The organism is Peribacillus sp. R9-11, assembly GCF_031345095.1.
Taxonomy (GTDB): Bacteria; Bacillota; Bacilli; order Bacillales; family DSM-1321; genus Peribacillus; species Peribacillus butanolivorans.
In genome coordinates this window covers 4,991,480-5,452,852 of sequence record NZ_CP133763.1, presented here as the reverse complement: position 1 = coordinate 5,452,852, position 461,373 = coordinate 4,991,480, and the positions used below count along the sequence as shown (strand labels likewise).

Annotated in this window: 426 protein-coding genes, 23 tRNA genes, 3 rRNA genes, 1 other RNA gene, 7 pseudogenes, 7 riboswitches and 1 other annotated feature (2 of these 468 only partly in view); of the genes and pseudogenes, 325 read left to right on the top strand and 135 right to left on the bottom strand. The window is 39.0% G+C overall.

Annotated elements, in window-relative coordinates; genetic code table 11:
• Positions 1 to 70, top strand: partial view of a stage II sporulation protein D gene (spoIID, locus tag RE409_RS26465; protein ID WP_201187456.1) — the 3' end only. 965 nt of this gene lie to the left of the window's left edge; only the last 70 of its 1,035 coding nucleotides appear in the window; its start codon lies beyond the left edge, outside the window; the stop codon is at positions 68 to 70.
• 20 nt (positions 71 to 90) lie between these two features.
• Here spoIID and RE409_RS26460 read toward each other — a convergent pair whose 3' ends face one another.
• The gene (locus RE409_RS26460; RefSeq protein ID WP_201187454.1) at positions 91 to 516 is read right to left on the bottom strand and encodes a VanZ family protein; all 426 of its coding nucleotides are present in this window, start codon (positions 514 to 516) and stop codon (positions 91 to 93) included.
• 122 nt (positions 517 to 638) lie between these two features.
• On the opposite strand from RE409_RS26460, the gene RE409_RS26455 reads away from it, so the two are divergent.
• The 8 genes from RE409_RS26455 (at position 639) to RE409_RS26420 (ending at position 7,226) form a co-directional block, all read left to right on the top strand.
• The gene (locus tag RE409_RS26455; protein WP_242486955.1) at positions 639 to 1,607 is read left to right on the top strand and encodes a stage II sporulation protein SpoIIQ; all 969 of its coding nucleotides are present in this window, start codon (positions 639 to 641) and stop codon (positions 1,605 to 1,607) included.
• A gap of 435 nt (positions 1,608 to 2,042) precedes the next feature.
• The gene (spoIIID, locus tag RE409_RS26450) at positions 2,043 to 2,315 is read left to right on the top strand and encodes a sporulation transcriptional regulator SpoIIID (protein WP_034315767.1); all 273 of its coding nucleotides are present in this window, start codon (positions 2,043 to 2,045) and stop codon (positions 2,313 to 2,315) included.
• A gap of 321 nt (positions 2,316 to 2,636) precedes the next feature.
• Positions 2,637 to 3,638: a rod shape-determining protein gene (locus tag RE409_RS26445; RefSeq protein ID WP_053348506.1), complete on the top strand. Its 1,002-nt coding sequence runs from the start codon at positions 2,637 to 2,639 to the stop codon at positions 3,636 to 3,638.
• A gap of 282 nt (positions 3,639 to 3,920) precedes the next feature.
• Positions 3,921 to 4,760, top strand: coding sequence for a flagellar hook-basal body protein (locus tag RE409_RS26440; protein WP_201187450.1), 840 nt, complete (start codon positions 3,921 to 3,923; stop codon positions 4,758 to 4,760).
• A 56-nt stretch (positions 4,761 to 4,816) separates the two neighbouring features.
• Complete coding sequence (locus RE409_RS26435) at positions 4,817 to 5,665, top strand: flagellar hook-basal body protein (protein ID WP_201187448.1); 849 nt, start codon at positions 4,817 to 4,819, stop codon at positions 5,663 to 5,665.
• A 103-nt stretch (positions 5,666 to 5,768) separates the two neighbouring features.
• Positions 5,769 to 6,098 carry a DNA-directed RNA polymerase subunit beta gene (locus tag RE409_RS26430; protein ID WP_242486080.1) on the top strand — a complete coding sequence of 110 codons (330 nt, stop codon included), beginning with the start codon at positions 5,769 to 5,771 and terminating at the stop codon, positions 6,096 to 6,098.
• A gap of 124 nt (positions 6,099 to 6,222) precedes the next feature.
• On the top strand, positions 6,223 to 6,651 hold the full coding sequence (fabZ, locus tag RE409_RS26425) for a 3-hydroxyacyl-ACP dehydratase FabZ (protein ID WP_309558300.1): 429 nt from the start codon (positions 6,223 to 6,225) through the stop codon (positions 6,649 to 6,651).
• 296 nt (positions 6,652 to 6,947) lie between these two features.
• Positions 6,948 to 7,226: a hypothetical protein gene (locus RE409_RS26420; protein WP_201222610.1), complete on the top strand. Its 279-nt coding sequence runs from the start codon at positions 6,948 to 6,950 to the stop codon at positions 7,224 to 7,226.
• A gap of 127 nt (positions 7,227 to 7,353) precedes the next feature.
• Here the strand turns inward: RE409_RS26420 and RE409_RS26415 are convergent, their stop codons facing one another.
• Complete coding sequence (locus tag RE409_RS26415) at positions 7,354 to 7,788, bottom strand: YwpF family protein (RefSeq protein WP_201187445.1); 435 nt, start codon at positions 7,786 to 7,788, stop codon at positions 7,354 to 7,356.
• A gap of 385 nt (positions 7,789 to 8,173) precedes the next feature.
• Here RE409_RS26415 and ssb point away from each other — a divergent pair, with 385 nt between their 5' ends.
• The 9 genes from ssb (at position 8,174) to RE409_RS26370 (ending at position 20,744) form a co-directional block, all read left to right on the top strand.
• Complete coding sequence (gene ssb, locus RE409_RS26410) at positions 8,174 to 8,536, top strand: single-stranded DNA-binding protein (RefSeq protein ID WP_053348513.1); 363 nt, start codon at positions 8,174 to 8,176, stop codon at positions 8,534 to 8,536.
• A gap of 376 nt (positions 8,537 to 8,912) precedes the next feature.
• On the top strand, positions 8,913 to 9,917 hold the full coding sequence (locus RE409_RS26405; protein ID WP_201187442.1) for an ABC transporter ATP-binding protein: 1,005 nt from the start codon (positions 8,913 to 8,915) through the stop codon (positions 9,915 to 9,917).
• Positions 9,898 to 10,866 carry an ABC transporter ATP-binding protein gene (locus RE409_RS26400; protein ID WP_201187441.1) on the top strand — a complete coding sequence of 323 codons (969 nt, stop codon included), beginning with the start codon at positions 9,898 to 9,900 and terminating at the stop codon, positions 10,864 to 10,866. The genes RE409_RS26405 and RE409_RS26400 overlap by 20 nt, the downstream gene beginning before the upstream one ends.
• Positions 10,867 to 10,910: 44 nt before the next feature.
• Positions 10,911 to 12,527 (top strand): ABC transporter substrate-binding protein, encoded by a 1,617-nt coding sequence (locus tag RE409_RS26395; RefSeq protein WP_201187440.1) that lies wholly within the window; start codon positions 10,911 to 10,913, stop codon positions 12,525 to 12,527.
• A gap of 117 nt (positions 12,528 to 12,644) precedes the next feature.
• On the top strand, positions 12,645 to 13,649 hold the full coding sequence (locus RE409_RS26390) for an ABC transporter permease (protein WP_201188136.1): 1,005 nt from the start codon (positions 12,645 to 12,647) through the stop codon (positions 13,647 to 13,649).
• A gap of 12 nt (positions 13,650 to 13,661) precedes the next feature.
• Entirely contained in the window at positions 13,662 to 14,564 is a 903-nt protein-coding gene (locus tag RE409_RS26385) for an ABC transporter permease (RefSeq protein WP_201187439.1), read from the top strand.
• A 207-nt stretch (positions 14,565 to 14,771) separates the two neighbouring features.
• Entirely contained in the window at positions 14,772 to 18,506 is a 3,735-nt protein-coding gene (locus RE409_RS26380; RefSeq protein WP_309558299.1) for a S8 family serine peptidase, read from the top strand.
• Positions 18,507 to 18,627: 121 nt separating this feature from the next.
• Positions 18,628 to 19,961 (top strand): IS3 family transposase gene (locus RE409_RS26375; protein WP_201221481.1). Its coding sequence is split into 2 segments (ribosomal slippage): positions 18,628 to 19,000 and positions 19,000 to 19,961, totalling 1,335 coding nucleotides; the frame shifts between segments, so codons are not numbered across the junction.
• Between the two features lie 363 nt (positions 19,962 to 20,324).
• A complete protein-coding gene (locus RE409_RS26370) occupies positions 20,325 to 20,744 on the top strand; it encodes a hypothetical protein (protein ID WP_057216029.1) in 420 nt (139 codons plus the stop codon).
• Between the two features lie 175 nt (positions 20,745 to 20,919).
• Here RE409_RS26370 and RE409_RS26365 read toward each other — a convergent pair whose 3' ends face one another.
• Complete coding sequence (locus RE409_RS26365; protein ID WP_309558298.1) at positions 20,920 to 22,458, bottom strand: aminotransferase-like domain-containing protein; 1,539 nt, start codon at positions 22,456 to 22,458, stop codon at positions 20,920 to 20,922.
• 32 nt (positions 22,459 to 22,490) lie between these two features.
• Here RE409_RS26365 and RE409_RS26360 point away from each other — a divergent pair, with 32 nt between their 5' ends.
• Positions 22,491 to 23,099, top strand: coding sequence for a LysE/ArgO family amino acid transporter (locus RE409_RS26360; RefSeq protein ID WP_201222614.1), 609 nt, complete (start codon positions 22,491 to 22,493; stop codon positions 23,097 to 23,099).
• Between the two features lie 641 nt (positions 23,100 to 23,740).
• Here the strand turns inward: RE409_RS26360 and RE409_RS26355 are convergent.
• Together RE409_RS26355 and RE409_RS26350 are read right to left on the bottom strand one after the other, a co-directional pair.
• Positions 23,741 to 26,713 carry a DEAD/DEAH box helicase gene (locus RE409_RS26355; RefSeq protein WP_242485355.1) on the bottom strand — a complete coding sequence of 991 codons (2,973 nt, stop codon included), beginning with the start codon at positions 26,711 to 26,713 and terminating at the stop codon, positions 23,741 to 23,743.
• Complete coding sequence (locus RE409_RS26350) at positions 26,706 to 28,331, bottom strand: hypothetical protein (RefSeq protein ID WP_056524292.1); 1,626 nt, start codon at positions 28,329 to 28,331, stop codon at positions 26,706 to 26,708. Before RE409_RS26350 ends, RE409_RS26355 begins: the two co-directional genes overlap by 8 nt.
• Positions 28,332 to 28,463: 132 nt before the next feature.
• Here RE409_RS26350 and RE409_RS26345 point away from each other — a divergent pair, with 132 nt between their 5' ends.
• Complete coding sequence (locus RE409_RS26345; RefSeq protein ID WP_201250242.1) at positions 28,464 to 29,012, top strand: REP-associated tyrosine transposase; 549 nt, start codon at positions 28,464 to 28,466, stop codon at positions 29,010 to 29,012.
• A 235-nt stretch (positions 29,013 to 29,247) separates the two neighbouring features.
• Here RE409_RS26345 and RE409_RS26340 read toward each other — a convergent pair whose 3' ends face one another.
• Complete coding sequence (locus RE409_RS26340; RefSeq protein WP_053348525.1) at positions 29,248 to 30,141, bottom strand: helix-turn-helix domain-containing protein; 894 nt, start codon at positions 30,139 to 30,141, stop codon at positions 29,248 to 29,250.
• Between the two features lie 542 nt (positions 30,142 to 30,683).
• Between RE409_RS26340 and RE409_RS26335 the strand changes: the two genes are divergently transcribed.
• The 6 genes from RE409_RS26335 (at position 30,684) to RE409_RS26310 (ending at position 46,090) form a co-directional block, all read left to right on the top strand.
• Positions 30,684 to 31,001 carry a hypothetical protein gene (locus tag RE409_RS26335; protein WP_053348526.1) on the top strand — a complete coding sequence of 106 codons (318 nt, stop codon included), beginning with the start codon at positions 30,684 to 30,686 and terminating at the stop codon, positions 30,999 to 31,001.
• A 644-nt stretch (positions 31,002 to 31,645) separates the two neighbouring features.
• Positions 31,646 to 33,085, top strand: a complete 1,440-nt coding sequence (locus RE409_RS26330; RefSeq protein WP_201222616.1) for a hypothetical protein — start codon at positions 31,646 to 31,648, stop codon at positions 33,083 to 33,085.
• Positions 33,086 to 33,241: 156 nt separating this feature from the next.
• Positions 33,242 to 35,248 (top strand): penicillin-binding transpeptidase domain-containing protein, encoded by a 2,007-nt coding sequence (locus RE409_RS26325; RefSeq protein WP_201222618.1) that lies wholly within the window; start codon positions 33,242 to 33,244, stop codon positions 35,246 to 35,248.
• A 426-nt stretch (positions 35,249 to 35,674) separates the two neighbouring features.
• Complete coding sequence (locus tag RE409_RS26320; RefSeq protein WP_309558297.1) at positions 35,675 to 38,971, top strand: 5'-nucleotidase C-terminal domain-containing protein; 3,297 nt, start codon at positions 35,675 to 35,677, stop codon at positions 38,969 to 38,971.
• Between the two features lie 77 nt (positions 38,972 to 39,048).
• A complete protein-coding gene (locus tag RE409_RS26315) occupies positions 39,049 to 43,587 on the top strand; it encodes an endonuclease (protein ID WP_201222622.1) in 4,539 nt (1,512 codons plus the stop codon).
• Between the two features lie 415 nt (positions 43,588 to 44,002).
• Positions 44,003 to 46,090 carry a SpoIID/LytB domain-containing protein gene (locus RE409_RS26310; protein WP_201222624.1) on the top strand — a complete coding sequence of 696 codons (2,088 nt, stop codon included), beginning with the start codon at positions 44,003 to 44,005 and terminating at the stop codon, positions 46,088 to 46,090.
• A gap of 317 nt (positions 46,091 to 46,407) precedes the next feature.
• On the opposite strand, the gene RE409_RS26305 is transcribed toward RE409_RS26310, so the two are convergent.
• Positions 46,408 to 47,838: an alkaline phosphatase gene (locus RE409_RS26305; RefSeq protein WP_201222626.1), complete on the bottom strand. Its 1,431-nt coding sequence runs from the start codon at positions 47,836 to 47,838 to the stop codon at positions 46,408 to 46,410.
• Positions 47,839 to 48,155: 317 nt separating this feature from the next.
• On the opposite strand from RE409_RS26305, the gene secA (RE409_RS26300) reads away from it, so the two are divergent.
• From secA (RE409_RS26300) to RE409_RS26290, 3 genes are all read left to right on the top strand, one after another.
• Positions 48,156 to 50,546 (top strand): preprotein translocase subunit SecA, encoded by a 2,391-nt coding sequence (secA, locus tag RE409_RS26300; RefSeq protein ID WP_309558296.1) that lies wholly within the window; start codon positions 48,156 to 48,158, stop codon positions 50,544 to 50,546.
• Positions 50,546 to 51,430: an accessory Sec system S-layer assembly protein gene (locus tag RE409_RS26295; protein ID WP_309558295.1), complete on the top strand. Its 885-nt coding sequence runs from the start codon at positions 50,546 to 50,548 to the stop codon at positions 51,428 to 51,430. The genes secA (RE409_RS26300) and RE409_RS26295 overlap by 1 nt, the downstream gene beginning before the upstream one ends.
• A 361-nt stretch (positions 51,431 to 51,791) precedes the next feature.
• Complete coding sequence (locus tag RE409_RS26290) at positions 51,792 to 53,555, top strand: LTA synthase family protein (protein WP_309558294.1); 1,764 nt, start codon at positions 51,792 to 51,794, stop codon at positions 53,553 to 53,555.
• A 74-nt stretch (positions 53,556 to 53,629) separates the two neighbouring features.
• On the opposite strand, the gene RE409_RS26285 is transcribed toward RE409_RS26290, so the two are convergent.
• The 5 genes from RE409_RS26285 to tagD all read right to left on the bottom strand — a co-directional run bounded on the left by RE409_RS26285 (position 53,630) and on the right by tagD (position 59,757).
• Positions 53,630 to 54,556 carry an LCP family glycopolymer transferase gene (locus RE409_RS26285; RefSeq protein ID WP_201222635.1) on the bottom strand — a complete coding sequence of 309 codons (927 nt, stop codon included), beginning with the start codon at positions 54,554 to 54,556 and terminating at the stop codon, positions 53,630 to 53,632.
• Between the two features lie 198 nt (positions 54,557 to 54,754).
• Complete coding sequence (locus tag RE409_RS26280; RefSeq protein WP_309558293.1) at positions 54,755 to 56,530, bottom strand: M14 family zinc carboxypeptidase; 1,776 nt, start codon at positions 56,528 to 56,530, stop codon at positions 54,755 to 54,757.
• Positions 56,531 to 56,633: 103 nt separating this feature from the next.
• A complete protein-coding gene (locus RE409_RS26275) occupies positions 56,634 to 57,683 on the bottom strand; it encodes a C40 family peptidase (protein WP_201187422.1) in 1,050 nt (349 codons plus the stop codon).
• A gap of 510 nt (positions 57,684 to 58,193) precedes the next feature.
• A complete protein-coding gene (locus RE409_RS26270) occupies positions 58,194 to 59,366 on the bottom strand; it encodes a CDP-glycerol glycerophosphotransferase family protein (RefSeq protein ID WP_201187420.1) in 1,173 nt (390 codons plus the stop codon).
• Positions 59,359 to 59,757, bottom strand: a complete 399-nt coding sequence (tagD, locus tag RE409_RS26265) for a glycerol-3-phosphate cytidylyltransferase (RefSeq protein WP_201187419.1) — start codon at positions 59,755 to 59,757, stop codon at positions 59,359 to 59,361. Before tagD ends, RE409_RS26270 begins: the two co-directional genes overlap by 8 nt.
• A 1,319-nt stretch (positions 59,758 to 61,076) precedes the next feature.
• Between tagD and RE409_RS26260 the strand changes: the two genes are divergently transcribed.
• The 5 genes and pseudogenes from RE409_RS26260 to tagH all read left to right on the top strand — a co-directional run bounded on the left by RE409_RS26260 (position 61,077) and on the right by tagH (position 67,678).
• Entirely contained in the window at positions 61,077 to 64,400 is a 3,324-nt protein-coding gene (locus RE409_RS26260) for a CDP-glycerol glycerophosphotransferase family protein (protein ID WP_309558292.1), read from the top strand.
• 42 nt (positions 64,401 to 64,442) lie between these two features.
• A pseudogene (locus RE409_RS30800) lies at positions 64,443 to 64,535 on the top strand (hypothetical protein); the annotation flags it as partial.
• A 303-nt stretch (positions 64,536 to 64,838) separates the two neighbouring features.
• Positions 64,839 to 66,062 (top strand): annotated as a pseudogene (locus RE409_RS26255) (CDP-glycerol glycerophosphotransferase family protein); the annotation flags it as partial.
• 3 nt (positions 66,063 to 66,065) lie between these two features.
• Positions 66,066 to 66,863, top strand: a complete 798-nt coding sequence (locus tag RE409_RS26250; protein ID WP_201187414.1) for an ABC transporter permease — start codon at positions 66,066 to 66,068, stop codon at positions 66,861 to 66,863.
• A gap of 17 nt (positions 66,864 to 66,880) precedes the next feature.
• Positions 66,881 to 67,678: a teichoic acids export ABC transporter ATP-binding subunit TagH gene (gene tagH / locus RE409_RS26245; protein ID WP_201187413.1), complete on the top strand. Its 798-nt coding sequence runs from the start codon at positions 66,881 to 66,883 to the stop codon at positions 67,676 to 67,678.
• A gap of 15 nt (positions 67,679 to 67,693) precedes the next feature.
• Here the strand turns inward: tagH and RE409_RS26240 are convergent, their stop codons facing one another.
• From RE409_RS26240 to RE409_RS26230, 3 genes are read right to left on the bottom strand one after another with little or no spacing between them, the layout of a single operon-like run.
• Positions 67,694 to 68,884, bottom strand: coding sequence for a glycosyltransferase family 4 protein (locus tag RE409_RS26240; RefSeq protein WP_201187411.1), 1,191 nt, complete (start codon positions 68,882 to 68,884; stop codon positions 67,694 to 67,696).
• 25 nt (positions 68,885 to 68,909) lie between these two features.
• Complete coding sequence (murJ, locus tag RE409_RS26235) at positions 68,910 to 70,433, bottom strand: murein biosynthesis integral membrane protein MurJ (protein WP_201187410.1); 1,524 nt, start codon at positions 70,431 to 70,433, stop codon at positions 68,910 to 68,912.
• A gap of 4 nt (positions 70,434 to 70,437) precedes the next feature.
• Entirely contained in the window at positions 70,438 to 71,868 is a 1,431-nt protein-coding gene (locus RE409_RS26230) for an O-antigen ligase family protein (protein ID WP_207198791.1), read from the bottom strand.
• A 110-nt stretch (positions 71,869 to 71,978) separates the two neighbouring features.
• On the opposite strand from RE409_RS26230, the gene RE409_RS26225 reads away from it, so the two are divergent.
• The 3 genes from RE409_RS26225 to RE409_RS26215 all read left to right on the top strand — a co-directional run bounded on the left by RE409_RS26225 (position 71,979) and on the right by RE409_RS26215 (position 74,968).
• Positions 71,979 to 72,722 carry a WecB/TagA/CpsF family glycosyltransferase gene (locus RE409_RS26225; RefSeq protein ID WP_201187407.1) on the top strand — a complete coding sequence of 248 codons (744 nt, stop codon included), beginning with the start codon at positions 71,979 to 71,981 and terminating at the stop codon, positions 72,720 to 72,722.
• A gap of 18 nt (positions 72,723 to 72,740) precedes the next feature.
• Positions 72,741 to 73,844: a glycosyltransferase family 4 protein gene (locus RE409_RS26220; RefSeq protein ID WP_309558291.1), complete on the top strand. Its 1,104-nt coding sequence runs from the start codon at positions 72,741 to 72,743 to the stop codon at positions 73,842 to 73,844.
• 74 nt (positions 73,845 to 73,918) lie between these two features.
• Positions 73,919 to 74,968 (top strand): glycosyltransferase family 4 protein, encoded by a 1,050-nt coding sequence (locus RE409_RS26215; protein ID WP_201187404.1) that lies wholly within the window; start codon positions 73,919 to 73,921, stop codon positions 74,966 to 74,968.
• A gap of 440 nt (positions 74,969 to 75,408) precedes the next feature.
• Here RE409_RS26215 and RE409_RS26210 read toward each other — a convergent pair whose 3' ends face one another.
• Both RE409_RS26210 and RE409_RS26205 read right to left on the bottom strand, forming a co-directional pair.
• Entirely contained in the window at positions 75,409 to 76,425 is a 1,017-nt protein-coding gene (locus RE409_RS26210; protein ID WP_201187403.1) for an LCP family protein, read from the bottom strand.
• A gap of 171 nt (positions 76,426 to 76,596) precedes the next feature.
• Entirely contained in the window at positions 76,597 to 77,232 is a 636-nt protein-coding gene (locus RE409_RS26205; RefSeq protein ID WP_309558290.1) for a YigZ family protein, read from the bottom strand.
• 627 nt (positions 77,233 to 77,859) lie between these two features.
• Here RE409_RS26205 and RE409_RS26200 point away from each other — a divergent pair.
• From RE409_RS26200 to RE409_RS26105, 20 genes are all read left to right on the top strand, one after another.
• On the top strand, positions 77,860 to 79,002 hold the full coding sequence (locus RE409_RS26200; protein ID WP_056524380.1) for a sensor histidine kinase: 1,143 nt from the start codon (positions 77,860 to 77,862) through the stop codon (positions 79,000 to 79,002).
• A gap of 46 nt (positions 79,003 to 79,048) precedes the next feature.
• The gene (locus tag RE409_RS26195) at positions 79,049 to 79,732 is read left to right on the top strand and encodes a response regulator (RefSeq protein ID WP_053348555.1); all 684 of its coding nucleotides are present in this window, start codon (positions 79,049 to 79,051) and stop codon (positions 79,730 to 79,732) included.
• A 218-nt stretch (positions 79,733 to 79,950) separates the two neighbouring features.
• Positions 79,951 to 80,793 (top strand): DegV family protein, encoded by an 843-nt coding sequence (locus RE409_RS26190; RefSeq protein WP_053348556.1) that lies wholly within the window; start codon positions 79,951 to 79,953, stop codon positions 80,791 to 80,793.
• Positions 80,794 to 81,192: 399 nt separating this feature from the next.
• Positions 81,193 to 82,323 (top strand): ATP-dependent helicase ComFA, encoded by a 1,131-nt coding sequence (locus RE409_RS26185; protein ID WP_309558289.1) that lies wholly within the window; start codon positions 81,193 to 81,195, stop codon positions 82,321 to 82,323.
• Entirely contained in the window at positions 82,316 to 83,008 is a 693-nt protein-coding gene (locus RE409_RS26180) for a ComF family protein (protein WP_309558288.1), read from the top strand. The genes RE409_RS26185 and RE409_RS26180 overlap by 8 nt, the downstream gene beginning before the upstream one ends.
• 100 nt (positions 83,009 to 83,108) lie before the next feature.
• Positions 83,109 to 83,528 (top strand): TIGR03826 family flagellar region protein, encoded by a 420-nt coding sequence (locus RE409_RS26175; protein ID WP_098177201.1) that lies wholly within the window; start codon positions 83,109 to 83,111, stop codon positions 83,526 to 83,528.
• 239 nt (positions 83,529 to 83,767) lie between these two features.
• On the top strand, positions 83,768 to 84,031 hold the full coding sequence (gene flgM / locus RE409_RS26170) for a flagellar biosynthesis anti-sigma factor FlgM (RefSeq protein WP_201187396.1): 264 nt from the start codon (positions 83,768 to 83,770) through the stop codon (positions 84,029 to 84,031).
• Between the two features lie 76 nt (positions 84,032 to 84,107).
• Positions 84,108 to 84,596 (top strand): flagellar protein FlgN, encoded by a 489-nt coding sequence (locus RE409_RS26165; protein ID WP_201187394.1) that lies wholly within the window; start codon positions 84,108 to 84,110, stop codon positions 84,594 to 84,596.
• Positions 84,597 to 84,625: 29 nt separating this feature from the next.
• Positions 84,626 to 86,185: a flagellar hook-associated protein FlgK gene (flgK, locus tag RE409_RS26160; protein WP_309558287.1), complete on the top strand. Its 1,560-nt coding sequence runs from the start codon at positions 84,626 to 84,628 to the stop codon at positions 86,183 to 86,185.
• A gap of 15 nt (positions 86,186 to 86,200) precedes the next feature.
• Positions 86,201 to 87,079, top strand: coding sequence for a flagellar hook-associated protein FlgL (gene flgL, locus RE409_RS26155; protein ID WP_057215936.1), 879 nt, complete (start codon positions 86,201 to 86,203; stop codon positions 87,077 to 87,079).
• Positions 87,080 to 87,129: 50 nt separating this feature from the next.
• Entirely contained in the window at positions 87,130 to 87,708 is a 579-nt protein-coding gene (locus RE409_RS26150; RefSeq protein ID WP_309558286.1) for a DUF6470 family protein, read from the top strand.
• Between the two features lie 8 nt (positions 87,709 to 87,716).
• The gene (gene fliW, locus RE409_RS26145) at positions 87,717 to 88,160 is read left to right on the top strand and encodes a flagellar assembly protein FliW (RefSeq protein ID WP_201187386.1); all 444 of its coding nucleotides are present in this window, start codon (positions 87,717 to 87,719) and stop codon (positions 88,158 to 88,160) included.
• Positions 88,160 to 88,393, top strand: a complete 234-nt coding sequence (gene csrA, locus RE409_RS26140) for a carbon storage regulator CsrA (protein WP_056524408.1) — start codon at positions 88,160 to 88,162, stop codon at positions 88,391 to 88,393. The genes fliW and csrA overlap by 1 nt, the downstream gene beginning before the upstream one ends.
• Before the next feature lie 137 nt (positions 88,394 to 88,530).
• Entirely contained in the window at positions 88,531 to 89,355 is an 825-nt protein-coding gene (locus RE409_RS26135) for a flagellin N-terminal helical domain-containing protein (RefSeq protein WP_201187384.1), read from the top strand.
• A 325-nt stretch (positions 89,356 to 89,680) separates the two neighbouring features.
• Positions 89,681 to 90,043: a flagellar protein FlaG gene (flaG, locus tag RE409_RS26130; RefSeq protein WP_309558285.1), complete on the top strand. Its 363-nt coding sequence runs from the start codon at positions 89,681 to 89,683 to the stop codon at positions 90,041 to 90,043.
• A 15-nt stretch (positions 90,044 to 90,058) separates the two neighbouring features.
• Positions 90,059 to 91,573: a flagellar hook-associated protein 2 gene (locus RE409_RS26125; RefSeq protein ID WP_309558284.1), complete on the top strand. Its 1,515-nt coding sequence runs from the start codon at positions 90,059 to 90,061 to the stop codon at positions 91,571 to 91,573.
• A gap of 26 nt (positions 91,574 to 91,599) precedes the next feature.
• Positions 91,600 to 92,001: a flagellar export chaperone FliS gene (fliS, locus tag RE409_RS26120; RefSeq protein ID WP_116821167.1), complete on the top strand. Its 402-nt coding sequence runs from the start codon at positions 91,600 to 91,602 to the stop codon at positions 91,999 to 92,001.
• Positions 92,001 to 92,342: a flagellar protein FliT gene (locus RE409_RS26115; RefSeq protein WP_053348570.1), complete on the top strand. Its 342-nt coding sequence runs from the start codon at positions 92,001 to 92,003 to the stop codon at positions 92,340 to 92,342. The genes fliS and RE409_RS26115 overlap by 1 nt, the downstream gene beginning before the upstream one ends.
• 255 nt (positions 92,343 to 92,597) lie before the next feature.
• Positions 92,598 to 93,155: a ribosome hibernation-promoting factor, HPF/YfiA family gene (hpf, locus tag RE409_RS26110; RefSeq protein ID WP_053348571.1), complete on the top strand. Its 558-nt coding sequence runs from the start codon at positions 92,598 to 92,600 to the stop codon at positions 93,153 to 93,155.
• Positions 93,156 to 94,026: 871 nt separating this feature from the next.
• A riboswitch (cyclic di-GMP riboswitch) is annotated at positions 94,027 to 94,113 on the top strand.
• 36 nt (positions 94,114 to 94,149) lie between these two features.
• A complete protein-coding gene (locus RE409_RS26105; protein WP_309558283.1) occupies positions 94,150 to 94,290 on the top strand; it encodes an anti-repressor SinI family protein in 141 nt (46 codons plus the stop codon).
• A 149-nt stretch (positions 94,291 to 94,439) separates the two neighbouring features.
• Here RE409_RS26105 and RE409_RS26100 read toward each other — a convergent pair whose 3' ends face one another.
• Positions 94,440 to 94,763: a helix-turn-helix domain-containing protein gene (locus RE409_RS26100; RefSeq protein ID WP_201222652.1), complete on the bottom strand. Its 324-nt coding sequence runs from the start codon at positions 94,761 to 94,763 to the stop codon at positions 94,440 to 94,442.
• Positions 94,764 to 95,203: 440 nt separating this feature from the next.
• Here RE409_RS26100 and secA (RE409_RS26095) point away from each other — a divergent pair, with 440 nt between their 5' ends.
• The 9 genes from secA (RE409_RS26095) (at position 95,204) to RE409_RS26055 (ending at position 106,752) form a co-directional block, all read left to right on the top strand.
• Positions 95,204 to 97,717: a preprotein translocase subunit SecA gene (gene secA / locus RE409_RS26095; protein ID WP_201187380.1), complete on the top strand. Its 2,514-nt coding sequence runs from the start codon at positions 95,204 to 95,206 to the stop codon at positions 97,715 to 97,717.
• A gap of 148 nt (positions 97,718 to 97,865) precedes the next feature.
• Positions 97,866 to 98,964 (top strand): peptide chain release factor 2 gene (gene prfB / locus RE409_RS26090; protein WP_235569524.1). Its coding sequence is split into 2 segments (ribosomal slippage): positions 97,866 to 97,928 and positions 97,930 to 98,964, totalling 1,098 coding nucleotides; the frame shifts between segments, so codons are not numbered across the junction.
• 231 nt (positions 98,965 to 99,195) lie between these two features.
• Positions 99,196 to 100,011: a YitT family protein gene (locus RE409_RS26085; protein WP_376106588.1), complete on the top strand. Its 816-nt coding sequence runs from the start codon at positions 99,196 to 99,198 to the stop codon at positions 100,009 to 100,011.
• A 49-nt stretch (positions 100,012 to 100,060) separates the two neighbouring features.
• Positions 100,061 to 100,402, top strand: coding sequence for a cytochrome c551 (cccB, locus tag RE409_RS26080; RefSeq protein ID WP_201187379.1), 342 nt, complete (start codon positions 100,061 to 100,063; stop codon positions 100,400 to 100,402).
• A 295-nt stretch (positions 100,403 to 100,697) separates the two neighbouring features.
• Complete coding sequence (gene ftsE, locus RE409_RS26075) at positions 100,698 to 101,384, top strand: cell division ATP-binding protein FtsE (protein WP_201187377.1); 687 nt, start codon at positions 100,698 to 100,700, stop codon at positions 101,382 to 101,384.
• The gene (gene ftsX, locus RE409_RS26070) at positions 101,374 to 102,267 is read left to right on the top strand and encodes a permease-like cell division protein FtsX (RefSeq protein WP_201187375.1); all 894 of its coding nucleotides are present in this window, start codon (positions 101,374 to 101,376) and stop codon (positions 102,265 to 102,267) included. The genes ftsE and ftsX overlap by 11 nt, the downstream gene beginning before the upstream one ends.
• A 111-nt stretch (positions 102,268 to 102,378) precedes the next feature.
• Positions 102,379 to 103,776, top strand: a complete 1,398-nt coding sequence (locus RE409_RS26065) for a murein hydrolase activator EnvC family protein (RefSeq protein ID WP_201254082.1) — start codon at positions 102,379 to 102,381, stop codon at positions 103,774 to 103,776.
• 140 nt (positions 103,777 to 103,916) lie between these two features.
• A complete protein-coding gene (locus RE409_RS26060; protein WP_201187371.1) occupies positions 103,917 to 105,341 on the top strand; it encodes a S41 family peptidase in 1,425 nt (474 codons plus the stop codon).
• A 217-nt stretch (positions 105,342 to 105,558) separates the two neighbouring features.
• Positions 105,559 to 106,752 carry a PDZ domain-containing protein gene (locus RE409_RS26055; RefSeq protein WP_201250261.1) on the top strand — a complete coding sequence of 398 codons (1,194 nt, stop codon included), beginning with the start codon at positions 105,559 to 105,561 and terminating at the stop codon, positions 106,750 to 106,752.
• A 283-nt stretch (positions 106,753 to 107,035) separates the two neighbouring features.
• Here the strand turns inward: RE409_RS26055 and RE409_RS26050 are convergent, their stop codons facing one another.
• Positions 107,036 to 108,025, bottom strand: coding sequence for an ABC transporter substrate-binding protein (locus RE409_RS26050; protein ID WP_309558282.1), 990 nt, complete (start codon positions 108,023 to 108,025; stop codon positions 107,036 to 107,038).
• A 190-nt stretch (positions 108,026 to 108,215) separates the two neighbouring features.
• On the opposite strand from RE409_RS26050, the gene RE409_RS26045 reads away from it, so the two are divergent.
• Together RE409_RS26045 and RE409_RS26040 are read left to right on the top strand one after the other, a co-directional pair.
• Complete coding sequence (locus tag RE409_RS26045) at positions 108,216 to 109,220, top strand: FecCD family ABC transporter permease (RefSeq protein WP_201222656.1); 1,005 nt, start codon at positions 108,216 to 108,218, stop codon at positions 109,218 to 109,220.
• Positions 109,217 to 110,272 (top strand): FecCD family ABC transporter permease, encoded by a 1,056-nt coding sequence (locus RE409_RS26040; protein ID WP_201187367.1) that lies wholly within the window; start codon positions 109,217 to 109,219, stop codon positions 110,270 to 110,272. The genes RE409_RS26045 and RE409_RS26040 overlap by 4 nt, the downstream gene beginning before the upstream one ends.
• Positions 110,273 to 110,352: 80 nt before the next feature.
• Here the strand turns inward: RE409_RS26040 and RE409_RS26035 are convergent.
• From RE409_RS26035 to RE409_RS26020, 4 genes and pseudogenes are all read right to left on the bottom strand, one after another.
• A pseudogene (locus tag RE409_RS26035) lies at positions 110,353 to 110,565 on the bottom strand (zinc ribbon domain-containing protein); the annotation flags it as partial.
• Positions 110,566 to 110,673, bottom strand: a pseudogene (locus tag RE409_RS26030) (helix-turn-helix domain-containing protein); the annotation flags it as partial.
• A gap of 248 nt (positions 110,674 to 110,921) precedes the next feature.
• The gene (locus tag RE409_RS26025) at positions 110,922 to 111,455 is read right to left on the bottom strand and encodes a YceI family protein (protein WP_053348586.1); all 534 of its coding nucleotides are present in this window, start codon (positions 111,453 to 111,455) and stop codon (positions 110,922 to 110,924) included.
• A gap of 209 nt (positions 111,456 to 111,664) precedes the next feature.
• Positions 111,665 to 113,857: an MMPL family transporter gene (locus RE409_RS26020; protein ID WP_201254666.1), complete on the bottom strand. Its 2,193-nt coding sequence runs from the start codon at positions 113,855 to 113,857 to the stop codon at positions 111,665 to 111,667.
• A 533-nt stretch (positions 113,858 to 114,390) separates the two neighbouring features.
• On the opposite strand from RE409_RS26020, the gene RE409_RS26015 reads away from it, so the two are divergent.
• The 5 genes from RE409_RS26015 (at position 114,391) to RE409_RS25995 (ending at position 122,812) form a co-directional block, all read left to right on the top strand.
• Complete coding sequence (locus RE409_RS26015) at positions 114,391 to 115,968, top strand: catalase (protein ID WP_242486077.1); 1,578 nt, start codon at positions 114,391 to 114,393, stop codon at positions 115,966 to 115,968.
• A gap of 191 nt (positions 115,969 to 116,159) precedes the next feature.
• Entirely contained in the window at positions 116,160 to 116,390 is a 231-nt protein-coding gene (locus tag RE409_RS26010; protein WP_053348589.1) for a CsbA family protein, read from the top strand.
• 216 nt (positions 116,391 to 116,606) lie between these two features.
• On the top strand, positions 116,607 to 118,592 hold the full coding sequence (gene uvrB / locus RE409_RS26005) for an excinuclease ABC subunit UvrB (protein ID WP_201187355.1): 1,986 nt from the start codon (positions 116,607 to 116,609) through the stop codon (positions 118,590 to 118,592).
• Positions 118,593 to 118,598: 6 nt separating this feature from the next.
• On the top strand, positions 118,599 to 121,478 hold the full coding sequence (uvrA, locus tag RE409_RS26000) for an excinuclease ABC subunit UvrA (RefSeq protein WP_309558281.1): 2,880 nt from the start codon (positions 118,599 to 118,601) through the stop codon (positions 121,476 to 121,478).
• Between the two features lie 233 nt (positions 121,479 to 121,711).
• Positions 121,712 to 122,812: a DUF4097 family beta strand repeat-containing protein gene (locus RE409_RS25995; protein WP_057216271.1), complete on the top strand. Its 1,101-nt coding sequence runs from the start codon at positions 121,712 to 121,714 to the stop codon at positions 122,810 to 122,812.
• Positions 122,813 to 122,852: 40 nt separating this feature from the next.
• On the opposite strand, the gene RE409_RS25990 is transcribed toward RE409_RS25995, so the two are convergent.
• The gene (locus RE409_RS25990; RefSeq protein WP_309558280.1) at positions 122,853 to 123,527 is read right to left on the bottom strand and encodes an N-acetylmuramoyl-L-alanine amidase; all 675 of its coding nucleotides are present in this window, start codon (positions 123,525 to 123,527) and stop codon (positions 122,853 to 122,855) included.
• A gap of 184 nt (positions 123,528 to 123,711) precedes the next feature.
• Between RE409_RS25990 and hprK the strand changes: the two genes are divergently transcribed.
• From hprK to RE409_RS25965, 5 genes are read left to right on the top strand one after another with little or no spacing between them, the layout of a single operon-like run.
• Positions 123,712 to 124,647: an HPr(Ser) kinase/phosphatase gene (gene hprK, locus RE409_RS25985; RefSeq protein WP_201187347.1), complete on the top strand. Its 936-nt coding sequence runs from the start codon at positions 123,712 to 123,714 to the stop codon at positions 124,645 to 124,647.
• 31 nt (positions 124,648 to 124,678) lie between these two features.
• Positions 124,679 to 125,491 (top strand): prolipoprotein diacylglyceryl transferase, encoded by an 813-nt coding sequence (gene lgt, locus RE409_RS25980; RefSeq protein WP_201187345.1) that lies wholly within the window; start codon positions 124,679 to 124,681, stop codon positions 125,489 to 125,491.
• A 27-nt stretch (positions 125,492 to 125,518) separates the two neighbouring features.
• Positions 125,519 to 126,463, top strand: a complete 945-nt coding sequence (locus RE409_RS25975) for a nucleoside recognition domain-containing protein (protein ID WP_309558279.1) — start codon at positions 125,519 to 125,521, stop codon at positions 126,461 to 126,463.
• Positions 126,453 to 127,121, top strand: coding sequence for a pyrophosphatase PpaX (gene ppaX, locus RE409_RS25970; protein WP_201187341.1), 669 nt, complete (start codon positions 126,453 to 126,455; stop codon positions 127,119 to 127,121). Before RE409_RS25975 ends, ppaX begins: the two co-directional genes overlap by 11 nt.
• Positions 127,118 to 127,636 carry an acyltransferase gene (locus tag RE409_RS25965; RefSeq protein ID WP_056524482.1) on the top strand — a complete coding sequence of 173 codons (519 nt, stop codon included), beginning with the start codon at positions 127,118 to 127,120 and terminating at the stop codon, positions 127,634 to 127,636. The genes ppaX and RE409_RS25965 overlap by 4 nt, the downstream gene beginning before the upstream one ends.
• 36 nt (positions 127,637 to 127,672) lie before the next feature.
• Here RE409_RS25965 and RE409_RS25960 read toward each other — a convergent pair whose 3' ends face one another.
• The 3 genes from RE409_RS25960 to RE409_RS25950 all read right to left on the bottom strand — a co-directional run bounded on the left by RE409_RS25960 (position 127,673) and on the right by RE409_RS25950 (position 129,589).
• Positions 127,673 to 127,816 carry a YwzD family small protein gene (locus RE409_RS25960; RefSeq protein ID WP_201222658.1) on the bottom strand — a complete coding sequence of 48 codons (144 nt, stop codon included), beginning with the start codon at positions 127,814 to 127,816 and terminating at the stop codon, positions 127,673 to 127,675.
• 65 nt (positions 127,817 to 127,881) lie between these two features.
• Positions 127,882 to 128,517, bottom strand: a complete 636-nt coding sequence (locus tag RE409_RS25955; RefSeq protein WP_056524485.1) for a class D sortase — start codon at positions 128,515 to 128,517, stop codon at positions 127,882 to 127,884.
• A 1-nt stretch (position 128,518) separates the two neighbouring features.
• Entirely contained in the window at positions 128,519 to 129,589 is a 1,071-nt protein-coding gene (locus RE409_RS25950) for a processed acidic surface protein (protein WP_201222660.1), read from the bottom strand.
• Positions 129,590 to 130,083: 494 nt separating this feature from the next.
• Between RE409_RS25950 and RE409_RS25945 the strand changes: the two genes are divergently transcribed.
• The 15 genes from RE409_RS25945 to RE409_RS25875 all read left to right on the top strand — a co-directional run bounded on the left by RE409_RS25945 (position 130,084) and on the right by RE409_RS25875 (position 143,846).
• Positions 130,084 to 131,268 carry an ATP phosphoribosyltransferase regulatory subunit gene (locus RE409_RS25945; protein WP_309558278.1) on the top strand — a complete coding sequence of 395 codons (1,185 nt, stop codon included), beginning with the start codon at positions 130,084 to 130,086 and terminating at the stop codon, positions 131,266 to 131,268.
• Entirely contained in the window at positions 131,261 to 131,890 is a 630-nt protein-coding gene (gene hisG, locus RE409_RS25940) for an ATP phosphoribosyltransferase (RefSeq protein ID WP_201225062.1), read from the top strand. The genes RE409_RS25945 and hisG overlap by 8 nt, the downstream gene beginning before the upstream one ends.
• A 27-nt stretch (positions 131,891 to 131,917) precedes the next feature.
• A complete protein-coding gene (gene hisD, locus RE409_RS25935) occupies positions 131,918 to 133,198 on the top strand; it encodes a histidinol dehydrogenase (RefSeq protein WP_201187330.1) in 1,281 nt (426 codons plus the stop codon).
• Positions 133,199 to 133,302: 104 nt separating this feature from the next.
• Positions 133,303 to 133,890 carry an imidazoleglycerol-phosphate dehydratase HisB gene (gene hisB, locus RE409_RS25930; RefSeq protein WP_056524495.1) on the top strand — a complete coding sequence of 196 codons (588 nt, stop codon included), beginning with the start codon at positions 133,303 to 133,305 and terminating at the stop codon, positions 133,888 to 133,890.
• Entirely contained in the window at positions 133,891 to 134,523 is a 633-nt protein-coding gene (gene hisH / locus RE409_RS25925; protein WP_201187328.1) for an imidazole glycerol phosphate synthase subunit HisH, read from the top strand.
• Positions 134,520 to 135,254 (top strand): 1-(5-phosphoribosyl)-5-[(5-phosphoribosylamino)methylideneamino]imidazole-4-carboxamide isomerase, encoded by a 735-nt coding sequence (hisA, locus tag RE409_RS25920; protein WP_098177236.1) that lies wholly within the window; start codon positions 134,520 to 134,522, stop codon positions 135,252 to 135,254. Before hisH ends, hisA begins: the two co-directional genes overlap by 4 nt.
• Entirely contained in the window at positions 135,255 to 136,013 is a 759-nt protein-coding gene (hisF, locus tag RE409_RS25915) for an imidazole glycerol phosphate synthase subunit HisF (protein WP_053348604.1), read from the top strand.
• Entirely contained in the window at positions 136,010 to 136,666 is a 657-nt protein-coding gene (hisIE, locus tag RE409_RS25910) for a bifunctional phosphoribosyl-AMP cyclohydrolase/phosphoribosyl-ATP diphosphatase HisIE (RefSeq protein WP_201187324.1), read from the top strand. Before hisF ends, hisIE begins: the two co-directional genes overlap by 4 nt.
• A gap of 384 nt (positions 136,667 to 137,050) precedes the next feature.
• A complete protein-coding gene (locus tag RE409_RS25905; protein ID WP_201222666.1) occupies positions 137,051 to 138,553 on the top strand; it encodes a tetratricopeptide repeat protein in 1,503 nt (500 codons plus the stop codon).
• Between the two features lie 103 nt (positions 138,554 to 138,656).
• On the top strand, positions 138,657 to 139,604 hold the full coding sequence (gene trxB, locus RE409_RS25900; RefSeq protein ID WP_201187319.1) for a thioredoxin-disulfide reductase: 948 nt from the start codon (positions 138,657 to 138,659) through the stop codon (positions 139,602 to 139,604).
• A gap of 561 nt (positions 139,605 to 140,165) precedes the next feature.
• Entirely contained in the window at positions 140,166 to 140,624 is a 459-nt protein-coding gene (locus RE409_RS25895) for an 8-oxo-dGTP diphosphatase (RefSeq protein WP_053348608.1), read from the top strand.
• Positions 140,625 to 140,668: 44 nt separating this feature from the next.
• Positions 140,669 to 141,571 carry an RNase adapter RapZ gene (gene rapZ, locus RE409_RS25890; protein ID WP_201222667.1) on the top strand — a complete coding sequence of 301 codons (903 nt, stop codon included), beginning with the start codon at positions 140,669 to 140,671 and terminating at the stop codon, positions 141,569 to 141,571.
• The gene (gene yvcK / locus RE409_RS25885) at positions 141,561 to 142,547 is read left to right on the top strand and encodes a gluconeogenesis factor YvcK family protein (protein ID WP_056524509.1); all 987 of its coding nucleotides are present in this window, start codon (positions 141,561 to 141,563) and stop codon (positions 142,545 to 142,547) included. The genes rapZ and yvcK overlap by 11 nt, the downstream gene beginning before the upstream one ends.
• A 67-nt stretch (positions 142,548 to 142,614) precedes the next feature.
• Positions 142,615 to 143,568 carry a DNA-binding protein WhiA gene (gene whiA / locus RE409_RS25880; protein ID WP_056524512.1) on the top strand — a complete coding sequence of 318 codons (954 nt, stop codon included), beginning with the start codon at positions 142,615 to 142,617 and terminating at the stop codon, positions 143,566 to 143,568.
• Positions 143,569 to 143,588: 20 nt separating this feature from the next.
• Positions 143,589 to 143,846 carry an HPr family phosphocarrier protein gene (locus RE409_RS25875; RefSeq protein WP_053348612.1) on the top strand — a complete coding sequence of 86 codons (258 nt, stop codon included), beginning with the start codon at positions 143,589 to 143,591 and terminating at the stop codon, positions 143,844 to 143,846.
• 97 nt (positions 143,847 to 143,943) lie between these two features.
• Here RE409_RS25875 and clpP read toward each other — a convergent pair whose 3' ends face one another.
• Positions 143,944 to 144,549, bottom strand: coding sequence for an ATP-dependent Clp endopeptidase proteolytic subunit ClpP (clpP, locus tag RE409_RS25870; RefSeq protein ID WP_053348613.1), 606 nt, complete (start codon positions 144,547 to 144,549; stop codon positions 143,944 to 143,946).
• A 299-nt stretch (positions 144,550 to 144,848) separates the two neighbouring features.
• On the opposite strand from clpP, the gene RE409_RS25865 reads away from it, so the two are divergent.
• From RE409_RS25865 to eno, 9 genes are all read left to right on the top strand, one after another.
• Positions 144,849 to 144,920 (top strand) — tRNA-Arg (locus RE409_RS25865).
• A gap of 329 nt (positions 144,921 to 145,249) precedes the next feature.
• Positions 145,250 to 146,587 (top strand): RNA polymerase factor sigma-54, encoded by a 1,338-nt coding sequence (gene rpoN, locus RE409_RS25860; RefSeq protein ID WP_309558277.1) that lies wholly within the window; start codon positions 145,250 to 145,252, stop codon positions 146,585 to 146,587.
• 14 nt (positions 146,588 to 146,601) lie between these two features.
• A complete protein-coding gene (locus RE409_RS25855; RefSeq protein WP_309558276.1) occupies positions 146,602 to 146,844 on the top strand; it encodes a glutaredoxin family protein in 243 nt (80 codons plus the stop codon).
• Positions 146,845 to 146,983: 139 nt separating this feature from the next.
• Complete coding sequence (locus RE409_RS25850) at positions 146,984 to 148,018, top strand: sugar-binding transcriptional regulator (protein WP_309558275.1); 1,035 nt, start codon at positions 146,984 to 146,986, stop codon at positions 148,016 to 148,018.
• Positions 148,019 to 148,050: 32 nt separating this feature from the next.
• Positions 148,051 to 149,058 (top strand): type I glyceraldehyde-3-phosphate dehydrogenase, encoded by a 1,008-nt coding sequence (gene gap, locus RE409_RS25845; protein WP_201187312.1) that lies wholly within the window; start codon positions 148,051 to 148,053, stop codon positions 149,056 to 149,058.
• A 247-nt stretch (positions 149,059 to 149,305) separates the two neighbouring features.
• The gene (locus RE409_RS25840; RefSeq protein WP_201187311.1) at positions 149,306 to 150,490 is read left to right on the top strand and encodes a phosphoglycerate kinase; all 1,185 of its coding nucleotides are present in this window, start codon (positions 149,306 to 149,308) and stop codon (positions 150,488 to 150,490) included.
• Between the two features lie 46 nt (positions 150,491 to 150,536).
• Positions 150,537 to 151,298: a triose-phosphate isomerase gene (gene tpiA / locus RE409_RS25835; protein WP_201188120.1), complete on the top strand. Its 762-nt coding sequence runs from the start codon at positions 150,537 to 150,539 to the stop codon at positions 151,296 to 151,298.
• Positions 151,291 to 152,826: a 2,3-bisphosphoglycerate-independent phosphoglycerate mutase gene (gpmI, locus tag RE409_RS25830; RefSeq protein WP_201250266.1), complete on the top strand. Its 1,536-nt coding sequence runs from the start codon at positions 151,291 to 151,293 to the stop codon at positions 152,824 to 152,826. The genes tpiA and gpmI overlap by 8 nt, the downstream gene beginning before the upstream one ends.
• A gap of 30 nt (positions 152,827 to 152,856) precedes the next feature.
• Positions 152,857 to 154,152, top strand: coding sequence for a phosphopyruvate hydratase (gene eno, locus RE409_RS25825; RefSeq protein WP_053348619.1), 1,296 nt, complete (start codon positions 152,857 to 152,859; stop codon positions 154,150 to 154,152).
• 653 nt (positions 154,153 to 154,805) lie between these two features.
• Here the strand turns inward: eno and RE409_RS25820 are convergent.
• Positions 154,806 to 155,630: a M15 family metallopeptidase gene (locus tag RE409_RS25820; protein WP_201187307.1), complete on the bottom strand. Its 825-nt coding sequence runs from the start codon at positions 155,628 to 155,630 to the stop codon at positions 154,806 to 154,808.
• 55 nt (positions 155,631 to 155,685) lie between these two features.
• Positions 155,686 to 156,228, bottom strand: a complete 543-nt coding sequence (locus tag RE409_RS25815; protein ID WP_201187305.1) for a hypothetical protein — start codon at positions 156,226 to 156,228, stop codon at positions 155,686 to 155,688.
• A 175-nt stretch (positions 156,229 to 156,403) separates the two neighbouring features.
• On the opposite strand from RE409_RS25815, the gene secG reads away from it, so the two are divergent.
• The 5 genes from secG (at position 156,404) to ssrA (ending at position 160,947) form a co-directional block, all read left to right on the top strand.
• Positions 156,404 to 156,637 carry a preprotein translocase subunit SecG gene (gene secG, locus RE409_RS25810; protein WP_053348623.1) on the top strand — a complete coding sequence of 78 codons (234 nt, stop codon included), beginning with the start codon at positions 156,404 to 156,406 and terminating at the stop codon, positions 156,635 to 156,637.
• Between the two features lie 143 nt (positions 156,638 to 156,780).
• Positions 156,781 to 157,527: an alpha/beta hydrolase gene (locus tag RE409_RS25805; protein WP_309558274.1), complete on the top strand. Its 747-nt coding sequence runs from the start codon at positions 156,781 to 156,783 to the stop codon at positions 157,525 to 157,527.
• Positions 157,528 to 157,560: 33 nt separating this feature from the next.
• Entirely contained in the window at positions 157,561 to 159,930 is a 2,370-nt protein-coding gene (gene rnr / locus RE409_RS25800) for a ribonuclease R (protein ID WP_057215845.1), read from the top strand.
• 63 nt (positions 159,931 to 159,993) lie between these two features.
• Entirely contained in the window at positions 159,994 to 160,461 is a 468-nt protein-coding gene (gene smpB / locus RE409_RS25795; protein WP_053348626.1) for an SsrA-binding protein SmpB, read from the top strand.
• A gap of 124 nt (positions 160,462 to 160,585) precedes the next feature.
• Positions 160,586 to 160,947: a transfer-messenger RNA gene (ssrA, locus tag RE409_RS25790) on the top strand.
• 486 nt (positions 160,948 to 161,433) lie between these two features.
• Here ssrA and RE409_RS25785 read toward each other — a convergent pair.
• Positions 161,434 to 162,888, bottom strand: a complete 1,455-nt coding sequence (locus RE409_RS25785; protein ID WP_201250267.1) for a DHA2 family efflux MFS transporter permease subunit — start codon at positions 162,886 to 162,888, stop codon at positions 161,434 to 161,436.
• A gap of 172 nt (positions 162,889 to 163,060) precedes the next feature.
• Here RE409_RS25785 and RE409_RS25780 point away from each other — a divergent pair, with 172 nt between their 5' ends.
• Both RE409_RS25780 and RE409_RS25775 read left to right on the top strand, forming a co-directional pair.
• Positions 163,061 to 163,609 carry a TetR/AcrR family transcriptional regulator gene (locus RE409_RS25780; RefSeq protein ID WP_201222673.1) on the top strand — a complete coding sequence of 183 codons (549 nt, stop codon included), beginning with the start codon at positions 163,061 to 163,063 and terminating at the stop codon, positions 163,607 to 163,609.
• Between the two features lie 540 nt (positions 163,610 to 164,149).
• Positions 164,150 to 164,791: an esterase/lipase family protein gene (locus RE409_RS25775; protein WP_201187299.1), complete on the top strand. Its 642-nt coding sequence runs from the start codon at positions 164,150 to 164,152 to the stop codon at positions 164,789 to 164,791.
• Between the two features lie 174 nt (positions 164,792 to 164,965).
• On the opposite strand, the gene RE409_RS25770 is transcribed toward RE409_RS25775, so the two are convergent.
• The 4 genes from RE409_RS25770 to fdhF form a co-directional block, all read right to left on the bottom strand.
• A complete protein-coding gene (locus tag RE409_RS25770) occupies positions 164,966 to 165,802 on the bottom strand; it encodes a DUF1835 domain-containing protein (RefSeq protein WP_309558273.1) in 837 nt (278 codons plus the stop codon).
• A gap of 643 nt (positions 165,803 to 166,445) precedes the next feature.
• A complete protein-coding gene (locus RE409_RS25765) occupies positions 166,446 to 167,495 on the bottom strand; it encodes a P-loop NTPase (protein ID WP_201188118.1) in 1,050 nt (349 codons plus the stop codon).
• A 143-nt stretch (positions 167,496 to 167,638) separates the two neighbouring features.
• On the bottom strand, positions 167,639 to 168,115 hold the full coding sequence (locus RE409_RS25760) for a helical membrane plugin domain-containing protein (RefSeq protein WP_309558272.1): 477 nt from the start codon (positions 168,113 to 168,115) through the stop codon (positions 167,639 to 167,641).
• Between the two features lie 19 nt (positions 168,116 to 168,134).
• Positions 168,135 to 171,074, bottom strand: a complete 2,940-nt coding sequence (fdhF, locus tag RE409_RS25755) for a formate dehydrogenase subunit alpha (RefSeq protein ID WP_309558271.1) — start codon at positions 171,072 to 171,074, stop codon at positions 168,135 to 168,137.
• 334 nt (positions 171,075 to 171,408) lie between these two features.
• Here fdhF and RE409_RS25750 point away from each other — a divergent pair, with 334 nt between their 5' ends.
• The 17 genes from RE409_RS25750 to RE409_RS25670 all read left to right on the top strand — a co-directional run bounded on the left by RE409_RS25750 (position 171,409) and on the right by RE409_RS25670 (position 188,351).
• Complete coding sequence (locus RE409_RS25750; RefSeq protein WP_053348632.1) at positions 171,409 to 171,771, top strand: Na-translocating system protein MpsC family protein; 363 nt, start codon at positions 171,409 to 171,411, stop codon at positions 171,769 to 171,771.
• 72 nt (positions 171,772 to 171,843) lie between these two features.
• Complete coding sequence (gene fdhD / locus RE409_RS25745; RefSeq protein ID WP_201187292.1) at positions 171,844 to 172,641, top strand: formate dehydrogenase accessory sulfurtransferase FdhD; 798 nt, start codon at positions 171,844 to 171,846, stop codon at positions 172,639 to 172,641.
• Positions 172,642 to 172,833: 192 nt separating this feature from the next.
• The gene (locus tag RE409_RS25740; protein WP_201222680.1) at positions 172,834 to 173,706 is read left to right on the top strand and encodes a LysR family transcriptional regulator; all 873 of its coding nucleotides are present in this window, start codon (positions 172,834 to 172,836) and stop codon (positions 173,704 to 173,706) included.
• A gap of 155 nt (positions 173,707 to 173,861) precedes the next feature.
• Positions 173,862 to 174,788 (top strand): AEC family transporter, encoded by a 927-nt coding sequence (locus RE409_RS25735; RefSeq protein ID WP_056524565.1) that lies wholly within the window; start codon positions 173,862 to 173,864, stop codon positions 174,786 to 174,788.
• Between the two features lie 318 nt (positions 174,789 to 175,106).
• On the top strand, positions 175,107 to 176,129 hold the full coding sequence (locus RE409_RS25730) for a Bug family tripartite tricarboxylate transporter substrate binding protein (RefSeq protein WP_201187288.1): 1,023 nt from the start codon (positions 175,107 to 175,109) through the stop codon (positions 176,127 to 176,129).
• Positions 176,130 to 176,192: 63 nt separating this feature from the next.
• Positions 176,193 to 176,642 carry a tripartite tricarboxylate transporter TctB family protein gene (locus RE409_RS25725; RefSeq protein ID WP_207196452.1) on the top strand — a complete coding sequence of 150 codons (450 nt, stop codon included), beginning with the start codon at positions 176,193 to 176,195 and terminating at the stop codon, positions 176,640 to 176,642.
• 18 nt (positions 176,643 to 176,660) lie between these two features.
• Positions 176,661 to 178,187, top strand: a complete 1,527-nt coding sequence (locus RE409_RS25720; protein WP_053348639.1) for a tripartite tricarboxylate transporter permease — start codon at positions 176,661 to 176,663, stop codon at positions 178,185 to 178,187.
• Positions 178,188 to 178,266: 79 nt separating this feature from the next.
• Positions 178,267 to 179,859 carry an ATP-binding protein gene (locus tag RE409_RS25715; RefSeq protein WP_201222684.1) on the top strand — a complete coding sequence of 531 codons (1,593 nt, stop codon included), beginning with the start codon at positions 178,267 to 178,269 and terminating at the stop codon, positions 179,857 to 179,859.
• Entirely contained in the window at positions 179,856 to 180,563 is a 708-nt protein-coding gene (locus tag RE409_RS25710) for a response regulator (RefSeq protein WP_057215817.1), read from the top strand. The genes RE409_RS25715 and RE409_RS25710 overlap by 4 nt, the downstream gene beginning before the upstream one ends.
• Positions 180,564 to 180,955: 392 nt before the next feature.
• Positions 180,956 to 182,008, top strand: coding sequence for a Delta(5) desaturase DesA (locus RE409_RS25705; RefSeq protein ID WP_201222686.1), 1,053 nt, complete (start codon positions 180,956 to 180,958; stop codon positions 182,006 to 182,008).
• Between the two features lie 94 nt (positions 182,009 to 182,102).
• Positions 182,103 to 183,224 (top strand): sensor histidine kinase, encoded by a 1,122-nt coding sequence (locus RE409_RS25700; RefSeq protein WP_201187280.1) that lies wholly within the window; start codon positions 182,103 to 182,105, stop codon positions 183,222 to 183,224.
• A 12-nt stretch (positions 183,225 to 183,236) separates the two neighbouring features.
• Positions 183,237 to 183,845 (top strand): response regulator transcription factor, encoded by a 609-nt coding sequence (locus RE409_RS25695; protein WP_053348644.1) that lies wholly within the window; start codon positions 183,237 to 183,239, stop codon positions 183,843 to 183,845.
• A gap of 145 nt (positions 183,846 to 183,990) precedes the next feature.
• Entirely contained in the window at positions 183,991 to 184,512 is a 522-nt protein-coding gene (gene msrA, locus RE409_RS25690; RefSeq protein ID WP_201222687.1) for a peptide-methionine (S)-S-oxide reductase MsrA, read from the top strand.
• A gap of 398 nt (positions 184,513 to 184,910) precedes the next feature.
• Complete coding sequence (locus tag RE409_RS25685) at positions 184,911 to 185,606, top strand: response regulator transcription factor (protein ID WP_201222688.1); 696 nt, start codon at positions 184,911 to 184,913, stop codon at positions 185,604 to 185,606.
• A gap of 47 nt (positions 185,607 to 185,653) precedes the next feature.
• Positions 185,654 to 186,958 carry a sensor histidine kinase gene (locus RE409_RS25680; RefSeq protein ID WP_309558270.1) on the top strand — a complete coding sequence of 435 codons (1,305 nt, stop codon included), beginning with the start codon at positions 185,654 to 185,656 and terminating at the stop codon, positions 186,956 to 186,958.
• Positions 186,959 to 187,023: 65 nt separating this feature from the next.
• Positions 187,024 to 187,572: a PepSY domain-containing protein gene (locus RE409_RS25675; protein WP_201222695.1), complete on the top strand. Its 549-nt coding sequence runs from the start codon at positions 187,024 to 187,026 to the stop codon at positions 187,570 to 187,572.
• Between the two features lie 296 nt (positions 187,573 to 187,868).
• Entirely contained in the window at positions 187,869 to 188,351 is a 483-nt protein-coding gene (locus RE409_RS25670; RefSeq protein ID WP_397444146.1) for a tetratricopeptide repeat protein, read from the top strand.
• Between the two features lie 303 nt (positions 188,352 to 188,654).
• On the opposite strand, the gene shc is transcribed toward RE409_RS25670, so the two are convergent.
• From shc to RE409_RS25655, 3 genes are all read right to left on the bottom strand, one after another.
• Positions 188,655 to 190,553, bottom strand: a complete 1,899-nt coding sequence (shc, locus tag RE409_RS25665) for a squalene--hopene cyclase (protein WP_309558269.1) — start codon at positions 190,551 to 190,553, stop codon at positions 188,655 to 188,657.
• Between the two features lie 182 nt (positions 190,554 to 190,735).
• On the bottom strand, positions 190,736 to 192,391 hold the full coding sequence (locus RE409_RS25660; protein ID WP_309558268.1) for a M14 family metallopeptidase: 1,656 nt from the start codon (positions 192,389 to 192,391) through the stop codon (positions 190,736 to 190,738).
• Positions 192,392 to 192,843: 452 nt separating this feature from the next.
• The gene (locus RE409_RS25655; RefSeq protein WP_207198793.1) at positions 192,844 to 193,290 is read right to left on the bottom strand and encodes a DUF1450 domain-containing protein; all 447 of its coding nucleotides are present in this window, start codon (positions 193,288 to 193,290) and stop codon (positions 192,844 to 192,846) included.
• 208 nt (positions 193,291 to 193,498) lie between these two features.
• Between RE409_RS25655 and RE409_RS25650 the strand changes: the two genes are divergently transcribed.
• From RE409_RS25650 to RE409_RS25620, 7 genes are all read left to right on the top strand, one after another.
• Positions 193,499 to 194,449 (top strand): ABC transporter permease, encoded by a 951-nt coding sequence (locus RE409_RS25650; protein WP_053348872.1) that lies wholly within the window; start codon positions 193,499 to 193,501, stop codon positions 194,447 to 194,449.
• Positions 194,442 to 195,389: an iron chelate uptake ABC transporter family permease subunit gene (locus RE409_RS25645; protein ID WP_053348652.1), complete on the top strand. Its 948-nt coding sequence runs from the start codon at positions 194,442 to 194,444 to the stop codon at positions 195,387 to 195,389. The genes RE409_RS25650 and RE409_RS25645 overlap by 8 nt, the downstream gene beginning before the upstream one ends.
• Complete coding sequence (locus tag RE409_RS25640; RefSeq protein WP_201187265.1) at positions 195,383 to 196,141, top strand: iron ABC transporter ATP-binding protein; 759 nt, start codon at positions 195,383 to 195,385, stop codon at positions 196,139 to 196,141. The genes RE409_RS25645 and RE409_RS25640 overlap by 7 nt, the downstream gene beginning before the upstream one ends.
• 220 nt (positions 196,142 to 196,361) lie before the next feature.
• Positions 196,362 to 197,309: a siderophore ABC transporter substrate-binding protein gene (locus RE409_RS25635; RefSeq protein ID WP_207196220.1), complete on the top strand. Its 948-nt coding sequence runs from the start codon at positions 196,362 to 196,364 to the stop codon at positions 197,307 to 197,309.
• A 455-nt stretch (positions 197,310 to 197,764) separates the two neighbouring features.
• Positions 197,765 to 198,049 carry a hypothetical protein gene (locus RE409_RS25630; RefSeq protein ID WP_201187264.1) on the top strand — a complete coding sequence of 95 codons (285 nt, stop codon included), beginning with the start codon at positions 197,765 to 197,767 and terminating at the stop codon, positions 198,047 to 198,049.
• A gap of 13 nt (positions 198,050 to 198,062) precedes the next feature.
• Entirely contained in the window at positions 198,063 to 198,368 is a 306-nt protein-coding gene (locus RE409_RS25625) for a hypothetical protein (RefSeq protein ID WP_309558267.1), read from the top strand.
• 607 nt (positions 198,369 to 198,975) lie between these two features.
• Complete coding sequence (locus tag RE409_RS25620; RefSeq protein WP_201187260.1) at positions 198,976 to 200,955, top strand: lipoteichoic acid synthase; 1,980 nt, start codon at positions 198,976 to 198,978, stop codon at positions 200,953 to 200,955.
• An 85-nt stretch (positions 200,956 to 201,040) separates the two neighbouring features.
• On the opposite strand, the gene RE409_RS25615 is transcribed toward RE409_RS25620, so the two are convergent.
• On the bottom strand, positions 201,041 to 201,661 hold the full coding sequence (locus RE409_RS25615) for an RraA family protein (protein WP_201187257.1): 621 nt from the start codon (positions 201,659 to 201,661) through the stop codon (positions 201,041 to 201,043).
• Positions 201,662 to 202,393: 732 nt separating this feature from the next.
• Between RE409_RS25615 and RE409_RS25610 the strand changes: the two genes are divergently transcribed.
• Entirely contained in the window at positions 202,394 to 202,549 is a 156-nt protein-coding gene (locus tag RE409_RS25610; protein WP_309558266.1) for a hypothetical protein, read from the top strand.
• Positions 202,550 to 202,564: 15 nt separating this feature from the next.
• On the opposite strand, the gene RE409_RS25605 is transcribed toward RE409_RS25610, so the two are convergent.
• Entirely contained in the window at positions 202,565 to 202,744 is a 180-nt protein-coding gene (locus tag RE409_RS25605) for a hypothetical protein (RefSeq protein WP_053348658.1), read from the bottom strand.
• A 120-nt stretch (positions 202,745 to 202,864) separates the two neighbouring features.
• Here RE409_RS25605 and RE409_RS25600 point away from each other — a divergent pair, with 120 nt between their 5' ends.
• From RE409_RS25600 to RE409_RS25570, 7 genes are all read left to right on the top strand, one after another.
• Complete coding sequence (locus RE409_RS25600; protein WP_201187253.1) at positions 202,865 to 203,167, top strand: DUF948 domain-containing protein; 303 nt, start codon at positions 202,865 to 202,867, stop codon at positions 203,165 to 203,167.
• A gap of 71 nt (positions 203,168 to 203,238) precedes the next feature.
• A riboswitch (guanidine-I (ykkC/yxkD leader) is annotated at positions 203,239 to 203,337 on the top strand.
• A 46-nt stretch (positions 203,338 to 203,383) separates the two neighbouring features.
• Positions 203,384 to 203,704: a quaternary ammonium compound efflux SMR transporter SugE gene (gene sugE, locus RE409_RS25595; protein ID WP_201222706.1), complete on the top strand. Its 321-nt coding sequence runs from the start codon at positions 203,384 to 203,386 to the stop codon at positions 203,702 to 203,704.
• A gap of 54 nt (positions 203,705 to 203,758) precedes the next feature.
• Entirely contained in the window at positions 203,759 to 204,307 is a 549-nt protein-coding gene (locus RE409_RS25590) for a YhcN/YlaJ family sporulation lipoprotein (RefSeq protein ID WP_201187249.1), read from the top strand.
• Between the two features lie 232 nt (positions 204,308 to 204,539).
• Positions 204,540 to 206,048 (top strand): spore germination protein, encoded by a 1,509-nt coding sequence (locus RE409_RS25585; protein ID WP_309558265.1) that lies wholly within the window; start codon positions 204,540 to 204,542, stop codon positions 206,046 to 206,048.
• 23 nt (positions 206,049 to 206,071) lie between these two features.
• Positions 206,072 to 207,172, top strand: coding sequence for a GerAB/ArcD/ProY family transporter (locus tag RE409_RS25580; protein WP_309558264.1), 1,101 nt, complete (start codon positions 206,072 to 206,074; stop codon positions 207,170 to 207,172).
• Positions 207,169 to 208,251: a Ger(x)C family spore germination protein gene (locus tag RE409_RS25575; protein WP_201187246.1), complete on the top strand. Its 1,083-nt coding sequence runs from the start codon at positions 207,169 to 207,171 to the stop codon at positions 208,249 to 208,251. Before RE409_RS25580 ends, RE409_RS25575 begins: the two co-directional genes overlap by 4 nt.
• A gap of 133 nt (positions 208,252 to 208,384) precedes the next feature.
• Positions 208,385 to 210,067, top strand: a complete 1,683-nt coding sequence (locus tag RE409_RS25570; protein ID WP_309558263.1) for a glycoside hydrolase family 13 protein — start codon at positions 208,385 to 208,387, stop codon at positions 210,065 to 210,067.
• Between the two features lie 159 nt (positions 210,068 to 210,226).
• On the opposite strand, the pseudogene RE409_RS25565 reads toward RE409_RS25570, so the two are convergent.
• The 5 genes and pseudogenes from RE409_RS25565 to RE409_RS25545 form a co-directional block, all read right to left on the bottom strand.
• Positions 210,227 to 210,580 (bottom strand): annotated as a pseudogene (locus RE409_RS25565) (helix-turn-helix domain-containing protein); the annotation flags it as partial.
• 204 nt (positions 210,581 to 210,784) lie between these two features.
• Positions 210,785 to 212,236: an amino acid permease gene (locus RE409_RS25560; RefSeq protein WP_242485361.1), complete on the bottom strand. Its 1,452-nt coding sequence runs from the start codon at positions 212,234 to 212,236 to the stop codon at positions 210,785 to 210,787.
• Between the two features lie 96 nt (positions 212,237 to 212,332).
• Positions 212,333 to 212,513: riboswitch (Lysine riboswitch) on the bottom strand.
• A gap of 279 nt (positions 212,514 to 212,792) precedes the next feature.
• The gene (locus RE409_RS25555) at positions 212,793 to 213,755 is read right to left on the bottom strand and encodes a LacI family DNA-binding transcriptional regulator (protein ID WP_201222710.1); all 963 of its coding nucleotides are present in this window, start codon (positions 213,753 to 213,755) and stop codon (positions 212,793 to 212,795) included.
• A gap of 265 nt (positions 213,756 to 214,020) precedes the next feature.
• Positions 214,021 to 214,323, bottom strand: a complete 303-nt coding sequence (locus tag RE409_RS25550) for a hypothetical protein (protein WP_201187243.1) — start codon at positions 214,321 to 214,323, stop codon at positions 214,021 to 214,023.
• Positions 214,323 to 214,523, bottom strand: a complete 201-nt coding sequence (locus RE409_RS25545; protein WP_056524628.1) for a helix-turn-helix transcriptional regulator — start codon at positions 214,521 to 214,523, stop codon at positions 214,323 to 214,325. Before RE409_RS25545 ends, RE409_RS25550 begins: the two co-directional genes overlap by 1 nt.
• Positions 214,524 to 214,807: 284 nt before the next feature.
• Between RE409_RS25545 and RE409_RS25540 the strand changes: the two genes are divergently transcribed.
• From RE409_RS25540 to rodA, 5 genes are all read left to right on the top strand, one after another.
• Positions 214,808 to 215,731 carry a metal ABC transporter solute-binding protein, Zn/Mn family gene (locus tag RE409_RS25540; protein ID WP_201222711.1) on the top strand — a complete coding sequence of 308 codons (924 nt, stop codon included), beginning with the start codon at positions 214,808 to 214,810 and terminating at the stop codon, positions 215,729 to 215,731.
• A 12-nt stretch (positions 215,732 to 215,743) separates the two neighbouring features.
• Positions 215,744 to 216,499, top strand: a complete 756-nt coding sequence (locus RE409_RS25535) for a metal ABC transporter ATP-binding protein (protein WP_309558262.1) — start codon at positions 215,744 to 215,746, stop codon at positions 216,497 to 216,499.
• 7 nt (positions 216,500 to 216,506) lie between these two features.
• On the top strand, positions 216,507 to 217,433 hold the full coding sequence (locus RE409_RS25530) for a metal ABC transporter permease (RefSeq protein WP_053348671.1): 927 nt from the start codon (positions 216,507 to 216,509) through the stop codon (positions 217,431 to 217,433).
• Positions 217,430 to 218,311, top strand: coding sequence for a metal ABC transporter permease (locus tag RE409_RS25525; protein ID WP_309558261.1), 882 nt, complete (start codon positions 217,430 to 217,432; stop codon positions 218,309 to 218,311). Before RE409_RS25530 ends, RE409_RS25525 begins: the two co-directional genes overlap by 4 nt.
• Before the next feature lie 147 nt (positions 218,312 to 218,458).
• Positions 218,459 to 219,631: a rod shape-determining protein RodA gene (gene rodA / locus RE409_RS25520; protein WP_201187241.1), complete on the top strand. Its 1,173-nt coding sequence runs from the start codon at positions 218,459 to 218,461 to the stop codon at positions 219,629 to 219,631.
• Between the two features lie 124 nt (positions 219,632 to 219,755).
• Here the strand turns inward: rodA and RE409_RS25515 are convergent, their stop codons facing one another.
• Positions 219,756 to 220,091 (bottom strand): spore coat protein, encoded by a 336-nt coding sequence (locus tag RE409_RS25515; protein ID WP_201187239.1) that lies wholly within the window; start codon positions 220,089 to 220,091, stop codon positions 219,756 to 219,758.
• Between the two features lie 12 nt (positions 220,092 to 220,103).
• Complete coding sequence (locus RE409_RS25510; RefSeq protein WP_162878703.1) at positions 220,104 to 220,382, bottom strand: hypothetical protein; 279 nt, start codon at positions 220,380 to 220,382, stop codon at positions 220,104 to 220,106.
• 156 nt (positions 220,383 to 220,538) lie between these two features.
• Here RE409_RS25510 and RE409_RS25505 point away from each other — a divergent pair, with 156 nt between their 5' ends.
• Positions 220,539 to 221,456, top strand: coding sequence for a proline dehydrogenase (locus RE409_RS25505; protein WP_309558260.1), 918 nt, complete (start codon positions 220,539 to 220,541; stop codon positions 221,454 to 221,456).
• A gap of 49 nt (positions 221,457 to 221,505) precedes the next feature.
• Here RE409_RS25505 and RE409_RS25500 read toward each other — a convergent pair whose 3' ends face one another.
• Entirely contained in the window at positions 221,506 to 221,637 is a 132-nt protein-coding gene (locus RE409_RS25500; RefSeq protein WP_309558259.1) for a YuzL family protein, read from the bottom strand.
• 211 nt (positions 221,638 to 221,848) lie between these two features.
• On the opposite strand from RE409_RS25500, the gene RE409_RS25495 reads away from it, so the two are divergent.
• The 22 genes from RE409_RS25495 (at position 221,849) to RE409_RS25390 (ending at position 244,635) form a co-directional block, all read left to right on the top strand.
• On the top strand, positions 221,849 to 224,233 hold the full coding sequence (locus RE409_RS25495) for a 3-hydroxyacyl-CoA dehydrogenase/enoyl-CoA hydratase family protein (RefSeq protein ID WP_309558258.1): 2,385 nt from the start codon (positions 221,849 to 221,851) through the stop codon (positions 224,231 to 224,233).
• A gap of 79 nt (positions 224,234 to 224,312) precedes the next feature.
• Positions 224,313 to 225,491, top strand: a complete 1,179-nt coding sequence (locus RE409_RS25490) for an acetyl-CoA C-acetyltransferase (protein ID WP_201187233.1) — start codon at positions 224,313 to 224,315, stop codon at positions 225,489 to 225,491.
• Between the two features lie 82 nt (positions 225,492 to 225,573).
• A complete protein-coding gene (locus tag RE409_RS25485) occupies positions 225,574 to 227,361 on the top strand; it encodes an acyl-CoA dehydrogenase family protein (RefSeq protein WP_201187231.1) in 1,788 nt (595 codons plus the stop codon).
• Between the two features lie 139 nt (positions 227,362 to 227,500).
• Positions 227,501 to 227,857, top strand: coding sequence for an arsenate reductase family protein (locus tag RE409_RS25480; RefSeq protein ID WP_201188106.1), 357 nt, complete (start codon positions 227,501 to 227,503; stop codon positions 227,855 to 227,857).
• Positions 227,858 to 227,953: 96 nt separating this feature from the next.
• Positions 227,954 to 228,334 carry a glycine cleavage system protein GcvH gene (gcvH, locus tag RE409_RS25475; RefSeq protein WP_201187229.1) on the top strand — a complete coding sequence of 127 codons (381 nt, stop codon included), beginning with the start codon at positions 227,954 to 227,956 and terminating at the stop codon, positions 228,332 to 228,334.
• Between the two features lie 90 nt (positions 228,335 to 228,424).
• On the top strand, positions 228,425 to 228,790 hold the full coding sequence (locus RE409_RS25470; protein ID WP_309558257.1) for a toprim domain-containing protein: 366 nt from the start codon (positions 228,425 to 228,427) through the stop codon (positions 228,788 to 228,790).
• A gap of 3 nt (positions 228,791 to 228,793) precedes the next feature.
• Positions 228,794 to 229,102, top strand: a complete 309-nt coding sequence (locus RE409_RS25465) for a thioredoxin family protein (protein ID WP_056525383.1) — start codon at positions 228,794 to 228,796, stop codon at positions 229,100 to 229,102.
• A gap of 161 nt (positions 229,103 to 229,263) precedes the next feature.
• A riboswitch (SAM riboswitch) is annotated at positions 229,264 to 229,369 on the top strand.
• 103 nt (positions 229,370 to 229,472) lie between these two features.
• Positions 229,473 to 230,783, top strand: coding sequence for an O-acetylhomoserine aminocarboxypropyltransferase/cysteine synthase family protein (locus RE409_RS25460; protein WP_201222716.1), 1,311 nt, complete (start codon positions 229,473 to 229,475; stop codon positions 230,781 to 230,783).
• Between the two features lie 117 nt (positions 230,784 to 230,900).
• A riboswitch (SAM riboswitch) is annotated at positions 230,901 to 231,013 on the top strand.
• 180 nt (positions 231,014 to 231,193) lie between these two features.
• Positions 231,194 to 232,228: a methionine ABC transporter ATP-binding protein gene (locus RE409_RS25455; RefSeq protein ID WP_201187226.1), complete on the top strand. Its 1,035-nt coding sequence runs from the start codon at positions 231,194 to 231,196 to the stop codon at positions 232,226 to 232,228.
• Positions 232,221 to 232,889 carry a methionine ABC transporter permease gene (locus tag RE409_RS25450; RefSeq protein ID WP_201187225.1) on the top strand — a complete coding sequence of 223 codons (669 nt, stop codon included), beginning with the start codon at positions 232,221 to 232,223 and terminating at the stop codon, positions 232,887 to 232,889. Before RE409_RS25455 ends, RE409_RS25450 begins: the two co-directional genes overlap by 8 nt.
• A 15-nt stretch (positions 232,890 to 232,904) precedes the next feature.
• Complete coding sequence (locus RE409_RS25445; RefSeq protein WP_201222718.1) at positions 232,905 to 233,738, top strand: MetQ/NlpA family ABC transporter substrate-binding protein; 834 nt, start codon at positions 232,905 to 232,907, stop codon at positions 233,736 to 233,738.
• Between the two features lie 100 nt (positions 233,739 to 233,838).
• A complete protein-coding gene (locus tag RE409_RS25440; RefSeq protein ID WP_053348684.1) occupies positions 233,839 to 234,042 on the top strand; it encodes a YuzK family famiily protein in 204 nt (67 codons plus the stop codon).
• Positions 234,043 to 234,492: 450 nt separating this feature from the next.
• The gene (gene sufC, locus RE409_RS25435) at positions 234,493 to 235,278 is read left to right on the top strand and encodes a Fe-S cluster assembly ATPase SufC (RefSeq protein WP_053348686.1); all 786 of its coding nucleotides are present in this window, start codon (positions 234,493 to 234,495) and stop codon (positions 235,276 to 235,278) included.
• 15 nt (positions 235,279 to 235,293) lie between these two features.
• Positions 235,294 to 236,595: a Fe-S cluster assembly protein SufD gene (sufD, locus tag RE409_RS25430; protein WP_201222721.1), complete on the top strand. Its 1,302-nt coding sequence runs from the start codon at positions 235,294 to 235,296 to the stop codon at positions 236,593 to 236,595.
• A complete protein-coding gene (locus RE409_RS25425) occupies positions 236,595 to 237,824 on the top strand; it encodes a cysteine desulfurase (protein WP_098176260.1) in 1,230 nt (409 codons plus the stop codon). The genes sufD and RE409_RS25425 overlap by 1 nt, the downstream gene beginning before the upstream one ends.
• Positions 237,814 to 238,242 carry a Fe-S cluster assembly sulfur transfer protein SufU gene (sufU, locus tag RE409_RS25420; protein WP_053348689.1) on the top strand — a complete coding sequence of 143 codons (429 nt, stop codon included), beginning with the start codon at positions 237,814 to 237,816 and terminating at the stop codon, positions 238,240 to 238,242. Before RE409_RS25425 ends, sufU begins: the two co-directional genes overlap by 11 nt.
• A 56-nt stretch (positions 238,243 to 238,298) precedes the next feature.
• On the top strand, positions 238,299 to 239,696 hold the full coding sequence (gene sufB / locus RE409_RS25415; RefSeq protein ID WP_056524668.1) for a Fe-S cluster assembly protein SufB: 1,398 nt from the start codon (positions 238,299 to 238,301) through the stop codon (positions 239,694 to 239,696).
• Between the two features lie 136 nt (positions 239,697 to 239,832).
• A complete protein-coding gene (locus tag RE409_RS25410; protein WP_309558256.1) occupies positions 239,833 to 240,681 on the top strand; it encodes a DUF72 domain-containing protein in 849 nt (282 codons plus the stop codon).
• An 87-nt stretch (positions 240,682 to 240,768) separates the two neighbouring features.
• Positions 240,769 to 241,596 carry a sulfite exporter TauE/SafE family protein gene (locus RE409_RS25405; protein ID WP_201187221.1) on the top strand — a complete coding sequence of 276 codons (828 nt, stop codon included), beginning with the start codon at positions 240,769 to 240,771 and terminating at the stop codon, positions 241,594 to 241,596.
• A 13-nt stretch (positions 241,597 to 241,609) separates the two neighbouring features.
• Positions 241,610 to 242,995, top strand: coding sequence for a bifunctional metallophosphatase/5'-nucleotidase (locus tag RE409_RS25400; RefSeq protein ID WP_201187219.1), 1,386 nt, complete (start codon positions 241,610 to 241,612; stop codon positions 242,993 to 242,995).
• 73 nt (positions 242,996 to 243,068) lie between these two features.
• Positions 243,069 to 243,359, top strand: a complete 291-nt coding sequence (locus RE409_RS25395; protein ID WP_397444145.1) for a YunC family protein — start codon at positions 243,069 to 243,071, stop codon at positions 243,357 to 243,359.
• Positions 243,360 to 243,537: 178 nt separating this feature from the next.
• The gene (locus RE409_RS25390) at positions 243,538 to 244,635 is read left to right on the top strand and encodes an HD-GYP domain-containing protein (protein ID WP_309558255.1); all 1,098 of its coding nucleotides are present in this window, start codon (positions 243,538 to 243,540) and stop codon (positions 244,633 to 244,635) included.
• Positions 244,636 to 244,659: 24 nt separating this feature from the next.
• Here the strand turns inward: RE409_RS25390 and yunB are convergent, their stop codons facing one another.
• Together yunB and RE409_RS25380 are read right to left on the bottom strand one after the other, a co-directional pair.
• A complete protein-coding gene (gene yunB / locus RE409_RS25385; RefSeq protein ID WP_201222724.1) occupies positions 244,660 to 245,412 on the bottom strand; it encodes a sporulation protein YunB in 753 nt (250 codons plus the stop codon).
• A gap of 87 nt (positions 245,413 to 245,499) precedes the next feature.
• Positions 245,500 to 246,489: a M23 family metallopeptidase gene (locus tag RE409_RS25380; RefSeq protein WP_056524686.1), complete on the bottom strand. Its 990-nt coding sequence runs from the start codon at positions 246,487 to 246,489 to the stop codon at positions 245,500 to 245,502.
• A 189-nt stretch (positions 246,490 to 246,678) separates the two neighbouring features.
• On the opposite strand from RE409_RS25380, the gene lipA reads away from it, so the two are divergent.
• The gene (gene lipA / locus RE409_RS25375) at positions 246,679 to 247,593 is read left to right on the top strand and encodes a lipoyl synthase (RefSeq protein ID WP_053348698.1); all 915 of its coding nucleotides are present in this window, start codon (positions 246,679 to 246,681) and stop codon (positions 247,591 to 247,593) included.
• Positions 247,594 to 247,661: 68 nt separating this feature from the next.
• Here the strand turns inward: lipA and RE409_RS25370 are convergent, their stop codons facing one another.
• Positions 247,662 to 248,324: a YhcN/YlaJ family sporulation lipoprotein gene (locus tag RE409_RS25370; RefSeq protein ID WP_201187210.1), complete on the bottom strand. Its 663-nt coding sequence runs from the start codon at positions 248,322 to 248,324 to the stop codon at positions 247,662 to 247,664.
• Between the two features lie 115 nt (positions 248,325 to 248,439).
• Between RE409_RS25370 and RE409_RS25365 the strand changes: the two genes are divergently transcribed.
• Positions 248,440 to 248,715, top strand: a complete 276-nt coding sequence (locus tag RE409_RS25365; RefSeq protein ID WP_053348700.1) for a YutD family protein — start codon at positions 248,440 to 248,442, stop codon at positions 248,713 to 248,715.
• A gap of 31 nt (positions 248,716 to 248,746) precedes the next feature.
• Here the strand turns inward: RE409_RS25365 and RE409_RS25360 are convergent, their stop codons facing one another.
• Both RE409_RS25360 and RE409_RS25355 read right to left on the bottom strand, forming a co-directional pair.
• The gene (locus tag RE409_RS25360; RefSeq protein ID WP_201187208.1) at positions 248,747 to 249,040 is read right to left on the bottom strand and encodes a cytosolic protein; all 294 of its coding nucleotides are present in this window, start codon (positions 249,038 to 249,040) and stop codon (positions 248,747 to 248,749) included.
• Between the two features lie 66 nt (positions 249,041 to 249,106).
• Entirely contained in the window at positions 249,107 to 249,373 is a 267-nt protein-coding gene (locus RE409_RS25355) for a DUF3055 domain-containing protein (protein WP_053348702.1), read from the bottom strand.
• A 324-nt stretch (positions 249,374 to 249,697) separates the two neighbouring features.
• Between RE409_RS25355 and RE409_RS25350 the strand changes: the two genes are divergently transcribed.
• Together RE409_RS25350 and RE409_RS25345 are read left to right on the top strand one after the other, a co-directional pair.
• On the top strand, positions 249,698 to 250,135 hold the full coding sequence (locus tag RE409_RS25350; RefSeq protein ID WP_201187207.1) for a DUF86 domain-containing protein: 438 nt from the start codon (positions 249,698 to 249,700) through the stop codon (positions 250,133 to 250,135).
• A 25-nt stretch (positions 250,136 to 250,160) separates the two neighbouring features.
• On the top strand, positions 250,161 to 250,928 hold the full coding sequence (locus tag RE409_RS25345; protein ID WP_201187206.1) for a TIGR01457 family HAD-type hydrolase: 768 nt from the start codon (positions 250,161 to 250,163) through the stop codon (positions 250,926 to 250,928).
• Between the two features lie 146 nt (positions 250,929 to 251,074).
• Here the strand turns inward: RE409_RS25345 and RE409_RS25340 are convergent, their stop codons facing one another.
• Positions 251,075 to 251,572 (bottom strand): phosphatidylglycerophosphatase A family protein, encoded by a 498-nt coding sequence (locus RE409_RS25340; RefSeq protein ID WP_201187205.1) that lies wholly within the window; start codon positions 251,570 to 251,572, stop codon positions 251,075 to 251,077.
• Positions 251,573 to 251,772: 200 nt separating this feature from the next.
• Between RE409_RS25340 and yutH the strand changes: the two genes are divergently transcribed.
• The 5 genes from yutH to thrB all read left to right on the top strand — a co-directional run bounded on the left by yutH (position 251,773) and on the right by thrB (position 257,294).
• Positions 251,773 to 252,774, top strand: coding sequence for a spore coat putative kinase YutH (gene yutH / locus RE409_RS25335; protein ID WP_056524703.1), 1,002 nt, complete (start codon positions 251,773 to 251,775; stop codon positions 252,772 to 252,774).
• Positions 252,775 to 252,891: 117 nt separating this feature from the next.
• A complete protein-coding gene (locus RE409_RS25330) occupies positions 252,892 to 253,806 on the top strand; it encodes a L,D-transpeptidase family protein (protein ID WP_309558254.1) in 915 nt (304 codons plus the stop codon).
• Between the two features lie 190 nt (positions 253,807 to 253,996).
• Positions 253,997 to 255,295, top strand: a complete 1,299-nt coding sequence (locus RE409_RS25325) for a homoserine dehydrogenase (protein WP_057215288.1) — start codon at positions 253,997 to 253,999, stop codon at positions 255,293 to 255,295.
• Complete coding sequence (thrC, locus tag RE409_RS25320; protein ID WP_056524710.1) at positions 255,292 to 256,353, top strand: threonine synthase; 1,062 nt, start codon at positions 255,292 to 255,294, stop codon at positions 256,351 to 256,353. Before RE409_RS25325 ends, thrC begins: the two co-directional genes overlap by 4 nt.
• A complete protein-coding gene (thrB, locus tag RE409_RS25315) occupies positions 256,350 to 257,294 on the top strand; it encodes a homoserine kinase (protein ID WP_201254067.1) in 945 nt (314 codons plus the stop codon). Before thrC ends, thrB begins: the two co-directional genes overlap by 4 nt.
• Before the next feature lie 215 nt (positions 257,295 to 257,509).
• Here the strand turns inward: thrB and RE409_RS25310 are convergent, their stop codons facing one another.
• Complete coding sequence (locus RE409_RS25310) at positions 257,510 to 257,746, bottom strand: NifU family protein (protein ID WP_053348710.1); 237 nt, start codon at positions 257,744 to 257,746, stop codon at positions 257,510 to 257,512.
• 166 nt (positions 257,747 to 257,912) lie between these two features.
• On the opposite strand from RE409_RS25310, the gene RE409_RS25305 reads away from it, so the two are divergent.
• Positions 257,913 to 258,236: a YuzD family protein gene (locus RE409_RS25305; RefSeq protein ID WP_201187203.1), complete on the top strand. Its 324-nt coding sequence runs from the start codon at positions 257,913 to 257,915 to the stop codon at positions 258,234 to 258,236.
• A gap of 85 nt (positions 258,237 to 258,321) precedes the next feature.
• Here RE409_RS25305 and RE409_RS25300 read toward each other — a convergent pair whose 3' ends face one another.
• Complete coding sequence (locus tag RE409_RS25300) at positions 258,322 to 259,389, bottom strand: NAD(P)/FAD-dependent oxidoreductase (protein WP_053348712.1); 1,068 nt, start codon at positions 259,387 to 259,389, stop codon at positions 258,322 to 258,324.
• Between the two features lie 309 nt (positions 259,390 to 259,698).
• On the opposite strand from RE409_RS25300, the gene RE409_RS25295 reads away from it, so the two are divergent.
• Both RE409_RS25295 and RE409_RS25290 read left to right on the top strand, forming a co-directional pair.
• Positions 259,699 to 259,935: a YuzB family protein gene (locus tag RE409_RS25295; protein ID WP_053348713.1), complete on the top strand. Its 237-nt coding sequence runs from the start codon at positions 259,699 to 259,701 to the stop codon at positions 259,933 to 259,935.
• Between the two features lie 324 nt (positions 259,936 to 260,259).
• A complete protein-coding gene (locus RE409_RS25290; RefSeq protein WP_056524722.1) occupies positions 260,260 to 260,622 on the top strand; it encodes a HesB/IscA family protein in 363 nt (120 codons plus the stop codon).
• Between the two features lie 153 nt (positions 260,623 to 260,775).
• Here the strand turns inward: RE409_RS25290 and RE409_RS25285 are convergent, their stop codons facing one another.
• The 3 genes from RE409_RS25285 to RE409_RS25275 form a co-directional block, all read right to left on the bottom strand.
• Positions 260,776 to 260,889 (bottom strand): SDR family oxidoreductase, encoded by a 114-nt coding sequence (locus tag RE409_RS25285; protein WP_242486073.1) that lies wholly within the window; start codon positions 260,887 to 260,889, stop codon positions 260,776 to 260,778.
• A gap of 2 nt (positions 260,890 to 260,891) precedes the next feature.
• The gene (locus tag RE409_RS25280) at positions 260,892 to 261,173 is read right to left on the bottom strand and encodes an NAD(P)H-binding protein (RefSeq protein WP_201187200.1); all 282 of its coding nucleotides are present in this window, start codon (positions 261,171 to 261,173) and stop codon (positions 260,892 to 260,894) included.
• 341 nt (positions 261,174 to 261,514) lie between these two features.
• Positions 261,515 to 262,507 (bottom strand): NAD(P)/FAD-dependent oxidoreductase, encoded by a 993-nt coding sequence (locus tag RE409_RS25275; protein WP_201187198.1) that lies wholly within the window; start codon positions 262,505 to 262,507, stop codon positions 261,515 to 261,517.
• 486 nt (positions 262,508 to 262,993) lie between these two features.
• Between RE409_RS25275 and RE409_RS25270 the strand changes: the two genes are divergently transcribed.
• The 4 genes from RE409_RS25270 (at position 262,994) to RE409_RS25255 (ending at position 266,326) form a co-directional block, all read left to right on the top strand.
• Entirely contained in the window at positions 262,994 to 264,211 is a 1,218-nt protein-coding gene (locus RE409_RS25270; protein WP_201187196.1) for an NAD(P)/FAD-dependent oxidoreductase, read from the top strand.
• Positions 264,212 to 264,590: 379 nt separating this feature from the next.
• Positions 264,591 to 265,070: an NUDIX domain-containing protein gene (locus tag RE409_RS25265; protein WP_176527503.1), complete on the top strand. Its 480-nt coding sequence runs from the start codon at positions 264,591 to 264,593 to the stop codon at positions 265,068 to 265,070.
• Between the two features lie 108 nt (positions 265,071 to 265,178).
• The gene (locus RE409_RS25260) at positions 265,179 to 265,496 is read left to right on the top strand and encodes a YuiB family protein (RefSeq protein ID WP_056524740.1); all 318 of its coding nucleotides are present in this window, start codon (positions 265,179 to 265,181) and stop codon (positions 265,494 to 265,496) included.
• A gap of 137 nt (positions 265,497 to 265,633) precedes the next feature.
• Entirely contained in the window at positions 265,634 to 266,326 is a 693-nt protein-coding gene (locus tag RE409_RS25255) for a 3D domain-containing protein (protein ID WP_201250289.1), read from the top strand.
• Positions 266,327 to 266,449: 123 nt separating this feature from the next.
• Here RE409_RS25255 and RE409_RS25250 read toward each other — a convergent pair whose 3' ends face one another.
• Together RE409_RS25250 and RE409_RS25245 are read right to left on the bottom strand one after the other, a co-directional pair.
• On the bottom strand, positions 266,450 to 267,238 hold the full coding sequence (locus tag RE409_RS25250; protein WP_201250290.1) for a cobalamin-binding protein: 789 nt from the start codon (positions 267,236 to 267,238) through the stop codon (positions 266,450 to 266,452).
• Between the two features lie 9 nt (positions 267,239 to 267,247).
• Positions 267,248 to 267,730 (bottom strand): divergent PAP2 family protein, encoded by a 483-nt coding sequence (locus RE409_RS25245; protein WP_201187192.1) that lies wholly within the window; start codon positions 267,728 to 267,730, stop codon positions 267,248 to 267,250.
• Between the two features lie 280 nt (positions 267,731 to 268,010).
• Here RE409_RS25245 and RE409_RS25240 point away from each other — a divergent pair, with 280 nt between their 5' ends.
• Positions 268,011 to 269,507 (top strand): leucyl aminopeptidase, encoded by a 1,497-nt coding sequence (locus tag RE409_RS25240; protein WP_201187190.1) that lies wholly within the window; start codon positions 268,011 to 268,013, stop codon positions 269,505 to 269,507.
• Positions 269,508 to 269,573: 66 nt separating this feature from the next.
• Here RE409_RS25240 and RE409_RS25235 read toward each other — a convergent pair whose 3' ends face one another.
• Entirely contained in the window at positions 269,574 to 269,969 is a 396-nt protein-coding gene (locus RE409_RS25235; protein ID WP_201187188.1) for a YuzC family spore coat inner layer protein, read from the bottom strand.
• 237 nt (positions 269,970 to 270,206) lie between these two features.
• Here RE409_RS25235 and RE409_RS25230 point away from each other — a divergent pair, with 237 nt between their 5' ends.
• The 6 genes from RE409_RS25230 to RE409_RS25205 all read left to right on the top strand — a co-directional run bounded on the left by RE409_RS25230 (position 270,207) and on the right by RE409_RS25205 (position 275,149).
• Positions 270,207 to 270,956: a GTP cyclohydrolase II gene (locus RE409_RS25230; RefSeq protein WP_201222737.1), complete on the top strand. Its 750-nt coding sequence runs from the start codon at positions 270,207 to 270,209 to the stop codon at positions 270,954 to 270,956.
• Positions 270,957 to 270,969: 13 nt separating this feature from the next.
• On the top strand, positions 270,970 to 272,064 hold the full coding sequence (ribD, locus tag RE409_RS25225) for a bifunctional diaminohydroxyphosphoribosylaminopyrimidine deaminase/5-amino-6-(5-phosphoribosylamino)uracil reductase RibD (protein WP_056524761.1): 1,095 nt from the start codon (positions 270,970 to 270,972) through the stop codon (positions 272,062 to 272,064).
• 24 nt (positions 272,065 to 272,088) lie between these two features.
• Positions 272,089 to 273,183, top strand: coding sequence for an FAD-dependent monooxygenase (locus RE409_RS25220; RefSeq protein WP_201222739.1), 1,095 nt, complete (start codon positions 272,089 to 272,091; stop codon positions 273,181 to 273,183).
• A 16-nt stretch (positions 273,184 to 273,199) separates the two neighbouring features.
• Positions 273,200 to 273,763: a 5' nucleotidase, NT5C type gene (locus RE409_RS25215; RefSeq protein ID WP_201187181.1), complete on the top strand. Its 564-nt coding sequence runs from the start codon at positions 273,200 to 273,202 to the stop codon at positions 273,761 to 273,763.
• A 138-nt stretch (positions 273,764 to 273,901) separates the two neighbouring features.
• Entirely contained in the window at positions 273,902 to 274,300 is a 399-nt protein-coding gene (locus RE409_RS25210; RefSeq protein ID WP_201187179.1) for a hotdog fold thioesterase, read from the top strand.
• A 129-nt stretch (positions 274,301 to 274,429) separates the two neighbouring features.
• Positions 274,430 to 275,149, top strand: a complete 720-nt coding sequence (locus tag RE409_RS25205; RefSeq protein WP_201187177.1) for an MOSC domain-containing protein — start codon at positions 274,430 to 274,432, stop codon at positions 275,147 to 275,149.
• Positions 275,150 to 275,208: 59 nt separating this feature from the next.
• Here RE409_RS25205 and mnhG read toward each other — a convergent pair whose 3' ends face one another.
• The 10 genes from mnhG to RE409_RS25155 all read right to left on the bottom strand — a co-directional run bounded on the left by mnhG (position 275,209) and on the right by RE409_RS25155 (position 282,443).
• Positions 275,209 to 275,547 (bottom strand): monovalent cation/H(+) antiporter subunit G, encoded by a 339-nt coding sequence (gene mnhG / locus RE409_RS25200; protein ID WP_053348732.1) that lies wholly within the window; start codon positions 275,545 to 275,547, stop codon positions 275,209 to 275,211.
• Positions 275,531 to 275,767, bottom strand: coding sequence for a Na(+)/H(+) antiporter subunit F1 (locus tag RE409_RS25195; protein ID WP_376110396.1), 237 nt, complete (start codon positions 275,765 to 275,767; stop codon positions 275,531 to 275,533). The genes mnhG and RE409_RS25195 overlap by 17 nt, the downstream gene beginning before the upstream one ends.
• A gap of 47 nt (positions 275,768 to 275,814) precedes the next feature.
• On the bottom strand, positions 275,815 to 276,291 hold the full coding sequence (locus RE409_RS25190; RefSeq protein ID WP_053348734.1) for a Na+/H+ antiporter subunit E: 477 nt from the start codon (positions 276,289 to 276,291) through the stop codon (positions 275,815 to 275,817).
• A 6-nt stretch (positions 276,292 to 276,297) separates the two neighbouring features.
• Positions 276,298 to 277,779 (bottom strand): Na+/H+ antiporter subunit D, encoded by a 1,482-nt coding sequence (locus RE409_RS25185; RefSeq protein ID WP_201250291.1) that lies wholly within the window; start codon positions 277,777 to 277,779, stop codon positions 276,298 to 276,300.
• Positions 277,772 to 278,113, bottom strand: a complete 342-nt coding sequence (locus tag RE409_RS25180) for a Na(+)/H(+) antiporter subunit C (protein WP_056525719.1) — start codon at positions 278,111 to 278,113, stop codon at positions 277,772 to 277,774. Before RE409_RS25180 ends, RE409_RS25185 begins: the two co-directional genes overlap by 8 nt.
• A complete protein-coding gene (locus tag RE409_RS25175; RefSeq protein ID WP_201222743.1) occupies positions 278,113 to 278,535 on the bottom strand; it encodes a Na(+)/H(+) antiporter subunit B in 423 nt (140 codons plus the stop codon). The genes RE409_RS25180 and RE409_RS25175 overlap by 1 nt, the downstream gene beginning before the upstream one ends.
• Complete coding sequence (locus RE409_RS25170; RefSeq protein WP_309558253.1) at positions 278,532 to 280,937, bottom strand: Na+/H+ antiporter subunit A; 2,406 nt, start codon at positions 280,935 to 280,937, stop codon at positions 278,532 to 278,534. The genes RE409_RS25175 and RE409_RS25170 overlap by 4 nt, the downstream gene beginning before the upstream one ends.
• Positions 280,938 to 281,180: 243 nt before the next feature.
• Positions 281,181 to 281,438, bottom strand: a complete 258-nt coding sequence (locus RE409_RS25165) for a hypothetical protein (protein WP_242485363.1) — start codon at positions 281,436 to 281,438, stop codon at positions 281,181 to 281,183.
• Entirely contained in the window at positions 281,435 to 282,037 is a 603-nt protein-coding gene (locus RE409_RS25160; protein WP_201187169.1) for a transglycosylase domain-containing protein, read from the bottom strand. The genes RE409_RS25165 and RE409_RS25160 overlap by 4 nt, the downstream gene beginning before the upstream one ends.
• A gap of 37 nt (positions 282,038 to 282,074) precedes the next feature.
• Positions 282,075 to 282,443 carry a transglycosylase domain-containing protein gene (locus tag RE409_RS25155; protein ID WP_309558252.1) on the bottom strand — a complete coding sequence of 123 codons (369 nt, stop codon included), beginning with the start codon at positions 282,441 to 282,443 and terminating at the stop codon, positions 282,075 to 282,077.
• A gap of 284 nt (positions 282,444 to 282,727) precedes the next feature.
• Between RE409_RS25155 and kapD the strand changes: the two genes are divergently transcribed.
• A complete protein-coding gene (gene kapD, locus RE409_RS25150; RefSeq protein WP_309558251.1) occupies positions 282,728 to 283,351 on the top strand; it encodes a 3'-5' exonuclease KapD in 624 nt (207 codons plus the stop codon).
• A 40-nt stretch (positions 283,352 to 283,391) separates the two neighbouring features.
• On the opposite strand, the gene RE409_RS25145 is transcribed toward kapD, so the two are convergent.
• Positions 283,392 to 283,778: a kinase-associated lipoprotein KapB gene (locus RE409_RS25145; protein WP_053348743.1), complete on the bottom strand. Its 387-nt coding sequence runs from the start codon at positions 283,776 to 283,778 to the stop codon at positions 283,392 to 283,394.
• A 236-nt stretch (positions 283,779 to 284,014) separates the two neighbouring features.
• Here RE409_RS25145 and RE409_RS25140 point away from each other — a divergent pair, with 236 nt between their 5' ends.
• Positions 284,015 to 284,548 (top strand): peptidylprolyl isomerase, encoded by a 534-nt coding sequence (locus RE409_RS25140; protein ID WP_053348878.1) that lies wholly within the window; start codon positions 284,015 to 284,017, stop codon positions 284,546 to 284,548.
• A 256-nt stretch (positions 284,549 to 284,804) separates the two neighbouring features.
• On the opposite strand, the gene RE409_RS25135 is transcribed toward RE409_RS25140, so the two are convergent.
• The gene (locus RE409_RS25135) at positions 284,805 to 285,314 is read right to left on the bottom strand and encodes a DUF2798 domain-containing protein (protein WP_201222747.1); all 510 of its coding nucleotides are present in this window, start codon (positions 285,312 to 285,314) and stop codon (positions 284,805 to 284,807) included.
• A gap of 179 nt (positions 285,315 to 285,493) precedes the next feature.
• Positions 285,494 to 286,054 carry a TetR/AcrR family transcriptional regulator gene (locus RE409_RS25130; protein ID WP_309558250.1) on the bottom strand — a complete coding sequence of 187 codons (561 nt, stop codon included), beginning with the start codon at positions 286,052 to 286,054 and terminating at the stop codon, positions 285,494 to 285,496.
• A gap of 411 nt (positions 286,055 to 286,465) precedes the next feature.
• Between RE409_RS25130 and RE409_RS25125 the strand changes: the two genes are divergently transcribed.
• From RE409_RS25125 to RE409_RS25110, 4 genes are all read left to right on the top strand, one after another.
• Positions 286,466 to 286,690, top strand: coding sequence for a hypothetical protein (locus RE409_RS25125; RefSeq protein ID WP_053348746.1), 225 nt, complete (start codon positions 286,466 to 286,468; stop codon positions 286,688 to 286,690).
• A gap of 210 nt (positions 286,691 to 286,900) precedes the next feature.
• Entirely contained in the window at positions 286,901 to 287,377 is a 477-nt protein-coding gene (locus RE409_RS25120) for a GNAT family N-acetyltransferase (protein ID WP_056525694.1), read from the top strand.
• Positions 287,378 to 287,420: 43 nt separating this feature from the next.
• Positions 287,421 to 288,035, top strand: coding sequence for a PH domain-containing protein (locus RE409_RS25115; protein WP_053348748.1), 615 nt, complete (start codon positions 287,421 to 287,423; stop codon positions 288,033 to 288,035).
• Between the two features lie 326 nt (positions 288,036 to 288,361).
• Complete coding sequence (locus tag RE409_RS25110; RefSeq protein WP_053348749.1) at positions 288,362 to 289,117, top strand: TraR/DksA C4-type zinc finger protein; 756 nt, start codon at positions 288,362 to 288,364, stop codon at positions 289,115 to 289,117.
• 48 nt (positions 289,118 to 289,165) lie between these two features.
• Here RE409_RS25110 and RE409_RS25105 read toward each other — a convergent pair whose 3' ends face one another.
• A complete protein-coding gene (locus RE409_RS25105) occupies positions 289,166 to 290,350 on the bottom strand; it encodes a MalY/PatB family protein (protein WP_309559313.1) in 1,185 nt (394 codons plus the stop codon).
• A 94-nt stretch (positions 290,351 to 290,444) separates the two neighbouring features.
• On the opposite strand from RE409_RS25105, the gene RE409_RS25100 reads away from it, so the two are divergent.
• Positions 290,445 to 290,705: a DUF1871 family protein gene (locus tag RE409_RS25100; RefSeq protein WP_201250297.1), complete on the top strand. Its 261-nt coding sequence runs from the start codon at positions 290,445 to 290,447 to the stop codon at positions 290,703 to 290,705.
• A 39-nt stretch (positions 290,706 to 290,744) separates the two neighbouring features.
• On the opposite strand, the gene RE409_RS25095 is transcribed toward RE409_RS25100, so the two are convergent.
• Entirely contained in the window at positions 290,745 to 291,590 is an 846-nt protein-coding gene (locus tag RE409_RS25095; protein WP_201222751.1) for an alpha/beta fold hydrolase, read from the bottom strand.
• Positions 291,591 to 291,917: 327 nt separating this feature from the next.
• On the opposite strand from RE409_RS25095, the gene RE409_RS25090 reads away from it, so the two are divergent.
• Both RE409_RS25090 and RE409_RS25085 read left to right on the top strand, forming a co-directional pair.
• Positions 291,918 to 292,418: an Lrp/AsnC family transcriptional regulator gene (locus RE409_RS25090; protein WP_053348753.1), complete on the top strand. Its 501-nt coding sequence runs from the start codon at positions 291,918 to 291,920 to the stop codon at positions 292,416 to 292,418.
• Complete coding sequence (locus tag RE409_RS25085; protein ID WP_056525678.1) at positions 292,415 to 293,581, top strand: aminotransferase; 1,167 nt, start codon at positions 292,415 to 292,417, stop codon at positions 293,579 to 293,581. The genes RE409_RS25090 and RE409_RS25085 overlap by 4 nt, the downstream gene beginning before the upstream one ends.
• A gap of 164 nt (positions 293,582 to 293,745) precedes the next feature.
• Here RE409_RS25085 and RE409_RS25080 read toward each other — a convergent pair whose 3' ends face one another.
• Positions 293,746 to 294,099 (bottom strand): helix-turn-helix domain-containing protein, encoded by a 354-nt coding sequence (locus tag RE409_RS25080; RefSeq protein WP_053348755.1) that lies wholly within the window; start codon positions 294,097 to 294,099, stop codon positions 293,746 to 293,748.
• Between the two features lie 482 nt (positions 294,100 to 294,581).
• On the opposite strand from RE409_RS25080, the gene yugI reads away from it, so the two are divergent.
• Positions 294,582 to 294,986: a S1 domain-containing post-transcriptional regulator GSP13 gene (gene yugI, locus RE409_RS25075; RefSeq protein ID WP_201187152.1), complete on the top strand. Its 405-nt coding sequence runs from the start codon at positions 294,582 to 294,584 to the stop codon at positions 294,984 to 294,986.
• A 487-nt stretch (positions 294,987 to 295,473) separates the two neighbouring features.
• Here the strand turns inward: yugI and RE409_RS25070 are convergent, their stop codons facing one another.
• On the bottom strand, positions 295,474 to 295,707 hold the full coding sequence (locus tag RE409_RS25070; protein WP_056525676.1) for a DUF378 domain-containing protein: 234 nt from the start codon (positions 295,705 to 295,707) through the stop codon (positions 295,474 to 295,476).
• Positions 295,708 to 295,916: 209 nt separating this feature from the next.
• Between RE409_RS25070 and RE409_RS25065 the strand changes: the two genes are divergently transcribed.
• From RE409_RS25065 to RE409_RS25050, 4 genes are all read left to right on the top strand, one after another.
• Positions 295,917 to 297,080, top strand: a complete 1,164-nt coding sequence (locus tag RE409_RS25065) for an iron-containing alcohol dehydrogenase (protein ID WP_201222753.1) — start codon at positions 295,917 to 295,919, stop codon at positions 297,078 to 297,080.
• A gap of 153 nt (positions 297,081 to 297,233) precedes the next feature.
• Positions 297,234 to 298,580 carry a glucose-6-phosphate isomerase gene (locus RE409_RS25060; RefSeq protein WP_201222755.1) on the top strand — a complete coding sequence of 449 codons (1,347 nt, stop codon included), beginning with the start codon at positions 297,234 to 297,236 and terminating at the stop codon, positions 298,578 to 298,580.
• Between the two features lie 288 nt (positions 298,581 to 298,868).
• Positions 298,869 to 299,060, top strand: coding sequence for a hypothetical protein (locus RE409_RS25055; RefSeq protein WP_201187149.1), 192 nt, complete (start codon positions 298,869 to 298,871; stop codon positions 299,058 to 299,060).
• Positions 299,061 to 299,131: 71 nt separating this feature from the next.
• Positions 299,132 to 299,536: a YugN-like family protein gene (locus RE409_RS25050; RefSeq protein WP_056525664.1), complete on the top strand. Its 405-nt coding sequence runs from the start codon at positions 299,132 to 299,134 to the stop codon at positions 299,534 to 299,536.
• Here RE409_RS25050 and RE409_RS25045 read toward each other — a convergent pair.
• Both RE409_RS25045 and RE409_RS25040 read right to left on the bottom strand, forming a co-directional pair.
• Entirely contained in the window at positions 299,533 to 300,525 is a 993-nt protein-coding gene (locus RE409_RS25045) for a potassium channel family protein (protein ID WP_201254054.1), read from the bottom strand. The genes RE409_RS25050 and RE409_RS25045 overlap by 4 nt on opposite strands.
• 441 nt (positions 300,526 to 300,966) lie before the next feature.
• Complete coding sequence (locus RE409_RS25040; RefSeq protein ID WP_201187145.1) at positions 300,967 to 302,253, bottom strand: glycoside hydrolase family 18 protein; 1,287 nt, start codon at positions 302,251 to 302,253, stop codon at positions 300,967 to 300,969.
• A 168-nt stretch (positions 302,254 to 302,421) separates the two neighbouring features.
• Here RE409_RS25040 and RE409_RS25035 point away from each other — a divergent pair, with 168 nt between their 5' ends.
• Positions 302,422 to 302,625: an alpha/beta-type small acid-soluble spore protein gene (locus RE409_RS25035; RefSeq protein WP_053348762.1), complete on the top strand. Its 204-nt coding sequence runs from the start codon at positions 302,422 to 302,424 to the stop codon at positions 302,623 to 302,625.
• A 63-nt stretch (positions 302,626 to 302,688) separates the two neighbouring features.
• On the opposite strand, the gene RE409_RS25030 is transcribed toward RE409_RS25035, so the two are convergent.
• Positions 302,689 to 303,432, bottom strand: coding sequence for a glycerophosphodiester phosphodiesterase (locus RE409_RS25030; protein WP_201187143.1), 744 nt, complete (start codon positions 303,430 to 303,432; stop codon positions 302,689 to 302,691).
• 151 nt (positions 303,433 to 303,583) lie between these two features.
• Here RE409_RS25030 and RE409_RS25025 point away from each other — a divergent pair, with 151 nt between their 5' ends.
• The 4 genes from RE409_RS25025 to RE409_RS25010 all read left to right on the top strand — a co-directional run bounded on the left by RE409_RS25025 (position 303,584) and on the right by RE409_RS25010 (position 307,879).
• Positions 303,584 to 304,411 (top strand): undecaprenyl-diphosphate phosphatase, encoded by an 828-nt coding sequence (locus RE409_RS25025; RefSeq protein WP_274608138.1) that lies wholly within the window; start codon positions 303,584 to 303,586, stop codon positions 304,409 to 304,411.
• Between the two features lie 375 nt (positions 304,412 to 304,786).
• Positions 304,787 to 306,109: an APC family permease gene (locus tag RE409_RS25020; protein WP_309558249.1), complete on the top strand. Its 1,323-nt coding sequence runs from the start codon at positions 304,787 to 304,789 to the stop codon at positions 306,107 to 306,109.
• Between the two features lie 148 nt (positions 306,110 to 306,257).
• Positions 306,258 to 307,451 (top strand): MFS transporter, encoded by a 1,194-nt coding sequence (locus RE409_RS25015; RefSeq protein WP_201222763.1) that lies wholly within the window; start codon positions 306,258 to 306,260, stop codon positions 307,449 to 307,451.
• An 89-nt stretch (positions 307,452 to 307,540) separates the two neighbouring features.
• Positions 307,541 to 307,879, top strand: coding sequence for a hypothetical protein (locus RE409_RS25010; protein WP_201187138.1), 339 nt, complete (start codon positions 307,541 to 307,543; stop codon positions 307,877 to 307,879).
• Positions 307,880 to 308,174: 295 nt separating this feature from the next.
• Here RE409_RS25010 and RE409_RS25005 read toward each other — a convergent pair whose 3' ends face one another.
• Complete coding sequence (locus tag RE409_RS25005; RefSeq protein WP_201187137.1) at positions 308,175 to 308,318, bottom strand: hypothetical protein; 144 nt, start codon at positions 308,316 to 308,318, stop codon at positions 308,175 to 308,177.
• Between the two features lie 145 nt (positions 308,319 to 308,463).
• On the opposite strand from RE409_RS25005, the gene RE409_RS25000 reads away from it, so the two are divergent.
• The 3 genes from RE409_RS25000 (at position 308,464) to RE409_RS24990 (ending at position 312,806) form a co-directional block, all read left to right on the top strand.
• Positions 308,464 to 309,330, top strand: a complete 867-nt coding sequence (locus tag RE409_RS25000; RefSeq protein ID WP_309558248.1) for an STAS domain-containing protein — start codon at positions 308,464 to 308,466, stop codon at positions 309,328 to 309,330.
• Between the two features lie 420 nt (positions 309,331 to 309,750).
• Positions 309,751 to 310,182 (top strand): hypothetical protein, encoded by a 432-nt coding sequence (locus RE409_RS24995; RefSeq protein WP_056525647.1) that lies wholly within the window; start codon positions 309,751 to 309,753, stop codon positions 310,180 to 310,182.
• A 260-nt stretch (positions 310,183 to 310,442) separates the two neighbouring features.
• On the top strand, positions 310,443 to 312,806 hold the full coding sequence (locus RE409_RS24990; protein ID WP_309558247.1) for a penicillin acylase family protein: 2,364 nt from the start codon (positions 310,443 to 310,445) through the stop codon (positions 312,804 to 312,806).
• Positions 312,807 to 312,949: 143 nt separating this feature from the next.
• Here the strand turns inward: RE409_RS24990 and RE409_RS24985 are convergent, their stop codons facing one another.
• A complete protein-coding gene (locus RE409_RS24985; RefSeq protein WP_201222769.1) occupies positions 312,950 to 313,168 on the bottom strand; it encodes a hypothetical protein in 219 nt (72 codons plus the stop codon).
• Positions 313,161 to 313,784, bottom strand: coding sequence for a sigma-70 family RNA polymerase sigma factor (locus tag RE409_RS24980; protein ID WP_056525642.1), 624 nt, complete (start codon positions 313,782 to 313,784; stop codon positions 313,161 to 313,163). The genes RE409_RS24985 and RE409_RS24980 overlap by 8 nt, the downstream gene beginning before the upstream one ends.
• 156 nt (positions 313,785 to 313,940) lie before the next feature.
• Here RE409_RS24980 and RE409_RS24975 point away from each other — a divergent pair, with 156 nt between their 5' ends.
• The 7 genes from RE409_RS24975 (at position 313,941) to RE409_RS24945 (ending at position 323,360) form a co-directional block, all read left to right on the top strand.
• Positions 313,941 to 314,102, top strand: coding sequence for a YvrJ family protein (locus RE409_RS24975; protein WP_082527571.1), 162 nt, complete (start codon positions 313,941 to 313,943; stop codon positions 314,100 to 314,102).
• Positions 314,103 to 314,504: 402 nt separating this feature from the next.
• Positions 314,505 to 315,341: a GNAT family N-acetyltransferase gene (locus RE409_RS24970; RefSeq protein WP_309558246.1), complete on the top strand. Its 837-nt coding sequence runs from the start codon at positions 314,505 to 314,507 to the stop codon at positions 315,339 to 315,341.
• A gap of 158 nt (positions 315,342 to 315,499) precedes the next feature.
• On the top strand, positions 315,500 to 315,958 hold the full coding sequence (locus tag RE409_RS24965; RefSeq protein ID WP_201187134.1) for a DinB family protein: 459 nt from the start codon (positions 315,500 to 315,502) through the stop codon (positions 315,956 to 315,958).
• A gap of 547 nt (positions 315,959 to 316,505) precedes the next feature.
• A complete protein-coding gene (locus tag RE409_RS24960; RefSeq protein ID WP_309558245.1) occupies positions 316,506 to 320,324 on the top strand; it encodes a bifunctional 2',3'-cyclic-nucleotide 2'-phosphodiesterase/3'-nucleotidase in 3,819 nt (1,272 codons plus the stop codon).
• A 747-nt stretch (positions 320,325 to 321,071) separates the two neighbouring features.
• Entirely contained in the window at positions 321,072 to 322,667 is a 1,596-nt protein-coding gene (locus tag RE409_RS24955; protein WP_309558244.1) for a spore germination protein, read from the top strand.
• A 213-nt stretch (positions 322,668 to 322,880) separates the two neighbouring features.
• Positions 322,881 to 323,114, top strand: coding sequence for a hypothetical protein (locus tag RE409_RS24950; RefSeq protein WP_201250304.1), 234 nt, complete (start codon positions 322,881 to 322,883; stop codon positions 323,112 to 323,114).
• A gap of 54 nt (positions 323,115 to 323,168) precedes the next feature.
• The gene (locus RE409_RS24945; RefSeq protein ID WP_309558243.1) at positions 323,169 to 323,360 is read left to right on the top strand and encodes a YciI family protein; all 192 of its coding nucleotides are present in this window, start codon (positions 323,169 to 323,171) and stop codon (positions 323,358 to 323,360) included.
• Positions 323,361 to 323,677: 317 nt separating this feature from the next.
• Here RE409_RS24945 and RE409_RS24940 read toward each other — a convergent pair whose 3' ends face one another.
• Together RE409_RS24940 and RE409_RS24935 are read right to left on the bottom strand one after the other, a co-directional pair.
• Positions 323,678 to 324,892, bottom strand: coding sequence for a Ger(x)C family spore germination protein (locus tag RE409_RS24940; RefSeq protein ID WP_201222772.1), 1,215 nt, complete (start codon positions 324,890 to 324,892; stop codon positions 323,678 to 323,680).
• Positions 324,893 to 325,190: 298 nt separating this feature from the next.
• Positions 325,191 to 326,297 (bottom strand): GerAB/ArcD/ProY family transporter, encoded by a 1,107-nt coding sequence (locus tag RE409_RS24935; RefSeq protein ID WP_309558242.1) that lies wholly within the window; start codon positions 326,295 to 326,297, stop codon positions 325,191 to 325,193.
• 313 nt (positions 326,298 to 326,610) lie between these two features.
• On the opposite strand from RE409_RS24935, the gene RE409_RS24930 reads away from it, so the two are divergent.
• A complete protein-coding gene (locus RE409_RS24930; RefSeq protein WP_201250306.1) occupies positions 326,611 to 327,474 on the top strand; it encodes a DUF4349 domain-containing protein in 864 nt (287 codons plus the stop codon).
• A gap of 49 nt (positions 327,475 to 327,523) precedes the next feature.
• Here RE409_RS24930 and RE409_RS24925 read toward each other — a convergent pair whose 3' ends face one another.
• The 4 genes from RE409_RS24925 to RE409_RS24910 form a co-directional block, all read right to left on the bottom strand.
• A complete protein-coding gene (locus RE409_RS24925; protein WP_098178128.1) occupies positions 327,524 to 328,888 on the bottom strand; it encodes an amino acid permease in 1,365 nt (454 codons plus the stop codon).
• Positions 328,889 to 329,210: 322 nt separating this feature from the next.
• Positions 329,211 to 329,474 carry an endonuclease gene (locus tag RE409_RS24920; RefSeq protein ID WP_201250307.1) on the bottom strand — a complete coding sequence of 88 codons (264 nt, stop codon included), beginning with the start codon at positions 329,472 to 329,474 and terminating at the stop codon, positions 329,211 to 329,213.
• Between the two features lie 13 nt (positions 329,475 to 329,487).
• Complete coding sequence (locus RE409_RS24915; RefSeq protein ID WP_201222780.1) at positions 329,488 to 330,663, bottom strand: MFS transporter; 1,176 nt, start codon at positions 330,661 to 330,663, stop codon at positions 329,488 to 329,490.
• Between the two features lie 128 nt (positions 330,664 to 330,791).
• Positions 330,792 to 331,103 (bottom strand): ArsR/SmtB family transcription factor, encoded by a 312-nt coding sequence (locus RE409_RS24910; RefSeq protein WP_201187119.1) that lies wholly within the window; start codon positions 331,101 to 331,103, stop codon positions 330,792 to 330,794.
• Between the two features lie 516 nt (positions 331,104 to 331,619).
• On the opposite strand from RE409_RS24910, the gene RE409_RS24905 reads away from it, so the two are divergent.
• On the top strand, positions 331,620 to 331,859 hold the full coding sequence (locus RE409_RS24905) for a helix-turn-helix domain-containing protein (protein ID WP_242485366.1): 240 nt from the start codon (positions 331,620 to 331,622) through the stop codon (positions 331,857 to 331,859).
• A gap of 246 nt (positions 331,860 to 332,105) precedes the next feature.
• Here RE409_RS24905 and RE409_RS24900 read toward each other — a convergent pair whose 3' ends face one another.
• The gene (locus RE409_RS24900; RefSeq protein ID WP_053348783.1) at positions 332,106 to 332,438 is read right to left on the bottom strand and encodes a phage holin family protein; all 333 of its coding nucleotides are present in this window, start codon (positions 332,436 to 332,438) and stop codon (positions 332,106 to 332,108) included.
• Positions 332,439 to 332,872: 434 nt separating this feature from the next.
• Between RE409_RS24900 and RE409_RS24895 the strand changes: the two genes are divergently transcribed.
• A complete protein-coding gene (locus RE409_RS24895) occupies positions 332,873 to 334,231 on the top strand; it encodes an IS1182 family transposase (RefSeq protein WP_309558241.1) in 1,359 nt (452 codons plus the stop codon).
• A 138-nt stretch (positions 334,232 to 334,369) separates the two neighbouring features.
• Here RE409_RS24895 and RE409_RS24890 read toward each other — a convergent pair whose 3' ends face one another.
• Positions 334,370 to 335,257: a TetR/AcrR family transcriptional regulator gene (locus tag RE409_RS24890; RefSeq protein WP_053348784.1), complete on the bottom strand. Its 888-nt coding sequence runs from the start codon at positions 335,255 to 335,257 to the stop codon at positions 334,370 to 334,372.
• An 830-nt stretch (positions 335,258 to 336,087) separates the two neighbouring features.
• Between RE409_RS24890 and katA the strand changes: the two genes are divergently transcribed.
• From katA to RE409_RS24875, 3 genes are read left to right on the top strand one after another with little or no spacing between them, the layout of a single operon-like run.
• Positions 336,088 to 337,554 carry a catalase KatA gene (gene katA, locus RE409_RS24885; RefSeq protein ID WP_201250308.1) on the top strand — a complete coding sequence of 489 codons (1,467 nt, stop codon included), beginning with the start codon at positions 336,088 to 336,090 and terminating at the stop codon, positions 337,552 to 337,554.
• Between the two features lie 45 nt (positions 337,555 to 337,599).
• The gene (locus RE409_RS24880) at positions 337,600 to 337,851 is read left to right on the top strand and encodes a hypothetical protein (protein WP_207198796.1); all 252 of its coding nucleotides are present in this window, start codon (positions 337,600 to 337,602) and stop codon (positions 337,849 to 337,851) included.
• Positions 337,791 to 338,984, top strand: coding sequence for a M14 family metallopeptidase (locus tag RE409_RS24875; RefSeq protein WP_201187113.1), 1,194 nt, complete (start codon positions 337,791 to 337,793; stop codon positions 338,982 to 338,984). The genes RE409_RS24880 and RE409_RS24875 overlap by 61 nt, the downstream gene beginning before the upstream one ends.
• A 449-nt stretch (positions 338,985 to 339,433) precedes the next feature.
• On the opposite strand, the gene RE409_RS24870 is transcribed toward RE409_RS24875, so the two are convergent.
• A complete protein-coding gene (locus RE409_RS24870; protein ID WP_235566018.1) occupies positions 339,434 to 339,760 on the bottom strand; it encodes a hypothetical protein in 327 nt (108 codons plus the stop codon).
• 314 nt (positions 339,761 to 340,074) lie between these two features.
• On the opposite strand from RE409_RS24870, the gene purT reads away from it, so the two are divergent.
• Both purT and RE409_RS24860 read left to right on the top strand, forming a co-directional pair.
• Positions 340,075 to 341,232: a phosphoribosylglycinamide formyltransferase 2 gene (purT, locus tag RE409_RS24865; protein ID WP_201187111.1), complete on the top strand. Its 1,158-nt coding sequence runs from the start codon at positions 340,075 to 340,077 to the stop codon at positions 341,230 to 341,232.
• A gap of 314 nt (positions 341,233 to 341,546) precedes the next feature.
• Positions 341,547 to 342,905, top strand: a complete 1,359-nt coding sequence (locus RE409_RS24860; protein ID WP_201254046.1) for an IS1182 family transposase — start codon at positions 341,547 to 341,549, stop codon at positions 342,903 to 342,905.
• A 187-nt stretch (positions 342,906 to 343,092) separates the two neighbouring features.
• On the opposite strand, the gene RE409_RS24855 is transcribed toward RE409_RS24860, so the two are convergent.
• The gene (locus RE409_RS24855) at positions 343,093 to 343,254 is read right to left on the bottom strand and encodes a hypothetical protein (RefSeq protein ID WP_242485482.1); all 162 of its coding nucleotides are present in this window, start codon (positions 343,252 to 343,254) and stop codon (positions 343,093 to 343,095) included.
• 163 nt (positions 343,255 to 343,417) lie between these two features.
• Here RE409_RS24855 and RE409_RS24850 point away from each other — a divergent pair, with 163 nt between their 5' ends.
• The 9 genes from RE409_RS24850 to RE409_RS24810 all read left to right on the top strand — a co-directional run bounded on the left by RE409_RS24850 (position 343,418) and on the right by RE409_RS24810 (position 349,444).
• A complete protein-coding gene (locus RE409_RS24850) occupies positions 343,418 to 344,791 on the top strand; it encodes an alkaline phosphatase (protein ID WP_274607084.1) in 1,374 nt (457 codons plus the stop codon).
• Between the two features lie 20 nt (positions 344,792 to 344,811).
• Positions 344,812 to 345,456: a DUF4352 domain-containing protein gene (locus tag RE409_RS24845; protein WP_201222784.1), complete on the top strand. Its 645-nt coding sequence runs from the start codon at positions 344,812 to 344,814 to the stop codon at positions 345,454 to 345,456.
• A gap of 108 nt (positions 345,457 to 345,564) precedes the next feature.
• Positions 345,565 to 345,717 (top strand): YpzG family protein, encoded by a 153-nt coding sequence (locus tag RE409_RS24840; protein WP_201187107.1) that lies wholly within the window; start codon positions 345,565 to 345,567, stop codon positions 345,715 to 345,717.
• 344 nt (positions 345,718 to 346,061) lie between these two features.
• Positions 346,062 to 346,436, top strand: coding sequence for a nucleotide excision repair endonuclease (locus RE409_RS24835; RefSeq protein WP_053348790.1), 375 nt, complete (start codon positions 346,062 to 346,064; stop codon positions 346,434 to 346,436).
• A gap of 158 nt (positions 346,437 to 346,594) precedes the next feature.
• Positions 346,595 to 346,765, top strand: coding sequence for a hypothetical protein (locus tag RE409_RS24830; protein ID WP_201187105.1), 171 nt, complete (start codon positions 346,595 to 346,597; stop codon positions 346,763 to 346,765).
• A 307-nt stretch (positions 346,766 to 347,072) separates the two neighbouring features.
• Complete coding sequence (locus RE409_RS24825; RefSeq protein ID WP_201222785.1) at positions 347,073 to 348,266, top strand: GTP-binding protein; 1,194 nt, start codon at positions 347,073 to 347,075, stop codon at positions 348,264 to 348,266.
• A gap of 24 nt (positions 348,267 to 348,290) precedes the next feature.
• Positions 348,291 to 348,440 carry a 50S ribosomal protein L33 gene (rpmG, locus tag RE409_RS24820; RefSeq protein ID WP_053348792.1) on the top strand — a complete coding sequence of 50 codons (150 nt, stop codon included), beginning with the start codon at positions 348,291 to 348,293 and terminating at the stop codon, positions 348,438 to 348,440.
• 128 nt (positions 348,441 to 348,568) lie between these two features.
• Complete coding sequence (rpsN, locus tag RE409_RS24815) at positions 348,569 to 348,838, top strand: 30S ribosomal protein S14 (protein ID WP_053348793.1); 270 nt, start codon at positions 348,569 to 348,571, stop codon at positions 348,836 to 348,838.
• Between the two features lie 246 nt (positions 348,839 to 349,084).
• Positions 349,085 to 349,444 carry a hypothetical protein gene (locus RE409_RS24810; protein ID WP_242485368.1) on the top strand — a complete coding sequence of 120 codons (360 nt, stop codon included), beginning with the start codon at positions 349,085 to 349,087 and terminating at the stop codon, positions 349,442 to 349,444.
• A 175-nt stretch (positions 349,445 to 349,619) separates the two neighbouring features.
• On the opposite strand, the gene RE409_RS24805 is transcribed toward RE409_RS24810, so the two are convergent.
• Positions 349,620 to 350,006: a VOC family protein gene (locus tag RE409_RS24805; RefSeq protein ID WP_056523096.1), complete on the bottom strand. Its 387-nt coding sequence runs from the start codon at positions 350,004 to 350,006 to the stop codon at positions 349,620 to 349,622.
• Positions 350,007 to 350,390: 384 nt separating this feature from the next.
• Between RE409_RS24805 and RE409_RS24800 the strand changes: the two genes are divergently transcribed.
• The 3 genes from RE409_RS24800 (at position 350,391) to RE409_RS24790 (ending at position 352,937) form a co-directional block, all read left to right on the top strand.
• The gene (locus RE409_RS24800; RefSeq protein WP_053348799.1) at positions 350,391 to 350,660 is read left to right on the top strand and encodes a DUF1292 domain-containing protein; all 270 of its coding nucleotides are present in this window, start codon (positions 350,391 to 350,393) and stop codon (positions 350,658 to 350,660) included.
• A 233-nt stretch (positions 350,661 to 350,893) separates the two neighbouring features.
• The gene (locus tag RE409_RS24795) at positions 350,894 to 351,322 is read left to right on the top strand and encodes a cell wall hydrolase (RefSeq protein ID WP_201222786.1); all 429 of its coding nucleotides are present in this window, start codon (positions 350,894 to 350,896) and stop codon (positions 351,320 to 351,322) included.
• A 148-nt stretch (positions 351,323 to 351,470) separates the two neighbouring features.
• The gene (locus RE409_RS24790; RefSeq protein WP_201254045.1) at positions 351,471 to 352,937 is read left to right on the top strand and encodes a PAS domain-containing sensor histidine kinase; all 1,467 of its coding nucleotides are present in this window, start codon (positions 351,471 to 351,473) and stop codon (positions 352,935 to 352,937) included.
• Positions 352,938 to 352,975: 38 nt separating this feature from the next.
• On the opposite strand, the gene RE409_RS24785 is transcribed toward RE409_RS24790, so the two are convergent.
• A complete protein-coding gene (locus RE409_RS24785) occupies positions 352,976 to 353,968 on the bottom strand; it encodes an NADPH:quinone oxidoreductase family protein (protein WP_201187093.1) in 993 nt (330 codons plus the stop codon).
• A gap of 160 nt (positions 353,969 to 354,128) precedes the next feature.
• On the opposite strand from RE409_RS24785, the gene RE409_RS24780 reads away from it, so the two are divergent.
• A complete protein-coding gene (locus RE409_RS24780) occupies positions 354,129 to 354,569 on the top strand; it encodes a peptidylprolyl isomerase (RefSeq protein ID WP_053348803.1) in 441 nt (146 codons plus the stop codon).
• Positions 354,570 to 354,918: 349 nt separating this feature from the next.
• Here the strand turns inward: RE409_RS24780 and RE409_RS24775 are convergent, their stop codons facing one another.
• Complete coding sequence (locus tag RE409_RS24775; RefSeq protein ID WP_201254044.1) at positions 354,919 to 355,857, bottom strand: oxidoreductase; 939 nt, start codon at positions 355,855 to 355,857, stop codon at positions 354,919 to 354,921.
• Positions 355,858 to 356,008: 151 nt separating this feature from the next.
• Positions 356,009 to 356,779, bottom strand: coding sequence for a TSUP family transporter (locus RE409_RS24770; protein ID WP_201254043.1), 771 nt, complete (start codon positions 356,777 to 356,779; stop codon positions 356,009 to 356,011).
• A 240-nt stretch (positions 356,780 to 357,019) separates the two neighbouring features.
• On the opposite strand from RE409_RS24770, the gene RE409_RS24765 reads away from it, so the two are divergent.
• A complete protein-coding gene (locus RE409_RS24765) occupies positions 357,020 to 357,802 on the top strand; it encodes a TrmB family transcriptional regulator (protein ID WP_201222792.1) in 783 nt (260 codons plus the stop codon).
• A gap of 156 nt (positions 357,803 to 357,958) precedes the next feature.
• Here the strand turns inward: RE409_RS24765 and RE409_RS24760 are convergent, their stop codons facing one another.
• Positions 357,959 to 358,321: a hypothetical protein gene (locus tag RE409_RS24760; RefSeq protein ID WP_201222794.1), complete on the bottom strand. Its 363-nt coding sequence runs from the start codon at positions 358,319 to 358,321 to the stop codon at positions 357,959 to 357,961.
• A 186-nt stretch (positions 358,322 to 358,507) separates the two neighbouring features.
• On the opposite strand from RE409_RS24760, the gene RE409_RS24755 reads away from it, so the two are divergent.
• From RE409_RS24755 to RE409_RS24745, 3 genes are all read left to right on the top strand, one after another.
• Positions 358,508 to 358,723, top strand: coding sequence for a hypothetical protein (locus RE409_RS24755; protein ID WP_201222795.1), 216 nt, complete (start codon positions 358,508 to 358,510; stop codon positions 358,721 to 358,723).
• Positions 358,720 to 360,012, top strand: coding sequence for a beta-N-acetylhexosaminidase (gene nagZ / locus RE409_RS24750; protein WP_201222796.1), 1,293 nt, complete (start codon positions 358,720 to 358,722; stop codon positions 360,010 to 360,012). The genes RE409_RS24755 and nagZ overlap by 4 nt, the downstream gene beginning before the upstream one ends.
• A gap of 181 nt (positions 360,013 to 360,193) precedes the next feature.
• A complete protein-coding gene (locus RE409_RS24745) occupies positions 360,194 to 360,382 on the top strand; it encodes a hypothetical protein (protein ID WP_053348810.1) in 189 nt (62 codons plus the stop codon).
• Between the two features lie 138 nt (positions 360,383 to 360,520).
• Here RE409_RS24745 and RE409_RS24740 read toward each other — a convergent pair whose 3' ends face one another.
• The gene (locus RE409_RS24740; protein WP_053348811.1) at positions 360,521 to 360,922 is read right to left on the bottom strand and encodes an SET domain-containing protein; all 402 of its coding nucleotides are present in this window, start codon (positions 360,920 to 360,922) and stop codon (positions 360,521 to 360,523) included.
• A gap of 695 nt (positions 360,923 to 361,617) precedes the next feature.
• On the opposite strand from RE409_RS24740, the pseudogene RE409_RS24735 reads away from it, so the two are divergent.
• A pseudogene (locus RE409_RS24735) lies at positions 361,618 to 361,821 on the top strand (ATP-binding protein); the annotation flags it as partial.
• 195 nt (positions 361,822 to 362,016) lie between these two features.
• Here RE409_RS24735 and RE409_RS24730 read toward each other — a convergent pair.
• From RE409_RS24730 to RE409_RS24715, 4 genes are read right to left on the bottom strand one after another with little or no spacing between them, the layout of a single operon-like run.
• Complete coding sequence (locus RE409_RS24730) at positions 362,017 to 363,177, bottom strand: nitrilase-related carbon-nitrogen hydrolase (protein ID WP_201187087.1); 1,161 nt, start codon at positions 363,175 to 363,177, stop codon at positions 362,017 to 362,019.
• A 24-nt stretch (positions 363,178 to 363,201) separates the two neighbouring features.
• The gene (locus RE409_RS24725) at positions 363,202 to 364,458 is read right to left on the bottom strand and encodes an MFS transporter (RefSeq protein ID WP_201187085.1); all 1,257 of its coding nucleotides are present in this window, start codon (positions 364,456 to 364,458) and stop codon (positions 363,202 to 363,204) included.
• A gap of 12 nt (positions 364,459 to 364,470) precedes the next feature.
• On the bottom strand, positions 364,471 to 365,142 hold the full coding sequence (locus RE409_RS24720; protein ID WP_309558240.1) for a DUF2848 family protein: 672 nt from the start codon (positions 365,140 to 365,142) through the stop codon (positions 364,471 to 364,473).
• Positions 365,126 to 365,794 (bottom strand): GntR family transcriptional regulator, encoded by a 669-nt coding sequence (locus tag RE409_RS24715; RefSeq protein WP_053344578.1) that lies wholly within the window; start codon positions 365,792 to 365,794, stop codon positions 365,126 to 365,128. The genes RE409_RS24720 and RE409_RS24715 overlap by 17 nt, the downstream gene beginning before the upstream one ends.
• 191 nt (positions 365,795 to 365,985) lie before the next feature.
• On the opposite strand from RE409_RS24715, the gene RE409_RS24710 reads away from it, so the two are divergent.
• Positions 365,986 to 366,405 carry a hypothetical protein gene (locus tag RE409_RS24710; RefSeq protein WP_309558239.1) on the top strand — a complete coding sequence of 140 codons (420 nt, stop codon included), beginning with the start codon at positions 365,986 to 365,988 and terminating at the stop codon, positions 366,403 to 366,405.
• Between the two features lie 428 nt (positions 366,406 to 366,833).
• A complete protein-coding gene (gene tnpA, locus RE409_RS30795; protein ID WP_397444144.1) occupies positions 366,834 to 366,995 on the top strand; it encodes an IS66 family insertion sequence element accessory protein TnpA in 162 nt (53 codons plus the stop codon).
• Here tnpA and RE409_RS24705 read toward each other — a convergent pair.
• Positions 366,948 to 367,202 (bottom strand): hypothetical protein, encoded by a 255-nt coding sequence (locus tag RE409_RS24705; protein ID WP_309558238.1) that lies wholly within the window; start codon positions 367,200 to 367,202, stop codon positions 366,948 to 366,950. The genes tnpA and RE409_RS24705 overlap by 48 nt on opposite strands.
• Positions 367,203 to 367,282: 80 nt before the next feature.
• Between RE409_RS24705 and RE409_RS24700 the strand changes: the two genes are divergently transcribed.
• From RE409_RS24700 to RE409_RS24675, 6 genes are all read left to right on the top strand, one after another.
• Positions 367,283 to 367,846, top strand: coding sequence for a hypothetical protein (locus RE409_RS24700; protein ID WP_201187077.1), 564 nt, complete (start codon positions 367,283 to 367,285; stop codon positions 367,844 to 367,846).
• A gap of 317 nt (positions 367,847 to 368,163) precedes the next feature.
• Positions 368,164 to 369,522, top strand: coding sequence for an IS1182 family transposase (locus RE409_RS24695; RefSeq protein ID WP_201180978.1), 1,359 nt, complete (start codon positions 368,164 to 368,166; stop codon positions 369,520 to 369,522).
• A gap of 670 nt (positions 369,523 to 370,192) precedes the next feature.
• On the top strand, positions 370,193 to 370,321 hold the full coding sequence (locus RE409_RS24690; protein ID WP_309558237.1) for a hypothetical protein: 129 nt from the start codon (positions 370,193 to 370,195) through the stop codon (positions 370,319 to 370,321).
• 295 nt (positions 370,322 to 370,616) lie between these two features.
• Positions 370,617 to 371,015, top strand: a complete 399-nt coding sequence (locus RE409_RS24685) for a hypothetical protein (RefSeq protein WP_309558236.1) — start codon at positions 370,617 to 370,619, stop codon at positions 371,013 to 371,015.
• Between the two features lie 12 nt (positions 371,016 to 371,027).
• Positions 371,028 to 371,231, top strand: a complete 204-nt coding sequence (locus tag RE409_RS24680) for a helix-turn-helix transcriptional regulator (protein WP_034306678.1) — start codon at positions 371,028 to 371,030, stop codon at positions 371,229 to 371,231.
• A 48-nt stretch (positions 371,232 to 371,279) separates the two neighbouring features.
• Complete coding sequence (locus RE409_RS24675) at positions 371,280 to 371,486, top strand: hypothetical protein (RefSeq protein ID WP_201222807.1); 207 nt, start codon at positions 371,280 to 371,282, stop codon at positions 371,484 to 371,486.
• A gap of 673 nt (positions 371,487 to 372,159) precedes the next feature.
• Here RE409_RS24675 and RE409_RS24670 read toward each other — a convergent pair.
• Positions 372,160 to 373,785, bottom strand: coding sequence for a M4 family metallopeptidase (locus RE409_RS24670; protein ID WP_201187071.1), 1,626 nt, complete (start codon positions 373,783 to 373,785; stop codon positions 372,160 to 372,162).
• Between the two features lie 473 nt (positions 373,786 to 374,258).
• Between RE409_RS24670 and RE409_RS24665 the strand changes: the two genes are divergently transcribed.
• From RE409_RS24665 to RE409_RS24645, 5 genes are all read left to right on the top strand, one after another.
• On the top strand, positions 374,259 to 375,743 hold the full coding sequence (locus RE409_RS24665; RefSeq protein WP_201187069.1) for an amino acid permease: 1,485 nt from the start codon (positions 374,259 to 374,261) through the stop codon (positions 375,741 to 375,743).
• A 403-nt stretch (positions 375,744 to 376,146) separates the two neighbouring features.
• On the top strand, positions 376,147 to 377,247 hold the full coding sequence (locus tag RE409_RS24660; protein ID WP_201187067.1) for a CaiB/BaiF CoA transferase family protein: 1,101 nt from the start codon (positions 376,147 to 376,149) through the stop codon (positions 377,245 to 377,247).
• 755 nt (positions 377,248 to 378,002) lie between these two features.
• Positions 378,003 to 378,536, top strand: coding sequence for a hypothetical protein (locus RE409_RS24655; RefSeq protein WP_176527617.1), 534 nt, complete (start codon positions 378,003 to 378,005; stop codon positions 378,534 to 378,536).
• Between the two features lie 69 nt (positions 378,537 to 378,605).
• A protein-coding gene (locus tag RE409_RS24650; protein ID WP_201182105.1) for an IS3 family transposase occupies positions 378,606 to 379,954 on the top strand; the annotation gives its coding sequence in 2 pieces (ribosomal slippage) (positions 378,606 to 379,050 and positions 379,050 to 379,954; 1,350 coding nt in all).
• Between the two features lie 208 nt (positions 379,955 to 380,162).
• Entirely contained in the window at positions 380,163 to 381,200 is a 1,038-nt protein-coding gene (locus RE409_RS24645) for a PTS sugar transporter subunit IIC (RefSeq protein ID WP_201222810.1), read from the top strand.
• A 99-nt stretch (positions 381,201 to 381,299) separates the two neighbouring features.
• Here RE409_RS24645 and RE409_RS24640 read toward each other — a convergent pair whose 3' ends face one another.
• The gene (locus RE409_RS24640; protein ID WP_309558235.1) at positions 381,300 to 382,403 is read right to left on the bottom strand and encodes a 5-methyltetrahydropteroyltriglutamate--homocysteine S-methyltransferase; all 1,104 of its coding nucleotides are present in this window, start codon (positions 382,401 to 382,403) and stop codon (positions 381,300 to 381,302) included.
• Between the two features lie 84 nt (positions 382,404 to 382,487).
• A riboswitch (SAM riboswitch) is annotated at positions 382,488 to 382,588 on the bottom strand.
• 206 nt (positions 382,589 to 382,794) lie between these two features.
• On the opposite strand from RE409_RS24640, the gene RE409_RS24635 reads away from it, so the two are divergent.
• The 4 genes from RE409_RS24635 to glpK all read left to right on the top strand — a co-directional run bounded on the left by RE409_RS24635 (position 382,795) and on the right by glpK (position 386,554).
• A complete protein-coding gene (locus RE409_RS24635) occupies positions 382,795 to 383,232 on the top strand; it encodes a hypothetical protein (RefSeq protein ID WP_201187065.1) in 438 nt (145 codons plus the stop codon).
• Between the two features lie 205 nt (positions 383,233 to 383,437).
• Positions 383,438 to 383,980 (top strand): glycerol-3-phosphate responsive antiterminator, encoded by a 543-nt coding sequence (locus RE409_RS24630; RefSeq protein ID WP_053348820.1) that lies wholly within the window; start codon positions 383,438 to 383,440, stop codon positions 383,978 to 383,980.
• Positions 383,981 to 384,215: 235 nt separating this feature from the next.
• Entirely contained in the window at positions 384,216 to 385,040 is an 825-nt protein-coding gene (locus RE409_RS24625) for an MIP/aquaporin family protein (RefSeq protein WP_309558234.1), read from the top strand.
• A 23-nt stretch (positions 385,041 to 385,063) separates the two neighbouring features.
• Positions 385,064 to 386,554 (top strand): glycerol kinase GlpK, encoded by a 1,491-nt coding sequence (gene glpK / locus RE409_RS24620; protein ID WP_201254031.1) that lies wholly within the window; start codon positions 385,064 to 385,066, stop codon positions 386,552 to 386,554.
• A gap of 161 nt (positions 386,555 to 386,715) precedes the next feature.
• On the opposite strand, the gene RE409_RS24615 is transcribed toward glpK, so the two are convergent.
• Complete coding sequence (locus RE409_RS24615; RefSeq protein WP_201222816.1) at positions 386,716 to 387,654, bottom strand: helix-turn-helix transcriptional regulator; 939 nt, start codon at positions 387,652 to 387,654, stop codon at positions 386,716 to 386,718.
• An 87-nt stretch (positions 387,655 to 387,741) separates the two neighbouring features.
• On the opposite strand from RE409_RS24615, the gene RE409_RS24610 reads away from it, so the two are divergent.
• The 6 genes and pseudogenes from RE409_RS24610 (at position 387,742) to RE409_RS30790 (ending at position 393,045) form a co-directional block, all read left to right on the top strand.
• Positions 387,742 to 388,185 carry a VOC family protein gene (locus RE409_RS24610; RefSeq protein WP_201187059.1) on the top strand — a complete coding sequence of 148 codons (444 nt, stop codon included), beginning with the start codon at positions 387,742 to 387,744 and terminating at the stop codon, positions 388,183 to 388,185.
• Positions 388,186 to 388,748: 563 nt separating this feature from the next.
• Entirely contained in the window at positions 388,749 to 388,994 is a 246-nt protein-coding gene (locus tag RE409_RS24605; RefSeq protein WP_053348825.1) for a DUF2164 domain-containing protein, read from the top strand.
• A 405-nt stretch (positions 388,995 to 389,399) separates the two neighbouring features.
• Positions 389,400 to 391,052, top strand: a complete 1,653-nt coding sequence (locus RE409_RS24600) for a glycerol-3-phosphate dehydrogenase/oxidase (RefSeq protein ID WP_056523138.1) — start codon at positions 389,400 to 389,402, stop codon at positions 391,050 to 391,052.
• A 315-nt stretch (positions 391,053 to 391,367) separates the two neighbouring features.
• Positions 391,368 to 392,078: an MBL fold metallo-hydrolase gene (locus RE409_RS24595; RefSeq protein ID WP_309558233.1), complete on the top strand. Its 711-nt coding sequence runs from the start codon at positions 391,368 to 391,370 to the stop codon at positions 392,076 to 392,078.
• Positions 392,079 to 392,097: 19 nt separating this feature from the next.
• Positions 392,098 to 392,697 carry a TetR/AcrR family transcriptional regulator gene (locus RE409_RS24590; protein ID WP_309558232.1) on the top strand — a complete coding sequence of 200 codons (600 nt, stop codon included), beginning with the start codon at positions 392,098 to 392,100 and terminating at the stop codon, positions 392,695 to 392,697.
• A pseudogene (locus tag RE409_RS30790) lies at positions 392,678 to 393,045 on the top strand (YrdB family protein). The gene RE409_RS24590 and the pseudogene RE409_RS30790 overlap by 20 nt, the downstream one beginning before the upstream one ends.
• Before the next feature lie 181 nt (positions 393,046 to 393,226).
• Here RE409_RS30790 and RE409_RS24580 read toward each other — a convergent pair.
• The 4 genes from RE409_RS24580 to RE409_RS24565 all read right to left on the bottom strand — a co-directional run bounded on the left by RE409_RS24580 (position 393,227) and on the right by RE409_RS24565 (position 398,738).
• Positions 393,227 to 394,447, bottom strand: a complete 1,221-nt coding sequence (locus RE409_RS24580; protein ID WP_309558231.1) for a PucR family transcriptional regulator — start codon at positions 394,445 to 394,447, stop codon at positions 393,227 to 393,229.
• A gap of 137 nt (positions 394,448 to 394,584) precedes the next feature.
• Positions 394,585 to 396,054, bottom strand: coding sequence for a sodium/proline symporter PutP (putP, locus tag RE409_RS24575; protein WP_207196206.1), 1,470 nt, complete (start codon positions 396,052 to 396,054; stop codon positions 394,585 to 394,587).
• 168 nt (positions 396,055 to 396,222) lie between these two features.
• On the bottom strand, positions 396,223 to 397,764 hold the full coding sequence (gene pruA / locus RE409_RS24570) for an L-glutamate gamma-semialdehyde dehydrogenase (RefSeq protein WP_201222829.1): 1,542 nt from the start codon (positions 397,762 to 397,764) through the stop codon (positions 396,223 to 396,225).
• 56 nt (positions 397,765 to 397,820) lie between these two features.
• Complete coding sequence (locus RE409_RS24565) at positions 397,821 to 398,738, bottom strand: proline dehydrogenase family protein (protein WP_201187043.1); 918 nt, start codon at positions 398,736 to 398,738, stop codon at positions 397,821 to 397,823.
• 405 nt (positions 398,739 to 399,143) lie between these two features.
• Here RE409_RS24565 and RE409_RS24560 point away from each other — a divergent pair, with 405 nt between their 5' ends.
• Positions 399,144 to 399,308 (top strand): hypothetical protein, encoded by a 165-nt coding sequence (locus RE409_RS24560; RefSeq protein ID WP_161804983.1) that lies wholly within the window; start codon positions 399,144 to 399,146, stop codon positions 399,306 to 399,308.
• A gap of 737 nt (positions 399,309 to 400,045) precedes the next feature.
• Positions 400,046 to 400,249 carry a hypothetical protein gene (locus RE409_RS24555; RefSeq protein WP_309558230.1) on the top strand — a complete coding sequence of 68 codons (204 nt, stop codon included), beginning with the start codon at positions 400,046 to 400,048 and terminating at the stop codon, positions 400,247 to 400,249.
• Positions 400,250 to 400,581: 332 nt separating this feature from the next.
• Here RE409_RS24555 and RE409_RS24550 read toward each other — a convergent pair whose 3' ends face one another.
• From RE409_RS24550 to RE409_RS24540, 3 genes are all read right to left on the bottom strand, one after another.
• On the bottom strand, positions 400,582 to 400,812 hold the full coding sequence (locus tag RE409_RS24550; protein ID WP_098178080.1) for a helix-turn-helix domain-containing protein: 231 nt from the start codon (positions 400,810 to 400,812) through the stop codon (positions 400,582 to 400,584).
• Positions 400,813 to 401,622: 810 nt separating this feature from the next.
• A tRNA-Ala gene (locus RE409_RS24545) sits at positions 401,623 to 401,695 on the bottom strand.
• A gap of 116 nt (positions 401,696 to 401,811) precedes the next feature.
• Positions 401,812 to 402,519: an MgtC/SapB family protein gene (locus tag RE409_RS24540; protein ID WP_053348841.1), complete on the bottom strand. Its 708-nt coding sequence runs from the start codon at positions 402,517 to 402,519 to the stop codon at positions 401,812 to 401,814.
• A gap of 144 nt (positions 402,520 to 402,663) precedes the next feature.
• Between RE409_RS24540 and RE409_RS24535 the strand changes: the two genes are divergently transcribed.
• Positions 402,664 to 403,569: a DMT family transporter gene (locus RE409_RS24535; RefSeq protein ID WP_201187037.1), complete on the top strand. Its 906-nt coding sequence runs from the start codon at positions 402,664 to 402,666 to the stop codon at positions 403,567 to 403,569.
• 34 nt (positions 403,570 to 403,603) lie between these two features.
• Here RE409_RS24535 and RE409_RS24530 read toward each other — a convergent pair whose 3' ends face one another.
• Complete coding sequence (locus tag RE409_RS24530; RefSeq protein WP_141521436.1) at positions 403,604 to 403,789, bottom strand: hypothetical protein; 186 nt, start codon at positions 403,787 to 403,789, stop codon at positions 403,604 to 403,606.
• A gap of 455 nt (positions 403,790 to 404,244) precedes the next feature.
• Here RE409_RS24530 and RE409_RS24525 point away from each other — a divergent pair.
• From RE409_RS24525 to RE409_RS24410, 24 genes are all read left to right on the top strand, one after another.
• Positions 404,245 to 405,794, top strand: a 16S ribosomal RNA gene (locus RE409_RS24525).
• A 175-nt stretch (positions 405,795 to 405,969) separates the two neighbouring features.
• A 23S ribosomal RNA gene (locus tag RE409_RS24520) occupies positions 405,970 to 408,902 on the top strand.
• A gap of 116 nt (positions 408,903 to 409,018) precedes the next feature.
• Positions 409,019 to 409,134, top strand: a 5S ribosomal RNA gene (rrf, locus tag RE409_RS24515).
• Together the 16S, 23S and 5S rRNA genes with 21 tRNA genes alongside form the textbook arrangement of a ribosomal RNA operon.
• Before the next feature lie 11 nt (positions 409,135 to 409,145).
• Positions 409,146 to 409,221: transfer RNA gene (locus RE409_RS24510), tRNA-Val, on the top strand.
• A gap of 11 nt (positions 409,222 to 409,232) precedes the next feature.
• A tRNA-Thr gene (locus RE409_RS24505) sits at positions 409,233 to 409,308 on the top strand.
• Between the two features lie 20 nt (positions 409,309 to 409,328).
• Positions 409,329 to 409,404 (top strand) — tRNA-Lys (locus tag RE409_RS24500).
• Positions 409,405 to 409,413: 9 nt separating this feature from the next.
• A tRNA-Leu gene (locus RE409_RS24495) sits at positions 409,414 to 409,495 on the top strand.
• Between the two features lie 8 nt (positions 409,496 to 409,503).
• Positions 409,504 to 409,578 (top strand) — tRNA-Gly (locus RE409_RS24490).
• Between the two features lie 12 nt (positions 409,579 to 409,590).
• Positions 409,591 to 409,679 (top strand) — tRNA-Leu (locus RE409_RS24485).
• A 9-nt stretch (positions 409,680 to 409,688) separates the two neighbouring features.
• Positions 409,689 to 409,765: transfer RNA gene (locus RE409_RS24480), tRNA-Arg, on the top strand.
• Between the two features lie 9 nt (positions 409,766 to 409,774).
• Positions 409,775 to 409,851 (top strand) — tRNA-Pro (locus RE409_RS24475).
• A 17-nt stretch (positions 409,852 to 409,868) separates the two neighbouring features.
• Positions 409,869 to 409,944 (top strand) — tRNA-Ala (locus RE409_RS24470).
• Positions 409,945 to 409,970: 26 nt separating this feature from the next.
• Positions 409,971 to 410,047, top strand: a tRNA-Met gene (locus tag RE409_RS24465).
• A 10-nt stretch (positions 410,048 to 410,057) separates the two neighbouring features.
• Positions 410,058 to 410,134: transfer RNA gene (locus RE409_RS24460), tRNA-Ile, on the top strand.
• Between the two features lie 18 nt (positions 410,135 to 410,152).
• Positions 410,153 to 410,245, top strand: a tRNA-Ser gene (locus tag RE409_RS24455).
• Positions 410,246 to 410,349: 104 nt separating this feature from the next.
• A tRNA-Met gene (locus RE409_RS24450) sits at positions 410,350 to 410,423 on the top strand.
• Positions 410,424 to 410,429: 6 nt separating this feature from the next.
• Positions 410,430 to 410,505: transfer RNA gene (locus RE409_RS24445), tRNA-Asp, on the top strand.
• Positions 410,506 to 410,527: 22 nt separating this feature from the next.
• Positions 410,528 to 410,603: transfer RNA gene (locus RE409_RS24440), tRNA-Phe, on the top strand.
• Positions 410,604 to 410,620: 17 nt separating this feature from the next.
• Positions 410,621 to 410,696: transfer RNA gene (locus RE409_RS24435), tRNA-His, on the top strand.
• Between the two features lie 4 nt (positions 410,697 to 410,700).
• A tRNA-Gly gene (locus RE409_RS24430) sits at positions 410,701 to 410,774 on the top strand.
• Positions 410,775 to 410,780: 6 nt separating this feature from the next.
• A tRNA-Ile gene (locus RE409_RS24425) sits at positions 410,781 to 410,857 on the top strand.
• Positions 410,858 to 410,869: 12 nt separating this feature from the next.
• Positions 410,870 to 410,944: transfer RNA gene (locus RE409_RS24420), tRNA-Asn, on the top strand.
• 1 nt (position 410,945) lies between these two features.
• A tRNA-Ser gene (locus RE409_RS24415) sits at positions 410,946 to 411,036 on the top strand.
• 3 nt (positions 411,037 to 411,039) lie between these two features.
• Positions 411,040 to 411,111 (top strand) — tRNA-Glu (locus RE409_RS24410).
• Positions 411,112 to 411,151: 40 nt separating this feature from the next.
• Here the strand turns inward: RE409_RS24410 and RE409_RS24405 are convergent.
• Both RE409_RS24405 and RE409_RS24400 read right to left on the bottom strand, forming a co-directional pair.
• Positions 411,152 to 411,901 carry a TraR/DksA C4-type zinc finger protein gene (locus tag RE409_RS24405; protein ID WP_309558229.1) on the bottom strand — a complete coding sequence of 250 codons (750 nt, stop codon included), beginning with the start codon at positions 411,899 to 411,901 and terminating at the stop codon, positions 411,152 to 411,154.
• 145 nt (positions 411,902 to 412,046) lie between these two features.
• Positions 412,047 to 412,967, bottom strand: coding sequence for a 1,4-dihydroxy-2-naphthoate polyprenyltransferase (locus RE409_RS24400; protein ID WP_201187035.1), 921 nt, complete (start codon positions 412,965 to 412,967; stop codon positions 412,047 to 412,049).
• Between the two features lie 297 nt (positions 412,968 to 413,264).
• Between RE409_RS24400 and RE409_RS24395 the strand changes: the two genes are divergently transcribed.
• The 7 genes from RE409_RS24395 to RE409_RS24365 all read left to right on the top strand — a co-directional run bounded on the left by RE409_RS24395 (position 413,265) and on the right by RE409_RS24365 (position 421,525).
• Positions 413,265 to 414,674 carry an isochorismate synthase gene (locus RE409_RS24395; protein ID WP_309558228.1) on the top strand — a complete coding sequence of 470 codons (1,410 nt, stop codon included), beginning with the start codon at positions 413,265 to 413,267 and terminating at the stop codon, positions 414,672 to 414,674.
• Positions 414,667 to 416,418: a 2-succinyl-5-enolpyruvyl-6-hydroxy-3-cyclohexene-1-carboxylic-acid synthase gene (gene menD, locus RE409_RS24390; RefSeq protein ID WP_309558227.1), complete on the top strand. Its 1,752-nt coding sequence runs from the start codon at positions 414,667 to 414,669 to the stop codon at positions 416,416 to 416,418. The genes RE409_RS24395 and menD overlap by 8 nt, the downstream gene beginning before the upstream one ends.
• Positions 416,415 to 417,224: a 2-succinyl-6-hydroxy-2,4-cyclohexadiene-1-carboxylate synthase gene (gene menH, locus RE409_RS24385; RefSeq protein WP_201187032.1), complete on the top strand. Its 810-nt coding sequence runs from the start codon at positions 416,415 to 416,417 to the stop codon at positions 417,222 to 417,224. Before menD ends, menH begins: the two co-directional genes overlap by 4 nt.
• 13 nt (positions 417,225 to 417,237) lie before the next feature.
• Positions 417,238 to 418,056, top strand: coding sequence for a 1,4-dihydroxy-2-naphthoyl-CoA synthase (gene menB / locus RE409_RS24380; protein ID WP_056521242.1), 819 nt, complete (start codon positions 417,238 to 417,240; stop codon positions 418,054 to 418,056).
• Positions 418,057 to 418,144: 88 nt separating this feature from the next.
• Positions 418,145 to 419,626 carry an o-succinylbenzoate--CoA ligase gene (locus RE409_RS24375; RefSeq protein WP_309558226.1) on the top strand — a complete coding sequence of 494 codons (1,482 nt, stop codon included), beginning with the start codon at positions 418,145 to 418,147 and terminating at the stop codon, positions 419,624 to 419,626.
• Positions 419,623 to 420,726, top strand: a complete 1,104-nt coding sequence (gene menC, locus RE409_RS24370; protein ID WP_309558225.1) for an o-succinylbenzoate synthase — start codon at positions 419,623 to 419,625, stop codon at positions 420,724 to 420,726. The genes RE409_RS24375 and menC overlap by 4 nt, the downstream gene beginning before the upstream one ends.
• Before the next feature lie 652 nt (positions 420,727 to 421,378).
• Positions 421,379 to 421,525, top strand: a complete 147-nt coding sequence (locus RE409_RS24365) for a hypothetical protein (RefSeq protein WP_157443825.1) — start codon at positions 421,379 to 421,381, stop codon at positions 421,523 to 421,525.
• Between the two features lie 51 nt (positions 421,526 to 421,576).
• Here the strand turns inward: RE409_RS24365 and RE409_RS24360 are convergent, their stop codons facing one another.
• Both RE409_RS24360 and RE409_RS24355 read right to left on the bottom strand, forming a co-directional pair.
• The gene (locus RE409_RS24360) at positions 421,577 to 422,272 is read right to left on the bottom strand and encodes a response regulator (protein ID WP_053347921.1); all 696 of its coding nucleotides are present in this window, start codon (positions 422,270 to 422,272) and stop codon (positions 421,577 to 421,579) included.
• Positions 422,265 to 423,875, bottom strand: coding sequence for an ATP-binding protein (locus RE409_RS24355; RefSeq protein ID WP_201187027.1), 1,611 nt, complete (start codon positions 423,873 to 423,875; stop codon positions 422,265 to 422,267). Before RE409_RS24355 ends, RE409_RS24360 begins: the two co-directional genes overlap by 8 nt.
• Before the next feature lie 141 nt (positions 423,876 to 424,016).
• Between RE409_RS24355 and RE409_RS24350 the strand changes: the two genes are divergently transcribed.
• Positions 424,017 to 425,081, top strand: coding sequence for a DctP family TRAP transporter solute-binding subunit (locus RE409_RS24350; protein WP_201222840.1), 1,065 nt, complete (start codon positions 424,017 to 424,019; stop codon positions 425,079 to 425,081).
• 172 nt (positions 425,082 to 425,253) lie between these two features.
• On the opposite strand, the gene RE409_RS24345 is transcribed toward RE409_RS24350, so the two are convergent.
• Complete coding sequence (locus tag RE409_RS24345; protein WP_309558224.1) at positions 425,254 to 426,201, bottom strand: metal ABC transporter solute-binding protein, Zn/Mn family; 948 nt, start codon at positions 426,199 to 426,201, stop codon at positions 425,254 to 425,256.
• A 125-nt stretch (positions 426,202 to 426,326) separates the two neighbouring features.
• Positions 426,327 to 426,548, bottom strand: coding sequence for a membrane protein insertion efficiency factor YidD (yidD, locus tag RE409_RS24340; RefSeq protein WP_397444195.1), 222 nt, complete (start codon positions 426,546 to 426,548; stop codon positions 426,327 to 426,329).
• Positions 426,549 to 426,759: 211 nt separating this feature from the next.
• Between yidD and RE409_RS24335 the strand changes: the two genes are divergently transcribed.
• Positions 426,760 to 427,233 carry an S-ribosylhomocysteine lyase gene (locus RE409_RS24335; protein WP_201187018.1) on the top strand — a complete coding sequence of 158 codons (474 nt, stop codon included), beginning with the start codon at positions 426,760 to 426,762 and terminating at the stop codon, positions 427,231 to 427,233.
• A 37-nt stretch (positions 427,234 to 427,270) separates the two neighbouring features.
• Here the strand turns inward: RE409_RS24335 and ytzI are convergent, their stop codons facing one another.
• A complete protein-coding gene (gene ytzI / locus RE409_RS24330; RefSeq protein WP_081113018.1) occupies positions 427,271 to 427,426 on the bottom strand; it encodes a YtzI protein in 156 nt (51 codons plus the stop codon).
• Positions 427,427 to 427,550: 124 nt separating this feature from the next.
• Here ytzI and RE409_RS24325 point away from each other — a divergent pair, with 124 nt between their 5' ends.
• Positions 427,551 to 427,991 carry a Dps family protein gene (locus tag RE409_RS24325; protein ID WP_201187016.1) on the top strand — a complete coding sequence of 147 codons (441 nt, stop codon included), beginning with the start codon at positions 427,551 to 427,553 and terminating at the stop codon, positions 427,989 to 427,991.
• Positions 427,992 to 428,139: 148 nt separating this feature from the next.
• Here the strand turns inward: RE409_RS24325 and RE409_RS24320 are convergent, their stop codons facing one another.
• Complete coding sequence (locus RE409_RS24320; RefSeq protein ID WP_376103862.1) at positions 428,140 to 428,406, bottom strand: DUF6154 family protein; 267 nt, start codon at positions 428,404 to 428,406, stop codon at positions 428,140 to 428,142.
• 227 nt (positions 428,407 to 428,633) lie between these two features.
• Here RE409_RS24320 and RE409_RS24315 point away from each other — a divergent pair, with 227 nt between their 5' ends.
• Both RE409_RS24315 and ytkD read left to right on the top strand, forming a co-directional pair.
• Complete coding sequence (locus RE409_RS24315; protein ID WP_201187014.1) at positions 428,634 to 428,984, top strand: hydrolase; 351 nt, start codon at positions 428,634 to 428,636, stop codon at positions 428,982 to 428,984.
• Positions 428,985 to 429,103: 119 nt separating this feature from the next.
• Positions 429,104 to 429,562 carry an RNA deprotection pyrophosphohydrolase gene (gene ytkD / locus RE409_RS24310; RefSeq protein WP_309558222.1) on the top strand — a complete coding sequence of 153 codons (459 nt, stop codon included), beginning with the start codon at positions 429,104 to 429,106 and terminating at the stop codon, positions 429,560 to 429,562.
• Positions 429,563 to 429,689: 127 nt separating this feature from the next.
• Here the strand turns inward: ytkD and RE409_RS24305 are convergent, their stop codons facing one another.
• Genes RE409_RS24305 through RE409_RS24295 form a run of 3 tightly spaced genes read right to left on the bottom strand, consistent with a single transcriptional unit; the run spans position 429,690 to position 432,235 of the window.
• Positions 429,690 to 430,544, bottom strand: coding sequence for an ABC transporter permease (locus RE409_RS24305; protein ID WP_201222842.1), 855 nt, complete (start codon positions 430,542 to 430,544; stop codon positions 429,690 to 429,692).
• Positions 430,471 to 431,241, bottom strand: a complete 771-nt coding sequence (locus tag RE409_RS24300; protein ID WP_201222843.1) for an ABC transporter ATP-binding protein — start codon at positions 431,239 to 431,241, stop codon at positions 430,471 to 430,473. Before RE409_RS24300 ends, RE409_RS24305 begins: the two co-directional genes overlap by 74 nt.
• Positions 431,242 to 431,263: 22 nt before the next feature.
• On the bottom strand, positions 431,264 to 432,235 hold the full coding sequence (locus RE409_RS24295; protein ID WP_201225075.1) for an ABC transporter substrate-binding protein: 972 nt from the start codon (positions 432,233 to 432,235) through the stop codon (positions 431,264 to 431,266).
• A 161-nt stretch (positions 432,236 to 432,396) separates the two neighbouring features.
• Here RE409_RS24295 and RE409_RS24290 point away from each other — a divergent pair, with 161 nt between their 5' ends.
• The 4 genes from RE409_RS24290 to RE409_RS24275 all read left to right on the top strand — a co-directional run bounded on the left by RE409_RS24290 (position 432,397) and on the right by RE409_RS24275 (position 435,549).
• The gene (locus tag RE409_RS24290) at positions 432,397 to 433,185 is read left to right on the top strand and encodes an alpha/beta hydrolase family protein (protein ID WP_201187006.1); all 789 of its coding nucleotides are present in this window, start codon (positions 432,397 to 432,399) and stop codon (positions 433,183 to 433,185) included.
• Between the two features lie 41 nt (positions 433,186 to 433,226).
• On the top strand, positions 433,227 to 433,469 hold the full coding sequence (locus tag RE409_RS24285) for a DUF2584 domain-containing protein (RefSeq protein WP_053347907.1): 243 nt from the start codon (positions 433,227 to 433,229) through the stop codon (positions 433,467 to 433,469).
• A 749-nt stretch (positions 433,470 to 434,218) separates the two neighbouring features.
• A complete protein-coding gene (locus RE409_RS24280; protein WP_309558221.1) occupies positions 434,219 to 434,686 on the top strand; it encodes a 2-thiouracil desulfurase family protein in 468 nt (155 codons plus the stop codon).
• Between the two features lie 92 nt (positions 434,687 to 434,778).
• Positions 434,779 to 435,549, top strand: coding sequence for a TSUP family transporter (locus RE409_RS24275; protein WP_201187002.1), 771 nt, complete (start codon positions 434,779 to 434,781; stop codon positions 435,547 to 435,549).
• Between the two features lie 134 nt (positions 435,550 to 435,683).
• Here RE409_RS24275 and RE409_RS24270 read toward each other — a convergent pair whose 3' ends face one another.
• Positions 435,684 to 436,091: a VOC family protein gene (locus RE409_RS24270; protein WP_201254018.1), complete on the bottom strand. Its 408-nt coding sequence runs from the start codon at positions 436,089 to 436,091 to the stop codon at positions 435,684 to 435,686.
• 249 nt (positions 436,092 to 436,340) lie between these two features.
• Between RE409_RS24270 and RE409_RS24265 the strand changes: the two genes are divergently transcribed.
• From RE409_RS24265 to RE409_RS24255, 3 genes are all read left to right on the top strand, one after another.
• Positions 436,341 to 436,919 carry a TetR/AcrR family transcriptional regulator gene (locus RE409_RS24265; RefSeq protein WP_201187000.1) on the top strand — a complete coding sequence of 193 codons (579 nt, stop codon included), beginning with the start codon at positions 436,341 to 436,343 and terminating at the stop codon, positions 436,917 to 436,919.
• A 24-nt stretch (positions 436,920 to 436,943) separates the two neighbouring features.
• The gene (locus tag RE409_RS24260; protein WP_309558220.1) at positions 436,944 to 438,311 is read left to right on the top strand and encodes an MATE family efflux transporter; all 1,368 of its coding nucleotides are present in this window, start codon (positions 436,944 to 436,946) and stop codon (positions 438,309 to 438,311) included.
• Positions 438,312 to 438,676: 365 nt separating this feature from the next.
• Positions 438,677 to 440,374, top strand: a complete 1,698-nt coding sequence (locus RE409_RS24255) for a methyl-accepting chemotaxis protein (RefSeq protein WP_201222848.1) — start codon at positions 438,677 to 438,679, stop codon at positions 440,372 to 440,374.
• A 99-nt stretch (positions 440,375 to 440,473) separates the two neighbouring features.
• Here the strand turns inward: RE409_RS24255 and wecB are convergent, their stop codons facing one another.
• Positions 440,474 to 441,631 carry a non-hydrolyzing UDP-N-acetylglucosamine 2-epimerase gene (gene wecB, locus RE409_RS24250; protein ID WP_309558219.1) on the bottom strand — a complete coding sequence of 386 codons (1,158 nt, stop codon included), beginning with the start codon at positions 441,629 to 441,631 and terminating at the stop codon, positions 440,474 to 440,476.
• A gap of 197 nt (positions 441,632 to 441,828) precedes the next feature.
• Between wecB and RE409_RS24245 the strand changes: the two genes are divergently transcribed.
• Genes RE409_RS24245 through RE409_RS24235 form a run of 3 tightly spaced genes read left to right on the top strand, consistent with a single transcriptional unit; the run spans position 441,829 to position 445,728 of the window.
• Positions 441,829 to 443,037, top strand: a complete 1,209-nt coding sequence (locus tag RE409_RS24245) for a glycosyltransferase family 4 protein (RefSeq protein WP_201186994.1) — start codon at positions 441,829 to 441,831, stop codon at positions 443,035 to 443,037.
• A gap of 27 nt (positions 443,038 to 443,064) precedes the next feature.
• Positions 443,065 to 444,381 (top strand): glycosyltransferase, encoded by a 1,317-nt coding sequence (locus RE409_RS24240; protein WP_242485370.1) that lies wholly within the window; start codon positions 443,065 to 443,067, stop codon positions 444,379 to 444,381.
• 45 nt (positions 444,382 to 444,426) lie between these two features.
• A complete protein-coding gene (locus RE409_RS24235; RefSeq protein WP_201222852.1) occupies positions 444,427 to 445,728 on the top strand; it encodes a nucleotide sugar dehydrogenase in 1,302 nt (433 codons plus the stop codon).
• Positions 445,729 to 446,266: 538 nt separating this feature from the next.
• Here the strand turns inward: RE409_RS24235 and pckA are convergent.
• Complete coding sequence (pckA, locus tag RE409_RS24230; RefSeq protein WP_201186987.1) at positions 446,267 to 447,853, bottom strand: phosphoenolpyruvate carboxykinase (ATP); 1,587 nt, start codon at positions 447,851 to 447,853, stop codon at positions 446,267 to 446,269.
• A gap of 554 nt (positions 447,854 to 448,407) precedes the next feature.
• Positions 448,408 to 448,571: riboswitch (SAM riboswitch) on the top strand.
• Positions 448,572 to 448,734: 163 nt separating this feature from the next.
• Here pckA and metK point away from each other — a divergent pair.
• On the top strand, positions 448,735 to 449,928 hold the full coding sequence (gene metK / locus RE409_RS24225) for a methionine adenosyltransferase (RefSeq protein ID WP_201186985.1): 1,194 nt from the start codon (positions 448,735 to 448,737) through the stop codon (positions 449,926 to 449,928).
• A 228-nt stretch (positions 449,929 to 450,156) separates the two neighbouring features.
• Here metK and RE409_RS24220 read toward each other — a convergent pair whose 3' ends face one another.
• Positions 450,157 to 450,675 (bottom strand): gamma carbonic anhydrase, encoded by a 519-nt coding sequence (locus RE409_RS24220; RefSeq protein WP_056521272.1) that lies wholly within the window; start codon positions 450,673 to 450,675, stop codon positions 450,157 to 450,159.
• A gap of 212 nt (positions 450,676 to 450,887) precedes the next feature.
• Between RE409_RS24220 and RE409_RS24215 the strand changes: the two genes are divergently transcribed.
• A complete protein-coding gene (locus RE409_RS24215) occupies positions 450,888 to 451,691 on the top strand; it encodes an alpha/beta hydrolase (RefSeq protein ID WP_056521178.1) in 804 nt (267 codons plus the stop codon).
• 62 nt (positions 451,692 to 451,753) lie between these two features.
• On the opposite strand, the gene RE409_RS24210 is transcribed toward RE409_RS24215, so the two are convergent.
• From RE409_RS24210 to RE409_RS24200, 3 genes are all read right to left on the bottom strand, one after another.
• The gene (locus RE409_RS24210) at positions 451,754 to 452,149 is read right to left on the bottom strand and encodes a hypothetical protein (protein WP_309558218.1); all 396 of its coding nucleotides are present in this window, start codon (positions 452,147 to 452,149) and stop codon (positions 451,754 to 451,756) included.
• A gap of 383 nt (positions 452,150 to 452,532) precedes the next feature.
• On the bottom strand, positions 452,533 to 453,105 hold the full coding sequence (locus RE409_RS24205) for a tRNA 5-(aminomethyl)-2-thiouridylate-methyltransferase MnmM (protein WP_057215376.1): 573 nt from the start codon (positions 453,103 to 453,105) through the stop codon (positions 452,533 to 452,535).
• Positions 453,102 to 454,064: a tRNA modification radical SAM protein MnmL/YtqA gene (locus RE409_RS24200; protein WP_309558217.1), complete on the bottom strand. Its 963-nt coding sequence runs from the start codon at positions 454,062 to 454,064 to the stop codon at positions 453,102 to 453,104. Before RE409_RS24200 ends, RE409_RS24205 begins: the two co-directional genes overlap by 4 nt.
• Positions 454,065 to 454,159: 95 nt before the next feature.
• Here RE409_RS24200 and RE409_RS24195 point away from each other — a divergent pair, with 95 nt between their 5' ends.
• From RE409_RS24195 to RE409_RS24180, 4 genes are all read left to right on the top strand, one after another.
• Entirely contained in the window at positions 454,160 to 454,735 is a 576-nt protein-coding gene (locus tag RE409_RS24195; protein ID WP_201222856.1) for an SMI1/KNR4 family protein, read from the top strand.
• A 98-nt stretch (positions 454,736 to 454,833) separates the two neighbouring features.
• Positions 454,834 to 455,097: a DUF2524 family protein gene (locus RE409_RS24190; protein WP_201186978.1), complete on the top strand. Its 264-nt coding sequence runs from the start codon at positions 454,834 to 454,836 to the stop codon at positions 455,095 to 455,097.
• Between the two features lie 158 nt (positions 455,098 to 455,255).
• Positions 455,256 to 455,485: a binding site (T-box leader), on the top strand.
• A 54-nt stretch (positions 455,486 to 455,539) separates the two neighbouring features.
• A complete protein-coding gene (leuS, locus tag RE409_RS24185) occupies positions 455,540 to 457,954 on the top strand; it encodes a leucine--tRNA ligase (RefSeq protein WP_201186976.1) in 2,415 nt (804 codons plus the stop codon).
• A gap of 370 nt (positions 457,955 to 458,324) precedes the next feature.
• A protein-coding gene (locus RE409_RS24180; RefSeq protein WP_309558216.1) for a S8 family peptidase crosses the window boundary here: on the top strand, positions 458,325 to 461,373 show its 5' portion. The gene runs 125 nt beyond the window's last position; only the first 3,049 of its 3,174 coding nucleotides appear in the window; its start codon is at positions 458,325 to 458,327; its stop codon lies beyond the right edge, outside the window.

Here is a 461,373-nt window from a genome sequence, read left to right as displayed (position 1 = left end):
GTACTACTATAAAGGGGTAAAAGTACAGTCTTCTAGCAAGTGGATGAATACAATGACGGCGAAAAAATGAGAGATGGGATTCCCCATCTCTCATTTTTTTTCGCCTAATTTTTCTATAATAGTTAAAAAGCCACGTTCGTGCTTGAAATAGTGGTAGTGAACATGAAAATAGACAGCCAATACTCCGATGATATCTTTGATTACATCTATTAAGGTGGCGGAACGATAGGGAATGAAAGATTGATGATATTCATCTACAATACCGTATAAGCCTGCCACAAGGGCTGCCAACAAGCTTAGCGTTGGCTTCAGTTTTTGGTTTACTGCAAGAGCAGATACGAATAATATGTACAAAATTGCAAATTCGACTAAATGAAGTGCCTCTTTGATAAATCGGTCCGTTGATGATGAGGGGATATCAAGAATAACATCATCAGGAAGGCTGGACATTGTCCAAATGGCAATCATATATAAAAAAGGTAATAACGTTAACACGAGTTTAAAGGCTTTTTTCATAAATTAAACATCCTTCAACAATAAGATACAAAACATTTTACCATTCTACGAATAAAATCGGTTTCTTTTCCACAAAATAAATCTAAAAAATTTTTTACCAAAATGTATATAATCTTAGCAAAATGTTCAGAATGATTGCTGAGGTGATTAATATGAGAGAGGAAGAAAAGAAACCAACTTCCAAAATCCGACGTATACTTAAACAACGTTGGGCGTTATCAGCAATCTATATCGCAAGTGCAGCCATAATCTTAGCCGCGGCCTTCTTATTACAAAATAGTTTTGATGATTCAGCTAATGACGGTAAAGAGGACTCAGCTGAAACAGGAAAAAACTACGATCAGCCTTCAGTCGAGGTCAATAGTAATCTTGAGACAATCAAGATGCCTGTAGCCAATGCCGACAAAACGGTAATTAAAAAACAATTCTATGATGTGAATGCAGATGAAAAGGCACAAGAAGAAGCTTTGGTTTTCTACAACAATAGATATGAGCAAAACAAAGGTATAGACATTGCAATGGAAGATGGAAAAGCTTTCGATGTAAAAGCATCGTTAAGTGGAAATGTAACGAAAGTTCAAGACGATGCTTTGCTTGGCAATTTAATTGAAGTTGAGCATGAAGATGGTGTCGTTACTCGTTATCAATCAGTGAAAGATATCAAAGTAGCGGTTGGTGACAAAGTGAAACAAGGGCAAGCTATTGCTACTGCTGGAAAAAGTCAAATCAATGAAGAAGCAGGCGTGCATGTCCACTTCGAAATCAGAAAAGATAACATTGCATTAAATCCAATTGATTTTGTTGATAAACAAGCATCTGCCATTCAATCAGCAACTGAAACAGAAGGCAGCACACTTGACAATTCAACTGAGAAAGAAGAAACACCAGCAGTTGACGAATCTAAAACTGAGAAAGAAGAAACACCAGCAATTGACGAATCAGAAACTGGAACAGATGAAACGCCTGCAGTTGATGAAACTGAAGAGGGCACAGATTTAGAAAGTGGTACTGATAAGGAAGGCTCTACACCAGGTGAAGATTCTACTGAGAAAAGCGATTCCTTGAAAGATTCGTTAAATCAATCTAATTAAGATTAAGATTTTTAATAAAATCAAAACATAAACCTTGAGCGTTTCGAATGACAACAACTGAAAATTTGGTAAAAGGAAGCCGTTCATTTTGAACGGCTTCCTTTTTTTCTTTCGAGGAAATATTGGTTCAAACGCTGAAACCCTCGCTCTTCCGACAAATTTCTCGGGAAATAATTTGTATTTAAGGAAAATAAACAGATAAATCTTAGAAATAAATCTAATTCACCTGTCCCATTAGGCATATATTCTTAACCAAGCTAATAAGATGTTATAAACCATGAAAAGAGAGTGTTTGAGGTGAGGAATCGTTTATTACAAATTATCTAATAGTTGAATAATTCTATCTTTCATTGTTTATAGGGCAGCGGTATTCGATTCGAAAAATACGAATCTCATTTCACACTTCTCACATCCAATTTGGGGAGGTCGAGTGGTGTGCACGATTACATCAAAGAAAGAACTATCAAGATAGGAAAGTATATCGTGGAAACTAGAAAAACAGTTCGCGTCATTGCAAAAGAGTTCGGAGTCTCTAAAAGTACAGTGCATAAAGACTTAACGGAGAGGCTGCCAGAAATTAATCCTGATTTGGCTAACGAAGTGAAGGATATATTGGATTATCATAAATCCATTCGTCACCTTCGAGGTGGAGAAGCGACAAAATTAAAATATAAACGATCTGAAAGAGAAGAAGAAATCGTTAAATAAGTATTTAAATTGATTCCGGTATTTGGAAGTGATTCGAGAAATTAGGGAATAGATAAAGAGGACATGAAAATGTGTCATCTTTATAAAACCTTGATTATGAATCTCCATGCCGGGATTTTTTTATTGGGTAAAAGTATGGGATAGTGATTATGGATATATGTAGGTGCATTGATGATGTTTCATATTGGTTATTTAGGAAAAAATAGTATATGTTTATGTTTATTTATAATTCATACTTACTTGTGTCAATACGATATGGTAAAATAAACAATTAGGACAGAAGTAGGTTATATGTGAGGATATTCAAGGAGGATTTAAGAAATGTTTGCTAGAGATATTGGGATAGATCTTGGAACAGCCAATGTTCTAATACATGTCAAAGGTAAAGGAATTGTGTTAAATGAGCCTTCGGTAGTAGCGATCGATAAGAATACAAACCGTGTTCTTGCTGTCGGGGAAGAAGCTCGTAAAATGGTAGGCCGGACTCCAGGAAACATCATCGCAATTCGTCCTTTAAAAGACGGCGTCATTGCGGACTTTGATGTAACAGAATCGATGCTTAAGCATTTTATAAATACATTAAATGTGAAAGGCTTTCTTTCAAAGCCTAGAATTTTAATTTGCTGCCCAACAAACGTAACAAGTGTTGAACAAAAGGCGATTAAAGAAGCTGCAGAAAAGAGCGGTGGAAAGAAAATATTCCTTGAAGAAGAACCAAAAGTAGCTGCAATCGGTGCTGGCATGGATATTTTTCAACCAAGCGGCAACATGGTCGTAGATATCGGCGGCGGTACAACTGACATTGCGGTTCTTTCGATGGGGGATATCGTTACGTCTTCTTCTATTAAAATGGCCGGTGATAAATTTGATAATGAAATTTTACATTATATCAAACGGAAGTATAAGCTTCTAATCGGTGAACGTACAGCAGAAAACATTAAAATTCAGGTTGCAACAGTCTTCCCTGGTTCACGTAAAGAAGTCATTGATATTCGTGGGCGTGATATGGTATCAGGATTACCTAGAACCATCTCTGTCAACTCTGAAGAAATTGAAGAAGCTCTTCGCGAGCAAGTTTCTATCATTGTACAAGCTGCAAAAAGTGTACTTGAGCGGACACCACCTGAACTTTCTGCCGATATTATTGACAGAGGCGTCATTTTAACAGGCGGAGGCGCATTGCTTCATGGTATTGATCTCCTTCTTGCAGAAGAACTTAAAGTCCCAGTACTTGTTGCAGAAAATCCAATGGATTGTGTTGCAATTGGAACTGGAATTATGCTTGATAATATGGACAAATTGCCACGGCACAAATTCAATTAAAAAGCGGACGTGAAAATCTGCATTATAAGATAGGGGTCTAAGGTTCAGACAAACATGAGGCATAGTGAAAGTGCGTGCAGTTCTAGTACTGATGAGCAATAGGCCCTCTTCTTTTAGTTGAAAATTTAACACCATTCCTTTAAATCTGACCTAGCCTATAATACAGACAAATTCTTCTGCCTAATGCTTTTCTTTTTTCCTTAAGATACTGAAGTTTATGACCGATAAGATAGATATAAGAAATTAAACGGTATAAGTAATGTAGAATAAGGAGTGAAGAAGATGTTAAGAGGTTTTTATACAGCTGCTTCTGGGATGCTTACACAGCAAAGGCGTACAGAAATGCTTACAAACAATATGTCCAATGCAAATACAACAGGGTTTAAAGCTGACCAAACGAGTATAAGATCTTTTCCGGAAATGCTTCTCAGCAACATCGATAGTAAAACGATTCCTACAGAAAACAAATTAAGCATGTCGAAGTTTTCTCAGGTAGGGAGCCTTAGTACCGGTGTTTATGTACAAGAAACCAATCCTTTATTTACACAAGGTACTCTAGAGGAAACCCAGCTTAATACAGATCTTGCCTTGGCTGACGAAAATCTTCCAATCAATGAAGGAACCGGTCGGCAAGGGGCGGTGCTTTTTACTGTTCTGGATGGCGATGGTGGACTCCGTTATACACGTAACGGCAGTTTTACTTTAGATGGGCAAGGGTATTTGACTACCCCTAATGGTTATTATGTACTGGATGAGAATAATGAACGAATTCAGCTTGATAGTGATCAGTTTACCGTTACAGAAAACGGTGTTATTTTAGAAGGAAATGTTCAAAAGGCACGCCTTGGCATCGGTTTTTCAGATAATCCATCTGCACAGCTTATGAAAGATGGAGAAGGTCTTTATAAAGTTGTGAATGATGATGAATTACCTAGTGCATATGCGGGTGCAGAGGTTAGTTTTTCTACGAAACAAGGTTTTCTTGAGGGCTCGAATGTCGATCAATCGAGAACGATGACAGAAATGATGTCGTCATACCGCTCTTTTGAAGCTAGTCAGAAAGTCCTTCAAGCCTATGATAAAAGTTTGGATAAAGCGGTCAATGAGGTTGGCAAGCTTTAAGTAATCGATTTGTAGAAAACTGTCTTTGGGAATTTGAACATTTAGGGGGAATGTCTATGAATCGAACTATGATAACAGCGACGAATACGCTAAACCAACTTCAAAGTAAAATTGATCAAATCAGCAATAATATTGCCAATGTGGATACGACTGCTTACAAAAAGACCCAAACGAGTTTTAATGACTTGTTAACGCAAAGTTTTGATAATCAGCCGAGTAAGTCCAAGGAAATTGGAAGGTTGACAACACCTGGTATTCGACAGGGAACAGGTGCTAAGATAAGTCAATCTCAATTGGTGCTTGCACAGGGGGCTTTAAAGACGACAGACCGTAATCTTGATGTGGCATTCACAAAGGAAGATCTATTCTTTACGGTAAGCGTTCAGGATGACAAAGGGGTCAATACAAGGTTAACACGGGATGGTGCTTTTTATTTATCCCCTAGTGCGAAAAATCCAGAACAAATGCTGCTAGTTACCTCTGCTGGGCATCGAGTCCTTGATGAATATGGGGAGCCGATCCTTATTGAGGGGAGTATTAAAGAAATCACAGTTTCGGAAAAAGGCTTATTGACGGTTGATACGGAGGAATTTGGCGAGAAGAGTTTTAGGCTCGGCGTTGTCTCGGTAAAAAAACCACAATTCCTTGACCAATTAGGTGGTAATTTACTTGGTCTTCCCGATAACATGAGAGGCCTGGGCGTTACGGAAGATGATATAATGACAGCGCTAACAGGAGATTCACGTAGTGAAATAGCTGTCCGTCAAGGCGTCCTAGAGTCCTCGAATGTCGATCTTTCTAAAGAAATGACGGATTTAATCAATGTTCAGCGTCATTATCAGTTTCAATCTCGTGCCGTAACGATGGCTGATCAAATGAGCGGATTAATCAATGGTATCCGTTGAGTAATAGGAATACAGAATAAAGAATACCTCGCTGCGAGTTTATAACAAATCAGTTATAATTAATACTTTAACAAAGGTATTTGTTGGCGCTTTTCATTTCGACATGGCTGCCGATAGTATGAGAAGAGAGAAAATCAGTCGGCGAGTTTTCTTAGAAAAAGGAGCTTTTACATCTTATATGGAGCAAAAAAGTGTAGTGAGACAACAACTTAATGAAGAGGTAATGGAAGTTGAAGCGAAACAGAACCGTAGAATCAGGGTCCGTCTTTTGCCAATTTGGCTTCGTTTACTCATTGTTATGGGATTAATTTTCTTTGCTGTATTATCTGGGGCGCTTTTAGGTTACAGTGTGATCGGTGGAGGACACGCAACGGATGTTTTTCAAAAATCAACGTGGACCCATATTATTGATATTGTAAACAAAGACGCATAGTTCCATATTTTTCGAAGTAGTTGCCGTTGTTATAGAAATATTTATGGCAACTACGCCTCTGCCTTTAGGGTAGAGGCGGGTTTTCGTTATGTGTGAAAAAATTAAAGTCATAGGAGGAACAAATATGTTAGATATTACGCAAATAAAGGAAATCATTCCGCATCGTTATCCATTTTTATTAGTTGATCGGATTATTGAAATAGAAGAAGGAAAAAGAGCTGTAGGACTGAAAAATGTTACAGCTAATGAAGAATTCTTTAATGGGCATTTCCCTGATTATCCTGTTATGCCTGGAGTATTAATTGTAGAGGCATTAGCACAAGTTGGCGCTGTAGCAGTTTTGAAACAAGATGAATATAAAGGACGGCTTGCGTTTTTTGCTGGAATTGATAATTGTCGATTTAAAAAGCAGGTAAAACCAGGTGACCAAATACGCCTTGAAGTTGAAATAGTGCGTATGAGGGGATCATTGGGTAAAGGGAAAGCGGTGGCAACGGTAGATGGCGAGGTTGCATGTGAAACAGAGATTATGTTTGCCTTCGGAGACAAATAAAAATATACTTGTTCAAGATAAAGTTGGATTAATATAACTTTTTTTATAAAAATGGTTTTAAAAAGTCTTTATAGGTGTATATATAAGAAGCAAATGCTTTGAATTCTTTAATTACAATTTCTTTTTATTCTCCCTTTGAATGTCGGACATATATGTCCGGCATTTTTTAATGCGAATCATTCGTTATAAATATGAGTTCAGCGGATCTTCTTTGCTATTTTAAAATAGGACGCAAGTTATTTTCACATTCGGGCAAAATAAGTAATGATTAAAAGATAGAAGGGAGGTTGCCAAAAATGATGATGAAAAGAATTTTTGCACTAATTGCGGGATCTTTATTATCTGTGATGTTCCTTGCTGGGTGTGGAACAAATAATAATGATAACAATCCCGCTCCAGAAGATAATAACATAATTAATGATGATAACAATGGCGTTGATGATAACAATGTGAATGATGATAACAATGTGAATGATAATGATAACGATGCAAATGATCTGGATAAAGATGATGATGGAATGATTGAAAACGACGATAATACCAAAGATAACGACGTCGATGACGATAACAAGTAAAGTAATTAGAAATTGATTAAAAAGACTGACCTAGTTAAGAAGAGGATTATTATCCTTTTTCGTCTAGGTCAGTCTTTTTTTGTGTGTATTTGGTTTGAGGGGAAATAGGAATAAAGGGAAGGGTACCTTATTTATTCGTGGCTAGTTTAGGCTTAGAGCGGATTTTTTGCTTGAATTCATTTATTAATTCATCGCCGACTAGACCTTTTTGGACCAAATCTTCAAGAAGAAGTTCTGCATATTTGCTGCGTGTTTTTTGGATGTGTCCAACAAATAATAGGCTATAATGGTTGCCAACTTTTCTTATGGTACGTAGGACAGTGCTAAATAAAGCTGGTTCATTGTCCTTTTTTGTAATAACGGCTTGGATAAACACCTCTCCGTCTATATTGGGAAGTGAGGATTCAAGCTCTCTGAAGTGGCTTTCTTCTACAAAGGCTTCGAGTAACCAGGTTCTAGCATCATTTTCTTTATTAATTATAAGACCGTCTGTTAATACAATATCAATTAAGTGTAATTCCTCAGTAACAATTTGCAACGAAATTAATTTAAACGATTTCATCTAATTCCTCCGTTTCTTGCCTGTATGAAGAAGGGTGGAAAATACCCCTCTTAAACCTAGATTTCCGATATATGATTGGTTTCGTGAAAGTTTAAACCTGTTAATCCTTTTAAAGGTAATTATATCATACTAAAAAACCGTACCTAAATGAAATGAAAACCCAACAATTGTCTAAATTATGAACGATACAATAAAAATTTGCAAAAAATTTAAATTTGTACTCTTTTTGTTTTTTACTTACTTTCCATTGCAAAAATTGAATTTTAGGTAAATACAAACCAGGTTTTTATGAAGAAAATAGGTGGATACAGATTATTTTCTCGATTTTCCATTCGATGAAAGATTCATTATGATAAAAGCATATTAAAGAGAAAGGAGTGAAAAGATGATCAACCAAATTACCCTTGTAGGGAGACTGACGAAGGACCCCGAATTAAGATACACACCGGATGGCAAGGCAGTTTCCAATATTACGTTAGCGGTTAACCGTAACTTTCGTAATACAGTAGGAGATTATGAGGCGGACTTTGTACAGTGTATCATATGGAAAAAGACAGCTGAAAACACCGCTCAGTATTGCAAAAAAGGGGCCTTAATTGGCATTACCGGCAGAATTCAAACGAGGAGATACGAAAACCAAGAAGGTAAAAAAGTGTATGTCACCGAAGTTGTCGCCGAGAAGGTTCAATTCATAGGATCTAAACAAAATGATGTTAAGCCAAAGGATTTTGAGCATATTGGTTTATAGTCTAACGTGAATTTCTGTTCTTGAACCAGGCGTCTTTTTCATCAACATAAAACAATTTCGTAAAGTATTACTTCATATAAGACTCGTTTACTCCCCTTATTTCCCCAAAGCCGATGTGGCTTTTCCCCCGTAAGTATCTCCGATTACCCCCTAAATTGAATCAAGGTACTTGATTCCCTCCTTTTGAATGACTGCAAAATCGCAGTCATTTTTTTTATGTAATAAATATGTATAACATAGTGGTAAATGTAAAATAAAATTATTATTCTAAAAAATTAGAATTTTAAGAAAATATATTGTAAATTTTCAATTTAGATGCAATAATTAATCAAATAATATTAAATTGGTAAAATAGTTATATATAGGAAGTGATGTAATGAAAGGACCAATTATTGAAGTGAACGGACTACGAACGAGTTTTCGCACAGACGATGGGGAAATTCCAGTCGTAAATTCCATTGATTTTCACATCAATCCAGGTGAGGTGCTGGGGATTGTTGGGGAATCAGGCTGCGGGAAAAGTGTAACTTCTTTGTCCATCATGGGACTAGTTCCCTCTCCGGCTGGTAAGGTAGAAGGAGAGATTCTTTTTAAAGGGGTTAACATCGCCAATGCCTCTGAAGCGAAAATGCGAAAGATTCGTGGAAATGAAATTGCCATGATTTTTCAGGAACCAATGACAAGCTTGAATCCAGTTTTTACAATTGGAGAGCAATTGGTGGAGACTCTTCGGATACATAGAAAATGGAATAAAAAGCAGGCCCGTCAAAGAGCCGTGGAAATGTTAAAGCTGGTTGGACTTGGACGTGCTGAGGAACTTATCAATGAATATCCCCATCAGCTTTCAGGTGGGATGAGACAGAGGGTCATGATTGCAATGGCAATGATCTGTGAGCCGAAACTTCTCATAGCAGATGAACCGACAACCGCTTTGGATGTGACGATTCAAGCACAAATTTTAGAGTTAATGAAGAACTTAAATAAAGAGACAGATACAGCAATCATGATGATTACTCACGACCTTGGCGTTGTGGCGCAAATGTGTGAGCGTGTCATTGTAATGTATGCCGGCAAGGTAATAGAGGAAGGACAAGTGCAAACGATTTTTCGAAATCCGAAACATCCATATACGGTAGGTTTACTACAATCGATTCCCGATATGCGTCTAAAAAAAGAGCGGCTTTACTCGATTCCAGGTAATGTTCCAAGGCCAGGAACAAGCAACCTGGGCTGCCAGTTTGCCCCTCGTTGCTCTCATGCTATGGAGAAATGTCTAAGTGAGACCCCGTCACTTCTGGAATTCGATAATGGCCAGCAAGTACGCTGCTGGATGTATGAAGATGGGAAAGGAGCAGCATTGCATGACTCAACCATTAGTTAAGGTAGAAAACTTGAAGAAGCATTTTCCAATCAAAGGAGGTATTCTCGGGAAGACGGTGGGGGAGGTAAAGGCCGTTGATGGTTTGTCATTCTCCATTTATAAAGGAGAAACCTTAGGTCTTGTTGGTGAAAGCGGTTGCGGAAAGTCAACAACAGGTAGGTTACTGCTTCGATTGCTTGAGCCAAGTGAAGGGAATGTTTATTTTGAGGGAAAAGACCTAACGACTTTAACTTCCCGCGAAATGAGAAAGATGCGTCGAGAAATGCAAATGGTTTTTCAGGACCCATTCGCGTCCCTTAATCCCAGGCATACTGTTGAAAAGATATTGGAAGAGCCCCTTATCGTTCATGGTTTAAAAGATAAAAAGGAACGCCGACACCGGGTGCAGGAGCTCCTAAAGGTTGTTGGTTTAAGCAGTTACCATGCCAAAAGGTACCCGCATCAATTCAGTGGTGGTCAGCGACAACGTATTGGCATTGCTAGGGCACTTGCAGTTAACCCTAAGCTGATTATCGCTGATGAGCCCGTATCTGCACTGGATGTGTCGATTCAAGCTCAGGTGTTGAATCTTTTGCAAGATTTGCAGAAGGATTTTGATCTGACTTACTTATTCATTGCCCACGATCTTGGCGTAGTAAGGCATATCTCTGACCGCGTCGGTGTCATGTACCTTGGTCATATCGTTGAATTGACGGGAAGTGAAGAACTCTACGAAGACCCCCTTCATCCATATACGCAGGCTTTATTATCTGCTGTGCCGATTCCAGATGTGGAATATAAGGGAGATAGAGTAATCCTGCAGGGCGATGTTCCAAGCCCATCTAACCCGCCAAGCGGATGTCCCTTCCATACGAGATGCCCGCAGGCCATGGCGGAGTGCAAATCAGTAAAACCCGTCTTGCATGAGCATAAACCCGGTCACTACGTTGCTTGTCATTTATACAATTGACACGACGTACACATAAATTCTTAAAAAAATAAAGGGGGAAGAATATGAAGAAGACATGGGCTTTATTTTTAACTACTATCCTGGCGCTTTCACTTGCACTTGCAGGATGTTCCTCATCTACAACAAAAGAGAAAGATGAAGAGAAAGGGGGATCAAGTGAAGCAAAAGGAGGCGTATTAATTTATGGTAAAGGCGGCGATGCAGTTTCACTTGATCCCGCTATAGTAACGGATGGTGAATCATTTATCGTCACACAGCAGGTTTTTGAAACCCTTGTAAAATACGGAGAAGATAATACGGAAATAAAGCCAGGTCTTGCAGAATCATGGGATGTTTCCGATGACGCAAAGACATATACATTCAAATTGAAAACCGGCATTAAGTTCCATGATGGCTCGGATTTCAATGCGGAAGCAGTTGTTAAAAACTTTCAGCGCTGGGCACAAAGTAAGGATGAAGCTAAATTTGCATACTATGCCTCTATGTTTGGCGGCTTTGAAGGTGATGAAGGCCATGTTATCAAAGAGGTAAAAGCTATTGATGATAATACAGTGGAATTCACTTTAAATCGTCCGCAGGCACCATTCTTGAAAAATATTGCTATGCCTACATTTGCAATAGCAAGTCCAACTGGATTTGAAAAAGATGCAGACAATTTCGGTAAGAATCCTTCTGGAACAGGTCCATTCAAATTTAAATCATGGAAACCAGGCGATACGATTGAAGTGGTGAAAAATGATGACTATTGGCAAGATGGACTGCCAAAGCTTGATGGAATCACGTTTAAAGTCATTAAAGATAACTCTGCTCGATTAAATGCTGTAATCAAAGGTGAAGTTGATCTAATGGACGGGTTAAACCCAAGTGATATTAGCAAAGTAACAGGGGATGACAAACTACAAATATTCGAAAGGCCATCCATGAATGTCGGCTACTTTGCATTCAATGTTGAAAAAGCACCATTCGACAAAAAGGAAGTACGCCAAGCCATCTCACACCTAATTAACAAAAAAGAAATCATTGATAACTTTTACGAAGGCACAGCTGAGCCTGCTAAGAATCCAATGCCGCCATCTGTTTCTGGATACAATGACAACATTGAAGACTATGACTACGATGTAGAAAAAGCGAAGGAATTACTTAAAAAGGCTGGACTTGAAGATGGGTTCAAAATGGATCTTTGGGCAATGCCGGTACCACGTCCATATATGCCGGATGGTCAAAAAGTAGCTGAAGCCATTCAAGCAAGCTTAAAACAAGTAGGTATCGAAGCAAATATCGTTTCGTATGAATGGGCTGCATATTTAGAGAAAGTGCAGGCAGGAGAAGCTGAATCCTTCATGCTAGGCTGGACAGGCGATAATGGAGATGCAGATAACTTCCTTTACACCTTATTGGATAAAGATAATATCGGATCAAATAACTATGCTCGCTATGCAAACAAAGAGGTTCATGAACTATTGATTGAAGCTCAATCTACTGCAGAAGAAGCTAAACGTAATGAGTTATATGGAAAAGCGCAGGAAATCATTCATGAAGAAGCGCCATGGGTTCCACTTGTACACTCTTTACCACAACTTGCTGGAACTAAGACAATAAAAGGATTTGTTCCGCATCCAACCGGTTCTCAATCTCTAGTTAACGTGTCTATAGAGAATTAACCGTACGAATCGGGGAGTATGGATTTATGCATGCTGCCCGGTTTTGTTATGGAATGCATTTCAAAATAATCGAGGGTGAATGTAAAGGACCCTATTGTAAAAAGGCGGGTGATTGTTTTGTTTTCCTATACCGTACGGCGTTTAGGATCCCTCATTCCAGTATTACTTGGAATGGCGTTTATTGTATTTATGATGATTCGTGCGATTCCAGGAAATCCTGCACAAGTAATTTTAGGACAGCAAGCAACAAAAGAGGCAGTTGCAGCAATGACAAAGGAACTCGGTTTGGATAAACCTTGGTTTATTCAATTTTGGGATTATCTATTAGGTCTGTTCACAGGCGATCTTGGTGTTTCCTTAAAAACAAAGAGTCCGGTATCTGAAGAAATTGGGCCTTATCTAATGGCGACGATTGAGTTAGCCTTGATTGCCATGCTTATAGCTGTAGTCATTGGTGTAAATGCCGGTATTATTTCGGCATGGTTCCAAAACTCATGGTTTGATTATGCAGCAATGGTCATTGCGTTGATTGGTTTGTCTATGCCGATATTCTGGCTTGGTCTAATGGAACAATATATCATTTCGATTCAATGGGATTTACTTCCTACGACAGGACGTGACAATATCAGAGATCCTGTTGAGGCAATAACGGGTCTGTATTTATTAGACACCCTCATTTCTGGAAGAGTTGACCAATTTAGCGAAGTGGTTAAGCATTTAATTTTACCGGGACTCGCGCTTGCTACCATTCCGATGGCGATTATTGCAAGGATGACACGCTCGTCCATGCTAGAGGTAATGAGATCGGATTTCATTCGTACGGCTCGTGCCAAGGGAATGAGAATGTTTTGGGTTGTTTATAAGCACTCCTTGAAGAATGCTTTAATTCCAGTGGTTACGGTTATCGGCCTACAGACAGGGTTGCTTTTAGGAGGGGCTATTTTAACGGAAAATATATTTGGTTGGCCAGGTATCGGTACATACATTTATGATGCAATTCTTTCCCGGGATTATCCGGTCATTCAGTCCGGAATCCTCATCATCGCCTTTTTGTTTGTCATGATTAACCTAGTTGTGGATTTGTTGTATGCAGCGATTGATCCTAGGATTAAGTATAAATAGGGAGGGAAACTCATGCCTGAAATAGCAACGAATACATCGCCAATCCTTCATCCCCAAGAGACAGAGGAAAAAGTCATCTCTCCCTGGAAGGAAGGGTGGAAAAGCTTTAAGAAAAACAAGATAGCCCTTGTCGGTCTTGGCATTGTTTTATTTTTTGTCTTAATCGCTATTTTCGCACCGATTATTGCACCTTATTCATTTGAGGGGCAGAAGCTTAGTGATAAACATCTGTCTCCATCTTCAGAACATTGGTTTGGAACGGATGAATTCGGCCGTGATATTTTGAGTAGGGTTATCTATGGCTCGCGCATATCAATAGGAATTGGTTTTTTATCTGTGGCCGGGTCTGTCGTAGTCGGGTCTTTTCTAGGAATTATCGCCGGGTATTACGGAAAGTGGATAGATACAATCATATCGAGAGTTTTTGACATTATTCTAGCGTTTCCAAGTATATTGCTTGCCATTGCCGTAGTAGCCGTATTGGGGCCTTCACTTCGCAATGCACTTATTGCCATTGCCATCGTCAATGTTCCGATATTCGGCAGGCTTTTACGTTCGAGGGTTTTAACAGTGAAAGAAGAGGAATATGTAACAGCTGCCAAGGCAATAGGAATGGGGGATGGCCGGATTCTACTTCATCACGTACTCCCGAACAGCCTTGCACCGATTATTGTTCAAGGTACTTTGGCGATTGCCACTGCCATTATTGAGTGTGCAGCACTCGGGTTCCTTGGTCTCGGTGCACAACCGCCGGCACCAGAGTGGGGAAAAATGCTTGCCGATTCGAGGTCATTTATCATTCAGGCACCATGGACGGTGCTGTTTCCTGGTCTTGCGATTATGCTAACTGTCCTCGGCTTTAACCTAATGGGTGATGGACTGCGAGATGCATTGGATCCGAGAATGAAAAACTAAATGTTAAAAGATGGTGATTCTTTTACAATCACCATCTTTTTTGTTTCTCTTACAAATCTATTAAAATATGAAAAATAATAACAAAATCCTAGTTAGAAATAGGAAAATAGTGACTATTATCTCTTAAAATCACCCCAAAGGTTGTGATACTTTTATACTTAGTAAGAAAATTCCAAAAATTGATTATTTTAGAGGAGGAAAAGTTCATTGATTAAACGTAGCTTGTCCATTCTAGCAATCTTTCTATTAGTATTTACGGCAACCGTTTCCGCAGCCAAGCTCCCTGATCCTTCGAACGGTTCGAGCGTTGGAAAGAAGAATCAGGAAAGTATTTTAAAGTTAAAGAAAAACGAAACGGAAAAGAAATACAAAAGTAACGAGAAGGTCAGGGTCATCGTAGAGATGAAGGAGGCACCGGCAATAGAAAATGCTTCGAAGGAAGGGAAACTTTTTAAAGAGCTATCTAAAAATAAGAGGCAACAATTAAAGTCCGAAAAGTTGGCCAACCAGAAAAAAGTGAAAAATAAAGTGAAAGAGAAAAAAATAGCATTCAAGGAACTAGAAAGCTTTACGACAGTGGTAAATGGTTTCAGTGCAGAGCTTCAATATGGCGAAATTAAAAAAGTCGAAGCCATGCCTGAAGTTGCTGAAGTACATATAGCGAATGAATATGAACGTCCTGTTGAAAAGCCGGAGATGATTTATAGTAAAGAACTTGTCCAGGCTCAGGAAGCTTGGCGGGAGTATGGTTATAAAGGGGAAGGAATGGTCGTCGGTATTATAGATACTGGAATCGACCCATCTCACCGTGATATGGTTCTAAGCGATGAAAATAAAGCAGAACTGACTGAAAGTGAAATTAGTGGAATAAAGGATTCTAGCCATCTATTAGGTAACTATTATACTGCGAAGGTACCTTATGGATACAATTACATGGACGAAAATGAAGAAATCCTTGATCTTGGTGAAGAGGCTTCGATGCATGGAATGCATGTAGCCGGAACCGCAGGAGCCAATGGGGATGAAGAGAATGGCGGCATTAAAGGGGTCGCTCCTGAAGCCCAGTTGCTTGCTTTAAAGGTATTCGGGAATGATCCTGCTATGCAGACAACATGGGGCGATATTTATATTAAGGCAATTGATGATGCAATTATTCTTGGGGCAGATGTGCTGAACATGAGCCTAGGATCTACTGCAGGTTTTGTATCAGCTGAAGATCCTGAGCAGCAGGCGGTTTCGAGAGCTGTGAATAATGGGATACTCATGTCGATTTCAGCAGGGAACTCGGCTCATTTTGGTAATGGGTTTGCAAACCCAACGGCCTCAAACCCGGATATCGGCGTTTCAGGTTCACCTGGACTTGCTCATGATTCGGTACAAGTAGCATCCGTCGAGAATAACTTCATGGATTTAGATGCGGCTACTTATGATATTAAAGGGCAGGAAGGGAAAGCACCGTTCATGTCGGCTTCAAGCGTACATCCCAATGCTCTAAAGGATAAAACATATGACTTGGTTGTTGCAGGTCTTGGGACGCCAGGGGAGCTTTCGAAAGTGGATGTGAAAGGCAAGTTTGCCCTTATTGAGCGCGGGACGCTTTCTTTTATTGAAAAAGCTCAAAATGCTCAGGCAGCAGGAGCGGCAGGAGTCATTATTTTTAACAATGCTGATGGGTATATTTCTATGGCTACAGATCCAAGCATAACGATTCCGCAGTTGTTTATGTTGAAATCGGATGGAATAAAGTTGAAAACAGCCATAACTGAAGGGGAAAAGGTGAAGGTTACCTTTAATGGTGATAAAACAAAAGCTGTAAATCCCGAAGCAGGGAAAATGAGCTCATTCAGTTCATGGGGTGTCGCACCGAATCTGGATTTCAAACCAGAAATCACAGCTCCAGGTGGACAAATTTACTCGACGTTGAACAATGATGAATATGGCATGATGAGTGGTACCTCGATGGCGGCACCGCATGTATCCGGGGGTTCTGCACTGGTTCTTGAAAGAGTGGATAAAGAATTTAAACTAAATGGATTTGCGCGGGCGAATATGGCTAAGAACCTGATGATGAATACTTCAAAGCCATTAACGGATCAAGGTGTCGTCAATAATGCTCTTGGTTGGAAAAATCCTTACTCGCCTCGGAGGCAAGGAGCAGGAGTCATGCAGCTACAATCTGCTTTGTCCACACCAGCTGTCGTGACGGAGGCATTTACGAAAGAAGCGAAGGTTGCTATGAAGGAAATCGGCAATAAGTTCGCCTTTACTTTGAAGGTTGAAAACTTCAGTAACAAAGCAGTCAAATATGATGTAAAAGGAAATATCCAAACAGACTATGCTATCCAGGGTCAACTGGGTTATTCCGCTAACCAATTAGAGGCACAGGAAATTCAGAACGCTTCGATTAAAATCAATAATAAAAATACAAACAAGATTACCGTACCTGCAAAAAAATCGGTTACATTTGAAGTGAAAGTGGACATATCCAATGCAAAAGTACTTGGCGATGATCTTCAGACTCTTGTCGACATTGACAAGGTCTTCCCAAATGGATATTTTGTTGAAGGGTTCGTGACACTGAAGGATCCAACTGACACTAAACCAGAACTCCATATTCCGTATGTAGGTTTTAAAGGAGAATGGGACAAGGCCCCGATCCTAGATGGAACTAAGTATGATAAAGAGTCGTTCTATGGCATGGCAGGAGGAGTTTCGACAGCAGATAAAGATTTCACATATCTTGGGTACGACCCTGCAGGAAAAACATTTAATAGTAAATATATTGCGATTTCCCCGAATGGTGATGGAGCACAGGATGACTTCGTGCCGATCCTATCATTCTTAAGGAATGCGAAAAAGGTAGAATTCAATATATTGAATGGTGCAAACAAATCAGTTCGGAAACTTCGAACAGAGAATAATGTGCGTAAGGACTATTATGATGGCGGAAAAGGGTCCTATTACTCTCTTGATCCTGCCCGTAAATGGGATGGTAAAATTAATAATGCACTCGCTAAAGATGGAGTCTATTATTTTGAAATCAAAGCGATGATAGATTACGAGGGTGCAAAATGGCAGACGTATAAAATGCCTATCAAAGTAGATACCTTAGAGCCGACAGTTAAGATTTCGAAAATAGGTAAGGTGTTAACCATCCAAGGTAAGGATAATTTAAATGGTTCAGGACTTGCCTATTACGATGTACAAATCGATGGTGAATCTATCCTTAAAGAGCCCCTTGCAGCGAATACGAAAAAATTCACTCTACCTGATGTAAGAGGGGAAAAGGTACAGGTCGTGGCAATAGACTTCGCTGGTAATGAAAAAGCAGCTGAAACCGAATTGGCCACTGATTCAGCTCCAATCGATAATAATGCACCAGCTGTTAAGATCAAAAGTCCTGAAGCCTTAAGCGTGAACAATAAAAATAAAATCAAAATAACAGGTGAAATTGAAGAAGCGTCGGAAATAAAGGAATTTACAATCGACAATAAAAAGGTCCCTGTAACGTATAACAAAACGAAAAATAAGTATGAATTCTCTATTGAAAAGAAATTTGGGGATGGCGTCCAAAGCTTTACTGTTAAAGCAACAGACAAATGGGATAACACGGTTTCCTTTAAGCGGACGATTATGGTTGATACAACAAAACCAGGTTTAAAGGTTAAAGGTGTGCCAGCAACTGTGGGAGTCAAAGGGTCAAATCCAAAAGTGGACGTGACAGTAGAGGATAATTTCGATGAGATCCGCCTTTATTTGAATGGAAGCGAAGTATTCTATAACGAATTCAAGGAACCATACAAAATGCGTTCCTATAAGAAGAAGATAGAGGATTTGGAACTACCGCTTAAACCAGGCAACAATAAGTTTGAATTTAAGGTAACCGATCTTGCCGGAAATGAATCGAAGAAAGTATTTAACATTCAAAAAGCCAAAAAATAAACGTAAGGCAGCCCTCTTATCCTGAACTATACCCCGGATAACGGACACACATAAAAAAGTGTCCCTTATCCGGGTTTTTTTATGTTTCAATAGATGTAATGAGTATGGACGGAGGGTTTCTATGAGTAAGAATATATATACTGAATTTCAGATTAAAGAACTTGAAAAGAATCCAAATATCATTAGTGCTTCCGAGCGATCTATTTCCTATAGTCCTGAATTTAAGACAAAAGCTGTTAAGGAATATAAAAAGGGGAAAGCCCCCTCTCAAATTTTCATTGACCAGGGAATTAATCTCGAAATAATTGGAAAGAAACAACCCAAACGTTGTCTACAGCGCTGGCGTAGTACCTTTGAAAGGTTTGGTGAGGAAGGCTTCCTTACGGAACGCCGTGGAAAAGGAAGTACAGGACGCCCCACTTCCAAGCCACAGTCTGTAGAGGATCAACTTAGGAAGGCCGAGGCGAGAATCAAATTCCTTGAAGCAGAAAATGACTTCCTAAAAAAGCTGGAAGAGCTAGAAAGGCAGGCTCTGAAAAAGAAATGATTCTAACTGCTGCTGAGAAGTTCTATCTGATTGAAAGGACGATCAGAATACACCAATTAAAGAAGGCTGTTTCTTATCTATGCAAATTGGCTGGTGTAAGTCGAAGTGGCTACTATGATTGGTTAAAGGCAGCTCCTTACCGTGAGCTTCGTGAAGAACAGGATGAATTGGACATAAAATTGATCAGAAATATCTTCATCAGTAAAAAGGAAAAAGTAGGCGCCCTCCAAATCAAAATGATTATGGAGAATGACTACTCGGCCGTAATGAATCATAAGAAAATCAGACGGTTGATGACAAAATATAATCTCCTAGCGAAAATCAGAAGGGCCAACCCGTATCGGAAGATGGCCAAGGCAACCAAGGAGCACCTTACTTGTCCAAACCTCCTTAATCGTGAATTCAATCAGGAGGTGCCAGGGAAGGTCCTGCTTACTGACATTACCTATCTTTATTATGGGAAAGGCCAAAAAGCGTATTTATCCTGCGTAAAAGATGCCGCCACAAAAGAAATCGTTACGTACCATTTATCTACTTCATTAGAAATGGATATCGCTTACGAGACTTTAAATAAGCTAAAGCAGGCTGTGTGTCACGAGTTCCACCCGAGTGCAATCCTTCATTCTGACCAGGGGTTCCATTACACCCATCCGCTATTTCAACGCAAAGTGAAGGAACTTGGGATAACCCAATCCATGTCCCGCAAGGGAAACTGTTGGGATAATGCGCCAATGGAAAGTTTCTTTGGCCACTTTAAGGATTTGGCAGAATATAAAACATGTACTAATTTAACGGATGTGAAGGAAGAAATTGATCGAGTTATTGAAGAATATAATGAACATCGTTATCAATGGGGGCTAAAGAAAATGGCCCCGGTACAATACCGGGACCACTTATTAGCCGCTTAGGCACTTTTTTATACTGTCCGTAAAATGGGGCACAGTTCAATCCAAGGGGGCTGTTTTTTCGTATTTCAGACCTATGATAAAAATTTCTGTGGAATTTTCAAAAGGTGAAGTTTGAGCAGCTTTTCTTCCAACTGCCATTTTAGAAATATATGTTTTGCAAAGATGTAGAACATGTATTTTTGTTCGTAATTCATAATAAATCTTCACATATTTCTTCGACAAGCTTTCAGTAGCTTTATGGTATTTTCACCATGCTAATATCGAAATCTATGAGATAAAAAATTTATTTTCGGGTTCTGGCAGGAATATAATAGAAGATAAAGGAATTAGGTATAAAGAACCAATCTAAATAGGAGGGTATCTATGAATTATAAAAGGGGTTTGAACAAAAAGGTATATAGTCGCGGAATTACCATTAAATTTGAAAAAAGAGCAAGTGACCAGTTATCAATTACAAAACCGAGTTTCTTTGATGCACTTCAACATGTTAATTCTCCATTTGAAAAAGTACCCCGCACAGATTTAGCCTATCAAGATTATCCGCTTTGTCAGGAGGTTACCCTTTCGCTATTTGAAAAGGGTATTGCTAAAACATCAATCAAATATGACCCTCATCAAGAAAAAATCACCATTGAGGAAATTTCAGAGGATTATCAGCTGAATAAGGGAGAGGCGCTTACTACAATTCTAGAGCATATAATGATCAATCATGGAAATTACCATTCTTTTTTCATAGTCAGGCCGAAAGAGTGGGCCGCAAAAAGGAAAGCCACTACTCCATGATATCCTCTTCTTTAGCGTTCTTAGTAAGCAGTGAAAGGTTAGTGACTTTCGAAAAGTAATTCGATAAGATTCCTTACCACTGCCTGTTAATTGTTCAGTCAATAAGAATGGGGATGCAGGCAGCTCCCATTTATGTCTCAACATGATGAGTCGGCTTTCTGAATCCTTCAAGAATTTAAATCAACCGCCGAATGATCTTTGAGAGGGTTTGAATACCATAAGCTAATTGTTCCTCCGAGGCGTAAGAATATGAAAGCCGTAGATGTGTATTGTTATTTGGTTCATATATGTACCCCGGATTAAGGAGTATGTTCTCCTTTATCGCTTGCTTGAAAAGGTTTGGATTCACAATTGGTTTACATAATTTTAACCATATATAAAATCCGCCTTGAGGTATTTGCCATTCAGCCAGTTCCTTAAAATATTGATTGAGAAGAGTTAATGTAAAATCTCTACGTACTATCAACTCATGCCTTAGCCACTCTAAATGCTTTGAATATTGATCACTTGCTAACCATTCTGCCACAAGGTGTTGGGAAAGAGCACTGGACCCGTAATCCATTTGCATTTTAATATCTGCTAAACGTTCAATCACAGTTATTGGACCAGCAATCCATCCGATGCGCAATCCGGGGCTTAATGTTTTGGACATACTGCCAATGTGCAATACAAGGCCATCTGTATCAAGGGATTTTATAGGTAGCGGCGGTTCCTTTTCAAACCACAAGTCACTATATACGTCATCTTCAATAATCGGAATCTGCTCTTTTTTACATATGGATAAGAGGTTTAGTCTTTCCTCTTTTGTCCATGTAGTATTGGTTGGATTGTTAAACGTTGGAACAGTATAAAACAGTGACGCTTTCTTCCTTCCATTGATGCGCTTTATTTGTGTGGGAATACTTTCTCGGCCTTGTTTTGATAAGCCTACTAAGTGCATGCCCGCAGATTGAAAAGGATGAACAGAATTTAAATAGGAAGGGGATTCATGTAAAACCATTGATCCCTTTTGAAGTAAACCAACTGAAATCAATTGTAGTGCTTGAAGCCCACCAGAAACGATCATGAGGGAGCTGGGGCTTGCGTTGACCCCTTTTGTTTCTAAATAAACACTTATACATTGGCGAAGCCTTTTATCACCCTTGGGTTCAGAATAACCTAATGAGTGGGCATCAAAAGAAGTGGATTGCAACGTCTTTTCGATTTTTTTTGTAGGCAATAGAGATGGAGAAAGTTCCCCCGTGCCTAACCTGATGATGGCAGTGTCTGTTTCATACTGATTAATGTCCTGAATCGTTTTTAAATTAGGTTCATGAAGGCCATTCCGGACATAGTTTTTCCAGTCGGGCTGTTTGCTGGAGACGAGCACATTCCATGTGTTATTCGAAACAAATGTGCCAGACCCAACCTTAGTTTCTAATAGTCCGTCTGCAATCAACTCATCTATAGCTGTAATGATGGTACTTCGGTTTACGCCAAAAGAATCGGCCAATGAGCGTTGTGATGGAAGCTTGGTAGCAACTGGCCATTCCCCTCGTGTAATTTGTTGTTTCATCCAATCTACTATTTGTTGGTGAAGAGATTGGTTGGACGGCCGGTTTGGTCTCCATTCGATAAACATACGAAAACCACTCCTTTCATGTTCTATATTCATTATAAATTGGTTGGATTGAAAACCAACCAAATGGATGGTCAATCCCTTTGTTTTTTTCATTATACTGAATATGAATGGAGGGAGGTATTCGTATGGGACCATTTTTTCATGGATTGTTATTGGCATTAGGGCTGATACTGCCATTAGGAGTGCAAAATATATTTATTTTTAATCAAGGAGCAACCCAACCTACCTTAAAAAAAGCATTGCCTGCAACGATCACAGCTGCCATTTGTGATACAGTACTTATTCTGTTAGCTATTTTAGGTGTTTCGTTGATTGTCATGCAATATGATTGGTTGCGTCTTACATTAATCATAATCGGAGTTATATTTTTATTGTATATGGGTTTTCAGATTTGGTTTGCCAAAGCGAACTCACGGTCAGATGCTCAAACTATGCAGATGTCCACCAAAAAGCAAATTGTATTTGCTTTATCCGTATCACTACTGAATCCACATGCAATCTTAGATACGATAGGTGTAATCGGTTCGAGTTCACTTGTTTATTCCGGAACGGATAAAACGATTTTCACGGCAACATGCATCGTGGTATCATGGTGCTGGTTCCATGGATTATGTCTTGCGGGACGATTGCTAAAAAAGGTTGATACGTCTGGCAAATTCCTTGGAATATTAAATAAAACATCTGCAATCATCATCTGGATTACGGCTCTCTATATGGTGAAATCGATGTTTTGAAACAGATAAATGGCATCTGAATTCGAACTTAACTAATCTGGAAAAGAAGTAGATTACCCAGTTGGATAATCTATATTTAAGGAGGAAATGCAATTTTCCCTTTCTTATTGCAGTTAAAACTATGCAAATTCATGTATTAGCCTTACAGGATAGTTTTGATCTGTTTTCATTATCTCCCTTTCCATTTCTGGTGATAACTCAAACCCTTTCTTTTTAAATGATATTCTTCTCCACTAGTGCCTCTGTGTTGTGAAAGAGAATTGTAAAAAAACCAATTAGCGTTCAAGCCAATCGAAGTACCAGGATTTATAAAGAGTCATGTCATCTATCATAGATCCAGATGGGTATCTCCCGTGTTGCAATCATTCCTTACGCTATTAGAAGAAAGGTTCTTTGATGAATGAACAGGGTCAAAGCAAGGATTGCTTTAAATAAACTGGATCGGAGAAGGTTATAGACTAGTTTGCTAGCTATGAAAGGTTTTTAAGAGTTAAAAATTGCAGTATTAATCGGCGCTTTTTGAATAAAAAAGGAGAATACATCTCGAATATGTATTCTCCCTTTTTTTATGTCTTAATAAGCTAACACCCTGCCCTCATTCATCTTCGTATCGTGAGAGGTTTTTTTTGAGTGTGAGTACATTATTGAAGTGCAACTAAGTCCTTTATTTCCTCTGTGGAAAGTTCAGTGATCCAGTTGTCACTACTGATAATTTCGTCGTTTAGTGCTTGCTTTTTATCAAGCATCTGGTCGATTTTTTCTTCCAGTGTCCCTGTGCATATTAACTTATGTACATGAACGAACCGCTGTTGTCCAATTCGATAGGCACGGTCTGTAGCTTGATTTTCAACAGCTGGATTCCACCAGCGATCATAGTGAATGACGTGGTTTGCTTCTGTTAAATTAAGTCCTGTGCCACCTGCTTTTAACGATAGAATGAAGATTGGAAAATCTCCATCTTGGAATCGAGTAATCATATCATCACGTTGCTTTTTGTTCGCACTCCCATTCAGGAAGGGAACTTCAAAGCCATACCGTTTTTCTAACAATTCCTTCATCATGTTGCCCATCCCAATATATTGAGTGAAAATGAGGCAGCTTTCATCTTGTTCGCGGACAGCGTCGACAAGCTCAGTCAGTTTCTCAAGTTTGCCAGAGCGGTTAGGTGCCTTCAGGATGTTTTCTTTTTCCGTCTCTTTTAAATAAAGAGCAGGGTGATTGCAAAGTTGCTTTAGTTTATTAAGCATTTGCAGTATGATGCCTTTTCGTTCAAAGGCCGACAGCTGTTCGATATCAGTAAAGGTATCCTTGATTAGCTGTTCATACAGTGATGCTTGCTCGGTGGTAAGCGGAACGAATTCCTTTTGCTCTTGCTTATCCGGAAGATTCAGAGCGACTTCTTTATCACGTTTTGTCCGGCGGAGCAAGAATGGTTGAATCAAGCGCTGTAATTCCTTGATTTTACCCTTCTGTTCTTCACGTTCGATGGTCGCCACATATTTTTCCTGGAATTGACCAAGCGTTCCAAGATAGCCTTTGTTAATAAAGTCAAAGATTGCCCATAATTCGCTTAAACGGTTTTCCATTGGCGTACCGGTTAAGGCGATATGATGACTGCCATTAAGCTTGCGAACCGCCTTGGATTGCTTCGTTTGGGCATTCTTGATATTCTGTGCTTCATCAAGGATGACACTGCTCCAATGGATGGAAGACAGTTCAGCCACATCTTGGTGGGTCAGGCCATATGAAGTTAAAACGATATCATGGCCCGCTGCTTTTTTAGCAAAGGCTTCACCTTTAGCTCGATTAGATCCGTAATGAAGATGAACCTTAAGTGTGGGCGCGAATTTTTCTAATTCTTTTTGCCAGTTGCCAAGAACGGATGTCGGACAGACGATAAGGGCTGATTGAACTGAAACAAGTTCTGGAATGGAGGTAATTATTTCTACCTCATCGCTGCTCTCCGTGTTACTTTCTTCGTCGACAATGATCGGTTCACTCTTTTGTTCGTCCTTCGAGGCAATAGGGAGCTCCTTAAGGGCTCCTTCAGTGTCCTTCACATGAAGTAGGTAGGCAATCATCTGAACGGTTTTCCCGAGCCCCATATCGTCTGCAAGACAAGCTCCAAAACCATGCTCTCTTAAAAAAAGCAGCCAGCTCATGCCGAGTTTTTGATAGGGACGCAAATCGCCTTGAAGTGTCTTAGGAATGGGCAGGATGGAAATGTTTTTTGTTTCCTGCAGTCTTCCCACCATTTTACGAAGCTCCTGATTCAATTCAAATTGAATTCGGAGCATTTCGTCGTTTTCTGAATCATCATCGGCATCCTCTTCTGTGCTGTTCAATAACTCTTGCTGCAGCAAATCCGACAATTGAATTCCTTTTTCATTGGCTGTTTCCATCAGTTCCTGAATTTGCTTAATGAAAGCTGGGTCGAGTTTAACCCATTGGCCGCGAATATAAACGAGTCTGCGTTTTTCATTGACGAGCTCCTCGAACTCCGCCTCAGTGAGCTCTTTACCATTCAGGGAGAACCGCCAATCGAAGTCCATTAAAGCTTTAAGGCCGACGTAAGAGGGGCCCCGATTCGATTGGCTTTTTACTTTCGCTTTCACCTTGAGAGTGGACTCTTTCAGGGCTAGCCACCAGGATGGAAGAAGAATTTCAACACCAAGAAACAGTAATTTTTCGCTAGCATCGGTCAAAAACTCCCATGCGTCGGTTTCCGAAAGCTCTCTTTTTAGACGCCCATTCTCTCCAAGCCAGGGCACGACGAGTTGCCAGCGTTTAGTAGCACGCACCACATCGCTTGCGTACTTATTCCAGCCACGTGGAAGTTTTTTTCCTGTATATGTTTCGATGATATTCTCATCTCTTTTGGAACGAAGGGTGACATCGAGTATCCAAGGTCCATCACCATCCGGGGGCTCAGTTAACCGAAGGCCTATAGTGAATGGTTTAGGATCATGCTGGGCGCCGAGCCACTCCTGCCAGCTGTCTTTGTCGAAAAAGGCCTGCAATTCTTCAGGAGAAAGTCGTGAATCCTTTAATGCTCCGACAGCTTCGCTCCATTTATGCTGCATCGGTGAGTAGTTTTTTAAATACATATTCGCGGCACCATTATACCACTTCTCGATAAAAGTTCGATTGGTTTCCATTTCATGTGTAGGAAGGTCCAAGGAGATTTCTTCTTCCCAAAAGGAAGGAACAAATTCCTCCTCTACTTCTTCCGGCAGCTTCCAGCCGATTGAATCCAACTGTAAATTAGTGAAATCCGGTACGGGAATCCCTGCTTCAATGGATTCATGAAGAACAGGTGCTGCAGACAGGCAAAGGGAGGAAATCTCGGACCATTCCCATTCAATGAAGGAGTTAAAGCTTTCCTTCGCAAAAAAATTGAGCAGACCCCAAGCGTCAAGAATGAAAACTGGATTTCCTTCTATCGTATCGGTCGTCATTTTAGTACCGTAAAAGCTGGCGTCATCCCAATTAAATAACAGTCTGCGAATATAATTCGTGTTGAGAAAGCTATTCTCTTCATTGACGACACCAAGGACGTAGGTTCCGTTTTCGAGAGCCGCTATTTTGATTTTTAATTTTCCTGGATTAAACATCGATTAGCTTACCCCTTTTTAGTTCTTCTTGGAAAGCGCGTAGCCGTTTCGTTGAATCGGCTACATATAGAATATAGCGTTCGAATACGTCTTCTTTTTTACTCTTTTTATAGATAGTGCGCATCTTTTTTAAATAGCGAACAGCTTGCTTATAGGCAGGACGGTTTTTCAAGGACACTTTTTCCTGAACCGCATGGTAATAGAGGGGCAGGATTAGTTCAGGTTCCTTAGAGACCACTTCTTTAATGGATTCACTGCTGATTAAATCAATGCTGATATCTGAGTAAATATGCATCTCCACCCATTTTTTATATTGTCCTTGTTCAAAAAGGAAATTTGCGTAGTTCCAATAGCTGTGTGGAAGGGTAGCTCGGTAAAATTTTTCAAGCAAATCGGTCCGCTTTAACTTATAGCAGCAGCTGCTAATCAAAGTCGTAAAGGTCCGAACGAAATCCACCCGCTGATAATAATCAGACAGATCCTCCAAAAACTCCTGTACATGAGCGATGATGAACTCAATGAAAGGAATGGCCCGTGAACGGTTGTCTGATTCAGACAGGAGAGTCAGCCAATAAAAGATATACGGACAGGCTTCCTTCTTCAATTCATGGAGAAGTTCGATCGCCTGATGATCCTGATTCTCTAGCAGGGATAGGTGAATCGCTGCTAGAGAATAGGAGGTACGCTCAGTCGTACCTAAATACTGTTCTGGAAGTTCTCTCTTGACCCGTTCGAGTTCCTCTTTACGCCATGAGGACGTGGTGAACAAAAAGCTCCAAATCTCCCGATAGAGATCAATCTTTTCATATTCTAGGCCTTCCCCGCCATTCAGTAGCTTCGCTACATCTTCTTTGATGCTGAAAACGAAAGGATCAAAGGCGAAGGGGCGTGCCTGTCGACTAAGCGGCTGTACCGTTTCATGCAGCTCTTCTGCAAGATCGACGGCCAGTGCATAAAAGACACGGATCGTTTGCGTCTGACTTTTATGTAACTGAATCATTCTCAGTGTCAGCTGCATTGTGCAAAATTGTGTAACAAAATGATAAAGTAGCTTCCATTCCCGTTCCATGGGGGCCTTGGAGCTGAGACGTTTAAAGTAGGTCTGTATATGGTTTTCAATCACATAAGTTGGTGCGCCTAAATGAGGCTCTACTTGTTCCGTGAAGGTAACGTTCACGAATTGCTTCCATGATGGATAGCTTTTATCTAAGATAATGGATTTCTCCTCTACTTGTTTAAGTAATTCACTTGCCCGCTTTACTTGCTGTAAAGCTTGGGCGGGTGTGGTATTCTTTGGTGCGTTCCATTCGCTTAGCCAATCGGAAACACTAGCGTATTCCGAATACGCAGAAAAGAAAACTGCCATTTGATGCCGGCAAATAAACCTGGAATCACATGTACAGCTTCCATCCTGAGGGAAGAGAAGATTCAACCTTGCCTTATAGCGAGTGACATCCTGCACCTCAGCAGTAATTGTATCCACCGCTTCCTCTTTAAGATCAACAAGCCCCTGACGGTATAATTGAAGCCCTTGATTTACCACATCCGAATCATCCGAATTCCCGGCATCCAAAAATCCTGCCAGTCGCTCCCCAACAAACAACAACTCCCGCTCCATACTCTCCTCCTTTAGGGGTCAGACCCCATTTCCCGAAATTATATTTTTGTATTATCATTGATCTATCAGTACTTTAACAACACCGGATAGGGGTCAGACCCTATTTCCCGGAATAGGAAAGGATGATGTTTTATGCCTCGAAAACCGAGGATATGGTACCCTGGTGCGATGTACCATATTACAAGCCGTGGCAATCGCCACAGTAACATTTTTTTAGACGACAAGGACCGACTTCGTTATCTGCATCATTTAGAGGAAACGAAAGAAAAATATTTCTTCGAGCTTCATAGCTATTGCCTCATGACCAATCATGTTCATCTTCTCCTCGAAACGATGCAGCACCCCATCAGCGATATTATGCATAAGCTGAACTCCCGCTATGCTATCTCCTTCAATAGGCGTCATGACCACGATGGACACCTTTTCCAAGGCCGTTATCATTCCGTCTTAATCGAATCAATCGAACAATTCACTGCTACAAGCCGTTATATTCATTTAAACCCTGTAAAAGCCAATATCGTCAAAAACCCCGCTGAATATAAGTGGAGCAGCTATAAAGCCTTCCAAATAGGGAAACCAAACATGCACGTCAACCCCACACAAATCCTTCATTACTTTCAAACCCCACAAAATTACGAAGAATACGTAATGAGGGGGTCAGACCCTATTTCCCATCTGTAAAAAAGACCAGAAAACCTTTGAAAGTATAGGGTTTTCGAGCAATCGGATAGGGGTCAGACCCCATTTCCCGAGTGGTTTTTTGAAGCATCTCTTTATTATACTTCATTTTGGCTTGGAATTTGAAATGGAGGAATACAGGTTTTGGAATATGGACATGAGAGCTTGTGTATTTGCTTTGTGAATTCGTAAATGTGAAGAGCCATTCCCGTGTGGGGAATGGCCTTTTAATATAGTTTTAGTTTATTTTCATTTCATTCTTCCAACTATCCAGTCTTTTGTTGATAAACGTAGCAAATGTATGATTCTTTTGTAACGTGAAGAGAAATGCAGACTTTTCTAGATATTCTTTTGCTTCTTTATAGTTACCTACCAGTTCAAGGTTGTAGCCTAAATGGTAGTGTAAATCGGCTAAAGCATATAATTGATCATGTTCCAAGCACCATTTTATCGCATCGCGGCAGCATGTAATAGACTCTTCATATCGGACTAATCGTGTTAACACTCTACCAAAATTATAGGATAAACGTGTCTTTAGCGTCTTATCTGTTAGGATAGGAAGGGCTTTCAAATGATCAAGTGCCTTCTGAAGCAATGCAAACGCATTTTCGTATTGTTCTTCGGCAACGTACATCACTCCGAGACTACTTAAAATTTCGAGCTCCCGTTCCGAATAAATTTTATCCGTAGTATGAGTAATAGCAATGGCTTGTTTAATAAATTCAATAGCTTTATCTAGATCTTTATTTTTTTCGTATTCATAGATGCCTTTGTGCCAAAGAATCAGCTGATGATTCTTTTTGTTCTGAAGAAATAGTGGACTGTTTTCCTCAGTCTTCACAATTTGTTGCATTTCCTCATAATTTCGGGTTCTTCTGGCTATTTTTAGTTGATGGATCACTTCTTCTACGTAATCCAGTCTAGGGGTCATGCCAATATCAAAAAAATAATTCACATCCACTCCTAAGCGTTGAGAAATTAGATAGAGAGTGGACGCGTAGGGATAGACATCACCTTTTTCAATCTTGCTAATCTGTGCTTGTGTACAAATACCGGATGCTAACTCTTCCTGTGAAAGTCCGATTTGTTTGCGTAGTTCTTTTATTTTTTGTCCAACTGCAAAAAAATCCATTTTGATTCTCCTTAAAATATGCCTAGAGTTATATTTTGTTATGAAAAATCGGTAAAAGCTGTATGTACCTGTCCTTAACGGTTTAAATAGATTCTGTAGTCGATATATATGATTTTAAGAAGTGTGGTTAAATATAACTATAGAATTAATTTCTATTTTAACCAATATTTTTTTGTAAAAAAGGAGGATTGACCTATGAAAAAAAGTACTAAAGCATTAGTCGTATCTTTTCTTATCATCGCTGCTTTTGTAATTGTTCCAAACGAATTACCAGGCCTATACGCAGAACTTCCAGGCTTATATAAATAAGAATTGAACTTTAATTTTGCTCTTTCTAGCATCTTCATTCGAAGATGTTTTTTTTTGTTCTTTTGGAGATTATTCTTTTGCGCATATTCCTTTAGTTATAATTATCTACGAATTGGGAATAAAAGGTCCAATTGGTACGGGTAGAAGAAACGTAAGCGTAGTTTGGAACGCCTATTTCCTTTTATTAATTTTGTTATAGTATAAATAACAAAACGGAGAGAGGTGTAAGGTTAATGATTGATATTAATATGAAAGTTCAACCCTCTTTTTACGATGAAGAATGTGCCATTGTGTTTTCTTTTTATTTTGATAAGGCAACCAAAAAGATCGGTGAAGCTGTGGTATACACATGCAAAAAATCAAACGAAAAAGGATACAACCAAGATAATATAGATACAGATATACAGGAAAAAATCGCTTATATTAAAGAATTTTCTATAGTAGATGAATATCAGGCAACATCTATGAAGAAAATTCAACATTTTTTGGACGTAATCGGTATCAAAAAGTGCGTAAGGCACAACCATCTGGGAAATGAAATTGCATTTTAAACAGTAAAAACTCATGGCATTTGTGTGTCATGAGTTTTTACTGTTTAATTGAGATTTTTGAGCTTTCATTTTCACTTTTTTCATGAAGTCACTCATTCGTTTTCTATCACTTGGCTTTGAGGTATTTTTTTCAAATAATTTGAATTGATGTTTGTTGTTATTGGATTTCATGATGCCGCTCCTTTTCTGGGTTTTTACCCTTTTTCATTTCATCTAAAACGTGAATTTAACGGATAAGTAGGACCGTATATAAAAGATAGGGTCGGGAAAACTTAAATATTCCTATAGTTATATTTTTGTCTGAAAATCTCAGTATAATAGAATTTATTACCATCTAATAGGCTGTAATGCTTAAATAAGGTGTATTTTCGTGTTTTATTCTACTGAAAATAAATGCTAAAATGTTCCGAATATCGGATTTTCATTAGAAACATCAGTTTCTAGTACCCTAAAGTGAGGAGAGTTGAAAGACTCTCTTCGATGGCCCCCAGGCTCAGGCTTGGGGGATCTTTTTTTTTGTTGGCGGATACTTTGTCCACTTTATTTTTACAATATGTTTCGTTTTGTTTTTGTATGCCTGGGTAGATATAAGAAACAAGATGATTTAAACCTGGGCCATCCCGGTTTAAGCGGAGGAATAGATGATGGATGTGATAAATAATAAAAATGATCTTACGAAGCGTTCCTTTCAGCAGTTCATCTTTCCATTCACACTTGGGGGAAATAAGATTGAAACTTTTGTGAAAAATTTGCTAGAGGACAATTTCGTATTTTTGAACTTGAAAGATATGAATCAGCAAGGTGGATTTTACGGAGACCACAAAGTTTTACACCGTAAATTAGAAAAATACTTTATGCCGTACATTGAGCCGATTTTGTTTCCAAGCAGTTCAAAGCAGAAGGAAGGATTGCGACGTTTTACAAAAAAACTGGATGTTGGGTGCACCTTCGAATCACCGTATTTAAATACCCCTTTTATTATTAACTCAATTGATATCTTTATATGCCCATTTCATATTGGCATGATGAATCTCCGTGTTACGTTGCCAGAGGGGCTTTCATACAATGATGTGCTCTATTTTGGCGACACGTTCCGAATCCTCGAGCCAATTGCCGATGACGAAGAGAAAACGAAAATCGGCTGTAGTAAAAATGAATATAAACAGGTGAAGGATTTTATCTTTAAAGAGTTACTTCCACCGCTGGAAGAGTATATGGACGAAGAACAAGCCGATCCGTCTTATTTCGGAAGCTTACCTTTTTTTATCGATGAAAGAATGTATGTAATTAGCTATATTGCACTCCCAGAGTATCGTAATATTTCTAAAAATGATTTGTACCGTGCCAGTGATCTGAATGGGTATGATAGTGATGGTGAACCCTATATCGGTGCAACAAATCCAGATTACATCGAACGGTATTATCAGGAAAGGGTGTATGACAGGTGGGCGAAGGAAACCTATTATGTAACAAGCGTGTATCATTTTGCCTGTGTCACGAAAGCGACAGGCAAGATGGAACAGCAACTTGCGAGCGAAATGTACGGTCAGCACTTTTATGCGGTGTTGCTTTACTTCTATTATAAAATAGTCCTTCTGAAATTGGCTCATGAACACTCCCGAATTGATGTGGAAAAAGACCAAACAAGTACAGAACAGCTAATCTTCATGATCACTGAGTTTTCCGCAAAATACTTATTTACCGAAGTCAACAGTACGGCCACTGGGAAAGAGCTATTTAAAATGACGGATGAAACCTTTAGGATTGCCCCGCTTTATAAAGAAGTAAAAGAAACACTTTCCTACCTCTATCAGAATCAGGATAAACTAGCTGGGAAAAGCAGTAATTATCTCTTGCAAATCCTCACGATTTACACCGTTATCTCCGGAATTTTCGGGATGAATCTATATATTGAAGATTGGAAAGGGAAATTAACATGGAAAGAGTATATGAATTACACCATATATGAATGGGTGGCCGTCTTTGTAACGACAACTGGTCTTGTTATTTCCAGTTTATTGGGCTTTTTCTTCCTGAAAAAATGGCTGCAAGAGAAAAGGAGTCGAAAAAAGAAAATGCTTTAATTTGTAGGAGTCCTGTACTTAGGTACAGGACTTTTGCTTTAGCATAAACACGGGAAATTAGTAAAATGAAGAAATTAGTCATACAAATTCCCCCATTTCTCTAATATTTTGATAAACTATATGTATACCATTCTAACTATTCAATAGGAGGAAATCATGAAGAAACTAGCATTAGTTTCCAGCTTTTTGTTGATGAGCGTATTGTTTTTGGCAGGCTGCTCGGATGAGCCTAGTCCAGAAGAGCGCTTTTCGGCTTACACGAAGCTTTGGAATAAACAGGATTATACGAAGATGTATGAGTATCTGTCATCTGATACAAAGGAAAAAGTCAGTGCAGATGAATTTGCGAAGCGCTATGAAAAAATCTATAAGGGCATTGAGGTCGACCAATTAAAAGTGGACTATAAAAAGCCAAAAGAAGAAAAAAATCATAAAGATGCAAAAAAAGTAAATCTTGCCTATACAGTTGATATGGAAACAATGGCGGGAGCGATTAGCTCTGATCATAAGGCAACCCTTGTCAAAGAAGAGGGAGATAAGGAAGAAAATTGGTACGTCAAGTGGGATGAAAGCTATATCTTCCCTGAATTAGAAGCTAATGAAAAAATTTCAGTTGAATCGTACCCTGCAATACGCGGGGAAATTGTTGATCGAAATGAACGTGGTCTTGCAATGAATGGTAACGTTGCAGAAATAGGAATCGTACCAGAGAAAATGGCCAATGAAACTGAGACTGTTAAGAAGGTTGCTGGAATTCTCAACATGTCTACGGATGAAGTGAATCAGAAATTGAACCAATCATGGGTGCAGCCTAGCTATTTTGTGCCTATCAAGAAAATGTCATCCGATAACACCGCAACCTTGGAAAAACTGTTAAGCATTGCTGGGGTCTCGGTCAATAATACAGAGGATCGTATATATCCCTATAAAGATGCTACTGCCCACCTAATCGGATATGTCGGTGAGGCGTCAGCGGAAGACCTGGAAAGATTGAAAGGCAAGGGCTATACCGCAAGTGACGTTATCGGCAAGCGTGGTCTCGAGGAAATTTTAGAAGAACGTCTGAAAGGAAAGCCAGGCGGTAAAATCTATATTAAGACAGAAAATGGCGAAGAAAAAGTCATAGCTGAAAAGCCAGCTGAAGAAGGAGAAACAATTACATTAACCATTGACGCTGAACTTCAAAAGGATATCTTTAAGCAATACGAAAAAGAAGCAGGGTCAGCTACAGCACTTGACCCAAAGACCGGCGAAACACTGGCGCTTGTCTCAAGCCCGTCATTTGATCCAAACAAATATATATTCGGAATAACAAAAGCCGAACAAAAAGCGCTTGAAGAAGATCCGGATAAGCCGCTTCTGAATCGATTCAGTTCAACCTTTGCACCTGGTTCAACTATTAAGGCAATAACTGCGGCGATAGCTTTGAAAAATGGTGTGGATCCGAATGAGTCAATCAATATCCAAGGGAAAACGTGGGCCAAGTCGACTTGGAAAGACCATTCCATCACAAGAGTCGCTGATCCCGGTGTAGCAATCGATATGGAAAAAGCGTTAATTTATTCAGATAATATTTATTTTGCCCAAAAAGCACTTGGCCTAGGTAAGGACAAATTCACAAGTGGACTCAAAGCATTTGGCTTTGATGATGCATTGGACTACGACTACCCGATCAAAGCATCGAGCATTGGTAAAGTCGACAGTGAAGGGCGCCTGGCAGATGCTGGATATGGTCAAGCGCAAGTTCAAATGAGTACGCTTCATTTGGCTATGACGTACTCAGCATTCTTAAATGAAGGAAACATCCTTAAGCCTTCGTTAATAACAGGCAATAAAACTGAAAAGAAAATATGGAAAGAAAAAGTCATATCAGCTGATCAAGCGAATCAGATCACTAAGATGTTGACACAAGTAGTGGAACATCCTAAGGGAAGCGGTCATGGCATAAATGATCTTGGCATCAAAATCGCAGCCAAAACGGGAACCGCTGAAATAAAGGCTTCCAAAAACTCCAACGGAACAGAAAACGGCTGGTTCGTCGCTATGGACACGGAAGATCCAGAACTTCTTATGGCATGGATGATTGAAGATGTAAAAGGACGCGGCGGGAGTCATTTAGCTGTCGATCAAATGAAACCGATCTTGAAGAAATATTTGAAATGAATAAGGAAAGGCACCTACTGGTAGTAGGTGCCTTTTTTATGTATCTATATTCCTATTACAAATTGATAACATATAAAAACAAAACTCTTTTAAATATTAGTTAATGAAATAATAAATCATCACAAATTATAGTTAATTAATAGAGAGATAATTGGAAGTAATAACAAAAACTTTAACTTAAAATTATTATAAAAGAGGTAGAAATTTCAAAATAATTGTATTATTGTAGATTTACAAGGATAAATTGGCAAAAAATATTGTGTTTATATAGTTTTATAGAACTAGTTTTTAACATTGGTACTTAAAATAGGAGTTGAGAAGGGGTTAATTAGTGCTGAATTGTTTGTTTCGTAAGTCGTTGTTATTTTTTACTCTATTAGTACCTAGAGCACTATTTTAGATATTTGAAGGGAGAACACTTTCTATATGAATAAGAAGAAAGCAATTAAACTAGCAACGGCAACTGCAATTGCCGCATCAGCATTCACTGCTGTTGCACCAATACAATCAGAGGCGTCTACTAGCATTGCCACTCAAGTTAAAAATGCAAAAGCAGCAATGAAAAAACCATTTAGCACTTACTTCGACGCTAAAAAATTAGCAAACGTGACAACTGTTGAAAAACAAATTAAATCTGCTAAAAAAGAATACACGAATGTGAAGAATTCAATAAAAAATTCAAGCAATAGCAAAGCTAAGAAAGATGCTTATTACAAAGAACTTAAAGGTTACGAAAAATATATCACACGTGCTGAAGGCTATGTAAAAGGCTACAAAGCAGCTGAAAAAGCTAAAAAAACGCTTAAAAGTGATCTTACTAAACTAAACGCTGCTGCGATTGCTCAAAAGCCAACAGATGTAAAGAATAAATACAATGCTCTTGATGCTTCTGTTAAAAAAACAGACAAAAATATTAAAGACACTGTATACGGTGCGAAAATTGAAAAACTTCTTTACGCTCAATTCACAGCAGCTACTAAAACTGCTTTGCAAGGAGAAATCAAAGCTTACTATTACTATGAAAAAGCAGAGTACTGGCTGAATAAAGGAGATACAAAAACAGCAGCGGATAGAATTAAAACTGCTTCGAAAATTAAAGTAGATACTAAAAAAGACTTAGGCAAAGCAATTAAAGTCTATGCAAAAAAAGTTCAAACTAAATATGATCAAGCAACTGACAAAGAAGCACCAAAATTCACTTACAAAGGTGAAGTTAAATTCGAAGTAGAAATTGGAGAAAATTTCAAGCTTCCTAAAGTAACAGCAGAAGACAAGCTTAATAAAGTGTACGTAACATACAAAATTAAAGGGCCAAAAGGAGCGACTAAAATTGATACTAATGTTGCCGGAGTATACAAAGTAACTTACACAGCAACTGACGCTAAAGGTAACAAAGCAAAAGACTTAGTAATTACAGTTGTAGTTAAAGAAGCTACTGTTAAAGTTGAGAAAGTGAGTGCGATCACCTCTAAAACCTTAGAAGTTAAATTCAACAATGCTGTTGATGATACAAAAGCATTATTTGAGTTGAAAAAGGACGGACGTAAAGTTAACTATTCAAAAGTATCTTTCAGCGAAGACAAGAAAACAGCAACAATCGAACTTACATCTAAAATTACAAAAGGTGAATACGTTGTTAACGTATCTGGTTTAGTTCAAGGCAAAGTAGTTTCTGGTTCGGTTAAAACAGAAGATGAAAAAGTAAAAGGTATCGAAATTCTTTCTGAGAAAGCTCCAATTGTAGGTGGGCAAGTTAGCGTTGGATATAAGGTTGTTAACCAATATGGTGAAGATGTAACAAAGCTTGAGACTGTTGAAGTAAGTGTTAAAGGAGCAAAAGAAGTTTCAAACACTGATGGTCAACTCGTATTAACAAAAGTTGATGGAGCGAATGACCTGAAAGCAGGAGACCAAATAGACGTAACATTAATTCACAAAGCTACTAAAACTTCGGCAACCAAAACAATTACTGTTACTAATGAGAACTTTGAATTAACAGTCATGCATACAAATGATACACATGCACATTTGGATAATATCGCTAGGCGCATTACAGCTATTAAAGAAGTAAGAAAGGAAAACAAAAACTCTTTGCTTTTAGATGCAGGAGATGTCTTTTCTGGAACACTATATTTCAACCAATATACTGGGCAAGCTGATCTTGAGTTCATGAATTTAATTGGATATGATGCAATGACTTTTGGGAACCATGAATTTGATCTTGGTACAGAAAAGTTGGCTGATTTTGTTAAAAATGCAAAATTTCCATTTGTAAGTGCAAATGTTAACTTTTCAAATGATACGTATCTCAAATCTTACTTTAAGGGAGAAAGCACACAAACAGCAAAAAGCGGTGAAATATACAGCAGTATCGTGAAGAGTATTGATGGGGAAAAGGTTGGGATTTTCGGTCTTACAACTGCTGAAACAAAAGATATCTCAAGCCCGGGAGCGGGGGTTGAGTTTGAAGAATATCTTGCAAAATCCCAGCAAACCGTTAATAGCTTAGAAGAACAAGGCGTTAATAAAGTCATTGCACTTACCCATCTTGGCTTTAATGATGGCGGTGGAGATAACGATTTGACTCTAGCAGAAAAAGTAAAAGGAATTGATGTAATTGTCGGCGGACATTCCCATGATAAATTAGAAAAACCAACTGTTGTTAATACAGAAGCAGGAGCAGAGCCTACTGTCATTGTTCAGGCTAATGAATATAGCAATTATCTAGGGCAATTGGATGTAGAGTTCGATAAAGATGGAAAGGTTATTGCTAATGATGGTAAGTTAATAGATTTAAATAAACAAAATGCAGATAAATCCTATGTTATTAAAGATGATGAGGAAGCCTTAAATATCCTTAATACTAAATACAAGCCAGCGGTCGACGATATGCAGAAATTTGTAGTGGGCATTGCTGATGTAGACTTAATTGGTGGAAATCCGGCAGCACGTACAGGGGAAACGAATCTGGGTGACTTTATTGCAGACGGAATGCTTGCAAAAGCACAACAATACAAACCAGGTACAGTTATTGCCCTTCAAAATGGAGGCGGAGTTCGTACAACAATTAAGGCTGGAAACATTACATTAGCAAACATTTTTGAGATTCTTCCTTTTGGTAACTCATTGGGAGTAATGGATTTAAAAGGTTCAGAGATTAAATCTGCCCTTGAATTAAGCGTGAAGGATGCTCCTGCTGCATTTGGCGGTTTTCTGCAGGTTTCCGGACTAAGGGTCACATATGACCACACAAAAGCCACCGGATCTCGAGTGCAAAATGTGGAAGTTTATAAAGATGGAATGTTTGAAGAATTAAAAGATGATGAAAATTATCAGGTTGCTACAAATATTTTCACTGCTAAAGGCGGTGATGGTTACACAATGTTTGCAAAAGCATACAGCGAAGGACGTGTAAGTGAGCTAGGCTTTGTTGATTGGGAAGTATTGCAAGATTATATCAAAGTACAGAAAGACCAAAAAATTGCCCCAGCTCTTGAAGGACGTATCATCGATGAAGCTAAAACAGAAGTGAAAGCAAGTGAGTTCAATGGTACAGCAGAGGACCCTAAAACTCATAAAGGCAGTATAGTAGTCGATATAACAGGAGTATCTAGTCTCGAAAATGCTATAATCACAGGAAATCTTCACTTGAAGGGCACTGACGCTGATAAGGTAGTTCTTAAAAATGTAACTGTTCTTGGTAACACATATTTCATAGACTAATAGTTTTATGGAAGGCCTTCTAGCGGCTTTGCTGGAGGCTTTCCTTTGCTAAATATATTAATTATGGAGAGTGTTCAATGAAAAGAAAGAATTGGAAAATAAAGATAAACCTTATTCTAATTTTCACATTGATATTAAGCTTTTTTGCACCAATGAATTCTATCGTTACGAAAGCTGCAGAGCCAATTACTGTTGCAGAGGCGATTGCTAATAACTCGGGAACTGCTACTGTGCAGGGATATATCGTGGGGTATACAACAGGAACAAACAAATATACTAAAGACCCGGCAAAATTTGCAGGAGATACAAATCTAGCGATTGCCGATTCTCCTGACGAAACAGACCCAAGTAAAATAATACCGGTAGAATTGAAAAATAGCGGTACTTATCGGGCTACTTACGGACTAAAGACAAATCCGGGTAATTTGGGTAAGAAGGTGCTTTTCACCGGAACTCTCACAGCCTATTTCTCAGTACCGGGCCTAAAAGATTTATCTGCGGCGAACTTCATAGAAGAAACTTCTCCTAATAAAGCAGAAGCTGTCAAAGCCAGTGTAGCTGCTGGCGGGGTGATAGCTGGAACAAAAGTATCGCTCTCCTCAGGTACTGAAAATGCAACCATTTATTATACAATTGATGGTTCAACTCCTACGAGTTCAAGCACTCAATATACAGAATCGATAACTATTACAAAAGACATGACAATTAAAGCAATTGCTTTAGCATCAGGTTTGGATAATAGCGATATAGCATCGTTTGAATATAAAATTATATCACTTAAATCAATAGCCGAAGTAAGAAAAATGACCATTGGCAGTTCAGCCCTTACTTCTGGAGTCGTTACGGCAGTTTTTACATCAGGCACGAATAATACAGTCTATATCCAGGATGACACAGCAGGGATTGTTATTTATGGTTCAGACCTAGCTGTTGAGGCAGGAGATAAAATCAGCGCAAAAGGAACGCTAGCTGATTATAATACACTCTTAGAGTTAAATGTTCAAAAAGCAGATGTAACTATTCTTAAAAAAGAAAGTATTCCTGTTGCAGAAAAATTGACTGCTGCTCAATTTGAAGAGAGCAAGGAAGCTAAGCTTGTAACGGTGAAAGATGTAACAGTTGAGTCTGTTTCAAACGGAACCTTTATTGGAAAAGATGGGGAGGGAGAGTCCCTTACATTACGCCCTCAAGATGCAACCCTTCTTTCAGCCGGTACAACATATGATTCAATTACAGGTGTATTGGGATCATATAAAGGCGTATATCAATTAATTCCAAGAAGTACACTTGATATTATCCAAGATGCAAATAAAGTACAAACTGTAGTTGCAACACCTGGTACAGGATTTATTAAAGCAGGTGAAACTGTCACACTGACCTCAGGAACAGCTGATGCAACAATCTATTATACAACAGACGGACAGGAGCCTACGAAAAGCAGCGCTGTCTATACCAAACCAATTACAATCAATGAAGCTACGACATTAAAAACTTTTGCGGTAAAAAGTGGCTTAACGGATGGTAACATTTCGACTTTTACTTACACTATTTCAAAAGGTGATGTCCGAATTCATGATATTCAAGGAGCTGGACATACTTCTCCATATTTAAATCAAAATGTAACAGATATAGAGGGTATTGTCGTATCCACGATTGATAATAATAATTTCTTTATTCAGGATCAAAAGCCTGATAATGATATAGACACTTCAGAGGGAATTCTTGTTTACAAAAGTGCTAATGGCGTTAAGATTGGCGATGTGGTCAAAGTAAGCGGAACGGTAAAAGAGTTTGTGATGGAGGGATATTCCGAAAAAGCAACAACGGATCTTCCTGTAACAGAAATTAGTGCATCCGCTATTACGGTTGAAAAAAATGGACAGGCTTTACCTGACCCAATTGTAATTGGCAAAGACCGTACCCCGCCAACAGGGAAGATTGATAGTGATGGATTGACTGTTTTTAATCCAGCAGTTGACGGGATTGATTTTTACGAAAGTTTAGAGGGAATGCTTGTTCAGCTTGATAGTCCGAAGGTTGTGGCACCACAGGAGTATGGGGAAGTTGTTGTTATTCCTAAGAACATGGAAACTTCTACTTCTGCTGGTGGAGTCAAGTTTACAGAAACAGATACCCACCCAGAAAGAATTCATCTGAAATTTGATAACGATAAATATGTAGCGAAAACGGGTGATAGTTTTAATGGAAGTATTACGGGTGTTGTAAGCTACGGTTATAGTAACTTTAAAGTGTTGACAAGTAAGGATAAGCTACCTGAACTACAAGATGGGGGAACGAAGCGTGAAGTTACTTCTATTGAACCGGATGCGAAGAAGCTGACAGTTGCCTCTTATAATGTGGAGAATTTCTCAACTAAAACTGACAATGAAAAACTAACGAAATTAGCTAAAGCCATTGTACAGAACCTGAAGACGCCAGATATTATCGGTTTAACAGAAATGCAGGATAATGATGGTGAGGCTGATAGTGGTACTACAGATGCGACTGAAAGCTTTAAAAAGCTGGTTGCCAAGATTCAAGCAGAAGGTGGACCAGAGTATCTATTTACTGATATAGCTCCAGAAGATAAGCAAGATGGTGGAGCACCAGGTGGGAATATCCGAGTAGGTTTCTTATATAAAAAAGGTACTGTTTCGCTTACTGAAGGAACAAAGGGAAAAGCTACAGAGTCTGTCGGCTTTAACGATGGCAAGCTTACATTAAACCCAGGCCGAATCGATCCGACAAATGCAGCATTTGCTTCAAGCAGGAAGCCGTTAGCAGCCCAATTTGAATTCAACGGTGAAAGTGTTATTGTGGTTGCCAATCACTTTAATTCGAAGGGTGGAGATCAGCCTCTATTTGGGAAAAATCAGCCGCCAGAATTAAAAAGTGAAGTTCAACGTCTTAAGATTGCAAGTATTGTTAACAGCTTTGTTAAGGATATTAAATCAAAAGATGCTAATGCAAATGTTGTTTTACTAGGAGATTTCAATGACTTTGAATTTTCTAAGACACTAACTGCATTAAAAGGCAGTGAATTAACAAACATGGTGGAGAAGGTTCCTTTTGAAGAAAGATATTCTTATACGTACCAAGGCAATTCTCAAGTTCTGGATCATATTCTTGTTTCTAATAATATTGCAGCAGAAACTAAGGTGAATATCGTCCATATTAATTCATCCTTTACAGAAGCTGATGGCCGCGCGAGTGACCATGATCCAGTCCTGATTCAAACAGAATTAAAACCAACACAAACACCACAGCCACAAAAAGTATATGACTTGGTTGGATTCACAACAAAAAAATTGGTTGTTGAAACACCTAATTCATTGGTCAAACTTGATGCGACTTCGAATATCAAAGAAGGAATCTGGCTGAAGACAGATACGACCCTATCTGGTGAAGGTCTGAAGAAAACGAAAATCATAATCAGTCCAGTAAAAAAGGAAACTGTCATTGATTTCTCAGGTGCCGAAGTCAAGGAAGTGTTGATTGATAACAGTAATGTAAAAGAAATCAGGGGAGCAGAAAATGTTCAAAAATGGATTTTTAAAGAAGGTATAGATGTTTCTGGTATAAAATTCTATAATGCAAAAGGAGAAGCGATCGCTTCTCCTTTTATTCCAAAAGAAAATCGTCCTCCAGTAATAATAAAGACTATCGATAATCTCTCCGTGAAAGTTGGAGAAGATGTAAGTTTAAACTTAAACAATCATTTTTCAGATCCAGATAGCGATGCTCTTTCTTATTCCACAACAATTGGTACGGTCTCAGGGTCCATACTAACAATTCCAACTAGTAAAAAAGGTTCCTATATTGTTGCTGTCACTGCAAGAGACAAGTGGGAATCGAAAACAATTGCTACTTTCTCAGTAAACGTTACTGCCGACGATCAGCTTGAACCCTATTATCAAAAAGCTGAAGGTAAGACCGGGTCTGAATTAAAGACGTCATTGCATACTATTATTAAGTCACAAACGAAATTGACATACGCAAAGGTTTGGGATGCACTCAAAGATACAGACGAAGATCCTAAAAATCCAAACAATGTCATTTTACTTTACTCTGGTAAGTCTGTGGCAAAGTCGAATAATGGTGGAGGCAACGGTCAATGGAATCGTGAGCATGTCTGGGCAAAATCCCATGGTGACTTTGGTACCAGTGTAGGACCAGGAACAGATATTCATCATTTACGCCCCGAGGATGTTACCGTAAATAGTGTTAGGGGACATCTTGATTTTGATAATGGCGGCAAAAAATATAGTGGATGTGAATGTTATTATGATACTGACTCTTGGGAACCACCTAACAGTGTTAAAGGTGATGTTGCGAGAATGATATTCTATATGGCTGTCCGCTATGAAGGAGATAACGGAGAAATTGATTTAGAGCTGTCAGATACAGTTAATACCTATCCCAAAGCATTGCATGGAAAATTTTCCACTCTATTAGAGTGGAATGAATTAGACCCAGTTGATGATTTTGAACGCCGTCGAAACGATGTGATATATGAAAGATGGCAGCATAATCGCAATCCTTTTGTTGACCACCCTGAGTGGGCAAACGAAATCTGGAAAGCTGAGAAAATACAAGATATTAAAAAAGCAAGCTGATATATTTTTGCACAGCTCATCGTCAATACGGTGAGGTTTTTTTATACGTATGAGCTCAGCGATATTAAATTTTTTTCTCGTTAAGTAAAATCAGTTACTCTCTTATGCATCTCGCTATTCTGTATATTAAAAGAAGCTCCAAATTCTTAGAGATAAAAAGTTAATTAAGTACTCCCCACCTGGGGTGATGATGAATTCTATCAGAAAAATACAGTTTGCTATTCAAATAGATTTGCAGAAAATGAAGAAGCATATTTATGATTGCTATTACACTAAATATCGCAATGTACAATGTCGCAAGAGCCATAGTTGATGTCAAAGTAAAATTGTTGTGACTAATAAATGGGTCAATATTAATATAGAAATCTTTTGAATATCAATCTAGAGGTTGGTAAAGAAATGAGGATGAACTAGAATGAGAAGTTTGAAGTATCTTTTTATTGCTTTCTTTATCATTTTTTCTACATTACCTGCACATGAAGCAGAGGCAGCCGAAGAGTATACATCGATGAAAGTGAAACTGGAAAATTTCTTAGGAAACCAAACAAGTGTCACACTAACGGCAACAGGGGACTATCAAACTTCTGATAAAGAGGTATTTATCAAGGCAGGTGAAGAGCTGACTGTGAAAGTAGAGTCAGGAAAACTCGTGGTGTACAAAAACTCCCAGAAGAAAGGGTTATTCTCTTCCATGATGGTAACTCCTGTTAAACAAGATTCTCTACTTTCCATTAATAACCGTCCGTATCCCGGTTCTTTGGAATTTACAGTTGAAGGCAAGTATATTCGACCTATCAATCATGTATATATTGAAGATTATCTAAAGGGCGTGGTTCCAAGGGAAATGCCGGCATTATGGCATATTGAAGCCGTAAAAGCACAGGCAATTGCGGCCCGTACTTATGCACTTCGCTATCAATCTACGGTAATTAATGATACGGTTTCTTACCAGGTATATGGAGGGGCTGAGGGTCACTCCCACTCTAGTTTAGCCGTGGAACAGACAACGGGTATGGTAATCAAGCATGATGGGAAATTAATCGAAGCACTCTTTTCTTCGAGCAATGGCGGGATGACTGAATTAAATTCTAATGTTTGGACAAGTGGAGAGCCTCTTGCTTATTTGTCTATTAAAGAAGATTCATATGACCCGAAATTAAAGTGGATGATAGCCTTGGATAAAAAGCAAATCGATTTAACGAATCTCGATGTATCAAATCCGGAAGATTGGTGGACAAGCGTACAAGAAAAGGACAAAACGATTATTCCTAATCTGAAGACTTGGCTTCAAAGTAATGGATATGCCAAAAAGGAAATAAAAATAACGGAAATTCCTGTTCTAACCTTAACGGATAAAACATCTGGAGGCAGGGTTACAAAAGGCTCGATCCAGCTGAACTTTTATGTGAAGGATCTTACCGATGATAAGGGGAAATTAGTACAGCAAAATGTCACCCTTACGAATGTTGCGGCTTCAAAAATCCGGGCTATGGTGGGACTGGGTAATATGAAGAGTTATCTAGTTGATAATTCAACATCAACGGATCCAGCCAAGATTAAAATTGATGGATCTGGATACGGCCATGGAGTTGGACTAAGTCAGTATGGAGCAAAACACAGAGCAGAAGCGGGTCAAACATATCAGGGGATTTTAGAATTTTATTATCCGAACACAAGTATAGTGAGGGAATATAGTAACGCTGCGACTGGATCTGAAACTGATCCTGTTGTGAATAAAGATAAAACGGCACCAAGAATAACGAGCGTGAAGGCTAAGGAAGATTATCTAAATAGTAAGGTCAACTTCACGTATGCTATTGATGAAGATGCTACCGTATCCCTCACGATTAAAGATAAAAATAGCAAGGTGATAGCCACCCCAATTAGTAGGAAATCTATGAAGAAGGGAAGTCAGGTGGCTGCCTGGAACACGAAAGCCGTAAGTAATGGAAACTACACAGCGGAAATTACCGCAACTGATAGAGACGGAAATAAAGGTACTGTAACACAAGCGTTTAAAGTAAATAAGGATATAACGGCACCGAATATCACGAGTATTGATACATCAGGAAATTACAGTACAGAAAAAGCAAGCATTACGTATACCATAAGCGAAGCAGCTAAAGTTACGGTGCAAGTCAAGAACAGTAAAGATAAAGTGATAGCCACCCCGACCGATACGAAATCGCTAAAGAAAGGTAGTCAATCAGCTACCTGGAACTTTAAAAATGTGTCCAACGGTACGTATACAGTGACGATCACTGCCAAGGATGCAAGTAATAATCAAAGAACGGTTTCAAAGAAAATCTCTATCAAGAAGACAACCGGAAAAGTGACGGCTAGCGTACTTAATATTAGAGAGAAAACAAATACATCTTCTAAAATCGTCGGAAAGCTAAAGAAAAACCAAACTGTGACGATTCTGGCCCAACAAGGAAATTGGTATAAAATAAAGAATGGAAGCCAAATCGGGTATGTTTCAAAAGAATATGTGAAAAAGTAACTACTTAAGACGCCATATTTAAACTATATGGCGTCTTTTTGAATAAGATGGTTTTATAGTAGCGGATTCGAGGGATCTTAGCCAGTAGAGCGACAAATCTGACATTCAAAAAATTTACCTTTCAAAAAGTGGGTCGAAACATTCAATTTAAGGTCTGGAAAAAATCTGGACTAGGTTCTTAACACAATATAAACAGGATCTAACGATTAATGTTGCGATAGGCACAGCAGAAATATTTATCCGCAGAATTTCTCTTGAATTCCGAAAAAATCTATCTTTTGACACAGTAGAATATCTGAAAAGAGGTATGAATAAATTCATTCCTCTTTTGTTTGATGCTGGCCAGGTGTAAATGGTACCCGGGCGGCTTTTGTGATGATTTGCGATATATCTGTATTATCAATGACTCCATCAAAGGCTTCACTGCCTGGGCCCGTTGCAAAAACAGGAATCATATTGGCGGTATGTCCTCCGGTGGAACTGGCTGCCCGTACGCTGCGGTCAGCTACTCCTGCTTTATAATAGTTGGCAATTGTGCTTCCGATTTCCCAATCTATTTGATGTTGTGGATAGACAAGGGTTCTATTCTTTCTTACGTTATCAATGAATTGATGGACCTCTTTATTTGTAAGAGATATATGAGCATACTTTTTGAATACGGAACCGACACTTTCGGGATTGATTTCATTATTTTTATCGAAAGTAAGTTGCTTGGACATATATTCAGAAGAAACGTTGATCCTTTTCAATGCACTGATATCCATTGTTTCAGAAGCAGAGGTCCCCATTGTTTCATGGTCTGCAAGCACTACAATCAGGGTATCATTTCTGTTCTTAGCCCAGTCTACAACCTCTTTTACAGTTTGATCAAATTCGATTGTTTCCTTCCATATCCCAGTGATATCCGCAGCATGCTCCGTATGGTCAATTCGTGCACCTTCAGTCATTAAAAAGAATCCATTATCACCCTTAGACAAAATTTCGATTGCTTTGGTTGTCATTTCGGGTAGTGATGGCTCCTGTGAATGAAATTCTTCTTTATCAAGCTTGAAATTCATATAAGTAGGGTGAAACAGTCCCAGAAGTTTTTCTGATTTTTGAACCGAATCAAGTTCTTGCTTATTAGCCGTAACCCTATAGCCAGCTTCTTTAAATTTAGCGACTAAATCTACACCATTTTGCTTATCCGCTCCGAAATAACTGGCTCCACCGCCAAGAATAACATCGATACGATTATCAAAGAGTTGTCTCGCGATATGTGCGCCACCTGTCCAGCGGTTTGATACACTGGCACCGAAAGCAGCAGGGGTGGCATCGACAACCATATTGGTTGAGATAATTCCGACTTTTTTTCCGCTCATTTGAAAGGCATCCAGTACACTGTCTACTTCAGAACCATTTGAATCTACACCGATTGATTCATTGTTGGTTTTGACACCTGTGGCAATCGCTGAACCCCCAGCAGCCGAGTCAGTGACAAAATTATTAGCGGAATAAGTACGCATCAGAGCGACATGCTCTAACTTTTCCAAATGTAAAATTCCCGTTTTTCCATATTCAAATTGCCTGGCAATGTCTATTGCACCCAACCCCATGCCATCACCAATTAACAAAATGACATTTTTCGGAGTGTTTTGCGATTCTGCCTGAATAGGAGATGTTAAGCCAATAAGGCAGAAGAGAACGAGTAGTCCAAATTGATAAGGTCGTCTAGGTTTATGAATGAATTTTCTAGTTGTCTTATTCATATGTAATCCTCCATTTGGTGTAAGTCTTTATATTATTTGTTGAAATCCATAAAAAAACTCTTCCTTAATATCAGGAAGGGTTTAATCTTATATGTGGATATATCTGCATGATTTACATTTCGTCCAGGTTTGAACCAGATTACAGCCTGGGATAAAGCAGCGGAAATTCCTGTTACGAGGGTCTTACAAAAATTGAAAAAATCCTTTCACACTGCTATTTGCTATGGATAGGTAATCATTGATAAAAGTTCAATATATACCTATATATGATATAATTTAACTAGTTGTACAATTGATATTATAGGAGAGAAAATCCTATGTTAACTAGTATGAAGAAGATATTTAATGAGAGTTCTAAAGACTTAAAAAGAATTTATAAGCTTGTAGATAATGTGAATCAATTAGAGATTAAATATAAAAAATATTCAGATAATGAATTGAGAGGCATGAAGGATACATTTAAAAGTCTCCTTGCTTCTGGTAAAACCTTGATGGATATACAAGTTGATGCCTTTGCTGTGGTGCGGGAAGCAACCAGACGTGTATTGGGACTTCGGCACTATGATGTTCAGCTTATAGGAGGTTTTGTCTTAAATGAGGGAGCCATAGCTCAAATGAACACAGGTGAGGGAAAAACACTTGTTGCAGCCTTACCTAGCTATTTACACTCATTGGAGGGAAAAGGTGTTCATATTATCACGGCGAATGAGTATCTGGCATGCAGAGATAAAGAATTAATGGGCCAGGTTCATGAATTTCTTGGCTTGTCGGTTGGCTTGAATATTTCTAAAATGCAGCCCTCAGCAAAGCGTGAAGCTTATGCAGCAGATATTACATATGGAACGGGAACGGAATTCGGTTTTGATTACCTGCGTGATAATATGGTTTTTCGAAAAGAGGAAAAGGTGCAAAAGGGCCACCAATTTGCGATTGTCGATGAAATTGATAGCATCTTGATTGATGAAGCAAGAACGCCTTTAATCATTGCTGGAAAATCAAGTGATGGGGCAGAGCTTTTTCATATTACATCACAGATCATGAAGACATTAAATGAGGATGAAGATTATGAGATTTCTAACGAATCTAAAGCGACCTTTTTAACAGATCAAGGTGCGGCCAGGATTGAAAAGGCATTTGGGGTCAATAATTTGTATGACTTAGAGCATCAGGAGTTATTGCATAATGTGTCACAGGCACTTAAAGCTCATGCCATTATGAAATTAGATGTGGACTATATCGTCAAGGATGGAGAGATTTCTTTGATCGATAAATTCACAGGCAGGGTGATGGAAGAACGTAGTTTTAGTGAAGGGCTTCAGCAGGCAATTGAAGCAAAAGAAGGCTTGGAAATTTCTGAAGAGAACGAAACACAGGCTACAATTACCATCCAAAATTATTTCCGTTTATATAACTCGCTTTCAGGGATGACTGGAAGTGCTATGCCTTCAAAGTCAGAATTTTGGGAAACATATCAGCTGCCTGTTATTGAAATTCCAACGAATAAGCCTATTCAGCGTTGTGATGAACCGGATTTAATTTTTAAAGATGAAATAAGTAAAATCAATAAAATTGTTTCGGAAGTAAAACGAATTCATGGAGAAGGAAGGCCAATTCTAATAGGTACGACTTCCATTGAAAAATTGGAAGCACTGTCTATTCATTTAGAGAGGGAAAGAATTCAACATCAGATCCTTAATGCAAAAACGGAAGAAGGCGAAGCAGGTATTATCGCCAATGCCGGGAAAAAAAATCAAGTTATGCTTGCTACGAACATGGCTGGAAGAGGAACGGATATTTTACTTGATGAAGAAGTTAAGGAATTAGGTGGTCTTCATATTATCGGGACGGAGCGTCACGAAAGCAATCGGATTGATATGCAGCTTCGTGGACGGTCCGGACGACAAGGGGACCAAGGCTCTACACAATTTATCATTTCCCTGGAAGATGAATTGTTTGATTACTATGATGAAGAAGAAATTGAACGATATATGAAGAAAGTCAAAACGGATGTAAATGGTATGGTGGTAGGTCCCGCTCCGGAAAAATTTACAAAAAAGGTGCAGGAAACGATTCAGCAGATGTATCAATCAAGCCGTAACCACTTATTGAAATTAGAACATGCATTAAATGAGCAAAGTAAAATTATTTATTCGATGAGAGATAGAATCTTGAATCTCAATCCTGACCAAATGTTCACCATTATTTTTGAATATATTGAGAAATACATCCGTCAACTCGTTTTGAAATATTATCCTGAATATACGGAACAACCAAATTCAAAGGCTTTTATTGAAGAGCTCTCCCTTGTATTTTTTGCATTAGATTGGCAGGAAATTGACGTGCAAAATTTAGATGGGTCTGAAGTGAAAGCTAAAGCACTGGCTTCATTTGACGAGATAAAACCCATGATCTTAACATTTCAGGACAATGTTGATTGGGTAAGCCAGCTTCGCGCCTTTATGCTACAACAAATAGATATGAACTGGATAAGCCATTTAGGTGAAATGAATAGAGTGAAGGAAGGCATTGGTTTAAATGCCTACGGTCAACAGGACCCTTATATGTTGTTTGAAAAAGAAACACTTGATCAATTTGAGCAGCTATTAGTCGAAATTGAGTCAGGCATCTGTACAAACTTTATGGAATTTTATAAAAACCAATTGGATGATGAAGAGGAAGAACTTGATGAAAAGGAGGATGAGAAGTAATGGGCCTATTTGGAAGAGGTGAGAAGATAAAAGAAGCAGTGCAGAGTAACACGGTAACAATGGAAGATTCCGTATCAGCTGTTGATGCTGCAATTAATACTTCCTTGGTTTTTCATGAGGAAGCGGATTTTTCCAAACAGGAAAGATATGTACTTCAGTTTCATCATCAACAGTTGTCTTTGTTAAAACCGAATCAAATTTCTATCTCAGAAGTTCGGTTATCAAGGTTTGAAGAAGATGTAATAATTATGGCTTTTATTCGTAATACATTAGATAAGGCTGTAAGCTTTGAATTAGTGGATTTATTGTTGCTGGATGAAAATGGACAAGTTCTGGCGAAGAAGTCCTTCGATTTGACGGAAATGGGAGAAATACCAGCCCTTTCATGTATGCCGTGGAGCTTTATGTTTGAAGAGGAAGATATTCTAGTGGAGTCGATACCAGACAAAGGTTGGAAGATAGCATTTGAACTAAAGAATCAGGAATCTATGGAGCATGCATTGGATTTGGCACCGATCTGGATAGAACAGCTTTCCGAAGCTCAACGAGAGAGTTTACAGCGGCTTGTTGCCGGACTGCCAAAGATTAATCAAGGTGAAGTTAATTTTATGGGACTAGAAGCTACTTTGAAAGAAAATAATCAATTAGCAGTCACCGTTTTGGTTCGTAATGGCAGTGACAAACAGATTAAAATTGAAAAGCTACCATTGATTGTAGAGGATGCAGATGGAGACCAGGTTTGCCAAGGTGGTTTTTCTCTTACAGACTTTGAAGTGAAGGCGAATACAAGCAAGCCATGGACGTTTATTTTTCCGGGTGAACTAGTAACAAAGAAAAATCCCGATTTGACACGTTGGAAAGTATACCCACCAAGTTCTAAATAGTGAAGTTGAAAAGCCCTCATCTGTGATGAGGGCTTTTTGTGTATGAGAAATGAAGTCATTATTATTTTATGAGTTTATTAATAATCGGACTAGGAGTTATTTATTGGAGTCAAGAAAAAACAGGATATTTTTGACTTTGATTTCCGTCAATCTTTACTATAGTACGATAATTAAATGGTAAAGAAGATGGGTTACTTACTTTTCGATAAATTGAAAACCAAGATTTAATTTCATAATATTCTAACTATATCACGTGTGTATTTTCTCATAAATGGTAACGATAAGTAATATCTATAAGTAATCTTATGTAAGCGGACTTCTTAAAGAGCTTGGAAATAATGAAGAGGAAAGTGGCGGTAGCATGAAGCATAACAACCGGCGATTGAAGGAGAGACTATTGGAGGTCTTATCTATATCCATCGTGGCCATACTTTTTATTTATACGAATGAAAAGATGGATAATAATCTTTCTATCGGTATATTTACAATTATTCTCGGTGTCGCTGGATTTTTGGTCTATCTTAAGGAATGGATAACGAAAAGATTCATAAAGGGTACTATTTTTACAGTCTTTCTTCTTACTATAATGGCCTTTTTTCTTGGTGATATATGGTTTTACCGTTACTATTCAACACCTATCACTTCCTATATGTGGATGCAAAAAAGCAATCTAAATGGGCTTGGTGAAAGCATATTCAGTATGGTGGAAGTGAAGGACGCTGTCTTTCTACTGGTGGGCGTTCCAATTGCTGAATCATTTGTAAAGAAAATATACCCGCTCAAAGCTATGGCACTTGTACCGGCTGTATTATTTCTGATGATAGCAGGGCTGAAGCCAGTAAAAAATATTTTTATCGATCAGGTGGATATAACTCGACGTTATGAGGCGAATACCTTTTTGCGAAGTTGGGGTCCAATTGGTCATCATGTATTGGATACGTATGCCTTCTTTGTTGATTCGGGAAAGAATGAAATGTCTTCAGAAGAAAAGAGAGCCGTTTCTAATTACTTCGATAAAAAGAACAAGCAGGATAGTACATATTTTGGCTCATTAGCAGGTAAGAATGTCATCATCATCCAAGTAGAATCATTACAGGCCTTTCCGTTATTCCAAAAGAGTTCAGGACAAGAAGTCACGCCATTTATGAATAAACTAGCAAAAGACGGTTTATTCTTCCCACATGTATATCCACAGACGGTATTTGGAAACTCATCAGACGGTGAGTTGATTGTGAATACTGGGTTATATCCTTTAAAGCAAGGGGCGACCTTTTTCCGATTTCCTTACAACGATTTTCCGAGCCTTGCTAAAGAATTAAAGAAGATAGATTACCAAAGCTATGCTTTCCATGGTGATGAAGAAAACTTTTGGAACCGGCAGCATGCATATCCTGCTCTAGGTTTTGATGACTATATCTCCATTGAGGATATGCAGCAGGATGAGATTATATCGATGGGCTTGAGTGATCGTAGTTTTTTTAAACAAGGCTATGATTATTTAAAAGATAAACAAAATCCCTATTACGCTTTTTTCGTGACATTGACGAGTCATGTACCGTTTTCGCTACCAGCGGATCAGATAACATTGAAACCTGAAGTAGGAAAAGAGGGAAGCTACCTTACGAAATATTATGAAGCGTTACATTATACAGACTCGGCCATAGAGGAATTTGTAAAGAATTTGAAGGAAAATGGAAAATTGAAGGACAGCGTGATTGTTATTTACGGAGATCATGATGGCCTATTTGTAAAAGATAAACATGAAGTTGAAGGGTACTACGGAATTAAAATTAGCGATGAAGAATGGATCGAAAAGTATATGCCCATTCCAGTGATTATTTATCAGGAGGATATTCAAGGGCGTACGATTGATAAGGTGGCCGGGCAAGTCGATATTTTACCAACATTATATGATTTGCTTGGCATTCAAAGCTCTTCTTTCTTTGGAGAGACCATGCTTAATGGTGAAGAGGGAGAAGCTCTGATATTAAAAGGGGATTATGGTGCCCAAATGAAAATAAATGGAAAGGGGAGAGTAGAAGAGTTTTTACCGGAAGACCAAAAAGATGTGGATATGAGTGACCAAGTTATCCGTTCCGATTATTTTAATCAAACGATTGATTAATAAAGTAAACCTTGATTTAAAGCGTTTTTTAATATCAGAAAAAGAGGATGACTAATAATAGCCATCCTCTTTCTTTATAATCCAAGATGTGTTTTTACACGGTTTTGGGCTTCAAGTTTTGTTTTCTCGGAAACAATGTTATACCAAACTCCATCGACTTTTTGATTGTCACCTTCAAGTGTATATTGTTCAATATTTTTAAGTGACGATTTGTAGTTTTTTTGAATACTTAACATTTCATTGAAACTTAAATTGGTTTCAACGTTCTTACCAAGGGCTTCAAATATATCGTCATAATTGGTAAGTGTGGATAGGCTTGCTCCTTTTTTCATGACGGCTTGTATAACTTGACGTTGCCTCATTTGGCGACCATAATCACCGCGGGGATCTTCTTTACGGATTCGGGAATAAATTAAAGCCTCTTTACCATCCAAGTCTATAGTGCCTTTTTTAAAGCTATATCCTTTATAGGCAAGGTCCATATCATTATCTACCGTGACGCCACCCACAGCATTTACAATATCCTGAAAGCCTTCCATATTCATTTTGACGTAATAATCAATCGGAATATCTAAATAGGCTTCCACTGTGTTTATCGACATATTCACGCCACCATATGCATAGGCATGGTTCATTTTATCATTCGTACCTTTACCGATTATTTCTGTACGTGTATCACGGGGCAAACTCAATAATTCGATGGATTCTTGTTTAGGGTTAATGGTCATAACAATCATCGTATCTGAACGGCCTTTGTCATTTTTTCTTTCATCTACTCCAAGTATAAGCAGTGAAAAAGGGTCCTGACTTTTAAATTTGATATCATCTACACGTTTGTCCGTTTTATGCGCCGCACCCTGCATAGTATGAATTGCACCTGCCAAGGATTGATAAACAGAGGCCGCATAAGCGCCACCACCGATGAAAAGGATAAGAAGGGTAAACCCTATTATTTTAAACGTTTTTCGTTTCTTTTTCTTTTTTTTATGTTCGGATCTCATCTTAATTCCTCCCTGAACCATTCCACTAAAATGGAAAAGTATGAAAAAGTACCTAGTTGGTATGTTTAACTATACCTGTTTTTTGTTAAGAATAGAATAGTTTCTTTTTGTACTTACAGTGTATTTTTACCTATTTCCATTCAAAAAATCGAAGGAGTCCTAGTAACAAGATTCCTTCGATTTCCTGTTAGTGGAATATTAGTGGGCGGCTGAGTCGCCCTCTATAGCTTCAGGAGCTGTATCTGAATCTCCTGGTTCTCCTGGTTCTTCAATTGGTGGTTCAGGTTGTTCAGGCTCTTCTGGTTCTAGCTGCAGGATCTCATCTTTAATGGCTTGCAGCATGTTCGATAATTGAATCTCTGTGTTTTTGTAAGAGTAAGTCGAAAATAATTTTTCATAATTTGAAATATTAGCTTTAACTTCATCATATTTTCCATTTTTTAAATCATTTTTCATTTTTAATAATAGCTCATATCTGGCTAAGTCATAGCCTATGTTTTTATTGCTAGTTTTAGCTGGGGTGACATATTTGGCAGTGGCAAGTTTTTGGACATCTTTACTGTACATTTTCTTGATTTTACTTTCAACTATTGTTATCTGACTTATCGAATTATTATAGAGAGTAAGCGCTGTATCGTTTAAAGTTCCTGCAGTTAAATAACCGGTAAGCTTCTTGTTAGCTGAGACGAGATCGTCTCCTGCCTTAATTCCATTCATGTAGGCTAGGGAGTAATCACGATAGGTTTTGGTCGTTTTTAATGCCGCATTTGGTTTTGTCCGATATTTCGCTGGAAGCTTGGCAATTGCTTTCTCTTGTTTTTTTATTTCTTTAACCGTTTTGTCATATAGTGTCTTATGGGTGCTCGTAACCGTCAATTTGTTTTGAGAGTAATAGTTTTTCAACTTAGCCGCTGTATTATTGTACGTTTTAATATTCTTCGTTACTTTATCACTGGCTGCAGTATTGCGAGTATCAAATAGCTTGTAGCCTTCTTGTGCTGTATAAAGACCAATGCTTGCGTTTTGACTCCAAATTTTAGAATAATGTTTAAGAGGTACATTAGTTTCCCCAACAGCTGGAGAAACTTCAATGGTGAAGGCTGGTTTCTTTTCTACTTTGTTAAACCAATCACCAAAACCGCCTCCGGTCGATCTTGGTTTAACAAGGCTGTAGCCGGTTATTTTACTTAATTTACTGGCATACTTATAATCCTGAGTATACCGGCTCCCTGTTTGCTGATACTTCCAGAAAATAATTTGCCCGCTTGAATGGTAGGAAATCGTCATTTCTGGATCGATTTTTTCAACAAATGAAAGTACGGCTTTAGTTTCGGACGCTGTCGCCACTTTAGCGCCCTTGTAATTTTTATATGAGGGTGCTTTAGGACTTTCGAGATTCTTCCAATTTGCATCATATTGTCTGTTTAAATCTACTCCCTTTGCATTTGCTTTCCAACGTTTAAAGTTTTTGCTGCCATTATTCATTTTAATGATTTTTGAATGGTCTTTTGCAGGGAAGTATTTCAGACCAAATTGTTGCAAGGTTACTCCATCCGGATTGACCATTGGTATAAACCAAATGGTTGTATTATTAAGGAGCTTTTTGACATCATAGCCGTTGATTTTGGTGCCGCTTTTATAGGCAGCTGAATATTTGTCTATCATATTCATCGTGAGATTGGTAGTAATCCATTCACGGGCATGGTGAGATCCATTAATGAAAACAGTAGAATCCCCTTTTCCAAGAGAAACAGCATATATATTCCGCCCGTATTCAGATTTTCCAATAACTTCTTTTTTGATGATACCGGGATAAGCTTGTTCGAGCTTCTTAATATCGTTTAGCATCTTAGCGGTAGAGTATGTTTGATTCGGATTTACAATCGATGATTGTGCAAAAGTAGATTCTGTGAAAAGTGATAAAGACCCGCAGAGGATGACGAAAGAAAATAAAAAAATACGAAATTTTAACATGCTATGCCCCATTTCGAGATAATAATAACCATAGATTAATATAGAAAGTACATATTTTTGCATAAAATTACCAGACTCTTAAAATGGAGTCTGGTAAAAAACACTATAAACTTCTATAACCAATGATTCTACTTTTGAAGTAAGAGTTTGAAACGGTATTGATTTCTATTCCCTTACTTGAAGAGGCATGAATGAACTGTCCATCTCCTAGGTAAATACCCATATGACTAACGACTGCTCTATTCGAACCAGTTGCAAAAAAGATAAGATCACCAGACTTCGGTGAAGTAACTTTTTTTCCCATATCATAATAAGTGGAAGAGGAAAGCCTCGAAACTTTATAACCAGCTTTTTTAAACGTATAGTAAATAAATCCGCTGCAGTCGAAACCTGAGGGGGAAGCGCCAGCCCACGAATAAGGGGAACCAATTAATTTTTTTGCTTCAGAAACGAGTGTGTCTACCTTATTACCGGAGTGTGGTGTATCTACTTTTTCATTGTTTTGATCTGTAGAGTCTGTATTGGCTGATTTAACTAGTTTTAGTTTCTGGCCTATTCTGATTAGATCGGACTTTAACGAGTTTATTGATTTAAGTTCAGCCACAGTTAAGTTAGTCTTTTTTGAAATTTTTGAAAGTGTGTCACCTTTTACCACAACGTATGTACCCGATATTTTTGGGGGCGATGTAACATTTGATGGTTTGGAACTGCTAGGTAAATCAATAGTAGTTGAAGTAGTGGAACTAGATACGATAAGTTTAGCACCTGCATAAATTCTATCGGATTTTAGGTTATTTAACTTCTTTAACTCAGCAAGTGTAAGGTTATGTTTGTTTGCTATTCTAGTTAAAGTATCTCCAGAAACAATGGTATAAGTGGTTTTCTTTGTTTTTTCTACGGAAACTGAAGCAGACTTTGCTGTTGTGGTTGTTGTTGTTTTGGAGTTGGGTGTAATTAATTTTTGATTAATCTTCAATAGGTCTGTTTTTAAGTTATTAAGAAGTTTTAAGTCCTTCACCGTAGTATTATGATTTTGAGCGATCTTGCTTAAGGTATCGCCGCTTTTAACTGTATAGGTACTGGCAAGGGCAGGAGAAACAAACGTCGATGATAGAATAGCTAATGTCGAAAATGCGACAACACTCTTTTTCACGGTTTTCCACCTCAAATATGTCTTTTTCCCTATTCTATCAAATTAATTGGTAAAAATTATATTACATTTTTGTTACAAGGGGAAGATAGTAGTATTTTACTGGTTTATACTGGTGGGATTTGAGTATTGTAATCTACAATATTTTCTATTTTATGAGTCTTTTTTCACATTTTGCAGATATTGAAGATTTGTGCGTATATGATGATCTACAATTATAAATAAATAAAAACGAAAAAAGGGTTCCTGGACGGTATCCTTTCTTTCGTTTATTGGAAAAAGCGACATACCAAATGGCGGTTGATCCTGAAATTTGGATCTTATACCAATTGAACAAATTAGCAGAATTATTTTCTTCTATAGAACTTGCTACAACCATAATTTCGTTCCTTTTTTAAATGTTTGTTTATTTGAACTGATTGTCGATGGTTTATTACATAAAAAAACCACTCCGTGTTTTACGGAGTGGTTGCTCTATTTTTATCGAAAATCAGAATTTATCTAATGATTCTCTTATTTTGAATTGTGAAAGAGAAAATCTACTAACTTTTCACTTGAATTTCCAGTGGAGTATTGATTCCACTTTTGCTTAAAGGGCTCAATTTTTTCTATAGAATAATCAGCGTTCCGGATTTTTTTAATGAGCTCTTCATTGGTAGATACGACCGGTCCGGGCATGGAAGAGGAATAATCCTCCCAAAATCCGCGCTCTTTCTCGTACTTTTCCAAGTCATAAGCAAAGAAAATCATTGGTTTTTCTAAATAAGAAAATTCAAATGGAATCGAAGAGTAATCCGTTATTAAAAGATCCGTGCTAATTAGCAGTTGGTTCACATGAAAATCACTATGGACTGGATATACGAATCCGGGAAATTTATGTTGTAAATCATGTTCTGCTTTTACAGCCGGATGCAGTTTCAACAATAACGCGTAATTTTCGCTTTGCAGTTCTTTGTAGAGTAATTCTAAATCGAGTGCAATTTCTCCGGTGTTTAAGCCATCATTTCGAAATGTGGGGGCATATAACATGATTTTTTTATGCTCGAGCTCAGGAAACATGGCTAACAACGCTCTACGTGAAGTTTTTTTAGATTCATCATTAAAGAAGAAATCAGTCCGAGGTATCCCAGTTCTAAGAATATGGGATTTCGGTAATTGAAAACTTTCCTGAAAAATTTCTGCCATTTTCTCGGAACCTATTGTGACATAATCAAATTTTTGATATACCTCCAAAAATCTTTTTCTTGCACCGGCAGAACGACTTTTAATCGAAGGATCCTTCGACCCGAATTGCTTAATGGCACCGGCCGCATGCCATACTTGAACACAAGTCACTGTCTTTTTAAATGTAGTGGTTGAAAGAAAACCAAAGTAATTATCAATGATAATTACTTTGGAAGTAGCCAGGTGATAAATCGACCGAATCATGGCGATTATATTTTTCGTTTCAAACGGAAGGACGATGGTTTTTCCATCGTCCTTCACTTGTATATGACTGCTCGATTTCATTAAAAATACTTTTTGTACAGCAAGGTTCTGCTTGTCCATTTCATCTGCAATGTACTGACAATTGTCCCCGAAGGATGTGACAAAGGTTGTTTTATCAGTTAATGGAAATAGTTTAAAGATAGAGAATATCACTTTGAAGCAAAATAAATAAATCCCTATCGCGAATTCTTTAGCCATTTGTAACTTGTAAAAGGTCATCTTTAATTTGAGAAGTAGAGATGCCGATTGTTCTTGGCAGGTATACAACTTCACAAACTTCAGCCAGTTCATCGAATTGGCCTTTCCAGTCATCTCCCATGACAAAAATATCTACACCTTCACGAACGATATCTTCTCTTTTTTGTGCCCAATTGTCTTCCGGTATAACTTCATCCACGTAGCGAATGGATTCAAGAATCATTTTTCTGTTTTCAAAGCTATGATAAGCTTTTTTATCTTTTAGAGCATTAAATTCATCCGTTGAAATAGCAACGATTAGATAATCTCCTAGGTCCTTAGCGCGTTTTAATAGATTGATATGGCCCCAATGAAGCAAATCAAAGGTACCGTACGTGATTACTTTCTTCATCTTTATTCCTCCTGTACAAGTATATTTATTTATATTTATTAAGAAAAGGTCGAAGTAGGATATTTTAATGAGAAGCATAAAGGCGAACAATTGGACGCATTATATATATGAATATGAAGTGTTTGTGTTTTAATAATGCTTCACTATCTAATTATAACGCAAAATTTTTACAAATAAACCACAAAATTTTTACAATATTAATAAATAATTAGTTTATTAGATAACTATTCATGAGTTTAACAATTTTTAAACCTGTTAGGACAAGGAAAAAGCACAATATTCCAATAAATTACAAAAGGAAGTTAAATTCTTAAATATCTATTATATAGTATCTTTTAGTTATTTTGGTACTCGAAAATGTGTCAGTACATATTCATTAATTTTTTTATTTTGATACTGTTAGGTTTGCGGTTAAATCTATTTTAGAAAGGGGTGATTAAGTTATAGGTACAACCAGTAGGGGAACAATAACATTCTTGTTTCGAGTAATGGCGAGTTGTTAGCAACAAATTTATAAGATGCATTGTAATCTTAAGCGCAACAACTAGAAGCGAATAATTCGTATACTAGGGCATTCTACAAGAGAAGTTGGTGTCATTTTAAATCGCCATTCTTTCTGTATTGCGCGTGAGTAAAAATGAAATTATGGGTTATTTGATAAATAAAGCAGCCAGGAGGCTCAATAGCTGAATATAAGGTCATAAATAGCTTGTATACATAGTGGGAAATATTATTTAGTCCTAGCTTGAACAGACTCACGTAAAATTGCTTTATAAATGGTCTCCTGAACAATATGGGAACTATCGTTTAAAAACAAATTTACAACTGCTTTATCAATGGAAGCTATGTGCCAATTGCATTTCGTCTTGAGACAGAAAGCAAGCTGAGAGATTCAGGGTACCCTTTGTGTCTAGTTGAGTAAAGGCAAGGGTTATAGTACAACCTTTATAGACCCAAAATGCGTATTCACCAAGTTGTCACGTGCAAGATGGACCGCTAAACCTACATCCCGTTTCGTAGGAAGAATAATTCTGTGCAATAGAAAAGATTTGGAAACTCTTGTACATTTTGTTAATATGTAATCCATTTCGCTGTTATATCAAGATTATTGCGCATAATACTTCTATATAATGTATCCCCTAACATTGATCTCATCCTATTGAAACGTGCCATAAGCAATAATTCATCCAACCTTGCTGAGTTATGTAAAGATAGTTTACCTCATTAATTTATTGAGAAAAACGTTAAAAAAGTTTATGATTTTAGAGTGTAAATTTGCAAATGATTTATTTTAAATAATTTGTTATAGGTGGTCTACAATGATAAATAAGCTTCTTAGAAAAAGGAAAGTGAAAAAATCTCCTAAAATTAGGTTGAAACAGAGTCTGACCATTGTCCAAGAAAAAGATATTCTTTTGATTAAAGGAAAGTTTTCAAAAGAATATTATTGCGCAAAAGAACTTTGGCTTCATTCAAGGGAAAATGAAGTTAAAACGATAAAAATCGCTGAAACTTCATCTAATTTTGATTTTAAAATAAATCTAAAAGATTTAAACCAAAACTTACAAGAGTCGGAACCAATGATTTATGACTGTTATATCAAGGTTTCCGTGCCTGTTGAAAAACTGAGCGAAAAAACAATCCTTAAAATTGAAGATAAAGCCGAATATGTGGAGGTAGACGACGAGTTATATATCGAATATTTACTTCGTCTAGGGCGTTTTCAGGAAACCTACATTGATCAATTAAGTTTTTTCACATATGAAGATAAACAAAGTATTTTCTCTATAACTAAAAAAGGTAATCTATCTCTTCACTTCAATAAGGTACCTGGCACTTCAGTAAAATCCCAAATTGAAAAATTGACCTATGAGCCAAGATCAATGCTTATCAATGGGCAAATTTTTACTAAGAATTCAAAGATTCTTTCAGGTGAAGGTATAGTAAAAGGAAGACAAAGTGAAAAAGAATATCAAGCAAATATATCCTTTATTTATAACCAGGAAGTTAATATTAAGAAATATGGGTTGAATCGTTATATATATAATATCAATTTAAATTTAGAACAATTAGTCGATGAAGATTTGGCAGATGATGTATTTGATATTTATATGAAATTGCATTTGCACGATCAGGAAGAGCCGAAAATGGTACGGGTTGGTAGACCAACAACTAGAGCTAAAATATTTACAAAACAGACCAGTGTTAACCGGGATAATACAGTTGCTGTAGTCAAACCATACTATACCTTTAAAGCCTCAAATTTATCCTTAGAAGTGTTTAACTTCCCGATAGATACGTATCAATATTTAAGCAGGGAAATGCGTTGGGGAAGGTTCTCGAGTTTATTTAAAAAGAAAAAAGATGTATGGATTATTGGCGAAAGAACTTATAAAGCGCAGGATACTGGATATCACTTTTTTAAATATATGAGGGAAAATCATCCTGAAAAAGAAGTGTATTATGTGATCGAGGAAAAATCTGTGGAAGCTAAGAACGTAGAGCCTCTAGGTAATGTACTCTATTTCAAGTCAAGGGAACATATTAAAAAGACCTTAGAATCGACACGTGTTATATCATCACATCATCCTGATTATTTGTATCCTTTAAGAACATCTGCTTTTAAAAGGCGGGTTAAGGCTGTTAAAGTTTTTCTTCAACATGGTGTTATGGGTACTAAGAATATGGTAGCTAATTATGGGAAACATGCAACATCAGGCTTTAATACGGATGTTTTTCTAGTAAGTTCAGATTTCGAAAAGAATATGATTGTCACTGATTTTGAGTATAACGAAAATGAAGTGTTTACGACAGGACTCTCGAGGTTTGACTCCTTGTTTAAGAATGATGTTTTATTGAAGCGACAATTGTTGATTATTCCAACTTGGAGAGATTGGATTACATCTGATGAAGCATTTTTGGAAAGTGAGTATTTTGAGCGTTATCAGAAATTAGTGCACCATTCGGCTTTACATGATTTTTCTAAAAATTACGGTTTTGAAATCATTTTTTGCCTGCACCCTAATATGCAAAAATTCACGCCTTATTTTAAAGATGCTCCAGTTAGGGTAATTAGTCAGGGAGAAGTGGATGTTCAAAGGCTAATTAAGGAAAGTGCGATTATGATAACGGATTATTCAAGTGTTGCCTTTGACTTTAGCTTCCTGCATAAGCCAGTGATTTACTATCAATTTGATAGAGACCGTTTCATAGGGAAAAGACCATCACATTTGGATTTAGATAATGATCTTCCAGGTGAAATCGTTAATGAATTGGATGAACTGATCGTTTTTATTGAAAAGTATGCCAAAAATAATTTTATCATGGAGAAAAAATATATAGATAAAGCTAACCGTTTTATTAAATATCGTGATGTTCATTCTAATTCAAGAATTTTCGATGTGATTCAAAATGTTAAAAAAGAAGAAAAGTTAATAGAGAAAATCTATAATCATGTAATGTTTAAATTCTTATTGAATCGTTTCAGGAAGAGTGGAGTTTATTTCCCTGTAATGAAAAAAGTATATAAAATTATGTCTAGGGTACTACCTGTTGACCGAAACCTTATTCTTTTTGAAAGTGGAATTGGAAAACAATTTGCAGATAGTCCCAAGTATATTTATGAAGAACTAGTAAAAAGGGATAATAACTATAAAAAAATTTGGGTTTATAATAGTAATTTGCCGATAAAGGATAAGAATACTAAACGGATAAAACGTTTAAGTCCGGAATATTATTATTATTTAGCTAAAGCAGGCTATTGGATAAATAATCAAAACTTTCCTACGTATATAAATAAAAGAAAAGAGACGACTTATATTCAGACGTGGCATGGTACACCTTTGAAAAAGATGCAATTTGATATAGAGAATATTCAAGGAAGAGACGATGGATATTTAAATCGAGTGCATAGTGCAACAAAGAATTGGGATTATTTAATATCACCAAGTCCATATGCGTCCAAGGCCTTCAAAAGTGCGTTTCGCTATGATGGAGAAATATTAGAAACGGGATATCCTAGGAATGATCTGTTTTATAGGGAAGATGTTTCAGTCATTGCAAACTCTGTAGCGGGTAAATTGAAGTTGCCAAAAGGAAAAAAAGTTATTTTATATGCTCCTACATTTCGAGATAATCAAACATCTAAAAACAATAAATTCATTTTTGAGTTGAATTTAAATTTGGAGAGAATGAAAGAAGTTCTTGGAAATGAATACATCCTATTATTAAGGATGCATGTTGTAATTAGTAATAAATTCCGTATCCCAGAAGGGTACGAAGATTTTGTTATGAATGTGTCCAATTATTCAGATATTCAGGAGCTCTACCTGATTAGTGATATATTGATTACTGATTATTCTTCAGTAATGTTTGATTTTGCTAATACAGGTCGACCTATTTTGTATTACACTTATGATTTGGAAGATTACAGAGATAATATTCGTGGATTCTATATGGATTTTGAAAGAGAAGCACCAGGTCCATTTTTAAAAACCACTGAGGATATTATAGAATCTATTACCAATATTGATGAATTAAACATGCAATACAAAAAAAGGTACAGTTTATTTAGAGAAAAGTATTGTGGAATAGAGGATGGTAAAGCAACAAAGAGAATCGTTGATAAATTCTTTGATAATTGATTTACTATTTCTAGGTAAGATAAAAAGGTCTCTGTAGTTGCTGTAGCATACAATGCCGAGAAGTTCATTAGAAAAACCATTGAATCGGTAATTAATCAATCTATAGAGATCAGATTGAATTATAATCATAGATGATTGATTTATGGAGAATCGCATCGGTGATTTCATAATGCTATTTGAATGGTTAATGCGAGATTCTAATAAAAATGTCGAGTTTTAGACAACAGTGGCAAATAATTTGGGACTAGCATTAAAGCCTTTGGAGTAGCCGTTAAGTGTACACCAAAAATAAGCTCTCCCTAATATGGGCGAGCTTATTTTTAGTCCGGAATATTTTAAAGAAGTATTTTGTTGAGTAGGAGAGATTCTGTATTTTCTGGGTTTAAGCATTCAACCACTACTACTACTTAATAAACAGGGAGATAAGATATGTTAAATAAAAAAATACAAATCCCAAGTAAACCTTCCTTTTTATCAGCGTTTAAAAATATAGTTAAAACCATTTTTTTTAGAGGATATAAATTCATTTTTGGCATAGCAGCGAAAGTGCTTCCAGTCGACAAAAAGCTTGTTATTTTTGAAAGTTTTTTAGGGAAGCAATACAGTTGTAATCCTCGTGCAATATATGAATACTTGCAGTGTCACCATTCTGAATATAAAATGTATTGGAGTGTAGATAATAGGTATACCGCTCAATTTGAAGAGGCAGGTATTCCCTATCTCAAACGTTTTTCACTTAGTTGGCTACTTAAAATGACACGCGCTCGTTACTGGGTAACGAACAGCAGGTTACCGCTTTGGATTCCAAAGCCGAATCACACGGTTTATTTGCAAACGTGGCATGGAACTCCATTGAAGAAACTTGCGTCAGATATGAAGGAAGTTCATATGCCTGGAACGACAACGGAAAGTTATAAAGAAAATTTCCATGCCGAATCAAGTAAATGGGATTATTTAATTTCTCCGAATGCTTATTCAAGTGAGATTTTTGCTCGTGCCTTTCAAGTTGAACCTTCTAAAATACTGGAAACGGGTTATCCGCGTAATGATTTACTGTACAATGGGAATAATCGTGATACAATCGACTCATTGAAACGGAAGTTGGGTATACCATTAGAGAAAAAGGTTATTTTATATGCCCCTACGTGGAGAGACGATGAGTTTTATAGCAAGGGAAAATATAAATTTGAAATAAAACTGGACTTGGATCAAATGAAACAGGAATTAGGGGATGAGTATGTTATTTTGCTCCGTCTTCATTATTTAATTTCTGAGAACTTGGATGTATCGGCGTATCAAGGTTTTGTCTACAATTTATCCAGCTATGAAGATATCAATCATTTGTATCTTATTTCAGATTTATTAATAACTGATTATTCATCAGTTTTCTTTGATTACGCAAATTTAAAGCGACCAATGTTGTTCTATGTATATGATATTGAAAATTACAGGGACAGGCTTCGCGGGTTTTACTTTGATTTTGAAGCGATGGCACCAGGTTCGTTAGTAAAAACGTCTGATGCGGTCATTGATAGCATCAAGGCTATGGAGTTTGGAAATGCTGTAGGATCTAATCAATTTCATGAGAAGTTTTGTGCGCTCGAGGATGGCCAAGCTTCGCGCCGTGTCGTAGAAAAAGTGTTTTTAGGAAGGTCTGTGTAATATATGAGTTCAGCTTTGACCGTTTTAAAAGAACAAATTAACAATTTTTATTTGATAAGGCGTTTGTCTGCTTACGAGATGAAAAGCGCTAACAGCAGTAACTACCTAGGAATCCTGTGGGAAATCATCAATCCGATGATTCAAATTGCGATTTATTGGTTTGTATTCGGGTTTATAATGGTTAATCGTGGCGAGGATTTCCTTCCATGGCTGATGGCAGGGATCGTAGTTTGGTTCTTTGTGAATCCGACAATAACCCAGACGTCTAAATCTGTCTATTCCCGAATGAATATGGTGTCCAAGATGAGTTTTCCAATGAGTGTCATTCCTTCTTATGTTATTTTTGCAAAGTTGTATCAACATCTCATGCTGCTTGGTATCATCATCATACTTTTAGCGTTTACGGGTTATCTCCCGACGTTTTACATCATACAACTGCCTTACTATATTGTTGCGACAGTGGCTCTGTTATTTTCATTTGGATTAATTTCTTCCACCTTATCAACCATTATTCGTGATGTTCACAATATAATACTGTCATTAATGAAAGTCTTGTTTTATTTAACACCAATCCTTTGGGTATTAGATGCTAAAGATCATCCAGTAATCGTTAATATCATGAAGCTAAATCCTCTATATTATATTGTTGAAGGGTATCGAGCTTCGTTATTGGGGGAATCATGGTACCTAATAGTGAATTGGGAATATACGCTTTATTTCTGGGCAGTCGTAATCGTCTTATTTTTGATAGGTTCCTCGCTGCATGTTAGATTTAGAGATCGCTTTGTTGACTTTAAGTAAACTGGAAGTGAGAATAGATGGAAAAATCGGTAGTTGTCAAAAACGTAACGAAAAAATATAAATTATATAATAAAAACTCAGAAAAATTGATGGATCTTCTTTTGCCTAAAAGCTATGGAGAAGAGTATTATGCTCTTAGAAATGTTAACTTTGAAGCGGAAAAGGGAGATGTAATCGGATTTGTCGGGGTCAATGGTTCCGGAAAATCCACATTGTCCAACATTATTGCTGGTATTATCCCGCCCACGGATGGAAATGTTCAAGCTAACGGGAAAACAGCTTTAATCGCTGTTTCATCAGGTCTTAACAACCAATTGACAGGTAGAGAAAATATCGAATTGAAAATGTTGATGCTCGGATTCGATAAAAAGCAGATTCGCGAACTGGAGCCTGAAATCATTGAGTTTTCAGAGCTTGGCAAGTTCATTAACCAACCGGTGAAATCTTATTCAAGTGGGATGAAGTCAAGGCTTGGATTTGCCATTTCCGTTCATATTGATCCAGATATCCTGATTATTGATGAAGCCTTATCAGTTGGGGATAAAAACTTTGCTGAAAAGTGTTTAGAGAAGATGAATGAATTTAAGGAAAGAGGCAAAACGATGTTCTTCGTCAGCCATTCAATCGGTCAGATGAAGAAATTCTGTCAAAAGGCGTTATGGCTTGAATATGGAGAAGTAAAAGCGTACGGCCCCATCAAGGAAGTTATGCCGCAATATGAAGCATTCTTGAAAGAATATAAAGCAATGTCTAAAAAAGAACAGAAAAAATACCGCGAAGATCAAATGAACAAGCGTAGTTCTACAACGGTATAAAAGTGACAGGCAGACTCAAGTATTGGGTCTGCCTGTTTTTGAATTCACCACTTCTTGGTAAGCCTTCTCAAACCGCTCGGCAGCGGCTAGATGGGAATACTCATTTTCAATTTTATATCTTGCCTTTTCGGCTAATTTTGCAGCTCGTACTGGGTCACTAAGCAGAGTAGAGATGGCTTGAGATAGTGCTGTGATGTTTTTCTCCTCCACGAGCAAACCATCTTCTCCATCAGAGAGAATTTCCTTGAGGCCTCCGACTGCACTTGCAATAACAGGTGAACCGGAACTCATCGCTTCTAAAGCAGATATGGAGGTCGCTTCTTCTACCCCGTGTGAATGAACGCTTGGAATGAGTACGATATCTGAAGCACCATACAGGTTTTGCATTTTCTCGAAAGGCACTGAACCTAGGAATAGTACTGAATCTGTTAATTTGAGCCTGGTTATCGTTTTTTCAAGTTGGGCTTGCTGTTCTCCTGTCCCGGCATAGACTAATACAGTGTCATGATGATTTTTCAGTACCTCGGGAAGAGCCATTATCGGATAAATAACGCCGTTTTTTTCTGTCATTCTTCTAGGAACAAAGAGCATCTTTTTATGTAAGGGGATTTGAAAGACTTGTCGAGTTTCATTCCGGTCGGTGGTTTCGGGTTTGAAAGCAGCCACGTCAATGAAATTCTTAATTGTTTCCGCTTCGATATGTGCTAAATGGTTAATATAGTCTTTAATTCGGTGATCGACGGTTACTACTTTTGCAACAGACTGATAGGCTTTTCTTTCAAAATCGCGAATGATTAAATCTTCCATACTGTCAGGAGAAATGGCCCCCCTGCTAACCGCCTCAAATGAATAATACCCATGGACTGTTTCCACAGTTGGGATTCCTGATTCAATGGAGGCAAGCGTTGCGAAAATATCCTGTGCATTAATGACATCATACTTTTTTTTCAAACTTTTAATAGAAGAGGTCAATAACTTCAGACGTTGTCGATCATTGAACAGCTGCCCGCTCCCGTGTTTTACTTTATTTAATAAAAAACCTGGAGCCTGGGCGAGCAACTTTTTCTTAAATGAGGGTAATTGTGAGAAAGACAAAATGTCCACGCTATGACCTCGTGAATTCAATCCCTTTTTTAACGTGGTGATATGACTTGATAGGCCCCCTTCATGAGGGTAGGAAAATATCGTTGTTATTAATATATTCATATCCGCACTCCGTTCTTTTAAATGACTACTTCGATCTAATCTTCCGCAATGCATGTAGACTACTTACTTTAAAAAGCATGGAAAATAGGATATATAACCCGAATACCATAAGGGAAACTATAACTAATTCCACAAAAATGGAGAACTTTAGCGTAAAAGGATGGATCCATAAAGCAAGTCCATAGATGAGAGCTCCGATGATGATTAGCTTGCTACTTTCTTGAAAAACATCAGTAAATACAGCTTTGTCAGTTTTTTTTGTTTTTAGCCACAAGAAGAAGAATAGGTAGAGAGATTGCAGGAGCATCGAAATACCTGAGGCTAAGGCGATTCCGCCGACACCGAGAAAACGTGAAAGTGCCCAGCTGAGCAGGACATTTAGTAAAACAGCAATCAGGCAGGAATACATAGCCACCTTTGTTTTTTTTAAGGCGTAAAAGGCGTTCATCAAATAATCTCTTAGTGCAAAAAAAGGGAGACAAGCTGAATAAAAGAAAAATGCTGCATAAGTTGTTTCTGTTGCGGATGCATCAAAGGCACCGCGTTGAAAAGCCAGAGCGATTAAGCTGTTTCCACTGATCAACATGACAATCATAAAAGGAACAGCTAAGAATAAAAGGGACTTCAATCCTTTTAAGGTTAAACTAAGGAAAGATTGATATCCTTCAATAGCGCGTTCGACAATCGAAGGATATAAAACGGTAATCAGCGGTGTGAGGACAATGCTTAGTGGCAACCACAATAGCCGATTCGCATAGTTCAGGGCCGATACACTTCCAGTCTCGAGCGAGGTGGCAATAATCCGGTCGACGACACTATTTAATTGGATGGCCAAAGCCGCAATGATAATAGGATAAAAGGTGATAAGCGTATTATTAATTTGCTGTTTGTAAGGCCGAAAGGAAAAAATCGGACGAATCTGGTATTTTCTTAATGATGGATATTGAATTATAAATTGGCTGGCGGCACCAAACACAAATCCCCAGGCCAATCCTTTCACCCCAAAGGGAGCAGCGAACAATACGGTAGCTACTATAATGACTGTATTTTGGGCTGTTGAAGTAAAAGCTGGGAGTAGAAAACGCTGATTCGCATTTAATACTCCTGTCGCCATGTAGGCAAGCGTGAAAAAAAGTAAACTCGGCAGCATAATCCTGGTTAGAACCTCTGTTAAAGCAAGTTCGGAACCCGAGAATCCAGGGGCCACCATCATAACGAGCGGCTTTGTGAAAATCAGGCAGGCAATGGTCATTACGACGGCTACTAGCATAAAAAAGGAACCTAATACACTGATGAATTCATCAGCTCTCCTTGGATTTTCCGCTTTTTTCTCCAGGTAAATAGGAATGACACCGGCCTGAAGACCGCTGCCGAGAGCTGTAAAAAGAATGGTAGGAATTAGACTGGCTACGAAAAAGATGTCTGCCGTTGATGATGCTCCGAAATAGGCGGCAATGATTGATTCCCTGCCGAAGCCAAGGACTTTTCCAATGGCTGCAATGATAGTGACGAGCCCGACCGATTTAACAACATGTGAAAGAGTAGGCATATGTTCAATCCTTTAAAAAGATGTCCTTGTGTAAACAAAATCCTAAACAACTATAAAAAATGAGGGTAAACGTTTTATCCTCAAGAATATTGTAAAAAAGTCCAGCTATTAGCCCTGCTATCATCAAGCAGATGGTGAAGACTGCTGAAGTGCCATTGCTTGTTTTAATGATTTTACGAAAGGTTAAAAGAATAAATACGAAAACTGATAAAAAACCGAGCACCCCTGTTTGGACAAGAATCTGAATGTATTGATTATCAGTATACATCCTTTCACCAATCTGGTATTCCTGATAAATCGGTGAGGGGAAGGAAAGGGTGGCTGAATCTCCGAATGTAGCAAGCCCCGTACCAGCTATGGGATGATCCATAAAAATTTCAAGCCCTTTAAAAACGACATATAACCTGCCCCATTCTGTACTTTGATGAAGAGTCTTATCAGAGAACATGTCTGAGAAACGATTGGACAGGGCATGTTCACGTTCGGAAATAGGAGTGCTGCCAATTGTCATATTTTCCATTGGAACCGATGCTGACAGCTCCACTTTGCTTGAAGTGAATAGAACCGGGTAATATATGAGAAGCAGACCGCAAACAAATGACCCTAAAGCAAATTTGAAAAATGTTTTATTTTTAGTCCAGATGGTAAAGACAAGCGTTGCTACTCCGAAAGCGATCATCGTCCCCCGTGAATAGGTGAGCAGTAAAGTTCCGAACATTAAGATGGATGCTAGAAAGACCGAGAACTTATATTTCTTTAACGCTTGAAAGAGGAAGAAGCTAAAAAACAACTGGATGCTTAAAAATAAAGCAAAGACATTAGGATTGGCAGCTGCACCATAAATCCTCATTCGATTTGTTGAGGAAAGAGTCCACATTTCCCAAGCATGAGGCAGTAAGATGGAACGAGAAAAGATTTTCTCCAATAAGCCGTGAAGGCAAAGGACGATTGTAAATAGTAGGGTGACCTTCAAAAAGCGAAAGATATCCTTTCTTTCTAGATTTAATTCACCGATAATATAGAGAAGCAAGAAGGTCACAAGTATAGCTCGGAGTTCAAACAGAATTGGAATGAGACCCACCCCGGTTAAGACCGAGGCAACAACACCAACTAAACAATACAGCCAGAACGGTAAAGTGAAATGATACTTCGCAGTTGACCATTCTTTCTTCTTAAACTTTTCAATAAGTAAAGAAATAAATAGGAAAAGGATAATTAGGTCTCCTGTATAGGTTAAGCCGCTATTCAGTTCCATAAATAAGGGACGGGCTGGGAAATAAATGAATAGAATTAATATCAGGTTTTTTTTATTTATAACGATAAAAATTAGCATCAATGCCGTCGCAGTGTAGCCGACGATAGGGTGAGGTACTGCTAATGAGAAGAGCAGGCACACAATTAGAATGGGTAACGAAAGTTTTTCAAGAAGCTTCAATTGTTCAACCACCTTTGAATCAAAATTACGTTATATGATTTGTATGAAAAAATTTCTTGAATAATACCCGACCCTATAGATGTATAGTACATATGAAAGGCTGAAGAGATATGACTGAGAAATATGTGGAGATATTGTCCATACCATTTATTGATAGCAATATGGATGAATTTATAAATCAGATAATCTACCCAAGATTAATGAATCAAGAAAAAACGTTTGTCGTTACGGCAAATCCTGAAATTGTTGAGTATGCAAATGAACATCAGGATTATAAGGACATCATTACATCGGCTGATTACATTACACCGGATGGCGTTGGTATTATTATGGCCTCAAAATGGCTGAATCAACCATTACAGGAGCGGATTACTGGGTTCGATTTGATGAATGAACTATTCCGGATTGCCGATGAGCAGGCTCTAAAGGTATATCTGCTTGGAGCTGAAGAATCCGTGATTGAAACAGCTGCTTTAAAGGTTCAAGAGAAATATCCGGGTATCGAACTTGTAGGATACAACCATGGATACATTGATATCAAGGACGAGTGCTTGGCAAAGTCCATAGCGGAACTGGAACCCGACATTATTTTGACTGCCTTAGGCTTTCCTAGGCAGGAAAAGTGGGTTTCTATGCACTATCCCTTATTTAAAAAGGGGTTTTTTATGGGAGTTGGAGGGAGCTTTGATGTTCTCGCCGGAAAGGTGAACCGCGCTCCTGTCTTATGGCAGAAGGTGCGTCTTGAATGGTTGTTCCGATTAATCCAACAGCCCTCCCGATGGAAACGGATGCTTGTGCTGCCGAAATTCGTATTAAAGGTTAGACGGAAAAAGAAAAGGTTGCAGCGTTCCTAAACATAAGGAGTGAACTACATGAAGATCATGCACTTAAACGCTGGTAATGAAACTGGCGGCGGTATGTTTCATATTCTGTCCTTACTTAACCAACTAAATAAAGAGGAATGCCTTCTTGGAGTGTTTGAAAAAGGAGCTCTGTACCGGCAGGCTGTGGCATCTGGGATTCAAACTGAAATTTTCAAGCAACATTCTAAATATGATCTTTCGATATTGAAACCTTTACGGGACTTTATCCGTCTAAATAATATAGAGATCATCCACACACATGGTCCGCGTGCGAATATTTACGGAGCTTTTTTAAAACGTCTCGTAAAACGCCCCTGGGTTCTTACTGTGCACAGTTCCCCTCAGCATGATTTTTTAGATATGGGTGTAAAAGGAAAACTGTTTACGAACTTGCATATTAGGTCATTTCAGCATACTGATCATATACTGGCGGTCTCCGATCGATTTAAGCAAGACTTAATTAGTCAAGGGATTCCCTCAACCAAGATCACCAAGATTTTAAATGGTATTAACTTTGAAAAGAAATTAGAGGGACCCTTTCAAAGAGAAGACTTTGGGTTTGTGGCTGATGATTTTGTTATCATTATGCCTGCTAGGCTTGAACCTGTAAAAGGGCATGAATTTGCCTTAGAGGCATTAAGTCAAGTGATATCGGAGTTTCCCCATGTAAAGCTGTTGCTTGTGGGTGAGGGAAGCAGAAGACTGGCTTTAGAAAAGATGGTTTTGGAAAAAAGTTTAACTAATCACGTGTTCTTTTTAGGGTATCGTAAAGATATAGAGAAGCTCTATCCCTTGGCTGATGTCACATTGTTAGCGTCTTTAAGCGAGAGTTTCCCACTTGTTTTACTTGAAGGGGCAAGGGCAGGTTTGCCTGCGATTACAAGTGATGTTGGCGGTGTAAAAGAATTAATTCCGGATGAGAAATTTGGCTGGATAACAGAGATTGGGCATGTAACCCAATTGAAAATGGCTATCTGTAAAGCAGTAGAATTAAAAAAATCCGGAAACCTGACAAGGTTAGGGACAGATTTACAAAAATTTGCAAAAAACAACTTTTCTATAGAGATTTTAGCCGAAAACGTATATAATGTTTATTTGAGGATGAAAAAATAAATAAGTTATTATAAATACGTTTTCTTATTGATTGTTAAGGGTATTAGATTTATGTTGAATAGAGGTGGTTCTTGATGTTAATAGGGGCCTTGTTGGTAGCATTTTTATTGTCCATTTTTTTGACTCCTTTTGTCGGAAAGTTGGCCATTAAATTAGGAGCTACTGATAAACCGAATGAGCGAAAAGTGCATAGCAAAATTATGCCACGCATGGGCGGTTTAGCTATATTTTTGAGTTTTTTCATTACATTCTTAATTTTTACGAATGACTTTTGGGAGCAATTGCCTCTTCTAGTAGGTGCTCTTGTCATCATATTAATTGGGATGGCGGATGATATATATGAATTAAGAGCTGCACCCAAGTTTTTGGGTCAGGTTTTAGCTGCTCTCATTATCGTGTTATGGGGCGGTCTTGAAGTTGAATTTATCAACTTACCATTTTTTACCGACACACTTCAGTTTGGCATTTTTAGTATCCCTATTACCATTTTGTGGATTGTGGCGATTATTAATGCCATTAATTTAATAGATGGCCTAGATGGTCTTGCGGGTGGAGTCTCCACAATTGCATTAGTGACGATTGCTACGATGGCCCTTATTAAAGGGGATTTATTTGTAGCGATGGTTGCATTGACTGTGATTGGAAGTACCCTTGGCTTTTTGAAATATAATTTCCATCCTGCAAAGATTTTTATGGGAGATACAGGAGCATTGTTCCTAGGTTACATCATCGCAGTTCTGTCCCTGCTTGGATTCAAAAACGTTACAATGATTTCCTTAATTGTACCGATTATCATTTTAGGGGTTCCTATTTCGGATACATTTTTTGCGATTATCCGCAGGATTGTCAATAAACAACCGATATCAGCTGCTGACAAATCACATTTACATCACTGCTTGTTAGACCTAGGATTTACTCATAAGCAGACTGTACTTCTTATTTACGCTTTAGCTGCTTGCTTTGGTTTAGCTGCCATAATCTTTTCGTTTGCAACAATGTGGGGAGCTTTGATTCTTGTAACTGGCCTCTTATTGATTATAGAAATTTTTGTAGAAAAAATTGGACTGGTCAGCTCGAATTATCAGCCTTTGCTGAAGATGCTTAATTTTAAAAACAAACCATAATTGCTTTAGTGCATAGAATACTAGATTATTATTCTCTATGCAAAGCTCAATAAATATGTTTAATGCCTCCATCCCGTATTTACTAATACGTATGGAGGTTTTTTTATAGTTTCGTTAAGGGTAACCTTCCCATGAAATAAAAAGTGTGTATCTAGTACGGAAGGATGTTTTATATATTAAATTCCTATTTGTGTGTAATATTTAGTATAAAATATCAAGTCGTAAATTTACCACTCAGATGCTCATTTAATCAAAGTTTTGGACATCGTATTATTATGTTTACGCACTCCTCTCCGGTCATTTTTTTATCAAGTTGTTTTCTTTGCTACTGGCGTTTTAAGGACGATAGAGGAGACCTTCTTAGGGGATAAAAGAGAGAGTCAAAAAAAAAGCCCCCCCACATCATCCTAGGATGAGTGGGGGGGCTTTTATTCTAATTGTTATTGTGATTGAACGGCTTCAGTTTGATTAGAGACTTCTTTAGGTCCCAGATTTAAGTGGGATTGAAGTAGTAGCTTAGTATTTGCTACTGATGTTTCATTCAATTGATAGTAATAGGTTCCGCTAATTGTGGAATCTTGACCTTCAAGTTTAATAGTTTCGAGATCCAGACCGTTGTCAGATGTTACATATTTTATGAAACCTTTAATTTGTGAGAATTGGAGATTCGTTGTCATATTGTCGCCAACAGCTTCCATAACTCCTGTATACTTCGTTAATGCTCCAACAGAGGTTGCCTTGGCCATGATGGCTTTCAGAACTTCCTGTTGTCGCTCACCACGTTGGATATCACTGTCCTTTTTACGAGTCCGTGCAAAGGCTAATGCTTCTTCACCATTAACAGTTTGTAATCCTTCTTCGAGATGAATGGCATTCTTCTTGTCATGTGAATCCATTTCGTTCATTTCATAAGGTACATCAACTTCAATTCCATCTAATGAGTCCACCACGTCGATGAAGGCATTAAAGTTCATCCGGACATAATAATCAACAGGGATATCGAATAATTCTTCCACAGTATCCATTGTTGCTTTTGGTCCACCAGCTGCATGAGCTGAGTTGATTTTCGTCGTTACGCCTTTGGCTGGTACGTACACATAGGAGTCACGTGGAATGCTTAATAGTTTAATAGATTTTTGATCTTTGTTGAATGTAGCCAGCATTAAAGCATCCGAGCGTGAATTTCCTTTATAGTCGCGTTCATCGCTGTCATCAATCCCTATGAAAAGAATTGAGAAATTATCCTTGAGTGGGTCAACCGTTTCACTCCGCTTGGCTGAGGCCTCGACAGGATCGTAAGAATCATTAAATACATTTTGGGCTTTCATATATAGAGTTGCAGCATACGTAGAAGCTCCTAGACCAAGTACCAACAGGGGGACTAGAAATAACCAAAGCCTCTTTCGCCTTTTTTTCTTTGTTTTTTTAATTTTATAAACACGCCTAGTATTAGACATCTTTTTCTTCTCCTTTTAAATAGCAGACATAAATCGCCATTTTTCGAATCCTTCAGTATATATTTCGTCATATATTAATACTAATTTTACAATGATTTAATAATTTCGTAAAATAAATATTTCTTTTCAATTATATTACAGCAAAAAAAAGGAAAAATATGCAGGAGAAAATTAAACGAGAGCCTGTTCTAAATAAATCATTTCGCCCTCAGTGATACGGCCTTGACCGTTTGTCAGCTCTGTCATCCAGTTGGTATATGCCTGTTTTTGGGCTTCCTCTACATATACCAGAAGATTGACTTGTTCAAGGTATTGAATTTCCTTTATTTGATAAATCGATGATCGTAATTCGTTTTCCAATTTTCCGAGCCAGGTATAGTCGACATTTGTTAAAATTACGCGCATTAATTTTCTATTAACTACACCCGTGGTATTAATTCCTTCTGAAGTCGCTTTACTATAAGCACGAATCAGGCCGCCTGCACCAAGTTTGATGCCGCCAAAATATCGTGTAACCACAACAGCCGTATCTTTTAGGTCTTTTTTCTTAAGAACCTCAAGAATAGGGACGCCTGCCGTACCGCTTGGCTCTCCATCATCAAGGGCTTTTTGAATTTGATTTTGTTCTCCAATCATATAGGCTGAACAATTATGAGTAGCATCTTTATGCTTTTTCTTAATTTCTTGAATAAAGGCCTGTGCTGCTTTTTCTGATTCCACTCGGGCGATGTGGGCAATAAATCGAGATTTCTCAATCACGATTTCATGTTCACCACGTCCTTTTACCGTTAAATAATGAGGGAGCATTACTATTCCACCTTCGCTCTCGCTATTAGTTGATTCATTATAAGGCTTTGCGCAAAAAGTGGCAATGAAGATTATTTTTTATTCCGTATAGTGTAAAGAAACTTTAATATAAGAAAAAGTTGTACGTGTTATAATTAATTCTACTGCCAGCTAATGTTTATTAGATGGTTATATATGCTTAAAAGAATATCATTGTAGGAAAAACAATGAGTTTTGTACCATAAACCTGGCTTGTCCATATCGAGTCAGCTCATTTCAAGGATTTTGCCATTTAATAAATGTATCTGTTTCGTATAATAATCAATGGAGTGGAATATTCCATTTGATTGATAAGGATAATTCGGATTAGGATAATAGAAACAACCTTTTAATAGGTGGTCTAACGTGATATCCATAAAAGCTAGGAATATGAAATGTATACTAAATATGTATATTTTGTGAAAATCCTACAATGAAATTGACGTATTTTTCTTCTTTTTTTGGTACAATATGTTCATGAAGGTTACTTCATTGCAAGTTTCCTGATAATTAACCATTCATGAAAAAGGAAAAAGAGCTTTTTTCCATATACATAGTCTATAAGACAACAAATTGTTTAAGTCTGTTGATTTAAGTGGAGGGATCTTAATGTCCATAAAAAAGGTTGATGCTAAAGCATTGGACAAGATCTTAGAAACAATGGTAAGCACTGTTAGTGAAAGTAAGGATGAAGTCTTTGATATTGGAGAGCAATGTCGCAAAGACTTTGAGTCATTAACAAAAGAGCTTGATGATGTGAAAATCAGAGTTGCCATTGTGATAACCGACAGCGATGCACTGGATTCAAAAGCCAGATTTGCTCGAAAAAGGCTTTCCGAAGTCAGTATGCACTTCAACCATTTTTCTGAAGAACAGGTTCGCGATGCTTATGAAAGAGCACATAAGCTGCAAGTCGATTTACAAATAAATCGCCAGTTAGAGAAAGAGCTTCGTAATCGACGGGATGAACTTGAGCTTAGATTAAGGGGATTACAGCAGACGATTGATAAAGCTGTACATCTCGTCTCGCAAATCTCTGTTGTACAAAACTATTTGACACAGGACTTGAAATTTGTGGGAGAAGCTCTACAAGAAGCGAAACGTAAGCAGGACTTCGGCTTGAAAATAATAGAAGCTCAGGAGCAGGAACGTAAAAAACTCTCACGGGAAATCCATGATGGCCCCGCGCAAATGCTTGCTAATGTCATGATGCGTTCGGATTTGATAGAACGTGTACAACGAGAGAGAGGTCCTGATGAAGCTCTTGTGGAAATCCGTAGCTTAAAAGTCATGGTACGGAATGCGTTATATGAAGTGCGTAGAATCATCTATGATCTGCGTCCTATGGCCCTTGACGATCTAGGTCTTGTTCCTACCCTCAGAAAGTATCTGCAAACGACCGAAGACTATAATACTGGTGTGCATTTGAATTTCGTTAACCTCGGCCAGGTCAAAAGGCTTCCCTCTGATATGGAGGTTGCTTTATTTAGGCTGGTCCAAGAGGCTGTACAGAATTCACTGAAACATGCAGAGCCAAAGCAAGTTCAAGTAAAACTTTCCATTTCTAAAGAGATGGTTACGGTTGTCGTCAAAGATGATGGAAAAGGGTTTGATTCTTCCATTCAAAAAGAGGGTTCTTTTGGCTTAGTAGGCATGAGGGAAAGAGTCGAGCTACTTGAAGGTGAAATGACAATTGATTCACAACCAGGGGCAGGCACTTTGGTGTTTATACAAATTCCCTATCATTTATAAATTTTAGAGAATAGGCATTTAAATAGAAATTAGGAGGAAGAAGCCGTTGAAGACTAGTATCATCATTATAGATGACCATCAGCTTTTCCGTGAAGGTGTTAAGCGTATATTAGATTTTGAATCATCCTTTGATGTTGTTGCCGAAGGCGATGACGGAAGCGAGGCTATGGATCTTGTTGAAACACACAAACCAGATGTTGTTATCATGGATATCAACATGCCGAATATGAACGGTGTCGAAGCGACTAAAATGCTTGTAAACCGTTACCCTGAAACGAAAGTCATCATTTTATCGATTCATGATGATGAAAACTACGTACAGCATGCATTGAAAACAGGAGCACAAGGTTACCTGTTGAAAGAAATGGACGCAGATGCGCTAATTGATGCTGTTCGTGTAGTCGCAGAAGGTGGCTCATACCTTCATCCAAAGGTGACACATAATTTAGTCAAAGAATATCGCCGTTTAGCTGCTGAAGAGGGTGCTGATCGTGATTCAGTACATGCTGTAGAGATTAGAAGACCGCTTCACCTATTGACTCGACGCGAGTGTGAAGTTCTTCAACTTTTAGCAGACGGAAAAAGCAATCGTGCCATCGGCGAAACTTTATATATCAGTGAAAAAACAGTAAAAAACCATGTGAGTAACATTCTTCAAAAAATGAATGTAAACGATCGTACCCAAGCTGTTGTTTTAGCTATTAAAAACGGCTGGGTAGAAGTGAAATAATTTCAACTTATGATAAGTCCGGCTCTTCAGTTTTCGCAATGCGTACTGATGCGCCGGACTTTTTTGTCAAATGCCGAACTCGGCATAAATCTATTCACCTACTTAAATTGTACTAATTTATGGTAAAAAAAGATAAGCTATTTAATGCAAGTTAAGGCATTTTCAGATAGAATGGTGTATAAGATATTTAGAGTAATTTTATAAGGATGGTACTCACTATGAAAACCGCAGTCGTAACAGATAGCACTGCATATATACCTAAGGATATGCGTGATCGTTTACATATACATATGATGCCGCTTAATGTCATTTTCTCCAACGAAGCCTACCGGGAAGAAATCGATATTGCTGCAGATGAGTTTTATGAAGAAGTAAAAAGGCAAGCGAAGCTACCGACCACGTCACAACCGCCAATCGGTCAGTTTGTTGAGAAGTTTGAAGAGCTCCAAAAAGAATATGATGATGTTATTTCAATTCATTTATCGAGTGGTATCAGTGGTACGTATCAAGGTGCGGTTTCAGCAGGTGAAATGGTAGAGGGAGTTCAGGTCCACGCCTTTGATTCTGAAATCAGCTGTAGAGTCCAGGGATTTTATGTTCTCGAAGCGGCTCAGATGGCACTTGACGGTAAGGACGCAGAAGAGATTATGGCCAGGCTCGAAGAAATGAAACTTTCCGTCCGGGCATATTTCATGGCGGATGACTTATCCCATCTGCAGCGTGGGGGGCGGCTAAGCAGTGCCCAGGCCTTGATAGGGAGTTTGCTACAAGTAAAGCCTGTTCTCCATTTTGTTGACAAAGTCATTGTCCCGTTCGAAAAAATCCGTACTAGAAAAAAGGCGATGAAACGGATTGCTGATTTACTTGGAGAAGACGCGGCAAACGGTGAAAACTATAAAGCGGTCATTATTCATGCTAAGCGTGAAGCTGAAGCTAAAGACTGGAAAACGGAACTTGAAGCGCGTTTCCCAAATGTCGAGTTTGACATCAGCTACTTCGGTCCTGTGATCGGAACGCATCTGGGCGAAGGCTCGATGGGGATGGGCTGGTATAAAGTATAAACAGAGGAACGTCTTTCCTTGAAAAAGGAGGAGGCGTTTTTTTATGGATATAAGAGGGATTCTAAAGTGAAAAGCGAATTCTATTTACGAGTGTAAAATTCTATTCTAAGAAAGAAAGAAGGTTATAGTTTGGAAAATACGATTAGTTCTCCCCCTTTTTCCCCAGAACTTCAGAATCACCTCACAGGAAGGTTGTTATTGGCCTCCGAAATTCCTTTTTCCCCGGCAATCATTTCCGACCAAATAAAGCACGGCTATGTCTCTGTGACTTCCGGCGTGCAATGTGTGAATGGTCAGTACAATTGTGTACGATGCGGTAACCAAAATTCTGCTTTGTTTTATACGTTTCCGTGTAAAATTTGCAATCAAGATTGTACTTACTGCCGAGCCTGTATCATGATGGGGCGGGTCAGTGAATGTGCAAAATTATACGGCTGGATCGGTCCTGATTTGAAGTTTGCGGTTCCTGACAAAGTAATGAGCTGGGATGGAACTCTAACTTCAGGTCAGCAAACGGCCTCGGACTGTGTCGTTGAGGCTGTAAAAAGAAAAGGTGAATTACTGGTATGGGCCGTATGCGGAGCTGGTAAAACGGAAGTCCTATTTGCTGGCATTGAGGCGGGCTTGCTTGCCGGAAAACGAATCTGTATGGCAACACCTCGGACCGATGTCGTTCTCGAACTGTCACCCCGGTTAAAAAGAGCCTTTCCAGCCATTGAGGTATCCGCTCTGTATGGAGGCAGCGAAGACCGAAGCAAAGCTTCGCCGCTAACCGTTTCCACCACACATCAGCTTTTTCGTTTTTCTGAAGCCTTCGATGTAGTCATCATTGATGAAGTCGATGCGTTTCCCTACTCTATTGATGATTCTCTACATTATGCGGTTAATAAATCCAAAAAGCCCTCTGCTACAACTATCTACTTAACTGCCACTCCTTCTAAACAGATGCAACGATCTTACCGTAGCGGGAAACTGCAAGCCGTGACAATCCCTGCCCGTTACCATCATAAGCCGATCCCTGTTCCTGAAATGAAATGGAGCGGCAATTGGCAAAAACAATATCTCCAAAAAAAGATTCCTCCTGTGATTGCCAGTTGGGTAAGCGAACGTCTTCAGCTGAAGATTCCTCTATTATTATTTTTTCCGAGCATTCAGGTGATGGAACAGGTAATTCCGTTGTTTCAAACACTATCCCCTAAATTGGAGACCGTTCACTCACAGCACCCTGAACGAAAAGAAAGAGTACAGGCATTACGGAATGGCGAGGTCCCTGGATTATTGACCACGACGATTTTAGAACGCGGGGTGACAATTGAGCGACTAGACGTAGCCGTGATTGGTGCTGAACATGAGGTGTTTTCTGAGAGTGCTCTCGTCCAGATTGCCGGCCGCGTCGGCAGAAGCTTTACTTATCCAACGGGTACTATCACTTTTTTTCATTACGGAAAAAGCAAAGCTATGGTCGAGGCGATCTGCCATATACAAATGATGAATAAAGAGGCCTGGAAAAGAGGTCTGCTGGATGGCTAGATGCTTATTTTGTGTTGAAGAAATGAAAGCAGTATTGACGTGGAGAAGTCTATTACTGAAGAAAGAGGCAATGACAATCTGTGAAAGATGTGAAGGGAAACTTAAAAAGTTAGCAGGTGAGGCATGCTCGATTTGCTCTCGAGAGCTTGATAAGAATTACCGCATCGAGGATCTTTGTTTGGATTGTGTGAGATGGGAAAAAGATAAGAAATGGAGCGGGTATTTGTCCATAAACATATCGCTTTTTCATTATAATGAATTCCTGAAAGACATGATTGCGAAATATAAGTACCGAGGAGATTATGCACTGGCTGAGGCCTTCGTTCCCTTTTTAAAAGACAAACTAAAAGACATGGATTTTGACTTGGTAACGTTCATTCCTCTTAGTAATGAACGTCTGATGGAGAGGGGTTTCAATCAGGCGCAGGCTTTGACAGATCTGCTAGGCCTTAACACGGTTGAGCTATTAACGCGCCTTCATACGGAAAAACAATCGAAAAAGTCACGTGAGGAGCGGATATCATTGCCACAAGTTTTTCAGGTCACCAAACCGGATTTATTAAAGCAAAAATCAATCTTGATCGTGGATGACATTTACACAACAGGCTCAACACTCCGGCATGCGGCTAAGGCTTTGAAAACCGCTGGTGCCACAGAAGTTTCATCAATTACTCTGGCTAGGTAAAACCGAATATTTTTTATAAACCTTCTAAAGTATCGGTGTTAATATTCGATATATACAGTACTGAAGAACAATCATTGTGATAGTAAAGGAGGGGTCCTCAATGGATTTGTTCAACTGTCAAAACTGTAATTCGTTATTTGTTAAAACAAAATTTCGTGATGTTTGCGATGCTTGCTATAAAGAAGAAGAAGCTAAATTTGATGAAGTGTATGCCTACATTCGCAAGAAAAGTAATCGAACGGCGTTAATGATGCAAGTGGTTGAGGCCACAGGCGTGGAAGAAGATTTGATTATTAAATTTGTAAAAACAGGAAAACTGAGAATTTCCCAATTTCCTAACCTAGGCATTCCTTGTGAAAAATGCGGGACCAACATTCAAAGTGGGAGATTATGTAGCAAATGCAGCGATTCCCTTCGCTCTGAATTGCAGACTTTTGAAGATGAAGAAAAGTGCCTAACTAAAATACAAGAACGAAATAAAAAAAATACGTATTATATTAAAGATAATCACGAAGGATAATCCTTGGCTTCATGATTGGTATTTTGTTAGAATATTCGGTATTGAGAACAAAATTCGACAATGGTTGTCGAAGGAAAGATTACAGGAAAACATAAAAAAAAATAAGTCCTTGTCGATATTAATGATAGGGAGAATAAACACAGCCAAGAGTCATTCTCATGGTCTGTTAAAGGAATCGAAATATGAAGTTATATATAAGATTAGATAAAGAAAATCGGCCGAAGGAGAGGATCTGGAATATGAAAATCAATAACGTCGGTATGACAGGGATTAACCCGTATAATCTTCAAGCCAATAAAGCGGGGAATGTCAAAGAATCTAAGGTCAATGCCTCAGATAAAGTTGAAATTTCTTCAGCGGCAAAAGAAATGCAGCAATTATCTCCAATTCCTGCTGCAAGACAAGCAAAAGTGGACGAACTGAAAATCCAAGTAGAAAATGGAAATTATAAATTGAATTCACAGGCGACAGCAAAAGGCATTATTGATTTTTATCGAAAATAAATTATTAATAAACGTTTGATTATTGTGAACGGAAACATATTCCGTCCATCATTCATGAGCAGAGGAGGGAGTAAGAATGTCTGCACGAAACATCATCGAGTCGGTTGAAAAATTGATCAAGCTTCATAAAAGCTTCAATCAATTAGCCTTAAGAAAAACAACCATTTTAAAAGCTAGCGACACTGAGGCAATTACCGCCCTGCTGATCGAAGAACAAAAGCATATTAAAGCAATCAGTCAAACGGATAAAGAAAGAGAAGCAGCAGTCGAGGGATTTTTTACAGCAAAAGGAGCAGTGAGACAGACTGCTTCCATCGACACAGTAATGGAATTAACAGAACCAATTGAAACGGCTGCACTAAAACGACTAAAAAAAGAGCTAATCGATGAAGTAGCTAAGCTGAAAGAGCGGAACATTTTAAATCAGCAATTAATCTATCAGTCACTTCAATTCATTAATGTCTCTTTAGATATGCTGAGACCGCAAACCCAGGATATGAACTACGGGAAGTCCGTTAAAAAGCCAACAAAAAGCGGTATAGGCATATTTGATTCGAAAGCATAAGAAACAGAAAAAGATGGGGGTTTGAGCAAATGATTTCAACCTTTATGGGGCTTGAAACAGCTAAACGTGGATTATCGACCTCACAAGGAGCCTTGTATACTACAGGAAATAACGTTGCCAATGCCAATACATTAGGATATTCAAGGCAGCGTGTTAACTTGGTACAGACATCTGGGTTTCCTACCGTCGGATTAAACAGCCCTCGTGTAGCAGGTCAACTCGGGACAGGGGTGGCTGCAGAAACTGTACAGCGAATCCGAGACAGCTTTTTGGACTCGCAATACAGGACTCAAAGTAATAAAATCGGTTTTTACGGGGCGATGAGCGAATCATTGTCTAAAATGGAAGGCATCATGAATGAACCAACCGACAGCGGGTTAGCTGCAATGGTGGGAAAATTCTGGAATTCTCTGCAGGGGTTAACGGCCAACACGGAAAACTCAGGGGCTCGTGAGGTTGTTGCCTCAACAGGCGTTATGGTCGCGGATACCCTTAACTACTACTACAATTCGCTAAAAAGCGTTCAAACGGATATCGGAAATCAAATAAACGTTAAAGCGAACGAAATCAATCTGCTTATTAGCAGTATTGATCAACTTAACCAGCAAATTAGTAAAGTAGAGCCGCATGGGATTATCCCGAATGAACTTTACGATAAACGTGATTTACTTGTAGACAGCCTCTCTCAGCTTGTCAGTATAAACGTAAAAAACGTCATTCCAACTGATTATGGCAAAGCTAGTGATGTAGCAACAGGACTATACAACATTGAATTAATGCAAGAAGACGGTTCTTCTTATGTGCCACCTATCAATCTAGTCAGTGTTAACCAAACTGGGATGCTTGGAACTTCAAAAGTTGAAGTTAGCTATGATAAATCGACAGGTATGGTAGATGGAGTGAAATTTGGTTCGAAAACATTAACGGAGTACAAGTTTTCAGGAGAGCTATCCGGGTTGATTAACAGTTTTGGCTATAAAAAGAGTGATGGTACAATCGGAGGAACCTATCCTGATATGCTGCAGAAGCTGGATAATATGGCAACGGCTTTTGTGAATGAGTTTAATGCTATTCATAAGCAGGGGTATGCGTTAGGAGCTAGTGAAACATCGACATTAAACTTTTTTGAAATTGAACCAGGTAAGAGTGCTGCTGAAAGCATCAAGGTGAATAGTGAGATATTGAAGGACCCTTCATTAATCGCCGCAGGTGGTAATAGTGGAGGAGCTTCTGGGGATAATGAAAATGCTAAACTCTTAGCTGATTTGAAAAAGAAAGCTTTTAGTGATTACTCAACTAAAGACCAAAATTCTAAGGAGTTAACTGGGACCTTTGACACCTATTATTCCGGGATTATTGGGAAATTGGGTGTTGATTCACAAAGTGCTCAAAAGAATCTTTCCAACTCTGTAGTGCTTGCTACATCCGTTAACCAAAATAGAGACTCTGTCAGTTCTGTATCCTTAGATGAAGAGATGACAGATATGATTAGGTTCCAGCAAGCTTACAATGCTTCTGCAAGAATGATGACGATGATGGATGAAATGCTCGATAAAATCATTAACGGAATGGGTACGGTAGGCCGATAATAGGAGTGAGAAAATATGCGAGTGACGCAATCCATGCTAACCAATAATATGTTAAGTAATTTAAGCAGAAGTTACGAAAAAATGGGCAAGTTGCAGGAACAAGTCTCTTCTCAAAAAAAATTCTCTAAACCATCCGATAATCCTGTTGCTGCAATGATGGGAATGGGGTACCGGATCAATCTCAATCAAATCCAGCAGTATACAAGTAACATCTCGGAGGCAACTAACTGGATTGATAGTACAGATGATGCCATTAGTGAAGCAGTTTCCGTTCTGCAAAGGATTCGTGAGTTAACCGTTCAAGGTAGTAATGGAACCTATGATGGAGAACAGTTTGAAAGTGTATCAGAAGAAATTAAGCAATTAAAAGAACATCTCGTAAGTATAGGTGATACCCAGATTGGTGGGAAATATATTTTTAACGGTCAGAATACGAATGTGAAACCATCTTCCGTTAAAGATGGTGATGGGAATATATTGTACGGCACAGGAGCTATTAATCTTGAAGTATTTTCTGGGATTACTATTCAGATTAATACAGACGGATCCAAGCTTTTTGGAGATGCGCTTGCTATTGGCGGCAGCATTGATCAAACGATCGATGCACTTGAAAACGGCGGTGACGTGAGTAGCACACTGGAAGGAATTGACGAAACTATCAATACATTCTTAGCTATGCAAGCTCAGGTTGGTGCCAGGCAGAATCGAATTGAATTGATGACGGACCGCCTAAAGCAGCAGGAAGTTTTTGCTACAGAAATCCTTTCGAAAAATGAGGATGTCGATATCGAAAAGGCGATAATGGATTTAACGACCCAGGAAAGTATTCATAGTGCTGCATTAAGTGTTGGAGCAAGAATCATCCAACCGAGTTTACTAGATTTTCTTCGCTAAGCTATTCCTAAATGGGTAGCTTTTTTTCTATAAGGAGAGGAGCGATAAGGATGCAAATGCCACAAATACAATTGCAGTCTTCCTCAATGAAGATTGGATTGAATATAGACCAACCTGTACAGGAAATTGAACAGAAGGCAGCGGACCAATCAATTGAACAGCCGAGAGCAATCTTAGAAATTCAGATAACCCCAGGGAAGCTAACGATTGATCAAACAAAAGCGAGAGAAGATATGGATTTGAAAAGCCTATCCAAGCGAGTTGAGGAATTTGCACAGCAGGGCTATCAGGATTGGCTGGCAGGTATGGAAAGAAGGTCACAGCAGGGCACGGAGTTGAGACATATTGAAAACGGAGGTAATGCAATCGTGGTTCAGGCGAAGCGAAACAGCAAGGGGCCAGAAAAGCAATTCAATCTCGGCTGGATTCCCTCTCATTTCAGTGTTCAGCTGGACTATCAACCGGCTCAGGTAGAAATAGAAGCAACCCCTCAAAAACCGATCATCGATGTGCAGGTTAATAAGCCAAACCATACATACACGCCAGGTAATGTAGAAGTGGAAGTTTTACAAGAAAATTCGCTGGATATAGATTTCATTAATTTGTTTCCAGATGAGATAGGTGAGTGAAAACATATATGAATAGACAAACAAAATTTCATGGCGAAATAGAGATAGCACAAGAAAACATTTATACATTTGAAAGCGGGATACCAGGGTTTTTAGACGAAAAACAGTTTTGTTTGCTAGCTTTGGAGGAAACACCATTTGTCGTTCTGCAATCTCTAACAACAAAAGAGGTTGCTTTTATTATTTTGAACCCTTTTGATATTTTTCATGATTATGAAGTGAAGCTTTCTGATGAGGTACTATCTACTTTGCAAATAGAAGCAGAAAAGGAGGTTATTACGTTCGTCATTTTAACAATCCACGAACCTTTCAAGAAAACGACCGCTAATCTTCAAGCACCTATCATTTTAAATAGCTCTAAAAAAACAGGAAAGCAGTTTATCATGAATGGAAGTGGCTACATGACTAAGCATCTTCTTATTGAACCTTCAGTAGAACAGGAGGAAAAATAATGCTTGTTCTAACTAGAAAATCTAATGAATCGATCATGATAGGTAATGATATTGAAATTACGGTCTTAGCTATAGAAGGCGAACAGATCAAACTTGGTATCAATGCTCCAAAAAATGTGGAGATTCATCGAAAAGAAATCTATCTATCAATTCAGCAAGAAAATAATGAAGCTACTAAAACAGAAACCAGTATTCTGGAAAATTTATATGAACATTTCAAGAAAAAATCTTAAAATCTCTAAATATGTTTCTACGCACGTCGATATTATACATACAACGATAAGTAGTGAAATAGACGGGAGTCTTATTCACTATTCATCGTAAAAAACCACATGGATGTGGGAACTTAAAACTCAAGGAGGAAACAAAAATGATTATTAATCACAATATCGCAGCTCTAAACACACACCGTCAATTATCAAGTGCAACAAATGCACAATCTAAATCAATGGAGAAACTTGCTTCAGGTCTTCGCATCAACCGTGCAGGTGACGACGCAGCAGGTCTTGCTATTTCTGAAAAAATGCGTGGGCAAATTCGTGGTCTTGACCAAGCTTCTCGTAACGCCCAAGATGGTATCTCTTTAATTCAAACAGCTGAGGGAGGACTTAATGAAGTACATTCTATCCTTCAACGTCAGCGTGAATTAGCAGTTCAAGCATCAAATGACACAAATGTAGATGCAGATCGTAAAGCTTTACAAGATGAATTTGCACAACTTTCTTCAGAAATAGAGCGTATTAAAGACAATACGACTTTCAACACAAAAAAATTGCTGGACGGTTCAGACGCAAACGGTAAAATTCAAGTTGGCGCTGATGCAGGTCAAACAATTGACATCGACCTAACTACTGTAGGTGTTGATTTATCTGCTGCTCACACTGCTGTTGCTGCATTAGATATATCAACTCAAGCAGGTGCTGATGCTGCTGTTACTGCTGTACAGGCTCAAATAGAATCTGTTTCTTCAGGTCGTTCATATCTAGGAGCAGTTCAAAACCGTTTGGAGCATACAATCAATAATCTAAATAATGCTTCAGAAAACTTAACTGCTGCTGAGTCTCGTGTACGTGACGTTGATATGGCAAAAGAAATGATGAACCAAACTAAGAATTCAATTCTTTCTCAAGCAGCTCAAGCAATGTTGGCTCAAGCTAATCAACAACCACAGGGTGTTCTTCAGTTATTACGTTAATTTTTACTCTACAGTTTAGAAAAAAAGGACTCTAGAATTTTTCTAGAGTCTTTTTTCGTTTCTAAGGAAATTAAATTGCTAAAGTATTATTTAATAGTCCATATTAAACTCGCTAAGGTAGAATCCTTTTTCATAGAGAGTTAGTAAAAGAATAATTATCGAAGAATACAGAAAGTCATAGGTATAATCAAAGTTTCCAAGGTTTTAAATAGATGCTTACTAAATAAATCCCGTATATCTTACTTCTTAAGAAATGTTGAAAGCCTAAATATAAAATAGTAATTACCGATATAAAAAATAAAGATAATACATTGGGGGCATTAAGATGCTGGAGAGTTTATCCACGAATATTCTTTCCTCACAACTTAGAACAGCAATTTCAGATGGAATTAGTTCCTACTATCAGAGAGAAATAAATACAGTTACCTATTCAGAACAAAGTGCGGAATCTAATATTGAGCCTTCAAAAGAAAGGGTTCAAGATGTAGTTGATAGTTTAAACACCTTTCTGAATCCAACACATACGGCAGTTCGTTTTGAATATCATGAAAAATTGAATGAGTATTATGTCAAGGTTGTGGATGACGTAACCGATGAAACGATTCGGGAAATCCCACCAAAGAAGCTTTTAGACTTTTATGCAGCGATGACCGAGTTCGTCGGTATTATGGTAGATGAAAAAGTATAGGTAGGTGATGTTACGATGGTAAGAATTAACGGTTTAGCGAGTGGGATGGATATTGACGCGCTTGTTAGCAGTATGATGCAGGCTGCACGTGTTCCTTTGGATACGCTAGAACAAAAGAAACAAAATGCTGAATGGCAGCGAGATGATTATCGTGAGATCAATAAGTTATTGTTGGAACTGGATACCCTTATTAAAGATGGAGTGGGGATGCAAAAATCCTTTATTAAGAAAACAGTGTCAGTTTCTGATCCTAATGCAATCTCAGTAAAGAATATCAATTCAACGGTTGATTTTTCTGGGACTTTGACAGTAGGAAAATTAGCTTCAGCAGCAACTATGCTCAGTAATGGGGCAGTGGGAGTTGAAAAAGCAACAGATATCATTCCTGAAGCGTATATAGGACAGGAAATAAAAATTGAAACGATTAATAAGGACGGTTCTTTAAATACCTTTACAACAAAAATTGAAGATACTGATACGTTAAATAGTTTAATATCAAAAATTAATGCTAATTCAGGTGTTACCGCTTTTTATGATCAGAACACGAAACAGATTTCATTTACGGCGAAAAACACGGGGGCAGTTCCAGATGGATTAACAAGAGAAGATGGAACGAGTGTTACTGCAGAAATTGGTTTGAGTGGTACACTCTTTACGGATCTCCTAAATTTAGATGAAAATAATATAGTTGCTGTTGGAGCGAGTAGAGGAACGGCCGGTCAAAATGCAACCTTAAATTATAACGGTCTGGATATTGAACGTTCCGCCAACACATTCACCATTAACGGTGTTGAAATTACTCTTAAACAGGGGAATACGGGTCCGGTAACCTTTTCGTCTACCTCAGATGTAGACGCAGTTCTAGATACTGTTACCCAATTCGTTGACAAGTACAATGAGATTATCGCTAACATCAAAACGAAGACAGATGAAACAAAGTACCGTGAATACCAACCGTTGACCACGGCACAAAGGAAAGACATGACTGAGGATGAAATTAAACTGTGGGAAACGAAGGCAAAGAGTGGGACACTTCGGGGAGATTCTATGTTGACGGGTCTCCTTACGAAAATGCGGACCTCGCTATATACCTCTGTTGGTGGAAGCAACTCCGTCAACTCATTAAGTGAAATTGGAATAACTACTACAAGTAACTATCTTGAAGGTGGTAAGTTAACCATTAACGAAGAAAAACTGCGTGCTGCTATTTCAGAGGATCCAAACAAAATTTATGATTTGTTTATGAAATCAGGAGAAACAACTGGTGAAATGGGATTGGCCAAAAGGTTGAGGGCTGATATCAAAGCGACGATGACTAATATCCAAGATAAAGCAGGTAAAGCGACTTCTGTTAATAATTCAAGTTTCACGATTGGAAAACTCTTAAATAGCTACAATACGAAAATAGATAGTTGGCAAGACAAGCTTAAGGCTTTAGAAACCCGCTATTATAATCAATTCACAGCCATGGAGAAAGCGATTTCGAAAGCGAATAGTCAAAGCAGCAGCCTATCTCAGTATTTCAGCTAAGCAATTTTAGAAAGGAAGTTTGAATGATGGCAATCAATAATCCCTACCAATCTTATCAACAAAATTCGGTGAATACTGCCTCTCCAGGTGAACTTACGTTAATGCTTTATAATGGATGCCTTAAGTTTATTACATTGGGCAAAAAAGCAATTGCGGAAAAAAACTTTCAAGAAAAAAACACGAATTTAATTAAAGCGCAAAAAATCATTCAGGAGCTAATGGTCACATTAAAAATGGATTTGGCTATATCCAAGGAATTAATGTCCCTTTATGATTATTTGAATCGACGCTTGATTGAAGCCAACATTAAAAGTGATCTGGATATTTTAGAAGAGGTTGAAGGGTTTGTCATGGAATTTCGCGATACATGGAAGGAAGCTATTCAGTTGAACCGCCAGAAGCAATTTGCCAATAGTGGTCAAGCATAATGGGAGCTATTCAACATTTTTATGAGGCAACGAACCAATTACTTTCGACGTTGGAAAATGAGCAGGATCGGGACCGGAAAATTGAAAAGGTTGAGGCCTTGCTTGAGGAGCGGGAGAAGTTGATGGCAGGGATTCAACCGCCTTTTTCTGATTCTGAACAGGATTTAGGGAAGAAGTTAATCGAACTCAACGAAAAAGTTTCACAACTTCTAGAAGAACAAAAAGTAGAAATCCAACGCGATATTAAACAGCTAAGTCTCAAAAAAGAATCTACTAATAAATATGTGAACCCTTATCAATCATTATCCACAGATGGCGTGTTCTACGATAAAAGAAATTAGATATTAATCAGCCGTTTTAATTGCAAACAGTTTTAATGTTAATTGTTTTTAAATTTTCTGTAAATATTAAGGGCTTAATTTTTTCTTTATAGCTTTGTATTTGTTATAATAAAGCTAGGGCAGACATCAACCCTTTCCTAACCTTCCGACAATTGTTTCATAATCTCGACATATTTCATGATGTGTTTCTAAAGGAAACCGGAGGGGTATTGTAGAATCTAACTGTATAGTCTTAATTTAAGGAGGACTCACTTTATGAATTACAACGTACGCGGTGAAAACATTGAGGTAACTCCAGCAATTCGAGAATACGTCGAAAAGAAAATTGGCAAGTTAGAACGATATTTTAACAATACACCAGATGCAAATGTGTTAGTGAATTTGAAAGTTAACAATAATACATCCAAGGTCGAAGTGACGATTCCTATGCAGAATTTGGTTCTTCGCGCTGAAGAGGAAAATGCGGATATGTATGCTGCTATTGACTTGATTAATGACAAGCTTGAACGCCAAATTCGTAAACATAAAACGAAAGTCAATCGTAAATTCCGTAACAACTTATCTACAACTCCTGAGGCGTTCGCCTTTAATACGGAAATTGATGAAGTGGTGGATGAATTTGAAGATGATACTGATATTGAAGTAGTCCGCAATAAGCGCTTTGATTTGAAGCCAATGGATAGTGAAGAAGCGATTCTGCAAATGAATATGCTTGGTCACAGTTTCTTCGTTTACACCAATGCGGATACAAATACAACGAACGTTGTGTACCGTCGTAAAGATGGGCGCTACGGATTAATTGAACCTAGTTAATATGAATCTATAAACAAAAGCACAACCCAGACTATGGGTTGTGCTTTTTAAATTTTACTCCATCTATTGCAATGTTCATTTGGGCTAAGGAGTTCTATAAGCTCTGGAAAAATAACCACCGATTTCAACCATAGAAGTCAATGGTTGTTTATATTTCCTTCCTTTTTCCTTAATGATCTTTCGGCAATTTGATAAGTGTTTTGATAATGTGATAATAAGTAAAATCCATCTGTTGAAAACAAGGTATCAAATAGTATCGATTAATTGGTTGGCTCCTGGGAATTTCATTGTTCTCTAAAAAACACAATGAAGTATGGAATGTATTGTATTTTCTTTAAAAAGAACATTTTCCGTTCTTTAATAAGATAAATAGGTACTTATACCTATTTAAATAACCCCTCCTATTGCACTATACTCAGATTAAAGTTCTTTAAAAAGAACAATAATTTATTTATATAAAATGATTTGATTATGGTGCAGAGGAGTTGGATTTTTGTATCAGAAAAATTGCTATACATGTCATAGAGCGTCTTTTAGCAGTGCAGAATATGGAGGTTGGCTTTGTCCGACCTGCGGTGAGGACTTGTCTGCGCAAAAAGCCTTTGATGCACTTATTATGGAAAGAATTAATATGCCCCATCGTTTGAATAAGAAGGGCAATGTTTATAATTTTATAAAAAAACGAACGTGAATCATTTGAACCATCTTGTTTTGTACATGAAATAGACAAAAAATATCATGGATTTCTTGATTTTGTAATATTTTGTCGATAAAAAGTTGTGCATTGTGGTAATTTAGCGACATAAAGTAGCAATATTTGGAGCAAATATTCGCTATAATAACTTAATAAATATAGTTTTTGTAATAATTTCCCTGACAAAGGCAAGCTCAGCGAAAGATGAGGGCGCAAAGGCACAGGCCTAAGTTTGCTTAATGCTAAGATGGCTGGTCTGCCTGAAATACATACAAGTAGTATTTTAGGAGGATAAAAGAGGTGGTTAACGTGGAAGTGGATCAAGAATGGGTGAAGTTGATTTCAGAAGCTAGGAAATTGGGTTTTAAGAAAGAAGAAATTAGTGCTTTTTTAAAAAAAGAGAATCTAAATGTGCCACTAGAGCAGAACAATGAAAACTAAGAACCAAAAAGGAATGAAAAAAACATCCCTATAAACAGTTGATTTACAACATAGCTGCTTATAGGGATTATTTTATTTTCTGAAATTCTATCAATACTAGTTTGATAGAGCGGTACTATTTATGTTTGTGAAGATAGTTTAGAATTCATCTATTCTTGCTTATCTTTTCTCCATTTATTAAACTCAATGAACTCTCTGAATTGTTGTTTTGAAACGCCAGAATTCATAGCTTCCTCAACAATTTTCATCCAGTCAGTGTCCAAGGATTCCTTATTTGGTGCATCGTAAAGAAGGGCATCTACAGGAATGTTAAGTACAGAAGAGATTTTTTCGAGAAATTGAATAGAAGGATTCGTTTGTAAGTTACGCTCGAGCGAACTTAAGTATGACTTTGCTACTCCGGCTTTATCGGCTAGTTCAGTCATTGACATTTTCTTTTCTTCTCGCAGTTTTTTTACACGTTCACCAATCAACAATACCACCTCGAAACATGTTCTATTTATCTTCGATTTATAAGTTTTAAACCCACATAAAATCACAGGAATAGGAAGCCTGAAAAGCTAGATTGCTTCAACTGACTATCAGTCATAGAGGGACCAAAAATTTCTATTGATAGAAGGTTGTGCTTACTTCGCATTTTCGTTTGTCTTGTTAAGGACTCATGTGAAAAGTGGGGAGTGTGTAATGTACTTTTGCTACTTCCCTCTATTTTAACAGTTTTACCCCTCTTTTATCCAATGTTTTTCGTAAGAACTGAATTCAGGTCCATAGACATAGAGTGACATGAAGTTGTACCTCTAGAATAGAAGTGTTAAAATTAAGCTTGGATTAGTATTAACAGAAGGTGTGTTTCTTCTTACTTATATGAATGTGTTATTGAATGATCATTACCATAATAGAGGAGCGTTATTGAATGCTTAATATATTAAATAAAGTTTTTGATCCGAATAAGCGAGAAATTAAGCGTCTGGAAAAAGTCGCTGATCAGGTCGAAGCGCTGGCTGATGAGACAGCTGCGTTATCGGATGAGCAGTTGCGCGCCAAAACAGAGGAGTTTAAGGAGCGTTATCAAAACGGGGAAACCGTGGATGATTTGCTTGTTGAAGCTTTTGCGGTTGCGCGTGAAGGGGCAAAACGAGCTCTTGGTTTGTATCCTTACCGTGTTCAAATCATGGGTGGGGCATCACTTCATGATGGAAACATCTCTGAGATGAAAACGGGGGAAGGTAAAACATTAACATCAACCATGCCGGTTTATTTAAATGCGCTTACTGGTAAAGGTGTGCATGTCGTGACTGTCAATGAATACTTGGCGCACCGTGATGCAACTGAGATGGGTGTATTGTATGATTTCCTGGGTTTGACTGTTGGGTTGAATTTGAACAGTCATTCTAAAGAAGAAAAACAAGCTGCCTACAATGCTGACATTACTTATAGCACGAATAATGAGCTAGGCTTTGATTACTTGCGTGACAATATGGTTTTGTATAAAGAACAAATGGTACAGCGCCCGTTGCATTTTGCTGTCATCGATGAAGTCGATTCGATTTTGATTGATGAAGCGAGAACGCCATTGATTATTTCTGGTTCAGCGCAAAAATCGGCACAGCTTTACATCCAAGCAAATGCGTTTGTGAGGACGTTACAAAAAGAAACGGACTATACGTATGATGAAAAAACAAAAGGTGTTCAGCTGACCGAAGAAGGTATGAACCGTGCTGAAAGAGCATTTAATATCGATAACTTGTTCGATATCAACCATGTTACCTTAAACCATCATATTAATCAGGCTCTGAAGGCGCATGTTTCCATGCATTTGGATGTGGATTATGTTGTTCAAGATGGCGAGATTGTCATCGTCGATCAATTCACTGGCCGTTTAATGAAGGGCCGTCGTTATAGTGAAGGTCTTCATCAGGCAATTGAAGCAAAAGAGGGCCTTGAAATTCAAAATGAAAGCATGACTCTTGCAACCATCACGTTCCAAAACTATTTCCGGATGTACGAAAAACTTTCTGGTATGACAGGTACAGCTAAGACAGAGGAAGAGGAATTTCGGAATATCTATAATATGAATGTTATTGCGATTCCAACAAACCGGAATATTGTTCGTGATGACCGCGCCGATCTTATTTACGCGTCAACGGATGGGAAATTCCGCGCTGTTGTGGAAGACATCGCTGAGCGTTATACAAAAGGACAGCCAGTGCTTGTTGGTACTGTTGCCATTGAAACGTCTGAAGTCATTTCTGCGTATTTATCCAAAAAAGGTATACCTCATGATGTTTTGAATGCAAAGAATCATGAGCGTGAAGCAGAAATCATTGCGAATGCAGGTAATCAAGGTTCAGTTACAATCGCTACTAACATGGCTGGCCGTGGTACGGATATCAAGCTTGGCGAAGGTGTCAAAGAACTTGGCGGCCTTGCTGTTATCGGTACGGAGCGTCATGAAAGTCGAAGGATAGATAACCAGTTGCGTGGTCGTTCCGGTCGTCAGGGAGATCCTGGGGTTACTCAATTCTATTTATCAATGGAAGATGAACTGATGCGACGCTTCGGTTCGGATAATATGAAAAGTATGATGGCACGTCTTGGTATGGATGATTCACAGCCAATTCAAAGTAAAATGGTGACGAGAGCCGTTGAATCTGCTCAGAAACGAGTGGAAGGGAATAACTTTGATTCGCGTAAACAATTGCTGCAGTATGACGATGTCCTACGTCAACAACGGGAAATCATCTATAAACAGCGTTTTGATGTGATGGAAAGTGAAAACTTACGTGAAATTGTTGAGACGATGATTGAGGCATCCATTCAGCGCAATGTTGCTGCGTTTGCCCCAATGGGTGATGAAGAAGGCTGGAACTTACAAGGTCTTGTCGATTACTTGAATGGTAACCTATTCAATGAAGGTTCAATCACAATAGAAGATTTAGAAGGAAAAAATGAATCGGAATTGGTTGAATTTATTTTAGATAAAGTGAAAGAAGACTATGATCAAAAAGAAGCAGAGCTTTCAGAAGATCAAATGCGAGAGTTTGAAAAGGTTATCGTTCTTCGTGCGGTGGATAGCAAATGGATGGACCATATCGATGCTATGGAACAATTGCGTCAAGGGATTCACCTTCGTGCTTATGGTCAAATTGACCCACTTCGTGAATACCAATCAGAAGGTTTCGCAATGTTTGAAGCCATGATTGCCTCCATGGAAGATGAAGTCGCTAAATACATTATGAAAGCTGAAATTCGCAACAATTTAGAGCGGAAAGAAGTCATAAAAGGACAAGCGGTCAATCCGAAGGAAGAAGATGGAGGAAAAGTGAAGAAGGCTCCAGCTCGTAAAAAGGATGAAGTCGGGCGAAATGCCTTATGTCCATGTGGCAGCGGCAAAAAATATAAGAATTGCCATGGTAATTTAGCCTAAAGTTAGGTGTATAATGATAAGAGAGACGGTGTAAGAACTTGCCGCCTCTTTTCATGTTTAGTTTGCGTATAGTTTGAAGATGTTTATTGGTACTGAAACACATCCCTGTACAGGGGTTTTTTTAACATACTTAATGAGGTGAAGAGAAATGGAATTAGCAGAAATTAGAAATGAACTTGAACGAACCGCACAACGATTAACAGACTTTAGGGGGTCTCTTTGACTTAGATGAAAAAGAGGCACGAATCGCACAACTAGAAAATGAGATGACACACCCTGATTTTTGGAATGATCAGTCAAAAGCACAGACTGTCATCAATGAAACGAATGCATTGAAAGATCAAGTCAATCAATTGTCCGATTTGAATGATGCATATGAAAATCTGGATTTGACGTATGAATTAGTGAAAGAAGAAAGCGATGAAGAACTTCTTGCTGAGTTGGTAGAAGAAATCACGATTCTTTCACAAAAGATGAATGAATTTGAACTTCAACTTTTACTAAGTGAAGAATATGATTCGAAAAATGCAATTCTGGAATTGCATCCTGGTGCAGGTGGAACTGAGTCCCAAGATTGGGGTTCAATGTTGCTTCGTATGTATACAAGATGGGGTGAAAAAAGGGGCTTTAAAGTAGAAACCCTTGATTACCTTCCAGGTGATGAAGCTGGAATCAAGAGTGTCACGCTTCTGTTTAAGGGCCATAACGCATATGGTTATTTGAAAGCAGAAAAAGGTGTTCACCGTCTAGTTCGAATTTCTCCTTTCGATTCATCAGGGCGCCGTCATACTTCATTCGTTTCTTGCGAAGTTATGCCTGAATTCGACGAGACGATTAATATAGAAATTCGTACGGAAGATCTGAAGGTTGATACGTACCGGGCAAGTGGGGCAGGTGGTCAGCATATCAATACAACTGACTCAGCCGTAAGGATTACGCATTTACCTACAAATACTGTGGTAACGTGCCAAAACGAGAGATCGCAAATCAAAAACAAGGCTCAAGCCATGAATATGCTGAAAGCCAAATTATATCAACTTGAAATTGAACAACAGCAAGCCGATTTGGATGAAATTCGCGGAGAGCAAAAGGAAATTGGCTGGGGAAGCCAAATTCGTTCTTACGTCTTCCATCCCTACTCCATGGTAAAAGACCACCGTACTAGTGCGGAGACAGGAAACTTGGGAGCTGTCATGGACGGAGATATCGATATGTTCATTGATGCTTATTTACGTTCAAAATTATAAGAAGTAAAAGTCGGGCCGGATTTTCTGGTTCGGCTTTTTTTATGATTACGTATACATGGAAGTTCAATTTACTACCACTGTAAAAGTCATTTGGCTGACTTTTACAGGATCTTATAGGGGATGCAATACAACGTTCGGCCAATACTAGATAAAAAATGATGGTTTTTTAGGAGACAATATAGAATGAGAAAAAGATACCGGGAGCAGAAGCACCCTTTGATACAAAAGTTAATGGAGTATGGGTTGGTAATTGTCGGTTCGGCTATTATTGCAATTGGTTTTAATGTATTCTTGCTTCCCAACCAAATTGCTTCAGGCGGAGTCAGCGGAATTAGTACGATTCTCGATTCTACGCTCGGTTGGGAGCCAGCCTATGTTCTGTGGGGATGTAATATTCCCTTATTTATTGCTGGACTTATTATACTTGGACGGCATTTTGGTGCCAAGAGTCTGATTGGAACCTTGTTCTTACCGCTTGTTGTTTTCCTTACAAAGGATTGGGAGCCATGGACGAATGATGCTTTGCTTGGTTCAATATGTGGGGGAATTATGGTGGGCCTTGGGTTAGGAATTGTTTTCCGCGGGAAGGGTTCCACAGGGGGAACGGATTTAGCGGCGCAGATTATTCATAAGTATACCCATATGTCATTAGGGACATGTGTAGCTGTGATTGATGGAATCATTGTCTTAAGCGCTGCGATTGTCTTTGATATTGAAAAAGGGCTTTATGCGTTAATAGGTTTATATGTGACAAGCAAGACGATTGATCTCGTTCAGGTTGGGTTGAATCGTTCTAAGATGGCATTAATTATCATGAATAATGAAATGGAAGTAAGGAATGCTATCTTACATGAGCTAGACCGGGGAGTAACACGAATTTCCGGGTATGGCGGCTATACGGATGATACTCGTCCAATATTGATGTGTGTAATAGACCAGTCGGAATTCACTAAATTGAAACAATTGGTTAAACTTGTTGACCCTAAAGCGTTTGTGATCGTAATGGATGCATCGGAAGTACTTGGGGAGGGTTTTAAACTAGATTAAAATTGGTATAATATTTCTGTACTGGTATAAATCAGAGGGGGTAAATTCTATGAAAAAGAAATGGTTAGCCTTATTAATGGGTACGTCTCTCGCCTTGGCTGCATGCGGAGGAAACAATGATAATGCAGATAATGAGCCAGCAAGTGATAAGAACGAAACTACAACCGTAGATGCAGGAGATGCAGCGAAAATTTATGAAAACAAATGCTCAAGCTGTCATGCAGTAAATCTTGAAGGTGGCGTAGGACCGAATTTAACGAAAGTTGGTTCGAGATTATCAAAAGAAGAAATCGAGCAAGTCATTGCAAAGGGTCAAGGAGCAATGCCAAAAGGTATAATTCAGGGAACCGAAGCGAGCAAAGTTGCTGAATGGCTTGCTGAACATAAATAACGACTATAGAAACGTTCTGCATACAGCGGGGCGTTTCATTTATCCTCCTTTTAAATCCACAGAAAACCCACATCTAATCCCTAATCAAGAAAACTAATCCTAGAATTATTACGTAGATGTTGATAATCTTTCTCACTGAAATGAAACTGTAATATTTTTATTCTTAATTTGACAAAATTAGATGTTATAATGTTTCTGTGCTCTAGTAAGAAAGATTCCTGTCAGATTCCAGTGAAAATTGTCGAAAAAGCTTAGTTACATAGATATAAAAACAAGCAAATTAGGTGGTTTTAGAATGATAGAAATGATAGATGTGAAAAAGACCTATCCTAATGGCGTAATTGCCATTAATGGACTCAATGTAAAAATAAAACCAGGCGAATTCGTTTATGTAGTAGGACCCAGCGGTGCCGGTAAATCGACCTTCATCAAAATGATGTATCGGGAAGAAAAGCCGACAAGTGGTAATATCTTGGTAAATGGTGTCAGCCTTCCAAGTATCCGCAATTCGAAAGTTCCTCTATTCCGCCGTAATATCGGTATGGTATTCCAAGATTTCAAACTCCTTCAAACCTTCACAGTTTATGAAAATGTTGCATTTGCGATGGAAGTTATCGAAAAAGAACCAGAAGAAATTAAAATGAGAGTCATGGAAGTTCTTGATCTAGTAGGGATTAAACATAAAGCTAGAATGCTACCTTCTGAACTATCTGGTGGAGAACAGCAGAGGGTTGCGATTGCACGTTCGATCGTCAATGACCCTAAGGTGGTTATCGCCGATGAACCTACAGGGAATCTAGATCCTGAAACATCATGGGAAATTATGAACATATTTGAAGAAATTAATAATCGTGGAACAACACTCGTCATGGCCACACATAATAGGGACATCGTTAACAATATTAAACGACGTGTCATTGCCATTGAAAGTGGAAAAATAGTTCGAGACGAACATCGAGGTGATTACGGATATGAAATTTAGAACATTACTCCGTCACTTCCGTGAAAGTTTTAAAAATATTGGCCGTAATGGTTGGATGACGTTTGCATCAGTCAGTGCAGTAACAGTCACTCTAACATTGGTTGGCGTTTTTTTAGTGCTCATGATGAATTTAAATCATATCGCGGGAAATGTGGAGAAGGATGTCGAAGTTCGTGCACATATTGATAATGCTGCGAATGATGACGATATAAAAGCAATCGGTAAGAAAATTACAGAGATGAGCGGCATCGAAACAGTCATATTCTCTCCAAAAGATGAAGAGCTCACCAATTTAATAGATGATTTAGGCGATAATGGTGATGCCTTCAAACCATTTGAACAGGACAACCCATTAAGGGACGTTTACATTATCAAAACGAAATCTCCGCAAGATGTCATCAAGGTGGCAAAAAAAATTGAAGGTTTTGAATATATCCAGAGTGTTAAATATGGACAAGGCTACGTCGAGAAACTATTCAGTTTCGTGAATATAGCCAGAAATATAGGAATCGTTCTTATTGTAGGTTTGCTTTTTACTGCGATGTTCCTTATTTCGAATACTATTAAAATTACAATTGTAGCTAGAAGAAAAGAAATTGAGATTATGAGATTAGTAGGAGCAACAAATAACTTTATCCGTTGGCCATTTTTCTTAGAGGGACTCTGGTTGGGAATTCTCGGTTCAATCGTGCCAATTGGTCTGATTTCAGTACTCTATTACAATATTTATAAATATGCAGCACCACAGATTACGTTTAAATTCATAGATTTTCTACCTGCAAGCCCGTTTATTTATCAAGTTTCGGCCATTCTTATTGCAATAGGCGCCGTTATCGGGATATGGGGCAGCTTGATGTCCGTTAGGAAGTTCTTAAAAGTATAAAAATGTATCTTCACACCTTCTTTTACACTCGAATGTCAAAAGAAGCCTAGTACAAATAGAGAGACGTTACAAGGCGTTAGATGTGACGGGATTGAAAGGGGAAATGAAACGTTGAAAAAAAATATCATTGCCATGAATGCTTCGATAATGATCGGGTTGGGGAGCATTTTAGTCGCACCTTCGGCTTATGCTGAATCGCTTTCAGATTTGCAACAAAAGAAAGAATCTATTCAGGAGAAACGTTCGGGTGTTGAATCGAATATTTCCGATACTGAGAAAAAAATCGATAACCTGCAGGATAAACAATTGACGGCAGAGGAACAAATTGCAGCCATTGAAGCAAAAATTGCAGAATCGACAAAAAAAATCGATGCTAAGAATGCTGAAATTACACAAACGAAAAAAGAAATTGAAGCATTAAAAGAAGAGATTAAAGTATTAAAAGAACGGATCGCCAAACGTAATGAAGTATTGAAGGAAAGGGCGCGTTCTTTCCAAGAGACTGGTGGGGACGTGAACTACCTAGAAGTGTTATTCGGATCATCCAGTTTCGGTGATTTAATTGACCGCGTCGGAGCTGTAGCGACAATTGCTGAAGCCGATCGGGATATTTTAAAGCAGCATGAGTTGGATAAAAAGGACCTAGAAGAAAAGCAGACAGCTGTTGAAAAGAAGCTTGCTAGTTTAGAAGTAGCCAAAGCCGAACTTTTGGAAATCCAAAAGCAACAAAAACAGCAGAAGCAAGAAAAGGCTGCTTTAGTTAAGAAATTAAAGCAACAAACCAAAAAACATGAAGATGAGAAAATGGGCTTAGAGGAAGAAAAAGCGAACCTTGCTGCTCAAGAAACTGCTATCAAATCGGCTATCAACTTAGAACAAAACCGTCTTGCAGAATTGGAAGCAGCTCGTAAAAAAGCGGCAGCCGAAGCGAAAAAACGTGCAGAGCAAGCAGCGGCACAAGCAGCATCACAAGCGGCATCACAGGCAGCTGAATCAAAAAAACAATCTTCTTCAGGGGCTAGTGCAAAAAGCAACAGTTCATCACCATCACCATCACCATCATCATCATCCCAATCTTCGTCTAATGTAAGTCAAGTGCCAGCTGTTTCATCGGGTACTTTTACTAGACCAAGTGCAGGATATGTATCTTCAACAATGGGTGAACGTTGGAATAAACAGCATGCCGGCATTGATATTGCTGCTAGTGGAACGGTTCCTGTTGTAGCGGCAGCAGACGGAGTTGTAAGCCGTTCTTACTTCTCTAGTACATACGGTAATGTTATCTTTGTTACCCATTCAATCAGTGGTCAGCAATGGACAACGGTGTATGCACATTTAAGCTCTAGACAAGCAAGTACTGGTTCTGTTGTTGCCAAAGGTCAACAAATTGGTATTATGGGGAACACAGGACATTCATACGGTCAGCATTTACACTTTGAGCTACATAAAGGTGCATGGAATTATAGCAAGTCAAATGCAGTAAATCCATTAAACTACATACCTAATTAATACCCAATACATCAATAGAAAAACAGACTAGGATAAAATTCTAGTCTGTTTTTTTGTTGTGTTCACTATTGTCTACAAGCATATTTCCTCCAAGCTGCTCATATATTGAAATACATATCAGGGCAGAAATGGGGATAAATATGGTCAAAAAATGGGTACTTCCTCTAGCAATCATTATGTCATTAGTTATTGGGGCAGGGGGGGGCATATATTGGACAAGCTCCCCAGGTAAGAATGAGACAAAACAGGAAAACCAAATGGTAATAAAAGATAAGGAATGGGCAAAAGTGGAACAAGCTTATGGTTTGATCGTAAATCAGTATGTGGACAAGGTTGACGGTTCTCACCTTGTCGAAGGTGCCATTCAAGGTATGCTGTCAGCTTTGAAAGATCCATATTCCGTATATATGGACAAGGAAACCGCTAAGCAATTTAATGAAACTTTAGATTCCTCGTTTGAAGGGATCGGTACGGAAATCGGGATGGAAGATGGTAAGGTCATTATTGTGTCTCCTTACAAAGACTCCCCTGCTGAAAAAGCGGGGTTAAAGCCGAAGGATCAAATCCTTAAGGTGAATGATGAAAGTGTCGAAGGTTTGGATTTGTATGAAACACGCTTAAAGATCCGTGGTGAAAAAGGGTCAGCCGTTAAAATGGAAATAAAGCGTGCGGGGGTTTCAAATCCAATTGAATTCAATATGGTTCGTGCTGAAATTCCACTTGACACTGTTTTTTCATCGATTAAAGAAGCGGCGGGAGAGCAAATTGGCTATATCGAATTAACCACTTTCTCGGAAAATACCGCATCTGATTTTAAAAAGCAGATGAAGGAGTTAGAAAAGAAAGGGATTAAAGGATTGGTCATAGATGTGCGCGGCAACCCAGGCGGCCTCCTATCGAGTGTGGAAACGATACTTGGAGAGTTTATAACAAAGGATAAACCATATTTACAAATTGCTGAGAGAACGGGTGAAACGCAATCCTTTTTTACAAATCTAAATAAAGAAAAGGATTATCCAATCGCCGTCTTGACGGATAAGGGCAGTGCCTCGGCCTCAGAAATCCTGGCTGGTGCGATGCAGGAGGCGGGGGGCTACCCATTGATAGGTGAGAAGACCTTCGGCAAGGGAACTGTACAGCAGGCTGTACCAATGGGAGATGGCAGCAAGATTAAACTTACGCTATACAAGTGGCTGACGCCATCTGGGAACTGGATTCATAAAAAGGGGATTAAGCCTACAATTGAAGTAAAACAGCCGGATTTCTTTGATGCCCATCAGCTGTCCGTTGAAAAGGTACTTCAGCGTGATATGACTGATGAACAAATTCAATATGCCCAAACTATTTTAAAAGGACTTGGTTTTGAAACGGGACGTGAAGATGGCTATTATGACTGGAGTACAGAGATAGCAGTTAAAGCATTCCAAAAGCAGTATGGTTTGAAAGTGACTGGTAAACTGGACACTAAAACCGCTGCACACCTAGAAACCGCAATTCTGGAAAAAATTCAGGATGAAGACAATGATATTCAGTTGCGCACGGCATTGAATTATGTGGTGAAGTAAAGGAGAAGGCATCGCTCATTTGTGGCGGTGCCTTTTTTGCATGGTTTCAATTTGCAGGGTGGATATTTTAAATACGATGAACGGAGAAAACTTAAGGAAACGCTTTTTTTTCTTCATCTTAATAGGCAGGGAGCTGGCATATTTGATAGAATAGGAGATAACTGACTAGGAGAAATTATACATACATTTGATTACTTGTAAGGATGGTGGGAAGAAATTGACAACAGATTGGTTGAGTGCATGCTTACTAGGATTAGGAAAACTTTTTCTTCATCCATTGCTTTATGTTTCAATTGCATATTGTTTATTCATAGGCTATCTTCGCGTTAAACGAGAACGCCATGACTTTAATACGAAGATTTACAGAAAATCCATGGAGCTGCGTGCTTTGTTTCCGCAAGGAGTGATCTGGGGATTAATTCTTTCGTTCCTCACCTTGGCTTCTGGAATCGTCATTCCGCTGGCGGCGCTAATCATTGTGGCAGCGGTTACGATGATAGCTGTGCTGACCATGAACCGGAGATTTGTTTCACCCGTTTATACAATGGGAGTCACCTTCTTTATCCTTTTCTTTTTATACGATAGAGATATCCAACTGCCGATATTTCAGGATGCGTTTAATCAGTTGAATCAATCTGTCTATCCAACACTCGTTATTTTGATTGGGTTTTTATTGATTGCTGAAGGCTTTCTGATTGTTAGCAATGGAAGTAAAAAGATATCCCCTCAGTTGGAGGTTTCCAAGCGGGGACAGCCAATAGGTGTGTATGTTTCTCAACGAATATGGCTAATTCCGATGTTCGTTATGATTCCAGGGGGTGAACTTCCAGCACCTTTCGAATGGTATCCGGTTTTTTCAATCGGAGAAGTGTATCTGTCACCGATTGTTGTGCCCTTTTTAATTGGGTTTAAGCAAAAAGTTCATGGAACGCTTCCGGAACAGGCCATTAGGGCCCATGGTAAAAAGGTGGGAGCTTTAGGGTTTGTGATTACTGCATTCGCGGTTATTAGTAACTGGTACCCGCTATTGGCCATTATAACAGCTGTTTTAGCTCTTCTAGGACGAGAGTTTCTGCATTATTCCCAAAAGGTTTCGGATGCAAAGCTACCTTTTTATTTTTCGAAAAGCAAGCTTGGTGTCCAGATCTTAGGCGTTATCCCTCAGTCCCCGGCGGATAAAATGGGGTTAGTAAAAGGCGAGATCATTTCGAAAATAAATGGTATAGTCGTCAGGGAAGAAGAGGAGTTATACAGGGCGCTGCAAATAAATCGGGCTCACTGTAAGCTTGAGGTAATCGGTAATAATGAACAAATACGTTTTGTGCAAAGAGCCTTATTTGACGGCGAGCATTACGAATTAGGCATACTGTTTGTTGACGATCAATTGAAAGAAAGTGGACAAGCAGGGTAATTGAGATTTTTCATAATCACTTGGAATAGTGTCGTAATTCCACGTTAATAATTTTTGCGGGACGTATTATTTTTGATGTTAATCTATATAGAGGAAAATAGTTGCCAAGACGACTTCAGCAGATCGGCTAATAATAATTTCAATATATATTGACTGGATCTTTGACCACAGTACTAACTTTTATTTCGATGAAAGAGACAAAACTTCAATTGAAATGATTTGAAAAATAGAAACGGCCTTTCTCGATTTTTAAATCAAGAAAGGCCGTTTCTTTGTATGAGTTTTACTTTTTAAGCATTATTTTTTCTAGATCATCTAGCATTTTGTTAGCTGCAATAACACCGCCAGCCGTATTCCATGTTGCGTCGCTGACCTCATAGGCATTTCCTTTTTTCACTGCATCTAGGTTTTTCCAAAGAGGATCATTTGTCCATTCTTTTGCTGTACTTAGGGCTTGTTTGTCACCTTCAGGTGCGTATGTGAAGTAGAAAAGAATATCTCCATCCATTTTAGGTATGACTTCTTTTCCTATCTCAATTGCAAGGTTACCAAGTTTATTATCTGCAGTAAATAGTTCTTTCTGCTGCTCTGCACGCTTAAATCCTAATTGATCGAAAATTACTCCAGAGAATGAATCTGTGTAATAAATACGAGTTGTTCCAGCCATGAAACGAACAATAGAAACTTCTTGATTTACCTTATCACCAAGTTTAGCTTTTAAATCTTCAGTGTGGGCATCAAATTGAGCAATTACGTCGTTACCTTTTTCTTCAAGATTTAAAGCTTTTGCATATAATTTAAAGTTTTCTTTCCAATCTCCTCTAAGTGTTTCTGAAAAAACAGTAGGAGCAATTGCACTTAATTTATCATATACAGCTTCCTGGCGGATCTTGCTTCCGATAATTAAGTCAGGTTTTAATGCGGCAATTTTCTCTAAATTCACCTCATGCTCAACACCAACAACTTCAACGCCATCCATATCTTCTTTAATATGATCGTACCAAGGGTCTCCAAGCCAAGATTGAACAGCCCCAACTGGTTTAACTCCTAAAGCTAGTAATGCTTCTGTACCTTCATTTGTAAGAACTACCACTCTTTTAGGTTGTTTTTCTAATTTGGTTGTTCCCATGGCATGTTCAATTGTATAGCTTTTCTCTTCTTTTTTGTCATCAGCCTTATTTCCTTCTGCTTGGTCATTTGAACTTCCGCAAGCTGCTAGAAGGAAGACTGCAAATAAAGTAATAATAGTAAAAAGTGATCTAATCTTAAACATCTTATGTATCCCTCCTAATATAGAGCAAATGATAATCATTCGCACTTAACAGCATCATCATAAAATGAATATACTTTTCTGTCAATATATAATTGAAAATGATTCTCAAATTCATTGACATATTCCCTTTACCGCCAGTACAATTAATTATCATAAGTATTTACAAAAGTGATTGGGAAGGTAATTGGATATGTTATTAAAAAATACATGGCAGAAATGGATGGGAATATTTACTACCATTGTTTTGCTGCTTTTTTTACTGTGCTCAAGCATCGTATACGGTTATACGAATACAACTTGGCAAATGGCCATTGACGCATTTACACATTTCAATGGATCAAATGAACATATTGTTATTCAATCTGTAAGGCTTCCCCGCGCTCTTATCGCATCTGCAGTTGGTGCAAGTCTAGCAATCTCAGGTGTATTAATGCAAACTCTAACTAAGAACCCACTCGCTTCTCCTGATATATTTGGGGTCAATGCTGGGGCTGGCTTGGCGGTTGTTACTGGAGTCACCATATTTGGAATAAGCAATCTTCAAGTATTCACTTGGCTGTCTTTTATTGGAGCCGCTATAGCAGCGGTAAGTATATATATGATTGGTAGCATGGGCCGAGGCGGTTTAACACCGATGAAGCTGACATTGGCTGGTGCAGCAATGACAGCCATGGTATCTTCGCTAACACAAGGTCTTCTTGTCTCAAATGAGGCACTTTTAGAGCAAGTTTTATTTTGGCTTGCAGGGTCAGTTTCCGGTAGGAGTTTGGATAATTTAACTGCAGTGTTTCCGTATCTTGCAGTTGGATGGGTCCTAGCCTTATTTACATCTGGAAAAATGAATGTGTTATCTATGGGTGAAGATGTTGCAAAAGGTCTTGGCTTAAATATAGTTTTTCTTAAGATTGTGCTGGGACTGGTAGTTATCCTACTAGCAGGAGGATCAGTAGCGGTTGCTGGTCCAATTGGCTTTATTGGGATTGTTGTTCCCCACCTTACCCGTTTTATAGTAGGTATTGACCATCGCTGGTTAATTCCTTTTGCTGGACTTTTAGGGGCGGTGCTTTTGCTTGCAGCTGATATCATATCTAGGTATATTTTGATGCCACAGGAAGTTCCAGTCGGAGTTATGACAGCTATTATCGGAACCCCATTCTTTATTTATATTGCCAGAAAGGGGTTCAGCGGTCGATGAAGTCATATAAGAACTTTCGTTTATTCAATGAAAGAATATCATTCCTAATGGACAAAAAAGCTATAATTGTTGTTTTTGTATTATTTTTGGTTACTGCTTTAGTGTTTGTGATCAGTACAGGGATAGGTGAAATGAATATTCACCCTTTGAGTGTCTTACAGGTCTTCCTTGGAGGAGGAACTGAGGGTGATCGCCTTGTGATTCAGTCTTTCCGTCTGCCGAGAATTATTGTGGCACTTTTGGTAGGGATGGGTCTTGCAGTAGCAGGGGGGATTCTTCAGGGGATGATTCGAAATCCACTTGCCTCACCTGATATTTTAGGAATAACTGGAGGAGCAACTGTAGCTGTTGTTGGTTTCATGGCTATTTTTAGCGACAAAAATCATTCTTTAACAGTGAGTATTAATTGGATGCCGCTAGCTGCGTTTATTGGTGCCACAGTTGTTGCATTACTTGTTTATTTCTTAGCATGGAAAAATGGAGTTCCCCCAATAAGACTTGTATTGATTGGGATAGGAGTCATGGCTTTAATGAAAGCCCTCACTACTATGATGATGATTCTTGGTCCAATCTATCAAGCAAGCCAGGCAAACCTTTGGATTACAGGATCAGTGTCTAACTCTAGCTGGCAAAATATCGCCGTGCTTGCGCCATGGACCATCCTATTTCTTTTACTAGCCTTTCTTTATGCAAGAAATATTAATTTACAAGAGCTGGGTGATGACTTGGCAACCGGGCTTGGAGGGCAAGTTCAAAAACAGCGATTTACATTATTGATGATAAGCACAGCTTTGATAGGTGGTGCTACTGCTTTTGCAGGAGGTATTGGTTTCGTTGGATTAATGGCTCCTCATATGGCTAGAAGGCTGGTAGGTTCAAGTTTTGGAGTGTTATTGCCCACTTCAGCCTTACTCGGCGGTATCCTAGTTATGATCGCAGATTTGATTGGGCGAACCTTATTTTCACCATTAGAAATACCTGCTGGTGTCTTTACAGCAAGCATTGGGGCGCCATACTTTATTTATTTACTTTATAAAACTAGGAACTCTTGAACTGCCCACCACTTATCGACCTTACGGTCTGATTGAAGTGGGGGATTCCTAAGAACATTAGCCTATCGGCCAATTTTTAATTAGGCTACGCCCGTAGTTCCTACGGTTAGAAGCCTTATGGCTTCATTCATTAGATTGAGTCCTGCGTTAATATCTCGATCGTGGTGAGTAGAACAAAAAGGACAATCCCATTCACGAAGATTCAGATGTTTAACGTCTTTATTTTGATAACCGCAGCTAGAACACAATTGGCTAGAAGCAAACGTTTTAGATACGGTCACGATTTGTTTGCCTAGAAAGAAGTTATAGACAAAACGGGAGCAGCCGATCGTTTTATTGATTAGGACTAGTTGTTCTTTAGTTGGATAGATTCGAAATTTATAAGCTTTGTTTACGACCATTGGTTTCACCCCCTTATAGTTATTATTAATCACAGAACGTATGTTTGTCAAAAGATTACTTTGGCTTATGCCAACCGCCATTCATCTCTCCCTTACCGTTGGGCTCTCGCCCTTCACACGCTTGAAGAGGGAGTCTTCTGGCAGGAAATCATAAATGCTAAACATGATGGATCAGGATATTTATAATACTTGTTTTCGTATGCAAAAACAAAAGAAGCAGCTATCCTAACGGATAGCTGCTTTTAATATTAGGCTTCTTTAGCTGCTTCTATTTCGATGGTAAGTGTGATTTGGTCGCCTATAAGAACGCCGCCTGTTTCTAATGCTGCATTATAGGTTAAACCATAATCGCTGCGTTTAACTTTACCTTTTCCGCTAAACCCTGCTTTTTCATTTCCCCATGGATCTTTTCCTTGACCTTCAAATGTAATAGCGAATGTTTCCTCATTAGTAAATCCATTAAGGGTTACATCACCTGTCACATCGTACTCATCATCACCTGTTTTCACAATTTTCGTTGACTTAAACGTTAAAGTCGGATTTTTTTCTACATCAAAAAAGTCAGCTGAACGCAGGTGATTATCTCGGTCTGCGTTGCGTGTATCGATACTTGCTACATCTACAGTAAAATCTATTTCAGCTGTTGTTAAATCAGATGGATTTGCAGAAATGTTTGCCTCGAATTTATTAAAACTCCCTTTTACTTTTGCGATCATCATATGTTTTACAGAAAATTCAATTGCACTGTGAGTCGGATCAATTGCCCATTTGGTATTTGTCATTGTTTTTTCCTCCTAGTATATTAATCTTGAATTTATATATCTTTAATTTGAGATATTTGAACTTGATGTAATTATAAGAGGTTAGCTTACTAGTGTCAACTGGAATTTTTCCTTAATTTTGAAAAATATACAAAAAACCTGTGCCGATGTTACGAGGCGCAGGTTATTTAATACTTTATTTTCTTAAAAAATAAAACTAACTTTCTTTATTATTGGGCACTTTCTTTTTCTTCATGAATAGCGACTTTACTTGGCCAGAAGGCACGGCGCCCAAGCTGTGCGGTAATCGCTGGAACAAGGAATGGTCGAACGATGAACGTGTCCATTAACACACCGAGTGCGGTAATGAGTCCGAATTGAACCAGTACTTGAATTGGCAGTGTAGCAAGAACAGAAAAAGTGGCTGCTAAGATGATGCCAGCTGAGGTGATGACCCCACTTGTTTCGGCGACTCCTTCTCTGATTGCCTGTTTGATAGGCATTGTTTTTTTCTTGCGCCAAATACTCGAAACCATAAAGATATTGTAATCCTCCCCAAGGGCGACAAGGAATACGAATGAATATAGTGGAATTGTACCTTCAATTGCTTCCACTCCCATGAAATAGTGGAGGATTATCCAACCTAAGCCCATAGCGGCAAAGAAGGAGAGGATGACCGTTCCCATTAAATAAATCATAGCTGTCACAGAGCGCAAGTAAGCTAAAAGGAGCAAGGAAATCAAGACGATAATGATTGGGATAATCATAAATTCATCGGTCTTAACCGTATCTCTTTTATCAAATTGAGTGGCTGTTTGCCCTCCAATCCATACTTTTTCATCAACAGCTGAGATATTGGCGGCTTTCAGTTCTTTTTCAGCTAGGCTGCGAATGTCAGGAATTGAATTTATGGCTTCAATATCGTACGGATTGATATTGAATGTGACTTCATATGACTGCAGATCCTTATTGGATTTACTGTTAATAGGATCTGTGACACTTTCAACCAGATTCATCTTTTTTAGTTCATCTGCCAAGTCGATGTCCTTACCATCAGTATCGACAACCACTGTGGCTGGTGCAAGTTCTCCGGGTGTGTATGAGTCGGAAATGACCTTATATCCTTCACGGGAGTTCATATCTTCAGGGAATGAAGATAGAATATCGTAGGAATATTTTATTTGAGATGAATAGCACGCTAATACACTGAAGATAATCAGGCATGTAAGAATGACAGTCCATGGTTTGGTTGTTACGATATTCCCAATCCAATTGCCGATGCGACCTGCTTCTTTATGTTTCTTAACGGGTTTGCCTTTTTTCTTCGCACGTGATTCTTCCATTTCTGGTGTGCGTGGAACGATAGGGAAGAAAGAGGCCCGACCGAATACGGAAAGTAGTGCAGGTACGAGTGTTAAGGCTGCTAACATCATGATTAAAATGGATAAGCTGAATGGTACTGCGAAACGATGATAGGCTCCATATTTGGCTACAAGTAAAGTTAGTAGAGAGATTACAATCGTAAGTCCACTCATCGCAATGGCACCTGATGAATCCTTAAAGGCTGCAATCATGGCTTCTCGTTTACTTTCATGATGTCTTAATTCACTTCTGTAGTGGGAGATTAAAAATAGACAATAATCCGTTCCTGCACCGAATAATAATACGGTCATAATGGAAATAGCCTGAGAATCAACTGTAATCCAGTCGTGATCTGCCATAAATCCAAGGATTGGACTGGTGACAAGATAGGCGAAGCCGACTCCGATAAGTGGAATAATGGCTAAAAGTGGGGAGCGGTAAATTAGTAATAACACGACAAGTACAAGTATTACTGTCGCAAAAAGTAATTGGAAATCTGCACCTGAAAATAATCCAGTTGCATCGACAGAAATTCCAACCGGGCCTGTTACACGAAGTGATAAATTTTCTGTATTTGTTTGAACTTTCAACGGGTCAAGGCCAACGCGCTCTGTTACTATTCTATTAATAATTTTAAGGTTTTTTTCTAATACAGCGGTCTCAGTTTTCTCCTTAAAGAATAGCGGCTGTACGAAAGTCGTACCATCTTCTGAAACGGATCCCTGCAGCGCAGGCAATGGGATTTCATGAAGAGGAGGTAAAAATGATTGTTGTGTTAATGGATTCTCTGTCAATTCCTTGGAAAGGTATTGAACCTCGGCCAAGTCGGCTTCTGTCAGTCCACCTTCCCGATGCCATGTAAGTAAGGCGGGTATCCCTGAGGAATTCGGGAACTCTTCTTTAATGAGCTTATCAGCCACGACAGAAGCTGAGTCTGCAGGCAGGTCAGCGGTATTATTGGATGTGCGATCCTTAACATCCGGTAACGTTATTGTTAATATTGTAGCTGCAATTATCCAGACAGCGATGACGACCCAGCGGCTGACCTTTCCTGTCATCATTCTGCTTAGTCTTCCTAATAATGTTTCATCCAATGAAGGCACCTCGCTTTTGAATTTTTTTATTCTATCCTTAATTATAATGGAGCTTTGATGACATATACAAAAATGGGTATGCTCGTCTTCTCACAAAAAAGGCCTTGAATAGCTTTCCATTCAAAGCTTTTTCATGATTATAGAAATTTAAATCAAATTTAAGTGTTTTTTTAACCCAATCTCCCCCAGTAGTTACTATCAATTTTTCCTCTAGGTTTGATTGGGGATTGGTGAAAAATCCTAATTCTACTAATTAGCTGCTTGATTAAATAACCTCGAAATTTCACGTTTTGTACCGTGGTCTTTCAAGTTTGTTTGTTTTCTGAATTCAGATTGTATAGTTTTAGCTAACTTTTTTTCATTAACATTGGTTACCAGGTTTAAACCGCAGAACTTGGTCTTACAATATCTTGAATAATGTTGAAGATAGACGAGTAAGATTTGGGAATTAGGGTAAGGTAAAATGTATTATGGTTTTAATTAGCAAAGGAGGAAATGTTTTGTCTGAAAAATCTAAAAGAACAAATGATAACTCAGAAAAAACGTTAACAAACCGGCAAGGGCACCCCATCACGAATAATCAGAGTATCCGAACGGTCGGTAACAGAGGCCCAAGTACACTAGAGAACTACGACTTTCTGGAAAAGATTAGTCACTTTGATAGAGAACGGATTCCAGAGCGGGTCGTGCATGCCCGCGGTGCAGGCGCCCATGGCTATTTTGTTCCGACTGGTAAAGCAGGGGACGAGCCGATTTCAAAATATACGAGAGCTAAGGTATTTCAGGAGGAGGGTAAAAAAACACCGGTATTCGTCAGGTTTTCATCTGTAATTCATGGAGGGACTTCACCAGAAACGTTACGTGACCCTCGTGGATTTGCTGTTAAATTTTATACAGAAGATGGAAACTGGGATCTTGTCGGAAATAACCTGAAAATTTTCTTTATCCGTGATGCCATGAAATTTCCGGATTTGATTCACGCTTTTAAACCTGACCCGGTCACGAATATACAGGACGGGAGAAGAATTTTTGATTTTTGCTCAAGCTCTCCTGAAACATTTCATATGGTTACGTTTTTGTTCTCCCCTTGGGGCATTCCAGCTAACTACCGCATGATGCAGGGATCTGGTGTTAATACCTATAAATGGGTGAATGAAGAGGGGAAAGCAGTCCTTGTTAAGTATCACTGGGAACCTAAACAAGGGATAAAGAACTTGACACAGAAAGAGGCTAATGAAATTCAGTCTACGAATTTCAATCATGCCACACAGGACTTATATGAAGCAATCGAACGTGAGGAATATCCGGAATGGGATCTCAACGTACAGATTATGAGTGATGATGATCACCCTGAATTGGATTTCGACCCGCTAGATGATACAAAGATTTGGCCAAAAGATGAATTCCCGTGGCTGCATGTTGGTACGATGGTATTGAATAAAAACCCGGAGGACTATTTCACTGAAGTGGAGCAGGCTGCATTCGGTACGGGCGTCCTAGTAGATGGACTAGACTTCTCGGATGACAAGATGTTACAAGGGCGTACGTTCTCTTATTCTGATACACAACGTCACCGTGTAGGAGCAAATTATCTTCAATTACCGATTAATTCACCGAAAAAACCAACAGCAACCAATCAAACTGGTGGACAAATGCAATATGAAGTTGGCAGAGGAGATCAAAGTCCTCATATCAACTACGAACCATCAACTGTAGGTGGTTTAAAGGAAGCCAAGCAAACTGGCAAAGAGTATACACCTTTTATAGAAGGAAAACTTGTTCGAGAAACAATAGATCGGCAAAGTAATACGAAACAGGCTGGTGAAACATTCCGTGAATTTGAAGATTGGGAAAGAGATGAATTAATCTCCAATCTTGTGTCAGCATTAGCTCCTGCAGATCCACGCATTCAGGAAAAAATGGTTGCTCTTGCTGAGGAGGCTGATGAAGAATACGGTCGCAGACTGAAAGAAGGTTTAGCTTCAGCTTCTGAACATACAGAGTCTTCAAAACCTATGGGAGGGACAGATAACCCAGAGGAAGGAGCTAGAAAAGGACATGACGCAGATCCGTATTAACAGATGGAAAAGAGGCAAACTTCCTTCTTAGAAGGGGTTTGTCTCTTTGCTTAATAAGAATAAATTTGTAATCGTGGTAGAGCCAACCTTCCGAACAATTATTAAATATAGTAGGAAATAGATTGGCAAAAAACTTCATAATCATTTAAACTGAAACTATTCTATTTTTCTCTTATAAAGGAGATGAAAAAATGATTAAATTTCTTTCTGCCCTTTTCTTTCCTTGTCTACTTGTTATGCTATTTTCAAGGGTCACCTATAATAATATCGTGGGTCTTGTTTTAACAGTTGCGTTGATTACAGCTTCTGCATATAAAGGTTATACGCATACAAATTTATTAATCATCGTTGACGCACTGTCACTGACAGTGGGATTTTGGTTGTCAAAAAGAATGATGAAACGAACATCAAAGAGCGCCTGACATAAAGGTGCTTTTTTTGTACTTCTTCCTGTTATTACTCTCGACATCTAAAGATTATAAAAAACCAAAAATAGAATAGATGTTCGCTTTTGCTGGTTTGTTTTGAGGCTATTGTGGTAGAATGTGTATATATACTTTCTAAAACCGGAATAAATAGAAGGGATATAGTATATCCCGTTTTTTATATAAAAATATTTCAGTAGGAGGCTATGCTTGGTGAAGGATAAGTTTGAGTTAGTCTCAAAATACTCTCCTCAAGGAGATCAACCTGCAGCAATAGAAAAGCTTGTCGATGGTGTAAAAGAAGGAAAGAAAATGCAAACATTGTTGGGGGCAACGGGTACAGGGAAAACATTTACCGTTTCTAATGTCATTCAACAAATAAATAAACCGACGCTTGTCATTGCCCACAATAAAACGCTGGCAGGGCAGCTTTATAGTGAGTTCAAAGAGTTTTTTCCTAATAATGCTGTTGAATACTTTGTTAGCTATTACGATTACTACCAACCAGAAGCCTATGTGCCTTCCACTGATACATTCATTGAAAAAGATGCAAGTATCAATGATGAGATTGATAAACTACGTCACTCGGCGACATCCTCTTTGTTCGAACGAAAAGATGTGATCATCATTGCCAGTGTTTCTTGTATTTATGGATTGGGTTCTCCAGAAGAGTATCGGGAGATGGTGGTATCTCTCCGCACAGGCATGGAAATAGATAGAAATACATTGTTGCACAGACTTGTGGACATTCAATATGAGCGGAATGATATTGCATTTCAACGGGGGACTTTCCGGGTTCGTGGTGACGTGGTCGAAATTTTCCCGGCCTCCCGTGATGAACATTGTGTACGGGTCGAGTTTTTCGGGGATGAGATTGATCGTATTCGTGAAGTCGATGCCCTAACCGGTGAGATTACTGGTGAACGGGAACATATCGCAATTTTTCCAGCTTCCCATTTCGTAACTCGTGAAGAGAAAATGAAGATCGCCGTTCAAAATATCGAAAAAGAGCTGGAAGTACGATTGAAGGAATTGAGGGAGGATGAAAAACTGCTTGAAGCTCAGCGCTTGGAGCAGCGGACCCGTTATGATTTAGAAATGATGCGGGAAATGGGTTTTTGTTCGGGTATCGAGAACTATTCACGCCATTTAACCCTCCGTCCCTCAGGTGCAACACCATACACCTTGATGGATTACTTTCCAGAAGACTTTCTATTAGTTGTGGATGAATCACACGTAACCCTTTCACAAATCAGGGGCATGTTCAATGGAGATCAGGCTCGTAAGCAAGTGCTCGTTGATCATGGCTTCCGCCTGCCTTCTGCAAAAGATAACCGTCCACTCCGATTTGAGGAATTTGAAGAAAAGGTTCATCAATCTATATTCGTCTCGGCAACTCCGGGACCATTTGAACTCGAACACACACCGGAAATGGTTCAGCAGATAATCCGTCCTACTGGCTTGCTAGATCCTACGATTGAAGTACGACCAATTGAAGGCCAGATAGATGACCTAATAGGTGAAATACAGGAGCGGGTTAAAAAGAATGAACGGGTACTAATTACGACCTTAACGAAAAAGATGTCTGAAGATTTAACTGATTATTTAAAGGAAATTGGAATCAAAGTTCAATACCTGCATTCAGAGGTAAAAACATTAGATAGGATAGAAATCATCCGAGAATTACGAATGGGCAAATACGATGTGCTGGTTGGAATCAATCTTTTACGTGAAGGTTTGGATATTCCGGAAGTGTCGTTGGTTACGATTCTCGATGCTGATAAAGAAGGCTTCCTTCGCTCAGAGCGTTCACTCATCCAAACGATGGGCCGCGCTGCTCGTAATGCAAGCGGCCACGTTATTATGTATGCCGACCGTATTACGAATTCAATGGAACTTGCGATTAATGAAACGAAGCGGCGCCGTGAAATTCAGGAAAGATACAATAAAGAGCATCAAATTACACCGCAAACCATTCAAAAGGACATTCGTGACTCCATCCGGGCTACTCATGTAGCCGAAGAAGGTGAAGAATATAAAGAAGACCTTGCTCCAAGCCTCGCGAAGTTGCCTAAAAAAGAGCGCGAAAAAGTGATGGTAAGCATGGAAAAAGAAATGAAGGAAGCAGCAAAAGCACTAGACTTCGAACGTGCTGCCGAGCTGCGTGACTTATTACTAGAGTTAAAAGCGGAAGGGTGACGAAACATGGCAATGGAGAAAATTGTGATAAAAGGCGCCAGAGCCAACAATTTAAAGAATATTGATGTCACGATACCTAGAGATAAACTCGTCGTGATAACAGGATTATCTGGATCTGGAAAGTCTTCCTTGGCTTTTGATACGATTTATGCAGAAGGTCAAAGACGTTATGTAGAATCACTGTCCGCTTATGCCCGTCAATTTTTAGGCCAAGTGGATAAACCGGATGTCGATGCGATTGAAGGATTGTCACCGGCGATTTCTATTGATCAGAAAACGACGAGCCGGAATCCTCGTTCAACTGTGGGGACTGTCACGGAGATTTATGATTATTTAAGATTGCTATATGCTCGAGTCGGCCGGCCAACCTGTCCGATCCATCATATAGAAATTACCTCTCAAACGATTGAGCAAATGGTAGATCGCATCCTTGATTACCCTGAGCGAACTAAGCTTCAAGTATTGGCACCGATTGTTTCAGGTAGAAAAGGAACGCATGTAAAAGTTTTAGAAGAAGTAAAAAAACAAGGGTATGTCCGCGTTCGTGTGGATGGGGAGATGCACGATCTTAGTGAAGAAATCACTCTCGAAAAGAATAAAAAGCATTCTATAGAAGTCATTATAGACCGAATTGTTATTAAAGAGGGAGTCATGGCACGGCTTGCGGATTCATTAGAAAGTGCTTTGAAGCTTGGTGAAGGCAAAGTCATCATTGACGTAATGGGTGAAGAAGAACTACTGTTCAGCGAACACCATGCCTGCCCATACTGCGGCTTTTCCATCGAAGAACTAGAGCCGAGAATGTTTTCCTTCAATAGCCCGTTCGGGGCCTGCCCTGATTGTGATGGCTTGGGAGCGAGACTTGAGGTGGACCGTGATTTGGTCATCCCGAATAAGGAATTAAGTCTGCGTCAACATGCGATTGCCCCATGGGAACCGACGAGTTCTCAATATTATCCTCAGCTTCTTGAAGCGGTAGCCACCCATTATGACATAGATATGGATGTGCCAGTTAAAGATATACCGGATGATAAATTGGAGAAAATTTTATACGGTTCAGGTAAAGATAAAATTTATTTCCGCTATAAAAATGATTTTGGAAGAGTGCAAGAGGGACATATTCTATTTGAAGGCGTCATAAGAAACATCGAGCGGCGTTTTAAGGAGACGAACTCAGATTATATTCGTGAACAAATGCAGAAATATATGTCGGAGCACCACTGTCCAACATGTAAGGGACATCGGCTGAAAAAAGAGAGTCTTTCTGTGCTTGTTCAAGGGGTTCATATAAGTGAGACTACCGCTTTATCGGTAGAAGAAGCTTTAGTATTTTTTGACGAGCTTGATTTGACCGAAAAGGAAGCTGCAATTGCGAGATTGATTTTACGTGAAATCCGGGAGCGGCTCGGTTTCCTAGCCAATGTCGGTTTGGAATATTTAACGTTAAGCCGAGCAGCCGGAACATTATCAGGCGGTGAAGCCCAGCGTATTCGATTGGCAACACAGATTGGTTCCCGTTTGACTGGTGTTCTTTACATTTTAGATGAACCGTCTATAGGATTGCATCAGCGAGATAATGATCGATTAATTGAAACATTAAAGAATATGCGCGAAATTGGAAACACGCTGATTGTTGTTGAGCATGATGAAGATACGATGCTTGCGGCGGATTATTTGATTGATGTCGGACCAGGTGCAGGCGCTCATGGTGGAGAAATCGTGGCTGCTGGAACCCCGGAAGAGGTCATGAATAACCCTAAATCTTTAACCGGCCAATATTTATCAGGGAGGAAATTTATCCCGCTGCCATTGGAACGCCGGAAAAATGACGGCCGTGTTATTGAAATTAAAGGGGCCAAACAAAATAACCTAAAAAACGTTAATGTTAAATTCCCGCTTGGAGTTTTTACAGCTGTCACAGGAGTCTCAGGTTCGGGGAAAAGTACATTAGTGAATGAGATTCTTCATAAGTCATTAGCTCAAAAGCTAAACCGCGCCAAAGCTAGACCAGGGGAGTTTCGTGAAATTAAAGGAATCGAGCATTTAGATAAGGTCATTGATATTGACCAATCACCTATTGGTAGAACGCCACGCTCTAACCCAGCAACCTATACAGGTGTATTTGATGATATTCGTGACGTTTTTGCTTCAACGAATGAAGCGAAAATCCGTGGCTATAAAAAAGGACGATTCAGTTTCAATGTGAAGGGCGGTCGTTGTGAAGCCTGCCGTGGTGACGGAATTATCAAGATTGAAATGCATTTTCTTCCTGATGTCTACGTTCCGTGTGAAATCTGTCATGGTAAACGTTATAACCGGGAAACGCTTGAAGTGAAATATAAAGGTAAAAACATTTCCGACATTCTCGATATGACTGTTGAGGAAGGGGTTAGTTTCTTTGAAAACATCCCGAAAATCAAGCGGAAGCTACAAACGATTTATGATGTTGGTCTGAGCTATATCAAGCTTGGACAGCCGGCAACCACTTTATCGGGCGGTGAAGCGCAAAGGGTGAAACTCGCTTCTGAATTGCATCGCCGTTCAACTGGCCGCTCATTTTATATCTTGGATGAACCAACTACCGGACTTCATGTCCATGATATAGCGAGTTTGCTCGAAGTCTTGCAACGGCTGGTAGACAATGGGGATACTGTTTTAGTAATAGAACATAATCTTGATGTCATCAAAGCTGCGGACCATATTATTGACCTAGGTCCAGAAGGCGGGGATAAGGGCGGAACGATTGTCACTTACGGTACGCCTGAAGAAATATGTGAAGTTTCCGAATCATACACAGGGAAATACTTAAAGCCTGTTCTGACCCGTGACCAAATTAGAATGGAAAAATTGATTGAAGAAAAAGAACAAGAGCATGAACATGCATAAAAAAACAAGCCAGTTGGCTTGTTTTTTTATGTGGAAATATGACAGCGTCAATTTAATTAATCATTTGATTAAAACCCATGAAAGCTAGATATTTCCGGGGAAATTCCACTTTGCTCTTTTCGAAAATTGTCGCAGCACCTTGTCGAGAAATGGGAATTTAGTGTATTTATGAAACTTTTTAGATTTCTAGGCGTATGTATGAATAAAATGATTTAAGAAAGCGAGGAATGTTCATGCAGGAAGAAAGAAAGAAAATTTTAGAGATGATTCAAGATGGAAAGTTGACTGCGGTAGAAGCAATGAGTCTTTTGGAAGACTTAGAAAAAGCTAGTCAGGAAAGTGAAGCGAAAGAGCAGAAACTACAAAATGAATTATCAACCGTAGTCGTGGATAAGAAAAGCGAGGACAATACTCAGGACACGTTCAAGAAGAATATTCAGTCATCAAAGGAAAAGATTATTGATTTTGTTGAAAGTGCTTTTAAGAAGATTAAAGAAACCGATCTTGATTTCAACTTTGGAAAATCAGTTGATGTCAGTCATATTTTCCAGCATGATTATGAGGTTCTGAATGGAGTCGATATAGATATAGCCAATGGGAAAATAAAAATTGCTACTTGGGATCATAAGGATGTACGGGTTGAATGTCAGGCAAAGGTATACAGGGTGGAGGATATCGAAGAAGCGAGAAAAAACTTTTTAGAGGATGTTCACTTCTCGATTGAAGAAGGGAAAATGAGGTTTAAGGTTTTCGAAAAATCCATTAAAGTCGATGCGGTTTTGTACATTCCTCGGAAGGAATATGAGGACATTCAGGTAAGGTTGTTTAACGGTGCTATAACCGCCGAATCATTGGAATCCAATAAACTCAAAGCAAAAACAGCCAATGGTGCGATTCATATTTTACAGGGTAATGGTGAGTCGTGCGAGCTCGAAACAGGTAATGGAACGATCACCATTTCAGATACAAATTATAATGACTTGGAAGCTGAAACCTTAAACGGTGCTATTAATGCGGATGGTTATTTCAAAAAAATAGATGTGCAAACTTTTAATGGTGAAATTGTCTGCAAAAACTCCGAGCTAGATTGCGACTCTATACATGCTAAATCGATTACCGGAAAAGTCCAGCTGATCCTGCCGCCAGGAAAGGCAATCGAGGGAGAGTTGAAATCTAATTTAGGAGGTTTTAACGTAAGCTTGGAAGGGATGACCATCATCGAAGAAAAGAGTGATGTGGTTCAAAAGGTCCTTAAGTTTAAGACTGCTAAAGAGGAAGTTCCTGTGCTTCATGTATTTGCAGAAACCAAGACTGCAGCGATAACAGTTTCCTAGTGAAAATGAAAGCCCACCAGTTCAAATGGGGGGCTTTCATTTATTTTTGTACGCTAATGATTGCTTTGTAACCAACTTTGGCTAACCTTTTGACAAGAGCCTCTGCATTTTTCTTTTCTGTAAAGGCACCTATTTGAACTTTATACATAATGGGGTTTACATCAGCTTGGAGGTTATAGTAGGCGAGGATGCTTTTAGCAATAGATTCTCCGCATTTTTTCCGGTACGCCGTAGTTTTTAAAAGAGATGCTTCTTTTTGATTGGTCATAAACCCGCATTCGACTAAAATGGCCGGACATCTTGTTTCGCGTAAAACCTGGAAATTGGCGGTTTTTACCCCTCTATTTTTTAACTGAGTAGCTTTAACAAGTTCGCTTTGGACCTTTTCAGCTATGGAAAGTGACTCTTTCGGTCTCGAGAGATAAATGAACGTTTCAATTCCATTTGCCTCATGCCAACTTCCAGAACCAAAGGCGTTTGCATGAATGGAGATATATAAGTCAGCTCCGAGTGAAATGGCTCTGTTTATACGTTCCTTAAGTGGAACATCTCGCCCGTCTTCATGAACAAAATGAACGGTGACTGCTTTTGATTTTTCTAAATAGAACTTCGTAAATTCAGCCGTTTCCCTATTGAATTCATATTCCTTCATACCCTCAGGAGATTGTTTGCCGGGAGTATTATACCCATGCCCTGCATCAATAATGATTTTCATGTAATTCTTTCCTTTCCAAAAATACTTTATCCATTATTATAATCAAACGAGTGGAATAAAAAGTAGCATGTTCATCAGAAAAAAAGAATAAATCGATAATGCTTTGTTTGGTTATTAACAGAAAAATGCTAAAATAGAAAAAGTATCGCTAAAAATAGTATCGCTCCAAAAGGAGGAAAGATATATGGCAAAAGTCCGTACAAAAGATATAGTTGAAGCATTCGGTCTAGAACTTATCAGCGGAGAAGAAGGAATTAATCGCCCAATTGTCACTAGTGACTTATCTCGTCCAGGACTTGAAATAGCTGGTTTTTTTGATTATTATCCTGCGGATCGAGTACAGCTCTTAGGTATGACGGAGATGTCGTTTTTTAATCGACTGAATGAGCCGGATCGAATACAGAGAATGGAAGAACTATGTAGGGACTTTACACCAGGCATTATCATTACGCGTGGTCAGGAAGTGCCAATAGAGTTGATTGAAGCATCTGAGCGGGAGTCCGTTCCTGTGATGAGATCTAATATGAAGACTACAAGGTTGTACAGCCGTCTGACCAACTTCCTTGAAAGTAGACTAGCACCAACTACAGCCGTTCATGGTGTATTAGTAGATATCTATGGCTTAGGTGTATTGATTACTGGAAAAAGCGGGGTCGGTAAAAGTGAGACAGCGCTTGAATTAGTGAAACGGGGCCATCGACTTGTTGCAGATGACTGTGTAGAAATCCGTCAGGAAGATCAGGATACGTTAGTCGGGAATGCTCCTGATTTAATTGAACATCTTCTTGAAATCCGAGGGTTAGGAATCATTAATGTAATGACGCTATTTGGGGCTGGTGCTGTCCGGAGCAATAAAAAAATCTCGATAGTCATTAATCTTGAACTATGGGAAAAAAATAAGCAATATGACCGAGTTGGTCTTGATGAAGAAAAAATGAAAATAATTGATACGGAAGTTACGAAAATAACTGTACCTGTCCGCCCCGGACGAAATTTAGCTGTTATTATTGAAGTGGCAGCCATGAACTATCGTCTAAAACGGATGGGAGTAAATGCTGCAGAACAATTTTCAGATCGTTTGAATCATGCAATTGCAGAACCGGATCATGATGAATTTTAATGAATAGGTATATAGGAAAAGAGGGGACGAAATGGAACAAGCTATACAGCCGCTGAATCCGATTGCAATTGATCTCGGGCCAATCCAAATACATTGGTATGGTCTAATTATCGGTTTCGGAGTGTTACTAGGTCTTATTATTGCTTTAAGGGAATCTGAGCGCAGAGGTCTTGATAAAGAAATATTTACAGATATGATATTGTTTGCTGTTCCAATTGCGATTATTAGTGCACGTATTTATTATGTCATCTTCCAGTGGGAGTACTATTCACAAAATCCTGGGGATATCATTAAGATATGGAATGGTGGAATTGCAATCCACGGTGCGTTAATCGGTTCGGTACTGACCGCGATAGTCTTTGCTAAGGTGAAGAAAGTCTCGTTCTGGAAGTTGGCTGATATCGCTGCACCGAGTTTATTGTTAGGTCAAGCAATTGGCCGTTGGGGTAATTTTATGAATCAGGAAGCGCATGGAGGAGAAATAACAAGATCGTTCTTGGAAAATATGCATCTGCCTGAATTCATTATTAACCAAATGTACATAAATGGAACGTATTATCATCCAACCTTTTTGTACGAATCGCTTTGGAATATTATCGGTGTAATTATTCTTCTAAGTTTACGTAAAGTGAACCTGCGTAGGGGCGAGCTATTTTTAACGTATGTATTCTGGTATTCTATTGGCCGTTTTTACATTGAAGGACTACGTACAGATAGCTTGATGCTAACGGAGTCACTACGTATCGCACAAGTGATTTCCATTGTGTTAATCGCTGTTGCTATTGCATTAGTGATCTTTAGAAGGGTCCGTGGATATGCCGAGAAAAGATATTTAGATGCTTAGAGAATATGTGTAAAGGGAGAGGGCATAGTGATAGTAGATTCAGTTAAAAAGGGGCTCCTTTCTGGCTTGAATACAACTTGGTCATTGGGAAAAGTGATTTTTCCAGTTACGTTGATTGTTACCGTGCTTCAATATACACCTGTATTGCTATGGATCATTAACTTGATAGCACCATTGATGAATCTCATCGGCCTTCCTGGTGACGCAGCAATCCCGCTCGTTCTAGGGAATTTTTTGAACTTATATGCAGCGATTGCAGGCATATTAACGCTAGACCTGACTGTGAAAGAGGTATTTATTATCGCAATGATGTTATCTTTTTCACATAATTTATTAATTGAATCAGGTGTGGCGATGAAAACTGGTGTCAAGTTGTGGATCATTTTAACTGTACGGATTGGACTGGCGCTTTTGTCTGCGGTTGTCATCAATCTCGTTTGGCAGGGCGGATCGGAAATGGCACAAGGAATTGCTATCCGGGAGACAGCCGAGATTACAGGGGTTGGTGCCATCCTTTTACATGGGGTTATGCAAGCTCTTTCCGGAATAGCCCAACTGGCGGTTATCGTTATCCCGCTTATGGTCGCCGTTCAAATCATGAAAGATTTAAAATGGCTAGAAGCTTTCTCAAAAGCTCTTGCTCCTTTTATGAGAGTTTTAGGGATGAAGCCAAATGCCTCTATGCCATTTGTAACAGGGTTGACGCTTGGTCTTGCATATGGGGCAGGTGTAATGATTCAAGCAGCGAAAGAAGATAATGTCTCGAAGAAGGATATGACGATTGCATTTATCTTTTTAGTTGCTTGTCATGCTGTTATAGAGGATACACTAATTTTTATTCCACTGGGGATTCCGGTTTTGCCGTTATTACTTATCAGATTAATCACCGCTATTGTGCTTACTATGGTGGTCGCTTATATTTGGAATCGGACTGACAGTGTGCAGAGGAAGGAAGCCGTATATGAACAGTAACATAACTACATTATTATTTGACCTTGATGGAACGTTAATCAATACTATTGAATTGATTATCGACTCTTTTACAAAAACTTTAGATCATTATTGTCCGGGACAGTTCAAGCGGGAGGATATTATTCCATTTATCGGCCCGACTTTGGTTGATACGTTTTCGTCTATAGATCCGGAACGTATAGATGAAATGATCGCTTTCTATCGGGAGCACAATTGGAAGAATCATGATTTACTTGTGACACAGTATGACGGTGTGTTTGAAACAATTCAAACTTTGATGCAGAGTGGCTATAAATTGGCGGTCGTTACGACGAAGAGACGTGATGTCGTCGAAAAAGGTCTGCGTTTAAGCAAACTTGACCAATTCTTTGAAGTCGTGGTCACTCTGGATGATGTGGAAAAAGCCAAGCCGGATCCAGAGCCGCTGGTAAAAGCGTTAAACCAACTCGGTTCGGTTCCTGAAGAGGCAATCATGGTTGGAGACAGTTATCATGATATTCTTGGTGGGAAAAATACTGGTACCAAAACAGCGGGGGTCGCGTGGTCGATTAGAGGACGTGAATTTTTAGAAAGCTATCATCCTGACTATATGCTAGAGCAAATGGCTGACTTACTGAATATCATAGAGATTGAAAAGCATACAGAGGTTAGAAAATGAGACGCACGACCCGCTATCCGGTAGAAGGGGCTAATTCACTTTGGCATGTGTATAAGACCGTACCATTCTGGAAAGTCGTGAAGAACTTTGTGGTGATTCAGTTAGCGCGTTATACACCGTTTTTAGGCATGAAGAATTGGCTTTACAGGACTTTTTTACATATGAAAGTTGGAAAGCATACTTCATTCGCCTTGATGGTCATGCCGGATGTGATGTTTCCAGAAAAAATATCTGTGGGGAAAAATACTGTCATCGGCTATAATACGACGATTCTTGCTCATGAATATTTAATTAATGAATATCGGTTAGGAGAAGTCGTGATTGGAGACGAAGTATTGATTGGAGCCAACTCAACTATTCTCCCAGGACTTACAATTGGAAATGGATCGATTGTCTCTGCTGGTACACTAGTCCATAAAGATGTTCCCGAGGGAGCTTTTGTCGGAGGAAATCCAATGAAAATCATTTATACAAAAGAGGAAATGCTGAATCGGGAACAGCAAACTTCTTTATGAAAATAAGGACTTACCATTCTATGTGGCAAGTCCTTTTTAATGTAATTTGGGGTATAGTGAAGTCAATTCATTCTTTATTTGGCCGATGAATTCGTCAATCGATATATTCTCTTCGTTAGTTGTAGTATCATACGTATTTTTTAATATTTGAAAAAACTTATCCTGAGCTTTTTTATCCATTTTGAATTTGTCCTCCTACCCTTTTTTTATGGAGAGAGGGCTGCAAAAGCATGCAGCCCTCATTTTTAATTGTCTATTTCCGATTTAAGTAAATCAGCGATCAGTACATACCTTTCAGGTGCATTACCAATATATGAGAATGGGTAGCAGGTTGTTACAGTAAGTGTGGATTTAGGCTTGGGAACAATCACCGTACGGTCATCAGCATCAACGATACGGACCTTCCTCACTTTATAGGTAAACGTGCCAGCTTCTGTTTTGGTAATAAGCAAGTCACCTTTTCCAACTTCACCAAGCTTTCTGAAAATGGTATCTCGATGTCCAGATAAAACGGAATTATCCATCTCACCTGGTAGGACCGACTCAGCGAAATGACCGACACCCTTTTCAAGTTCATCTTCATTCGTTCCATGGTAGATCGGAAGTGTTGCCTCAAGCTTTGGAATATAAAGCTCACCTATTAAATCACCTGTTTCCGGTCGTGTATCATATAGTTCATCCTCGTCCGGAGTATCAGCCTTTGTTTCTGGGTGTTTAGCTGTTGCCTCAGTTGTTTCAGACTTATTCCATTTATATATGGCATATCCTTTTAACAGTGTATAAGCGTTCGTCGTTGTAAAATAAAAACCCACGATCAAAAAGCAGGCCGCAGTGGCAATCAACCATCTTTTTTTGTGCTTAGAATGCCTATTTTCACTCATTTTACTTAACGAGTCTCGCTTTTCTAAATAATCCAAATGCAAAGGCTATCATGATTAAACCGATTAATGAACCGAATAGGTAATTGCCAGCTGTTTTAGGCATCACTCCGCCTTTTACAGTTTTATGTGTGGGTTTCTTCTTTATTTTTTTTACATTCACCACTTTAGATTTTACATCCACCACTTTAGATATGACCTCAGTAGACTGTTTTAGGTCATTACCGGTTTCTTTTACTAAATTGGAACCAATCATTTCACCTGTCAATTTAAAATCTAGTAAAAGGTTGCCGCTTAAATCATAGATTGAAACTAGTAAACTAGCATTCGTCAATTCATCAAGCTTGAATAATGCTTCAAGGGATAGGTTTGTGGTGACACCGTCCTGTATTAAGGCAAATTTGAATTGAATTTGTAGCAAGCTTTGCAAATCATTATAAATCGAAAGCAATTCCGCTACTTGTTCCGCAGACAATTCATCAATTGTTTCAAAATATTCGAATTGGTCCATCCTATCGGAAATCGCCATTAGACGATCTTCAAAAGCTGGGTCCTCGACGATGGGTAAAAGGTGATTCATGAATCTTTCAAGCTCTTCGTCTGTAAGACCGATCTCAGTAAAGAGTCCATCCATTAAATCGAGCATCTCTTCCTCATCATATTCCATGTCTTCCTCATCATAATCCATTTCTAAATTAATTAGATCTTCAATGTCATAAATGAAGTGGAAGGTATCGATAATGGATTCTCCTTCTTCAAGTTCGCCGTATTCAATTAATAAGTCCGTAAGTTCTTCTTCGGTCATTTCATATTCATTAAGCAGATTCTGTAAAGTCTCTGGAGTGACAGTCGGTCCCAACGTATCACGCAGCTCTGCTACCGATTCTAACTCATCTAATGTCAAGTCGTAGTATGCTAAATAATCTTCCAGTTCAACTTGTGTCATTCTTATTTCAGTCAGATATGCTTTAAGCTCATCCTGGTTAATCATAGTTGCGGCAAAGCTCTTTGTTCCGCTAAAACCAAGCGAAAAAAGAACGACACATGCAACAAAAAACGAAAAAATTCTCTTCAATCTCATTTCCCCCTAAAATAAAATAATACCAATCTCCTAAAAAGTATAAGACAGCCTGAACAAAAGGTATACATCAATAACAAAGATTGACTGAAGATAGGTATATGGGTCTGGGAAATAGGATCTGACCCTTTACTTTTTATTCCAAAACCTTGCTGCTGTAAGTATCAGTAACCGTTATTTATTTTGGGAAATAAGGTCAGGCACCTTTTTCTTGACGGGAGATAGGGGCAGGAGTAAACTATTAATAACTTCATCTTGTTACCATATTAGCGAACTAAAGTGATTTAATAGATAATTTCGAGTATTTATATGATTATGTTATTTTTTTTGATACTATTTTATATGTTAGCCCAGTGGGTTTTAAGAGTTTTATCTTGGAAAGATAATTGTATATACAAAAATGAGTACTTGTAATGACATTGGTTTTTGCTTAAAGGCGGACCGATTGGAAATATATATAAAGTAACCATTATTCAAAAGGATGTGCAGTCGTGACTAAGCCATTTATGTTTGAGAAACCGTTAGGCATGAGAGATACACTGCCGGTGCTGTATGAAACGAAAGCCTCGGTCCGAAATAAAATGAGTGATGAAATCAAGAAGTGGGGTTATCAATTTATTGAAACGCCTACTTTGGAATATTATGAAACAATTGGTGAAGCTTCAGCTATTTTGGATCAGCAGTTGTTTAAACTGCTTGATTCTCAGGGCCATACGCTTGTACTTCGACCGGATATGACAGCCCCTATTGCACGAGTTGCGGCATCCAAACTGCTAAAACAGCAAATACCGCTTCGCCTTGCCTATTCAGCAAATGTGTACCGCGCTCAGCAGCGTGAAGGCGGCCGACCAGCAGAATTCGAACAGATAGGTATTGAATGTATCGGAAATAAGTCCATCTGTGCCGACGCTGAAATGATTGCGTTACTGGCAGATGTTTTAAAGGCATCCGGACTTCAGGAATTTAAGGTTTCCATTGGTCATATCGGATTTTTACAGGAATTTTTCGTGAGCATTCTAGGTACGGAAGAAAGAGCCTCTGTATTAAGGAAGTTTTTATATGAGAAGAATTATGTAGGTTTTAGGGAGCATGTAAAATCACTGCCGCTTTCATCTATTGATAAACAAAGGCTCATCGAGTTTATTTCATTAAGAGGTAGTGAAGACACGCTGACAAAAGCTTTGGATATAGTTGAAAACAACAAAGGACAAGATTCTTTAGGTGAACTGAAGGAATTATCTGCGCAGTTGAAAGAATTTGGCGTGGCTCAATATGTGAGCTTTGATTTAACATTAGTCAGCCATATGAGCTATTACACAGGAACTTTATTTGAAGTGTATGCAGATCAAGTAGGTTCACCAATCGGTAATGGTGGCCGCTACGATAACCTGCTTGAAAAATTCGGCTGGAATGCTTCTGCTACGGGTTTTGCCATCCGTGTGGATCGTCTTGCTGAAGCACTTGGGGAACCTATGCAGCCTGTTGCGCCGGAATGTATTTTATTCACTCCCGAACGCAGAATGGAAGCACTTGATTTTGCAAAATCAAAAAGATCTGAAGGAAAACGGGTGACGATTCAAGATATCACGGTCGTTCAAAATGTTGATGCGTTTACTAGAACATTTTCGGAAGTGCATTTATTTGTGGGGAATGGAGGGAATGGAAAAGATGAATAATAGCTTTTTAACAATTGCGATGCCTAAAGGGAGAATCTTTGAAGAAGCGGCAGAGCTATTAAGAAAGGCCGGTTTCCGTCTACCTCCTGAGTTTGATGATTCCCGGAAATTAATTCTTGAAGTAGAAGAGGAGAATCTACGTTTCATTTTAGCTAAACCGATGGATGTTGTAACCTATGTGGAACACGGTGTAGCGGACATTGGAATTGCAGGTAAGGATGTTATGTTAGAGGAAGAACGAGATGTATATGAGTTACTTGATTTGAAAATCAGTGCCTGCTACTTAGCTGTTGCTGGTCTTCCTGGTACGAAAATTAGCGATATCGCGCCCAAAATAGCCAGTAAATATCCAAATGTAGCCTCTGGTTATTTCCGTGAACAGGGAGAGCAAGTCGAAATTATTAAATTGAACGGATCTATTGAGTTAGCTCCTTTAATTGGCTTAGCTGAACGAATTGTGGATATCGTTTCAACGGGACAGACGTTGAAGGAAAACGGTCTTGTTGAATATGCGAAAATTGCTGATGTGACTTCAAGGTTGGTGGCAAACCCTGTCAGCTACAGGATAAAAGAAGCAAGGATTACTGAAATTGTGGATCGCTTAGCAGAAATTATAGAATAGTAAAAGAATCGCTAATGAGGTGAGCGTATGAAAATTGAACGGTTAGCAGAAGGAATTTCACTGAAGCGCTCTGTTGATGCAGGTACGGCTGATCAACGAAAAGCGGTTCAGGATATTATTTATGATGTAAGAAAAAGCGGAAACGTCGCTTTACATAATTATACTGAGCGTTTTGATGGTGTAAGTCTTGAGGAATTACTCGTTTCCGAACAGGAAATTGAAGAAGCAACAGCAGCATTAACAGTAGAGCAGCTTGCAATAATCCAAGAAGCGGCAGATAATATTCGATTGTTTCACGAGAAACAAATTCGCAATTCATGGATTACCACTGATGATACGGGAACAATGCTTGGACAAAAATTAACACCTCTTGATGCGGTTGGAGTGTATGTCCCAGGTGGCACAGCAGCATACCCTTCATCTGTACTGATGAACACAATGCCGGCTAAAGCTGCAGGGGTGGAACGAATCGTTATGGTATCTCCTCCAGGAAAAGATGGAAAATTAACGCCAGCGGTTTTAGCTGCAGCGAAAATTGCAGGAGTGACAGAAATCTATAAGGTTGGAGGCGCTCAGGCTATAGCGGCTCTTGCTTATGGGACAGAAACAATTGTGAAAGTTGATAAAATAGTAGGTCCAGGAAATATTTATGTGGCGTTAGCAAAGCGGGAAGTATTCGGGGACGTTGCCATCGATATGATTGCCGGGCCTAGCGAAATAGCCGTGTTAGCTGACGATTCCGCAATTGCTTCAGAAGTGGCAGCGGACTTGCTATCACAGGCAGAGCATGATGCCCGTGCTTGCAGTGTTCTGGTGACGACTTCAATGGAGCTGGCTGAAGAAGTGTCAGCGGAAGTGAACAAGCAGGTAGCGTTACTTCCACGCCGTGATATTGCAGCTGCATCCATTAACGATTATGGACGGATTGTTGTATGCGAAAATATGGTGGAAGCTGTTGGGGCCATCAATGAACTGGCACCAGAGCATTTAGAAATTGTGACCTATAATTCACTCGAAGTAATGGCTAAAATTCGCCATGCAGGGGCCATCTTTATTGGTCGCTTTAGTTCGGAGCCAGTCGGTGATTATTTTGCAGGCCCAAACCATGTGTTGCCTACTAATGGGACGGCCCGCTTTTCCAGCCCGCTGAATGTGGATGATTTCCAAAAGAAGTCCAGCATCATCATGTACAGCGAAACCGCCTTCCGTCAAAATGCGGAGAAAATCGCTGCCTTTGCCCGCATGGAAGGCCTCGAAGCTCATGCCCGCGCAATCGAATCTCGCGGTGCGAATAAACTTGGGAAATAGGGCCTGACCCCTGAAAATAATACGGAAAACATTGATATAAAAGTATTTGTAATGCATTTTTGCATCTGGGAAATGGGGTCTGACCCCAATGAGGAGGAGTTGTAATGGAGCGTTTTGCTAGTGTGGAGCGGAAGACGAATGAGACTGATATTAGCTTGAAGTTTGGTGTGGATGGGGAAGGGAATTCCTCAATTATGACGGGTGTTCCGTTTATGACGCATATGCTTGATTTGTTCACGAAGCACGGGAAGTTTGATTTGACCGTTGATGCGAAGGGTGATACAGAAGTCGATGATCATCATACAACTGAAGATATTGGTATTTGCTTAGGTCAAACATTATTGGAAGCTCTTGGAGACAAGCGTGGTATAAAGCGTTACGGAAATGCTTTCGTACCTATGGATGAAGCACTTGCGCAGGTTGTCATCGATTTAAGTAATCGGCCGCATCTTGAGTTTCGTGCAGAGTTTCCTTCACAAAAGGTTGGTACATTCGATACTGAATTAGTGCACGAGTTCCTTTGGAAGTTCGCGCTTGAAGCCCGGATGAACCTTCATGTTGTCGTTCATTACGGTCACAACACGCATCATATGATTGAGGCGATATTTAAAGCGCTTGGGCGTGCATTGGACGAAGCTACTACCATTGATCCTCGTGTTAAAGGTATTCCTTCAACGAAAGGAATGTTGTAAATGATAGGAATCGTCGATTACGGAATGGGGAATTTATTCTCTGTCAGTAAAGGGCTGGAACGACTTGGAGCTGACTCATTCATTTCCGATGATCCAGAAGAACTTTCTAAAGCGACAGGCATTATTCTTCCCGGTGTCGGTTCTTTCAGAGATGCTATGAGTCTTTTGGAAAAACAAAAGCTTGATGAATTCCTGAAAAAATACGTAGCCGGTGGAGGTTATTTATTAGGCATATGCTTGGGTATGCAGCTTCTCTTTGATGAAAGCGAGGAAAATGGACCAGCAAAAGGATTATCTCTCATCCCAGGTAAAGTCGTTCGTTTTACGGGGATGGATGCCAATGAGATGACTTATAAGGTGCCGCACATGGGCTGGAATCGTCTTGAATTTAAACATGTATCGCCAGTGATCGAAGGCCTTGAAGAGGAACACGTTTATTTCGTCCATTCTTATTACGCTGATACTGATGAGTCATACATTACCGCTTCAGCAACTTATGATGTGGAAGTACCGGCGATTGTTGGCAAAGGAAATGTATTTGGGATGCAGTTTCATCCGGAAAAAAGCGGCCAGATGGGCATGTCACTCTTGAAAAATTATTTGACATTAGTAGAAGGGAAGGGAAAAGCTTGAGCAACTTTACGATTTACCCAGCGATTGATATGCGTGGAGGCAAATGCGTTCGCTTAATCCAGGGAGACTACAATCAGGAAACGGTTTATGGCGATTCCCCCTTTGATATGGCTAAAAGTTTTGCGGACCAAGGAGCGGATTGGATACATATGGTTGATCTGGATGGAGCTAAAGAAGGCGTTCGTATCAACGATTCCTACGTTATTAAAGCAGCCAAAGAGTTAGGTGCCCGCGTCCAAATTGGCGGAGGCATTCGAACGGAGCAGGACATTGCTCATTATCTTGATAATGGTGTAGAGCGTGTAATTCTAGGCAGCTCGGCCGTTTCAGACCCGGAATTTACTAAAGATATGATCAGAAAATATGGAAACCATATCGCGATTGGCATTGATGCGAAGGATGGTAAGGTTGCCACTCATGGCTGGCTTCAAACGTCAGAAACACAGGCCATAGAGCTTGGGAAACTACTAGCTGATGCTGGTGCAGAGACATTTATCGTGACCGATATCGCAACAGACGGCATGCTTTCAGGGCCAAATGTGCACGGGATTGTGGCTATGGCGAAGGCAACTGGCAAAAATGTAATTGCTTCTGGCGGCATTAGTTCGCTCGAAGATCTAATCACCCTCAAGGAGTATGAAGCTCAAGGTGTTGCAGGGGCGATTATTGGCAAGGCGCTTTATACTAATCGCTTTACTGTAAAAGAAGCGGTAGAAAAGGTGCGTGGTTAAATGCTGACCAAACGAATTATTCCTTGTCTGGATGTAAAAGACGGACGTGTGGTTAAGGGGATACAATTTGTTTCCTTAAGGGATGCCGGGGATCCAGTCGAGCTAGCTGCCTTTTACGACCAAGAAGGTGCTGATGAGCTTGTCTTTCTTGATATTTCTGCTTCACACGAAGGTAGGGAAACGATTGTAGACGTCGTTCAAGCGGTTGCAGGCAGTCTAGCAATCCCGTTTACAGTTGGCGGCGGTATTAATTCGCTAGCTGATATGAAGAAGATTCTACGTGCTGGTGCAGATAAAGTATCTTTAAATACAGCAGCTGTTTTACGACCTGACTTAATTAATGAAGGTTCCGATTATTTTGGTGCTCAATGTATCGTAATTGCTATTGATGCGCGATATGATGAAGAGCTTGGTTCATGGCGCGTTTATACCCATGGCGGTCGAAAACCGACTGAATGGGAAGTAATTGATTGGGCGAAGGAAGCGGTCACACGTGGTGCTGGTGAAATTTTATTGACAAGCATGGATTGTGACGGAGAAAAACAGGGCTTTAATATCGCATTAACAAAAGCGGTATCGGAAGCAGTTTCGGTTCCTGTTATTGCTTCTGGCGGTGCAGGTAACGCGGAGCATTTCCAGGAAGCATTTGAAGAAGGAAAAGCGGACGCAGGGTTAGCAGCCTCAATTTTTCATTATAAAGAAACATCTGTTAAAGAAGTCAAAACGTTTCTCAAACAACAAGGAGTGGTTGTACGATGAATCTCGAAACTATTAGATATGACGAAAAAGGTCTGGTTCCGGCGATTGTCCAAGATGCAGGAACTGGCGAAGTGCTGACACTTGCTTATATGAATAAAGAATCCTTGCAATTATCCATAGAAAAAGGAGAAACCGTGTTCTTCAGCCGTTCACGCAATGAGTTATGGCATAAGGGAGAAACGAGTGGAAATACGCAAAAAATCACAGAAATGAAGTATGACTGCGATCAGGATGCAATAGTCGTTCGTGTTGTTCCTGCAGGGCCGGCATGCCATACAGGTGCAACAAGCTGTTTCAGCGAAACGATTTATCAAAATAAAGAAGCGCAACAAGCGGTACAGACAAATGTGACTTTCTTGACGGAATTAGAGAAATTGATTGGAAAAAGAAAAACGGAAATGCCTGAAGGATCTTATACAACCTACCTATTCGATAAGGGCGTTGATAAAATCTTGAAAAAAGTAGGGGAAGAAGCTGCTGAAGTAATCATTGCTGCTAAAAACCGCGATGCTGAAGAGCTTTCTATGGAAAGTGCAGACCTTCTCTATCACTTATTTGTTCTTCTTCAAGAACAAGAATTGCCTTTCCAAGCAGTGCTTGATGTACTGAAGGCCAGACATTCTGATAAAGACGAACCTAAAGAAAATGAATAAATAAATAGTCAAATACCCTCCCAAATCCGGAGGGTATTTTTCCTTATAAGGTTTTTTTCTGTGTGTTTACGACGACAATCATCAACGAATCAAGGTAAAATTTAAAAGTCATGAGCCCGGAAGATTACCGGGTTCATGCCCTCAAGGCTGCCTAATTAAATAAAGTGTCTAACTTTTTGGGTTCACTTCATAATCTTGGCTCTTTTTTACACCTGTGAAGGAAAACATTTATGAGAAAATGATGATTCAAAACCCGTGTATTTTGCCTGATAATTTCTAAATAAAAGTATCATAAATCCGTTTTCCATTTTCTTGAATTATTCGGCAAAAATTCTTCAATATGTTATAATACTATGGTTAATCAACTTGTAGATGGAGGATTACATGAGTAAAGACTCTAAATTTGGCCAACAGGCAAAAATTCTAACCTTTCACCCGACAGGTGAGTATTATTTCACCAAGGGTCTAAAAGCATATCATAGACGAGAACTACCTAAATCAAAAAAATACTTGGAACGTGCGCTGGAACTTGAACCGTCAGAACCGATGATAGCCTGTCAATTGGCAATCACCTGCTCAGAGATCGGAGAATATAATTATTCAAATAACCTCCTGGAAAATATCTTGGATGTGATGGATCCATATATGTCGGAATGCCATTACTTCCTGGCGAATAATTATGCTCATTTAGGCATGTTCAAGGAGGCTTACCGCCACGCGAGTGCATACCTGGATAAAGAAGAAGACGGAGAGTTCAGCGATGATGCAGAGGATCTTCTTGAACTCATTACCTTCGAGTCGGATGAATCCGAAGAAAATCTCTTTAAGCATGATGGACTTATTTCCAAGCAGGAAAAGGCTCGTGAGTATTTAGAATCGGGGAATTTCCCTAAGGCAATTGAAGTACTAAAAGAAACGATTGCCGAATACCAGGATTATTGGTCGGCTTATAATAATCTAGCACTTGCTTATTTTTACCTTGGTCAGGTAGATGAAGCCTTTGAAACGTTGGATGAGGTACTTGAAAAAAGTCCAGGAAACTTACATGCGCTTTGTAATCTGGTGGTTTTCCATCATTATCAACAGGATGAGGATAAGGTGGAAGAGCTCATACAAATGCTCGAAAAAATTCGGCCGATGTTATCTGAACATCGCTTCAAGCTTGGTGCGACTTTCGCGTTAATCGGGAACTATGCATCCGCATATAAATGGCTAAAAATATTGCAGAAACAAGGGTTTGAAGGAGATGGAACCTTCTACTATTGGCTTACTATATCGGCCTTCCACTTAGGACATGAACAGGCAGCTAGAAAAGCTTGGAAAAAGGTTGTAGAAATGAATCCGGAAAAAGAAGGCATGGAGCCTTGGGGAGATATGAATGCAACTTCTGATGGTTTTGAACATCATTTTCCTTCCATTATAAAACGGCTTGAAAGCGAATTTATTGAAGAAAGACTGTTTGCTATTTTCCTTTTGAAACATTCGGTTCATAAGCAAAAGCTATTGAAAAACCAGGTCCTCAACCTGAATCAGAACTTCACTGACTTGGAAAGGGATTATGCAGACCTGGTGCAAGCTCCTGCAAAAAATCGTCAACTGACACCCATTGATTTTGCCGATCGAACGGCTGAATTATTATATCAGCATTTTCAACCGATTCAATTAGATGAAGCTGGGCTCTATTTAATGTGGTTTTCTGTCTTCATCGAAGCGGTTAATTCAGAGCAAAAGCTTAATAATCCAGCAGGCTGGGCATCTGCAGTCGAATACGTGTGGAATCAGCTTAAAAATGAAAAGATGAGCAAGCAGGCAATAGCAGACAAACATTTCATATCGGTGTCGACCTTATCGAAGTATGTAAAATTGGTTCAAACGCTCCTAGAGTGAGCAGATATTTGGACGAAAAATTATTTGTTATATAGGATAATAGGTAGGGAACACTAACCTTAGTGAAGGTTCCATTTGTTATGGAATATGGAGGAGTGAGAACATGTCTGAAAAAATTTATGACGTTGTTATTATCGGAGCTGGTCCTGCTGGGATGACGGCTGCTGTCTATACATCACGTGCGAACCTTTCAACATTGATGTTAGAACGCGGAGTACCAGGCGGCCAAATGGCGAACACAGAGGAAGTTGAAAACTATCCAGGATTCGACACAATCCTCGGACCTGAACTTTCAACAAAAATGTTTGACCATGCCAAGAAATTTGGTGCGGAGTATGCCTATGGTGATGTTAAGGAAATCATCGACGGGGAAGAGTATAAAACAATTGTTGCCGGTTCTAAAGAATTTAAAGCTCGTTCGATCATTATTTCTTCAGGTGCCGAATACAAGAAAATCGGCGTTCCTGGCGAAAAAGAATTAGGCGGACGTGGTGTATCGTATTGTGCTGTTTGTGATGGAGCATTCTTCAAAGAAAAAGAACTGTTCGTTATCGGCGGAGGAGACTCTGCAGTTGAAGAGGGTGTGTACCTAACTCGTTTTGCTTCGAAAGTAACGATCGTTCACAGACGTGAAGAGCTTCGTGCACAGAAAATCCTTCAGGATCGTGCGTTTGCCAATGAAAAAATTAACTTCATCTGGAATCATACTTTGAAGCAAATTAATGAAGAAGGCGGTAAAGTTGGTGGTGTCACTCTTGTTTCCACAGTAAATGGAGAAGAGAAAGTAATGGACGCAGACGGTGTATTCATCTATATCGGAATGTTGCCACTAACTAAGCCATTTGAAAAATTAGGCATCTTGAATTCTACAGGCTACATCGAAACGAATGATCGGATGGAAACACGGGTCCCAGGTATTTTTGCTGCTGGAGATGTTCGTGAAAAAACTTTGCGCCAAATTGTTACAGCAACAGGTGATGGAAGTATTGCTGCTCAATCTGTTCAGCATTATGTGGAAGAACTTCAAGAAAAGTTGCAACCGAAGGCTTAAGTATTATAATTTATATACAAAAATTTACACATCGTAATTCTGTTTTAATTATGTTGTAACACCAGTGAAATAATGATTGGATATAGTAAGAGTAGAAGTTGACCCCCTTTTATTATAAAACGTTGAGGACACAGATTAAGAATCTGTGTCCTTTTTTTCGTTTCCTGCTTTAAGACTATATCTTCCCTACCATTTTCTAGGAAGAATCAATATGTTGTAATAGAAAGTAAGATAGCCATCTGCATTTAGGGAATGAAAGTGGAGAAGAATAGGAGGTAAGCTAGAGAAGAAATTTACTCGGTAATTCCACGAGATGAATATTCCCCCAATGCAGGAAGGTTACTTTATTGTTAGCTTATTTCAAAAATAGTATAATGATAAGATATACTAAACATATATCATTCATAAGGGTAAGATTTAAAATACAGCTTGTTTGAACTATAAGCATTTGTAAATCGCCAAATGGATGTCTAGCGGCGGTTTAAAGATATAAACTGAATCTCTGGAACACAAGAGTGAAGGTTTCTATAGTCGAGCAGAGGCCAATTTGAGGTGAAGAACGTGCAACGTGTCACAAACTGTGTATTGATTAAGGATAATCAAATCTTATTATTAAAAAAACCAAGACGCGGATGGTGGGTAGCTCCTGGTGGCAAGATGGAGCCCGGAGAATCTATACGTGATGCCTGTATAAGAGAATTTCGCGAAGAAACAGGTGTTTATTTAAAAAACCCTACCATCAAAGGCATTTTCACCTTCATTATGAAGGATGGGGATAAGGTGTTGTCAGAATGGATGATGTTTACTTTCTTTGCTACGGACTCTGATGGTGTCAATGTAGATGTATGTGAAGAAGGGGAGCTTTTCTGGCACCCTATAGAAGATGTTAAAAAGCTGAAAATGGCTGAAGGGGATTTTCACATTCTGGACTATATGGTTCATGGAAGTGGAATTATTTACGGAACGTTTACCTATACACCTGAATTTAAGTTGCTTTCTTATCGACTAGATCCAGGTTAATATTTACTTATAAAAAAGATTGCTATACATGGGGGCGGAGAAAAATGAGTACAGGGCAGATGAATGAAACGCAATTGGTCATCATAACTGGAATGTCAGGAGCAGGAAAGACAGTGGCGGTTCAAAGTTTTGAAGACCTCGGCTTTTTTTGCGTCGATAATTTGCCGCCCACTTTATTGCCAAAGTTTTTGGAGTTAATGAAGGACTCTGGGAATAAGATGAATAAAGTAGCACTTGTTATGGATTTACGGGGGAGAGAATTTTTTGATTCCTTATTTCTTGCTTTGGACAAATTAACAGAAACATCATCGGTCTCACCAAGAATTCTTTTTCTTGAAGCTGATGATGATTCCTTGGTCCGTCGATATAAGGAAACGAGAAGGACCCATCCATTAGCTCCATTAGGCCGGCCATTAGAAGGTATTAAAATGGAACGGGAACTCTTGGATGAACTAAAAGGAAGGGCTCAGTTGATTTTTAATACTTCACAGCTGAAGCCACGTGAACTTAGGGAAAAAATTGCTTCAGAATTTTCAACGGATAAAAGTGTAGGATTTACAGTCAATGTCATGTCCTTTGGGTTCAAGCATGGTCTACCTATAGATGCAGACCTTGTGTTTGATGTACGTTTTCTACCCAATCCGTACTATATTGACCACATGAGGCCAAAGACGGGGTTGGAGCAAGAAGTATCTAGCTACGTTTTAAAATGGAGTGAGACACAAAAGTTTTTAGAAAAGGTAACAGATCTGCTTACCTTTATGCTTCCATATTATAAGCGTGAAGGGAAAGCGCAACTTGTTATTGCGATTGGGTGTACAGGAGGTCAGCACCGTTCTGTAGCATTGACTGAGTATATTTCGAACTACTTCCAAAAGGATTACAGGGTTCAGGTGTCTCATCGAGATATCGAAAAAAGTAAGGGGAAAGTAAAAGATGTTAAATAAAAAGAACCGGCCTAAAGTTGTGATCATTGGAGGGGGAACCGGCCTTCCGGTTTTATTAAGAGGATTAAAGAAGCATCCAGTGGATATAACAGCAATCGTTACGGTAGCTGATGATGGTGGAAGTTCAGGGCGCCTTCGTGAGGACATGGATATCCCCGCACCTGGTGATATTCGTAACGTTCTTGCTGCATTGTCAGATGTAGAGCCTCTTGTTGAGCAAATGTTTCAGCATCGCTTTCAGAGTAAAAATGAGTTGTCCGGGCATTCGTTGGGGAATCTGATTCTCGCTGCTATGACCTCATTAACGGGAGATTTCGTCCATGCAATCCAGGAAATGAGTAAATTCTTGAATGTCCGGGGTAAAGTACTGCCAGCTGCCAACCAAAGTGTGGTTCTCCAAGCGGAAATGGATGATGGATCGATTGTTACTGGAGAATCCAAAATCCCCTTTTCAGGAAAGAAAATAAAAAAAGTATTTCTGTCGCCCCAACATATAAAGCCGCTAAGTGAAACTCTCCAAGAAATCAAGCAGGCAGATCTTATCGTCATCGGTCCAGGAAGCTTATACACTAGCATTCTGCCTAATCTACTTGTTCCAGGTCTTGGTGAAGAAGTAGGCCGCTCTAAGGCGAAGAAAGTGTACATTTGCAATTTAATGACACAAGCAGGCGAGACGCTGGATTATAGCGCAAGCGATCATATAAAAGCTATATATGATCATATGGGAAATGCATATATTGACAGGATACTTGTTAATAATGAGGAAATACCGTCTGAAATTCAGGAACGTTATAAAGCTGAATATGCCAAACCGGTTGTGTACGATGTGGAAAGTTTAAAAAGAATGGGTCTTGAAATCATACAAGAACGCATTTTTAGCTATGAAGGTAATGTAATACGCCATGACACAAAAAAAGTGGCAGATTTGCTTTATAATATGCTGGTAAATGAAACGAAAAGTCATATAGTTCCGTAGATATAAGTGGAGACTGCTTTTTGACTAATAAAAAGAGATTACCTGCGTTCGATTGGGGGTGAAATGGATGTCTTTTGCTTCAGAAACAAAAAAAGAGCTTACTACATTGGAAGGAAAGGATTGTTGCGGAAAAGCAGAATTGTGTGCACTTATCCGGATGAATGGATCCCTTTCATTTTCTAATCGGAAGCTTGTTGTGGATATTCAAACCGAAAATGCAGCGATTGCCAGACGGATTTACACGCTGTTGAAAAAAAGTTATGAGGTCCAGGTCGAGCTGCTGGTTCGTAAAAAGATGAAGCTTAAAAAGAATAATGTTTATATTGTCAGGATGTCATCTGGAGGGCAGCGGATTTTAACCGATTTAGAAATTTTAGGCGAGGGCTTTGAAATTCTCCATGCTATATCCGATACTATTGTTGGGAAAAAATGTTGTAAGCGTTCATATCTAAGAGGTGCATTTCTTGCGGGAGGTTCGGTCAATAATCCGGAAACGTCTTCCTATCATCTTGAGATTTTCTCACTTTATAAAGAGCACAATGATGCGCTTTGTGAGCTAATGAATAAGTTTGGTTTAAAGGCTAAGACGCTAGAACGTAAAAAAGGGTATATCATTTATTTAAAAGAAGCCGAAAAAATTGCAGAGTTTTTAAGTATTGTGGGAGCTCATTCAGCTTTATTAAGGTTTGAGGATGTAAGAATTGTCCGTGATATGCGTAATTCCGTAAATCGCCTTGTGAATTGTGAAACAGCTAATTTGAACAAAACGATTGGGGCCTCATTGCGTCAGGTTGAAAATATCCATTACATTGAGGATACGGTAGGATTAAATATTTTACCAGATAAGCTTCGGGAAATTGCGGAGCTAAGGATAGCATTTCAGGATATAACATTAAAGGAACTTGGAGAAATGGTATCAGGAGGAAACATCAGTAAGTCGGGGATTAATCATCGGTTGCGAAAAATTGATGAAATAGCTGATAGACTCCGTGGAGGAGAAGCTATTGCTGCGAAAAAATAAAGCTAACAGGGGAGATCAAGATGGTGGAAAAACAAGTAGAAGTACGACTGAAAACAGGTTTACAAGCACGACCGGCTGCTCTTTTTGTTCAAGAAGCTAACCGTTTTCATTCAGATGTTTTCCTTGAAAAAGAAGGAAAAAAAGTGAATGCAAAAAGTATTATGGGGTTAATGAGTCTTGCCATTAGCTCTGGCGTGTCCGTCAAGCTTATTGTTGAAGGCCGTGATGAAAAAGAAGCAATAGAGGCATTAGAAGAATTCGTACAGCAAGAAGGATAAAATAAGAGGGTGCCGACAAGCATCCTCTTAAAGTTTTCACATAAAAGAAAAAGGACTCAAAAGTCGCTTTATGCTACTTTCGAGTCCTTTAGTTTTATTATTTGTCTTTTTTATCTTCAAGATTGCTACGAGTGATGACTTTGTCAATCAAGCCATATTCAAGAGCTCTTTCAGAGGTCATGAAGTTATCGCGTTCTGTATCTCTTTGAAGGACTTCTATAGGTTGTCCAGTACGTTCTGCTAGGATTTGGTTTAATTTGTCTTTCAAGTGAAGGATACGGCGTGCTGCAATTTCAATTTCCGTTGCTTGACCTTGAGCTCCTCCAAGTGGTTGGTGAATCATGACTTCACTGTTTGGCAGGGCATAACGTTTGCCTTTTTCACCAGCAGCCAATAGGAATGCACCCATAGAAGCAGCCATACCAATACATACAGTTGATACATTTGGTTTAATATATTGCATTGTATCGTAGATAGCCATACCAGATGTGATGCTTCCACCTGGGCTGTTGATATATAAAGTAATATCTTTTTCAGGATTTTCTGCTTCTAAAAATAGTAATTGAGCAACAATAGAATTGGAAACATTGTCATCAATTGCGCTTCCAAGCATAATGATCCGGTCTTTTAATAAACGGGAATAAATATCGTAGGCACGCTCCCCACGACTTGTTTGTTCGATAACTGTAGGAATTAAATTCATGTTCATTTCCTCCTTCGATTAAGAGAATCATTTAAATTCTTTATGTATGTATGATACACTTTTTGGTCAATTTAGGTCAAACAAAACAAACCCTATAATTGATAATTTGTTCGACAATTTTCTAGCTAAGTCTCCTTCCTAATTAAATTTATTTATAATTATGCCGCACAGGGATGAATTTCCACATTACCCATAATACCCAAAAGCCGAAGTTTTAAACCTGATAACCCTTGCAAAGGAAGGCATTCTATCATATAATGAAGTCTGTCGAAAAAATATAGTAAATGATCTTCTATTTCGCCCTCGTAGTGCAACGGATAGAACGCAAGCCTCCGAAGCTTGAAATGCAGGTTCGATTCCTGCCGAGGGCATTACCAATCTCCTGCTTAATTAAGTAGGGGATTTTTTATTTGTTATTTTTAAGTGAAGGCATCCGACGGCTCCAAGCGATTTTTGATGAATTTAATCGATTTCCGTAAATTTTCATAGAATCCTGTAATATCACCCTATTTTGGAAAAAAATAGTCATTACCCTTAGAAAATGTTGATTTCTCAATAAAAGTAGTTGTGAAAATCGCATTCCTGACATATAGTATTTAAAACAAATACACTATTCAGAAAAAAACGTAAGCGTTTTCATGGGTTTTTGTGTAGAATTTTCTCCTGATAATGTAAAATGAAATAGGGGAGGGATGAATCGATGAGTATGAATATGAAAGCAGGACTTTTTCAACAGCAAACATTAAAAATGGCAATGACCCAGGAGCTGATGCAAGCTATTACATTGTTGCAGTACTCCGCACAAGAGCTTTCCGCTTTTTTAGAAAATAAAATGGTGGAAAATCCATTACTGTCCCTAGATCAGCCAACATCTGCTTTGTTTCAGCCAACCCTTGACCGGAAAAAGGGTAAACGAACTCTTAAAAATACGTATGATGCTAATTATTGGATTGAACAAATCAGTGAAGATACCCTTTCACTTGAACAGCATGTCATGTCGCAAGTGAATCACCAGCAACTTTCTGGTGAGCAGCAGAAGGCGATGTTGCTCTTAATTCATAACCTTGATGAAAACGGTTACTTGCGAATCCAGCTGGAAGATATATGTGTTCCGGGGATATCTTCAGTCGTTTTAGATGAGAGCCTACGACTTTTACAGCAACTCGAGCCGCATGGGCTTGCAGCGAGGAATCTTCAAGAATGTCTTTTACTTCAGGTAAAAGCAGAAGGTGTGAATCTGCTAGCAGAATCGATCATAGAAAACCATTTCCTCGATTTTGCTGAAAAGCGGTGGAAAGACTTAAGTAAAAAAATTGGCGCTACAATGAAGGAGATTCAAGAAGTTTTTGATTATGTCCAGACATTGAATCCGCGTCCTGCTTCACTCTTTTTTCAGGAAAAACCATCCTATATTGTGCCGGATGTAGTCGTGGAAGTTCGTGACGGAATCCTGCTTGTCGGGAATTATGATGGTAACACACCTAATCTTAATGTGGATAAAGGGTATTTAAACAGAATGAAGAGTCATAAGGACCAGGGAGTGCAACGTTTTATCCAGGATAAGTGGCAAGAATACCAATGGATCTCAAGAGGGATTCAACAGAGAAAAGAGACTATATTGAAGGTTATTCAGTGTATAGTCGAAAAACAGCCAGCTTGCTTTCATCACGGTTTAAATTATTTAAAGCCGATGACCATGAAAGAAATCGCCGACGAGCTTGGCATACATGAGTCCACAGTAAGCCGGGCTGTTAAAGGGAAATACGTGCAGACACCATTTGGTACGATAGAGATGCGGATATTTTTCACTACTTCTTTACAATCTGTCGGCCTTGATGAAGATATGTCGGGCATGCAAGCAAAAAAAAGCCTCCAGGCAGCGATCAATAGTGAAAATAAACAAAAGCCGCTTTCTGACCAGGACTTGGCTGAACGATTAAAAGAGGAGAATGGAATTATTCTGGCACGTCGAACTGTCGCCAAATACCGGGAACAATTAGGGATTCCTTCTTCATCTAAACGAAAAAGATATGATTGAAAAGGATGAGTAATTTGGAATCAAATGTGTTTGTTTTATACAGCAGGGAAAAATGTCCATTATGTGAAAAGGCCAAACAGATTCTTGAAGAGATTAAATTTGAATCAGGTATAGTATATACGGAAATTGATATCTATTCTGATGATGCTTTACTTGAAAAGTTCGGGCTTATGATTCCTGTTATAGAATGGAAATGTAATATAATTCAATTCGGAAATGTTGATAAATCAGCTTTAAATAGGCTTGTGGAAAAATAATTTTTCAAATCATTTGAAGAAACATTCCGTTCCTGCTAGAATAAAATATGTAGCAGGAATATTTTTTTGTTTTAAGTGGGACATTAAATGACTATGCGGGACATAAAGTGTCCAACTTTAACTTTTAGGAGTTTTAAACATGCGTACATTACTCGAGGTACAAAGAAAATTATTACCTGATTTCCTTATGGTTATGCAAAAAAGATATGATATCCTGCGTTATATCAAAATGATGCAGCCAGTTGGAAGGCGAAGTCTGGCAGTTAGCCTTAATTTGACGGAGCGGACGCTAAGAGGTGAGGTTGATTTTCTGAAAAGTCAGAACCTGATAAATATATTCAGTTCTGGAATGACTCTCACTGATGAAGGGATGGAGATCCTGGATAAGTTAGAAGGAATAATGCGTGAAGTAATGGGTATAGACATAATGGAACGGAAGTTGCAGGACATATTACAAGTTGATGAAGTCATCATAGTCTCTGGTAATTGTGATGAAATTCCATGGGTAAAAAAAGAATTGGGCAAAGCATGTGCAAACCGTATGAAACAAGAGTGGGAATCAAAGAATACCATTGCTGTTACAGGTGGATCAACAATGGCCGAAGTAGCTAATTCTTTGTCACCTGATGCAGCGTCAAGGAAATTGATATTTGTCCCTGCTCGCGGCGGAATTGGTGAAGCTGTACAGAATCAAGCTAATACCATTGTAGAGAAAATGGCACATAAGACGCATGCCTCGTACCGAGTGTTATATGTACCTGATCAATTAAGCGGTGAGGTATATGCTTCCTTTATGAAAGAACCTGCAATTAAAGAAGTTATTTCCCAAATCAAGTCAGCCGATATGATTATCCATGGAATTGGTGATGCTTTGGCAATGGCTAAAAGAAGAAATTCTACACCAGAAATGCTAAAGAAGCTGATTGATGGAAATGCTGTAGGAGAAGCATTCGGTTATTATTACGATGAAAACGGAAAAGTTGTTCATAAAGTTTTGACTGTCGGCATTCAATTAGATGATCTTAGCCCTGAAAAGCGAGTGATTACTGTAGCAGGTGGGAAAACTAAAGCAAAAGCAATCCGTTCATATATGAAAGGCGCACCTTCATCGACGGTTTTAATCACGGATGAAGCGGCAGCACAAGAGTTAATTCAGGGGAATTATACCCCTTAATATATTTGCGAACTTAAAAGGAGGAATTTTTCATGACAGTAAAAGTTGGAATTAATGGTTTTGGACGTATTGGACGTAATGTATTTCGGGCAGCATTGAGTAATCCTGAGGTAGATATTGTAGCTATTAACGACTTAACAGATGCTAATATGTTAGCGCACCTTCTGCAATATGATTCAATTCATGGCTCTCTTAATGAAAAAGTAACAGTGGATGGGGATTACTTAGTTGTTGATGGCCATAAAGTTAAAGTATTGGCTGAACGTGATCCTGCACAGTTAGCATGGGGAGAACTAGGAGTAGAAGTAGTTGTAGAATCTACAGGACGTTTTACAAAACGTTCCGATGCTGCTAAACATTTAGAAGCTGGCGCGAAAAAAGTTATTATTTCAGCTCCTGCATCTGATGAAGATATCACGATCGTTATGGGTGTAAACGAAGACAAATATGATGCAGAAAACCACCACGTTATTTCAAATGCTTCTTGTACGACGAACTGTTTAGCTCCATTTGCTAAAGTGCTTCATGAACAATTCGGAATTAAACGCGGTATGATGACTACAGTTCACTCTTATACAAATGATCAGCAAATCCTTGATTTGCCTCATAAAGATTATCGTCGAGCACGTGCAGCGGCTGAAAATATCATTCCTACAACAACTGGGGCAGCAAAAGCTGTTGCACTTGTACTTCCTGAACTTAAAGGGAAATTGAATGGTATGGCAATGCGTGTACCTACTCCAAACGTATCTGTAGTCGACCTTGTTGCAGAGCTTGAAAAAGATGTAACAGCTGAAGAAGTAAATGCAGCATTTAAAAAGGCATCAGAAGGAGAACTAAAAGGAATTCTTGATTACAGCGAACTTCCTCTAGTATCAGGAGACTATAACGGTAACGCATCATCTTCTACAATTGATGCTCTTTCCACGATGGTAATGGAAGGAAACATGGTAAAAGTATTATCTTGGTATGATAATGAAACAGGATATTCTAGCCGTGTTGTAGATTTAATCGACTATTTGGCTAAAAAAGGATTGTAATTAGAATATTAAAAAAACCTCACCAAGGTGAGGTTTTTTTAATAACACCTCTAAAAAAACTTGGCAGAAGATGATATTATTAGTAAGTCATTAAACAGTCAAGCGTTTACATTTCTTGTTTTTGGATAATTTCCTGGAAACCGACTATAATGAAAAAGAGAAAAGGGGAGTTGGGATATTTACCCTCTCCCTTTTTGACTAAAAGAATCAAAAATATGTTAACAATATCTAAGGGGGTTCTTGGATTATGAATAAAAAGTCGATTAGAGATATTGAATTAAAGGGGAAACGCGTATTTTGCCGTGTTGATTTCAACGTTCCGATGCAGGACGGAAAGATTTCGGATGATACGAGAATCAAAGCTGCACTGCCGACGATTTCCTATCTGACAGAACAAGGTGCTAAAGTTATTTTAGCCAGCCACCTTGGTCGTCCAAAGGGACAAGTTGTTGAAGAATTACGCCTAGCTCCTGTTGCGGAAAGACTAAGTGAACTTAGTGGCAAAGATGTACAAAAGGCTGAAGAAGCTTACGGGGAGTCAGTTCAATCAATCATTGATAACATGGGAAATGGCGAGATTCTATTATTGGAAAACGTTCGTTTCTATCCTGGTGAGGAGAAGAACGATCCTGAATTAGCGAAGTCATTTGCTGCATTGGCTGATGTTTATGTAAATGATGCATTCGGAGCTGCGCACCGTGCACATGCTTCAACGGAAGGGATAGCCCATCATCTTCCTGCTGTTGCTGGATTGTTAATGGAAAAAGAGCTTGCGGTATTAGGAAAAGCTCTATCCAATCCAGAACGTCCTTTTACAGCTATAATTGGGGGAGCAAAGGTAAAGGATAAAATAGGTGTTATCGAGAACCTGTTGGAAAATGTCGATCACTTGATTATTGGTGGTGGATTAGGTTATACATTTATTAAAGCACAAGGTCATGAAATCGGTAATTCTTTATTAGAAGAAGACAAAATCGAGCTGGCTAAATCTTTCATTGAGAGTGCGAAAGAAAAAGGCGTACAACTGCATTTGCCAATTGATGCTGTTGTAGCAGCAGAATTTTCACCTGATGCACAAGCCCAGAATGTCGATATTGATGCTATCCCAAATGATAAAATGGCGCTTGATATTGGACCTAAAACAAGTGAATTATTTGCAGATGTAATCAAGGGCTCTAAGCTAGTAATTTGGAATGGACCAATGGGTGTATTTGAATTCGATAAATTTGCGAATGGAACGAGAACTGTTGCTGAAGCATTGGCGGAAGCAAAAGATACTTACAGCATTGTAGGCGGAGGGGATTCTGCTGCAGCTGCTGAAAAGTTTGGCTTAGCAGAAAAGATGTCCCATATATCAACTGGTGGCGGTGCTTCTCTTGAGTTCATGGAAGGCAAAGAGCTTCCTGGAGTAGTAGCCTTGAACGATAAATAAGAGTGAACCGTTAAAAATATCAACTTTAGAAGGGATGAGAAACCAAATGCGAAAACCGATTATTGCAGGAAACTGGAAAATGAATAAAACACTATCTGAAGCGACTGCCTTTTTAGAAGAAGTGAGCAATTTGATTCCGAAGCAAGATTTAATCGATTCAGTTGTATGTGCTCCAGCTTTATTTTTGGATCAACTTGTTCAAGCAGCAAAAGGAACCGATGTGAAAATCGGGGCGCAAAACATGCACTTTGAAGAGAGTGGTGCCTTCACAGGAGAAATCAGTCCAATTGCTTTGGCTGATCTTGGTGTATCATATGTCATTCTTGGTCATTCTGAACGCCGGGAAATGTTCAATGAAACGGATGAAGCCGTAAATAAAAAAGCTCACGCTGCTTTTGCAAATCAGTTAACGCCTATCATTTGTTGTGGTGAAACACTAGAGCAGAGGGAAGCTGGAGAAACGAATGATTTCGTTGGTAGCCAGATTGAAAAAGGCCTTGCGGGGCTATCTGATGACCAATTGAAACAAGCCGTTATTGCTTATGAGCCGATTTGGGCGATTGGAACAGGGAAATCTTCATCTGCTCAGGATGCAAATGAAGTTTGTGCACATATCCGCTCAGTTGTTGCTGATAAGTTTTCTAACGAAGCAGCGGCAGCCATCCGCATTCAGTACGGCGGCAGTGTGAAGCCTGAGAATATCAAAGAGTACATGGCACAGCCTGATATTGACGGTGCATTGGTAGGCGGGGCAAGCTTGAAAACTGATTCCTTTTTACAATTGCTGGAGGCTGGTCACTATGAGTAAGTCGCCTGTGGCACTTATCATCTTAGACGGTTTTGGCTGCCGCAATGTAGAAGAAGGAAATGCTGTTTTTCATGCAAAAAAACCGAACTTTGATCGTTATTGGGACCAGTATCCGCATTCCCATTTAACTGCAAGCGGGGAAGCTGTCGGCTTGCCTGCTGGTCAAATGGGGAACTCTGAAGTGGGTCACTTGAATATAGGGGCCGGACGGATCGTTTATCAAAGTCTGACCCGGGTGAACCTAGCAATTCGTGAAGGAGAGTTTGCAGAAAACCAAACTTTTCTTGATGCCATGAACCATACCAAGAAAAAAGGTACAGACCTTCATCTTTTTGGTCTCCTTTCAGATGGCGGTGTGCACAGTCATATTGAACATATGTATGCCCTGCTGAAATTGGCGGCTAAAGAAGGAGTTAAAAACGTATATGTTCATGCATTTTTAGATGGACGGGATGTTGGACCGAAAACGGCACAAGGTTATATTAAGGATGCGGAAGCGAAAATGAAGGAAATTGGTGTTGGTCAGTTCGCGACCATATCCGGACGATATTATTCCATGGACCGTGATAAACGCTGGGAGCGTGTGGAAAAATCCTATCGTTCAATGGTGTACGGTGATGGACCTGCTTACCCTTCTGCGATGGAATGTGTAGAAGACTCTTACGAACATGGTATTTTTGATGAGTTCGTGATACCTTCAGTCATTACAGCGGAAGATGGGAAACCGGTAGCGACAATAAAAGATGATGATGCGGTTATTTTTTATAACTTCCGTCCAGACCGGGCAATTCAGATTTCAAATACGTTTACGAATAAGGATTTTCGATCATTTGACCGTGGTCCTGGTCATCCGAATAACCTGCATTTTGTCTGCTTGACACATTTTTCAGAAACAGTTGACGGATATGTTGCTTTTAAGCCAACAAATCTTGATAATACATTAGGGGAAGTACTTTCTCAAAATCAACTAACCCAGCTTCGCATTGCTGAAACTGAAAAGTATCCTCATGTGACATTTTTCATGAGCGGCGGACGTGAAGAGAAGTTTCCTGGAGAAGAGAGAATTTTAATTAATTCTCCGAAAGTTGCTACATATGATTTAAAGCCAGAAATGAGTGCTTATGAAGTGACGGATGCGTTGTTGGAACAAATTGAGGCGGACCGCTTTGATGCTATTCTTTTGAATTTTGCCAACCCGGATATGGTCGGCCATTCAGGGATGCTGGAGCCGACTATTAAAGCGATTGAAACCGTGGATGAGTGCCTAGGTAAAATTGTCGATCTAATCGTCTCAAAAGGCGGAACAGCAATCATAACCGCTGACCATGGGAATGCTGATGAAGTTGTAACGCTTGAAGGCAACCCCATGACAGCCCATACAACAAATCCTGTGCCTGTCATTATCACTAAAAATCAGGTAACATTAAGAACAGGTGGTATCCTAGGTGATTTAGCTCCAACGATGCTTGATTTGCTTGGAGTCGAAAAACCTGTTGAAATGACAGGGAAATCCCTATTATCTAAATAAAATTGTGAATTGGAAAAGGAGAGATTTATAATGCCGTACATCGAACATGTATATGCACGCGAAGTGCTAGATTCTCGTGGTAATCCAACAGTAGAAGTAGAAATCCAAACAGAGTCCGGATACTTCGGACGAGCAATTGTACCATCAGGTGCTTCCACAGGAGAACACGAAGCAGTTGAGCTTCGTGACGGAGATAAATCTCGTTACCTGGGTAAAGGGGTACAAAAAGCAGTTGATAATGTAAATGAGATCATTGCTGAAGCTGTCATCGGTTTGGATGTAACAAACCAAGCAGGCCTTGACCTTACCATGATTGAACTAGATGGTACAGAAAACAAAGGAAACTTGGGAGCAAATGCAATCCTTGGTGTATCAATGGCTGCAGCCCATGCTGCTGCGGAATTTTCCGGTTTACCATTGTATCGTTACCTTGGAGGGTTCAATGCGAAACAACTTCCAACTCCAATGATGAACATCATTAACGGTGGATCACATGCCGATAACAATGTCGACTTCCAGGAATTTATGATTCTTCCTGTCGGTGCTCCTAGCTTCAAAGAAGCAGTTCGTATGGGTGCTGAAGTATTCCATGCCTTAAAATCTGTTCTTTCTGCTAAAGGCCTGAACACGGCTGTTGGTGATGAAGGAGGATTTGCGCCAAACCTTGGTTCAAACCGTGAAGCGTTACAAGTCATTATCGAGGCAATTGAAAAAGCAGGCTACAAAGCTGGCGAAGATATCTACCTTGGTATGGACGTAGCTTCATCTGAATTCTATAACAAAGAAACAGGCAAATACGATCTTGCAGGCGAAGGCCGCAATGGAGTAACATCCGAAGAAATGGTTGCTTTCTATGAAGAGCTAGTGAATGAATTCCCGATTCTTTCTATTGAAGACGGCTTGGATGAAAATGACTGGGATGGACACAAACTTCTAACTGAACGCATAGGTTCAAAAGTTCAATTAGTGGGTGACGATTTATTTGTAACTAACACGAAAAAATTGGCTGAAGGCATCGAAAAAGGCATCGGCAACTCCATCCTGATCAAAGTGAACCAAATTGGTACACTAACTGAAACGTTTGATGCGATCGAAATGGCAAAACGCGCTGGTTACACTGCAGTCGTTTCCCACCGTTCAGGTGAAACAGAAGATGCTACAATCGCTGACATCGCTGTTGCAACAAACGCAGGGCAAATCAAAACCGGATCTATGTCTCGTACAGACCGTATCGCTAAATACAACCAACTTCTTCGCATCGAAGACCAGCTTGGTGACTTGGCTGTATATGGTGGCTTGAAATCTTTCTATAACTTGAAGAAGTAATCATTTTGAAGTCCGCTTCTGACGAGAAGCAGATTTAATTAGTACAGATTAATGCTTTTGACCTTCTATTTAAATGTGGTAATCCACATTTAAATAGGAGGTTTTTTATGTTTATAAAGGATTTTTGAAGGAGTTCATGATAGAAATAAATAACTGGAAAGAATATTATCTAGTGGAAAAAGAATTTGGTGACACATTAATATATGTTTCTATTAAAGATATTAAACCTGATGAAGTTTTTAAATACATTTTGACTTTATTAAATGGAAAAAGAGACGCGTATATAGTTTTTGTATAATGATGATTACTTAATAAAGTAGGAGATGAAAATCTTCTTCTTTTTTATTTCAATTGACCTTAATAGATTTGGCAAAGGGAACTAGGTGGATTTCATGAAATCACATGCAATCGACCAACTTCTTCGCATTGAAGACCAGCTTGGTGATCTTGCGGCTTGAAATCTTTCTATAACTTGAAGAAGTAATCTTCTAAAAAAGGCTGACTCTAAAATTCGTTGAAAGACGATAATACTGAGCCAGCTTTTTAATGAAAACCTTAATAACATTGGGTTCAAGCCTGATAAATAGATTTAATCAAACGTTTGATTAAATCGAATTCATCCAAAAAAAGGTGCCGCATCTGGGCACCTTTTTTTAATTATCCGTTACAGCTTGTACGGGAACTGCATTATAGAATTCTTCTAATGTACTATTAGTTTCAAAAATTTCAGCAGCGGTATCAACACCAACATAGCGGATGTGCCATGGTTCGTATTTATAGCCTGTGATGCTTTCCTTGCCTTTTGGATAGCGGATAATATATCCGTATTCATGGGCGTGTTCGGCCAGCCAGGTAGCTTCATTTGTGTCGCCGAAGCAGTCTTGAGCAGCGCATGCACCATCATGGGTCGTAACATCAATAGCTAGACCTGTTTCATGTTCGCTTGTTCCGGGCAGAGCACTGTAGGTTTTAGCTTTTTCTTCCCCATCTCTTTTCACATAGTTATTAAAGATAGAGATTTGTGTTTGGTGTGAGCGGTAGGCAGAGACGCCAGCTAAATGCATGTTTTCTTTTTCAGCAGCTTGGAACATTTTTTCAAGAGCTTCTCCTGCTTCTTTTCGCATCATTCTTTTTTCAATTTTATCTTGAAAGATGAAATCTACTTTTGGATAGAAAAGATCGTCAGGTTTGTAATCTTCCGGCAGACTGTATTGTTTATTGACAAGGACAGGTATGCTTTCCGGTTCGGCCAATGTCTGAAGCCCTTTCTGTGCGGGTTTAACAGTCGTATCGACTTCTACCTGGCGTTGGGCCGATTCATTTGAATCACTTTTCTCATTAGTTTCTGTCTCCGTATCTTGGGAGATCGGCTGTTCTTCTTTTTGCTCTTTTTTATCATCGTTGGATAGGTCGAATGAACATCCAGCTAATAGAATAAAAGTTGAAAGAGCAGTTGCTGCAAATATAGGTTTTAACATATGAAAGGCCCCTTGCTTTTAAAATAAGATTTCCAAAGATAAAGTTTTTACAATATTACCGGGATAAATAGTCCCTTGTTAATTCACTCTGATATTTATCCAGAAATAATCCAATCCAGACTACCATCAACAAAAAAGGATAATCATTACGGACTGCGGCTTCCACGACTGGTGTAGACCAAAAGTGCGAAAGGAAACCAGATGACATTCTGATTGTCTCAAATGTGACTAGGGCGTGTAGCGATAGCCAGAGAATCGTAAGGGTATTAGTTCCAAACCCAATAACTGCGGCTACGATACTCAGTAAAACAGCTGCTGCCCCAATTAGAAGTACATGAAAGCTTGATTGGAAAAAGTCGACACTGCTATTGGAAAGTCCATTATAAATAATAGCAGTAAAATAAATAGTTGTCGTGATATATGCAGCAAATAATAAGTAACGGTTTCCGTGATACTTGGCAAGCAGCAATAAAAGCGGTGATAGGATGATTAACAGGACACTCATAAGGTTGCTACCGCCTGTCCATAAAGAATAACCGGCAACCGCCGAGAATAGGATGGTCAGGAGATCAAGAATCCGAAGTATGGACTTAAACATGGTGACACCTCTTTCTTCTCTTTATGTAAATTATCTCAAACTTTGATTCAAAAAGAAATCAATGACTATAAATGTTTAGAAGTTCTTACCATAAAATCATAACAAAGATTGTAGATATTTATTGGGTGTGGTAAAGTTAAATTAATTGTATTGGTCCTTCAGGAGGTGTAATTGCATGCATGCAATTCTCATAACGCTTTTAGTGATTGTTAGTATCGCTCTTATTGTGACGGTATTGCTTCAATCAGGAAAAAGTGCAGGTTTATCAGGTGCGATTGCCGGTGGTGCTGAGCAGTTATTCGGAAAACAAAAAGCACGCGGCTTAGACCTAATTTTACATCGGGCAACGATAGTATTAGCTGTTTTATTCTTTGCTTTAACTTTACTTGTTGCATTCTTTGATGTGTAATGGATCAAAAATGAGTCTAGCTAAATAGCTAGGCTTTTTTCTTTGCACTATAGTTGTATGTATAGATATAGTAATTTTAGCACTTAATGATAAAATACAGAAATTTTTTTGGATGCTATTTACAAATAAAGGAGCTTATAATCATGAAAATCAAGCTGCAACAGCCCTTTACTTTTGAAGGCGGAAAAAGAGCTGTCTTACTTTTACACGGATTTACGGGAAATTCTGCAGATGTACGTATGCTTGGCCGATACTTGGAGAAACAGGGATACACCTGTCATGCTCCACACTATAAAGGACATGGTGTGCCACCAGAGGAATTGGTAAAAACGGGTCCTGCTGATTGGTGGAAAGATGTCATGATGGCCTATGATTTTTTAAAAAGCAAAGGCCATGAAGAAATTGCTGTTGCTGGACTCTCATTAGGAGGCGTATTTTCTCTGAAATTAGGTTACACTGTACCTATAAAGGGTATCGTATCAATGTGTGCGCCTATGTATATTAAAAGTGTAGAAATGATGTATAAAGGAGTATTGGAGTACGCCAGAGAATTTAAGAAGTACGAAGGGAAAACACAAGAACAAATAGAGCAGGAAATGGACCGCTTTGCTGACAAACCTATGAATACATTGAAAGTTCTTCAGGAATTGATAACTGATGTACGAGAGCACGTCGATCATATCTACACGCCGACATTTGTCGTGCAGGGTCGGCATGATGATGTAATCAATCCAAAAAGTGCCGATATTATTTATGAAGCTATCGAATCACCTGTTAAACAAATCAAGTGGTATGAAGAATCCGGTCATGTCATAACCCTTGATAAAGAACGTAACCAGTTGCATGAAGATGTATTTGAATTTTTAGAAAGTCTGGATTGGTCCGAATAACAAAATTATCATACCCTGAATAGGAGGGGTTTTATGGAAGATAACATTCAAGAACACATAAATAAGCTTCTGACGTATATGACAGACGAAGCGTATAAGCCGTTAACAGTACAAGAACTTGAAGAGGCTCTAAAAATCGAAGACTCAGCAGACTTCAAGAATTTCGTGAAGGCGCTAGTTAAGATGGAAGAAAAGGGATTGGTAGTCAGAACGAGAAGCAATCGTTACGGTCTGCCGCAAAAAATGAACTTATTTCGCGGTAAATTAACAGGACATGCTAAGGGCTTCGCATTTGTTACACCTGAAGATAATCCAGGAATGGATGATATTTTCATTCCGCCAAATGAAACAGGTACAGCAATGCATGGAGATATCGTCATGGTCCGTGTTTCTTCAGAAACATCCGGCTCAAGACAAGAAGGTACAGTTATTAGAATACTTGAACGCGGAATTACACAAGTAGTCGGTACATACTCCGAGAGTAAAAGTTTTGGTTTTGTCATCCCAGATGATAAAAAAATTGCGAATGATATTTTCATTCCACAGCATGCCTCTCATGGAGCGGTAGAGGGTCATAAGGTTGTAGTTAAGCTGACTTCTTATCCTGAAGGACGTGTAAGTGCAGAAGGAGAAGTCATTGAAATTCTTGGGCATAAGAATGACCCTGGCGTGGATATTCTGTCAGTAATTCATAAATATGGTTTGCCAATGGAGTTCCCTGAAGAAGTCATGGAGCAAGCTAATGCCGTTTCGGATACCATTGAAGAAAGTGAAATTGGCAACCGCAGGGATTTGCGTAATGATGTATTAGTAACGATAGATGGAGCGGATGCGAAGGACTTGGATGATGCTGTTACGGTTTCTAAACTTGAAAATGGCAATTACAAGTTGGGTGTACATATTGCTGACGTAAGCCATTATGTGAAGGAAGGTTCACCGATCGATAAGGAAGCTCTTGAAAGAGGTACGAGCGTTTATTTGGTGGACAGGGTTATTCCTATGATTCCGCATCGCTTATCGAATGGGATTTGTTCTTTGAACCCTCAAGTTGATCGTTTTACACTATCGTGTGAAATGGAAATCACGCCAAATGGCGATGTCGTCAATCATGAAATTTTTGAAAGTGTCATTAAAACGACGGAACGAATGACTTATGGCAATGTGAACAAAATTCTTGTGGACAAAGATGAAGAACAACTCGAACGATATGAAGCGCTGGTACCTATGTTCCAGGACATGGAGAAGTTAGCGGCCATTCTTCGTAAAAAGCGGATGAACCGCGGTGCAATCGACTTTGATTTTAATGAAGCGAGAGTCATTGTGGATGAAGAAGGACATCCGACTGAAGTTGTATTACGTGAAAGATCAGTTGCGGAAAAGCTGATTGAAGAGTTCATGCTTGCAGCTAACGAAGCTGTTGCAGAGCATTTCCATCGTCTCGATGTACCTTTCATTTACCGTATTCACGAGGATCCGAAACCTGAAAAACTGCAGCGCTTCTTTGAATTCATTACGAACTTCGGATATATTGTTCGAGGATCGGCCAATGATGTTCATCCAAAGGCTTTACAGGAAATCATTGAGGCTGTTGCTGGAAAACCGGAAGAAACGGTTATTTCAACGGTAATGCTTCGTTCAATGCAACAGGCTAAATATGATCCGGAGAGTTTGGGCCACTTTGGCTTATCAGCTGAGTTTTATACCCATTTCACATCACCGATACGCCGTTACCCGGATTTAATCGTGCATCGTTTAATTCGGACCTATTTGGTGGAGGGTAAACTAGATCAAGCTACCAAGGAAAAGTGGAATGCCATTTTACCTGAGATTGCCGATCATACGTCGAAGCGCGAACGTCGCTCAGTCGATGCTGAGCGGGAAACCGATGATTTGAAGAAAGCAGAGTACATGCTTGATAAAATTGGTGAAGAATACACCGGTATCATTGGATCTGTTACGAACTTCGGGATGTTTGTTGAGCTGCCGAATACCATTGAGGGGCTTGTTCATGTCAGCTTTATGACGGATGATTATTACCGCTTTGATGAGCGTCAGCTTGCGATGATCGGGGAACGAACAGGTAAGGTATTCCGGATTGGCGATGAGATAGACATACGTGTTTCCAACGTGAATAAAGAGGAACGGGCCATTGATTTTGAAATCATCGGCATGAAAGTTAGCCGTCCTCGTCCTTCTGGGGAGAAGAAAATATTCAAGGCTAATTCAGGTGAGCGTAAACGAGGCCGCGGTGGTAATTCGGGCCGTAACGAAAGCAAAGGCGGAAGCCGTGGAGGCAATCGCAATAGTGATTCGTCTTCTTCAGAAAGAAAACCGAAAAAGAAGAAAAAATTCTTTGAAAATGCGCCAGCTGCTAAGCGCAAAAGAAAACCTAAAAAGAGATAAGATTGAGGAGAGAGGATGATCCAGTCATCCTCTCCCTGATTGGATGATAAAGGGGAGAGTTAGATGCCAAAAGGCTCAGGGAAGCAATTAGCACAAAATAAAAAAGCATTTCATGATTTCTTTATTGAAGATACCTTTGAAGCAGGAATTGTTTTGCAAGGGACAGAAATCAAATCGATTCGGGCCGGAAAAGCCAATTTAAAGGATTCCTTTGCCAAAATTGAAAACGGCGAATTGTATCTACATAATATGCATGTCAGCCCTTATGAGCAAGGAAACCGTTATAATCATGATCCATTACGGACACGAAAACTTCTCCTGCACAAAAAGGAAATTAATAAGCTTATTGGGGAAACGAAAGAAACAGGATACACAATTGTACCCTTGAAAATGTATTTGAAAAATGGCTTTGCCAAGGTTTTAATTGGGCTGGGTAAAGGGAAGAAACAATATGACAAGCGTGAAGACCTGAAGAAGAAGGAAGCGAAACGTGATATTGAGCGTGCTTTCCGCGACAGACAAAAGATGTAGAACTGCCAAGACCTTACAATTGATTTTTTTAATGAATCTGTTATAATTAATCCTGTACCGATGACAACTGAATATCAGCACAACTTGCTGACTATTCTTTTCTCGTACGCTCCATTTTAATCATGGGGACGTTACGGATTCGACAGGGATAGTTCGAGCTTAAGTTGCGAGTCGAGGGGATCGGCCTCGTTAAAACGTCAACGCCTATAACTGGCAAACAAAACAACAACCTAGCTTTCGCTGCGTAACAACAGTCGATAGCTGTTCCTCCCTCCATGGCCCACGTGGTAGGGTAAGGGACTCACTCTAAGTGGGATACGCCGGAATCCACCGTCTGAGGATGAAGGAAGAGACCAATCAGACTAGCTGCTCTGCCGCCTGTCGATAGGCTAATGAGTTCGCGAAATGCGAATATATCGACTACACTCGTAGAAGCTTAAGTGCCGTTATGTCTGGACGTGGGTTCGACTCCCACCGTCTCCACCAATACATATATTGGTGGTTTTTTATTTTTATATAACAGGAAGCGTAACTTTTCATAAAATGCAGGGTTATGCTTCCTTTTTTGTTGTGCAATAATATGCTTCCACAAAGTTAACGTTAACTCACTTATTGTGGTTTTATAAAAAAGATTGATCATTTAAAACAAAGTTAGATTATTTAAAATAAAGATTGATCATTTATAATAAAGCAACACTTATTAGGATAGCGTCAGGAAAATGCGGATTTACAACATTAAGAAAGTTTTAATGGTCTTTAAAGAATCTAGGGTGATCATTTTCTCTGAATTAATTCCGTAAATTAATATGATCCCATCCTAAAGTAGATATATGATGTAAAAAGTCACCATTAAAATTACCTACTCCGAGATGAATTATATGGAATTGTAATATCTAAAAAATAACAAAGCATATCTGAGATTTCTCAGATATGCTTTCATTTTAAATACACTAAATAATAATGTTGACTGTTTTAGTTATGTGATTCACTTTCGTATTTTTGAATGGCTACTTTTTTAGGCATTAAACATGCAAAAATTAATGCTACAAAAGATACGAATAACATAAATACATAGGCGTCACTTGAGCTGAAGATAGAAGATAATTTCGCTAGTTGTATAGCTGAAATGTCTCCATTTTCAATGGATAACTGAGAAGCATGCGAAGTTGCTTGAATTGTATACACTGTGATGATAACTGCTGTTCCTATAGCACCTGCTAATTGGCGAATGGTATTATTTACTGCTGAACCATGTGAACCCAATTCTCTGGGTAAAGCATTCAACCCTGCTGTATTTAAAGGCATCGAAATGAAACTTAATCCAATTCGTAAAATAATGGTACGAACCATTAAATACATATAAGTTGTGGATTCGGTCAAATCAATTGCACCCCACATCGAAATAATGATAAATACTAAACCTGTAATAAAGAGTGGCTTCGCCCCGTATTTATCATACATTTTACCTGTGATAGGTGATAAGAAGGCATTAATCACGGCTCCAGGTAATAGAAGTAGACCTGATTCAAATGCGGTAAAACCTCGTCCATTTTGCAAGTAAATTGGTAAAAGAATTAGATCGGCATACATAATCATCGTAATGAGTATGTTAATGACTGATGTAAGAGTGAAAATTTTATACTTAAATACGGATAAATTTAATAATGGATCGTTAGACTTTATTTGACGTAAACAGAATAGAGTTGTAACGATTATTCCGATGATGATTGTTGTAATAACAACTGGATGTGCCCATCCTTTGCTTCCTGCACTACTAAATCCAAATAAAATACAACCAAAGCCAATCGTTGATAAAATGACACTTACGATATCTAATTTTGCTTTTGTTGTGTCTGCAACATTCATTAAATATTTAAAAGCCAGAATAATGACGATTAATACTATTGGAGCTAATCCAATAAATAGCCATCTCCATGATACATATTCAATGATAAAGCCAGATATTGTTGGAGCGATGGCTGGGGCAAAAATTATGGCAAAGCCGATAGTTCCCATAATACTTCCACGCTTTTCACTAGGGTATAAATACAAAATAACCGTCATCATTAGTGGCATAATAATTCCTGCCCCAATTGCTTGAATCATTCTTCCTGTTAACAGAATGCTAAAGTTCATGGCACAGGCACATAGCACAGTCCCCATGAACAAAAAGAACATCGAGCTAATAAACAGCTGCCTTGTTGTAAAACGTTTCATTAAAAACGCAGTAATCGGCACTAAAATACCGTTTACGAGCATAAAGCCTGTTGATAGCCATTGTACAGTTGCAGCCGTAACATGAAATACCTCCATAAAATTACTCATTGCTACATTTAATAGTGTTTGATTTAATGTTGATAAAAAACAGCCAGCAATCAGGACCATTAATAAGATTTTTTTATTTTTTTCCGCTATTTCCTTCTGCATTCATAAACTACTTTATTCTAGACTTGAATTATCGACACCGTGTCGATAAAATCAATAGTAACAAGATATATATTCTTTGACCATGAACAGTTTTTTTAAAAATGTTCACTACTCGACATAAAACATATATGATGTTGAGAAAGTAAAAGGAAAATCTATAAGGGGGTTAAAAATGTCTACACCTAAAAAAGAAGATCCTCGTACAATTCGTTCAAGAGAAATGTTTAAAAATGCCGTCTTTTCTCTTTTATGTGAGGACCCCGCCATTTCAAACTTAACGGTTCAGAAAGTCGCAGCCAAAGCAGAATTAAATCGGACAACATTTTACTTACATTATCAAGATATTCAAGATTTACTAACGCAAATCACCAACGAGATTTCAAATGAGCTTTCTAATAAAATTGTTGATTTAATACATGCAAAAGATTTATCAGAAAAACAAAAGCTAACACAATTTCTTGATTATTTATATATCCATCGAAATTATTTACTTATTATATTTAAAATGAATCAATTTGAGGAGCAATTGTTTTTATTTTTAAAGCAACTAGTAGAAACAAGAAGAAAGAATACCAAAAAGGATTTACCTGCTGACTATGTCGCGGTTGATATTAAAACAGCTTCATTGGTAGGCATCATCATGTGGTGGATAACGAAGGGGCTTCATTTTAGTTCAGATTATATTGCAAATCAAATTTATTTAATGTACAAAGTGCAATGATTCTAAATCATTCATCCATATTATTAATAAACATTGGAATCCGTAAATGATGAAAATTAAAAGGACCATTAAAGTTATTCTCTTACAAGTAAGAGTGTAAAGTAGGCACAAGTAACGAAAAAAGCCCAATTCCTCAATTTTAATGCTGAGAAATTGGGCTTTTTATATTGGCATTTCCTTAACGTTGTAAATCCGCATTTTCCTGACGCTACAAGAAGAAAGAAAACAATGGTCAATTAGGGCTGTTACCCTTATTTGCATATAAATAATAATAGAAAATATTACCATTTGTTCAAAAGTATAAAGGATAAATTTAAATGAAGTGTCCCCTTTGTAAAGGTTATTTGAAAAAAGGACTAGGCGGCACAAAAAAGATGATTTCTGTATTTTACAGGGCCATAGGCGAAGTAGTTTTTCTCTTATTTACCAGTTAAATACCAGCAGTAACCAGTGTTACAAAAAGTTGCCGGTTGTTTCACCCTCCAAAATGTATGACAATTAACGTAACAAAAAAGCAGACAAACACATAGGAGGGAAATAATGAAAAATAAGAGATTGCTACTTTCAATAATTGCATGCATGGCCATTATTTTTTCTGTTGTTACTATTCAGCCTTCTGATTCCAAAGCACAGACAAACAGCCATGATCCAGTTATCTTCATTCACGGAGCCGGCGGTAATAGCGGAAACTTTAACAGCATTAAGAACTACCTGAAAGCACAAGGCTGGTCCGATAATGAACTGTATGCCATCGAAATGGTGGATAAATCGGGTAATAGCTTGAATAATGCAAGACAGCTAGCTCCTTATGTAGATGAAGTGTTAAAGAAAACAGGAAAGAGTAAGGTTGATATTATTGGACACAGCGCGGGAGGCATCAATACCCTGACTTATATTCTCCTCAATGGCGGCGGAAGCAAGGTAAACGATGTGGTAACGTTGGGTTCTCCAAACAAATTTGTAACATCGAAAGCTCCCGTAGGTACAGATCCTACCCGTAAAATCCGTTATACTTCGATTTACAGTACCAACGACTATGTTGTACCCACTTCGCTTTCAATACTTCAGGGAGCGAAAAACGTTCAAATTAGCGGTGTAGACCACGTGGGAATGCTCTGGAACAGTAAAGTCAACGAGCTGATTAAAGAAGGATTGAATGGCGGAGGGACAAATACAAATTAACAAAAGATTCTTATCTTGAACTTAGTTTTTTCAGCAATATTAAACACATACCGCCTAATGCTTTACTAGAATGTTAATCGAAGCCAGAACGAATAACAACAATCTATAAGCATACAGCACAAAGAAGATGATTCCCTGTATTTAACAGGGGTCATCTTCTTTAAGTTCTACTATTTAAGATAATCGAATCTTCAATTTTCCTAAAGATCCCAGATTTCCTTGATAACTTAATTTTTGTTGCTGAATCAATTGGTATATTCGGAAAGCTAAATACGTATCACCAATACATTGGTTACTTTCCCCCATTACTTCTCCAACAACTCGGGCTGCACTTTGATATTCATTTGAAATATTTTTTAAGATAGATCCATCATAATAATCTTCAGATACAGCTACTAGTTTTCCATCTAATAATATTCTTAATACGTCTTTCGTTTGAGACCATTTTTTCCAGTCACTTATTAAATCTTTAATTTTTATATGAGACATGCTTTTTTTCATTTGTAGAGCATCTGAAATCAGTTTTGGAGGCATTTCACCTAAACTTCTTATCACATATGAAATTTCTTTGTCCTGTAAGTCACGTACTTTGTATTCTATATGGTGGCTGTACTCTGTAACATCGACCTCTTCAAATTGAATATGTTTATTTTGAAGTAAAAATAATACAAATCTTAAACCGATTTCATCAGAAGTATTGTCACCATGCCATAAGATTACTCTGCTATTACTCGGAACTTCAATTGCGATTCGTGAATTACTTTTAAGGATTGTTTCAATCCAATCTAAGTAGTCTGTATCTGAGGTTGGTCCTGTTTTTGTTAACACTTCTTTCAGCCATTGTTTTCTTTCGTGTAGCCCTTCAATAGATTCTAATTTATAAATAGGACCTATTGAAAAATCTTCATTAATACAAATAATTTGTTGGTTTTGGTGTTCATTACTTTTTTGAAAAATGTTTTTTAAACTCCCATAAGCAGAATCACCAAAACAAATATGTACAACATTCATATTTTTATCTCCTTACTGACTAAATATGGCTATATTTTTATGGAAAGAGCAAATATGAGCTAATTGCTCTTTTTCGTTTTATTATATGTGATATAAAAAGGAATAACTATCGAATTAAATTCCATATAGGTCGAATTTTTATAAGATAATTACTTCTTTTGAACAAACGGTAACGCAAATAAAGGGTCCATTATTAAAAATACACTCTTGAGAAATAGCGTAAAGTTGATAATTCCTCATTCTTACAATCGGGGTTAGAACAGAAACCGGATTTTACAGGCAAACTATTTGGAAAGTTTTATTCCGAATTCTTCCAGGTGCTCCTGCTCCTGTGCAAGGTTTAATAGACAAAGGAGAGGACCTGCCCCTCGCAAGGATTTGCCGCTCTATATCGGCAAAATTGAGTAAATTCTCGTCTTATTCATTCCATTAACAAGTTCCGGAAGTGTATCCGCTATAACTCTCGACTATAAATCAATCGTCAATTGAGGGAGTTTTTACTTGTTTCATCTTCTGCTAGTGCTACGAGAATATTGCAATCATTGAATCTAACAAGTAGGGGGGCGAATAAGGGGAGAGTATACAGCTTGTCTTTTAATGAGTAAAAAAAGAGGACGACTCTTAAGAGTCAACCTCTGTTCAATTATGCTTGATTGATAATATCTTCTGCTAAAGATGTGAAGGTTTCTCCAACGTACGATTCTTCATCAAAGACAGAGGCGTCGTTATTTTCTTTGCGGTTTGAGAATGGGATGGTAGAAATTACTTCAGTTTCAAGTCGTTGTGCCAAAATGGCCCCGCCACCTTTTCCAAACAGGTAATTCCTCGATCCGTCCTGTTCTTCAAAATATGCCATGTTTTCGATGACACCCAAGATTTCATGTTTAGTATGTTTGGCCATTGCACCTGCTCTTGAAGCGACAAAAGAGGCGACGTTATGTGGAGTGGTTACAACGATTTCCTTAGCTTGAGGGATCATTGCCGCTACGTCGATGGCTACGTCTCCAGTTCCAGGAGGTAAATCAAGCAGCAGGTAATCCAGTTCTCCCCAATGCGTGTTCACAAGGAAGTTTTTTATCCATTTATTAAGCATAGGTCCCCGCCACATAACAGGATTATCATCTGCTGCAAAAAATCCCATGGACATGACCTTCACACCATGACTGACAACGGGAATGACGGTTTGGTCAATCATTGTTGGTTTTTGGGTAATTGCCATCATTGCTGGGACACTGAAGCCATATATATCAGCATCTAAAATGCCCACACGTTTGCCCATTCGTGCTAAAGAGACTGCGAGATTAATCGTAACAGTTGATTTTCCAACGCCTCCTTTCCCGCTTGTAACGGCAATGAAGGTCACACCTGAATCAGGGCGAAGCATATTAGGCATCCCCGTTTCAGTGGTTGCATTGCTTTTTAGTAATTTCGTCAAGGCTTCTCGTTCTTCTTTAGTCATCGAGCCAAATTGTAAAGACACAGTTGAAGCACCGATGGCTTTTAGCGAGTTTTCAATATCTTCCTGAATTTTCGCTTTTAAAGGACAACCTTGAATGGTTAAGACTACTTCTAACTGGATATGGGTTCCGTCGATTTTGATATTTCTAACCATATTCAACTCTACAATACTTTTATGCAATTCAGGATCTTCGACATGTTTCAAAGCATCCATGACTTTTTCATGTGTTAGCATTTCATCCATCCTTTTGTTTTCAATATCGTCGTACATGATAGAAAAAAGACTCAACAGAAGGATGAACTTCTTTTAAGTCTTAATCTATTTGTTGAGAGAAAGCTGACTTTTAGGGATAGTCACTTGTAAAAAAGGTTCTAAATCTATTCTTTTAGTTCCTTACCCATTCCTTTTAGGAAATGGATGCCAAAACCGATTGCTCGATTTATGTCTGGGTCATTTAATGTTTTCATTAAATTCATTACACCAATTTTCTTATCGGTCTGTAGGAATTTGTTGGCTTCATCGACTCCTGCTAGTGCACTGTTAAGTAGTTTTGTAGATTGTGCGGCATCAGCGTTCATCAAAGCTCCTGTTGCTCCCAGAAGGGTATTGATTAAATTGGTTACAGGTTGTCTTGTGACTTGTTGAAGAGCGATTTTTGCAATTTGTTCTTTTCCTTGAAGCATGGAATTCGCAGCTTCAAGGACACCTGATTCATTAAGTTCACCGAGGATTTTAAACATATTGTTCAACACATCCTCATTGTTGGTGACAAGCGTTTTTAGTTCTTCGAGTTTTTGTAGCTTTATTTCTTCCTCTGTTATAGGGTTATGGATTTCCGTAATTGGAGCTGCCATGAGCTTCACCCTCCTTTAATTATTTATCCGTTAAGTGAACATACCCTGGACGAGCCCACTTACGTTCTACCTCAACACCATTTTGAGGATGACGTTTTTTATTCCGTGGATTAGATCCCGGTAATGGAGTGTCTCCGCATTTACTTAATACTTCCATGCGAACCATCGTTTGTTTATAAGCAGGCGTGCTTGTACGGTTATCATACACAGGACCTGTCAGGAAATTAATGGCTGAATCTTTGTCAACTGAGTTCATCGGTAGAAAAAGCTCATTTGCTTGTACTCGGTCTGTGATAAGAACCTTTAATTTAACGGCTCCGAACGGTGACACTAAGCGTACGAGTCCGCCGTCATTGACTTTACGTTCTTTTGCAAGCTCAGGAGAAACCTCAACGAATATATCAGGAACTTTAGATTGAATTCCATTGGATTTATTCGTCATATTTCCTTCATGGAAATGTTCAAGCATACGTCCATTGTTGATATGAAGATCATATTCCTCTGGGAACTGAGCAGGCTCCACCCAATCAGATAGAGCAAAACGGGCTTTCTTATCAGGGAAGTTGAAGCCATCCACATAAAGAAGCGGTGTGCTAGTTCCATCATGGCTTCCCCATAGGAAGCTGTTCCAGCCTTCAAGGACTTCATAATTCGCTCCGCTGAATATTGGAGACAGGCTCGCCATTTCCGCATAAATTTCACTTGGATGATTGAAGTTCCAATCCGCTCCTAAACGTTTAGCAATTTCTTGGGTGATCCACCAGTCTGCTTTAGCTTCTCCTAAAGTAGGCAGTGCTTGGTATAAACGCTGTACGCGACGTTCTGTATTAGTGAACGTTCCGTCTTTTTCAAGAGATGGTACTCCTGGTAATACGACGTCTGCATATTGAGCTGTTCTAGAAAGGAAAATATCTTGAACAACAAAGAAATCTAAGCTTGATAACACTTTATGGACGTGGTTGGCATCGGAATCGACAAGTGCCATATCTTCACCGACAAGGTACATTGCTTTCATATCGCCTTTTTCAATAGCGTGAAGCATTTCGATATTGTTCATACCTGGTTTTCCATCAATTTTTACTCCATATGCTTTTTCGAATTTAGCACGTGCTACATCATCAGAAATATGCTGATATCCTGGAAGCCATGTTGGAAGTGTACCCATATCGCAAGCACCTTGTACATTGTTATGACCGCGAAGCGGATAAGCTCCAGCCCCTGGACGACGGTAGTTTCCTGTAGCTAGTAAAAGGTTGGAAATCGCAGCGGAAGTATCGGAACCTCCAGTGTTTTGTGTTACACCCATTCCCCAAAGAATACAAGTCCCGTCAGCATCACGAATCATTTCGGCTACTTGAATTAGTGTTTCTTTTGAAATCCCTGTGTTTAGTTCTGCATATTCTAAGGTATATTTTTTAAGTATCTCTTTATAATCGTCGAAGAAGTTCACATTTTCACTGATGAATTCTTGATCATGCCAACCTTGATCGATTATATATTTTGTAACGGCCATTAGCCATACTTGGTCCGTACCTTGCTTTGGTCTCATAAAGATATCAGAACGCTCTGCCATTTCATTTTTACGAAGATCTGAAACAATCAGTTTTTGACCATGAAGCTTATGTGCCCGCTTAACGCGTGTTGCTAGTACAGGATGGCCTTCAGCCGGGTTTGCCCCAACGATAATGACAAGACCTGCAGCAGCGATATCTTTAATCGTTCCAGCATCTCCACCCATGCCGACTGTACGGAACAATCCATCTGTTGCTGGAGATTGACAGTAACGGGAGCAATTGTCGACGTTATTCGTTTCGAAAACTTGACGTGCTAGTTTTTGAATTACATAGTTTTCTTCATTCGTAATCTTAGATGAAGAAATGAAACCTACAGAATTACCTCCGTGCTGTTGTTTGATTGAACCTAATCTAGATGAAATTAAATCAAGTGCTTCATCCCAGCTTGATTCAACAAATTGTCCATTTTTACGAATTAGGGGCTTAGTTAACCGTTTTTCAGAGTTTACGAAGTCCCAACCGAATTTCCCTTTAACACAAGTGGAAATCGCATTAACAGGGCCTTCATGAGTTGGTTGGACTTTAAGGATTTTTCGGCCTTTTGTCCAAACTTCGAATGAGCAGCCTACCCCACAGAACGTACAGACTGTTTTTGTCTTCTTCGTCCGAGTGTCTCGCATTGCTGCTTCAATTTCTGAAATGGCAAAAATACCACTGTAGCCAGGTTCTACTTCTTTAACAAGATCAATCATTGGCTCAAGCATGTCGTTTTTCAAACCTGACATGAAACCAGCTTCACCAAGCATTGATTTCTCCATTAATGCATTACAAGGACAAATGGTTACACACTGTCCGCAACCGACACAAGATGAGTTGTTAATATCTGTTCCTTCATCCCATATTACCCGAGGGCGATCTGCTTCCCAGTCAATGGATAGCGTTTCATTGACCTGAAGGTTTTGGCAGACTTCTACGCATTGTCCGCATGCAATACATTGATTAGCATCATAGCGGTAAAAAGGATGGGACATATCGACGTCACCCAATTTCACTTTCGGTGTGTAAGGATATTTTTGATGTTCAATTTCCATTAATTCTGCGGTGTTATGAAGTTTACAATTTCCATTATTATTATCACATACTGTACAGTATAAAGAATGATTTTCCAGGATCCGGTCCATTGCTTCGGTTTGGGCTTCTTTTGCCTTGCTTGAGTCTAAGGCAATATCCATGCCGCTCACTGCCGCTGTCGAGCAGGATCGGACGAGTTTCCCATTTACTTCTACGATACATGTATCACATGTTTGGATCGGATCTACTTCAGGAACATAACAAATTTGTGGATGAGCTATCTCATTTTGATTGATAACTTCCAGTATTGTTGATCCGGTTTTTGCTGTATAGTCCAAACCATTAATTTTTATAGTAATATTTGAATCGCTCATAATATTTCCCCCTTTTATAGCCGAAAACACGAAAAAAACCACCATGATTACACCTCCGGCTCTGAACGGTGGTGTAAGTCATGGTGGAATAGTTTAATAGCAAAACTTGCCAATATACCAATCATACCATTATGTATGGGTATTGAGAAAAGATAGAAACACAACAGTACACTATTGCGTACCCAACTTTTATTATTGATATTATACCTTTAATTTCAAAAAGAAACAATCCTGTAAAGGAGCTACCATTTCCAAATTCCTTTCGTTTTTTTTCTTGTTGATTTATGATAAGAAAATTGAGAAGTGTAATCCCGTGGATTGGAGTGAGGGTAATATGTCAAAAGTAATTCATGAATTCAATGATATGATTCGTAAGCTTCGTAAGGAACTATTTGGAAAAGGTCCGGAGCGTATCCACACAGTTTTCGTTGAAAATATGGCCGTCTCAACGTTATACGGTAATTTAACTCCGACGGAAATGTTCATATCAAGCACAGAGGAAGGAAAAGAGATGGTCCATTCAGCCAGAACTAAAATGATTCAGGATGTATACTCGGTGAATCCTCCGGAAGGAATGGAAAAACTGGTTGGAGCTAAACTAGTCCATTTGTTTTCAGATATAAAAGTAAAAGAAAATATAGCGATTTCCGTATTTGTCTTTGATAAGGAAATAGCGGAAAAACTAAACGGGCATTGACCAACCTCTAGAAGATATAGGTTCCTAACATATTAGGTCAATTAGCTCCTAGACATTAAAAGGAGTGGGGACATGAAAGCAATTGAAATGAAGCGGGACATTATCCGTATAGCTAATGGAGAAATTGAGAGAATAGAAGATACGGTCGTGACGGAGTTTCCTGTTACTGTGAAAATAAATGGACAAGAATTTGTTACCATGGTTTGTACACCTGAATACATTGAAGATATGGTCATTGGTTACTTGGCTTCTGAAGGAATTATCAAAAAATATGAAGAAATAAAGGAAATTTGGGTGCAAGAAAAAGAAGGTTTTGTTCATGTGAAAACGGATAAGGTGAACCCATACTACCAGGACTTTCAAAATAAGCGGTATATTACGTCTTGCTGTGGGATGAGCAGGCAAGGATTTGTCTTTGTAAACGATGCACTGACTGCTAAGAAAATGGATAATATTTCAGTAAAACTTACACCTGATGATTGCTTCCGCTTGATGAAGGATCTGCAAAATTCTGCTGTCACGTTTCAAAATACGGGTGGAGTTCACAATGCTGCGTTATGTGATGTCGATGGCCTCGTATTAAGTCGGATGGATATTGGACGACATAATGCTCTGGACAAAATATATGGATATTGCTTGAAAAATGGTATTTCGATAGAAGGAAAGGCTATCGTGTTCAGTGGCCGAATTTCATCGGAAATTTTATTGAAAGTGGCGAAGATTGGTTGTGAACTTATACTCTCAAAATCTGCTCCAACAGAACTAGCTTTGGAGTTAGCTGAAGGATTAGGAATTACGACGGTCGGATTTATTCGTAATGATTCCATGAATATCTATACATGTCCTGAAAGAATTCAATTAAATGAATAAATGAGCGTATTCCTCTTGAATGTTGCCACCCCCCACTAGGGAAAAGGGTGGAGAATTTGCTTAAAGGTAAAAAGGTCCTTGCCGGCATGGCTCGGACCTTTTTTTGACTTTGTTAAATAATATATCCTTCAAGCCTTTTGTGGTACAGTTTGGGTAAAACAATTACTGGAAAGTTATATCGGAGGAAAGTCAATGGATGAAAGGGATTGGCATATTTTAAAGGTTTTATATCAAAAAAAGAATATTACTAAAACCGCGCAAAGTTTATATATCTCGCAACCTTCTTTAACAAAACGAATTCAACAAATCGAGAAAGAATTTAATTTGAAGATTGTGGAGCGGGGAACAAGAGGTGTCCAGTTTACCCCTCAAGGGGAGTACTTGGCGAACTGTGCAAATGAGATGCTGATAAGGCTCCGTCAGATAAAAGAGACTGCGTTTAACATGGGACAGGAGATTAGTGGAACGTTGCGATTGGGAGTTTCCAACTATATTACGCTTCATAAGTTGCCGGGCCTGTTGAAAATTTTTCGTGAACAATTTCCTAAGGTTGATTTTAATGTGACAACGGGTTGGAGTAAGGAAATACTAAACCTCATTTACAACGAAGAAGTCCATGTTGGGATTGTACGTGGGGACTATCAATGGTCGGAATCAAGGCATCATCTTTTTGAGGAAACGATTTGTATCGCTTCAAAGGAAAAAATTGATATCCAGGACCTTCCATCTTTGCCGAGGATTGATTATGGGACCGACGCTCTTTTGAAATCGATGATTGATAATTGGTGGAGAAGGAATTTCTCCAGACCCCCTTTGGTTGGAATGGAAGTGGATAAGGGTGATACATGCAAAGAAATGGTCAGGAATGGGCTAGGATATGGGATTCTTCCAAGCGTCTTACTGGAGAAAGACCAAAATCTATATCAGATTAATTTAAAGGATGAACAAGGAGATACACTTATTAGAGATACTTGGATGTTATATCATGAAAAGACGCTAGAATTAAAGCTGGTCAATGAGTTTGTCCAATTTGTTAAGAGTGTCGATTTTATGAGAGATATTTAGATAAAGCACAGAAACTTCTGTGCTTTTTTTATCATTCCTTTTTTGAATAGCCAACGATAATTTATTCGTATTTTAATTATGGGTTCATCCACATTATGATGTATGAGAGAAGTGAATCTACAGGATATTTCCTTTTGAAATGGAGAGGTAGTAATATGAGTGTTTTGTTTCTAATTTTATTGAATGTCATTGTACCTGTCTTTTTTCTAATAGGAGCGGGGGCATTTCTTCATCGTAAATTCCATCTGGATATGAACACGTTGTCTAAATTGAACAATTTCCTGCTTATGCCGGCCATTAGCTTTGTTAATATTTATCAAAGCAAGATGGGAGGGGGGATGATTGTACAAATATTTGGCTTCCTTGCTCTTCAAGCTGTAAGTCTCATCATAGTAAGTACATTGATTGCTAAACTCGCTAAGTTTGATCAAAGTCTCTCTGCAACTTTTAAAAATAGTGTGGTCTTAAATAACTCAGCCAATTTTGGGATGCCAGTCAGCCAGTTGGTGTTTCATAATAATCCTCTTGGGCTATCAATTCAAGTCATCGTTATCATCTTTCAAAATCTACTGACCTATACATATGGATTGATGAATTCCGTTTCCGTTCATACAAAAAGTGCAAAGGGAGCGATCAGTGAGTTCTTGAAGAACCCTGTTATATACGCTCTCTTACTTGGTTTCGTTTTACAGGCGACTTCAATCAATATTCCTTTGTTTTTATGGACTCCGATTGATAATATCGCAAGTGCGTTCATAGCGATTGCCTTGATTACACTGGGTGCACAGAGTGCGTACTTAAAAATAACTCACTTCCCGCTTCCGCTAATTCTTAGCTTGATTGGCCGTTTAATACTCTCCCCATCTATTGCCTTCCTAATCATTCTCATGCTTGGGCTGGAAGGGACGGTTGCTCAAGGATTATTTATAGCAAGCTCATTTCCAACATCAAGAAACAGTGCTTTATTTGCTTTGGAATATGGTAACCATCCGGAGTATGCGGCACAGGCCGTCTTGATGTCCACTTTATTCAGCAGTATAACGGTAACGTTGGTCGTATATCTATCAAAAATTCTATTCTAGTTGGACTGCTCTTAATGGGCAGTCTACAGTTTTTTTTAAGTGTTTGTAAAATTCGAACCGTGATTGGAACGTAAGGCACTCGCTTTCCCCGCAGGAGTCTCGCACCTTCCATTCCAATCACTTTGTTTAATTTAGATAGACCCCCTTTTGTCTACAAACTGGGACTGCTCTGAAGGAGCAGTCTTTTCCCCCTTTTCCTGCTATAAAACTTTATGAACAATATGGATATTATGGAATTTATGTTTTTTAGGTGAATAATTAAAGAAAAGGTATAAATTTTTGTAAAATTAAGAAAACGCTTTCAAAAGGGGGATTCATATGTTTTCTCGTAAAAAGATTTCTGCGGTTATATTGGCAAGTTCGTTAGCCCTAAGTTTAGGTGCATGCAGTAGTTCGGATACATCAGGCGAAAAGAAAGAAAGTACTGGATATCCGAAAAAAGCCATAACGATTGTTGCTCCGTCGGGTGCAGGTGGCGGATGGGATTTAACAGCTCGTTCATTTACAAAGGTCTTAAGTGAGACAAAACTGGTAAGCCAGCCGTTAACCGTTGAAAACAAACCCGGTGGTGGTGGTGCTGTTTTTATGGCGGAATATGCAACACAGCAAGTTGATAATAACGACATGCTGTTTGTGAACTCGCCCCCTGTCATTATTAATAATCTTAAAAAAGAGGGCAACAGTCCTTATGGATATAAAAATACGACTCCTTTGGCGCAGCTGACAAAAGATTATGGAGCTATCGTAGTCAAAGCGGATTCAGAATTTAAAGATTTAAAATCAGTGTTGGAAGTAGTAAAAAAAGATCCGCGCAAGCTAACTTTTGCAGGAGGATCAGCTCCTGGTTCCATGGATCACTTGATTTCCATTCTTCCAGCCTATGAATATGGTTTAAATCCTACTGAACTTAAATATGTATCGTACGACGGTGGCGGGGAAGCGATAACGGCATTGCTTGGAGGCAATGCAGATGTAATTGGAACGGATGCCTCTAGTGTAAGAGAGTTTTTAAAAGCAGGGAAGATTAGAGTTCTGGCCGTAACATCGACTGAACGCCTTGGTGGAGATCTTAAAGATATACCAACGGCTAAGGAACAGGGAGTAGATGCTGAGTTTACCATTTGGAGGGGAGTTTTTGGTCCTCAGGAAATGTCTGATGAAGCTAAAACATTTTGGAACGAATCTATTGCAAAGTTAGTTGAAACCTCTGAATGGAAAAAGGAAGTCGAGGCACAAGGATGGGAGCAAGAATATAAAAACAGTGAAGAGTTTGGCAAGTTTTTAGAAGAACAAGAGAAACAAGTGCAGCAATTATTAGAAGCTTTAGGAATGGAAAAATAATGGGGGAAGAAGGAGGTACTTCTCCTTCTTCTTATTTTCTGAATTGGGGGGATAAGGGTGGACATGAAATTTGACCGCTTTGCAGCTGTAGCCTTTCTGGCTGTCGGTGTGTTGTTTATGATAGGGAGCAGGAATTTATCCAGTTCTTCTTATGGAAGTTCAGTGGGGCCAGATATTTTTCCATTTGTTTTGGGACTTGTTCTTGCTGCATTGAGTATTCGCCTATTTTATGAGGCATATCAGAGTAAGAGACAAGAATCGAGTAAGGAAAAGCTGGAGTATAAGCCTTTTATCATTATTTTACTCTCAACATTGATTTATATTTTGACATTAGAAACATTTGGGTATGTCATTACAACCTTTCTCTTTTTGTTTGTTTGCTTTCAAACTATGGAACGGAGCAAGTGGGTAACATCACTCATTATATCTGCAGGGTTTTCCGGAATCGTCTATTTTTTATTCGTAAATGTCTTAAAAGGAACACTGCCTGGTTGGCCAATCTGGTTTTCATAAAGGAAAGGAGGATGAGTAATGGGCACTTTTGATTATTTATTACAAGGGTTTGAAACAGCACTTACTTGGTATAATTTGCTTTTTGCTTTTGTTGGAGTATTGATTGGAACGGCAGTTGGTGTTTTGCCAGGGATTGGACCGATGAGCGGTGTGGCCCTTTTAATTCCGGTAACGGCTTCAATTACGGGAGGACTTCCCCCAGAGCAAGCGGCAACAAGCGCCATCATTTTACTTGCAGGTGTCTATTATGGAGCGATGTATGGAGGCTCGACAACTTCTATACTATTAAATACACCTGGGGAATCTTCTTCTGTTGTTACAACATTGGATGGCTATCAAATGGCGAAGAAGGGCAGGGCTGGAAGTGCTTTGTCTATTTCTGCCATCGGTTCCTTTGTTGGAGGGATTGTCACCCTTATCGCTATGATTGCCTTAGCTCAACCATTATCGACGATTGCCATAAAATTTGGTCCAGCTGAGTATTTTTCACTTATGCTTCTAGGACTGGCAGCTGTTAGTGGTTTGGCGGGAAAGTCAGTAACGAAGGCGTTAATTATGACTGTTTGCGGCTTGCTGATTGGGACGATAGGCATTGATAATGTATCAGGGATTGCTCGTTTTACCTTCGACGTTCCCTGGCTATATCAAGGGGTTGAATTCCTGACAATCGCAGTTGGGTTATTCGCCCTTGGAGAAGTGTTCAAGACGATATTGGAAAAAGAAGAGGATGACGGGGAAATCGCTAAGATTAGTAATTTGATTCCTTCCAAAGAAGAATTCAAAGAATCCGCGGGTCCCATTGCCAGGGGATCGCTCTTAGGTTTCTTTGTAGGAATCCTTCCAGGTGCAGGGGCAACTCTTGCTTCTTTCTTCTCTTATCTTATGGAAAAACGGATTTCAAAAAAACCTGAGAAATTTGGTACTGGAGCAATTGCAGGAGTAGCAGGGCCTGAGACAGCTAATAACGCAGCTTCTGGTGGAGCGATGATTCCATTATTGACTCTGGGGATTCCAGGTTCCGGTACAACAGCTATCTTAATGGGAGCACTCATGATGTACAATGTTCAACCTGGACCATTATTATTCGAAGATCATCCTCAGGTAGCTTGGGGACTTATCGCCAGTATGTTCATTGGGAATCTGATGCTTCTCATCCTTAATCTTCCGCTCGTTAAGGTTTTTGCAAAAATCATTGAAACGCCTAAGAAGTACTTGATTCCGATCATTATCGCGATTTCCATTTTTGGTGTTTATGCGGTTCAAGTATCCACTTATGATTTATTGCTATTATTAGGGTGCGGGGTCTTGGGGTATTTCTTAAGTAAAAATGATTATCCAATCGCTCCATTGGTACTAGGGTTGGTATTAGGGCCGATGATAGAAAATAATATGCGCAGAGCCTTGACCATATCCGATGGTGATTACAGCTTGTTTTTCACTAGGCCACTTTCACTTACCTTTTTGATTGTAACGGCATTATGGCTGCTCATTCCGGTTTTACTTAAGAAGAGAGGGAAAGATGTCGTCATCAATATAGAAGGTTAATAAATATTTTCTGAATGTTGCAAAAAAACTCCTTTTTTAAAGGGGTTTTTTTTTATATGATGTAAGAAGAGGTGATTGAATGCGTTTACATACTAAGTTGATGCTGGGCATCTGCACGTTAATCATCTTAATAGGTGGAATCTTTGAAGTTATTTTTATAAATATCTTAGAAATTAACCTGAAACAGGAAACAGGGGAAAAAGCATTATCAGTTGCCCAGACTATTTCACTGCTGCCTGAAATTAAACAAGCCTTTCAAACGGATAGCCCTTCCGTGATCATCCAGCCTATTGCGGAAAAAATTCGCAGACAGATCGATGCGGAATTCATTGTAATAGGAGATGAGAATGAAACACGCCTGTCTCACCCTAATCCCAAATTGATTGGGAAGAAAATGGTAGGGGGAGATAACGCCGAGGTTTGGAATGGGAAATCAATCATCACGGAATCAACCGGGACATTGGGCCCTTCCATAAGGGGGAAAGCTCCAATAGAGGATGAGGGAAAAGTCATTGGTGTAGTCTCTGTTGGTTACATGCAGAACGATATTGAAAATGAAGTGTCTAGAATACAAAGAAAGATAGTATGGACCATCTCTTTTATCTTAATAGGTGGTTTACTAATTGCCTTCTTTATTTCATTAAATATAAAAAAGGCCATATTAGGACTTGAGCCCAAGGAGATTGCCTGGATGTTTCAAGAGAAACATGCCATTTTGGAATCCATTCATGAAGGAATTATAGCCATTGATGTCTATGGGAAAATCACTGTTGTCAATGAAACGGCGCATAAATTCCTTCATATTCCTAAAGACGTTGTGCTACGCGGGAGAAAAATTGAAGAGGTCATTACAAATACACATCTGCTTGATGTAGTCAGTACAGCACAGGCCGAATATGATCAGGAATTTATGATAGACGGTGAAATTTTTTTGGCAAGTCGCATTCCAATATTAAATAAACACGGAGAAGTTATCGGTGCTGTTGCGAGTTTAAGAAATAAGTCCGAACTATCGAACCTTCTTCAAGAGCTTTCCCATGTGAAGGCCTATGCAGAGGGGCTAAGGGCTCAGACACATGAATATTCCAATCGGCTTTATACTCTTCTTGGTTTGATTCAACTGGGGTCCTATAAAGAAGCGATAGATTTTATATCGAAGGAAGTAGATGTCACACAAGGGTTCATTCACTTTTTAATGAAGGAAGTACCTGATCCGATTATTGCTGGGTTCATCTTAGGGAAAGTAAGTTTAGCAAGCGAGCTGAAAATTCATTTTACTATTGATAGAGAGAGCAGTTTTAAAGATATTCCGTCCGAAATAGACCGGGATGTGTTAGTGACGATTATCGGTAACCTTATCAATAATGCTTTTGAAGCGGTACGGGAAAACCAAAGGGAGGAAAAAAAGGTTTCGTTGTTCGTAACTGATTTGGGTAAAGAACTGATTATCGAAGTTGAAGATAACGGAAAAGGGATGAATTCAGGTGTTACCGAACAAATTTTTCAGAAAGGTTTTACCACGAAAAACCATCAAACTAATTCAGGGATTGGTCTGAGTCTTGTTCAGGAAGCAATTAATGGTTTAGGAGGATATATCACTTTTTCATCAAAGGAAGGGGAATATACGATCTTTACAGTAGCCATACCAAAAAACAGAGGGGTGATTAAATGAAGGCTATTAGCGAAATAGAAGTTTTAATCGTAGAAGATGACTTACGGATTGCTGAAATACAGAAGCTGTTCATCGAAAAAATTGAAGGGTTTCAAACCATTGGGATAGCGTCAAGTTATGTCGAAGCTAAAAGCTTCATTGAAATCATGCAGCCGGACCTATTGCTGCTCGATATGTATTTTCCGGATATGAATGGGCTCGATATCCTGAAAGAAATCAAGCAGCAAAGCAAACAAATGGATGTCATTATGATTACGGCAACAAAAGAGATTGAAAAAGTCCAGGAAGCCATTAAAATCGGCATATTTGATTATATTATCAAGCCTGTCGTATTTGAACGGTTCAAACAGTCCTTACTCCGATATCAAGAATATTACATTAAATTATCTGAATTAGGAAAGGGCAATTTTCCTGTGACACAGCAACAAGTGGATAAGCTTTTGAGAAAGGAAATGAATGACAAGGAAAGAGAACAGACTTCATTGCCAAAAGGGATTGATAGGATGACTTTGGAGAAGGTGATGGTAGTGTTGGGAAACACATCCCCTGGGTTAACTGCCGAAATAGTGGCGAAGGAAATCGGAGTGAGTAGGACTACGGCAAGGCGTTATCTTGAACACTTGATGTCTGAGGAAAAAATTGAAGCGGATTTAACATATGGCACGGTAGGACGGCCTGAAAGGGTTTATGCCATTAAGATATAAATGGATTCGCCTTGTGGCGAATCTGTTTTTGTGTTTGAGCAATACATAGACTTGCTTTACATATAAGGGAAGTATGTTTCGATTGGGTTGAAAATAGTTAATTGTTTTCCCCCATTTGAGTGGATTTATCAATTTTTGAGGGGTAAAAATGATAAATGAGGAAAAAATACGTGTGAAAAGTGAAAGAATAGACAAGTATATGACGTTTGTCATGCCAGCCAATTGACGTTTATTACTTCAGATGATCGGTGATTATTCCTATACTTAAGAAGAGAAAGATAGTTCGTTAAATTTAACGGGCCAAAGCGTAAATTATAGTTGCTTTAAAATGTAAGCTTACCAATCCATTTAAACACTCCACGTTTCTATATAATATTTATTAGGAGGAAGTTATGAGTAACCATAATCAAAAACAATTGAGAAAAGATATTGCCCCTTTTGAAATGTCCAATACTAAATCAAGTGTGAAACAACTTTTAAATACATTTCCACCCTTTTTTCTATTATGGTTCTTAGCCTATCAGAGCTTATCGATCTCATATTGGCTGACCCTTGCATTTACTGTTCTAGCTTCAGGGTTTGTGGTCAGGATTTTCATTATTTTTCATGATTGCTGTCATCAATCGTTTTTCAAAAGTAGGAAAGCGAATAATATCCTGGGTACAATCAGTGGAATCGTCACATTATTTCCGTATGAACAATGGAAGCATAGTCATTCCATACATCATGCAACAAGCAGTAATTTAAACAAACGCGGTACTGGCGATATTTGGGTCATGACCGTTGATGAATATGTAGCCGCTTCATTCTGGGGACGTCTAGCTTATCGTTTATATAGAAATCCGATCGTCATGTTTGGTTTAGGACCATTTTATCTATTCCTTGTGTCGAATCGTTTGAATACAAAAGGCGCTAGAAAGAAAGAACGTATGAATACGTATTTGACAAATGCTTCTATTTTGGTGATTTATGGTCTTTTATGCTTGGCTATCGGATGGCAGGCATTCTTGATGATCCAAGTACCGCTTCTTTTTGTAACGGGATCACTGGGCATCTGGCTGTTCTATGTACAGCATCAGTTTGAAGATTCTTATTTCGAAGAGGAATCAGAATGGGATTACGTGAAGGCTGCCATTGATGGAAGTTCTTATTATAAGCTTCCAAAGATTTTACAATGGGTAACTGGAAATATCGGTTTCCACCACGTGCATCATCTTAGTCCAAGAGTGCCAAACTATAATCTGGAAAAAGTCCATGATTCTACCCTTCCTTTGCAACAGGCAACGACAATCACTCTTGGTTCAAGCTTAAAATCGCTTCGCTTCCGTCTTTATGATAGCGAAAACAAAACGTTTGTAAGTTTTAAAGAGATTAAGCACCGTCTAAGCGATACAAAATCAAAGGTAGGAATCAATAATAAACGTCCAAGTCTTCAAGAAAAATAAATAGTTTATTAAAAAACCATTCAATTTCCATTGGATGGTTTTTTGATAAAACACCTTAGTATATACTAGGAGAAAAAGAAAAAGAGGCAGCGCCATGCAAAGTTGGTATCATATCTTTCCGAAGAACACAGGGCTAAGCCCTTATGTCTGGATCATTTTTTGTATCCTCCCTTTTTATTTCATTTTCAAATCTTCATCTATGTTGGAGATTGTTTTTGGAATCGTCATGATCATTTTGTTTTTCATTTCATATGGCCTTTCATTCGTTTCAAAGGGATGGCCCGTATACGTTTGGACTGCGATACAAATAGTCATATCCATATCCATGACCATATTTTTCAGCTACATTTACTTTTCACTTTTTTTAGCATTCTTTATTGGGAATGTTCAAAATAAGGTTGGTTTTTTCGTATTATATTCGATTCAGTTATTAGCTACCATCGTGTCCGTCAATATTGGGTTCATCATGAAAGATCCTACCTTCTTTTCGCAATTTCCCTTTATGCTCATTTGTGTAGTAGGCGTGATTCTTCTTCCATTCAACACATATAATCGGAATAAACGGGATAGGCTGGAAGAACAACTGGAAGATGCGCATAAAAGAATATCCGAACTTGGCAAAATGGAAGAACGTCAGCGGATTGCTCGTGATTTACATGATACTCTTGGACAAAAACTTTCTTTGATTGGCTTGAAAAGTGACCTTGCTGGGAAATTGATTGATTTAAACCCGGATTCGGCTAAGAAGGAAATCAAGGATATCCGCCAAACGGCGAGGACGGCACTCAAAGAAGTACGGGAAATGGTGTCGGAAATGCGTGGGGCTAAGCTAAGCGATGAAATAATCCGGGTCAAGCAAATTTTGAAAGCGGCAGAGATAGAATTCAAATTGGAAGGAACCACGGAATTGCAAGATACCCCATTGCTTGTTGAAACGGTTTTAAGCATGTGCTTGAAAGAAGCTGTGACCAATATAGTCAAACATAGCTGTGCCGACTGCTGTAATATCGTTATAGAAGAATTAAAGACAGGAGTGACGATCAAAGTCCAAGATAATGGAGTGGGGCTTTCACACAAATCAGAGTTTTTTAAAGGCAATGGACTTCAAGGAATGAAAGAAAGGCTTGAATTCGTTAACGGCAGCCTAGATATTAAATCAACTGAAGGAACTACACTTTACATTAGGGTTCCGAATGCTATAAAAAATAATGAATAGGTGGGATTAACTTTGATTCGAATCGTTATTGCTGAAGACCAGCGGATGCTGCTTGGTGCGCTAGGTTCTATCCTTGATTTAGAAGAGGATATGGAAGTTGTCGGAAAAGCAAGCAATGGGGAAGAAGCAATGAATCTCGTAAATCGTTTAAAGCCGGATATCTGCATTACGGATATTGAAATGCCCGTTAAAACAGGCCTCGATGTAGCAGAAGAGATTAAGAGTCAGGGCCATCAATGCAAAGTCATCATTTTAACAACTTTTGCACGTCCTGGATATTTTGAAAGAGCCAGAAAGGCAGAAGTAGGTGGATATCTACTGAAGGATAGTCCAAGTGAGGAATTGGCAAACTCAATTAGAGTCATCATGGATGGTCGGCGCATATATGCTCCGGAGCTGGTGGATATGGCTTTTGAAGAAGAAAACCCGTTGACTGAACGAGAGAGTCAAGTGCTCAAATTGATTGCAGATGGTAAGAATACTAAGGAAATTGCCAGCCAACTTTATCTAACTAATGGAACGGTTCGTAATTATATTTCGGTCATTCTCGATAAATTGGATGTAAGCAATCGCGTTGAAGCGATAGTAAGATTCAAGGAAAAGGGTTGGTCAAAAGATTGATTTAGGGTTTGCCAAAGAGGCAGATCCTTTTTGGCACGATGACATGGCGGTTCCGCAAATTATAAAGAATCAAAAAAACATATGGTTGGGGTTAGGATATGATATATTAATTTTTATTCATAAGTATTGGAGGGAGATGACCATTATGCAAAAAGCTACATTTGCTGGAGGCTGTTTTTGGTGCATGGTGACACCATTTGAAGAACAACCTGGCATTGGAGGAATCGTATCCGGTTATACAGGTGGACAATTTGAAAACCCAACTTACGAGGAAGTGAAGACGGGAACTTCGGGCCATTATGAAGTCGTTGAAATTACTTTCGATCCTATGTTATTTCCTTATGAAAGACTGCTGGAATTGTATTGGCAGCAGATTGACCCAACCGATGATGGCGGTCAATTCCATGACAGAGGAAGCCAGTATCGCACGGCTATCTTCTATCATAATGAAACTCAAAAACAATTAGCTATTGAAACTAAGGAACAGGTAGCAGCTAGCGGTAAGTTCAAGAAACCTATAGTAACTGAAATCCTGCAGGCCCAAACCTTTTATCCGGCTGAAGAATATCATCAAGGCTATCATAAGAAGAACAAAGATGAGTACAAAGCGGACCGTGCGAAATCAGGACGCGATGAATTTATTGATCAACATTGGATTGGTAAATAAAAGAACAAAAGAACCGGATGTGTTTTCACATCCGGTTCTTTTTTCAATTTTGACTCTTTCTTCATGTAAGTATATTCGTTGTTAATAAGGGCGATCCAACAGAATTTCTAAAGATTCTTCTTTATCGGTAGTATATGGGACAGTTGGCGCGAAAAAATGACATAGAGCATAAGGCAGTGGATTGCTGGGAATCCGCCCCTATTAATTAAAGCTCTACAGTATCGATAGTTAAGGAACATAAAACAGGGAGGTCACCTCTCTTTAATCTGTAAAGATAGAAGCAGGGCTTTTTTTTCTCTATAGAATTGTTTTTGTCATACGATTTAACGAGAAGGGTTCAATTTCTCATGATATTTTCATTTTTCTTCAGTACACTAAGGGGTAGGTGGTGTTAAATAATGATTAAAAGAATTTTAATTATAGAAGATGAAGAAAAAATCGCGAGGGTCATACAGCTGGAACTGAACCATGAGGGTTATCAAACTGAATCGGCTTTTACCGGAAAAACAGGTCTGGAAAGGGCTGAAGCTGAAGAGTGGGATTTAATCTTATTAGATGTGATGCTACCCGAGTTGAATGGCATAGAAGTACTTAGGCGTTTTAGAAAAAAGAATGGTCACACACCAGTCATCCTCTTAACAGCCAGGGATGCAATACCTGATAAGGTGAACGGCCTGGACCATGGTGCGAATGATTATGTAACAAAACCATTTGAAATAGAAGAACTACTTGCCCGGATTCGTGCTTGTTTTCGGATGAATGTACAGGGGAGCCAATCAGAAGAAAAAGCGGATGACCTTAAGGTCCATGATCTGCAATTGAACCTTGGTACAAGGGACATTCTGAGGCAAGGTAAAAGGATCGAGCTGACTTCCCGCGAGTTCGACTTGCTAGTTTATCTTTTGCAAAATAAAAATCAAGTATTGTCGAGAGACCAAATCCTGACCCATGTATGGGGGTATGATTTTGTAGGGGATACGAATGTGGTTGATGTGTATATTCGTTATTTACGTAAAAAAATTGATTATCCTTTTGATTTGCAGCTCATACATACCTATCGAGGGGTAGGATATAGCTTGAAGGAGCCAGTATGAAGATCCGGACGAAAATCCAATGGTATTCTAGTCTTTTTTTAATCCTCATGCTGGTAGTGCTGAGTATCATCGTTTTAACCGCCTTTCTTTGGATTTCCGTTGAGAGGGAACAGGATATGCTTGAAAATCAGGCTTCGTTAATCGAAGAAAATGTCCAGGCGAAGGATCTATTCTCCGGCAATTCTAGCTTGGTAGAGCCATATACCCCAGACGATGGAATGGTACGAGTATTTAACACCGAAAGACGCTTGGTCAACATATTTACTGATGAAGAGGACCTCCAGGGGCTTATAATAAAATCCGTTAACGAGAAGGGATATGATTTTACCAAAGTCGACGGAGAGTATGTGTTAACCTACCGCTATCCTTATCCGGAAGAAGGTAAGCCGCTTGGAATGATTGAGGTCACCCAGGCACAGGACAGCCTTCTTGATAATTTATCAACACTTGCACTTGTGCTTGCTGGTTCATCCCTTTTTGTCATTCTTTTATCCATTTTTGCTGGCAAGTGGTTGGCAAATCTAATTCTTAAACCAATATCCATCATGAGCGGGACAATGATGGATATTGAGGAAAGTGGAGAATTCAAACGGATTCCGCTATCGGATCAATCAAAGGACGAACTACAGGTAATGGGAGTTTCATTCAACAGGATGATAGAAAGGCTAGAACGGAATTATAACCAACAGCAGCAATTCCTTTCAGACGCTTCACATGAGTTGAAAACACCGATTACGGTTATTGAAAGCTATTCCTCACTATTGAAACGCTGGGGAATGAAGGATGCAGCGATTCAGGAAGAGGCAGTGGAAGCGATCCATCATGAAGCCATCCGGATGAAAAAGTTGACGGAACATCTTCTACAGGCGGCTTCCCAATCGGAACCTTCAGTCGATATGGAGGAAAAAATCGAACTTATTTCATTTTGTGAACAGATTGCCCAAACGTTTAGACGGACTGGGAATCGTGAAATAAATATACAATCCGAGTTTAAGGAAATATATGCAATGATCATTTCCAGTAAGCTTGAACAGGTGTTGGTCATCCTATTGGACAATGCCATGAAATACAGTGAATCGGGTATAAAGATCTTGATTAATCAGCAGGGAAATGAAGTTTTTATTGGAGTGAAAGATCAAGGTGTAGGCATATCACCAGAACATCTGTTACATGTATTTGAACGCTTCTATCGTGTGGATTCATCGAGAGCAAGGAAAACGGGAGGCAATGGACTTGGTCTTTCCATTGCTCGATCAATTGTTAAGTCATTCGGCGGCAAATTGGAAATTCAAAGCGAAGTGGGAGAAGGAACGTCGGTGACGATTATTCTTTCTCATCAAATTCTAATCTAGCGTTCATGTTCGTTTCATGAAGGATTGTTATTCTTAAGGTAACAAATTAAAGGAGGAATTCATTCATGAAAAAGCAGTGGAGCATGATAAAACAAGGTATCATCCAAAAGAAAAAGGTAATAATGACGGTGTCCATAGCCTCTGTATTGCTTTTCGGTGGTGCTGCCGGAACGGCCGTATATGCAGTCAATAAGGGTGCGCTATCTGAAGACGAGGCTGTCAAAATGATTTCAGAAAAACTAGGTGGGGAAGTTACTCAATTTGAAAAAGATTGGGACCAGCCGATGACCTATGAGATGACCGTTAAAACGGAAGAAGGCTATCAAGACGTAGATGTGGATGCTGAAAAAGGAGAGATTCTTTCTCAGGAGATGGAAGACGATGATGATGAGGATATGAGCACTCAAAAAGCGGTGGAAACTGCCAAAATCAGTATGGATCAAGCTGAAAAGATTGCTTTGAAAAAGGTGGATGGCCAAATTACGGATGTAGAGCTGGATTCTGAGAATGGCATCCTTGTATACGAGCTGGAGATAAACCAGGGACAAAAGGAATATGACGTAGTAGTTGATGCTACTACGGGGAAAGTATTAAAAACCGAATTGGATGATTAATCGAATATCAAGACCAAAAGTTGTTTCGAATACGTAACATTTATTGTTAATAACCTTGCTGAAATGATTATCAAAGACTAAAAAGGATTTGCCATGGGGCAGATCCTTTTTTTGTTAGTAATCTAAATACTTACAAAATCCATTAAAAGAATAGTTGATACAGTATCTGGTCAGTCATATTAGTTTTTTTCTTATAAATGACCAATGGCAATATCCGTTTCGAAATTAAGAAGGAATTAAAGGGTTCCTCCAGAATAAGGGACATAAAGATCTTTATCCAATAGGGGGGAATGAGAGTGAAGAATTTAGAAGCGGCGCTATCGTTACGGTGTAAGAAAGAGTTTGAGAAATCAAATCAACTTTTAATGGAACTCGCAAAGAAAAATCCCGAGGATGCTGTAATTCAGTATCAATGTGCCTGGAGTTTGGATATTCTTGGGCTTGAGTCACAGGCTGTGCCCTATTATGAAACAGCACTCACATTGGGTTTATTAGAGGAGGATGCTAAAGGTGCATATTTAGGGTTGGGGAGTACATATCGTACCATTGGAGAATATGAAAAATCAAAACGAACATTAGAAACAGGGCTGAGCAAGTTTCCTGAGGACAAGGCTTTAATAGTATTTAGAGCAATGGCATTCTATAATTTAGGACATCATAATTTGGCAATGGAATCTTTACTGAAAATTATTGCGGAAACTTCTAAGGATCATGCAATCCAGTCATATGCAAAGGCAATAGAATTCTATAGCGATAAACTTGATACAGTTTGGAAGTGAAAAATAATAAAACAGTGAGGATTCATCCCCAAATTATCCACAAAACCTTAAGAAGACAAGTAATCCAGAGCTTGTGTGCATACTTTCGGACAAATAAATTGGCAAAATACATAAGAATGAATGTTACTCACAGCAATTGTGGATAATAATTTGTTTATATAATGCTTCGGGTCAATTTATTGGATAATTATATGTGGATAACCTTAAAATGTGGATAACTGTACTTTTATGTGCCACCCTTTTCCACAAGTAATCCACATATTCATCTTTTTATGACGAAAAAAGCGCCGACACACACAGCGCTTAAACATTCATGAACTTATTTCTGTAGTGACTTAAGGCCAAAAGCGGATAAATATAGCGATAGCTGTGATAATGGATATACGATAAATTTGCCAGTGCCTGACCTACAGGATAGTCATTGGTCCAGCTTTCTTTTTGGGCTTCACGAATGAGATAGGTGATGCCTTTTTCGATTTCAGGTGTCGGTTTTTCGGATGCTGAAATCAACGCATCCACAGCCCAAGCTGTATGGGTCAGGGTGCTGGTCCCGAGAGGCATATAATGTTGCTTGATGTCACTGTAACAAGATTCTCCCCAGCCTCCATCTTTATTTTGAACTTTCTTTAACCAGGCCAAAGCTTTTTGGATAACTGGGTGTTCAGAGGATTGCCCAGCTGCCTTAAGGCCAGTCAGTGCAGACCATGTGCCATATAGGTAGCAAATTCCCCAGCGTCCGTACCAAGATCCGTCGCGCTCCTGGTCTTTCAAGAGCCAATCTACGGCTTTTTTGCTGACTTTCTCAGGTTTCTTCAAATTTGTATAGTTCCCTAAAAATTCAAGTGTTCTTCCTGTTAAATCAGCGGTCGATGGGTCAGTTAGGAAATATTTAGCTCCTTCGAAAGGGGTAAGGTGTAACCATTTATGATCGTTATTTCTTTCGAATGCAGGAAATCCGCCATCATCATTTTGCATGGAAATCGTGAAGGCGACACCACGCTGCCAGCTGTTCTGATTATCTGGGTTTGTTTGCAATTGACCGGCAAGCGCCCGTAGTGAAGCAGTCGTATCATCTACATCTGGATTCATTGTGTTCAAATCTGAGAAACCCCAGCCACCTGGAACCGCGTTAGGGTTATGAACCAACCAATCACCATACATATAATGCTGACGGGAAAGTAAATACTGATTTGCGGCTTTAACAGTTTGATCTTTGGAAGGCAATCCTGCTTCTTGCAAAGCATAGCTGATTAAGGAGGTATTCCAAACATGGGCTGTTGTAAATTGGATATGAGTGTAACCATCAACTGAACAGGCCATCCCCTTCAGACCGGCAACTGCTTTTAGGATCACGGGATCTTTTTTCGAATAGCCGGTTGAGAGAAGTGCAAAGATCATGAAAAAGGTAGAAACAAAATAATTGTAAAGTGTTCCGTCGGGCTCTAGCCGGTCGAGCATATATCTTTTCGTTGACTCTAGGGCCAAGGAATGCAAATAATCTGGATAACCAATTAAGGTTTTGACACCTGTTTGAAGTTTGGAAAAGAAAGAGCGGTATTCGTCCGTTCGATATTCCTCCCACACATATTCTTCAGTACGTTCCTCCCGCGTTTGATATAAATCTTTTAAACTAGGAGCGTTCGAGGACTTAATCTGATACTTTTTATTTCCAAGCAGAAGCATGGGGATCATGTTAACTCTCCCATATACGGAAAAGTCATAAATGCTGATGAAAAAGGTTGGCGGCAGTAATATAACCTCGAGTGGGATCGGGAATAGAGGCGGCCATTTATATTGGCCAGTGACGGTGAGCATCATTTTAGTTAGCGTATTGGCCTGTTTGATTCCGCCGTTAGAAAGAATGAATTGTTTGGCCTTTCTCATATGGGGATCTTGTTTTTTCCGTTGGCCGCTATATAGAAGACCATAGTAAGCTTCAATTGTGACCGAGAGATTGCCTTCCTTTTCATCATGGAAAAGTTTCCAAGAACCGTTTTCTGTTTGTCTGCTTTCAATCCTTTTTACTAAGGCCTCTATAAGTGGAGCATCTTCTATGTCTAAAATTTTTAGTAAAATAATCATATAGGCATCAGCTGTTATCCCAGTGTCAAAGGGATAGTTCCAAGATCCATCTGCTGATTGGTCTTGCTTTAAGCGATAAACAAGTCGGTTAATTTCCAATTGTACATGTTGGTGGTTCAAAGGTGTTCCCCCCTCCTAAACACATTGTCCGTTTATATATATATTCAAAAGTTTTTGCTGCATTCAAGAAAGACGACTGAATGGTGTCAGAAATTCTGCTAATGCTTAAAGATGGAATAAAAAATAAAACGCTTCGGCAAGGAAAGCTGCCAAAGCGTTTTTTAGATAGTAGTGGAGATTTATTATTTAACTGGTAATGCTGATTGTTGCATGTAGCGGTAAATCGGAAGTTCTCCGCCCTTAACAGCGGGAATGAAATTGAATGTCACATAGCTGTCTATGCCCTCAGGTTCGAGTGCGAGGGAAATGAAGTTAGCATCAGGCTGGTCCATGTTAAATACATAGCTTCCTCTCGGGAATTCCTGTTTTTTCGCTGATACATTGGTCGTCACTTCTTTGGTTGTATGTCCGCTTTCAAGTGTAGTGGACACTTTCAAATCCTTTACTTTGTAACTTTCCACAGATAATTTTACAGGTTTTTTTAGTTTTTTCACCTGCACTCCCAATAACTGAAGTTTTTTTGCAATATCTTCATATTCAGGTGGGAGGATATAAGCTGTTGGTCGATCTCTAACAAGGGTAGGGTAGGCATCGGTAGAATCCAGCCAATCGATAGGCGTATCGACCTTTTTGGACTTTGCTAAATCAACTACTGTTAACTTTTGATTTTTTATCAATTTATTTTCGCTGGTGATGACAATTTTATCATGATCATTTGCCTTTCTCCCTTTTTTCACCACTTCATTTTCGGCCTGCTTGACCACCTTTTTTACTGTACTGGCTTGATCAGCTGTCGTTTTAATGAAGGCCGCCTGAGCTGTAGCTTGTGCATAAACACGACGTTTGAAGTCAGTACGACCGATATTGATACCCCTTGTTTCAATTAAATAGGTCATCGTATTTTTCAATCCGAGAGCGTTGCGACCGATGCGGGCTTCTGTGCTTCCTTCAGTAGCGGTAAGAATTCCAGCATCAGAAGTATCAAGTGTATAGTAATCATGATAGGAAAGCTTTTCTTTTTCCAATGTTTTAAAAACATTAGGCAAAAGTAGTTCGTCGGATGCTTTTCGAAGCTGTTCCGGAATATTTAAATTTTTTGCTGAAGAAATGAGCAGATCATAGGAAGCGATGGATCCATTTGCGCCAACCTTCTTAAGGGGAGCGGGGTTCACTGTATATTCATGTACATCAAGAATGACTTCAGGCTCATAATCATTGATGGTTTGATGAATAGTCTGTACCTCAGGATACTCCACTTTTAAATAGTCTCGATTCGCATCCATGTCATTAGAGGTAAACCGTTTAAAATAATAGGAGCCATCTGGATTTACACGTGGAACGATGGCAATGTTCACTTTATCGAGGACATCACCAAGTTTTCCTTCAGCAAGCCATTGGGCAATAACTAATGTAGATTCACCAGAGGCGGGTTCATTGCCATGAATCTGACCTTGAATCCAAATCAACGGTTTCTTAGTATCCTTTTTCAGCTTTTTTGAATCCTTGCTGAAAAGGAGCATCGGGATATCGCGTCCTTCTGTAGATTGACCAATCGTCTTAATTTGGATGTTTTTACTTTTGTGGGATAGTTTTTTGATATAAGCTATCATTTCTTCTTGGCTTGTAAAGGCAATCTTGTCATGTTGAAAGGCAGGAGTATTGAAGGTAACTTTAGGGTCTGGGAAAAGGTAGGAGAGATTTTCTGGCTGAATGTAGCTAGGACCCTTGCCATAATAAGGGGTAAATTCATCTGCCTGAGCCGTGGAGCTTAGGCCGGGCAATCCAGTGATAAGACTAAGAGAGACAACAGAAACAATCGTTGGTATGATCTTTTTCACAGACATCCTCCTAATTAATCTTTTTTCCATAAATTATCACATATAATACTAGAAAAATAGCATAAACTTTGAAAATAGTAAAAAACAGGAAGTATCTACTAGGTTGATAAAGGGCGTTCTATGGCTAGGTGCCCAGAAGTAGTTATGTATTCTGCTACTCCTCATAAATCACAATGTAAAACCTAAATCAAAGAAATGAAGACGAAACAACAATAAGAGAGCTCCAGCCGTGAAACAGTAGAGCAGGATCTTGTTTCATCCCGACTGCAATGGCTGATACAGCTAATCCTTTTATGCACTCCTATAATTTTATGCACTCCTATAATATAGAAGGAATAGGAGTTATAGAGGTTTTTTTCTACACGGTTTTCTTCATTATAATTTTAGGGATATAGTTAAAGTCTCTACAATAAAATAAGGACCAAAGCAATTTGAAGTTGCTTGGCCCGTATTTATTTTAATATGTTTTGTAACTGGTTTAAAAGATCTTGTGTATTTTCCCCACTCATAATCTGCCCGTTTACTTTAGCATAGGGTGTCTTATTACAAAGTTTACATTCACTTAAACATTCATATTCTTTATATTGAATTCGGGGGTTCGTCAAGAACTTTCCAAACACAGCGAGTGTTTGCTCATTAAGGAAACGGTCAAGATTATTTTGACAAAATTCAATCTGGATTTTCTCTTTTTTGGTGAACATTTTAGAAAGAAAGGTTTTCATCATATCGCTACTTTCATTGGAAGAGTAAATATATGTTATTTTGATTTTATCACTTAATGTTGCGAAATGCATGGTTTGAAAGAATTTAATACACAAGAACTTTATATAGATTGTGTGAACAAGAACGGATACAATTTCCAATTTATCAAAGTAATTCGCTTGTATATGTTGACACATGTCAAAGGAATGGTAGAATAGAAATGAATACGATATTGATAATGAATCTCATTATCAAAAAAAGGAAAACATGTGCAGTTATTGTAGCTCGTGGGTCTTATTTTTATTAAAGATAGATAAAAACTTAATAATAGTCTTTATTCAGACATTTTTAATTAAAAATATTATCACTGTGTTTTTACTGATATAGGAAGAGTAGGAAATGAAGATGAAGATAAGATATTTAGTCATGGCGTTAATTGTTTTATCATTTACCTCATTATTCATTGGAGTAAAAGATATTACGCCACTCGATTTATTAGATTTAAGTGATGATAAAGTGCAAATTATGCTGCAAAGCCGTTTTCCTAGAATGGTAACTATTGTAATTGCTGGGGTGGTTATGAGCATCAGTGGCTTAATCATGCAGCAATTGAGTAGAAATAAATTTGTATCACCAACAACTGCCGGTACGATGGATTCTGCAAGGTTGGGTCTTCTTCTTGCTATTATCATTTTTCCATCCGCAGCACTTATTGAGAAAATGGCATTCGCATTCATATTCGCTTTGGCAGGCACTTTCTTGTTCATGAAAATTCTTGATCAAGTTAAATACAAGGATACGATTTTCATTCCATTGGTTGGTTTGATGTTCGGTAATATCGTCGGATCTATTTCAACTTTCTTTGCTTATAAATATGATTTGATTCAAAGTCTCAACACATGGATGAATGGTGATTTCTCGATGATTATGTCGGGAAGATATGAACTAATATACATAAGTATCCCTTTGGTCATTCTCGCATACTTCTTTGCTAATAAATTCACTGTGGCAGGGATGGGTGAGGAGTTTGCTATCAATCTTGGACTCAATTATAAATTTGTAGTCAATTTTGGATTGGTAATCGTAGCATTATCCTCTACCGTCGTCTTGTTAACGGTGGGAACAATTCCTTTTATAGGACTGATTGTACCTAATATTGTTTCACTTTACCTTGGTGATAATTTGAAGAAGAGTCTTTCTCATACAGCATTGCTAGGGGCTGTGTTCCTATTGATCTGCGATATTCTGGGTCGGATTATCATTTATCCATTTGAAATTCCGATAGGTCTCGTAGTTGGTGTAATAGGAAGCGCCGTATTTATCTATCTGATAATGAGGAGAAAGGCATATGAATAATAAAGGAAAAATCATTTTACTAGCTGTTGTTGCAACTGTTTTAACGGCAGGTTATATCTTTTGGGATCTTGGCCCGAATTGGGATTATGCACTTCCAAGAAGGGTTATCAAAATTATCGCCATCATTGTAGTTGGTTGTGCGATTGCCTTCGCAACAGTAGTTTTCCAGACAGTAACAAATAATAAAATTTTAACACCAAGCATTTTAGGATTAGATTCTATGTATATGCTGATTCAAACAGGAGTCATCTTCCTGTTCGGTTCAACACATGTCATGATTTTAAATAAAAATCTAAATTTTCTGGTTACTTTGACAGCTATGCTTATTTTCTCCAGTCTGCTGTTCAAGTTCATGTTCAAGCAAAATCGAAATATATATTTTCTCTTGCTGATAGGCATCATATTCGGAACATTATTCGGCAGTATGTCATCATTTATGCAGGTATTGATTGACCCGAATGAATTTCAAATCATTCAAAATAAAATGTTTGCGAGTTTTAACAATGTCAATACGGACTTATTGACGTTAGCTATTGTCCTTATGATAGCAGTAATCGTATATTTTATGAGATTTTTGAAGTATTTAGATGTCATGTCCTTAGGGAGAGACCAAGCCATCAACTTAGGTGTGGATTATGATTTTGTAACGAAACGGGTATTAATCGTTGTCACGATTTTAATCTCCATTTCAACAGCCCTGATAGGTCCTATCACATTCCTCGGCTTACTTGTTGCCAATGTGGCGTATCAATTTATTAAGTCTTATCAGCACAAACATATCCTTCCAGGTGCGATGCTGATTAGTGTGATTGCCTTGGTCGGCGGCCAATTCATAGTTGAGAGAATCTTCACCTTCTCTACAACTTTGAGTGTCATTATCAACTTTGTTGGCGGTGTCTATTTCATCTATCTTCTATTAAAGGAGAATAAGTCATGGTAGAAGTGAAAAGTTTATTCAAAAAATATAATAATAAAACGGTTGTCGAAGATGTATCCATTGAAATTACCAAAGGAAAAATCACTTCTTTCATCGGCCCTAATGGTGCGGGGAAAAGTACGGTTCTTTCGATGATCAGCCGACTCATTACTAAAGATTCAGGGGAAGTCCTGATTGATGGTAAAGACATGGGGAAATTCAACAGCAATGAGCTTGCGAAAAAAATCGCCATTTTAAAGCAAGCTAACCACATTAATATCCGATTGACGATTCGTGAACTCGTCGCCTTTGGTCGATTCCCTTATTCACAAGGGAAATTGACTAAAGAGGATTGGAAATATGTCGATGAAGCGATTGAATATATGGAACTTGAGAATATGCAGGATAAGTTTCTTGACCAGCTTAGCGGGGGCCAACAACAACGGGCCTTCATTGCAATGGTAATTGCACAAAATACAGAGTATGTACTTCTTGACGAACCTTTGAACAATTTGGACATGAAGCATTCTGTCCAAATCATGAAGGTATTAAGAAGGTTGGCTGATGAATTAGGGAAAACAGTCATTATCGTCATTCATGATATTAATTTTGCATCCTGTTATTCCGACTATATTGTTGCATTGAAGGATGGAAAGGTTGTCCAAAATGGACCTACCGAACAAGTCATTAATTCCAATGTATTAAAGGAAATCTATGATATGGATATTGAGATTCAAAATATCAATGATAATAAGATCTGCGTGTACTTTACTTAGGAACTATGCCATTTGGTTTTAAATTACTTCAGGTATTCGTAACTAAACTAGGAAACATTAAGAACACTCTTTAGGCTGTTAAGAGTTGGCGGGCGCCCAAGAATTAGCCGCCTCCTGTTTAAATATAAGGAAAAAGAGGGAAAAACGATGGGTTCTAACAAGTTACGGATTCAACATGTAATTTTAAATAATAAAAAATACTTTTTGAGGTGACATTTTAATGATTAAGAAATTATCTTTACTGCTATTAATAGCAATGCTGGCTGTAGTGGCTGTAGCTTGTGGATCAAATAATGAAAAAGAAGAATCAAGTCCGAAAAAAGAATCGGCTAAAAGCGAAGAAATAACAGTTAAGCACCAACTAGGAGAAACGAAAGTAAAAACAAACCCTGAAAAAGTTGTCGTATTCGATATGGGAACTCTTGATACACTTGATAAATTGGGTGTAGAAGTGGCTGCTGTTCCTCATGATGGCCTTCCTGAATACCTTTCTAAATATGAAGGTACAACTGAAAATGCTGGTGGATTAAAAGAACCTGACTTCGAAAAAATTAACGAGATTGCTCCTGACTTAATCCTTATTTCAGGTCGTCAATCTGATGCATATGAAGAATTAAGTAAAATTGCTCCTACAGTTTATGTAGGTGTGGATACTACAAAATATATGGAATCATTTGAAGAAAACGTAACACTTCTTGGTAAAATCTTTGGTAAAGAAAAAGAAGCTGCTAAAGAATTTGCAAGTGTTGAAGAAAACATCACTGCTTTGAAAGAAAAAGCACCAACAGATAAAAAAGGTTTAATCATTCTTGCTAGCGGTGGAAAAGTAAGTGCATACGGTCCTGATTCAAGATTTGGTATTATCCATGATGTATTCGGCGTTCCTGCAGTTGATGATAAATTAGAAGTATCTACACATGGTCAAAGTATTTCTTTTGAATACATTGCTGAAAAAGACCCTGATTACCTTTTCGTAGTTGATAGAGATGCAGTTGCTGGTGATGGAGCTGCAGCGAAAGAAACAGTTGAAAATGATATTGTAAAAAATACAAAAGCTTATAAAGAAGGCAACATCATTTATCTTGATCCTAACTACTGGTACTTATCAGGCGGCGGTTTAGAGTCTGTTGATTCTATGGTTAAAGAAATCTCTAAGGGTATTAAATAATAAAGATGTAAAGCAAGGCCTGCTCTCACGTAAAGTGAAAGCAGGCTTTTTTTGTTTTATATATAAAGCAGATTTGCTCATATAACAAATAGGCTAAGAGAACATACCATAATGAAAGATGACTGCACCTATTGAAAATCCCCACCTTTAAATAACGAGGGCTTATGCTCAACGACCGTTAACCAAGCCTTGTAGTTGAGCACCACAGTGAATGCAATCCCAGCTATGGATTTGATAGCAGCCAAGGAGATCAAAAGCTGGAATTGGACTCCTAGGAGCTTAAAGCAGGGAACCAAAAAAAACAAAAACCAGAAGAGAATAGTTATACTTTCTTCCTATTATATGTCGTTTGTATAGCAATGCTATTTATCTTGCTGCTATTTATGAGTCAGGGGTATATTAAAGTCAAAAATCTCAGTGAACTTTGGCTGGTCATCATTGGATTTGTATGAGTCTTGAATAATATCAATGAACAAACAGAGAAAATGACGATGAGTTCTATTTTTTTGGAGAGTGGGGAAGTAACATCACTTACGATGCAGTCCGAAAGCAGTAAATATAAAATCACAGGGAAGCATAAGGGGTATGATGAAAACAAGAACTTAGTAACGTACGTATCTGGTGATGCCGTAGAAAAGTTAGATAAAGGCATCATCACTGTTGATCCTCGGAAAAAGACAAGTGGCTGGGTGACATTTTTCACTTCAGTTATTCCATTTGTAATCATTTTCAGCCTGTAATTCTTTATTTCTTTTGGTTACCGCACGAAAAAATGGAGCAGATGAAAAATATCTAGATAGAGAAAAAGAATACTCGCTTTCCATATGTTCTTTGAGATATTTTTACAATTTGTTAGTGAATCAACACTTATTTAACATAGACAATTATTTAATAAATAATTGCGGTGTTAATCAAAAGAAGCCTAATAATATTGAAAAAAAAGAATATACAAATGATCGAATTATGGGAAATTTGGAAGGCGATGTTGTCGATAATACTCGAATTGAGCATAAGAAAAGGCATCTTTTACAGTCAGGAATACAAGTAAATGTAGGATAAATGCTTTGAGTTATTAGTAGGTATCCGACTCGCGTATGAGGTCGGAGATATTGAAAGAGAAGCCCTGCAGGTAGATGTTCGAAGTTAAAAAGTTTTCAGGGAGTAATTCCTGGACATAAATAAAATGAAAAAAAAGCAGATCATTTTTATACTGTCGAATTATCGGGAAAAAAATCTAGGATAAATCTAATAGCTTTCGATGTTTAAAGAATTTTTTTTTACAGTTTTTGTAATGTACTGGTGTTTTTATAAGGAGTCGTTTATAATGGTAAAAGCCTAAGGGAAGTGAAAATAAATATAACTTGTCATCCACATTTACCAGGAATTTATGGTGATATTTATTGGAATAAGATTTGGAGTTCCTATATATTTATTATAGGAAATCATACTTCAAAGGCGGGGCGAAACTCTGTTATTTTTTCAAAGGCTTGTTCATAAGCTAAAGAAGCGTTCTTTATGCAATAGTAAATATTGTGACAAAAAGTGGTTTTGCGCAATCTTGACTATCTAAGGGAAAGAATGCTATCATAAGGTTTGCGATTTTCCGTCTTCTGTAAGTATGTAAAAATTTATATATATAAACCACTAGATTAATAGAGGTGAAAGCATGAATAATTTTCTTAAAAAGAGCCAGCATTTATTTGCAAATAATGTACTAGGCTTTTTCTTTATTGCCGTAGTAATGTTTCAGATTAAAACTTATATTGGATATCGAGTTGAATTTAACTTAGGTATTGAAAATGGACTACAACAGTTTTTGCTATTCATAAACCCGATTAGTTCAGCTATTTTATTCTTTGGGTTGGCATTACTGGCAAAAGGTAAAAAATCGTTTAAATGGATTATTCGGTTGAACTTATTGATGTCCTTATGGCTATTCTTCAATATTGTATACTACCGTTCATTTACCGATTTCATTACATTACCAACCTTGACACAAGTGCAAAATGCCGGGGATTTGGGACCGAGTATTTTAGAATTATTTAAAGGCCATGATGTATTTTATTTCCTTGATACGGTTCTTTTAATTGTTTTATATAAATTCAAAGACTTTAAAGTGGAAGACATCAAAATTAAACGTCGTACTGTTGGAATGGTATACCTTGCAGGACTTGCAATTTTCGCTATCAATTTGGGACTTGCTGAAAAGGATCGTCCGCAATTATTATCGAGAACGTTTGACAGGAACTATATTGTCAAATATCTAGGTATGTATAACTATACTGTCTATGATGCGGTTCAAAATACTAAAACCTATGCTCAGCGTGCAACAGCTAATAGCACGGATATCGCAGAAGTCGTCAACTATACAAAAGCGACAAGCGCTGAGCCTAATCCTAAATACTTCGGTGCAGCTGAAGGGAAGAATGTTATATACTTGCATTTGGAATCCATGCAGAATTTCTTGATTGACTATAAGTTGAATGGAGAAGAAGTAACTCCATTTTTAAACTCACTTGCACATGATAAATCTGATTTCATGTATTTTGATAATTTCTTCCATCAAGTTGGTCAGGGTAAAACAGCGGATGCTGAATTCATGCTCGAAAATTCTCTGTTTGGTTTACCACAGGGGGCAGCATTCACAAATCGATCTCAAAATACGTATCAAGCGGCACCAGCGATTTTAGGACAAAAAGGATACACATCTGCTGTGTTCCATGGTAATTATAAATCTTTCTGGAACCGGGATAATATGTATAAGTCTCTTGGCTTTAATCAGTTCTTCGATGCAAACCATTATAATATGGAAAATAAAGAAGAAGTACTAAGTTATGGATTAATGGATAAGCCTTTCTTTAAAGAATCCATTCCTATGTTAGAAACACTTAAGCAGCCTTTCTATACAAAATTCATAACAGTATCTCACCATTTCCCATATGCTATGGATCAGGAAAAAGCAACAATTGGTAAACAAACAACGGGTGATGCATCGGTTGATAGTTACTTCCAAACTGCACGCTATGCCGACGAAGCGCTTAAAGAATTTTTCGATTATCTGAAAGAATCAGGCCTATATGATAACTCGGTAATCGTTATGTATGGCGATCACTATGGTATTTCTGAAAACCATAAAGAAGCGATGTCAAAAGTACTGGACAAAGAAGTAGGCACGTTTGAGAATGCCCAATTACAACGTGTACCATTATTGATTCATGTTCCAGGCGTTGAAGGCGGGGAAATGCATCAATACGGTGGACAGATAGATCTTCTCCCAACTTTACTACATTTGTTAGGGATTAAATCAAATGATTATGTACAATTCGGTTCAGATTTATTGTCAAAAGATCATAATGAAGTAGTACCTTTCAGGAATGGAGACTTTGTAACGCCAGATGTTACTTCCATTAAAGGAAAGTACTATGATACTAATACTGGAGAATTGGTCGAGGAGAATGAAGACATTCTCAATTATAAAACGAGAGCTGAAAAGATGCTTAATTTATCCGACCAAGTCGTAAACGGAGACTTACTCCGATTCTATACTCCAAATGGTTTTAAACCGATTGATCCGAAGGATTATGATTACACATACAATGAAGAAGATTCAAAAGAAGTTGATTCAAAAGCTGAGTCTGATAAATAAGTGGTTAATAAAAAAACAGGCAGGAGGCAATAGCTTCCTGCCTGTTTTTTTATAGTTTAAGGGATAATTTTAATAAGGCAGTTCTTTAGGATTTTGCAGTCATCATGGCAATATACTTCCTGATTTCATCAGGCTTTCCTGCATACTTTTCTGCACGCTGTTCATCCTTTACGATTTTATCTTTTGCTTTTTTTAATATTTCTTCACAAATAGCTTGAGGGACGACCACGACTCCATCTACATCCCCTATTATAATGTCGCCTGGATATACAGTGACACCACCACAGGAAATTGGGATATTGGTTTCACCCACACCAGCCTTTCCGCTTGAGGCAACAGTGGTCCCTTTACTGAATACAGGGAAATTTAAATCTTTAATGGCTGCTAGATCACGAATAACTCCATCGACGACGAGAGCTTCAATTTCCATTGTTTGCATCATGCCCACAACAAAGTCACCAGCGATAGCTCGGTATGTATCCCCTTTGCAGTCAACAACTAATATGTCCCCTGCCTGGGCCTCACCGATTGCCTTTAAAACGGCTGAATTATCACCGACTGGTACTTGGACAGTTAATGCACGTCCGGCAAAATGATATTCATCTTTTAGGGGTTTAATTGTTGAGTCTAGATTGTTCAATCCATCCATTGCATCAGAAATGGCCGTGGTAGGTAAAGCTTTAAACTGTTGAATGAGAGTATCCATGAAAATAAGTCCTCCTTAGGATTATTGGAATATATCCTAATTATAACAATTTTTATAATTTTCGGATAATAGGTATAGGTTATCAATCTTTATAACTTTTAGCCGATGTTTTACAATTCTAAATGGATAAAGGAATATGTCTCTAATCGACAAACCCCCATCCTGTAGTAGGAAGGGGGGGGAGTTTATATAGTTACCAAATAGGGAATCTACAGTTTTTTTCTTTTTAATTAAATAGGGGTTTAACATTCATTTAATCCCCCCCAAGGTCCATTTTGGGAAATTGGTTATTTTTGTTTCCTGAAAGGGTAATCTTTTAAGAGCCAAGTTCATCCCTTTTCCTGTTACACTTTAAGGATAGGGACGGTTTTTTTATGAATTAAGTTTCTGCCTTAGCACATAGCGATTTTATGCTCTATTGCAAGATCAACCCCAAGGCATGTCCCATGTATCGATGCTTGATCAAACATATTTATGAAATTCATACTCTCAGAAAGTCTGCTTTTCCGCACAGGGATGGTTCTCTCCAACGGTAGATTCAGCTGATGAGAGGTTAGGAATGAATAGTTCGTAAAATATTGTTTGCCCTTTTCATTAATCGAGTATACTTTACGCGGTGGCCTGTTGCCTTCTTGTTCAGTATGTACCTCAATGTAGTCTTGTGGCTTGTAGAGGGAAACTTCCAGGAAGATATTTAATACTAATTAAAGATTGTATGTGCAAATATTTTCAATGAGTAGAGAAAGTGAGCAAGGACAAATCATAAGTGTATCGAAGGTAAAAGAAATGTTTACAAAAATGATTGCACAGAACTCAAATAATTTGATGTTTGGGGTTGAACTTTTAAAAGCTGTTAGTGAAACGCCTGCGGTAAAACTTTTTTTATAGAGGGGTATCTTCATGTCAAAGAAAGAGTAATATTAAGACAGAGGTTGCCAGGGTTAGCCAAATAGGGCTAAATATTTCTGGATGAATGATAAGAAAAACGATTCCTGCAATTGTGGCAGCCTGCTGAATGGTCATATGTCTAATAAAGTGTAACCCAGCTTTAAGACAAGCCTTAATGAGAGGTGTGTGATTCATTTTTCATTCCTCCTTTTCTCTTCAATAATATGTCCAGGAATAAAATAAAATACATAGCCAGTCGTTTTCTGCCCAGTATTATGGGTATATTAGAGATAAAAGAAGAAGGAGGAATTATAGATGTTAATTGTATATATTAGTCTTGCCCTCTTCATTGGAGCCATTATTTACTTAGTCTTTTTTGCACTCAAAACATATAAGGATACTAAACCTGCAATTGAGAACGTGACGGAAACCGTTGCACGGATTCAGGCAAAAACGGATCAAATTAAATCAGAGACGGATCAGCTAGCATTGAGACAGCAGGAAATCACAGAAGATGTTCAATATAAAAAAGAGGCCGTTCAATATACAGTTGATGCAGCTAAACAAACGCCGGAACCATTTAAAAATATTTGGCTTACAATCAAGGGTGAAAAATGAAACCTTAGAAGCAGACGAAACGGTTGAGGATGTATTTGACCACTTTTGATATTGCGTGATATAGTATAGGGATAAAAAGTTTCTAGGGTTCCGCGGTTTAATTGCAGGCTGGTCCGAGAGAAGCCCGCAGGATTTTTTTGCGTACACGGAGGGAAAAAAGCCCGGGAGGTTATATTTATAACCTACTGGGTTTTTTTCTGTATTGGAGGGGAAAAGATGGCTTGGTTATACTTAGTTATTGCAGGATTATTCGAAGTAATATGGGCAACGAGTTTGAAATACACGGAGGGTTTTACAAAATTAATTCCTTCTATCATAACGATTGTCGGTATGGTTATTAGTTTTTATTTTTTATCATCGGCGATAAAAACATTGCCGATGGGGACAGCATATGCAATCTGGACCGGAATAGGGGCAATCGGTGCCGTCCTTGTTGGCATTATTGTCTTTAACGAGCCAAAAGATGCGATGCGCTTAGTTTTTGTTGGTTGCATTTTGATTGGCATTATTGGATTAAAGGTCACCTCTTCTGAATAATTAATTGCTTCCTTGCAAATAGTAGCATTAAACAATTTGTAAGGAGTGAGGAAAATGAATTATAAAGCGGTAGTATCAAGTGCCATGATGGCATTATTGATTTCAGGCTGTACGTCTAATGATAAACAAGGAGCAAATGAAAATCTTGGACTTAATCGGAACAATCAGGATAATTATGATACACCTATGAGGGTAAGTGACACAAGGCAAAATGATAATAATCTAAATGATAATAATCTAAATGATAATATAAATGATAATGGTACAAACGATTTGAGGGTTTCTGAAGATATCTCAAATCGTGTTGAGGCCTTGAAGGAAGTAAAAAATGCCTGGGTTATTGTAACTGATCATCATGCGTATGTTGGGGCTGAGCTAAATGACGGGGCGGATAAGGATCTTACAAATGAATTGAAAGATAGAATCGCCGACTCTGTAAGAGGAGCCGATTCATCCGTAGAAAAAGTGTATGTGTCTACGAACCCTGATTTTGTTCAAAGAATGAATGATTATGTAACCGATATAAATAATGGAAAGCCTGTTAAAGGATTTGTTGATGAATTCCGTGATCTTGTAACACGTATTTTTCCAAGCTCAGAGTGATTAATAAGGGGTGAAATCCCTTCCGCATTAAGACTTATTCGTTTATTTTCAGCTTTATAAGAGCTTGAAAATGATACGGATAGGTCTTTTATGTTTAATGAAGAGATAAACCACTAGGCTAGAGTATTCAGCTACTGTGTCAGGTTCTGAGGTAATGGGATTTTATGACTAACTTTGGGGAGTCTGGTTACAATAATTGGGTAAACTTAGAACGGTGTTAGGGGGCGGGAAAGTGAGGTTTTTTAATGGAAAAAAGAAATCTGAGGTAATAGCTTTTCAGCATTCTTCTGAGGATTTTCAGGAACTGTTTAAAAAGTTTGAAGAGTCATCTGATTTTCTTACTTACCTATTCCCAAATGAAGAAGGCTATATCATTTCCTATTTTAAATCACTAGTTAGTTCACAACAGGTCCATGAACAATTGCTACCTGTTATCTCGAATCAACCAAAGAAAGATATCCACCAATTAAAAAGTGATTTTCCAGTCGGAGATATAAAAGAAACGGCGGACTTAAACGAAATTAAAGAGTTGATGCTGACAGGATCAATCATGATTCAATACAAAAAAGATGATAAAAATTGTTTGTTAATTCCATGTGTCAACAGTGTTAAAAGGCAAATTTCTACTCCAGAGTCGGAGTATACTGTCCTGGGTCCTAAAGAGGCCTTTGTAGAATCGATTGATACGAATTTAAATTTAATCCGTAATCGTCTCCCAATTCCCGAATTGCAGGCAAAAGAATTTCAGGTAGGGAGTATCTCACAAACCAGGTTAGTAGTTCTCTATATAGAGGGGATTACTAATCAACAAAATATTAATACGATTATGCAGAGAATAAATGACATCGATTATGATACGGTCGTGGATATTTCTTTTGTTAGCCAGCTGATAACAGATAATCGGAATTCGATGTTCCCCCAGCTGATTGATACAGAACGGCCTGACCATTTGGCCAGTGTATTAACAGAAGGGAAAATAGGGATAATGCTGGATGGATCACCTCATGTATTGATAGGTCCCAACACCATCATTAGTTTTTTTTCGTCATTTGAAGATTATTTTCTAACTTGGAATATCGGTACTTCGTTTCGTTTGATTCGCCTTTTCGCAGTTTTATTTTCTGTTTTATCTTCGCCTCTTTATGTTGCAGTTTTAACATATCATTATCAGGTTATTCCAACGGATTTATTGCCAATCTTAATCTCCTCACGGGGGGTCATCCCTTTTCCGCCGATTTTAGAAGCAATAGTGCTTGAAGGAACGATTGAATTGCTGAGGGAGGCTGCGGTAAGGCTCCCGGCAAAGGTCGGCTCTACCATCGGTATTGTTGGCGGTATTGTTATCGGTACAGCCGCTGTAGAAGCGGGGTTTGTTAGTAATGTTTTATTAATGCTTGTCGCTTTGGCTGCCCTTGCTTCTTTTACGGTACCTATTTACCAGATTAGTAATACGATTCGTCTCATCCGCTTTCCTTTTTTATTGGGCGCCCAGTTATACGGATTGTTTGGAATAGCATTATGTAGTGCATTTATTTTAAGTCATTTATTAAAACTGACGTCACTTGGCAGTCCATATTTAGAACCGCTTTATCCGCTAAGAATTAAGGATTTTAAAGATAGTTTTATTCGACTTCACTTTTCAAAACAGAAAAAACGTCCGCATTTTTTGCGGACTGAAAATCCAGTAAGAATAAGAAAGAAGACTCAAACCGAAAAATCCCAAAATGATATTGATGAATAAGGTGTAGAAAGCGGTGAGAAAGCATGGAAGCTCAAACAAATGTGACTAAACAGATTTCTCCATTCTTTGTCTCTTTCCTCATACCAGGTATGCAAATTGGAGTAGGGGTATTGGGATTTGAACGGATCATAGCAAAAGAGGCAGGCCAAGATGCCTGGATATCAGTCCTAATTTCAGGATTAATCATAAATATTCTTCTTTGGATGTGCTACAAAATTTTAGGACGCGGTCCACAAACACTTGATTTGGTTGCTGTCCATCAAGATTTGTTTGGCAAATGGGCAGGAAATGCTTTCAATATAGTATTTATCCTCTACTTTATATTGATTTCCATCATTATTATTAGGACTTATTTAGAGGTTATTCAGGTTTGGATGTTCCCTAGTGTTAATATCCCGCTGTTATTAACCATCATCCTGATTCTTGTTTATAGTTTTGTTACGGGAGGGTTTAGAGTTATCACCGGTTTTTGTATGATCGGGCTGATGATTGGATTGCCCTTAATGCTTTTGAAGTATTTCCCATTAAAACAAGCTCATTTCTATAATTTGACACCTGTCCTGGATCATTCCTTTCTAGATATTATGAAAGCATGTAAGTCGATGACGCTGAATTATCTCGGTTTTGAACTGCTCTTGGTCTATTATCCATTTATAAAAAAGCGTGAACGGTCTCAAAAGTGGGCCCATCTCGGGGCACTTTATACAACTTTTCTATATCTCATCTCAATTCTTGTCTCATTAGCATACTATCACCAGGATCAGCTGAAAGATGTTATTTGGGCAACTTTGACGTTATGGAAAATTGTAGACCTACCCTTTATTGAAAGATTTGAATACATAGGAATTTCTATATGGCTTTTTATGGTGATACCGAATGCATGCCTGGGAGTCTGGGCTGCAAGCAGATGTGCGAAACGGGTATTTGGGTTCCGACAGAAAAAAATGTTAGTTATTATTCTGATGGTTATTTTAGTGTCTTGTATTTTTTTGGATAATCGCAATAAAATCGATTTGTTAAATACGTACATTTCCCGTATGGGTTTTTATATGATGTATCTGTACCTTCCCTTTTTATTTTTATGGCAGTTGATTGTTTACAAAGTGAGGGATCATAAACCATGAAAACCAAACTACTATTGATTACATTAGGTTGCGTATTAATGACAGCGTGCGGAGTGGAGAAGCAAATTTTAGAAGATATCTTAATTGCCGAAGTCGTTGGCTATGATGATGCTGGTGACCATAAGATTAAGGGAACAGTTGTTGTCAATGTTCCTCAACTTGGAGAGGAAGCAAACCTAGGTAAGGAAGTTTATGAAGCTATTTCTCATGACGTAAAAGCTACTCGTCAGCAAGAAAACTCTAAAACCACATTTCCAATTGTTGGTGGTAGATTATCAGTAATTCTCTATAGTGAAGAATTAGCTGGAAAAGGCCTCAATGATTATGTCGATACATATAGGCGTGACCCAATGGTAGGAAGAAATCTATATTTAGCTGTTGTTCATGGCAGAGCTGATGATGTAGTTAAAATAGAGCCGAAGTTATCCAAAACTCCAGGGGTTCAAGTAAAAGAGCTAATTGAACAAAACATCAGAACGAATTTACCTAATGTCGATTTGCACCACTATTTATATGCCAGTCATGGTAAAGGAATTGATCCGGTTATGCCATTATTGGAAACAGCAGGCGAGCGTGTACGGGTGAAAGGGATAGCTCTGTTTAAAAAGGACAGGTACATTGGTAAGTATATTTCTTATGAGGACGGTTTCTTATTCAAAGTACTTAGCGAAAACTTCAAACTGGGGAGTTATGAAATAAAATTGAAGGATAATGACTTTATTGATATTAATAACGTTCAATCACATGTCCATTATGATATCTTACATGCAAACCAAGAGCCCAAGGTCAGGATTGAAGTGAAAATAAAGGCAAGTATACTTGAGGTACAAGGGTATGACTTGGGCAAACCACTCGACGTGAAAAATATTGAGAATAAAGCTGAGCAGGCCATTGAAAAAAAACTAAATAAGATGTTAACTATGTTTCAGGAAAATAATATAGATCCAATTGCGATGGGTGATATCGCTAGAAGTAAAACAAGAAATTTTAATCGAAAACATTGGGAGGAAGTATATCCTCATATTCCAATTGATTTGGCTGTAGATATTGAAATGATTCAAACGGGAATCGCAGAATAAGGAAAAAAATCCATAATATAAAAATTCCTTAAATAGATTCGTTAATCAAGAATATTCTGAAGTTTCGCTCTTTATAATAGGTGTATTGATGTAAACATTTATGTCAATTTGCTTAATGAAGGGTGTGGAGGAAATGGACAAAACATGGTGGAAAGAGGCGGTTGTGTATCAGGTGTATCCCAGGAGTTTTATGGATAGCGATGGAGACGGGATAGGGGACCTGAAAGGAATATTGATGAGACTTGATTATTTACAGGAGCTGGGTGTAGATGTGATATGGCTTTCTCCGGTTTACCAATCTCCCAATGATGATAACGGTTATGATATTAGTGATTATCGTTCGATTATGACTGAGTTTGGGACAATGAGTGATTTTGACCGATTATTGAAGGCAGTTCATGAACGTGGAATGAAAATCATGATGGATCTTGTGGTCAATCATACGTCAGATGAACATTCATGGTTCAAGGAATCCCGGTCTTCTAAAGATAATCCGAAGAGGGATTACTATATTTGGAGACCTGGGAAGAATGGAAAGGAGCCAAATAACTGGGAATCCATATTCAAAGGTTCGGCGTGGAAATATGATGAGGCAACGGATGAATATTATTTGCATTTATTCAGTAAAAAACAGCCGGATTTAAATTGGGAACATCCTGAGCTTCGTGAAGAAATTTATAGCATGATGAAATGGTGGCTGGATAAGGGAGTCGATGGCTTCCGAATGGATGTTATTAACTTCCTTTCGAAAGATCAGCGATATTTGGACGGGGATGTCCGGTATGGGAAGCAGCATGGTGATGGAAGTCCATTTTTCATGAATGGTCCGCGCATTCATGAGTTTTTGCAGGAAATTAATCAGCGAGTGCTTTCTGGTTATAACTTGATAACGGTTGGTGAAATGCCTGGTGTATCACCTGATGAAGCTCAATTGTTCACAGGGAAAGAACGTGGTGAGCTACATATGGTCTTTCAATTTGAACATATGGATTTGGGGGGAGGACCAGAAGGGAAATGGAGTAACAAAAAGTGGGAATTGAGTGACTTAAAGCGGATTCTTTCCAAGTGGCAGATTGGTTTAGAGGAGGATGGTTGGAACAGTTTATACTGGAATAACCATGATCAACCGAGAATTGTTTCAAGGTTCGGAGATGATGGGAAGTATCGGGTAGAAAGCGCAAAAATGCTTGCTGTTTGTCTGCATATGCTTCAGGGAACGCCCTATATTTATCAAGGCGAAGAACTGGGTATGACCAACGTTTGCTTTGAAAGAATAGATGAATACCGCGATATTGAAACGCTGAATTCTTATGAGGAACTTGTGAATTCGTGTGGATGGACAGAAGAGCGGATGCTAGAGGCCATTTACGCGCGCAGTCGAGATAATGCGAGGACACCTGTTCAGTGGAATGACTCAAGAAACGCGGGGTTTACAGCGGGAACTCCTTGGATCGGTGTCAATTCTAATTATCCGGAGGTCAATGCAGAAAAAGCCTATAACGATCCGAATTCCATCTTTCATTTTTATAAAAAGCTTATTCAATTACGTAAAAAACATGAAATCGTCGTTTATGGCCGTTACGAACTACTATGGCCTGATGATGAACAAATATTTGCTTATACGAGAACACTTGATGAAGAAAAGCTGCTGGTGTTATGTAATTTCAAAGACTATGAAGCTTCCTATTCCATACCTGAAGGGTTAGATACAATGTCTGCTACACTGTTAATCGGCAATTATGAACAACTGCCGATTGAGGAAATTTCCGTTAAACCTCTGCGACCGTTTGAATGCCGTGTTTATCATTTGAATTGAACTACCCCCCACTTATCGACCTTACGGTCTGATTGAAGTGGGGGATTCCTAAGAACATTAGCCTATCGGCCAATTTTTAATTAGGCTATTCCCGTAGTTCCTACGGTTAGAAGCCTTATGGCTTCATTCATTAGATTGAGTCCTGCGTTAATATCTCGATCGTGGTGACTTGTTTTGCTTTTTATAATATCGACTATAGGAATCTGCTAAATTTTCCACCGATTTCTGTAAGGCGATACTGTCTACTTCTTTCAGGAAAGAATACTCTTTCTTTAAATCTGGAAGTTCTTTGATTGTTGCGTATTTATTCAAAAAAGAACCTTTCCATTCATTAGAGGGTAATTGGCCGTTCTGCTTCATTTCTTCACAAATATACCAGTAGGCATCTTTCTCCTTTTGTTTGCCTAGAAAGAAGTTATAGACAAAACGGGAGCAGCCGATCGTTTTATTGATTAGAACTAGTTGTTCTTTAGTTGGATAGATTCGAAATTTATAAGCTTTGTTTACGACCATTGGTTTCACCCCCTTATAGTTATTATTAACCACAGAACGTGCGTTCGCCAAAAGATTACTTTGGCTTATGCCAACCGCCATTCATCTCTCCCTTACCGTTGGGCTCTCGCCCCTCACACGCTTGAAGAGGGAGTCTTCTGGTGGGAAATGATAAAAAAAGGACCTGATTCCTCTTGAAGAGGAAATCAGGTCCTTTTAAAACGCTTATTTTACTTTAAAATCACATTCCTCAAGTGGGATGATTTTAGTTTTATACTTAATTTTATAGCCGAACCATAGGGCGAAGAATAAGATCAGGCCAATGTAAGAAACAAACATTGAATTCCAATCAATCCCGCTGCTGCTGAAAGCTTGGTAGCCTTGTCCAATGATAATGAAAATACATAAGACGAGCGCGAAAATCGGTCCAGTTGGGAATCCTTTAGCAAGGTATGGTAAAGCATTCAAATCAAGACCTTGAGCTACATAGGCTTTGCGGAATCGATAATGAGCAATCGCAATTCCAACCCATGTGACAAACCCGGCCATACCTGAAGCATTTAATAACCAGATATAAACAACACCGTCCCCAAAAAATGAAGCTAAGAAAGCGAGGCAACCAACTAAAGAAGTCGCGATAAGAGCATTCACTGGTACCCCTCTTTTATCGAGCTTGCCAAGGAATTTCGGAGCTTTTCCGTCGCGGGCCAAATCCCATAGCATACGAGTTGAAGCATACATGCCGGAGTTACCAGCAGAGAGCACAGATGACAATATAACTGCGTTCATGACCGATGCCGCAAACGCAAGACCTGCGCGTTCAAATACAAGTGTAAATGGACTGACGGCAACATCTTCGCTTAATAAACGTGCATCTGTGAACGGAATAATCATTCCAATTACAAAAATCGCAAGGATATAGAATAAAAGGATGCGCCAAAAAACGGACTTGATCGCTTTAGGGATATTTTTCTCCGGATTCTCACTTTCGCCGGCTGTAACTCCAAGTAATTCTGTTCCTTGGAAAGAGAAACCTGCTGCCATGAATACTCCTAGAATTGTGAAGAAGCCTCCATTAAATGGACCTTCTCCCATGGTGAAATTAGAAAAACCAATTGGGTCATTTCCCCCCAGGATTCCGAAAATCATTAGAAATCCAGTGATTAAGAAGATGATAACGGTCACGATCTTGATTAAAGCAAACCAGAATTCAGCTTCGCCAAATCCTTTAACAGACATATAGTTAAAAAGAAACATAATAATTAACGCAACGGCACTCCAGATAATGGACGAGCTGTCCGGGAACCAGAATTTCATAATTAGGACAACGGCAGCCAGTTCAGCTGCAATTGTGATGGCCCAGTTATACCAATAGTTCCAGCCAATCGCGAAGCCGAAAGATGGGTCGACGAATTTGGATGCGTAGACACGGAACGAACCGGCTACTGGCATGAATGCTGCCATTTCTGCAAGACTTGTCATTAAGTAATAAACCATGAAGCCAATGGCTGCGTATGCTGCCAAAGCACCTCCAGGCCCAGCGGTATGGATGGCACCGCCACTTGCTAAAAATAAACCTGTTCCAATCGTTCCACCTAATGAAATCATCATTAAGTGACGTGCTTTCAGGCTCCTTTTCAACTCAGTGGGATTTGATGTTGTTTGTGAATTTGACAATTGATGTTACACTCCTTTTTATTGGAAGGGAACGATATATAAAAAAACAGCAGTCGAAAAAGATCGACGGCTGTTTATAATAAACCCGTTTATCCTTCCGAAGATAGCTCCCCACGTTAATAAAACGTGACAGTGGTGTTCCTATTCGGTAACACCGCCAGCCTAGATATACAAGGACCATATCTAAACTTCGGCAACTTATCCTTTCAAACGGAGTCGTCAATTTTCCTGAATCTCGTCCGTACTACTTTTATAAGCCGCAGCCTCTAACTCATCGGTAAATGAGGAAGTATTCAATTTTCTTATACTAAATATATAAATCGTTGCGTCAACTTCTAGTCAACCTATACGATTTCAATATAAAGTTCAAACAATTACTTCTATGTCAGCAGGTCATTGAGTAAACTTTACTATATTAAAATTATAAAATAATCTTATAGATAGCGCAATGATTATTTTTCAAGGTTATTTTTTCCTAGTTTTTAAATGTATCACTTGAATTTGATGTTTAAATGTTTGTCATTTAAACATCTTTTATTTGGATAATTAAGATAATTCAAATAGTTTTTCGTTTCATAAGAGTATAATCTAATTTTACATGTCTGATAACTTCAGGATTTTCAAATAGATCAACAGCCATTTTGCCAATCCAATCAAGCGGTAAGGAAACGGTTGTGATATCGAGCATCTCACTGAGGCTATCATTATTAAAACCTAGAATGGCCACGTCTTCTGGTACTTTCATTCCGAATTTGTTGGCAGTAAGAATGAATCCGGACGCGGTGTCATCATTAGTAATGATGATAGCCTCTGGTTTATCTATCATAGAATTCCAATCTTGGAACAATTTTTCACCATCTTTGATGTGATAACTGCCTTCAAACAGCCATTCTTTTTTATTTAAAAGATGATACTTATTCATAATATCGTTAAACGCCTTTGTACGAAGGGAGCTGTTTCTGCTCTTTTTTCGCCCGAGGCTGTATCCGATTTTCTTATATCCTTTAGCAACCACGTATTCAAGTGCAGAGGAAAAAGCGGCATAGTGATCAATGCTTATGGACGATAATTCAGCCTGGGCTGTATCTTCACATAAGATAATTGGTCCATATTTTTGATAGTCCAAGAGGACTTTCATTTCTGAAATTCTTGAACAAACGATAATGCCATCGAGTTGCTTCATTTGTAACATATTCAATGCCTGAATTTCTTTTTCTCTTTCATATTGTGTTTGAAAGATGACTATATGATAGCCGATAGCATTGGCTTGTTTTGTAATTCCTTGCACGATTGCTCCGTAATAGGGGTGATTGGTGAATGGAATGATGACGCCGATTAGATTCGTTTTGCCTTTTGAAAGATGAATGGCGTTGATATTTCTCGAATAGTTTAATTGGTCAATGGCCTGTAAAACACTCTTTCTTTTTTCAGGACTAACATATGGGTGATTATTCATTACACGAGACACTGTGGAGACGGACACACCTGCATATTGAGCAATTTCTTTAATATTTGTCATAGGATCACCGTTTTTTCTTTTTTTTTATTGTATCGTATGAAACCCATTTCAGAGCAAGAGGCGAGAATAAGAGAACTAAAGATTTCTTTATTCAGGGTCTTGTTCTGGTATGGGTTTCATCCTTTAAGATTGAAAAAAGTCTTAGAGGAGGAGATTAGGATGGTCCAAACTTTACTCTGTCTGATCGTACTATGCGGTATCGAATTGGGATTAGCTTACTTCGCAGTATATTTGAAGTCGGAAAAATGAATGGAATGTTGACGGCTTATAACTTCGCTTGATAATAAAGAACGAAGATCGCCCATGAGCCCAGATGAATGAACAATAGAATGCCAAGGACAGCTGCAACAGAGAGCTTCACTCCAAAAAGCAATAACAAGAAAAAAAAGCACGTCCCAATAATTGGGAAAAACCAACTGGATGCCCGTGCTCTAGTTCGGATGAGGTCAAATCGTTCATCTAATCCCCGTTGCTTGGCGGCGGCACGGCGTCCCCACCATAATCCAGTCAGTCCGCAAATAATCCCAAGCGTGATTCCTAAAAAGGCCCCCCAGTTAAAATCCTCCATCATAACTCCTCCTCAAATATAAATATATCTTCAATGGCCAGTTGAAACACTTTCGCTAGCTTGTAAGCAAGCTTGATGGAAGGGTCGAATCTTCCTGTTTCTATAGAAATAATCGTCTGTCGGGACACGCCTGTAAGTTCGGACAGCTTTTCTTGTGTAAGTTGATGCGCTTTGCGTAGTTCCCGAATGTTATTTTTCAAATTCTTAAACTCCTTTCAGAAATGTAAAGCTAGCTTTACGTAAAGTATACTTTACAAATTGAAAATGTGTAAATAATTTTCATTCGACAAAATCCTATGATAAAGAATAGTGGTCAAAGATAAAAATGTTGCACTTTTTTAGTACATTTGTGTATAGTATAAAATAAGTTGTGTACGGGAAACTTTTTAGCATTTACGACAATGTGATAGACAGAAAAAAATTTTGAGCTAAATTTTGCGCTTGGTAAACATTTTTAGGAAGATGAAAAAGGGAGGGAATAAGGATGGGGTTTTTAAAAACTATTGGTGGCGTACTTGCTGCTGTGATCATTTTAGCGGGGTGCGGAAATGATACGACTGAACAAGATAAAGGCAATAGCAAGTTAAATGTCGTCGCAACAACGGGGATGATTGGGGACTTGGTTGAGAATATTGGCGGTAAACATGTGGAGGTCACTAGTTTAATGGGACCGGGAGTCGATCCCCATCTTTATAAGGCAACACAGGGTGATGTGAAGACACTGGATTCAGCTGACATGATTTTTTATAACGGCGTGCACCTTGAAGGGAAAATGACAGATATCTTTGAAATGATGAGCAAGGATAAACCGACGATTGCGGTAACGGAGGATTTCAAGGAGGAACAACTTCGTAAAGTAAGTGCAACGGAACATGATCCGCATGTTTGGTTTGATGTAAAGCTCTGGATGGTTGCAGCGGAAGCGGTAAAAAAAGAGTTAATTGCCATTGATCCTGACCATGAAGCAAGTTATCTAGAAAATTATGAAGCTTATGTTCTGCAGTTAAAGGAACTTGATAAATATGTACAGGGTGAAATAAATAAAATACCAGAAGATCAGCGAGTGCTCGTTACGGCACATGATGCATTTGGATATTACGGCAAGTCATATGGATTGGAAGTAAGAGGGCTACAGGGGATTAATACGCTATCGGAATATGGGTCAAAAGATGTGACTGATATGCGGAATTATCTTGTGAAGAATAAAATTAAAGCAATATTCATAGAGTCTAGCGTGCCAAGGAAGGCTATTGAGGCGGTTATTCAAGGAGCTGAAAAGCAAGGTCACAAAGTGAAAATCGGTGGTGAACTATTCTCGGATGCGATGGGGGAAAAAGGCACTGAAGAAGGAACATATATCGGTATGGTCCGTCATAATACAGATACCATTGTTAATGCTTTGAAATAAGGGGGAGAAAGAATGTATCAGGCAGCTCTGAAGGTAGAAAATTTAACGATAGCTTATCATAAAAAACCGGTTGTCGAAGATGTCTCATTTGAGGTGCCAGAAGGGAATCTAATCGGTATCATAGGTCCAAATGGAGCTGGGAAATCCACATTAATAAAGGGGATACTCGAACTGACTCCTAAACTATCCGGGGAAGTCACAATCAGTGGATCTTCCTATAAATCGATGAGGAAGAGTATAGGCTATGTACCACAGAGGGAGTCAGTAGATTGGGATTTCCCAACCAATGCGCTCGATGTCGTGATGATGGGCAGGTATGGTCACCTCGGCTGGTTAAAGCGACCAGGAAAGGCTGAAAGACATAAGGCAATGGAATGCTTGGATAAAGTGGGGATGGTTGAATACGCTAACCGGCAGATAAGCCAGCTCTCAGGCGGGCAACAGCAACGGATTTTTCTAGCTCGTGCTTTAGCACAAGAAGCGGATATTTATTTTATGGATGAACCATTTGTAGGGGTAGATGCAGCAACAGAGAAAGCGATCATTCAATTGCTGATGGAATTGAAGGAAAAAGGCAAGACAGTTCTTGTTGTGCACCATGATTTATCAACAGTAAAGGAATATTTTGATTGGACGATGCTGTTGAATAAAAAGGTTATGAAAATTGGACCGACAAAAGAGGTATTTATCCCCGAATACTTACAGGAAACATACGGGGGCCGCTTAGCGATATTATCAGATGCACAGTCCGGTCTATTATTAAAATGAGGTGTACATGATGAATTTACTGGATATTATTAATGATCCGAATACACGGTGGATTCTGCTTGGCACGATGTTCCTCGGATTAAGCAGTGGAGTCATCGGCAGTTTTGCCTACCTCAGAAAGCAGTCTTTGCTTGGTGACACGCTCGCACATGCGGCATTGCCAGGAATTTGCGTTGCTTTTATATTAACTGGGGTGAAATCTACTTCCTTCTTTCTAATAGGAGCAGCCTTGGCTGGTTTAGTGGCAGTTTTCCTAATCAGCGTACTTACGAGGTACAGTAAGATCAAGCAAGATGCTGCACTCGGAATTGTGTTATCTTCATTCTTTGGTTTTGGAATTGTGTTACTTACGCAAATCCAGCAGAGTGAATATGGAAACCAGAGTGGATTGGATACATTTCTATTTGGGCAGACTGCATCAATGGTCATGTCGGATGTCTATATGATGATGACTGTTTCCTTTATACTCATCTTCACTTGTACCGTGTTTTTTAAGGAATTTAAATTACTGTCCTTCGACCCGGGATTTGCTAAGGGAATAGGTTTACCGGTTGTTTTTCTAGACTATTTCATTATGATGCTGATCGTGGCGGCCGTGGTCATCGGTATTCAAGCAGTAGGAGTTGTATTGATGGCATCTTTACTCATTACTCCGGCTGTTTCTGCTAGGTACTGGACAGAGCGGCTGCATATCATGGTTATCCTGTCTGGAATATTCGGTATGCTGAGCGGTGTATCAGGTACGTTAATCAGTACATCGGTCAATAATTTGCCGACAGGTCCATTAATTGTCTTGTCCGCGACGGTATGGTTTTTCTTTTCCATGCTTTTTGCTCCTAAACGTGGGGTTCTTTCAACTGTATGGAGAAGGCTATCAACGAAAAAGAAATATTCTCTCGAACAGGATAAAAGGAAAGGGAGCCATCCATTATGAATGATTTTTGGATTATCTTAGTCGGGGCACTAGTTGCGGGTTCTTGCAGTGTATTAGGTTGCTTTTTGATAGTCAGAAAAATGACATTGATTGGAGATGCAATCAGTCATTCCGTTTTACCTGGAATCGTATTGGCATTTTTAATAACCGGGACACGTGACTCGGTTCCAATGCTGATCGGGGCAGCGGCACTAGGGTTACTTACAGTATTCTTAATCCAGCTTTTTCAATCTTCAGGCGTTCAGTCTGACGCAGCAATCGGCATTGTGTTTACCTCTCTTTTTGCAACAGGGATTGTACTAGTGAGTTTGTATACGCAACAAATCGATTTTGACCTGGAGCATGTCCTGTATGGAGAAATTGCCTATACTCCATGGAATACGATGACAATTAGCGGATTCGAGGCGGGACCAAAAGCTGTTTGGATTGTTGGCAGTTGTTTTATTCTCAATCTTATTCTGATTTTTCTTTTCTTCAAACAGTTTAAGCTTGTTTCCTTTGATCCATTACTTGCGGCTGCGATGGGAATTCCGGTTTTGTTCTTTCATTATTTACTGATGAGCCTTATTTCGCTAACGACGGTAGCCGCCTTTGATAGTGTAGGTTCAATTTTGGTAGTCGGAATGCTCATTATACCAGCGGCAACAGCCTATTTGCTGTCAGACCGTTTAAGTCGGATGATTTTGGTCAGTATCGGGGTTGGAATACTCAGTTCTATTATCGGTTACTTTTCAGCTACCGTTTTAGATGCCTCGATATCGGGATGCATGGTAGGTGCAGCCGCTCTGTTATTCGGATTGGCATTTCTTTTTTCTCCAAGCCATGGATTAGTCAGTAGATTTTTGAAACGCAGAAGCGCAATGGAATCACATTCTTAGTATCTCCAACTAACAGGCTGCATGCTTATAACTCCATGCAGCCTGTAATCTATTCTGCGATATAGTTGTGATTTTATTTGTTTAAAGTATAATGAATAAGTGTATTAAAAGATGTATCGCAGGAGCCTTTTTAAGGGAGAGTTAAGTATGGAAGAACAAAATAAATTTTCATCACGAATAGATTTTTCTTTGGTCACAATATTGCTGTTGTTATGCGTTGGAAGTTGCTTAGCAATCTATAGTGCCCAAACGACTGGACAGTACGCTGAAAACTTCTTAATTAAACAAATTTTTTGGTATATAGTAGGAATTGGAATCGTATTAGGGTTTATTACTCTAGATTCAGATCAGTTGAAAAAAATTTCTTGGTATGCCTATGGATTCGGATTGTTTTTGCTTTTGTTGCTGATCCTTATGCCGGAAAGCATCGTACCTAAATTAAATGGTGCAAGAAGCTGGTTCAAAATTCCGGGAGTCGGTTCAATTCAGCCATCGGAATTCATGAAGGTTTTCCTGATCCTGGCTTTAGCAAATGTTATATCAAACCATCATCTCAAAAGCACGCTGAAAACGATTCAAACGGATCTATGGTTGCTTGTTAAAATCGGTCTTGTGACGGGTGCTCCGCTTTTGTTAATCATGCAACAGCCGGATTTAGGAACCGCGCTTGTCATACTGTCGATTATGCTTGGAATGGTTTTTATTTCAGGGGTTTCATGGAAAATATTGCTTCCGATAGTCTCAGGAGGAATTGTTGTCGCTTCTACGATTCTATATTTTGTACTTTGGAAGCCAGAACTTCTGGAAAAATACTTGGGAGTAAAATCCTATCAATTCGGCCGCATCTATTCCTGGCTGGATCCTTATAATTATGCGAGCGCTGAAGGTTATCACTTGACCAAGTCTCTGTTAGCTATCGGCTCTGGTCAGACCACAGGAAAGGGAATTGGGTCGAGAGAAGTGTATTTACCTGAGAGTCATTCGGATTTCATCTTCAGTATAATCGGAGAAGAATTTGGTTTTATCGGATCAAGTATCATCATCTCCTTGTTCTTCCTTTTGATCTACCATATAACAAAAACGGGAATGGAAACGAGAAATAACTTCTATACATATATTTGTGTTGGTGTTATCAGCATGTTAACGTTTCATGTTTTTCAGAACATCGGAATGACGGTAGGCCTTTTACCGATTACGGGGATTCCACTTCCATTTATCAGTTATGGAGGAAGCTCGCTAATGGGGAATATGATGGCCATGGGCCTAATATTCAGCATCAGGTATCACTATAAAAAGTATATGTTTTCAACGGATATCTAAATATATAGAGCCGGTCCACGCTTCGCTGTGGGCCGGCTCTTTTAAATGAGGTTGTTGCCACAGCTATTGAGAAAACAAACAAAAGGAACTGAATTATAGTGCATCTCAGCTCATATATATGTCCTTATTGAATGTTTGATCCATATGGGAATTGGTTTTTATAGCCCGAAAACTGTTGATAGGTTTGGCTTAAGCTATTGGATTGAGCCTTTTCTAAACTATACCAGCCTTTTTCGAACATAAGGTTATAAAGCTCACGTTGCATCTCCTGATTTTCTTTCGAAACTGAGAAAATGTCTTGGAATAACGCATGGTTACTCATTTCATGTAGGGCAACAGATAAAGAGTTACAGAAGTACTTCTCCGTTGCAAGCATATCATTAATAAAATCCCGATCATTCATTTGTGGTGTCTTTGCCACAGGAGACTCTGGATTTTGGACTTTGTTTTGGTTGGGCATCAAGAACCCTCCTTACTGGAATTGTTGTTGACTCTGATATTGGTTTGGATTTAAATGATTCAGAATGGTATCGTAATGGCGCTGATGCATTAGTCCACAGCGGTTTAACGCATCAATAATTTGTGGATCTTTACATTGAGCCGCAAAAAAATGTGCCTTTTTAATCGCAATCAGGTTCCATGCAAGCATATCAGATAAGTATAAACTGTCTTTTACAGAAACCATTTCCGGCGGTTGTTTCATGAAGCCGGTGGACTGTTGTTGGCTGTTAAATGAATTTTGTTGTTCCATCAGTCTACCTCCTTAAGTGTTATCTAAACGACTTTAATTTTCCCATTAACAATTTTTTTATTCTTGATGTTTGGATATCTGGAATTTGAATTAAATGGTAAAATATTCTTATGAAATACATCTATTTTCCGAAGAAAAGATACGGAGGGAATGCAGATGGAACAAATATTAAGAAATCTATTTCTTTTTCTATCAAAGAACAAAAATATGACAAAGGCAGCGAAAAAATATGGATTGCGGTTTGGGGCATCCCGCTTTGTGGCTGGAGAATCGTTGGATATGGCAGCTGCAGCTATCGCAGATTTAAACCGAAAAGGGCTGTCTGTAACCATCGATTATTTAGGTGAATTCATTGATAATGAACAAGAAGCAAATGAGATGGCAGATCAGTGTATAGAGGCCATTCGAATGATTTCCAGAAAAAATCTGGATTCACAGTTATCTTTGAAATTGACGTCGATGGGCATGGATATATCAGAACAAGTCGTAATGAATAATATGAGAAGAATATTAGAAGAAGCCAAAACCCATAGGGTGTTCGTAACACTTGATATGGAAGATTTTCCGCGCTGTCAGCCAACTTTGGATGTATTCAAAAACTTAAAGGCTGAATATAATGAACTGGGGACGGTCATACAAGCTTATCTTTATCGGACAGAGAAAGACATTGAGGAGTTGAATGCATACAACCCGAATCTACGACTTGTTAAAGGAGCTTACAAAGAGCCTCGGGAAATAGCTTTTCCAGAGAAAATTGATGTCGATGATAATTTTAAAAAGATCATTAAGAAGCATCTGCTGAATGGAAATTACACAGCTGTTGCCACCCATGACGATAAAATTATTGATTATACGAAGAGCTTAGTCAAAGAGCAAGGGATCTCTCTTGATCAATTTGAATTTCAAATGTTATTCGGCATACGTAATGAAAAGCAGCTTGAACTCGTAAAAGAAGGATATAAGGTAAGAGTGTATGTTCCATATGGTACGGATTGGTACGGATATTTCATGCGCCGCCTTGCAGAGAGGCCGGCCAATATTGCTTTCGTTTTAAAGGGACTATTTAAAAAATAGCTAAATCGAGAGCCGGCCCGGATAAGGGACGGCTGCTCTAATAACGACTTTATTTTTTGTACTGATTGTTCTGGCTGTTTACTTTATTTATCCCTTGCTGACGCTCACGACCAGGGTCGGCATTGCCTTTAACGCTTGCGGCACTCACAGCTCTATTAGAAGGATTATTTTTACGCTTCATTGTATAAGTCACCTCCTGGTCGTTATTGTCTACTAAAAGGAGGAGAATTAATCAAAGGTAATATGATAAAAAAATTTATTTTTTTCCAGTTTTATCATTGCGGAATTTCCAATTATATTCTATATTAGTAATAAGAAAAAATATTCAAAATTTTTTTGAATTAAAAATGAATGAGCATTCATTCAATACATTGTGTAAGGGGGATATAAACTTGGTTCGACAAATACGAAAGGCTGCTGTTCTAGGGTCAGGAGTTATGGGATCAGGGATTGCTGCACACCTTGCTAACATCGGCATTCCGACTTTATTATTGGACATTGTACCTCGTGAACTCACAGAGGATGAAAAGAAAAAAGGTCTTACATTAGAAAATAAACAAGTACGTAACCGCATCAGCCAAACTGCGATTACTAAACTTTTAAAGCAAAAACCAGCTCCGCTTTCAGCTAAAGGAAATCTTGCGTTAATTGAAGCCGGGAACCTGGAAGATGATATAAGTCGTTTAAAAGACGTCGATTGGGTTATTGAAGTAGTCGTTGAGAGACTTGAAGTGAAGCAAAGTGTATTTGCCCAGGTTGATCAACATCGTAAACATGGAAGCATCATTTCTTCCAATACATCTGGAATTTCAATTGAAGCTATGGCAGAGGGCCGCTCAGAGGATTTCCAAAAGCACTTCTTAGGAACTCACTTTTTCAATCCGCCGCGCTATCTTAAATTGTTAGAAATCATTCCCACTAAAGAAACATCTCCAGAAGTGCTCGAGTACATGAAACAATTCGGCGAAGATGTACTGGGTAAAGGTGTTGTCGAAGCAAAGGATACACCAAACTTTATTGCAAACCGCATCGGTACTTATGGTTTGCTAGTTACCCTTCGTGAAATGCAAAAAGGCGGATACAGCGTTGGTGAAGTGGACTCGGTAACTGGTCCATTAATCGGAAGAGCGACAAGCGCGACATTCCGGACGCTTGATGTAGTTGGATTGGATACTTTTACACATGTTGCTAAAAATGTATATGACCAGGTGGAAGGGGAAGAAAAAGCAGTTTTCCAAATACCGGGTTTCATGAATAGGATGCTTGAAAACGGCTGGCTTGGAAGCAAGTCCGGACAAGGATTTTTTGTGAAAAAGGGTAAGGAGATCTTTGAGCTGAATCCTGAAACTCTTGAATATGAAGCCCGTAAAAAATTAAAGACTCCTTCTATTGAAATGGCTAAACAGGCCAAGGGTCTAGCCAACAAAATGAAAGCGCTTGTTTATAGCGATGACCGTGCTGGTGAATTACTTTGGAATGTGTTAAATCCAGCTCTTGTGTATTCTGCACAACTGCTTGGGAATATTGCCGATGATATTGTGGCAATCGATCAAGCAATGAAATGGGGCTTCGGCTGGTCTATGGGACCTTTCGAAACGTGGGATGCGATTGGTGTTGAAAAATCAGTAGCACGTTTAGAACAAGAAGGAGTTACTGTTCCTCAATGGGTGAAGGATATGCTGGAAAAAGGTATCACTTCTTTTTACAAAGAAGAAAATGGCATAGTTTTCTACTATGATAATGGAGAATATAAAGAACTTCTTGAAAACCCTAAGGTGATTAACCTTAAAGCAATCAAGAAGCAAAAAGGCGTAATCAAGAAAAACAGCGGTGCAAGTCTGATTGATATTGGTGATGGAGTGGCTCTTCTTGAATTCACTTCACCAAATAATGCAATAGGTCTTGATATCATGCAAATGATCAATGCCGCAGTCGATGAAGCAGAAGCTAATTATAAAGGTCTGGTGATCGGAAACCAAGGCAAAAACTTCTGTGTAGGTGCTAATATTGCCATGATGTTGATGGAAGCACAAGATGACAATATTTTGGAATTGGATATGGTTATCAGCCAATTCCAAAAGGCAATGCTTAAGATTAAGTACAGTGCTGTACCTGTTGTTGTAGCGCCATTTAATATGACACTTGGCGGCGGTGCGGAAGTATCTCTTCCTGCTGCACGTATCCAAGCAACGACAGAAACATATATGGGTCTTGTAGAAGCTGGTGTTGGATTGATTCCAGGCGGTGGCGGAACAAAAGAACTTTATGTAAAAACGCTGAAGAATATGCCAAAGGGCGTCGCCTTTGATTTGCAGAAAGTGGCTAATCAAGTATTTGAAACAGTCGCGATGGCAAAAGTTTCGACTTCTGCTGAAGAAGCACGCGGGAATAACTTCCTTAATTCTTCTGATGGAATAAGTGTGAACGCAGATCATCAATTATATGATGCGAAGCAGGCAGTCATCTCCATGTATAACCAAGGGTATACAGCTCCAGTTCGTACAAAAATTCCTGTGGTCGGTGAAACAGGTTATGCCACACTTCTTTTAGGGGCAGAATCCATGCGCCTTTCCGGCTTCCTATCTGATCATGACCTTGTCATAGCTAAAGAGCTTGCATACGTCCTGGCCGGAGGAAAACTTCCATACGGTACAGAAGTAGATGAGCAGTATATCTTGAACCTAGAGAAACAAGCTTTCCTAAAACTAATTTCTACTCCGAAATCTCAGCAAAGAATGCAGCATATGCTTGTAAAAGGGAAACCACTTCGAAACTAATGGATAAGTGAAAATACGGTTAGATTGCAAATGAAGGTTAATAGATTGATAGCTTAAAAATGAAGTAAGGGGGATCCTCATGAAAGAAGCGGTAATAGTAGCTGGAGCAAGGACTCCGGTAGGAAGAGCAAAAAAGGGTTCTCTTGCTAACGTTCGACCAGATGATTTAGGGGCTCTTGTTGTAAAAGAAACGTTAAAGCGTGCTGGAAATTATGAAGGTTCTATTGATGATTTAATTATCGGTTGCGCAATGCCTGAGGCGGAGCAAGGGCTGAATATGGCGAGAAATATTGGTGCGTTAGCAGGATTGTCTTACACAGTACCAGCTATAACAATTAATCGTTACTGTTCAAGCGGATTACAAAGTATTGCTTATGGAGCGGAAAGAATCATGCTCGGCCAAAGTGATACGGTCATTGCAGGTGGAGCAGAGTCCATGAGTCTTTTGCCAATGATGGGACATGTAACCCGTCCGAACGCACAACTTGCGGAAACAGCACCAGAATACTATATGGGGATGGGTCACACAGCTGAAGCCGTTGCAAAAAAATACGGTATTTCGCGTGAAGAACAGGATGCATTTGCTGTGCGCAGTCATCAAAGGGCTGCTAAGGCCATTGCTGAAGGAAAGTTTTCAGATGAAATCGTTCCGGTTGATGTAACCATTCGCTCAGTAGGTCCGGATCTTAAATTACAGGAAAAGTCATTCCAGTTTGCACAAGATGAAGGCGTTCGTGAAGGCACAACATTTGAAGTGCTTAAGAAATTAAGACCAGCATTCTCTGTGACAGGATCCGTTACAGCAGGAAATTCATCACAAACGAGTGATGGAGCTGCTGCAGTTATGGTCATGGATGGAGAAAAAGCTTCTTCAATAGGGATGAAGCCACTTGGTAAGTTCCGTTCCTTTGCCGTAGCAGGGGTACCACCGGAAATTATGGGAATTGGTCCGATCGCTGCGATTCCAAAAGCTTTGAAACTAGCAGGTCTTGAGCTTTCTGATATTGGTTTATTTGAATTGAATGAAGCCTTTGCTTCTCAATCCATTCAAATCATTCGTGAGCTGGGATTGAATGAAGAGATTGTCAATGTCAATGGTGGAGCTATTGCCCTAGGCCATCCACTAGGATGTTCCGGTACTAAATTAACATTAAGCCTACTTCATGAAATGAAGCGCAGAAACCAACAATTCGGAGTCGTTACAATGTGTATCGGTGGCGGTATGGGTGCTGCTGGAGTATTTGAATTATTAGCGTAATTCCATCTCGATCGAAAGTTTATCAACAATTCCGGCGGGCTTAAGATAATTAATCATCATTAATCATTTAGGAGGAAATAACATGTCCAAACAAACAACAGATAACCTCATAAAAGGCGGCGCCTTTTTAGTAGAAGATATTACGTATAATCAAGTGTTTACACCAGAAGATTATTCTGATGAGCATAAAATGATTGCCAAAACTTCTGAAGATTTCGTAGTGAATGAAGTTCTTCCGCAAGTTGAGCATTTAGAGAATCATGAATTCGACCGTTCTGTAAAATTACTGAAGCATGCAGGGGATATCGGTTTACTTGGTGCTGACGTTCCTGAAGAATATAACGGGCTTGGTCTTGATAAAATTAGCTCGGCAATAATTACAGAAAAAATGGCGCTTGCAGGTGGGTTCGGAATCACTCACGGTGCACACGTAGGGATTGGATCTTTGCCAATCGTATTATTTGGAAATGAAGAACAAAAGAAAAAATACCTTCCATTGCTAGCAACGGGCGAAAAAATTGCTGCTTATGCTTTAACTGAACCTAGCTCAGGATCTGATGCATTGGGTGCAAAAACGACAGCGAAATTAAATGCAGAAGGTACTCACTACGTTTTAAACGGTGAAAAACAATGGATTACCAATGCAGGTTTTGCGGATGTGTTCTGTGTATATGCTAAAATCGACGGCGAACAATTCTCTGCCTTTATTGTAGAGCGTGAATATCAAGGTGTATCTACGGGCGCTGAAGAAAAGAAAATGGGTATAAAAAGCTCATCTACACGTACTTTAATCCTGGAAGACGTACATGTTCCAGTTGAAAACCTTCTTGGCGTAGCTGGAAAAGGGCATGTTATTGCTTTCAATATCTTGAATATTGGCCGATATAAATTGGGTGTTGGCGCAGTCGGCGGATCTAAACGCGCTCTTGAAATTACTGCTGCTTATACAAATCAACGTCAGCAGTTCAAAACGAAAATTTCTGACTTTAACCTAACGAAAGAAAAACTTGCAACGATGGCTTCTAAAATTTATGCAGCAGAAAGCTCTGTATACCGTACCGTCGGTCTTTATGATCAAAGACAAAGCAAGCTGACTGATGAGCAAGTGAAAGATGGAAAATCAATGGCAGCAGCGATCGCTGAATATGCAATTGAGTGTTCTTTGAATAAATTCTTCGCTTCTGAAGTATTGGATTACGTAACAGATGAAGGCGTACAGCTTCATGGTGGTTATGGTTTCATGCAGGAATATGAAATTGAAAAAGCGTACCGTGACTCTCGTATTAACCGGATTTTCGAAGGCACAAATGAAATCAACCGTTTGCTTGTTCCGGGAACATTCCTGAAAAAAGCACTTAAAGGAGAACTTCCTCTTCTACAAAAAGCACAGGGACTGCAAGAGGAATTAATGATGATGATGCCTGAAGAGCCTAGCGATGAGCCATTGGCACAAGAAAAAATGCTGGTTAGAAATGCTAAGAAAATCGGTATTTTGGCAGCAGGTCTTGCAGCACAGAAATACGGCAAGAAACTTGATCAAGAACAAGAAATCTTATCTAACATTGCTGATATCGCATCCCTTGCATACGCTGCTGAATCTGTGGTTTTACGTACAGAAAAAGCAATTGCGACTACAGGTTTAGAAAAGAATAAACAAAAGGTATTGTACACTGAAATTTTCGTTCAAGAAGCGTTCAATGAAATAGAACAGCATGCAAAAGAAACGTTAATTGCCGTTGAAACAGGCGATACTCTTCGCATTATGCTTTCTTCACTTCGCAAGTTGACTAGACACAACCCAATCAATGTCATTGCGAAAAAACGCGAAGCTTCTGTTAAGGTAATCGAAACTGAAAAATACGCACTATAATCAAAGTTCAACCTTTAAAGGGAATTCCCGTAATCGGGTATTCCCTTTATTACGTGTGAAATTTTCACGATGGAAAGACAAGGAGAATTCGTTGTATTGCACAGAAAAAACGGGTATTCTATTGATAGGTGGTGAAACAATGGGCTTAACATTATATTGGTACCCAAAATGCGGCACATGCCGTAATGCGAAGAAGTGGCTGGATAGTCATGAACTGCAATATGAAGCGATTCATATAGTAGAAAATCCGCCTTCTCGAACAGAAATCGAACAACTATATAATACCAGCGGATTAGAGCTGAAGAAGTTTTTTAATACTAGTGGGCAAAAATACCGGGAGCTGGGTTTAAAGGACAAACTGAAAGAAGCTTCTGAAGCAGAAATGCTAGATATATTGTCTACTGATGGTATGCTTCTTAAAAGGCCGATTGTTACGGACGGCACAAAAGTGACAGTTGGTTTCAAAGAAGAACAATTCGAACAGACTTGGAACTAAAATAATACGAAATATTTGGTTAATTCCTTACTTTTAAAAAAAATCTACCTTATAATGTAATAGATAAAATAAGATGTACTATGGAGGGAATTAATGATGACAACACCAAAAGAACTTCGTTACACAAAGGAACATGAATGGGTCAAAACAGAAGATGGAACAGTACGCATCGGAATTACAGCATTTGCTCAGTCCGAACTTGGGGACATCGTTTTTGTTGAGCTTCCAGAGATTGGCGCTGAATTGAAATCGAACGAGCCATTTGGCAGTGTTGAATCTGTTAAAACTGTATCTGAGCTGTATGCTCCTATCAGTGGTAAAGTTGTTGAAGTAAATGAAGAGTTGAATGACAATCCTGAATTCGTAAATGAATCTCCTTTTGAAAAAGCATGGATGATCGTGATTGAACCATCAAATATCAGTGACGTTGAAAACCTGATGAGCGCTGAAGAATATGATAGCCTGATAAACGGTTAAAATGAAGGAGAGAGGGTCTAAATAGGCCTGCTCTCTTTTTCAGTTTATAAAAAGGCAGCATGCACACAATTCGTGAGATGGAGTGATGACATGGAGTGGGGCGAATTTGATAAAGTTATCATTGTAGAAGGCAGTTCCGATAGAAGAAAAGTTGCCTCCGTTTTGAATGAAGATGTGGAAATAAGATGTACAAATGGGACCATTTCATTAACTAAGCTGGATGAGTTAGTAGATGAAATGGTGGACCGTGATGTTTATCTCCTTTTTGACGCAGATGATTCAGGAGAAAAGCTACGGAAGCAATTCCGAAGGGAAATGCCAGAAGCAAGCCACTTGTATATCAATAAAATGTACAAAGAAGTGGAAAGTGCCCCCGAACATCATATCGCTACAGTGCTCCTATCTGCCAATATGAATGTGAAAATGAAATTTTTAAGTCAAAGGGTGAACGACTAATTGATGCAAGAATTGAAAGAAGAAGATTGTAGGCTTGCTGTTGAAGAAGGGGAAACCTTTTGCTTATATTTATATACACCTTTGTGTGGGACCTGTCAGGTGGCTTCTAGGATGCTTACGATATCATTGGAGCTTTTTCCAGACTTGAAGGCAGGAAAGATGAATATGAACTATGTCCAAACAATCGCCGAATCATATGAAATTGAGAGTGTACCTTGTTTATTACTATTTAAAGAAGGGCAGCTGCGGAAAAAAATTTATGCCTTTCAGTCTGTTCCTTATTTGTACGGAGTGCTTAAGGAAATAAGCTAAAAAGCCAATCCAATATGGGTTGGCTTTTTAGCTGTAGAAAAGTAGTGAATAAACGATATAGTTGATGGGGAATTGAAATAAGAATATTCAAATAATTGATTGACTGGATAATTCTAAAGTGCTATATTTTGAATTAAGAAAGTAACTGCTAAATTTAATAGTTCTTATCAAGAGTGGCGGAGGGATTGGCCCGACGAAGCCCGGCAACCGGTATAAATTTATATACGGTGCTAATTCCAACAGAGTATTGGCTCTGGAAGATGAGGAGAGTATATAAGCCTCTTCTTATGAAGTGGTTTTTTTGCTTGTTAAAAGAGGAAGGCCTGATTCTTAAATCCAACTAAATCCATAGAAAAAGGGGAGAAATCTTATGGCAGAGAAAAAGTTGCGTTTCGAAACATTGAGTGTTCACGGGGGTCTGCAAGTAGATGAAACGGGTGCACGTGCAGTGCCTATTTATCAAAGCAATGCATACTTGTTCAAAGATACTGACCATGCAGCAAATTTATTTGGCTTAAAGGAAAATGGCTATATTTATACACGACTTCATAATCCTACGGTCAGTGTTTTCGAAGAAAGAATGGCCTTGTTGGAAGGTGGTATCGGCGGACTGGCAACCGCAAGTGGGATGGCTGCCATTACACTGTCAATCCTAAATATTGCTGGTGCAGGAGATGAAATAGTGTCCGCTTCTACATTATATGGCGGTACGTATAATCTTTTTGAAAATACTCTTCCTAAATATGGGATAAAAGTGAAGTTCGTCTCTCCTGATGACCCTGAAAATTTCAAAAAAGCCATCACGCCTAGAACGAAGGCTATATTTGCGGAAACAATTGGAAATCCAAGTCTAAGGATTCTTGATATTGAGGCTGTAGCGGACATTGCTCACAATGCGGGCATACCACTCATTATCGATAATACCTTTGCTACCCCATACCTTTGCCGGCCAATTGATTTTGGAGCGGATATTGTCATCCACTCTGCTACAAAATGGCTCTTGGGAAATGGAACCACCTTAGGAGGCATCATCGTGGATGGGGGCAAATTCGACTGGAACTCACCAAACTACCCTGGCTTTACGGAACCGGATCCAAGCTACGATGGGATTGTATACTCTGAAGCAGTCGGCCCTGCTGCCTTTATCACAAAAGCTCGTGTGCAATTACTTCGTGATTTAGGGCCGACGTTAAGTGCTCAAAGCGCGTTCCAGTTTACGCTGGGGCTAGAAACGTTGCATGTGAGAATGAAAGAGCATCTTTCGAATACTAAGTCTGTTATTCAATATTTGGAAAATCATCCTGCTGTGAACTGGGTTTCGCACCCTAGTAATGGAAGTCACCCTGATAAAGCGCTGGCGGATAAATATTTGCCTAAGGGAGCAGGATCTGTTGTGACTTTTGGAATTCAAGGTGGACGCGAAGCTGGAGCAAAACTTATCAATTCGGTAGAGTTATGGTCGCATGTAGCCAACGTAGGGGATGCTAAAAGTTTAATTATCCACCCTGCTAGTACGACCCATCAACAATTGAATGATGTAGGTTTAGCAAAAGCGGGTGTAAGTGCTGATCAAGTGCGCATATCGATTGGTATTGAAAACGTAGAGGATTTAATAGAAGATTTAGAGCAGGCAATTGAAAAAGCGACGAATATTGTCTCCTTAACTTCTAAAACTGTTTAATAAAAAAGACCTGTTCATTCTTTCCTAGAAATATTATACATTGCGCTCCTTTTTTATCTATGATAAAATTTCTCCATACTAAAGAACTTAATGATGTACAAATATTCTATATATTAGCTCTTATCAAGAGAGGTGGAGGGATGTGCCCGATGAAACCCGGCAACCGACAAGGAAATTTCCTTGGAAAGGTGCCAATTCACACAAAGTTTAATCGCTTTGGAAGATGAGAGAAAGGCCTGCTTTTTCACCTGCCTTTCTGCTCATGCAGAAAGGTTTTTTCTATTTAGTTTGGGAAAACCTTTACATGTATAGCAATATTGAAAAACGGTTTTAAATCATATTTACAGGCTGATAATGAAGATAAATCAACTAAGTTCATAGGTTTTATTGGATAAAAGAGGTGAGTATTAATGATTACATTGACAAAAGTTAGTAAGCTATTCCGAACAGGAAAAGGAAGCAGTGACACGATTAAGGCTGTAAATAATGTTAATGTTGAAATAAATAAAGGCGAGATTTTCGGTATTATTGGCTACAGCGGAGCAGGGAAAAGTACTTTGATCAGGATGCTTAATGGATTGGAAACACCAACAGAAGGATCCGTTGTGGTGGCTGATAAAGAAATTTCCAAAATCAAAGGTGCTAAGCTACGTAAAGCTCGACAAGAAATCAGCATGATCTTTCAACATTTTAATTTATTATGGTCTAGAACCGTTCAGGAGAATATATCGTTTCCTCTAGAAATTGCAGGGGTTTCGAAAAATGAGCGTATCAAGCGTGTGAATGAATTAATTAAGTTAGTTGGGCTTGAAGGAAGAGAAAAGGCATATCCTTCGCAATTAAGCGGAGGGCAAAAACAAAGGGTCGGGATTGCTAGGGCTCTTGCTAACAATCCTAAGGTGCTACTGTGCGATGAAGCGACGTCTGCTTTAGACCCGCAGACAACCGATTCAATACTTGAATTGCTTGTGGACATCAATAAGCGTCTTGGTCTAACGATTGTTTTGATTACACATGAAATGCACGTCATCCGTAAAATTTGTCACCGCGTTGCAGTAATGGAAAGTGGTCAAGTAGTTGAACAAGGACCTGTCCTGGAAGTCTTCAAGAATCCGAAAGAACAAATGACGAAGCGTTTCGTTCAACAGGTAACAGAGCCTGAAGAAACAAAAGAAACAATGGAACACTTGCTGGAACGCTATCCAGCAGGAAAAGTAATTCAATTGACGTTCGTAGGAGATCATGCAGAGAGTCCGTTAATTACTAGGCTGGTACGTAACTTTGAGTTGGATGTCAATATCGTTCAAGGAAAAATATCTCAAACTAGAAGTGGTTCATATGGAACGTTATTTATCCACCTTGATGGCAATGAGGATGAAATGCTCCGCGCAATCGAATTCATTAAAGCACAGCATGTAGGCGTGGAGGTGATTACTCATGCTTGAAGAATTATTACCGAATGTATATTGGGAAGACATTATTGAAGCAACAAAAGAAACACTTTATATGACTAGTATCTCAGTACTAGCAACCTTTTTTATAGGCATACTATTAGGGCTAGTCCTGTTTTTAACAGGGAAAGGTAACTTGTGGGAAAATCGGGTAATTAACACGACCATGAGTGCTATCGTTAATATTTTCCGTTCCATTCCATTCCTTATTTTAATTGTGTTGCTCATACCTTTCACAAAATTGCTTGTCGGTTCTATGATCGGTGAGGATGCTGCTTTACCAGCCCTTATTATCGGGGCGGCACCATTTTATGCACGTATGGTTGAAATCGGCCTCCGTGAAATCGATAAAGGTGTAATTGAAGCGGCTAAATCAATGGGAGCGAAAACGAGCACGATCATTTGGAAGGTACTTCTTCCAGAATCGATGCCAGCATTAATTTCAGGGATTACGGTAACATCGATTGCATTGGTTGGGTATACCGCAATGGCAGGGGTTATCGGTGCAGGCGGGCTTGGTAATCTGGCCTATCTAGACGGCTATCAAAGGACTCACAATGACGTTACACTTGTAGCGACGATTGTTATACTAATTATCGTCTTCATTATTCAAATTATTGGAGATGTGATTACATCTAAATTAGACAAAAGATAAAGGGAGATGAATAGGATGAAAAAGTTTTTAGGATTTGCATTAGTACTTGTTTTATCGATTGCTCTTGCTGCTTGTGGAACCGATAAGGACAACAGCGGCAGCGATACAGAAAAGGAAACGAAAAAATTAGTTGTAGGTGCATCCAATGTTCCGCATGCTGAGATTCTTGAAAAAGCTAAACCTCTTCTTGAAGAAAAAGGAATTGAGTTGGAAATTAAACGGTTCCAAGATTATGTTTTACCGAATAAGGCTTTAAACGATAAAGAATTGGATGCTAACTACTTTCAACACATTCCATATTTAGAGGGGCAAATTAAAGAAAATGGATATGACTTCGTTAATGCTGGTGGAATTCATATCGAGCCGATTGCTCTATATTCAAAAAAATATAAAAGCATTGATAAACTTCCGGAAGGCGCAACAATTATTATGAGCAGCTCTGTTGCTGACCACGGACGTGCGTTATCTCTATTAGAAAAAAATGGCCTGATTACATTAAAAGAAGGCATCGATAAAACGACAGCTACAACAAAAGACATTGTTGAAAATAAGAAAAAACTTAAATTTGATGCTAATTATGAAGCAGCTTTACTTCCGAAAATTTATGAGAGTGGCGAAGGGGATGCCGTTCTAATCAACTCTAACTATGCGATTGACGCTGGATTGAATCCGCTTAAAGATTCAATTGCTATTGAAGACTCTGAATCACCATATGTGAACGTTATTGCTGTTAACAAAGGTGATGAAAATAAAGAAGAAATCAAAACGCTAGTAGAAGTATTACATTCTAAAGAAATTCAAGATTTTATTCTAAAGGAATACAAAGGTGCAGTCGTACCAACTAAATAATTTATGGTAAAGAACGACCTGGAAATCTTCAGGTCGTTTTTTGTTTAAAGATGAAAACACAGGGTATAGAATTAATAGAGTAATAAAGTAATTCACAAATTTGAAAGGATGGTTCACTATCAATACTTTAGATTTAAATGTAACAAGCGAAATGGAAAAAGCGATGCAGTTATCACATGGGATTGGCTATAATGAGTACAGCAGAAATTTAGACCTCCGTATCGAGGTTGAGAAAGAACGAGATAAGGAACATGAAAAGTGCAACAAAATGGTCATTGACCTACAACGTAAAATTCACGGTTAAGCATATAAAAGAGTCTTTAAAAGATCGGTCTGTAGAGGTAAAATGATAAGTGGTCTAGAAAATAAGGGTTTCCTTATTAGATTAACTTACATAGCACCTAGCAGACCTTTTTTTCTTTAACAAAGGTAATATGTACCTTCCAATTAAGATTTTTTAGACATATATTAATAAGAACGAAGGTTTGTTGAATAATAAGTTTTAAATAAGAAAAGCTAAAATAAGGCTCTATTTGCTGTAAATAGCCTATAACAGTAGGGTTTGTAACAATAGGACAGGTTTTCATCATGAAAGAAGTGGAAACCCCTATCTATATTAGTTGATTCCAAATTGGATTTGTTATAAAATTGGAATGAGAATAAAGTGAGAATGCTTTTATGAAAAATAAATAGTAAAGAAAGTAGTTTTTACTTTCTGGTAATAAAATAGGAATTAGTTCACGGAGGTATTATTATGTCAGCTTCTACATTAACGGTTAAAGATCTTCACGTATCAATTGAGGGTAAAGAGATTTTAAAAGGGGTTAACCTTGAAGTAAAAGGCGGAGAAATCCATGCAATCATGGGACCAAATGGAACTGGTAAATCCACTTTATCTTCAGCAATTATGGGTCACCCTAAATATGAAGTAACAAGCGGCAGCATCACATTCGATGGTGAAGACGTATTGGAAATGGAAGTTGACGAGCGCGCTCGTGTTGGTCTTTTCCTTGCTATGCAATATCCAAGCGAAATCAGTGGTGTTACAAATGCTGACTTCTTACGTTCTTCTATCAATGCACGTCGTGAAGAAGGCGATGAAATTTCATTGATGAAATTCATCCGTAAAATGGACGAAAAAATGGCATTCCTTGAAATGGATGAAGATATGGCGCAACGTTATTTAAATGAAGGATTCTCAGGCGGAGAGAAAAAACGTAACGAGATTCTTCAATTAATGATGATTCAGCCAAAAATCGCTATTTTAGATGAAATTGACTCTGGGCTAGATATCGATGCTCTTAAAGTCGTTTCAAAAGGAATCAACGAAATGCGCGGAGAAGACTTTGGATGTTTAATCATCACTCACTACCAACGTCTATTAAATTACATCACTCCTGATTACGTACATGTAATGATGCAAGGCCGTGTTGTAAAATCAGGCGGGCCTGAACTAGCTGCACGTTTAGAAGCAGAAGGTTATGATTGGATCAAACAAGAATTGGGCATTGAAGACGAAACTGTTGGCGAAGAAGCGTAAGTAGGAGGATTTGCAATGACTACAGAAACGAAATTACCGTTTGAACAAGAGGACATAAGCTCTTATTCAACTAAAAATAATGAGCCAGCTTGGCTATCTGAGCTTCGAATTCAAGCGTTTTCTGAATTAGAAAAGCTCCCAATGCCAAAGCCGGATAAAACAAAAATCGATAAATGGAATTTTACTTCTTTCAAGACTCATACAGTTGAAAGTGAAACTTTTGCCTCTTTAGATGAGCTTCCGGAAGAAATTAAATCCATCATTGAAGGAAATGAAAACTTATACATTCAACGCAATAATACGCCGGCACATATTAATTTGTCAGCAAAAATAAAAGAACAAGGCGTTATTTTCACGGATATTTTTACAGCGGCTCGTGACCATGCTGAGCTCGTACAAAAATATTTCATGAAGGACGGAGTTAAAATAGATGAGCACCGTTTAACAGCATTACATGCTGCATTAGTTAACGGTGGTGCATTCCTTTATGTTCCAAAAAATGTAGAGATCAAAGATCCAATTCAAGCAGTATTTTTGTTGGATAACCCTGAAACTACACTTTTCAACCACGTTTTAATCGTGGCAGAAGATAATAGCTCTGTAACATATGTAGAGAACTACTTCTCAAGCCTTGAGTCTAACGAAGGTATTGCTAATATCGTAACTGAAGTATTTGCAAATGCGAATGCCAAAGTGGAATATGGAGCTGTTGATACCCTTTCGAAAGGTTTTACGACATATGTTAACCGCCGTGGAGTTGCAGCACGTGACGCTCGTATTGAGTGGGCACTTGGCCTAATGAACGATGGAAATACGATTTCAGATAACACAACATATCTAATGGGCGATGGCTCTCACGGTGATACTAAAACCGTTGTAGTCGGCCGCGGGGAACAAAAACAAAACTTTACGACAGCCATTATTCATTATGGCAAACGCTCTGAGGGCTATATCCTTAAGCACGGTGTTATGAAAGACGGCGCATCCTCCATTTTTAATGGAATTGGGAAAATTGAGTATGGTGCTACAAAGGCCAATGCTGAACAAGAGTCACGCGTACTGATGTTAAGTGAAAAAGCACGCGGAGACGCCAATCCAATCCTTTTAATTGATGAAGATGATGTAACGGCTGGGCATGCAGCTTCTGTCGGACGTGTTGACCCGCTTCAACTTTATTATTTAATGAGTCGTGGTATTACTAAAAAAGAAGCAGAAAGACTTGTCATTCACGGATTCTTGGCCCCTGTTGTTAACCAGCTTCCAATTGAAGGAGTTAAAAAACAATTAGTAGCGGTCATTGAAAGGAAAGTACAGTAATGAACCCATACGAAATTCGTAAGCTTTTTCCGATATTAGATCAAGAAGTCAATGGTCAGCCATTAGTTTATTTAGATAGTGCTGCAACCTCTCAAAAACCGGCTGCAGTGATTGAAGCGATTGAGCAATATTACCGCGGATACAACTCGAATGTTCACCGCGGGGTGCATACACTTGGAACAAAAGCTACGGATGCGTATGAAGGTGCACGTGAAAAGGTGCGTAAATTCATTAATGCTTCTTCTACAGAAGAAATCATTTTTACAAGAGGAACAACAACTTCTTTAAATACTGTAGCAAGAAGTTACGGTGGAGCAAATGTAAAAGAGGGCGACGAAATTGTTATCTCTTACATGGAGCATCACAGTAATATTATTCCGTGGCAGCAGTTGGCTAAAGAAAAAGGTGCTGTACTGAAATATATTCCGCTTCAAGAGGATGGAACGATTTCCCTTGATGATGTGAGGGCTACAATTACAGATGCAACGAAAATCGTTTCCATTATGCAGGTTTCCAATGTGCTTGGTGTTATCAACCCTGTGAAGGAAATCGCAAAAATTGCCCATGAACACCATGCTGTCATGGTTGTGGATGGGGCACAAAGCACTCCGCATCTAAAAGTGGATGTTCGTGATTTGGATTGTGATTTCTTTGCCTTCTCAGGTCATAAAATGGTCGGTCCAACAGGTATCGGCGTTTTATATGGTAAAAAAGAACTTCTTGAAAAAATGGAGCCGATTGAATTTGGCGGAGAGATGATTGATTTTGTAGGTTTGTATGAGTCTACATGGAAAGAACTCCCGTGGAAATTCGAAGGTGGTACCCCAATCATTGCCGGCGCCGTTGGCCTTGGGGCTGCAATTGATTTCTTAGAAGAAATCGGCTTGGATAATATTGAACGGCATGAACATAAACTTGCAGCTTATGCAATGGAGAAAATGTCTGCAGTTGAAGGACTGACTATTTACGGTCCTAAAGATGCAGAAAAGCGTGCGGGTGTAATAACCTTTAATATTAATGACGTTCATCCACATGACGTCGCTACCGTTCTTGATGCAGATGGAATTGCTGTCCGTGCCGGTCATCACTGCGCACAGCCATTAATGAAATGGCTTGACGTATCATCGACAGCAAGAGCAAGTTTCTATCTCTACAACACGGAAGAAGATATTGATAAGCTTGTGTCCGGGCTTGTTAAAACGAAGGAGTATTTCAGTAATGTCTTTTGATAACTTAGATACACTTTACCGTCAAGTCATTATGGATCATTATAAGAAACCACGTAATAAGGGTATGCTAGAAGATGGTAGCATGACAATCGATATGAATAATCCAACTTGCGGCGATCGGATTCGTTTAACGATGAAGATTGAAGATGGCAAAGTCAGCGATGTTAAGTTCGATGGTGATGGTTGTTCCATTTCCATGAGTTCAGCTTCTATGATGACTCAAGCCATTAAGGGCAAAGACGTTGATACCGCTCTAGCAATGTCCCAGACATTTTCCTTAATGATACAGGGAAAAGAGTATGATGATGAGATCGACCTTGGGGATATTGAAGCCCTTCAAGGAGTTTCTAAATTTCCTGCCCGTATCAAGTGTGCAACTCTAGCTTGGAAAGCCATGGAAAAGGGATTAAAGGAATAAATAAATTTAAATGAGCTGTTGTAGATTCAGCCATTTGAAATGGAGGAATACGAGCTATGGCTAAGAAAATGCCTGAAATCGGCGATTATAAATATGGCTTTGCGGATAAAGATGTTTCCATCTTCCGTTCAAAGCGTGGTCTAACAAAAGAAATCGTGGAAGAAATTTCTCGAATGAAGAATGAACCGCAATGGATGCTTGATTTCCGTTTGAAATCATTGGAGCATTTTTACAATATGCCAATGCCTCAATGGGGCGGCGACATGCAAAGCTTGAACTTTGATGAAATCACATACTATGTTAAACCATCAGAGAAATCAGAGAAATCTTGGGATGAAGTCCCTGATGAAATCAAACAAACTTTTGATAAATTAGGAATTCCTGAGGCAGAACAAAAATATTTAGCAGGTGTTTCTGCTCAATATGAATCCGAAGTAGTTTACCACAGCATGAAAGTAGAATTAGAAGATTTGGGTATCGTGTTTAAAGATACGGACTCTGCACTTCGTGAAAATGAAGATATCTTCCGTGAGCATTTCGGTAAAACAATCCCGCCTACTGATAATAAGTTTTCGGCATTGAATTCAGCTGTATGGTCAGGCGGATCTTTCATCTATGTACCAAAAGGTGTTAAAGTAGATACTCCGCTTCAAGCTTATTTCCGAATCAACTCTGAAAACATGGGTCAATTCGAACGTACGCTAATCATTGTGGATGAAGGAGCATCTGTTCACTATGTAGAAGGTTGTACAGCACCTGTTTATACAACTAACTCTCTTCATAGTGCGGTTGTTGAAATCGTCATTAAAAAAGATGCTTACTGCCGTTACACAACGATTCAAAACTGGGCAAACAACGTGTTTAACCTGGTTACGAAACGTGCGGTTTGTGATGCAAATGCAACAATGGAATGGATTGATGGAAACATCGGTTCTAAATTGACAATGAAATATCCTGCTGTCATCTTAAAAGGTGAAGGTGCTCGTGGTATGACATTATCTATTGCTATTGCTGGAAAAGGTCAACACCAAGATGCTGGAGCAAAAATGATTCATCTTGCGCCAAATACATCTTCAACTATTGTATCAAAATCAATTTCAAAACAAGGCGGAAAAGTAACATACCGTGGTATCGTTCACTTTGGACGTAAAGCGGATGGAGCTCGTTCTAACATTGAGTGTGATACATTAATCATGGATAATCAGTCTACATCTGATACAATCCCTTACAATGAAATCCTGAATGACAACATTTCTCTTGAACATGAAGCGAAGGTATCCAAAGTATCAGAAGAGCAATTGTTCTACCTGATGAGCCGCGGAATCTCCGAGCAAGAAGCAACAGAAATGATCGTTATGGGCTTCATCGAACCATTTACAAAAGAACTTCCAATGGAATATGCGGTTGAAATGAACCGTCTGATCAAGTTCGAAATGGAAGGCTCAATCGGATAATAACCGACTAACTTGCCTGTAGTGCATTTTAGAATAACCGATTCATATAAAAAGCCTGCCAGGTAGATCCGGCAGGCTTTTTCTTTTGGGAAATAATTCGGGAAATGGGGTCTGACCCCTAAAAGGAGTGGTGCAGATGATTTATGTTGGGGTGACTGGTTGGGGGGATCATGATAGTTTGTATCGTGACGGGGTGTCCCAACGTGATAAGCTGAAAGAGTATGGGGCTCATTTTCCTGTTGTGGAGGTGGACGCTTCGTTTTATGCGGTCCAGCCTAAGAGGAACAGTGAAAAGTGGGTATCCGAGACACCGGTTCCTTTTCAATTTGTTGTAAAAGCCTATCAAGGGATGACAGGGCATCAGCGTGGAGAAATTCCTTTTGAAAATAAAAAAGAAATGTTTAAAGCTTTCCGTGACTCTCTTGAAGCCTATCAAAAAGCCGGCAAGCTAGCAATGGTGCTGTTTCAATTTCCACCATGGTTTGATTGTAAGCGGGAGAATGTAAACTATTTACGGTGGTGCAAAGCAGAGATGGGGGATACTCCAGTAGCTATTGAGTTCCGGAATCAAAGCTGGTACAGACCCAACATGTATCAGCAAACCCTGGAGTTTGTCCACAAGGAAGGTTGGATTCATACTGTATGTGATGAGCCGCAGGCAGGAGAAGGGTCCATTCCTATTGTGCTCGAGTCTATACATCCAGATAAAACCTTAGTTCGCCTTCATGGCCGCAATATCCATGGTTGGCAAAAACCTTCTTCGGGGGATAATTGGCGGGAAGTTCGTTATTTATACCGATACAATCATCAGGAATTGACCGAATGGGTGGAGAAAATCAGGAAATTAGAAAAACAGAGTAAGGATATATATGTCCTTTTCAATAATAACTCAGGAGGAGACGCCGCAGATAATGCGAAGCAGATGATTGAGATGCTTGGTATAGAATATGAAGGGCTAGCCCCTAAGCAGCTTGGTTTGTTTTAAGCGTCATTATATAATTAGTAAATTAGCTGATGTGACAAACTAGTAAGGGATCGCGAGGCCCACAAACAGATAAAGGCGGATTTCTTCATGGTATGGTTAGTATTAGTGGGTATCGGGTTATTAGCAGGCTCAATCGGCTCTCTCGTTGGCCTGGGTGGCGGCATAATCATAGTACCTTCCCTTTTGTTTCTAGGTACATCGACAGATATTATCGATGAACTAACACCTCAAGTCGCCGTCGGTGTTTCAACTGTTATTATGATTTTTACCGGGTTATCTTCTACTTTATCCTATATGAAGCATAAAGTAGTCGATTATAAGGCGGGCTTAATTTTCTTTATAGGCAGTGCTCCTGGAGGAATAATTGGAGCCTATGTTAATAAAAAACTTGATGTGGAAGCCTTTTCGTTGTACTTTGGAATCTTCATGGTATTAATGGCTTTGGTTTTATTAGTAAAAGGCCGCCTGAAGCCTATGGTATTCAAACCTGGAACAGGGAAGGTCGTAAAAACGTATAAAAATAAAAATGGACAAGTATCTTCTTATGGATATTACCCTCTGGTAGCGATATTAATTGCTTTCGTCGTTGGATTCAGTTCCGGTTTATTTGGGATTGGCGGAGGTTCCTTAATGGTTCCAGTAATGATACTGATGTTCTTCTTCCCGCCGCATATGGCTGTAGCGACGTCGATGTTCATGGTGTTTCTGTCTTCCATTACTAATTCGATTGCACATATTTCGCTTGGTAATGTAAATTGGCCATATGCTTTTGCCCTTATTCCCGGAGCCTGGTTTGGCGCAAAATTGGGTGCATTTATTAATACACGCTTAAAAAGTACATCGCTCGAAAATATGTTGAAAATTGTGCTGATAATCATTGGTCTACGTCTTATATACCAAGGTATTACAGGATAACGAGGAGGAAAAAATGTCAGAAATCATTCATATATATCACACCAATGATCTTCATAGTCATTTTGAAAACTGGCCTCGTATTGATAAGTTTCTTAAAGAAAGAAGACAACTTCATCAAGAAACGGGAGAAGAAGCGATCATACTAGATATAGGAGATCATGTTGATCGCTGGCACCCATATACAGAAGGTACTTTAGGGAAAGGAAATATTGAACTGCTGAATGAAGCGGGTTATCAATATGTAACAATCGGCAATAATGAAGGAATCACTTTGCCGCATGAAGCGTTAGACTCCTTATATGAGAATGCAAAGTTCCAAGTGCTGGCAGCCAATATCTATAACCAGAATAATGAAAGACCGGAATGGGCGCTGCCTTATTGGATACATACGACGGCAAAAGGTACAAAGATTGCCATGATAGGATTGACTGCTTATTTTCAAAAGTTTTATTCAGCAATGGGCTGGGAACTAACCGAACCATTTACGGAATTAAAGACACAGCTACATAAGATTAAAGGTGAAGCAGATGCGATCATTATACTTTCCCACCTAGGCATTCATGATGACGAAAGAATGGCAGAGGACTTTCCCGAGATTGATGTAATTCTTGGTGCACATACCCATCACATACTTCATCAAGGCAAATTAGTCAATAATACGCTTCTTTGTGGTGCTGGGAAATATGGCTTTTTTATTGGACAGGTAGAAATGTCCGTCAATGAAGAAATGAAAGTCTGTAAAAAGAGGGCTATTCTCTATGATACAAACGATCTTCCAGAATTAGAGGATGAACGATCTTGGATTGAAGAGATGTACCAGGCCGGAGGAGAGACTCTTCAACAAGTCGCAGTAAACTTACCCGAGTCTTTGGAAAATGAATGGTTTAAAGTTAGTCCGCTTACTGAAATCCTTGGGGAGGCTTTAAGGGAGTGGAGTGAGGCAGATTGTACCTTTTTGAATGCAGGCCTTCTACTTGATGGTTTGCCAAAGGGACCTGTCACAAAAGGGGATATTCACCGAATCTGTCCACACCCGATTAATCCATGCATCGTTGAGGTTAACGGTAATGAATTAAAGGAAATCTTAATGCAATCGAGAAATGAGGAGTGGCCTCATATTCAGATAAAGGGGTTCGGTTTCCGTGGGAAAATCATGGGAGTCATGCATTATGATCAAATAGAATTTAAAGAAGTTACAAATGGAATAGTAAAAGAGATTCTTATAAATGGGGAAAAGCTTCAGCCTCATAAGTCCTATAAACTTGCGATACCGGATATGTTCACGTTTGGGCACTTCTTTCCAAGTATCCAGCGCTCTAATCGAAAAGATTACTTATTGCCGGAATTTTTACGGGATATCCTATTATGGAAGTTAAAAAAAGTATATCCGAATGAATAGGCTATAAACACGGTTTCTCCCTTTTTTTCATAAAGTATGGGGAAGAAAGGGGCGAAACCAATTGATTAACATGATGCCAATAATACTTGAAAATCATACATTCCTAGCTATTTCTGTCCAACTGCCCAAAACCAATTTGCTTGCTGTCGCGTCCGAGAAGGGGTATATAATGTGCGGTGCTCTAGATATCGGACTACTAAATGATAAATTGAAAAATCGTAAAATCCTTGCAGGAAGGGCAACCGGTGTTAAGTCGATTGAAGAGCTTTTAGATGCACCACTTGAATCGGTTACCTGGGAGGCCGCGGAAAAGGGCATTCATCCAGGGATGATTGGAAAAAAGGCATTGATGAAAATGATTTAATCAGGAGGGCTTTCCTTTATCTAGAGGGAGCCTTGTTTTTAATTCACCTAGATAAATCAATGTTTTTTTACAAATATGTACAATAACGGATTGATTTTTCTAGATATTGTCCGATAATCCTTATAAAGGAATATGAACGTGGATTTACAAATCTTGAATGGGGAAACGGAGTATAATTATGAGGCTATCTATTACAGAGTCTCTCACCCCAGGAGCCAAGCTCGGAAAAAGCATCTATAATGAGCGGGGTAATATCCTATTGGCTGAGGGCCTAACATTAACGCAGAACATGATTAATCGACTGGTTTTCCTTAATATTCCCTTTGTATACATTCAAGACTCAAGGACGGATGACATTATTCCTGCGCCTACAATCGCTGGGGGATTAAGGCGAGACGCTATTCAAACGATAGAAAGCACTTTTCTGGACTTGAAAAAAAATATGAAGCTGGATGGTTCGTTTACGATAGAGAAGGCCAACGTTAAGTTCACTCAAATAGTTCGAAACATCATGGAAGAGATGAACAGGAATAAAGAGTTACTGACTTTATTGGCTGATGTTTATACATATGATGATTATATTTTTACTCATTCCTTTAATGTGACCCTATATACACTGGCAATTGGGATGGAATTGAACATAAATAAAAAGAATCTAGAAGCTCTTGGGCTTGGAGCGATCTTGCATGATGTCGGGAAAATACTTGTCCCTGTGGATACTTTACGAAAAACCGGTAAGTTAACAGAAGAAGAGTTTGAGCAAATCAAGAAGCACGCCGAGTATGGGTTCCAACTTATAAAAAATGTACACACTGTATCACTCCTAGTTGCGAATTGTGCTTATCAGCATCACGAAAGATTAGATGGATCTGGTTATCCCCGTGGTATCAAAGGGGATGAAATCCATTATTTCGGTAAGATTATTGCCGTGGCTGATGTGTTTGATGCCGTTACGTCTAACCGGGTTTACCGCAAGGCTATGATGCCGCATGAGGGCTTGGAAATTCTTTATGCCGGAGCAGGAAAGAAGTTTGATAATACGATCATTGAGGCTTTCCGCCGGGCGGTTGCTATATACCCAAATGGACTATTTATTGAATTGAATGATGGGAGAAAAGGGGTCGTGACTGCTCAAAATGAGGGAATAGGAGACCGTCCCATGATACGAATCCTTGAGGAAAATGGTGAACAGGTAGTAGAGCCCTATGAAGTGAATTTGAAGAAAAACCTGCACTTGCTGATTAGGAAATGCCTAAACATACAAGAAACAGCCTAACCTGTTACTGGTTAAGCTGTTTTTTTATTCCTTGCTATCCTTCATAATGGCCGGAGGGACTGAGCCGCTTCCGTTGCTGTAATAACTAGGTACGTCACCATTAATCAGTATATCTCCAACCTTTACTTCCTGACTCACCTTAGTTTCCTCAGATAGTGAGGGGATGACAATTTGAATATTGACATTAAAATCAACGGTTAATTCATAATAAATGTTATTGATACCAGCGTTGGTCAGTTTGGTCTTTAAATCTGATTCAACGTTTCCAATGACAGACATTTTCACAGGAATCTCAGGTCCGTAATTTGAAAGAAGGTTATTTCCGGTAACTACACCAAGAGGTATATAGTACACAACGCTTTTATATTGTTCATCACTGAGTTTCGCTTTGCCGGTTTCAGTAAAAGGGTTTCCTTTTTTGATTCCTAATTTATTTTGAATATCCTTAGTAATGTTGGATCTCAATTCACTATAAATCGTTGGATTGAAGCTGTAAGAAGAAGGGGCCCCCTCACCGCCTTTGCTGGTAGTGATCATTTCTTTCATATCAACCTTTGATATATTCTCATCAACAGCTTCATGAATCGTTTCTGTAGCAATACGCGTGATTTCTTTTTCAGCCACGCTCATGATAACGGGTTCGATTGCTTTATCAACATACCAGAGTGTAGAGATGCTCGATATGATAAAAAGGATAAAAGAATAGAGAAATACTTTTCGGGTAGGAAGAGGTCCCTTTTTTCGGAATTTTTTTGGGCGAAATCTTTTTCGGAACACGCTTTAGCCCCCTTTACTAATACTTATGCGTAAAGTTCAGGGGTTTATGTTCGTTTCAAAAAAAAGCAGCGGAAAATTTCCCGCTGCTCACTTTTGCTTTTTCGCTAAATCTTTCCTTTCCCACATCTTTAAATAAGGGTATGGGTCGAAGCTCCACTCTGTTATTCCGTTGTCTTTGTACATTCCGTAATGAAGATGTGGGGGGAATTTACCGGATGTACCTGGAGGACCATAACCCGTACTGCCGACACCACCGATTATTTGGCCAGGCTCAACGATTTGGCCGACTTTTAATCCATCAGAAAAACCACTTAAATGGGCAAAGTAATGATACGTATTATTTAAATCACGAATACCAATTCGCCACCCTCCGAATTTATTCCAGCCTTTCATTTCAACAATTCCATAGCTTGTTGACCGTACAGGAAGGCTATAGTCTGCAAAAATATCAGTTCCCTCATGGATTCTCCTGCCGCCCCACCCACGAGCACTTCCCCATGTATTTAAATACGTATAATGAGTCCTTACTGGAACAGGGAAAGCTTTCTCCTGCAAATCCAGCCGGTCATATTTTTTATAAATCATGGAGTTGCCGATAATTATGCTAACTGTTTTATCTCGTTTATAATAATTCCAGAGGCCGATCCGGATATTATCTTCGTCAGTTCCGTAATTAAGAAGATGTTTTGCAAAGGCATATAAACGATCTGTATCATTGGTAATATCAGCTTTCCCGTCACCATTCCCATCTTGACCTAAGCCATCAAAAAATGTGATTGTAAGCGGATTTACATCATTTAAGTTGGGATTAAGAGCCCCTCTCCACTTAGAAGGTTCAATATTAATCCCTATTAGGCCCTTTGCCGGCTCTAGGTCCCTGCGGGCAAGTCTCAGGCTATGCTCATATTGATCAGCTGCTGCTAGATAATACCAAGGGATTTGGAGAGTTGTTTCCATGTTTTTATAAAGCTCCATTCTCCCTGGATAAGGATCAGGGGTGTCAGCAGCATTTGCAACTAGGCTTTGAGTATTCAAAAAACACAAACAAGCTAGGGTAAAAAGGAATACTTTTTTCAACGGGGCAGGCTCCTTTCATATTGCTATCCGTATTTATAAAGACATCAGTTTGTCTATCTTTTATAAGTTTTACTGATTTAGCTTTAAACATGAAAAATAAATGATGGGAAACTCACTATAACTTGTCTAAATGTATTATTATTGTTAAAGTAGGGTGTGTTAATTTCTATAGAATGGAGTGACATTTTCATGTCTGCTACAAATAAAGAAATTCTTCGTAAACCAGATTGGTTAAAAATAAAGCTTAATACCAATGAAAATTACATTGGTTTAAAAAATATGATGCGGGAGAAAAATCTGCATACTGTTTGTGAAGAAGCAAAATGTCCGAATATTCATGAATGCTGGGCAGTTAGACGAACAGCCACATTTATGATTTTAGGTGAAATCTGTACAAGAGCGTGCCGCTTTTGTGCTGTTACAACTGGACGTCCAAACGAATTAGATTGGGCTGAACCTGAACGCGTTGCAGATTCCGTTGTATTGATGAATTTAAAACATGTTGTAATTACGGCTGTTGCCCGTGATGATTTAAAGGATGGTGGCGCTGAAGTTTTCGCTGAAACGGTTCGTGCTATCCGACGCAAAAATCCATTTACATCGATTGAGGTATTACCATCAGATATGGGCGGAGTGTATGATAATATCAAGATATTGATGGATGCTAAACCTGACATTCTGAACCACAATATAGAGACAGTCAGAAGCCTTTCCGACCGAGTGCGAGCGCAAGCTAAATATGAACGTTCTTTGGAGCTTTTAAGAAGAGCCAAGGAGATGTATCCTGAGATTCCAACGAAGTCGAGTTTAATGGTCGGCTTAGGTGAAACGAGGGAGGAAATCCTTGAAACAATGGATGACCTAAGGGCGAATAATGTGGATATCATGACGATCGGCCAGTATCTACAACCGACTAAAAAACATTTAAAGGTGTTGAAATACTACACACCAGAAGAGTTCAATGAATTGAAAGAGAGGGCACTGGAAAAAGGCTTCAGTCATTGTGAATCCGGTCCGCTTGTCCGTTCTTCTTATCATGCAGATGAACAGGTTAATGCCGCAGCAAAACATAAGCAAATTAAAGGTGAAGAATTATTGAAATAGAAAGAAATAAGGACCGAAAATATTCGGTCCTTTCATTTTATCATTTGCTTAATCAGTAAATTAGATAATTAAAAATTGTCCGTTTTTTGTTGGATGTTATCATGATGATCCCCTTTATCGTTAACCATTTCACCGTTCTCGTTTTCCACATCGCTCATTTTGTGTCCTTGAGGTGACTTTAGCATGCGTTTAATGGTCTCTTCGATAGTATAGTCGACACCTTTGCTGTCGGACTGCAGTGTTGCGAAGTTTTCAACATTTTGGGCAAGTGTTGGATCATCACTGACATAAACATGATAGTAGCGAGGGACGATAGACATTGCCGTACGCTTCACTTGGTCCGCGGTGTCGGTTCGATTCTTGGTATTTGTATCATATACGACAAGAACTTCCTCATCAGTTACGAGGGTAGCGGCATCATTGACATTTGGAAGCTGAACGCTTAGTGTTGAAATAATATCAGCCAATTGTTCACGGTCAACGGTAGCTGTTTTATTAGAAATGTTACGGCCCTTAATGGTCGTTTTATTGGTGCGGGTAAAACCAAAATCATCACTTTTGTTGTCATGATTACGATAATCCTCGTCATAATATTGAGTTGGATTATTTACATTTGTAGGATTATCGGCATTATTGTTGGGACCCATACCTTGATCTTTATCTTTATTGGTAGCACAGCCGGTTAGTGCAATAATTGAACTTAAACCTACTGCTATTATTGTTTTTTTCATTAAAAAACACCCCCTGTAACCTTAGGATGAACATATTTCTCTAATTTTCGCTTAGTAATTGATGGGGAATCAGTTATAATTTAAAGAAGGAATGTATTTTTGAGAGGTGAAATGAATGATTAACATCAATAACCTGACCTATGAAATAATCGAAGATGAAAGAGAAGGTTATAACGAAGAAGCGTTTAAAGCCAGATATAGTGAGATTTTAACGAAGTATGATTTTATCGTAGGGGATTGGGGTTACGGTCAATTGAGACTGCGCGGATTTTTTGATGATTCTAATCAGAAAGCAACCTTCGATACAAAAATAAGTACGCTCAGCGAATATTTATATGAGTACTGCAATTTTGGCTGTCCATATTTTGTTGTGAAAAAAATAAAGAAATAAAAAAGGCCAGAATGCATTCTGGCCTTTAACTTTAAGAGCTTCCATATCCTTCATAAGGAGGCTGTTCATGCTTTTCCGGATCATCATGTGTCGGATGAGCACCAGGATATTTGCGCGGTAAGTCTTCGTGCAATGATTTATTTTCAAAATTAAAGGCACTTTGAGATCGTTGTCCTTCCTGCCATGGTGTACTTTTATTCTCGACAGGGGCATCTTGTGCTATTGTGGATCCAAAAGGTCCTTCGGGAAATTCTTCAGGAAGTAAAAAATCCCGCTGCTTTTCAACATTGGAGAAATCGTGGTATGTTTCCTCTTCTTTTTCCAAGGTAAACCCTCCTCATGTAATCGTACATTCAGTAGGTTTTCCCGTTAAAGAAAAAAACTTTAGCATTTATACGATTTCCATTAAAAAGTGACTTAGTTCCTCTGCTTCCGCTTCTGTTAACTGAAATGCATGTTCAAGATAGCCTTCCTCTTCTAAATCATCCGGTCCAATAATCGCGAAACGGTTACTCTGCATGTTTAATACAAGCTTCTTGCCATAAAAGCGGTCGGTAGTCGTAATGGCCAAATCAAATCTTGATTCCTCACCCATAAAACTTATAAACCGGGTTTTGGAGTCAACCACGTCATTGTATAAATAAAAACGTTCTTCCACATTATCATCCCCTTCATATCTGCATTTTGGTAGTTCCATCATAACAAAGTGACTGCAATAGGGGAACAGACATTTTTGGAGTACTATGGAGGTACTACTTTTTTAGAGAGAGTATTTAGTATGAAATTTCTGATGAAATGACCAAATTACATGATTGCCAAAGAGAATGGGTCAGTAGTTGTAGCCCAAGGAATTGAGAGTATTGGAGAAGCTATGGTATTATCAAGGTATAAGGTTGATTTGGTACGGGGCTATTACTAGGCTAGACCTTCAACTGTAGATAAAATTCATGTGTCATCTTAGATCAGAAAGGATCTGGAAAGAATGTACTTTGTAGACCGACAAAAAATTGAACAGATTTTAGGATTTCTTGAAAAACAGCTTGGGCTTTTTGAAGGGCAAGATAATTGGGATGGAGACCTTTCGGAGCTTATCGTCGAAAGGCTCATACACACTTCCATCGATTCTGTGTTGGATGTAGGGAATGCAGTAATTGATGGTTTTATTATGCGTGATCCAGGCAGTTACGAAGATATTATTGATATCCTTCATGATGAAAAAGTCATTTCCGAAGTTATCGCCATACAATTTAAAAAGGTGCTGCCGCTAAGAAAAATGCTAGTTCAGGATTTCATTGAAGTGAACCATCAAGAACTACTTTCCGTATTCGAGGAAAACATAGAGGCATTTAAACAATTCCCTGATTTGGTAAGAAACTATTTAACAAACGAATTGGGTCCTGTTTCAGCTTTTAAAAATTAGTTTGGTTAGGTAAGGGGGAATTCAAATGAAATCGTACAAAGGATATTTAATTGATTTAGATGGCACGATGTACCGTGGAACCGAACAAATTGCAGAAGCAGCAGGTTTTATTAATGAACTAAGAAAAAGAGATATCCCTTATTTATTCGTAACCAATAACTCTTCCCGGACTCCGGCACAGGTAGCGGATAAATTAAGAAGCATTGGTATTTCAACTGAAGATGACCAGGTATTCACGACAAGTATGGCTACAGCGAATTACATTGCTGAACAAAAAGAAGATGCATCCGTTTATGTAGTTGGTGAAGAAGGCATTATCGAGGCTCTTAAGGAAAAGGGAATGAATCTTGTTGATGAATCTCCTGACTTTCTTGTGATGGGTATCGACCGTGGCGTTAATTACGAAAAACTGTCAAAAGCTTGTCTTGCAGTGAGAAATGGCGCCATTTTCATTTCAACTAATGGTGATATTGCCATCCCTACTGAACAGGGTCTATTACCGGGAAATGGCGCGTTGACGTCCGTTGTCTCTGTTTCTACTCAGGTACAGCCGATATTCATTGGAAAACCTGAATCCGTCATAGTAGAGCAGGCGCTAAGAGTATTGGGTGTACCAAAAGAAGAAACAATCATGGTCGGCGACAATTATGATACGGATATTTTGGCTGGCCTTAACGCAGGTATCGATACATTACTTGTACATACAGGTGTAACAACAAAAGAACGCTTAGAGCAATATGAGAAGCAGCCTACATATGTGGTGGACACGCTCGACCTATGGCACTTCGAATAAAAAAATCCAGGCCTGCGAAAGCAGCCCTGGATTTTTTTATGGAACTGGAATTTAGATGTATCATAAAATTTCAGCATATATTCAAAATTAAGGGGAATTTGTGGAGATGAAAAAATTTATCTCCGATTGTTTAAAGGTGGTGTCCACTATTCAACATTTTTAGTTCGATGGGCAAGTCGGCTTGATGCGGCAGCAGCAATAGCACCGACGATATCGTCTAAAAAAGTATGGACCTTACCTGTGCTTTTATCGTTTAAATATTTCAAGATACCGGGTTTTTGCTTGTCGATAAATCCATAATTCGTAAAACCGATAGATCCATACACATTTACAATCGATAAGGCTAATATCTCATCGACTCCATATAGTCCTTCATCTATTTCAATGATGCTTTGTAGAGGCTCTTCAAGCAATTTTTTCTCAGCTAAAATATCCAACTGTATGCCGGTTAAGATAGCATTTTGGACCTCGCGTTTAGAGATTACCCGTTCGACATTGTGAAGGCAATCAGACATTTGAAGATTTTCATGGTAGCTTTTTTGCAGATACATGACAAGCTCTGCAATATCCTCTAGTTTCACTCCCCGTTCACTTAGCCATCTTCGAGCCGTTTGTTCAGATATTGATTGTTCAATATTAGCCATGGTCTTCACCCATTTCTCTATATTTTAAGGGATAGTTCTAACGCTAGTAGTACTGTGGTAAAACTGAAAATCCTGAAACATGCTTTTATTTCCTAATAAGGTTTCGATAATCATTCAGAAAACGGGTTATTCCACATATATATAAGTATATAATGTCCAAATATTTCTATTTTTATCCATTTGATGAAAGGGGCAATTTTATGATAGAAGAAATCATTTTTAATAATTACGGTATACAAGTAGAGCGAGAGGAAGCCAATAGCCGGTTTCCTAGCTTTCGTTCTGGAAATATGTTTTACAGCATTGTTCCAATAGAAAATGTGGAACAAGAGGAATTAGTGGAACGTCATAAAATGTCTCAGCATCTGATTTCACAGGGAGATCGTCATGTTTCAGCCTTTGTCCTTGCAAATCATGGCAGTTATGTTTCGGAAGCGGATGAGCAATTATTTATCCTCCTTGCTAATGAGGCATTGGAAGGTCCGAAAAATTTCAACCCGGGCCGGCGTTTAGCGAGATTTCATCAGCGTGGGAGAGATATTAATGAAACGATTCGAACATGTTCAAGAATTGGTAAATGGAAAGAGCTCTGGGAACAAAGGATTGATCAATTAGAAATGATCTGGAAGGATAAGCTGAACGCCCATCCGGATAACCAGTTTGAAAAATTATTTGTAGAAACCTTTCCCTATTATATGGTATTAGGTGAAAATGCGATTCAATATTTAGTCGACACGGAAATTGATGATACCCCACAACTTGTCGACAGTGGAACGGTATGCTATGAACGATTTTTACATGATACCTGGAAAAGCAATAATTGGATGAAAAATCCGTTTGATTGGGTATTCGACCATGGAACAAGGGATGTGGCAGAATGGGTGAGGGAACACTATTTTCAAAACAAACATACTTATCAGCGAGGCATTGCGCATTTTTTTCATGAATATCAGAATGTAGAGCAGTTTTCGAGTTTCTCTGCTCGGTTGTTATATTCGAGAATGCTGTTTCCGATTCATTATTTTGAAACAGTCGAAGAGTATTTTTCCAAAACAACGGAATCAAGATCCAATGAACTGGAAGATAAGATATCTTCAATTACGAAATCATCCCAACAATATGAGTCTTTCCTCAAACATTTTTATGAATTGGCGGAAGTCCCGGTCAAGCAATATAATTTGCCTCAAATTGACTGGATTTAGATAAAAACTGGAAAGAAATATGATTCATCCTTGCTTACTATGTTATGATAAAAACAAGATTTTTTAGAATAGTTTGATATTTATTTACTTTACTTCAAGATGAGGAAGGATGAATCCATGAAAAGAATTATGATGGCTACCCTTTTATTCCTACTAGTCTTCCAAGCATCGATACCTGCCAAGGCTGAAACGAAAACAAGTTGTGAAGCAACGCAATTCAAGATTGTCATTAAGAGCACAACTGATTTGAAAGAAAAGGCGTCGGCTGGCAGTAAAACCTTAAAAACATATAAGAAAAATAAAGAGTTATCAGTCAGTGGGAGAACTGGAAACTGGTATAAGGTTTGCTATTCAAAAAAGACCGCATATATCAGTATGACAGATGCCAAAGAGGTATTCAGTTCCAGTGAAAAAGCCATTCTGAAGAAATTTGATACGAGAAAGAATGTTAACCAAGTTGTAGCTGTCACAGGAAAATCTATGAGTGATACCAAGGTGACAATTCAAACATATGAGAAGAAAAAAGGCGAATGGCGACGTGCGTTAAAGAAGATGGAGGGCGTCATTGGGAAGAACGGCTTTACTAAGAGTAAAAAAGAGGGCGACGGAAAATCACCTATTGGAATATATTCATTTGGTACGGCTTTTGGAAGTGAAACGAAGCCGGCAAATATGAAAATGAAATATAAGAAAACAACCAAAAATGATTACTGGATTGATGATCAGACCTCGAAGGATTATAACAAGTGGAGGACTTACACGGGAAATCCTGCTGATAAATGGAAGTCTTTTGAAAGGATGAACCATGAACTCTATAAATATGGAGCGGTCATCAATTATAATATGACTCCCATCAAAAAAGGAAAAGGCAGTGCAATCTTTCTTCATATATGGAGAGGAGAAACTAAGCCGACAGCGGGATGCACGGCTACTGCTGAAAAGAATGTACTAAGTTTGTTGAAATGGATGGATCCCGAGCAAAACCCACATATAATTATGGGGACGAATGAATCCTTGAAATCCGTTAAGTAATATCCATCAAAATGGTTCTCCCATAAAAAATTTAGGGGTATTCGATCTTACTCTTTCAAGGGATAGAAGAAAAAAATCTTGAAGACTGTATTTTCTAACTATTGATAATTAAATAAAAAAAACATATAATGTCTACTATACAAATACAAATGTTTTCTTCAGGTAAACAGTTCTTAAGGGGGAACCAAATATGAAAACCATCTCGATCGGATTATTGGGGTTAGGTACAGTCGGATCAGGAGTCGTACAAATTATCGAAAGTCATCAGGACAAGCTCATGCATCAAGTAGGTTGTTCAATATCAATTAATAAGATACTTGTCAAGGATACGACGAAGGAGCGCCTTGTTGATATTGATAAAAGTATGTTAACTTCCAATCCAGAGGATATTCTTTCGAATCCTGAGATTGATGTAGTTATTGAAGTAATGGGCGGAATTGAAGAAACACGCAGCTATTTAATAGAAGCGTTGAACAATAAAAAGCATATCGTAACGGCTAATAAAGATCTGATGGCCTTATATGGTCCGGAACTGCTGGAATTGGCCACTGAGAATCAGTGTGATTTGTTCTATGAAGCAAGTGTTGCAGGGGGAATACCGATTTTGCGAGGTCTTGTTGATGGATTATCTTCTGACCGAATCACAAAAATGATGGGAATTGTCAATGGAACGACGAACTTCATTTTAACGAAAATGAGCAAAGAAGGCAGAGCCTATGAAGACGTATTAAAGGAAGCACAAGAGCTAGGATTTGCAGAATCTGATCCAACAGCTGATGTAGGGGGATTGGATGCGGCCCGAAAAATGGCGATTCTATCGACTCTTGGTTTCTCAATGAATATTGGCTTACATGATGTTGAGGTACAGGGGATTACTGAGATTTCTGAAGAGGATTTGAGATACAGTAAAAAGCTGGGCTATACAATGAAATTGATTGGAGTGGCTTCTAGAGCTGGAGATAGGGTTGAAGTAAGCGTCCAACCAGCCTTGCTTCCGGAAGCACATCCATTAGCATCGGTAAATAATGAATATAATGCGGTATATGTTTATGGGGAAGCTGTAGGAGAAACGATGTTTTACGGACCAGGGGCTGGTAGCCTGCCGACCGCGACTGCTGTTGTTTCAGATATGGTAACGGTCATCAAGAATATGAGACTAGGTGTAAATGGGCGAAGTGCTGTTTCACCGCAGTACCCGAAACAATTAAAAGATGCTACTGAGATTTTTGCTAAGTTCTTTATCCGGTTGCATGTACAGGATGAAGTGGGCGTTTTAGCTAGAATCACGAATTTATTTGCAGAGCATGGGGTTGGATTCGACAAAATCCTTCAACTGCCGCTGGATGAAAAAGAATCTTCCGAAATCGTACTGGTTACACATACAGCTTCTTTGGCAGCATTTGAACAAATAAAGCAGAAATTACATGATTACAATATGGTAAGAGAAGTCAAAAGCACATACCGAGTTGAAGGAGAGAACATCAAATGAGCTGGCAAGGACTAATTAGTGAATATAAAGAATTTTTACCTGTAAATGAAAATACACCTGCACTTTCCCTATTAGAAGGAAACACACCTTTAATTAAACTAAACCGTTTATCTGAAGAGTGGGGAATCGACCTGCATGTAAAATATGAAGGAGCGAATCCGACGGGTTCGTTTAAAGACCGCGGAATGGTCATGGCTGTTGCCAAAGCAATCGAGGCGGGCAGTGACACAATCATCTGTGCGTCTACTGGAAATACATCAGCAGCTGCAGCAGCTTATGCAGCGCGTGCTAACCTACGCTGTATCGTCGTTATTCCAGAGGGGAAAATTGCAATGGGTAAGCTTGCTCAAGCTGTTATGTACGGAGCTGAGATTATCTCAATTGAAGGGAATTTTGACCAAGCATTAAATATCGTTCGTTCACTTAGTGAGAGTTCACCAATTACTCTTGTGAACTCGGTAAACCCATTTAGGATTGAAGGCCAGAAGACGGCCGCGTTCGAAATCTGTGACGCCCTAGGCACGGCACCTGATATTTTGGCGCTTCCAGTTGGAAATGCAGGGAATATTACTGCTTACTGGAAAGGGTTTAAAGAATATAATGAGACGAAACAAACGGGTCTCCCTGAAATGAGAGGGTTCGAGGCGGAAGGCGCCGCTGCGATTGTTCGGGACACTATCATTGAAAATCCTGAAACAATTGCAACAGCTATCCGTATTGGTAACCCTGCAAGCTGGAAATTCGCTGTGGAAGCAGCAAGCGAATCTAACGGTAAAATTGATGAGGTGACCGACGAAGAAATACTGGAAGCTTATCATTTCCTTGCGAAAAAAGAAGGAGTATTTGCTGAACCAGCATCATGTGCATCTATTGCAGGTATTTATAAACAATTAAAAAGCGGTGAAATTAAAAAGGGAAGCAAGATTGTAGCGGTGCTAACAGGGAATGGCTTGAAAGATCCGAATGTGGCAGTTGATACAAGTACCATTCAACCAACGTTGCTGCCAATGGATGAAGAGATTATTTTAGAACATCTGCAAGGTGTGAAACAGGCATGAGTGCAGATTCTGAGATGTTCTTGATCCGTGTACCGGCGAGTACGGCCAATTTAGGACCAGGGTTCGATTCAATTGGCCTGGCCCTAGGACTTTACTTAGAAGTACACGGATCTTTATCAGACCATTGGGAAGTCATCCCGCTGTCTGAGGAAATGTCTGTTTTCCCTGGGGATGATAGTAATTATATTGTTCAAATTGCCAAGAAAACGGCAGCTTCTTATGGAAAAGAACTTTCCCCATGTCGCCTTTATGTTTCAAGTGAAATCCCACTTGCCAGGGGCCTCGGAAGCAGTGCATCTGCCATTGTAGCAGGTATTGAATTAGCAAACCTGGTAGGTGAACTCCATTTATCCGATGAGGAAAAGAATAGACATGCCTCTCTCTTTGAAGGGCACCCTGATAATGCAGGGGCCTCTGTTTACGGTGGATTGGTTGTAGGATTGCATACAGAGGAGAGTACAGATGTCCTTTCGTTTCCAATTGAGGGCGTTAAGGTAATTGCAGTCATTCCTAATTTTGAATTGCTTACAGAGGATTCAAGAAATGTCCTTCCAAATTCGCTTCCCTATAAAGAAGCGATAAACGGAAGTGCGGCAGCCAATGTTTTGCTTGCTGGAATCTTGTCGAATGATTGGAATCTTGTCGGTAAAATGATGCAAAATGATCGTTTTCATCAACCATATAGGGCTGGACTAGTGCCTCATTTAGCACAAATAGAAGAGGTTGTCCTTAATGAAGGTGCGTATGGTACTGCACTAAGTGGTGCAGGTCCCACTGTTCTATGCTTGGTATCTGCCGAAAAAGCAGGCAGTGTGATTTCAAGTTTGACAGAGATCTTTCCGGACTTTCAAGTGAAAGAGTTGCAAATTGATAACGATGGCAGCCATACAGCGATCTTATCAGAGGAAGAAAAGAAGGAATTGAACTTTATTAAATCGTGAGCCATATCTGCTTCATATACTTACTCTTTAATTATAAAAAAAGCTGACCCCTTCAAAAGCCGTATCAATTCAATTGATAGGACCGAAAGAGGAGTCAGCTTTATTTCTATAACAGGCAAAAAAGGTTCTTGGCTGTGTGTATCTAAAATGGTTGAACGTATATTAGCTGAAGTGATACTCTAGCTAATATACGTTATACGTTATTATAAAGGCTATTAGAAAACTTGTTCTACTTCCACTACACCGGGAACTTCTTCAAGAAGAGCACGCTCAATCCCAGCTTTTAGCGTAATGGTCGAACTTGGACAGCTTCCGCAAGCTCCTAGTAATCGTAATTTTACAATTCCATCTTCTACGTCAACTAGTTCACAGTCACCGCCATCACGAAGAAGAAACGGACGAAGCTTATCTAGAACATCTTGAACTTGGGCTTCCATTGTTTGGTCAGACATTGCAATCGACTCCTTTCCTAATCATATTATAATGCGAAGATAGTAAAAAATCCAACTGTAGCTTGCGGAAAAATAATCTATCTTATTCAAGTAAGCTAGGAACAGGTGAATGGTTTTAAAAAGTTATCGAAATGAAGCTAAAAAACTAAAATAAAGGAGGAAGAGTATGGTAAAGAAAGAAATTGAGATAGAAGTATATGGGGCGGAACAGATTTGTGCAAGTTGTGTAAATCTTCCCTCTTCGAAAGATACGTGTGAGTGGCTAGAAGCTGCTTTAACGAGAAAGTTTCCTGAGCAGAACTTTAAAATTTCGTATATCGATATGTTTAATCCTCCAGAAAATATTAAGCAAAAAAGCTTTGCAGCAAAGATGATTGAAGAAGATTTATTTTATCCGCTTGTCATCATTGAGGATGAAATCGTTGCAGAAGGAAATGTGCGTCTTAAAAAAGTGGTGGAAGTGATGGGGAAATACGGATATAAAGTTTAAGTGATATATAATGGAAGGAAAATAAAAAAACTGACCCGTTTGGAAGCTTGTCGCAACTTCTTGGGTCAGTTTATGAAATCTTGAATCAACCGTTATGGTATTTATACATCCATAGAATTCCTGATTTCATCAGGCGTGCTACTCTTCCAGTAATAGGACGATTTGCAACAAGACCGAAACCTTGTTTCTTCCCAAGAGAGCCCAATGTCCCTTTTAATTTCATGGTAGGGAAGCTTTCTGGAAGTGGTTCATTTGCCCATTTTTTTACAAGGACTTGGACGATTTGTTCAGCTTGTGATTCCGCTAATTGGGCACTTGGTGCATGCGGCAGGCTAGCACAGTCGCCGACTACAAAGATGCTATCATTAGATGGAAGGAAATGCTGAGGCGTCAGTACTGCTCTACCTTGACCGTCTTTTTCAATATCCATATCGCGGATTATTTTACTTGGCTGAATGCCAGCTGTCCAGACGATGACGTCACTTTGAACGGCTTCATCGCCATTATAAAGAAGGTTTGGTTCAACTTTGGTTATATTAGAATGATGAATAATTTCAATTGTATGTTTATCAAACCAAGATTCGACAAAGGTACTTAGTCTTTCTGGGAATGCAGATAGAATATGTGGTCCACGGTCAAATAGCTTAACATTTAAATCAGAACGACTCTCAATCAATTCGCTGGCTAACTCAACACCGCTAAGTCCTCCACCAATTATTGATACAGTTGCACCAGCACCTAAATTATTCAATGCTGAATATGTGCGACGTGATTTATCAATGGTTTGGATACTATAAGTATGTGTGTCTGCACCAGGAATATTGTGGTATTTATCTTCGCAGCCAAGGCCAATAACTAAATCATCATAAACAACAGGCTCTTGATTTTCTAAAATAACTTGTTTATTTTCCATATCGATGGAAAGTACTTCTCCGTATACGTTCTTCAAGCGAGGATGTTCTGGAAATGCAACACGGATGTGCTGATCAGGAATGGTACCTGCTGCTAAAGCATAATATTCCGTTTTTAAGCAGTGATAAGGATTACGGTCGATAAGCGTGATGCTCACATTTTCAGGAAGCTGATTAGGCAGCAATCTTTGCAACATGCGCATACCACCATAGCCACCACCAAGTATGACTAAATTCTTCATATGTTTTTTTCCCCTTTATTTGATCTCTTGAAAAATTTGTTAATTATTTCACTTGTAAAAGTAAATGTCCTACTATAGGATTCCCCCAAATGAATCCCTTTAAAATTTAATTAAATATATATGCCCCAATTTAATAAGAATAAAAATAAATAAATGATTTTCTTGTTTTACATACCCCGACAAAAGTATAACGAATATAAAGGGAAATCACAACTGGTATCTTAAAATCGGCTTATTTTTTGTGCGTAAATATTGACTGTATATGGAAGATGTAATAAGATGTATTGTTAATAACGATGAGGTGAAACAATGTATCCGATTATTGAATTTTGTGTAAGCAATCTAGCCAGTGGTGCTCAAGAGGCTTTGGAAAGATTAGAACGCGATCCTAATTTAGATATTATTGAATATGGTTGTCTGGGTCATTGTGGTAGATGTTCCAGTAACTTATACGCACTTGTAAATGGTGAAGTAATTTTTGGGGATACAACGGATGAACTGGTAGAAAAAATATATAAGTTTATTGATGAGTATCAAATGTTTTAATCATCAATAACAATCAAAAAGGCTGTTCCTTTTGGGGTAGTCTTTTTGCTTGTTATAAAATAGGTACAGAAGACATTCCATGCTTTTGTCATATAGAGGCCTTAAATCTTCGATAAAGATTCCCCCCTTTTTAAGAGTAAGACTATTTGCTTGGTTCATTATATCTATACACCTTAATATAACCTAATTTTTATAAAATGTTGGTACAATAGGAGATGGAAGATTAATTTTTTCGAGCTGGAAAATTGAGCGGGTGAAATTCTTTGGTATATAATATAAGGAGAAATAGTCTATCTCACATATCAGAAGAAGGAGGGATTTATTGTGAGTGAAGTTGTTCAAATAACGGAAGCTGCTGCTTTTCAGATAAAAGAAATGATGAAGCAAAATGGTGAAGAAGGTTCCTTTTTAAGAGTGGCTGTTAAAGGCGGAGGCTGCAGTGGATTATCCTACGGAATGGGCTTCGAACAAGAGCCCGGAGAGAAAGATGACCAGCTGGAACAGTTTGAAATTAAGATCCTTGTGGATAACGAGGATGCAGATATATTGAATGGAACAGTGATTGATTATAAACAAACGATGATGGGTGGAGGGTTTACAATTGAAAACCCAAATGCTATCGCGTCATGCGGTTGTGGGTCTTCTTTCAAAACAGCAAAGAACGCTGGTACACCGGAGAATTGCTAAAAAATCTTGATTGTTGAAAAAAAGGTGAGCACTTTTTAAAGTGCTCACCTTTTTAATGCTTATTAATTAAGCGATACTTTATATATTGTGCAGAGCTTCCTTGATTGGAAGGCTGCCGCTGGAAATCTCAAATGTGTTATTAAATGTTTTTTCCTATGTGACAGAATGAGCAAGAACTGTAGCAACGTCGGCTCTTGGAATTGATTTGTGGGGATGGTCGACTTTTTCCTCAGCTGTGATTTTGCCCACAGCTTTGTCATTGGTCAATGCTACTGACGGACAATGGTGTAAGTCATTCCACTTGCTTTTAAATGTTCATCCGCATCATGTTTTGCTTCGAGATAGTGGCGAAGTGTTTCTTGAGCTTGTTGTGGATTATCAGAACCATCAGAGCTTATCATTACAAAACGATCGATACCGTTCATCTTAGCAGCATCAATTAGTTTAATTGCTCTATTCTTATCCACAGCTGTCGTTTTAACGGGTCCTGTTTTTGGTCCGGGTCCGGCTGAAAATATGATCGCTTTCATGTTATCCACTGTTTTATCCACATTACCCCCTAAATCTGCAAGTATAGGGTGTCCGAGCTTGTTCTTCTTTCCGGATCATGCCATACACTGTAAGTTGTGGATTTTTTGAAAATTCTTCAATAATTCTTCAATAATTCTTCAATAATATATGCTTTCCAGTTGTTCCATCAGCTCCTGCAATTAAAATATTCATATGTGCATTCTTTTTTTCTGTTTTACTAATATTCTCTACCCGTTATAAAACATGGTTAATACTGTGGATAATTCATAAAAAAAATAGTTATCCACAGTAGGAAAATGGGGACAATAAAAAAACCGGCTTTGATTATGCCGGTTCATGCGTTGTATTGAAAGTTTGTTTATTAAAACATAGAGGAGCTGTGCATAGGCTGGACTTTTGCTTTTGGATCAATATATTGCTTAGCGTGATTAACAGCGGTTGGAGCCTCGCCAAAACCACTTGCAATTAATTTGACTTTGCCGTCATAGGTTGCAATATCTCCTGCAGCATAGATTCCGGGGATGTTTGTTTCCATTCTGGAGTTCACTAAGATGCTATTTTTCTGAATATCAAGTCCCCATTCTTTAATGGGACCCAGAGAAGAAACGAAACCGTAGTTGACAATAACTGCATCTACTTCTAAAGTTTCTGTATCTTCACCATTTGTATCCTTAAGGACCACTGTATGGATTTGATTTTCAATACCAATCAATTCTGCAGGTATGTAAGGGGTTTTTATTTCAACTTTTGAATTTTTAAGATTTTCTACACTATGTTCGTGGGCACGGAACTTATCTCTTCTGTGAACGATACTTACCTTCTCAGCGATAGGCTCAAGCATTAGTGCCCAGTCGACTGCTGAATCCCCGCCTCCGAAGACCACCACTTTTTTGCCTTCAAAATGATTAAGGTCATCGATGAAATAGTGCAGGTTGTTGCTCTCGTATTTTTTTGCATCTTCAATTTCGATGCGGCGCGGTTGGAATGCTCCATTCCCAGCTGTAATAATAATGGTTTTAGAATAATGAATTTCTTTATCAGTCGTTAGCTTGAATACGCCATCGGCTTGCTTTTCTACTTCTTTAACGGATTGTTCTAAGACTACAGTTTGTTCAAATTTTGCCATTTGCTCTTTCAAATTATTGACTAATTCCTGAGCGCGTACTTTAGGGAAACCTGCGATATCATAAATGTATTTCTCAGGATAAAGGGCTGATAATTGCCCGCCTAATTGTGGGAGACTCTCAATGATTTTCACGGATGCTTGTCTCATGCCACCATAAAATGCAGTAAATAGTCCGACTGGGCCTCCGCCAATGATGGTAATATCATAAACTTTTTCATTAACTTCCAACGTTATCCCTCCGATATACTAGGTTTGCTAAAATTTATTCTCTTATTTTACCATAGATAAAGTTTTAAAAAACGGAGAAAGATTCAAAAAGTAAGAAAGTTTCGACAATAAGAGAGGCATGCTAAATAAATAGAATGAGAATGTACTTCGCTATCCTATGTCAAGTAGGTAAAAGTGCTCTTTCTGCTATAAAAAGAGTAGTAAAATACTGCATAACCACTAAGTAATTAGTGTCATTTTTTATCTGTATTTTAATTAAGAAAAAATTCAGATTGTTACTTGAAAAAGGATAGGAAAACGACTAATATTTACTTAGACATCATTTTGTAAAATTTTTATGAACTTTTTATGACAATTTTGAAATAGTACGTGAAATAAGTCACAAATGTATAAGAGTGCTTTTTATAATGGAAATTATAGGATAGTCAATAGATTTTAGTTATGGGAAGCATCACAAGAAAATATCGTAAAGGTGGACGAATACTTTTGAAAAAGCCAACTATCGTTGTTTTAGGAGCAGGTTATGGTGGATTAATGACCGTTACTCGTTTACAAAAAGCATTAGGTCAAAATGAAGCAGAAATCGTATTAGTTAACAAAAATGATTACCACTATGAAACAACCTGGCTACATGAAGCATCCGCTGGAACTCTTCACCACGATCGTGTGCGTTACCCAATCAAAAGTGTAATCAACAGCAGTAAAGTTAAATTCATCCAAGACTCTGTTTTAGAAGTTAAAACAGAAGATAAAAAAGTTATTCTTGAAAACGGCGAAGTTTCTTATGATTTCCTTGTGGTAGGACTTGGACCAGAATCTGAAACTTTCGGAATTCAAGGGTTAAAAGAATATGCTTTCTCTATCTCTAACGTAAACACTGCACGTGAAATCCGTGATCATATTCAATTGCAATTTGCTACTTACAGCTCAGAAGTTGAGAAAAATGAAGATCGCTTAACAATCGTTGTTGGTGGAGCAGGATTTACGGGTATCGAATTCCTTGGAGAATTAGCTAACCGTGTCCCTGAACTTTGTAAAGAATACGATATCGATTTCCAAAAAGTTCGTATGTACTGTGTAGAAGCAGCACCAGCTGTTCTTCCGGGTTTCGATCCAGAATTAGTGGACTATGCTGTGTCTTACCTTGAGAAAAAAGGTGTGGAATTCAAAATCGGTACTCCGATTAAAGGTGCTACTCCTGAAGGTATTATCGTTGCAAAAGGCGAAGATGAAGTAGAAGAAATCAAAGCAGGAACTGTAGTATGGGCAGCTGGCGTACGTGGTAGCTCAGTTATTGAAGCTTCTGGCTTTGAAGCAATGCGCGGACGTATTAAAGTAAACCTTGATATGCGTGCACCAGGTCATGACGATATCTTCATTGTAGGTGACTGTGCATTAATCATCAACGAAGAAATTAATCGTCCATATCCTCCTACTGCACAAATCGCTATGCAACAAGGTGAAGTTATTGCGAAAAACCTCACTAAATTAGTACGTAACCAAAGTGACCTTGAGACTTTCACATTCGAAAACAAAGGAACTGTATGTTCACTTGGTGATGACAATGCGATTGGCGTTGTATTCGGCAAGAAAGTTACAGGGAAAACCGCTTCATTTATGAAGAAAATGGTTGATAATAGAGCGTTATTAATGATTGGTGGAGCCTCCCTAGTTGCTAAAAAGGGTAAATTCAACGTCCTTTAATTTTAAAATATATTCCGAAAGCCGTTTGGGGATTTTCCCTGAATGGCTTTTTTTTTATTATATGGAAACATCTCAATCTTTAGCAAGTATGTGTTCTTGAAATAATGATACTCACTCTGTGAGAGATGAGGAGTATGTGCCATTCAGATGTGGAACACAATGAAAAATAAGTATTGGTATAAGATTAGATTGATAAAGTTTTGTACGTTACAGACATATTATTGAACTCATCCCAAATAGATGCTAATAAATTGATTAAGTCAAACCCTTGAATGAACGGATAGTATCTGTCTCACTATTGTACATTCTCTGTGGTTTTATGGGAAAAATGGGTTTACACTACTAATAGTGGAAATTAAATAGAGGGAAGTGGGATTTGGTGGAACGCTGCAAAAATGTTTGGCTGGCTGTGTCTGGTCTTGTGATATCCGATACGGGTGAATGGCTGGTCGTCAACAAACGTTACGGCGGGTTGAAGGGGCAGTGGTCTCTTCCTGCCGGTTTTGTCAAAAATGATGAAACAGTTGATGAAGCTGTCATAAGAGAAGTGTTAGAGGAGACAGGCATTCATACAGAAATCGAAGGCATGGTAGGTGTAAGAAGCGGGGTCATTAAAGGGGAAATAAGTGATAATATGTTAGTGTTTTTACTTAAGCCGCTTAGTTTTGAAGTGACCGCTCAATTGGATGAATTGTATGAAGCTAAATTTTATGATCCTGATTTACTCATACAGGAAGGCAAGCAATCTTTATTATTAGAACAACTATTAGCCTTTAAAAAGGAAAGAATGCAGACTATGCTGGACGGGTTAAACCCGGGAAATCAATTTGGATATACATCGTATAAATTATTTATGTGATTTGGTTAATTATCGTTTGTTCGGTATTATTTGGTATTAAGTCGTTGACGTACCAATTATGTTTTCAGTAAACTAAAAGTGTTGCTTTAAAGGAGGGTCTAGAATAACATGCCATTGCCTGTTTTAATTATCTCAATACTCTTATTTTTTATATTATTTTTTGGTATAGGCTTTTTGCTTAATATGCTCTTTCGTTCTTCATGGATCATGGTCATCTTATTTCCAATCGTTTTCATCATCATAGTTAATGAAACTAAGCTAATCGAATATTTCAGAAATCCGGGGATATCTTTTTCGCAGCTTGGGACGAACCTTACTTCCTTGCATACTGCGGATATTATAATTTTATCAAGTGGATTACTTGGAGCGGTTTTAGCTGGAGTCGTTATTAAGACTTTAAGAAATAAAGGATATCAAATGTTTTAAATATGAAGGACTGTCATTTATCGGCAGTCTTTTTTTATTTTTTGTATATAAAATAAAAAATTGTTTTTATGTTTTATGAATACTTTCACTAGGGAAAGGGAACAAATATCCTTGTGAGAGGAGTGAAACAAATATACATGAAGATTTTAAAGACATTATTTTTGAGGGTTGCTATCATCATATTATTTATCTTAGCTATTGAATCAACCTTAAATCATGTTTTTGGAGCATCGTCAGAAGTTCACCCTTTAGAGGATGCTGTGAGACAAAATCGAATGATTGGTCTCGAATATAAAGCCGTACATAGAGGGAGCCATGTCACAACACTAGCGGCCTCCGCTTCAATGAGCAATAGTCCAGCAACTATTGAAGAGGCAATCGAGCTCTCTAAATATCCTAAGCATGAGGTTTTGGCAACAGGATATACAGCAGGGTATGAGTCGACAGGAAAGTATCCGGAAAGCCCATCTTATGGGATTACATATTCAGGGGTGAAGGTGAAGAGGGATTTGTTTTCCACCATTGCTGCTGATCTTACTGTTTTTCCGCTAGGCACCATCCTTTGGATACCTGGTTATGGGTTTGGAGTAGTAGCAGATAAGGGTGGAGCGATTAAAGGAAATCACCTCGATCTATACTACGAAACGGTACAAGATGTGTATGAAAACTGGGGAAAGAAAACCCTAGAAGTATATATTGTGCAAAAAGGGAATGGAAATTTATCAGAAGCACAATTAAACAAGTTGAATGAAACCAAAGTTAGGCAGGTTTTTAAGCATAAAATTGCCGAAAAGGCATTAAACAAAAAGGTTTCTTCCTTTGCCTTTTAAAAGCTAACTAGATGACTATTAAAATTCCAATCGACGGAAATCAGGAGTTTAAAAAAAGGTTGACTCAACTTGGGAGTCAGCCTTTTTTGATGTAATTTTTGTTATAGCAGATGCTTTATTGACTTACCTAATGCCGCTGTAGGCCTCAGGGTGAAGAGTCATAGCCAGCTTTGACAATCCATCTAGTAAACGAGGAGAAGGCCTGCAGAATAAAGGTTCCTCCATAATATGAATGTTATTATCTCGGACAGCCTTTATCTCTGCCCACCCTTTCCGTTTCTTGACCAGCTCAGGTTTTACTTTTCGTAAAGGAACACCGACCCAGGCTAAACAAATATGATCAGGATTCTTTGTTTGGACCTCTTCGGAAGGAACCTGAATACTTGCCATATCTATCTCTTCAAAAAGATTATACCCACCGGCCAGTCGGCTGATCTCCGTTAACCAGTTAACCCCCCCAGGGCTGAATAGGGGATTAGGCCACCATTCCCAATATAGGGATGGCTTTGTTTCGATTTTGTCGGCAATCGTTTTATATTGCAAGATAGTCGCCCGGAATTTGGCAGCCTGTTCCTCTGCTATATCCTTAGCGTAAATGGCCTTGCCAAGTGTCAGCAAGTCCTGGGCGATATCTTCAAGCGATTGCGGGTTGAAAATAATATAAGGGAGATTTCTTTCCTTTAGTCCTTCAATATTTTTTTCCATGCCAGGTACACTCAGTGAAGCCAGCACCAAATCAGGCTTTAATGATTCTACGAGTTCGATATTTATCGACAAATCCGGACCGACTTTTGGCAGATGCTGAATGGATTCAGGCCAATCTGAATAGTCATCAATTGCAATCAGCTGTTCTTCAATACCCAAATATGTGCAAAGCTCTGTATTGCTTGGGCAAAGAGAGATTATTTTCATGTTAACCACCTACCCTTGAAAGATAAAAAAGTGAAGAATAAGTGCAATGAATACTCCTGTTAAGGCACCGAAAAAGACCTCAATAGGTTTATGGCCTAGCAGTTCCTTTAATTGTTGCTGTTTCTGTTTCTCCGCTTTTTTCTGCCAATTCTTTGCTTGCTCGACAAACGTATTAAAGTCTGTTACGAGTTGATTTAAGACAGCCGCCTGTTCTCCTGCCTGCCGTCTTACTCCAGTCGCATCAAACATCGTGATGACGGCGAATATGGTAGCAACGGCAAAGACCGGGGAGTCCATTCCGGTTTCTATCCCCACGGCTACGGTAAGAGCGGACACGGCCGCTGAGTGAGAGCTTGGCATACCGCCAGTCGAGTTAAGAAGTGACCAGTTAACTTTACGAAAAGCGATAAAATGAATGGGTACTTTAATGAATTGAGCAAAGAAAATGGCAATTAATGCTGCGATTAAAGGGAAGTTAAAAAATAATTCCAAAAGTATCAGCCTTCTTTCTGATTATAAAATAACGTTGAAATCTATATAAAGGTGAATAAGTAATCTTGCTTCTTTCATCGGACGATTTGGCCCTTATTATACTTTCCATCAAATCCTGTCGATTACCTGCTTGTAAGAGTAAATATGATCTTTCTTATACTATTTCTCTAAAGGTGGGTATTCTAAACTATATCTCTTATTATTATTAACATTGGTCCTTATTCGAAAATTTCGGAAGATTTCGTTATAATAAAGATAATCGAACGGAGGAGGTATCAGAATGTTTACAGTAAAAAATTCCTTGAATATAGATGTAATCGAAGAATGCCTGATTATAGGCGTTTTTGACCGGCCCATAAAATTTGCCGGTATAGGAAAAGAAGCCGATGAGAAATTATCCGGTCAACTTACTGAATTAGTGAAGGCAGGTGAAATCTCTTTCAAGAAAAAATCAGTTGTAAAAATACATACATTAGGAAAATTAGGTGTAAAGAGATTGATCTTTGTAGGGTTGGGCAAGGATAAAGAGCTTACCCTTGAAACGTTGCGTGAAGCTCTGGGTAAATCGTGTAAAACAATTGCAAAATCAAAACTTACGACGCTTTCGATAGCATTGGATACATTTACGACTGAAAACTTAGATGCACTAGATGCTGCCCACGCCTTTTCTGAGGCTTTCGAGCTGGCTTCCTATAAGTTTGCGGGCTACAAACAAAAATCGAATCAGGCTGAAAAAAATATTGAATCAATTACGGTCTATAGTGAATTTGATAACGAAGAAGTTGGAGCTGCCCTTCATGTTGGCCGTATTTTTGGAAGAGCAACGAATTCAGCCAGAACATTGGTTAACACACCAGGGAATTTGTTGACATCAAAGGATCTAGCTGACTATTCATCTACTTTAGGTGAACGTTATGGTTTTGAAGTAGAAATCCTTGAGAAAGAAGACATGCTCAAGCTAGGTATGGGTGCTCTTCTTGCAGTTAATCAAGGGTCGGTCGAACCTCCGAAAATGATTGTCCTTAAGTATCAAGGCAAAGAAGAATGGACAGATGTTATCGGGTTGGTGGGAAAAGGTATCACTTTTGATACTGGTGGCTACTCATTGAAAACGAAGGCTGGAATCGTCGGAATGAAGACGGATATGGGAGGAGCGGCAGCGGTTTTAGGTGCAATGGAAATTATAGGTGAATTAGGACCGGATCAAAATGTCGTAGCTGTCATTCCTTCTACTGATAACATGATCAGCGGCGATGCCTTTAAGCCGGATGATGTGATTACTGCCATGAGCGGCAAAACGATTGAGGTATTGAATACTGATGCGGAAGGACGGCTTGTTTTGGCGGATGCTATAACGTACGCTAAACATCATGGTGCAGAATATCTTGTTGACGTTGCAACCTTAACTGGTGGTGTTATAACGGCCCTAGGTATGGATATGACGGGTGCAATGACCAATAACGTGAAATTCTATGAGCAAGTCCTTAAAGCCTCAGAGGAAGCGGGAGAGCCGATGTGGCGTCTGCCAATTACCGAAAAAGACAAAGAACGGGTGCGCAACAGTAAAATAGCGGATTTGAATAATTCACCAGGTGGAGCTGGACATGCAATCATGGGCGGTGCCTTTATAGGTGAATTTGCCGAAGCAACTCCATGGGTGCATCTGGATATTGCCGGAACATCCACGACCTCGATTAGTTCCGAATTATGCACAGCGGGGGCTACTGGAGTCATGGCACGTACGCTCGCATTGTTAGTTGAAACTTTCGAATCGTAAACAAATGAACTTAATGAACCGAAGCCGAAAAAAGGGCTTCGGTTTTTTGAAAAGATTGGTCATTACCTACATATCCCTCCATTTCAAGCTGACGATGATACGCGTTTCATCACCTGTTATTTGATGGAAATCAAAGCGTATTCCATCAGGGCTATACATGATGTCAGGTACGGTTTTAACGCCTGTCTTTCGAATCATATCGATCACGACAGTCTTTTTTGATTCTTGAGCAGCAGTCATTAACCTGGTGGAGAAGGGCATGGATGTGGCTAAAGTATCCACGACTTTTTTTACATCGAGTAGTAAAGATTGCGAAGACTTTGCTGATTTAACTAACATATCTGGATTAGCGGCCGAGAAGGGGCGGAACATTGGTCCTTCGGATTTTCGATACATATTCTCTGCCTTGTCACAAATCGGAAAAAGGTCAGGGTCGTATAAAAAATAAGGGAAATCCTCCAAAATCTTGCCTTCCTTTCCTGAGTCTATCTATAGACACGTTTTCTTTATACGTTAAAATATGTATTATAGATAGCCGATATGATAGCGGTTTGAGAAAAACCTACTTGAAAATTAGAAACAAAACACACACTATTATTTGTAAACTCATTCATTGACAGGTATAGTGTATAGTAATATACTTACTTACCTAAAGTAAGGGGCAGGCTCACTATAAATTATAAAATAGGTGATGTTATTATGAATATAACCAAGCAAACAAAAGACCTTTTAATAGATAAAATGAACATCATTAAAACTCCAGGGAAAGATGATCTATGCCTTGTGGGGCCGGTGAATCTTCCAGTTGAACAAGGGGATTTCTCTACTGTTTTTCAATGGTATACATGGCTCCAGTTAGATGGCACTGAGAACGAAAAGGAAACAGTACTTGAGTCGCTTTCAGAAGCCAACCTGGCTTTTGGTCAGCAATCTTCTGTATTGGTGTACGGTGATTTCCAGAAGTCGGAGGATGCACTAGTCCGTATGCATAGCATCTGTCACACAGGGGATATCTTTGGCAGTAAACGCTGTGATTGCGGATACCAGCTTCACCAATCAATGAAGATGATAGCCGAGCATGGTTGCGGCGCTATTTTTTACCTTGCAGACCATGAAGGAAGAGGGATAGGCTTGTTCTCGAAATCCTTGGCATATTTGCTTCAACAAGAAGGTTATGACACTGTTGAAGCGAATCAAGCTTTAGGATTTGAAGACGACACACGGTCGTATGAGGGTGCCATTCGGGTATTGAGAGAACTGCGTGAGAATCCAGTAACTTTGATTACGAATAACCCGAAAAAGTTGAACGCTCTTAAAAAGCATGGACTTGCGGCTAAAGACCATATCCCACTTTGGGGCGGTTTGACAGACGATAATAGTTTCTATCTGAATACAAAGGTTAAGAAATCCGGGCATATTCCGCAAAAGAAGCCTACTTTGATTGTGTAAGGAGAATGTGGCTATGAATAATGATCAATATTACATGAAATTGGCGCTTGATTTAGCGGCCAGTGCTAAAGGAAAGACGAATCCTAATCCAGTAGTTGGGGCAGTTATAGTTAAAGACGGTGTCATCGCTGGAACGGGGATCCATCGTAAAGCGGGTGAGCCGCATGCAGAGGTTCATGCGTTTAAAATGGCGGGGGATTATGCGAAAGATGCGACTCTTTACGTCACTCTTGAGCCATGTTCTCATTATGGAAAGACACCTCCGTGTGCTAATTTAGTAAAAGAATCAGGTGTACGTCGAGTTGTAGTGGCTACACAAGACCCAAACCCTGAAGTTGCAGGAAGAGGAATTTCAATTCTTCGGGATGCAGGAATTGAAGTGGAAGTCGGAGTTTTGGAAAAGGAAGCCCAAAGATTGAATGAGCGTTTTATTCACAATATGATAACAAATCGTCCATTTGTCATTTCCAAATATGCGATGACACTCGATGGCAAGCTTGCGACCCATACAGGCCATTCTAAGTGGATTACAGGAGAAGAGTCTCGCCATTCCGTTCATCTTCTTCGTGATGAAGTCGATGCTATTCTCATCGGTATTGGGACTGTATTGGCTGATAACCCATCCTTAACGACTCGGCTTCCAGAAGGCGGAGGGAAGAACCCGATACGAATTATTTTAGACAGTGAACTCCGTGTTCCATTAGATGCCAATGTTGTTCAGGTATCGGATGCTAAAACCGTGATTGTGACGCAGGAAAATGCATCTGTAGATAAAATTGCTGCCTTAAGTGAAAAGGGAATTGAATTCATTATTGTTCCAAAAACAGATGCGGGTTTGGATTTGAGAATTCTGATGGAAGAACTATATAAAAAAGGAATAACGGATGTCTTACTTGAGGGCGGAAGCGAAGTAAACGCCTCATTCCTAAGGGCAGGACTCATCGATAAGTACTTGATCTATGTCGCACCTAAACTATTAGGCGGGAGAAACTCGCTTACACCATTTAGCGGAATCAATGTAGATACAATGGATGAAGCAATGGATGTTTCCATCTCTAGTGTGGACATGTCTGGAGAGGATATCTGTATCATTGCTTATCCTAAATAAAAAATAGACAACAGGTGAAAAAGCATGGTGGTTAAATCAGATGTATGTATTGTCGGATCAGGACCAGGAGGAGCGCTATTAGGCTACCTATTGGCCAAACAAGGCATATCAGTCATCCTACTTGAGAGGCATTCAGAAGTAGCAAGAGAGTTTCGGGGTGAGTTTTTAAACGATGAAGGAGAAAGCATTCTTAAAAAGCACGGCTTATTCGAGGATGTGGAAGAGCTTGGCTTGCTTAGAATGGAGCAAATTGAATATTGGCAGGACGGCCAAGTATTTAAGCGGATTTTTCCCGAAGTTACTAAAGATAACCTTGGCATCCATGTCCCTCAGAATCACCTGCTTACTGCTATATTGAATGAAGCTGAAAAGCTCGATTCTTTTCAATTGATGATGAACACAAGGGTGACTGACTTAATTCAGAACGAAATGGGCCAATTTACCGGTGTGGAAGCTCGAAAAGAAGAAAACAACATTAGAGTGGAAAGCTCATTGATTATTGGGGCGGACGGCAGATTTTCAACTGTTAGAAAGAAAGCGAAAATTCCTGTGGTTATTAAAAACCATGGCTATGATTTGCTGTGGGCTAAGATTCCTGCTCCACAGGGATGGAAACCTTCCATCAAGATGGCTTTGGTCAATGATTCCCAGCTTGCTCTCTTCACTCAGGCAGGAGGTTTCATACAAATCGGGTGGAATATTGAACATGGTTCGTATCCTCATCTGCGAAAACAACCCTTTGAGCCATTTATTGAAAAATTGATATTAGCCTTCCCAGAGTTAAAGAGTGTGGTGCGAGAAAATATTCATTCCTGGCAGGATTTTATTTTATTGGATGTTCACAGTAGCTATTGTGAAACGTGGACAAAAGATGGGGTTGCTTTATTGGGCGATGCGGCCCATACGATGACACCTACAGGCGCATTTGGCCTTAATTGTGCAATGAAGGATGCAGATATATTAGCTGATCTTATTCAAGAATGCATCATGCAGCAGGATACCAGCTTTTTTGGTCTGAAAATGGCTGAGCCGAAAAGAAAAGCTGAGATTGAAAAATTACAGGCCGTTCAGGTGGACAAGGAAATTTCCTTCGCATCACAGTTTGCCGTTTATGTTTGAATGAGGAGTGAAGGATATGAAATTTGGTTTTGATATAGACGATACTCTTATTAATTTGAGGGAGTTTGCGTTCCATCTCTATAATAAAAAGCTTAATAAGAATGTAGAGTTAACGGAATTCAGGGCATTAAAAACGCTAGAGATCCATGAAGCTTTCGGGTTGGATAAAGAGGCAGGAGGAAAGATGTGGAACAGCCTTGCGGAAGAAGTCTATTATTCATCCTGTCCAGCCTTTGAGGGCGCAGTAGAGACGTTACAGGAGCTTGAAAGCGAAGGACATGAAATATACTACATTACCGCCAGAAAATCGGAGCATGGTGAACGGACGAAAAAATGGTTGATCGAAAACGGCTTTCCAGTTAAGGACGAACATTTTTACTGCGGTATGAAGGATCATGAAAAAATTGAAACGATTCGCGAATTGGAATTGGATTATTACTTTGATGATAAACCGGCAGTTTTGGAAACATTATTGGATATTCCAACGAAAGTATATGCTATGGACAACTCCTATAACAGAGAAATGGATATTCCAAGATTGACAAGTTGGTTGGAACTGAAAGAGATTCTTTCAAAGTAACGCACTATCAGTATAGGATGAAGGATGACTTGATTAAACTGAGTCATCCTTTTTATATATAATAATTTCCTGTTGTATTACTTAATGAAAAGGTAAAATTATCTAGATAGTAAAAAAACAAAATGTGGGGGTATAGAGATGGAGATTAATATCGAAAAGTCACTGATCGGTACGCTTGGAATTGAAATGAAAGAAATAAGTGATGGGAAAGTCGTTGCGACGATGCCAGTTGATGAACGAACAAGGCAGCCGCTTGGTTTATTGCATGGAGGAGCATCTGTAGCCCTTGCGGAAACAGTCGCAAGCGTTGGTGGAATACAGCTTGTTGATAGTACGAAACAAGCGGTAGTTGGTCTTGAAATCAATGCCAATCATGTAAGAGGCGTGCGTTCTGGTCATGTTATCGCAGAAGGGAACATAATCCATCGAGGGAAGTCAACAATGGTATGGGATGTGAAAATCAGGGATAACAAAGATCAACTTATCTGCATCTCACGCTGTACATTAGCTATAATTGATTTACCAAAAAGTGAGTAAAATGAATGAAGTTGATTTTAGAAATAACGCAGTGTTTTTGTAATTTAGTTCCTTTTCTTGATTCTACATTTCTTGGGTTAAGTATAGTAATGTTGTAGACCTTTATTGTTTAGAAAGGAGTTTTCTCTTATGCTGGTTGGTCATGTACAAGAGATAACCCGTCACCCGGTAAAATCGTTTACAGGGGAACAGGTACAAAAAACTAAGGTTATGGGATATGGATTATATGGAGATCGCAGCCATGCCTTTAAAGATAAGAATGGAAAGTTTTTAACGATTACTCAAGTTCCTGAAATGGTCCGTTATCAAGCCGTTTTTTCTGGAGAGGAAGCTCTGGACCATTATCCGGAAATTCAAGTGAAGACTCCTTCAGGAAACGTGTTAACCTGGGGAGATACAGCCTTTCAAGAAGAAATGGATCAGCTGTTAAAACAGGAGGCATCATTCGTTGAGTATTCACCGGCACATATTCCATTGGGAGCAATTGAAGAAGAGAGCATCTTACTTGTGAGCGACGCCTCGATTGCCAAATTGACAGAGCTTTGGGGAAAAGAAGTAGATGGCAGGAGATTTAGGCACAATTTGGTGCTGTCACTAATGAACAAAAAACCCTTTCTAGAAGAGAAGTGGTTCGGAAAGAGACTTCAAATCGGAGATCGTGTTGAATTGGAAATTAAAAGGCATTGTGAGCGCTGTATGATTATAACAGTCGATCCAACCGATTCAAAAAGAGATCCATCTCTTTTAAAAACAGTAGTCAAAGAAAGAAAAAATCATTTTGGCGTGTATGCCTCGGTAATTCGAACTGGTGAAATCAGTTTGGGAGATCAAGTATTTTTAAAGGATTAAGACATACAAAAGAGCTGCCCCTTTCAACAGGGCAGCTCTTTTGGTTTGGATATAACGAATCATCGGTTCTTCTTCAAATCATCCTGGACACTTTTATCCCACATTTTAACACCGGAATGGTAAGCGGAGCGGTTGATTAAATGTCCGGCTACGGGGCTTGTCATGAAGATAAAGAAAATTGCAAGCACGACACGGAAATCGAAGTGGCTATGCTTATAATAAAAATATAACAATGTGCCGATTAGGATGAACATGATTCCGAGTGTTGAACTTTTGGATGCAGCATGATTTCTTGTATAGACATCAGGCAGTCGAATGACACCGAAAGCTGAGACTAGAAAGAGAAATACCCCAATTAAAATGAATCCAGCTGATAGGATTTCAACGATTTCGATCATTTTCGATAATCTCCCCTTTCTCAAGGAATTTAGCGAAAGCGACCGTTCCGATAAATGATAGGATTCCGAGCAGCAGAATGGCTTCAAGATAAGCGCTTGTATCCATAACGATGGAGGCAAGCGCTACGATTGCAATAAGGTTTATACCCATCGCATCAAGTGCAACGACCCGGTCCGGCACGGATGGTCCTTTAATTAAACGATATAAAAAACCAATCATGGAAAGGGAGACACCGAGCAACGCGATTTTAAGTAAAAGATCAAACATTATTTGCTCACCTCCATAATCGCTTTTTCAAATGTATTTTTAATGCTGTCTACGGCTTCTTCTTTGTCGGCGATATCCATCGCATGAATATAAAGAATTCGATTATCTTCTGAAACTTCAACGACAAGTGTTCCGGGGGTCAGTGTAATTAAATTTGATAGTATCGTAATTTCCCAATCTTTTGTAAGCACGGTCTCGAATGCAAATATGCCAGGCCTCATATCCAGTTTGGGCTTAAGCACGACCTTAAGGACGCTAACGTTTGATAATATGAGCTCCCTGGCGAAAATCAGGGTTAATTGAATGACAGCTTTCACCCGATTCAGGTAAAAACGCTCAGTGAAAAAATGACGGAAGACAAACATGATACCGAGCCCTAATACATAGCCGATGATAAAGGTGCTCCCGTTAAATTCATTTTTTAAAAACATCCAGATAACCGCCAGGAACACATTCAGTAAAATTTGAAAGGACATCAGGCACTACTCCTTTAAAACCGCATCGATATAAATATCGGGATTCATTAATGTGTCAACAGCTTGTGAAATAAAAGGATAAATTGATTCTGTTCCAACTCCGTATAAAACGGAAAGGACAACAAGGAGAACAGCAGGAACAAGCATCTTATTAACCGTATTTTCAGCTAGGGTATAATCTGCTTTTGGAGTACCCCAGAAGCCATTTATGAAAATCTTCATCACTGAGTATAAAACCATTAAGCTTGATAATAAGACTGCAGCCATTCCAAAGTAGGCCTCTTTTTCTGCAGCTCCCTGAAGAATCAGCAGCTTGCCAGCGAATCCGCTGAAGGGAGGAATCCCTGCCAATGATATAGCTGCAATAAAAAAGGTCCAGGCAAGGGCAGGGTATTGCTTGATCAGTCCTCCCATATTCCGTAAATTATCTGATCCACTAATTTTAATCATGATACCAACCAACAGAAAGAGTGCTGCCTTAATCAGCATGTCATGAATGATGTAAAGAATGGAACCAGATAAGGCCTGCTCATTCATCAAGGAGATTCCGAAAATGATAACCCCAACTGCAATGATGATATTGTAAATGATAATTTTTTTAACATCCCAATAGGCGATCGCACCAATGACACCGATGATGATGGTTAAGATACCAAGTATCGCTAAAAAAGTATGGGTGAAATTTTGGTCATGATAAAACATCAGTGTATAGGTCCTGAAAATAGCGTAAATCCCGACCTTGGTCAGCAACGCTCCAAATAGAGCCATCACTGGGATAGGTGGGGCATAATAGGACCCAGGGAGCCATTGGAATAACGGGAAAATAGCTCCCTTCAAACCGAATACGATTAAGAAACCAATGGCAATCACCGAGATGATCCCAGGCTGGTTAACCTCTGATATCCGCTGGCTGAGGTGTGCCATGTTCAAGGTGCCGAGAACTGAATACAGGTATGCGACCATGATGACGAAAAAGGCAGATGATAGTACATTGACGATAATATACTTCAATGATTCTCTCAGCTGGATTTTCGTTCCTCCAAGTACGAGAAGCACGTAAGAAGCCATCAGCATGACTTCAAAGAAGACGAATAAATTAAAGAGGTCTCCCGTGAGGAATGCTCCGTTAACACCAATCAGTAAAAATTGAAATACAGGATAATAATAGTGTGTTTCACGTTCTTTACCAATAGAGTAAAACGAGTAAATCAATATAGCTAATCCAATGATATTCGTGGTTAGAACTAGCAGCGAGGAAAGCATGTCAGCGACAATCACAATCCCAAATGGAGCATCCCAGCTACCGACACCGAGTGTCAAAATCCCTTGATTATTAACGGAAAGCACTAAATAAAGGGATATTACGATTCCAATAAGGGAGGAAAATAGAGAAATCCCTCGTTGGAGCTTGATTTTTTTTGCAAAGAAGATGAGGATAATGCCTGTAAAAAGCGGCCATAAAACAGGCATAAAAGTTAGATTATTCATTTGCTTCCGTACCTCTCATTTCTTCCATATCATCAGTTCCAAGCTCCTGATAGGTTCGGTAAGCAAGCACCAGTAAAAATGAGGTGACACCGAAACTGATGACAATCGCAGTTAAGATAAGTGCTTGCGGAAGCGGGTCAACATAGGATGCCACTTTATCGCTAAGCAATGGAACCGAGCCGCCTTTTAAACCGCCCATCGTCAAAATTAAAAGATGGGCACCGTGACTGAGCAAACCAGTTCCTATTATGATTCGTAAAATACTTTTTGAAAGCATTAAATAGGTCGCACTCATAAATAAAATTCCAATGACAATGGCCATTAAAAGTTCCATTATTCACTCTCCCCAATCGTTTGAATAATGGTCATCGTTACACCAACAACCACAAGATAAACACCTAAATCAAAAAGTACTGCCGTATGAAGCGAGATGTGCCCAAGAATAGGTAGGTCGATATATCGGTACACATGGGTCATGAGCGGAACCCCGAACACTAACCCACCAGCAACAGTCAGGCTTGAGATGAACAAGCCTGAACCAATCATTAATTTATAGTCAATCGGCAAGATCTTGGTGACGGTTTTAATGTCATAAGCGAGCAGAAGCAGGACAATTGCTGCTGAAGTCATCAAGCCGCCGACAAACCCGCCCCCTGGCGAATAATGGCCGCCTAAAAAGATTGCTACCGAAAAAAGTAAAATAACAAAGGCGGCTACCTTCGTCACCGTTTGAAGAATCAGGTCATTTTGTTTCATGATTTATCTTTCCTCCCTGTCAGCCGCAATTTAATCATCGCGAAGATTCCGAGCGCAGCGATAGAAAGAACACTAATTTCGAACATCGTATCAAGTCCGCGGAAGTCAACTAGAATGACATTTACTACGTTTTTCCCGCCTGCTTCCTTGTAAGCATTTTCAAGATAATAACTTGATATAGAATCAAATAGTTTGTTGCTGTGAGCTGATAAGGCAATCAATGTGACGATGGTACCTACACCAATAGAAATCAATGCGTTATTCAATCTGAAGGTCATCCGCTCTTCTTTTCTGCTTGCCAGTAACGGTAAGTGGAAGAAACAGAGCAAAAACAGAGCGACTGAAATCGTTTCGATGACTAGTTGAGTTAACGCTAAATCCGGTGCCCGGAATAAGACGAAAAATAGAGAAACCGTATAACCAACAGCTCCTAATAGGATAATGGATGTTAAACGGGATTTTGCAAACAGAATGGAAATTGAGCCAATCACGATAATCGCCGCTAAAACCAATTCATATAAACCAATCGGGGCAAAATTCCCTGTATCTAATTTAAATGCATCCTTCCAATAGAGGGCAAAGCCCAATGATAGAATAAAGAAAAGGAAAATCGATAATAAATAGGTCCGAATAGAGCCTGTCATCAGAAATTTCATGACAGAGGAAGCGGAGCGTTCGAGCACTTTTAGCCCATTATCATACAGAGTGTTCAAAGAAAAACGTTCAGGCAACCACTGATAAATCCTTTCCCATTTCGGAAACGTTTTATATAAAATTAACCCTATTACAATGATGCCAATCGTCATCCATAATTCTGGTGAGAATCCATGCCAGAAAGCGATATGAACTTGGAAATTCGAATCTACTAAGTTTGGCTGTATGCTGGCTACCGCCGGTTTTATAATTGACGAAGACAGCAGATTTGGAAAAATTCCAAAAACAATGACCAAGGTAGCAAGGATAATCGGAGAAATTAACATGCCGATTGGTGCCTCGTGCGGCCTCTTTTCTAATAGATGGAGCTGAAGCTTGCCAGTAAAGGGCTTGAGCACGACAATCATGCTGTAAATAAATGTGAACACGCTAGCAACCCAAGCAAGAACGGGGAACAATACTCCCCATGTCTCCATATTAAAAATATCTAGTTCTAATACATTCACCATACTGGCCAAGAACATTTCTTTACTTAAGAAACCATTGAAGGGTGGAAGGCCTGCCATTGAAAAAGCACCGATGACGGCCACGGTAAAGGTGATTGGCATCAGCTGCATCAATCCGCCGAGCTTCCGGATATCCCGGGTGCCAGTTTCGTGATCAATAATACCAGCAACCATGAATAGACTGCCTTTAAAAGTCGCATGATTGATTAAGTGGAAAACAGCTGCCACCGTGGCTGCCAAGTATATATTTTCACCCAATGTGTCATAGTGGAGTGCTGCTGCTCCAAGTCCCAATAGAGACATGATCAAGCCGAGCTGACTGATGGTGGAGAATGCCAGAATCCCCTTTAAATCGGTTTGCTTGACTGCAGAGAACGAACCCCAGAATAGGGTAATCAAGCCGGCAATCGAAACGCACCAGAACCAAACGCCAGATTCTGCGAAAGCTGGGCTTAAACGGGCAACCAGATAAATTCCCGCTTTGACCATTGTGGCGGAATGAAGGTAAGCGCTGACCGGTGTCGGAGCTTCCATCGCATCAGGAAGCCAGATATGGAATGGAAACTGTGCGGATTTAGTGAAGGCACCAAGTAACACGAGCAAAAGTGCGGGAGTGAAGAGCGGGTGGTCCATCAACTCTCCGCTTTGTGAAATCAATTCACGTATGCTGAATGTGTTCCCCATAATGGAAAGGAGGATGATTCCTCCAAGCAGGCTTAAGCCCCCGAACACGGTGATAAGCAGGGATTTTTGTGCTCCATAACGTGAGCGCTCCCTTTCGTTCCAATATCCAATCAATAAAAAGGATGATAAACTCGTAAATTCCCAAAAGGAATAAAGGACGATTAAGTTATCAGAAAGTACAACACCAAGCATCGCACCCATGAAAAGCAAGAGGAAGACGTAAAACTGATTCAGCTTTTCTTTCACTTTTGATAAATAAAAAATCGAATACAAAATTACGAGTGAACCAATTCCTGTAATGAGCAGTGCAAATAAAAGTCCAAGTCCATCTAGATAGAAATCAACATGAATTCCGAGAGAAGGAATCCATGTAGCTCTTTCCGTAATTACTTCTCCTTGTTTGGTCAATGAAATGAACCGTGAAAAATAGGTGAAAAGTATAACAGGTAAAATTAATACAAACCATCCTGTATGTATTTGTCGAAATAGTTTGTATAAGAACGGTACTATAATTGCTAATAGAAACGGTGATAATACAGCCCAATGAAGCAAAGACATAAACTCCCCCCTTTTAAACGAAGTTATTCGTCTTATTATGCATTTTTTCACGCAATCCTAGACGTTAGGATATCTTCGTTGAATGTGTTTTTTATTAATAAATGTTTGTCTTGCTTAAAAGTATAACGTAATTTTTCAGGGTTTGCATGGCTTTAGGAGCAGGGGTGGCATGCCGAAATAAAGATTTATATATAGGTAGAAAAGGAGAGAAAATCGACCTAAAAAATTTATTTATAAGTGATTTTAATGGAATAATAAATGCCATCCATTGTCGAATTGAATAATATCTTGCATAATCCCGTAGTTGTCACCGCTGTAATTTTTCGGACAATAGCTATTGCTGCAATAGCTGGCCCCGCTTACAAGTTGAGTAATATCCGCATTTGTTTCTTCGATATAGGGTGCATAATCAAGAAGTGGTTTAATGGCTGATCCTGGCTGCCTATAGCTTTGGTAAGCTCGATTGAAAGAATTTTTTTTATAATCTTTTCCCCCAATCAAAGAGACAAGCTCGTGCGTATGATGCTGTATAACCACTGTAGCTCCCTCGATATCATTGACGCCGATTTTGATTGCACAGCAGTCTTAGACTGGGTTTGCAGCTTAGTATCTAGTGCGGTATGGATGGTTACACCGGAATTCAAAAGCTTTTCGACCCTTTTATTCAGCTCGACTTCCGCCTGCTGACGTGTAGCTTCATTAGAACTTTGCAAAGACTTTGTGAGACCTTCAGAGGATGCTTCCAGGTTTTTCAACTCTTGATGAACATATGTCACATAATCGGGATATAAGTCGATCGTGGTGGACAAGTCTAATTTAATTGTTTCTTTGACAAGCTTTTCATACTCGTTCTGTTTTAATTTACCTTCTGCGACCATTTGCTTTAGAATCCGTTCCTGACGCTTTTTCGTTTTATCAAAATGTTTAAGAGGGTTATAGATTTCGGGATTATTAGGAATCGCTGCTAGGAATGACAATTCTGCTTTTGATAACTCCGCATTTGGTTTACTGAAATAAAACTGGGAAGCAGCTTCAATTCCGTAATCTTCATTATGGAAATAAATAGCGTTCATATATAACTCAATGATTTCTGATTTCAATATTTTTCGTTCTAACTGATAGGCATAAAAGAGTTCACTAAGCTTCTAAATCATTGTTTTGTGAATTGACTAAAAGCGCCCTGCTGATACCGGTTATATCAACACCTGCATGTTCATAAAAATTTTGATCTTCTGTAACAATGAACAAGTCTTCTAGGAACAAAGGTATATCTTCAAGTTTCAGGTAAGTTCGTTTTTCACCATTGGAAATTTCACTTATTACTTTTCCATTTGCGGCCGTCATATAACTTGTCCGAGCCAGTTCGATAGTTTCAATGGGAATTCTCTCGTCGAGAACATGATTGGGAGATTGGGTTTTAGACCACTCTTTATAGGAAAGAAAAATAAGAATGGATAAAACAGGAAACAAGAAGAAAATCGTGATATAAGCAAGATACGTGCGCATAGTTCAACTTCCTAACTAATATATTTTTAGTATATTTCTGGAAAAGTATAGGGAATAAAGAATGGTACTTTCGATTTATGAATCCATCACAATCCAATTAAGGAAGACAATAAAGAGTTTTAAAAGAAATTGGGAATCGTCAGTCGCAATGACACTGAATATCTAGGGTAGTAAAATCCAATAAAAATTTTTCTAAATCTTCTGTTATAATATTCTCATGAGAATATTGAAAACCAAATTTTGGTTGATATGAAGATGTCAGGAATAAGAAGGGGGTCATAAAAATGGAGGAACAACAGCAATATATATTCATTGATTTTGAATTTACGATGCCTGAAGGAAAATCGAATCCAGTAGGGTTTTATCCGGAAATTATTGAGGTCGGTTTAGTCTCAGTTATAAATGAGACAATCCAAGAACAGTTCTCTTCCTTTGTTAACCCGTTGAAATTTCCAGTCTTAACGGGAAGATGTAAGAAATTCTTGAATATCACCCAAAATCAGGTGGACCGGGGGATTTCATTTGAAGAGTTGGTTTCTTTATTGAAGAAAATAGATGAGCAAGCTCCATCGACAATTGTGACTTGGGGAAATATGGACATGAAGGTACTACGGCAGAACTGTCAGAAATCAGGATTAAAGTTTCCTTTTTCTGGTAAACAAGTGGATCTTTGTTTGGAATACAAACGCTTTTTCGGAGATCAAAATCAAACCGGATTATGGAAGGCTGTACAGGCCTATGGTAAAGAAGGGACAGGCAAGCACCACAGAGCCCTTGATGATGCGATTACGACCTATAACATCTTTAAGTTAGTCGAGAAAGATAAGAGTTATATGCAAAATCATGAACCGACGACAATTGGCGATCGCATTGATTTATCGAAGGTATTGAATCATTTAGCGTTATAAAAGCCAAATCAATTACTACTGATTTGGCTTTTATCATGCTTTATTTGAAATAATCCGCTGCTAACTCTTCAAGCAACTGTAAGCTTTTATTATTCCATTCTGTGTGGACTTCGCTTAAAGTTCGTGCCATATTCTCAACAGCTTCTCTTAATGATTCCTTATACTCAGGAATTTCCTCTTCAAAGACCCTGACCATATTCTTCGGTACATTGGTTCTCTCGCGGAATGCAAGTGCACGACGTTGATGAAACATGGAAACTTCTGTTTGCTTCGGGTTATGAAGATCTCCCTGCATAGGATGCTTCACAACTGCCAACACTTTTACAAGATATGAAGTAGGCCTGATATCATTGATTTCGCCGATGTATTTCCCTGTTTTATATATGGCAGTAACCTTGTCGCCAATGTTAAATTCCTGTTCGGACATTTTTCATCCACCTTTCTTTTAGCTTCCTTCATGATACATAAGAACAACGATTTTTCACAGCGAATTTGTTTAATTTTCGCAAAGATGCTTTTTTTACAAAAATCGTGTAAAGTGTACAAATGAAGGTTGAAAATGGAGATGTAAGCCATTTTATTTAAAAAAGAAAGAGGTTATGAACTGTGACAAACTTTCCACAATTAACAAACGAAGTATTGGAAAATGAAAAAGCGGTCATTATGCAAACAACGCAAGGCGATATTAAAATTAAACTGTTTCCCGAACTGGCTCCAAAAACAGTAGAAAACTTCTTAACACATGCTGAAAACGGTTACTATGAAGGGATTATATTCCATCGTGTCATCAAAGATTTCATGCTTCAAGGCGGAGATCCTACAGGAACTGGAATGGGTGGTGAAAGTATTTGGGGCGCTCCATTTGAAGACGAGTTCTCTATGCAATTATTCAATCTGCGAGGAGCTCTTTCCATGGCGAATGCAGGACCAGGAACAAATGGCAGCCAATTCTTCGTTGTTCAAGCACAGCACGTAGACAGCAGAATGGGTGAACAAATGAAGCAAGCCGGTTATCCGGAAGAAATCATTAACGCTTATATGGAACAAGGCGGCACACCATGGCTTGACCATAAACACTCTGTCTTTGGACAAGTTATCGAAGGCATGGATGTTGTTGATACGATTGCTAACGTAGAGACAGTTGCCGGAGACAAACCAGCTGTTGACGTAGTCATTAAGGGTATTACCATTTTATAATCGTCAAAATGAAACGAGGGGCTTGATGCCTCTCGTTTTTACTAGCGTTCCAAACGTTTTTACTAGCGTTCCAATCTTAGCGTTGGCCACACCCGCATAATTATAAAAATAATTTCAATGGCTGGAGCTAAAAAAGCTGCTGCAAATCCTATTTTCACTCCAAAGATAGCTGATGCGGTCGAAATAATTGTTTCTACCTGAATACAAATCCATTCCTATGATAGCTCATTAAATTAATTTCTTTCGTTAAACAATGTTATTTTGTCATCATCGATGCATAATTTTTTTTATCTTGATAAGCATGTAATTTTACCATCGCAAATCTTGCAATTGGTTGAATCACTAAACTCTCAGCTATAAGTACGATCAAGAAATTTCTTGGCCAATTCGTTAAAAATCTACTAAATATTTCTGAACTAATACCGTTTCCTACGATATCCCCAATAAGCGTCATACACGCTGACATTCCCAATACAGTGAATAAGATCCTAAATAAAATCTTTGCATTAAAGCTATCTGCTGGTTCTGTAAATTTCCCAACTAATTTTTCTGCAATAGGACCTACGATTACCGGTTCCATAATCATCGCAATAATCCACATAATCGGTAACGTTTTAAGTATCAGTAATACAACATTCCCATCTAATTTTTCTGAAATTAGAATGATACTTAGCGTCGTCATCAACAAAACAGTCAGCGTACAAATGATACCGCCATATAACGCTCCTTCTTTACCGTTTCTAGGTAATCTTGTTTCTAGTTTCATGTTTTTCTTCCTTTCAAAAAAAGTATTTCAGATAGTATCAATACATGATTTAGTGCTTTAAAAGCATTTGCATCACAAATGCTAAGGCAATATTTAATACGGATTCACTAAAAAGTCCAACAAGTCAGTTACTAAAAGAGAGCCATAATAGACCCTGTTTAGTTTTGTTTATTCACTTATTAATACGAATTTAATAAATTTGGTAATACCTGTGAAATCATTTTTAGTGGATCACTTGTTTTCTTTGTTAAACAAAGCATAATAGCACCTTCAATAGAAGCTGTCATCATTAGAGAAATTGAATCAGTTGTTTCTTTCGAAAAACCATCTGCTACTAACTTGTTCGAATAAATCTCTTGAATATTTGTGAAAGATTGATCACAGGCATTCCTGACTGGTTCACTTAGTAATCCCATTTCGCTAACGATGCTGCTAAATGTATAACCAGTAATCATCCCATCTCGATCATATTGAACGATCAATTCCTCAATCATCGCTTGTGTAGCTGCTTGAGTAGATGGATAATTTTGAAAAATTTCTTCCATATGCGTTGTAATTGCTTCATTTAATGAATGAAGACAAGCGATGAGTAATTCTTCTTTTCCGTTTGGAAAGTGATGATAAAGCGAACCTTTTGAAATGTTACATGCTTTTAAAATTTCGTTTAATCCTACTCCCAAATATCCTTTTTGCTGGAAAAGACTTGTCGCGATGTCGATTATCCGCGATTTCGTATCCATAATAAACACCCTCCATACCAACCGGTCTATTTTTAAATATATCAAAATAACATTTTATAAGTCAAGGCATTTTTAACTCTCTAACAGTAATGGTTTTCACGATTTATACACAAATATTAGTGAACTTTTTCCTTCTACCCTTCCTCAAAACACGTCAAAATATCCTTCTATTTCACCTTACTTAATGGATTTTGTCGACATGATTGCTAACGTTGAGACAGTGGCTGGAGATACACCAGCTGTAGACGTATTCATCAAGGGTATTACCCTTTAATAATCGTCAAAGGTAAGCGAGGGGTTTGATACCTCTCGTTTTATAAAGTTTTAGTGGATTTGGCCCACTAGTGGATTGTTCTGGTAATTGTTATAATGAGATAAAGAAGTTATTTTCTATCAGGAAGGATGTATCGGATGGACTTTCTTAATCATACTTTATTAGGTTTGTTTCTTTACTTTCCAGAAGACAAGACTGAATATATCTCGGCAGGTATAACATGTTTCATCTTTTTAATTGCAGCTGTTTTTACGATGCGAGCCATCATAAAATATTCAAAAAAAGAAGAAATGAAAACAAAACAATTTGAAGATGAAGTCACTAAAAGAAATCAACGTATAAAGGATGATTCTCTTTCTTAAACTAAAAAAGCTGCGAGCTCATTCATGAGAGATTGCAGTTTTTTATTATATTCTATTGGTAATTTGAACATTAATTATCCTGTTATGAATGGGATTCGATTTTGATAATAGGTCGTAAAGTCCCTGTATACATAATAAACTGTTCCTTTATCAGCATAAGCATTTTATACTATAAGGATATAGATAGAATTTTTGGGGGCGTAAATTGTTATGCAAATCGTAGCTAAAAGAATGATTGCGGCAGATACGGTTAAGAGTTTTTTCATGCAGCATTGGGAAACGACTCAAGTCGTTTTTTCTAGAGGCTTGTTTCATTATGCAGAACTTGAGGGATTTGGGGTGATGGATGAGAATGAAAAAATCACTGGATTAGGGACATACAAGATGGCCAATCAGGTATGTCAGATCATTTCTTTGAATAGTGAGCATGAGAAGCAAGGTGTGGGCTCATCGTTGCTTTATGTGATAGAAAATATTGCAAAGGAAAAAAATTGCCATACTATTAAAGCGATTACAACCAATGATAATTTACAGGCATTGAAGTTTTTCCAAAAGCGTGGCTATGTCATTTCAGAAATTGTGAAAAATGCAGTCGAAGAATCAAGAAAAATCAAGCCTGAAATCCCATTTTACAGCTTTGATGGAATTCCGGTACGAGATGAGATAATACTAGAGAAATATTTATAATATGGTAGAATTTAACTGAGTATGAATAGAGGAGGAATGGAATTTGTTTAAGAAAATTGCGGCTGATGCACTTGGTCTCAGTGATATTGGAAGTGTGATTAAGCCTGCCGACTATGACAAGGTGGATGCAGATGATTACATCATGCACGAAGATGAGGAAAAAATTTATTTCCTGATTAAATCGAAAACCGATGAATACTGTTTTACGAATCAGGCGTTTATCCATTTGGATGGTACAAGTGCCATTAGTAAAAAGCGTACACTTACAAGGTATAGCTATAGCCAGCATAATATTTCCAACGTGACCCTTGAAACGGCAGGCACCGTGGATTTGGATGCAGAAATTAAATTTTCGATTGGGGCAAAAACTTTTTCCATTGATGTTCATAAAAAATTCATCGAAGAATTAAAGGACTTGTTCAAATCACTTGTTAAAATATCGGAAATTTGTCATGAAAATGAGTATGCCCTTCAATATGCCCAGCAAAGTGTAAACCTTGCTTCTTCCACTTTGAACCAGGTTCGGACTGAAGGAAGTCAAATGGCCGCGAGTTTTAAGGATATTAATTCCGCTGCTTTTGAATGGTTGATGGACAGCCGGAAAAAGTATCATATTAAAGATTTCGGTTATGTTTTTGAAAAATATATCAATAATTAAAAAAGAGGCGAACACAGAATGATGTGTCCGCCTTATTTTATTTAAGTCGCATCTAATAATCCCCCGCGATCCCCTATTGTTTAGACTTACACGAAAGTTTACGCTTTGATACGAATATTGCATCATCATCTGCATCTTACCGAATTGTCTGGAACGATTATGTTAATTAATCCTCTTTGGAAAAACACACGAAAAGCCCATCTTTTTGAATTTTATTAGTTTTTGTTCTCTCTTCCGATTTATTCTTGAGGTAAAAAGTACCTTTATGGAATGAAGTAAAGATAGAAATACTAGAGAGAAGAAACGATTATGAAAGGATGTTGCACATGCTATCTAATCAGCAAATAAAAAGCTTTCAACAGCAATTGCAGCACACAAAGCAGGAGTTGGAAAAGCAATTAAATGACTCGGGTGACTTTGGTTTAAGAAGAAGTCAAGATGATTCGACTGGTGAGTTATCGAGCTATGATAATCATCCTGGTGATCAAGGAACAGAATTATATGAGCGTGAAAAAGATTTGGCGCTGGGTGAGCATGTCCGAGATGAAATTAGGGATATTAATCGAGCCCTTCAAGCAATTGATGCAGGAGAGTATGGGAAATGTGAAGTTTGTTCAAAAGAAATTCCTCTTGACCGTTTGAGCATTATCCCGACGACTACCTTTTGTGTTGAACATTCGCCATCTCAAGAAACTTCTGACAATCGGCCGGTAGAAGAGGAAGTGTTGGGACCTCCATTTGGAAGGTTTGATTATGATGGGCGGGACGAATCGGTTGCATTCGATGCGGAGGATTCATGGCAGGAAGTTGCTAGCTATGGAACATCTGAAACGCCTTCTGATTTTGCTTATCCTCCTAACGATTATGAAGATATGTATGTCGAGTCTGAAGAAAATATTGGGTATGTTGAAGATTATGAAAATTTTGTTGGCGTGGATATATACGGTAAGGAGATAACGGTCTATCCTAACTCCCAGTATCAAGAATTGAAGGAAACACTTATTGAAGAAAATATACAAACATCGATTGGGGATCTGCCTCGTTATGAGCATGATCCATATGTAGAAGAAGAGAAGGACTAATAGAAAAAAGCAAAGAACCAGGCTTCAAACCTGGTTCTTTGTTATTTCTTATGAAAAAGCCACTTTTAATCGATTAAGCCCATCCAACAGCACACTGCGTGAACAACCAATATTCATCCGGACGAAACCTTCTCCGCCTGGGCCATATTTTGAACCAGGCTCTAATGCGAGCTTCCCTTGATGGATCAGTCGTTCCTTAATTTCCTTGTCGTTCAATCCTAGATCACGGCAGTCAATCCATAAAAGGTAAGAGGCATCCGGATGCATGACGTTCAGTGCAGGAATTTCAGCAGCAATGAATTCCTCTGCCACTTTTATATTCTCCTCGATGTAAGCAATCATGTCTTTCAGCCAGGGTAAGCCCTCTCGATACGCGGCTTCCATAGCTGTTAAAGCTAGGATGTTCAGTCCATGAAAGGCCAGTTTCGTTTGAGCCTTTTGCAATTGCTTCTGCAGTTTTTCATTACTGGTGATCAGGAATGAAGCCTGAATGCCGGCTATATTGAATGTTTTACTTGGTGCCATTAACGTAACTGTTATATCCGATAATTGTTCTGAAAGTGAGGCGATGGGATAATGTCTGGATGTTGAATGGAATAAGTCAGCGTGAATCTCATCACTGACTATGATTACATCATATTTTACACAGAGCTCGCCAATCCGCAGGAGTTCGTCTTTTGTCCAAACGCGTCCGCCGGGATTATGTGGACTGCAAAACAGGAATAGTTTCACTCCACTTTTCAGCTTGTCTTCAAAATCCGTAAAATCAATCTTAAAGCGATCGTCTTCTATGATAAGCGGACTGTTGACCACTTCCCGGTCATTATTTTTGACCATATCAAAAAATGGTGTATAGACCGGTGATTGTACCAATATTTTATCACCCGGGTTCGTGAATGCTTGGATCGTTGTACCGATGGCTGAAACGACGCCAGAGCTAAATGAGATCCATTCCTTTGTGATGGGCCAGGAGTGCTGGTCTCTAAGCCAGCTTTGAATTTCGGTGAAAACCGTTTCGGAAGGGACGGTATAACCGAAAATCGGATGATTCAGGCGTTCAATTAACGCTTTTTGAATGCCCTCAGGAGAAGGGAAATCCATATCGGCAACCCACATTGGCAGTACATCTTCTCTTCCATACAATGATTTAAGCGAGTTTTTATCCCATTTTACTGATCCGGTATTTTCCCTGTTAATGTGTTCTTCAAAAATTGACTCTTTCAAAATATCCACCACCGATTTAAAAATTTGTCGTCTTCGCGAAAAGCGTGTTGTTATGATACTATGATATCATGTTCTCTGAATATATTGAGCAGGTGATGATTATATGGATACACAGCAAATGAATTTAGCGTTGGTTGCTGTTTTGCAAGAATGGGACCCTTTTCAGATTGGCGGGGAACTATATGAGCCCGAAATTGCGGATACAGTTGTTGCAATCCGAGATATAGATAACCCACAGGAACTGGCGATAAAAATAAAATCTATCTATGAGTTCGCATTTGATGCGCCCGTTATGATGGAAAAATGTCTGGATGTTGCAAAGAAGCTGCTAATCATAAAGAATGATGCCAGCTGCTCGATCTAAAGACTGTGAAGGATGACCCGAAATAAGGGTCATCCTCTTTTATGTTTGGATAGTCGGTGTCCTTAAAAATTCCTTAATTAAGTGATACACTTCTTCGGGATTCTCCTCTGGAAGCAGATGTCCTGAATTTTCTAAGACGGCAAGTTTTGAATTAGGAAGGTCTTTATGTAACCTTTCACCAATCTTCAGGGGTACTACTTTATCATGCCGACCCCAAACAAGCAGACAAGGCGTTTGAATCGAATAAAGGTCCTCCTCTAATAAATCGACTTCCTTATCGCGTAGCATCCTTCCTAGCGCACGAAATATATCATGCTTCTTAATGAATGGTTCTAGATAGCCTTGCCGCATTTCATCATCAATCATGGCTTGATTATGAACAACGTTTTTCAAGTTCTTTTCTATCCCCGACTTTTGTAGATACCGTTTTATTCCGAACGAAAAGAAAGGCAGATAGCTAATCATCTTCATTTTTTCTGAATAGCTAGGCTGATAGCCTGAACCGGCAAGGAGAATCGCATGTTCGACCAGGTCCGGATGTGATTTAATGAGTTGCAAGGAAACCTGGCCACCCATAGAGTGCCCGATGATACTAAATTTCCTGATGTTTTTGCCTTCTAAAAACTGGACAACGGATTTGGCGATATTCTGGAAAGAATATGTATATCGATAAGCTTTCCCGCTTTGACCGAATGGAGGAAGATCTATCGAGATTACATTGAAATCTTGGATTAAATAAGGTACTAATTTACGGAAGCTGAAGCTGGATGATAAAAACCCATGCAGTAATACAAGGGTCGGAAAGGAATCATTAATTTGATCATATTCAAAATAGATATCAATATTTCCCACCTGTTCGATGCCTTTAATTGTGTGACCTTCCATATAAAGCTCCTTCTCTATTATTATTTCTCATCTAAATAAAAAGAGATATTGTCTCAATCACAGATTTTCCCTGAAAATCCAAAAATTCTGTCCTTTAACGCTGTTGCATAACAGTAATTGTAATAATAACCATGAAAAAAGACAATTACTATAACAGGTTTTCAATCAATTTTGATATAATAGTGTAAGTTTATCCTGACAGAATAGGACTTATTAATTTATATTGTCGTACTTGATTCTATAAAAGTCTAATAAGGTAATTCATCAGACTATCTGCCAGCCAAACATCACGTCTAAATTAGTGAATTCCAAAAGGGGGGTTTTCCAATGCACTTGAATGAAGAGGAATTGGAAGTCTTGAGAATCATTGAAAATAACAGCCGGATTGATCTGAAGGATTTGGCGAAAATGACCGAGTTATCAGAAGCGGACATTGAAGTAACATTAAAAAAATTAGAAGACATGCGTGTGATTGTCCGTTATTTAACAGTTATTAACTGGGCAAAAGTGGATGAATACCATGGTGTCACTGCGATGATTGATGTAAAAGTTACACCAAAACGCGGTGTTGGTTTCGATGAGGTCGCAAAACGAATTTACCGGTTTAAAGAAGTAGAGTCCGTCTATTTAATGTCTGGAGCCTATGATCTTTCCGTCATCGTCGAGGGACGTTCGATGAATGAAGTGGCAAGCTTTGTATCAGAAAAACTTTCGACACTTGATTCTGTTATATCTACTACGACTCACTTTATTATGAAAAAATACAAGCATGATGGCACTATATTTGATCAAACTGAAGAAGATAAGCGGATAGTGGTGTCACCATGATTAAAACGAGTTATGTTTCAAGGACGATTGCAGAGCTAAAACCATCAGGAATTCGCCGCTTCTTCGACTTGGCTGCCAATTTGGAGGGTGTCGTCTCACTTGGTGTAGGTGAACCAGATTTCGTTACATCATGGGCAGTAAGGGAAGCAGCTATCAACTCATTGGAGGAAGGATATACCTCATATACAGCTAATGCCGGATTATTTGAATTAAGGTCAGAGATCAGCAAATATATGGAGAAGCAGTTCCATGTTTCGTATAGACCTGAGGATCAAATTATTGTAACGGTTGGAGCAAGCCAGGCGCTCGATATTACGCTGAGAACTATTTTGAATCCAGGTGAAGAAGTTATCGTCGTCGAACCTTGTTTTGTCGCCTATGCACCCCTAGTGACCATGGCAGGGGGGATTCCAGTCACGGTTCAAACCTCTAAGGATGATGACTTTAAGTTAACACCCGAACAACTTGAAGCGGCGATTACTCCTAAAACGAAGGCCGTTTTAATCTGTTCGCCGAATAACCCTACAGGTACTCAACTTGAGCAGGCAGAATTAGTGATGCTTGCTGATATCGTTAAAAAACATGATTTACTAGTTATTTCCGATGAAATCTATGCGGAGCTTGCTTATGATGAGGTATTCACTTCTTTTGCAGCTATTGATGGCATGATGGAACGTACAATCGTAATCAATGGATTTTCTAAAGGTTTTGCGATGACTGGATGGCGTCTAGGATTTGTATGTGCGCCTAAAGAAATTTCTGAAGCAATGCTGAAGCTTCACCAATATGCGATGATGTGTGCCCCAACTATGGCGCAGCATGCAGCATTGGAAGCATTAAAGCACGGGATGCAAGATGTGGAAGAGATGCGAAGGAGTTATCGAAGAAGAAGGAATTATATAGTGAAATCGTTCAATGACATCGGTCTGGACTGTCATAAACCAGGAGGGGCCTTTTATGCTTTTCCATCTATCGAAAAAACAGGGATGACTTCGATGGAATTTGCAGAAAGACTTCTGAAGGAAGAACTAGTTGCTGTTGTGCCGGGAGATGTATTTGGAGAAAGCGGTGAAGGGCATATCCGTTGTTCTTACGCTTCTTCCATGGAGCATCTTCAAGAAGCACTGAAAAGAATGGAACGTTTCATGAAGAATCATTGTTGAATAAAAGCAAAAAAATAGGGATCCTGTCGTTACTTACGACGGATCCCTTTTCCATAGGGGGAATTAGAAAAAAGAGTTAATCTAATGGATTAACATAGAAAGTGTTAATCATAGTATATCCGATAATTTGGAAAAAAATACATGTGCAACCAGCATTTTTTTAATTAAGTTTGTGTGTTATATAATTTATTCATAACATTCAGAATTTGCTCTTCACTAAAATCTTTAGCTGTTCTTAGGATAAGTATTGCCTTTTCGGTTCCAATCTCCTCAATTAGCTTTTCGATTTCCTCGTCAACACCAGCGGCATTCACTGTTGGACTAACTTTTAAAAATTCTGAAGCTGGAATATCAAGAACGGTAGAAAGCCGCAAAATGGTTTGTGTATCAGGGACTGACTCACCTGATTCATACATTTCAATTTTCTTGGTGCCAATACGTAATTTTAAAGCCAGTTCCTGCTGAGTGAGGTTATGATCTTCTCGGTACTGACGGATGTTCTTCGCGATATTTGACATTGTCAAGCACTCCTTTATCAGGAAATATTCTTTATATGATTATTTTACCATATTATAGTATAAGTAAAGTGAATGAATATGTATGTTTTGTGAAAAAACGCCACATCGAGAAAATATCGAAGCGGTGTATTTGGGATGTTACATTAGATTTATCGACTTGAGAAACACGGGGATATTCATGATTGGTACGATGTAGCGAATCAAGAAAAACCAAACTCTTCAACATTAGGTAGTGTTTTAAAATTACAATCTTTAGAAAAATAAGTGAATATGTTAAAGGAAATCATGTTTAATTGCATATTTTTAGGTTAAGTTATAAATAACAATCTTATAATAATAAGTATTTCCAAAAAACAAACATTTTTATTGAGTAAAAACCTAAAAAGTATGATATACTTAACTTTGATTATTTTCCAATTATGTGATATAATTTTTTATTGCGTGAAAAGACGAAAAAATATATATAAAATAGGAGTGTTACCATGTCTGAAAAATTCGAAATTGGTGCGGTAGTTACTGGCAAAGTAACTGGTATTCAACCATACGGTGCATTTGTTGCTCTAGATGATTCAACTCAAGGTTTAGTTCATATTTCTGAAATTACTCACGGATTCGTAAAAGATATTAACGAACATTTAAAAGTGGGCGATGAAGTAAAAGTTAAAGTGCTTTCTATCGATTCAGCTGCTGGAAAAATTGGCTTATCGATCCGCGCAACAGAAGAAGCTCCTGAGCGTACTGAAGCTCCGAAAAAAGCTCCGAAAAAACGCCAAGCATCTGTTAAAGCAACATCTCACATCGAATCTACTGAAGGCTTCAACTCTTTGAAAGACAAACTTCAAGCTTGGATTGAGCAATCTCAACGCGAAGACCTAATCAAAAAATAATTTTTTTAACCGACAGATCCTTTGATCAGTCGGTTTTTTTGTGCTTATTAGCATTTTCATATAGCATTTCGACCCTTCATATTCAAATCATCAACTCGCCAAAGTGCGGGTTATCTCTGTTTGAACGGTGAAAATAATTGCTTCTATCGGGAACTTTCATGGTCGGACGACGACAGCCATGCCGCTCTCCAATACGAAATATAGAGATGAATTCCACTTGTTTTTATTACTGATAAATTAAGTCAGGTGGAAAATGTTTGCTTGTGATTGAAGAAGAATTGAAGTCGGATATATAAACTCTGTAAAGCTGTAAGAAAATGCGAAAACATCATTCGATTTGTACTCCGATGTAATTGATAAGCCAGAAATTGATTAGGACTTTGAACGCATTGAAAAAAAGTATTAATTAAAATAAAGCCGGGGCATGAGGTTATCATGGACCGGCTTTATTTATAGGACAAACAAATTATCTATAGACCTAAGACTTTCAACGAGTTGGTTTAGCTTCAGGCTCTCTTGAAACTTCAGGACTTGGTTTGAAGAGAAGACCAAGGTTAATAAGACCGGCAATTCCTACTATTCCATAAACGATACGAGCCAATGCAGCATCTTGTCCGCCGAAGATAGAAGCAACTAAATCGAATTGGAAAAACCCGATTAATCCCCAATTCACGGCACCGATAATTGTAAAAACAAGTGCAGTTCTTTGTATTCCACTCATTGTACAGCCTCCTTTTTTAATAAGTAGTTCTTTATTTATCATGCTTTTTCACCATGCAAATATACATCCGGACAAAACTTCCGAACGGATACTTTGTATTTATATGGAACTTTCGGCATAATGAAGAAAAGCAAAAACTCACCATTGCCCAAGAGGTGGATATTGTGGCCTGAAAAAGAGGACAATGTGTCATAAAAGGAGAGAATGTATTGGAGAATTTTACTTATAAAAATCCTACTAAATTAATTTTTGGGAAAAATCAGCTTGAAAGTCTAAAAACAGAAATTCCACCCTTTGGTGATAAAGTGTTACTTGTATACGGCGGTGGAAGTATAAAGAAAAATGGTCTGTATGATAAGGTAATCACAGCATTAAGGGAGATTAATGCGGAAGTACATGAACTTGCCGGAGTTGAACCGAATCCACGCATTTCTACAGTCCGTAAAGGTGTGGAGCTTTGTAAGGAGCATCAAATCGACTTTGTACTTGCAGTTGGCGGAGGAAGCGTTATTGACGCTACAAAGGCCATTGTTGCAGGTGCGAAATATAAGGGAGACCCATGGGATCTCGTAATTAAAAAGGCACCAGTGAATGAAGCCCTTCCGTTTGGCACAGTGCTGACTATAGCCGCAACTGGTTCTGAAGCAAATCCAGGTTCTGTCATAACAAATTGGGAAACGAAAGAGAAATACGGATGGGGAAGTCCTTTAGTTTATCCGCAATTCTCCATTTTAGATCCCGTAAATACTTTTTCGGTTCCAAAAAATCAAACGGTCTACGGAATGGTTGATATGATGTCACATGTGTTTGAATCATATTTTCATCCAGAAACCCATGCACCTCTTCAGGACCGCTTTTGTGAATCTCTCTTGTTGACGGTCATCGAAACGGCTCCAAAGCTATTGGAAGACCTGGAGAATTATGAGCACCGGTCTACGGTATTATATGCGGGAACACTTGCCTTAAACGGATCTCTAGGGGTTGGTTACAACGGCGATTGGGCTACACATAATATTGAACATGCAGTTTCGGCGGTATATGATATCCCCCATGCTGGAGGATTGGCTATCCTATTTCCAAATTGGATGAAACATGTGCTCCATGAAAATGTCAACCGTTTCAAGCAGGTTGCAGTCCGCGTATTTAATGTAGATCCGAATGGTAAAACGGATGAGGAAGCTGCGCTTGAGGGCATTGAACGACTTCGTACATTTTGGAGCAGCTTAGGGGCGCCGACACGTCTTGCGGATTATGGTATCGACGACTCGCAGTTAGAGATCATGGCCGATAAAGCCATGAGCAGAGGAGATTTTGGCCAATTTAAAGTGTTGAATCGCGAAGATGTTCTTGCCATTTTACGGGCTTCGTTATAATTCGAGTTATAAAGCTGAGTTCTCCCATCACAAATGGTGGGAGAAATTCTTAAACGAAGGGTATAATCTGATGTTTACTTTATCGATTCCTTGATTATGATTAATACATCAGATAAAGTGAAAGAGAATCTTAAAATTAGAGGAGGAATTGGCTTGGCCCATTTACATTTCGATTATTCAAAGGCTCTACCGTTTTTTGGAAAGCATGAAATGACTTATTTACAGGATGCTGTAAAAGTGGCACACCATTCTCTGCATGAACAGACAGGGGCAGGCAATGAGTATCTTGGCTGGATTGATTTACCTGCTAATTATGATAAGGAAGAATTCTCAAGGATTAAAAAAGCAGCCGCTAAAATAAAAGATGATTCAGATGTGCTATTGGTTATCGGAATTGGCGGATCCTACTTAGGGGCACGTGCTGCCATTGAGATGCTTCAACATAGTTTTTATAATCTTTTGCATTCGGACAAAAGAAATACACCACAAATTATATTTGTCGGTAACAATATCAGCTCTACATATATGCAAGATGTTATGGATTTATTGGCGGATAAGGATTTCTCCATCAATGTAATTTCAAAATCGGGCACGACAACTGAACCTGCTCTTGCGTTCCGAATTTTCCGGAAACTGCTCGAACAAAAATATGGTGTCGAAGAAGCGAAAGGCCGGATTTATGCGACCACTGATAAAGAAAAGGGCGCTTTAAAAACGGTAGCAACTGAAGAGGGCTTCCAAACCTTCGTTATTCCTGACGATGTTGGTGGCCGTTATTCAGTATTAACAGCAGTAGGGTTGCTTCCAATTGCAGTGAGCGGTGCAGATATCGACCAAATCATGGAGGGTGCCGAACATGCAAGAGTGGACTTCAGTTCTTCTGAGCTAGCTGATAATCAGGCATACCAGTATGCAGTGGTCCGCAACGTTCTATACAATAAAGGTAAGACTATTGAAATGCTGATAAACTATGAGCCTGGACTTCAGTACTTTTCCGAGTGGTGGAAGCAGTTATTCGGAGAGAGTGAAGGGAAAGACCAAAAAGGAATTTTCCCTGCATCCGCCAACTTTTCAACTGACCTGCATTCATTAGGACAGTATGTTCAGGAAGGACGCCGCGATCTTTTTGAAACGGTCATCAAAGTGGAAAAAGCTCGTCATGAAATTTTAATTGAGGAAGCGGACAATGACTTGGATGGTTTGAATTATTTGGCGGGAGAAACGGTGCAATTTGTCAATAATAAAGCTTTCGAAGGTACGCTGTTAGCTCATACAGACGGTGGTGTTCCAAATCTGATTTTATCGGTGCCGCAGCTGGATGCGTATACATTTGGCTATCTCGTATATTTCTTCGAGAAAGCTTGTGCGATGAGCGGTTACCTACTAGGGGTCAATCCATTTGATCAGCCTGGAGTGGAAGCGTATAAGGTGAACATGTTTGCCCTTCTAGGTAAACCAGGTTATGAAAAGAAAAAAGAGGAGCTCGAACAGCGCCTATAAGCATTTATTAAAAAAGGTATCAAGCTGGATTACACTGTCCAAGCTTGATACCTTTTTTGTTTTTATCTAATTTTAGTAAATGTAAATCAAGGGGAAGTTAAAATACATCCCTGATAATGGTAATCACAATATTAAAATAGAAGTGAGGGATTATGATGCAAGTATCATCGACGACATATTAGGTTCTACAAGTTCTGCAATGGGTAGCTTCTCAGTGCCATCAAAGTGCTTGAGAAACAGAGGAGTGAGCTCTAGGGTGATATTCAGGAAGCTTACCTATCGGATGAAATGGCTGAAGCAATGCAGCAGAAGGTCCAGCAGCTGCAACAAGAAAAGCAGCAAATTGAGACAAATACATCTATTGCAAATGGACGAGACAAAAGAAGCAATAAAGGTGAAGAGACTACGAAAAAGAGTGGGGATAGCTTGGAAATCAGTGACAAAGCTAATCTCCTCTATGCTCAAACGAGGGAGGAATAGTAGTAATCCTCAGGTTTTTTTAAAGCCTTTTTGGTTATGCTAATAAAAAATTAGCGAAAGAGGTTTTTACAATGATTAAAATATCTTCTGAGTTGGAAGGGAAAACATTCGGTTTATTTGATCTGGAGACGAAGTTAAAACCAGAAGGCTATGTGATAGGCGGAGGCTGGGACTATGACCATGGATCTTTTGATTATAAAATGGATGACAGTGATGGTTATCAATTTTTAAGAATTCCTTTCAAGGCTGTTGATGGGTCTCTTGATACGGATGGGGTGATGGTAGAACTTTTACAACCGTTTTTGTTATCTCATAAGTACGAGGATGGTACTGACGATGAAGGAAATATAGGTAACATTGCAGCCTCCTTCAATCAGTTTGCCGAACCGGAAAATCCAGATGCGGAGTTTCCGGAGAACTATATCTCATACGGAAAATCACTAGTCCATGATTTGGAAAAGCTTTTAATACATTAATCTTCAATGATTAGTAGGGTGTCATTATGATGAATGATTATATCTGCAGGGGGTTTGATAATTGTCTCGCCTCCTGAAATGATACCGACTAATAAAATGTTTTTATCAAATAACTTAACGCTCAATTCTTTGAACGACAAACCTGTCCATTCGATATGAATGGGCAGCTGTTTAATGTTCAAACTCCACTTTTCTATTTTCTCTTCAAACTCTCCTGCCATCCCTTTCCATAAACAATCCTGCATATATTCACTTGCAAACTTATTTGTTTCTACGATACCGTCTGCTCCAGCTCGTAAAGCATTTTCCTTTTGTTCCTGCGTTAAAATTTCTACTAGACAATACACATTCGGATTTAGTCCTTTGACCGCTAGTAACGTTAAAATCGAGAACATGTCGGTTTGAAGTTCATTTTGCTTTAGATCAGCAGTGATAAGAACTCGTATGGCTTGTTTTATATTAGCTTGTTTCAAAACGGAATCTAAGGTTGCTTTTCCTTGTATAAAGTGGATATTTGTTCTGGGAAGCGGGTGCTTTTGTAACGTATCATCTATCAGGACAATAGCTTGATGGTGCTTACTATCATGAATGTCACTGATGATTCTTTTAGAACGACCATTCCAGCCAACGATGATAATATGTCCTCCACTAGAGAACTCCTTTTTTCCTGTTAGATATTGCCTTTCATTGGAGATAGACATTTTAGCAATTTGAGCAAAATAAGAAGTGACCAGGCCGGCACCTGACAAAATGAGGAATATTCCAATAATCTTTCCAATATCCGTCATTGGAGTGTAATCTCCATACCCTACCGTTGACATAGTTACGATTGCCCAATAGATACCATCAAGTAGGGTAGGGAAATTCCGTGGCTCAACTAGATGAATCAGTATACCAAATGAGAGTAAAAATAGCGCGATGATAGAAAGCAATCTAATAAATCGCGGAATTCTTGGAAAGACGGTATTGAATGGTTTGATTCGAATCATGTTTTTCACACCCCCTAGATGTACCTTTTTAGTATGGACAAAAAAGGAATAGCTCATAAGGATTGGCTGGACAAATTTTGAATGAGTCCCTCTCATGAAAAAAATTTGTCATTATAGTAACAAGGAGTATAGAAGAATCTGAGGGTGAAAACCTGGGTATTATGACGACATTGGATCCAAAGTACCTTCTAGATCAAGGGTTCATAATGCAAACTGAAAAATTTCTTGATGGATTCCTTGATTTTGTCGAGACTGATATCAAAAAGGTTAAAAGCCTAAGCTTCAGCAGGCGATTAAGGAGGAAAAATGATAAAAGCCTTCCGTTAAACGACGGAAGGCTTTTATAGATGAGTCACGTATCCTGGAACTGGACTTTATGCTCGATGTTAGATTATATGCAACACTTTCCGCGATATTCCTGAAAGTTTTACGATTGGCGATTCAAACCCTTCTTCGTACGTTAAAGTTATCGCTTATAAGAAGCCAGTTTTGAGGGAAGGCTAGACCGAGCTTCCAATAACTCATACCTCTTAGATTCAATTCTTTGATTAAATCAAACTTTGCCTGAATAGATCGTGCATCTTCAAACCAGACCTCATGCTGTTTATCCTCAACGTCTGTATATCTAAAATGAGGAGCCTGCGCTTTTTCATCATACTCGATTGATACGTTATTGGTTGCTGCAATCTGGATGGCCTGCTGTGGACTGATGGCCTTGGCAATGGAACCCTGCACAAAGGGCAATGTCCAATCATAGCCATATAGATTTTGCCCCATCAGGATTTTGTTGGCTGGAATATCCGTGATGGCATATTCGAGAACATCGCGGACAGGGCCTATTGGTGATACAGCCATTGCGGGCCCGCCGCTATATCCCCATTCATATGTCATGATGATAACAAAGTCGACAATTTCACCATGTGCTTTATAGTCATGCGCTTCATACCAGCGTCCTTTTTGCTCTGCACTTGTTTTCGGGGCTAGCGCAGTTGATATGAACCATCCTTCTTTTTTGAAACGTTCCTTGGCTTTTCGGAGAAATTGATTATAGGCTTCTTTATCAGACGGCCGTAAAAACTCAAAGTCAAAGTGGATATCCCGGAAACCATATTTCTTCGCAGTTGCAACGATGTTGTTCAGGAACTTATTCTGAACGGAAGTATTCGTTAAGATGATTTGCCCGAGCTCATCGCTGAATTGGTCATTTTCCTGATTCGTGATTACCATCATTAATACATTTTTATTTTCTTTGGCAATGGTAGGAAAGTTGTTGAGCAATGGCTCCTTTAAGGAGCCGTCACGAAGCGCCTGAAAGCTGAAAGGAGCTAAATAGGTTAAATAGGGCGCAGCTTCCCTTGCAGCTGTCTCAAGGGCAGGTGCGACGGTCGTGCCCCGCGGCTCGACATAGCCATTAAATTCAGCTGTCCTTTTCTTTTGTGCAGGAATGTAGAGACGGTATCCAACGGATAAAGATTGATTTTCGGAAATACCATTTATATTTGCCAATTCTTGAACAGGGACACCAACTTTTTTAGATATCGAAGATAAACTATCGCCGGATTGCACGAAATAATAACTGCCGACAATTGGAATGACAAGGGCCTGCCCCGTAACAAGATTATTTGGGTTAGGGATCTTATTTGTTTCCACGAGCCGGTCAACGCTTACGCTATACGTCTGGGCGATGCCAAATAACGTCTGGCCAGGCCTAACCACATGAATTTGCAATTCTTTTCCCTCCTACTGAAAGTTTCCTAACAGTTTATGAGCCTAAAAAGAAATTCATGATAAAGAGCTCTGGATTGAAGGGAACGTAAAGATAAAATAATTCAATAAATTGGCAATAATAATTTAAGCTTAAAATGCTAATTAATATTAGTAGGAGGTGAAAAACACATGGCAAACAACAATAGCAGCAATCAACTAGTAGTAGCTGGTGCAGAGCAAGCTCTACAACAAATGAAGAATGAAATCGCTAGTGAATTTGGCGTAAACTTAGGTGCCGACACTACTGCTCGTGCTAACGGATCTGTTGGTGGAGAAATTACAAAACGTTTAGTGCAAATGGCTGAGCAACAATTAGGCGGATATTCTCGTTAATTAACTGAATAAAAATGGATTAGGAAGAGAAGGAGCATCGTCCTCCTTCTCTTTCGCATTATATTAGTCGCTCGTTTGCCAAGCTTTTAAGATCTTGATTGCCTTTTCAGGAAAGTCCGTCATTATCACATCGACATCCATTTCAGCGAGCCTGATAATGTCAGCTTTATTATTAGCGACCCATGGCCGGACTTTGTATCCAAGTTTCTTCGCATAGTGATTAATAGTTTCAGTCAGGCTGTTTCTATCAGGGTGGAACCCAGCTTCTTTTTTTGCGCTTAAGATTTCTTCGATGTTCTCAGGCAGTCCCTCAAACAATAAGGCCCGCTCGATTTCAGGAGCCAGCTTCTTCACCTTTTCAATTGATTGATGATTGAAGGAGGATAGAATTACCCGATTTTCCAATCGATACTGACGAATTAAATCAACAATTTTCTGTTCAATTCCTTCATATGGGAGCTTATCCGTTTTGATTTCGATATTCATCAACATTGTATTATCTATAGCCCAGTCGAAAATTTCTTTTAAAAAAGGAATCGGTTCTCCTTGGAATTCCTCAGAAAATTTGCTCCCGGCATCTGCTGTTTTCAATTTTTGTGCTGAACAATCTTTTACATAACCTAAAAGAGAAGTAGTTCGGTCAAGTGTTTCGTCATGGATAACGATCATTTCTCCATCTGAACTAAGATGGACGTCAAACTCAATTCCCTCAGCCCCGATTCGTGCTGCCTCTTTAAAAGCGGCCATAGTATTTTCAGGATGTGTTCCTTTGGACCCTCTATGGGCGAAAATTTGGATGTTTTTCAAGTTCATCACTCCTTTTAGAATTTATCTTTATACCTATCATACATGTACCCCAAATTTCTTTCAGCAATGTTTAATAGACAATATATTAAACAACTAGTACAATACTAATGGTATTTCCATAAATAGGTGTGCGAATTATGAGGTGAAAATAATGAATATGTGGGAAATCTTTGTAGCGGTTATCCTTGGACTAGTAGAAGGATTAACTGAATTTGCTCCTGTATCATCTACAGGGCATATGATTATTGTTGATGACATATGGCTGAAATCGAACGAGCTTTTTGGAAGTGAAGTGGCCAATGCATTTAAAGTTGTAATCCAGCTTGGATCGATTCTTGCTGTAGTCGTTCTCTTCTGGGGTCGATTCATGGACTTGCTTGGTTTAAGGAAAATGAAAAACCCATCTGCTCCAGGGGGGCAAAAGCTCAACCTATTGCAGATACTCGTCGGATTGTTACCGGCTGGCGTATTAGGTTTATTGTTTGAAGATTATATTGATGAAAACTTATTTAAGATGAAGACGGTTATCGTTGGATTAATCTTGGGCGCATTATTGATGATTGCTGCTGATAAATTCCGTCCAAAGATGACTGCTGAAACGGTTGATCAAATTACTTATAAACAAGCCCTTGGGGTCGGGTTAATCCAATGTTTGTCCCTATGGCCGGGATTTTCCCGCTCAGGTTCAACGATATCAGGCGGTGTGCTATTAGGTATGAGCTACCGGGCGGCTTCTGATTTCACTTTTATCATGGCAGTTCCAATCATGGCTGGTGCCAGTTTGTTGAAAATTATAAAATATTGGGATATTTTCACACCTGAAGTTCTGCCATTTTTTATCGCAGGCTTTATCAGCGCATTTATTTTTGCGTTATTCTGTATCCGCTTTTTCTTGGTTTTAATCAATAAAGTTAAATTGACTCCTTTTGCCATCTATCGGATTGTCGTGGCAGTTGTGCTTATGTTTATTTTTTGGTAATACGAACTTAATGCTTAAGGAATATCACATCCATCCCTTTTATAAGGGGTGGTTTTTTTGTATTTTTTTAAAATAATGCAGAAAGTTTTCCTTAAATATAGCGAACGATTTTATAATAAAATAATTTTTAATTCGCAATTAGTCGATAAATAATCGTTTAATTCCTAAATGTTAAAAAAATATTCGGTTTTAAGGTGTCTAATTCAGAATTAGAAAAAAATAAATGAATTTTAATAAAACGCTCTCAGTGCAGGAATACCAACAGTTTCAGACGATGATGTAATATTCAAACTATTGCATAAACTATTCCCAAATAATTTTTATGATATAATTTTAATATAAAATAAGTACATGTGTACACGTCGGGAGGACATCATGGGGAATGACCAATTGAAGAAAACGATTGGCTTTTGGGTTGGAACATCTATTGTAGTTGGTACAGTTATCGGCTCTGGTATTTTCATGAAGCCTGGTGACGTGCTTGAGTTAAGTGGTAATTCAACAATGGCTTTATTAGCTTGGTTGATTGGTGGTTTAATTACACTAGCTAGCGGATTGACAATTGCTGAAGTAAGTACACGCATTCCTAAAACGGGTGGTTTATATGTCTATTTAGAGGAAGTGTACGGAAAAGTATGGGGATTTCTGTGCGGCTGGGTTCAAACATTAGTATATGGTCCTGCAGTTATGGGCGCACTCAGTTTATATTTTGGGTTGTTAGTGGTAGGTCTATTTAATATCTCTACGGATTATACATTGTTTATAGGAATTCTAACGATTGTATTTTTAGCCGGTATGAATCTGCTAGGGACGAAATACGGCGGTATGATACAAGCATTATCGACGGTTGGTAAATTGATTCCGATTATTTTCATTGCAGTATTCGGAATTGTACAAGGTGAGATGCCTGTATTCAATATAGATAGTGAAAGTTCAATGAAAATCAGTATGGCCGGTGCCATTTTGGCTACACTTTGGGCATATGACGGCTGGATGAATGTCGGCTTCATGGCAGGCGAAATGAAAAATCCACAGAAAAATTTGCCACGAGCGATTATTACGGGAATTCTTGTGGTCATGGTTGCTTACTTAGCTGTAAACCTTGCTATGCTTCATGTATTGGGTGCAGAGGGAATTATAGCTAATGGAACAAATGCAGCAAACGTTGCGGCCACACTTCTTTTTGGAGAATTGGGTGGGAAATTAATAGCGATCGGAATATTGGTTTCAATTTTCGGTTGTTTGAACGGGAAACTTCTAACCTTTCCGCGTATAACACTAGCAATGGCGGATAATAAAATGATGCCTGGTCATAAGCAAATCAGTAAAATATCTCCCAAGTTTAAAACACCTATTAATGCAACCATTTTACAAGTGGTCATAGCGATTATTATGATGGTTGTAACAAATCCCGACAAACTTACCAATATGGCAATATTCTCTGTCTTTAGTTTTTATGGGCTTGCCTTCTTTGCGGTCTTCATCTTACGCAAAAAAGACCCGGATGCAAAAACGTATAAAGTACCTTTTTATCCGCTAGTTCCTATTATAGCGATTGCTGGTGCAGTTTATATTGTTGTGAGCACATTAATTGATACACCGTTAGATGCTCTTTACTCGGTAATTATTGTGATCGTGGGTATGCCGGTATACTGGTTGCTTACAAAAAATGAGCGGAATGAGAAGCAATCAAATTAATGATTTAAGAAAACCCTTCGCTTTTGCGGTGAAGGGTTTTTCTTATGAATCTAAAATCTTTCCGTTCAACAACTTATGGCGAAATAGACAACTCAGGCAGATAGTATTAACATAAGAGAAAGTTTAATTTTGAAAGGTTTGAACAACAGTGAATTATATTGAGCCTGCTGGTAAATCATTCAGAAAGACAATCTTGGCTTTATTTCTTGGAAGCTTTGTAACATTTGCCGATTTATATAGTACTCAACCAGTCATTCCGGTATTCGCAAAACAATTCGGAGTCTCTCCAGCGGTGGCAAGCCTGACACTATCTTTCGCTACAGGGACGCTTGCCATTTGTTTATTGCTTGTTTCCTTTTTCTCTGAAAATATCGATAGGAAAAAGATAATGGGTACAGCGCTCACATTGTCTGCATTGTTATCTATATGTGTCAGCTTTATTCAAGACGACCTATACATCTTGATCGCAATCAGAGCGGTTCAAGGAGCGGTGCTTGCAGGTTTCCCCGCGATAGCAATGGCCTATATCAGTGAAGAATTTCATCCGAAAAGTCTGGGCTATGTGATGGGAATCTACGTGAGCGGTTCGAGTATCGGCGGACTGGCGGGCAGGCTCATTGTAGGAGTGCTGACTGATCATTTCTCATGGAATATAGCGATAGGTAGTCTTGGGGCTTTGAGTTTGATTATTAGTCTAGCCTTTTGGTGGATGCTTCCTCCTTCACAGCATGCTGTTCGCAATAAAATATCGTTGTCGAGAATTAAAAATTCACTTATTAACAACTTAAGGAATACTAGACTAGTACTCTTATTCGGCATGGCATTCTTATTAATGGGCTCGTTTGTGACTGTTTATAACTTTGTAGGTATACCATTAATGGGACCACCGTATCATTTATCACAGACATTGATTGGTTTCATTTTTATTATCTATCTCGTTGGGACATTTAGTTCAACGTGGATGGGAAAGCTGGCGGACCAATTTAGTCGGAGGATCGTTCTTCTTTCCGGAATAGCCATCATGCTAATGGGTGCCCTTTTAACCTTATTAGGCCCACTTTTATTAAAAATAATGGGTCTGGCACTTTTTACATTTGGTTTTTTTGGAGCTCATTCAATTGCGAGCAGCTGGGTCGGAAGGTTAGCTAAAAAAAGTGAAAAGGCACAAGCCTCCTCTTTATACCTTTTGTTTTACTATGCAGGGTCTAGTGTCGTAGGGGCATCGGGTGGACTATTTCTGATGAAGTTCGGCTGGAGCGGGGTCATTTCAGCAGTATCCATCTTAATCATTCTCGCTGCCGTGTGTGCCATGATGGTTGAAAAGGTGAAAATCGCTCAATAAAAGTATCTTTTCTATCATATTTGCCGAATTTCTGAATATAATCTAGTGAAAACGGATAAAGAATAATAGATTGATAAGAGAAGAGGTTAGTGGATAGAGTGAAACAAAAAGTTGTAATTCTCATTGGCTTAGTAGCCGTTTTAATTATATTATTCGTTGTATACTTAACAAGTCCAAGTCGTTTGGAAAAGGTAGAGATTGTAGAAAAATACTACCCACATTTTTCCGATGGCAAGGCGGTCGGTTTTAAGACGAACGAAGTCATTGATGTGACGGAAACCGAAGAGGGATCCAATTGCGCAATGAAATTCAACAATGGGAAAACGTTGGAAATTGATTGTGACCGTTATTTAACATACAAAATTGATGAAACAGTCTATATTACTTCTGATGGGAAACAAGTAAAGGAAATTCGAAGAAAAAGGTAGTGCTCGTCAATCACACAGAATACATAAAATAACGGTAAAGCTGATTTTGTTTAAATAACAAAATCAGCTTTTTTTACTTTGATGATTTTCGAACCAATTTCGGGAAGAAGCAGCGACGCGAAACGCTTATACTGCTACAGGGGAACAATCGGCGGCCATTGAAGAGATTAGTGCTTTTGCTGAACATCGACGCACATTAGAAGGTGAAATGGATGAGATGCAATCAGTCATACGTTTAAAGTTTGGATTTTTATCCTATCCATTTAAAAACCCAGACCATAATGGACTGGGTTTTTTATTTTTTTTTCTTACTTTTACTTTTGTCCTTTTTATTGCGCTGAAGTATATCTAAGATTCTACGCTTGTTGTTTTTACTATTTATGAGTTCGACTAAATCACTCATGTTCTCAGATTCATAGTCTTGTTGATTTTTTTTCATCGGATTCCCTCCATGTCATATATCGTAATACCCTTTTGAAGACTCAGGTAAACGTCTTTTATCATATTGGTAATTTTAGGATCTTATTTCTTTTTTTAATTATAATTTGATAAAATGTGAAAAAAGCCCTGTGTGGGAGGCCTACATGGAAGAACTAAAATTGATTGGTGAGAAAATAGAAAAATTCAAATATATTTTAGCGGAACATATTGAGTTGTTTGAAGAAGAGGAATCTCCTTATAATTTGGAAGTCAGTAAAGAGGTACGGGCTCAGCTTATTCAAATTCATGCAGATGCGTTAATTCATGGAAAAGGTCAAGCAATGGAAAGTATGAAAAAAACGGGTATGGAGATTGGAAAGCAAATCGTGGATTTGGGTATTCCTTTGGATAAACATATTGAGGAAATACAGCTGGTTCGTAATCTTTTCTGGAGTTTTATTGAAGAAGAAGTAAGCAATCGCTACTATTCCATTGAAATTTTATTAAAGGCAAGTTCTATAATTGATGCAATCTTGGATCAGTTCATTCATTGCGTGAGTATAAGTTATGTGAATTATTATAAAGAAATAGCCACAGCGGCGAATGAATCATTGCAGAAAATTAAAGAAAATCAAGAAGTTATGGAAGAATTGGCAACACCAATTGTCCAGACCATTTTCAAAGACGTGCTTCTCGTACCGTTAATCGGCCGTATGGATGATTGGAGAATGGAGTCCATGCGATCGACGGTTCTCCAAAAATGTGCAGATTTACATGCAGAAGTTTTGATCTTGGATTTCTCTGGCATTACCTTTACGAAGGAAAATAATATGTTCTTGCTGCTTGATCAATTGGTAGGAGCACTGTCGCTGATGGGAACGGAAACGATGTTTGTCGGTTTTACTCCGGATGTGGTTCGGCAAATTGTCCAACTTGATTTTGCTAATCAGGTAAAATCCTTCCTATCATTCGGACAGGCTCTGGATTATATCTTTAAGCAAAGAGGGCTGGCTCTTCAACCGGTGAAATGAAGGTATCCTTTTAAAATGAGGGTATCTTTTTTATGGTACTGCTTAAAAAAGTTCCATAAACAGAGGTATAGAACTGACAGACTTTGCTTACCGTTCCTGTATGCTGCATCATAAATTAGGTTTACTTTACCTGTGTTGATTGAAGTGAAAATGAATTTTTTTATCATCATGGCAATATTTCAACATGTTATAGTAAAAAATGAAACGAATTTAGTAAATGATCAAAGGGGATAGAAGTTTATCGACCAGATGAAATGGCCGGATTACATGTGCTTGCTTCTCTTCCTTATAATTGGACATTCAAAGAGAGTTGGGTACTACTGGAAGTGCAGCAGGGCGCAAGAGTTAAAATAAAAATTGGATAAAATAAAGCGCAAAAACAAGAGCTGCCTGTAAAATAAAGGGACGGTGGAATAAATAGTGCTTTTTAAGAAAAGGGATGAACTGGATCCAAATAAAAAATGGTACAGTATAGGAATCATGACGGATCATGGGCTACAAGATGAAGAATATGATGCTTTAATAAAACGCATTCACGATTCGGTCGAAAATGTAGTTATCATATCGGATTTGGTCAGGGTAGAGTGGGATGAAGAAAAACTGCAAACCTTGAACGAACGATTTCGGTACCCGACATTTTCTGATCCTTGTTTTATTATTAATGAATTCAAATCAGTGGATATAAAAAGAGAAAGGAAGCTTCTGGAGAAAAACCATAAATGGAAGAGGCTTTTTGGTCTTCTATCCCCGATTGAATACATGGTTGCAGAGACAAAAGCGGCCCACGACTTTGACAAGGCCCTTTATTACACGGATGATGTAGACAATGCGATTGAATATCTTACAAAATAATGTTGAACACGCCGATACTCTGTTTCGGTGTGTTTTTTTATTGTTTATTCCCAGGGCGACTTTTTCGACACTGTGAAAAAGAATTTCCTTTTCCTCATTAAAAAATCGTGATACCAATACATGATGCTTGATTCCTTTTCATATTTGATAGATAACAGGAAAAATAGAGAAAATCAGGAAGGTAGTAGGAAAGATGGATAGAAACGCGAATAACTAAAGTAGAAAGAAAGAGAGCTTTAAAGGGAAAGGGAGATGTAGCAATGGAAGCTGTCGTACCTCAGCAAAAAACAAAACGGAAGTGGAGAAAACGCGTCCTATGGAGTTTAGGAATTCTGATTTTACTTTTGCTGTCTATCTTGATTGTAGCAAACGTATTTCTATCGCGCTCACTGCCGGAAACCAAGGGTGAAATATTGCTATCCGGTCTTTTGCAACCGGTTACAGTAGTGAGGGATTCCAGTGGGGTACCGCATATCAAGGCAGAAAATAATCATGATTTATATTTAGCGCAAGGGTATATTCAGGCCCAAGATCGTTTATTTCAAATGGATTTAAGCAGGCGCCAGGCTTCAGGTAGATTAAGTGAAGTGATTGGTGAGAAGACAGTTAAAAATGATAAATATTTTCGAACGCTGGGGTTGAGGCGGGCTGCTGAATCCTCCTATGCAGAGTATACAAGTGAAGGGAAAGAAGCCTTGGATGTGTTTGCCGAAGGGGTAAATCTCTATATCGATGAATTGAAGGAGGACGGAAATTGGCCGGTAGAGTTCACTTTACTTGGCTATGAGCCAGAACCCTGGACACCTGTTGATTCTCTCACTATAGGAAAATATATGGCCTTTGATTTGGGCGGGAATTGGGAAGACCAAGCGTTTAGACAGTATTTGCTGCAAACTTTTTCAAAGGAAAAAGCGTATGATTTATTCCCGAATTATCCAGAGGATGCTCCTTATATTATCAGCAAGGACGAACTTGATATTGAAAAAAGCTTTGCTGGGGCAGTTATTCCTTATGAATTCAACGGCAGCAATAATTGGGTCGTTTCGGGGAAGAAAACAGATTCAGGTCAGCCGCTTTTGGCGGATGATCCCCATCTAGGCTTAGCCACCCCGTCTGTTTGGTATCAAATGCACCTGGAGGCTCCGACTGTCAATGTGAGCGGTGTTATTTTTGCCGGGATTCCGGGAATCATTCTCGGTCATAATGAAAAGGTTGCCTGGGGTGTGACCAATACGGGGCCGGATGTTCAGGACCTGTATATCGAAAAGAGAAATCCAGCAAACGAGAATGAGTTTGCTTACAAAGATGATTGGGAAAAAGCTGATATCTTGGACGAACCGATCAAGGTGAAGGACGGTAAGACGCTCGATTATAAAGTGACGGTTACCCGCCATGGGCCGGTTGTCTCTGAGTTTGCTGGTAAAAGTGGAAAAGATACTGTCCTTGCGTTAAGGTGGACAGCACTTGATCCATCTGCCGAGCTGGAAGCGGTATTGAATATGAATAAAGCGAAAGACTGGAAAGAATTCGAAAAAGCCCTCTTGAAATTTGAAACGCCGGCACAGAATTTTGTCTTTGCTTCGGTCGATGGGACTATTGCTTATAAGGCGAACGGGAAAATCCCAATTCGGAAAAAAGGGGATAGTATGTTACCTGTCCCTGGTTGGACCGATGAATATGAATGGAAAGGCTATATCCCGTTCGATGAACTCCCAAAAACGATCAATCCAGAATCAGGATTTATTTCGACAGCAAATAATAAGGTTATATCCGATGATTATCCTTACCATATCAGCAATAACTGGGCGCAGCCATACCGTCAGATGAGGATCCAGGAGTTTTTACATGCTAATAAAAAGCTCACCACAGAGGATATGCAAAGTCTGCAGATGGATCAGTTAAACCTACAGGCTAAGGAGTTTGTCCCTCAATTTTTAGAGGTGTTGAAAGGCTCATCTGGTAAACAGGAAGACCAAGCTTTAAGAATTCTGAAGAAATGGAATAACATTGATTCTATAGATGCAGCAGCGCCGATGATTTTTAATGTCTGGATGAAAAAGATAGGGGAAGTTCTGCTAATGGATGAAATACCTGAGGAAACTCTCAACCTCTTTAATGGAAGGCGATCCGCCATTGATGAACTGCTGCGGCGGGCACTGGACGGGAAGCCAGGTCCTTGGATAGAAGAAGCTGGCGGACTTGAGCAAGTACTCGCAAAGTCATTACAACAGACATTGAAGGATCTGGAGAAATCACAGGGTAACGACATAGCTGATTGGGAGTGGGGGGATTATCACCAAGTCCGCTTTAACCATCCTCTATCGAGTGTTGCTCCGTTGAATTATTTGTTTAACAACGAAGGTGGAATTCCAGTCGGCGGCAGCAGTGTCACCGTACAGGCAGCAGCATTTCTAGATGATGGAACCGTCAATCATGGAGGCTCATGGCGCTTTGTCATCGATCTATCTGATATGAATCAAGGCTACCATCTCGTTGGTCCGGGTCAATCAGGTAACGTTAAAAGCAAATGGTTCCACGATCAGCTTGATGATTGGACTGACGGAACCTATCATAAAACCGTATTAGATCATCCAAAAGGCGATAAACTGATATTAAACCCATAAGAATTAGCGTAACCTTACTTGCTTTGATAGAAGTAAGGCTTTTTATGATACTGGAGTGATGCGATTAAGTGCTTAATTGACACAATACATGGCAGCGGTAAAAAAGAGTACCAAGTCCAGCATGAGCTGAACTTGGTACTCTTTTAACGTTTTTGTTTAGTTAAGAATTCTGCAAGGAACTCTTCGAAATTTGGTGCTTCGATAGCGGCTATTTTTTCGTATGATTCAATGATTTTGAGTTTGATATCTTGCTCTAGGTCATTTCTGTCTTGATAATGTGTGTTTTTTAATGATTTTTTTATTTTAGGATTCAAAGAATCAATTAGGTCAATTAATTCTTCTTTTGAGAGTTTTTTATCCACAATACCTTTTCTCCTTCCTATCATAAACATCATTCATATAGTACTTTTGCAGTTTTTTGAGAGCTTGTTTACGTATGCTTGAAATATTCTGAGGTGACTCATGAAAATAAGCCGCAATTTCTTTGTTGGATAGTCCATAGGTAAAGGCCATGGTTAGTACCAGGTTTTGCTTGGTTGTTAAATTTTTTAAGGCTTCTATCAATTTTTCATCACTTATGTGGGAGGATAGTTCATCGGTTTCCCCCATCTTTTCAAGTCGTCCATCCAAGTTGCCAATTCGGTCAATCATTCTTCCGGTATCCTTTGGTGTCGCATCAAGTACCATTCGATAGCGTTCCCGTTGTTTTCGTGCTCTTTTATCAAAATCAACTGAGAAGAAGTAAATTAAAGAGCACATGTATTTGTATACTCTTGCCCGATAATAGAAAATTTTAAAGGTCTCGTTGAGATGACCAATGTTGTGTGTAGAAGGGGAATCTAAAGTATCAGTGAAAATTTTTAAATGCTCTGGATTCTGTAAAAATAATTGAATGATTGGCTGTTCGAAGAATGACGAATAATGCTGTTGTAAAAATTCTAATGAATGAGAAAAGAAATGAGAAGTTAACTTGTTCATTGCTATCCCTCCTTTAATTATTAAAGTGATAGACAAGGGGAATAAATCAATTATATACGAACATTCGTTCTTTTTACCATAAATCAATAGTGCTAGATTGATTTTCTGAAACAAGTTTCACTTTAGATATCAGATACAAGAAAAGGGGTGAAGAGGATGATGATTGAGGATGCTACTATGTGGGTGTCATTAGTTAGCGATTTTGGCTATCCATTCGTCGTTTCTATGTTTTTGCTCTTCCGCTTCGGTAAAAAATTAAAAGAACTGACAACGGACGTCGAGAACTTAAAAAAGTCCGCTCATAAAACGAAACGATAACCTCAGGACGTTACGTCGCTAGGTAGTGAAAACCGAATTTCGGATTCTATACAAAAGAGGATCCGAAATTCGGGTATAAAGAATTCGGGACGATGGAAAGTGAGTCCATTAAATTCCTCCTTTTGAGTCGGATAGGGATAATGATACTCCATTATTTGGAATATACCATAAAATGGGTGATAAATAATCGTCAAATTGAATCATTTTACTACTATAATTCATCCGACAATAGAATTAGGTAGGAAATCCTCCTCTCATACGATTTTAGTTTTATAGGTTAAAGTGAAAATACTTTTAAAAAAACAACTTTAATAAATAAACTTATAGAAAGCTTGCAGCATCCCAATAAAGGGTGCTGCTTTTCTTATTTTTTTGGTAATAAACTGATATTATGGAAAAGGGGTGACAATTTTGAACAAAAAACAGCTCGATGATATCGAAAGTCTGCAACAGAGATGTGAACAGGAAGATTTTACTTTAAAGCTAAATTGGGAGACGCTTCGCAGCCGAAATGGTGTAATGAAGAATGATTTCTTTCATTACGTGGGAGTCAAACTTGTCGGTTTTCTTGGTCTTTATGATTTCGGGAATAAAGTAGAGATGTGTGGGATGGTTCATCCAGACTTCCGGAGGCAAGGGATTTTTACAGATTTAATGGACGAAGCTTTAAGGACTGCTTTGCAGCGGGACTATAAGCTAATTATCCTGAATACCCCTGCCCAATCTCATTCAGGGCAGGGGTTTATGAAGCAACTGCCATGTGAGTTTTCCTTTTCTGAGTATCAAATGAAATGGTCAAACATGGAGCTGGATAATTATGAGGATGTGGTCGTTCGTCCTTCAAACAGAGATGATGCGGAAACGGAAATTCAGCTGGATGTTCATTGTTTTAAGTTTTCGGAAAAAGAAGCGCGAGATTATTATCAACGTGTTCAAATCGAGGATACTTTGAAAACAATGATGATTGAAAAAGATGGTCGAGCGGTCGGTAAAATCCGTGTTGATCATTCGGGCGGAGAAGCATGGATTTATGGATTTGCAATTTTTCCGGAATACCAGGGAAAAGGGCTTGGCAGAAAGGTGCTGAAAAGGATTGTAGCCGAACAACGGCAACTTGGGTATGATATTTTTCTTGAAGTAGAAGCAACCAATGATCATGCTTTAAGACTTTATGAATCTTGCGGATTCAAAACCGTTCAACGCCAGGATTATTATCAGTATAAAAAGTTAGAAGGCTGAATGACATAATTGTATGAATGGATTCAATGGTCCAACTTAAAAACGGTATGTCAGTTAAAACTAAGTGAGATATCTGACTGAGTAAATAAATAGAAACAAAAAGCATTGAGGAATTCGCAAGATGATGCTTGGGTGAAGGTACATAAGGGGGGAATAGGATGCTAACGTTATTCACCTATAACTGGCAGGTGAGAAGAGAGTGGTTTGAGTGGTGCCAGACTGTATCGAGTGCTGAACTTTTACGGCAGCGGAGTGGTGGGATGGGCACTATCTTAAAAACACTCGTTCATATTATTGATGTTGAATACAGTTGGATTCGGACGATTCAAGGGAAGCCAGATAGAGAGATTGATATGGATTCTTACAATACAATCGAGAAGGTAAAAGGCTTATCGGAACGTTATCATTCTGAAGTGAAAGTTTTTTTGTACTCGTATTCACCTGATTGGGAGAATGAGATAGTTGAGCCTTCTTGGATGGAGGGGACATATGAAATAGGCAGGATATTACGCCATCTGATTGCCCATGAAATTCATCATATTGGCCAGCTGTCTATCTGGTCGAGGGAAATCGGAATCAAACCGGTATCTGCCAGTGTGATTGATCGAGTTTTGTAAGTTCTTATTTAAGCATGAAAGAAACCGGTAAAGGAACCTGCTTTACCGGCTTTTTAGATATTTAATTCCTATCGTTTTTTCATAATGGAGGATTAAGGATTGAAAAGTAGGGAATAAACTTATTTTTCTTAAACACATCAGTCCTGCTTTTAGTAAGCGGATTATCCGGATTGCAGTCTGCATCTGTTGATCATGCTTTCATTCTATAAGACGCTTCAAAAGGATTACACACTGTCACATAAAACCGTTCCAATTAGAAAAAGAGCTGCAGAGAAAGAAGAAACTACAAGTTAATCTATAATTAGTAGGCTGGCTCATATGCCTCTTTGCATGTATTAAAGGGAGATTACCTACTATGATTCGGTAAAATTTATTAATAATTACATATATTTGAAAGTCAATAGCGTCACAGGTTTTAAAATGAATTAGCTAAAATAGTACTTTTTATTATAGTTTCTTAAAATTGAGGTAAATTGTGACACTTTTTCGACAAAATCATGTTATATTATTCTAGAATTTTACAAAAAATATAGAAGGGTTGTGAAGTATGTCGTTTAAGTCCAATGTAAAAAAAATACTAGCCCCGGTTCTTGCTGTGAGTTTAATTACGACTCCATTTACCGTACCGATGGAGGCATCCGCCAAAGAGGCTGCCAAGAAACCTGTCACGACTAAACCGTTTGTCATCTCATCTCCTACTGTTAATTATACAAATGGGGCAAAAGCTACAGTAACGGTCACACCGAAAAAAGGAAATACGGGGAAGGAAACTGTTGTCTTCCAGCTAATGAATGGAAAGAAGGTTGTTTCACAGTCAGCTGTTGAGACTGATATTAAATCAGCCCAGAAATTTTCCGCATACTTCAACTCGTACAAATCAGGTTATTGGATTAAGATATCCGTAGTCTCCAAGTATAACGGCAATACGAGCAATTTTGGCACCAGCCTAGCAACCTCCGTTTCCGATGCCCCGTTTGAACTAAGGATTATGGAAACGACAGATATACACACAAATCTAGTAAGCTATGATTATTATAAAGATGCTGTATCAGATTCAGTCGGCTTTTCACGCACAGCAACTTTAATCAAGCAGGCGAGAAAAGAAGTGAAAAATAGTGTTTTAGTAGATAATGGGGACCTTATTCAAGGTACACCGCTTGGTACATACAAAGCGAAGGTAGTTCCACTGAAGAAAGGTGAAGTCCACCCTGTCTATAAAGCAATGAATTTGCTTAATTATGATGTAGCTACATTTGGCAATCACGAATTCAACTATGGGTTGTCCTATTTAGATGAAGCCATCAACGATGCGAACTTCTCTTATGTAAATGCAAATATTTATAAAAAGGATAAAGATAAAAATCCAAAAAACGACAAAAATAAATATACCCCTTATAAAATTGTCACCAAGAAAGTAAAAGATATTAATGGAGCTGAAAAATCCGTAAAAGTAGGCTACATAGGATTTGCTCCGCCACAAATCATGGATTGGGATAAAACGAACCTTGATGGTAAGGTCGTTACAAAAGAAATCGTCACAACAGCAAAAAAATATGTACCTGAAATGAAGAAAAAGGGCGCAGATGTCATCGTGGCGCTTACACATTCTGGTTTTAATGGCGACACAAAGAACACCGAGGATGTCATCTATTCATTAAGTAAAGTGTCTGATATCGATGCTATCACGTTCTCCCATACACATAAGGTCTTTCCGGCACAAGATGAAGCTTCTTTAGACAGCTTATTTAAAGATAGCCAAGGAAAAGTTCTTAAAGATGTGGATAATAAAAAGGGTACAATCAATGGTGTACCGGCCGTTCAAGCAGGATATGGCGGTAGTAATCTAGGGATTATCGATCTTGATATCCAGAATATCAAGGGGAAATGGAAAGTCGTTAACTCAGATTCATCAACACGAGCAATCAACGACAAAATAACAGGGAAAAAAGCAGCTGAAGATGCATCTGTCGTCAAAGCCGTTAAAAAGGAGCACGAAGGAACGATCAAGTATGTTAACACACCAATTGGAACGACTACAGCTCCAATTCATAGTTACTTCGCCCTTGTGCAAGATGATCCTTCTGTACAAGTCGTGACAAGCGCACAGAAATGGTATGTAGAAAAATACATCCAAAGCAACCGACCTGAATACAAAGACTTGCCTATTCTCTCTGTAGGAGCTCCTTTCAAAGCAGGACGAAATGGAGTCGAAGAATTCACCGAAATAAAAAAAGGTGGTTTGACAATTCGCAGCGCCGGCGACTTATATTTATACGATAATACCTTGAAAGCGATTAAAATCAAAGGTTCCGTAGTAAAAGAATGGCTTGAAATGTCTGCGGGGAAATATAATACAATTGATCCGGCTAAGACTGAGGAACAGGAATTGCTTAATGGAAAGTTTGCCGTCTATAATTTTGATGTGATTGACGGTGTTACGTATCAAATCGATGTCACTAAGGCTCCGCGTTATGATGAAAAAGGAATAAAAGTGTCAGATTCAAGCAGGATTACCAATTTAGAATATAATGGTGAAGCAGTCAATCCTAATCAGGATTTCATCGTCGTGACGAATAATTACCGTGCTTCGGGCGGTGGAAACTTCCCGGGAGTCAAGGGAAGCGAATACGTAGTTGACTCTGCGGATGAAAATCGCCAGATCTTGATGGATTACATTACACAAGAGAAGGAGATCAATCCAACCGCTGATAATAACTGGTCGATTGCCCCAATTTCAGGCAAGGTGAATGTTACGTTCACCTCATCACCAAAGGGTGCGGAATATTTAAATGAAGATAGCCCGATTTCTTATACAGGTAAAAAAGATGATAAAGGCTTTGGTATTTACAAATTCAATCTGGGGAAAGAAAACATTAAAGTGCAATTGCTTGGAATCAATGATCTTCATGGCCAGTTGGACACTACTTCTGAATTTAGTGGGGTCAAACAAGGACGTGCTGATTATTTAGCGGCGCACTTAAAGCAGCGTAAAGCTGAAAACCCTGAAAATACACTTTTACTATCAGCTGGGGATGCAGTAGGGGCAAGTGCTCCTGTTTCCTCTTTGGTCCAGGACAAACCGACGCTTCAGTTTTTAAATAATATGAAATTTGATGTAGGAACTCTCGGGAACCATGAGTTCGATAAAGGGGTAGAAACCCTGATGGCTCAAATCAATGGCGGAAAGTCACCTACATCGGATGTAGTATTTGATAAATTGAACTTTCCGTATGTGGTTGCCAATGTCGTATATAAAGACACGAAAAAACCTATTTTGGACCCTTACGTCATAAAAAAGGTCGGCGGGGTTGATATTGGTTTCATAGGTGTAGTCACGAATGCCACACCTCAAAAAGTCAGTCCGGATGGCATTAAGAATGTGGAATTTATAGAACAGGCACCTGCCGTAAATAAGGCGGTTAATGAGTTGAAGAAAAAAGGTGTAAAATCAATTGTCGTCATCTCGCATGACCCAGGTACTGAAAAAGACGGTGTCATTACTGGTGAAGTAGCGGATCTTGCCAAAGCGGTAGATGATGAAGTCGATGTAATTTTAGCTGGAGATAATCATGCAAGGGTCAATAACTATGTAGATAATAAATTGATTGTACAAGCTTATTCTTATGGAACGGCTTTTGAAGATGTTGATTTGGAAATCGATCCAAACACAAAGGATATTGTTAAAAAGTCAGCCGAAATTGTTACAGTTACACAAGATGGCATCACGCCAGATGCTGGGACGACTAAATTTATTAACGGTTATCTAGACATGTTCCCTGAATTGAAAACCCCACTAGGGACAACGGATGAGAAATTTTTAAGAGCCAATGCCTATACACAAGAAACTGGTCTTGGGAATTTAATTGCGGACTCCATGAAGGCCGATTTGAAATCTGATTTTGCCTTCATGAATCCAGGTGGAATTCGCGCAGATATTCCAAAAGGAGAAGTTACCTTTTCTGATTTAGCGAAAATCCAGCCGTTCGGAAATGTGTTGGTCCGACTTGAACTAACTGGGGCTGAAGTGAAAACATTGCTTCAACAGCAATGGATTGTTGAAGGCTCTCCGAAAACGTTACAAATCTCAGGATTGAGCTATACGGCCGATTTCAGTAAACCTGTCACGGAACGTGTCACTTTATTGAAGAAAGCGGATGGAACGCCAATTGAGGATACAGAAACTTACACCGTGACCGTCAATGACTTCATGGCAAGCGGTGGCGATAATTATACCGTTTTAAAAGGAAAAGAGCGTGTGTTTGGACATGCTGATCTAGAGGCTTTCGTTAACTATGTGAAAGATACCTTTAAAGGTGGAAAGATCACGGCAGGTATAGAAGGCAGAATTACGAATATCAATAATTAATTGAAGATTACCAGTCAAATTAAAGTTTACTCGTGAATTTGGTGTGTTTACTCGTAAGTTTTATGTATTTACTCGTGAATTTGCAGGATTTACTCGCAAAAATATTAAAAAGAGAGCGTTCCGTAATACAAAGGGACGCTCTCTTTTCTATTAATTTTTCTGAACATACAAAAGTTCGGGAACATTACTATTCCTGCTATACGGTCGCATCTCGAAAGCAGTTGAATTAATGAGTGTCAGTAAGGTTGTTCCGTGCAGGGTATCATGAAAAGTATTTATTATCTAAAAGTATTAAAAATTGGAAAATAGGCATGATAATAGTGAAGACATCTAGCACTTCATTAGGTAACACTATAAACTTGGAGTGTTAAAAGAAAGTGACCAATTCATGCAACCGGATAATAAAAAAAAGGGAGAAAACCCTGTATTTGAAAACAGTCCAGATTATTTAGATAAATGGGTTAGCTAATAAAGACCTCATTTGCAGTTTTATTTTAGAAAGACCTATGAGTGGCATTAATAACATTGAAATCGGGGATTCTCAGTCACTAGGCCAATTATATATATACAACCTTCACAAGCAATTGACCATAATGAATTAGCAAATACATAGTAGAGAATAAAATATGAAATTACAAGTGCTTTAAAAACCAAGTTAACTTATCAAATCTTTTCTCAAGAATTTTGGAAGAAATCTAATAACTCTACCTTCTGAAAAAGAAAAAGACTGAGAGGGGGATAAAATGTATGAGTTTATTTAAAAAACAAAGAAAAAACAGCATTAACCTCTCCTCATTCAAACAAGTCGATCAAAATAAGGAAACGAACAAAGACTTGTTAAAAACAAGCCTCCAAGGAAACATTCAACATGTAAAGCAGCAGCTTGGAAATAGCAGCGATATCGTGATTAGAGAAATACAAATTGGCAAAGAGCCAAACGTTAAAGCATGTATTTTTTATACGGATGGATTGGTGGACACTAATTCCATTCAGAACTTTATCCTGGAATCACTCATGTTAGATATCCATCCTGATCAAGAGCAAATGATATCGTCTCAACAAAATGTTTTACAATTATTGAAAGGCCGCATCCTTGCGGTAGGAGACATACAGGATGTTACGGAATTCAGTTCCTTATTTACTTCCCTGTTATCAGGGGATGTTATTCTTTTATTGGATGGATATGCACAAGGGTTTACAATCGGTATGCGTGGTGGAAAAGACCGTGGTGTAATGGAATCCACCACGGAAACCGTCGTTAGGGGACCAAAGGAAGGTTTTACGGAGAGCTTGCGTACCAATACGGCGCTAATTCGACGAAAAATAAAGACTCCTCAACTTTGGTTGGAATCGAAAAAAATTGGAAACTTGACCAAAACCGATGTAGCAATCATGTACATCGACGGAATTGTGAATGACAAAGTTGTCGAAGAAGTGCACACGCGTCTGGATCGAATCGATATCGATGGAATCCTAGAAAGTGGTTATATTGAGGAATTGATTCAAGATGAGACGCACACCCCTTTTCCGACTATCTATTATTCTGAACGCCCTGATGTGATTGCCGCCGAGCTGTTGGAAGGGAAAGTCGCCATACTAGTGGACGGAACGCCGATTGTTCTAGTCGTCCCGGCACTGTTCGTCTCCTTTGTACAATCCGCGGAAGATTATTATCAGCGTGCAGACATTGCCACCCTTATTCGTTTGCTTCGTTTTTTTACTATTTTTATTGCTCTACTAGGACCATCCCTATATATCGCTATCACCACGTATCATCAGGAAATGTTACCAACTAAACTATTGATCGGTCTAGCCGCTCAACGAGAAGGGGTTCCCTTTCCTGCATTCATTGAAGCTCTTATGATGGAAGTTGCGTTTGAAATCTTGCGGGAGGCTAGTTTACGAATGCCAAAAGCTATAGGACAGGCTATATCTATTGTAGGGACACTGGTGATTGGAACAGCGGCAGTAGAGGCTGGAATCGTATCGGCCGCCATGGTAATCGTTGTTGCAATCACGGCTATTTCAAGCTTCGTTCTTCCGTCATTTACCATATCCATGTCGATTAGAATACTCCGTTTCCCGATGATGGTGCTTGCCGCTACTTTTGGCTTATTCGGGATAATCGTTGGGGTCATTGCACTTGTTCTTCACTTGTGCAGCTTGCGTTCCTATGGGGTTCCCTATATGAGTCCTTTTGCTCCTTTTATCGGTAAAGACATGAAGGATACGCTTATTCGGGTACCGAGATGGGGGATGTTTGCCCGCCCCCGTTTAATCAGCCAGCAAAACAATAAACGCGAGCAGACCTCGGCACCGAAACCGCCGCGGGATAAAGTGTGAGATTGACAACAAAGTTATCAAAATGGTATCAAAATACACAAAAAACGCTTCTATTTAGTTGGATAAAGCCATTTATCATGGCGATTCTAAGATACCAAAAAGGTATAAGAAGGATTGGAATAAACAACTTTGACTTGTCTGGGTAGATACAAAGATTTGACGGTACAGTATCCCATTCTGTTATAAAGCAAATAGAGAAAGGAGTAGTAGAAATTGTTGGCTGTTGCAGGAATCCTTGTCATTGTCGCTGTGATTATCGCTATTGAGGCTCCTAGTCTGTTGAGGAAAAAATTAAAAAAGGAATTATGGATATTTTCCATTCTTCTACTATTCGGAACTGCGTTAAGCGTTGCCCAAGCACTGAATATCAAGATTCCCAATCCACTAGACTGGATTACAGCTATTTATAAACCGCTTTCCGACATGATTGAGAAAGTATTAAAGTGAAAATGGAATATGAAGGGATGCTTAAAACGGGCATTTTTTACATATGGTTGATAGTTGAAAAATAAGGAAGTGTGTCCACTTCATATCGAGTATTTAGACGAACGTGATCAAAAAGGGAAAGTTTTTGAAAGCAGACTTATCGAGGATAGTTTAGGCGGTTTAGTTGTCTATATTGCAGTAAAATTTGAAGAAGCGCACTCATTGGCGGAAAATGATTCTCATGATGATGATAATGTTCAGACTTAAATTAAAAGAGTGGTCAATTTAATAACAAATGGCTAAAGAACTTAATCAGTGTGTGTCGGAGCAATGAGGCCATCATTCACATCAGGAGCTGGAGGCAGTTCCTTTTCTTTTTGAAATAAATCTGCTAGATGCTTGAAAAATCCGATTAATTTTCAAAAGTACACTTTAGATAACTTGGTTTATGCTTTTGTGTGAGTATCGCAAATAGGGGTACAGCAACCATTTGTGAAATGAGGGGCCATGTTCAAATAGATTCCATTCAAAAAAAGGGATTCATGAAACACAACGTAACCTCATTTCATAATAAACCAAGCCAATTACTTTATTTTTTCTAAAACGGAATTACCAACCGTACCTATGTTTCGGATCTCTCCTTGCACCTTTATATTTACAGGCACGTGCTCAAAATTTTTATCCCAATCTTTTTTTAGTTTTTTCCAGGCTTTAGGATCAGCTCGATGAATCGCCTCACCAAATCCAAAAATGTCTACTTTCTCATTTTTCTGTACCTGTTTTATTGAATTCATGAAAAATCTCTTCGCTTCTTTTTCATAAATTTTCTCTAATTTTTCAATCGTTTCTGGTTTTGTCAAATCGATTTGACATTCTACTTCGCCTAAATTGCCTTCCACATGAATATTTAGATCTATCTCAGGTTTTCCATTCTTTATCTTACCCTTCATTTCCGTGTTTGACCTTTTCACTTCATACACAGCTTTTCCGCCCTTAGGACACGATAAATTCACAGCTGTACTTTTCTCCTTATTTGTAATGACGGTATACGTTTTGCTTTGTTTCTCATTTAGCCAGCCAACTAATTTATCCTCATTAAATACTGCTAATCCTTGAAACTTCAAACGAGCAGGGGGATCAATCATTTCTACATTCTGTTTGCTTAAAGAAGTTTTTTTATCACCTTTTATATCTGCTTGGATTCCTGTTAACACAGGTTGTTTTCCTTCATTTACTATATCTGAAATCAAATCGTCTAAGTTAACGGAACTTGTCGCTGACCATGCAGCTGCAGAGACTTCCAGGGTATCAAATATTTCATTTGCAGGTATTTTTTCTAAAGACGTGGGCACCTTCAGGATCTCTGCTGCTTTCATTCCCTTAGCTACGACGATATAAAAATCGGATCGGAGTTCCCAGTCTCTTGAGAGAATATCTAACGGTTTCCCAATTCCTTTTTTTGCTAATGACTCACCAATCACGAGGGTTCGAAGATGTGAGGGATATATTTTTCTAGGGGATTCCTTTGTCATTTGTCGGAAAGCCTCAAATATAGTTTCCCCTTTCGCCTGATAGATGATTGTCGGTGACCCGTCGGAACCTCCACCGCCTCCTTTTCCCGTAGCTAATTCTCCAGGATTTACTACTTGGGCTGTTACAAGATATTGACCATCTTTTGTACGATCTAGTCCTATGGCCAGCGTAATAGCCAGTTCATTTAATTCACGACGGTTCCAGCAACCCGTAGTGAATAACAGGAATACGATTAGTATGATAAACATGGTGTAGCTCCGTTTCATAGACGAGACTCCTTTCACTCTATTTATTTATAGGGGTTCAGCCGAGATACGTTTAAAAATGGGTCATAGCGATACAGTTTACCAATCGTTGGCAATTTGTTCAGGGTGTTCCATAAACGACCATTAGGGGGACATATTGTTCGAAATTGATGGCTAAAATGAATGCTTTTAGTCCCTAAACCCTTCCTATTCAAAATCCTATAAAAAAACAGAAAGACATTTACATAAATTTTCTTAGAGTAGATTTTATGTAAATTATCTATACTCTGAAAATCTGGAGTATTCAATGAAACGTTTTTTATTTTTGATGTATTTTTTTTCGGAATGCATTGACTATTAATAAGAGAATAGGAAGTACAAGTCCGTACGTTGAAACGTATAGGGGCCAAATTTCTTTATCAAATGTGGATGAATGTACCACATTGGGATGTATAAATAAGGAAAGCGAAACTATGATCATCCCTAAGGGTAGCGTAAGTGGCCGATAATCCTTCATATTCAATGTTTGTGCAAGACCTATGACAGAAGCGTAAAAGTAAAAAGACATTTTATAATAAATCGTGATAATCCACATGATAGCCATTATTGCTTCAATCCTTTGAAGAAAATCGCCAACGTTTATTTTTCTGGCCAAAGCATAACTAGGATACGTGTTTCTGGCAGTATTATCTACACCTAAAACTATAATAGTTAAAGCGATAATGATGAGTAAACAGATTCCGCCGATTAGTACTCCGATAAAAAAGCTTTTTTCAGCTGCTTTTGGTTGATTCACTGAAACAGGAAAAATCATTAATAAAACAAACAATGGCAAAGAAAAAATACTTGTAAAAAGAAAAACAGCATGAATCATCGGTTTTATTCCTGTTTCAAATACGGGCTGTATATTATCAAACTTATATTCAGCAGGAGGTAATAATATTGAAACCACTAGAATTACGAATAAAAAAACAAAGATAGGAAATAACAATTCTGCAGAACGAGCCAACGGTTCAAGACCAAGTCGAACTCCCATTATTAAGATGCATGCGAAAAGGATATGGATCGCTTCAATTGGTGTATCAGGCATAATCTGTGTAGTTAAGAAATTCCCAACATAAAGCAATAGTTCTGCCGTGGAGTAAAGTGAAAAAAAAACAAATGTAATGGAGACTGCCTTACCTAACCATTTGCCAAAAAGTGTTTCAATGATTTCAACCAGTGTCTTAGTGGGGAACATCCTGCCTACGGCGATATATAAAGCCACCAGCAATAAACCTATGCCTGTACCAATTACAGCTGCAATCCAAGCATCTTGTTTTACCTCTTGAGCCATAATTCCAGGAATCACCAAGATGGTCGTACCTATAGAAAATAAAATAACTAATATTGTAAATTGTCGAGCGCTAATTTTGAAATTTTCCACTATATCCCGACTTCCCATTGCTGATTATAATTCCTATTGTTTCCTTTGTATTGTTAGAATAAACTCTTCCTTTATAGAAAGGTTGATATATCCCCGCTTTCAAATTTCTTTAGTATTTCTTGTGGCTAATACGTCCACAAATGAGCCTCTGAAAATCGCAACTAATACACTTTTAGCTAATTTTCTATAGTCAATATACTAACCACCATCTTTATACATAATTTGGATGTTTGTATACCAGTACCTTTCATCATTGAAGTGTAACTTTCTTCCAAATTATTCGTCGGTAATGTTAAGAGAAGGAGGAATACCGATGAATCGAAAAAAAGTGATACTTATTTTCAGCTTGTTTCTTTTATTGGGGGCATGCAGTAGTAATGATAAAGAAGAATCCTTGTCGAAGTCACAGGAAGGAAAAGTGGAAAGTAAAATGGACGCCTCCTTATCTGGAGAACAGGCTTCTGATAAGCAGGCGGAAAAAGAAGCGGCAACAAATGAAAGAATGGTCATCCATCAAGCACAGCTTCAGTTGAAAGTGAAAAATCTTGAAAAAACACAAATGAAGATTGAAAGAAAGGCGAACGAATACGGCGGCTATGTTGTAGAGTCGAATGTATACAGGGAAAATGAAGAGATGGTAGAAGGTTCGATTACAGTACGGATTCCGGAAGCTCGTTTTCAGGATTTTCTTGTTGATACCGAGGAGCAGGCTTCAGAAGTGGTCGAAAGAAATGTGACAGGCCAGGATGTAACAGAGCAGTATGTAGATTTAAAGGCAAGACTGAAATCAAAGCGGGCTGTGGAAGAGAGGTTACTTGCATTCATGAAGGATGCTAAGAAAACGGAAGATTTGCTGAAAATATCATCCGATCTTGCCACTGTCCAAGAGGAGATAGAGCAGCTAGTTGGGCAAATAAAGTATCTTGAAAACCAAACCTCGTTTTCAACGGTAACAATAACTTTATCGCAAGACCATATTATTGTGCCAGGTATTGATAATAAAAAATTGAATACATGGGAGAGAACGAAGAAGCAATTCGCAACGAGTGCGAATTTTTTACTTAAAGCAGTTTCAGGACTGATTGTTTTTATTATAGGAAACTTGCCGATCCTCATTATTTTAGGCGGAGTGGGTGCTGTAATTTATTGGACGCTAAAAAGAAGGAGAAAAGGTTAAATATAGATCATAAAAGGGTGCCCAAGTTTGATTGGACACCCTTTTTTATTTATTTTCTCTTATGCAAACCGGATGCATAATACAAGACTACAAGCAATATGATCCAAATCGGACCGACGATCAAGGCGATTCTGGTATCTGCTGAAAAGCCGAGTATGACCATTACAAATACTAGAAAAGCAAGAGCGAAATAAGAAGTGAGTGGGAATAACGGCATCTTATACGTTAAGCCTTGTTTTTCTCCCGGACTCATTTTCTTTCTTGAGATAATCTGTGTGACAAGAATGGTTCCCCATGTCCAGAGGGCACCGAATGTAGCAACACTTGTTACGTAACCGAAGACCTTATCCGCTTCCATATAGTTAAGGTAGACGCCGAAAAGAAGCACGACAGCCGAAACAATAATGGCAACACCTGGAACGCCTGTCTTTGTTGTACGTTGGAAGCTTTTAGGTGATTCCCCTTGCTGTGCTAGGTTAAACAACATTCTGCCTGTACTAAAGATTCCGCTGTTACAAGATGAAAGGGCGGCTGTCAGTACGACAAACTGAATGATTCCTGCTGCACCTGGTATACCGATTTTATCAAACATCATAACGAATGGGCTGTCTTTTCCATTCATTTGATCCCATGGAGTAATCGATAAAATAACAGTTAGAGCTAAAACGTAAAAAAGTAAAATTCGATAAAAGACTGTATCGATTGCTCTTTTTAAAGATTTTTCAGGATTTTTGACTTCACCTGCGGTTACTCCGAGCATTTCAATTCCCAAATAAGCGAACATGACCATTTGGAAAGAGAGGATGACACCGGAAATTCCATTAGGGAAAAAACCGCCATTTTCTACAAGGTTGCCGAATCCTACTGCGATTCCACCGTTTCCGAGTCCAAAGAGAATCATTCCAAACCCAAGAACAATCATTAGAATTATCGTAACAATTTTAATTAAGGCAAACCAAAACTCCAATTCACCATAAGCCTTTACAGCAAGAAAGTTAATCGTCGTCATAATGGCAAGAGCCGCTAATGCCCAAGCCCATTGTGGGGTCCCTGGAAACCAAAACTGCATATAAATTCCGACTGCTGTAATTTCAGCCATACAGGTGGCAATCCAAACGAACCAGTAATTCCAACCGGTTATATATCCGGCAAGAGGGCCGACATATTCGCTTGCATAGCGACTAAAAGAGCCTGCGACTGGATTTTTTATCGCCATTTCCCCTAGTGCCCGCATGATAAGATAGATCATAAGCCCGCCAATTGCATACGAAATAATAATAGCTGGGCCGGCTAATTTAATCGCAGATGCCGAGCCGAGAAATAAACCGACTCCAATGGCTGCGCCAAGAGACATTAATGCGATGTGTCTTTCTTCCAATCCTCTGTGCAGTTGAGAATCTTTGGAGTTTTGCATAATTTTCCCCTTTTCTTTGTTGGAGTATAATTTTCTCTTTCTAGTCTTTCTAGCATTTTATCACTAGTAGAGGCTAATCAATATTATTTATTGATTTTTCACATAATATTACAACTAAATAATATATTTTAATAGAAAATTTGTAAAGTAAAAAAATGAAAACGCTTACTATAAAAGGTATTAGCTATATAAAAAAAGTTGAAATTTTTATAATATTTAAATAGATTGCTATTCGAAGAAAGTATAATTATGTGATTTTTCTAAAAATTTAGACTTTGTAAGAGGAAAGAGCTGCCCTAAAAAACAGGACAGCTCTTTCCTCTTACTGCCAGATGGATGAGGCCCACTCCTGATGATCAATGAATGGGCTGCGATTATACTGATATTTATTATAAATGGTTGCATTTCGATTCCGTTCAAAGGTATCTACTGGGGACAGTTCGTTCCATTCCGGCAGGACCTCCAACTTTCTATGATAAGGATTGGTGCGGTTGTTCACTTGATTATTTAGATCTAAATTAATTTCACCACTATCACCGTAATGAACGGCCATATAAAACAGTATTCGGGCAATTTCGCTGTTCATTCAATTCACGAACCTACGCTACGTTAACTCCTTCTACGTTTGAACGGAAAATATTAATTTTTATCATAATCAATAAGAAAGCTAGCAATGAAAACACAATTCCGCTCCAGATGAGTTGATGTATTCCCAAGTGAGAAATAAACCAACCACCAATAGATGCCCCCAAAGTAATTCCAAGATTGGAAAATGAGACAAACAAGCTGTTGCCGAATTCAGGTGCTTCCTTCGCTTCAGTTGTCAACCATGTTTGGCTGACAATTAGACCACCAGAATGCACTATTCCCCAAATGAAAACCATTAGAATCATCGGAATTAAATAAGAGCCCAAATAATAAGCGAATAAATAGATTACTATATATAGAAGGGGAAACATTATTACGGTCTTAGTTATGCTTTTTTGCAAGAATCCACCAAACAAAAAGTTCCCAAAAATCATGATTAGACCAAACGCCATCAACATTACACTAATCAAAGAACCATTCATATGTGTTAATTGTCCCAAATATTCGGCAAAGTAGCTGTACACAGAAAACATCGCTGCAAAGATAAACATAACGGCTGCGATGTTTAACCATAATCCCGGTTTACGTAATATTCCAAGCTGCTTTCCATAAGACATTTTTTCCTCATTAGGCATGGAAGGAAGCCACATTAATATTCCTACAAAAGCAATCGCATTTACAACAGCCCCAAATAGGAAAGCAGTTTCTAACGAAAACTGTTCCGCGAAATAAGAAGTTAAAGGTACGCCAAATGCAAATCCGAAAGTAATTCCGGCAAAAACCTTTGTAACTGCTTGGTTACTTTTTTCCGGAGGAACAAGTTTGGCAGCAGTCACAAGAGCTATTGAAAAAAAGAGAGGATGAAAAATAGCGGGTAGAATACGGAAAACTAGCATGATATCAAATTTCGTTGTACATGCATAAATAATATTTGAAATCGTGAACATAAACACTGAGGTTAATAGAATTATTTTACGATTAATTCCAGAAGTGAGTAATGTCAAGAATGGACCTGAAATGGCAACGATTAAAGCAAATATACTTACAAGTAATCCGGCTTGTGAAGTTGTTATATTAAATTTTTGAGTTATCTGGGGTAGAACTCCCACAATACCCATTTCAGTTGTAATAATGCCGAATACGCCTAGAGCCAACATAATAATAAGCAAAGGGTTAACTTTTTTCATTAATACAAATCTCCATTCCTATTGTATATTTCTTAATTTATATAAAGATATAAATCATTTATAAAATTAAATATCTGTATATCTAGATATGTAAAAACAAAAAAAGAATGACCTCCTTTACGTTTATTTTATAGTTCTTTTTGAATGTACTCGGAAAATTCATGTATTGTTTTTTCATTCCGACGATAATAGGTCCACTTTCCGATTCGCTCAGATTCCAACAGCCCAGCTTTTTGCATTGTTAACAAATAACTAGAGATGACAGATTGTGCAAGCCCTGATTTAACCTGAATATCTCCCACACATACACCAACTTTAAAATTTAAACCTTGTTGAAAATAAGGCTTTTCATTAAAGCACTTCTCTGGATTTTTTAGCCATTGCAAAATTTGACGACGTGTATCGTTTGATAAAGCTTTATAAATTAATGTAGGTTCCATATAAATCATTATATCTATTTTTATAGATTTGTAAATGTAAAATTTACCGTTTTCATCGATAAGTAATTTGAAGATGCGGAAAAAGTAACACGAAAAAAGTGAATCTACATAGTGAATTAAGCTCTTATCGAAGGTCGTACTGTAGTAGTCCTTTCGATATTTCTGTAGGGTCATCGATGATTTCGTGCAGGGTGTTTAGCGAAGACCCTGATTTTCATAGTCATGGTAGGAGCCAACCCCGGTTCTGTCACCCACTGAATCCATGGCAGATACATCCTTTAAGCCGGGATGGGTGAAATATTCACTCAGTAACAAGGAAGAAGAGCCTTTTACCCATAAGTATAACCGTACATACCGATTTCGATGGAAATGGGAGTGAATCTATTTATCATTTCCCGCCAGAAGACTCCCTCTTCAAGCGTGTGAAGGGCGAGATGAATGGCGGTTGGTATAAGCCAAAGTTTTTTGACAAACATACGTTCGATAGTTAATAATAACTATAAGGGGGTGAAACCAATGGTCGTAAACAAAGCTTATAAATTTCGAATCTATCCAACTAAAGAACAACTAGTTCTAATCAATAAAACGATCGGCTGCTCCCGTTTTGTCTATAACTTCTTTTTAGGCAAACAAAATGAGAAAGATGCCTACTGGTATATCTGTGAAGAAATGAAGCAGAACGGCCAATTACCCTCTAATGAATGGAAAGGTTCTTTTCTGGATAAATACGCAACAATCAAAGAACTTCCAGCTTAAAGAAAGAGTATTCTTTCCTGAAAGAAGTAGACAGTATTACCTTACAGAAATCGGTGGGAAATTTAGCAGATTCCTATAGTCGATATTATAAAAAGCAAAATAAGTCACCATAACCGGTGTCAAAAATGAGCGAATAAAGATATTACATAATAGGGGAATTTAGGGGAATAGCCCGGGAAATATCGAAGGGTGTTATGGAAATAGTCATGGAAACGAAAAACCGTCAGCATTCTACTGACGGTTTTTCTACTCTTTTTTTATAATAAGACTTTGGATGAAACTTAATAACAATGAACCGATTAGGGCTCCCCAAAAAGATTCTATTTCAAAGCCACTGACAACATAGGATGTAATTTGGAACGTGAAGGCATTGATAATGAACGAAAACAAGCCGAAGGTTAGGATAGTGATCGGCAAAGCGATAAGTTGAAGAATTGGTTTAACTAGCATGTTCATGATTGATAATATAAAAACCGCCAGTAGAGCTGTACCATAAGATTTTATCGTGATGGAGTCGAGAAGCCAGTCAATAACGAGTAAAATCAACCCGTTGATAAGAAATCGCATTATTATATTCATGAAAAACTCCTCCTGAAGACACTTTTCTACACTAATCATTATACTAAAATTTTATGAATTTCAGTTATATGTTTGCTGAATTGTCACAAAAAAATAACGATTCGATACGTTTTCTTGCAGATAATAAAAAGCCCCATAATTGGGGCTTTCAGACTGTAGACAAACTCGATGAAAATCGAGTTTGTCTACAGTCTTTTTTAGGGGTTGTAAAAATTCGAACGTTGATTTCCACTCCAGGAACTCGCTTTCCGCGGGCGGTCAGGGAGCCTCCTCGGCGCCTTTGCGCCTGTGGGGTCTCCCTTGGACACGCTTTTCCCGCAGGAGTCTCGCACCTTCCGTTCCAATCAACTTTGTTTTAACAATTAGAAATAAACACTTTTTCCTACAGTCTTTTTTGTTTTAATATAGGAGTATTAAAACTTGAGGTGATGACGATGCTTTCGAAACATAATTCTATTCAGCGAGATCAACTTGAAATGATTACTTTGGATCAACTGGTGCCAGCGAACCATTTGGTTCGTAAAATTGAGGGGGCCATTGACTTCACTTTCATTTATGACTTGGTGAAAGAGATGTATTCAGAGATAGGCCGCCTAAGTATTGATCCAGTTATTTTAGTTAAATTGACATTCATTCAATATACCTTCGGTATTCGTTCGATGCGTAAAACGATTGAAGAAGTTGAAACGAATATGGCTTACCGTTGGTTTTTAGGTTACGGTTTCCATGATAAAGTACCTCACTTCTCAACGTTCGGGAAAAATTATGAGCGTCGCTTTAAAGATACAGACCTGTTTGAACAGATTTTTTATCGTATCTTAATGACAGCCTCAGAAAGAAAGTTAATTAGTGCAGAGCACGTATTCGTTGATTCAACACATGTGAAAGCCAGTGCGAATAAGCGGAAATTCGAAAAGAAAATCGTTCGTAAGGAAACACGAGCATATCAAGGACGCCTTCAAGAAGAAATAAATCAAGATCGTGAAAACAATGGAAAGAAGCCTTTTCCACCGGATAAATTTGATAAAGAAGAAACCAAAGAAATTAAAGAAAGTACAACTGACCCTGAGAGTGGCTACTATGTAAAAGATGAACGAACAAAACAGTTTGCCTATTCATTTCATGCGGCTGCAGACCGCAACGGTTTTGTGCTGGGGACGATTGTAACACCAGGAAATACGCATGATAGTCATATCTTAGAGCCTCTTGTTGAACAAGTGATTGAGAAAGTTGGAAAACCTGAAGCTGTTGCCGCAGATGCAGCTTACAAAACACCAGCCATTACAAGCTACCTTTTTGGGAAAGAAATCACACCAGCTTTACCCTATACACGTCCACGAACAAAAGAAGGGTTCTTTCGCAAGCATGACTATGTTTACGATGAACATTTTAATTGTTATCTCTGCCCATCGGGCGAGATTTTAAAGTACTCAACAACAAATAAAGAGGGCTATCGCGAGTACAAATCACCCAAACACACTTGTGCGACATGCTCATTTTTATCACAGTGTACAGTAAGCAAAGACCATCAAAAAGTGGTGACACGCCATATCTGGCAAAATTATATGGAAGAAGCAGATCATCTGCGTCACCACAAGGATGTAAAACCTATATATGCGAAACGCAAAGAAACAATAGAGCGTGTATTCGCAGATGCAAAAGAAAAGCATGGTATGCGTTGGACTACTTTAAGGGGACTTAAAAAATTGTCGATGCAGGCGATGCTTACATTCGCTGTCATGAATTTAAAGAAGATTGCCAATTGGACATGGCAAGGTCCAATAATGGCTTAATAAAGTGGGCTCGTAGAGGCCCAATCTCTTAATCTTGATCAAAATTCAAAGGGAATTTCAAAAGGGGTCCAGAATTAAAACATTCTGGACCCCTTTTGTCTACAAACTGAAAGCCCCATAATTGGGGCTTTAACCAGTTTAGTTACTAGCGATAATCTTTTCGAAATCACTCAATTCTTTTGAGTTTTTAAGCTTTAAATTTGTGTTTAAAGATAGTAGAGCACTTTCGATGAGAAAGTGGCGCGGCTCACCTTTTTGCAGAAATTCTTCTTGGATAAAGTGAACTAATTTTAAGTGTTTTACCCGTTCTGCTTCATCTTGGAAAAGTTTTAAGATGACTTTTTTAAGTTCGGCTGTAGAGTGAAGGAGAGCAGTGTGAAAATCCTGTTTCGTATCGAAACATTCTGGCAACCATTGCTTTATATAATCAGGATCGAGAAGCTGTACTCCTGATTGGCTCACATCATCGAAAAGAGTTTTAAGCCTATCAACACAATAACGAATTATTTCAGTAGGGTTGAAATCAGGCTCTTTAGCTAACGCATTAAAATGAATGGTTTGGTGCATCATCCCTGAATAAAGTATGGCACAATCTAATATATAAGGTTTTTTCTCTTCGCCGAATATTTCTAGAAACCGTTTTGATAGCCAATGTATATGTTTGAATTTTGCATGTGTAATAAAGTTTTTAAGTTCGGTATCATTTGAAATCATTATTTCTTCAAATAAGGAAAATAGTTTATTACTTCTATTGGAGTGTATTTGTAATTCAGATTGTTTGATGAATATTTCAATATCCGCAACATTTTGACCGATTAATAGTTCATTACTTTCATGTTCGAATTTTTCTTGGGTCGAGATAAAGACAGCTTTAAGCAGTTCACTTTTAGAAGAAAAGTAGTTATAAAATGTCCCTTTTGAAATACCGCTATAGTCCAAAATATCCTGAATAGATGTTGCTTGATAACCCTTTTCAATAAATAACTGGTGTGCATACTTAACTACAAGTTGTTTCCGTTCATTCATATAAATCACCCTTACTCTTATTGGACGGTCATTTTAACGTAATAGTATCTTATTTTCTATACGAACACAAACCAGTATTTTCACAATTGTTTTATTGCTTAATTCCAGGAAGGGAGTGGTGTCAGGAAAAATGAACGATAAGTTTAATAGAAGAAAAAGTAATAGGGTTCAACATCAATAAAACGGCGGCTGTATAGGGTGGATAGCGACCTTTATATCAGGTGGATTCATAGCTTTCCTAAACTAAGCTTTAGCGAATGTGGCGCTACCATCGATTAGGTGTGGCGTTTTTTTAGGTCCTTCATAAAGTGTGTTTGATCAGATACCGGAATCACACAAAAACAATAAAAGCATTAGTTCATAAAAAAGAGCTGCCATTCCTTATATAAGGATGGCAGCTCTTTTGCTTGTGATTTTAAAAAAGAAAATAGAAGTGAACATTGTCACATGCGAATCTTATGCTTTGTTATAAAATGAGAGAGTGATCTAGATTTATCCAATTTTTAAGAAAATAATGGAAAATATTTAGACTTTTCTTCATTCTCGATTAATAACTTATTAGATATAGAAATGATAAAATCATGCAGTATGAAGGAAAAGTGACATTGAAGTGAAATACCAGTAAAAGGGATGAAAAAATCGAAGAAACTTGTAGTAAAGCGATTTGTAAAATTTGATATTTCCTTTTACTGGATTTAAAATAAAAGTATAAACAATTATAACCTTAATGAATTAATTATTATATTAAAATTATTATAAATAAGTATTGATTTTTTTCTGATAAGGCTTATCATTATATACATAAATAATAATGAAAAGGTGGTTCAATTATGACTAATAAGAAAAACCTTACAACTAGCTGGGGTGCACCAGTTGGAGATAACCAAAATTCAATCACTGCGGGACAACGTGGCCCTGTACTCATTCAAGATGTACACTTATTAGAAAAATTAGCGCACTTTAACCGTGAGCGTGTGCCTGAACGTGTAGTTCATGCAAAAGGTGCCGGTGCATTCGGTACTTTCGAAGTAACGAACGACCTTTCTAAGTATACGAAAGCTAAGCTTTTCAATGGTGTTGGCAAGAAGACAGATTTATTTATCCGTTTTTCTACAGTAGCTGGCGAATTAGGCTCAGCTGATACAGTTCGTGATCCACGCGGATTTGCTGTTAAATTCTACACGGAAGAAGGAAACTACGATATCGTTGGTAACAATACGCCTGTATTCTTTATCCGCGATGCGATCAAATTCCCCGATTTCATCCATACACAAAAGAGAGATCCAAGAACACATTTGAAAAACCCGACTGCGGTCTGGGATTTTTGGTCACATTCTCCAGAATCTTTACACCAAGTAACGATTCTAATGTCTGACCGAGGCATTCCGGCTACACTTCGTCATACACATGGTTTTGGAAGCCATACATTTAAATGGGTGAATGATGAAGGACAAGGCGTTTGGGTGAAATATCACTTTAAGACAGAACAAGGCATCAAAAATCTTGATGTGAATCTTGCTGCAAAACTTGCGGGTGAAAACCCTGATTACCATACGGAAGATCTTTTCAATGCAATTGAAAAAGGCGACTTCCCTGCATGGAAATTATACGTACAAATCATGCCTTTGGAAGATGCAGATACCTACCGTTTCGATCCATTTGATGTAACAAAAGTATGGTCTCAAAAAGATTACCCGTTAATCGAACTTGGCCGGATGGAATTGAATAGGAATCCTGAAAACTATTTTGCAGAAGTAGAGCAAGCTACGTTCTCACCAGGAACATTCGTACCAGGAATTGAAGCTTCTCCAGACAAAATGCTTCAAGGACGTCTATTTGCATATGGTGATGCACACCGTTACCGTGTTGGTTCTAACCACAACCAACTTCCGGTTAACCGTCCGAAAGTGGAAGCAAGCAACTATCAACGTGATGGCTTCATGCGTGCGGATGACAATGGCAAGGGTTCAGTTTATTATGAACCTAATAGTTTTGATGGCCCTGCTGAAACAGCTGAAAATAAAACCACTCCATTTGAAGTGACTGGGCAAGTTGCACAAGTAGGACATAACAGTGATGACCACTACACTCAAGCAGGTGACTTATACCGCCTATTGAGTGAAGAAGAAAAAACTAGACTTGTAGAGACTATTGTGGGAGCAATGAAACCAGTCGAATTAGAAGAAATCAAACTTCGCCAAATTGGCCATTTCTACAAAGCTGATCCAGAATACGGAACACGCATTGCTGAAGGTCTAGGCTTAGTAGTACCAGAAGAAGCAAGAAGCATAAAATAATGAATTCTTAATCTTAACTAAAAGCAAACAGGCATCCATTTATAAATGGATGCCTGTATTTATTTGAAGGTTAAACGGCTTGATGTGGAGAAAATTGAGCTGGGTTATTTGACCAATGTGACAGTGAGGCCAACCAAAGCGGTTTGTATTTGTGTATTGGCACAACCCATTATTGGGATGAAAATTGGCAATAATTTGGTCAAACCAGCATACATTTGGATAAGTGGAGGTGCAGTATGGACGTTTTTGTGCGGCAGAATGATTCCTTGTGGCATTATAGCCAATTATTCAATGTGAATTATCAACTGATAATTGATTCCAATAGCGGGATTGATCCTCTTGCCCTTAAGATAGGACAGAAGATCAAAATTCCGGGCTTTACGACGACTGGTCATCATATTAAGAAAGGGGATTCCTTATGGGCGATTGCCAAATCACGCAATCTTCCATTGGATGCACTATTTTTGGTTAATCCTAGTCTCAATGCGAATGCCTTGAAAATTGGCCAGACGATTTCTGTACCATTAAGGATTACTTGGAGGCTTGTTCAAGGAAATCAGGAATATGATTATCAAATGATGATGAATGATGTAAAACGACTGAAAAGCATTTATCCTTTTATTAAAACATCCTCGATTGGAGATTCGGTTCTCGGGAGGGAGATCCCTGAAGTGCTGATTGGGAATGGTGACAAACGAGTGCACTATGATGGTTCATTTCATGCAAATGAGTGGATTACGACCCCTGTGATTATGACTTTTTTAAATGATTATTTAATGGCAATCACGAATCAAACTGGGATCCGCAGTCTATCTCTGTTCCCTTATTATCAGCAGACGATGCTATCTCTCGTTCCGATGGTGAATCCTGATGGAGTGGAGCTGGTTCTAAAAGGACCACCTGCTGATGCCTCATTGAAATCACAGCTCGTGGAATGGAATAATAATAGCGAGGATTTTTCCGGCTGGAAAGCTAATATCAATGGAGTCGATCTGAATGATCAGTTTCCCGCCAAATGGGAGCTAGAACAAGCTCGCAATATGGTAACGAAGCCAGGACCAGCAAATTATTCTGGAAAAGGTCCGCTAACGCAGCCAGAGGCAATTGCGATGGCTGATTTGACAAGAAAACGGGATTTTGACAGAGTACTTGCTTTTCATACCCAAGGGGAGGTCATTTATTGGGGGTTTGAAGATTTGGAACCACCCGAGTCTAAAACGATCGTCAATGAATTTGCGAGGGTCAGCGGTTATGAGCCCGTCAAATCCGCTAATAGTTATGCAGGATATAAGGATTGGTTTATTCAGGATTGGCGGAGGCCGGGGTTTACCGTTGAACTCGGCAAAGGAAAAAACCCGCTTCCTTTAACACAATTTGATGAGATTTATCAGAAAACGCTGGGGATTTTTTTAGCTGGTTTGTATATGTGAATTTGTCCATGTGAAAAAGCTCAACTCCGGGTCTTTAGGGGAAGAGCTTTTAGTCTTATAAACTATTAGACCGGAAACGATGAGGGCTGCTTCAATAATAAGGTAAAGTTTGAATTTCCTTATTGATTGCATGATTAACTCGTTTTTAATCCTAAAAGTAACGATTTTTCTCCAGCATTCGTATTACTTAAATTGCAGCCCTTACCTAAAAGGTATACTAATAGTTTTACGGTAAAGAAGCTTGACTCCTTTAGCGCTAGTATCGGCCCCACCTACGCCAGATACATTGACGGCCACGCATGCCATCCAACCTAAGTTTATTATAATAGAAAGCGCTTACATTTACAAAAAAAATCGTAGAACAAATTTCGACATCTACTCCTGTATACCCACCTTAGTGAAGGGAATTTGACTTCTCACTGAGGTGGGATTCTTTAGTGTTAACCATGTTAACGAGCGATGAATTCCTGAAGTTTTTTTGTTAGGCCGCCATTTCCAAATTTAATGAACTTTGTCTTTCCAGCTTCCTGTTCTGGAGAAGTAGCAAATTCCAAGAAGGCTAAAAGGTTGATCCGACGGTTAAGGATATGGATGATACCATATTCATAAAACCAATTATCAATCGTATTGTAAACTCCTTTATTCAGCGAATATTGCTGCTGGCACCATTGAAAAAATTTTCTATCAGGCAGATGTAGGTACTCCATCTCTTCTAAGCGGGTATTTTTTTTCTCCTTCATAATAGGGAACATAGGCCTTAGTAATTCTTTTTGCAAAGTAAATTCCTCCCTCATTTGATAATAACGAAAAGGCCCCCTATTCATGTTGTTGAATAGAGAGCCTCTAGTGAACTAGTCAGCCGATATATTTTATTATATAAAACCAGCATAAAACATATTAATCTTAGTTGTCAAGTGTGAATTAAATATTGGTTTTTGTGTTAAGCGTTTTATTTGTTAAAAAACCTGTATTTATTACGTTCACTTGCTATTAATAGAGAAAAATAAATGAAAAGACGAATAAAATTTTGTGTTTATTCATTTATAGTTCGTATATAATGGTTTTGAAGACATGGAGGGGGAGAGACTGGATGTATAAATCGAAAAAGATTTTATTATTAGGTTCGGGTGAATTAGGTAAAGAGGTCATTCTTGAAGCACAGCGTCTTGGTGTAGAGACCGTTGCCGTAGACCGCTATGAACAGGCACCTGCAATGCAAGTTGCTCATCGAAGTTATGTCATCGATATGCTGGATGCGAATCAGCTTAGGGAAATTGTTGAAAAAGAACAACCCGATTTAATTGTGCCGGAAATTGAGGCTATTGCCACATCTGAATTAATCAAATTAGAGGATGAGGGCTTTCATGTCATTCCAACAGCAAGAGCGGCTAAGTTAACAATGGATCGTGAAGGAATTAGAAGGTTGGCTTCTGAAACACTAGAGCTTCCAACTGCTGCTTACAAATTTGCTGATACATATGAAGAATTTGTCCTAGCTGCCAAAGAGATTGGGTTTCCTAATGTCGTAAAACCGCTAATGAGTTCTTCAGGGAAAGGGCAAAGTGTCTGCCGTACGGAAGATGATCTTGAAGAATGTTGGCAAATTGCGATGGAAGGCGGCCGGGTTCAAAATGGACGAGTGATAATTGAAGAATTTATTCGTTTTGATTCTGAAATCACGCTCCTTACTGTTCGTGCAGTAAATGGAACGATGTTTTGTGCTCCAATCGGTCATATTCAGCAGGGTGGGGACTATATTGAATCTTGGCAACCTCATAATATGACAGAAGCACAAATCGTAGAGGCGAAAAGAATTGCCCAAGCCATTACAGATGAACTTGGAGGATACGGATTATTTGGGGTAGAACTTTTCCTATCTGGAGATAAAGTCTATTTCAGTGAAGTTTCTCCACGCCCGCATGATACAGGGCTAGTGACATTAGCTACCCAAAATTTATCGGAGTTTGCCCTGCATGTAAGAGCAATTCTAGGGTTTCCAATTCCAGAAATCACGCTGATTACTCCAGGAGCCAGCCGTCCGTTAAAAGCGCCAGTTGAGTTATCGGAATATTCTATAGTTGGTGTTGAACAAGCCTTGGCTTTGCCGAATACACAAGTGCGCGTCTTTGGAAAACCGGTCACGAAGGTTGGTAGAAGGGTAGCTGTTGCTTTATCTTCCGCCGATTCAGTCGAAATTGCGCGAGTGAATGCAGCCCGTGCTTTGGAATGTTTGAAGGTAGAGAAGTAATATTAAAAAGCGCTCTGGAATAGAGCGCTTCAGACTGTAGACAAACTCGATGAAAATCGAGTTTGTCTACAGTTTTTTTGAGGGGGTGTAAAAATTCGACGTTGATTTCCACTCCAGGCACTCGCTTTCCGCGGGCGGTCAGGGAGCCTCCTCGGCGCCTTTGCGCCTGTGGGGTCTCCCTTGGACACGCATTTCCCGCAGGAGTCTCGCACCTTCCGTTCCAATCAACTTTGTTTTAACAATTAGATATAACCACTTTTGCCTACAGTCCTTTTTGTTTTAATATAGAAGTATTAAAACTTGAGGTGATGACGATGCTTTCGAAACATAATTCTATTCAGCGAGATCAACTTGAAATGATCACTTTGGATCAACTGGTGCCAGCGAACCATTTGGTTCGTAAAATTGAGGGAGCCATTGACTTCACTTTCATTTATGACTTGGTGAAAGATATGTATTCAGAGATAGGGCGCCCAAGTATTGATCCAGTTATTTTAGTTAAATTGACATTCATTCAATATACCTTCGGTATTCGTTCGATGCGTAAAACGATTGAAGAAGTTGAAACGAATATGGCTTACCGTTGGTTTTTAGGTTACGGTTTCCATGATAAAGTACCTCACTTCTCAACGTTCGGGAAAAATTATGAGCGTCGCTTTAAAGATACAGACCTGTTTGAACGGATTTTTTATCGTATCTTAATGACAGCTTCAGAAAGAAAGTTAATAAGTGCAGAGCACGTATTCGTTGATTCAACACATGTGAAAGCCAGTGCGAATAAGCGAAAATTCGAAAAGAAAATCGTTCGTAAGGAAACACGAGCATATCAAGGACGCCTTCAAGAAGAAATAAATCAAGATCGTGAAAACAATGGAAAGAAGCCTTTTCCACCGGATAAATTTGATAAAGAAGAAACCAAAGAAATTAAAGAAAGTACAACTGACCCTGAGAGTGGCTACTATGTAAAAGATGAACGAACAAAACAGTTTGCCTATTCATTTCATGCGGCTGCGGACCGCAACGGTTTTGTGCTGGGGACGATTGTAACACCGGGAAATACGCATGATAGTCATATCTTAGAGCCTCTTGTTGAACAAGTGATTGAGAAAGTTGGAAAACCTGAAGCTGTTGCCGCAGATGCAGCTTACAAAACACCAGCCATTACAAGCTACCTTTTTGGGAAAGAAATCACACCAGCTTTACCCTATACACGTCCACGAACAAAAGAAGGGTTCTTTCGCAAGCATGACTATGTTTACGATGAACATTTTGATTGTTATCTCTGCCCATCGGGCGAGATTTTAAAGTACTCAACAACAAATAAAGAGGGCTATCGCGAGTACAAATCACCCAAACACACTTGTGCGACATGCTCATTTTTATCACAGTGTACAGTAAGCAAAGACCATCAAAAAGTGGTGACACGCCATATCTGGCAAAATTATATGGAAGAAGCAGATCATCTGCGTCATCACAAGGATGTAAAACCTATATATGCGAAACGTAAAGAAACAATAGAGCGTGTATTCGCAGATGCAAAAGAAAAGCATGGTATGCGTTGGACTACTTTAAGGGGACTTAAAAAATTGTCGATGCAGGCGATGCTTACTTTCGCTGCCATGAATTTAAAGAAGATAGCCAATTGTACATGGCAAGGTCCAAGAATGGCTTAATAAAGTGGGCTCGTAGAGGCCCAATCTCTTAATCATGAGCAAAATTCAAAGGGAATTTCAAAAGGGGTCCGGAATTAAAACATTCCGAACCCCTTTTGTCTACAAACTGAAGCGCTCTGGAATAGAGCGCTTTTTTTTACTTTAGACATGATTGTCCATCTCCATGGTTAATCCATAAAATCCACAACTAAGTTCGACTAGTTACAGCCCTGCTCCAGGGGGATGTGAAGAATAACACAGCATCGGCTGCCTCTTCAGGGGCAGTCACTTTTTGGAGTGGAGTACTTTCTATTATCATCTGGAAAACCTCATCTGAAGTAGCAGAACTGGCATCCGTTTGTTGAAGCAGTCCACCTCGAACTATATTACGATGACTCCGTCTTTTCCTAATTTGTATTTACTCTGTCTTAACAATTAAACCGCTGCATTTTTACATTTCCTTGACACTAGGTTCATCTTCTTCCCTTATAGTTTAATTAAATATATGAACTAATTTATGGGAGGTCATTTTTTTGAAGAGTAAATTGAGTAAAAGATTTTTGCCTATTACCCTCGTTTCTGCCTTAGCAATTGGAAGTTTAACATGGTCCACAACTAATGAAGATGCGTTGGCAAAGGAAAAATCACAAAAATCACCAGAAATTAGAAACGTCATTTTCTTGATAGGTGACGGCATGGGTGTTTCCTATACCTCCGCTTACCGGTATTTAAAAGATAATCCTGCTACTTCAGTGGCAGAAAGGACAGAGTTTGATAAATACTTGGTTGGTCAGCAGATGACATACCCAGAGGATTCTGCACAAAACATAACGGATTCAGCTTCAGCGGCAACGGCGATGTCTGCAGGTGTGAAAACCTATAACGCTGCAATCGCTGTTGATAATGATAAATCCAATGTCAAAACGGTGTTGGAAGCCGCAAAGGAAAGAGGAAAAGCGACTGGACTTGTTGCGACTTCGGAAATCACTCATGCTACACCAGCCTCCTTTGGTGCACATGATGAAAGCCGGAAAAACATGAATGCTATTGCGGATGATTATTATAAGGAATTAATTAATGGCAAACATAAGATTGACGTCCTGCTAGGTGGTGGGAAATCCAATTTTGTCCGACCGGATATTGATTTGACGAAAGCCTTCAAAAAAGATGGCTATAGTTATGTAACCGATAAAAATCAAATGTTAAAGGATAAAAATAAACAGGTTCTTGGTTTGTTTGCTTCAGAAGGACTACCGAAAATGATTGATCGTCCAAACGAAACTCCTTCTTTGAAAGACATGACAAATTCAGCCATTCAGCGTTTGAACAAAGATAAAGATGGGTTCTTCTTGATGGTTGAAGGAAGCCAAGTCGATTGGGCTGGACATGATAATGACATTGTAGGTGCGATGAGTGAAATGGAGGACTTTGAAAAAGCATACAAAGCGGCCATTGAATTTGCAAAGAAAGACAAGCATACCTTGGTAGTGGCGACTGCTGACCATTCTACTGGAGGATTCTCAATTGGAGCAAAGGGTATTTATAACTGGTTCGGTGAACCGATTAAGGCTGCAAAACGTACACCTGACTTTATGGCTGATGCGATCGTAAAAGGCGCGGATGTAGAAAAGACTTTAAAACAATATATCGATCAAAATAAAGTCAAGCTGACTAAAGATGAAATCAAAACGGTTTCAGATGCAGCTAAAACAAAAAATGTGACGAACATCGATAATGCTATAGAAGCAATATTTGATAATCGGACTAATACCGCGTGGACAACCGGCGGTCATACAGGTGAAGATGTACCGGTCTATGCATACGGTCCATATAAAGAGCGCTTTGCCGGCCAGGTTGATAATACGGACCAGGCTAAGATCATCTTTGATCTATTAAAGAAAAGGTAATGAATTCTGGGAGGGATTCCGTGAACAAACTAATTATAGGTGCCCTTTTATTAACCACATTTGGTGCTCTAAACACTCAACCAGCTTTTGACGAACAGAAAGGGAAAGAAAAAACGGAGGAAGTTGCACAACCATTGGTGAAAAAGGATGTCTATGTTCCGAATCCACAACTTCCTGATGATATTAACCTGAAACAAATCGGCCAAACGGTTTCCGATGCAAAAGGTGACCTAACATTAAAGGCCTATAATAAGGCAAATGAGTCTCTGAAGGTCGGTCCGATTGAGGTAGTAATCAAAGATATAAAGGTGATGCATGCCTTCCCGGATTACAGTATGATTGATTTCTTTCATGGATACACACATGATGACGAATTCGATATCGTAAAAGTGAATGTTGAAATCAAAAATACTTCAGAGAAAAACGTTATGTTCTCCCCGGTTGCTTTTCTGGAAACTGACAGTGGGAAACATATGACATGGGAAGATGACATCTACTTAGAAGAGCTGAACGGGGAAATAGAAGGAAATGGCTCAAAGCAGGGGAACATTGGTTTCATTCTAAGTGCTAAAGATGTGAAGGGAATTTCCTTTATGACAAGTGATGCGATTGATAGTCAAGGGAAGGTCCTTTCAAAAGGTAAGTCCATGGAATTTACTTTTTAATAATAGTGGTGTATGAATGCCTTGCAAAAATCAAATACTAGGACATGTGATAGGGATGACCTATCACGTGTACAGAATATCCAAATCCTATTGATGAGGTGATACAGAATGAGTTATAAAGATCAATTAGATCCACATTCTCAAAAGTTTCACCATAACTGGACAAGACCTAAGCGTTCCAAGTCTCAAGTAAATGGCCATACGCAAGAATCGCAAACAAACATTAAACTAAAAAGTAATGCAAAGGCTCACAAGTGGTAACGGATATTTCTGATAAAGAAGGAGACTCTTAACGGGTCTTCTTCTTTATATGTTGGGGTAAAGTATACATAGGACCGTGATATAGGTTTTTAATATATGTGTTCTTTCACTGATTTCCATGATTGCAATCTATATCGCTTATAAACGCTCAAATAAGGCATGCATGGCTTTTCCTTCATAATTATGATAACATTTACCTTTAGGAATAAAGCAGAGCCGGGCGTAAGTTGCCAGGCGTTGACACAGGGCGCAGCAATTTTGGTTTTGTGCATATTAACCATCAAAGGGTAAACAGGCCCAATGTTGGAAGTTTTACCTTACACAAATAGAGGACGTGATTTTTAATGATAAATATTGAGATCCCTGCAGCGGATATAAGCATTAAACAAAGGAAACAAGTAATAGAGGGAGACGAAGCGATCATCCCAGAAATTTACGGGTTCATTGATTTTCATTTAATTCCCCGTGATAAAGGCGGCATCATCATGTTTTATAACGAAAATGATGAGCTGATTTTTGTCGGAAAAGCACGTAAATTAAGACAAAGAGTCAAAAAACATTTCGAGGATAATGTTTCTCCGATTAAGTTACACCGTAATGAAGTCAAAAAAATTGACATTCTTGTTGTAGAAGACGCAATGGAACGTGAAATCTATGAAACGTACATGATCAACAAACTTCATGCAAAATACAATATCGACAAAGTGTTTTATAAATAATAAGAATCAACTATGAAAAGCTGACTGCCTATGCAATCAGCTTTTTTTGTTACATCTAAAGTACAAAAATAAGTCCGTACATTTACAGTTTCTTGATGTTAGGTTAACATTGTTGGTTTATATTTGAAGTATTCCAATACATTTTCAGGAGGTTGCTATTGAAGAAAATACTTTGTAAAAAGGTGTTAGTTATCTCGGTAGGGACAGTGATTGCCTTTGGGAATTTAACGTGGTCCGTGTCACAAGCTTCTAAACTGGCGAAACAACGAGAGATTGAATCTTTTGAACAAGAGACAGTAAAATCTTCAGAGTTGGAAATGGTGGAATAAGGTTAAAATTGGTGATGTAGCTTAATGTGAATATGACAATAACACTGGAGGTTCTTTACACATGCTGTTATGTGTGATTGGGCCTCCATTTATTTTTATTTTTATGATTCTTATACTATTAAAAAAGGTGTAATGGAAGGAAAATTGAAATCAATAAAATTTTTAAAAAAAACTTGCAAATAGTAATGATTACGTTTTATTATAAGGGGGGTGGATTTAAACAGAAAGTAATCCTATGGTATAAATCGTAATGATTTTGATTTGTGAATGGATTTAAAATGCAGATATGTTTAAGGAGTGTTTGTGAATGAGAAATAAGAAAATCCCCGTTACGGTTTTAAGTGGATACCTTGGTGCGGGAAAGACGACGCTGCTGAATCATATCCTTGAAAATCGAGAGAATCTGAAGGTTGCGGTCATCGTCAATGATATGAGTGAGGTCAATATTGATGCGTCCCTTGTCAAACAGGGAGGGTTTACTCGGACAGATGAAAAGTTGGTGGAAATGCAGAACGGTTGCATATGCTGTACACTTCGTGAGGATTTAATGATTGAGGTTGAAAAGCTGTCCACAAAAGGTAATATCGACTATATTGTGATTGAATCGACTGGTATCAGTGAACCCGTTCCAGTCGCTCAAACCTTCACGTATGTTGATGAAAACGTGGGAATTGATTTATCAAAATTTTGTCGGCTCGATACGATGGTTACCGTTGTTGATGCGAAGAACTTTTGGCAGGATTACGCTTCAGGGGAAACTCTTATTGATCGAATGCAGGCAACCGATGAGGCCGATCAGAGGGAAGTGGTTGATCTATTGATTGACCAAATAGAGTTCGCTAATGTGATTCTTTTAAATAAAATCGATTTAATGAAAGCAGAAGAAGTTGCGGAATTGAACGCGGTTCTTCAAAAAATAAATCCTGATGCGCGGATCATTGAAACGAGTCATTCCCAGGTGCCGCTAAAAGAAGTCATGAACACCCATCTGTTCGATTTTGAAAAGGCGAGCCAAGGAGCAGGCTGGATAAAGGAATTAAATGAAGAGCATATTCCAGAAACCGAAGAATATGGGATAGCCTCCTTCGTTTACAGAAGGAAAAAGCCATTTCATCCATCGCGGCTGATGACGTGGTTAGAAAGTTGGCCGGTGGAAGTGGTGAGGGCAAAGGGCTTCCTTTGGTTGGCATCGAGAAATGATACAGCAGGCCTGCTATCACAGGCTGGACCGTCATTAATGATCCAGGGAGCAGGTAAATGGATTGCAGCTTATCCTAAAGATGAACAACAGCAGATATTGCAGGATGAACCTGAATTGTTGAAAAGCTGGGATGATCTTTACGGAGACCGGATGACGGAACTAGTGATGATTGGCATTCAAATGAATCAACAGGAAATCGAAAATGAATTAGATCAATGCTTGTTGACGGAAATAGAGTTGCAGCAGGATTGGTCTCAGTATGAAGATCCATTACCTGCTTTTACGGAAATAGTTCATTAAAAAACTAAATAGGAGGAAACAAAGATGAGAGTAAACATCACTTTAGCATGCACAGAAACAGGGGACCGAAATTATATCACAACGAAAAACAAGCGGAATAACCCGGATCGAATTGAATTGAAAAAGTACTGCCCGCGTTTAAAGAAACACACGCTTCACCGTGAAACGAAGTAATTTTGAATTTTAAATCGTAATGATTATGTTTTATGAAGAAAGATAGGTAGCGGAACGAATCGTGAACAGTTTATAGAATTATATAACCTAAATAACATTCTCTATATTTTAATAAAGGAGAGATTCAAATGGCCAAAAAATCTAAAGTAGTAAAAGCACAAAAACAGTTGGCGATGGTAGAAAAATATGCAGAGATCCGTAGGGAACTGAAAGAGAAAGGGGACTTTGATGCATTGGCCAAACTCCCACGAGACTCTTCACCAACACGTGTTCACAATCGTTGTGGAGTAACAGGAAGACCGCGTGGGTATATGCGCAAATTTAACATGTCACGTATTGTTTTTCGAGACCTCGCTCATAAAGGACATTTACCTGGTGTCAAAAAGGCAAGCTGGTAATAACGGGGATAAAAGCAAAGGTGATTCAGGGGTAGGGTCCCTTGAATCATCTTTATTCGTAATAGTCCTCACACCACTTCCTTTTTTATTTCATTGAATCCTGTATCGAATGTTCGTGGATGTAGTGGTTCTTGTACGCAAAACTTCTGCTTACATCGTTTGGACAATGGCTTCAATTATTAAGAGATTTCCTTTTCCTTTGGTTCTTCATATAATTGAAGAATCATAGGGAAGAAGGAATGAGAAATGGGACATATATTTTGGATGATTTATTTAGGAATATTAGGAACGGCCGCGATTGGTTTTCTCATTAAAGGTGCTTATAAAACCTCTCTTGCAAAAATGGATTTTGTCATTTCGATTATCACTTGGGTAGGGTTATTTGGGTACATAACGAAAACCTCTATCCTTACACCTCTGGTATGGAAATGCGTATTTGTTGGTTCTTTGCTATGGGATATTATTTTCAGCTTTATGAGCAAAAACTACAATAGTGATAAGAAAGCAGAAGAATTACCTGATTCTATTAGTAAATTATTGACTGCAATCACATTAGTCGTCTGTCTTGGACCGTTATATTATGGGTTATTCAAATATGCATTCTAACAACTAAACCAAAAAAGAACCTGTAAGGTTCTTTTTATTTTGGTTAAAGAGAAGGGGGATTCCTTTAGTAGGTATGATATAGCCATATATTTCAGCATTGCTGTAAAAGAGAGGTGTTTTATGATGCAACGCAAAGAAAGCAGAAGTTTTAGCAACTCTGCTTTTTTATTAATAATTATCTTTGGAAAAATTCAATCCATTCTTTTTCTGGTCCATATATGTAGAAATAGCGATAACCATTGGGCAGGGTAACAATTTCCTGATCAATTAGCTCGACGTTTTCAAAGCCTTGAATCCGAGCATATTCTTCTTCTATATCATCGACACTGATGGCAAAATGATGAATTGTTGCTTCGGATGGCAGCGTGTCGCTATAACCTTGAATTAATTCAATTTCTGTTTCGTTTGAATCATTGTATCCAAGGAATGCTAGTTGGATTACCCCATCTGTATGTGGCACCCGCGATTTCAATTTTAAATCTAAAACATCCTGATAAAAGGTTATGGATTTTTCAAGATCTCTAACAACAACTCCAATATGATCGACTCTTTTTATAGCCAAGGAACTTCCTCCTTCTGTTTAGGTGCAATATGCTAATACTAGTATATATAACATTATTCGTAATAAAATTACAATTTGAGGTAGTGTTTGTCTGATTATTAAAAAAATGATTAATGAAGGAAGAATGGACTGGTAAATCGTGAAAAGTGATCGATAAATCAATAGACAATATTTAATTAAGAAAAAGTATTGTCTACACATGTATAGTGGAGAAGTCATTTGTTAAGGACAGGGGAATACGAAAAATATATTGAGGCTATAGTGACATATTTCAAAGAAAGAAAAGAATTTATCTTTTTGTAAGCAAAAATTTGTTTCTATATGAAATAGTAGATATACTATGGGAACAACGCCATTATTAATGGATATGAGAGGAGAGATATTATGGGAAAAATTCGAGAAGGTGAAGTTTTCACCCTTACTGATGACAATGACGAGGGCCATGAAGTTGAAGTTCTAGGATCATTAGATGTAGAAGGAACGGAATATGTAGCAGTGGGCTTGCTTGAAGATATTGAAGAAGATACAGAGGATGATATTGATATTTTCTTTTTCAGAGTCGAGGGTGAAGGAGAGCTAATCGATATCGAAACGGACGAGGAGTTCGAAAAGGTATCCCTAGCGTTCGAAGCAGCTTTTGATCCGCAGGATTGATGGGAAACTGGAAAAGACGGCACATTGGGTGTCGTCTTTTTTATATGTATAAAAAGTACTAGTACTGGCCCCGCCTTCGCCAAATACCTTGATAGCCACGCGTGCTATCCAGCCTTACTTAAGTATAGTGCCGCATTGTTGAAAGGGCATGTAGTGTGTATGAAGGTTTTGTTAAATCAAGAAGTCATTTTTCTACCCACTAGGCATAGGATAAAAAAAGTGGAGGTGATAGAATGGCCGTCGTAAAACATACGGATTCTGATATTGCATTGTTGGCAAGGTTGCTTAGAGCTGAAGGTGAGAGCGAAGGTGATCAAGGCATGCTGATGATTGGGAATGTTGGAGTCAACCGAATAAGGTCGAACTGTTCCGATTTTTTAGGATTAAGAACGATTCCGGATATGGTTTATCAGGAACATGCCTTCGAAGCTGTTCAAAAAGGTTATTTTTATCAACGAGCAAGAGAGAGAGAAAAAAGACTTGCGCGTCGTAGTGTAAATGGTGAAAGGATATGGCCTTCAAAATTTAGCCTATGGTACTTCAGGCCACCGGGAGATTGTCCGGCAACCTGGTATAACCAGCCTTTAGTAGGGCGTTTTAAGCTTCATTGTTTTTATGAACCCACAGGTACAGAATGTGAAAATATTTATAATACATTTTAGAAAAGAGGCTGAACCTTATATGGAGGTTTGGCCTCTTTGTGTGTCAATTATGTAATCAAAATATCATATGCTAAAACTAGCAAATGATTTACTGATACTGTAAAATTGAGACAGTAAATTTCCGGATAAGAAAGGAATAAAAAAATTGATGAGTAAAAGGCTTGTTAATTATGGGCAAAGGCAAATGGGAGAACAGTCGGAGGAAATCGCAGAGCAACTTAAGTCTTTCATGGAGAATAATGCGGACGCCATTTCTATCGTTGATCTGGAAGGAAAAACCCTTCAAGTTAATTCTGCTTTTGAAGATTTTTTTGGTTGGACAAATGATGAAATAATAGGTAAACCGTTTCCAATTATTCCTGAATTTTTGAAGGAGTCAGTAAATGAATTGCATAGCCAGGTTAGGGAAGGGGAACAAAAGAAAGGCTTTGAAACGGTTAGACAAAGAAAAGATGGCCAGTTAATCAATGTAAGCATCTCCCTTTTTACTATCCAGGACAATACAAATGAGCCGAGTGCATTTGCCTTCGTTTATCGGGATATCACGGATCAAAAGCTTGCTGAAGCTGCCTTGAAGGAAAGTGAAGAAAGGTATCGCAGTTTAGTGGAAGTATCACCTGAAGCGATTTTTGTGCATCGTAATGGGGTCATTGAGTATATGAATCCTATGGGGGCAAAAATGCTAGGTATGGATAGTGTAGATGATATTATTGGCATGTCCGTTTTTCAGTTCGTTCACCCTGATTCTCTAGAAACTGTAAAAAAACGAATCAAGATAATGAGAGACGATTATAAAGCAGTTGATTTATTGGAGCAAAAGTTCATTAGACTTGATGGACAAGAATTTTATGGAGAAACACTTGGACTTCCGATTATTTATAAGGACCGTCCAGCCATACAGGTGTTTTGCAGAGATATTACCGAGCGTAAGAAAACAGAAGAAATACTTTGTAAATCTAACATGCTATCTGCGGTGGGGCAGATGGCTGCGGGTATTGCACATGAAATAAGGAATCCGTTAACAACGGTTAAAGGATTTTTACAACTATTGAGAGAAAGCCCTGATAAAAAGGACTATCTTGAAATGACTGTAAGTGAAGTTGAGAAAATTGAAATTTTAGCCAATGAATTTTTGAGCTTAGCAGAGCCTGAAGCGAAGGTTTGGGAATCGATTCAGCTTACCGATATATTAGACAGTGTAATTATGTTAGCCGAGTTTCAGGCGATAATAAATGACGTTGAAATTATCAAAGAATATAAAAAGAATTTTGCATGGGTCCTTGGTGAGCCTACTCAGTTAAAACAGGTGTTTACTAATGTCGTTAATAATGCGATAGAAGCAATGCCTAAAGGAGGGAAACTTCATATTCAGTTAAAATATGAAGGGGAATCCATAGTTATCTCCTTTATTGATCAGGGTAGTGGAATCTCAGAAGAGCGTATAAAGCATTTAGGACAGCCTTTTTATAGTACAACGGAAAAAGGAACAGGATTAGGACTCATGGTCAGTACTAAAATCATTCATGAGCATAAGGGTGAAATCCAATTTAGTAGTGAAGTAGGAAAAGGAACCATCGTTGATATCATTCTCCCTATCGATAAAAATTCACAATGAAAAGTGACGAGAAGTCAATGCTCTCGTCACTTTTTGGTTTATAGTTTAACGATTGTTCTGCCTCTTGCTTCCCCTTTTAAAAGGGTAGGAAGGACATCCGGTAAATCTTTAAGGGTAATTTCCCGTTGTATGAGCTGTTCTAAATGTGCCAGCTTAAAATCGGTAGCGAGTCGCTGCCAAACCTTCAATCTCGTATCCATTGGGCAATTCACGGAATCAATTCCGAGTAAATTAACACCTCTTAGGATGAATGGAAAGACAGTAGCTGGTAGATTGGTACCTGCTGTTAATCCACTTACCGCAACAGAACCTCCGTATTGAATTTGACTAAGGACAGAAGCAAGTGGTTCTCCGCCAACTGGGTCAACCGCACCACTCCACTTTTGTTTGCCTAGTGCCCGAAGCTTGCCATTGTAGACATCTTCACGTGATACAATTGTTGAGGCACCAATTTCCTTTAGGTACCCGTGTTCTGATTCTTTTCCTGTACTCGCCTCAACCGAATAGCCAAGTTTGGAAAGTATCGAGACTGCAAAGCTGCCGACCCCACCTGTTGCACCAGTTACGAGAACACTTCCTTGATCAGGAGTGAGGTTATTTTCTTCTAGACGGAGAACCGATAAGGCCGCAGTAAAACCAGCCGTCCCGATAACCATCGCTTCTTTCAATGTAAGGCCCTCAGGAAGTGGAACAATCCACTCTGCAGGAACGCGGGCAAATTCACTATAGCCCCCGGATTGGGAAACGCCGATTCCATAGGAAGTCGCAATGACTTCGTCTCCCTCTTTAAAACGGGGATTCTCTGATGAAACGACGACACCAGCTAAATCAATTCCCGGAACAATTGGATAGTTTGTGACTATGTTTCCATTCGGAATGCTAGCTAGGCTATCTTTATAATTCACACCTGAATAATGAACGCGGATGAGCACTTCGCCTTGAGGTAAGTCATCAAGTGTTAGTTCCTGAATGCTAACGGAAAATTGGTCCTCTTGCTTGTCCACGACTAATGCATCAAATCGTTGTACCATAATTAGTTCCCCCTTTGATTTAAATCATTCTAATTATATAAGAAAAGACGGTAAGCTGTATAATGATTGAATTCGAAATAAATGGCTCTATCTTTTCTTTCTTCTTCTAAAAATGTTACTATAAGGTTTGATTCAGTTTATATTAAAGGAGATGTTTTACATGGCTAAAAAAGGATACATACTTATGGAAAATGGAGAAAAAATCGAATTCGATCTTTTCCCGAACGAAGCACCAAACACAGTAGCTAACTTCGAAAACTTAGCGAACACAGGATTTTATAACGGCGTAGTATTTCACCGTGTCATCCCAGGTTTCGTAAGCCAAGGTGGAGATCCAACAGGTACAGGTGCAGGCGGAAGCGGCACACAGATCAAGTGTGAAACTGTAGGAAATCCTCATAAACATGAAGCAGGCAGCCTATCTATGGCACATGCTGGAAAAGACACTGGCTCAAGCCAATTCTTTATCGTTCACGCACCGCAACCACATCTTAACGGTGTCCACACGGTATTCGGTAAAGTAACATCTGGACTTGAAACAGCTAAAGCTATGAAAAATGGCGACAAAATGGAGAAAGTCGAAGTTTTTGACGCTGAATAATGGATGTAGAAAGAGGAAGCATTATGCTTCCTCTTTTTTTGGTCTTAAAATCCATGTTAGTGTGGACCGCATAGCATATCCGGAAAGAAGATGAGAGGGGGGAGGCAACAGCTAACCTATTTGAGATAAAAACTTGCCTGCCTTTTATTCATTCGGTCTCTTTTGCTTTCATTGAGAATAGTGGATATAAAGTGATTTTTTCATTATTAAGCATTTACGCACCTCTTTAATGTTTTTAGTTTCTTTCTTTTATAGGCTCGCTCACCCATTCTATTGAAAAGGTAAAAATAAAAAAGAGCATTGAAAATTGCTCTTTTAACGAATGTTTTATAAGTGATTGACTCGATAATTATTTATTGTATATGTCTGCGGTGAAACTATATTTGACACCTGTCATAGTTTCCGAAATATCCCACAATTTCTTCGAGGTTTCCTTATTATATAAAGTATCAATAATATCGTCTTTTTTAGGAAAGCCTTTTCTGCCTTTCTTTCCATCGGGTCCGATGTATTCTCCGCCCGTTAAGGCAGGTTCCGTCGCGGCGTACAGAGTCGGAAGCGCCCCCATGCTTGCAGGCTGGGTGATAGTTTTGGAAAGAAAGTGGACGAACTTATTTACCGGTCTTCCTGATCCGCGTGACATAAGATTCGTATGAGCAAGGCCAGGGTGACAGGCAACACTAATCGAGTCGGCTTGGTGCTGATTGAACTTGTTCTGTAATTCGCGGGCGAAGAGAAGATTGGCGAGCTTACTTTGCCCATAGTATTTCATGGGTTTATAATTAGTTTCACCATTTAAGTTATCGAAGTCAATAAATCCATTGATGGCGGCTAAGCTGCTTAATGTGACAACCCTCGATTTTGGTGTAGAGAGAATACACGGAAGAAGCAGACCTGTCAAAGCAAAATGACCGAGATGATTGCTTCCTAATTGTAGCTCGAAACCGTCCTTCGTCTTACTGTAAGGTGGGATCATGACACCTGCATTATTGATAAGAACAGAAAGTGAGTCATAGTTTTCCAAATAGGAATCAGCAAAATGACGAATGCTGCTTAAATCACTTAAATCGAGTTGCATCACTCGTACGTCCGCCTTAGGGTAGACGGAGGTAATTCTTTCGACAGCCTTTTCGCCCTTTGAAGCATTCCGAACCGCAAGAATTATCTCTGCCCCTTTACTAGCGAGCACAAAGGCTGTTTCAAAGCCAATACCGCTATTAGCTCCGGTAATCACAATCGTTTTCCCAGTTACATCTACCATTTCTTCACCATTCCACTTTTCACTCATCACCAACCACACCTTTCCACACATTCTATATCTATCTATCATATACCTAAATAATTCCTATATGTCACATTTAGAGGTGTGAAAGAGTGTAATCAAATCGAAAAACATGTTAAGTCTAATTTAACTTAAAGGTATGCCGGCTTATAAACGATTACAAAATTTTTATGTAATCAATAATATTTTTTATGATTAAGAAAACAGTAACAAAGATAAATAACACTCTTACATATGCTACTCCTTTCTTAATGGCGAATTTAGAACCTACTAAAGCTCCTACTATCATAGATATCCCCATCGGTATCCCATAGGAAAAGTTGACCGCATCAAGAAAAATGAACATGATGAGCGCCGCAATATTACTTCCGAAGTTTAGAAATTTTGCGTTTCCCGCTGAGTGTAAAAAATCGAAACCAATAATCAAAAAGGCAAATAATATAAAGGATCCTGTTCCAGCACCTAAAAATCCATCATAAAAACCAATTGCAAATATAATAAATGAAAATAGTAGGGCTTTTTGCAAAGATAGTTTTTGGTAAGTCGATTCATGTCCCCAGTTTTTCTTTAGAATCGTATAAATAGCAACGGCTATTAAGAGAACTAATACCAATGGCTTTAATAATTCGGGTGAGACAAAATTGACTACCCAGGCACCTAGTAAGGACCCTGTGAAAATAAGAGGAAACAACTTTGCTACTAATTGAAAATCGACTTTTCCTGAACGGATAAAGGCAATGGTACTTGTTAAAGATCCCATTGAACTGGCCAATTTATTCGTAGCAATTGCCGCTGTAGGGGAGAGACCTGAAAATAATAAAGCAGGTATAGAAATGAGACCTCCGCCTCCGACTACAGAATCAATAAATGCTGCTAGAAATCCGAAACATACTAACAACAAAAGTGTAGAAATATTAATATCTTCCATCTAAGAAACCTCCGTATCAATAGAATTAAGGACGAATCACTCGCTGATGGGGGCTCCTTAATCCAAAGTTATCTACTTTACTAAAAAAATTAGAGTAAGACATTTTTTTAGTTACTACTTAAATAGTAACTAAAAAATTTATCCATGTAAATAAGACTTTTACGATTTTATAACTTCTTAACTTTTCAAATAGAGATTTGGTATTATAGATATAACTTACTAATTGCACTAGGAGGTACTATGCAAGATATCATTCAAAAAATTCAGTCTCTAGGATTTAGTCAATATGAAGCAAAGGCTTATGTTTCTTTGGTACGTCAAGGACCAACAAGTGCCTATCAAGTGAGCAAGGAATCAGGAATTCCTAGAGCGCGTATCTATGAAATATTAAATGGGCTTCAAGAAGAGGGAATCGTGTTAAAAGAAGAAATTAATGATTCGGTTCAATATTCACCTTTACCTGTCGATGTATTTTTAGAATCTGTTCAAACAAAATGGAACAATACCTATCAATCCATAAGTGATACATTAAAGCAATTTGAAAAAACAGAGCCCATTTCCGATAACCGTGTAATGACTCTTAAAGGAGAACGGCATATTCTATCCTTTTGTCGTACTTTATTACAAAAAGCTGAGAAAAGAGTGATTGTTTCCATATGGGATAAGATGTATGAGAAACTTGAACAAGAGCTAAAAGATACAGCAGCGTATTGTAATCTCAAAGGTATTGTTTTTCAAGTTGACAACCCATTACCAGGGATAGATATTCATCGTAAAACCAGTTATGTAGACAATATTGGAGAGAACAAATGGTTTATCTTATCCATTGATGGCAAGGAGACAATTTACGGCCCCTCTTCTGAAGAAAGAGAAACAGCGTTTTACACAGATGATCCGGTTCATATCAATTTTCTAGAAAACTACATTTGGCATGATATCCTCGTTAACCGACTAGTTAAAAAGGATAATGAAGATGCTGAGAATTGGATATCGAGAGAAAGAGATCAGTTTTTCTTACTCTAGTTAGATCCTGTTTTACCTTTGTTTCTAGTGCACAATTCAAATAAAGTTCAAAAAAGCTGATATCCCCAATGTGGTGGGATATCAGCTTTTTTTATTATCTACCTTAGCTTCTGATTCTGTGTTGTTGATTTGTGGATATACTTATATTTAAACGATTCAGGATATTAATTCGGATAAAAGGTTTTTTGGAAATTTTATTGGAGTGGGTAAGCTAGAATGATCGCGATAAGACCGGTAAGAAACAATCGTGTGGTCGTGAGAATACACGTCCAACTGTAGAATATGTGAGCTTTTCATTTCCAAATAATACGAAACATCTTCTTTTTGTAAATGATAAAAAGAATAAACTATACCTAAAAGGTCTTTTTCTATTTGCTTGGTTTCAGGCTGATTCATAATATGCTCACTCAACTGCAAAATCGTAACAGATGTTGATCTTGTGATGTCTGTTACTTTTTCTTTTGCATAAACAACTGCATGACTAATAGTATCGGCAAGATTCTTTAAGATTCCGTCCATAAGGGTTTGTATCTCCTTTGTATTGGGGTATGTATAGTATGGGGTACGTGGCTTATGCTTTATACAATAAATTCCTAAGGAAGAAATAGAATAGGTCATTTATGAACATTATTAAGAGAGAACAAATGGAAAATACAATTTAAGCAGTACAGCCTAAAAAGAAAAAATAAATTTAGCAGAAAAGGAATGACGGACAATATGAGTGATGAAGTGTCATTAGTAAAAGGAGAATTAATGAAGAATAGTAAAACGACAGTCTCTTTTGATATTTTCAACGAGGACTGTAAGGAGGGCGAAACGTTAGTCCATATATGGGGAAGCAAGGGGTATCTAATGAAGGGAATCTCCGGAAGGAAGCTTGCGGATTCTGATATGGAACTAAAGGATAAAAAAGTACAATGAAGAAAAAAAATAAGTATATCGTACTGCTCTTCATTGCTATCATTTCGTTATTAACGGTGGTGCTCGTTCAAATAAATATGGATACGAAATCCAAAGAAACCGAGAAGGTAGAAAACACAGCAGATAAAGAGAAAGAGCAAGGCGGTAAGGAAGAAACCGGCATCAATGTCCTCACAGATACTGATGAAAAAATAGAAGAATTGCTTGAAAACATGACACTTGAAGAAAAAATTGGACAGCTAATGATGGTCGGTTTCAAAGGAACTGAAAAGAACAGTGAAATTACGGAGCTAATCGAACAAAAACATATAGGGGGCGTCATTTATTTTGACCGCAATATGAAATCGCCAAAACAAGTGGCGAAGTTATCCAATTCGCTTCAGCAATCGGCTGATCGCAGTAAGAATTCCCTTCCGCTTATGGTAGCCGTCGATCAGGAAGGCGGAGACATAATCCGAATGAGGGAACGAGTATCGCCAATCCCTTCGCAACAGGAACTTGGGGAAAATGCTTCTGTCGAAGACATGTACAAGGTGGCAAAATTGAACGGGACAGAACTGAACTCTATGGGGATTAATATAAATTTTGCTCCTGTTCTGGATTTATCAAAGACGGACAACCGTTCACTGGGAAAAGATCCAGAAAAGGTTTATCAATACGGAACGAAAGCGATTCAAGGCTTGAACGATGCTTCCGTTACAGGAGCTTTGAAGCATTTTCCAGGAAACGGACGCAGCGAGATTGACCCGCATGTCGAAACATCTTCTGTGGAAGCAAACCAGCTCGATCTGGAAAACTCAGATATCTATCCTTTCAAGAAAATTATTAGTGAAATGGATAACCAAAAGTTTTTCGTTATGGTGACCCACATTAAATATCCAGCTTATGATAAAGAAAAACCGGCAAGCCTGTCCAAGGTTATCATTGAAGACTTGCTTCGGGGGAAACTTGGATTTGAAGGGCTTGTCGTCACGGATGATTTGGAAATGGGCGCAGTGAATAAGTATTTTTCCTATAAAGATATGGGGAAAGAAGCAATCCTTGCAGGAGCGGATTTATTATTGGTCTGTCATGAATATTCGCATGAGCTTGAGGTATATAACGGTTTACTTGAAGCGGTGAAAGCAGGAGAAGTTCCTATGGAGCGAATTAACGAGTCAACGAAAAGAGTTCTAACCTATAAACTCTACAACATGAAACAAACAAAGGTAGATCCAGGTCAAGCTGCAAAAGTGGTGAAAAGTCCAGAAAGCTTAGAGTATATTAACAGTCTGAACTTGGAGAAATAAAAGGAAAATCAACTATCAAAGCTTAGCCCTCGCTCAAATAAAACAGCGAAGGCTGGGTTTCGCGGGTCAAGTTTAAGAGTTTTTACCAGCCTATTCAATGCAGGCTGAAGCTGCGGCCTGTTGTTTAAATCAATCGATAGAGGGAATACTATAATTAACCAACTTCAAGGAGGAAACTCATATGCCATCAAATAAAATGATTGGAACTGTCGTGATAGGAGCAGCAGCATACTTAATGCGCAATAAAAAAACTCGTGAAAAAACCATGAGTCAAATAAAATCCCTAGCCACTCCAGAAAACATTGATAAGGTTAAGAGCCAACTCCAATCCTTAACAAAATCAAAATCGAATAAGCCTTCAGCTCATTAAGTAAAAAAAATCCCCTTAAGTGATTGTGTAATTGCCACAATCCTTTTAAAGGGGATTTTTTATTAAACCTTGTTGTCTGTGTAAATGGCTCTCATTAATAAATTATTACCTTCAGGTCATTCAAAAGTAATGGTGTTGTTACTCAGCGTCATCTTCACCATTATCTTCTTTATTGAACCATAATGGATCTTCATTATCGACTTCACCATTATAATTAATAAGAATTTCTTCTCCTGCTTTTATGTCGGTGTAAGCGAAGAAATCAAACGTGTGGTTCTTAAAGTTTATGTCATAAGTAGCATTGGGAGTATAAGAGTGATTAAACAGCATGCCATATCCTAGAAGCATGGCAGTATGGTTAATTCCATACTCAAACGCGTAATCTGCAAGCAATGTTTTCTCTATGAAAACATGCTCTTCGTTTGGATAAGCAATAACAGGTGCTTCATGTAAAAGCTCACCTTTTTTAATGTCTTGCGTAGCGAATACGCCTCTATTGAACTCACCATCACTGAGTGTGGAAGTTTTAACTTCAATCATGTTCGTCACCTACTTGTTCTATTCTTTATAGTCTAGATCATCTAAGCTTGACAGTTAATAAGAAGAAAAGCAACTATTTTAGGGAATTAATCTTTTTCAAATGAAAAAGAAGGGATTGTTATATGTATAATAACCACTTCCATTTAAATTGAAAGAATGAAAGTGGGATGTAAAAACTATTGTTGCTTCCCTAGACCTCGTAGAAGAATCAGGGCCGGCAATAATATAATCTCCTAACCAACATTTTACCATACATAGAATCCTTATGGCTGTAGGCGTGAATAGGTATGTACAGACCCATGTGCACAAATAAACCTTAATCTGTTTATTAGCTATCTGTTCGTTTAATTACACTTTTACGAACTTTTTTTTGATTGTTACTTCTTTAAAATAGAATCTGTTAAACAATGCTTTTGATTTTTCTTCTTCAACTAACGGGGCAGTTTAGTTGAAGATTGAATACGTTGCAAAAAGGGATTATTACTGTTAATGCGAATAGTTAATAATTGGATTTATTTTGAAAGGGAGAGATTTTAAGAATTAAGAAAAGACGTAATTAGAAAGGAAGTTTTATTTGAACAAATTTACCTGCATTTCAGAAACGGAAAGATTAGTAATAAGACCATTAAAAGAAGATGATTTTAAAAATTGGCTTAGCGAATTTAAAAATAGACTTCCATCTCAACACAGGGGATGAACTCGGCATCTCCATCAAACGGGAGGACTTTTCCGACTATGAGGCACTCACTAACATCATGAAAGTCACAAACTGTAATTTTAGACTCATTCACCGGTTATTTACTCAAATTGAACGTATTCTCGAAATCAATCACCTGACATCCATTACAACAGAAGCCGTAGAAGCTGCACGAAATAGCTTAGTGATTGGACGTAAATAATTAAGAAACCCAGCTAATCTTCTCATGTGAAGGTAGCTGGGTTTTAAAGTTGGATGTGCAAAATAACACTTAAAATAAGAGCAAATTAATCGGGGGAAATGACAACTTTCATTTGGATTGTCGTCTTTTTGTCATCGAAATAGGTGGTACCCCATTATTAAAAACTCCACTCATTATCAAATTATCAGCACTTTATTATCGACTGTATCGCACTTCAAACATTACGCAACCATCCGTTGACTTCCATGGACCATGTTGCATTCCGGGGGGACGTGAAGCAACCATTCCCGCAGTGAATATCTTATTTAAAGTTAAATCTATGACAGACCCTTTAACGACATATAGCTCTTCCCAATAATGATGGACTTGAACTCCATTAGGCGTCGTGTCTGTACCGGGTGCGAACTCCAAAATACGAACCATTTCCTGTGTTGACGAATTCTCTGAAATGACCCTTTGTGACAGCCCTTCTACCAACCCATCAATTGGCTCAAGTTTAAAATTCTTATAGTCTGTGAATTCAATTTCAGGTCTCGATATTTTCTCCACTCCGTCTAAGAAGAATCTTAGGTTGGACCTATAAAGTGATGGTACACGACTACTAAAGATCGGCACATCTTTCCTGACTTGCGGGACTGTCTCTAAATTTAAAGTTGCTTTTAATTCACCAACTTCTTGATCTAATTTTTGAACAATGTCTCCCCATGGATCTACAATTTGTGAGCAACCTGCGAATTCCACTCCTAACTTTGTCCCCGCCACATTTGAAGCAACAACATACATTTGGTTCTCAATTGCGCGCGCACGAAGTAACGTATTCCAATGTGTTTCCCTTGCAAGTGGCCATTCTGCGACGATATGTAACACTTGAATACCTTGTAATGCTAAGTCACGAATAATTTCAGGGAATCGTAAATCGTAACAAATAATAACCCCCATCTTCACACCTTCAAGTTCAAATACTTCCACTTGATTACGACCGCCCGTTAAAAACTTTGGTTCATCTAACATCGGAACAAGGTGCATCTTGTCATATGTGTGAACAATCTCACCCATTCGATTAACTATAACCGCACGATTAAAGATATCTTTACCTTCTAATACGGCAATCGAGCCACCCACCAAGTTTACATTAAACTTCTTAGCCAGTGATTGTAAAAATTCAATGGAACGCTTACCATCCACATTGCAGATTTCTTCCAGTTCCTCTAACACATAGCCCGTAGACCACATTTCAGGAAGTACTACGACATCCACATCATCACTATAGTGAGCTTCTAACCAGCGTTCAATGATTTTCCTATTCTCTTCAGGATTTCCAACTACTAAATCCATTTGAAATACTAGATAATTCACATTGGTCACTCCTCTTAATTGTATTTAGTTTAGTAATGAAGTATCTGGTTTCACAAACAACCATAATATAGCTGCAATAAACACAGGGATTATAGTTACTCCTAATGTGATATTCCACCCAAAGTTTTCTGCTAACCAACCACATAATAACGGTGATACAAATGCTCCTAGATTTCCCCACAAGTTCATCCAACCTGAAACGGAACCAGAAAAGTTTCTTCCTAAGTCTGTAGCAGAAGCCCATGAACACACTACTGTGAATCCTAGTGAACCCAAGCATAATGATAACCATAAAACATTCATATAAGGCGATACTGTCATAACAGCAAGGTACATTGAAATAATAAATACTATTAAACCTGATATAGCTAAAGAGGATCTTGATATTTGCTTTGAAAAACCTTTACGTACTAAGTAGTCAGAAAGAATACCACCAGTCATTACAGTTATCAGTATTGCTAACCAAGGTAGGCTTGCAGCAAATCCCATTTTACTTAATGAGAATCCTCTATCTTCCAGTAAATAGGTAGGTAACCAAACTAAAAAGAAAGTAATAATATATAAAACAACAAAATATTGTAATCCTAACGCCCAAAATCTATAGCTTTTCAGAAAAGAATTCCATGGGGCTCTAACTTTAGCGGTATCAACAATTTCTCTGTCTTCAAGTATATATTCTTTTTCTTGTTCATTCACAAGTTTATGAATTTCAGGATAGTCTCGGGCTATAACGTACCAGACACCCGCAATGATTATTCCTATTAATCCGAAAATATAAAATACAGCTTGCCAGCCAAAATATTGATAGATATAAACCGTAACGATAGGGGCTATAACTGGTCCAAAATATGAACCGGCCAATAAAGCACTAGATGCTCTGGCCTTTTCATCTCTTCTAAACCAGTTTGTATTAAATACGGCGTTAGCAGGAAACATCGGTCCTTCACCTATCCCAAATAAGAATCTCACCATAAACAATAGACCGTGAGATTTAACTAAACCCGTCAAACCCGTAAATACTGACCACCATACTAGAGCAAAAGTGATCATTTTTCTTGGACCAAACTTTTCTGCCATAAGTCCTGCTGGAATTTGAACTAACGCGTAACCTAATGAGAATAATGATGCAAGCATACCAAACTGAACTTTATCTAAGCCTAAATCATCCATCATTGGTTTTGCTATTATTGAAATATTTGATCTGTCCATGTAAGCGATTACACCTATTATAAAGAAAAAGAATGCTAGTCCCCATCTAACTTTTGTAGGTTCCTTTTTCAAAACAATCACCCCTTAATAAATAATGGAATAATGATGTTTAATTTTTCTGTTTAACTTGGGGTGTTCAATTTCATATTCAAATTTATCACCAAAAATAAATCCATTTTTTGTAGGAACAGTACCTGAAAAAATAACAGTATGTTCTAGATCCTTTTCCCCGAACTTGTCCAGCTTTTCCAATAAAACATCAACCTCTAAGAGTGCATCTAAAGTGTCTTCTTGATATAAATATTTTTCCCCATTTGAAGTAACATAAGAACGTAAGATAATATTATCCCAGTCTTCTATTAAATCTGCTAATCTCCAAAAATCAGTTGCAAGAGGTTTATCACATATTGATTTGGACTTTAAAATATCTTCTTTTTCTACTTCTCGATCAGTATGATCGCTGCCAAGGGTAACCAACCATTCTTTTCCATCATGGAATAACACATATTCTGTTTCCCCTGAGGAAAATTTGCTTCCATTACATTCATTAGAAAAATTCAGCTGTTCTATTTTTTGTGGATATATCATCGGTACATGAGGTGGAGGTGCAATACCTAATTCTTTTAATTCATCTATGTGTTCTTGAATTTTTTCTATATTTCGTCCCCCATATCCAACAACAATTACTTTATTAATATCAATTTCATGTTTTTTAACCTCACCATTAGAAAGATGTAAATTAATTACTTTTCTCATTTGAATTCCTCCTCAATTGATTAATAATTTCATTTTTGGTATTTTCCACATGGTTATTTGATGCTACCAGAAGTTGATTAATATCTTGTGATTTTATACCTTGTACAATTGCTTTATGTTCAGATATTGTTTCCTCAATACGCGACTTCTCAGTTATGGCTTTTAACCCAAACCATCTAATCTGATCACCAATTTCTTCAAACCATTTTTCTAATCGCTGATTTTTAGTTAATAATACAATTTCAGAATGGAACTCTTTATCTAATTCAATAAATCTTTGGTGATCTGTTTTATTTTTTTCTTGCTCCTCTATGTAACCTTCTAATACTTTTATTTGTTCTGGAGTAATATTTCCACAGATTTTTTCTAGTGAGAATCGGTCAAAAATCATTCGAATTTCCATTACTTCAATTACATTTTCTTCTGTTATTTCATTAATAAACGTACCAACCCGTGGTTTTGAAATTATCCATTTTTCTCTTTCTAACAACGACAGAGATTCTCTTACAGGAGTTCTACTTACACCTAACTTTTCACTTAGGTCTCTTTCATAAATTGCTTGACCCGGTAGAAGTTCATAATTCAAAATTGATTTCTTAATTGCCTCAAAAGCTATATCTCTTAACGGCATAACTGTCTCTATTTTTTTCATTTTTCCTCCTATTGGTATGTGGTATACCAAGTATATTACAAAGTGAAAATTCAGTCAATTCAAAATAATACGTTTTCTTCGGTAGCCCTTTTCTTATTGAACTAAAGGGGCAGATTAGTTGAAGAAGGTTTTAATCAGTAAAGTAAGCAGTGTTATAATGAACAAAGCACATATATATGGAGTGGGAAAACTTGAAACCAAATTACACTGACTTAGGATACTCAGACAAAATGGGGCCTAAATTAAGAATGTTAGTAGAAAAACAACTATGCGATGACCTGAAAATCTATGGAATAATGGCAAAAAAGTTTAAATTTGACTGGTCTGAAAGTTGTATAGAAGGAGATGATGCTATTTATTTAGATGGGGTAGTGGAAAACTTCTCAGGAATTAATATATTCAATGAAAAAGATAAACATATTGCAGGGGGGTGGATGGAGTTTATTTACGAACCAACTTATAACTTTTTCATTTCTTATTGGGGATTCCTTACATACCTTGATTCGGGAAAAGAAATAGAAATTAAAGATAAAGTAGGAATCCCTTTGCATATTTTTAACCAAATTCTTGAAAATGTACGATATAGGTATAAGACTGAGTTATTAAAATGATGACTTCTTCTTCAACTAAAGGGTGCGTTAGTTGATTAAGGAAGACAAAAGATCAGCGTTTTTATAAAAGAATAATCCAATTTAATAGTAGTATAAGGGCATGTTTTGATAATCTTTTTTCTAAACATGCCCTTTCTATTTATTTATCAAAGTTTTTTGTTTAGGTACTCTGAATAATCATAGTGCTTTTCTAGTTCAATTAGATTAAGATGGATTAGTTAATCTTTACTATATGAGAGAAAATGGAAAAAAATTTTATGAGGAATTATTTTATTTTAGCAGCAAGTGTTATCTCAATTGGATTGCTTGGTGCATGTATGCAAGAAGAAAAAGCAGTAGATAAAAGTAAGCGTCAAATATTCCCCACCTACTACTTGTAAATAGCTCATGAGATAATCTCCTTACATCCTACATGTGGAGGTTTTTTTATGAAAAGGCGCCTTATAAAGAAAGAATGGGAAGCTCACATTCAAGATTTTAAAGAAAGTGGATTATCAAAAGCTGCTTGGTGTCAAAAACAAAACTATTATTGGCTCAAGAAATTATCTCCTCAAGCTGATTGTCCAACAAGTATCTTCTATTACATCTAAGCAATGGTATTTTTTATGTGCTTCTGGATTAAATTCTTCAATCCGCTTTAACATGTTTGGAATGTTAATTATATATTGAGGTGCAATTGCGTCTTTTTCTAAGAACTCATGAATATGGAGCATTGGTTTGTGTTGAAGTTTACTGAAGTCAAAAGCCGCATTGCCTAAGATGGATATTGTAAATACCCGTTCTCTACGAAAAGTCATAGACCCATTGAAAAAGATTTGGTATTCTACAAATGTACATATAAATTCATAAGAACTAACGGGTTGGGGGAGAAATTAAGATGAAAAAACTAGCAAAGGCATTAACTGTAGGAGTATTAGCTCTAGGATTACTGGCAGGAGTTGGAGCAAATAAAGGAGAAGCTGCAACAGTAACAAAGCCGATCGGTTCAACTTTCTATAAGAGCGCCTTAGTAGGTACTACCTATAAGGTTCAAGATTATAAAGGTAATACAATTAATGCAAAAACAACTAAAGCTGTAACGTTAACTCCATATGCAACAAATAAAAACTTTTCATATGCTACAGTAACATTTGTAGATTATGATAAAGTAGGAACAAAGTGGGTCAAGTATACAAAAACAGCCAAAGGATATTTCTTTACTCCCATTAAAAATGGTATAACTTTCAATGAATATACGAATGTAAAAAAAGGAATGACTTATAATCAAATGGTATCTATCACAGGTGAATATATGAAATTAGATTCAACATATACCTCTGGCGGTATTACCGAAAAAGATTATATCTGGAGCCTTTTCAATGACACTACTCACATATTTGTTGATATGGCTTTTGAAAACAACAAGTTAACATACAAAAGTTATTCTGTAAGTGAATATTAATAACAATAAAGCCCATCTCGTGTGAGAAGGGCTCAGACTGTAGACAAACTCGATGAAAATCGAGTTTGTCTACAGTTTTTTTGAGGGGTTGTAAAAATTCGACGTTGATTTCCACTCCAGGCACTCGCTTTCCGCGGGCGGTCAGGGAGCCTCCTCGGCGTCTTTGCGCCTGTGGGGTCTCCCTTGGACACGCATTTCCCGCAGGAGTCTCGCACCTTCCGTTCCAATCAACTTTGTTTTAACAATTAGATATAACCACTTTTGCCTACAGTCCTTTTTGTTTTAATATAGAAGTATTAAAACTTGAGGTGATGACGATGCTTTCGAAACATAATTCTATTCAGCGAGATCAACTTGAAATGATTACTTTGGATCAACTGGTGCCAGCGAACCATTTGGTTCGTAAAATTGAGGGAGCCATTGACTTCACTTTCATTTATGACTTGGTGAAAGATATGTATTCAGAGATAGGGCGCCCAAGTATTGATCCAGTTATTTTAGTTAAATTGACATTCATTCAATATACCTTCGGTATTCGTTCGATGCGTAAAACGATTGAAGAAGTTGAAACGAATATGGCTTACCGTTGGTTTTTAGGTTACGGTTTCCATGATAAAGTACCTCACTTCTCAACGTTCGGGAAAAATTATGAGCGTCGCTTTAAAGATACAGACCTGTTTGAACGGATTTTTTATCGTATCTTAATGACAGCTTCAGAAAGAAAGTTAATAAGTGCAGAGCACGTATTCGTTGATTCAACACATGTGAAAGCCAGTGCGAATAAGCGGAAATTCGAAAAGAAAATCGTTCGTAAGGAAACACGAGCATATCAAGGACGCCTTCAAGAAGAAATAAATCAAGATCGTGAAAACAATGGAAAGAAGCCTTTTCCACCGGATAAATTTGATAAAGAAGAAACCAAAGAAATTAAAGAAAGTACAACTGACCCTGAGAGTGGCTACTATGTAAAAGATGAACGAACAAAACAGTTTGCCTATTCATTTCATGCGGCTGCGGACCGCAACGGTTTTGTGCTGGGGACGATTGTAACACCGGGAAATACGCATGATAGTCATATCTTAGAGCCTCTTGTTGAACAAGTGATTGAGAAAGTTGGAAAACCTGAAGCTGTTGCCGCAGATGCAGCTTACAAAACACCAGCCATTACAAGCTACCTTTTTGGGAAAGAAATCACACCAGCTTTACCCTATACACGTCCACGAACAAAAGAAGGGTTCTTTCGCAAGCATGACTATGTTTACGATGAACATTTTGATTGTTATCTCTGCCCATCGGGCGAGATTTTAAAGTACTCAACAACAAATAAAGAGGGCTATCGCGAGTACAAATCACCCAAACACACTTGTGCGACATGCTCATTTTTATCACAATGTACAGTAAGCAAAGACCATCAAAAAGTGGTGACACGCCATATCTGGCAAAATTATATGGAAGAAGCAGATCATCTGCGTCATCACAAGGATGTAAAACCTATATATGCGAAACGTAAAGAAACAATAGAGCGTGTATTCGCAGATGCAAAAGAAAAGCATGGTATGCGTTGGACTACTTTAAGGGGACTTAAAAAATTGTCGATGCAGGCGATGCTTACTTTCGCTGCCATGAATTTAAAGAAGATAGCCAATTGGACATGGCAAGGTCCAAGAATGGCTTAATAAAGTGGGCTCGTAGAGGCCCAATCTCTTAATCTTGAGCAAAATTCAAAGGGAATTTCAAAAAGGGTCCGGAATTAAAACACCGAACCCCTTTTGTCTACAAACTGAGCCCCTCTCGTGTGAGAAGGGCTTTTTATTTTTATTATTCCAAGTATCAGAATTATTTATCAAATGTCCGGTGGTCTGTCCTATGTCGTCCAACATCAATCTAGAAAAAACAAAGCAAAAAACGGCTCTTAAAATAAGGGTAAAACATCTAACATATCATAAGAAAATCGCTCGAACCGAGATGACATTTGAGGATATGAAACTTGCTCCTTAAGCACCTAAAGAAACCATTGAAGATGTACAAGCCCAATTTGAAAATAATTAACGAGATCATGAGATGTTAGAAGAAGAATTTTAGTTGATGAATCCGATAGCAATATCGCAACCCAATTGAATACTACTACTTAACAGAAGCTCAATCATTTACGAGTGAAGAAGATGCTAACGATATACCAAAAGTTTTAGTACAAGACTTCAACAATCTCTTAGAACTATCCTACATAATTCAAGAAGAACAAGGCAAAGTTTTAGATGGAGTTACCCTACAGAAAGGGACAGTAAATGGGAAGCTTATAAGTATTGGAATCCACCGACAGACAGACAGAAACAAGCTATAACATACATGAAGTACGTGTTTAACGACCTTGATATTGTCGCAAATGGTATAAAAGGAAAAGAACTGACTGGATACACATACCATGCTGATGGGAAGAAAGTAGAAGAACTTGAAAAATTCATCAGTCAAAAATAATTGAAGGAGGTTTTGAGAAAAAATATACGGCTGAAGAAATCTTGGAAATGATCGAGTCTGACTATAGGTGCGTTAGTTGAGATCCAGGGCTACCACGTGGTGGCCTTTTTGATTAATGAACTATGGGGGCAGGTTAGTTCAACACAATGAAAACTAAAATGATTTTAATAATCAACATTTACTTATTGACTTTTGCTTTGAGAATGAGTAACGTGAAGTTAACTTCATGTGAAGAAAACTTCACGTGAAACAAACTTCACTTCAGGAGAATTTAAATTGGTTAGGAGAGGTATGTTTGAAAAATCTATTCATACAGCGCTTTTTTGTATCAATCTTGATAATTGTATTGGGAATCATTCAAATAACTCTCGATAAATCAGTAGGATTTAATTTTGGGTATTTCATATTATTCTTAGGGGGAATAATCTTGGTTTCCTCAACAATTTCTTATATTAAATCCCGAAAGAATAAATCTCTAGAAAAGGAATTAGCAAAGGAATATGATGAAAGAGACGCTTTAATTGATGGAAAAGTTGCTCGCTTTTCTTTGCAAATTCTGCTATACGAAATCTTTATTCTTATGTTTTTAACTAATTTTGTGGTAATCGCAACAAAAACTGTATTGTTTGTTGTCTTATTATCATTAATAATTAGTGAATTTTGGGCTAGAAAATATTATAATCATGTCCTTTAATTAGGGGGATTTATGAAAAATAGAGTAAAAGAATTACGAATAGAACATGAAATAACACAACAAGAATTAGCTGATAAAGTAAGTGTATCTTCTAGAACAATCATCTCATTAGAAAAACAACAGTATAATCCATCTGTGCTACTTGCGTATAAAATAGCTTCAGTTTTTAATTTATCAATTGAAGAAACTTTTATTTTTGATGAGGATGACAAATAATCCATTTTAAAAAGATGCACATATTAAACAAACAACGGAGGATTTTAAATGCAGATTATATTATTTATTTTTGGGGCAGTTTTAATAGTTTGGAGTATTTATCGTATGAAAACTGACGATGGTTTATTCGGAAAAAATCAAAAAAGTAAGAATATATTTAATTTATTAATAATGGGAGAAGCATCAGGATTAGGACAATTTTTGGGTGGGATTTTGTGCATAATCCTAGGGATTATTGCATTTTTTGTAAGGTAGTAATATATAAGAATTTCATTTTTACACTGAAATATTGTGAATAAAATCACTTAAACAAACGAGTGCTTTAGTTCTATAACGTAGAAGAGACCGACTTCTCGAACGGTGGAGTTTCTTCTCAAAACAGCCGTTATTCACGTTCGTTAAAGCACGAAAATACTATACGAATGTCCTTTACTCTCGCGTCCTTTTACGAACGTCCGGAACGAACTTCCTATAAGGTGCGCGACTTTTTAATATTGTGCTTATTATTTTTAGTAAGGGCGTCCTGAAATGATAAATGATGGATTTATCATTTCAGGACGCGTTTCCCTGTGCGGAAATGGTAACTCATGCGTCATACACAGTAGGAGCTGTACTCCTTTCCTGTCCGTAAATTGTAAGTGGCACGGCATACATTCATACTGTGGGGCACAATCGTTTAAAAGCCACCAGTGTATTTAATGAAATACAGTCTCTTTCCAAAAGTGACTGTTTTTTAATGCTTTTGTCTTCTTCTATACTATTCTAAATCCTATGTACTCAGGTTTGGGTGCGGGTTGTTGCTTACATTCATACTTATAAAAAAACACCTCAGCTAACATGTACTTTTTTCTGTACATTTAGGGAGGTGTTAAGGTTGTCCTACTTATTAGATTAGCCTAGACATATAAAAATTCATAGGGTAGATCTCTTAATTCACACCGACAGCTGTAAAAGCGTTTTTGACTGCAGTGGCTTCTGCACTGCTTGAACCATATAAATCAGCGGCAGATTGGACGACTGCTGCTCTGGCTTGTGAAAAAGTGGACGAGGAAGTTAAATAAGTCGTGTTGGCCCGGTAAAAGATGGTTCCTAGTTTATCAATGCCAATTCCAGTTACGGTCACACCATGGTGAGTGCCGCCCGCGGAGATAAGATAAGCTGCCTTATTAATGATTCCGCTGTTCGTATGGACGCCGCCATTGTCGCCCGATCCTGTATAACGGTTCGTATAATGGTCAGGGTCGCCATTCAATGTTGGGTTGGCCATTGAACGGAGGGCATCACCGGAAATATTAGGTGTATAAATATCTTCTCCTATCAGATAGTCCGCTTTTGCACTTTGATTCTTAAATTCAACAGCGGTGCCAAAAATATCAGAAATCGCTTCATTCAAAGCACCGGATTCATTCTGATAGGTCAAATTCGATTCCGTAGAAGTTACAGCATGTGTCAATTCATGTGAAACAACGTCTAAGCCGCCTGACAATGGGATGAACGTCGTGCCGTCCCCATCACCGTAAACCATTTGTGTACCATCCCAAAAAGCATTATTGTATTTCGAACCATAATGAACGGTTGACTTTAGGATGGCTCCATTTCCATCGTAAGAGTTCCGTCCAAACGTGGATTTGTAATAATCATAGGTTTTACCAGCATAAAAATGAGCATCCACTGCAGCTTTATCGGTAGAAGAAGTAAAAGCGTTGGTTGTATTGGATAAGAGTGTACCAGGCAATTTTGACCGGTTATTAGCATTATAGGTGAAAATACCTTTGCCACGTGTATTGTCTTGTAGATAATATTTACCGCTCGATAAGGTAGTGTTTACCGATACGGTATTGTTTAGGACTCCGACGCCCGTACCGACGGAATTGGTCCCCGTCACTTCATCAAGGGTGTTATATTTATTCAATATTTCACCTGTTTTGACTGAAATGAAATAATTATAGTTTCCTGGTTCCGGATCTAAGAAATTTAAATTGACCTTATATACATAGTCAGCCTTTCCTTCATTGGCGTATACATATAGCTCTGATTCAGGAGATTGTTCGTAGGAAGGAGTGAATCCAATATCTGTTTCGGCTATTTGGATTGCTTCTGATTTACTGATGCCTTTTTTAGCCTTTTTCCCTAATTTAGTGTTTAAATTGGCTTCAACTGTTCCGGACACGACTGTTAAAACACCTTGAGCGTCAATTAATACTGCCTGTGTAGAATTCCATACAGGTACGCCCTTATAGGTTTGTTGCAATCTTAGAGCGGTATTTCCAAGTTCATCCTTACTTTCTTTTTGGATAATGAAGGAGTCTTTCGCCTTTTGCTTCTCTAACTTGTAAGACTTTGTGTTTTTATCAAAAAAGGTAAGAATGATATCCTCTGCCGTCTGCTTTGAAGGTTCTGTGAGTTTCCCAGACTTGAATTCTAGCGAATCTCTATGCTTATTATACTTTTCAACGCTTAACACGTTTTTTGCCGCTAAAGCTTCTTGTTGGGGAATAGCAGAAAATAATAGACCGATAGATAGTGCAGTTCCTAAAAATACCTTACCTTTCATAACCTTTCAACTCCTTCATGAGAATACCTCATTTTTACATCGTTTCATATTATTATCAAATGGAGAAAACACGCAAAAAATATGACATTTAAAGGAATAAAATGGAGAAAAATGGTTCTTAATAGAAATGTTCTTTCCAAATATTCTTCTAGTAATATTTGGAATATATTTAAGGGTGTATGAAATGAGCTTAGTATTTTATAAGTCCCGCTTTTTTTATGCTGCAAAAAAACATGGCATAAAGTGCAAAAAAACATGGCATAAAGTGCAAAATATTTTGTCTATTGAAAGCGTTTTTTAAAATAATTTGTTGAATATTGCGGTTTGAAAATTTGGCATGAAAATTGCATATATTCAGAAAAGGAATATTCGAATTGTAAATTAGGTCTATTTGAAAGTCTATGAAATAGGAAAATTTATTAAATGGATTTCCCCATACATGTAAGCGCTTATATAGAAAGGGATGAAAAGTTATGATACCAAAACAAGAAAATGACATCTTTCAGCATCCTCCAAAGCAAGAAGAACAAGAATTAAAGCGCGGTTTGAAATCCCGTCATTTAACGATGATTTCTATTGGAGGGGCTATTGGCACCGGGCTGTTTCTTAGCAGCGGGGCAGCCATTCATACAGCTGGGCCAGGCGGCGCATTACTTGCTTATGCCTTAGTTGGGGCAATGGTGTACTTCGTGATGACCAGCTTAGGGGAACTGGCAGCCTTTATGCCGACAAGCGGTTCATTCAGTACCTATGGAACGAAATTCGTCGATCCGGCATTTGGGTTTGCCTTGGGATGGACGTACTGGTTCAATTGGTCGATGACCATAGCGGCGGAGTTGGCAGCCTCAACAATGATTATGAAATTTTGGTTTCCGAATAGTCCATCATTGTTGTGGAGTTCATCATTCTTGGTGCTCATTTTCCTATTAAACTATTTATCCGTTAAAGGATATGGTGAAGGGGAATACTGGTTTTCCTTCATAAAAGTAACGGCCATCGTTATTTTTATAATCGTTGGCATACTAATGATTGTTGGCATCATGGGTGGCGAAGCAGTAGGTTTTAAGAACTTTACAATCGATGACGCGCCTTTCCCGGGTGGTTTTATGGGTGTCTTCATTGTGTTTATTGCAGCTGGCTTTTCTTTTCAAGGTACAGAAATCGTCGGTGTGGCTGCAGGTGAAAGTGAAGACCCAGCCAAAAATATACCAAAGGCTATTAAAAGCGTTTTTTGGAGAATCCTACTCTTTTACGTATTGGCAATCTTTGTGATAGGGTTACTTATCCCTTATACAAGCCAAAGTTTACAAGGGGATAATGTTATGGTCAGCCCATTCACGCTTATATTTGAAAAGGCTGGAGTTGCTTTTGCAGCTTCGCTCATGAATGCAGTCATTTTAACAGCGGTATTGTCAGCAGGTAACTCTAGTTTATATGCTTCGACGCGTATGTTATATTCAATGGCTAAAGATGGGCAAGCACCACGCATTTTTGCAAAACTTAACAAACGCGGAGTGCCGGTTGCGGGTATGATTTTGACATGTGCCATCGGTATGCTTGCATTTTTAGCTTCTATTTTTGGTGATGGTAAAGTGTATATATGGTTAATGAATGCTATTGGTATTACAGGATTTATCTTCTGGCTAGGTATTTCTATCAGTCATTATCGTTTCCGTAAAGCTTATATAGCTCAAGGCCATTCATTGGAGAAGCTGCCATATAAGGCATTATGGTTTCCGATTGGACCGATTTTTGCTATTGTGATTGGCTTAATCGTTATTCTATCTCAAAATTTTCAAGCGTTTTTTTCAGACCACATTGATTGGGGCAGTGTAATAGCTGCATACCTAGGAATCCCACTTTTCCTTGGTCTATGGTTTGGATATAAACTGGTAAGGAAAACTAAATTCGTTAAACTTGAGGAAGTGGAGTTTGACTTTGACAAAAAATACGAATGATAATGCTTTAAGTAAAATCAGCCGGACAACGTTGTTTTAAGTTGTCCGGTTTTTATTTGTCTATATGTAAAACAGCTATGTGCATGTAGGTTTATTTATCTTCGCCATTCAAAATTTTTATTTAAAGCCGGGAGCGGGATTCCTGGCCTTTTTTATTTTGCGATAAATGGAAATTAATACAAATTCAAAGAGGGATGTTATATGATAAACGTAATCTCTATGTGTGTTTTTCTATAAAATTAGCTAAAGGAGACTCTATGTATCATTCTAATCTCTTTCAAATTTTTTAAAAAAAGCAAAGGAATGCATGCTAGTACGACGGGGGAACTGCCATCTTCGAGAAGAGAAAGCCAGACTTTAACCGTTTGAAGTATCTAATCCTAGAAAAGGAAGGTGCGCGCTTATGACTCTATTGACTAATTTGAAAGTATTGGACTTTTCAACGCTACTGCCCGGACCATTTGCCACTTTGATGCTAGCTGATTTAGGAGCAGATGTTTTGAAGGTAGAAAGGCCGGCAGCAGGGGATTCATGGGGTGTGAATCAATATCTTAACAGATCAAAGCAATCGATTACCCTTGATTTAAAACAGTCGGAGTCCATCGAAGCCGTAAAAAATTTAGTGAAAGAATACGATATCGTCCTTGAACAATTCCGGCCAGGTGTCATGGAGCGCTTAGGGCTGGGGTACGAGGTTTTAAAACAAATCAATCCGAAGTTAATTTATTGTTCAATCACAGGATTTGGCCAAACCGGTCCATACAAAGACCGCCCGGGTCATGACATCAATTATATTTCGATTGCAGGATTATCAGGCTATTCCGGTACGCAAAAAGACGGCCCAGCAAAGAACGGAACGCAAATAGCTGATCTTGCAGGAGGGTCATTGCATGCTATTATCGGTATTTTGTCCGCAGTCATTTATAGAGACAGAACGGGGGAAGGCCAATACATCGACATCAGCATGACCGACTGCAGTTTCGCTTTAAATGCCATATCCGCACCTCTGAATTTACAAGGGGGCATGGAGCTTGAGCCAGAGAAATTGATGTTAAACGGAGGGTCATTTTATGACTTTTACGAAACGAAAGATGGGCGTTATTTTTCGGTAGGAAGCCTGGAGCCTCCATTCCGTAAAGCTCTATGTGAAGCAATCCTCAAGCCCGAATTGTATGAACTAAGCTTGAGTAGAGATGCTGAGAGTGGAAGTAGATTTAAAACAGCTGTCCAACGTGCTTTTCTTGAAAAGAACTTTGATGAATGGAAAGAAATATTTGCTGATTCTGAGGCCTGTGTAGAACCAGTACTGACTTTTACCGAAGCGACCAATCATCCCCAACTTAAGGAACGGGGCATGATTGTTGAAATACCTGACGGAAAAGGAAGCATCCAGAAGCAAATTGCCTGTCCAATCAAAACATCGGTTTTTACCCCTGATTATAAACATACAGGGCTGAAGCCAGGACAAAGCAATGAAGAAGTTCTCCGCACCTTTAATCGCTAAATAAAGAAACGGACCTAGCTAAAATGATATATATATTTAAAGGCTGTCACTTTTCCAAAATCTTTTTGGAGAGAGATAGCCTAATTTTTTTGAATTCAATCTTCGCTGCAACGACGCTGCAACATTTATGAGGCCGAGCTAAATGGAGGAAGGACGAAATAAGTAGGAGAAAGGTCGAAATAAGTGGATGAAGGACGAATAAAGCGGAGGAAGGACGAAATAAGTAGGAGAAAGGTCGAATTAAGTGGAGGAAGGACGAAATAAGTAGGAGAAAGGTCGAATTAAGTAGGAGGAAGGTCGAATTAATCGGAGGAAGGACGAATAAAGTGGAGGAAGGACGAATAAAGTGGATGAAGGACGAAATAAGTAGGAGGAAGGCCGAATAAAGTGGATGAAGGACGAATAAAGCGGAGGAAGGACGAAATAAGTAGGAGAAAGGTCGAAATAAGTGGAGGAAGGACGAATTAAGTGGATGAAGGTCGAAATAAGTGGGAGAAAGGACGAATTAAGTGGGAGGAAGGACGAATTAATCGGAGGAAGGACGAAATAAGTAGGTGAAAGGTCGAACTAAATGAAGAAAGTACGAAATAAGTGGAGGAAGGTCGAATTAATCGGAGAAAGGCCAAATTAATCTTTTATCAATGAAAGCAACAAGACGTGTGTGCTAAAAATTACCAGTTACAACTAGCATTTACCGGGTATCAGAGTATCATCCTTCAACAAAGGATTTATAAGAAAAAGCTCTAGATAGGAGGATGATAATAATCTTTGGTCTCTATGATATCATTAAATTTCTATTTTCTTTTTTTCTGATTATGCCAATCGTTACACTGATACATTTGAGCGGGCATATCTTCTTTGTTACGATCTTCGGAGGATCAGAAAAGAGAATCTTGATCGGATGTGGGAATAAACTTTTCTCCTTTTGTAACATAGAGGTGAGGAAATATTATTTTTGGAATGGGACATGCGAGTTTAGGGGATTGAAACATGATAATCGATTGACGAATATGCTGATTTATTTAGGGGGCTCTATCTTTAATTTAGTCAGTATGCTAATCATATATAGCTTAGTGTATCAGAATATCTTGGAAAGCTCAGTAATATGGTACCAATTCATATATTTTTCCTTCTATATTATGTTTTTCTCCTTGTTTCCAATGTATTTCTCGGACGGGTCGCCTAGTGATGGGAAGGCTGCAGAATTGGCCTTGAGGAACAAGTTGGAAGATAGGGTGACTGATGATATATTGGTGAAGAAAATGGATGATGATGATAGTTGCAAGTAAAAAGGGACGTTCTTGATGAACTGCACCCCAATTGTTAGACAACATCTAACAATTGGAGGTGCAGTTTTTTTGACTAAATATACGATAGACGAAAAATTACATGCAGTTTTAGAGTACTTGGAAGGGAAAAAATCCTATAAATCCATCGCACAAGAAAGAAATGTAGGTCTATCCCCTCTGAAGAGATGGGTCGCTCGCTATCTAGAACATGGGATGGAAGGAATTGCTTCATCCTATACAAATTACACTCTGCCCTTTAAACTAGAGGTACTTAATTATATGAACGAATATGGGGCATCGATCAGCGAGACCGCTGTACACTATAATCTTCCTTCCGATTCTACACTTTTGAAATGGTCAAATCAGTTGAAGGAAGGAGGTATAGACGCCCTTAAACCAAAGAAAAAGGGGCGTCTATCCATGAAAAAAGAAACCAAAAAAACATCACCAGCTAAAGGCTCTCAAGAAGCACTTCTTGCCGAATTAGAATACTTACGTGCAGAGAATGCCTATCTAAAAAAGTTGAATGCCTTAGTTCAAGAAAAGGAAGCCCTACAAAGAAAGACAAAGCGAAAGTAGTCCATGAACTAAGGAAACAATTTGATTTAAATCTGCTTCTATCCATTTCTAACATGGCACGGAGTACATACTATTATTGGGTAAACGCCTTCGGGCGTGAGGATAAATACACAGAAATGAAATCCCTTATCGAAGAGATTTTCCATACGCATAAAGGGCGCTATGGGTATCGGCGTATCACCCTAGAATTACGTAACAGAGGTGCTCGCATCAATCATAAAACAGTTCTCCGATTGATGAATGAACTAGGATTGAAGTCTTTAGTTCGCATGAAGAAATACCGTTCGTACAAAGGGAAAATCGGCAAGATTGCACCCAACATTCTAGCACGTGATTTCAAGGCAACAAACTCAAATGAAAAATGGGTGACAGACGTCACAGAATTCCATCTAGCTGGGGAGAAACTATACTTATCGGCCATTCTTGATCTGTTTAATGGAGAAATCATCGCCTATAATGTCGAATCTCGGCCTGTTTATCCCCTCGTTTCCAAAATGCTGGAGAAAGCCTTTGACCGCTTGGAATCGAAAGATTCACCCATTCTTCATTCAGATCAGGGCTGGCATTACCAGATGAAACAATATTCGCATGATTTGAAAAGACATAACATTACACAAAGCATGTCCCGTAAAGGAAATTGTCTCGATAATGCGGTCATAGAAAACTTCTTTGGCCTATTAAAATCAGAGTTACTTTATCTTCAAGAATTTGAAAGCATGGAGCATTTCAAACAAGAATTAGAAGAATATATCCATTACTACAATCATCAACGAATCAAGGTAAAATTAAAAGGCATGAGCCCGGTAGAATTCCGGGTTCATGCCCTCAAGGCTGCCTAATTAAATAAAGTGTCTAACTTTTTGGGTTCACTTCATGATGCTCGTTCTTTTTTTGTGCTTGGATGAAATAGAATAGGGTAAAGACGTAGGAGAACCTCATAAACTTTTTCGCGCTTTCGCGGTAAAGTGCTAAAAAAATCCTTTGACTATTATCAGAATATTCCTTATAATATTCTACATTATAGAGACGGGATAGGAGATTAGTAGGATGAAAGATTTTTTCAGTAAATTACTAACTGGAATGAGTATAGGGATTGTTGTTTCCTTAATTCCAAATGCTTTGTTAGGGGAAGTACTTAAGTTATTGATTCCTCATTTTCCAGTATTACAACATATATTCGATATTACAGTTTTTGTGATGAGTTTGTTACCTGTTATGATTGGTGTGATGGTAGGGATTACATTTAAGCTAACATCTATACAAACAGCAAGTGTTGGGATCGCGGCAATGGTCGGTAGTGGTGCTATTCAAAAAACGGCTGATGGTTTATTTGCCCTAAATGGTATTGGAATCGTTATTAATACAGGAATTACAGCCGCACTGACTGTGTTATTTGTTCAATTAATTGGTGACCGATTAAAAGCATATTCCATTTTATTGATGCCGACTTTAAGCATATTAGTGCCAGGGATGATTGGGTATTTAATTCTACCATTTGTGAAATCTTCCACTGGTTTACTGGGAGTCGCTATTTCAAATGTGACATCATTACAACCAATTATAATGGGAGCTATTATTTCTGTTGTGTTCTGTCTCATAATTTTGTCGCCTATTTCAACAGTAGGGGTAGCCACTGTGATCATGCTTTCAGGTATCGGCTCTGGTGCGGCTAATCTAGGCATTGTTGCAGCAGGCGTTGGTCTGGCCATTGCAAGTTATAAAGCAAACTCCCTTGGAACGGCATTAGCACATGTATTAGGCTCACCAAAAATTCAAATGAGAAACTTCTTCATGAAACCGAAGATCGCTTTTCCGATGTTGATCACAGCTGCGATTCTTGGTGCTTTGGCCGGTCTGTTAAATATTCAAGGCACACCCTATAGTGCTGGGTTCGGTTTATCAGGTCTAGTTGGTCCATTAAATTATATGAAACTGGCTGAAGGTGGATGGGTCGTTGAGAATGTAGCAATCATGCTAAGTACTTTCTTTATTCTTCCGATTGTATTGAACCTAGGTCTTATCTATATATTCTCGAAAAAATTAAAACTGATTAAAGCAGAGGATTATAAATTGCATTTTGATTAATAACTCAAACTTCCTCATGAAATAGAGGATGCTGATATATAGACAATATAGAAAGAGCAACGCTTTATTTGAATGCGTTGCTCTTTCTATAATATTTCTTTATTCCCAAACTTCTTTCGCTACATCAACAATAAATTTCAACTTTTCCCATTGTTGTTCTTCCGTTAGCTTATTGCCATGATGGGTGGAAGCGAATCCGCATTGTGGACTTAAGCATAATTGTTCGAGTGGCACGAATTGTGAAGCTTCTTTAATACGAGCTATAACTGCTTCTTTGTCTTCGATTTCTCCATTTTTTGAAGTGACGACTCCTAGAACAACTCGTGCTCCGCCATTTGGAATGTATTCTAACGGTTTGAAATCTCCTGAACGGTTATCGTCATATTCCAGGAAGAATCCATTTACTTTTTCTTTTGCCAATAATGTTGGTGCGATACGTGCATAGCTTCCTTCAAACGCCCACGTTGATTGATAGTTCCCGCGACATAAGTGTGTCGTGACGACCAAATCCTCTGGTTTTCCCTCCAAAGCCCCATTAATTACGCGCAATGCTAAATCAATTAATTGTTCTCTAGAGTATTTTCCATCTTTGAACTGAAATTCTGGAGAGGAAAGTCTAGCAATATAAACATCATCCAATTGTAAGTAACGTACACCAGCTTCATAAAAGGCCTTTAAAGCATATTGATACGCTTTAATGATGTCATTTGCATAGTCTTCGATATCAGGGTAGATGTCTTCATTATAAACACCCACAGCAAATAATTGATTGGGACTAGGAATGGTTTGTTTCGTAACAGCACGTCCGGCAACGATTTTGTTCAATTCAATAAAGTCATGAATGAAGGGATGTTCAGGATTGAATGAAACCTTCCCAGTATTGCGAATATTGTATCTCTCTGTTTCCACGCCATCGAATGTGAGACCTTTTTCAGTTACATACCCATCGATTCCATTTAAATGCTCTAGGAAGTCAAAGTGCCACCATGTGCGTCTAAACTCACCGTCCGTTACTACCTCTAATCCAACTTCAATTTGCTTATCAACAATCCGCTTGATTTCTTCCGTTTCAACTTCGTGAAGTTGCTCTGCAGTAATTGTGCCGTCTTTAAATTGCTTTCTAGCATCATGTAAATTATCCGGTCTTAATAAACTCCCGACGTGATCTGCTCTAAATGGTGCCTTTGTTATAGTGATTGACATGTTTCATTCCTTCTTTCTTTTTATAAAATAAAAAACCTCTTCTTTTAAAAAAAGAAGAGGTGTTGGCTACTAAGCAATTTACTCTTCTTATCTTCAAGTTTTTACACTTCTGGAATTAGCACAGTACATTAAAGTCTGTTGCTGAGGTATCAAAGGGCCAGTCCCTCCACCTCTCTTGATAAGAGTTGTCTATTAAATTAAGTATGACTATACAGATAGTTTTAATAAAGGTCAAGGGTGAAAGGTGTAAAATTTAGAATATGCCGATTATTCACCAGGACCTTGCATGTTATGAAGGGTTAACTACATTCGTGAAGACAGCATATGCTATAACTGACGTTCCATATGGAATGAAGTTACCTGTAAGTTAAGTTGGAGGGGGAAAACCACGATGAATACGTTCAATCCATCTAATATTTCCGGGAATGGTTTACCGATAACGTTAACTGCGTCTATGCTAGAGCGAATTATAAAGATGAAATCAGGTGAGCAGGATGTTAAAGTCGAGATTACGCCAGTACATATAGTGCTTTTCGGAACGACGGAAGTGAAAAAAATGATGTTTAAGAAAAACGTGCCTTTCCGTATTACATTAAAACCGATTCACGTGGAAAAAAGAACGATTTCATTTGAATTAGTAGAAATGAAGCCTATTGATAGGAATTTTATTAACCAAAAGATATTTAACAGACCGCCATTTTTTGAATTTGAAAATAGAATGATCAAAATGAATTTTAATGCTTGGAACATCGTGAAAAGAATACCCGTGGGCACTATTAAATCGTATGAGTTGGTGGAAGGTGCATTAAAAATTAAACTTTCATTATGATGAATTGAAGAAAGGGTAAGCAATTAAGGAAATGATAGCATTCTTACCTGTACTATTTTAAAGGGGATACCAGGTATGTTAGTGTAAGGATATGGTAAAGGACGATTCTTCAATAAGAAATATTGTGTTTGATAAATCAAGTTCTTTAAAATATACTAAATAACTAAAAGTTTTGAGTTTTTCCGGTAGATAAGGGGGAAAATGAATGGACCAGAAAATTTTGCCTGCTTCGGCAAGCATGAAGGATTTCGAAAGATTTCTAGAAAGTTCCTATGAAATAGGTGTGTTTCTTGATTTGCATATATCACAATTGAAAAATGTAAGCTTAATGGCAAAGCAGCATAATAAGAAAATGATTTATCATGTCGATTTAATTCATGGTATTAAAAGTGATGAATACGCTACAGAATTTATTTGTCAGGAGTATTGCCCATATGGCCTGATTTCAACAAAATCCAGCGTGATTTTGAAAGCGAAGCAAAAGGGTGTTATTGCCATTCAACGAATCTTTTTAATTGACTCACATGCGTTAGAGAAAAGTTATAAGCTGGTACAGAAAACAAAGCCTGATTATATCGAAGTTTTGCCTGGCGCAATGCCTTGGATGATTAAAGAGGTAAAGGAACGCTTACAAACTCCTATCTTTGCTGGAGGGCTCATACGTTCTTCAGATGAAGTCCTGAATGCCCTTGAGGCAGGAGCTTCGTCAATCACGACTTCAAAAACTGAATTATGGGAGATGTTTTAATTTCAGATAGGAGTTGATGTGTGATAGAGGAAAAAAAATACAGAAAAAATCATTTGTTTTTATATAAATTAATTGACAGCGTTTTCACTACCTAGTATATTTACATTACAAGTTAATACATGTGACGGAGATTAGGAGATTCACACCAGACATACTCATTTTTTGAGGAAAGTTCTGCTGTGAATCTCCTTTTATTTGTTGGTAAGGCATCATTCTATAAGAGGAGGGGTTATGTATGACTCCATTTTGGGGAGAAGTAGTAGGCACGATGATTTTAATTTTATTTGGTGCAGGTATTGGGGCAGGATCTTCCTTAAAGGGATCTTATGCCAAAGATGCAGGCTGGATTGTCATCACGATTGCATGGGGACTGGCTGTTACAATGGGTGTCTTTGCAGTGGGTTCCATAAGCGGAGCACATTTAAACCCGGCTGTTACAGTAGCATTAGCTATCAATGGAGATTTTCCTTGGGCTGATGTGCAAGGGTACATCGTGGCGCAAATGATAGGGGCAATTATAGGTGCGACTCTTGTATTCCTGCATTATTTGCCTCACTGGAAAGCTACGGAGGATCCAGGTACAAAGCTTGGTGTGTTTGCAACCTCACCAGCTATCCCACATACTTTTTCAAATCTATTAAGTGAAATGATTGGTACATTCATCCTTGTTCTTGGCTTATTATTTATTGGAGCCGGCAAGTTTACAGAAGGTCTGAACCCATTTGCTGTCGGTTTATTGATTGTTGTTATCGGGATGTCGCTCGGAGGAACAACAGGCTATGCCATAAACCCTGCACGTGATCTTGGACCTCGTATTGCTCACTTCATGCTGCCAATACCAGGTAAGGGAAATTCGAATTGGGGCTATGCTTGGATTCCGGTTGTTGGCCCGATTGTCGGTGGAGCACTTGGAGCTGTCTTCTATAAAGCAGTCTTTTTAGGTGAATTGACGACAGTCTTTTGGACTGTTTTAGGAGCAAGCCTAATAATATTGGTATTAGCATATACTTTTGGAAAAAAGCAGTCGCGTGAGTTAGAAACTAGCAACATTGCTAGTTAAATTAAAAAGGGGGGAAACACATTATGGAAAAATATATCTTATCATTGGATCAAGGAACAACTAGTTCACGGGCGATTTTGTTTAACGAAAAGGGCGAGATCGTCCACTCGGCCCAAAAGGAATTCACACAGCATTTCCCTAAGCCAGGCTGGGTAGAGCATAACGCCAATGAGATTTGGGGATCAATTTTAGCAGTGATTGCTGGTGTACTATCGGAATCTAGTGTAAAGCCTGAGCAAATTGCTGGTATTGGAATCACTAATCAGCGTGAAACGACAGTCGTTTGGGATAAAGAAACAGGAACCCCTGTGTATAATGCGATAGTATGGCAGTCCAGACAAACTAGCGAAATTTGTGATGAATTGAAAGGAAGAGGTCTTAATGATCTGTTCCGAGAAAAAACAGGATTGTTAATAGACGCCTATTTTTCCGGTACAAAAGTGAAGTGGATCCTCGATAATGTGGAAGGAGCTCGCCAAAAAGCAGATGAAGGCAAGTTGTTATTCGGAACCATTGATACCTGGCTGATTTGGAAGCTATCAGGAGGCAAGGCCCATGTAACAGACTATTCTAATGCTTCTCGGACATTAATGTATAATATTCATGAGCTGAAATGGGACGAGGAGCTTCTGGAGATATTGACTGTTCCAAAATCAATGCTACCAGAGGTTAGACCTTCTTCCGAAGTGTATGCCCATACGATCGAATATCACTTCTTCGGCCAGTCGATTCCAATTGCAGGAGCAGCAGGTGACCAACAGGCAGCATTATTTGGCCAAGCTTGTTTTAATGAAGGAATGGCTAAAAATACGTATGGAACAGGTTGTTTCATGCTTATGAATACGGGTGAAAAGGCTGTCAGTTCCGAGCACGGGTTATTGACAACTCTTGCTTGGGGATTGAATGGCAAGGTTGAATATGCATTAGAAGGCAGCATATTTGTAGCAGGATCAGCGATTCAATGGCTGCGTGATGGCTTACGGATGCTAAAAAATGCCGAGGACAGTGAAGCCTATGCAAAACGTGTAGAAAGTACTGATGGAGTTTATGTTGTTCCTGCATTTGTGGGGCTTGGGACTCCGTATTGGGACAGCGATGTCCGAGGTGCGGTTTTTGGCTTAACTCGTGGAACATCTAAAGAGCATTTTGTCCGTGCTACCCTTGAATCGCTTGCATATCAAACGAAGGATGTACTCGATGCAATGGAGGCAGATTCAGGTATTGAGCTGAAGACATTGAGAGTGGATGGCGGTGCAGTTAAGAACGACTTCTTAATGCAATTCCAAAGCGATCTACTACGTGTCCCTGTTGAAAGGCCGACTATAAACGAAACGACAGCACTTGGTGCAGCGTATTTGGCTGGACTAGCTGTTGGCTATTGGAAGGACCAAGAGGAAATCGCTCAGCAGTGGGCAATAGACAAAACCTTTAAACCATCCATGGATGAGCAAGAAAGTGAAAAATTATATGACGGATGGAAAAAAGCTGTTCAAGCAGCAATGGCTTTTAAATAAAGGTTCTGATAAACACTAAATTTAACAAATAAAGAAGGCCACTTATATAGTGGTCTTTTTGTTGTTAAATTTACAATAAAGTAATAAAATGCTTTAAATATGTGGGCAGATTACCATAATAAAGTCTTTAAATAAGACGAAATAATTTACAAACTAGCCTTCTATAAATTATCTAGTAAATCTATATAATACTTTCTTAAAAGTTCTCTTAATATATTAGGTTCTACTATTTTTATGGACTTACCAAAGCTAGCAATATAGTTAACTATAAACTCAAGCTCATTTGGCTCATACGAACCAACAATATAGGTACTTTCACTCTCGGTGATTAACTTCATAGATGGGAAATGTTGCTGTTGAAAATGCTCAACCCCTTCTTGATTTATTAGACACTTGAATTGAATTGCCTTTTCAGATGGTTTCCAGAGTGAATGTGCATTGTGAACATTAATCTCCTTTAAGTCAATTAATGGTTCGATGTTCGTTATTTCCACTGTTGTAATACGATCACACCGGAATACTCGATAAGCTTTTTTAGTTACATCATAAGCCTGGCAGTACCAATAGCCTTTCATTGCATAAATAGCGATTGGCTGAATGCTACGAGTGCTTTTTTGATGCATTGTTTGATAACTGATTTTTAATACTTCATTTTTAATGGCTGCAAGTAATAAAGTTTCTAAATGTGCGCTTTCTTTGATTTGCTCCGTGTGTCGAAAGGTTACCCGATCTTGAATTCTCTCTATATGCTGACGTTGTTTTTCTGCTAACGCGTTTATAAATTTCTCATGAATAGAATGAAGCGATACTTGAAAAGGTAGATTTGAAAAGCTGCGTAGTGCCTGCATTGCAAAATAAAGCGCATAAATTTCTTGACTGTTAAAAGAAATGGGGGGTAGTGTCATTTGATTAAGTAAATGATAACCTCCATACCGACCATATTCTGCATAAATTGGTGCGCCAATTTCCTCTAGTGAAGAAATGTCTCGTAATGCAGTTCTTTTAGAAATATGAAATTCTTGCATTAAATCTTGGAGCGTAAACTGTTGTTTTTGATTGATAAAACGCAGCATTTGATTTAAGCGTTCTGATTTTTTCATAAAATGACCCCTTAATGGTGCCGTTTTTTGTCACCTTTATTTTATATACTTGTAAGTGTAATAAATAATTGTTGAGGAGGCAATAAAATGAATTTTGAAGTAATTCCCTTTCTATCGATGAATGGTAAAGGTGCAGCTGCTATTGAGTTTTATAAGGAATATTTAGGGGCGACCGTTCTTTTTAAGAAAAATTATAAAGAGATGAAGGAAATGAATCCTAATTTTATTTATGGAGAAGGTCAAGATGAGTATATTACACATTCTGTTTTGCAAATCGGTGCGAATAAGCTTATGCTTGCAGAGAAAGAAATGGACAATACACAACCTTGGCAATTAGGTAATAGTTCATCTTTATGTATTCAGTCTCAAGATAAGATTGTAATTAAACATCTCTATGACTCGCTTATTCAACATGAACAGGTGGCCATTTTAGTACCATATGAACCCAATGCGTTTAGTCCAGGATATGCCATTGTACGAGATCCGTTTGGAGTAATTATCCAACTTTGTGTAACCGTGCATGATTTTTAATTTAGGTGATTTATTACATGTACAGCTATATGACGTTTGTATTAAATTTCAGTAATTTATAGGATTATTTAACAGTTTGGGGCGTTAGTGAAAGAATGATTAAACAACTTTATAGTTAAAGTTTTTACTCTGTAGTACCCACTTTCCAACTAAATTAACGAACTTAGAAAACCGATTCTACATCAGTAGTATCGGTTTTCTTGATTGATGGCTATAAAATTAAATGACTTTATTATAAGTATTCATCTTCTTCAACTAACTACCGCCCCTTAAATTTTGTTTTTATTAACTAGAATCACGTTTAAATTCGCTCTTCTTTTGTTCCTGTAAAACTGATAATCCAATAAAGATATACGGGTATGATAAAAGAATTAATTCGAGAAAACCTAAACCAAACAATGTCGAGGTATGCTCATCTGCATTAAATCTAGTTTCAACTACCCATAATAAAGGGTTTTTACCACTCTTACTTGTACATAATATTTTATGAAAATATAGCCTGTGATTTACTGAATTTCACATGTATAGTTAGCTGTAATATATTTTATTAGGGAGTGTTTTACTTGTTTATAAAACTTACAAAAGACCAACAGCAATTAATGATTTCTGACATTCAATACTTTTTTTCACAAGAAAGAGATGAAGAAATAACTGAATTTGCTGCAGAAAGAGTATTAGATTTCGTTAAGGAGTCACTTGCTCCTCATTTCTATAACGCTGCTGTCTTAGATGTTAAACATGTAGTGGAACAGCAATTTTCTTCACTTGAAGATGAAATATTAACTCTAGAACGTCCGATAAAAAGATAAATAATTTTTCAAGAGTGAATTTGATAATAATTCACTCTTATTGTTGCACATAATATGTCTTATACGGCATAAGATAGGAATCATCTTTCCTTGTTTTTACTTCAGCTAATCTGCCCCTTTGGTTGAACTGTTAAATAAAAACAAAGCGAAGTCTTTCTAATATGAGTTAGAGTATGATATACTAAAATCAAGTTAATAAATCGGCCGGAGAACAGGAGAGACCATGAATGCGTTATCGAGAATTCGATAATGTGCATTTATGGTCTCTTTTTTTGTTTTTATTGGCAGATTAGGGTAATTAATATCTATATGAATGGAAAACTATGAGAACAAATTAACTTATTTAAATACAAGAACCAACAACTACTCGACAAAAGCAGGTATCACTCAAAGGAGGAGTTAGGCATGAGGTTTTCAAATATATATCGAGAAGAAACAATTGAGCTTCTGAAAAAAGAAAAATTTGATGTGTTAGTCATTGGCGGAGGAATTACAGGTGCAGGGATTTCCCTGGATGCAACGACTCGAGGAATGAAAGTGGCATTGGTGGAAATGCAGGACTTTGCTGCAGGAACATCAAGCCGTTCAACAAAGCTTGTCCATGGTGGTTTGCGGTACCTAAAGCAATTTGAAATAAAAATGGTTGCTGAGGTTGGAAAAGAGAGAGAGATCGTTTATGAAAATGGGCCACATGTGACTACACCGGAAAGAATGCTGCTCCCAATGCATAAAGGTGGCACATTTGGAAAATTCAGTACATCCATCGGACTCCGAGTCTATGATTTTCTAGCAGGCGTCAAAAAAAGTGAACGAAGGAAAATGCTATCGGTTAGTGAAACACTGAAAATGGAGCCCCTTGTAAAGAAAGAAGGACTTAAAGGCGGAGGCCATTATGTTGAATACCGTACAGATGATGCACGCCTGACGATTGAAGTGATGAAGGCGGCTGTGGATAAAGGCGCGACACCGATAAATTATACAAAAGTAGAAAAACTGTTGTATGAAAATGGCAAGGTAATAGGCGTCCAGGTCAATGATATACTATCAGGCAATCAGTATGAAATATATGCAGACAAAGTTATCAATGCCGCAGGTCCATGGGTTGATTCGATCCGTGAAAAAGACCAATCGAAAAAAGGGAAAACGCTGAAGTTATCAAAGGGTGTTCATGTCGTAATTGACCAATCGAAATTTCCTTTGAAGCAGGCGATTTACTTTGATACGCCCGATGGCCGGATGATTTTTGCCATACCGCGAGCTGGTAAGGCCTACGTCGGAACTACAGACACCTTTTATAATGGCGATCCTGCTGTCCCTACCGTTACATCGGAAGATCGTGCCTATTTATTAAAGGCGATTGGTTATATGTTTCCAGAAGTGAAAGTTTCGGATGAGGATATCGAATCAAGCTGGGCTGGAGTTAGACCGTTAATTCTTGAAGAAGGCAAAGACCCTTCTGAAATTTCAAGAAAAGATGAAATATGGGAGTCCGATTCTGGTCTTATCACAATTGCCGGAGGAAAATTAACGGGATATCGCAAAATGGCAAAAACTACAGTCGACCTCGTAGCCGGGAAGCTTTCTCAGCAAACAAATAGATCTTACCCTAATAGCAGTACCAAAAAAATGCCGATTTCTGGAGGGGATGTCGGAGGATCAATCAATTTCTCTGATTATATCCAGACACATATTCAAATAGGGGTTGACTCAGGACTCACTGCTAAGGATTCCAAAGAATTATTGGCTATGTACGGATCAAACGCGGCTGTTTTGTTCAATATCGCAAAAAGTGAAGGGGACGTGGAAACTCGCACTGGCCTCCCACAGAAGTTGTTCGTACAGTTGCAATACGCATTAGATCATGAAATGGCCGCAACTCCGGTTGATTTCTTCTTCCGCAGAACCGGCACCCTATTATTTGATATCGATTTAGTCCAAACACATAAAAGTGCAGTAATTAAATATATGGCTGAATATTTTGGCTGGACGGAATCAACAAAAACGGAAAGAACAAACCAATTGGAACAAGAAATACATGGTGCTATTAAAGTATCTTAACTTATACCTGAAACGATTAGACGCCAGCGGCTTTGCTGGCGTTTATCTTATTTTCCATGATTTTATTTGAATTAAAGATGTGTGAGTAAAAGATGAGTGGCAATGCGGCTCATCTTTTACATATTCAATGATAGAATGCTTGCAAATAGAACAATCACGCCTTCATAGATTCAACAAACTTATAAAGAACTACTTACGTGCAGAAATTGACTTGGCGATTAACTTTTAAATCTTTAAACATGGAATATTATTGAAAAACTAATCATATTAGTTATAATATTAATTATATTAGTTTTGGGGGGAGTTTGATTAAAGATGAAAATGACTAAGGTTGGTACAGTATATCAACTATCTTTTATGCCAAGTGTATTTCCTGTGAACTGTTATTTTGTAGAAGAAGAGAATAGTCTTACACTAATAGATGCAGCCTTACCCTACAGTACAAAAAGTATAATAAATGCGGCTCGGATTATTGGAAAACCGATAACAAGATTAATAGTTACCCACGCACATGATGATCATGTTGGTGCACTAGACGGGATTAAAGCGTTAATCCCTGATTTACAAGTGAGTATTTCTTTTAGGGATGCGTTATTACTGGCTGGTGATTCTACCCTCCTACAAAATGAAACAAACTCTCCAATCCGCGGAGGAGTCCCTAAAAATATTCAAACTCAACCAGACTTATTACTCAAAGAGGGCGACCGTATTGGTTCATTGGAAGTTATTTTTTCACCAGGACATACCCCTGGTTCTATATCTCTTCTTGACACCCGGAATCATAGTTTAATTGTGGGGGATGCCTTACAAACTAGAGGTGGAACTGCGGTGTCTGGAATGATTAAACCTTTATTTCCGTTCCCGGCCTTTGCCACATGGAATAAACTTATCGCTCTTGAAAGTGCAAAGAAATTAAGAAGTTATAAACCGAGTTTACTTGCTGTTGGTCATGGGAAGATGCTAGAACACCCTGGGAATTCTATTGACAGAGCAATAGTTGAAGCAGAATTAAAACTTCAATCATGAAAATAGGAGGTAAAAATTGATGTCTCAACGTATAAGGTTAGATTTGTCTATCATTTTACAAAAAGCTACAGAACTAGTTGATGAAAACGGCCTTGATCATCTTTCGTTAGGCAAGTTGGCTGAAGAATTACAAATACGCCCCCCTTCGTTATATAACCATTTAGACGGCCTAAATGGATTAAAACAGAAACTAGCAGTAAATGGAGTTAAAAAACTTTATGAATACATGCTTCAAGCAGCAGTGGGACGCTCCGGTGATGATGCAATCAAGGCACTTAGTGAGGCATATGTTGAATTTGCTAGAATTCATCCAGGACTTTATGATGCTACCACCCGTTTTCCAAATTCTGAAGACAAGGAGTTACAACAAGCACAGCAATCAGTTGTAGAGCTTGTTGTCCAAGTCCTACAAGCCTATAATTTGAAGGAAGAAATGGCGATTCACTTGGTGAGAGGATTAAGGAGCATTTTACATGGATTTACTTCAATTGAAAAAATGGGTGGGTTTGGGATGCCGATTGATATCGATAAGAGTTTTTCTATACTGCTAAATACTTATATTGAGGGAATCCATTCTATAGTAATAAATAAAGATAAATATGATCTGGTGGAAGGTTAAAATGGGTTTTTTGGCTGTCTTGCAAATGGTAAACTTATCCGTTCGGTTTTTATTAGAAATTTTTGCACTTGCTGTATACGGTTATTGGGGTTTCAAAGTAGGAAATACCAGCATCATGAAAGTTTTTTTAGCATTGTTATCCCAATTGGTATAGCGATCCTTTGGGGGGCATTTGGTTCCCCTAAGGCCAGCATACAACTATCAGCACAACTTCATTTGCTACTGGAAGCATTGATTTTCTTGGTTCCAGCAGGATTACTTTTGTCCCTTAAAAACGTTAAATTAGCTTGGCTCTATGGATTTACCGTGATAGTAAATAGAATTTTCATGATGCTTTTGGACCAATAAGGTGTAGTTTAAACCTGACCAGCAGGACATCAAAATGGAGTGATGGATAAAAAGAAAAAACCCTTGCTACACAAGGGCTTTAAAGTATGAATAATAGCGGGATCGAACCTTTGCCGTGTTTCTTATTTCTTAGCTGATTTAAAGGATAGCTTGAAAGTCTGGCCAGCCAAAGAAGCATTTCCTATTTTTTCTGCTTTAATAGTTGTAAGTCGACGTATAGCTGTATCCGTGAATGAAAGTCATCAAAATCGATTGAAGTGAGATCAGCTATTTGGTTCATTCTGTATTTTAACGTGTTGGTATGAATGTATAGCTGTTCAGCTGTCGGTTTGATCCGGCAATTATTCAACAGATATATTTCCATTGTTTGAAGGAGCTTTGTTTGGCTTTCCTGGTCCTTCTTTTGCAGAATCTGTAAATCCATATTGATATAATTCGTTTTACCATGATGATTAGAGATCATTTCGAGGTAACGGAAAATCCCAAGTTTGCTATATTGAAAAGGAAGCTGTTCAGGTTTACCGATGAACTTGGCTGCATTGATCACTTCCAGGGCTTCTAGATAGGATTTTCTTAATTGAAGAATCGAAGAATACTCATTTCCGATTCCTGAGAACACCTTTTGGCCATTGAATTGGGAAAGAACCGTGTTCGTTAAATCAGTGGCGCTATCAGAAAGCAGGTCTTTCCCTTTTCCGTTGCTACCAATTAAGACGATGATCTTCAATTGGTTTGTGAATACATGGGAAAAATGATTCAATGCATTTGCGAATAGACTGACTGTATCCGTTAATTCATCGAAATGTTCCGCATCGGATTGAGCGATGGTAAAGACATTTACAAGGAAAGTTTCCGGAATAAGAAGACTCATATTGGCTGCTTCCCATTTTATTTGGTTTTCCGTTTGATAGACTTCGTCGATGACCTTTTGGTAAAACTCATTTTTTTCTTCATCTTTTTTCATGTTTATCTGTTTTTTCTGATAGAGGAGCTTGCCGATATGATGGGAAACCTCATGTAAAAATTCCAAATCGGAATCAGGCATCATTTCCGTCTCTTGGACCCAAATGAATCCGAAGACCTGCCCTTTGTGGACAGCGCTTACAACAACTCTTTGATTTAAACCGATTTCCTCGATTTGTTTCACTCTAAATGGATGCTCCACCGTTTTAAGCTGTTCGACAATGCCCTCATCCATGAATTTCTCCAAGATTGGAATCGGCCAATGCTTAGTGAAGATGGTTTGCTGATTGGCTTGGTCGAAGTGCTCGATATAATATGAACTATATGCCAGCAATAAAAATTGGTCATTTTCGATGACAACTGGTTTTTTTAAATAAGTGCTGACCATATCCGTTATATCGTTGATGTTTGTGAGAGTCAGGATTTTTTCTAATGACATATATGGCCCCCTGTTATTTTTTGAAGTATATGACAACTAAGTTTAATAATACTTTTAAACGGATGATGTGTATAGGGGCACAAAGAAGGAACGGTCTATGAAAAAAATTTCATAGACCGTTCCTTTTAGGTGATTTATTATTGTTTTAATGTTCTTTCGAATTCCTCGAATTGCTCTTCTACTTCTTTTGATGGCTTGGCTGTAAGAAGACTTACTACGATAATGGCAATCAAGCTTGCGCCAAAACCAGGGATCATTTCATAAAGCGTATCGGATAATCCTGCCATCGACCAGAAAATCACAGTCCCGGCACCAACGACCATCCCTGCTAATGCGCCCCATCTTGTCATGCGTTTCCAGCATAGGCTTAGTAAGACCAATGGACCGAATGAAGAACCGAATCCAGCCCAAGCATACCCTACAAGTCCAAGAATCGTGTCATTTTTCTCCCAAGAGAGAATAAGCGCGATGATCGATATGATCAGTACAGAAAGTCTGCCTAGGAAGACAAGCTCTTTATCTGAAGCGGAACGACGGAAGAAGGTTTTGTATATATCCTCGGTTAAAGAGCTAGCTGTAACCAACAACTGCGAAGAAATCGTGCTCATGACGGCTGCCAGTATTGCGGAAATCAAGAAACCAGTGATAAGTGGGTGGAAAAGTATTTCCCCTAACTCTATAAAAATCGTTTCAGGATCATCTAACTTGAGACCGTTCTGAGAAAAATACGTGATACCGATGAATCCAGTCAGCATGGCACCGACACTGGAGAAAATCATCCAGCTCATCCCGATATTACGGGCTTTCTTGATTTCCTTAACAGAACTGATCGCCATAAAGCGGACAATGATATGCGGCTGTCCGAAGTAACCCAGTCCCCATGCAAATAATGAGATGATTCCTAAAAAGCTCGTCCCTGTGAAAATATTCAATAAGGCTGGATCAATGGAACGTGCCGTATCTATGGAAGGACCGAAACCGCCAACATGGAAAAGGGTAACGATCGGTACAAGAACCAAGGCAACGACCATGATGATTCCCTGAACAAAGTCTGTCCAGCTTACTGCCAGGAATCCGCCGAATAAAGTATAGGCCACGACAACACCTGTTAAGATCCATAGACCTGTATGGTAATCTAGGCCAAATGTACTTTGGAATAAGACTCCGCCAGATACCATTCCGGAGGAAACGTAAAAGGTAAAGAATATCAGGATAACCAAAGCGGAAATGAGCCTTAAGATCCGTGAGCCCTCACCAAAACGATTTTCCAGGAAAGCAGGGATCGTAATGGAGTTATTGGCTACTTCTGTATACGTTCTCAATCTTGGTGCAACATACAGCCAGTTCGCATAGGCACCTAGTGTCAGGCCGATTACAATCCAGATGGAACTGAGTCCTGTTGCAAACATGGCACCTGGCATCCCCATTAAAAGCCAACCGCTCATATCTGCAGCACCGGCGCTTAATGCCGTTACAGCAGGGCCAAGACCCCGGTCGCCCAGCATGTAATCATTTAGGTTAGAGGTTTTTTTGTAGGCGAAATATCCGATTAACAGCATGCCCGCCATATAAATGCTAATGGAAATTATTAATGAGTAATCTATCATATGAAGACTCCCTTCAGGATGAAATATATAATTTTTTGTTTTAAAAGAGGAAGCAACCTATTTGTCACTTCCTCCATTTAACCTCTTTTTGGATTCATATCACAGAATCGAAGATACATATCCAAAGAGGGTATACAAATCATCTTCAAATTGCTTAATGGAACATTATCAGAATGTTTCGGATGTTGTTTTGGCTTGCATATGAAGCTGCAAGTAGTCCGGTCCGCCTGCCTTGGAATCAGTTCCTGACATGTTGAACCCGCCGAAAGGCTGATAACCTACGATTGCACCAGTACAGCCGCGGTTGAAATACAAGTTCCCTACATGGAATTCTTGACGTGCTTTTTCCATGTTCAGGCGATTTGTCGTAATGACAGCCCCAGTCAAACCGTATTCTGTGTTATTGGCAATTTCAAGAGCTTCGTTAAAGTCTTTCGCTTTTGAAAATGCAACGACTGGTCCGAAGATTTCTTCTTGCATCAAACGGGCTTGCGGATCGACATCAGCGACGATTGTCGGCTGAACGAAGTATCCTTTTGAACTATCTCCTTCTCCACCAGTCAGAATGCGTCCTTCTTCTTTGCCGATTTCAATATAGCTCATGATTTTATCGAATGCCGCTTGATCGATAACTGGTCCCATGAAATGATTTTCTACAGGATTACCAACAGTAAGTTGTTTTGCTAATTCAACAGCGCGATCTAAAACTTGATCGTATACATCTTCTACGATGACAGCACGGGAGCAAGCAGAACATTTTTGTCCAGAGAAGCCAAATGCAGATTTCACGATCGATTGAGCGGCCAATTCAAGATCTGCCTCTTTGTCAACGACGATCGTATCTTTTCCGCCCATTTCAGCGATGACACGCTTCAGCCAAATTTGGCCTTCGTTCACTTCTGATGCACGTTTGTAAATGCGCAGACCTACATCGCGTGAACCTGTGAAGGAAATGAAACGTGTTTTAGGATGATCAACCAGGTAGTCGCCCACTTCGGCTCCGCTTCCTGGAACGAAATTCAACACACCTGCTGGAAGGCCGGCTTCATGCATCACTTCAACGAATTTCGCAGCAACAATAGGAGTAGTCGAAGCTGGTTTCAACAGGATTGTGTTACCAGTGACGATAGCGGCAACAGCTGTACCTGCCATGATTGCAAATGGGAAGTTCCAAGGAGAAATGATGATGCCTACTCCTAATGGAATGTAATCATAGCGGTTAAATTCTCCCGGACGGCTTTGAACAGGCACACCATCTTTAAGCGTCAGCATTTGACGGGCATAGAATTCAAGGAAATCGATCGCTTCCGCTGTATCCGCATCAGCCTCATTCCAAGGTTTTCCCGCTTCTTTTGTCAATAACGCAGAGAATTCATGCTTGCGTCTGCGAATGATGGCAGCAGCTTTGAACAAAACGTCAGCACGGATTTCCGGCTTCACTTTTTTCCAGCTTTCAAAAGCGGTAACAGCTTCCTGCATAGCTTTTTCAGCAAGAGCCCTGTTCGCTTTCGATACTCGGCCGATGACCTCTTGTTTATCAGCAGGGTTATATGAAACGATTTTCTCATCAGTCGTCACTTTCTCTGCCCCGATATAAAGAGGGTAGTCTTGTCCTAAGTAGCCTTCAACAGTTTGAAGAGCTTCCTGATAAGCTTTTTTGTTTTCCTCGTTTTTAAAATCAACAAATGGTTCATGTTTATATGAAATCATTGATAATCACACCTTTTTATAGAATTTTTGTAGCAATTAGAATGTTGAATGTATATTTAGCTTCTGACCATCCCTTTGAAGGCAAAGGCAATATTGGATGGCCTTTCCGCAAGCCTTCTCATGAAGTATCCATACCAATCGAGACCATATGGTACATAGACGCGCATCTTGTAACCTTGCTTGACCAACTCGTATTGTGTTTTGTTTCTCATGCCATAAAGCATTTGAAATTCGAATTGTGTATTTGGAATGTTATGCTTTTTAGCCAGCTCTTTTGTATATTCGATGATTTGGTCATCATGTGAGGCAATGGCAGTATAATTACCGTTAAGAAGACTTTGCTTAATCAACTTTTTATAGTTTTCATCTACATCATTCTTTTCGGGAAAAGCCACCTCGGCAGATTCCTTGTAGGCACCCTTTACGAGACGCAGGAATGGCTTATACTGGGCAAGGTCTTCCAAATCTTTCTCTGTGCGGTATAAATAAGCTTGTAAAACAGTACTTATGCAGTTGTATTTTTCTTTGAACTGCCTAAATATATCGATTGTTGCTTGACAGCGAACTTCATCTTCCATGTCAATCGTGACCATGACATTGTGTTTTTCTGCTGTATCAAGAATTCTTGTCATGTTCTCGATGACCAGATTATGATCGATATCAAGACCCAGAGAAGTCATTTTGAGAGATACCTGTGAATCCAGTTTTTCTCTGCTGATCATTTCAATGGTTTCGATGCATTCTGCTGTCCTTTCCTGGGTCACTTCCTTAGAATCAACGAATTCCCCAAGATGGTCGACTGTAACCGACAAGCCACTATTATTAAGCTGTTTAATGAATTTAATGGAACTTTGGAAATCAGTTCCCCCTATAATTTTTCCAGCTGCAAAACTACCGCCGCTTTTCTTTGCAATATTATTAAGTAAGTTATTTTTAGATAAAAATAAGAAAAAGTCCCTTGTAATCGCTTCCATTTAAAAAACACACCCCCTAAGAAGTTGTAATCACAAGATAATCTTATGGTTTTTCGACAATTTGCGCAATGTTCTAAAAATACAATAATTCTGTCTTTTGTTTGTCGGTTAGGGACAATGAAGGGGGAGGTACTCAATTTTCTCCTATCTTAATGGATAGAACGGAAGGTTTATAATTTATCTTATAAAGAAAAGCTAGAAGAAAGGTGCTTAGGAGAAAATAGCCCTGTGAAAGATGAAACCTTTGCTAATGCGTTTAAAAGTGGTAGCTCGACCATAATAATCCAATGCGATATAATGAATCTGACTATAGGTCCAACCGAGTACATCTTCTGTTACATGATCGGAAGTTAATGGCGTGGGCCGGAAAAATAAGTGACATCGGTAAGGCGGGGAGGATAAGGAATGGGTGCGGTATTTGAAGAACTTAGAGAAACATCTGGATTAATAATCGGCTTGATAATGGCTCTGGTAATAACAGGGTTTATTGGACTAGCCTTCACAAAAGCACATAAAGTCATTGTGTCACCTGTTGTTAGAAGGATAAAGAAAATGGTTAGTCGAAAATAGATGTGGTGGATTACATACCCCTTGTCCCATCGAGCCCCGCTTGAAGAAGGTGCAACCGTGTATGCCTATAATAGTAGGAAGTATGTTAATAAACTCAAAAAGAAGTCGCTATATATGAAGTGTCAAAGCATTAGATGCGGCGATGAATAAGGTTGAAATGACTCTTTTCCTTTCGCATATGTAATCAATAGATAACTTTAGCAAAAAAATCCCCCACTTCTAATATAGAAGTGGGGGATTTTACATATTAGATTAATAAGTAATCATGATGGTAGTAGAGATAATGGTTCTGAAGAGCTAATATGTCATCTCACGCATTTGTCTCCACCGAATAATGCTGATTATCTTGTTCGAAGGCATGGCGCTGTAGGGCTGGAAGGTCATTCTTCATTTAAAATTCAGTAAATGAATTCGTCATTCTTAGGAACAAGAACAATTCTTTCAAATTAAGAAAATCATATTAGAATACGAATGCCCTTTATGCTGCTTACCGGTAAAAGCGCATTTTGCTTTCTTCAAAACCATAAATGTGATAGTACTAGTATTCTAATAAATTCGCAAAAAGTAAAATACCCCATATGCCGGTTTCGTGCCGACTTAAGGGGTATTTTACTTCCAACAATCTTTTTTTGAGGGTTTAAAGCCAACTGTCAAGCACGGACTCGCAATCGCCTGCTACTGCTGTTATAACCTGAAGATCAATATAATTTGACCTGCAGGGTTTATTCTACTCAATTTTGAGGCAGCTAAATGAAGTTGTTGATATGGGATTTTGGAAGGACACAATGAAACGGAAAATTAGCCTCGATATACTTGCGGGCGGGATCGATTTGAACTTAACGGGTAAAGAAATACCGGCGGGGATTTGCTCAGCCGTAATGATGGAGCCAGACAAGCGATGGCGAGGTAGTCATTCATATTCCTTACTTATCAAAGGATAAGTAAGGATTGATGGTATCGAGTGGGAAGAGAGCTCGTCGTAGCGGAGGCTAACCGGCAGTCAGCTCAATCCCCGGAACGGCTCTCATAGGACCAATCGGCACAATTGCCGGAGCTGTTGTAGGAGGGCGTCTCCGTGATAACTCGAAAGCTTACGTCCACCTAATTAATTCGAAGACCAACGAAGAGGTCTCCTTGCATATAGGGTATACCAAAAAACAATTCAAAGAAATATCTGTTTTCATGTAACGTAGCAAAGCCACGACCTTAAGTGGAACCGTTTGTTTGGGTCGGGGCTTTTTTTGCGTTTAAACATCGAATATTCAGCGCAACCTTAAATATCAAAATAATCGTCTGACTTTGCGCCGGCATCTATACTCCGAATCGCCTTCATGATTTTCTTTAATACTCCGGCAGAAGGCACATACTTAGGATCGCTGCAAACTCTGCTAATCGTATTGCGTGAGATTCCAGACGCGCTTACAAACTCCTCTTGTGTATACCCGTGCTTATCTATTAATTTGCCGACCTTACTCCGACGCTTTCCCTTCCCGAATCTAAACATTTCGCGTACCTCCTAGTATTTATTGTACTAGCAGTCTCGTCAATCTTTCACAAAAATATACGCATAGTTTCGCAAACAATTGGTATCACGGAAAAACGGTAAGTGCTAATAACAGTTAACTACCCTAGTAGCCTAACTAGAGTTGTCTTTGCCAAATCGTAAGCGAAGTGATAAAGGATGAAAGTGTTTTGAAGAAGCGGAGCGGATTAAAACGGAAAGGGGATCACGAGGGGGAAACCCTCACGAAATACGAAGGGATATAAACTGATATTTATATTAGGAGCAAGCTGAGAAATGGTTGCATCAATAAGTTAACGTAGGATTATGGTTCGCCAGGTGCTGAGATAGCTTTAAGTGGAGATATGCCGGTAGCTGTGGTGGAGTAGTTATTATATGGTTTTTAACGTCAGGGCGCAGAAGAAATACCGTAACGATGGTAAAATGGTTTAATACTTCCTATCGTAGGAGTGTAGCTGAAACTAGAGCAGAAGCAAGATGGTATTCGGTTAAAAAGCATATTTTGTCTTATTTCGGCAATATTCAATGGATAAAATCACTACTCAGATGTTGGATGAGTTCTATAAATGACAAACTGGATGAAGGACCGTCACCTAAATCGGTTAAGGAATTGCATCATCCGTTATCCAAGATGAAGCAGCCCTCCGGCTAGAGCAATCCTTCTTTCCGCATTTAACGGATCAAAACTTTAGTGGGATAAAGGTGCACGCATTGTGCAATCTTGAAATGAATCGGCAGGTTTCTATAAGTGGAAAAAGAAAAAAACCCTTGATACACAAGGGTTTTCAAGTATGGAGCATAGCGGGATCGAACCGCTGACCTCTACGCTGCCAGCGTAGCGCTCTCCCAGCTGAGCTAATGCCCCGGGTTAGGGTACAATAATTATTTTATCGAAATTTCAGGAAAAGTCAATAATAAAATTGAGAAATTTGCAAAATAGTAAGAAAAAACCGTTTGAGGGTATCAAACGGTTTTTTTCGCTTAAGCATTCTCGATTTCTACCCGTGCAATTTCTTTAAGGTTGGAGACGGTGTAATAAACTTCTGAGGTTCTAACTTTATGATCGACCAAAACTTTAAGTGTTAAGAGGTGATGGTCTTCTGCAACATCTTTGATTCTTAGGTTTTTGATAAAAATCTTTTCGTCTTTGATTTTTTTGAGAACTAAAGCGATGTCATCTTTATCTTTTACCACTAGCTGTAGAAAGATTTCTTTTTGCCGTAATTTCATCGGGCCAAGCCAGGTGACGACTACGGGTACCAATTCGACACTGATGATTAATAGAATGACTCCGGCAATTGCTTCGAGAAAGAATCCAGCTCCGACAGCAATCCCAATTCCGGCTGCTCCCCAAATGATGGCAGCGGTGGTTAAACCTGAGATGCTGTTATTGTCACGGCGGAGAATAACGCCGGCCCCGATAAAGCCGACGCCAGAAACAATCTGTGCGGCAAGACGTAAGGGATCCATTGTGATATTTACATCGTCACTTCCGGGGAATTTATAAGCTGACTCCATGGAAACAATCGTTAATAAACAGCTGACGATGGAAATAACCAAGCTTGTTTTTAATCCAACGGGTTTTCGTTTCATTTCTCGCTCTAGCCCGATAATTAATCCAAGGAGAGCTGAGATCCCCAGCTTAATAAGTATTTGCAGTTCTGATTGAGGATCGAATGTCCATTCCATAATGTTCACCACTTCCGAAAGAGTATCGAGAATTATATGATTTGGTGCAATATACCCGTTTTTTTAAATAACTCACTCTAATAATTTTACCATAGTAAAATAGAGTACAATGATAGGTAATTCAACATGAAAAGAGGAACAAGAATGCAAATACCTAAAATAAATCCCTATTTTGCATTGGCGATAGGTGTGGCATCCGTTTCATTTTCGGCCATACTTGTTAAATTAGCATCTGCTCCATCAGGTGTTATAGCCTTTTATCGTTTATTATTTACTGTTCTGCTTATGTTGCCGGTTTTCATAATAAAATACCGCCATGAACTTAAATTCATTGAGAAAAAGGACTGGTTGTGTTCGATTGCGGCAGGTGTGTTCCTAGCTTTTCATTTTATATTATGGTTTGAATCGCTCAATTACACGTCGGTTGCGAGTTCAACTGTGCTTGTCACCCTTCAGCCGTTATTTGCGTTTGCAGGGGCTTACTTGTTTTTTAAAGAACGATTTTCAATGAAGGCAATATTAAGCGGGATCATCGCGATAGCGGGCAGTCTTGTCATCAGCTGGGGAGATTTTAGAATCAGCGGTATGGCGCTTTGGGGAGACATTCTTTCCCTTGTTGCTTGTGCGTTAGTAACTGGTTATTTACTATTTGGTCAAAATGTTAGAAAGCGTATCTCTTCTATAACATACACATTCGTCGTGTATGCAATTAGTGCATTTACATTGTTTTTCTACGTTGTCCTTAAGGGAGAGCCACTGGGACCATATCCTACTGTCGACTGGATTTATTTTGTTTTGCTTGCTATTTTCCCGACTCTATTAGGGCATTCATTATTCAACTGGTCATTGAAGTGGTTAAGTACTTCAACAATCTCTATGGGAATCTTACTGGAACCGATTGGAGCGACAATTCTAGCTTACTTCATTCTTGGTGAACCCATACTCTGGACGCAAATCCTAGGAGGTACCATCATATTGGCCGGCTTGATGATATTCCTAAAGGATGAAAAGAAAAGTAAGGTGCAGAAAAAAGAAGCAGTCTCCATATAAAAGCAGTAAGTCGAACCCGACTTACTGCTTTTATTTAATAGGGATAAAACAAATAGGTAATCCGAGTGAAGATCAAGGCAAATGTAAAGCTAAACAAAAACGTTGTACCATTCACTTTCCCTTTTTCCCTACTGAACTTTATGGCTTCATAATAAGCAGTGCTAAATAAGTAAAGAGCCATGCTGTAAGAAATGAGTAGTGCGATTAATGATAGATTCATTGCTTCACCTCAAAGAAAGAAGATATCTTTATATGTCTATTTGGGTTTAAGGAGAAATATGCGAGTTAATTCAGCTGAAGCGGCGGACTGTGTTTAAGAGGTAGGGGGGCTTGATGCATTCGAAAAAGAGTTATTCTAGAAAGGAATATATAGAAGGAGAATGAAAAAACACTTTTTTGAAAAAAAGTTTTGAAAAACATATTGCAAACATTATTTGTACATGGTATATTATTTCTTGTCGCTAAGACAACAACTTAAACAGCTCAACAAACTGTTAAAAACTTTTTAAAAAAAGTTGTTGACGAAACGTGACACAATGTGTTACATTATAGGAGTCGCTTCTGAGAGAAACGACAACAAATTGCTCTTTGAAAACTGAACAAAACAAAGCGCCAACGTTAATTTTTAAGTGAGCACACACTATCAAAAAAAGCAAAATGAGCAAGTCAAACATTTCTTCGGAGAGTTTGATCCTGGCTCAGGACGAACGCTGGCGGCGTGCCTAATACATGCAAGTCGAGCGAATCGATGGGAGCTTGCTCCCTGAGATTAGCGGCGGACGGGTGAGTAACACGTGGGCAACCTGCCTATAAGACTGGGATAACTTCGGGAAACCGGAGCTAATACCGGATACGTTCTTTTCTCGCATGAGAGAAGATGGAAAGACGGTTTTGCTGTCACTTATAGATGGGCCCGCGGCGCATTAGCTAGTTGGTGAGGTAATGGCTCACCAAGGCGACGATGCGTAGCCGACCTGAGAGGGTGATCGGCCACACTGGGACTGAGACACGGCCCAGACTCCTACGGGAGGCAGCAGTAGGGAATCTTCCGCAATGGACGAAAGTCTGACGGAGCAACGCCGCGTGAACGAAGAAGGCCTTCGGGTCGTAAAGTTCTGTTGTTAGGGAAGAACAAGTACCAGAGTAACTGCTGGTACCTTGACGGTACCTAACCAGAAAGCCACGGCTAACTACGTGCCAGCAGCCGCGGTAATACGTAGGTGGCAAGCGTTGTCCGGAATTATTGGGCGTAAAGCGCGCGCAGGTGGTTCCTTAAGTCTGATGTGAAAGCCCACGGCTCAACCGTGGAGGGTCATTGGAAACTGGGGAACTTGAGTGCAGAAGAGGAAAGTGGAATTCCAAGTGTAGCGGTGAAATGCGTAGAGATTTGGAGGAACACCAGTGGCGAAGGCGACTTTCTGGTCTGTAACTGACACTGAGGCGCGAAAGCGTGGGGAGCAAACAGGATTAGATACCCTGGTAGTCCACGCCGTAAACGATGAGTGCTAAGTGTTAGAGGGTTTCCGCCCTTTAGTGCTGCAGCTAACGCATTAAGCACTCCGCCTGGGGAGTACGGCCGCAAGGCTGAAACTCAAAGGAATTGACGGGGGCCCGCACAAGCGGTGGAGCATGTGGTTTAATTCGAAGCAACGCGAAGAACCTTACCAGGTCTTGACATCCTCTGACAACCCTAGAGATAGGGCGTTCCCCTTCGGGGGACAGAGTGACAGGTGGTGCATGGTTGTCGTCAGCTCGTGTCGTGAGATGTTGGGTTAAGTCCCGCAACGAGCGCAACCCTTGATCTTAGTTGCCAGCATTCAGTTGGGCACTCTAAGGTGACTGCCGGTGACAAACCGGAGGAAGGTGGGGATGACGTCAAATCATCATGCCCCTTATGACCTGGGCTACACACGTGCTACAATGGATGGTACAAAGGGCTGCAAACCTGCGAAGGTAAGCGAATCCCATAAAGCCATTCTCAGTTCGGATTGTAGGCTGCAACTCGCCTACATGAAGCCGGAATCGCTAGTAATCGCGGATCAGCATGCCGCGGTGAATACGTTCCCGGGCCTTGTACACACCGCCCGTCACACCACGAGAGTTTGTAACACCCGAAGTCGGTGAGGTAACCTTTATGGAGCCAGCCGCCTAAGGTGGGACAGATGATTGGGGTGAAGTCGTAACAAGGTAGCCGTATCGGAAGGTGCGGCTGGATCACCTCCTTTCTAAGGATAAATACGAGAGCGCTTTTGTTTTGTTCAGTTTTGAATGAGTAATTCATTCAGATTCGAAAGATCTCATCACGTAGTGATGGAATTCTTTCTTCTTTGTTCCTTGAAAACTAGATAATAGATAGAAGGCAATTAATTTTTTCAAAGCATCAGTAAGATCTTTTTTAACGGTTAAGTTAGAAAGGGCGCACGGTGGATGCCTTGGCACTAGGAGCCGATGAAGGACGGGACTAACACCGATATGCTTCGGGGAGCTGTAAGTAAGCTTTGATCCGGAGATTTCCGAATGGGGAAACCCACTGTTCGTAATGGAACAGTATCTTTACCTGAATACATAGGGTACTGAAGGCAGACCCGGGGAACTGAAACATCTAAGTACCCGGAGGAAGAGAAAGCAAATGCGATTTCCTGAGTAGCGGCGAGCGAAACGGAATTAGCCCAAACCAAGAGGCTTGCCTCTTGGGGTTGTAGGACACTCAACATGGAGTTACAAAGGAACGGGGTAAATGAAGTGATCTGGAAAGGTCCGTCAAAGAAGGTAAAAACCCTGTAGTTGAAACTTCGTTCCCTCCTGAGTGGATCCTGAGTACGGCGGGACACGAGAAATCCCGTCGGAAGCAGGGAGGACCATCTCCCAAGGCTAAATACTACCTAGTGACCGATAGTGAACCAGTACCGTGAGGGAAAGGTGAAAAGCACCCCGGAAGGGGAGTGAAATAGATCCTGAAACCGTGTGCCTACAAGTAGTCAAAGCCCGTTAATGGGTAATGGCGTGCCTTTTGTAGAATGAACCGGCGAGTTACGATTTCATGCGAGGTTAAGTTGATAAGACGGAGCCGCAGCGAAAGCGAGTCTGAATAGGGCGAATGAGTATGAGGTCGTAGACCCGAAACCAGGTGATCTACCCATGTCCAGGGTGAAGTTCAGGTAACACTGAATGGAGGCCCGAACCCACGCACGTTGAAAAGTGCGGGGATGAGGTGTGGGTAGCGGAGAAATTCCAATCGAACCTGGAGATAGCTGGTTCTCTCCGAAATAGCTTTAGGGCTAGCCTCAAGATGAGAGTATTGGAGGTAGAGCACTGATTGGACTAGGGGCCCCCAACGGGTTACCGAATTCAGTCAAACTCCGAATGCCAAATACTTATTCTTGGGAGTCAGACTGCGAGTGATAAGATCCGTAGTCGAAAGGGAAACAGCCCAGACCACCAGCTAAGGTCCCAAAGTATACGTTAAGTGGAAAAGGATGTGGAGTTGCTTAGACAACCAGGATGTTGGCTCAGAAGCAGCCATCATTTAAAGAGTGCGTAATAGCTCACTGGTCGAGTGACTCCGCGCCGAAAATGTACCGGGGCTAAACGTATCACCGAAGCTGTGGATTGACACCGTATGGTGTCGATGGTAGGAGAGCGTTCTAAGGGCGTTGAAGTCAGACCGGAAGGACTGGTGGAGCGCTTAGAAGTGAGAATGCCGGTATGAGTAGCGAAAGAAGGGTGAGAATCCCTTCCACCGAATGCCTAAGGTTTCCTGAGGAAGGCTCGTCCGCTCAGGGTTAGTCGGGACCTAAGCCGAGGCCGAAAGGCGTAGGCGATGGACAACAGGTTGATATTCCTGTACCACCTATACATCGTTTGAACGATGGGGGGACGCAGAAGGATAGGGTAAGCGCGCTGTTGGATATGCGCGTCCAAGCAGTTAGGCCGGAAACGAGGCAAATCCCGTTTCCATTAAGGCGGAGCTGTGATGGCGAGGGAAATATAGTACCGAAGTTCCTGATTCCACGCTGCCAAGAAAAGCCTCTAGTGAGATGTAAGGTGCCCGTACCGCAAACCGACACAGGTAGGCGAGGAGAGAATCCTAAGGTGTGCGAGAGAACTCTCGTTAAGGAACTCGGCAAAATGACCCCGTAACTTCGGGAGAAGGGGTGCTTTTTAGGGTGAATAGCCCGGAAAAGCCGCAGTGAATAGGCCCAGGCGACTGTTTAGCAAAAACACAGGTCTCTGCGAAGCCGCAAGGCGAAGTATAGGGGCTGACACCTGCCCGGTGCTGGAAGGTTAAGGGGAGAGGTTAGCGCAAGCGAAGCTTTGAACCGAAGCCCCAGTAAACGGCGGCCGTAACTATAACGGTCCTAAGGTAGCGAAATTCCTTGTCGGGTAAGTTCCGACCCGCACGAAAGGTGTAACGATCTGGGCACTGTCTCAACGAGAGACTCGGTGAAATTATAGTACCTGTGAAGATGCAGGTTACCCGCGACAGGACGGAAAGACCCCGTGGAGCTTTACTGCAGCCTGATATTGAATTTTGGTACAGCTTGTACAGGATAGGTAGGAGCCTGAGAAGCCGGAGCGCTAGCTTCGGTGGAGGCGTTGGTGGGATACTACCCTGGCTGTATTGAAATTCTAACCCGCGCCCCTTATCGGGGTGGGAGACAGTGTCAGGTGGGCAGTTTGACTGGGGCGGTCGCCTCCTAAAGAGTAACGGAGGCGCCCAAAGGTTCCCTCAGAATGGTTGGAAATCATTCGTAGAGTGTAAAGGCACAAGGGAGCTTGACTGCGAGACCTACAAGTCGAGCAGGGACGAAAGTCGGGCTTAGTGATCCGGTGGTTCCGCATGGAAGGGCCATCGCTCAACGGATAAAAGCTACCCCGGGGATAACAGGCTTATCTCCCCCAAGAGTCCACATCGACGGGGAGGTTTGGCACCTCGATGTCGGCTCATCGCATCCTGGGGCTGTAGTCGGTCCCAAGGGTTGGGCTGTTCGCCCATTAAAGCGGTACGCGAGCTGGGTTCAGAACGTCGTGAGACAGTTCGGTCCCTATCCGTCGCGGGCGCAGGAAATTTGAGAGGAGCTGTCCTTAGTACGAGAGGACCGGGATGGACGCACCGCTGGTGTACCAGTTGTCTTGCCAAAGGCATAGCTGGGTAGCTACGTGCGGACGGGATAAGTGCTGAAAGCATCTAAGCATGAAGCCCCCCTCGAGATGAGATTTCCCATAGCGCAAGCTAGTAAGATCCCTGAAAGATGATCAGGTTGATAGGTCAGAGGTGGAAGCGTGGCGACATGTGGAGCTGACTGATACTAATAGATCGAGGACTTAACCACGCTTTAAAAAATGAAATACCTTCTTATTATCTAGTTTTGAAGGAATGAAAATTTCTTCTTGCATTTTTTCAAAAAGACGTTATAATAATAAATGTCTTAAAAAAATGTTAACATTGTTTGGTGGCGATAGCGAAGAGGTCACACCCGTTCCCATTCCGAACACGGCAGTTAAGCTCTTCAGCGCCGATGGTAGTTGGGGGTTTCCCCCTGTGAGAGTAGGACGCCGCCAAGCAGTTCACATATGGAGGATTAGCTCAGCTGGGAGAGCATCTGCCTTACAAGCAGAGGGTCGGCGGTTCGATCCCGTCATCCTCCACCATTTTTACACCTGCCGGTGTAGCTCAACTGGTAGAGCAACTGACTTGTAATCAGTAGGTTGGGGGTTCAAGTCCTCTTGCCGGCACCATCTTTTATTATTAAACGTACGAGCCATTAGCTCAGTTGGTAGAGCATCTGACTTTTAATCAGAGGGTCGAAGGTTCGAATCCTTCATGGCTCACCATTATATTATGCGGGTGTGGCGGAATTGGCAGACGCACCAGACTTAGGATCTGGCGCCGCAAGGCGTGGGGGTTCAAGTCCCTTCACCCGCATCTTTCATGCGGAAGTAGTTCAGTGGTAGAATACAACCTTGCCAAGGTTGGGGTCGCGGGTTCGAATCCCGTCTTCCGCTCCACTTTTCGTATGTGCCGGGGTGGCGGAACTGGCAGACGCACAGGACTTAAAATCCTGCGGTAGGTGACTACCGTACCGGTTCGATTCCGGTCCTCGGCACCATCTTAATATGCGCCCGTAGCTCAATTGGATAGAGCATCTGACTACGAATCAGAAGGTTGTAGGTTCGACTCCCGCCGGGCGCACCATGTTTTTTGCGGGAAGTAGCTCAGCTTGGTAGAGCACTTGGTTTGGGACCAAGGGGTCGCAGGTTCGAATCCTGTCTTCCCGACCACGTGATTTCTAATGAATGGGGCCTTAGCTCAGCTGGGAGAGCGCCTGCCTTGCACGCAGGAGGTCAGCGGTTCGATCCCGCTAGGCTCCACCATTTTTCATCAAAACTTATATTATATTGGCGGTGTAGCTCAGCTGGCTAGAGCGTACGGTTCATACCCGTGAGGTCGGGGGTTCGATCCCCTCCGCCGCTACCAATAAATATAAGGACCTTTAGCTCAGCTGGTTAGAGCAGACGGCTCATAACCGTCCGGTCGTAGGTTCGAGTCCTACAAGGTCCACCATGTAATTTTTTTAGCCACGGAGGTATACCCAAGTTCGGCTGAAGGGATCGGTCTTGAAAACCGACAGGGGAGTCAAATCCCGCGGGGGTTCGAATCCCTCTACCTCCTCCATTTCTTTAAAAGCAGCAAGTTGTTTTGAAACAACCTTTACATAGAGGAAGCGGAAGAAACAATTTACACGAAAACTTGATGCGAGATCGTTTCATTATTACCGTCGCGGGGTGGAGCAGTCCGGTAGCTCGTCGGGCTCATAACCCGAAGGTCGCAGGTTCAAATCCTGTCCCCGCAATTATTAGGTCCCGTGGTGTAGCGGTTAACATGCCTGCCTGTCACGCAGGAGATCGCGGGTTCGATTCCCGTCGGGACCGCCATTATAAAATTTAATACAAATGTGGCTCAGTAGCTCAGTCGGTAGAGCAAAGGACTGAAAATCCTTGTGTCGGCGGTTCGATTCCGTCCTGAGCCACCATTATTTCAAAAATTACGGCGATTGTGGCGAAGTGGTTAACGCACCTGATTGTGGTTCAGGCATTCGTGGGTTCGATTCCCATCAGTCGCCCCATTTCGCGGGTGTAGTTTAGTGGTAAAACCTCAGCCTTCCAAGCTGATGATGAGGGTTCGATTCCCTTCACCCGCTCCAATTTATGGGCCTATAGCTCAGCTGGTTAGAGCGCACGCCTGATAAGCGTGAGGTCGATGGTTCGAGTCCATTTAGGCCCACCATATTCATATTGTTCCGCAGTAGCTCAGTGGTAGAGCATTCGGCTGTTAACCGAACGGTCGTAGGTTCGAGTCCTACCTGCGGAGCCATGGGGAAGTACTCAAGAGGCTGAAGAGGCGCCCCTGCTAAGGGTGTAGGTCGCGTGAGCGGCGCGAGGGTTCAAATCCCTCCTTCTCCGCCATTTGGCCCGTTGGTCAAGCGGTTAAGACACCGCCCTTTCACGGCGGTAACACGGGTTCGAATCCCGTACGGGTCATAAAAAAGAAGCATACATTCTGTATGCTTCTTTTTTTTATTTATTTCTCTTCATTGATATAACTATCTTTTTGTTTATAAGGAATGTCTCCAAGCTGAGATTCAACGTTTTCTTCATCTAATGTATCTTCATAGTTCTTTTGCTTTTTATTCTGGATACCCCTTATTTTTTTTCCTTCGATATCATTTGCTACAAATCCTTCATAGTCTTCAGGAAATCCATCGGTTTCATCTTCTGTTTTATAAAGATTATTATAGCTGTCATGATCGCCCGTGTAATCCGCAGGTGTTTCAGATGTACCAAATTTGGCTACTTCGCCAAAGCTATCTTCTTTATCTACTATTTCACTTCCATGACGGTTTTCAAAATTATTTCCCTTTGATGGAATCAGTACGTCTTCTTCAACTGGTCGATCTTGTATAGTCGGTCGTTCTGGGGCGTGCTCGACACAGTAGAGAGTGGTAGGGATGGCTTCAAGCCGTTCAAAAGGGATTTCAGTATCACAGGTTTTACAATGGCCATAGAAGCCTGCATCTATCGCATTCAATGCATTCTTGACTTTTTCCATTTCAGATTGTGCATGCTCATCTAGTGCCTGGTTTCTTTCCATTTCGAATAATTCGGTTCCAAGGTCAGCGGGATGATTGTCATAGGAGGATAGTTCCCCTACAGATTCTGTCTGACTTTTATTTAGAAGTGATTGTTCATCATTTTTTAGCCTATTATTCAGTTCTTCTTTTTCTATAAGTAGTTCTTTTTTTAAATGTTGCGTTTGTTGTTTGGTTGCCATGTTTATTTCACTCCTTCGAAAGTCTATATCTCATTTGAATAATGGTTGGATGGGTGTCTTATTCATTACCCGAATCGGAGGGGAGGGAAACAAATTGGATAGGAAGCAAAAAAGGACTGAGTCAAATCGACTCAGTCCTTAGAGATTAAATAAGATAGCTGATGAATAATCCAATGGCCATAAGCAGGCCGAAGAAGGTGTTCGTTTGGGCCGTGGCTTTCATCGCAGGGACCATCGTAATAGGTGAAGTTTTACCTACGAAGCCTTTGATAGCTGCCAAGGCTTTCGGAATGCTTAGGAAGGCAAGCAAAATCCATGCTGTAACGCTTCCAGCTAGGACTAATCCTACTAGCCATAGGTAAGAGAAGGCAAACATAATCGCCATAAATGTTAAGGCATTTTTTCTGCCCATTACTACAGGCATCGTTTTTCGACCGTGTGCCTTATCTCCGTCATGGTCACGGAGGTTATTGGATAAATTGATTAACCCAACTAAAATTCCGCTTGGTATTGCAATTAAGATAGCTGTGGTAGAAACAAAACCAGTTTGAATGAAAAAGGCAATCAAGATTATCAGAAAGCCCATAAACAATCCAGAAAAAAGTTCTCCAAATGGTGTGTATGAAATAGGCAGTGGACCGCCAGTGTAAAGGTAGCCGACAAGCATACAGACCAGTCCTACCCCAGCAAGCCACCAAGATGATACAGCACAGATATAGATTCCAAGTATCAGTGCGATGCCATACATACTAAGGGCTAAGGTCATGATGAGTTTTGGAGTCATGCCATGACGGACAATGCCACCACCTATGCCAACAGATTCTTCTGTATCCAAGCCTCTCTTGAAATCATAGTATTCATTGAATAAGTTCGTTGCAGCTTGAATCAGGATACTTGCAATCATCATGGCTGCAAATAGTAGCCAATTTACGCCATCTTCTAAAAGTGCAATCATAGTTCCAAGTAGGACTGGAACAAAAGCTGCGGTAAGTGTATGTGGACGAATTAACTCCCACCAAATTTTCCAGGTTCGTTTAAGGGGAAGGTCGTCGTATTCTGTTTGCATTATTTCTCTCCTCAAAATCATTATTAGTTCCCTTGAATTATATCAAATATTGAAATTGTTCACAAAAGGTTATCCTATTTAGTGTAGGAAAAGTGGTGGGAAGTGTCAATTGAATTTCATAGACGATCACTTCCAATATCAAGGGTATTCTACTTCATTCACTAAGAATCATATAATAAGGAAAAAAGCAGTCATGAATCGTTCGATAAAGGGGCGTTTTATTGACATTGGGTTGAAGAGAGGTGTATCTTTAAATAGGTTAAAAAGCTTTTAAAATGTACATTTGGGGGGATTTTTTTGGCTATCTCAGAAGAAACTCAACAGTTTCAGGGACTGGCTTCAGCTATACAAAAGGCAAAGGACTTGAATGGTCAAGTTCTATTCAGTCATATTAAGAAAATAAATTGCAACAACCCCCTTTCATTTTATCAAGCTGGAAGAGAACGGTATGCGGGTGAACGCTTTTTCTGGGAGGACCCTGCAAAAGAAATAACCATTACTGGTTTAGGCAACGTTAAGAAACTCCAAGCGGCATCAAATGCCGACCGTTATAGAGAAGTCGAAATGAGCTGGATCAAACTGCAGAATACTGCTGTCAAAACAGGAGTGACCGATGTAGAAGCAACTGGTCCTTTACTCTTTGGTGGCTTTTCTTTTGATTATGAAACTAACAGTACGCTCCTTTGGAATCAATTCGGGGACAATCTGTTTTATATACCTGCCTTCATGCTATCGCTAGTGGGGGAGCAAGCTTACTTAACGACAAACCTACTTTGTTCACCGGATGATTCAGAAAAACTCTTCATAGATATGATAAATGAACGGGAATCTTTCCTTATCGAAAGCTTGAATGGCACCGAACTGCGTGCCAATACTCTTGTTAAGCAGAAGGAAGTCAAACCTAAGGAATGGAAGCAGACGGTTGCAGAGGCTGTTGAGGAAATCAAGACAACAGATCTCGACAAAATTGTTTTGGCAAGAGAGCTGCGCCTTGTGTTTGAGCGCTCCATTGATTCAGAGAAAGTACTCGAGCAATTGATTGCTGAGCAGCCATTAAGCTATATTTTTAGTTTGGAAGCGGGCGGTGACTGTTTCGTGGGTGCAACTCCTGAGCGTTTGATAAAGAAGCAGGGTAATGAAGTCTTTTCTACCTGTCTTGCAGGATCGATGGGACGGGGGAAAACTGAAGAAGAGGATGCTTGTCTTGGTGATGAACTGCTTCATGACCAAAAGAATTTACAAGAGCATCAATACGTCGTTTCGATGATATCAAATGCGTTTAAGGCGGTATGTGAAAAGGTAATCGTTCCGACCGAACCGAAATTAATGAAAAACCGTCATATTCAGCATCTGTATACACCGGTCCGTGGAATTTGCAATGAGGGTGTCACGATTTTTGAGTTTGTAGAAAATCTGCATCCAACACCTGCTATGGGCGGGCTTCCGAAAGAAGAAGCTGTCGCCCGTATTCGAGAAATAGAAGGTCTTGAACGCGGCTTTTATGCGGGACCATTGGGCTGGGTCGATACCTATGGGAACGGGGAATTTGCAGTTGGGATTCGTTCCGCCCTACTACAGGATAATGAGGCATCGCTTTTTGCAGGGTGCGGCGTAGTGGAAGATTCGACACCTGAAAGTGAATTCCAGGAAACGGGGATTAAATTTAATCCAATGCTAAGTGCTTTAGGAGGAAATCTTAATGAATGACCGAGATGCATTGACAGCGTATGCTGCTTCATTTGTCGATGAGCTTGCACAAAATAAGATGAAGCATGTGGTGGTAAGTCCAGGTTCACGATCCACACCGCTCGCTTTGCTGCTGGTAGAACATCCTGATATCGAAGTTCATATTAATGTGGATGAGCGTTCGGCTGCTTTTTTTGCCCTTGGTTTGGCTAAGGCATTAAAAAAACCTGTCGGACTTCTTTGTACGTCTGGTACAGCTGCTGCTAACTTTTACCCAGCTGTCATTGAGGCTTACTATTCAAGGGTGCCACTGATCGTGCTGACGGCTGATCGTCCGCATGAGTTGCGTGATGTAGGGGCTCCACAGGCCATTGATCAAATTCATCTGTACGGAAGGCAAGTGAAGTGGTTTGTCGAAATGGCGCTTCCGGAAAGTACCGATGAAATGATGCGATATGCGAGAACAATCGGTGCAAGGGCAGTTTCGACAGCGGCAACTGAGCCAGCTGGACCCGTACATTTGAACTTCCCTCTTCGTGAACCACTTATTCCAAATCTGGAACAAGCTAAAGAATATAGGCAAAATAAAATGACACCGGCTGTGATGATTGAAAATGGTGCACTATCACTGTCTGATTCACATATAGAGGCGCTAGCAGCTACGTTATCACAAGCGAAACAAGGAATGATCGTGTGTGGAGAATTACGGCATCCAAAGATGAAGGAAGCAATTGTAGCTTTAGCTGAGAAGCTTGCTTTCCCGATACTAGCTGACCCTCTTTCTCAGCTAAGAAGTGGCAAACACCATAAAGAAGGTATTATTGATACCTACGATACATTTCTACGTGATGAAGCGGCCAAGGAAGCTTTCCGGCCGGATGTAGTGTTGCGTTTCGGTTCTATGCCGGTATCTAAACCTTTATTGTTATTCATGAAAAAACAAAAACAGGCAATTACTTTGGTCATTGATGGCGGAGCAGGATGGCGCGAACCAGCAGGACTGGCAACCAACATGATTTACTGCGAAGAAAAAGATTTTTGCCAACGTGTATGTGAAAAAATTCCGAATGCTACTGAGAAAAACTGGCTTGGTTTGTGGCAAACTGTCAATGGAGCAACGAAGAATGCCTTATCTTCCATCCGTGATGAAGCGGAGTTAAGTGAAGGAAAGCTGTTCTCGCTGATACAGGACATGATGCCAATAGAATCGACGTTATTCGTCGGAAATAGTATGCCAATACGGGATCTGGATACATTCTTTTTGAATAATGAAAAAGGAATCAAAACCTTTGCAAATCGGGGAGCGAACGGAATTGATGGTGTAGTTTCTACTGCGCTTGGCGTAAGCACCGTTTCAGAAAATACAGTACTCGCAATCGGAGATTTAAGCTTTTTCCATGATATGAACGGATTGCTTGCGGCTAAGCTGCAAAAGCAAAATATCACGATTTTGCTGATTAATAATGACGGCGGCGGTATATTCTCTTTCCTTCCACAGGCAAATGATAGGGAACACTTCGAAACGTTATTCGGCACTCCCCACGGGCTTGATTTTTCCCATACTGCACAGCTTTACGGCGGGAAATACAACAAGGTGCAAAATTGGGATGAACTGAAGCAGGTATTTACAGAGTCGTTTGAAATCCAAGGCTTGAAAATAATCGAAGTACCTACCGAAAGGGAGTCCAATTTGCAAAAGCATCGAAATTTGTGGAATTTTGTTTCCCAGGAAATAAAAGTGGTATTAGATAGGGAAATATCATGAAAATTGTCTGCAGAGATGTCACTTATTCTGTTGAAATAGTGGGAAATGGAGAACCTCTTGTACTTTTGCATGGATTTACGGGAAATCGAGATACATGGAAATTTCTCATCCCGCTTTTGCGTGAAAGATATACCTTGATCATGGTCGATATTATCGGACATGGAGGGACTGCATCTCCAGCCGATTATCGTCGGTATAAGATGAAGCAAGTGACTGAGGACCTTAAGCATATTTTGGATGAGTTAAATTTCCCAAAAACCCATATCCTTGGATATTCAATGGGAGGGAGGCTTGCTTTGGGCTTTGCCTGTTTGTATCCTGAGTACGTAAAGACATTGATGTTAGAAAGCGCTTCACCTGGCCTTTTAACAGAAGAGGAGCGGGAAATCCGCAGAAGTAATGATAAGAAGCTTGCCGGAAAGATTCTTGAAAACGGCATCGAGGCGTTTGTCGATCAGTGGGAAAACATCCCGCTGTTTGAAAGTCAGAAAAGGTTATCATCTAAAACCCAGGCGGCGATTCGACAGCAGCGTTTGGAAAATAATCCTTCGGGCCTTTCCAGTAGCCTTTTAGGAATGGGAACCGGCAGTCAGGCTTCCTATTGGGAAGAACTAGAATTTCTTGATTTTCCAGTGCTTCTTGTTACTGGTGAACTCGATCCCAAGTTTTGTCTGATTGCGGAATCGATGCAAAAAATGCTGAAACAGGCTGAATGGAAAATAATTAATGATGCCGGACATGCGATTCATGTGGAAGATGGAGAAAAGTTTGGTAAAATAATAAGTGAGTTTTTAATGCGAAATTAAAGGAGGATTTTAGATGACAATACAATGGGAAACAATACGTGAGTATGATGAAATTTTATATGAAAAATATAATGGGATTGCGAAAGTGTCTATCAACCGTCCGCATGTACATAATGCATTCACGCCAAAAACGACTGCTGAGATGATTGATGCATTCGCAAGAGCGCGTGATGATTCTAGCATTGGAGTTATTATTTTAACGGGTGTAGGCGGCAAAGCATTCTGTTCAGGCGGGGACCAAAAAGTACGCGGAAACGGTGGATATGTCGGCGAAGATAATATTCCGCGTCTAAACGTACTTGATTTGCAACGTTTGATCCGTGTGATTCCGAAACCAGTTGTAGCTATGGTTGCTGGTTATGCGATTGGTGGCGGTAATGTATTGAATGTGGTATGTGACTTAACAATTGCCGCTGACAATGCAGTCTTTGGACAAACCGGGCCGAACGTAGGAAGCTTTGATGCTGGTTATGGTTCAGGTTATTTAGCACGTATCGTTGGTCATAAGAAAGCACGTGAAATTTGGTACCTATGTCGTCAATACAATGCTCAAGAAGCATTGGATATGGGACTAGTTAACACGGTTGTTCCTTTAGACCAATTAGAAGCAGAAACAGTTAAATGGTGTGAAGAAATGCTTGAGAAGAGCCCAACTGCACTTCGTTTCTTAAAAGCAGCGATGAATGCGGATACAGATGGTCTTGCAGGTCTTCAACAATTGGCTGGCGATGCTACACTTTTATACTATACAACAGAAGAAGCAAAAGAAGGCCGCGATGCGTTCAAAGAAAAACGCGATCCGGACTTCGGACAATTCCCTCGTTTCCCTTAATGAGACGCGTGAATCGATAAGACAGGCAGCTTGGCGGATAATCGCCGGGCTGTTTTCTATATCTAAATGTATGGGAGGGTAAGCAACGATGGCAGAAGAAAAGTTGCCGAACTGGCTGAAAAACCGGGCACATCTATCACCGGATCGTCCGGCGATTGAATTTGAAGGGCGTACGTATACCTTTCTTGAACTACATACTCTAACCGGGAAAATGGCCGGTAAGCTAGCGAACAAAGGTGTGAAGGCTGGCGAATCATGTGCGGTTTTGCTCCGGAATCATATAGATAGTGTCGTCGTGATTCATGCACTCTTTTATCTGGGTGTGAAGATCGTGATGCTGAATAATAAGTTAACGGCAAAAGAACTTTCCTGGCAGATCGAGGATAGTGAGGCAGTACGTCTGATATCGGAGGATTCCTTCTCTGAAAAACTCTCCGATATTCGTGACATTCTCACGGGTTTCCAGATTCTTTTAAAGGAAGAATTACCCAAAGGAGGCACGACAGAATTTCTCCATGAGTTTAATCTTGAAGATACAGCTACGATTATGTATACATCGGGTACAACGGGTAATCCAAAGGGTGTAATACAAACATTCGGCAATCACTGGTGGAGTGCGGTTGGTTCTATGTTGAATCTTGGATTGAGGGAAGAAGATACATGGTATTGTGCGGTCCCGATTTTTCATATTAGCGGCCTGTCTATTTTGATGAAAAATGTAATTTATGGTATGAAGGTCGTGCTGGTAGAGAAGTTTGATGAACGAGAAGCGAACCGGAGCATTCAGGAAAATGGCGTGACGATTATTTCGGTCGTGACGACGATGCTGAACCGGATGTTGCATGATTTAGGAAAGACAAGCTATCCAGAAACCTTCCGCTGTATGCTGTTAGGCGGCGGCCCGGCACCGGTTCATTTGCTTGAAGTATGTAAGGGAAAAGGGGTTCCTGTCTATCAGACGTATGGGATGACTGAAACATCTTCGCAGATTGTAACACTTGCACCGGAATATAGCATGACAAAAATCGGGTCGGCGGGGAAACCTTTGTTTCCTTCGCAGTTACGGATAGTTAAGGACGGTAGGACCTGTGAACCTGGTGTAGCGGGTGAAATTGTTGTTTCAGGTCCGAATGTGACGAAAGGTTATTTCAAACGATTGGATGCGACACAGCAAGCGATTACGGAGGGATGGCTTTATACTGGGGATCTTGGTTATCTTGATGAAGAAGGCTTTTTGTATGTGCTTGACCGACGCTCCGATTTAATCATCTCCGGTGGCGAAAATGTCTATCCGGCTGAAATTGAAAATGTTCTAAGTAAGCACCCGGCTGTTTTCGAGGCGGGAGTTACGGGAACAGACGATGAAAAATGGGGACAGGTACCACTCGCGTTTGTCGTCTTACATCAAGGTGCAGAGTTGAAAGAGACCGAGCTTTTGAATTATTGCGGGGACTCCTTGGCTGCTTATAAAATTCCCCGGAATGTTATTTTTTGTGAGGAGCTTCCCAGGAATGGTGCGAGTAAGCTGCTGCGAAGGGAATTGAAGAAGAGAGTGGGGAAACAACGATGAAGTTATCCTCCATCTCATTACGGCTCATTACGGCCCCTTTAAAGCAACCGTTTAATACCCACCTCGAGATGGTAAGCGAACGCGAAGTGATTGTTGTCGAAGCCAAAGATCAAGATGGGCTAATCGGATACGGTGAAGCGGTGCCATTTACAAGTCCTTGGTATACCGAGGAAACGGTTAAAACCTGCTTTCATATGTTGGAGGATTTCTTAATTCCTTTGACATTGGCTGGTCAGTTTAAGCACCCTAATGAACTGCCAAGCTTATGGAGCGGAATAAGAAGGAATGCGATGGCGAAGTCAGCTCTAGATCAGGCGATTTGGGATTTATATGCGAAGCAGAAGGGATTCTACCTCGGACAGTTGTTTGGAGGGGAACGGAGCGAAGTTACGGCTGGTGTTGTCGTTGCATCGGATAATATCGGTGATGCGATGCGTCAGATTGACGATTTTTCCGCATTCGGGTATCAGCGGTATAAAATAAAAATCAATCCTAAAAATGACTTGGAGTTTCTATCAGAAATTCGACGCACCTATCCTGATATCCCGTTAATGGCGGATGCCAATTCGGCGTACAAGCTTGAAGACACTTCGCACCTGCAAAAGCTTGATGCGTTCAAGTTGATGATGATTGAGCAACCACTAGGGCATGACGACATAGTCGAACATTCTGTTTTGCAAAAGCAGCTGCAGACGCCAATTTGTCTTGATGAAAGCATCAATTCCTATCATGATGCGAAAAATGCACTTTTACTCGAGAGCTGCGGGGTAATTACAATTAAGATGGCCAAAGTAGGTGGCTGGTCGGAAGCGGTCAAAATCCATGATCTATGCGTGGAAAAAAACGTGCCCGTTTGGTGCGGAGGCATGATTGAATTTGGCATATCCCGAGCTCATAATATCGCGCTAGCCACATTAAAAGGCTTTACAATTCCGGGGGACATATCATCATCGTCCCGCTATTGGGAAGAGGATATTATTGAACCGGAAGTCATCGTCGAAAGTGGCGTCATTCAGGTTCCGGAAAAAGCAGGAATCGGTTTTGCCATAAATGAAAAGCGACTAAATGAATTGACGACCTATAGTAAGCTGTACCGGTAAAACGACAAAGAGGTGCAATTCGCACCTCCTCTTTTGAATGTACTTTTAATTCGTAAGGCCATCGTCTTTAATATTCCTTAGGCTGTTTGGATAACAAGCGAGAAGCTAGATGCATATGAAGATAGGAAATAGAATGAAGGGAGGCACGTGAATAAATATGTTCCGCTTTCTACTGTCTAATAATACATTTCTATCACTTGTCTTAGTGAACCCAAATGCTTTTTCTTCTATATTCATACCGCAAAAGATAGGGTTGTATCTTGTGAAGCCAACTATAATATAACCTGAATAATTTGATTGTTCGTAATGATTAATATGTCCAACATAATCATCATTTTCCCCGAAAATTGTACCTCCATCCGTCTGAATGATTCCTGTGTGTTAGTAACAAATAAAACAATCTTGGATTAAAATCCACCCCTTAATAAACTTTTTTAATAGTATGATACAAATGGATTTTTACCCTATTCATCTTATTCCTCTAAATAAAACGACTCATAAAACAGATACGGTGTTTAAAAATAAGTAATTCCTAATTCTCCAAAAGTCATATTTTTTTCGAAAAATGGGGCTTTGTCTATTTTTCCTTTTATGGATTATTTTGTATAATAGAGAAAAGTGAAACAACTAAGGAATAGGGAGGGGAGAGTATATGAAAAAGCCATACCTTATTGCAGAAATTCTATTAAGAAGAGGCGTTCCGGATTTTGTCATTAAAGAAGTTACAGCATTGGCTGAGTGTGAATTGTTTCTCTTGAAGAGAAAGTGGGGCATATATAACAGAACAACGGGAGCGTAGGTTAAGAAGCTAAAAGGGAACCGCTATGGTTCTAGTAGGTCCCCATATGTTCTAAGATTTTTTTAGACGGTATCGATTAACTGGACGGCCAATGCTGCCGTACTGGACATCAAGCTGCAGAACGTCCTCGCCGTGTAAGTATTCTAGATAGCGACGGGCTGTTACTCTGGCAATTCCAATTCCATCGGCCACTTCCTCCGCAGATAAAGATCCAGGCTGAGTTTTTATGAATTTTGTGACCTGCTCAAGGGTCGCACCATTTAACCCTTTAGGAACATCGTATTTCGGACTCGTTTCAGGAGATGTTTTATTTTGAAAGAGAATTCGGTCGAGTTGATTTTGAGAAATCTGATGGTCGGGTTCAACTTCCATACGAAAAGCATAATATTGCTCAAGTGTATGTTTTAGTCTCTCGAATTTAAATGGTTTAATTAAATAGTCAAAAGCCCCGTTTTGTATCATTTTTCGGATGGTTTTCTGGTCATTAGCTGCCGAAATGATGATGACATCCACATCAATTTGTTCTTTTCTTATTTGATAGAGTGTATCTACCCCGTTTAAAGAAGGCATGAAGATGTCCAAAATGACAAGATCCGGTTTAGATTGCCTGATTTTTTCAAGACCTTCAAGTCCATTGGAAGCTGTATCAAAGACTTTAAATGCTTGTAGCCGCTCAATGAACTGCTTGTTTACCTCTTGGACCATTGGGTCGTCTTCAATTAAAAGTACGCGAATTTGGTTAGTCATTTTGGTTCTCCTCTATATCATGCATGGGAAAAGAAAGAAAAAAGCTTGTTCCTTCATTAGGACGTGTTGTAAAACTCATTTCGCCATTCGCTTTTTTTACAATTTGGTCTATAAGATAGAGACCAATTCCTGATCCTTCCGCACCTTTTGTTGTAAAACCATACTCAAATATATCTTTGTGAATCTCCTCGGGGATACCGGACCCATTATCTTCAAGTACAATTTGGCAATGCTGTTCATCCTGATAGATGGATAGGTAGACTTGCTTTGGTTCTTCTGATAAATGTTTGAGGGCTGCAAAGGAATTTTCTATCAAGTTCCCGATAATCAATACGAAATCATGATGATCCATATCATTTGGAAAGCGGTCCAGTTTCGTATGTTTATCCATGATGAGTTCGATTCCAAGTTCACGCCCTAAGGAGATTTTACTTAATAGTAGCCCCACTAAATTATCATCGTGAATGTGCTTCGTTAAAAACCTGGTCAATTCCTCTTGCTCTTCTGTAATTTGAAAAATGTACTGTAGTGCATCATCTAAATTCCCAAGTTGAATCAATCCTGCTATCGTATGAAGTTTATTCATATGTTCATGGTTTTGAACACGTAGGGCTTCAACGAATGCTTTGACACTCGTCAATTCTTCAGCAAGCTTCGCTACATCGGTACGATCCTGAAAGATTGCCACAGCTCCGATGGTTTTATCGGCTATTTTAATAGGTACCCGGTTGCTTAGAAGGTTTCTGTTTTGAACCGAAATTTCCTGATTGAAGATAGGAGATGTCCGGTCTAGCACTTCTGGCAGGCGGGTATCACTAATAATGTCATTGATATTCTTGCCAATCACCGCGCCACTGATATTTAGCATTTGCTTTGCCTTTTCATTAAAAATTGTGATGGTTTGATTATTATCTATTGCAATGACACCTTCATGCATCGCATTAAAGGCAGCGGTCCTTTCGACTAACATTCTTGAAATTTCATGAGGCTCAAGTTGAAAGGTTTCTTTTTTTATCCGTCTGGCCATGAGCCAGGAGCCGCATACGCCGAACAGCAGTGTAAGTAATAGAATAATCGCGATTTGGCCTTTCAAGTCCATGATTAATTCGGGAATTGTCGGTAATATGTTTCCGACGAGAACGACACCGATTTGTTCATTTTCCTTATCAAGGATCGGGACAAATGCACGGACTGAAATTCCAAGTTCGCCAGAAGCCTTTGATAGATATTCATGTTCAGCAAAAGCAGCGCTTTCGTCGTTGCTTTTTGATTGTGTTCCCAATTGGCTGAAAACCGGGTGGGAATAGCGAATATGTTGATTGTTCAGCACAACTATATAATCAGCTTGATGAATTTTTCTTAAGTTTTCAATCATAGGGTTTAGTTTTGTCCAACCTTCTGATTCACGGACTAATTTTTGTACTTCAGGTAGTTCGGCAATGGTATGGGCTGTAATCATGGAGCGTTTGCCAATTTCATCCTCCCTGATTGAAACGATGTTTCCAAATATAAAAATCCCGCCTATTAGAATCGAAAAAGCTACGATTACGAATGATAGCAGGGTAATCTTCAATTGAATCGGCATATGAAAGGATTTATCCATTATTTTTCCTCCATTACTTCTATACTTAATAGTAACAGAATTTCTAACACTTTTCGCTATTTTTCGCGCATTGTATTACGACAGGAAAAAGGCTGTGATAGAATAGATATACTGTGAAGCGAGCGGTAAGGAGATGTCAATATGCGTGCTTTTTGGGGGTACTTTGTTTTAATTGGAATAGGGTTGCTGATTGCGGTATATATTTCATTTCAATCGTTCTTTTCTAGCTCCAATTTTGATCTGCCTAAGGATGAAGAGCAGGTAGGAATGGAAGATCAAATTGTAATTAAGTTCAGCCATGTAGTCGCTGAAAATACGCCTAAAGGGCTAGCAGCGAACCGATTTGCAGATCTTGTTGATGAATATACCAATCACCGTGTCAAAATTGAAGTCTACCCTAATCAATCTTTATATAGTGATCATGAAGAAATCAATGCTTTACACGAAAATAAGGTGCAGATGATTGCCCCGACCACTTCTAAAATTACAAGCATATCGAAAAAGTGGATGCTTTTGGACCTGCCCTATGTCTTTCCAACGGATGCCGCCTTACAGGAAGCATTGAATGGAGAAGTGGGAGATGAGCTACTAGATCAGTTAAATACGATAGATATAGAAGGGCTAGCATTCTGGTCGAATAACTTCAAGCAAATTACAAGCAATAAGCCAATTCGCCATCCAGAAGATTTTGTAGGGAAGAACTTCCGGATTATGCCAAGTACGGTGATTGAAAGCCAATTTCAGCATTTTGGGGCCACAACATCTAAGCTGGAATTTAATGATACGTTCAAAAGCCTGGAAATCAATAAAACGGACAGCCAGGAAAATACGATTTCGAATATCTATTCCAAGAAACTATACGAAGTTCAAAAATATTTAACTATCAGTAATCACGGGTATTTAGGCTATGTTGTCATGATGAATAAGCCGTTTTGGGACAAGCTTCCGGTGGACATTCAGCAACAAATTCAGCGGGCAATGGACGATACAACGAATTGGCTATGGATCAAGTCCAATGAAATGAATCAAGCTCAGCTTCGAGAAATTGAGAAAAAATCCAATATCGACATATACACATTATCTGATGAAGAAAAAAAAGAGTGGATGGATAAAATGACGGTCATCTATCCGGAATTCGAGTCTACAATTGGGACGAAACTGATGGAAAAAATGGAAAGAATCCGTGAAAAACACTTAGAGAAATAGAAGAACCGGATAGGCAGCACAGCGATTGCCATGTTTTCAGAAGGAACAGGTGTCAACGGAACACTTTACATCTTGAGCCATGTATAGCTCGAGACAAAGAAAGAAACTTTAAACTATAAAAATGGCAATAGCAAAGAAGAGGCGGACCCATTTGAGTCTGCCTCTTCTTTGTCTATTGCAACGCAGTTTGTAGCGTCTTGATATTTTTTTCCATTAAACTAAAGTAATCTTCACCGGCTTCGATATCTTTATCTGTCAAGACGGAAAGGTTATGAAGCTCAAGTGATTTCGCACCCATTTCCTTTTGAATAATCTCAGTCAGTTTAGAACTGATATTTTGCTCAAAGATGACGTAGTGAAGATTTTCTTTGTCGGCCATTGTTACGATTTTCCCTAGTTCTTTTTGAGAAGGCTCGTTTGAAGACGTAAGGCCGGTGACGCCAATTTGTTCAAGTCCGTATCGTTCTTCCCAATAACCATATGCGGAATGAGAAACGATAATCTTATTGGTACGACCCGATTTAATTGTCGTAGCGAATTTTTCATCAAGAGCTTTAAGTTTTACAGTAAGTTCGTTGAATTTGTTGTCGAAGTAGTCTTTTTGTTCAGGCATTTGCTTCGTTAATTCGTCCTTAATGCTTTTTGCCATTTCAATGGAATAGATGGGATCTAGCCACAAATGGGGATTAACGCCACCATGATCATGGCCGTCTTCTTCATGCGCATGCTCGTTTTCGTGTGCATGCTCATCTTCATCTAAATGAACCGTTTCACCTATAGCGACTGTAGTGACGCCTTCTTTGCTTAAAATCGGTTCTGCTTTTGTGACAAAGCCTTCAAGATTATAACCAATATAGAAAAATAGGTCTGATTCAGCCATTTTTACAATATCTTTTTGAGAGGGATCAAATGAATGTTCATCAGTACCAGGTGGATAAACAGTTTCGACGTTTACGTACTCTCCACCAATTGCTTCTGTGAAGTATTGCAAAGGATAAACGGTAGTGTACACGTTTAAAATGTCTTTATTAGTATCAGTAGTTTCTCCCTTTGAATTGCCACAGCCTGAAAGAAATAGCGCTGTAACCAGAAAAAGGGAGAGAAGTACACCTTTTTTCATATAAAACTCTCCTTTTTAGATAATTCGTACTGATTACGATTTGAGATCTATGATTTAAAAACGAAATGATTACGATTTGACTTCTGTATAATACAAAAGATTACACAAGAAAGCAAGGTTTTTTTCTAGTGATCTTCACCCTTTTTCTTTTTTTCGGGAACGAGGTCAATACCGCCTGGATGAAAAGGATGGCATTTAAGAATCCTGACGATGGATAACCAGCTTCCTTTTATCGGTCCGAATCGACTTATCGCTTCTAAACCGTAATGGGAACAAGTTGGGTAAAAACGGCAGGTAGGCGGTTTTAATGGTGAAATCACAACTTGGTAAATACGGATAATTTCCATTAATACTTTTTTCAGCAAGACGTTTTCATCTCTTTTCGAGTAAAATTCAATACCGTTAATTATAGCATATTTTTTTTGTTTCCAATAAGGTTAATAAAGGAACAAGCGCAAGGATAAATCCGATTGAAATAATGGGAATTAATTTTAAAGGGTGAAATATATTGTAATTCAAGGTAAAATAGAAATGACATACAATTAAGGAGTGAATTAAATGCCTTCAGTTGAAAGCTTTGAATTAGATCATAACGCTGTTAAAGCCCCATATGTTAGACATTGCGGTGTCCATAAGGTTGGAACAGATGGTGTTGTTAATAAATTTGATATCCGTTTTTGTCAGCCGAATAAACAAGCGATGAAGCCGGATACAATCCACACATTAGAACATTTGCTAGCTTTCAATATCCGTAAGCATTCTGAGCGGTTCGATCATTTTGATATTATCGATATATCACCTATGGGATGTCAAACAGGATATTACCTTGTGGTCAGCGGCGAGCCGACAGTGACGGAAATCATCGATGTTCTTGAAGATACATTCAAGGATGCTGTTACAATTACAGAAATTCCTGCTGCAAACGAAAAACAATGCGGCCAAGCGAAGTTGCATGATCTTGAAGGAGCTAAGAAATTAATGAATTTCTGGCTGTCACAAGATAAAGAAGATCTTCATAAAGTTTTCGGTTAATAAAAAAGTTCCTGTCCATTTGTGACAGGAACTTTTTTTATTTTTCGGGTTCTTCTTTTTTTCCCTCATCCTCAGGCAAAGGATCGACCGGATCCACTGTATGCTTGTAGCTGTAACCTTTTCCGATTGTTAGGACCGATAAGGCCAATACAATCAGAATCACAATAATGGAGATAACTAAAACCGTAATCATACTTTACAGCTCCTAACGTTCACAATTTAGATTCATTTTAGCATAAGAACCGAGTCAGATAATGTTTCAATTTTCGAATAGAGGGAAATATAAAGGTATAACCAACTTACGGAGGTAGATATTTATGGCTCAGAAAAAATTAGGAACTTTAGTGAATAAGGAAATTGCAAACTTCAGTGTTCTTTATACGAAAATTCACAATTACCACTGGTTCGTGAATGGACCGCACTTCTTTGAACTTCACCAAAAATTGGAAGAATTATATAAAGAAGTGACAGCTAATTATGACGAGCTGGCTGAACGACTTTTAGCCATTGGTGAAAAACCAGTTGCTACGCTTAAAGAATATTTGGAATTGACTACTATTGAAGAAGCAACAGGGACCGAAAATACAGAAGATATGGTGCAAAGTGTCATCAGCGATTTCGAGAAGCTTTCCGAAGAGTTCCTAGAAATTATCGCAGTTGCTGAAGAAGAAGATCCGGTTACAGCTGATATGCTGACAGGCATGAAGAAAAGCTTAAACAAACATGCATGGATGCTGCGTGCGTATTTAGGACATTAAGGTTTCTTTTGAAAAGCTCTACTTCGGTAGGGCTTTTTTTAATATATTTGTACGATAGAAAGAGGTTCTGTGTCTATTTCACCAATAACTTTCATAAAGCGGAAAGAAAAAAGGCATCCCATAAAGAGGGATACCTGAATGGTATGTATTAATGAATATTCCGAGGTGGAAAATGTGTAGGTTTCGTATCGTTCATGCTGTTTTGAGCGAACTTCCCTTTTAACGTTTCAATAATGTAAAGGCCCATTAGATTGGTTAGTTCTTGATCATCCATCTCTTGAAGCAATTCGAAAATTTCCTTCCTGTCCAGTTGTTCCAGAACCGCAAAAGTAAGCATATCAATGTCTTCTTCATCACCGGTCAACTTATTACGGTACATATTGTATAATTCTTCAATTAACTTCAAAACTTTCACCTCACATTTTTTAGAAATCCGTTATCTCTTTATATGTAGGTTATCAAAAAAACCTCTGGGTGCATATAAAAATTTGTAGGGATGCTTGCCTATATTATATGTTTTACCCTATGAAAGATACTTTAATCTATTATTTAACATCTTTGGTCTTCTGTAAACAAAATTTTCCATTGTATGAAGTGGAGAGTTACGTGAAAAAATAAGCGTAGGATTTATTGAAAGGGTGGATGGATGTGTCTGAAAATAGGAAAACGTATTACATTTGGCTCCCAACTGGGCAAATCTCACAAGATAGGGAAGGTTCTGAGTGGAATTTTGAAATCGAAGCAACCGACAACGAAATCCTGCAGTTGCGTGAGTTATTTGATTACAATTATTCAGTAGGGGAAGAAAACTTTTATCGCGCCCACGTCCCGTATCTTCAATATCATTTTGACCGGGAAAATGATAAACAGGATATCACGCTTCAAAAGATATACGAAATGATTCATAAACTTGGAACTGAAGAAGGAAAGCGGCATATAGAGAGTATGGGAATTTTACAGGCAAAACGAACAGATGATGGCCTCGAATATTGAGAGGCCATCGTTTTTTCAATGTGAAGAGAATTCTCGCTGGATAGCGGGATTTTTATTCCATATAATGAATGGTGACTCCAATAATGAAATCGTTTTTCTTAAATAGAGAGAGGGGAAATATGAAACAGTTTTGTGATATGAACGGATATAAGGTGGAATTCTCCGTGGATCCTGTTTTTGGGGAAGCTTGGCATGTTTTCGTGCTCTGCAGAATTAAAGGAAAGTGGGTATTGACGAAACACCGTAAGCGGGGATTGGAGTTTCCAGGCGGAAAGCGGGAGGCTGGGGAATCGATTGAAGCAGCGGCCAAACGGGAAGTGTATGAAGAAACCGGAGGAGTGGTGGAACACCTGCAATTTTTGGGACAGTATAAAGTTCATAATCCAGTGAAGCCATTTGTAAAATCGATTTACTTTGCTAAGTTGAGTGAGATAGAGTGGAAAGAAAATTATCTAGAAACGGATGGACCGATTCTATTGGATGTGTTGCCGGATGTGCTAGGTGAGGAGTTTAGTTTTATCATGAAAGATGAAATCGTGCCGTTGAGTTTAGCGAGGTTGGATGGTTTGTACGAGTAAATTGCATAGATTCACGAGTAAATCCATCTAATTCACGAGTAAAACCCGAAAACTCACGAGTAAAACCATCTAATTCACGAGTAAACCCGGTAAATATGAAAACTGCCGACGAGTATCGGCAGTTAGGTTAATCCTTGATTAATTTTCGCTCGAGTAGTTCGACAAGTTGGTACATGATTGTCGCAAAGAAGGCAATAATCATCAAGGAGAGCATAACGAGGGTAAAATTGAAGACTTGAAATCCATAAATAATTAAGTAGCCGAGTCCTTTTGCTGAGACGAGAAATTCACCGACGATGACGCCGACCCAGGAGAGGCCTACATTCACCTTCAATGTCGAGATAATAGTCGGGAAGGATGCTGGTAATATGGCTTCCCGGAAGGACTGAGCCCTTGTGGCACCGAATGTTTGCAGTACCTTTAGGTAGTTGGGATCGACTTCGCGAAATGCTGTGTAGACGACGATAGTGGTGATGATAATGGAAATGATCGCTCCCATCGAGATGATTGACGGGAAACCTGGTCCGAATGCTACGATGATAATAGGTCCGAGGGCGACTTTTGGCATTGCATTTAAAATGACGAGATACGGGTCGAGCGTTTTCGACAACCTCGGCGACCACCAGAGCAAGGAAGCAAGTATCGTTCCAAGCAGTGTCCCGATGATGAAGCCGAGCACGGTTTCGAATAGGGTCACGCCTGAATGGGAAAGAAGTGTTCCGTCACCTAATTTCTTTATAAATAGATGCCACACTTTAGAGGGCGAACTGAAGATGAGCGGGTCAATCCACTTCATCCGAGAAAAAAGTTCCCAACTGCTGAAAAAGACAATGAAAATCAGGATCTGATAAAAGCGAATTAGCCTGTTTTCCTTTTTCAAAGAGGTTTTATACTGGCTATGAAGCTGTTCAATATTCAAGGCTCTCAAGCTCCTTCCAGATCGTTTGGAATAATACCGAATAGTGTGGGTGATTACGGGCATGAAAAGGTGTTAGTTCGCGTAGTTCATCAGGTACTTCAAAAGTTTTGTAAATTCTGCCTGGCTTCGCGGAAAATAGATAAATCCGGTCGCTCATTGCGATGGCTTCACCAATATCATGGGTGACAAGCACTGCCGTCTTTCCAAAAGATTTCAGAGTTTCAAAAACAAGGTCTTCAAGCTTCAACTTCGTTTGGTAATCTAGGGCCGAAAACGGTTCATCAAGCAAGAGGATTTTTGGGTCCACTGCGAGTGTTCGTGCCAGAGCAGCTCGTTGCCTCATCCCTCCGGAAAGTTCACGCGGATATAATTTTCCGGTGCCTCCCAATCCAACATCACTCAACAGTTTCAACGTCTTTATTCTCTCCAGGCCTTCATTCTTATTAATCAGCTTTAATCCTAATAAAACATTTTCTTCAATCGTTTTCCATGGGAAAAGATAATCCTGTTGCAGCATATAGCCGATTGATAAGTCACTGTCGGCCTTCAGCGGGTTGTTTTCGAGCAGGATCTTTCCCGAAGTGGGCGGGAATAGTCCGGCGATGATGGAAAGCAGGGTCGTCTTTCCGCAGCCGCTCGGACCAAGAAAAGAGACAAATTCACCTTTTTCAATGTCGAGGGAAATGTCCGCGAGTGCGGTCGCTGCCGTCTTATTTGAAAAATAAGTATGGTGAATGTCTTGGATTTTTAAAAAGCTCATCGGACATCCTCCTTACCTCTAGCTACTTTGATACTTTTACAGCAAAATCGGTGTTTACCAGTTCATCATGGCTAATTCTTGAAGGGAGCTCATCGGCTTCGTCCATGATGTCTTGCAGATTGTTCCACTCTTCTTCATCAAGAATGGGATCAGTGGCAAAGGAGCCTTGTTCTTTGTAGCGGTTGATGACTGTTTCCATCGTGTCTAGATTGGTATCTTCAAAATAGGGCTGAATGACTTTAGCAATTTCTGATGCATCACTTTCCTGAACCCAGTCCTGTGCTTTTTTCAAAGCTCGCGTGAATTTCTGAACGGTCTCTTTGTCTTCCTTTAAATAGCTTTGTTTAGCCATATAAACCGTATAAGGAAGATGACCAGACTCGGTGCCGAAAGAAGCGACGATATAGCCTTTTCCTTCTTTTTCAAACACACTGGCAGTTGGTTCAAATAGCTGTACAAAATCACCTGTACCGGAAGCGAATGCAGTTGAGATATTAGCGAAATCAATATTCTGGATGAGATTCAAATCCTTTTGCGGGTCAATGTTATGTTTTTTCAACACAAACTCGCCGGCCATCTGCGGCATTCCGCCCTTACGCTGACCAAGAAATGTGGAGTCTTTCAGCATATCCCAATTGAAATTGTCAATTTTTTCACGTGAAACAAGAAACGTTCCATCTGTTTGCGTTAATTGAGCAAAGTTTATGACCGGGTCGTCTGATCCCTGCGCCACATAAATCGATGTTTCAGAGCCCACGAGAGCAATGTCCGCTCCATTCGTAATGAGAGCGGTCATCGTCTTGTCGCCGCCTGCTGTCGTTTTTAAATCAATAGATAAGCCCTCATCTTTAAAAAATCCCTTTTCAATCGCGACATATTGCGGTGTATAGAAAAGGGAGCGGGTCACTTCGGCAACCCTGACCTTCGTTGTTTCTTTTTCCTTGCTGCCGCATGCTCCAAGCGGAATCAGAAGCAAACACATGAGCAAAAACATGACACCTGCTTTACACCATTTTTTCAAAATTCTTTCCTCCTCATAAATAGGTATTTTGCCTACCTTATCGTATGAACGGGAGAAAAAATATGTGAATGCCTATCAGGGGATAAAAACTGTTGGATGTTTTACAATAAAGGAAAGAGAAAGGGGCGTGGAAATTGGAGAACGGATCGATTATTTCAAAACAGCGGTTTCCATCACCGCATCCAGAAATCCATCTTTATTTAATTACATACATATCACAGGGCTTGAAGGTTAAGGGATTGCTAGCTGAACCGGTGGATGGTGAGATGCACGATGCCTTCTTATATTTACGAGGTGGAATTAAAAATGTAGGCAAGGTGAGGCCTGCAAGAATTATCCAGTATGCTGCAGAAGGATTTATCGTATTTGCCCCTTTTTACCGGGGGAATCAAGGTGGCGAGGGCGATGAGGATTTTGCCGGCGAAGATCGGTTCGATGCGATATCTGGATTCAAGCTGCTTGAGCAACATCCCCGAGTGAATAAGGAACATATTCATATTCTCGGATTTTCCCGTGGCGGCATCATGGCGCTTTGGACTGGAATCTATTGTAAGAATGCGGCGTCAATTGTAACGTGGGGCGGTGTGTCAGATATGTTTTTAACTTATGTAGAACGGGTCGATATGCGCCGCATGATGAAGCGAGTCATTGGAGGCACGCCTAAAAAATACCCAGACCAATATGAATTCCGGACTCCGTTGTTTGCGATTGAAGAATTGAATGTTCCTGTTCTGATTATTCATGGTGAACTGGATGACAATGTCTCGGTTGAACATGCGTACCGGCTGGAAAAACGGTTGAAAACCCATGATAAAGAGGTAGAAAGCTGGTATTTTCCTCAATTCACACATTACTTCCCGCCAGCCGTCAACAGAAAAGTAGTCGAAGATTTAACAACTTGGATGAAAAATAAAACGGAATAATGTTAGAATGAAGTATACATTGGCCAGAGGAGGAGATATACATGGGCATGCCTATGGAACTCAACACCATGATCGTTACAAAAGGAAACGAAATTCGAGAACAAGAAAATATTTTCAGCCTAACAAAAGCAGGCTATCGGTTATATCCAATCGACATTCCAATTGACGTCCGTAAAACTATTCAATCTGACTCAAGCGGAACAGCAGTTATTCAAAAAGTTGAATGGACCAACGAAAAAACCACCATTACGTACCAATTGTTATCATTAAACTCAACCAACTGAATAAATGAAGTGCTTGCCGAGAAATAGTATCTCTGCAAGCGCTTTTTTTTGATTTGGTTGGTGGAATTTGACCTTTTTTGCGGAAATTTCGTCCTACGCACTGATAATTCGACCTACACACCAAAAATTCGTCCTTGGCGCTAATAATTCGACCTACACACCAAAAATTCGTCCTTGGCGCTAATAATTCGTCCTACACGCCAAAAATTCGTCCTTGGCGCTAATAATTCGACCTACACACCAAAAATTCGTCCTACACGCCAAAAATTCGTCCTACGCACTGATAAATCGACCTACACGCTAATAAATCGACCTACGCGCCAATAAATCGTCCTTGGCGCCAATAATTCGTCCTACGCGCTCATAAATCGACCTACACGCCAATAAATCGTCCTTGGTGCTAATAAATCGACCTACACGCCAATAATCCGTCCTTGGCGCCAATAATTCGTCCTACGCGCTAAATAAATCGACCTTGGCGCCAATAATTCGACCTACGCGCTCATAAATCGACCTACACGCCAATAAATCGACCTACACGCTCATAATTCAACTTTGCACTGATAATTCGACCTATACGCGCTCATAAATCGACCTACACGCCAATAATTCGACCTACACGCTAATAAATCGACCCCCGTAGCTAATAAATCGAGCATAACAATCTTCAGCAGATTTTAATCGTTCAAATAATATTATTTAAGAAGAATGGTAAAATATTGTTAAGCTAATATGATGAGGTGATTTTAATGATTTTAGTAAGTTCTTTTCTAGCAGGTTTAGAGGTAAGATACAATGGTACACATAGCTTAGATAATAGAATTCTGAGATTGTTAGAAGAAAAAAAGGCAATCACTGTATGTCCTGAGTTGCTTGGTGGCTTTTCAACTCCCAGAGAACCTGCAGAGATAATTGGCGGTGATGGTGAAGATGTCCTTAATGGGAAAGCAAAAATAATCGAAAAGTCTGGTAGGGATGTAACGGATTTGTACATAAAGGGGGCAAATTTAACATTAAATAAGGCTCAAGAAGTAGGTGCCACACTTGTAGTTTTAAAAGAAGACAGTCCATCCTGTGGGAGTTCGACGATTTATAATGGTGAATTTAAGGGGAAGAAAAAGGTTGGGAATGGAGTTACGGCTGCGTTGCTAAAACGACACGGTTTTACGGTAACTTCAGAGGGAAAACTGTTTGAATTTCTAAATGAAAAAGAGTAATCGGTAGAATTCATTTTCATTAAAATTCCAGAAATACAGATACAGAAAGTGGGAGTATAATAGAGTTATTGTTTTTGAAGGGAGGAGAATATATGGAGGAAATTAATCTCTATACTTTGCTGTTTTTAATACTTGCTGGTTTTATTGCTGCGTTCATTGACTCTGTTGTAGGCGGAGGAGGGTTAATTTCCATTCCTGCTTTATTATTTACAGGGATATCACCTTCAGCAGCCCTTGCTACTAATAAATTGGCAAGCTCGATGGGCTCTTTAACGAGTACAATCTCATTTATTCGAGCTGGAAAAGTGAATTTCAAATTTGTCATGAAGCTTTTTCCGCTTACTGTGATTGGTGCGATTCTAGGGGCATATGTGGTTCATTTTGTTTCCCCTGAAATCCTAAAGCCGCTCATATTAATCTTATTAGTTATCGTCGCAATTTATACGATTTTAAAAAAGGATTGGGGTAAAGACGCAAAATATAAAGGGTTAAAACGAAAGAAAATGATTATGTTGATCATCGCAATATTTGCTATTGGTTTTTACGATGGTTTTCTTGGTCCTGGTACAGGCTCTTTTTTATTGTTTTCATTTTTGATTATTGGATTTGATTTTGTTCAGGCTGCTGGAAATGCAAAAGTACTTAATTTTGGTAGCAATATTGCCGCACTTATTATTTTCTTATCAATGGGGTCAGTCAATTTTGTCTATGGAATTCCGATGGGCCTCGCAATGGTTGTCGGAGCATTAGTAGGATCGAACTTTGCGATAAAAAAAGGTGCTGCCTATGTACGTATATTATTTATTTGCGTCACCATTTTACTGATCGGCAAAAATGTCTTGAATTATCTTCACGTGATTTAATAAGAGGCATTCAAAAGAGTAATATATGATATTATTTTGATATGTTCATTTAGACTTTTTCACCAAAAATAAAGACTTTAAATAATAATACATGGCCGGAAATACTATTGGTATTTTTCGGCCATTTTTTTGATTCATTTTGTGTAATTCAAGTCCCAATGAACGCCAAAGCAATCCTTGACTTTAGCAAATCGTGCACCCCAAAAGGTATCTTGAAGTTCCATTAAGGTTGTTCCATTTTCACGCAATGTCTCGTATAAATGCTGGATCTCTGATTCGCTTTCACACTCCAGCACGAGAGAAATATTGGTCCCGACCTCAAGGGGATTTCCAGGAAACGTATCAGATACCATAACCAATAACTCACCTTTTTTAATCTTAGCATGCAAGATCCTATCATTTGCTTCTTCAGGTGTTGGGAAATCAGCTTCCCCGTATGATTGTATATCAAAAACCTCTGCTTGAAATACTTCCTCATAAAATGCTAATGCATCTCTAGCTTGTCCATCAAATGTTAAGTATGGGGTAATCTGATGTTTCATTTGAACCCTCCTTTTTATTATGACTATCATTTCGACAGGTAGACATTATAATCCTTTTAATACTAGGGAATAATGTAGCAGCATGAACCCTCCTTTATAGAATGGTTTCAATCGGACCAATCTTTATTTCAATAGGAGGTAAACCTTAAATTTCCAAAATGAAAGAACTTGCCTGACGAACGTTCGTTAGGTTATGATAGGTTTATCAGAAATACAGAAAATAATATTCAGCAATGAAAGGTGAACATTATGAAAAGCGATGAAATAAAAAAAGCAGCACTCAAATATTTTACGATTCATGGTTATGAGGGTACTTCACTTTCTCAAATTGCCGAAGATGTTGGGATAAAAAAACAATCAATATATTCTCATTTTAAAGGGAAAGACGATCTGTTTTTATCTGTACTTAAAGACGCCAAGGAAATGGAACTTTCGTTTTATGTTGAGTATTTCAATATCATGAAAAAAAGTGATCCGGAAAAGACGCTATACGGATTTTTGGAAGAAATGATAAAGATGTTCCAGGAGGTTGAGAGTTTAAAGTTCTGGCTTCGTATGGGGTTCTTTCCACCAACACATCTATACAGTGAAATTCAGAAAGAGACTGATGATCTTCAGGTTCAACAGGAAGCCTTAATGGAAAAGATATTCAGAACATGGATATCCGCTGGGGTTTTAAACTCAGGAGATGCGCGAACCCTGACACTGGCGTATTCAGGCATCATCGTGGCCATTATGGTCGAACTTGTTTATGCCGATAATCCAGACCGAATTGCGGAAAAACTTGCGGCGTCATGGACTATTTTTTGGAGAGGAATTTCAAAGTAAGGTCAATAGCAGGAGATGGTATAAATGTCATTAAGAGAAAAACAACAACAAAATCTATTGGAGATAGAATCGACAGGAAAGGTCTTTCTGCTCTATCTGATTCCTTCTATGATCGGAATGGTATTGATGGCATTGAACTTTGTTGTCGATGGCGTGATGGTCGGCAATAAGCTTGGATCGGTTGCCCTTGCAGGAGTTAATATTGCAGGGCCCATTTATACAATCTTTGTAGCGATGTCGATTTGGATCGGGGTAGGCGGCGCAACGCTTTATTCACAAAGCATGGGGGCAAAGGATTATAATCGGGCACGCTTTATTTTCACCCATTCCATCATTCTAATCACAATATTCACCGTAATCATTGGTCTGATTGCCTACGCTTTTCACCATCAGCTTGTTTATGCACTAGGGGCCAATGAAGCAACCGCTCCCTTTGCAACGGACTACATGAACGTATTCTTAATGCTGGGTTTTGTTTTCACCCTAGAAAACACCTTAAGTATATTCGTCAGGAACAATGGTAATCCGAATCTGGCCATGGCATCTCTTATCGTCACGGCCATTTCCAATTTCGTTTTGAACTTCATTATCCTGTATGTACTAGATTTAGGGGTGCGCGAGATTGCATACGGAACAATCATTGCAGCTGCCTTGGGCATACTGGTTCTCAGCACGCACTTTTTCACGAAGAAGAACACGCTTCGCCTCGTTAAGTTTCGTTTTGAAAAGTCACTTTTCATTATGACAATGATGATTGGCTTTCCTAGTTTCTTAGCTGAAATAGGTGTATCAGTCTTTACTATTGCTCATAATAATGCGTTCTCGCGCCTTGCTGGTACCGACGGATTAGCTGCATTTTCTATTGTCAATTATGCACATAGTGTTATGCTGTTGATGTTTCTTGGCATCGGGTCGGCAATACAGCCACTAGTAAGTTATTATCATGGTGCAAAAGATGAAAAGCGGAAGCGCGAAACGGTTCGCATTGCCATTTTCACAGCAATTGGTGCAGGAATATCCATTACCCTGGTGGGACAAGTGGCGGCACCTTATATTGTAGATTTATTCGGAGACTTTTCTCAAGATGTAAAAGAGCTTGCTACAATTGGAATTAGAATCTTCTTTAGCGGATATATCCTAATGGGAGTCAACTTCGTTATGATGACCTATTTCCAATCAATTGGGCAAGTAAAGATGGCCGCTTGGATTACGATTGGACGCGAATTTATTTTCATGCTTTTATTCCTGCTAACATTGCCGCTTATATTTGGAATAAATGCTGCATGGCTGGCCATTCCATTATCAGAGGTAGTCATATTCTTAACCGTCTTACATTATTTAAAAAGCGTAGGTTCAAACTTTGGAAAAAATGTCCGGGTAATCAAAGGATAAGATGAAAATTAGAAATTCCTAAAGATCACCAATTTGGTGGTCTTTTTTGCTTAGTTTTAAATCGTACAGTTACTAAAGGTGAAGTAATCAAAAGATGCAATTGAGTACTAGGTTTGACGCTAATTTGCAAGCAGAAAAGGATGTTTCATGCTGTTTTACGAAGCCTCAAATGGACGATGCTGATCAACACTTCCGGCTTTATTATCATATCTTCTTTTTTACTTTACCCCAAACCGCTTAGTTATTTGATATAAGTTTATTTTATTGTGTTTTAGTGAACTGACTAGAAAAAAGGCACTATGCAACCGATATTATTGATAGAGTTTGAAAATTAAAAATTATTGATTAATTGGAGGGTATTTAACGTGAAATTATCTGTATCAAAAAAATTATGGGCAGGTTTTTTGTCTATACTTATATTCCTTATGACTATAGGTTTCTTTTATCTCTGGATCATCGCCGATTTGAATAAACAATATACTTTTTTATTGGATGATCGAGTGAAAAAGATCAATCTGGTAGATGAAATGATTAACAAACAGCAAGCTGTTTCAAATGATGTTCGTGGTTATATTATCTATAAGGATTCTACATATTTGGAAAATAGAGTAGTTAAAAACGAAATGTTTGAGGAGGCTTACGAAAATCTTGGAAAAACATTTACATCACAAGACGATATAGAATTGTTGGAAGAGATACATAACGCAAAACTTGAATATATGGAATTGGCTGAAGAGATAATTATCAGCATGCAGCAAGGCGATAGTGCGAAGGATCTAGATATAACTGAGAAAACGGATAAAGCAAGTGTCTTGGAAAAAACAATCTTGGAAAAAGCTGAAAAACTAAGTGACAATCAAAATGCTTATTTACAAGAGACTCGGGAAGATTTGAACGAGAAAGTAAAGGATATGGAAAGAATTATTGTATTGCTAATAATCTTTGGATTCATCCTTAGTATTATTTTACCAATCGTCCTGAGTCGCAGTATTTCTCGCCCGGTTCGCAAACTTACAGAAGCAATTGGTCAAGTTGCAGGCGGTAATTTACAGATAGAAGAAATTAGGATTCGAAACAAAGACGAAATTGGTGAAATGGCCGGTGCTTTTAATAAAATGGTTGCGGAACTTAAAGCGATTGTCTTAAATATGAGGGATTCTTCGTCACAACTTGCTGTTCAAGCAGAACAAATGTCGGCAAGCTCTGAAGAAAGCCTGGCTTCTTCGGAGATGGTCGCAACAACTGCTGAAGAAAATATGAGAGGGACAGCTCGGCAGGTCACTATAGTAGAGAACTCAGTAAACTCTATGAATGAGATGGCTGCAGCTATCGAGCAGATCACCGAAAGTAATGTCGAAATGCTTACCTCCGCAGAATCTGTGAATTCACTTGTTCAACAAGGATCTAACATTATAGATGATGTAACTACCCAAATGAATAATATAAACACTACGATTCACGAGTCAGCGAGCATAATGGAAGTAATGTCGAAGCATTCAAGTGAAATTCAAAGAGTTACGACATTAATTACGGACATTTCTGAGCAAACAAACTTACTGGCATTAAATGCTGCAATTGAAGCGGCCCGTGCCGGAGAAAATGGAAAGGGTTTTGCAGTAGTGGCTGATGAAGTTAGAAAACTTGCTGAACAATCAAAAATATCAGCCTCAGAAATTGAAAAAATGGTCAAATTGATCGAAGAAGCTACCGAAAAAGGCGTCGAATCAATTAATATTGGAAGTAAGAAAGCAGAAGATGGACTTTCTGCTTCAGCAAACTCACTCCAGGTGTTCAATCATATTAAATCCGCAGTTGGAGGAGTGAGTGAGCAAATTGAATCCGTATCCTCTGCTATAGAAGAAATTCAAGCGATGACCAAGGATGTAGCCGCTGGTGCGAATGCAATAAAAGAAATAGCGGTTACTTCAGCAGAAAGGGCAAATGATACAAGTGCTGCAACTGAAGAACAGCATGCAGCGACTGAACAGATTTCTGAAGGCGCTCAATCACTAGCAACCCTGGCCGAGAGTCTTAAAATGGAAGTGAATCATTTTAAAATTTAATATATAAGAAGAATTAGAAAAAGCCTAGCAACCTCTTAAAGAGTGTTAGGCTTCTTCTTTTGATTTATCGTTCTTTCTAACGTTAATAAATGATAAAAATTAGGATGAGAGGGTTGGCCGATTTATCACCTTATTGTTATCAGCATTCAATTTCTCTAAAAGTATTTCGACTATTCGCTTCGAGGCAAATCCATCTCCATATGGGTTAGAAGCTGTCGCCATTTTTTTATAGGTTTCTTCATTTGTAAGTAAGTCTGTGGCTAATTGATAAATTCGTTCTTCCTCAATTCCAGCCAATAAAAGGGTACCAGCCTCAATTCCTTCTGGCCGTTCTGTCGTATCGCGTAAGACAAGGACAGGAACGCCAAGTGAAGGAGCTTCTTCTTGCACCCCTCCGGAATCTGTCAGTATTAGATGGGCGTGCGCCGCAAAATTATGAAAATCAAGCACCTCAAGCGGCTCTATTAAGTGAAGTCTTTCTGTTTCACCAAAAATCCGATAAGCAATTTCGCGGACTACTGGGTTTTTATGAAGTGGGAAAACGACTTGGATATCCATGTGATCTTCAAGCAGCCGTTTGACGGAACGGAATATTTCTTCCATTGGTTTTCCGATATTTTCTCGTCTATGCGCTGTCATCAATAGCATACGATCTCCATTCAAACCGGACAGAATTGGATGCTCATAGTCTTTTCGAACCGTTGTTTTCAAAGCATCGATGGCTGTATTGCCGGTAATATAGATAGAATCACTCTTTTTGTTTTCCGAAATGAGATTTTCTGCTGCTTGATTTGTCGGGGCAAAATGCAAATCAGCTAAGACGCCTGTCAGCTGTCTATTCATTTCTTCAGGATACGGAGAGTACTTATTACCAGTCCGAAGACCAGCCTCAACATGACCAATTTGAATTTTATTATAAAAAGCGGCTAAGCTGGCGATGAAAGTCGTCGTTGTATCTCCATGAACGAGCACGATATCTGGTTGTAGTTCTTTCATAAGAGCGCTCAGTTCCCCAATCCCGCGAGTTGTGATCTCTTCTAATGTTTGTCTTTCTTTCATCATATTCAAATCGTAGTCTGGTCTGATTTGGAAACATTGCAGGACTTGATCAAGCATATCCCGATGCTGGGCGGTGACCACTACAATGCTTTCAATCGACTCTTGATGCTTTTTCAACTCCAATACGACAGGTGCCATTTTAATGGCCTCTGGTCTTGTCCCAAACACAGTCATGACCTTTAAACGATTTTTAGGCATTATGATTTCCTCGCTTTCTTTATTTCCTCCCTATTATAACGAGTTGTTCTTAAGAAAAAATTTTTTGACACAACAATTAACAGAATATTTACAAAGTTAATAAGACCTTTATATTTCTTTAATCCCCACTTAATATCGTCCATTTACAATAAAAAGCAGGACGATGAACATTTTAAGAATAGAGGTGATAGGCTCATATGAAAAGTGTCCTGATGATTGTACAAAACTTTTATCCTGAAATTGGGAGTGCAGGAAACAGGATGAAAAATGTATATCTCAATTTGAAGCGAAGCGGCTATGAGGTAACAGTCATCACTTTGAAGCCGAGTTATCCTCACCAAAGTTTATATCAAGATGCCCATTTTTGGGATGAAGTCGATATTGAGGAGAAAGATATCATCAGGATTCAACCAGATAAAGTGAAGAGGTATACAAGCAATATGGGGAGACGCTTGCTTCATTATTTGGAAGCGATGTGGCTTTTCATTTACACAATCATTCGACTGGAAAAAAAATATGACTATGTGTTTGTCACGACACCACCTATTTTCCCGATATTTGCGGCATTGATTGCCAAGAAAAAGATGAAGGCAAAGCTAATAACCGATGTAAGAGACTTATGGCCCGAATCACTGCAGGGAGTAGGCGTATTCACGAATAAGTGGATCTTGAAAATGGCTTTTTTCCTTGAAAGAAAAATATATCAGCACTCTAATCAAATTATCATCAATAGTCCTGGATTTAGGGATTATATCCTTTCAAAAGGAGTCAAGAATGATGATATCCAATTCATTCCAAACTCGCTCACTGCAGACGAGCTGAACTTGAAAAAAAGACTTCCACCCATTTCGGAAAATAGAATTAAAGTCGTTTATACGGGTAATATCGGACTTGCCCAAGATATTAAAAAGTTAATAGAAGTGGCTGAAAAACTGAAAGAACATAAACAAATTGAGTTTACGATTATTGGATATGGATATCGAATGTCCGAAGTCCAAGACGAGATTTCCTCTAAAGGCTTGACCAATATAAAGGTCATCAAAGCGATGAATAGGAGGGTGACTCTTAATGAAGTATCCTCTTCCCATATTGCGTATGTAAGCTTAGTTGAGAAGGATGTCTTTAACAAGGTGCTGCCTGGAAAAATAATCGACTATATGTGCGTCGGAAAACCGATTGTCGGTGATGTCGCCGGGCGTGCCAGACAAATGATTTCAGAAGCGCAATGCGGGATGGTGGCAGATAGTAGAAAGGTTGATGAAATCAGTCAACATATTCTAACAATGGCTTCTGAGAAAGCTTTACGCGAAGAGCTTGGTGAAAATGGCCATCGATATGCGGAACAAAATTTTCTATGGTCAAAAAATATTCAAGGGCTCATTAACGTGATGGAAGCATCTAGCTGACGGATATCTGGAAAAGTGGAGGTAAAAATGGCGAAGACGGTATGTATGTTTGTGTGGAATCATTTTACCAACGATGCACGGGTTCTAAGGGAATGCACTGCTCTTACCGAAGCAGGTTATGAAGTCGACTTAATTGCGATTCATAACTGGAAAAATGAAGAATTACCCAAAAAAGAGAAACATAAAAATGGATTTAATGTCATTCGAGTGAATAATCGCTGGGAAAGACTTAATAGAGTACTTAATATCGTAAAAAAAACAAAAAATAAGATGTTTGAATTGACTGTTCTCACCTTATTGGTTTGGAATACCTTGTTGAACATGAACCTGATAACGGGCTGGATCAGTACTGTCGTATTAGTCGGTGTTATGGCGCTTCTTGCAATAATCGCCACAATTGTTACGAAAACGAAACTACCGATTCTTTTGACAAGAAGCTATATTTTTTTTCAAATGGTTCATTACGGCCGGAAAAAGAGGTATGACTTTTACCATTCGAATGATTTGAATACGTTAATGCAGGGAGCAATCAGCAGTAAATTTCTAAGACGTAAAAAGCTCATATATGACTCTCATGAAGTTCAAACAAGCAGAACCGGTTATAATAGCCGGATTTACGGGATACAAGAGAAGTTTCTATTAAAATTTGTCGACGAAATGATCGCCGAAAATCATACTCGTGCTAAATATAATGAAGACTTATACGGTCTGTATCCGAAAGTGGTCCATAACTACCCAATCCCTACATTGCCTGAGGAAAGTACAGTCGTGGATTTACACGAGTTGCTCATGCTGCCAGAGGACGAGCCGATATTGTTATATCAAGGCGGCATTCAAACGGGCAGGGGGTTAGAGAAAGTGGTTGAGGCTGTGCCGATGATGGAAGCAGGAACGCTAGTTTTTATTGGAGATGGAAAGATCAAGCCTGAGTTAATAAAAAAGGTAGAGGCAATGGGTCTCGAACATCGGGTGAAATTTATCCCGAAGGTGCCGGTTGACGATTTGCTTCATTATACGAAAAATGCATATTTAGGTTTTCAGGTATTGAATAATGTCTGCTTTAATCATTATTCTGCTTCTTCCAATAAGTTATTTGAATATATGATGAGCGGAGTACCCGTCATCGCCTGTAGCTTTCCAGAAATTCAAAAGGTAGTCGAGACTGAGAAAATTGGTGTGTGTGTCGACTCCCATGATCCCCGTTCTATTGCGGACGGAGTCAATTATTTATTAAAACATCCAGAAAAAAGAGCGGAAATGAGCAGCAACTGTCTGAATGCCCGCCTTAAATACAATTGGAAACAAGAGAAAGAAATCTTCATCCAAATCTATCAATCAGCTTAACAAAAACTAGAATACTAGAAGAAAATATGATGAGGAGTGGTTATTATGAAATTATGTACAATGGGACTAGGTTATATAGGACTTCCAACATCTTTAATGTTCGCAAAACACGGTGTAGATGTTGTTGGCGTGGATATCCATCCTGATGTTATTACTAAATTGAATAATGGAAAGCTCCATATTGAAGAACCTGGACTAGAAGAAGTGTTAGATGAAGTGCTAGATGCTAAACGATTTCGTGCTACCTTGAATCCGGAGTCTGCGGATGTTTTCATCATTGCGGTCCCAACTCCAAACAATGAAGATCAACACCAATCCTGTGATCTTACCTATGTTATGCAGGCAACTTCAAGGATTCTTCCTTTTGTTCAGAAGGGAAATGTCATCATTATCGAGTCGACGATTGCACCAAGGAGCATGGATGATCATATCAAGCCATTGATTGAGATGACAGGGCTAACGATCGGGAAAGACATCTTTCTCGTACATTGTCCGGAACGTGTCTTGCCAGGGAGAATTCTAGAAGAATTGGTTCATAATAACCGAATAGTCGGCGGCATCACAGAAGCCTGCTCCTATAAAGGAAGTCTTGTCTATGAAACTTTTGTTAAAGGGGAAATCATTCGTACGGATGCGAAAACGGCTGAAATGTCCAAGCTGATGGAAAATACCTTCCGTGATGTTAATATTGCTCTTGCGAATGAGTTGGCTAAAGTTTGCTTCGAATTGGATATCAATGTATTAGATGTCATATCAATGGCAAATAAGCATCCACGTGTAAATATTCATCAACCAGGACCAGGGGTAGGTGGACATTGTCTCGCGGTCGATCCTTATTTCATTGTCGCTAAAGCTCCTGAGACAGCTAGAATCATCAAATTAGCCCGCGACACGAACGTTTCGATGCCGTATTATATCGTCAATTGTGTCAGGATGTTACTTGAGGGGATCCGTAAACCAAAGGTAGCGGTTTTTGGACTTGCCTACAAAGGAAATGTAGATGATATCCGTGAAAGCCCGGCCATTGATGTTGTAAATATACTAATGAGCATGGATCATGTGGAAGTATCCTTGCATGACCCACATGTCCAATCTGGGAAAATGCCAGTCGTTTCTGTCGAAGACGCTGTAAAAGATGCCGACCTGATTCTTGTCTTAACCGATCATAATGAATTTAAAGAAATGGATTATGATAAACTATCGAACAAGATGGCTCATAAAATGATTTTGGATACTCGGAATTGCATTGATGCTAATAAACATAACATCCAAATTGCCAACTTAGGCAATGTATTCGAATATAAAACAGAACATTTGAAAGAAGTAAGGAAAAAAATGATTATCTAATAAACAACTGATTCTGCAAGGCCGGATATGATAGGGATATAAAGGGTGTTGACTCAGTCAGCACCCTTTATAGTTGTGCAACATGTTAAAAAAATCATTTGAAATAATAATAGGGATCGGATAATTATTATATGTTCTGTAAATATGACTTCCTATGGGACATGGGAAGAGCAGAATTGGTTGGCTTGGCGCCACCTTCTCCCTATTTATAGGTGGCGGACCAAGAGGGAGTGGAATCATACGTATGAAAAAAGTATGATGAACTTTCTAGTTTATTATATTGGCAAACAAGGCTGTAGAGGATTTGGCTCAGGAGACCTTTGTCTGGGCTTTTGTGAAACAAAGGGGATAAGACACCAGCTGGAACATAGGAGACAGCCTCTTGGCTGTTTTTAATTCAAAAATACTGGCGCTTCAGGTTAATGTGGCTTTTACAGGAGTAAGATCGTGATGGCCGATTTATCGTTTAGATTAGTCAGTTTATAAAGAAAGGACCAAGCAAGTTTCGCTTGGTCCTTTTGTTTTCTATTTATTAAGATTAAGCAGTCGGACCGCCAAGTTCTTCAATTTCACTTGGAACGTTTCCGAATTTTTTAAAGTTTGCACGGAATTGAGCAGCAAGAGCTGTTGCTGTTTGTTTATATGCAGCAGGATCTGCCCAAGTCTTGATTGGTTGAAGCACTTCGTCAGGAACACCAGGAACATGAAGTGGAATATCCAAACCGAAGATATCGTCTTTGATAGTCTCGATGTTTGCTAATTCGCCTTCAAGTGCTGCTTGTACCATTGCACGAGTGTAAGCAAGTTTCATACGGCTACCAGTTCCGTATGCACCGCCAGTCCATCCAGTGTTGACAAGGTATACTTTTGCGCTATGCTCGTCAATTTTATCTCCAAGCATTTCAGCATAGCGTGTAGCAGGAAGAGGTAAGAATGGTGAACCGAAGCATGTTGAGAATGTAGCTTCTGGTGAAGTTACGCCTCTTTCAGTACCAGCCAATTTACTTGTGTACCCACTTAGGAAATGGAACATTGCTTGTTCTTTAGAAAGTTTGCTGATTGGAGGCAGTACGCCTGAAGCATCAGCAGTTAAGAAAATGATTGTATTTGGGTGTCCTGCGATACTTGGGTTCACGATGTTATCAATCGCTTGCATTTGGTATGCAGCACGAGTGTTTTCTGTTAATGAACTATCATCGTAGTTTGCTTCACGTGTTTCCGGATCAACAACTACGTTTTCCAATACGGCACCGAAACGGATGGCATCGAAAATTTGCGGTTCTTTTTCACGTGAAAGGTTAATTGTTTTTGCATAGCAGCCGCCTTCGATGTTGAATACACCGTTAGAAGACCAGCCGTGCTCGTCATCACCAATCAGTTTGCGATTAGTGTCTGCAGATAAAGTTGTTTTACCAGTACCAGACAGTCCGAAGAATAAAGCGACATCTCCTTCACGTCCTACGTTAGCAGAGCAATGCATTGGAAGGATTCCAGCCTCTGGAAGTAGGTAGTTCATGATTGAGAAGATCGATTTTTTCATTTCACCTGCATATTCCGTTCCACCGATTAAGATAGTACGGCGTTCAAATGAAACGATGATGAATGTTTCGGATTGAGTTCCGTCCACTTCTGGATCTGCTTTGAAATTAGGTGCAGAAAGAATCGTGAATTCTGATTCGTGACCTCTTAGTTCTTCTTCATTTGGACGGATGAACAAAGTGTGAGCGAAAAGATTATGCCAAGCATATTCATTTACAACTTGGATAGGAAGACGTGATGTTTCGTCCGCGCCAGCAAAACCTTTGAAAACAAAGATCTCTTCTTTTGCTTTTAGGTAGTCAACTACTTTATTATATAGTTTATTGAATACTTCTTCAGAGATTGGTTGGTTTACGGAACCCCAATCTACTTTGTCTTTCACAGAAGCTTCGTCTACGATATATTTATCTTTAGGTGAACGGCCAGTATATTTGCCTGTTTCAGCTTTTACTGCGCCAGTTGATGTCAGAACGCCTTCGTTTCTGCTTAATACTTTTTCAACCAATTGGGGAACTGAAAGTTGAGTTTGTACATTATTTCCTGCCAATAATTGGTGTAACTCATTAGAAACATCTACAGAATTCATATATGAGGTACCTTCCTTTGTTTTAAGTTTTTATATTACAATTAGTATAACACATTCACTTAAATAGTCTATACTATTTATTTTTTTTTGTGATATTTTTTATATGGTTTCCTTAATCATTTTTTAAAATGCGTTATGAACCGAGTTCGGGTTCCTGCATATACTTGAATGGAGGAATCTGAACTGGGTGGTGTAATTAGGAAGAAAGCCCATTATCAAGATTAGAATCTTGATCGAATGGGTCTCGTTTCAGGAATATAAAAAAGGTTTTATTCTTTTAATTAATAGGAAGAAATTAAGAAAAGAACAACTTGCTATTACATCAAAAGGCAAAATCCTAAAAAGTTATTATGCGGTTCGAAGTCAGATTTTTCAAGTTCTTTTATCTATGGTAATTTTCTACATTTTCGTTTGTTTTCTACATCGAAAATCCAATAATGACAGAGGATTAGCACATTTTTTATCGTGAAAGCTGTGATGGGGAAAAATGTTCTTTTTCGAAAAGCATTGACAGATTCCGACCAAATACGATAATATCTTAAATTGTACGGATTCTCTTATCCCGAGTTGGTGGAGGGACAGGCCCTTTGAAACCCAGCAACCTGCCATATTGAACTTGACTCCAAGATCAATCGCCGAAAATAAAGCGATAGTTCTTCAAGGAATAGTGGTGATGGTGCTAACCTGAGCAAGGTAAAAAACCCTTGAACGATAAGAGTGAAAGGATAGATGACAGAATTTTAAACCTTTCCTCATTTGCCAGGGAAGGTTTTTGTGTTTTTTAGTAATTCTGTGTCTATAGTTGAAGCTAATAAGGGAAAACGAGTTCCGTAAAAAAATCAGGCTTTTGCCTACAACATACTAACTTCCGAGGAGGAAATATGATGTCAAAGAAACGTCTATTTACTTCTGAATCTGTTACAGAGGGCCATCCGGACAAGATTTGTGATCAGATTTCAGATTCCATTTTAGATGCTATCCTTGCTAAGGATGCAAATGCACGTGTTGCGTGTGAAACAAGTGTAACAACAGGTCTTGTACTTGTTGCTGGTGAAATTACAACGTCCGCTTATGTGGATATTCCACGTATCGTTCGTGATACGATTGCAGGAATTGGTTACACACGTGCGAAATACGGTTTCGATGCTGAAACTTGTGCCGTATTGAGTTCTATTGATGAGCAATCTGCTGATATCGCAGCTGGCGTAGACAAAGCGTTGGAAGCTCGTGAAGGAAATATGTCAGATGAAGAAATCGATGCAATCGGTGCAGGGGACCAAGGGCTTATGTTCGGTTTTGCTTGCAATGAAACAGAAGAGCTTATGCCACTTCCGATTTCATTAGCTCATAAACTTTCATTCCGCTTGTCTCAAGTTCGTAAAGATGAAACGCTTGCTTACTTACGTCCTGATGGTAAAACACAGGTAACCGTGGAGTATGATGAAAATAATCAACCTGTAAGAGTTGACACAATTGTTATTTCAACACAACATGATCCAGAAGTAACTCTTGAGCAAATTCAAGCTGACTTAAAAGAACATGTGATTAAAGCAGTTGTACCAGCTGAATTAATCGATGCTGGGACTAAGTACTTCATTAACCCAACTGGCCGTTTTGTAATTGGCGGACCTCAAGGGGATGCTGGTCTTACTGGACGTAAAATCATCGTTGATACGTACGGCGGATACGCTCGTCACGGTGGCGGTGCATTCTCCGGTAAAGATGCTACAAAAGTTGACCGTTCTGCGGCATACGCTGCTCGTTACGTTGCGAAAAACATCGTAGCTGCTGGCCTTGCTGACAAAGCGGAAGTACAATTGGCATACGCAATTGGTGTGGCAGAGCCTGTATCAATCTCGATTGATACATTCGGAACAGGAACAGTAAGCGAAGAAGTACTAGTTGATCTAGTACGCGCTAACTTCGACCTGCGTCCAGCTGGTATCATCAAAATGCTTGATCTTCGTCGCCCAATCTACAAACAAACAGCTGCTTACGGACACTTTGGCCGTACAGATGTTGATCTTCCTTGGGAACGCACAGATAAAGCTGAAATTTTAAAAGCACAAGCGTAATCAAATAAAAGTAAAAGGTGCCTCGCAACTAGCGAGGCACCTTTTTCAATTGTGAAATGGATTAAATTTGTCGACTAAGGGAATAATTCAAGAAATCCTATTTAAACCAGCCATTTAGTTTTTTTTACTCGTGAATTATGTAGTTTTTTACTCGTGAATTTTAGTTTTACTCGTGAGTTTTAGTTTTTACTCGTGAGTTATGCAAGTTTACTCGTGAGTTTACATGAATTATTTAATGCGTTCTGCATGTTTATAGTATTGTCCTTTTTCAGCATATTCTCGGACGATACGTTCCATATCCTTGCGATCTTCATCGTTAATTTCGCGTACGACTTTAGCTGGACGGCCGAATGCCAATGTGTTTGGTGGTATGACTTTGCCTTGGGGAACAAGACTTCCAGCACCGATAAAAGCTCCTTCCCCGATCTCTGCTGCATCAAGTACAATCGACCCCATGCCGATTAGAGCTCCTTTACGAACTTTGCAGCTATGTAAAATAACCTGATGGCCGATGGTTACTTCGTCCTCAATAATTAATGGATTATTTGGACTTTGGTGAAGAACGCTGTTATCTTGTACACTTACTTTATTACCGATTATTGTAGGGGCTACGTCGCCACGTATAACGGTATTAAACCAGATTGACGTTTCGTCGCCGATTTTCACATCACCTGTCACGACTGCATTTTCAGCAATATAAGCGCTTTCAGAGATTTCAGGTTCTTTACCTTTAAATGGATAAATAATCATTTTTAATCATTTCCTTTCCGAAGTAGATGTTTTTATGTATTATTTTAATATACCGTATGTAAATAGACTTGGCTATTTATAATAAAAATGTAGAACTTGTTAGACTTCCTTTTTGTCGAAAATCATGAATATGGTTATAATTTATATATATTATTTTTCAGCTATCATTGATCGTATACAACAAGAGAAAAGTGAAAGGGGGATTTCGAATGTGGAAATGGGAGACAGAAGGAGACGCAAAAGGCGTCATTGTCATCATTCATGGGGCAATGGAGCATCACGGCCGATATAAGTGGGTAACACAAATGTGGCTTTCAGCCGGATATCATGTTGTCATGGGCGACCTTCCTGGGCAGGGGATGACAACTCGCGCCTACCGGGGACATATCGATTCCTTTGACGAATATTTAGACGAAGTAAAAAGCTGGATAGAAGATGCCTTCGAATATTCGCTGCCAGTCTTTTTGCTTGGACACAGCATGGGTGGTTTGATTTCAATACGCTTACTTCAGGAAGAAGAGTGGGATATTGCAGGGGTGATTTTATCTTCACCATGTCTGGGCCTCGTGACGAAGCCCCGCAAGTTCTTAACAGCCATTTCGCATGGTTTGAACCTCGTGATGCCTAAGTTCAGAGTCGATTCCGGCTTAACTCCTGAAATGGCTACGAGAAGTTCTGAAGTCCGTGAATCAGATAAAAATGATACATTATACATTACAAAGGTTTCGATTCGCTGGTATCGTGAGCTTGCACAGGCTATGAAGGATGCATTTGAAGAGATTCCTGAATTTCAGGATGTGCCTCTTTTGTTGATGCAAGGCGGAGATGACCGAATCGTGAATAAAAAGGCGGTTCGTGAGTGGTTTAATTATAACTTGGCTAGTGAAAAACAATACAAAGAATGGCCAAAACTGTATCACGAAATCTTCAACGAACCAGAGCGGGATGACGTATTCCAATACGCATTGAGTTTTGTTGAAAATCGTTTAAAAATATTAGGGTATGTTGTTTGAAGGTACATACTGCTGGATAAATATAAAAAGCTGCTGAAGCGATTATCAGCAGCTTTTTTGTTTTATCCAGCGTTTGTAAGTAATTCGTTCGACTTAATGACGGGTGCCCAATAAGTAACCGGATACATAAATTGGTTCAAGTGTGTAAGCTCTTTTTTATTGGATAAGGCAGCAGACAAAAGGTAAATTGATTTGAAGCTTAAGTCATTCGCGAATAGGTCTAAGAGGGTCGCCTTCATATTCATGATCTCTTCATTTCCTTGAGTGGAAATCACTAAATCGAGTTGAGGCAGGAATTTATCAAAATGATTTTCAAACTGTTTCAGGTCTTCTACCGTTGTTTGTTTCTCTGTTAATGAGTTAAGGGAGCTGACAAATTCTCCATATTCCTCACTTGTGTCTCGTTTGATTTTTTCAGTCAATATATCTGTCAGTATTGCAGTCGACAAATGTTCCATTTTTCTGCACCTACTTATCTGTTTTTAATCATTATAATAGTTATAGACTAAAAATTCAAAAAGTTCTGTTTGGTAATATTTTAAGATGATTTGTTTGCAATAAGAATAGTATCCCTTTAACAAGGGGATGAATATATCTCAACTTATCTAAGGGGAAAGGTGTTCAAAGTAAATGTAATCTAGAGCGAATTTAGTAATGACTGCTTTTTTTGTTCATTCTTATCAGGAAGTTTGCTTTAACAAAGAGGAAAAAAATCATATTTTTTGGTAATAGTCACTGGCTTGCCCTGTAACATGTGTACTATTGCTTACTCATAACACATGGGAATGATTTTTTCGATGAATATGAAAAACACCGTTTTAATGAACGGTGTTAATTGTGGTTATCTCTTTTCAATTGCCACTATGAATGGCGGATTATTGGTTTGATTAATGAAGTCATATTTCAGGACATGGGCTTTTTGCTGAGGGAGATCCTGAACATAGTGTAATAATGCGTCCCGTTCCGTAGCACCTTCTGGATGACCGTGATAGATGACGAGGATGATGATACCTTCGGGAGCCATCATTTCGAAAAGCTGTTCAATTGCAGATATCGTTGTATTAGCTTGGGTGACTATTGATTTGTCTCCACCAGGAAGGTAGCCCAGGTTAAAAATAGCTCCAGTAATATTCCCAAAATGTTCTTTGCTGATGTATTTGTTCATCTGCTCGTGTCCGTCATGAACAAGAGTGCAGCGTTCATGCATACTTTCAGCCTTCAGTTTAGCTGCTGTGATTTGAATGGCATCTTCTTGGATGTCAAAACTATAGACATGCCCTTTTTCACCAGTTAGTCCTGCAAGAAAGACAGTGTCAAAGCCGTTGCCCATAGTGCCGTCAACGGTAATGTCCCCGGGTTGAACTGCTTTTTCAAGCAGAAGTTTTGCGAATGGCAAAATGCGATCCAGCTTCATCGTGATGGTACCTCCATATGATAATTTTTCCCCTGCCAGCTGTTGCGGCGTTTCAATTCGGCATCAATAGCATTCAATACATCCCATTTATTGACGCTCCACATCGGGCCAATCATCAAATCAATCGGACCGTCTCCAGTTATGCGGTGAACGATCATTTCAGGAGGGATTATTTCCAACTGATCACAAACAAGATTGACATAATCGTCTCGGTCAAGAAATTCAAGCTGGCCCTTTTCATATTGCTTGACCATGGGCGTCCCTTTTAATAGATGAAGTAAGTGAATCTTAATGCCCTGCACATCTAGTTTCGCGACTTCACGAGCTGTTTCCATCATCATTTCGTAGTCTTCTTGAGGAAGGCCATTAATGATGTGGGAGCAAACTCGAATGCCATGTTTGCGCAGTTTATCAACGCCTTCTTTGTAGCAATCAAAATCATGAGCACGGTTGATCATCGTGGCGGTTTTTTCATGAACGGTCTGCAGGCCAAGCTCCACCCAGAGGTAAGTGCGCTCGTTCAGTTCCGCTAAATATTCGACTACATCATCTGGCAGACAGTCCGGCCGTGTTGCAATGGAGAGGCCGACGACACCCTCTTGAGTCAGTACGCTTTCGTATTTTTCACGAAGCCCTGCCACGGGTGCATGCGTATTCGTGAACGCTTGGAAATAGGCCATATACTTTCCGTCTTTCCATTTATGATGCATTCGTTCACTGACTTTCTTAAACTGGACGTCGAGCGGCTCAACGCGGTTACCTGCAAAGTCTCCCGATCCAGAGACACTGCAGAAGCTACAGCCTCCATGTGCGACGGTGCCATCACGGTTCGGACAGTCAAAACCGCCGTCTAGAGCAACCTTAAAAACTTTATGTCCAAAGTGATTGCGTAAGTGATAATTCCAAGTATGATATCGTTTGTTATCCGATGCATATATAAACGGGTTTGCTTGATTCAAGTCAGCAACCTCCTAAGAATAATAAAGCGCAACATATATTATACAACATTCTGGCAGCTAGGTCTTTTTTCTAAAAATAAGCGTATAATGTATACTTGAAGGTTAAACATTGGCTACTAATGCCAGTATATCTAGTGAATGATAAATCCAATCGGGAGCTGATGGACATGACTGGTCAAGTTGAAGAAGCAATTAATCAAATGAAAAAGAAATTAGCCGAAAATAATCAGGTGATCGAAGTAAATGAAGATGGGTTTATATATAAAGCCACTTGTACCTTCAATTCACCTGCCTCGGACGAACAAATTCATTCCTTTGAACAGAAAACTGGATTGCTGCTGCCCGATGATTATAAAGAATTTTTGAAAATAACGAATGGATGCCGTCTGTTCGATAACCTCGAATCCGGGGGAGAAAATGATTTATACAGCCTGGATGATATTATTAATTACACATATGAAGACTCCTACGAAGGATGTTATAAGATTGCCTGCATCTATCAAGATAATATCGTGATTGATGGGGAAGCCGTTGCGAAAGGCGATAAGAATTATTTAATGGTAAAAGGACATATAGACGATTTTGAAGAAGGCGAGAAACTTCATATGGGCTTTGCCGAATGGATTGATCAGTTTATTTCCCATCAAGGAGAGAAATTTTGGGATAAATAATGATTCCTCAAAAAAACTGATAATCCACTCGTTATTTGCTCAAACTAATCGAGATGATTCCGAATCATCCAAATGAGACGCGAAGGAGAGGGTTTGAAATGGCCACCAGACAATCCATCGATCATTTTTTAGAGCAATGTGAAGGGGCTCTCCATTTTGCAGAGTTTGAATTTAACGAGGCCTCACGGCAGGAGCATTATGATGATGAACAATTTCAAAATTCGCAAAGATATATCGAAGAGGCTTTGACGGATATGGAACGATTGTATGCCAGTTCGAATGCCCAACAACGAGATATGCTTGCTCGGATGCAACAGCAGTTGAATGAACTGAAAAATGAGATGATTTTACTGCGTCATTAAAGTAAGAAAGGGGGCTATGGATGCATAGCCTCCTATTTATTTTCGAACGATTTTTCTCAAATATGCATATATAATGAGAAACCTGTTGATAATGTTGGTGAACGGCTATTGCAATTATCGGTAAAATTGACTAGAATGTAATATAATCAAATATTCTCATAAAGACTATGATGAGGAGCAGTAGCGATTAGAACCAGTATAGAGAGTTGACGGATGGTGCAAGTCAACCTGGAATGATTGTGAACTCGCCTTGGAGTTACAGGTGTGAAGGTAATAGTAATGCCTGGCGTTTAATCCATGTTACGGATGTTTGAGCTGGGCGGTTTTTTAAGTATCGCCAATGTGGGTGGTACCGCGGGAAGATATACATAATCCTCTCGTCCCTATTTGGGATGAGGGGTTTTTTTATTGTTTTTTTATACGGAAATTAGGAGGAAATCAAATGAGTTTTGACCATAGAAGTATAGAAACAAAATGGCAACAGTATTGGGAGGGCAATAAGACATTTAAAACGGGGGAAGAGAGCGGAAAACGTAAATTCTACGCGCTTGATATGTTCCCATACCCATCAGGAGCGGGTCTTCATGTTGGGCATCCTGAAGGTTATACGGCAAGTGATATTTTAGCAAGAATGAAACGGGCGCAGGGGTATAATGTGTTACATCCAATCGGCTGGGATGCTTTTGGACTTCCGGCAGAGCAGTATGCGATTGATACGGGGAATGACCCAGCGGAATTTACGGAACACAACATCAACACATTCCGCCGTCAAATCAAGGCGCTTGGTTTCTCTTATGACTGGGACCGCGAAATCAACACGACCGACCCTGAATATTATAAATGGACGCAATGGATCTTCTTGAAATTATATGAAAAGGGTCTTGCTTATATTGATGAAGTAGCTGTGAACTGGTGTCCGGCACTTGGCACGGTTTTGGCTAACGAAGAAGTCATCGATGGAAAAAGTGAGCGTGGAGGCCATCCGGTTGAGCGCCGTCCGATGAAGCAGTGGATGCTTCGAATCACAGCTTATGCAGACCGTTTGATCGACGATTTGAATGATGTGGATTGGCCGGAGAACATTAAGGATATGCAACGTAACTGGATTGGCCGTTCTGAGGGAGCGGAAGTGACGTTCAATATCGATGGCCACGATGAAACATTCACGGTGTTTACGACTCGTCCGGATACTTTATTCGGTGCAACGTATGCTGTATTGGCTCCAGAGCATTCATTTGTTGATAAAATTACGACTACGGAACAAAGATCTGCAGTTGACGCATATTTAGATGAAGTGAAACATAAAAGCGACTTGGAAAGAACAGACTTGGCAAAAGATAAATCAGGCGTGTTCACAGGGGCTTATGCAATAAATCCAGTCAATGGCGAGAAAATGCCGATCTGGATTGCTGATTACGTGTTAATCAGCTACGGAACGGGTGCTATCATGGCCGTTCCTGCGCATGATGAACGTGATTATGAATTTGCTGTTAAATTCGAATTGCCAATTAAAGAAGTTGTAGCTGGTGGAGATGTGACAAAAGAAGCATACACAGGCGACGGTCTTCATGTGAATTCTGAATTCCTAGATGGATTGAATAAAGAAGAAGGCATTTCAACCATGATCAAATGGCTGGAAGAAAAAGAAATCGGCACGAAAAAAATCACGTACCGTCTTCGCGACTGGTTATTCAGCCGCCAACGTTACTGGGGTGAACCGATTCCAATCATCCATTGGGAAGATGGCACGATGTCCGCAGTGAAAGAAGAAGAACTACCATTGATTTTACCGAAAGCAACAGACATCAAGCCTTCAGGCACTGGTGAATCACCGCTTGCGAACATTGCAGAATGGGTGAATGTAACGGATGAAAACGGACGTAAAGGCCGCCGTGAGACGAATACAATGCCACAATGGGCAGGTAGCAGCTGGTACTTCCTTCGTTATATTGATCCGGACAACACTGAAGCACTTGCAGATCCGGAAAAATTAAAAGAATGGATGCCAGTCGACATTTATATTGGCGGTGCTGAGCATGCAGTTCTTCACTTATTGTACGCTCGCTTCTGGCATAAATTCTTGTACGATATCGGTATCGTACCAACGAGTGAACCTTTCCAAAACCTATTCAACCAAGGAATGATCCTTGGAGAGAATAATGAAAAAATGAGTAAATCAAAGGGCAATGTCGTAAACCCAGATGACATCGTTGAAAGCCATGGTGCCGATACACTTCGTATGTACGAAATGTTCATGGGACCATTGGACGCTTCCATTGCTTGGTCGACAAACGGATTGGACGGTTCGCGCCGATTCCTTGATCGTATCTGGCGTTTACTAATTAGCGAAGACGGCACGATTACAGATAAAATGGCTGATACTGATGACAGCGGAAAGCTTGAAAAAGTGTATCATCAAACGGTAAAAAAAGTGACCGAGAACTATGAAGAATTGAAATTCAATACGGCGATTTCACAGCTGATGGTATTTATCAATGATGCCTACAAAGCAGATGCGCTTCCTAAAGAATATATCGAAGGCTTCGTGAAATTGCTTGCGCCAGTTGCACCGCATATCGCCGAAGAACTTTGGTCTAAACTTGGCCATTCTGAAAGCATCACATACGGAACATGGCCAGCGTTTGACGAAGCTAAGCTAGTCGACAACGAAGTTGAAATCGTCATCCAAATCAACGGAAAAGTCAAAGCCAAATTAATGGTTCCAACTGACACAACGAAAGAAAAACTAGAAGAAATTGCGATGGGCGATGACTCCATCAAAGAACAAATTGATGGCAAAACCATCCGTAAAGTCATTGCTGTACCAGGAAAACTAGTCAACATTGTCGCAAACTAAATAGTTGAGAGCTGGCCCGCATGTCTTGTGCAGGGTCAGCTTTTTTTTCATGAGCAGAAATAAAACTGAAATTCGACATATTTTGTGATTTCTATGATAAAAGTCGATTTCCGGTATTAAATATCAGATTTTGAAATCATCAACTAGTTATTGGAAGCCTAAGTGAATTTCATTTAATATTTTTGAGGAAAATACTGTTTTTGGACATTTAGAGATTGCTTAATTGGTACATGTGAACCATTTTTCAGCAAAATGTTCAGTAATATCAAGCATTTTTTATGAAAAAGGGAAAAAATTGGTTGATAAAATTTTACAGTATGATAGTTTGGTATAGTGATGTAATTTTTTACTATTTATTGGAGGCGAAACTGTGAAATTTAAGAGTGTAAGTCGATTTACAGCGTTTGTACTTATTTTTGCACTGATTTTCAGCTTGATGGTTCCACAACAATCTCAAGCTGCACCAAATCCTGTATCACCCATTGAGAACGTAAAACCGATTAAAAATGGAGATACTTTAGTCGGGAAGTTTGAAAAACCGGATGTTCAATGGTACCAAATTAAACCGACAGCAGAAGAAATACAAAAATTCTCCCATATTGAGTTCGAAGTCAATTCGGAGCAAATCTTGAATATTTCCGTTTATCAAGATAAAGAAAAAGCAGAACAAGATGAGAGTAATTACATGGCCTCTGCTTATCCTGATGAAAAGGCTGTTGTAGATTTCCCATATGCTTGGGAAGGCACGTATTATGTTAAAGTTGAATATTTTGGTGAAACGGATGAAGAGGGAAATCCTATACCAGAAGCTAAAAATGAAGCTGATTACTCTATCAATGCTCATTCTGTAACGCTACCGCCATCCGCTGGGGACGAAGAGATGGATCTCGAATCATGCCCAGTTGAAGTAAGCGTAACCGATAAGAAAACGGGAGAATCTATGTTGAAAACACTTCGCGTGTTTAGAGACGAAGTTCTCACGAAGTCATCTGAGGGACGTAGCCTTTCATCTTTATACTATAAAGCCTCTCCATTCCTAGCTCTTCATTTGGCTAGTAATAAAACATCTAGAGAAGCTGTCTATAATCATTTAGTCGTCCTTAAGCCTCTAATTGAGGATCTTAATGAAAATGGAGTAAGCAGTACGGCAGTCATTAGCAACAAACAGCAAGAAGCGATTAAAGCATTATTTAATAAGACAGCAGACGTCGCTCCAGCTGGATTGAAAAAAGAAATGAACAGCATTGCAAAGAAAATCAACCTTGATAAGCTTGCAGGTGAGAGAATCGTCGATATCGCAAGCAAAGCAGGAATTGAACTTCCAACTTCGAAGAATACAAAGAACAAATATATTGTCAAACTTAAACCTGGGAAGTCTTTAAGTTCAGTCCAATCCAAGGTACAAGGAAAAGGATATGGAACATTATCGACACCTAAGAAACAAGAGGTTCTGTATGATGATATGTACGTTGTTGAGTTAAAGAATCAAGCTAAAATGAGCACAGCAGCTCTATCGAATATTGAGAAACTTCCAGAAGTGGAATATATCGAAGCGGTTAAAACGTACAAAGCACTTTCAGCCGATATTCAGTCACCGTATCAATGGTCTTTAAATAACCCCGGTGGAGAAGAGGGCTATAAGGGAGCAGACATCGATAACGAAAAACTGCAAAACCTTATTAAGAAACGTAATTTAAAGGATACATTAGTAGCAGTTGTTGACACAGGTGTTGATGATTCCCTGGCGGATTTGAAAGATACAGTTCGCATGGATTTAGGAAAGAACTTCATTGATAAAAAAGGAAATGCCGTTGATGACAATGGTCACGGTACCCATGTTTCTGGGATTATCGCTGCCAAAGCTGATAATGGGTATTCCATGCAAGGAATTAATCCAGTAGCTAAAATCATGCCTGTGAAGGTTCTCGATTCTTCAGGATATGGAGACATGGAGAAAATTGCATTAGGCATTAAATATGCTGTGGACCATGGCGCCAAGGTGATAAATCTTAGCTTAGGTGGAGAATACAGCAGAACAATTGAACATGCTTTGAAAGATGCTGCTGCCAAAAATGTAATGGTTGTCGTAGCAAGCGGTAATGATGGGATGGAAGGTCTTTCTTACCCTGCATCTTCTAAATATGTCATTTCCGTCGGTGCAACCAATGCCCTTGATTTAGTATCGGATTATTCTAATTATGGCGCGAAATTAGACATGGTTGCTCCAGGGACAGGCATTCCAAGCCTTGTACCGAATGGGAATGTTACCTACATGGATGGTACATCAATGGCAGCTCCTCATGTTGCTGCAACTACTGCCTTGTTATTATCCGGGAATCCTGGTTTGAAATTAAATGATGTAAGAGAAATTCTTCACGAGACATCCGAATATGTTGCTTTTGAAGAAGAAGATAATGTAGATCCGTATGAGGACTACCAACCTGAGGAAGGTGGAATCCAATATCCAGTAGAAGAATTACCTATTGGAAAAGATATCGTATCGGGATTTGGAAGACTGAATGCTTATAGTGCACTTAGTACAGTGGATTTACAAGCTAAAGTTAATCCATTAATTGATACGCAAACAAAAATTGCAGGATCAGCAAAAAAAGGTTCGACAATCGAAGTGAAAAATGGAAAGCAAACGCTTGGTAAAACGACAACTGCAGCCAATGGAACGTTCAGTATTAAGATTCCAGTCCAAAAAGCAAGTCAACTTCTTACTGTGAATATATCTGATTCTTCCAAACTAGCAGTCTCTTCAATCAAAGTGTTTGTGAAGAAGGGTGAAACACCTAATAAGCCAACTGTTAAGGCTGTCAGTGACAAAGATACGTATGTAACTGGTCAATCGCAAGCCGACATGAAAATCACGATCAAAAATAATGCAAAAAAAGTAATTGGTTCAGGCAACACGGATAGCAAGGGGAATTTTAAAGTAAAAATCAGCAAACAAAAAGCGGGGACTAAGCTTTCAATCACAGCTACAGACTTGGCAAAGCGTGAAAGTAAAGCAGCAACCGTGACTGTAATTGATAAAACAGCTCCAGGTGCACCGAAAGTGAACGAAGTAAACGACAAATCCACCAACGTAACTGGTAAAGCGGAAATCGGTTCGACTGTTACGGTGAAGTACCAAAACAAAAATATCGGCACAGCTAAAGCTGATAAAAATGGAAAATTCTCTATTAAAATTAGCAAGAAAAAAGCAAGTTCTGTATTATACGTCTCAGCTAAAGATAAAGCTGGCAATACAGGGAAAGCAGCAAAAGTAACGGTTAAAGATAAAACAGCTCCAAGTGCACCGAAAGTGAATGAAGTAAACGATAAATCCACCAACGTAACTGGTAAAGCGGAAATCGGTTCAACTGTTACGGTGAAGTATCAAGATAAAAATATCGGCACAGCTAAAGCTGATA

Coding starts and splice junctions, on each gene's coding strand:
- RE409_RS26460 (WP_201187454.1), bottom strand. CDS start 516: ATGAAAAAAGCCTTTAAACTCGTGTTAACGTTATTACCTTTTTTATAT.
- RE409_RS26455 (WP_242486955.1), top strand. CDS start 639: ATGTTCAGAATGATTGCTGAGGTGATTAATATGAGAGAGGAAGAAAAG.
- RE409_RS26445 (WP_053348506.1), top strand. CDS start 2,637: ATGTTTGCTAGAGATATTGGGATAGATCTTGGAACAGCCAATGTTCTA.
- RE409_RS26440 (WP_201187450.1), top strand. CDS start 3,921: ATGTTAAGAGGTTTTTATACAGCTGCTTCTGGGATGCTTACACAGCAA.
- RE409_RS26435 (WP_201187448.1), top strand. CDS start 4,817: ATGAATCGAACTATGATAACAGCGACGAATACGCTAAACCAACTTCAA.
- RE409_RS26430 (WP_242486080.1), top strand. CDS start 5,769: ATGGCTGCCGATAGTATGAGAAGAGAGAAAATCAGTCGGCGAGTTTTC.
- fabZ (WP_309558300.1), top strand. CDS start 6,223: ATGTTAGATATTACGCAAATAAAGGAAATCATTCCGCATCGTTATCCA.
- RE409_RS26420 (WP_201222610.1), top strand. CDS start 6,948: ATGATGATGAAAAGAATTTTTGCACTAATTGCGGGATCTTTATTATCT.
- RE409_RS26415 (WP_201187445.1), bottom strand. CDS start 7,788: ATGAAATCGTTTAAATTAATTTCGTTGCAAATTGTTACTGAGGAATTA.
- ssb (WP_053348513.1), top strand. CDS start 8,174: ATGATCAACCAAATTACCCTTGTAGGGAGACTGACGAAGGACCCCGAA.
- RE409_RS26405 (WP_201187442.1), top strand. CDS start 8,913: ATGAAAGGACCAATTATTGAAGTGAACGGACTACGAACGAGTTTTCGC.
- RE409_RS26400 (WP_201187441.1), top strand. CDS start 9,898: ATGACTCAACCATTAGTTAAGGTAGAAAACTTGAAGAAGCATTTTCCA.
- RE409_RS26395 (WP_201187440.1), top strand. CDS start 10,911: ATGAAGAAGACATGGGCTTTATTTTTAACTACTATCCTGGCGCTTTCA.
- RE409_RS26385 (WP_201187439.1), top strand. CDS start 13,662: ATGCCTGAAATAGCAACGAATACATCGCCAATCCTTCATCCCCAAGAG.
- RE409_RS26370 (WP_057216029.1), top strand. CDS start 20,325: ATGAATTATAAAAGGGGTTTGAACAAAAAGGTATATAGTCGCGGAATT.
- RE409_RS26365 (WP_309558298.1), bottom strand. CDS start 22,458: ATGAAAAAAACAAAGGGATTGACCATCCATTTGGTTGGTTTTCAATCC.
- RE409_RS26360 (WP_201222614.1), top strand. CDS start 22,491: ATGGGACCATTTTTTCATGGATTGTTATTGGCATTAGGGCTGATACTG.
- RE409_RS26355 (WP_242485355.1), bottom strand. CDS start 26,713: ATGTTTAATCCAGGAAAATTAAAAATCAAAATAGCGGCTCTCGAAAAC.
- RE409_RS26350 (WP_056524292.1), bottom strand. CDS start 28,331: ATGGAGCGGGAGTTGTTGTTTGTTGGGGAGCGACTGGCAGGATTTTTG.
- RE409_RS26345 (WP_201250242.1), top strand. CDS start 28,464: ATGCCTCGAAAACCGAGGATATGGTACCCTGGTGCGATGTACCATATT.
- RE409_RS26340 (WP_053348525.1), bottom strand. CDS start 30,141: ATGGATTTTTTTGCAGTTGGACAAAAAATAAAAGAACTACGCAAACAA.
- RE409_RS26335 (WP_053348526.1), top strand. CDS start 30,684: ATGATTGATATTAATATGAAAGTTCAACCCTCTTTTTACGATGAAGAA.
- RE409_RS26330 (WP_201222616.1), top strand. CDS start 31,646: ATGGATGTGATAAATAATAAAAATGATCTTACGAAGCGTTCCTTTCAG.
- RE409_RS26325 (WP_201222618.1), top strand. CDS start 33,242: ATGAAGAAACTAGCATTAGTTTCCAGCTTTTTGTTGATGAGCGTATTG.
- RE409_RS26320 (WP_309558297.1), top strand. CDS start 35,675: ATGAATAAGAAGAAAGCAATTAAACTAGCAACGGCAACTGCAATTGCC.
- RE409_RS26315 (WP_201222622.1), top strand. CDS start 39,049: ATGAAAAGAAAGAATTGGAAAATAAAGATAAACCTTATTCTAATTTTC.
- RE409_RS26310 (WP_201222624.1), top strand. CDS start 44,003: ATGAGAAGTTTGAAGTATCTTTTTATTGCTTTCTTTATCATTTTTTCT.
- RE409_RS26305 (WP_201222626.1), bottom strand. CDS start 47,838: ATGAATAAGACAACTAGAAAATTCATTCATAAACCTAGACGACCTTAT.
- secA (WP_309558296.1), top strand. CDS start 48,156: ATGTTAACTAGTATGAAGAAGATATTTAATGAGAGTTCTAAAGACTTA.
- RE409_RS26295 (WP_309558295.1), top strand. CDS start 50,546: ATGGGCCTATTTGGAAGAGGTGAGAAGATAAAAGAAGCAGTGCAGAGT.
- RE409_RS26290 (WP_309558294.1), top strand. CDS start 51,792: ATGAAGCATAACAACCGGCGATTGAAGGAGAGACTATTGGAGGTCTTA.
- RE409_RS26285 (WP_201222635.1), bottom strand. CDS start 54,556: ATGAGATCCGAACATAAAAAAAAGAAAAAGAAACGAAAAACGTTTAAA.
- RE409_RS26280 (WP_309558293.1), bottom strand. CDS start 56,530: ATGTTAAAATTTCGTATTTTTTTATTTTCTTTCGTCATCCTCTGCGGG.
- RE409_RS26270 (WP_201187420.1), bottom strand. CDS start 59,366: ATGGCTAAAGAATTCGCGATAGGGATTTATTTATTTTGCTTCAAAGTG.
- tagD (WP_201187419.1), bottom strand. CDS start 59,757: ATGAAGAAAGTAATCACGTACGGTACCTTTGATTTGCTTCATTGGGGC.
- RE409_RS26260 (WP_309558292.1), top strand. CDS start 61,077: ATGATAAATAAGCTTCTTAGAAAAAGGAAAGTGAAAAAATCTCCTAAA.
- RE409_RS26250 (WP_201187414.1), top strand. CDS start 66,066: ATGAGTTCAGCTTTGACCGTTTTAAAAGAACAAATTAACAATTTTTAT.
- tagH (WP_201187413.1), top strand. CDS start 66,881: ATGGAAAAATCGGTAGTTGTCAAAAACGTAACGAAAAAATATAAATTA.
- RE409_RS26240 (WP_201187411.1), bottom strand. CDS start 68,884: ATGAATATATTAATAACAACGATATTTTCCTACCCTCATGAAGGGGGC.
- murJ (WP_201187410.1), bottom strand. CDS start 70,433: ATGCCTACTCTTTCACATGTTGTTAAATCGGTCGGGCTCGTCACTATC.
- RE409_RS26225 (WP_201187407.1), top strand. CDS start 71,979: ATGACTGAGAAATATGTGGAGATATTGTCCATACCATTTATTGATAGC.
- RE409_RS26220 (WP_309558291.1), top strand. CDS start 72,741: ATGAAGATCATGCACTTAAACGCTGGTAATGAAACTGGCGGCGGTATG.
- RE409_RS26215 (WP_201187404.1), top strand. CDS start 73,919: ATGTTAATAGGGGCCTTGTTGGTAGCATTTTTATTGTCCATTTTTTTG.
- RE409_RS26210 (WP_201187403.1), bottom strand. CDS start 76,425: ATGTCTAATACTAGGCGTGTTTATAAAATTAAAAAAACAAAGAAAAAA.
- RE409_RS26205 (WP_309558290.1), bottom strand. CDS start 77,232: ATGCTCCCTCATTATTTAACGGTAAAAGGACGTGGTGAACATGAAATC.
- RE409_RS26200 (WP_056524380.1), top strand. CDS start 77,860: ATGTCCATAAAAAAGGTTGATGCTAAAGCATTGGACAAGATCTTAGAA.
- RE409_RS26190 (WP_053348556.1), top strand. CDS start 79,951: ATGAAAACCGCAGTCGTAACAGATAGCACTGCATATATACCTAAGGAT.
- RE409_RS26185 (WP_309558289.1), top strand. CDS start 81,193: ATGGGGCGGGTCAGTGAATGTGCAAAATTATACGGCTGGATCGGTCCT.
- RE409_RS26180 (WP_309558288.1), top strand. CDS start 82,316: ATGGCTAGATGCTTATTTTGTGTTGAAGAAATGAAAGCAGTATTGACG.
- RE409_RS26175 (WP_098177201.1), top strand. CDS start 83,109: ATGGATTTGTTCAACTGTCAAAACTGTAATTCGTTATTTGTTAAAACA.
- flgM (WP_201187396.1), top strand. CDS start 83,768: ATGAAAATCAATAACGTCGGTATGACAGGGATTAACCCGTATAATCTT.
- RE409_RS26165 (WP_201187394.1), top strand. CDS start 84,108: ATGTCTGCACGAAACATCATCGAGTCGGTTGAAAAATTGATCAAGCTT.
- flgK (WP_309558287.1), top strand. CDS start 84,626: ATGATTTCAACCTTTATGGGGCTTGAAACAGCTAAACGTGGATTATCG.
- flgL (WP_057215936.1), top strand. CDS start 86,201: ATGCGAGTGACGCAATCCATGCTAACCAATAATATGTTAAGTAATTTA.
- RE409_RS26150 (WP_309558286.1), top strand. CDS start 87,130: ATGCAAATGCCACAAATACAATTGCAGTCTTCCTCAATGAAGATTGGA.
- fliW (WP_201187386.1), top strand. CDS start 87,717: ATGAATAGACAAACAAAATTTCATGGCGAAATAGAGATAGCACAAGAA.
- csrA (WP_056524408.1), top strand. CDS start 88,160: ATGCTTGTTCTAACTAGAAAATCTAATGAATCGATCATGATAGGTAAT.
- RE409_RS26135 (WP_201187384.1), top strand. CDS start 88,531: ATGATTATTAATCACAATATCGCAGCTCTAAACACACACCGTCAATTA.
- flaG (WP_309558285.1), top strand. CDS start 89,681: ATGCTGGAGAGTTTATCCACGAATATTCTTTCCTCACAACTTAGAACA.
- RE409_RS26125 (WP_309558284.1), top strand. CDS start 90,059: ATGGTAAGAATTAACGGTTTAGCGAGTGGGATGGATATTGACGCGCTT.
- fliS (WP_116821167.1), top strand. CDS start 91,600: ATGGCAATCAATAATCCCTACCAATCTTATCAACAAAATTCGGTGAAT.
- RE409_RS26115 (WP_053348570.1), top strand. CDS start 92,001: ATGGGAGCTATTCAACATTTTTATGAGGCAACGAACCAATTACTTTCG.
- hpf (WP_053348571.1), top strand. CDS start 92,598: ATGAATTACAACGTACGCGGTGAAAACATTGAGGTAACTCCAGCAATT.
- secA (WP_201187380.1), top strand. CDS start 95,204: ATGCTTAATATATTAAATAAAGTTTTTGATCCGAATAAGCGAGAAATT.
- RE409_RS26085 (WP_376106588.1), top strand. CDS start 99,196: ATGGAGTATGGGTTGGTAATTGTCGGTTCGGCTATTATTGCAATTGGT.
- cccB (WP_201187379.1), top strand. CDS start 100,061: ATGAAAAAGAAATGGTTAGCCTTATTAATGGGTACGTCTCTCGCCTTG.
- ftsE (WP_201187377.1), top strand. CDS start 100,698: ATGATAGAAATGATAGATGTGAAAAAGACCTATCCTAATGGCGTAATT.
- ftsX (WP_201187375.1), top strand. CDS start 101,374: ATGAAATTTAGAACATTACTCCGTCACTTCCGTGAAAGTTTTAAAAAT.
- RE409_RS26060 (WP_201187371.1), top strand. CDS start 103,917: ATGGTCAAAAAATGGGTACTTCCTCTAGCAATCATTATGTCATTAGTT.
- RE409_RS26050 (WP_309558282.1), bottom strand. CDS start 108,025: ATGTTTAAGATTAGATCACTTTTTACTATTATTACTTTATTTGCAGTC.
- RE409_RS26045 (WP_201222656.1), top strand. CDS start 108,216: ATGTTATTAAAAAATACATGGCAGAAATGGATGGGAATATTTACTACC.
- RE409_RS26040 (WP_201187367.1), top strand. CDS start 109,217: ATGAAGTCATATAAGAACTTTCGTTTATTCAATGAAAGAATATCATTC.
- RE409_RS26025 (WP_053348586.1), bottom strand. CDS start 111,455: ATGACAAATACCAAATGGGCAATTGATCCGACTCACAGTGCAATTGAA.
- RE409_RS26020 (WP_201254666.1), bottom strand. CDS start 113,857: ATGATGACAGGAAAGGTCAGCCGCTGGGTCGTCATCGCTGTCTGGATA.
- RE409_RS26010 (WP_053348589.1), top strand. CDS start 116,160: ATGATTAAATTTCTTTCTGCCCTTTTCTTTCCTTGTCTACTTGTTATG.
- uvrA (WP_309558281.1), top strand. CDS start 118,599: ATGGCAATGGAGAAAATTGTGATAAAAGGCGCCAGAGCCAACAATTTA.
- RE409_RS25995 (WP_057216271.1), top strand. CDS start 121,712: ATGCAGGAAGAAAGAAAGAAAATTTTAGAGATGATTCAAGATGGAAAG.
- RE409_RS25990 (WP_309558280.1), bottom strand. CDS start 123,527: ATGAAAATCATTATTGATGCAGGGCATGGGTATAATACTCCCGGCAAA.
- hprK (WP_201187347.1), top strand. CDS start 123,712: ATGGCAAAAGTCCGTACAAAAGATATAGTTGAAGCATTCGGTCTAGAA.
- lgt (WP_201187345.1), top strand. CDS start 124,679: ATGGAACAAGCTATACAGCCGCTGAATCCGATTGCAATTGATCTCGGG.
- ppaX (WP_201187341.1), top strand. CDS start 126,453: ATGAACAGTAACATAACTACATTATTATTTGACCTTGATGGAACGTTA.
- RE409_RS25965 (WP_056524482.1), top strand. CDS start 127,118: ATGAGACGCACGACCCGCTATCCGGTAGAAGGGGCTAATTCACTTTGG.
- RE409_RS25960 (WP_201222658.1), bottom strand. CDS start 127,816: ATGGATAAAAAAGCTCAGGATAAGTTTTTTCAAATATTAAAAAATACG.
- RE409_RS25955 (WP_056524485.1), bottom strand. CDS start 128,517: ATGAGTGAAAATAGGCATTCTAAGCACAAAAAAAGATGGTTGATTGCC.
- hisG (WP_201225062.1), top strand. CDS start 131,261: ATGAATAATAGCTTTTTAACAATTGCGATGCCTAAAGGGAGAATCTTT.
- hisD (WP_201187330.1), top strand. CDS start 131,918: ATGAAAATTGAACGGTTAGCAGAAGGAATTTCACTGAAGCGCTCTGTT.
- hisB (WP_056524495.1), top strand. CDS start 133,303: ATGGAGCGTTTTGCTAGTGTGGAGCGGAAGACGAATGAGACTGATATT.
- hisH (WP_201187328.1), top strand. CDS start 133,891: ATGATAGGAATCGTCGATTACGGAATGGGGAATTTATTCTCTGTCAGT.
- hisF (WP_053348604.1), top strand. CDS start 135,255: ATGCTGACCAAACGAATTATTCCTTGTCTGGATGTAAAAGACGGACGT.
- hisIE (WP_201187324.1), top strand. CDS start 136,010: ATGAATCTCGAAACTATTAGATATGACGAAAAAGGTCTGGTTCCGGCG.
- RE409_RS25905 (WP_201222666.1), top strand. CDS start 137,051: ATGAGTAAAGACTCTAAATTTGGCCAACAGGCAAAAATTCTAACCTTT.
- trxB (WP_201187319.1), top strand. CDS start 138,657: ATGTCTGAAAAAATTTATGACGTTGTTATTATCGGAGCTGGTCCTGCT.
- rapZ (WP_201222667.1), top strand. CDS start 140,669: ATGAGTACAGGGCAGATGAATGAAACGCAATTGGTCATCATAACTGGA.
- yvcK (WP_056524509.1), top strand. CDS start 141,561: ATGTTAAATAAAAAGAACCGGCCTAAAGTTGTGATCATTGGAGGGGGA.
- whiA (WP_056524512.1), top strand. CDS start 142,615: ATGTCTTTTGCTTCAGAAACAAAAAAAGAGCTTACTACATTGGAAGGA.
- RE409_RS25875 (WP_053348612.1), top strand. CDS start 143,589: ATGGTGGAAAAACAAGTAGAAGTACGACTGAAAACAGGTTTACAAGCA.
- clpP (WP_053348613.1), bottom strand. CDS start 144,549: ATGAATTTAATTCCTACAGTTATCGAACAAACAAGTCGTGGGGAGCGT.
- rpoN (WP_309558277.1), top strand. CDS start 145,250: ATGAGTATGAATATGAAAGCAGGACTTTTTCAACAGCAAACATTAAAA.
- RE409_RS25850 (WP_309558275.1), top strand. CDS start 146,984: ATGCGTACATTACTCGAGGTACAAAGAAAATTATTACCTGATTTCCTT.
- gap (WP_201187312.1), top strand. CDS start 148,051: ATGACAGTAAAAGTTGGAATTAATGGTTTTGGACGTATTGGACGTAAT.
- RE409_RS25840 (WP_201187311.1), top strand. CDS start 149,306: ATGAATAAAAAGTCGATTAGAGATATTGAATTAAAGGGGAAACGCGTA.
- tpiA (WP_201188120.1), top strand. CDS start 150,537: ATGCGAAAACCGATTATTGCAGGAAACTGGAAAATGAATAAAACACTA.
- gpmI (WP_201250266.1), top strand. CDS start 151,291: ATGAGTAAGTCGCCTGTGGCACTTATCATCTTAGACGGTTTTGGCTGC.
- eno (WP_053348619.1), top strand. CDS start 152,857: ATGCCGTACATCGAACATGTATATGCACGCGAAGTGCTAGATTCTCGT.
- RE409_RS25820 (WP_201187307.1), bottom strand. CDS start 155,630: ATGTTAAAACCTATATTTGCAGCAACTGCTCTTTCAACTTTTATTCTA.
- RE409_RS25815 (WP_201187305.1), bottom strand. CDS start 156,228: ATGTTTAAGTCCATACTTCGGATTCTTGATCTCCTGACCATCCTATTC.
- secG (WP_053348623.1), top strand. CDS start 156,404: ATGCATGCAATTCTCATAACGCTTTTAGTGATTGTTAGTATCGCTCTT.
- RE409_RS25805 (WP_309558274.1), top strand. CDS start 156,781: ATGAAAATCAAGCTGCAACAGCCCTTTACTTTTGAAGGCGGAAAAAGA.
- rnr (WP_057215845.1), top strand. CDS start 157,561: ATGGAAGATAACATTCAAGAACACATAAATAAGCTTCTGACGTATATG.
- smpB (WP_053348626.1), top strand. CDS start 159,994: ATGCCAAAAGGCTCAGGGAAGCAATTAGCACAAAATAAAAAAGCATTT.
- RE409_RS25785 (WP_201250267.1), bottom strand. CDS start 162,888: ATGCAGAAGGAAATAGCGGAAAAAAATAAAAAAATCTTATTAATGGTC.
- RE409_RS25780 (WP_201222673.1), top strand. CDS start 163,061: ATGTCTACACCTAAAAAAGAAGATCCTCGTACAATTCGTTCAAGAGAA.
- RE409_RS25775 (WP_201187299.1), top strand. CDS start 164,150: ATGAAAAATAAGAGATTGCTACTTTCAATAATTGCATGCATGGCCATT.
- RE409_RS25770 (WP_309558273.1), bottom strand. CDS start 165,802: ATGAATGTTGTACATATTTGTTTTGGTGATTCTGCTTATGGGAGTTTA.
- RE409_RS25765 (WP_201188118.1), bottom strand. CDS start 167,495: ATGCTAACACATGAAAAAGTCATGGATGCTTTGAAACATGTCGAAGAT.
- RE409_RS25760 (WP_309558272.1), bottom strand. CDS start 168,115: ATGGCAGCTCCAATTACGGAAATCCATAACCCTATAACAGAGGAAGAA.
- fdhF (WP_309558271.1), bottom strand. CDS start 171,074: ATGAGCGATTCAAATATTACTATAAAAATTAATGGTTTGGACTATACA.
- RE409_RS25750 (WP_053348632.1), top strand. CDS start 171,409: ATGTCAAAAGTAATTCATGAATTCAATGATATGATTCGTAAGCTTCGT.
- fdhD (WP_201187292.1), top strand. CDS start 171,844: ATGAAAGCAATTGAAATGAAGCGGGACATTATCCGTATAGCTAATGGA.
- RE409_RS25740 (WP_201222680.1), top strand. CDS start 172,834: ATGGATGAAAGGGATTGGCATATTTTAAAGGTTTTATATCAAAAAAAG.
- RE409_RS25735 (WP_056524565.1), top strand. CDS start 173,862: ATGAGTGTTTTGTTTCTAATTTTATTGAATGTCATTGTACCTGTCTTT.
- RE409_RS25730 (WP_201187288.1), top strand. CDS start 175,107: ATGTTTTCTCGTAAAAAGATTTCTGCGGTTATATTGGCAAGTTCGTTA.
- RE409_RS25725 (WP_207196452.1), top strand. CDS start 176,193: ATGAAATTTGACCGCTTTGCAGCTGTAGCCTTTCTGGCTGTCGGTGTG.
- RE409_RS25720 (WP_053348639.1), top strand. CDS start 176,661: ATGGGCACTTTTGATTATTTATTACAAGGGTTTGAAACAGCACTTACT.
- RE409_RS25715 (WP_201222684.1), top strand. CDS start 178,267: ATGCGTTTACATACTAAGTTGATGCTGGGCATCTGCACGTTAATCATC.
- RE409_RS25710 (WP_057215817.1), top strand. CDS start 179,856: ATGAAGGCTATTAGCGAAATAGAAGTTTTAATCGTAGAAGATGACTTA.
- RE409_RS25705 (WP_201222686.1), top strand. CDS start 180,956: ATGAGTAACCATAATCAAAAACAATTGAGAAAAGATATTGCCCCTTTT.
- RE409_RS25700 (WP_201187280.1), top strand. CDS start 182,103: ATGCAAAGTTGGTATCATATCTTTCCGAAGAACACAGGGCTAAGCCCT.
- msrA (WP_201222687.1), top strand. CDS start 183,991: ATGCAAAAAGCTACATTTGCTGGAGGCTGTTTTTGGTGCATGGTGACA.
- RE409_RS25685 (WP_201222688.1), top strand. CDS start 184,911: ATGATTAAAAGAATTTTAATTATAGAAGATGAAGAAAAAATCGCGAGG.
- RE409_RS25680 (WP_309558270.1), top strand. CDS start 185,654: ATGCTGGTAGTGCTGAGTATCATCGTTTTAACCGCCTTTCTTTGGATT.
- RE409_RS25675 (WP_201222695.1), top strand. CDS start 187,024: ATGAAAAAGCAGTGGAGCATGATAAAACAAGGTATCATCCAAAAGAAA.
- RE409_RS25655 (WP_207198793.1), bottom strand. CDS start 193,290: ATGTGTCAACATATACAAGCGAATTACTTTGATAAATTGGAAATTGTA.
- RE409_RS25650 (WP_053348872.1), top strand. CDS start 193,499: ATGAAGATAAGATATTTAGTCATGGCGTTAATTGTTTTATCATTTACC.
- RE409_RS25645 (WP_053348652.1), top strand. CDS start 194,442: ATGAATAATAAAGGAAAAATCATTTTACTAGCTGTTGTTGCAACTGTT.
- RE409_RS25640 (WP_201187265.1), top strand. CDS start 195,383: ATGGTAGAAGTGAAAAGTTTATTCAAAAAATATAATAATAAAACGGTT.
- RE409_RS25635 (WP_207196220.1), top strand. CDS start 196,362: ATGATTAAGAAATTATCTTTACTGCTATTAATAGCAATGCTGGCTGTA.
- RE409_RS25620 (WP_201187260.1), top strand. CDS start 198,976: ATGAATAATTTTCTTAAAAAGAGCCAGCATTTATTTGCAAATAATGTA.
- RE409_RS25615 (WP_201187257.1), bottom strand. CDS start 201,661: ATGGATACTCTCATTCAACAGTTTAAAGCTTTACCTACCACGGCCATT.
- RE409_RS25610 (WP_309558266.1), top strand. CDS start 202,394: ATGAGTAGAGAAAGTGAGCAAGGACAAATCATAAGTGTATCGAAGGTA.
- RE409_RS25605 (WP_053348658.1), bottom strand. CDS start 202,744: ATGAATCACACACCTCTCATTAAGGCTTGTCTTAAAGCTGGGTTACAC.
- RE409_RS25600 (WP_201187253.1), top strand. CDS start 202,865: ATGTTAATTGTATATATTAGTCTTGCCCTCTTCATTGGAGCCATTATT.
- sugE (WP_201222706.1), top strand. CDS start 203,384: ATGGCTTGGTTATACTTAGTTATTGCAGGATTATTCGAAGTAATATGG.
- RE409_RS25590 (WP_201187249.1), top strand. CDS start 203,759: ATGAATTATAAAGCGGTAGTATCAAGTGCCATGATGGCATTATTGATT.
- RE409_RS25580 (WP_309558264.1), top strand. CDS start 206,072: ATGGAAGCTCAAACAAATGTGACTAAACAGATTTCTCCATTCTTTGTC.
- RE409_RS25575 (WP_201187246.1), top strand. CDS start 207,169: ATGAAAACCAAACTACTATTGATTACATTAGGTTGCGTATTAATGACA.
- RE409_RS25570 (WP_309558263.1), top strand. CDS start 208,385: ATGGACAAAACATGGTGGAAAGAGGCGGTTGTGTATCAGGTGTATCCC.
- RE409_RS25555 (WP_201222710.1), bottom strand. CDS start 213,755: ATGACAAATATTAAAGAAATTGCTCAATATGCAGGTGTGTCCGTCTCC.
- RE409_RS25550 (WP_201187243.1), bottom strand. CDS start 214,323: ATGGAGGATTTTAACTGGGGGGCCTTTTTAGGAATCACGCTTGGGATT.
- RE409_RS25540 (WP_201222711.1), top strand. CDS start 214,808: ATGGGGTTTTTAAAAACTATTGGTGGCGTACTTGCTGCTGTGATCATT.
- RE409_RS25535 (WP_309558262.1), top strand. CDS start 215,744: ATGTATCAGGCAGCTCTGAAGGTAGAAAATTTAACGATAGCTTATCAT.
- RE409_RS25530 (WP_053348671.1), top strand. CDS start 216,507: ATGATGAATTTACTGGATATTATTAATGATCCGAATACACGGTGGATT.
- RE409_RS25525 (WP_309558261.1), top strand. CDS start 217,430: ATGAATGATTTTTGGATTATCTTAGTCGGGGCACTAGTTGCGGGTTCT.
- rodA (WP_201187241.1), top strand. CDS start 218,459: ATGGAAGAACAAAATAAATTTTCATCACGAATAGATTTTTCTTTGGTC.
- RE409_RS25515 (WP_201187239.1), bottom strand. CDS start 220,091: ATGCCCAACCAAAACAAAGTCCAAAATCCAGAGTCTCCTGTGGCAAAG.
- RE409_RS25510 (WP_162878703.1), bottom strand. CDS start 220,382: ATGGAACAACAAAATTCATTTAACAGCCAACAACAGTCCACCGGCTTC.
- RE409_RS25505 (WP_309558260.1), top strand. CDS start 220,539: ATGGAACAAATATTAAGAAATCTATTTCTTTTTCTATCAAAGAACAAA.
- RE409_RS25500 (WP_309558259.1), bottom strand. CDS start 221,637: ATGAAGCGTAAAAATAATCCTTCTAATAGAGCTGTGAGTGCCGCAAGC.
- RE409_RS25490 (WP_201187233.1), top strand. CDS start 224,313: ATGAAAGAAGCGGTAATAGTAGCTGGAGCAAGGACTCCGGTAGGAAGA.
- RE409_RS25485 (WP_201187231.1), top strand. CDS start 225,574: ATGTCCAAACAAACAACAGATAACCTCATAAAAGGCGGCGCCTTTTTA.
- RE409_RS25480 (WP_201188106.1), top strand. CDS start 227,501: ATGGGCTTAACATTATATTGGTACCCAAAATGCGGCACATGCCGTAAT.
- gcvH (WP_201187229.1), top strand. CDS start 227,954: ATGACAACACCAAAAGAACTTCGTTACACAAAGGAACATGAATGGGTC.
- RE409_RS25470 (WP_309558257.1), top strand. CDS start 228,425: ATGGAGTGGGGCGAATTTGATAAAGTTATCATTGTAGAAGGCAGTTCC.
- RE409_RS25465 (WP_056525383.1), top strand. CDS start 228,794: ATGCAAGAATTGAAAGAAGAAGATTGTAGGCTTGCTGTTGAAGAAGGG.
- RE409_RS25460 (WP_201222716.1), top strand. CDS start 229,473: ATGGCAGAGAAAAAGTTGCGTTTCGAAACATTGAGTGTTCACGGGGGT.
- RE409_RS25455 (WP_201187226.1), top strand. CDS start 231,194: ATGATTACATTGACAAAAGTTAGTAAGCTATTCCGAACAGGAAAAGGA.
- RE409_RS25450 (WP_201187225.1), top strand. CDS start 232,221: ATGCTTGAAGAATTATTACCGAATGTATATTGGGAAGACATTATTGAA.
- RE409_RS25445 (WP_201222718.1), top strand. CDS start 232,905: ATGAAAAAGTTTTTAGGATTTGCATTAGTACTTGTTTTATCGATTGCT.
- sufC (WP_053348686.1), top strand. CDS start 234,493: ATGTCAGCTTCTACATTAACGGTTAAAGATCTTCACGTATCAATTGAG.
- sufD (WP_201222721.1), top strand. CDS start 235,294: ATGACTACAGAAACGAAATTACCGTTTGAACAAGAGGACATAAGCTCT.
- RE409_RS25425 (WP_098176260.1), top strand. CDS start 236,595: ATGAACCCATACGAAATTCGTAAGCTTTTTCCGATATTAGATCAAGAA.
- sufU (WP_053348689.1), top strand. CDS start 237,814: ATGTCTTTTGATAACTTAGATACACTTTACCGTCAAGTCATTATGGAT.
- sufB (WP_056524668.1), top strand. CDS start 238,299: ATGGCTAAGAAAATGCCTGAAATCGGCGATTATAAATATGGCTTTGCG.
- RE409_RS25410 (WP_309558256.1), top strand. CDS start 239,833: ATGATTTATGTTGGGGTGACTGGTTGGGGGGATCATGATAGTTTGTAT.
- RE409_RS25405 (WP_201187221.1), top strand. CDS start 240,769: ATGGTATGGTTAGTATTAGTGGGTATCGGGTTATTAGCAGGCTCAATC.
- RE409_RS25400 (WP_201187219.1), top strand. CDS start 241,610: ATGTCAGAAATCATTCATATATATCACACCAATGATCTTCATAGTCAT.
- RE409_RS25395 (WP_397444145.1), top strand. CDS start 243,069: ATGCCAATAATACTTGAAAATCATACATTCCTAGCTATTTCTGTCCAA.
- RE409_RS25390 (WP_309558255.1), top strand. CDS start 243,538: ATGAGGCTATCTATTACAGAGTCTCTCACCCCAGGAGCCAAGCTCGGA.
- lipA (WP_053348698.1), top strand. CDS start 246,679: ATGTCTGCTACAAATAAAGAAATTCTTCGTAAACCAGATTGGTTAAAA.
- RE409_RS25370 (WP_201187210.1), bottom strand. CDS start 248,324: ATGAAAAAAACAATAATAGCAGTAGGTTTAAGTTCAATTATTGCACTA.
- RE409_RS25365 (WP_053348700.1), top strand. CDS start 248,440: ATGATTAACATCAATAACCTGACCTATGAAATAATCGAAGATGAAAGA.
- RE409_RS25350 (WP_201187207.1), top strand. CDS start 249,698: ATGTACTTTGTAGACCGACAAAAAATTGAACAGATTTTAGGATTTCTT.
- RE409_RS25345 (WP_201187206.1), top strand. CDS start 250,161: ATGAAATCGTACAAAGGATATTTAATTGATTTAGATGGCACGATGTAC.
- RE409_RS25340 (WP_201187205.1), bottom strand. CDS start 251,572: ATGGCTAATATTGAACAATCAATATCTGAACAAACGGCTCGAAGATGG.
- yutH (WP_056524703.1), top strand. CDS start 251,773: ATGATAGAAGAAATCATTTTTAATAATTACGGTATACAAGTAGAGCGA.
- RE409_RS25330 (WP_309558254.1), top strand. CDS start 252,892: ATGAAAAGAATTATGATGGCTACCCTTTTATTCCTACTAGTCTTCCAA.
- RE409_RS25325 (WP_057215288.1), top strand. CDS start 253,997: ATGAAAACCATCTCGATCGGATTATTGGGGTTAGGTACAGTCGGATCA.
- thrC (WP_056524710.1), top strand. CDS start 255,292: ATGAGCTGGCAAGGACTAATTAGTGAATATAAAGAATTTTTACCTGTA.
- thrB (WP_201254067.1), top strand. CDS start 256,350: ATGAGTGCAGATTCTGAGATGTTCTTGATCCGTGTACCGGCGAGTACG.
- RE409_RS25310 (WP_053348710.1), bottom strand. CDS start 257,746: ATGTCTGACCAAACAATGGAAGCCCAAGTTCAAGATGTTCTAGATAAG.
- RE409_RS25305 (WP_201187203.1), top strand. CDS start 257,913: ATGGTAAAGAAAGAAATTGAGATAGAAGTATATGGGGCGGAACAGATT.
- RE409_RS25300 (WP_053348712.1), bottom strand. CDS start 259,389: ATGAAGAATTTAGTCATACTTGGTGGTGGCTATGGTGGTATGCGCATG.
- RE409_RS25295 (WP_053348713.1), top strand. CDS start 259,699: ATGTATCCGATTATTGAATTTTGTGTAAGCAATCTAGCCAGTGGTGCT.
- RE409_RS25260 (WP_056524740.1), top strand. CDS start 265,179: ATGCCATTGCCTGTTTTAATTATCTCAATACTCTTATTTTTTATATTA.
- RE409_RS25255 (WP_201250289.1), top strand. CDS start 265,634: ATGAAGATTTTAAAGACATTATTTTTGAGGGTTGCTATCATCATATTA.
- RE409_RS25250 (WP_201250290.1), bottom strand. CDS start 267,238: ATGAAAATAATCTCTCTTTGCCCAAGCAATACAGAGCTTTGCACATAT.
- RE409_RS25240 (WP_201187190.1), top strand. CDS start 268,011: ATGTTTACAGTAAAAAATTCCTTGAATATAGATGTAATCGAAGAATGC.
- RE409_RS25230 (WP_201222737.1), top strand. CDS start 270,207: ATGAATATAACCAAGCAAACAAAAGACCTTTTAATAGATAAAATGAAC.
- ribD (WP_056524761.1), top strand. CDS start 270,970: ATGAATAATGATCAATATTACATGAAATTGGCGCTTGATTTAGCGGCC.
- RE409_RS25220 (WP_201222739.1), top strand. CDS start 272,089: ATGGTGGTTAAATCAGATGTATGTATTGTCGGATCAGGACCAGGAGGA.
- RE409_RS25215 (WP_201187181.1), top strand. CDS start 273,200: ATGAAATTTGGTTTTGATATAGACGATACTCTTATTAATTTGAGGGAG.
- RE409_RS25210 (WP_201187179.1), top strand. CDS start 273,902: ATGGAGATTAATATCGAAAAGTCACTGATCGGTACGCTTGGAATTGAA.
- RE409_RS25205 (WP_201187177.1), top strand. CDS start 274,430: ATGCTGGTTGGTCATGTACAAGAGATAACCCGTCACCCGGTAAAATCG.
- mnhG (WP_053348732.1), bottom strand. CDS start 275,547: ATGATCGAAATCGTTGAAATCCTATCAGCTGGATTCATTTTAATTGGG.
- RE409_RS25195 (WP_376110396.1), bottom strand. CDS start 275,767: ATGATTGGTTTTTTATATCGTTTAATTAAAGGACCATCCGTGCCGGAC.
- RE409_RS25190 (WP_053348734.1), bottom strand. CDS start 276,291: ATGTCCTTTCAAATTTTACTGAATGTGTTCCTGGCGGTTATCTGGATG.
- RE409_RS25185 (WP_201250291.1), bottom strand. CDS start 277,779: ATGAATAATCTAACTTTTATGCCTGTTTTATGGCCGCTTTTTACAGGC.
- RE409_RS25180 (WP_056525719.1), bottom strand. CDS start 278,113: ATGGAACTTTTAATGGCCATTGTCATTGGAATTTTATTTATGAGTGCG.
- RE409_RS25175 (WP_201222743.1), bottom strand. CDS start 278,535: ATGAAACAAAATGACCTGATTCTTCAAACGGTGACGAAGGTAGCCGCC.
- RE409_RS25170 (WP_309558253.1), bottom strand. CDS start 280,937: ATGTCTTTGCTTCATTGGGCTGTATTATCACCGTTTCTATTAGCAATT.
- RE409_RS25155 (WP_309558252.1), bottom strand. CDS start 282,443: ATGCGCACGTATCTTGCTTATATCACGATTTTCTTCTTGTTTCCTGTT.
- kapD (WP_309558251.1), top strand. CDS start 282,728: ATGGAGGAACAACAGCAATATATATTCATTGATTTTGAATTTACGATG.
- RE409_RS25145 (WP_053348743.1), bottom strand. CDS start 283,778: ATGTCCGAACAGGAATTTAACATTGGCGACAAGGTTACTGCCATATAT.
- RE409_RS25140 (WP_053348878.1), top strand. CDS start 284,015: ATGCAAACAACGCAAGGCGATATTAAAATTAAACTGTTTCCCGAACTG.
- RE409_RS25135 (WP_201222747.1), bottom strand. CDS start 285,314: ATGAAACTAGAAACAAGATTACCTAGAAACGGTAAAGAAGGAGCGTTA.
- RE409_RS25130 (WP_309558250.1), bottom strand. CDS start 286,054: ATGGATACGAAATCGCGGATAATCGACATCGCGACAAGTCTTTTCCAG.
- RE409_RS25125 (WP_053348746.1), top strand. CDS start 286,466: ATGGACTTTCTTAATCATACTTTATTAGGTTTGTTTCTTTACTTTCCA.
- RE409_RS25120 (WP_056525694.1), top strand. CDS start 286,901: ATGCAAATCGTAGCTAAAAGAATGATTGCGGCAGATACGGTTAAGAGT.
- RE409_RS25110 (WP_053348749.1), top strand. CDS start 288,362: ATGCTATCTAATCAGCAAATAAAAAGCTTTCAACAGCAATTGCAGCAC.
- RE409_RS25100 (WP_201250297.1), top strand. CDS start 290,445: ATGGATACACAGCAAATGAATTTAGCGTTGGTTGCTGTTTTGCAAGAA.
- RE409_RS25095 (WP_201222751.1), bottom strand. CDS start 291,590: ATGGAAGGTCACACAATTAAAGGCATCGAACAGGTGGGAAATATTGAT.
- RE409_RS25090 (WP_053348753.1), top strand. CDS start 291,918: ATGCACTTGAATGAAGAGGAATTGGAAGTCTTGAGAATCATTGAAAAT.
- RE409_RS25085 (WP_056525678.1), top strand. CDS start 292,415: ATGATTAAAACGAGTTATGTTTCAAGGACGATTGCAGAGCTAAAACCA.
- RE409_RS25080 (WP_053348755.1), bottom strand. CDS start 294,099: ATGTCAAATATCGCGAAGAACATCCGTCAGTACCGAGAAGATCATAAC.
- yugI (WP_201187152.1), top strand. CDS start 294,582: ATGTCTGAAAAATTCGAAATTGGTGCGGTAGTTACTGGCAAAGTAACT.
- RE409_RS25070 (WP_056525676.1), bottom strand. CDS start 295,707: ATGAGTGGAATACAAAGAACTGCACTTGTTTTTACAATTATCGGTGCC.
- RE409_RS25055 (WP_201187149.1), top strand. CDS start 298,869: ATGGCTGAAGCAATGCAGCAGAAGGTCCAGCAGCTGCAACAAGAAAAG.
- RE409_RS25050 (WP_056525664.1), top strand. CDS start 299,132: ATGATTAAAATATCTTCTGAGTTGGAAGGGAAAACATTCGGTTTATTT.
- RE409_RS25045 (WP_201254054.1), bottom strand. CDS start 300,525: ATGATTCGAATCAAACCATTCAATACCGTCTTTCCAAGAATTCCGCGA.
- RE409_RS25035 (WP_053348762.1), top strand. CDS start 302,422: ATGGCAAACAACAATAGCAGCAATCAACTAGTAGTAGCTGGTGCAGAG.
- RE409_RS25025 (WP_274608138.1), top strand. CDS start 303,584: ATGAATATGTGGGAAATCTTTGTAGCGGTTATCCTTGGACTAGTAGAA.
- RE409_RS25020 (WP_309558249.1), top strand. CDS start 304,787: ATGGGGAATGACCAATTGAAGAAAACGATTGGCTTTTGGGTTGGAACA.
- RE409_RS25005 (WP_201187137.1), bottom strand. CDS start 308,318: ATGAAAAAAAATCAACAAGACTATGAATCTGAGAACATGAGTGATTTA.
- RE409_RS25000 (WP_309558248.1), top strand. CDS start 308,464: ATGGAAGAACTAAAATTGATTGGTGAGAAAATAGAAAAATTCAAATAT.
- RE409_RS24990 (WP_309558247.1), top strand. CDS start 310,443: ATGGAAGCTGTCGTACCTCAGCAAAAAACAAAACGGAAGTGGAGAAAA.
- RE409_RS24980 (WP_056525642.1), bottom strand. CDS start 313,784: ATGAACAAGTTAACTTCTCATTTCTTTTCTCATTCATTAGAATTTTTA.
- RE409_RS24975 (WP_082527571.1), top strand. CDS start 313,941: ATGATGATTGAGGATGCTACTATGTGGGTGTCATTAGTTAGCGATTTT.
- RE409_RS24965 (WP_201187134.1), top strand. CDS start 315,500: ATGCTAACGTTATTCACCTATAACTGGCAGGTGAGAAGAGAGTGGTTT.
- RE409_RS24960 (WP_309558245.1), top strand. CDS start 316,506: ATGTCGTTTAAGTCCAATGTAAAAAAAATACTAGCCCCGGTTCTTGCT.
- RE409_RS24955 (WP_309558244.1), top strand. CDS start 321,072: ATGAGTTTATTTAAAAAACAAAGAAAAAACAGCATTAACCTCTCCTCA.
- RE409_RS24940 (WP_201222772.1), bottom strand. CDS start 324,892: ATGAAACGGAGCTACACCATGTTTATCATACTAATCGTATTCCTGTTA.
- RE409_RS24930 (WP_201250306.1), top strand. CDS start 326,611: ATGAATCGAAAAAAAGTGATACTTATTTTCAGCTTGTTTCTTTTATTG.
- RE409_RS24925 (WP_098178128.1), bottom strand. CDS start 328,888: ATGCAAAACTCCAAAGATTCTCAACTGCACAGAGGATTGGAAGAAAGA.
- RE409_RS24920 (WP_201250307.1), bottom strand. CDS start 329,474: ATGAACAGCGAAATTGCCCGAATACTGTTTTATATGGCCGTTCATTAC.
- RE409_RS24915 (WP_201222780.1), bottom strand. CDS start 330,663: ATGAAAAAAGTTAACCCTTTGCTTATTATTATGTTGGCTCTAGGCGTA.
- RE409_RS24910 (WP_201187119.1), bottom strand. CDS start 331,103: ATGGAACCTACATTAATTTATAAAGCTTTATCAAACGATACACGTCGT.
- RE409_RS24905 (WP_242485366.1), top strand. CDS start 331,620: ATGGTCGTAAACAAAGCTTATAAATTTCGAATCTATCCAACTAAAGAA.
- RE409_RS24900 (WP_053348783.1), bottom strand. CDS start 332,438: ATGAATATAATAATGCGATTTCTTATCAACGGGTTGATTTTACTCGTT.
- RE409_RS24895 (WP_309558241.1), top strand. CDS start 332,873: ATGCTTTCGAAACATAATTCTATTCAGCGAGATCAACTTGAAATGATT.
- RE409_RS24890 (WP_053348784.1), bottom strand. CDS start 335,257: ATGAATGAACGGAAACAACTTGTAGTTAAGTATGCACACCAGTTATTT.
- katA (WP_201250308.1), top strand. CDS start 336,088: ATGACTAATAAGAAAAACCTTACAACTAGCTGGGGTGCACCAGTTGGA.
- RE409_RS24880 (WP_207198796.1), top strand. CDS start 337,600: ATGGATGCCTGTATTTATTTGAAGGTTAAACGGCTTGATGTGGAGAAA.
- RE409_RS24875 (WP_201187113.1), top strand. CDS start 337,791: ATGGACGTTTTTGTGCGGCAGAATGATTCCTTGTGGCATTATAGCCAA.
- purT (WP_201187111.1), top strand. CDS start 340,075: ATGTATAAATCGAAAAAGATTTTATTATTAGGTTCGGGTGAATTAGGT.
- RE409_RS24860 (WP_201254046.1), top strand. CDS start 341,547: ATGCTTTCGAAACATAATTCTATTCAGCGAGATCAACTTGAAATGATC.
- RE409_RS24840 (WP_201187107.1), top strand. CDS start 345,565: ATGAGTTATAAAGATCAATTAGATCCACATTCTCAAAAGTTTCACCAT.
- RE409_RS24835 (WP_053348790.1), top strand. CDS start 346,062: ATGATAAATATTGAGATCCCTGCAGCGGATATAAGCATTAAACAAAGG.
- RE409_RS24825 (WP_201222785.1), top strand. CDS start 347,073: ATGAGAAATAAGAAAATCCCCGTTACGGTTTTAAGTGGATACCTTGGT.
- rpmG (WP_053348792.1), top strand. CDS start 348,291: ATGAGAGTAAACATCACTTTAGCATGCACAGAAACAGGGGACCGAAAT.
- rpsN (WP_053348793.1), top strand. CDS start 348,569: ATGGCCAAAAAATCTAAAGTAGTAAAAGCACAAAAACAGTTGGCGATG.
- RE409_RS24810 (WP_242485368.1), top strand. CDS start 349,085: ATGGGACATATATTTTGGATGATTTATTTAGGAATATTAGGAACGGCC.
- RE409_RS24800 (WP_053348799.1), top strand. CDS start 350,391: ATGGGAAAAATTCGAGAAGGTGAAGTTTTCACCCTTACTGATGACAAT.
- RE409_RS24795 (WP_201222786.1), top strand. CDS start 350,894: ATGGCCGTCGTAAAACATACGGATTCTGATATTGCATTGTTGGCAAGG.
- RE409_RS24790 (WP_201254045.1), top strand. CDS start 351,471: ATGAGTAAAAGGCTTGTTAATTATGGGCAAAGGCAAATGGGAGAACAG.
- RE409_RS24785 (WP_201187093.1), bottom strand. CDS start 353,968: ATGGTACAACGATTTGATGCATTAGTCGTGGACAAGCAAGAGGACCAA.
- RE409_RS24780 (WP_053348803.1), top strand. CDS start 354,129: ATGGCTAAAAAAGGATACATACTTATGGAAAATGGAGAAAAAATCGAA.
- RE409_RS24775 (WP_201254044.1), bottom strand. CDS start 355,857: ATGAGTGAAAAGTGGAATGGTGAAGAAATGGTAGATGTAACTGGGAAA.
- RE409_RS24770 (WP_201254043.1), bottom strand. CDS start 356,779: ATGGAAGATATTAATATTTCTACACTTTTGTTGTTAGTATGTTTCGGA.
- RE409_RS24765 (WP_201222792.1), top strand. CDS start 357,020: ATGCAAGATATCATTCAAAAAATTCAGTCTCTAGGATTTAGTCAATAT.
- RE409_RS24760 (WP_201222794.1), bottom strand. CDS start 358,321: ATGGACGGAATCTTAAAGAATCTTGCCGATACTATTAGTCATGCAGTT.
- RE409_RS24755 (WP_201222795.1), top strand. CDS start 358,508: ATGACGGACAATATGAGTGATGAAGTGTCATTAGTAAAAGGAGAATTA.
- nagZ (WP_201222796.1), top strand. CDS start 358,720: ATGAAGAAAAAAAATAAGTATATCGTACTGCTCTTCATTGCTATCATT.
- RE409_RS24745 (WP_053348810.1), top strand. CDS start 360,194: ATGCCATCAAATAAAATGATTGGAACTGTCGTGATAGGAGCAGCAGCA.
- RE409_RS24740 (WP_053348811.1), bottom strand. CDS start 360,922: ATGATTGAAGTTAAAACTTCCACACTCAGTGATGGTGAGTTCAATAGA.
- RE409_RS24720 (WP_309558240.1), bottom strand. CDS start 365,142: ATGAGAAAAGTAATTAATTTACATCTTTCTAATGGTGAGGTTAAAAAA.
- RE409_RS24715 (WP_053344578.1), bottom strand. CDS start 365,794: ATGAAAAAAATAGAGACAGTTATGCCGTTAAGAGATATAGCTTTTGAG.
- tnpA (WP_397444144.1), top strand. CDS start 366,834: ATGAAAAGGCGCCTTATAAAGAAAGAATGGGAAGCTCACATTCAAGAT.
- RE409_RS24705 (WP_309558238.1), bottom strand. CDS start 367,202: ATGACTTTTCGTAGAGAACGGGTATTTACAATATCCATCTTAGGCAAT.
- RE409_RS24700 (WP_201187077.1), top strand. CDS start 367,283: ATGAAAAAACTAGCAAAGGCATTAACTGTAGGAGTATTAGCTCTAGGA.
- RE409_RS24695 (WP_201180978.1), top strand. CDS start 368,164: ATGCTTTCGAAACATAATTCTATTCAGCGAGATCAACTTGAAATGATT.
- RE409_RS24690 (WP_309558237.1), top strand. CDS start 370,193: ATGAAGTACGTGTTTAACGACCTTGATATTGTCGCAAATGGTATAAAA.
- RE409_RS24680 (WP_034306678.1), top strand. CDS start 371,028: ATGAAAAATAGAGTAAAAGAATTACGAATAGAACATGAAATAACACAA.
- RE409_RS24675 (WP_201222807.1), top strand. CDS start 371,280: ATGCAGATTATATTATTTATTTTTGGGGCAGTTTTAATAGTTTGGAGT.
- RE409_RS24670 (WP_201187071.1), bottom strand. CDS start 373,785: ATGAAAGGTAAGGTATTTTTAGGAACTGCACTATCTATCGGTCTATTA.
- RE409_RS24665 (WP_201187069.1), top strand. CDS start 374,259: ATGATACCAAAACAAGAAAATGACATCTTTCAGCATCCTCCAAAGCAA.
- RE409_RS24660 (WP_201187067.1), top strand. CDS start 376,147: ATGACTCTATTGACTAATTTGAAAGTATTGGACTTTTCAACGCTACTG.
- RE409_RS24655 (WP_176527617.1), top strand. CDS start 378,003: ATGATAATAATCTTTGGTCTCTATGATATCATTAAATTTCTATTTTCT.
- RE409_RS24645 (WP_201222810.1), top strand. CDS start 380,163: ATGAAAGATTTTTTCAGTAAATTACTAACTGGAATGAGTATAGGGATT.
- RE409_RS24640 (WP_309558235.1), bottom strand. CDS start 382,403: ATGTCAATCACTATAACAAAGGCACCATTTAGAGCAGATCACGTCGGG.
- RE409_RS24635 (WP_201187065.1), top strand. CDS start 382,795: ATGAATACGTTCAATCCATCTAATATTTCCGGGAATGGTTTACCGATA.
- RE409_RS24630 (WP_053348820.1), top strand. CDS start 383,438: ATGGACCAGAAAATTTTGCCTGCTTCGGCAAGCATGAAGGATTTCGAA.
- RE409_RS24625 (WP_309558234.1), top strand. CDS start 384,216: ATGACTCCATTTTGGGGAGAAGTAGTAGGCACGATGATTTTAATTTTA.
- glpK (WP_201254031.1), top strand. CDS start 385,064: ATGGAAAAATATATCTTATCATTGGATCAAGGAACAACTAGTTCACGG.
- RE409_RS24615 (WP_201222816.1), bottom strand. CDS start 387,654: ATGAAAAAATCAGAACGCTTAAATCAAATGCTGCGTTTTATCAATCAA.
- RE409_RS24610 (WP_201187059.1), top strand. CDS start 387,742: ATGAATTTTGAAGTAATTCCCTTTCTATCGATGAATGGTAAAGGTGCA.
- RE409_RS24600 (WP_056523138.1), top strand. CDS start 389,400: ATGAGGTTTTCAAATATATATCGAGAAGAAACAATTGAGCTTCTGAAA.
- RE409_RS24595 (WP_309558233.1), top strand. CDS start 391,368: ATGAAAATGACTAAGGTTGGTACAGTATATCAACTATCTTTTATGCCA.
- RE409_RS24590 (WP_309558232.1), top strand. CDS start 392,098: ATGTCTCAACGTATAAGGTTAGATTTGTCTATCATTTTACAAAAAGCT.
- RE409_RS24580 (WP_309558231.1), bottom strand. CDS start 394,447: ATGTCATTAGAAAAAATCCTGACTCTCACAAACATCAACGATATAACG.
- putP (WP_207196206.1), bottom strand. CDS start 396,054: ATGATAGATTACTCATTAATAATTTCCATTAGCATTTATATGGCGGGC.
- pruA (WP_201222829.1), bottom strand. CDS start 397,764: ATGATTTCATATAAACATGAACCATTTGTTGATTTTAAAAACGAGGAA.
- RE409_RS24565 (WP_201187043.1), bottom strand. CDS start 398,738: ATGGAAGCGATTACAAGGGACTTTTTCTTATTTTTATCTAAAAATAAC.
- RE409_RS24560 (WP_161804983.1), top strand. CDS start 399,144: ATGGGTGCGGTATTTGAAGAACTTAGAGAAACATCTGGATTAATAATC.
- RE409_RS24550 (WP_098178080.1), bottom strand. CDS start 400,812: ATGTTTAGATTCGGGAAGGGAAAGCGTCGGAGTAAGGTCGGCAAATTA.
- RE409_RS24540 (WP_053348841.1), bottom strand. CDS start 402,519: ATGGAATGGACATTCGATCCTCAATCAGAACTGCAAATACTTATTAAG.
- RE409_RS24535 (WP_201187037.1), top strand. CDS start 402,664: ATGCAAATACCTAAAATAAATCCCTATTTTGCATTGGCGATAGGTGTG.
- RE409_RS24530 (WP_141521436.1), bottom strand. CDS start 403,789: ATGAATCTATCATTAATCGCACTACTCATTTCTTACAGCATGGCTCTT.
- RE409_RS24405 (WP_309558229.1), bottom strand. CDS start 411,901: ATGGCAACCAAACAACAAACGCAACATTTAAAAAAAGAACTACTTATA.
- RE409_RS24400 (WP_201187035.1), bottom strand. CDS start 412,967: ATGCAAACAGAATACGACGACCTTCCCCTTAAACGAACCTGGAAAATT.
- menD (WP_309558227.1), top strand. CDS start 414,667: ATGAATGACCGAGATGCATTGACAGCGTATGCTGCTTCATTTGTCGAT.
- menH (WP_201187032.1), top strand. CDS start 416,415: ATGAAAATTGTCTGCAGAGATGTCACTTATTCTGTTGAAATAGTGGGA.
- menB (WP_056521242.1), top strand. CDS start 417,238: ATGACAATACAATGGGAAACAATACGTGAGTATGATGAAATTTTATAT.
- RE409_RS24375 (WP_309558226.1), top strand. CDS start 418,145: ATGGCAGAAGAAAAGTTGCCGAACTGGCTGAAAAACCGGGCACATCTA.
- menC (WP_309558225.1), top strand. CDS start 419,623: ATGAAGTTATCCTCCATCTCATTACGGCTCATTACGGCCCCTTTAAAG.
- RE409_RS24365 (WP_157443825.1), top strand. CDS start 421,379: ATGAAAAAGCCATACCTTATTGCAGAAATTCTATTAAGAAGAGGCGTT.
- RE409_RS24360 (WP_053347921.1), bottom strand. CDS start 422,272: ATGACTAACCAAATTCGCGTACTTTTAATTGAAGACGACCCAATGGTC.
- RE409_RS24355 (WP_201187027.1), bottom strand. CDS start 423,875: ATGGATAAATCCTTTCATATGCCGATTCAATTGAAGATTACCCTGCTA.
- RE409_RS24350 (WP_201222840.1), top strand. CDS start 424,017: ATGCGTGCTTTTTGGGGGTACTTTGTTTTAATTGGAATAGGGTTGCTG.
- RE409_RS24345 (WP_309558224.1), bottom strand. CDS start 426,201: ATGAAAAAAGGTGTACTTCTCTCCCTTTTTCTGGTTACAGCGCTATTT.
- yidD (WP_397444195.1), bottom strand. CDS start 426,548: ATGGAAATTATCCGTATTTACCAAGTTGTGATTTCACCATTAAAACCG.
- RE409_RS24335 (WP_201187018.1), top strand. CDS start 426,760: ATGCCTTCAGTTGAAAGCTTTGAATTAGATCATAACGCTGTTAAAGCC.
- ytzI (WP_081113018.1), bottom strand. CDS start 427,426: ATGATTACGGTTTTAGTTATCTCCATTATTGTGATTCTGATTGTATTG.
- RE409_RS24325 (WP_201187016.1), top strand. CDS start 427,551: ATGGCTCAGAAAAAATTAGGAACTTTAGTGAATAAGGAAATTGCAAAC.
- RE409_RS24315 (WP_201187014.1), top strand. CDS start 428,634: ATGGATGTGTCTGAAAATAGGAAAACGTATTACATTTGGCTCCCAACT.
- ytkD (WP_309558222.1), top strand. CDS start 429,104: ATGAAACAGTTTTGTGATATGAACGGATATAAGGTGGAATTCTCCGTG.
- RE409_RS24305 (WP_201222842.1), bottom strand. CDS start 430,544: ATGCCCGTAATCACCCACACTATTCGGTATTATTCCAAACGATCTGGA.
- RE409_RS24300 (WP_201222843.1), bottom strand. CDS start 431,241: ATGAGCTTTTTAAAAATCCAAGACATTCACCATACTTATTTTTCAAAT.
- RE409_RS24295 (WP_201225075.1), bottom strand. CDS start 432,235: ATGTTTTTGCTCATGTGTTTGCTTCTGATTCCGCTTGGAGCATGCGGC.
- RE409_RS24285 (WP_053347907.1), top strand. CDS start 433,227: ATGGGCATGCCTATGGAACTCAACACCATGATCGTTACAAAAGGAAAC.
- RE409_RS24280 (WP_309558221.1), top strand. CDS start 434,219: ATGATTTTAGTAAGTTCTTTTCTAGCAGGTTTAGAGGTAAGATACAAT.
- RE409_RS24275 (WP_201187002.1), top strand. CDS start 434,779: ATGGAGGAAATTAATCTCTATACTTTGCTGTTTTTAATACTTGCTGGT.
- RE409_RS24270 (WP_201254018.1), bottom strand. CDS start 436,091: ATGAAACATCAGATTACCCCATACTTAACATTTGATGGACAAGCTAGA.
- RE409_RS24265 (WP_201187000.1), top strand. CDS start 436,341: ATGAAAAGCGATGAAATAAAAAAAGCAGCACTCAAATATTTTACGATT.
- RE409_RS24260 (WP_309558220.1), top strand. CDS start 436,944: ATGTCATTAAGAGAAAAACAACAACAAAATCTATTGGAGATAGAATCG.
- wecB (WP_309558219.1), bottom strand. CDS start 441,631: ATGCCTAAAAATCGTTTAAAGGTCATGACTGTGTTTGGGACAAGACCA.
- RE409_RS24245 (WP_201186994.1), top strand. CDS start 441,829: ATGAAAAGTGTCCTGATGATTGTACAAAACTTTTATCCTGAAATTGGG.
- RE409_RS24240 (WP_242485370.1), top strand. CDS start 443,065: ATGGCGAAGACGGTATGTATGTTTGTGTGGAATCATTTTACCAACGAT.
- RE409_RS24235 (WP_201222852.1), top strand. CDS start 444,427: ATGAAATTATGTACAATGGGACTAGGTTATATAGGACTTCCAACATCT.
- pckA (WP_201186987.1), bottom strand. CDS start 447,853: ATGAATTCTGTAGATGTTTCTAATGAGTTACACCAATTATTGGCAGGA.
- metK (WP_201186985.1), top strand. CDS start 448,735: ATGATGTCAAAGAAACGTCTATTTACTTCTGAATCTGTTACAGAGGGC.
- RE409_RS24215 (WP_056521178.1), top strand. CDS start 450,888: ATGTGGAAATGGGAGACAGAAGGAGACGCAAAAGGCGTCATTGTCATC.
- RE409_RS24210 (WP_309558218.1), bottom strand. CDS start 452,149: ATGGAACATTTGTCGACTGCAATACTGACAGATATATTGACTGAAAAA.
- RE409_RS24205 (WP_057215376.1), bottom strand. CDS start 453,105: ATGAAGCTGGATCGCATTTTGCCATTCGCAAAACTTCTGCTTGAAAAA.
- RE409_RS24190 (WP_201186978.1), top strand. CDS start 454,834: ATGGCCACCAGACAATCCATCGATCATTTTTTAGAGCAATGTGAAGGG.
- leuS (WP_201186976.1), top strand. CDS start 455,540: ATGAGTTTTGACCATAGAAGTATAGAAACAAAATGGCAACAGTATTGG.